Source organism: Rhizobium sp. Root1204, from assembly GCF_001424965.1.
Taxonomy (GTDB): Bacteria; Pseudomonadota; Alphaproteobacteria; order Rhizobiales; family Rhizobiaceae; genus Pararhizobium.
This window is the reverse complement of sequence record NZ_LMCZ01000001.1, coordinates 342,666-700,137: the sequence shown is the minus strand read 5'-3', so window position 1 is coordinate 700,137 and position 357,472 is coordinate 342,666. Positions and strand designations below refer to the sequence as shown.

Here is a 357,472-nt window from a genome sequence, read left to right as displayed (position 1 = left end):
CGCTCGCCGGTCCTCATGTGTGCCTCACAGGCACGCCCCGCCATTTTGCAGACGGGAGGGAAACCACTTTCTGACCATCCACCGGACAAAGGCTTACGTCTGTCCTYCACCCGGCACCGGCCCTGTCTCACCGCTACGCCTAGCGGTCTCGCCGATGACAGGACGCAATGATGATGGCACAGGTTTTGATCGCGGGGATTTACGGGAATGAAAAATGCGCGCGGTTCGGTGGCGTGACTTCGGCCGCAGATGCTGTCGAGCTGGAAACATGAAGTATTTCAGCAATATGAACGTCCACCATACCCGTTTTCCAGTGCGCAGTCCGTCTTGATGGGCTGCCGCATATCCCCGTCAGGATCTGCTTCCAACCTGTTGCGGAGGGCGCTGGCCTTACGGCGCACTTGCCACCGGCGGCTTCAATCGCAGGCCAAGCACCAAAAGCATGCCGATCGCGTAGACGGCAACGACCGATAGCCAGATCGCGCCGGGCCAGTGTTGGCGGAAGGCGAAGTAGACACTTGAGAAGGCCAACGGTGCGATGATCGTGGCGAGGCTGACAACGGACGCCAGCACACCCTGGAACTGGCCCTGGCTGCGCTCGTCAACCTGCCGGGTGGCAAGAGATTGCAGTGCCGGAACGCCAATGCCACCCAGCGCAAAGACCGGCATGATCGCGAAGATCATCCAGCTTTGCGTGGCGAACGCCATGACGACGAGGGCAATGCAGGTGCCGGTGACCCCGGCCAGAATAGCCGTCCGCTCACCGAGAAGCTTCACGGCCGGGCCGGGAAGGAATGCCTGGGCAAGCGTCTGGCAGATGCCGAAAGCACCGAGCGAAAGACCGATCCACAGACCGTTCCAATGAAAGGCATCGTTACCCCACAGCGCCCAGCAGGTGCCATAGGCTTCGCCGGTGGCGCTGAAGATGAAGAAGATGAAGACCAGCGGCAAAACGCTTTTCAGCGAAAACACCCATCGCAAGGGGCGCAGCGGATTGAGTGCGCCGAGATCCAGTGCCTCGCGTGTCGGTGTGCGGGACTCCGGCAGGATGAAGTAGGCCAGAAGCAGATTGCAGCCGTTGAGCAGCGCCGCCGCGATGAACGGCAGCCGCAGCCAATGATCGCCAAGGACGCCGCCGAGGACGGGGCCGATGATGAAGCCGATGCCGAACATGGCATTGAACAGGCCAAAGCGCTTGGCGCGTTTGTCCTCGGCAGAGATGTCGGTGATATAGGCCATTGCGACGGCAATATTGGCGCTGGTGAGGCCGGCGATGGCGCGGCCGATGAAGAGCATCCAGAGATTGGATGCGAAAGCCAGGAAGAGATAGTTGATGGCCGCACCGCCAAGCGAAATCAACAGCACGGGCCGGCGGCCGATACGATCGCTGAGAGCGCCGAGCACCGGGGCAAAGATAAACTGCATCACCGCATAAAGAGCGGTCATCGTACCGATGTAAGGCGCGACGTTCTGGGTGTGGGTCACCTCCTGCAGCAGGGAGGGCAGAATGGGAAAGATGAGACCGATGCCGATGGCATCGAGGACAATGGCGGTAAAAATGACAAGCAGAGGCCTGTTCATGGCGCAATCCGATCGACGCAGGCATGCGGACGCGATCCGCGCCGATGCGTGCGATAGGGCCTGACGGAGATCAGGCGTGTGGTTTAAGGGAAACGCTGGCCGATCCATGCCAAAAATGCGCAGGGATGGCGTGTGCTTGACCACCTGGACGACAATTCGTCCACCTGTTTACTCCGCTACCGAGCGGATCAAGGGAAGCGGCCGCTTTTCGCGACGGATGTTATTTACATCGGCGGGTGCGAAGGGGCAAGTCCTCTCAGCTGACCAAGTCAGCCACCATAGAAACAGCGACCGAAAAATACAGAATGCGGGCAGGCCGTGAAATGCCGGATTGTCGCCTTCTGGCCCAGCGGCCCCCTATTGCCTGCAGAACTCAGGCGATAGGAAGATACATTCGGGGCTCGCTCGTCTTGAACCACGCTTTCGCGATCTTGCTGTCTTCAATTTCATAGATGCAGACGACGTCGATCTCTCCCTTTCCTTGAGAAAAGGTTCGCGTGACAGTTTCGTGATCAATAACTACGTTTCCGACAACGATGCGTGTGAGCAAATTGCCGTACAAATCAGGCTCTTTGAACCGCTCGACGTGGCGCGCCTTGATTTCCGCAGCACTTCCCGCCAGCAGAGTGTTTGGGAAAGAATAATACTGGCAATCGTCCGCCCACCAAGGCATGAACGCATCAATGTCACGTGCATTATAAGCCTCAAGCTGTTTTTGCACCGGCAGGGAAACATCGTTCAAAACTGTGGTCCTCTAAAAATATTGCGAAATTCGTTCATCACGACAGCCATTATCTGATGTCTGCAAATGGCGCAAAGCGGTCCAGTCGCGGCGTCCATCGCCCAAACACCGCGTCAGCCTGCGTTGAACCACCGAAAGAGGCAAATCGCCCCTCCCGGTGCTCACGCTTTTTACGCCCGCAAAACCCCACCGGTGTTCTTCGTCACATTGGCGATGATCTTCCCCGTCAAAACTTCGAAATCTTCGTCGGTCAGCGTGCGCTCAGCCGGCTGGATGACGACTTCGATGGCGACGGACTTCTTGCCTTCGCCAACCGATGCGCCTTCAAAGATGTCGAAGACGTTGACGCCGGTGACCAGCTTGCGGTCGGCGCTCGATGCGGCCTTGAGGATCGCACCGGCTTCGACGGATTTGTCGACGACGAAGGCGAAGTCGCGCTTGACGGCCTGGAAGGGGGAAAGCTCCAGTGCGGCCTTGGTGCGGGTGGCCTTCTTCTTCGGCTCGGGCATGGCATCGACATAGACTTCGAAACCGGCAAGCGCGCCGGAAACGTCGAGCGCTTCGAGAACCTTCGGATGGAACTCGCCGAAATGGCCGAGAACGATCTTCGGGCCGAGCTTGATCGTGCCGGAACGGCCGGGGTGATACCAGGACGGGCCGCCTGCTTCGAACTGGACATTGCCCATCGGCACGCCGCAGGCTTCGAGGACAGCAATGGCATCGGCCTTGGCGTCGAAGACATCAACCGGCTTGCCGCCGCCCTTGGCGGCATTCGACCAGGAACGGCCGGCACCGGCAAGCGATGCGGTGCCGCGGCGGATACCGCCGGCAACACGGCGCTGCCCGGCCGGGGTATCGTTTTCATAGGTGCCGGAGACTTCGAAGATCGCCACGTCGCCAAAGCCCTTGTCGGCATTGCGCTGGGCCGCGGTCAACAGGCCGGGGAGCAGCGACGGCCGCATGTCGGACATATCGGCAGCGATCGGGTTTGCGAGCGACAGGCTTTCCGCGCCGCCGCCGAACAGGGTGGCCTGTGCCTTCGAGATGAAGGACCAGGTGACGGCTTCCAGCATGCCGCGGGATGCCAGCGCCCGCTTGGCAAGCCGGGTGCGGATCTGCAGGGTCGTCAGGATCTTGCCGTTGACGGCGCCGATGCTTTCGATCGGCTGCGGCTTGATATTGTCGACGCCATGGATGCGCATGACCTCTTCCACGAGATCGGCCTTGCCATCGACATCCGGACGCCAGGAGGGGACGGAAACCGAAACGCGCTCGCCAGAGCCTTCAACGCCGAAGCCGAGGCCCGTGAGGATCGAGATACTCTCTTGCGCGCTGACCTCAAGACCGGTCAGGCGCTTTACCTCGGACACCGGGAAATCGACGATCTTCGCCGTGTAGCCGGCATAACCGACGACATCGGTCTTGGCGGCCGTGCCGCCGCAGATGTCGAGAACCAGCTGGGTGGCGCGCTCAAGACCTGGAACCATGTATTCCGGGTCCACGCCGCGCTCGAAGCGGTAGCGCGCATCGGTGATGATCCCGAGCGAACGGCCGCTCTTGGCGATGTTCATCGGGTCCCAAAGTGCGGATTCGATCAGCACGTCGACGGTGTTTTCATCGCAGCCGGAATGCTCGCCGCCCATGATGCCGCCGATCGACTCGATGCCCTTGTCATCGGCGATGACAACGTTAGCCGGCGAAAGAGTGTATTCGCGCGTATCGAGCGCCAGAACCTTTTCGCCCTCAGTGGCGCGCCGGACGGTGAGGTTGCCCTTGACCTTGGCGGCGTCAAAGACGTGCAGCGGGCGGCCCTGGTCGAAGGTCATGTAATTGGTGACGTCGACCAGCGCATTGATTGGGCGAAGGCCGATGGCGAGCAGGCGCTGCTGCATCCATTTCGGGCTCGGGCCGTTCTTGACGCCACGCACGAGACGAAGCGCAAAGCCTGGGCAGAGATGGCTGTCTGTGCCAAGATCGAGCTTGACCTTGGTGGTGGTCTCACCTTCGGTCTTGAAGGCCGGCTGCGGCGCTGCCTTCAGCGTGCCGAGGCCGGAGGCCGCGAGATCGCGGGCAATGCCGTAGATCGACGTGCAGTCGGGACGGTTCGGCGTCAGGTTGATTTCGATGATCGGATCGTCGAGCCCGGCATAGGCGGCAAAGCTGGTGCCGACCGGCGCATCTTCCGGCAGGTCGATGATGCCGTCATGGCTGTCCGACATCTGCAGCTCTTTTTCCGAGCACATCATGCCATGGCTTTCGACGCCGCGGATGGTGCCGACGGCGAGTGTGACATCGATGCCGGGGACGTAAGCGCCGGGGGCGGCGAAAGCGCCAATAAGGCCCGCGCGCGCATTCGGCGCGCCGCAGACGACCTGGACCGGGGCACCGGTGCCGGTATCGACCATCAGGACGCGCAGCTTGTCGGCCTGCGGATGCTTTTCGGCCGAGACGACCTTGGCGATGACGAAGGGCTTGAACGCGGCCTTGTCATCGACCTCCTCGACCTCGAGCCCGATCGAGGTCAGGCGCTCGCAAATCTGTTCAAGGGTGGCATCCGTTTCCAGATGGTCTTTCAGCCAGGAGAGTGTGAATTTCATGATTTCACTCGTGTCCTAATGTCTTGCCGGTGCTTCCTCGTTTCGGAAGTGCTGGCGGAAATTGTTCAATCGACGATCTTAAGCGCTCAAACCGCCAAACAAGGTCGGCATGTCGAGCGGGCGGAAGCCGTAATGGCTCATCCAGCGAACGTCGGCATCGAAGAAGTTTCTGAGGTCCGGCATGCCGTATTTCAGCATGGCGATGCGGTCGAGGCCCATGCCCCAGGCAAAGCCCTGGTAGACGTCGGGATCAAGCCCGCCGGCGCGCAGGACGTTCGGATGCACCATGCCGCAACCGAGGATTTCCATCCAGTCGGTGCCCTCGCCGAACTTGACGATCGGACCGGAGGAACGGTCGCACTGAATATCGACCTCGAAGGACGGTTCCGTGAACGGGAAGAACGACGGGCGGAAGCGCATCGTCACGTCATCGACCTCGAAGAAGGTCTTGCAGAACTCTTCGAGAATCCAGCGCATGTTGGCGACGTTCGACTTGGTATCGACCACAAGGCCTTCGACCTGATGGAACATCGGCGAATGGGTGGCGTCCGAATCCTGCCGGTAGGTCTTGCCCGGAATGATGATGCGGATTGGCGGCTTCTGCGCTTCCATCGTGCGGATCTGCACCGGCGAGGTATGCGTGCGCAGAACCTTGCGCTCGCCCTTCTCGTCCGGATTGAAGAAGAACGTATCGTGCATTTCGCGGGCCGGATGGCCTTCGGGGAAGTTCAGCGCGGTGAAATTGTAATAGTCGGTCTCGATGTCCGGACCTTCGGCAATCGAGAAACCCATATCGGCGAAGATCGCGGTGATCTCGTCGATGATCTGGCTGATCGGATGGATGCGGCCGCGCTCGGCGGGCGAGGAGCGGACCGGCAGCGAGATATCGACGGTTTCGCGCGCCAGCCGTTCGGCGATCGCTGCGTCCTTGAGGGCCGATTTGCGGGTGGCGATCGCTTCGAAGACGTCGGTCTTCAGCGCGTTGATGGCGGCGCCGCGGGTCTGGCGCTCTTCCGGCGTCATCGTGCCGAGCGTCTTCAAAAGCTCGGAGATCGAGCCTTTCTTGCCGAGTGCGTTGACGCGCACGGCTTCGATCGCGGCTTCGTCACCGGCAGCGGTTACTTCGGCCAGCAGATTGTCTTTCAGGGTTTCCAGATCGGACATCGTTCATTTCCCGGTTCATTGCCGTGATCGGTCAAAGAAAAACCCGCGCCAGCCGTGCCAGCGCGGGTTTCCCAATTCGTATTCCAAAAGGCTTGGGAAGCGCTGGTCTTAACGAACCGCGCTTTCAAACTCGTTGGTGGTGCCTGCGTCCTTGAGGTATTCAAGCGCCTTCTTGGCGGCAGCGACAAGCGCGCCGAATGCTGCCGGCTCATGGATAGCCATGTCGGAGAGAACCTTGCGGTCGACTTCGATGCCAGCCTTCGCCAGACCGTCGATGAAACGGCCATACGTCAGGCCATGTTCGCGAACGGCAGCGTTGATGCGCTGGATCCAGAGGGCGCGGAAGTTGCGCTTGTTGACCTTGCGGTCGCGATAGGCAAATGCCTTCGAGCGATCCACAGCAGCCTTGGCTGCGCGGATGGTGTTCTTGCGGCGGCCGTAGAAGCCCTTGGCTGCCTTGAGTGTCTTCTTGTGCTTGGCGTGAGCTGCTACGCCGCGTTTTACACGTGCCATGTTATGATCTCCTTATAAATCCAAAAGTGCCAGACGTCTTAGAGACCGTTGGGCAGGTAGTTCTTGATGACCTTCTTGCCATCTGGCTCTGCCAGCACCATGGTGCCACGTGCATCGCGAATGAACTTGTTGGACCGCTTGATCATGCCATGGCGCTTGCCTGCGGCAGCTGCCATTACCTTGCCGGTCGCGGTGATCTTGAACCGCTTCTTGGCCGAGGATTTCGTCTTCATCTTGGGCATTTTGCTACTCCATTCTTCTTGGTTTTGAGATCGACTGACGAGGTCGTCTCCAGCGTAAAGAACGGCCACGGCATGCCCTGCCGGACCGTTCGGACGGGGGCTTGTAACCGAAGCGCCCGAAAAGTGCAATGGGATTCCGGAAACAGCCCGACATTTCCCGATTGCCAGTCATTGCAATGAAAAAGCCGCCAATCCGGCGGCTTCATCAGCGGTGGTTCTGGGCGGGGATTACCGCGGAGCCAGAACCATCATCATCTGGCGGCCTTCCAGCTTCGGCTCGGCTTCCACCTTGGCGATTGCCGTAGTGTCTTCCTTCACCTGGAGGAGCAGCTTCATGCCCAGTTCCTGGTGGGCCATTTCGCGGCCGCGGAACTTCAGGGTCACCTTGACCTTGTCACCTTCTTCGAAGAAGCGGTTCATCGCGCGCATCTTGACGTCATAGTCGTGCGTGTCGATGTTCGGACGCATCTTGATCTCCTTGATCTCGATGATCTTCTGCTTCTTGCGCGCCTCGGCGGCCTTCTTCTGCGTCGCGTATTTCAGCTTGCCCAGATCAAGGATCTTGCACACCGGCGGTTCCGCGTTCGGCGAGATCTCGACGAGGTCAAGACCCAGTTCTTCCGCCATGCGGAGCGCCTGATCGGTGGGAACGCTGCCGTGGTTTACACCTTCGGCGTCGATGAGCTGCACCCGGGGGGACCGGATTTCCTTGTTAGAGCGGGGCCCGTCTTTGACTGGGGCGTCCGTTTTGAACGGTCTGCGAATGGTCGTACTCTCCTCGAGCTGTTACGAATGCAATGTTCGGATGATAGCGCTTTGTCCCGGCTAAAATGCCGTTCCACTGCCGCTTGGTCTTCATGTGTAAATTGCTGCGGAAAAGTCAATAACACAGCTCTTCACGAAAATCACCACCTGTCAGGCATTCGAAGAATCTGTTTTAGAAAGAAAATCAGCGGTAAGCGCTTTAAAATAAGGAAAATAGCATGTCATTGCCAGTTTCGAACACCGCACCGGACACTCTTGAAGTCGGTACCGGCAGCGAATCGCGGCTCATCGCCATGCGCGTCCTGAAGGCAAAGAGCGGCAATCGCCTGCCCGCCCTGGTCTGGCTGGGTGGCTACCGGTCGGACATGACCGGCACAAAAGCCGTCGAGCTGGAGCGGCACGCGGCCGCTTCCGGTGCTGCCTGCATCCGCTTCGACTATTCCGGCCATGGCGCCTCCGGTGGTGCCTTTACCGACGGGACGATTTCAAGATGGCTGGAGGAGAGCCTCGCGGTCATCGATCATCTGAACCCGGAGCGCATGGTTCTCGTCGGCTCATCGATGGGCTGCTGGGTGGCGCTCAGGCTGGTTGCCGAACTGCGCGCTCGCGGCGAAGGAACAAGGATTGCCGGCCTCGTGCTGATCGCCCCTGCGCCGGATTTCACCAGCGAGCTGATTGAGCCGAATCTTTCGGATGCGGAACGCGCTTCGCTGGCCGAACGTGGCTATTTCGAAGAGCCGACTCCGTACGGGCCGGATCCGAATATTTTTACCGCCCGGCTGATCGAGGACGGGCGGCAGAACCGCGTATTGACCGGCATTATCGAGACCGGCTGCCCGGTGCATATCCTGCAGGGCATGCAGGATCCCGATGTTCCTTATAGCCATGCCCTGAAGCTGATGGAGCATCTGCCCTCGGACGATGTGGTGATGACGCTGATCCGCGATGGCGATCACCGCCTGTCGCGGCCGGAGGATATCGAGCGGATTCTGGTTGCCGTGGATGCGATGCTGGCTGGCTGAAAGCCGTAAACCCCTACGACCAAAGGCGTTGCCGGGCATTTTAACCATATCCGGCGATCCCCGATTCATGTGATTGACTTCGTTTCGGCCGCGCTGTTAACTCTTTGTTAATGATTAGAGCGGCGCGCGGCGGGGTTTCACCGCGAAAGCTGACCACGGATTTCAGGCTTTCGCGGGGGTTCTTTCTGAGGTTTCAGAAGAAACCGCGCCACAGGGGACACGCATGGCGCAGTTGATGGGCATCAGGAAAGTGGTCGTGGTACTTGCGGCTGTTTTCGCTTCGGCAGGCGTTGCTATTCCGGCGCCATCGGCAAGCGCGCTGTCGATGCAGACGGGCGCCATCACCTCGCAGCCGATCGGCCACTACGAATTCTGCCAGACCCATCGTCCGGAATGCGAAATCAAGACCAAATCGACGGTAGCGCCGCGCGTCACCGATTTCGGCTGGTCGGTGATCCGCCAGGTCAATCTCGCCGTCAACAGCGAGATTACCCCGATGACCGACATGGACCTGTTCGGCAAGGACGAGGTCTGGGCCTATCCCGAAGGTGCGGGCGATTGTGAGGATTTCGTTCTTCTGAAGCGCAAGCGCCTGATGGAAAAAGGGTTCTCTCCGTCTGACCTGCTGATCACCGTTGTTCGCAAGCCGGATGGCGAAGGCCATGCAGTCCTGACCGTGCGCACGGCACAGGGTGACTTCATCCTCGACAATCTCGAAAATGACGTGAAGCTCTGGAGCAAGACACCCTATCGCTTCCTCAAGCGCCAGGCATCGTTCAACACCGGCCGCTGGGTCACGATCGAGAACGGCGCGGAAGTGCTGGTGGGTTCGGTCGGGAACTGATTGCCGCCAGTTCAAGGTTTTGAAAAAGGGCGCGACCTGCGTAGGTCGCGCCCTTCCTGTTTCTGATCAGCGGGGCTTTGCGGGAAGAACCTGACCGACATCGATCCGGTTGCCATCTGGATCTTCAAAGACGAAGGCGCGCAGGCCATAGTCCTTGTCCTGCAGGCCCTTGATGATGCGCAGTCCGTGGCTCTGGCAAATCGCATGCAAGGCATCGACATCCGCCACCATCATATGCGCCACATTGAAGGCAGCGGCCTTGTGGCCGGGTTGCAGGGTCAGATGCAGTTCGGCCTGATCCTGCTTGAGGATCATGAAGCCGACCGGATTGCCGTTTTCGAAGGTTTTGCGGAAGCCGAGGACATTGACGTAGAAGTCGTGGGCCTTGCCCATATCCTTGACCGGGAGCATGGCGGCAATTCGCCCGAAGCGAATACCGTGATCGGCGATGTCATCCATCGCTTCACCTCAGATTTGGGAGAATTCGGGGCGCCAGACGGGCGGTGCCGCGTGAAACCCGTACTCCTTTTTTCAATCGATGAGACAGTGCTCACGCCCCCGTGTCTGTAACAGGGAAAACCCCGGGCGGCAAAACGTTTTAATCATGCGTTACCGATCAACACGCCCGCCGCCAGCACCAGTCCGCCGCCCAGCACCACCTGGAAGGCCGCGCGCAAAAATGGCGTTTCCATATACTTGTTCTGGATAAAAGCGATGATCCAGAGTTCGAAGAAGACGATGACGGCGGCGATGATCGTGGCCGTCCAAAAATGCGGGATGAGATAGGGCAGGGCGTGGCCAAGGCCGCCGAGCGTCGTCATGATGCCGCAGGCAAGACCACGCTTCAGCGGCGAGCCACGGCCGGAGAGCTTGCCGTCGTCATGGGCGGCTTCGGTGAAGCCCATGGATATGCCGGCACCGACCGACGCCGACAGGCCGACGAGAAAGGTCTGCCATGTGTCCTGGGTGGCAAAGGCGGCGGCGAAAATCGGGGCCAGGGTCGAGACCGAGCCATCCATCAGTCCGGCAAGGCCCGGCTGCACGTATGTCAGCAGGAACTGGCGGTGTGCCGCCTCATCTTCCTTTTTGCGCGCGCTTTCCGGCACGTGCTTGTCCGTCAGCATGCGGGCAATGTCCTCATGACCCTGCTCGGCCAATGCCAGATCGCCAAGCAATTGCCGGGTTGCTGCGTCGGATGTGTTTTTGCCCGCCTCGACATAGAAATTGTAGGCCTGCGTTTCCATCTCTTCCGCCTCGCGCCGCATGGCGTCGAGCGACTGGTTGTGGCGCAGCCAGTCAGGCTTGCGGGCAGGGAATCCGCTGACATGTTCGCGGCGGATCAGGGGAATACGTTCGCCGAACCGGCGGCGGTGCATGTCGATCAGCATGGTCTTGTGGGTGTTTTCCACCTCTCCCATGTCCTCGAAGACTTTCGCAGAGTCCGGATACTTGTCCTTCAGCGCGTCGGCATAGGCAAAATAGATGCGGCTGTCGTCTTCCTCGGATGAGATGGCAAGTGCCAGGACTTCCTGTTCGGACAGCGAGGAGAGCGAACGCTTGGGGCGCGAAAACAGACGGGAAAACATGATGCGATCAACCTAGTTTAGAATAATTCTAAATTAAGACCGCATCACGCGAAGGTCAACCCCCGAACCGGTCGTGTGACTCGACAGGCGGCAGGATAAATTCCTACATAAACAGGAGGATGAACGCCGAACGAAGGCTGCTTGCGCATGAACCCGCTTCTGACCAGCAAGGATACGCTTCTCGATCGCATCGGCATGGCGATGGCAGGAAGGCTGACGGCACGGACATCGGGATACGAACCCTATACGCCGTCCGACCCCGAAACGCTGGCGCGAACGCTGCGGCCGGGTGATATCCTGCTGATCGAGGGCAATCACAAGGTTTCGAACACGATCAAGTATCTCACTCAATCGACCTGGTCGCATGCCGCGTTCTTTGCCGGTGACGAAATCCCGCTGACGCTCGATCAGGCAACGCTGCCGGTGATCGACCGTCCGCAGCTGATCGAGGTCAATCTCGGCGAAGGCTGCGTTGCGGTGCCGCTCAGAAAATACTGCACTTACAACACCCGCATCTGCCGGCCTGTCGGGCTGACGCCGGACGATCGCAACGCCGTTCTGTCCTTCATGATTTCGCGGCTCGGCCTGAAATACGACATGAAGAACATCCTCGATATGCTACGCTACTTCATGCCGACACCGCCGGTGCCGGTGCGGTTTCGCCGCCGCATGCTGGCTTTCGGGTCCGGCGACCCGACACGGGCAATCTGCTCGACGCTGATCGCCCAGGCCTTTGAGCAGATCCGCTATCCGATCCTGCCGGAGATTACCCGGGCGCCGGGCAGGGCGTCGGCGACTTCGACCTATTCACGCGCCGAAATCCTGCATATTCGCCATCATTCGCTTTACACGCCGCGCGATTTCGATCTTTCGCCCTATTTTGCCATCGTCAAGCCGACGCTCGAATACGGCTTCGATTACAAGCGGCTGCAATGGCAGGGTGACAGCGATCAGGCGCTCATAGGGTGATATTGAGCGTCTGTTCGCGGATGATGTAGGCCTTCTGCCGGTCGGTGATGTAGTCGCGCACGATCGGTGCGGCATCGCGCGAGCGCGACAGCTGCATGTGGAACACCAGCTGGCTGCCGGTGCGGAACATCATCTCGCAGCTGACCAGATAGAATTCCCACATGCGGGCAAAGCGTTCGTCATACATCTCGACGACCTTGTCGCGGTTCTTATCGAAGCGCTCGACCCAATGCTTGAGCGTCGTCGCATAGTGGACGCGCAGAAATTCGAGATCGCTGACCCACAGGCTGTTGCGCTCCACCACCTCGAAAACCTCGGAAAGGGCGGGTGAATAGGCGCCGGGGAAAATGTATTTGCGCAGCCAGGCGCTGGCCATGCCGGGCGGGCTCATATGGCCGATCGAATGAAGCACCGCAATGCCGTCGTCGGGCATCAGAGTGTTCACCTTCTTGAAGAACTCATCATAGTGGCTGACGCCGACATGCTCGAACATGCCGACCGAGACGATGCGATCGAAGGTCTCGTTGACCTCGCGGTAATCGCGCAGTTCGAAGCGCACGCGGCCTTCCAGTCCGGCATCCTTGGCGCGCTGTGTCGCCAGTGCCTGCTGTTCCTTGGACAGCGTCACCCCCAGCACTTCGACATCCTCAAGCTGGGCAAGATAGAGCGCCAGATCTCCCCAGCCACAACCGATGTCGAGCACTTTCATGCCGGGCCGGAGGCAAAGCTTGGAAGCAAGCAGTCTCAACTTGTTGCGTTGCGCCTGTTCCAGCGTCTCGTCCGGTTCGCGGAAATAGGCGCAGGAATAGAGCATGTGCTCGTCGAGGAAGAGTTTGTAAAAGTCGTTGCCGAGGTCGTAATGATGGGCGACGTTGCGCTGGGCCTCGCCCTTGACGTTGGACTGCTGGCGCTTGCGGAAGCGCATCTTGATGGCGCGCAGCGCCTTCTGGATCGGATAGGAGCCGAGCGACAGCCGGTTGATGGAAAACAGCGTCAGGAAATCACGTAAGTTCGAACCGTCTTCGAAGCGCAGCGTGCCGTCCATATAGGCTTCGCCGGCGGCCAGTTCGGAATTGAAGACGAGGGTGCGGTAGAGCTTGCGGTCGGTCAGCCGCATGGTCACTTCCGGACCGGGCTCACCCTTGAAAACATGTGGTTTGCCATCGGCGTCGATGACGGTCAGCTGACCCTTGCGAATGAAAGCTTTCATCATATGCGATAGTGGAAACATGCACACCTCGATGGAAAAAGCGACGCTTGCGAAGCAGCACTCTATCACCGGGTTTGCAAAAAGCGCGGCAATAATTCTCGGGCGTTTCAACGGCCTGTGGCGGTGGCTCCGGCACTGGCTGCGACGACCAGAACAGTCCCCATGATCTGCAGGGCAGTCATCGGCTGGCTGAGGACCAGAAAACCCGCAAGTGCCCCAAGCGCCGGCTCCAGGCTCATCAGGATGCCGAAGGAGGATGTGCTCATGCGGCGCAGCGCGATCATTTCCAGCGCGTAAGGGATGAGCGGTACAAGCAGCGCTAGACCCGCGATCGTCACCACGCCTTCCATCGTTATGCGCGGCAGGTCGAGAAGCCCGAAAGGCGTGGCGACGATTGCTGCCACGATCAGCGACATGGAGAGACCCTGCAGGCCTTCGAAGGCGTTTCCGGCCTTCTTCATCAGGATAATGTAAAGCCCCCAGCCTGTGGCGGCCCCGAAGGCGAAGAGAATGCCGGTGGAATCGCCGATCCAGCCGTTGCCGTCATGGGCGAGCAAAAGCACGCCGGCACCAGCGATCAACGGCCAGACCAGCCGCCAGCCGAGGCCGAAAGCGAAAGTGGCAACCGCGAGCGGCCCGAGAAAATCGATGGCGACGGCGAGACCGAGCGGGATGCGCTCGATGGCCGCGAAGAAACACAGCGTCATGCCCGCCATGCAGGCGCCGAGCAGACCGGCCGTCTGCCACTGCGCCCGCGAATAGCGAAGGATCGGTGGACGCACGACGATGGCCAGCAGCATAGCGGCCCAGGCCAGGCGCAGCCAGGTGGTGCCGAATGGGCCATAGGCAGCGATTGACGGTGCCGACAGCGCCGAGCCGAACTGGACGCTCGACATTGACAGAAGGCACATCAGTCCGCCGGTGAGCGCAGCTGCGGTGCCGGTGTCAGGCAATGTTGCTGCGGGTGGAATGAGGCCTTCGTTGCCATCGGCTGATGCTGCTGTGCGCTGATCCAAGATGTCATTCTCCCGCAGGCCGTGCCGATCACGCCCAGTACGGCTCTAGCGAATGCGGACCCTGCCGGCAAATTCATATTTGTGGGGGTTAATATAAGGCACTTTGATACTGCTTATTGAGCAGGGCGGAACATATGACCCGCTCGACCGTTATCGGTTGCAGCAGAAACCTGTTTCAAGCGAGGGCAAACACATGGACGTCAATGGCGTAGGCTGGATTGCGGCAATCATCATCGGCGGCTTTGCCGGCTGGCTGGCTGAACAGTTCATGAAATCCGACATGGGCGTCTTCATGAACATCATTCTCGGCATCGTCGGTGCCGTCGTGCTGAATGCCATCCTCGCTTTTGCCGGCATGGGCTTCACCGGATGGCTTGCCTATCTGGTCATCGGCTTCGTCGGTGCTTGCCTGTTGATTGCGGTCGGCCGCGCCGTTCGACGATAGTGGCCGGGTTCAAAGGAGAACGACAATGCTAACATTCGCAGCCGAAGGCAGTAGCCAGGGCAAGCTGGAAATCAACGGTCATTCCGAGCCGGTTTCCTATGAGCTTATCGTGGCGCGCGAGCAAGATGATGCCAGCCAAGTGCGCATTCGCCTGAATGCTTCGCGCGATTGGTTGTTGAAGCAGGGCTTCAAGGGTGATGCGGTTCTGGTACGCAGTAATGGATCACGCATGGCGGTACGGCGCGACGGTGTGCTGGATGTTCATTCCAGCGTTTGTGTCACGCTTGAGGGGTATGACGGCACGCTGAGAGGCGTTGATGAGGTGTCGGACGCCTATCCGGAATTGAAGCATTAGCGGCAACTCTGCCGCAGAAACGAAAACGGGCGGGGTTTGAAGCCGCGCCCGTTTTCACAATCCAGATATCAAGGATCAATCCTTGGCGCGTTCCACGTAGGATGCGTCTTCGGTCAGGATGACGACGCGGGTGCCAACGCCGATATGCGGCGGCACCATGGTGCGCACGCCATTCGACAGGATCGCCGGCTTGTAGGAGGACGATGCCGTCTGGCCCTTGACGACCGGTTCCGTCTCGGCAATCTCGAGCGTCATGCGGGTGGGAAGTTCTATGGCCAGCGCCTGGCCTTCGTACATCTTCAGCTGAACAGCCATACCTTCCTGGAGATAAGCCTTGTCGTCGCCGATAACGTCGGGCGAAACGGCAACCTGATCGTAGGTCTGGGGGTTCATGAAGTGGAAGCCTTCGCCATCTTCATACAGGAAGGTGTGGTCGCTATCTTCAACGAAGGCGCGCTCGACCTGCTCGGTGGTGCGCCAGCGCTCGGAGACCTTCACGCCGTCGGAAATGCGGCGCATATCCACCTGCGTGACGGGCGTACCCTTGCCAGGGTGAAAGTTCTGCGCGGTGAGAACGGCGTAAAGCTTGCCGTCGACTTCGAGAACGTTGCCCTTGCGGACCGAGGAGGCGATTACCTTGACCATAAGTCTTCCTTGTAACTGAGCTTGATGCGTCGTAGAGGAGCGCACGAAATATGCGCGTCACAGACGCCAGAATGCGTTTTCGGGCCGCACCTATCCTATATTTGGGCAAATTGCCAGTGTGACGGCGGATCAGGCTCGAAGAAACCCGTACAACTGCCGCGAAATATAGACTGCCCGAGAAACGGAACCACACGTTCATGCCTGCTGCCTCTCCCTGGTGGACTCCTGATGTCCATGCCGACCGCCGTGGTTTCCTGATCGGCCGCAACCGGATTCAGGCGGCGTTGCGTGGTTTCTTCGCCGATCGCGATTTTGTCGAGATCGATACCGCGACACTGCAGGTGTCACCGGGCAACGAGGCACATCTGCATGCCTTCGCAACGCAGGCTATCCATCACGATGGTAGCACTGCCCCGCTCTATCTCCACACGTCCCCGGAATTTGCCTGCAAGAAACTGCTGTCTGCCGGGGAACCGCGCATCGCCTGCTTCGCCCATGTCTATCGTAACCGCGAACGCGGGCCGTTGCACCATCCAGAATTCACCATGCTGGAATGGTACCGCGCCGGAGAAACCTACGATGCGCTGATGCGCGACTGTGCTGGGATACTCGGGCTTGCGGCGGAAACGTTGGGGGCAAAGCAGCTGAGCTATCGCGGCGCGCAGGCCGATCCGTTTGCCGAGCCTGAGCGCATCACCGTTGCCGAAGCCTTTGCGCGGTTCGCCGGCGTCGATCTTCTTTCCTCCATCGGCCGGAGCGGCGAAACCGACCGCGAACGCCTTGCCGGAACCCTTCGGGTCGCCGGCCTCAGAGTTGCGGACGATGATACCTGGGCGGATATGTTCAGCCGGGTCATCGTCGAGAAGGTAGAGCCCAATCTTGGCTTCGGCCGGGCGACGATCCTCTATGAATATCCCGTCGCCGAGGCCGCGCTGGCGCGGCCCACGCCGCATGATCCGCGCGTCGCCGAGCGGTTTGAGCTTTATGCCTGTGGTGTGGAACTCGCCAATGCCTTCGGCGAACTGACGGATGCCGCCGAACAGCGCCGCCGCTTTGGCATGGAAATGGCCGAAAAACAGCGCGTTTACGGCGAAACGTACCCGCTGGACGAAGATTTCCTGAAGGCGCTTGAAATCATGCCACAGGCGAGCGGCAGCGCGCTTGGCTTCGACCGGCTGGTGATGCTGGCAACCGGTGCATCGCGGATCGACCAGGTGATCTGGGCGCCGGTGGCGCAGACCGAGCCGCTGAGTGAGGACCGCCGGTGACAGTGCTTCGCTCCCTCAAGTCGATCGGTGATCTGCAGGACGCCGGCCTTGTTCCTGCCGGCCGGCGCGCCGGGCTGGAGGAGGTTGCCGCGCGTTATGCGGTGGCCGTCACGCCGGCTGTCTCAGCCCTGATCGACCCGAATGATCCCAACGATCCGATCGCCCGGCAGTTCATTCCTGATATGGCGGAACTCGTTCGTCTGCCGGAAGAGCGCGAAGACCCGATCGGTGACGGCGCCCATAGTCCGGTCGAAGGCATCGTCCATCGCTATCCCGATCGCGTGCTGCTGAAGGCCGTGCATGTCTGCCCGGTCTATTGCCGGTTCTGCTTCCGCCGCGAGATGGTCGGGCCGCAGGGGCTTGGGACGCTTGCATCGCAGGCGATGGATAATGCCTTCGCCTATATTGCCGATCATCCGGAAATCTGGGAAGTGATCCTCACCGGCGGCGATCCGCTGGTTCTGTCGCCGCGCCGGCTGGCGTCGATCATGGAGCGGCTGGCCGGTATCGAACACGTGAAGATCGTCCGGTTTCACACCCGCGTGCCGGTTGTCGAACCTGAACGTGTCGACGAAGCATTGATTGCAGCGCTCAAGGCCAGCGGCAAGACCACCTATCTGGCGCTGCATGCCAACCATCCGCGCGAACTGACGGCAGACGCGCGCGCCGCCTGTGCCCGGCTGGTCGATAGCGGCATCGTCATGATCAGCCAGTCGGTGCTGCTCAAGGGCGTCAACGACGATCCCGACACGCTGGCGGCGCTTATGCGCGCCTTCGTCGAAAACCGAATCAAGCCCTATTACCTGCATCACCCCGATCTTGCGCCAGGCACCAGCCATTTCCGCCTGACGATCGAGGAGGGGCAGGCGCTGGTCGCCTCGTTGCGCGGCCGTGTCTCCGGCCTCTGCCAGCCCGCCTACATCCTCGACATCCCCGGCGGTCACGGCAAAACGGTGATCAGCGCATCGACCATCGAGGATAACGGCGATGGCTGCTACACGGTGTCTGATTTCAATGGCGGGCAACACGCCTATTCGCCGGGATCGGCCGGCAAGCAGCCTCTTTAAAGCCGGATTTTACCGAACAGGGCGCTGAGTTCCGATTGCCGGCCGGTGCCGGTTTTCTGGAATATCGAGCGAATATGGCTTCTGACCGTTTCATAGCTGATGCCGTGCTGGCTGGCGATGTCAACGGCGCTCATGCCGCTGGCGACAAGCATCGATATCCGGGTTTCTGCCGGGGTCAGGTCGAATAGCGCCATCAGTGTTTCCGGGTTCTGCCGCATCTCGTCGTCCGGATCCTCGATCAGGGCCAAGGCGCAGGAATGCGAGAATAAATCGGCAAGCTGCGGACCAAACCGTTCGAACCGGACGATGAGCGGCCGTTTGCCCGTGCGTGACAGGCGAACGGCGGACAATGGCTCGGCGCCGGGGCCGGCAGCCTGCAACGCGATCTTGAGTTCCCGGTGAAAGCGCGCCGTCTCATGTGCGGAGCCGGCGCGCACTTCGCCTCTGGAAATGCGCAAATCGTCCGAAAACAGCGTTTCGGCCTTGAGGTTCGTCAGTGTGACGAGGCCTTTCCGGTCAAAGAAGATGCAGCCAATATTCGAGGTCTGGAAGGCCGCTGCCATGCCCATGACCCTGCTGGCGTCGACATGCTGGGCGAGGTGCACGGCGGTCAGCAGCCGTGTCCGGATGGTATGAAAATGCGGTAAGTCCGTTGCCCGCGGGGAATCGTCGGTCAAGCTACTCTGCAGGACGAAATACAGCGCATCCTTGCCTGAGGAGATGTCCATCAGCACACAATCGCCAACGCCGTGCTTTTTCATGAATTGATAGTATTCGTGGTGGTCGAACTGCTCTTTTGAGATAATTTCGGCTTCAAGCACGACGCCAGCACGGTGGAGTGGCTGTAGCAAGTTCGCGCGAAAATCCCGCGATCCCCAGTCGTCACGCATATAGCCGTCCAGAAGCGTTTCAAGATTTTCTGTGCTGAGCACCGCGCCGAAAGTACCGCGGCCGGACGGCTCCATTATATTGATGCCCAAAGCACCGCTCGCCCGGCTGACCGCTTCCATTGTCGGCAGCCACAGCGAGGGTTCAAAAACCGCAGCCTGGACCTGATCCAGGGCTTCAGAGAGGCGTTCTGCGTTGACACGCATTCGAATATTCTCACATTCGCGAGCGAGGATTTTAGGTTTTCGGGGCACCTCGCGTCAATGGTGTCCAGGCCGGGATGATTCTGTTCATTGGTCCAATTTCGGCCCTATGCCAAACCCGGACGGGATTCCAGGCACAAAAAAGCCGGCCGCTGCAGAAAAAGCGGCCGGCTTTTGAAGCTTTGAGGCGGATTAGCCCTGTTTGATCGGCGCGATCGAAATTTCGACGCGGCGGTTCTGCGCGCGTCCGGCTGGGCTGCCGTTCGATGCGATCGGCCGGTCCGGGCCGTAGCCGACGGCCGACATGCGGCGCTGATCGACGCCCTGCGAACCGAGATAGTTGGCCACCGAGATGGCGCGGCGCTCCGAGAGGCCCTGGTTGTAGCTGGCGCTGCCGGTCGAATCCGTATGGCCATCGACATCGACAAGCGTCTTGTTGAACTTGCGCAGTACGATCGCGACCGAGTTCAGCGTCGGATAGGCCCGTGGACTCATCTGGTCCTGGTCGGTGGCGAAGGTGATGTTCTCAGGCATGTTGAGAACGATACGGTCGCCGACGCGAGTGACCGAAACGCCGGTGTTCTGCAGCTGTGCGCGCAGTTCGGATTCCTGGCTGTCCATGTAGTTGCCGATCAGGCCACCACCGAGCGCGCCGATGCCCGCGCCGACAAGCGCGGCATCGCGCCGTCCGGCAGAGCTGCCACCGACCAGAAGGCCGGTTGCGGCACCGAGGCCCGCGCCGATCAGCGCGCCACCGGCGGTGTTCGACATCTTCTGTTCGCCCGTATAGGGGTCGGTCGTGGTGCAGCCGGAAAGATAAACTGCGGCGATGGCCAATACGGCGATTTTCTTCATCATGGAATCACAGGTCCCCAATAGATCTACTCTGCTTCATACTACCGATTGCGGCAGGAAGATGAAGAGCGGGCCTTTTGGTTAATGAACTTTCTGTTTCCATGCGCGTCCATCGGTCTCGCGCTGTGTTGGAAGGGCCAGGGCGGCGCGTGCGCGGACGCCTGGCTCTCCCGGTCGGTCCGGCTATTCGGTGAGGTCGATTTCTTCCGTGCTGCCGCCCGTGCAGGTGTAGCAGCAATCCGAGCAGGTCTCGGCATTATCCGGGCCTGTGCCCCAATAGGTCGATTTGTCGCCGGAAATCCAGGCGCCGTAGCAGATCTTTTCGCCCTGGTCGCAGGACAGCGGGATCTGCTTGGTCTCGCCGTCGTCCAGCAGGTAAACCTGATTGTTGCCCGGCCAGACATGATCGCGGTCCTGGCTGTAGAGCTCGACCTCAACGGCATTCGGATGGCTGTTTTTCATTTCGAAGGTGACATCGGCTGCCGAAGCAACGGAGATGCCGCCTGCAAGCATGGCGATGGAAAGCGCGGCGATGGCCGCCCGCTGAAGAATGGTTTTCATGGGTTCCCCTTAAGAATTATGGCCTTGCGGCTGAAAGTCAGCTAGCACGAAGACAGGGGGCGAGGAATGGGGCCATTGGCCGGAAAAAGCGGGTTTTTCCGGCGTGGTATAGCCATTTTTGGTGACAAGGATAGGTGGCGTTCGCCAGTGCGGCGCACGTCAATCTGCGGCCAGCGATTTGTAGAAGAATGTCGAACCGCAATAGCTGCCGTCCGGCATCAGAGCATATTGCGGAATGACGCCGACGCGCTGCCAGCCGAATTTCTCGTAGATGCTTTCCGCCGGGCTTCCGGTTGCTGTGTCGAGTACCAGAACATGCCGCCCATACTTGCGGGCCTCCTCTTCTGCGGCGTCCATCAACAGGCGTGAAAGCCCCAGACCACGGGCCTTGCGGTGGACGAGCAGTTTCTTCAGATCGGCGCGATGCGGCTGGTTCGGCATCATGCCGACGCCAAGCTGAACCGTGCCGAGGATTTCCCCATCCGTCTCCGCCACGATCAGCACTGTACTGCCCTCAGCGACCGCCCTGGCCACCCCTTCCCAATAGGGAATTGCCTCCTGCGGCGTATAGGGCGACATGAACCCGACAGAAGCGCCGCCTTCGACGCAGTCGGACAGGATTTCGGCAAGTGCCGGCAGGGCAGCAGCGGTTTCGGAAGGAGTAAGCGTGCGGACGGTGACCTTGGACATCGGGATCAGACTTTGCTGCGGTTGAGAATGATGGCGTAGCGGGCAGGCGTGCCATGCGGATTGTGAAAGATGTGGGCCTCGGCAAGCTGCATGAACAGGCAGTCGCCTGCCTCCAGCACGTGCGTCTGGCCACCGGCGGACATGGTCAGCCTGCCTTCGAACAGCCAGAGATGCTGGGTCAGTCCGGCATCGAACTGCTGCCGTTCGAAAACGACACGCGCCCCCGGCGGGAACTCGACCTCGACGATATCGACCGGCGAGCCGGTGCCATCCGGTGATACGGAACGGCGCAGATAACCGGTCTCGGGATCGCGCCAGACGCGCTGGTCGTTCCGGCGCGAGAGTGGATCGCTGGCGGTTTCGCTGTCGGCGAAAAACCGTGACAATGTCGTCCCCAATGCGCTGCATAGCCGGGCAAGAAGCTGCGCCGTGGGGCTTGCCTCACCGCGCTCGATCCGCGAGATCATTGCCCGGCTGACGCCGGCGCGGCTGGCGAGATCATCCAGCGTCAGCGACTGGGCCAGCCGCAATGCCTTCATCCGTTCGGCGATATCCGTTTCAAAACCTGTTGAATTTTCCATTATAGGAGAATTATTCGTTCTTATAATGGAGTCAACGGAAAATGTTGTTGCCTCGAAATAAAGTCGGGCGATGCCGTTTTAGCGACAGGCAAGGAGGGCGCGACCGGATAGAGTGATATCGTGCAGGCCCGTTGAGGAAAGCGTCTTGCGATCAATATCTTAGGGAATGCTTGAGCAGGCGGCGAGGGGGCTGGCTGCAGTGAAGCTTGAGAGGGTGAATGGCGGCGATAGAAGAAATCCGGCCGGAGCAGTCACGGGCATCCGTGCTCTCGATTGCCAGCATCGTTGCCTCCATGGCCTGCGTCGGTATCGGCAACGGCATGATGTTTGCCTATGTGCCGTTCCTGTTGGCGCGTGGCGATAGTCCGCCCTGGGTTGCCGGTGCGGCGGTGACGGCGCTTGCCTTTGGCGGTCTTGCCGGTTGCGTCGTCGCAGGCCCGATGATCCGCAGGGTCGGCCATGCGCGGGCGTTTTCCTGCTCGATGGCGCTGGTGCTGCTGTCTGCCTTCCTGATCGCGCTTGGCTTTCACCCGCTGCTCTGGGTGTTTGCGCGCGGCGTTTATGGCGCGGCGGGCAATATCAATTTCATCATCTCGCTGAGCTGGCTCAATCATGCCAGCGCTAACAGCTGGCGCGGCAAGGCGATGTCGGTGTTCTACATGGTCTATGTCATCGCCATCGGTCTCGGTGCCTGGCTGTTCGGCCAGATCCCGGCGGATGGCAATCTGGCGCCGCTGCTGACGATCTTCTTCACCACCATGGCGATCCTGCCGATCGGCCTGACGCGCCTGCCCAATCCGCCGCCGCCGGCCAAGGTCAGCGTCGATGTGCCGATGGTCTGGCGCAATTCACCGGTTGCCTTCGTCGGGGTGCTTGCCTCCGGCGGCCTTTCGATGGCGGTACAGGGCTTTACGCCGATCTATGCCGCCGCCAATTCGGTCAGTCAGGGCGACGTCGCGCTGTTGATGCTGGTCATGCAGTTCGGCCTGATCTTCATCCAGTATCCGATGGGCGTGCTGTCGGACCGGATCGATCGGCGTATCGTCATGATTCTGGTCTGCGCGCTGATCTCGGTTGCCGCCGTCGTCTCGCTCGCCGTTTCGTTCGCCAACCTCATTCTCTTGATGCTGGTCTTTGCCGTTTTCGCGGGAGCGGTCGAAACCGTCTATTCGATCGCCAATGCCCATGCCAACGATCGCACCGCGCCCGCCGACTTCGTGCCGCTCGCCTCGACGCTTTTGATGTGCTGGTCGATCGCCGCCACGATCATCCCGTTGGCGATCACGCTGCTGACCCCGGTCTTTGGGCCGAAGACCTTCATCTATGCTGCCTTGGGCACCGCACTCGCCTACGCTGCCTTCGTCGCCGTGCGGCTGAAATTCCGCGAAACGGTGCCGCCGCATCTGCGCGAAAATTTCGAGATGAAGAGCGCACAGATGCCGAATGCGGGCGCGATGGTCGAGGGCGATCCGGCTGCAGGCGAAATCCGGCAATTATAGTGAACAAAGCCTGCATTTCCCGCTTTGCGGCGGTTGATACCGCTGCTATATGCGGCCCATGAGCACAACACCTTCAAAGACGCCCCTGTCGCATATCCGCAATTTCTCGATCGTGGCCCATATCGACCACGGCAAGTCGACGCTGGCCGACCGGTTGATCCAGTCGACCGGCGGCCTGGCCGCACGCGAAATGTCGGAACAGGTTCTCGATAACATGGATATCGAGAAGGAACGCGGCATCACCATCAAGGCGCAGACCGTGCGTCTGCATTACGTCGCCAACAACGGTGAGACCTATGTCCTGAACCTGATCGACACCCCCGGCCATGTCGACTTCGCCTACGAAGTCTCGCGCTCGCTGTCGGCTTGCGAAGGCTCGCTGCTGGTCGTGGATGCGTCGCAGGGCGTCGAAGCCCAGACGCTTGCCAACGTCTATCAGGCGATCGACAACAACCACGAACTGGTCACGGTTCTCAACAAGATCGACCTGCCAGCCGCCGAACCCGACCGTATCCGCGAGCAGATCGAGGAAGTCATCGGCATCGACGCTTCGCAGGCTGTGCTGATCTCGGCCAAGACCGGCCTTGGCATTCCCGATGTGCTCGAAGCGATCGTGCATCAGCTGCCCGCACCGAAGAGCGAAGGCGGTGAGACCGCGCCGTTGAAGGCGCTGCTGGTCGACAGCTGGTATGACACCTATCTCGGCGTTATCGTTCTCGTCCGCATTCTCGATGGCGTCCTGAAAAAGGGCCAGACCATCCGCATGATGGGCACCGATGCCAAGTATCAGGTGGAACGCGTCGGCGTCATCACCCCGAAGATGGTCAATGTCGACGCGCTCGGCCCGGGCGAGATCGGCTTCATCACCGCCTCCATCAAGGAAGTGGCCGATACCCGCGTCGGCGATACGATCACCGAGGACAAGCGCCCGACTGCCAACATGCTGCCGGGCTTCAAGCCGGCGCAGCCAGTGGTGTTCTGCGGCCTGTTCCCGGTCGACGCCGCCGATTTCGAGGATCTGCGCGCCGCCATGGGCAAGCTGCGCCTCAACGATGCGTCGTTCTCGTTCGAAATGGAATCGTCCGCCGCTCTCGGTTTCGGTTTCCGCTGCGGCTTCCTCGGCCTCTTGCATCTGGAAATCGTCCAGGAGCGCCTCGAGCGCGAGTTCGATCTCGACCTGATCGCGACGGCACCGTCCGTCGTCTACAAGCTGTTTATGACCGATGGCACCGAGCGCGAGCTGCACAATCCGGCCGATATGCCGGATGTCGTCAAGATCGCTGAAATCCATGAGCCATGGATTCGCGCCACCATTCTGACGCCCGATGATTATCTCGGCGGCATCCTGAAGCTTTGCCAGGACCGGCGTGGCATCCAGGTGGAGCTGACCTATGTCGGCACCCGCGCGATGCTGACCTATGATCTGCCGCTCAATGAAGTCGTGTTCGATTTCTATGACCGGCTGAAGTCGATTTCCAAGGGTTATGCCTCTTTCGACTATGCGATCACCAGCCATCAGGAAGGCCATCTGGTGAAGATGTCGATCCTCGTCAATGGCGAGCCGGTCGATGCACTGTCTATGATGGTCCACCGCATGGCAGCCGAAAAGCGCGGCCGCGACATGTGCGAGAAGCTCAAGGAGCTGATCCCCAAGCACATGTTCAAGATCCCGATCCAGGCCGCCATCGGCGGCAACGTGATCGCCCGCGAAACCATCTCGGCACTGCGCAAGGACGTGACCGCCAAGTGCTACGGCGGCGACGCCTCGCGTAAACGCAAGCTGCTCGACAAGCAGAAGGCCGGCAAGAAGCGCATGCGCCAGTTCGGCAAGGTCGAAATCCCGCAGGAAGCGTTCATCGCAGCGCTGAAGATGGGTGATGAGTAAGGCTTTTCTTCCATCGGGTATGCGCATACATTAGGCGCATACCCGATGGAGAAGATCATGTCTCAACCGTCCCGCAAATCTGCAAACCTGTCCCTCGATAGCGACCTCGTTTCGCAGGCGCGTGATCTCAAGATCAATCTCTCGCGGGCAGCTGAAGACGGCATCGGGCGTGCGGTCAAGGCCGAGCAGGAACGTCTCTGGCGGCTGGAAAATGCCGAGGCGATTGCGGCATCCAACAAATATGTCGAGGAACATGGCCTGCCTTTGGCGAAATATCGTCAATTCTGATGGCGAGATTTCGCGTCTATCGTCTCAGGCAAGGTGGCGCGCTGGTGCTCGACCTCCAAGCCGATATTTTGTCCGATCTTCAAACCCGAAACGTGGCGCCGCTGCTTCTCCCGGGAGAGATTTCTCGCCTGATCGCGCGGCTTAATCCAAAATTTGAAATTGGCGGCCGTCCTTACGTGATGGCAACCCAGTTCATGGGGGTCGTTGCCGTCAGCGAAATCGGAGAGACCGTGGCCGACCTTACCAGTCACGCGGACGCCATTACCGCCGCCACGGATTTTCTGTTCCAGGGATTTTAGACAGCTGATCGCTCTGCAAACTCCTGCACAAGCCCCTCATAGGCTTCCATTGGGGGGAAGGTCTCGTAGGAATGCACAGCCCCAGTGGCTGCGAAGGACAGTTTTTCACTGGTGAAGGTCTCGATGAAGGGCGCAAAGCCGCTTGTGTCATCCAGCATGGTCGGGCGTAGGTTGACGAACCAGTCCATGCCTTCCGGGCGGGTGAACATCCAGGTCATGCAGTGCGGGCAGAAATAGTGGCGGGAGGCGCCGTGCAGGCCGCCGATCACCGGCTCACCGGCGATGACTTCAAAACCCTCGGCCGGAATGGCGGCGCTTAACGAATAGGCGCTTGAGGACATTTTCTGGCAGCCGGTGCAGTGGCAGGCCATGGTCAGGATCGGGGGCGCACTGATCTTCAGCCGCACCTGGCCGCAACGGCAGCCGCCTTCCTGGGGGATCGTCAATCTGCTCATGTTTCACTCCTCCGCTTTCAGGCAGTAATCTAGCGGAGAAGCCTCTCTTGTCCAGTGTGCCCGATGGTCGAAGAGACGCCGGCCGGCGAGCGAAATGTGTAGTTCGTTAGCCGGCTTAGTCTGATGCGCAAGGCCAGCCGGTGGGCGTGGTCAGTCCCGCCGGCAGCTTCGTTTCCTTGTCACCGCAGGTCAGGTCGACCTGAGCCTGCTCAAGCCCCTTGGCGGCAGAGAGATCCAGCCCCTCGATATGGGTGAGGAACATGAAGGCCTGATCGAAATCCAGCGGACCTTCAAAGGTCGCACCACTGAGATTGGCGCGCGACAGGTTGGCCAGCGCAAAGCGTGCACCGGTGAGCACCGCACCCTTGAACATCACCCGGCCGACTTCCGCCTTTTCGAAATTGGCTCCGGTCAGGTCGGCGCCGCTGAAATCGGCGCGCTGCAGTTCGGCGCCGGCAAATGACGCGCCATTGGCGGCAATATTGGCAAAGCTCGAGCGATAGGCCTCGACGCGGGAGAAATTGGCCTTTTCAGCCCTGGCGCCGGCCAGCCACGCACGCACCAGGTTGGCTTTTTCAAAATTGGCTGATGCCAGGTTGGAGCCACTGAGATCGGTTAGCGAAAAATCGGTACCGGAGAGATTGGCGCCTTCGAGTTCACTGGAGGGCAGCATCAGGTTCTTCTTGGTGCATTCGCTCCAGTCGAGCCCGGGTTCCGGCGTGCTGCTGCAATAGGCGGCGATTGCCGGTGAAGGGGCGGCAAGAAACGTTGCCAGCCCGATAGCCGGAAGCAGGGCGGCGGCGAACGCCGGGATGTGCCTGGTGGAAAATATCGTCATGCGCTTCTCGCTCCTCCGTCTGCCTCAGCCGGGCAAACTTCTTGCGCTTATAACAGTGTGTTCCATGTTGTAGATAGGAACCGCAAACCCTCGCGGCAAACGGTGGAACACGTTTATGTATCAGGCACCCACGCCTGCCATTTCCCGTGTGCGATCGAAGCCGGCCGCTGCAGGCTGTATCGTCGCCACCCAGGCGTGGGCCAGTGCCAATCCGGCGGCATCGGCTTGTTGCGCGTGTCTGGCGGCATGCTCCGGATAGAGCTGCAACCAATCCGGATCGATCCCGTTGATCACCGTCTCAAACGTCCGGTTCCAGCCTTCGACGACGGGCGTTCCCGCCTCGAAATGGAACTGCATGCCATAAGCAGCGCGGCCGATGCGGAAGGCCTGATTGGCAACAGCCGGGTTGGTGGCCAGATGCACGGCGCCTTGCGGCAGGGTAAAACTGTCGGAGTGCCATTCGAAACTGGTAAAGGCGTCCCCGGCTGCGCTGAGCACCGGATCCTGTTTGCCGTCGCTGGTCAATTCGACGCCATGCCAGCCAAACTCTCTGGTTTTACCGAGAAGATTGTCGCCGCCATGGGCGCGGGCGAGCAACTGGCTGCCGAGGCAGATACCGAGTACGGACTTGCCGTCATCGGTGAAGGTTTTCATCAGCCGGGCAAGGCCGGACAGGTAGGGGTGAATGTGATCATCGACCGCACTCTGCTCGCCGCCGAAGACCACCACTGCATCATGTTCGCGACTATCGCCGGGGAGCGCCTCGCCAGTAAACGGCCGTCGCAAGTCGATCTCAATCCCTGCTTCCTGCAGCGCCACCCCAACTTGCCCCAGGCTGGAATGGTTCATGTTTTCCACTGCCAGAACCCGCATCATCTCTCCGTCTGCTTCTTCTTTCCGGTCAGGTTGATCACGCGGAGGCAGCGCTTTCAAGGGGGCTTCGAACCGATTTGGCAGTCTTTCCTAAGGACCGAATCACCGGAAAGCCTTGACCTTTGGGCCTGAAAGTAGCATTGGACCGCCTTGGTCGCGTTCCTTGAAACGCCAGACAGCGGAAAAACCATGAGTAAAGTGACATCCTCTGCCCCCTCGCAGCGCATGCTGAGGGTCGGCGAACAGGTACGTGCAGGCCTGACACAGGTCTTGCAGCGCGGAGAAGTGCGCGACCCCCTGCTTGAAACGACGGTGATCTCGATCTCCGAAGTTCGCATGTCGACGGACCTGCGCGTTGCCACGGCCTTCGTGACCCCGCTCGGCGTTGCCGATCATTCCAATGTCATCGAAGCGCTCAACCGCCATGCCAAATATATCCGCGGCCGCCTGACCCCGCATATCCGTCAGCTGAAATACATGCCGGAAGTGCGCTTCAAGGACGATACCAGCTTCGACAACTACAAGAAGATCGATGAGCTTCTCCGGTCTCCCGAAGTCCTGCGCGACCTGAAGGATGAAGACGGCGAGCAGTGATGGCCAAGCATATCACACTGGACGAACTCAACGCCTGGACGTTCGACCAGCGCCGGACATTCTATCGCAACGGTCTTGCGCGGTTCGATAATGCCGATTCCGTCCGTCTTGTCGAAATGATAGCCGCCTCCGGCCTGCCGTTTCGTCACGGCAAGGACATCGCCCATGGCGACCGCGAGATGAAGGCGCTCGAAGCCATTGTCGGTTCGCCCTATAATGAGAAGCTGTTGCTTGAAGCCGCCGCATCCGGAAAGCCACCGCTCGGCGCCATCGAGCCCTTGCTGGTCGAAGGTCTCGGCGAAGATTACCGCATCGACAACGGTGCCACCATTGCTGCCGGATACCTGATCGCCAAGCGGCTTTACGCTTTGGGATTCGAGAAGGGCAACAGCCAGAAAATGCCGGATGGCAGCGTTGCCAAGACTGCAGCGACGTTCCGCAAAAAAAGAGCCTGAACCATGTCAAAACCCCGCAAGCCCAAGGGCCGCCCGATTTCCGGCTGGCTGATCCTCGACAAGCCGCTGGATTTCGGCTCGACCGAGGCCGTGTCGAAGATCAAGTGGCTGTTCAAGGCGCAGAAAGCCGGACATGCCGGCACACTCGATCCTTTGGCATCGGGCATGTTGCCGATCGCGCTTGGTGATGCCACGAAGACCGTTCCCTACGTCATGGATGGCCGCAAGATCTATGAATTCGCGGTCGCCTGGGGTGAAGAACGCTCGACCGACGATCTCGAAGGTGAGGTGACGCAGTCGTCCAGCACGCGTCCGTCGGAAGAAGATATCCGCGCCCTTCTGCCGAAATATACCGGCGTCATCAGCCAGGTGCCGCCGCAGTTCTCGGCGATCAAGATCGATGGCAACCGTGCCTACGATCTGGCCCGTGAAGGCGAGACCGTCGATATTCCCGCTCGCGAAGTTGAAGTGTTCCGCCTGTCGCTGCTCGGCTGCACACCGAATCTGGCGCATTTCGAGATCGAATGCGGCAAGGGCACCTATGTGCGCTCGCTGGCGCGCGATTTCGGCCGTGACCTCGGTTGCTTCGGCCATATCGCCTCGCTGCGCCGCAGCTTCGTGGCGCCTTTCGCGGAAGAAGCCATGGTGACGCTGGCTGAACTGGTGGCGCTGGAGAAGATCGAAAGCGACGAGGAACGGCTGGAAGCGCTCGACGCCTTCCTGATCGATACCGGCGAAGCCCTGTCCAACCTGCCGCATATCGCCATTACCGAAGATCAGGCCCACCGCCTGAAAATGGGCAATCCGATCATCCTGCGCGGCCGTGATGCCCCGACCGCAGAGCCGGAAGCCTATGCGACCTCGCGCGGCAAGCTGGTCGCCATTGGCGAGATCGGTGAGGGTGAATTCCGCCCGAAGCGCGTCTTCGTCACAGCCTGAAACCCGGATCGCTTCCCAAATTTCGCCGCATGGCATCGGTTGCGTTCCTAACATCGCTGGCGCATGTTCCGGTCTGTGTTTGGGATTCGCGCGGACTTGCGGGTTAGCCCGCCGGGTTCGCGTCCCGAAATCGGGCCACTGCCGATCTTCGGCTATGGGACTTTGGGTGATGAACGGTTGAGCGACGGACTGGATAGAACACGTGCGCAGCATGCTCCCTTCAGGGTCATTCTGCGTTCGCGATTGAGACGCCCGTTATCATTTTATCTGACGGTGCTGCTGCTCGTCGCCATTATTCCATCCTTCCTGTTTTCGATGATTATTTTGAAACGCAGCACCGACGAGCAAGAGCGCGTCGTGACGGCGTTGCTGAAGGCATCGACAGGGTCGGTGACGCGCCTGGTCGAGCGCGAGGTCGACAGCATGCTGGCCACCCTCAAGGTGCTTGCCGCAGCTGGTCCAAGCAACGGCAGCAATCTTGCTGAATTTTACGATCGCGCGCGCTCGTCGCTGGCGGACACGGACTCCAATCTGTTGGTGATCGATCGCGGTCACAATCAGCTTTTTAATACGCGGGTGCCTTATGGCAGCCCGCTCGGCAAAGCATCCGATCCGGTCTCGGTCGATGAGGCGTTCCGCGTTGGCGGGCCTTACATCTCGAATGTCTTCTTCGGCAAGACGGCACAGCGATGGGTGTTCAATGTTTATCTCCCCATAACCACGCCGCTCGGCAACAGCGACTACCTCCTGACCCTGACGCGCAATGCCGAAAGCATGTCGAAGGCGGTCAATCGGGATGTGGTGTCGCCCGGCTGGAACGCGGCCTTGCTGGATGCTGCAGGCAACGTGATTGCCTCGTCGGATCCGGGGCTTGCCGTCGGCAAGCCGTTCTTCATGGAAATCGTTCCGGCATTGCGTGTTGGTGTCGGGGAGGCGGTTCACGATGGCGTGGAGTACCGGACAGTCACCGAGTTTTCGGTGCTGACCGGCTGGAAGATCGTCGCCTGGGCAAAGAGTGCGGATGTCGATGCTCCGGCGCTTTGGTCCTATCTCTGGTTGTCGCTGGGCGGGCTTCTCTTTGCCGGAATAGCCGTAGCCGGATCGGCCACCATCGCGGGTCTCCTGACACAGGGCGTCAAGGTCCTGGCCCGTGACGCGCATCTCTTGGGGGCTGGCCGGCCGATTGCGGCACGCAAGCATATGATCGCCGAAATCGAAACCGTATCGTCGGCTTTGGCCGAGGCGGCGCAGGCACGCCGGAAGGCGGAAAACGAGATCCGTTTCCTGATGCGCGAGGTGGCGCACCGCTCGAAAAACCAGCTCACGGTGATCCAGTCGATGCTCAACCAGTCGCTCAATGCCGCCGAAAGCCGGGTGGATTTCGCCGAAACTTTCCGCAAGCGCATCGCCGGCTTAGCCCGCTCGACCGATCTGATGATTGCCAATGCGGCGCAGGGCGTCGATTTCCGCGAGCTGGTGCAGAACCAGCTGCAGCCGTTCACGCCCGACGATCCGGACAGGGTTCATCTGTCGGGGCCGCCGGTGCGGCTGGATGCCCAAGTGTCGCAGACGCTCGGCATGGCGTTGCACGAACTGGCCACCAATGCGACGAAGTATGGAGCGCTTGCCAATGCGAGCGGTGTGATCGACCTGCAATGGTCGGTCTCCGGGGGCACGTTCCTGTTTGTCTGGAGAGAAAAGGGCGCCGACATCACCCCGGCCGAGGATGGGGCCGTGCGCAAGGGCTTTGGAACCATGGTTCTGGAGCGCATGCTCGGCATGGCGCTGGACGCCAAGCTGGAGCGGATCATGCACGATGACGGGATCGAATGGCGCGTCAAGATTCCGGATGAAAAGCTGAGTGCCAATCTCTCGGGTCAAGCTTAGGCGTTGCCTGCTTATTGCGGTTTATTCTGTTTGGAGGGAATATCGATGTCGCGAAGACGCCGTGGGGTGGCCGCCTTTCTCGTCGCAGCCACTTTCGCCGGTACCGCAGACACAGTGATTGGTGCGGATTGTGTGGTGGCAGACCCCACCGGAACGCCGCTCAACGTTCGCGTCAAGCCTGAAGGCCGCGTTCTGTCGGCTCTCGGCAATGGTATGGCCGTCGAGACCCTCGACGAGCGCACCCTTGGCGGCAAACGATGGGCAAAGGTCGCCGCAAATGGCGCGGTTCTTGGCTGGGTCTTCGCCGCCTATCTCGATTGTGCCGCTATCGATGACGCCCGGAAATCCGCGCCGATGAAGCCGCGAACCCCGCCGCAATGACGGTGAGTTGAGCCGCTGCGGCGTCTTTATCCGCCCTCTTTCTTTTTAATGCCGGATGGTTTATAGGCAGCGCCAGCATCAGACCCCGCCCTTTGCGGACTTTTGCCTTCATGGCCGCAGCTAGACGGCATCCCGGCTGCTGGCGACCCGAAATCCTAAACATTGAAAGGATGACACGATGTCGATCACTGCAGAGCGCAAGGCTGCGCTTATCAAGGAATACGCAATCGTCGAAGGCGACACCGGTTCCCCGGAAGTCCAGGTTGCGATCCTCACCGAGCGGATCAACAACCTGACCGAACACTTCAAGGGTCACAAGAAGGACAACCACTCGCGTCGTGGCCTTCTGGCAATGGTTTCCACCCGCCGTTCGCTTCTTGACTATGTCAAGGGCAAGGAAGAGGCACGGTACACCAAGCTGATCACTGCTCTCGGCATTCGCCGCTAAGCCTTACACCGGCGGGACCCTTCAACAGGGGCCCGCCGGTTTGTTTTTTGCGGGGCATACACCCCGCGTTTGCGCTTCCAGCCAAAGCCGAAAGGGCGCTGTTGGAAGCAGACACCCCAGCAGACCGGATGGGCCGGCTCTGCGGAAACAACCGATGACCTGTCATGGGGCAGGATTGCAGGATGCTTCGGCGCTTGCGCGTTTTCCACGCACCCGAAGCGTCCGGCTTTGAGGGAACGGAACGAGCGCCAGCCGATTTTGGAAGCCTCCCGTTGTCTTGCCCGTGATGTGTCATATCAGCGAAAACACTGCCGCCCGCGCCACACTGGCTGCGGCGCGGCATTGGCGCACACGAAGGACAAAACATGTTCGATACCCACACAGTCGAAATTGAATGGGCAGGCCGCCCGCTCAAGCTCGAAACCGGCAAGATCGCCCGTCAGGCTGACGGCGCCGTTCTTGCAACCTACGGCGAGACCATCGTTCTCGCGACCGTCGTTTCGGCCAAGGCTCCGAAGCCGGGCCAGGATTTCTTCCCGCTGACCGTCAACTACCAGGAAAAGACCTATGCCGCCGGCAAGATCCCCGGTGGCTATTTCAAGCGCGAAGGCCGTCCGTCTGAAAAGGAAACACTGGTTTCCCGCCTGATCGACCGCCCGATCCGCCCGCTGTTCCCGGAAGGCTACAAGAACGACACGCAGGTCGTTGTCACCGTCGTCCAGCACGATCTGGAAAATGATCCGGACATCCTGTCGATGGTTGCCGCTTCGGCAGCGCTGACGATCTCCGGCGTTCCTTTCATGGGCCCGGTCGGTGGCGCACGCGTCGGCTACATCAATGGCCAGTACGTCTTGAACCCGCATCTCGACGAGATGGACGAGTCGGTTCTCGACCTCGTCGTTGCCGGTACCCAGGACGCCGTCCTGATGGTTGAATCGGAAGCCAAGGAACTCAACGAAGAAGTCATGCTCGGCGCCGTCATGTTCGGCCACAAGGGCTTCCAGCCGGTCATCGATGCGATCATCAAGCTCGCTGAAGTGGCTGCCAAGGAACCGCGCGACTTCACCCCGGAAGATCATTCGGAACTCGAAGCCGAAATGCTTTCGATCGCCGAAACCGAACTGCGCGCTGCCTACAAGATCACCCAGAAGGCTGATCGTTACGCTGCGGTTGATGCCGTCAAGGCAAAGGTCAAGGCTCACTTCTTCCCGGAAGGCGTTGAGCCGAAGTACACTGCCGAAGTCATCGGCGCCGTCTTCAAGCACCTGCAGGCCAAGATCGTTCGCTGGAACATCCTCGACACCAAGAGCCGCATCGACGGCCGTGATCTGTCGACCGTTCGCGCTATCGTTTCGGAAGTCGGCATCCTGCCGCGCACGCACGGTTCGGCGCTGTTTACCCGCGGTGAGACACAGGCGATCGTTGTTGCCACGCTCGGTACCGGCGAAGACGAACAGTATGTCGACTCGCTCACCGGCATGTACAAGGAACGCTTCCTGCTGCATTACAACTTCCCGCCCTACTCGGTCGGTGAAACAGGCCGCATGGGTTCCCCGGGCCGCCGCGAAATCGGTCACGGCAAGCTCGCCTGGCGCGCTATCCGCCCGATGCTGCCGGCTGCCGAGCAGTTCCCCTACACGCTGCGCGTCGTCTCCGAAATCACCGAGTCGAACGGCTCGTCCTCGATGGCAACCGTCTGCGGCACCTCGCTCGCACTGATGGATGCCGGCGTTCCCTTGGCCAAGCCGGTTGCCGGTATCGCCATGGGCCTGATCCTCGAAGGTGAACGTTTCGCCGTTCTCTCCGACATTCTCGGCGACGAAGATCACCTCGGCGACATGGACTTCAAGGTTGCCGGCACTGCCGACGGCATCACCTCGCTGCAGATGGACATCAAGATCGCCGGTATCACCGAAGAGATCATGAAGGTCGCGCTTGAGCAGGCACAGGGCGGCCGCAAGCACATCCTCGGCGAAATGGCCAACGCCATCACCGAAGGCCGCAGCCAGCTCGGCGAATTCGCACCGCGCATCGAAGTCATGAACATCCCGGTCGACAAGATCCGTGAAGTCATCGGTTCGGGCGGCAAGGTCATCCGCGAAATCGTCGAAAAGACCGGCGCCAAGATCAACATCGAAGACGATGGCACGATCAAGATCGCTTCGTCCTCCGGCAAGGAAATCGAAGCGGCCCGCAAGTGGATCCACTCGATCGTTGCAGAGCCGGAAGTTGGCCAGATCTACGAAGGCACTGTCGTCAAGACTGCCGACTTCGGCGCTTTTGTCAACTTCTTCGGCCCGCGTGATGGCCTCGTGCACATCTCGCAGCTCGCTTCCGACCGTGTTGCCAAGACCTCCGACGTCGTCAAGGAAGGCGACAAGGTTTGGGTCAAGCTGATGGGCTTCGATGAGCGCGGCAAGGTTCGCCTCTCCATGAAGGTTGTCGACCAGGCAACCGGCAAGGAAGTTGCCAAGGGCGAAGGCGAAGCTGCTGAATAAGCGCTCGGCCGTTTGACAGACTACGGGCGCGGAGCGGATCGTTCCGCGCCTTTTCTTATTTTGTGTGAGAGTGGCTCGAACCGGGCACCCCTCATTCCCTTTGTTACCGTTTGTCCCTTTTGGAAGCCGCTTTCCAATTTTTCCCGACAAGCCCAAGGATCTCGACCATGAGCCGCGACACGCTGAAGACCCTTTTCCATCCTTTCGAGACCGGTGTTGTTCCCGCACCCGGCGAAGGCGAGCGTGTGCTGTTCCTGGGAGCCGAGGCAGGCTACCGGTTGCCGGCGGAGTTCGCAGGCTCGATTGCCGCCGTACAGGCGTCAAAGCCGCTGTACAAGGCTCTGGAGGCCGTCAGGGCATCCGTGACGCCGGTCATCGAGGGCGAGGACTATGATGCGGCTCTCATCCTGTGCGGCAAGCACAAGGGTGAGAACGAAGACCGGATCGCCGAGGCGCTGAAGCGCGTCAAGGTCGGCGGCCTGATCGTTGTCGCCGGTGGCAAGGATGATGGCATCCAATCCCTGCGCAAGCGCGTCAACCAGCTCGGCTGGGGTGGCGACAGCCTGCCGAAGTATCATGGCATCGCCTTCTGGTTTGGCCGTCCGGAAGACGCAAGCGACGTCATCGCCAAGTTTTCCAAGAAGCCGGTTCGTGTCGAAGGCCGTTTTGACGCGGCACCGGGCATGTTCTCGCACGAGCGCATCGATGCTGGCTCCGAGCTTCTGGCCTCGCGCCTGCCTGACGATTTCAAGGGCCATGCCGCCGATTTCGGTGCTGGCTGGGGTTATCTGTCGGTGATGCTGGCCGAGAAGGCGCCGAACCTGAAGGGCATCGACCTGTTCGAGGCCGATTATCATTCGCTGGAAGCCGCGCGCGCAAACCTGAAGGCCAATTGCCCGAACGTGCCGACCCGCTTTTTCTGGCAGGACCTGACGTCTGAAGAAACCCGCGACAAATACGACCTGATCGTCATGAACCCGCCCTTCCATGAGACACAGGCAGCTGACCCGGCGCTGGGCGCTGCAATGATCAAGGCGGCTGCCAAGGCGCTGAAGATCGGCGGGCGGCTGATGCTGGTTGCCAATCGCGGCCTGCCTTATGAAACGGTCATGACCGAGACCTTCAAGGAATGGGGCGAAACCTGCCGCAACGCGCGCTTCAAGGTGCTTTGGGGCAAGCGCTGATCAGCGCCTGCTTTTGCAATTGCTTTCTTGACGAAACAGGTACACCTTTGACTCCCGCGCCTGCGTGATATCGCGCAGGCATCGATGGAGTGTGCCAATGGTTTCTAACTATGGACACCGCCCGCCCGTCAGTGAGGGCGTTGCAGAAGTCATCGTCAAGGATATCAAGAGCGGAGAAGGCAAAAGCGGTGCTTCGGAGGTGCCTCTGGCCTTCCAGACCAGCCGCGCGCCCGTTGATCCCACGGTTCTCGGCAACACCCGCAAGCAGATGATGCTGTTCGGTGTTTTTGCCGTTGCGGTTCTGGCCGTTCTGCTCGTGGTCTGGTGGGCCGCGTGACGGCCCACCCAATCTGACGAATTAGCCCTTCAAAGCCCGCTCAAACAGCCGTGACATCCGCTCGGCAAAGGCGCGCGGGTCTTGCGGCTTGTCGCCGTCGAGGACGCGGGCCTGGTCGAGCAGCAGCTGGACGGCATCGGTGCGGAATTCATTGCTACCACTGGCGGCCAGTGCCGAGATCAGGCCGTGGCCCGGATTGATTTCGAGGATGGGCTTGGCGATCATGTCGAGCCGACCGGAACCCTGCAGTAGCTTTTCCAGCTGACGGTCGTAACCCTGTTCCGGTGCCACCAGGCAGACGGCGCTTTCGGTCAGGCGGTCGGAAGCCCGAACGTCCGATACGGCATCGCCGAGAGCCGTCTTGGCAAAGGCGATGAAACCGGTGACAGCTTCGGAGGTTTCCGGTGCGGCCGGTGTTTCGCCATCGGTTGTCGGAACCTGTGTGAGATCGGCCGCCCCTTGCGTGATCGACTTGAGCGGCTTGCCTTCGAAATCCGGCGCAGCCGTCACCCAGAAGCTGTCGACCGAATCGGTCAGCAACAAAACCTCGATCCCGCGGGCGCGAAAACCTTCGAGCTGCGGCGAGGCTTTCAGCCGGTCGAGATTGTCGCCCGTCAGGTAGTAGATCGCCGCCTGCGCGTCCTTCATGTCCTTGACATAATCGGCCAGCGACCGCGTCGCCTCGTCCGACGCCGTGGTGCGGAAGCGCGACAGCGCAATGAGCTGCGCCCGGCGCTCGAAATCGTCGTAGATGCCTTCCTTGAGGACTGCACCAAAGGCATCCCAGAGCTTGGCAAAGGCGTCAGCGTCGCTGTCGGCCAGCTTTTCGATGGCGGTCAGCACGCGGTTGGTCAGGCCCTTGCGGATGGCGGCAAGGATCGGGCTTTCCTGGATCATCTCGCGCGACACATTGAGCGGCAGGTCGGACGTATCGACAAGGCCGCGCACGAAGCGCAGGTAGCGCGGCAGAAGCTCGGCATCGTCGGTGATGAAGACGCGCTTGACGTAAAGCTTCATGCGGCCCTTGGCCGAAGGATCGAACATGTCCATCGGCTTGGATTCCGGCACGAAGGCAAGACCGGTATATTCATGCCGGCCTTCAGCCCTGAAATGCACCGTCAAAGCCGGTTCGTCATACTGGCCTGAAACGCCACGATAGAAATCGGCGTATTCTTCCTTGGTGATCTCGCTGCGTGATTTCGTCCAGAGCGCCGTGCCGTCGCCGATGCGCTCGGCGTCCGCGCCGGGCTTCTCGATCAGGTCGATCGGGACGGGAACGTGGCCGGACTGGTCCTTGACGATCTTCTCGACGCTCCATTTGGACGTATAGCTCTTGGCATCGTCCAGAAGATGCAGCGTGATGCGGGTGCCGCGTGCCGGAGCCTCGGACAGTTCGGCTTCGGAGACGGTATAGCTGCCCTGGCCGTCGGACGACCAGAGCCAGGCGTGGGCGCTACCGGCATGACGGGAGACGACATCGACCTTGCCGGCCACCATGAAGGCGGAATAGAAACCGACGCCGAACTGGCCGATCAGCTGGGCGCCTTCGCCCGCCTTTGCCGCCTCGACGCGCTCCATGAAGGCGCGGGTGCCGGAGCGGGCGATGGTACCGAGCGCCTCGACCATGTCGTCACGGCTCATGCCGATGCCGTTGTCCTCGACGATGAGCGTGTTGCCATCGGCGTCGAGCGTCAGGGTGATGCGCGGTGTGGGATCATCGGAGAGCAGCTCAGGCGCGCTGATGGCCGCGTAGCGCAGCTTCTCGCAGCCGTCGGCCGCATTGGAGATCAGTTCGCGGAGGAACACGTCCTTGTCGGAATAGACCGAGTGCACCATGAGATGCAGCAGGCGTGCGACATCGGCTTCGAAAACGTGATTTTCGACGGGTTTTTCAGCAGCGTTGCTCATGCGAATTGTGCCTCAACGTGGATCTGGAAGGTTTGCGCGCTCTGAACTGGCAAGTGCAGGTGCAAAATTCAAGAGGCACGGTAAGGGATGGCGGCCCGGATGTTACTCCGCGTCCGCCTTTGCCAACGTATCGAGTGCTGGCATCGATGTGATGTTGTAGCCGGAGTCCACATAGTGGATTTCGCCGGTAACGCCGCTCGAAAGGTCAGAAAGAAGGTAGAGCGCCGAGTTGCCGACATCCTCGATGGTGACGGTGCGGCGGAGCGGCGCGTTCTTCTGTTGCCAGGAGAGCATGGCGCGGGCATCCGAAATACCGGCGCCGGCGAGCGTGCGGATCGGACCGGCGGAGATGGCGTTGACGCGAATGCCGCGTGGGCCGTAGTCGCCGGCAAGATAGCGCACGGACGCTTCCAGGGCGGCTTTCGCGACGCCCATGACGTTGTAGTTCGGCATGATGCGGGTGGAGCCGCCATAGGTCAGCGTCAGCATCGAGCCGCCGTCGTTCATCAAGTCTGCGGCGCGCTTGGCGATTTCCGTGAAGGAGAAGCAGGAGATGACCATGGTACGGCTGAAATTGTCACGCGACGTATCGGCGTAAAGGCCCTTCAGTTCGCTCTTGTCGGAAAAGCCGATGGCGTGAACGACGAAATCGAGCTTGCCCCACTTTTCCTTGATCGCATCGATGGTCGCATCGACCGAGGCGATGTCCTCGACATCGCAGGGGATGACGAAGTCGGAGTTAAGTTCGGCGGCGAGCGGCTTTACGCGCTTGCCGAGCGCTTCGCCCTGGTAGGTGAAGGCGAGTTCAGCACCTTGACCGGCCAGCTTCTGTGCGATGCCCCACGCGATGGAGTGGCTGTTGGCGACCCCCATGATGAGGCCGCGCTTTCCGTTCATGATACCGGTCATCGACTTATCCGTTGTGGCGCTGGAAGACGAGCGTGGCATTGGTGCCGCCGAAGCCGAAGGAGTTCGACAAGACGGTGTCGATCTTGGCATTGTCGATGCGCTTGCGCACGATCGGCACGCCGTCGAATTCCGGATCGAGTTCGGTGATATGGGCGCTTTCGCCAATGAAGCCGGCCTGCATCATGAGAAGGCCGTAGATCGATTCCTGCACGCCGGCGGCGCCGAGCGAGTGACCCGTCAGCGACTTTGTCGACTGGATATGCGGGATTTTGTTGCCGAAGACTTCGCGGATGGCGCCGATTTCTTTCGAATCGCCAACCGGTGTCGAAGTGCCGTGCGTGTTGATGTAGTCGACGTCGCCCTTCACCGTTGCCAGTGCCTGGCGCATGCAGCGGATGGCGCCTTCGCCTGACGGGGCGACCATGTCGTAGCCGTCGGACGTCGCGCCGTAGCCGGTGATTTCGGCGTAAATCTTGGCGCCGCGAGCCTTGGCATGCTCCAGTTCTTCCAGAACCAGAACGCCTGCGCCACCGGCGATGACGAAGCCGTCACGCGAAACGTCGTAGGCGCGCGACGCGGTCGACGGCGTGTCGTTGTACTTGGAGGACATGGCACCCATGGCGTCGAACAGGTTCGACATGGTCCAGTCGAGGTCTTCGTGACCGCCGGCGAACATCACGTCCTGCTTGCCCCACTGGATCATTTCCATGGCGTTGCCGATGCAGTGCGCCGAGGTCGAGCACGCCGACGAGATCGAATAGTTGACGCCGTGGATTTTGAACCAGGTGGCAAGTGTCGCCGATGCTGTCGAGGACATTGCCTTCGGCACGGCAAACGGGCCGATGCGCTTGGGCGAATTGTTCTTCAGCGTGATTTCAGCAGCCTCGATCAGCGTGCGGGTGGACGGACCACCCGAGCCCATGATGATGCCGGTGCGCTCGTTGCCGCCGACATCCTTGTCTTCAAGGCCGCTGTCGGCGATCGCCTGCTTCATCGCAACATGGTTCCATGTGCCGCCCTGCGACAGGAAACGTGCGGCGCGGCGATCGACAAGCTCGGTCGTGTCGAGATTGGGTGCACCCCAGACCTGGCACTTGAAGCCGTGTTCGGCAAAATCGTTCGAAAACGAAATGCCGGATTTTGCTTCACGCAGCGACGTGGTGACTTCCTGCGCATCGTTTCCGATCGAGGAAACAATGCCCAGCCCCGTAACAACAACCCGTCTCATGTGGATGACCTCTTCTTTAATCTAGCTGAGTGCGGCTATACCGCGGTTCAGGCAGCTTTTTCTTTCGACAGACCGACGCGCAGGTCAGTTGCCTGATAGATGGTTTCACCATCGGCCTTCAACCAGCCGTCGGCTGTGCCGAGCACCAGGCGGCCACGCATGACGCGCTTGAAGTCGATGCCGTACTCGAGAAGCTTTGTGTCCGGGCGGATCATGCCCTTGAACTTCACTTCGCCGGTGGACAGCGCCATGCCGCGGCCGGGCTCGCCGAGCCAGCCGAGGAAGAAACCCGTCAGCTGCCACATGCCGTCAAGGCCAAGGCAACCCGGCATGATCGGATTGCCCTGGAAATGGCAGGGGAAATACCAGTCATCGGGACGCACGTCATATTCGGCCCGGATATAACCCTTGTCGAAGGCGCCGCCGGTTTCGGAGATGTCGGTGATGCGGTGAACCATCAGCATCGGAGGCAGGGGCAGCTGGGCATTGCCCGGGCCAAACAGTTCGCCGCGACCGCATTTCAGGATCTCTTCATAATTGAAGCTGGATTGTCTGGTCGTCATGAACTGTGGTTTCCCCGCTAGATCCGTTTTTGGTTGACTTGGTTTAGAGCAAGATGGGCGCGAATTGAAGCTCCGGCATGACCAAAGCGCGTCGTTTCGCGTATTCCTGTCTGGCCAAGCACAAGGCCTATTTCCGCCGTCGCATACATGATGGCTGCTGCAACAGCCAGAGATAATTGCCTTTTGCCCCAAGAATCAGGCGGTTTTTACCATCTTGATGCCTTGAGGGTGCTTGCTCACTATTGAAAGCATTCTCGGCAAAAGTTATATCGGCTCTGGAAGTGTGTTCTGCAATAGCTTGGAAATCTGGATCCGTCCGTATGACGACTGCCATCGAGATCTGTTCGGAAGAACGCCTGCGCCGCTCCGGCCTCAGGCCGACGCGCCAGCGCATGGCGCTTGCCGACCTGATCTTTGCCAAGGGTGACCGCCATCTGACGGTCGAGGAGTTGCACGAAGAAGCGGTGACCGCCGGTGTTCCGGTGTCGTTGGCGACAGTCTACAACACGCTGCACCAGTTCACCGAAGCCGGCATGATCCGTGTTCTGGCCGTGGAAAGTGCCAAGACCTATTTCGACACCAACGTGTCCGATCATCACCACTTCTTCGTCGAGGGCCATAACGAGGTGCTCGACATTCCGGTGAACAATATTTCGATCGGCAATCTGCCGGAGCCGCCCGAAGGCATGGAAATTGCCCATGTCGACGTGGTGATCCGCCTGCGCCGCAAGCGCGGCTAAACACTTTTCCTACATCACGTCGCCGACGGCGGATTACATCACGTCGTCGGGATGGCGGCCCGGCCGGGGATCTCCGGTTGGCAGCGTCCAGCCATATTTCAGCGCGCCGCCGCGCACCGCAAAGGCGGTCGCGACGCCGAGGCTCGATGCGACCAGCACGGATCCACCAAGCCACGTCGCGGCTGTGAACACGCCCGCTCCCGTCAGTGCCGCCGTCACATAGATTTCCGGACGCAGCAGGACGGAGGGCTCGCCAGCAAGAAGATCGCGCAGGATGCCGCCGAATGTCGCCGTCAGCATGCCGGTGACAAGCGCAACGAGGGGGGACCCCGTCGCCGCCAGCCCCTTGGCAGCCCCCATGACACTGTAGGCCGCAAGCCCGATGGCATCCAGCCAGACGAGGAACCGGTAGCGGGATTCCATCATATGCGCCGAGAAGAACACCAGAAGACCCATGCAGCCACAGACGAGCAGGTAGATCGGATTGGTGATCCAGAAGACCGGTGTCGCGCCAAGGATGACATCGCGCAACGTGCCGCCGCCGATGCCGGTGACCGAGGCGAGAAAGATATAACCAATAACATCCAGCTGCTTGCGCGAAGCGGCCAAGGCGCCGGTCGCCGCGAAAACCGCCACGCCGGCATAGTCGAGAATTTCCAGGATCGGCATTTTTCCTCCACCAGAAATCAGGCCCGCCAGACATTCGAGAAGGACCACAACGGGACGGTCACGTCAACGGCAGGTCTCAAAGCAGGTATCGCTGATTACTGCGGAAAGAGGACGTGCGTGCGGCCACTGATGAAATAGGCGAGCAGACCAGTCCATTCGCGCATCGCCGTTGTCGTTAGCTGCGCGTTCAAGGAGGGTTGGCTGAAATCAAAGCCGAGGGTCAGTTCGCCGCTGGTTCGATAGTCCACCGGCCACGGTGTTACGCCGATGCCGAGTTTGCGGAACAAACCAACGGACCGCGGCATATGGAAGGCGGACGTGATCAGGGCGCAGTTCGACAATCCATTCGCTTCCAGCAACTGTTTCGTATTGGTCGCATTCTCGAAGGTGGTGCGCGACTGGTCTTCGCGGATCAACCGGTCCGGCGCGATGCCGAAGGTCGAGAAGAAGGTGTCGGACGTCTGCGCGTCACCGTCATATTGGCCGCTGAACGAGCCGTCGCCACCCGAAACGAGAATACGTGCCGCCGGATGGGCCTGAGCCAGTTTCAATCCTTCGACGAACCGGTCGGCTGCCTGGTTGAGTTCGATGCCGCCCCGCTTGGCAATCACTTCGTTTTCGAAGGCGCCGCCGAGGATGATGATGCAGGAAAGATTGTCCGGCAGGCTTACGGGCCTTGGGATGCGGTTTTCCAGAACCTGCAGCATGACGGCGCCGGTGCTGGTGAACAGGGTGAGGAAAAGCAAGGTCACCGCAAGTCCAGACAGGAACCGGCAGAGCCACCGCCGGCCAACGGCGGCGAGGAGGAAGCTCAGGACCAGGAGAATGAAGACCAGCGACAGCGGTTGCGCAAGCAGCCAGAACAGTTTTGATGCGAGAAACATGGGGCCTGCTACCGTCTCTTCCTGGGGCATGGGGTCGGGGAGGGCGAACCTAGCAGCCCGGTCGGTATTGGCCAATGGAGTCTATTTGGAGAGTAAGAGGCCCGTGACGGCTCATTTGCCACGGGCCTTTCGGGTTGACGATGGTTCGGGCTTTCAGGCCCGGCCGAGCGTTATTGGCGCCTGAACTGCCGCCGTCTTGTTGCGCTTCAGATAGATCAGTCCGGCGGCAAGCAGGATGCCGCCGGCGATGATGGCAATGGCCAGCACCGGCCGGTAGGCAATCCAGGCGATGGCGATGACCAGAGGCCCGAGGATCAGCGTCAGGATAATAGCGATCACCGAGGTGCCGAAGCCGACGATCGACCCGACGAACGGAATGACGTCGGCAATGATACCGAGAATTGACAGCATCATGGCAAAACCGATGAACATGCCGAGCATTCCACCGCCGCGAATGAGCCAGGTGATCAGCGTGTTCTCACTCTGGGCGGCGTCGAACATCTGCGGCGCATCGACCTTTCCGGCAGCACTCAGAAACAGTTCGCGGCCATTGGAGGCCTTGTAGCCGGTGAGATTAGTCCCCGTCTGGGCGCCGACGAAGCTGGCTTCAGCGATGTCCTCGCGGCTGAAGCTGATGCGCAGGTCGCCGATGGCCGGGTTCTGGCGGTTCTGCGAAACGTAGAGGGTGGTGCCATTGGCATTGACCGGCTTGTCGGAACCGAGCGCTGCCGTGACCTGCGCGATGACACCGGGAGATAACTTGACCGGCGTCTCTGTCCCGAGATTGGCGACCGCCTTGCCATCGACCGTGAAGGCGCCGAGCGTTGCGGTCGCCACGGTGAACCGGTCCCCCTCGATCGGCATGTCAGGGTTCTGGTGCTGGTCGCTCTGTTTGAAATCGGACGAATCGACCGGGCGCGGGCGCCATTCCTTCTTGTAGCTGTAGGTGGTGACGGTCTCTTCGCCACCGCCGAGCGTCTTTTGGGTCTCGCTCTTGCTGTCTTCGATCCACTGATACATCTCTACCTGGCGGTTGAGGCCGGCAGCCCCCTCTGCCGAGACGCCCAGCATCGGATCCTCGGGCGTGCCGTCCGGTTTTACGGGGCCGGAAACATGCACGAGCTTGCCTTCATTGGCCGGATCCACGGTGCCGTTCTCGACAGAAGCGACGATACCGGCACCTTCCACCAGCGCACGATAGGTCTGGACCGAGCGGCCTTCATTCCAGGACAGAAGCCAGATCATCCCGATGACGAGGATTGGGCCGATCAACAGCCCGGCAAGGCCGCTTTTCAGCCGTGAAAACCACGACGTCTTTGTTGTTTCCGTAAAGCTCATGCTCCTTGTCCCTCTGTTGGTGCCCATCCGTCTAACGGTTGGTTCGACACACTTATTCGATGACACAGGTGCTATCAGTAAATCAGTAAAATTAGATAGAACGATCCCCCGTCGCGGTGAACACTCTTTGGGCGCTTCGCAAAGATTTCGGGGCATTCCTTTCCCGCAAGCAGAGCCGTTTTTCCATTTCATCCCTTGCCCATGATCCAACGGCTTGTATCTTGCGGCCGTGAGTTTTGTTCGGGAGGGGCGGCATGACATCGGTCAACGAAGTGTTTGGAACGGGAACGTTCGTCGGGCGCGTCTGGCGGCCGGATGTTGCGGGTCCGGCGCTGGTGGTCCTGCGCGGTGGCGATCTCATTGACATCACGTCGAAAGACGTGCCGACGATGCGCGACCTTCTGGAACTGGAGGATCCCATCGGGTTCCTCTCGGACTGTCAGGGCGAGCGCCTGTCCACCCTCGAAGCCATCATGACCGCCTCGGTGGAAGCCGCCGGCGATCTCTCGGCCATCCATCTGCTTGCCCCGTGCGATCTGCAGGCGGTCAAGGCCTGCGGTGTCACCTTCGCCCGGTCGATGATCGAGCGTGTCATTGAGGAAAAGGCTGCGGGAAATCCGGCTTTGGCCGAAACCATGCGTCAGCGCGTCACCGCCATTATCGGCGATAGCTTGCGCGACCTGAAAGCGGGATCGCCGGAGGCGGCGAAGGTGAAAGCGGCGTTGATCGAGGTCGGCGTCTGGTCGCAATATCTGGAAGTCGGTATCGGACCGGATGCAGAGGTTTTTTCCAAGGCGCAGGTCCTGGCCTCGGTCGGCTGGGGGGCGTCGGTCGGGCTGCATCCGATCTCCAAATGGAACAATCCCGAGCCGGAAATCGTGCTGGCCGTCGATAGTCAGGGACGGGTCAAGGGGGCGACGCTCGGCAACGACGTTAACCTGCGCGATGTCGAGGGCCGTTCAGCCCTGCTGCTTGGCAAGGCCAAGGACAACAATGCCTCGTCCGCCATCGGCCCGTTCATCCGTCTGTTCGACGACACCTATACGATCGACCATGTGCGCAAGGCCGACCTGTCGCTGACCATCAGCGGCCCCGACGGGTTCGTCCTCAAGGGCGCAAGCACGATGCGGGAAATCAGCCGCGATCCGCTCGACCTGGTTTTCCAGACCATCGGCCGTCATCATCAGTATCCTGATGGCTTCATGCTGTTCATGGGCACCCTGTTTGCGCCGGTCGAGGACCGCGATGCGCCTGGGCAGGGGTTTACACACAAGATCGGCGATGTCGTCACGATCTCGAATGCCGAACTGGGATCGCTGACCAATACGGTGCGGCTCTCGACCGAATGCCCGCCCTGGACGTTCGGGCCCTCCGCCCTGATGCGCAATCTGGCAGCGCGTGGATTGCTCTGATGTGTTTTCCGCGGTGAGCGTGTTTACCGGCTCTGGATGATGTCCGGTGGCTCGTTGCGCGAAAGGCGAACGGCCGAGAGAATGCCGCTCATGTAGATGCCGGTATCGACATTGATACGCCCTGTGCCAATCTCGACCCCCGCCACCGGCGTGTGGCCGTGAACGGTGACGAAGCCTTCGGCCGGGGCATCGTCCGTCAAGGCCAGCGGGCGCAGCCACAGGAGGTCTGCGTCTTTCTGGTCGGCGGGTGCGACACCCGTTTTCAGACCTGCATGGACAAAGCAGTAACCTGGGACCTGCAACATCGAGGGGAGGGATTCGAGGAAGGCGACATGCTGGACGGGAATGAGAGACCGCAGCAGTTTTTTTCTCTCCTCGCGGTCGGCTGGAAGCCTGTTCAACCCGTAGGAATACAGCGTTTCCAGGCCGCCCAACCGCAGCCAGTGGTGATCTGGAGAGGGATTGCCGAGAAAATCGAGCATGACCGCCTCGTGATTGCCGGCAAGGCAGATGCGGCGGATGCCAACGAGGGGCCGGGTCGTCAGACGGGTGAGCACGGTGGATGATTTTGGTCCGCGATCGACGTAGTCACCGAGCATGACCAGCCATTTGATGCCATCGCGCTTGCGGCTGTCCGCAACGATCAGGTCTTCCAGTCTGCCCAGAGTGTCATCGTATCCGTGCACGTCGCCGACCGCATAGATATGGTCGGGAGCCCGGTCGAAAAGGAGCTTCCTTCTTTGTTTCGGCGATGGCGCATGAGCGCCACCGCGCAGGAAATCACGGATGCCGCGGATCATCAACCGCCCCTGCCGCCACCATCTCGGCGCGATACCATTCGACGAAGCGGCGAACGCCCTCTTCCACCGAAATGGAGGGTGTAAAGCCGGTAAGGCTGTTGAGAAGATCAGGCGCTGCAAAGGTTCGGGGAACATCGCCCTGCTGCATCGGCAGCATCGAGCGGATGGCCGGGCGGCCGACGGCGGCTTCAACCGTCTCGACGAACCGCATCAGCTCGACCGGTTGCCCGCCGCCGACATTGACGACCCGGAAGGGTGCGTGGCGCGACAGGGTGTCGATTTCTTCGACGCGGTTCTCCTCTGACGGAACAACGCCCATCAGCCGGACGATGCCTTCGACGAGATCGTCGATATAGGTGAAGTCGCGGCTCATCCGGCCTTCGCCATAAATCTCGATCGGCCGGCCGTTGAGGATGCTATCGACGAACTTGAACAGTGCCATATCCGGGCGGCCCCAGGGGCCGTAAACCGTGAAGAAGCGGAAAGCGGTCGTTGGCACCTTGTAGAGATGGGCATAGCTGTGAGCCATCAACTCGCCGGACTTCTTGGTGGCGGCGTAGAGCGTCATCGGTTCGTCGGCCCGGTCGGTTTCCGCAAACGGGATCTTCTCGTTGGAGCCGTAGATCGAGGAAGTGGAGGCGAGCAACAGATGCTTGGGCTGCACGGCCTTGGCCAATTCCAGCATGTTCCAGGAGCCGATCAGGTTGGAATCGACATAGGCCTTGGGGTTTTCAAGACTGTAGCGCACGCCCGCCTGCGCAGCGAGATGGACGATGACGTCGGGTTCCCCGATCTCGGCCGCCTGATCCAGCGCCGCCTTGTCCTCAAGCATGCCGATCACGGGCCGAAAGCCGTTCGACCGGGCGAGGATCGCATGGCGCCGTTCCTTGAGGCGGACGTCATAATAGGGCGTCATTCCGTCGAAGCCGGTAACGAAGTGACCGTCGTCCAGCAGCCGCTTGGCCAGGTGAAACCCGATGAACCCTGCCGTTCCCGTGATCAGATAGCGCATACCGGCTCCTTGCTTGTCTTGTGTCGTCGCAGGCCCGTGGTGGCCCTATTGCGGCCGGCCGATGCTGGTATAAATGAAGCCGTGTTTCGTCACTTCGCCGGACTGATAGATGTTTCTGAGATCGACGAGCAGCGCTGTGTTCATCAAGGTCTTCAGGCGGGCGAGATTAAGTGCCCGGAACTCGTTCCATTCGGTGACGATCACCAGCGCGTCCGCGCCCTCCGCTGCCTCATAGGGGTTATCGGCATAGGCAATGCCGTCGATCACCTTCCTGGCGTTTTCCATACCCTCGGGATCATAACCGGTCACGATGGCGCCGGCATCGGTGAGTGCCTGGATGACCGCAATGGCCGGACTGTCGCGCATGTCGTCGGTATTCGGCTTGAAAGTGAGGCCGAGCACCGCGACCTTCTTGCCGCGCACGTCGCCGCCGGCAGCCGCGATCACCTTGCGGCCCATGGCGCGCTTGCGGTTGTCGTTGACAGAGACAACGGTCTCGATCAGGCGGACCGGGCTGTCATGATCCTGGGCGGTCTTGACCAGCGCCAGTGTGTCCTTCGGGAAGCAGGAGCCGCCATAGCCCGGACCGGCATGCAGGAATTTGCCGCCGATACGGCCATCGAGACCAATGCCGCGCGCGACTTCCTGCACGTTGGCGCCGACCTTTTCGCACAGGTCCGCCATCTCGTTGATGAAGGTGATCTTCATGGCAAGGAAGGCATTGCCGGCATATTTGATCAGTTCGGAGGTGCGGCGCGTGGTGAAGAGCAGCGGCGACTGGTTGAGATAGAGTGGCCGGTAGACTTCGGTCATCACGCTGCGGGCGCGTTCGTCGTTCAGCCCGATGACGATACGGTCGGGCCGCTTGAAGTCATCGATGGCGGCACCTTCGCGCAGGAATTCCGGGTTGGAGACCACGGCGATATCGGCATCCGGATTGGTCTCGCGCATGATCCGCTCGACCTCGTCGCCGGTGCCGACCGGCACGGTCGACTTGGTGACGATGACGGTAAAGCCGGTCACATGCGCAGCAATCTCGCGGGCGGCGTCATAGACGTAGGACAGGTCGGCATGGCCATCGCCGCGGCGTGACGGTGTTCCGACGGCGATGAAGATCACGTCGCTTTCGGACACGCTGGTGGCAAGATCGGTCGTAAAGCTCAGGCGCCCATCCTTGACATTGTCGGCGACCAGCTGCTCGAGGCCGGGTTCGAAAATCGGGATGCGTCCGGCCAGCAGCGCTTCGATCTTGCGCGCGTCCTTATCGATACAGATGACGTCATGGCCGAAATCAGCAAAACAAACGCCGGAGACAAGTCCGACATAACCGGCACCGATCATCGTGATTTTCATGGCACACTCCCAGAATGTCTCATAGCGCAGGCGGCATCGGTCAACAGCCAGGATGCACCCATAGCGGCATCCTTAGTCAAACAGATGCGCCTTGCCAATGCCGGATGTGAAGTGCCAGCGCATGGCCCACCTTGCCAGCCCGTCCCCGATGGCTAGATTGCCGCCATGACAAGAGCCACTGGCGACAAGGAAAGCAGCATGGCCGGGGCATTTCGCTGACACAACGAGCCCGCTGTCTGGCAAGGGATGCCGCCAGGCTGTCTCTGAAAACGGACGCAGAAACCGATTTCTGGCAGGAAACTTTCTACGGCTTCCACCGCGATAGCGGCCATGCCTATCTGGCCCCGATCTCTGGAGATTTCACCGTCCGCTCCGTTTTCCGTGCGGCTGACGCGCCATGATGCCGCCGTGCGCATTCAATTCCGGTTCGACCAGATCGCGTGCCATATGAGGCAGATCACGATTAATTCACAGCTCTTCAGCCGCGAACGGTCATTGAAAACTCCGAGCCGCCACGAAGCGTATTGCTGACCGTGCAGATTTCCTCTTCAGCGGCCTGCGCGATCGCATGCCGTGCTTCATCGTGAATGTCCCCCTCAATCGTCAGAACCACATTGAATTTCGCAACACGCGACAGGCCCTCGGTCGCCTTCTCGCCACTGACGTCGGCGCGGATTTCGGTCAGCCGGTCGAGTAGGCCCATCTGGCTTGCAGCGATCCGGGCGCTCATCGTCAGGCAGGCGGAGAGCGATGCATACAAAAGGTCGATCGGGTTGAAGCCGGGCTGCGACGGACCGGTGACGATCTGGATTTCGCCGCCGGTCGCGGATGTCACCTGTGGGAACCCGTGCCGGGCGAGAACAGCGGTTGCGCCTGTCGGCCTCGTTTTTGTCGTCAATTCCGCCACTTTTCTCTCCTAAAAACACATCTGGCCCATTTGATATGCAATTTTTCCTGTGTTGGAAGCAATTTTGGCTTCTGCCGCCCATAAAACCTGCTGGATTAAGTAGTCTACGGATTTTATGGAAATTTGTGTCCGCAAATGGCGCGACATCCGCAAGAGTTTTCCCGGCTGTCACCGGATAAGAGGCAATCTTGCTTGGCTGGCCGCCGCCGATTTTGCGATAACCGTTTCACACCGGGGCGGTCGCCTCATTTGACAGGACGGGACAGACAATGACCAAAAAGACTCTTCTCAACACCCTTTCGCGCCGTGCGGCCCTGGCCGCACTTGCCGTTTCCGCCGCTGCAATCGCTGGCTTTGCTACGCCGTCCGCAAGCTTTGCTGAAGACAAGTCGATCAAGGTCGGTATCATCAGCGGCGAGGACGAAGACGTCTGGCGCGTTGTCACCACCGAAGCCGCCAAGAAGGGCCTGACGATCGAAACCGTCGTGTTCAACGATTATACTCAGCCGAACGAAGCGCTTGAGCGCGGTGAAGTCGACGCCAACGCCTTCCAGCATCAGCCTTACCTCGACAACCAGATTCAGCAGCACGGCTATCACATCGTCAATGCCGGTTTTACCGCCGTCTGGCCGATCGGTCTCTACACCAAGAAGTTCAAGACCATTGCTGAACTGCCGGAAGGCGCCGTGATTGGCGTTCCGAACGATCCATCGAACGAAGGCCGGGCGCTACGCGTGCTGCAGAACGAAGGCATCATTAAGCTGAAGGACGGCACCGGCATTCTGGCGACGATCGCCGATATCGTTGAAAATCCGAAGAAGGTCGAAATCAAGGAACTGGATGCGGGCGTTGTCGGCCGTGCGATTGAAGATCTCGATGCGGCTGTCGTCAACACCGACTGGGCGCTGAAGAGTGGCCTGTCTGCGGAGGACCGTATCGCCCAGGAACCGGTCAACGACAATCCTTACCGCAACTTCATTGCCGTCAAGGCTGGCACAGAGAACGAAGCCTGGGTGAAGACGCTGGTCTCGTCCTATCAGAACGACGCCGTTAAGGCCGAGTTCGACAAGGTCTACAAGGGCACGGGCGTCAGCGCCTATTGATCGATACCGGCGCTCAATCGAGTGTACTCAAAAAACGGGCGGCTCTGGCATTTGTTTGCCAGGGCCGCCTTGGGCGTTATAGAGACGCCCGAAAACCGAACAAAGGACAAGGCATGAATTCTGTTGTTTCCGCGCCTGCAAGCGTGGCGATGCCGCAGGCCGAAGAGGTCGTCCGGCTGACGGACGTCAAGCGGCGCTTCGGTGCGACGCCGGCATTGGACGGCGTTTCGCTAACGGTGCGCAAGGGCGAAATCCTCGGCATTATCGGCCGCAGTGGTGCCGGCAAATCGACGCTGATCCGCTGCCTGAACGGGTTGGAACAGGCCGACAGCGGCGAAATCCATATCGAAGGCCGCAATATCACCGGCCTTACCGAAAAGGACCTGCAGCCGCTGCGCCGCCGCATCGGCATGATTTTCCAGCACTTCAATCTCCTGTCAGCAAAGACCGTCGAGGAAAACGTCGCGCTGCCATTGAAGATCGAAGGCCTCGGAAAGGCCGAGCGTCTGAAGCGCGCCGCCGAACTGCTTGACCTCGTCGGGCTGTCCGACAAGGCCAAGGCCTATCCGTCGTCCCTGTCTGGCGGTCAGAAGCAGCGTGTCGGCATTGCCCGTGCTCTCGCCGCCCGTCCGGCATTGCTCTTGTCCGACGAAGCCACTTCGGCACTTGATCCTGAAACGACCCGTTCGATCCTGGCGCTGCTGAAGGACATCAATCAGAAGCTCGGCCTGACCATCCTGCTCATCACCCACGAGATGGAAGTGGTGCGTAGCGTTGCCGACCGGGTTGCCGTTATCGATGCCGGCCGGATTGTCGAAGAAGGCCAGGTTTGGTCCGTCTTTGCTGATCCACAGGCGCCGATCACCCAGCGCCTGCTGAGCGGTATTCGCCCGCAGTTGCCGGAACATATCTCTGCACGGCTGTCGCCGGTCTCCGGTGATGAGCAAATCCTCAGCATCGACATGGCCGGTCCTGCCGCGCAGGGAGCGTTGTTTGCCGATCTGTCGCAAGTGCTGCCGCAGTCATTCCGGCTCGTGCATGGCGGGATCGACCATATCCAGGACCAGCCGGTGGCCCGTTTCTTCATTGCCGTTCCCGCGCGCGACGCTTCGCTGCCGGAAAAGGTACAGACATTTCTAAAAGCCCGCGGTGCGCGGGTGGAGGTGCTTGGTTATGACGCCAATCATGCTTGAACTGCTTGTCCGTTCGCTCTGGGAAACCATCCTGATGACCGGTGCCTCCGGCATCATCTCGCTGGTTGCCGGCCTGCCGCTGGGGCTGGCGCTCGTCGCCACCGCCCGTGGTGGCATTGCCGAAAATCCATGGCTGAACAGCGTGCTCGGTGCCATCGTCAACGGCTTCCGTTCGGTTCCCTTCATCATCCTGCTCGTTGCGCTGATCCCGGTGACGCGCCTGATCGTCGGAACGGCGCTCGGCACCTGGGCGGCGATCGTGCCGCTGGCGATTGCCGCGACCCCCTATTATGCGCGCATCGCCGAGGTGTCATTGCGGGAGGTCGATCGCGGCCTGATTGATGCGGTGCGCGCCATGGGCGGCAATCGCTGGACGATCATTCGCGAGGTGCTGGTGCCGGAAGCCATGCCGGGCATCGTGGCGGGCTTCACCGTCACGCTGGTCACACTGGTTGGCGCTTCCGCGATGGCCGGGGCTATCGGGGCTGGTGGTCTCGGCGACCTTGCCATCCGCTATGGCTACCAGCGTTTCGAGACGACGGTGATGATCGCCGTGGTGATCGTTCTGATCGTTCTCGTCTGCGGCATCCAGTGGCTCGGCGACCGCCTTGTCGCCAGACTCGATCACAAATAGCCGGCTAAGTTCTGTTGTGTCTGAAAGCGGCGGCGGGATGGGAGGCGGTCAACCTCCCGTTTTCGCCGCCGAAGACTTTCTGCCGCAGTGGTCCCTCAGCATAATCCGCCTTGAACAGGCCCCGCTCCTGCAGCACCGGCACGACCAGATCGACGAAATCCGCAAGGCTTTCCGGCGCTACGGTTCGGGCAAGGTTGAAGCCGTCGATGCCGGCTTCCTCGATCCACATCTGTAAATGATCGGCAATCTGCTCCGGTGAACCGACAACCGGCTTCATCCGGCTGCCCAGCACCATCTGTCCGGTGATCTGCCGGACTGTCACCGGTTTTGCCGCCTGTTTGGTAATGGCGGCGAGCGCCGACTGGTTGGCGTTGGTGGTCAATTGTTCGATGGGTTCGTCCAGCCCGTATTTTGAGAGATCAATACCGATGGAGCTGGAATAATGCGCCAGCGAGGCCTCGACGCTGGAATAGTGGCGATAGTCTTCCAGCTTCTCCTGCGCTTCCTTTTCCGTCCGCCCGACAACGACGGTCAACAGATTGAGGATGCGCAGGGCATCACGGCCCCGGCCGAATTCTTCGGCTTTCCGGCGCAAGCCTTCGACGATCGGCCTGGCAGCCTGCGGGGTGGCGCTGGCAATGAAGACGCATTCCGCATGTTTGCCGGCAAAATCCTGGCCTCGCGCCGAGGCGCCGGCCTGAAACAGCAATGGCGTGCGTTGCGGCGAGGGCTCGCTGAGATGGATACCCTCCATCCTGTGGTAGCTACCTTCATGGCTGACCGCCCGCACCTTGGAGGGATCGGCAAACACCTGGCCCGTCTTGTCGCGCAGCACCGCGTCGTCGTCCCAGCTGCCTTCCCAGAGCTTATAGAGGATTTCGAGATACTCTTCCGCCGCATCGTAGCGGGCATCATGCTCCGGCTGACGCTGCATGCCCATGGCGCGGGCGGCGCTGTCGAGGTAGCCGGTGACGATGTTCCAGCCGATCCGGCCCTTGGTCAGGTGGTCCAGCGTCGACATGCGCCGCGCCAGCAGAAAAGGCGGCTCGTACGTCGTATTGACAGTGACGCCGAAACCCAGATGTTTGGTGACATGCGCCATCGCGGAAATCGGGATGAGCGGATCGTTGACCGGAATTTGCGCGCCGGTCTCGATGACCGGGGCAGGGCTACCCTTGTAGACGTCATAGACCCCGACAATATCCGCCAGGAACAGCCCATCGAGCTTGCCGCGCTCGGCAGTGATCGCCAGGTCCGTCCAATAGTCGAGATCGGTGTAGCGCATCGACTGGTCGCGCGGATGGGTCCACAGGCCATGATTGATGTGTCCGGCACAGTTCATGTCGAAGGCGTAAATCTGCATTGTCTTCATGTTGCCGTCCCCTGCCTCTCGATAGCGCTTTTCACGGCTTCGCGCCATTCCGGCGAAAACACCTAGGTCGTCCGCTATTTTAGATTCGCATTACGAAAGTACCGCAAATCCGGGAATTTTTTATCTCTATAAATTCTATGAATTTTACAATGATTAAACCTCATTCCACCGGAGCCTTCGGCGCGGAATGCCATTGAACCATTGCCGGGAGAGGGACATGACAATCAATCGACGCCGCCTTTTGGGAACTGCCAGCTTGGCCGTTCTCGCTTTCATGACGCAGAGCAATTTTTCCTACGCCGCCGACGTCAACGTCAATATCGGCTACCAGCCGATCGTCGAGCCGTCGCGCGTACCGCAGGCCGATGGTACCTATGAAAAGGTGACCGGCGCCAAGATCAACTGGCAGAAATTCGATGGCGGTGCCGATGTCATTGCCGCCATCGCTTCCGGCTCGCTTGATATCGGTTATGTCGGCTCCTCGCCGCTGGCGGCCGCCGCCAGCCGCGAAATCCCGATCGAGACGATCTTCGTTGTCGGCCTGATCTCGGAAGCGGAGGCGCTGGCCGTCAAGGGCATCGACAAGCCTGAAGGGCTTGCCGGCAAGAAGATCGCGACGCCCTTCGTCTCCACCGCCCATTACAGCCTGCTGACCGCGCTGAAGCACTGGAAGGTCGATCCGAAGTCGGTCGAAATCCTCAACCTGCGGCCGCCGGAAATCGCCGCCGCCTGGGAACGCGGCGATATCGACGGCGCTTATGTCTGGGATCCTGTCCTGTCCGAACTGAAGAAAACCGGCAGCGTGTTGGCCACCTCAGCGGATGTCGCTTCATGGGGCGGCCCGACATTCGATGCTTGGATCGTCAGCAAGAAATTCGCCGAAGAGCATCCGGAAATCGTCACCGGCTTCGTTCAGGTGACCGGCAAGGCATACGAATCCTACCGTGCCAATCCGGACAGCTGGAACGCAGCATCGCCGGAAGCCGCAAAGATCGCCAAGCTGACTGGCGCCAAGGTCGAGGAAGTTCCGGCTCTCCTGAAGGGTTATCATTTCCCGACGCTCGAAGAGCAGGCCGGTGCCGATCTGCTGGGCGGCGGTACGGTTAAGGCCGTCGCGGAAACCTCGGCCTTCCTGCTGGAGCAGGGAAAGATCCCCGCAGTCCTCCCCGACTACGCGCCCTACGTTTCGTCACGCTGGGTCGTCGACGCCGCCAAGGCCGGTCTTTAAGAAACAGGTGCTGGAATCCAACAGGGGTTCCAGCACCGCAAACCATCGGTGTGATCATGAGCGTCCTGTCGCTGCAATCTGTTTCCCTCGCTTTTCCGGCCGATCGCACCAGTGGCCAGACGCGGCTCGTGCTCGATAGCGTGACGCTGCATCTGGCGTCGGACGAATTCATCGCGGTCATCGGCCGCTCCGGTTCCGGCAAGACCAGCCTGCTCAATCTTGCGGCAGGGTTTCTCAAGCCCACATCCGGCCGGGTTTCGGTGGATGGCGCCGACATTACCGGTCCTGCTGTAGATCGTGCTGTCGTCTTCCAGGACGATGCGCTCTATCCCTGGCTGAATGCCCGTGACAATGTTGCCTTTCCGCTCAAGCTGCGCGGCGTCGCCAAAGGGGAGCGGCGGTTCCGGGCCGACGAGTTGCTGGCAAAGGTCGGTCTGGAGAGTGCGGGAACAAAGAACATCTGGGAATTGTCGGGCGGCATGCGCCAGCGCGTCGGCATCGCCCGAGCGTTGGCGTCCGAGCCGCGTTTCCTGCTGCTCGACGAGCCGCTCGGCGCGCTCGATGCGCTGACCCGCACCCGCCTGCAGCAATTCCTGCTCAAGGTCTGGTCGGAGAGCAAGACCGGGGCGCTTTTGATCACCCACAGTATCGAGGAAGCCATGCTGCTTGCCACCCGCGTCGTTGTGCTGGCGCCCAATCCCGGCCGTATTATCGCCGATATCCCGGCAAGCTTCGGCAAGCAGTTGCTCAACGGAAAATCGCTGCAGGATATCAAGATATCACCGGAATACCGCCGTCTTCACGATGGCCTGACCGGGCTCATCCATGCGGATAGCGAGGAGGAAGCGGCATGACCATCAATATCGGCACCATTGCGCCCGTCGCCCCGGCTGCGCCTGCCGTGACCGAAGCGCAAAGGCCAAAACGCAGCCCCGGAACCTTGCCGCTCTCGCTGGCAACCATCGCCGTCATCATCGCTGCCTGGAGCCTTGCCTCGGCCTATGGCCTGGTGTCACCGCTCTTTTTGCCATCGCCTCTGATCGTTTTGAAGGCGATCTATTCCGTCGCGGTCAACGGCTTCGTCGATTCGACGCTAGCGCAGCACACGCTTGCCAGCCTGCTGCGTATTTTCGCAGCCCTTGCCGCCGCACTCGTCATCGGCATTCCCGCCGGTCTTGCCATCGGCACCAGCCGTATCGGCAAGAGCATTCTCGATCCCATCGTCGAATTCCTGCGGCCGCTGCCGCCCCTGGCCTATCTGCCATTGATCATCATCTGGATCGGCATCGGCGAGGCATCGAAGATCACTGTCATCGCGCTTGCCATGCTGCCGCCGATCATCCTGTCGACGGCCGCCGGGGTCAAATCCGCACCGGCCGATTTCATCAACGCCGCCAGGTCGTTCGGCGCGACTCGTCTACAGATCCTCGCGCAGGTCATTCTGCCCAGCGCCATCCCGTCGATCCTGACCGGCACCCGCATCGCCCTCGGTGCCGGCTGGTCGACGTTGGTGGCAGCCGAGCTGGTGGCCGCAAGCCGCGGCCTCGGCTTCATGATCCAGTCGGCCGCGCAGTTCCTCGTCACCGACATCGTGATTGCCGGCATCATCGTCATTGCCGCGATCGCGTTTCTGTTCGAGATTCTGGCGCGCCTGCTGGAACGCTGGTTCGTGCCCTGGGCGGCGCATCGCTGATCACGGTATAAATTCGCTAACGCGGTTCAACGGTCTGGCTGAGATAGGTCGGGTCGAACTGCGCCAGTTCCTGCAGGCGCGTCCAGTCGAGAATGGTGATCATCTGGCCGATCCAGGTCAGAAGCTCGGACTTGCGCAGGATCTGCAGGGTCTTGTTGAGGTGAACCAGCGAGATGCCAAGCACATCGGCAAGTTCCACCTGAGTCAGCGGAAAATGGAAGCTGTAGCCTGTGGTCCGCCCAACCACCTGTAGCCGCATGAACAGCTCGCAGACCAGGTGGGCAAGATGCGCCTTTTTGGACCGCCGCCCCATCGCCACGATCCATTCGCGATGAATGGCGCCATCCACCAGCGTGTCCAGCCACAAGAGGCGGCTCAGATGCGGTTGAGATTCAGTGATGGCCTTGAGGTCGCCATGTTCGACGAAGGCCACGTGGCATTGCGACATGGCGACGATGCCATGGTCCATGGTCTTCAGAAGAAACGCGTGTAGATCGACGAAATCGCCGGCAATGTGCAAAGCGGTGATCTGGCGCGTGCCATCGGCCAGGAACTTGTAGCGCGCTGCAAAGCCGTCGATCAAAAGCGTGCTATAGCCCGGCCGCGATCCCTCGACCACGATTTCCTCATCGACCTTGAAGCGCCGGTCACGCCAGATCAGGTTCCTGAGCAATGTCACCTCGTGCGGCGACACCACATCATGGCTTTGAAGGTTGAGAAGCAGGGATTCAATCAATTTGCGGCATGCCGTGTGAGGGATGGGCTCTCCACCTATCCCACAAACGGCCGGGGCTCATTTAACATTGACACATGAACGACGAATCCTGTTGATTTCAGGAACTATTTTCATTCCGGCGAATTCCTGATCGTTCAAGGGGATGCGACGATAATGAGCCGTTACTTTTTCGATCTGCACAATGGTGACGGCGTAACCCGCGACAAAGACGGGCTGGAACTTTCAACGCGCGCCAGCGTGACACGAGAAGTTACCCGCATTCTGCTGGATGTCGTTCAGGAGGAGATTGGCGAGCAGTCTAATGGCGCGGTATCCGTCGTCGTGCGCGATGACAAAGGCCGGGTCGTTTCTGTGGCCAATCTGACCTTCAGCAATGCGTGGTTCGATGACGAGCCAGGCAATTAGCTATATGTTTTGCCTCTGGCCGCGCCGCCATCCGCCGGCGGCGCGCGCAAGGGGCTATATCATCGCCCGGCTAAGGCCGCCGTCAATCGGCAGCGCCACACCGGTGATGTAGCCTGCCTGCTGGCTGGCGAGAAAAGCCGCCGCCGCTCCGAACTCGGCCGGAGTACCGTAGCGGCCGATCGGAATATCCGACTGGCTGCGGGCGGCCACGGTCTCGATGCTTAATCCTTCGCTTTCCGCATCGATCCGGTCGAAGCTCAGCGTCCGGTCCGTCGCCAGCCGTCCGGGCAGAAGCATGTTGACGGTAACGCCCTCAGCCGCCACTTCCCCCGCCAGCGTCTTCAGCCAGCCGGCAACGGCGCTGCGCAGCGCATTGGAGGCGGTCAGGCCCGGGATCGGCTCGCGGATGCTGGTGGAAGCCACGGCCATGATCCGCCCCCAGCCGTTTTGCCGCATGGAGGGCAGCAAGCGGTTGGTGATGCGCATACCGGCCAGAACCATCGTGTCGAACTGGGCGCGCCAGAACGCCGGATCGATCTCGGCCGCCAAGCTTGGCGGCGGCCCGCCACCGTTGAGCACCAGGATATCGATTTTTCCAAAATCGGCCACGAGCCGGTCGAGAAACGGATCGATGGCATCAGGGTTGGCCAGATCAAGCGCAAGCCCGCGGACCGAATCACCGATCTGCGCTGCACTCTGTTGCGCCTTCGCCAGGTCGCGGCCTGTTAAAGCGACAATGGCTCCCTCAGCGGCCAGCGCCTCGGCAATCCCGCGCCCCAGCCCCTTGCTGCCGCCGAGAACGAGTGCCCGCTTGCTGTTGATGCCGAGGTCCATGATGTGCTCCTGCTACCACTGTGATGTGGAAACGGTTGGAGCGCGGGAGCGGCGTTCAGTCAATGGGAAAGATGAGGCGAGGGGAGATGGCGGACACGGCGCATGAGTTCAAACCAAACAGGTTTGGCATACTCAATAATGTACGAGGAAGAATTTGGTGGAGCTAAGCGGGATCGAACCGCTGACCTCTTGCATGCCATGCAAGCGCTCTCCCAGCTGAGCTATAGCCCCATAACGGGTCCGGCGGAGCCGGTTTCCGGGAACCGTCCGAAGCGGTTTCGCTCGGCGGTGGCGGCTTATTACTTCTGCTTTTTGCAGATGGCAAGCCGAAAAAGACAAAGGGCGACGTTTTTATTGTGTGAGCGGGGAGCCCAACGTCCGCACGTCGTTGAAAACCCGGTGCGGATGCCAATTGTTTGAATTTTGTGAGGTTTAGAGGCAGGCTTTCAGCGAGCCGCCAGGCCGCAATCTCTATCGCATAAAAGGTTGCTCAGAATTGTCCTGATGTTCCCGGGGGGACGTATCCCTGCTGAGGGACATGCGCCGCACCTTGCGCCTGGTCTTGAAGCGCAAGGACGATCAACCTTCGGGTGCGCTCCCAAAGCGGTCGGTGTTGAAGGCTCTTGCTTCGGTGGGCGGGATGATTTCACCGGCTGTCACCTGTAGCGTTTGCCTTGAAACGCGTGGGGCTCTCATGCCGATAACGTCGCCGGGCGAATGCAGCGCCCATGTTATCAGCGACTTGCCGGAGATCGCTGCGAAGTCTCCACCCCGTTTCCAGGATCCTGTCATTGGCAGGGACCCGATGATCTCCATCCGTGCCTTCAAGGTCGCGTGCGCGGTCGCGAGTGGTTCAAATCCGCCAGAGCCGTGCAATGTTATGGGTGTTTCAATCGCTGGAAGTGCGGAGATCGGCCCGATCGAAGCTGTCTCGATGGTATCCGGCGACGGAGCGCTCACGGTCAGAACGGCTGGCCGTATCGACGGGATGGGAACGGCATAGGAGGAGAGATCGGTGAACGGTTGTTTTTCAGCGTTGCCGCCGGGAGCTGTTTGCATGGCAAGGGCGTCGAGGGCCTTGCTTCGCGGGGAAGACTGGAGTGCTGTCAGCAGGCCACGCTGTTCGCCATCCGTACGCGACGCTTCCGCAGGTGATTTGGCGTTCTTGTCCTGCCGCGCCGTGCTGGCGATCTTGATCGAGGTGGAGCTGACGCGCTTTTTGTAGTCCGCCACCGCTTGCGTGTAGCCAGGCAGTGAACTGCCATCGGCTGCGAGGTGCATCGTGCGCCCGGTCGGGAATATCCGTGCCAGCTCCTTGCGGGACATGCGCGGCCAGGCACGGACATTGCCGACGTCGAGGTGGACGAACGGAGATCCCGAGGTAGGGTAATAGCCAACGCCGCCGACCTGCATCTGCATCGCCAGAGCGCGCACTGTCGAAAGCTTGACGCCGGGAATGAAGAAATCCATGGCCTTGCCGAGCGTATGCTGGCTGTTCTTGGCGACGCCTGTGCTGCGCGAGCGGGACCGCAGCATGCTATTGGTTGCCGGGGATCGATAGGCCGAGACGATGTGGATATAGCCGCTTGCGCCGCTGCGATCGTAAACCTCCCATACCAGATCAAGCAGACGGGGATCCATACGGGCGGGTTCGTTGCGCCGCCAATCCCGCAGGAACCGGTTGATCTTGTCCATTCCCTTCGGATCAAACCGTCCGCTGCGCTTGTAGGTGATCGTGGCTTTTTCGCCCGTGTGGGTGAAATACAGTTTTAGCGCCCGATCCTCCGCCATCGCAGTGACTGCGGATCCGAGGATGGCGGCCAGCGTAAAGAGCGCCGTCATGGCCAGCCGCGTGGCATGGTTTACGATGCCGGAGACCAGCGCTACAGCCTGATTGATGACATATCCGACTGAACTCTTGTCCCGTACATACGCTGACACAACAAACCTCGCCTGAAGTTGACTACTCAAACACTTCGGAATGGCCGCGCTCAACGCCGCCTCCGGCATGAATTATGGTCAACAAAGTCCTAACAAGCGGTTGATGATCGCGTGCGATGCGATATTTGCCGCTCAACCGGCCGGTGTTTCGTGCCGGACGCGGTCATTGCGCAGCGCTGCGGGTGGGGTGATGCTTGAGGGGGAGGCAGCCGTTGTAACCGGCCAACCGGAGGTCGCCCGGATTGCGCCTGTGCTGTAAAAAATGATGGGATATTAGTCCCGCACTTGCCATGTGGCGACATGCCGCCCGCTCTTGATACGGCGGAACCGCGTCAAGGATGCTTTGTATTTCAGGTCAGAAGGGGGAGTATCCGCTTTGCCGTTGGGGAGACGGTATCGGCCTATAAGCGATGGGGCTGATGATGCCCGAAGGAGGAGCGCAAAGGCGCTTCGCTCATTATTCGTTATTCAGTCTAACGCCGGCCGTCTCAAACTCCCGTCGCCGAGAGTCTGAGATATCCGGTTAATCAGGTCTTGAAATTAGACCTCGTCGTCGTCGTCCGATACGCCGATCAGGTCGGACAGGCCGTCCTCGTCGTCTTCGTCGGCTTCGAGGAACGTATCGTCGTCATCGCCTTCGATTTCGACGTCGTCATCGCCCAGATCCGGAAGGTCGTCGCCGCCGGCTGCTTCGCTGTCGGCATCCTCGAGCGAGACCAGTTCGACTTCTGGGTTCTCGGTATCGACTTCCTGAACCTCGTCTTCTTCGGCCGCCTTTTCCATTACCTTGGCAACGGATGTTTCCTCGAAGAAGGAGAGCGGGTAGGATTTTCCGGTATAGGGAGAAACGATCGGATCCTTGTTCAGGTCGTAGAATTTACGGCCCGTTTCCGGATCGACGCGTTTGGTTCCAAGTTCCGCTTTTGCCACGGTCAAAGCCTCTTGAATGGCCGGAATTACCGGCATCTGCCGGTATACCGGCGTTGAAGGTGAAATGAATTAGCCGGTCCCCATAGTCGTCTTGGCTTCATCTGTCAAAGATTAACTTGTTCAGGCGTCCGCTGCGCTTTTCTTTGGAAGAGAGGATGACCATTCTGCAACTTGCTGTTACGCAGCGCGCAAAGTCGCGGATAACGCGCTCTGCGCAGTGTCAGACTTTTCTCCGATGTGGAGATTGGCTGTGACGTCACAGCGGCTGAAACGAGCGGACCAACTGGTTTTTGGGCGAGAAGCGGCGGTGAAACCGGATAGTGAAGTTATAATGGCATTGATTTGTAGCGTTTTTATCTTTGTCGTCCTGACGCTTCTGACCCAGATTGGCGGGGTAGTTTTTCTGGCCTCGATTGCGGCGTCCCGCGTTCTGCAAATCAGCGGCCGCCTGCTCAAAGCGATTGTTTTCCTATTTCTCTATGTTTTGGCAACGGTTGCTGCACATGCCGTGGCACCGGCGTTCGGGCGGGTTGCGCTGCCGTGTTTCAGCGATGCCGCGCCACTTCAGCTCCAATCGCCTTTGTACTGTGTTCTCAACCGGAACTATGTGAGTGCCGGTATGCAGCAGGCGGCGGAGGCTCTGGCTCAGCATATGGCTTCGGAATTTCCAGGTACCGTGACGCTGGCGCTGGATGCGAACTTTCCCTTCATCAATGGATTCCCCCTTCTCCCGCATCTCTCACATAGCGATGGGCGAAAGCTGGATGTCGCCTTCTATTACCGGGGGGAAGCCGGCGAAGTGTTGAACGGGCAGACGCGTTCGCCGATCGGCTATTTCGCTTTTGAACAACCGGATGGCAACGCACCTCTACCCTGTGCCGGCCGCAATGATCTTTTGACCTTCCGCTGGGATTTGCAGTTTCTTCAGCCTCTTTTTGTCGATTGGTCTCTGTATGAAGCGCGAACGGCAACAGCAGTTCGATGGTTATCGTCTGAGGGGCGAAAACAGGGCGTCGAGAAGATATTCATTGAGCCGCATCTCGCAAAAACGCTTGCCGTCGAGAACGATACTGTGAGATTCCAGGGTTGCCGGGCGGCTCGCCACGACGATCATATCCATTTTCAGGTAGAACAATGACTTTCATCATCGCCATCGACGGACCTGCGGCAGCGGGCAAGGGAACATTGTCCCGCCGCATCGCCGAGGAGTACGGTTTCCATCATCTCGATACCGGGCTGACCTACCGTGCCACCGCCAAGGCGCTGCTGGATGCCGGACTACCCTTGGACGACGAGAGGGTTGCCGAGCAGATGGCCCGCGACGTCGAACTTGCCGGGCTCGACCGCAATGTCCTGTCTGCCCACTCGATCGGCGAGGCCGCCTCCAAGATCGCCGTCATGCCGTTGGTGCGCCAGGCGCTTGTCGAGACGCAGCGTGCTTTTTCGGAGCGTATGCCCGGTACGGTTCTCGATGGCCGCGATATCGGCACCGTCGTCTGCCCGGATGCTCCGGTGAAACTCTATGTCACGGCCTCGGCCGAAGTGCGCGCCCGGCGCCGGTTCGACGAGATCGTCGGCAACGGCATTCCGGCCGATTTTCTGGAGATTCTGGCTGACATCGTCAAGCGTGACGAGCGCGACATGGGGCGGGCCGACAGCCCGCTGCGCCCGGCTGCCGATGCGCACTTGCTAGATACCTCTGAAATGAGTATAGAGGCCGCATTCTTAACGGCGAAGACGTTTGTCGACGCCGCATTGAAGTAATCGTCCGAACCACCATCCCCGCGCCGGATTTGCTCCTTCATGATTGGAGCGGATGGTTTTTGGACTTGTCAACGCTAACCCCCGGCGCCTGTGCCCCATGAAGGCACATCAGGAGTATTCATGTCTCAAGCTAACCCCACCCGCGACGATTTTGCTGCGTTGCTGCAGGAATCCTTTGCTACGCAGGATCTTGCCGAAGGCTACGTCACCAAGGGTATTGTAACGGCTATCGAGAAGGACGTCGCAATCGTTGACGTCGGCCTCAAGGTCGAAGGCCGCATCGCTCTGAAGGAATTCGGCGCGAAGGCCAAGGACGGCACGCTGAAGGTCGGCGATGAAGTCGAAGTGTACGTCGAGCGCATCGAAAATGCGATGGGCGAAGCTGTTCTGTCGCGCGAAAAGGCTCGCCGCGAAGAGAGCTGGGTCCGCCTCGAAGTCAAGTTCGAAGCCGGCGAACGCGTCGAAGGCGTCATCTTCAACCAGGTCAAGGGTGGTTTCACCGTCGATCTGGATGGTGCCGTTGCCTTCCTTCCGCGCAGCCAGGTCGACATCCGTCCGATCCGCGACGTTACCCCGCTGATGCACAACCCGCAGCCCTTCGAAATCCTCAAGATGGACAAGCGCCGTGGCAACATCGTTGTTTCGCGCCGTACGGTTCTCGAAGAGTCGCGCGCTGAACAGCGTTCGGAAATCGTCCAGAACCTCGAAGAAGGCCAGGTTGTTGACGGCGTCGTCAAGAACATCACCGATTACGGTGCGTTCGTTGACCTCGGCGGCATCGACGGCCTGCTGCACGTCACAGACATGGCATGGCGCCGCGTCAACCATCCTTCGGAAATCCTGAACATCGGCCAGCAGGTCAAGGTTCAGATCATCCGCATCAACCAGGAAACCCACCGCATCTCGCTCGGCATGAAGCAGCTCGAGTCGGATCCTTGGGATGGCATCGGTGCCAAGTACCCGGTTGGCAAGAAGATCTCCGGTACCGTCACCAACATCACCGACTACGGTGCATTCGTAGAGCTGGAGCCCGGCATCGAAGGCCTGATCCACATCTCCGAAATGTCCTGGACCAAGAAGAACGTACATCCCGGCAAGATCCTGTCCACGACGCAGGAAGTCGACGTTGTCGTTCTCGAAGTCGATCCGACCAAGCGCCGCATCTCGCTCGGCCTCAAGCAGACGCTCGAGAACCCGTGGCAGGCATTCGCGCACAGCCATCCGGCTGGCACGGAAGTTGAAGGCGAAGTCAAGAACAAGACCGAATTCGGCCTGTTCATCGGTCTCGACGGCGACGTCGACGGCATGGTGCACCTGTCGGATCTCGACTGGAACCGTCCGGGCGAGCAGGTCATCGAGGAATACAACAAGGGCGACATGGTCAAGGCCGTCGTTCTTGATGTGGACGTCGAAAAGGAACGCATCTCGCTCGGCATCAAGCAGCTCGGCAAGGACGCAGTCGGCGACGCTGCTGCTTCCGGCGACCTGCGCAAGAACGCCGTTGTTTCGTGCGAAGTTCTGGCCGTCAACGACGGTGGCATCGAAGTGAAGCTTGTCAACCACGAAGACCTCACCTCGTTCATCCGCCGTGCCGATCTGTCGCGTGACCGCGACGAACAGCGTCCGGAGCGTTTCTCCGTTGGTCAGGTTGTCGACGCTCGCGTCACCAACTTCTCCAAGAAGGACCGCAAGGTCATGCTGTCGATCAAGGCTCTGGAAATCGCTGAAGAGAAGGAAGCCGTCGCACAGTTCGGTTCGTCCGACTCGGGCGCTTCGCTCGGCGACATCCTGGGCGCAGCCCTGAAGAACCGCTCGGGCGAATAAGCCTTAGCAGTCTGAATAGAGAAGCCCGCGGAAAGCGATTTCCGCGGGCTTTTTCATGTCCTGCTTTCCGTGCCGGATGGCTTCATCCGTAGCCGCCCATACGGCGGTAGAGATCATAGGCGGCGTCGCTCTCGCGTTCGTCCAGATCAGCCTGCTGCACAGGAGCCGTATCTTCGCCTTCGCTCTCCGGCTTGTCGCCGTCTTCGCCCTGCTGGTCTTGATCCTCTTCGCCGGTAAAGGATGGTTTTTCTTCGTCTTCCGCTTCGAGAGTCCGTAACTCCTGTGTCTTTGCCGGCAGATAAGGGATCATCGCGAAGGGGATTGCATCGCGGATAACGCCCGCGTCGGGCAGTCGCGGCGTCAGGGCTTCACGCGCATTCTCTTCCGCCGTCGCCGAATGCGGCAGCATCTGGCGGCTCGCCGCCTTTTCCTCCGGTCCATCCAGCATCGGGTTCCAGGTATCGGGTTCAAGCCCGGCCAGCTCCCTCGGATCGCCGATATCGCCGGTGAGCAACGATGCGTCCGGCAGCATTTCTGCACTCTCGGAGGCTTCCAGCTGCGCAAACAGGATTTCGGCGCTGATGTCAGCCGTGTCGCCTGCAAGCGTTGCAAACAGTGGGTCGGATGTCTCGGCACCGGGCAACGGCAGGCTGGCCTCGACCAGCGCTTTCAGCGCCTGCGCAAGGCTCTTTTCCGGGCGGTCTATCTCCATCTCGGCCGAAGGCGAGGGGATGTCATCGGCGCCGGTGAGGGATTGATCCTGCGCCTCGATCTCCAATTCCCACTCGCCAAGATCGTGATCCGTGAAGCCATCGACCTCGTCGGGATTGCGTGCAACGGTCATTTTGGCGGTTGACGTCGCCGCATTGGCCGGAATGTCTGGCTCAGCGTCCGACGTGCGGTAATCATCGCCATGGGCTTCAGGCCTGTCAGAGCCGGTCGATGCTTCCTTATGCTTGGATGTTTCCTGCGGCCCGGAGAGCTCGAGTTCCAGTTCTTTCACCAGCTCTGCTTTCAGCTGGTCATCCATGCCGGATGCGATCGTGGCGACCAGAGACAGGGCCTCCGGATCGGCGGCGAGAAAGGCAGCAGCGGCGCGCAGGAGCGGGATCGTCTCCGAATTCGCCTTGCTGGTGTGTTGCGGCTGCCCGCCGGTGGGGGCGGCGTCGCGCGCCGTCTGGGCCTTTGCAGATTGCTCAGCACGCGGTGCCGCCGCCGCCGTGTCCGCATCGATGCTTTCTTCGAAGGCAATGATGGCTGGGGTGGTATCGTCACCGCCAAAGGCCTTTTTCAAGGCGGCCTGCAACAGCCCGGGGTCGGCAATGATTGCCGGGCCGGCGACGATCGTCTGCGGATTGGGCACGGATGCCTGACGGGCCGGAGCTGTCGTCTGTCCCTGCTGTATGGCGGTATTTTGCGTCGGCTTGCCGTCCGGCTGTGTGCCGCCAGCGCGCGGTGCGGTGGGCGGCAGGAAGGGTCTGTCCAGCAAGCGCGGCATCTCGATAATCGAGGGCATCTTCAACACCTCGGCGAGCATCTTGATGACGATCGCTAGATTGCGCTGGCCTAGTTGCTTTTCAAGGGCCGCCCGCGCCGCCGGTGGCAGCGTTTCGATAAAGACGGCTAGCCGCTTGCTGAAATCGCGAAGCGTTTCCTGCGGCAGCGGCGGAAATTTCAGGATTTTCGACAATGTGTCGAGCAAACGGATCAGCGCGTCCTTTGGCAGAGGCTCGCTTCCCAGCAGATGCCGGTTCAGCGTCTCCAGAATTTTCAAAACCGCTTCCGACTGATGTCCCGAAATCCGGCCAGGCATCGCGACCGGTAGCGCCCGCTCTCGCGGCGCGACCGTTTCGATGGCGACAGCCGCCTGTGCTGCTGCGCCGGGTGTCTTGACCGAGAGAAGGGGCATCAGCATCGCAATCTCCGTCACGTTCGGGTTGAGGCCAAATCTGTTCGGCATGCCAACGAAAGCGTCGGATGCCGTAAGGCATACGTCAGGGGGATGATGGCGCTTCATGCGCATGCCCGACGGCTCATTCACGGCCAGACCAGACTGCGGCGGCTGCTGCGGAACCAAGTTGGCCGAGCATTGTATGGCTCCATATTAGCGCGGAATGATTGACAGAATATTAACCATACCGAGAGCGGCTACCCCGAGATGGCAGGCGCCTGCTTTGCTCTTGCCGCCCTTTCCCCGCTCGCGTACATCTCGTGCTACCGCCGCCGGTTATGCTGCGCGTATGGAATTGCTTTCGGGGGGAATGCGATGAACCTGACCAACCTGATCCTCAACACCGATAGCTACAAATTCAGCCATTTCCTGCAATACCCGCCCGGCACCAGCGGCATTTCCGCGTATATTGAAACCCGCGGCAATCCCGAACAGGCCGATGTGCTGTTCTTCGGGCTGCAGATGTTCCTTAAAGAGTATCTCGGCAAGCCGGTTACACGCGCCGATGTCGATGAGGCCGAAGCGATCGTCCTCGCTCACGGCCTGCCGTTCCATCGCGCCGGCTGGATGCGCATCGTCGATCATTTCGGCGGCTATCTGCCGCTTGAGATCCAGGCGTTGCCCGAAGGTACTCTGCTGCGCCGTGGTGTGCCGATGGTGCAGGTGGTCAATACCGATCCCGACAGCTTCTGGCTGACGTCCTACATCGAGACCGCGCTTTTGCGTGCCGTCTGGTATCCATCGTCGGTCGCCAGCAATGCCCGCAAGATCAGGCAGATCATCCGGCCAATCCTGGAGAAAACCTGCGACGACCCCGACGCCGTCCTGCCTTTCCGGCTGCACGATTTTGGAGCGCGCGGGGTTGGCGCGCAGGAACAGGCCGGTATCGGCGGCGCGGCGCATCTCGTCAATTTCATGGGCACGGACACGGTGGCCGGCGTGCTCTATGCCCGGCGGTACTATGGCGCCGAAATGGCCGGGTTCTCGATCCCCGCTTCCGAACATTCGACGATGACCGCCTGGGGTGTCGAGCGGGAAACGGAAGCCTATTCCAACATGATCGACCGCTTTGCCGGTCGCGGCATGTTCGCTGTCGTGTCCGACAGTTACGACATCAACTACGCCGTCTCGGAAATCTGGGGCGAGCAATTGCGCGAAAAGGTCAGGGCCAGCGGCGGCACAGTGGTCATCCGTCCCGACAGCGGCGACCCGATAGAGACGCCGGTGCATGTGATCAAGCAGCTCGACTATCATTTCGGCTCAGTGTTGAACGGCAAGGGCTACAAGGTGCTTGAAAAATGCGTCCGGGTCATCCAGGGCGACGGCATATCCAATGCCGACATCAACCAGATTCTGGGCCGTCTGGAGGCATTCGGGTTCTCTGCGGAAAACATCGCCTTCGGCATGGGCGGCAGCCTGTTGCAGAAGGTCAATCGCGACACCTATTCTTTCGCGATGAAAACCAATGCCCGGCTGGATGAAGCCGGCAAATGGCACGATGTCTTCAAACGGCCTGCGACCATGAACGTCAAGGCGTCGAAGGCGGGCCGTCAGGCGGTCGTCAGCGGCCCTGGCGGCCTCGAAGCAGCGCGTCTCGACGAGCTCAGGGATCGCCGCAATCATCTGGAGACAGTCTGGAAAAATGGCGACCTGCTCCGCGACTGGAGTTTTGACGAGATACGCGCCCGGGCAAAATAACCCATTGCCTGGTAGCCAGCGGCGCTCCATCTTGGGTTAGGTCTACCTGTGGAGTCCTGACGATGACGGTTCGTCCGCCGCAATCCCTGTCGCCATCCTTCAGCAAGGATACCGGCCTCAATCTGCTCGAATACGAGCTGATGTCGGAGCGGGCCGATGCGCTCGGCCGGCATGGGTTGAAAGTGGAAAAGGCGATCGCCGCCTTGAGCGTACTCAGCGATCCTCAAACGGCGCCGGAGCAGCGGGAACAGTTGCTGAACGATGCCGCCGATGTCGTCTGGGCGTTCTTCATCCAGCGCGAAATCTGTGGCCTGCGCTCAAACCGCGATGCCGTTCAGCGATATGGCATCCCGAAGGAAGTGATGGCGCGCCTCGGTATTGTCAGACGCAAGCCGTAATCAGGCGGCCTTCGCCCCTTCGGCCTGGCGCTTGAGGATTTCATAAATCCCGTTTTCGTCCAGGCTGACGGGTAGAATGCCGTTCGCTTCCGCATCCTCTCCGACCGGTGCTGCTGCGTCTCCGGGACCGGCCCGGGCGAGCAGAACGGCCGCGTCAGCCTCTTCCTTGGCTTCCTCGGACGTGTCCGTCGTTCCCGCTTCCGTATCGATTGTATCGATCCGCCCAGCCGTGCTGTTGCTGGCTGCAGTGGTTTCCGCCTGTTCTTCTATCTGCGCGATTTCGGCGCCCGCTGCCAAAGTCAAAAGCAGATCGCCCGCTGTGACAGCCTCTGCAGCAGGCTGGCCTTCTCCGGTCGGCGCACCGGTTGAGCCGGGGGCATTGAGAACGGCGTCATTGACCTTTTCGATCGTGTCCTGAACATCCTGGACGTCCTCGAGCTTCTCACCTGCTTCCAGTTTGCGAATATCCTCTTCGCGCTCCTTGCGCGTTTCGGCGTTCTCGACCCGGGTCGGGTCCGGCTGGTGGGTCCGTTCCAGCTTCAGTTCTTCGATGGATTTCGGATCGGCTATATCTTCCAACCGTTGGATCGCGACCTGCGTATCCTCGGTCGACGTGCCGTCGGTGCGTGCGGTATCGTCCAGAATTTCCTGGATGGCTTTCGCCTGAGTCCCGTGAGGGTTCTTGATGGCTTCCACCATCTGAGCGGCGGTCAAGCCCAGATCCCGAAGACCTGTCTTCTTTTCGAGTTCCTCGATGCTGGCTGGCATCGGCTTGCGCACGTCGGCCATCGCCTCGCCGATGCGCTTGCTGTAGGCCTTGTCGTCTTCGCCCTCGTTTTGCGTGAGCCCATAGCGGGTCACGAAGCGGGCCGCCATCTTCGTCATTTCGGTCGGCTGTTCTGCGGTGCCGTTCAGCACGGCATCGATATCATCGACCGAGACCCGAAACCGGGCCAGCGTGACCTCGCGCGGTTGACCGGGAATACCTCCGTTCGCTTCTCTTTTGCCGATCATCGAAACCAGCGCCAGCGTATCGCCAACGCGTGTACCGAAATCCGTGTCGGTTTCGCCTTCGTCCCGGCTCACACCCAAGACGTTGAGAAAGCGCGAAATCAATTCCGCCATCGGATTGTCGTCGCTCTTCAAGGCGCCGAAGAAATGGGCGTTGACCTTGTCGTTGAGCGCCGCATGGCTCTTGCTCGCCGAAATGCGCGCCTTGAGGATATCGTCCTCTTTGGTTTCCTTGCGCGCCTTCTTTTCGTCCTCGACGCGCCTCTCTTCCGCCTGGTCGATCATCGACTGCATCAAAGTGGTGCTAACTGTTCCGGCACTGGATTGAAGAGGCGTAATCATGGCTGCTCCGCGCGGTCTGCAACGTGGGATATCGTTGAACAGTAACCGGCAACCATTAATGTCTGATTAACCTATTTTCGTGGTCGTTATATTAGGATGGTGTCAACCTTCGACGCCGGCGCCGGGACGCCCCACGCGGCTGCGGTCGTGGGTTGAGGCTGCCGGATAGCAGGATCAGCTGTGCGCGAAAATGTCGGTTTCCTCCCAGCCCATCAAATCGAGCTTGGAGCGTGTCGGCAGGAAGGCGAAGCAGGCGTCTGCATGTTCGGCGCGGCCATCGCGGATCAGGCGTGCCGTCAGCTTGTCGCGCAGGGCATGCAGATGCAGCACGTCGGATGCGGCATATTCCAGCTGTGCCTGCGAAAGTTTTTCGGCGGCCCAGTCGGACGACTGCTGCTGCTTGGAAATGTCAACCTCAAGCAGTTCCTTCAGATTGTCCTTCAGGCCGTGCCGGTCGGTGTAGGTCCGGGTCAGCCGCGAGGCGATCTTGGTGCAGAACACCGGCGTCGTGGTGACGCCGAACGTATGGAACAACACGGCGATATCGAAGCGGCCGAAGTGGAAGATCTTCTGGCGGGACGGGTCTTCCAGCATGGCCACAAGATTCGGTGCCTGCGTCTGGCCCTTGGCGATCCGGATGACGTCGGCGGAACCGTCGCCAGGCGAAAGCTGCACGACGCAGAGCCGGTCGCGACGCGGGATGAGGCCGAGCGTTTCTGTATCGATGGCGATCGCGCCCTTGTAGCGGGCGGCGTCTTCAACTGAAATGTCGCCTTCGTGAAGCCGTATTGTATTTGCCATGGAAAACCCCACATCAGCCGGACAAGGTGCAGCACTTTGGTTCAGGTCGTTGGCTATAGCGTAACTTCTCTGGAAACGATACCGTCTCCTCACGCCCGCAGGAGACCTATGGCGCTCATCGGGCATCGGTTGGAATGGTGATGTTGACCCTGCAGACTGTTTTTCTCTCCGCCTCGCTGCTTCTGTCCGGCATCCCGGCTATCGCTGCGCCACTGTCCACAGCGCCGGTGCAGCTTGCTCAGGTCTATACCGATCTGCCCGGTGTGAAGACGCCGGAGGAGGCTTTCGATGCCAAGCGGATCTACTGTGAGCAGACCGTCATCAAGCGCGATGGCTACCCCACTTTCGCGCCACGCTACAGGACCGTCAACAATTGCCGCCAGGGCGACGGTCCGGTGTTCCAGTCTCCCGGCACGCCCCGCTCGATCGAACGCCAGCTGCGCGGCCTTGATTATTAGGCAGGCCTCCTGTCCAGCCGCCTTGCAAATTGACCGTTGATCAATACAACTTCGGCCAAGAGGAATGCCGGGCCTTTCCCATGCCTGGCGAGGGAGATGCTATCATGCCTGAAACGCAACGGCCCCTGGCCATCTGCGCGCCGGAACCGCGCACGCTTGATCTGATCTTTACGCCTGCAGCGCTGGAGCAGCTGAAAGCCAAGTACCGCATCATCGAAGCTGATCCCGAAGATATCGCCGGACTGGGTGACGATGTTCTCGGCGAAGCCCGCTATATTATCGGTCAGCCGCCGCTCAGCGCCGAAACGCTGGAGCGCATGCCAAATCTTCGTTGCATTCTCAATGTCGAGAGCAACCTGATCAACAACATGCCCTATGAGCTGCTGTTTGCCCGCGGCATCCATGTGGTGACGACGGGGCAGGTGTTTGCCGAGCCGGTCGCCGAGATGGGGCTTGCCATGGCGCTGAATATTGCCCGCGGCATTGTCGATGCCGACGTGGATTTCCGCGAAGGCCGTGAACTCTGGGGTGGCGAAGGCAATGCAAAGGCGCGGCTCTTGTCTGGCGCCGATGTCGGCATTATCGGCTTCGGCGATCTTGGCAAGGCGTTGAACCGCGTGCTCTCCGGGTTCCGCACCAATACCCGCGTCTACGATCCCTGGATGCCCGCCTCGATCCTCATCGACAACGGCGTCATGCCGTCGAGCCTTGAGGATGTGCTGACAAAGAGCGATTTCATTTTCGTCGTTGCGGCGGTCACCAGCGAGAACCAGCATTTCCTCGGCGCTAAGGCTTTTGCGAGCATGCGGCCGGGTGCTGCCTTCATCCTGCTGAGCCGCGCCAATGTTGTCGACTTCGACGCGCTGATGGCGGCGGTTGCAAGCGGCCATATCGTGGCGGCGAGCGATGTCTATCCCGACGAGCCTTTGCCGCTTGACCATCCCGTCCGCAGCCTCAAAGGCTTCCTGCGCTCCGCCCACCGGGCAGGCGCGCTCGACAGCGCCTTCAAGAAGATGGGCGACATGGTGCTGGAGGACATGGACCTGATGGATCGCAACCTGCCGCCGATGCGCTGCAAGCGGGCGGAGCGCGAGACGGTCTCGCGCATGCGCTCCAAGCCCGTCAGCGTCAACTGAACGTGGTGATTGCAGCCGGCAAGTCGCCCGGCGTTACGCGCCGTTGACCCGGCGCATCGCTTCGAGGATCGACCCCTTGGTTTCATGACCGGTCTTGTAGAGGCCAAGCATCACCGTGGCAGCATCGCGGCCATTGTCGCTGTCGAGCACCGTGTGGGTCTCCTCGCACCATTCTTCCAGCGCGCCGCAGACCACTTCGATATCAGTTTGATTCAAGGCCATGTCCGACAGAAACGACATCGCTTCACCCCCATCGCTCGAAACACACCTAGTTTGAAGCAACAGTCTAGAGCCGGCGCGGGCGCTGACAATTCCCAGATTTAGGGGGTGGAAACCCCGCAGTGAAGCCGGGTAATAATATGGTTTCCGAAGGGTTGCGTGTTGGGCTCAATCCGCCCGGGCGGCGGACGCTTCCACCAGAGAGGCGGCGATCGCCATGGCAAGCAGCTTGCCTTTGGCCCTCACCGTGCCGCTATCGAAATCGCGTGCCGAGAGGGCGAGGTCCATGCCCTCGCGCATCAGAATTTGTTGTGCCCTGTAAACTGCCCAGTTTTCGACGTCGTCGCGCTTCTGCATTGCGCCTGCCCCCCGGCTAAATCATTTAGCGTTGTCGTTCGGCTCTCAATTCGGCCTGGACGCAGGCACATGAGGCGAATCAGCTGAGCGCGAAGACAGAATGCGTCATTTCCTTGAAATCGAAAGCAGAATTTTTCAGCGATGACTTATTGGGGGTAGGTGTTGCCCCACATTTCACAACCTCTCTTCCAAGAGGTCGAGAACAGCGCGCCATAAAAACATCAACTCTTCGAGCGTTGCGGCCGCATCAGCCGTTTCTTTATCCCGCGGCCCCACCTTCAACGGCTTTCTGACGCTAATCGCCTCGCGATTTCCCGTTGACGCGCGCCGCGCCCGCATCCTTTTTTTCTTCCTCGAAAGCCTGCGGGAAATTCTTGCGGGCGAGAGGCACGTTCAACTTCAGCAGTGCCTCATACGAGGCCGGGTCAAAACCGCGTTCCGCCGGCAGCAATTCCCTGCCGAACAGGCGGCACAGCCGTTCGCCATCGAGATTGCCACGCTGGAACGGCGCCGTGCCGAAATATTGAAAGAGGGCTTGGACGAATTCGATATCGGCAAGTCCAACCGTCTGATCCATGGTCCGGTGCCGCGGCCAGGCGCTCAGGGGCGTAACCTTGGAATTCGCCCGGCGCAGGGTGAACTGCCACTGGGTGCCGAGCATTCCGGCTGGAAAGCCGCGATGCTTGGGCATTTCAGGGGTCTTGGCCATTGCATCATACCTCGAACACGTCTTCGAAAGCTTCCGGGAAATTCTTGCGGCCGACACGCTCGTCGATCCGTAACAAGGCTTCGTAGGACGCCGCGTCGAACGGGTCTTCGGCGGGAACCACTTCGCGGCCGAACAAGAGGTTCAACCGTCCGGCGTCCAGATTGCCGCGCTCGAACGGTTCGGTGCCAAAATGGTGCCAGAGCGCGTGCAGGAAGGCGGCATCGACCTTCTGCTCGATCGAATTGGGGCGAGCGAGGCGCTGCAGCGCCTTGAGCGGAGTTACCCCCTTCTCGTTTGCCCGCCGGATGGTGAAGTGATGACCATGGCCCGGCATGCCGGAGGGAAAGCCCCTGTGTTTTGTCATCTCGGGCCGTTTAGCCATGCTAGTCTCTCCTTACGCCTTTACAATCTTGTCCTGCGTCTTCGTATCGAAGTCGGAGGCATCGTGGCGTTCATGCAATTGTTCGGATGGATCGCCGCTCGTGCGGTTGACCATGCGGCCGCGCTTGACCGCCGGGCGGGCCGCAATTTCGGCCGTCCAGCGCTGGACGTTCTTGTAGCTCTGCACATCGAGGAAGGTGCCGGCATCGCCATAGGCCTGGCCGAGTGCCAGATTACCGTACCACGGCCAGATGGCCATGTCGGCAATCGTGTACTCGGAGCCTGCCATGAATTGGTTGTCGGCCAGATGCCGGTCGAGCACGTCGAGCTGGCGCTTCACCTCCATGGCATAGCGATCGATCGCATACTGGATGTGCATCGGCGCATAGGCATAGAAATGGCCAAAACCGCCACCGAGGAACGGGGCGGAGCCCATCTGCCAGAACAGCCAGTTGAATGTCTCGGTGCGGGTGCGCAGATCAGTGGGCAGGAATGCGCCGAATTTTTCGGCGAGATAAACCATGATCGAGGCGGATTCGAAGGTGCGCACCGGAGCGCCGCCGTCCTTTGGCGCATGGTCCATCAATGCCGGGATCTTCGAATTCGGATTGACGCCGACGAAGCCAGAACCGAACTGGTCGCCATCGCCGATCTTGATCAGCCAGGCATCATATTCCGCACCCTTGTGCCCTGCCGCCAGCAGTTCCTCGAGCATGATCGTCACCTTGACGCCATTCGGCGTGCCGAGCGAATAGAGCTGCAGCGGATGTTTTCCGACCGGCAGCACCTTGTCATGCGTCGGCCCGGCGATCGGCCGGTTGATGCTGGCAAACGCGCCGCCATTGGCCTTGTCCCAGGTCCAGACTTTCGGGACTTCGTAGCCTGCTGGAACATTGTTGGCGGGGGATTTTTCGGTCATGGGCGTGGTCCTTAGTAAGTGAGCGGCATGTGCGGAGAGAAGAGCACTTCAAACACGTGAGAAGTGCGAGCGCACTATGATTCCTCCGAGTTCAAGGGGCGCATAATTTGCATTCGCGATAGGCTATCATTGGTATGGCTTTTGCGATGGTCGCAGCTGCGGATCTATCGGAATAGGGGCCATGCCAATGACCATTCTCAGGGGCGTTACTTCCATTGAGCCCGGCTCCACTGTTGCACATGCCGCATCGGTATTCGTGTAGGCATGCGTATTTTTTAGGGTAATTTTCGTAAATCCAGTATTGCACGCAGTTATTGCCTTTAAACTCTGGGTTTTGTAACCCATGCCGGAGAAAGCATGAGAAGCACATACATTCCTGCTCAAAGCGACCTGTTCGTCAAAGCCTGTCAGAAGCGTACTCTACGAGCTTGGGAGCCGTTCTCTGAATGCATCAGCATGAACTTCACACTTCAAAATTCAGACATTGGCGATGAGTATCCGGAATGGCGAATGCATTGGGTGTATTTAGTTTCCTGTCTTCGAATTGTTGGTCATGTGCTGGATAAAATGGACGCGAAAGTCTCGCAAAGGCATCACGAGGAAGTTCTCCGAAAATGGAATGGGTGGAAGGACAATCGCCGTGACAACTGGATATTTTGGGAGTTCATTGAGCTTGAGCGGAACAGTATACTCAAAACCTTCGAGTTCGGCGTATCGCTAGACGAAGAGGGGCTTTATTTCGAACGACTAGATGCTGACGGCATTCAATTGACCAGAGAGGCCACTTACTGGTGGCGCCAGCAACTTGAGGATCTCGAAGGAAAATTGCCATAATTAGTTTCTCACAACGGGATCGTATCGTGCTTGCGCCACAGCTGCTCTTTGCGTTTGCCCCTGAGTGAAGCAAACGCCCTTGCGATGCGGCGGCGCGACGAGTGGGGCATGATGACCTCGTCGATGAAGCCGCGTTCGGCGGCGACGAAGGGGTTGGCGAAGCGTTCCTCGTATTCCTTCGTCCGGGCGGCGATCTTGTCGGCGTCGCCAAGCTCGGAGCGGTAGAGGATTTCAGTGGCCCCTTTTGCGCCCATCACGGCGATTTCGGCGGTCGGCCAGGCATAGTTGATGTCGGCGCCGATATGTTTCGATGCCATCACGTCATAGGCGCCGCCATAGGCTTTTCGCGTGATCAAGGTCACCATCGGCACGGTTGCCTGGCTGTAGGCGAACAGAAGCTTGGCGCCATGCTTGATGACGCCGCCATATTCCTGCGCCACGCCGGGCAGGAAGCCGGGAACGTCGACCAGCGTCAGGATCGGGATCGAGAAGGCATCGCAGAAGCGGACGAAACGGGCTGCCTTGCGGGAACTGTCGATATCCAGGCAGCCGGCCAGCACCATCGGCTGGTTGGCGACGACGCCGACGCTCTCACCTTCCAGCCGGATGAAGCCGGTGATGATGTTCCTGGCAAAGGCCTCCTGCAGCTCGAAGAAATCGCCTTCATCGGCGATCGCATGAATGAGCTCCTTCATGTCGTAGGGTTTGGCCGAACTGTCGGGGATCAGCGTGTCCAGCCGGTTTTCGAGGCGGGCTGGATCGTCATGGAAGGGGCGGACCGGCGGCTTTTCGCGGTTGTTCAGCGGCAGGAAATCAAACAGCAGCCGGACCTGTTCCAGTGTTTCGATATCGTTTTCATAGGCCGCATCGGCGACCGAGGATTTCTTCGTGTGGGTGCCGGCGCCACCAAGTTCTTCAGCGGTGACGATCTCGTTGGTGACGGTTTTCACCACATCCGGTCCGGTGACGAACATGTAGGATGAGTCGCGCACCATGAAGATGAAGTCGGTCATGGCCGGCGAATAGACGGCACCACCGGCGCAGGGACCCATGATGACGGAAATCTGCGGGATGACGCCGGACGCTTCGGCATTGCGGCGGAACACTTCGGCATAACCGGCAAGCGAGGCGGAATTCGATGCCCGGCGNACCACCGGCGCAGGGACCCATGATGACGGAAATCTGCGGGATGACGCCGGACGCTTCGGCATTGCGGCGGAACACTTCGGCATAACCGGCAAGCGAGGCGACGCCTTCCTGGATGCGGGCGCCGCCGGAATCGTTGAGGCCGATGACCGGCGCGCCGTTGCGCACCGCCATGTCCATGATCTTGCAAATCTTCTGGGCGTGGGTCTCGGACAACGAGCCGCCAAGCACGGTGAAATCCTGGGAAAAGACGTAAGTTTGGCGGCCGTTGATCGTGCCCCAGCCGGTGACGACGCCATCGCCCGCCACCTTCTGCTCGGCCATGCCGAAATCGACGGCGCGGTGGGTGACATACATGTCGTATTCTTCAAACGAGCCCTCGTCGAGCAGCACTTCGATGCGCTCGCGCGCCGTCAGCTTGCCCTTGGCATGCTGGGCATCGATGCGCTTCTGTCCGCCGCCAAGACGCGCCTCGGCGCGGCGCGCTTCCACGCTTTCGATGATAGTGCGCATGCTTCCTCCCGTCTTGCTCGTCTCCTGCTTAGCCGGAAACACGATCGAAGGAAATCTCCGATCGTGCAGGCGGGGCTTGCTTGGCCAAAAGGACGAGCCGGAGGCGGGGTGCGCTGAAGGTCTGCGTCAGGCGGGATCGGCACCCATTACCAGGCCTTCGATGTCATGCTTCTGGCTGATCGGCACCAGTTCGTCCACGACGCGGCAGACGAGGTGCTTTTTTGCCTTTTCCGGCAGTGCATCGAAATAATCCTGCGTCACCATCATGTCGTGCAGTTCGGCATGACCGGCACCGGGTGCATCGACCCCAAGCACCATGACCGGCCGGGCAATCGGCGACAGGTGTTCGGTGCCGCGGTGAACCGTCAGGGCCGAGCGGCAGGAAATGTCGCCGCGCTGCGGGAACTTGCGGGTGGCGCGGTCCTGAAAGCGGCCCCAGAGCGCCTTGTCGGGAAACATCTCGTGCTTCCAGCCGCGGCCGTCGTCATACTGCGTGCCGGGCGCTACCTCGAACGGCCCCATGTCGGGCGTGACATCGACGCCGGTCAGGTTGAAGGCGAGCGAGGTGATGCGGCGGTCCACATAGGTGTCTTCCGGCGAGGGAAAGTCGCGGTGCCATGGCTGGTATTTCGCGCCTTCGAACGGCACGTCCAGACCGATTTCGACGATCTGGTAGTCCGGACCGAGCGCTGCCTCGCACATGGCGATGACCCAGGGATGCATAATCAGATCGACGAACCCGCCAAAATCCTGCGGATGGATTTCCACATACCAGCGCCGGGGACCTCGGCCGACTGCGCCGCCGGGCCGCTGGATGGCCGACCAGAAGGCGGTCATCATATCCTGTCGCATCGCGTCGGCCCATTCGGGCGCAAAAGCGCCCTTGAGGCCGGTGATGCCGTCCTCCTTCAGAGCGTTGAGGTTGTCCTGCAGGTCAAATCGTGCCGGTGCGTTCATGATCGTTCTCCTCCGATGCTCAAGCCTAATGTAACTAATAATTATTAGTCAATATGCTTATGAGAATAAATAAGATAGGTTTCCCTCACAGCCGGGGAATGCAGTCTTGAAAAAAACCAAACATGAGAAGCCGCCGCGCCGCGTGACGATGACCGATGTTGCACGGCTGGCGGGATGCTCGCAGGCGACGGTGTCGTTCGTTCTCAACAATGCGACCGGCGTGACCATTTCGGCGGAGACACGCGGCAAGGTCATCGAGGCGGCCCGGACGCTGGGCTATGGCGCATCGTCGCTGATCCATCGGCCGGTGCTGGGCAATCTGGGGAGTGGCACCATCGGATTCCTCTGCGATCAGCTGGCGACGACGCCGGAATCGGTCAATGCGATCGAAGGCGCGCGGCAGGCCTGCTGGGACGAGGGGGCGACCATTCTGGTTGCCCAGACGATGGGCAATCCGGAGCGCGAGGAAAAGGCAGTGGAGGCGATGCTGCGCAGTGGCATCGAAGGGCTGATCTACATGACGATCTTTACCCGGCAGGTGGCGCCGCCTTCTTTTCTCGAGAACCTTCAAATCCCTGTCGTGCTTTTGAATTGCTACGCGCCGGAAAGCCGTTTCCCCAGCGTTATTCCTGATGAAACTGCCGGTGGCTTTGCTGCGACCGAGACGCTGATCCGGCTCGGCCATCGCCGCATTGCCACCATTGTCGGGGAACCGTTCATGCAAGCGGCGCAAGACCGGCTGAAGGGCTACAGGAAAGCGCTGGCCAAGGCCGGTATCGCCTATGATGCGGATCTGGTCGGCGAAGGCAACTGGTCACCGACCTCGGGTTTTGAGGCGACGCAGCGGTTTCTCGCGCTAAAGGATCGGCCGACCGCCTTCTTCTGCCAGAACGACAAGATGGCATCCGGCTGCTACAACGCGCTGCGCGACGCAGGCCTCAGGATCCCGCAGGATGTCTCGGTGATCGGCTATGACGATGACGAACTCTGCCGCCATCTGCGGCCGCAGCTCACCACCCTGATCCTGCCACACCGGGCGATGGGCGCCTGGGCGATCTCCGAGCTTGGCAAGCGCCGGACATCCGGCAAGGACGGTTATCCGCTGACCAAGATGGATTGCAACCTGATCGAACGTGATTCCCTCGCGGTCCTCCCGTAGCGGCGTTGTTGTTTATCCGGCTACGGAAGTGGTTGTTTGGCAGTCGCGTCACGCGACCTGCCGCAATGCCGGATCTGGGATTGGCACGGCGGCCATCAGGGCGCGGGTATAGGGATCGGCCGGGTTTTCGAAGACCGACCGGCGCGATCCCATTTCGACGATGCGGCCGGCGCGCATGACCGCGACATTGTGGGACATGCGCTCGATTACCGCCATGTCGTGCGAGATCAGGAGATAGGCAAGCCCCATCGTTTCCTGCAGTTCCAGCATCAGGTCGAGCACGCGGGCACGCACGGAAACGTCGAGGGCGGCCACGCTCTCGTCGGCGACGATGAGTTTCGGGCCGAGCGTCAGCGCTCGGGCGATGCAGATGCGCTGGCGCTGGCCGCCGGAAAATTCATGCGGATAGCGGCTGGCGGCATCCGGCTGCAGGCCGACCCGCCGCAGCAACTCGGCGACGCGGTCGTCGCGTTCGCCCTTGTTGGCCAGGCCGTGGATGATCAGCGGTTCGGCAATCGCGGCACCGACCGCCATGCGCGGATCAAGCGAGGCGTAAGGATCCTGAAAGATCATCTGGGCGCTGCGCCGCACCGGCCGCATCTGGCGCTGGCTGAGGCCGCCGATATTCTGGCCGTCGATGACGACATCGCCGGTAAACGGGATCAGGCCGAGCACCGCCTTGCCGGTGGTGGATTTTCCAGAGCCGCTTTCGCCGACGAGGCCGAGCGTCTGGCCAGGCAGGATATCGAAGGAGACCTCGCTGACGGCGGATGCGGGTGGCTTCTTGCCTGAAAGCCAGCCGGTTGCCTTGCCATAGGTGACGTCCAGCCCGCGCACGGTGAGCACCGGCGCGCGATCCAGCATAGGCGTCTCAGCCACCACGGGGCTGATACGCGGCGGCCCGTCTGTGCCGGCATGCGCGCCGAGCCGGGGGACGGCGGCCAGCAGGTCGCGGGTGTAGGGCTGCGTTGGTGCATTGAAGATCGGCAACGCGCCACCCTGTTCGATGATCCGGCCGCTCTGCATGATGACGACGCGGTCGGCCATCTGGGCGACGACGCCCATGTCGTGGGTGATGAGAATGATCGAGGCGCCGAATTCCCGCTTCAGCTCGTCCATCAGCTTGAGGATCTGCGCCTGGACCGTCACGTCGAGTGCCGTCGTCGGTTCGTCGGCGATCAGTACTTTCGGACGGCAGGAGAGCGCCATGGCGATCATCACGCGCTGGCGCATGCCGCCTGATAGTTCGTGCGGATATTGTTTCAGCCGTCTTGCCGGATCGGTCATATGCACGGCATCAAGCATGCGCAGCGCCACCGCATCGGCGCTGCCGCCGTCCGATCCTTGATGTTCGCGAATGGCCTCGGTCAGCTGTGCGCCTATGGTCATCACCGGATTGAGCGAGGTCATCGGCTCCTGAAACACCATGGCGACATCACCGCCGCGGACACTGCGCATCGCGCTGTTGGACAGACGCGAGAGTTCGCGGCCTTGAAGCGCGATGCTGCCGGAGGCGAACTGCAACGACGCCTTCGGCAGGAGCCCCATGATGGCCAGCGACGTCACCGATTTTCCTGAACCGCTTTCACCGGCGATGCAGAGCGTTTCCCCCAGCTTCAGATCGAAACTGACATCATCGAGAACCCGCCTGCGGCCTTCCGGCGTGCGGGCATCGACGCAGAGCTTGTCGACGGTGAGGACGGATGGGGAAACGGGGGCAGCAGATGTCACGCGAACACGATCCTTGGGAAATAGAAGGAGACGACCCAGTTGGGCATATCGACGATTTCGCTGATCCGGAGATCACCGCAGACCGAGCAGAGCATGTAGGCATCGACGGGGTTCATGCCGTGTTCGGAGCCGAGCAGGTCGATCATCCGCATCAGCGCCTCGCGGGCACCGGTCATCAGGTCCGGGCCGATGCCGGTGGTGACTTCATAGCCCATGCCATCGAGATGGCGGGTGACGGGCTCAGTGGTGGTGAAGCGTGGACTTTGCAGACGCGCATCCTTGACCAGCTCGATCGTCGCCTCAACCTCCATCTGGCTTTCGATGGCGGTGCCGCAGACTTCGCCATCGCCTTGCGCGGCGTGGGTGTCGCCGATCGAAAACAGCGCGCCGTCAACCTCGACCGGCAGATAGAGCGTCACGCCCGAGGTCAGGTCGCGGATATCGAGATTGCCACCGACGCGGCGCGGCGGCACGACGGAATGAAGGCCGGGCTCGGCTGGCGCGACGCCGATCGTTCCGGCAAAGGGCTTCAGCGGCACCTTGCCACCGGGACCGTAAAGCGACGGCGCCATGCTGTGCGGATCGTAGGACCACATATGCAGGGCCGGCTCCTTGAACTGGTCCGCGAGCAGGCCGAAGCCCGGAATGTTGGCGGTCCAGCCGACACCGGACGGAATGAAGCGGCGGATCGTCACCTTCAAGGCATCGCCGGGTTTTGCACCTTCGACATAGACCGGGCCGGTGACGGGATTGATCTTGTTGAAATCGAGTGCTGCCAAGGTTTCGAGCGTCGATCCGGCACCCAGCTGGCCGCCGGAGGAATCCAGGCATTCGAAATGGATGGTCTCACCGGGCTTGGCGACGACAGCCGGCTTGAAATCCCTGTTCCAGCCGAAATTGTGCTGGGCGCGGTGAATGGTATGGGTGCAGGCGACGCACATTGGTTGTTCTCCCTTAGAAGCGCGGCCCATCGAATCACTGACGTGCTCGCATATCGTTATTCTCGGTTGGCAGGAGCGGCATGCCCCTCTCTTCTCCCCATCGGGGAGAAGGTGGCCCAAAGGGCCGGATGAGGGGGCCAAGCACTCGTAATGTGCCGCGCCGCCCCCTCATCGCCTCGCCTTCGCTCGGCACTTCTCCCCGTTGGGGAGAAGAGGCTGCATCCTTGTGCGCCCCTGACGATTACGGCTCCGGGCAATTCACCGGAGCCGTAATCGCTGTCTTACTCGTCCTTCACGAAGATCGCGTCGTAGTTGATGACGCGGGTCGGATCGACGTAGATGTCGCCGTCACCGCCCATGCGGGGCGACTTGGCAACGACGCGGCGTTCGTTGGTGACCGGGATCCACGGCGCATCCGCCATGATATCGGTGAAGATCTTGCCCCATTCGGCCTGACGCTCGGCGGCCTTGGCCGGGTCCGACATCGAATCGGCGGCAATCGCGCGAGCATCGAGATCCTTGTTGCAATACCAGGACCAGTTCCAGCCGCCCTGAACCGCGCCGGAGCAACCAAGAATCGGGCCGTAGAAGTTGGACGGATCCGGGAAGTCGGCGATCCAGGCCATGCCGCCCGACCAGATCATCGGTGCTTCGCCCTCAGTACCGCCAGCGGCGATCACGTTGGCCTGTGCCAGGGCGCGAACCTCGGCCTTGACGCCGATCGCGGCGAGATCCTGCTGGATCGCCTGGGCGATGCGCGGCTGCGGATCGGTGTTGGTCGAGTAGAGCACGGTCTCAAAACCATCCGGGAAGCCAGCCTCGGCGAGCAGCGCCTTGGCTTTCTCGACGTCGAAGGCATAGCCGGTGAAGGTCTTGTCATAACCCGGCATCAGTGGCGGCAGCGGCTGGTTGGCGGCGGTGGCGCGGCCGTTGAGGATGCGGGTGATGCGCTCCTTGTTGATGGCCATGTTGAGGGCCTGGCGGACCTTCACATTGTCGAACGGGGCCACTTTGGTGTTGAGCGTGATATAGCCGGTGTGCAACTGCGCGCCATCGACAATGATCTCTGCACCTTCCGGCGAGTTCTTGATTTCAAGGAACTTGGCTGGCGGAACGCCGTCGCCGGCGATATCGACCTCACCCTTCTGCAGGCGCAGCAGCGCCACCAGCGGCTCCTGGCCGACTTCGACGGTGAACTTGTCGATATGCGGCATATCTTTGACGAAATAATCCGGGTTGCGCTCGAACACGAGACGCTGGCCGACGGTCCATTCCTTCAAGACGAAGGTGCCCGAACCGACCGGCTTCTTGCCGAAATCACCGGCTGCTGCTTCGACGGCTTCCTTCGGCACGACGGAGGCGAAGTTGATGGCGAGCACATGCAGGAAGGTGGCGTCGGGACGCGACAGAGTGAAGATCACGGTCGAATCATCCGGCGTTGCGATCCCTTCAAGCGTCGGCGACGTGCCGCCGCTGACGGCATCAAACCCCTTGATGGCGCCGAAGAAGCCGGCGCCGGGGCCTTGCGTCTTCGGATCGATGGCACGCTCGATCGAATATTTGACGTCGGAGGCCACCAGTTCGCGGCCGTTGGTGAATTTTACGCCCTTGCGCAGCTTGAATGTATAGGTGAGCCCGTCGGGCGAAACGGTAAAGCTCTCGGCGAGCGACGGGATCAGGTCCGGCGTGCCGGGCGTATAATCCATCAGGCGCGAATAGAGGCTCTTGATCATCGACCAGTTGACCCAGTCATAACCGACGGCCGGATCGAGCGTGGCGATATCGTCCTTGTAGGTGATGACGACATCGCCACCCTGCTTGATGGCATCCTGCGCGAAGGCAGGCAGCGGCGTGAAGGCAAGCGCCATTGCGATTGTCGAGTGTCTAAGCCAGCGTTTGAACATTTTTGAGTTCCCCTTTTTGGTTGCTGATGGTTAGCGCGCACGAATGCGCGGATCGATGAGTGGCGCGATCAGGTCGGCGACGAGATTGCCGATGACGATGGCAAGCGCCGAAACCAGCGTCACGCCCATGATGATCGGGATATCGACCTGCTGGATCGCCTGCCAGGCGAGCTGGCCGATGCCCGGCCAGCCGTAGACGGCCTCGACCACGACCACGCCGCTCATGAACTGGCCGATATCGATGCCGATCATCGCGATCACAGGGAGAAGCGCATTGGGCAGCGCATGGCGAAAGACGATCCGGACGGACGACAGCCCCTTGGCGCGGGCGGTGCGAACGTAATCCTGATTAAGCACGTCGATCATGGCCGAGCGCACCATGCGGGCGTACCAGCCGGCGCCGAGAATGCCGAGCGTGGTGGCGGGCAACACGACATGGGCAAACGTGCCGAAGCCGCTCATCGGGAACCAGGCGAGCGTGACCGCAAAGACATAGAGAAGCAGAAGGGCGGCGACGAATTGCGGTGCCGACACGCCGACGAAGGAGGCCATCATCACCAGCCGATCGACCGGGCCGCCGCGGCGGACCGCAGCGATCACGCCGAGAATGAGCCCAAGCGCAACTTCGACGAAGATACCCGCCGCCATCAGGATCAGGGTGGCCGGAAGCCGGGCCGCGATCAGCGCGCCGACATCGGTCTTCTGTGCATAGGAACGCCCGAGATTGCCCTCGGTGAGGGCCACCAGATAATTCCAGAATTGCGCAAGCAACGGCTGATCGAGGCCGAGTTCGTGGCGGATGTTGGCAACCGTCTGCGCCGTGGCACTGCGGCCGGCGATCATCCGGGCAGGATCGGCAGGCAGGGCGTAGAGCAGCAGGAAGGTGATGGCCGCGACACCGAACAGGATCAGTGCCGTCTGGACGAGCCGTCGCAGGATCAGGAAAATCATCTCAGCCCCTCCCGCGCTGGGTGGGGTCGAGGATATCGCGCAGCGCATCGCCCACCAGGTTGAAGGACAGTGCAGTCAACAGGATGACGGCGCCGGGAATGAACACCAGCCAGGGGGCGGCCTGGAAATAGCTCTGGCTTTCGAAGATGATATTGCCCCAGGAGGGCGTGGGCGGCTGCACGCCGATGCCAAGGAAGGAGAGCGTCACTTCGAGAAGCACGGTCGTGGCGATGCCGAGCGTGCCCCAGACGATTGCCGTCGGCATCAGATGCGGCAGGATATGATGAAACAGGATGCGGGCATGACCAGCGCCGAGCGAGCGCTCTGCCAGGATGAAGTCACGCTCCACCAGGCCGCGGGTTTCGGTATAGACGATGCGCGCCACCTGCACCCAGTTGACCAGTGCGATCACCATGGCGACGATCCAGAGGCTGGGGCGCAGAAGGGCTGCAAGCACGATCGCCAGAAGCAGCGCCGGGAACGCCATCATCAGATCGGTGAAGCGCATCAGCGCATTGCCAAAAAGGCCGCGCATGTAACCGGAGAGGATGCCGATCAGGAGGCCTATCGCAACCGCGATTCCGTTGGCAACGAGGCCGATGATCAGCGATGTGCGGGCACCATAAAGAAGGCGTGAGAACAGGTCACGGCCGAGCGTGTCGGTGCCGAGCAGGAACTGGGCGCTGGGCGGCAGCGGAGCGCCTTCCAGCGTCAGGCCGTCAAACATCTGCTCATCGGGATTGTAAGGCGCAATCAGCGGCGCTGCGACCGCCATGAAGACGACGAGGGCAACGACGGCCAGGCCGAACAGCGCTGACGGCTGGCGGATCATGCTTTTCAGAATGCGCATCAACCGGCCTCCGGCAGGGGCTCGGCGCCACCGAGGATGGAGGCCGCAACCTGCTCCATCGGCATCCGCCGCTGCATCGCGCAATTGCGCAGGATGGTATAGGCGAGCTCCTCATTGACCTTGCGCACCGCAATGATGCGCTCGACGGCGGCATGAACCAGCGGCCGCAGACGGACGCGCTCTTCCAGATGGTTCATCCTGTCGATGACCGCCTTGCGCTCGCGGTGAATGCCGAGTGCCATGACCAGGGCAGGGTAGACGGCGGAGGAAGCCAGTGGTTTTGCAATGATGGCACCGACACCCTGCTCCATCGCCCAGGCGATGCGGCCGGGTGCTTCCGAGCCGAGCAGTGCCACCAACGGGCAGGGTGCACTGCCGCCGTTCCACGGCAACAGGCCGTCCCAGCCCTGGTCGGCATCGACAAGCACGACATCCGGCAGGTCGGTGGCGTCGAGTGGCTGCCACTGGACCGTCACCTGAAAGCCGATGAGCTTCAGTTGGCGTGTCAGCCGTTCGGTCGTGTTGTCTTCCCGGTGCAGGATGGTGGCACGCCAGCCGGTGAAATTCGGTGTTTCCCTCATGACACGATCCTCAAAGGCGACGGCATCCGGCTGCGGCGGTTCGTCAGATAAGGATCAGCGGCGATGGCCGGCTGTGAGGCGATGATATCGAAGCCGCCTTCATCATTGATCCGGCCGAGATGGAAGGGCAGTGCCGCATGACGGGTATCGGGATTGATCAGGATCGGCCCGAGAACGGTTGGCAGAGGTGCGGCCGACAATTGACGTGCGACGGCGGTTGGGTCATCCGTGCCGGCAGCAAGGATCGCCTCTGCGCAAAGCTTGACTGAGGCATAGGCGCTGGCGAAAACGCTCGAAATACGCCGCTGGCTGCCAAGTTTGGCTGCCACCTGGGCCTTGAAGCCGGCATTTTCAGGCGTTGCGACCGTATCGAAATAGGCGGCCGCGCAAAGCTGGCCGGTGGCAACACCGAGACCGATATGGGGAATTTCGCTTTCCTGCAGGTCACAGCTGACGACCGGGCAATTTTCCGGGAGGAAGGCCGGGTTGCGGGCGCCAAGCGCGCGGATGGCGGCGAGAAAGGCGTAGCTCGACGGTCCGATGAAATTATTCAGGATGAAGCTTGGCCGGCGCTGCTCGATATCCAGCACGATGCGCTCGACGGCAGTCTCCTCCAGCGGCAGGTACCGTTCGCCAAGCACCTCGCCGCCAGCATCCTCGATCAGCTCGCGGGCCAGCCGGTTCATTTCCCAGCCCCAGACGTAATTGGCGCCAACGAGATAGGGACGGCGGCCGAAGCGCGGGATCAGGTAATCGAACAGCGGCAAGAGGTGCTGGTTGGGACAGCCGCCGGTATAGATGACATTGTCATTGGCTTCGAAGCCCTCGTAAGGGCACATGTACCAGAGCAGACCGTCATGTTTTTCGACAAGAGGAATGACCTCCTTGCGGGCGAGCGAGGTGATGGTTCCGATGATGTGGCGGCAACCGTGATCGCGCAGCATTGCGCGCGCACCTTCGAGGTAAGCGGTGATATCGGCATGGGGATCGATGACAACCGGCTTGATGGCGTTGCCATGGAGCGCGCGGACCTCTTCGATGGCAAAGTCGGCACCGTCACGTGCGTCGCGTCCGATCTCGGCATAGGGGCCGGTCGTGGAATAAAGGATGCCTATTTTTACCGCGTTGTTCATTGATCCGCCAAAAACCAAAAACCCCACGACGCAGAACCCATCTGTGATGGGAGCATCGTGGGGCCAAACTGCCCGTCGACCATGAGGTCATGTCAAGGAAGTGCTTAATCCGTTGGCAAGATTAAAATACGGGCACCGTATCTGTGTCAAGCGCGATTCGTTGGAGCCGGGGGCCTCGAATGGAAATGGCGAAGTGATTCGTTCTGAGGCGGCCTTATGGGACGGTGTTGAGCCTGCAGTATCATAATGCTGCGTGCCACTCCGTTGGCCCGCAAGATTCGTGCGCATTGCGGTGTTTTGACGGCCTTCACGAAAACGTCAGGGCGTCCTACTTGCGGTTTCGCCGAATGGTCACTACCTGAAAGCTCTAAATGTTACCGGTCACACCCACCAGGGTTTGTGGAGTGGTCGTGCGTGCATCTAAGGTAGTGAGGGTACTCACGATCCTGTGCATCAGGGCGTTGCGTTTCGGCAACACTCAAAATCCCAACCATCAATGTGACGAGAATATGACTGTAATTTTTATTGTTACAGTTCTTGGCCTATGTAATCTCGGCGTGCGGTTTCGGCCGCTGCCATTGGGGCTTGAATCGATATTTGGGGTGGGGGACGCTGATTTTTCAGCCACGAAAGCCTGTGCCCGATCGAAACTTGATTGGATCCGAAATGACTATGAAGGCTATTCTTTTTGCCTCTGCTGCGGCGTTGACCACAGCAAACGGTGCATTTGCAGCCGACGCTATCGTTGCTGCTGAACCTGAGCCGGCGGAATACGTCCGCGTCTGCGACGCGTTCGGCACCGGCTACTTCTACATTCCGGGAACGGAAACCTGCCTGAAGATCGGCGGTTATATCCGCTTCCAGACCGACTTCGGCCGTGATCAGTCCGGTTCGTCTGACTGGAATACCTTTACGCGCGCACAGCTTGAGTTCGAAGCAAAGAACGACACCGAATTCGGCACGCTGTCCAGCCTCGTTGCGCTTCGTACAAACGCTCGCAACTCTTCCGGTTCTTCGAACAACAATACCTTCCTCGACCAGGGTTACATCGAAATCGCCGGCCTGCGCGTTGGTATGCAGTACAGCTGGTGGGATGACGACTTGAGCGGCGAAACCGACCTGATCGCCAGCAACGAAACCCGTCACAACGCCATCCGCTACCAGTACGAAACCGACGCCTTCAAGGCCGGTATCGCTGTGGAAGAGCTGGAAGACACCGCGCGTCCGAACAATGTCGGTATCACCGGCCAGGTTTCCGGTACGGTTGGCGTTGTCACCGCCTACCTGCTTGGCGGTTATGACACCGATAGCGAAGAAGGTGCTATCCGCGCGATCATCTATGCTGATCTCGGCCCAGGCCAGCTCGGCATCTACGGTGCGTATGCTACCGGCGCCAACTACTACTACGAAGAGTCCGAATGGACTGTTGGCGCTCAGTACGAACTGAAGGTCAACGAAAAGTTCTCGATCACGCCTGGTGTTCAGTACTTCAGCAACATCGACCTGAACGGCAACGACTTCGGTGGTGGTGATGCCTGGACCGGCGGCGTGACCGTCGACTACAAGATCACCGACGGCCTGAAGACCAAGGTGAGCCTCCAGTACCACGACGAAGACGATGGCGATGACGAAGTGTTCGGCTTCGTGCGTCTGCAGCGCGACTTCTAAGTTACGCTTCAAGATCCGGCTGGTCGCGTGAAGGCGCGGCTAGCCACCGGTTCGTCACGGATTTGACTGACCTCCGATCAGTGACGGGGACGGTCCGGTTCCCTCCGGCCGTCCCGCACGGCCGCATGTGATTCTGCCTCAGGGCGCGATCGCCCTTCCGACTGGACACTTGCCGCCATCGATGGTCGCCAGTTCCGAGATGGCATCCTCCACAGATTTTTCCTCAAGAAGACCCAGCAGGGCCTGCTCGGCTTTCTTGCTCAGCTTTGCCGACCATTCGTTCATATTGCTTGAGACAAAGCATTCGGCTGGAATATCCTCACGCGTACCCCATATTTTCTTGTCTGGCGTGACTGCAAGATAGATTTCACTCAGATAAATCGCGCTGGCGGACCGGCCAAGCCGGTAACCTCCCTGATATCCTTCAGACGACACAAGAATATTCTTCTGCATCAACGGTGCGGCCAGCTTGCGCACGAGACTGGGCTTGGCATCGAGCTTCGCTGCCAGCGTATCGCTCGTTGAGCGGATATTATTTCTTTCGTTGACGGCAACTGTAATAATGATTTGCAGAGCCGAAGAGAAGCGCGTGTCCATCATGGGAGCACATACTAATGCAGGCTTTTGAAAAAACCAGATGGTTAGTGCACGCATAGTAAAACTCTCCAGCGGTTTACCGCCAGAGGCTTCATCTTGACTACAACTGCACCCGCTGGATTGGCTCGCCAATCGCTCGAGAGAACGCGGTCCCGATTTCTTAACGGACCGGACATGCTGCCCAGATAGGATTTGGAAAATGCGATTTCAATAGGGCTCCTCATATTGAGGCCGCCTCAGCGAAATTTTGTATTTGGGTGCAGGGGAACCCGTGCCTCTCATGGCTTTTCGCAAAACGCCAGCCAGCCTTCAGGTATCGCGGCCGGACAAAAAAATCGGCCTGAAACCGTGAACGAATGCTCAGGTTTCAGGCCGATCGAATCAAGGTCCGGTGATCAATCAGACGAAGAAAAAGTCATTGGCGTGAAGGTCTGCCTTGTCGACTCCTTCCAGGAGGATCGAGCCCGTACCGAATTTGATCAGAACGCCATCGGCCGTGTCGACTGCCGCTGCCTTGACGGCGGTGAACGATGCCAGGACGCTCTTGTCCAGGCTCAAGACGTCACCTGCCGTGCTTTTGCCAGCCTGGAAATCGTAGATGGTGTCCTTGCCCGAACCAGCCTTGAAGATAAAGGTATCCTTGCCGGCGCCGCCCGCCAGGGTATCATTGCCTGTTCCGCCGGTCAGCCTGTCGTTGCCGCTGCCGCCAGTCAGAATGTCATTGCCGGCGCCACCGTTAAGTATGTCGTTGCCAGCGTCGCCCTTGATCGTGTCGTTGCCGCCTTCGCCATACAGCGTGTCGTTGCCTTTGCCGCCACTCAGAGTGTCGCCCTTGCCGAAGCCTTTGAACACGTCGTTACCGGTGCTGCCGGAGAATGAGATGCTGTCCTTCTTGAGCAGGGCCAACAGGCCCTTGGTATCGGAGGACGTCAGGCTGGAGCGCAGAGCATTGGCATCCGCACTCGTTTCCAGGCTAAGACCGGAAATCTTCAGGTCGGTGGACTGGGTGAAGACCTGCTTTCCCGTGTCGAGCTTGGTCGAGGTGCCGAAGCGCAACCCATCCAGCGAGCCACCAACCTGATGGGTCGCCATGTCATAGGCCCAGTCGGTTTTACCGGCATCAAAGACCACGCCGGTGCCCTTTGCATCGAGTGCTGCATATTGCTTGCCCGACAGGCCGCTGGATCCACTGAACGAGCCCCGGCCGGCCGGCGAGAAGCTGCTATCAAATTTTGCGAGATAAGCGAGTACGTTGACGCCGGTGCCGTCCTTGTTGACGTCCGTGACGGAAATATTGATCGTCATTCATTGCCCCCAACAGTTGAATATACCTACGATACCTCGGCTATTTAAGATGATTATAATTGTCAAGTTATTGGCAAGGAAAATATGATAAAATAAATCATCTTTTAAGATTTTGTGCCTTCCCGCCAATAGGCGACGACGAGATGTTGGTCGTTTTTCAGTTTCCAGTCCTGGCGCGCGAGTTGCCGGATGGTTTTGAAGGCTGAAAATTCGCAGGCGGCCCAAAGATATATGCTTTCGTCGCCCTGGGGGCGGTGCGTTTGCCGGAGGGCTTCGACAAGGAGGCTGCCGGGCTTTTCTGCGTTGCGGATCAGCCAGTGAATGCCGATGGCAACAGGCGTCTGCAGGTTCTGGATTTCGGCGGCATCCGAAACTTCAAGATAGGCGGCGCCGGATGAATCGGCGGGCAGGTTTTCCAGCATGCGGGCAATGGCTGGAATGGCGGTCTCGTCGCCCGCAAACAAATACCAATCTGCATCCATAAGCCCGCCACCGCCAGGACCGAGTACGCCGACTTCCATCCCGATGGTGACGGCCTCGGCAAAGCTCGATCCCGGTCCGGCATCGGCGTGCAGCACGAAGTCGATATCGAGTTGGCTGGTCGCAAGGTCTATCGAGCGCACGGTGTATTTTCGCATGGACGGTTTCAGGTCCGGCCGCTCCCATTCGATGAGGCCACTTGCCCCGACAAAGGGCCATTGCGGTTCGGCAAGGCCGGGCTGCTGGATCAGCAGGTTCAGGTGCAGCGCGTCGAGGTTGGCAAAGCGTGCCGCGTTTTCGCAGCGGAAAGTTATGCGGCGCATATGCGGTGTCACGTCCCGGGTATCGGTAACCGTCAGGGTCTGAAAATTCGGCGGCCGCTCGGCATCGCCATGATCGCCATTCCAACAGATTTCTGGGACGGTCTCCCCTGCGAATTCGAGAATGTGGGAAGCAACAGTCATGCGCGCGAAATAGAGGTGCTCGAAGTCCGGCGCTTCGATGTTGATGCGCGTCATTGCGCCATCGGCCGAGAAGCGGGCACTGCAGCCGGAAAGACGCAGTAAGACATCGCCGGATTCCTCGCTGATTTCGGCATTGTGTTCGCGCATGTGCTTGCACAGTTCTTGGATCACTGTCTGCGGATCGACGAGGTCGATGACTGCCTGCGCCGTGTAGATTTTGCCGTCCATTAAATTGTCCTTTTATTGCGGCAACCGCGAAGCGTCGAAGTCGAGCCAGAAGGTGCCGTTGAGCGGTACGCTCAAAAAGCGCCTGTTGATCTCGGCGAGGGTTTCAGAAGGGGCGATATCTTCGAAGAGGTCCGGATGAATCCATTTCGCGTAGCATTGGAAGACCAGAATATTGAGAACGGAAATCGAAAGCTGATGAGACGCGGCATGAGCCCGGCCCTCACGTACCGCCGTGAAGTGGGTGCGCACGTCGTTGGAGATGACACGGGTGAAGGATTGGGCTGCCGCCTCGGCACTGACGTCACCGCCGAGCACGAGGCCTCCTTGAGCGGCAAGATGCGGGCCGCCGGTGGCGATATAGATGTCCGGGTCCCTCTCCAGCACGAACTCGGCGCTGAGTTTTCCATCATAGCCGGGCATATCGGCGGCAATGCTTTCGCCACCGGCCAGCCGTAGATAGTCCGTCATCCGGTTTTCGCGCCCAGGCGTCGAGCAACAGATGGCCCCGGCATGGGCATCGACAAGAACCGACTTGCGGGCAACCCCCTTGGTACGATCGGTGATGCGCTGATAGTGCGGCCGGAGGAACTCGCCGAAGTTTCTAGCCTCGACTTCACGGCCAATGACCTTGCCGAGAAGCTCGAGCGAAAAGATGGCCGTGTCGGCCGGTCCACTGCCGTTGTTGTGCGGTCCATCGAGAAAGACGACGGGCACACCGGCGGATTCTAGCGTTGCGGCGATATCCATCCAGCCATTGTCCCAGATGGAAACGAGATAGACATCCGGCCTGACGGCAAGGATCGCTTCCGGCGACGTCTTCGACGCCACCACTCCGCCGGCCACGGGAATGCCGTCGATCGCCGGAAATCGCTGCCTCAGGTCGTTGTAGAAACCTCGATCGATCCGCTGCGGTGCCGCCCAGCCGGCCAACCGGGAAATCGGGTCGGGCTCGATCAAGGCGAGCGACAGGATGAGCAAGCTCTCATTGGTGGCGATGCGCTCAGCCGGTTTGGCAAGGCGTACTTCCCGTCCGGCCGCATCCGTGAACCGGATTTCGGCATGGGCAGGCGCTGCAAGGAGGAGCGAGACGAGGCCACACGCGGCAAGCAGGGAGAGGGCCGCCAACCAATTGGCAGCCCTTTTCGCGGCTGACGATGATTGCACGATTACCATACGTATTTCAGGCTCGCGGTGACCGCCCGGCCTGCGCCGTAGTTGCAGCTTCCGCCGGTAATGTTGAGGCAATGGGAAACATATTCCTTGTCGAAAAGGTTGCTCACGTTGACGCGAAGCGTTGTTCCCGAAAATGCCGTATCCATGGCGCCGAAATCATACTGGGCCCCGATATCGACAAGCGCCCGGCCAGGAATGCGCAGTTCTTCGAGATATTTGGCGTCGGTCTGGTAGGAGGATGTCATGCGCACGCCAGCGCTGAGCGATAGGCCTTCGATAACGGAAGGGCGATAGTTTACCCAGGCGCTGGCCTGATGCTCCGGCAGGCGCAACATCTCGCGGCCCTTGGCGATGGCGCTCGTGCTTTCGAGCACCTCGGAGTGAGAATAGGCGTAGGCCGCGAGCAAGTCGAGTTCAGGCGTCACCTCGTATTTGGCTTCAAGCTCAAGGCCGCGAACACGCTGCTTTCCGGTTTGGACGTTGTAGAGGGTGCTGGTGGGATCCGGCGTCAGGCCGTTTTCCAGGGTGAGATCGAACAGCGAAGCGGTGATCATGCCATTGCCGCCGGGCGGCTCGTATTTCACGCCGATTTCGTACTGCTCGGCCTTCTGCGCCTCGAACGGCGTACCTGCCTGGCTGGAGCCAAGCGCAGGCAGGAAGGTGGTGGAGTAGCTGACATACGGGGCGATGCCGCTGTCGAACAGATAGGTGAGGCCCGCACGCCAGGTCAATTCACGATCATCATTGGAGACGGCCGGCGATCCGGCCAGCATCCGGTTTTGCGTATCGATGTCGGAAAGATCGTAGCGCAGGCCGAAGGTGCCGATCCAGTTGTCATAGCGGATTTGATCTTGGAGATAGAAACCGATCTGGCGCTGTTCCTGAAGCCCCGAGCGCTGGATTGCGGGTTTAGGGATGGAGCCGGCGCCATAAACCGGGTCGAGATAGTCGAGCGGCGGCACGCCAGCAAACCCATTGCCGAACGTCGTCGAGGAATCGGCTCTCAGATAGTCGATCCCGAAGAGCGCGGTGTGATCGAAGGCGCCGGTATCGAAGCGGGCTTCAAGCTGGGTATCGACGTTGAAGCTCGAAACCCAGTCGTCGGAAATGGCCGAGGCACGGTTCAGCGTATGGCCGTCGGGCTGATAGGCGAAGGCTGGATTGACGAGCACCAGGAACATGTTCTGGCTGGAGCGGCCGTAACGCAGGTTCTGGCGCACGGTCCAGGTCTCGTTGAACTCGTGGGAGAATTCATAGCCCAGCGTGTAGAAATCGCGCTCGAAGACGCTGGCATCGGGATCTCCGAGAAACAGGTCGAGCGGGATTTGCCCCAACGGGTTTTCGATCAGGGTACCGATGGCCGGATAAAAGCGAGGGTTGAAATCCTTCGGCCGATCCTTCTGGTAATAGCCATGAAGCGTCAGTTCCGTCTGGTCGGTCGGTGCCCAGGTCAGGCTCGGCGCCAGCATCAACTGGCGTTCCCGCTCCCGGTCAATCTGCGTGCCCATGTTTTTGCCAAGGCCGGTCAGCCGGTAGGACCAGTCGCTACCCTCGCTGACCGGGCCGGTGAAGTCGAACGTGCCCTGGATACCGCCATGGGAGGAGGTCTCGATACCGAGTTCGTTGCGGCTTTCGGTGTGTGGCCGCTTGCTGACTTCGTTGACGAGGCCGCCGGGGATCGAGCGGCCATAAAGTACCGATGCCGGTCCTTTGATCACGTCGATGCGTTCCAGCGCATAAGGGTTGATGCTGGGCGTCGCATAGTTGCTGGGATCACCGGGCAGGACCAGTCCGTCGAGCCATACCGTGCCATAGGTGTTGAAACCGCGGATGTAGAGCCAGTCATAGCGAATGTCATAGCCGTTCGGATCCGATAAGACGCCCGGCGTGTAACGCAAGGCCTCCGCCACGGTATTGACGCCCTGTGCATCCATCTGGTCGCGCGTGACGACGCTGATGTCTTGGTGTTTCGAGAAGCGGCGTGTCGGTCTTGGAGCCGCTCAAGGTTCGCTTGGCGACAATGCCCTGGTCTGGTCCTTTCGGATTGTCCTTGCCCGGGTCGACCGTGATCTTTTCGAGCGGCGTGGCAGAGCCGGATTCCTGGGCGAACGCATGGGGGCAAGGGATGGTAAGGCCGAATGCTATCGTCGAGGCCAGCAGAATGTCCTTCCGGTTGAGCCTGATGGTTCGATTGAACCGCCCCATCTGGTATTCCACGGTAAATTCCGCTTTCTGGCCGCCGCTCATGTCTTTGTCCCCACACATTCGCATCTCTGGTAAACTTGACCAAGTAAATCAAGTTAAGATATTGCTTTAGGGCACTTGTCCCATGATCGGCAACGAAGAGACCTTTGCGCAACGCGCAGATATCTTTGTTCGTAGCCAAAGTTTTCATCGTGGCGACGGGCGCAAGGCGGCTGGTAAGATTCCCGGTGCAAACCGGGAGCATGATGCGTTTCGAAGGGTTGGCGATGACCTCCTCCACGATCCAACCGGACATGGAAGCTGGCTATGAACTGCGCAGTACGGGCAAGCGGTTGCGCGTGCGCGATTTCCTGCGTCAGGACGGCGTTGTGCTGGAGAGCCCGGATGACCAGCTCTCGCCCGACGATACGTTGATGGAGGGCGAGTTCCTGCATCGGGAACTTCGCCGCGGGTTGGTGCTGCATGTCAGCGATGCGATCGAGGAACGGCCCTTCACCGCGACATCACGGCTTGGCGAAGAGTTGTCCTGCATCTTCTTTCTCGACGGCAATGTCGACCTTGCCATTGGCGACAGGCATTTTACGTTTCAGGCGCAGAAGGGGGTGGCAAGCGGCGTCGCGATCATGAATGCCAACCCGGAGAGCTTCAAGCGGGCCTCCCATGGGCGCCAGCATTTGCGGCATGTCGTCGTTTCTGCAACGCCGGAATGGCTGCATCTTGATGCCATGGAGGAGATCGCGGACACCAAGGGCGGTGAACGGTTGATGCGTGAGCATCTGGCCGAGCATCGCTGGACGCTGACACCGCGGATGATTGAACTCGTCCGGCAGATATTTGCGCCATTGCCGCTCCTGCCGGCGATGCGCGATCTCTACCTTGAAAGCCGCGCTGTGGAGCTTGTTGCCGAAACCATGGCGGCGGTGCTCCATGCCGGCCGGCGTGCGCCGGGAGGTGCGCTGCTCACGCGCCAGGATGCGGTCTGCCTGGATCGGGCCAAGGATTACATCGCAGTGCACTGGGACGCTCCACTGAATGTCGGAATGATCGCCCGCGCGGCCGGTGTCAGCGCCAGCGGCCTGCAGCGGCTGTTTCGGATTTCTGAAAACCAGAGCGTCTTCGAATATCTCCGCACGCTTCGGCTGGAGCGGGCTTTTGCGGCCTTGAACGGCGGCGAAGTGACAGTACAGGAGGCAAGTGCCATTGCCGGCTATTCGGCCGCTTCCAATTTTTCCACCGCATTCCGCCGCCAGTTCGGCACAATCCCGCGCCACGTCATGCTGACGCGCAAAGGCTGATAGGTTGCTTGGAACTTCCCGGTAATGTCCGATTTCAGATATAAAAAAAGCCCGGCGAACCGGGCTTTTTTTGATCTTCGAAACTGCCTGGGCAGTTGCGAATATGAAATTGGTGCCCAGAAGAGGACTCGAACCTCCACACCCTTTCGAGTACCAGCACCTGAAGCTGGCGCGTCTACCAATTCCGCCATCTGGGCGACGAGCGGGGGTGTACGGGGCTCGCGCTTTTGTGTCAACAGGGTTTTTGAGTTTTTCATTGAAAATGAGTAGGAAAGTTGAGCAAACCGTTGAAGGGGAATGATTTTTCCCCAAACAATTTCGCCGAGCTTTGCTGCAATCACGCTGCCGGCTGCCGCTCGCCAAAGGCGCGAATGCAAGCGAGCCCCTGTTCGAGGACCTGCTTTGCCTGATCGGCTGTTTCCGCCTCCGCATAGCAGCGCATTTCCGGTGCATTTCCCGAGGGGCGGAAGTGAACGACGCTGCGATCGGTCAGTGTCACGCGCAACCCGTCGACGTCGCTGAGCGTTTCCGGCTTTCCGATGGGGGCGAGAAAACTTGCCAGATTGTCCGGGCCTGAGCGGAGATGGCTCATCAGCGCAGCACTCGTCTCCAATGGAAAATTTTCGATCCGGTCGCTCAGCGCCACCCGCAGGGCAAAGCCTGCTGCAAGCGATGAGAGAGGCTGCTGGCTGCGTGCGGCAAGTGAAAGCACGGCAAGCGCCGGCAGGAAGCTGTCGCGCGTTGGCAAGGCTCTAAGCTTGGTGCCGTTGAGGGTGAAATCCGTGGCGGTCAGGGTGCCGCCATTGGCCTCGAAGCCGACGACGCCGGTTTTCCCGTTGCGGACCGCCTCCAGCATGCCCTCGATGACAAATGGCGAACCGACGCGCGTGCGCAGGATGGAGAGGCCTGGCTGGCCCTCAAGGCCCGAATTGGAGGTGACAGGCGTCACGGCAACAGTCGCGCCAGTAAATTGTGCTGCGATCAGGCCCAAAAGATCACCGCGCAACGGTAGGCCGGTTTCATCGCTGACAAGCGGGCGGTCGCCGTCGCCATCGGCCGAGACGATCGCGTCGAGTTGATGCTCGGCCGCCCATGTCTTGAGCAAGTCGATGGTTGCGGGCGAAACGGCTTCGGTATCGACTGGAATGAAATCGGCGGAGCGGCCAAGTGCAACGACATCGGCGCCGTAATCCCTCAGAACCTCGACGAACAGGTCGCGTGCCACGGTGCTGTGCTGATACACGCCGACTTTCAGGCCGGTCAGAGCGCCTGCGGGAAGGACTGCGGCGTTGCGGGCCAGGAAAAGTGCCTCGGCCTGCCGGGCATGGTCGGCGGCCGGGCCGGGCGTCGCATCGATCGGGACCGAGCGGGCCATGAGCGCTGCTGCTTCCGCGCCGATTGCGTCCTCGTCGATCTTGGAGATTTCCCCGTCCGGGCGGTAGAACTTGATGCCGTTGCGGTCGGCGGGGATATGCGAGCCGGTGATCATCAATGCTGCTGCACCGCTCTCCAATCCATAAAGGGCGAGAGCCGGCGTCGGTACGGTCCCGCAATCGAGAACGGTCAACCCGCAGCGGGTCAATGCGCCAGCGCAGATCGCTGAAATTTCCGGGCTGGAGGCGCGAAAATCCCGGCCCAGCAGGATCGGATCGCCGATTTTCGCTTGGCCGGACGAGAGGAGATAGCGGGCAAACGCGGTCGCGTAGAGGGCGGCGGGAGGGCCGTTGAGGTCGATGGATAGGCCGCGCAGACCGCTGGTGCCGAATTTCAAACTCAATCCATTCTCCGCTTCGTTGCCAGGATTTAGTAATCACATGAGTGATCAAAGGAAATAAGGGAGCATCCTGCCACTTGAACAGCTGGGACGCCGAATGACATCAAATTTGCAGCCGGATGGCCACGAAAGCACCAATAAACAAAAATACTGGCCGTTATGTGAAGCAGGAGTACCGACCAAGTAAACCCCTTCCGGTGAAATGCGGAACCAGATAGCGGGATTTCGAAATTTCGTTCTTGGCTAAGTGCTGAGCGGATGCTTTCTCATAGCGGCGTCTGCAGAAGGACTAATCTTTCTAAACGGCGCATGTTGGACAACGCGGCGGAACATTCTTCGCTTTTGACTTGAGCGGCGGTCAGGTGGTCAACGTGTCCCACGCCCATAACAACACCGCATAGCGCGCCGCCTTGCCAATCGTCACATAGACAATGAAGACAGGGAAAGGGGTACGCAGAAGCCCCGCCACCAGCGTCAGCGGGTCGCCGACCACGGGCAGCCACGAGAATAGCAGGATAGGCCGGCCATAACGGCCAAACAGCGCCTCTGCCCGCTTCCGGTTGAGCGGGCTGACCGGAAACCAGCGGCGATGCTCGAAACGCAGCAGAAAGCGGCCGAGAACGAAATTGACAACCGCGCCCAGCACATTACCCGCCGTCGCGGCCAGAAAGAGAGCGATGATCTGCGCATCCGGTTGCCGGGCGGCAAGGATCAATGCGGCTTCGGAGACGCCGACCAACAACGTGGCGGAGAGAAAGGCGGCGCTGAAAACGCCGAAAAGCAGACTTGCGGTCAAGGTGTCAGGTCCGGTCGGTGTGGCCGAGATCGCGTCCTGGTTCGATCACGTCGCGAACGCGCTGCTTCAATTCCTTCGGCCCCGGAAAGCCGCCGTCGCGCTTGCGTTCCCAGATCAGCGTCTCGCCGACATGGATTTCAAAATTGCCGCCGGTGCCGGGAATGAGGGCGACTTCGCCCAGGCTGTCACCAAAGGTGGAGAGCAGCTCCTGCGCCATCCAGGCAGCACGCAGCAGCCAGTTGCACTGGGTGCAGTAGAGAATGGCGATACGTGGCTTTTCTGTCATGGCGGTTTCCGTAGCGATATCAGGCTGGCGGACGTTATCCATCGGCGGAGGAGGCCGCAACAGCACGTGATCAAGAATGCCTCACAACATTGTTAACTAAATTTATCATGTTTTGGCGGGAGCCTTCCTTGATTGGTGCAATTTTCGCGGCAACAGAATGCGGCGTTGCAAAAATCAAGAGGAGCCAACATGACTGACCTTACATCGACCCGGCCGCCAGCCATGCTGCCCGCCCTGCAGCGGTTCTATCTGCCGCTCGATACGACGGCCGAAACATTGCTGCGCGTGGTTGCCGGCGTTCTGCTCGTCACCCACGGCTATGGCAAGATCATCAATCCAATGGGTGCCGTCGGCATGGTCGAAAGCCTGGGCTTCTACCCCGGCGTCTTCTGGTCACCGCTGCTGGCCGCGACGGAATTTTTCGGTGGCATCCTGATCGCGATTGGGCTTTTCACCCGCCCGGCATCCTTTGCCGCGATGATTGTGCTGCTGGTGACCGTATATTTCCACGGCGTCGTGAAGGCTGAGGGCCTGGGTGGCGCCGAGAAATCCATCCTCTGGGCCGCGATTTTCTTCTTCTTCGCAATCCGTGGTTCCAACACCCAGTCGGTTGATGCGAAGATCGGTAAGCAGATCTAAGACTTGAACGATTGGCGCGCCGCGGGTGGAAACATTCGTGGCGCTTTTTTGCCTGAATTCTTCTGATTGGCGGCAAGCCAGACAGAAAAATGGCGGCCGAAGCCGCCATTTTGAAACGATATGTTTAACCCGGAAGCGCTTACAGCGTGCGGGTAATATGCTCGACGCGGAAGCACTCGATCGTGTCTCCGGCGCGGATATCTTCGTAGTTCTCGAAGGCCATACCGCATTCCTGGCCCATCGGCACTTCGGAAACTTCGTCCTTGAAGCGCTTGAGGGTCTTGAGCTTGCCTTCGTGGATAACGACGTTGTCGCGAACCAGACGCACACCTGCACCGCGTTCGACCTTGCCTTCGATGACCCGGCAACCCGCGACCTTGCCGGTCTTGGTGATGTTGAACACTTCCAGGATTTCGGCATTGCCGAGGAAGGTTTCGCGGCGTTCTGGCGACAGCAGGCCCGACATCGCTGCCTTCACGTCATCCACCAGATCGTAGATGATGTTGTAGTAGCGGATCTCGATACCGGCGCGTTCTGCGGCCGTGCGGGCCTGGGCGTTGGCACGAACGTTGAAGCCGATGATGGCCGCGTTCGATGCTTCCGCCAGCGAGATGTCGGATTCGGTGATACCACCGGCACCCGAATGCACGATGCGGGCACGAACCTCGTCGGTTCCCAGCTTGTCGAGTGCGCCGGCAATGGCTTCGATCGAGCCCTGCACGTCGCCCTTGATGACCAGCGGGAATTCCTTGAGGCCGGTATTCTGCAGCGTCATCATCATCTGCTCGAGCGAGCCGCGCTGACCGGTTGCGCGGGCAACGGCCTTGTCGCGGGTCAGGCGCTGGCGATATTCGGAGATTTCGCGAGCACGGCTTTCGTTCTCAACGACAGCGAACTTGTCACCCGCCAGCGGCGTACCGGAAAGACCGAGGATCTCGACCGGCATCGACGGAGGCGCCTCCTTGACGTGTTCGCCCTTGTCGTTGACCAGCGCGCGCACACGGCCCCACTGATCGCCGGCAACGATAATCTGGCCAGGCTTCAAGGTACCCTTCTGAACGAGAACGGTGGCAACTGCACCACGGCCGCGATCGAGCTGGGCTTCAACGACGGTACCTTCTGCCGTGCGGTCTGCATCGGCGCGCAGGTCGAGGATTTCGGCCTGCAGCAGGATGGCTTCGAGCAGCTTATCGATGCCGAGGCCGGTCTTGGCCGAGACTTCGACGTCGAGCACTTCGCCGCCCATGGTTTCCACGAACACTTCGTGCTGCAGCAGCTGGTTGCGCACCTTCTGCGGATCGGCTTCGTGCTTGTCGACCTTGTTGATCGCCACGATGATCGGAACGCCGGCAGCCTTTGCGTGGCTGATGGATTCGATCGTCTGCGGCATCACGCTGTCGTCGGCCGCCACCACGAGGATCGCGATGTCGGTCGCCTGGGCGCCACGGGCACGCATCGCGGTAAAGGCGGCGTGGCCGGGGGTGTCGATGAAGGTGATCTTGTTGCCGTTCTGCTCGACCTGATAGGCGCCGATATGCTGGGTGATGCCACCGGCTTCGCCCGATACGACATGGGTCTTGCGGATGGCATCGAGCAGCGAGGTCTTGCCGTGGTCGACGTGACCCATGATGGTCACGATCGGCGGGCGCGGCTGCATATCGCCATCGTCCTTGGCGCTGAACAGGCCTTCTTCGACGTCGGATTCCGAAACGCGCTTGACAGTATGGCCAAATTCGCCGGCGATGAGTTCTGCAAGGTCGGCGTCGATGACGTCGCCCGGCTTCATCATCTGGCCTTCCTTCATCAGGTACTTGATCACGTCGACGGCCCGTTCAGCCATACGCTGCGACAGTTCCTGAATGGTGATGGTTTCCGGCAGGATAACCTCGCGCATGACCTTTTCGCGGGTTTCCTGCATCTGGCTGCGGCGGAACTTTTCCTGCCGGCGGCGCGTCGCAGCCATCGAGCGGCCGCGCGGATTGCCGTCGTCATCGAGAGCGGCAGTCAGTGTCAGTTTGCCCTTGCGGCGTTCTTCTTCCGTCTTCGGACGGGCAGGAGCTTTGGCAGGCTCCGGACGGACGACCTTGCCGCGCACCGGTGTGGTGGCGCCACGGTTCGGACGAGCTTCGTCATCCTCGCCTTCCGTCTTGCGGCGGGCACCAGCGGCCGGGGTGGCTGCTGTTGTTGTAGTTGCAGGCTTTGTTGCCTGGGCGCGGGCCTGATCTTCCGCCTTGCGCGCAGCAACGGCGGCGGCTTCCACTTCGGCGGCCTTTGCCGCTTCAGCTGCGGCCTTTTCGGCTTCGCGTTCTGCAGGGGTTCGGGCTGCCTCTTCGGCGGCGAGACGGGCTGCTTCAGCCTGTTCGGCCTTCAGACGCTCGGCTTCTTCAGCGGCACGGCGTGCCTCTTCGGCAGCGCGGCGCTTGGCGTCTTCGGCATCGCGGATCTGGGCTTCGGCCAGCGCACGGCGGCGGGCGTCGATCTCACCAGCAGAAAGCTGGTTGAGAACTACACCGACCCGCGGACGGTTGCTGTTATCCTGGCGATTGTCCTGCTGACGCGGCTGCTGCTGTGGCTGGGCCGGGCGCGCAGGCTGTTGCTGCTGCGGCACAGGTGCCGGGCGCTGCGGTTCGACCACGCGTGCCACAGGGGCAGCAGGTGTTGCGATCGGAACGACCGGCTTCTCGTCTTCCGGCCGCATAGGCCGCCGCTTGCGCGTTTCGACCACGACAGCCTTCGTGCGGCCGCGACCCATGTCCTGGCGAACAGTTCCCTGACTCACCCCGGAAGGCTTCAGGGTAAGCGTCTTCTTGGCTCCGCCGAATGTCTTGTCGTCGTTGTTGTCGGTCATTCCGTTCCGTTCCTAAGATCAGGGCCGGATGCGTATCACCAGACCCCGCCGTTCAATTTCTGTTTTGCAATCGCGGTTGTGCCGGCCTTCGCCGGTGACCCCCGTCATTGTGTCGGCAAGCCAGATTCGGCGCCAACGGCTCGAGCAGGGACGGTTCCCCGATATCGTTCGAGCATGTTTGCGCGCTTCACTACACCCTCACCCGCCTGCCCTGCAAGCGCTGCGGCATGGATAAAAGCATTCTGGCCTAAAAGCCCTTCCATTTCAGCCTCGGTAAAGAAGCGAAAGGAGGGTATTTCCTGTCCATCATCGACGACAAAGCTCATCGCTTTGCGCGCCTGGTCTATCTTTCGCACCCCATCGGCTGCGGCATCCACCGCATGGAATGTGGCGAGCGCCGCCAGTCCACGCACGGCTTGCTCGACCTTCGAGGCGCCGGTGATGAACTGTGCCGCCTTGCGCGCCAGGTTCATCATGCCGCCAAGCTGCATCGACAGCAGCCGGTCCACCTCATCGGCAAGCTCCGGTCCGGCGGTCACATCCGCCTTCTTGAGCCCGCGGGCAAACAGCTTCCTGGCGATTGCCTTTTCCAGCACCGCCCGCTCCGCCGTTACCCAGCAGCCGCGACCCGGCAGCTGCTTCTTCAAATCCGGCACCACCCGGCCATCAGGCCCGGCAACAAAGCGGATCAGCGTTTCCGGTGTTCCGCTCTGCCGTGTCACGATGCACATGCGGCCATTCACTGCTTCACCATCGATGTCCCCGGCAGGGTCCTTGTCTTCAATCAACATGGCGATCTTCAAGCAGCATCAGCTTGATTCACGGTCAGAACGCCTTCAGGCGTCCTGTTCCGCGCCTTCCACGACTTCGAGCGCTTCTTCTTCGCGTGCCAGGTCTTCTTCGGTGATCCAGCCGGCGGCAAGACGCGCCTGCAGGACCATGCGTTCGGCATCGATGCGGGAGATTTCGAGCTTGGAGAACAGGCCTTCAAACTTCTTCGTCTCGCCGTCCTTGCGTTCCGACCAGCCGACGAGATCGTCAGCGGCGCAGCCTGCAAAGTCTTCCATAGTCTTGATGCCGTCTTCACCCAGCGCAACCAGCATCTGGCCGGTCATGCCGTTGATCGAGCGCAGGTCGTCGGAAACGCCGAGGGCGACGCGCTTGGCATCCATTTCGGCTTCCAGGCGCTCGAGATATTCGCGGGCGCGGGTCTGCAGTTCGTTGGCTGTGTCCTCGTCGAAGCCTTCGATCGAGGCAATTTCGTCGAGTTCGACATAGGCAAGCTCTTCGACGGCGGCAAAGCCTTCCGAAGCCAGAACCTGGCCAACCATCTCGTCGACGTCGAGGGCTTCCATGAACAGCGCGGTGCGTTCGTTGAATTCCTTCTGGCGGCGTTCCGATTCTTCGGCTTCCGTCATGATGTCGATATCCCAGCCGGTCAGCTGCGATGCGAGGCGGACGTTCTGGCCGCGGCGGCCGATGGCCAGCGAGAGCTGTTCATCCGGAACCACGACTTCGATGCGCTCTGCATCCTCATCGAGAACGACCTTGGAGACTTCAGCCGGCTGCAGCGCGTTGACGATGAACGATGCCGGATCCTGGGACCACGGAATGATATCGATCTTTTCGCCCTGCAATTCGCCGACAACGGCCTGAACGCGCGAACCGCGCATACCGACGCAGGCACCGACCGGATCGATCGACGAGTCGTTCGAGATGACGGCGATCTTGGCGCGCGAACCCGGGTCACGGGCAACCGAACGGATCTGGATGATGCCGTCGTAGATTTCCGGAACTTCCATGGTGAACAGCTTCACCATGAACTGCGGATGGGTACGCGACAGGAAAATTTGCGGGCCGCGCTGTTCGCGGCGCACGTCGTAGACATACGAGCGGACGCGGTCGCCGTAGCGCATGTTTTCGCGCGGGATCATTTCGTCGCGGCGGATGATGCCTTCACCACGGCCGAGATCGACAATGACATTGCCATATTCGACGCGCTTGACCGTGCCGTTGACGATTTCGCCGATGCGATCCTTGAATTCGTCGAACTGGCGGTCCCGCTCGGCTTCACGCACCTTCTGGACGATGACCTGCTTGGCCGATTGGGCGGCGATACGGCCGAAATCCATCGGCGGCAGCGGGTCGGCGATGAAGTCGCCGAGAATGGCGTCCGGATTGCGGTCGCGGGCCAGTTCCAGCGGAATCTGGGTCGAGTAGTCTTCGGCGTGTTCGACGACTTCGAGCAGGCGCTGAAGCCGGATTTCGCCGGTCTTGGAATTGATGTCGGCGCGGATGTTGCTCTCCGAACCGTAGCGCGAGCGGGCGGCCTTCTGGATCGCGTCGGCCATGGCGGCCAGAACGATTTCGCGGTCGATCACTTTTTCGCGCGCGACGGCATCCGCGATCTGCAGAAGTTCGAGCCTGTTAGCACTCACTGCCATATTAAAGTCTCCGTCTGATTGCCGGGGCCTCACTTGGAAGCGTCCCACGCCCATGAACTCAATTGATCGGCGAATCTTCGTCTTCGAAGTTTTCGTTGGCAGCCTGGGCTGCCTTTGCCTTCTTGTCTGCTGTCAGCGCATCGCGGATCAGGTCATCCGTGAGGATCAGCCTGCCTTCGGCCAGCGCCGTGAAGGGAATGACCACGCGCGGCTCTTCGCCGGGGGCCGGTTGATCGCGCTCGATCGTAAAACTTTCGTCGTCGGCCGACACGATTTTACCGCGGAAACGCTTGCGGCTGTCAACCAGGACCGACGTTTCGAACTTGATCAGGTGGCCGGACCAGCGAGTGAAATCGGACTTGCGCACCATCGGCCGGTCGATTCCCGGCGACGATACTTCTAAATGATACTCCCGATCGACCGGATCTTCCACGTCCAGAACCGGCGAGATCGCCGTCGAGATCGCTTCGCAATCGTCCACGGTCATAGTGCCGTCAAGCCGCTCGGCCATGATCTGCAGCGTTGCGCCATTCTGCGAGGACAGGCGCACGCGCACCAGTTGATAGCCCATCGGAATGAGCACGGGCTCGACGATGTCGGCGATGCGCCGATCGATCCCGGTCTCGGTGACCAGGCGTGGTTCCTGTGTGTTTTCTGCCGTTGTCGTATCGGACAAACGATGCTCTCCCAAAACATCGGTAATAAAAAAGAGCGGGTCCTGACGGGCCCACTCTTCATCAACCGATCAAGAATTTGAGGGTCATATACGCTCGATTGTCGGCAAATGCAAGGTATCCCGCTGTCAGGCCTGCAAAACGCGGATTCAGACCGTGAAGTGGTGAAATCCTGCCGATGGCAGCGCTTTTACTTGCCCGGCCTGTCATCTGGCTTAGATTGGGCGTCACAAAGACGATTCAAATCACAGACTAGGGTGGGAAAGCGCGTTGCCGCACAGACTATCGCCATTGGCGCCGTTCAAGCACGATACGTTCCGGGTTATCTGGGTGGCAAGTCTTGCCTCCAATTTTGGCGGACTGATCCAGGCCGTCGGCGCCGCCTGGATGATGACCTCGATTACGGATTCCGTGAACATGGTGGCGCTGGTGCAGGCCTCGACCTCGCTGCCCATCATGCTGTTTTCGCTGATTTCCGGCGCGCTTGCCGATAATTTCGATCGGCGCCGCATCATGCTGGTTGGCCAGTGTTTCATGCTCTGCATCTCGGCACTTCTGACGCTCTGTGCCTATTTTGGCATTATTACGCCCTGGCTGCTGCTGTTATTCACTTTCCTGATCGGCTGCGGCACGGCGCTCAACAACCCTTCCTGGCAGGCTTCGGTCGGCGATATGGTGCCGCGCGACGTACTGCCGGCTGCGGTCGCGCTGAACAGCATGGGGTTCAACATCACCCGCTCGGTCGGCCCGGCGATCGGCGGCGTGATCGTCGCGGCAGCCGGGGCCGCCGCGGCTTTTGCTGCCAATACGCTCAGCTATTTTGCCATCATCTACGCACTGTTGCGCTGGCGCCGCGAAGAAACGCTGTCGGCGCTGCCGCGCGAATCGATGGGCCGGGCGATCTCCGCCGGTCTGCGTTACGTCGCCATGTCGCCGAATATCGGCAAGGTGCTGGTGCGTGGTTTCGTCTTCGGTCTGTCCGCCAGCGCCATTCTCGCTCTTCTGCCGCTGGTTGCCCGCGATCTGGTCGCCGGCGGACCGTTGACCTACGGCATCATGCTGGGTGCCTTCGGCCTTGGCGCCATCGGCGGGGCTCTGCTCAGCGCCCGGCTGCGGGAGCACCTGTCGAGCGAATGGATCGTGCGCATCGCCTTTGCCGGTTTTGCCGTCAGCAGCGTGGTGACGGCGCTCAGCCCCTATGGCTGGCTCACCAGCCTTGCGCTTCTTCTGTCGGGCGCCGGCTGGGTACTGGCGCTGTCGCTGTTCAATACCACCGTGCAGCTCTCGACGCCGCGCTGGGTGGTTGGCCGCGCGCTGTCGCTCTACCAGACCACCACCTTCGGCGGCATCGCTTCAGGCAGCTGGATGTGGGGGCAACTGGCCGAAAGCCACGGCCCGGCAAATGCCTTGATCGTCTCGGCCTGTCTGATGATCGTCGGCGCTGCCATCGGGCTGCGCCTGCCGCTGCCGGAGTTCCAGTCGCTCAATCTCGATCCTCTCAACCGGTTTTCCGAGCCGCTTTTGAAGCTCGACCTCAAGCCGCGCAGCGGCCCAATCGTGGTGATGATCGATTACGAGATCGCCGACGGCGACGTGCCGGAATTCCTCACCGCCATGGCCGAGCGCCGGCGTATCCGCATCCGCGACGGCGCCGGCCAATGGGGATTGATGCGGGATCTGGAAAACCCGACCACATGGACCGAAACCTATCACGTACCGACCTGGGTGGAATATGTCCGCCACAACCAGCGCCGGACACAGGCGGATGCTGAGATTGGCGACCGCCTGCTCGCCCTGCATCGCGGTGATACCGCCCCCCGCGTGCACAGAATGATCGAGCGCCAGACGATTCTTCCTTACGAATATGAGCGCTACAAGCAGCAGATGGACATGCACTGAGCGCTCTGCAGTGTCCGTTATTGCTCGAAAGGCCGGTTTGCAACCCGCATACCGGCCTTTCTTCACTTGCTCCATCAGGTCCAAAAACCGGGAAAGCTGATAATATTCACCCGTATGGTTGACTATAGCCCTTGTTTTGTATATTCAACTGTTAGGGTGAATGAATGGACGAAGATGATCTGTCACGGGTTCTCAAGGCCGCCGGCGATACGACCCGGCGACGCATCCTGACGCTGCTTGTTCAGGAAGGTGCATTGAGAGTGACGGCGCTCGCCGCCCATTTCGACATGTCGCTGAATTCCGTCTCCAAACACATCAAGGTGCTGGAGGAGGCCGGACTTGTCACCCGCCGGACCTTGGGCCGCGAGCATTTCATCGCAGCCGAACTCGATCCGCTGAAGCTGACAGAAAACTGGTTCGCGCAATTGAAGTCCATCTGGGAATTGCGCCTGACGGCGCTCGAAAACCTACTCGTTTCAAAGGATGAAGACAATGAAGGAGCTTGAGCTGACGGTCAGCCGCACAATCGCGGCACCGCGCGAAAAAGTGTTCAACGCCTGGCTTTCACCGGTGATGCTGGCAAAATTCATGGCGGTGCCTTCGGGGGGAGCCGCGCAGTCCAAAGTCACGAACGATCCGGTGAAGGGCGGCCGTTTCTCGATCGTCATGGTGACGGCCGAGAAAGACATCCCACATGCGGGAATCTATCTTGAGATAGACCCGTTCTCACGCCTTGCCTTCACCTGGGAGTCGCCGTACTCGCTCGACGACAGCGTCGTCACCATCGATCTCGCTGAAGTCGATACCGGCACGACGGAAATCACCCTGAAACAGGTGAAATTCAAATCCGAGGAAGCGCGGCGAGGCCACGAACAGGGCTGGACGGCGATCCTGAATCTGCTCGAAACCAGCCTCTCCGCCGCCTGACAATTATGCCGGACGAAATTGAACACGGTTTCGCCCGCTATAGTTTTCCCAACAGGCTTTTTTGCGGGAAACATGTCGGCTCGATGCCGTTCTTTGCCTGCCAGGCGCCGATCGAGCGCCGGGTCTTGTAACCGGCCAGACCATCGGCCTTGCCTATATCATAGCCCTGTTTTTCCAGCGATTTCTGCATCTTCAGGACGTCTGAGCGGAGCATCTTGCCGACATCGCCGAACTCACGCCTGAAAGCGCCGCCACCCGAGGCGATCCGGTCGGCCAGGTTGCCGATGAACAGCGCATAGAGGTCGGAGTTGTTGTATTCCTTGATGACGTAGAAGTTGGGCGTGACGATGAATTCCGGGCCATGGCGGCCGGCCGGGACCAGCATCATGCCATCGGCCTTGGCTTCGCTGGCCGGAAACGCCTTCCCGGAGGCGCGTTCGATGCCATCGGATGCCCATTGCGAGATCGGCTTGGCCAGGTCTGGGCCTTCCTGCGCGCAAGTGACGTTCGCAGGAATATAGACCTCGAAACCCCAGTCGCGGCCACGCTGCCAGCCTTTTTTCGACAGGTAATTGGCGATCGAGGCCAGCGTATCGGGCGTCGATTTCCAGATGTCACGGCGGCCGTCGCCATCGAAATCGACGGCATATTTGAGGAAACTGGTCGGCAGGAACTGTGGTTGGCCCATGGCGCCGGCCCAGGAGCCGCGCATGTCGGCCTCCTTCACGTCGCCGCTGTCGAGAATGTGCAGCGCCGCGATCAGCTCGCGCTTGAACAGATCGCCGCGGGTCGACATGAAGGCCTTAGTGGCAAGCACATCCATAATCGGATGCGGGATTTTCGCCCGGCCGAAGCCGGATTCGCGGCCCCAGATAGCAACGACGATCGGACCTGGAATCCCATAGGTCTTCTCGATCCGCCGGAGCGTCGCAGCATTTTCCTTGGCAAGGGCGCGGCCGGTCGCCGCCAGGCCCTGTAGCCGCTGTTCGGAAAAATAAGCACCGGGCGAAGAGAACTCCGCCTGGCTCTGCTTCTGTTCGCCGGGTGGCTTGCTGCCTGGAGGCACAAGGTCCGGCAGGTCCCAGTTGAGCTTCACATCGGTGAAGGCAGCCTTGAAGGCGGCGGCGGAGATGCCCGATTTCTGCGCCTGCGGCCACAGATCGGTCTGCAGCCATTGGCGGAATTGAGATTCGGTTTCGGCTTTGGAGGCCGCGAGGACGGGGATCGGGGAGAGTGCGAGGATTGCCGCAACTATCATCGTCAGTGTTCGCTGCGCCTTACCCCCCTCTGTCGGCGCCGACATCTCGCCCTCAAGGGGGGAGATTGGCCTCGGACTTATTGCCCGCCTTACCACCGAGGATGCGAGGGAAAAGAATGATCTCCCCCCTTGTGGGGGAGATGTCACCTCCGGGTCTTGCCTGCGGCAAGCCCGAGGACCGGCTCTGTGACAGAGAGGGGTAGGGCTCGGCACATTCAAAAGCGTCCTCAAATCGCCGTCCTCGCCCTCAAGGCCGCTGTCAGCGTGCCTTCATCCAGATAATCCAGTTCGCCGCCCACCGGCACGCCGTGGGCAAGCCGGGTGATCTTGACGCCGAGGCCGTCGAGCTGGTCGGTAATGTAGTGGGCTGTCGTCTGGCCTTCGACGGTGGCGTTGACGGCGATGATCAGTTCACGCACGCCGCCCTTGCTCACCCGCTCGACCAGACCCTTGATGTTCAGGTCGTCGGGCCCGACGCCATCGAGCGGCGACAGCGTACCGCCAAGCACATGATAGGCCGTGTTCATCGCGCTGGCGCGCTCCAACGCCCAGAGGTCGGAGACGTCCTCGACGACGATGATGACCGAATTGTCGCGCCGGTCGTCGGAACAGACGCTGCAGGGATCGATCGTGTCGACATTGCCGCAGCACGAGCAGATGCGCACCTTGCGGTGGGCTTCGCCCATGGCGTCGGCCAAGGGACCCAACAGCTGATCCTTCTTCTTGACCAGATGAAGGGCGGCGCGCCGGGCCGAACGCGGCCCGAGCCCGGGCACCTTTGCCAGGAGCTGGATGAGTTTTTCAATTTCGGGACCGGTGACTCGCTTTGCCATGCGGCGGTTCTACTCCATATCTCCCGGGAACGGAATCGCTGAAAAGAAAGTGCCGCCCATGAAAATCGTCGCCGTCTGCACCGGCAATGCCGAAATCCTGCCCGGTAAATCCTACCGGACCGGCATCTTCAAGCATCCGGTAGAGGCAGGCATCATGATCGACCGTGAGGGATTGATCGGCGACAAGATCTGCAATCGCAAACACCATGGCGGCGTCGATCAGGCCGTCTATGCGCTGGGCTCCATCGATCTTGACTGGTGGTCGAAGGAACTTGGCCGCGCTCTGGAACCGGGAATTTTCGGCGAAAATCTGGTGATCGACGGTGCCGATAGCCGCAAGATTTCTGTCGGCGACCGGTTTGTCATCGAGACGGTCGAGCTTGAGGTCACGTCAGCCCGCATCCCCTGCGCCACATTGGCTGGTCGCATGGACGATCCCGGCTTTGCCAAGCGCTTTGCCAGGGCAGGACGGCCAGGGTTCTATTGCCGCGTTCTCAAGGATGGCGTCGTTCAGGCAGGGGACGCCGTCACCTATCACGCCTATTCCGGTATGCCGGTGCTGATGCCGGAGTTGCTGCACACATACGGCAAGAACCTCTCCGATGAAGACCGCGCCCGCTACATCGCGGCGCCGATCCATTACAAGCTGAGAGCCATGATTAGCGGTTGAGCCGCGTTCGTGCTACTGCCTGCGACCTTAACCATTCGCTGAAGTTCCGCTTCCTTTCAACCCGGCCTCAACCTATGAGAACCCTTGTCGCGCAGGGCATTTTTCCTGATGCGAGAGGTCGATGCCTGTACAGACACAGCGAGAACACAGCGAACTTGGCAATGACAGGGGCGCCGGGACAGCTGCGTCTATGGCTGGAACGTGGCAAGGGTTTTCCACATGAGCGGGTTCACAGGAACTGCAGATTGCTTGGGACGAACGACCGCGATCGTTGCGGCCGCCTTCCTGATGCTGGCGGCCGATGTGAGCGGCGCAGAGGCCGGACAGTGTTCCGCGTCAAGAACCTCGGGCGGTCCCGAATTTTCGCGGCTGCAACGGCAGATCGCGGCCAACCGGGCGTTCCAGGTGAAATATAGCTGTGCTGCCAGCAAAACCTTTGCCTGCCGCGAGATTGCTGGCCGCATCGCGGAAACGAGCGCCCGCCTGGCCGCTCTGTCTGGCGTTTCTCAGCAGGTTTGCGCGAAGCAGGCCGTCGCCGAGCGCGCTCCGCTTCGTCGGCCGGTTCCGGCTGCGGCCCGTGGCGTAATGGCAGGCTACGCTCTGCCAAGGATCAGCGCCAAGATCGAAACACGATGTGTCCGGCTCTCGGACGGCTATTCTTTTCCGACACCCAATTCCGGTTACAACACCGCCGGCGATATGGAGGCGATCGCGGCACAGTGCAAATTCATCTGCGATGATCCGGCGATGGATGTTTACAGGATAACGAGTGCTGGGAATACCGATGAGATGATCTCGGTAACGACGGGTGCACGGTATGCCGAACTGCCGCATGCCGGAGCCTACCGGACGGCATCGCCGCTCAAGACCTGCGACATGAACCGGTTCTACAAGACAGTGCTGGCAAAGACACCGGTTACCGGCGCCGCTGTTTCAGGCACCGGGATCGTCGAGGCGGCGCAATCGGCAGAAGATGCCGTCATGGATGTGGCGCTGCTCGGCGATACCAGCCTTCGTGGCACAACAACCTTCGTGCCCGCGCCGCCGCGCAAAATCCGCATCGTCGGCGCGGCTTTTCTACCTGAAGAATGAGGCGATGCTAAACGCCTAGAAAGGCAGCTTCATGCCGGGCGGGATCGGCAGGCCGGCGGTCAGCGCCTTGGTCTTTTCGGCTGTGATGGCTTCCGCCTTGTCCTTGCCGTCCTTGTGAGCGGCAACGATCAGGTCTTCGAGGATTTCGACATCGTCTTCCTTGAACAGCGACGGGTCGATCTTCAGGCCCTTGAGGTTGCCCTTGCCGTCCATGCGCACGGTGACGAGACCGCCGCCGGAAGAACCATCGACTTCAAGCGCAGAAATCTCTTCCTGCATCTTCTCCATCTTGGCCTGCATTTCCTTGACCTTGCCCATCATGCCCATGATGTCGCGCATCGTCATGTCCTCTTCTGAATGTCTCGATAAATCTAAAACTAGTGCTCGATATCGTCGCCGGGAAGGATGTCGCCATCTGCGGATTCGGCAGCGGCCATGGCCACCGGCTCGTTTTCCTCTTCCGGTTCCGGTCCCTTGATCCGCACGTCGGTGATCTTGGCGCCGGGGAATTTGGCGAGAATGGCGGCAACGTCCGGATCCTGGCGTGCGTCGCTGACGCGCTTTTCCTGCGCTCGCGTTTCGGCCTCAAGGAGAGTCGGCTCGCCGGGCTCGCGGCTGAGGATGACCATCCAGCGGATGCCGGTCCAGTCCTCAAGCTTCTTCTGCAGCTCGGCAACCAGCGTCTTCGGCGCGTCTTCCGGCAGGTTGATTTCCAGCCGTCCGGGCTCCAGATTGACCAGCCGCACGAAACCGCGCACCAGCGTTTTCAGCTTGATATCGCGGTTTGTGCCGCAGAGTTCGGCGATGTCACTGACCGAACGCAGGGCGACCTTGGGTTCGGCTTTGGCAACCGGCGCTTCGATGGGCCGTTGCTCGATCTGTCCGACAGGCATGGCCTGTGGTGGTGCGACGTCCGGCACGGCGCGCAGCATGGTTGCGCCATTGCCGGTTGCCCGCTGCGCCGGCGGCATGTCATTGCCACGCGCCTGGATGGAGTTTCCGCCAAAGGCCTGCGCGCCGCCGCCATTGCCGCCGTTCGGGGCAGATGGCTGACGCGGAGCATCGCCGCTGGAAAGTTCGAGCAAACGCCGGGCTGCATCTTCCGGGGAGGGAAGGTGGGCGGCATGAGCAAGCCGGATCAGCACCATCTCGGCGGCACCGGCCGGGCGCGACGAGCTTTCCGTTTCCGGAATGCCCTTCAACAGCATCTGCCAGATGCGCGACAGCGTGGTCACGGCGATGCCGGACGAAAATTCCGCGCCCCGGGTGCGCTCGATTTCGCTCAGCGACTGATCGTCGACTGCATCGGGAACATATTTCAGCCGGGTGACAAGATGGGTGAAGTCGGCGAGGTCGGTCAGCACCACGGAAGGGCTGGCGCCCGCCTCGTATTGCCCGGCAAATTCATTGAGGGCGGCAGCCACGTCGCCTTTGACGATGTGCTGGAAGAGATCGACGATGCGGGCGCGGTCGGCAAGGCCGAGCATCGAGCGCACGGCTTCGACCTCGACCACGCCGCCACCATGGGCGATGGCCTGGTCGAGCAGCGACAGGCCGTCGCGCGCCGAGCCTTCGGCAGCGCGGGCAATCATCGCCATGGCATCCGGATCGGCCGAAATGCCTTCCTTGCCGAGAATGGTGGTGAACAGGCCGACGAGATCGGACGCGCCGATGCGGCGCAGGTCAAAGCGCTGGCAGCGCGACAGGACCGTGATCGGAACTTTTCGGATTTCGGTGGTGGCGAAGATGAACTTCACATGCTCCGGCGGCTCTTCGAGCGTCTTCAACAGGCCGTTGAAGGCCTGGGTCGAGAGCATGTGCACTTCGTCGATGATATAGACTTTGTAGCGTGCCGAAACCGGACGGTAGCGCACCTGCTCGATGATCTCGCGGATATCGTCGATACCGGTATGCGAGGCGGCGTCCATCTCGATCACGTCGACATGGCGGCCTTCCATGATCGCCTGGCAGTGCTCGCCGGGAATGCGCAGGTCGATCGTCGGCTTGTCGATCTCGGGCGTCTTGTAGTTCAGCGCACGGGCAAGGATGCGGGCGGTGGTGGTCTTGCCGACCCCACGAACGCCGGTCAGCATATAGGCCTGCGCGATCCGGCCTGTCTCGAACGCATTGGTGAGCGTGCGCACCATCGGTTCCTGGCCGACCATCAGGTCGGAGAAATCCTTGGGCCGGTATTTGCGCGCAAGCACGCGGTAGGCGGCGGGTTTTTCGGATGCCGGGATCAGACTATCTTCGCTCATCGCCCTTTTTTCCCCAAGACGGGGCCGCTTGGCTGCAAATCGTGTCCAGGAAGGACAGAAAGAAAAGGGTGGGAGGCTGGCACGATGACCCGTGCCTGGCTCGTTGGGGCTGCTTCCTTCCGGACCTGACCCGGTTGGCGAGTGGCTCGTCCACCACCAACCTCCCGGTTCTCATATCGGCAATATCGAAACCAAATGCAAGCCACGCCTTCAAAAAACTGCTATCGTTGTTGAAACAAAAGAAAAATCACTGTTCCCGGGAGACCCACTTGCCTGCCTTCGAGATTGATGAACGCCTTCAGCGCGATGGATTGCTGATCACGACGCTCGGCCTTTGCCAGTTGCGGATCAACAATGACTGCCGCTGGCCGTGGCTTGTGCTCATTCCGCAGCGTGATGGCGTGTCGGAAATCTTCGATCTGACGCCGCTCGATCAGGCGATGCTGACTTTCGAAACCAACATGGTGGCAGCCGCATTGAAAAAAGCGACAGGGGCAGCGAAGATCAATGTCGGCGCTCTTGGCAATATCGTCCGTCAGCTTCATGTTCATGTCATTGCCCGCAACGAGGGTGATGCCAATTGGCCGGGGCCGGTCTGGGGCTTTGGTTCGGCTGAACCCTGGGACGGCGAGGCGCGCAAGGCATTCGCAGCACGGATAGTGGAAAATCTCTGACCATGACGAAATCGATCTTCGATCTGCACAGCCCGCATCCCGAGCCGAGCACGCTCGTCGCCTTTTCCGAAAATCACCTGGACAGACAATCGGAACATCGTCCCGACGATTGCGTCGAAGTGGCTTTCCGCAAGGACGGCGCTCATGTCTTTGCTTTCTCCAGCGGCAAACTGGTCGTCAAGCATGACGAAAAAATCATCGACCCGCTGTTTGCCCCCTATGAACTGGCCGGTCTGGAACCGGTTCTCGACGATGCCATCCTGCTCGGTTTCCTGCCCAACGGTGAGCCGCGTCTGGCGGTTCCCATCAGCCTCACCGAAGAGACGCTGCCGGAACCCTTCAAACTCGCCGATGGCCGCACACTCTATCGCCAGCAGATGCTGACGGACGAGCTGCTTGGCCAGTTTGCGCAGGCCTCAAGCCTGCTCACCTGGAACGCCACCAATCGCTTTTGTGGCAAATGCGGCTCGGTGATGGAAGGCAAGGCCGGTGGCTACCGGCGCGTCTGCAGCGCCTGCAAGCACATGGTCTTCCCGCGCACCGATCCTGTCGTCATCATGCTGACGATCGATCTGGAGCGTGACCTCTGCCTGCTGGGCCGCAGCCCGCATTTTCCCGAAGGCATGTATTCCTGTCTCGCGGGCTTCGTCGAGCCGGGCGAGACCATCGAAAACGCTGTCCGGCGCGAGACGCTGGAGGAGTCCGGCATTCGCGTTGGCCGCGTGCGCTATCACGCCTCGCAGCCCTGGCCGATGCCGCATACGCTGATGATCGGTTGTTATGCGGAGGCCAAATCCCGCGATATTCATGCCGATGATCAGGAACTGGAAGACTGCCGCTGGTTCACGCGCGACGAAACGGCCGCGATGCTGGCACGCAATACCGGCGTGACGCTGGCGGCAGGGGAGTTGGGGCCGCCGCCGAAGGGCGCTATCGCTCACCAGCTGATGCGCGACTGGCTGGACTGGCCGCGCTGAAACGCAGTCGGCGCCCGCTGATCGCGGACGCCGGCGGTCTCAATTTCATAACTCGAATCAGAAGTTGCGTTGCAGACGGATCGTGCCGCCAATGGCGCTGCCATGGCCGCGCTCGCCGTCGAACTCGGTGTAGTTGATTTCAGGCTGGAATTTCAGGCCCTCCACAACCGCGTAATCGATGTTCAGAGCGGCCGCGAATGTACCGTCATCCTCGTAGGCACCCTGGACGTTCAGCGAAGCCTTGTCCGTCAAGTTGGCAGCAAAGCCACCCCATACGGCCCAGTCACCGAGCCACGGGCCGTAATAATTCAGCCGTCGTGTGCCGCCGGGACCCTTGTCATTGTCCCAATCTGACTGGTAGCCGCCCATCACCCAGGCGGAAAACACATCGTTGAAAGCGACATCGATGCGAATCTTGCCGCCGAAAGCCTCGGCGTTGGTATCGTAACCGCCGATGAAGGCGATGCCTGTGCCTTCATTCTGGAAATAACGCAGACCGCCGATGATGTGCGGAAAGTCATGGCCGTGATACAAGCCCGTGGGTTCGGGAGCAAAGCCGGTATCGTAGCTGCCGGCCCCTTCTTCCAGGCCGATCAGGGCGGAAAAGCCGATATCGCCGCCATAGACATAGCTGATCTGGTTCGTCCGGTCGCCCGTATAGTCGATCACATCGTCGTTGATGATATTGCCCGCGGAGTTCAGCCAGATATCGTAGCGCGAGTCGCCGTAGCCGGCACGAAAGCCAGCAATCTGGATGAACGCGGCATTGAGATAGGTATCGACATCGTTGATGTTGTTTGCGTCGCTGCGCAGTTCGATGAAACTTTCCAGAGTTCCGTATTCTGTGTCGGACTTCGCATCAAACGTCAGCGTGCCGCGGGTGAAGGCATCCCAGCCGTTGCTCTCGCCCGAATAGGGGCTTTCACCATAGTTGGAATCGAAGCGGACGTAGCCGCCGATCTTCAGGCAGGTTTCGGTTCCGGGAATATAGAAATAGCCTTTCCCGAAAGCCTCGCAAACGCGAACATATTCCATGGGTTCTGGTTCGGCGGCGACGATGGCATCGGCGGCCTGCGCCCCGGTGGAGATCATCAAAGCGGCGGAAGAGCAGAGAAGAAGAGTTCTGATTGCCATTATCGACCTTTGCCGCGCCTTTGCTTGGGGCGCCTGTCGTTACCGGGAAGGCATGGCGGGCTTCGAATCAGACAGCGCGCCATGCGACGAACAAGTTCGCCACAAAACAATCACGTTTTCGCTTTCATTTCCAGCCGCTAATTCTCGGGGGGTATTTACAGAACCAAGCGCATTGGATGGGCTGCATAGGAACCCAGTATCCGAACCTTTTCGGAGAAATACCGCAACTCGTCCAACGCTTGGCGGACATTCGCGTCGTCCGGATGCCCCTCGATATCGGCATAAAACTGGGTGGCAATGAATTTGCCGCCGAGCTGATAGCTTTCCAGCTTGGTCATGTTGATGCTGTTGGTGGCAAAGCCGCCGAGCGCCTTGTAGAGAGCGGCCGGGATGTTACGGACATTGAAGACGAATGTGGTCACGATAACTTCGCTGTCCGCCTGCCGCTTGATGTGCTTCGGGTCACGCGAAAGGATCACGAAGCGCGTTACGTTGTTTTCCGTGTCCTCGACATTCTCGGCGACAATGTCCAGCTTGTAGAGATCGGCGGCAAGCCTTGGGGCAAGCGCAGCCATCGACCGGTCGCCCATTTCGGACACAAGCTTGGCCGCGCCGGCGGTATCGCCCGCGACCACCGGCTTCCAGCCATTGGCCCGCACGATCTTGCGGCACTGGCCAAGCGCATGGATATGGCTATGCACGGTGCGGATCTCGTCGCGCGAGACACCCGGAAGCACCATCAGCTGGAAGCGGATCGGCATGAAATACTCGCCGATGATATGCAGCCGGGATTCGGGCAGGAGATGATGGATGTCGGCGACGCGGCCCGCGATCGTGTTCTCGATCGGGATCATCGCGAGGTCGGCTTCACCGTTCTCGACTGCCAGAAAAGCATCCTCGAAGGTCTGGCAGGGCAACGGTTCCATGTCCGGGAACATGTCGCGGCAGGCCATGTCGGAATTGGCGCCGTAGTCGCCCTGAAAGGAAATCCTGTTCGTCTTGGTGATCATCGCAATGTCCAATCAGGCTTTGACAGAAAGAAAACGCCGGGCCTTTTCCAGGTCGGCGGGGGTGTCGACCCCAAGCGGTATCGATTTGACGATCTCTGCATCGATGCGCATGCCGGCCTCAAGCGCCCGCAACTGCTCCAACGATTCGCGCTTTTCCAGCGTTGAAGGCGGCAGCGAGACGAATTTTTCGAGCGCGACACGCCTGTAGGCGTAGAGACCGATGTGATGGTAGAGCGGGCCGTTGCCATGCGGCGCGGTAGCGCGGGTGAAATAGAGCGCCTTCAGCCGCGTCTGCGACAGCGGCGATCCGACAACCTTCACGACGTTGGGATTGGTCTTTTCGTCCTCGTCTTCGATCTCGACAGTCAGCGTGGCGATATCGACATCCGGGTTTTCCAGCGGCCGGAGCGCAGCGCGAATGGTTTCCGGTTCGATGGTCGGCAGATCGCCTTGCACATTGATGACGATCTCGGCCTTGCGCTCCGGGTCGCTTTTCAACAGCGCCTCGTGGATGCGGTCTGAGCCGGACTGATGGTCGATGCGGGTCATGACTGCCTCGAAACCTGCAGCGGTCACAGCATCGAACACGTCCTGATGATCGACGGCGACAACGATCCGGCCGGCTTGCGCGTCCTTCGCTCGCATGGCGACCTGGACGATCATCGGCAGGCCGCAGATGTCGGCCAGTGGCTTGCCCGGCAGCCGCGTCGAGGCCATGCGCGCAGGGATCAGAATCAGGGTTTTGTCCAAATTGTCGCTGTTCATGCTTAGGCCTTCAAAACGTGCCGGAAAAGTGTCAAAAGGACTCAAGACCGGGGCTTATAATGTCTGTTGCAACGCAAAGCCAAAAGACATAGGTTCCGCGCGATTTCAAGAGAGGCTGGCGTTTTGTTCGCGCCGGTTGCAAGGGGAGCATTTGCGGATGAACTCATATGTAAACATGGGCGTGGGTGCCTTGCTCGGTACGGTCTTTGTTTTGATGTCCGTGTCGATTGCATCGGAAGGCATCTTCCATTCGGAAGTTCCCGAGAAGGAAGGTTTCGCCATCATCGCCGAAGAGGGCGGTTCGGAAGCTGGCGCTGGCGCCACGGCAGAGGTCGAAGTGGATATCAAGCCGCTGCTGGCAACGGCCGATGCATCGGCCGGCGAGACCGTCTTCAAGAAATGCGCAAGCTGTCACACCGTAGATAAGGGAGGGGCCAACAAGGTTGGTCCTAACCTGTGGGGTCTTGTCGAACGTCCGATCGCTTCGCATGAAGGCTTTGCCTATTCGGCGGGCATGAAGACATTTGCCGAATCCAACAAGACCTGGACCTACGATCACCTGAGCTTCTTCATCGAAGCGCCGAAGAAGCACGTTCCCGGCACCGCGATGGGCTTTGCCGGCGTCAAGAAGCCGGATGAGCGCGCCAACCTGATTGCCTGGCTGCGTGAGCATGCCGATACGCCGGTGGCGCTGCCGTCCGCAACCGCTGCAGCAGCGCCTGCCGCTGAAGGCGAAGCTGCAAAGCCGGCTGCCGAAGCCGAGGCCGCCAAGCCTGCAACGGAAGCCGAAGCTGCAAAGCCGGCAACTGAAGGTGAGGCAACGAAGCCTGCTACCGAGACCGCGCCTGCGCCATAAGGGCATGTCCAGGGCAGCAGTAGATTGAACAAAGCCCGGCCGATGCGCCGGGCTTTTTCATGTCAGAGGTTTCTCGGCCCGGTAGGGCCGCTGCCGCTAAAGCAGGATATAGGCCCAGGCAGAAACAGAGATGACGCCGAGTGCGGTGGTGATGGTGATCGTCGATGATGCAAGGCCGTGACCGACGTTGAAATGATTGGCAATCAGCCAGGCATTGACACCGGTGGGTACCGATGAGGTCAGCACCAGTGCTGCCGTCCAGTTGCTGTTGAGCCCGAGCAGCTGGCAGGCGCCGTAGACCGCTGCTGGCAGGACGATCAGCTTCAGCGTGCTGGTGACCGAGGCAAGGCCGGTATTGCCGGCGAGGCCGTATTTGTCGACCGCCATGCCGATCGAGATCAGAGCCGCCGGGGCGGCCACGCCTGCCAATTGATCGACAACGACCTTGACCGGGCCGTCGAGCGGCATGCCGGTGAGGTGAAACAGCGCCCCAAGCGCCAGCCCGATGACCAGGGGATTGCGCGCAAGATTACGCAATATGCCTTTGAGGAGCTTGAGCGGGCTCTGCCCCGGCTTGCCGCTGGTCTTGCGTTCGGCTCGCTCCATCAGGACCGTTCCGGCGATCATCATGACAGGCAGATGCACCGACAGCAGAATGGACAAGGCGACGACTCCTTCCTCACCGACGCTGCGCGAGACCAGCGGCAGGCCGATGAAAACTGTATTGGCAAAGGCGGAGGAAACTCCGGCCAGCACGCCAATGCGCGCATCCTTCTTGAAAAACAGCGTCGCTGCAAAATGCCCCAGCGTCCATGTCACGGCGACACCGGAGAAGTAAGCAACCCAGAGCGGCCAAGGCGAGCCATCCTTGAAATCGGCTTCGGCAATGGTGCGGAACAACAGAACTGGCACCGCGACCCGGAACACGAAATCGCCGAGCGCGTCTCCCACGGATGCCTTCAGGTAATTCATCCGGACGATCAGCCAGCCGAGCAGGATCAGGACGAAAATCGGCACGACATTCAGGAAGACATCGGACATCAGGCGTAGCCTCTTGGCAAAGTGAATGTTCGCCATAGACCCATTCACCCGGCTGTCGCAACCCGGCACGGTGCAACTATCGGATGAGGCGCATACTTCACGCAAGCCTCATGTGCCAGAGTGCAGAAGGAGGTTGCCAGATGATTGAAAAATGGTGGCAGGACCCGGTCATTCTCGAACTCGACGGGATAGGACGTTACCGCGTCATTCGTAACACGCGCGAAGCAGCGCAATGCCTTCTCGACAAGTGGCCGGTTCATGACGGTACGGCCTATAAGGCGGCGGTCCAGACGTGCCGCTATGTTTTACGCGGCGAGCAGCCGGTGGACTATGCCCGTCAGGACTTCATCGCTGCGGCCGTCGAGGCCTTCATTCATGTGCAGCCGGGCGCCTGAAGACCCTTTCGAGAGTTCTTCAAAAAGCGGAACATTCGGGAAAAGCTCGCGTTGTCCCCCCGGAAGGACAATTGCCATGCACAAGCAGATCTACATTCACCAGGATGATCATTCGGACCTTACCGATGACGAACTGGCCAGCAAGGTCATGCGCTATATTCAGTACTCGGTGCTGATTGATACGTCGGGCCTGTCTGTAATGGCTGTGGGTCGCACGGTTATTCTCAGTGGCTACGTGTCCTGTGCAGCCGAAGTCGGCTGCATCGAGCAGGCGGCCGCGTCCGTAATCGGCGTGCACCTCGTCGAGAATACGGTCGAGGTGATGCAACGTTGAGCGGGTGTTTTCAGCGCCGGTGACCGGCTTTGCCGAGGAAACCTGGCATGTTCCGGGAATTCCTTAGGCGCATAAAAGCCGGCTCGCGATCGGCAGCCGGTGTCTCGTTTTCGCTGACGGTTAGATGAAATTGTGCTCAGAGCGCGCCACCGGTTACCGGGTTGACTACCGGTCTTTCGCTTTCGTCCTTGCTACCCGCCGGTTGGATCATCGGCGGCGCTTTTGATTTTTCGTCGGCATGCGAAGGCTTGCCCGGCGGCCGGTGAACATCGCGGGGCTTCTTCTGCTCCGGTGTTACGTTGCTATCGTCGGTGGACATCAAAGCGTCCTCACGCCATGCCAGCGGGGTCGCCGGCCGGCAAAAGGGCGGGATTCAACACGGGGTCGTTGGGATTTTTCGTGTCGCCCTTATCGATCACTGGCGGCGCTACAGGTTTCTCCTGGGAACGATCAGGAAGTCCGGGGCTGGATTGCGGTCCGCGCGGGCCGTCGTCTTCTGGCACGAGGATTGTTGTCGGCATGATCATTCTCCTTTGTCGGAGTAAAACGATGCCCGGCGGTGGATGGTTCCAAAAAGAGTTTGCTCCGGAAGTCGGACATCAAACTGTTTCGCGAAGGAGTGCAAATATGTCCGGCCGAGAGGGCCGCTGTTCCTAGTTCAAGGGAGCTTTTTCACTCTGCAAATTCCCACCGACATCCGCCTTTTTCTTTTTCTTCGGAGGTGTCGTCAGGTTTCCGGAAATAAGATCGACCGGTGTAGCAACGGTCGTTGCGGCGACCTTGCCCACGGTGTTTACCGTACCGGCTACGATTGCCGTGATGCCGTCCCCAATGCCGACATCGGAATCCGTCAGGGTCTGACCGGTCACCAGCCGCTGGCCGATGAGCTGAACGATCTCGGGACTCTCGGCAAATTTCCCGTGATTGAGGCGATCGGTGGATTTCACCTTCGTCAGATCGACCACCGTGATGCCGGCCTCTTCAAGTTTGGTCTTGTAGGGTTCTTCCGCCGGATTGATCTGTCCGAGCCGCTGCACATCGCCGGAAATATAGCGCGACAGCGCCAGAGCCCGATCATCCTGCGAGACGAAGATGGTGAAATTGGGTTTGTTTGCGCCGAGCTCGGTCCATTGCCTTGAGAAGACGTCGACATCGATATCCGGAGAGGCGAGAACGATGTTTTCAATCTTCTTCGGAAGACCACCGTCGCGGATCGCCATTTGGCGGATTGATTCCATCGCCAGCCAGGTTCCCATCGAGTGGGCAAGGATGGTGATGTCCTTGATGTTTTTGTCCGCGACCAGTGCCTTCAGCGTGTTTTCCAGCGAGGTGCGTGAGTAGTTTGTGCTTTCCTTGTCGTAATTGTAGTCGAACACCTTGGCACGGGACGGCCATGTGAAAAGGACAGGCGTCACGTTCGCGCCGGAATCATGGACGATCTGAGCAAAACGGAAGACCGAATCCTCATAGGTATTGTTGAAGCCATGGATGAAGACCATCGCATGGCCGCCGTTGGAGTGCTTGCGCACCCATTCATGTCCATCCTCAATAGTTTCCAGTGGCTTGACGCGCACGACGGCAAAGTCAGTCTCCGGATTCGGCGGTAGCTTCTTCGGCCATTGCACTGTTCCGGAGGCGCGAACCTTGTCGGATGGAATGGAAACGGCAACGTCCGTGATCGTTGGGTGCGGGCTGCGTTCCCCGGTAAATAGCGTTGCCGGATCGTCAGATGGAAGCCGGCTGGTTGCCACCAGCATATCCACGACAGCGTTGCCCTTGGGCTCGGCAGCCAGATTGAGCGGCTGCATAACGCCTTTAGCGTGGCCACCGCAGGCGGTAAGCGTTGCAACCAGAGACAGGGTGATGGTCACGCGCCCGAGGAAACCCCGGGATGAAGACGTAACAGGCATGCCGATTAGTACAGAGGTCATGGATACGCTTCCGACAAGAACACAAGATTTGACAAGGCAGCCTGGAATTGTGACTTCAACTCAGTCCACAGTCGGCTCTCGCCGTCAAGACTGAACAGGACAACTTGGGCGGTCCAGCTGATCCATGACACAGGTTCGTATTGTATTTTTGACACAGCCGGGTGACATCGGCGTTGCCGGGCCAATTTGACCCGGCAGTCCACCGCTTATCCGGATAGACCCTGTAACCCCAGTGCCGCATTCTGGCGCAGGTCCGTGATCGCGGTCCTCAGTTCGGCCTCTTCCCATCCTGCCGCCAGGCCGCCCTCGATCAGCTGTGCCTCCACATCCGCTTCCGTCAGCGCTTCCTCTTTCGACAAGTGTTCGAGTGCCACCTGCAGCGCTTCTTCACAGTCGAGCGCGCGTTCCGGATGGCCAATCGGGCGTTTGGGGGATGCGATATAAGTCATGCTCATTTCTCCTTGGCGGTGGCGTCGAGGCCGTACTGGAAATTTGCGTTGAAAGCAGACTGTCGATTGCCGTCATGGTGTAGCGCAGGCGCGTGCGTGCGCAAAGCTGAACTTGCTGCGAGCCATAGTGTCGTTCACTGCCGGGTAGGGATGAAAACCTGAAAGCCGGGAAGATGTCGATCCAGTGAAGATGACAAAATTCTAAGTGGTATTTTTGATCGCTGGACACTCTCGACACCCGGATCGGAATGCTCCATTTTCAGAATGGCTCCTTCCGGTATCATGGGCTAGCCAAAGCGTTTTCGGCGCGTTCTGGGTGCTGCCTGGCGTGAAGAAGTTGAAGTACAGTAGCGTTGCATCCGAATCGAGACACTCAACCCGGACGGCGACCGCCGTTTAAGAGGCGCTCCTTATGGCAAACCGGCTTCTCGTGATGTTTCTCGTGCTGTGCGGATCGGCCGGCATTGTATTTGGTTCCGGGCCTGCCTTGAGCCAGGACCACGCCTCGCTGCTGGGCAAATTCACGGATGATTTCGACGCGATGGAAAAGCGTCGGCTGGTGCGCATCATCGTGCCTTTCAGCAAGACCATCTACTTCATCGACAAGGGCGCTCAATACGGCACCGCGGTCGATTTCGGCACCGAGTTCCAGAAGGTCCTCAACGCCAAGACGAAGAAGGAGATCGACAAGATGCGCGTCGCCTTCGTTCCGGTAGCGCGCGACGAGCTGATCACCGCCTTGAACGAGGGGCGTGGCGATATCGTCATGGCCAATCTGACAATCACGCCTGCAAGACAGGTGGAGGTCGATTTCTCTGCACCGCTTTACGCCAAGGCTTCGGAGGTTCTGGTGACAGGTCCCGGCGCAACGGGCGTCAAAAGCCTGGATGATCTCGCCGGCAAGGAAATCCGCCTTCGTCCTTCCAGCAGCTATTACGAGCATCTGGCGGCGATCAATGAAAAGCGGAAGGCGGAGGGAAAGCCGGAAATCACGCTGGTTGCGATGGACGAAAATCTGGAAGACGAAGACCTGCTCGAAATGGTCGACGCGGGACTTCTGCCCTGGACGGTGGTCGATGACTACAAGGCGACGATCTGGAAGAACGTGTTTCCCAATCTCACCGTGCATCCGGATATCGCCGTCAATACCGATGGCGAGATTGCCTGGGCGATCCGCAAGAATAGCCCGCTTCTGAAGGCCAAGCTCGATGCTTTCGCCAACGATCACAAGATCGGCACCACCTTCGGCAATATCCTGAAGAACCGCTTTTACAAGAGCGACAAGATGGTGCGCCGTGCCTATTCGCCCGCGGAGATGGAGAAATTCACCAAGCTCGTCGATATCTTTCGCAAGCATGCCGGCGAATATTCCTTCGACTATCTGATGGTGATCGCCCAGGGCTATCAGGAATCGCAGCTGGACCAGTCGCGGCGCAGCCCGCGTGGCGCTGTCGGCATCATGCAACTGCTCCCGACGACTGCCGCCGACAAGGCGGTCGGCATCAAGGATATTTCAAGCGCTGACCGAAACGTCGAGGCCGGCAACAAGTACCTTCGCCACCTGATCGATACCTATATCGCCGATCCAGCCCTGCCGCCGCGCGAACAATTGCTCTTCGCGTTTGCGGCCTACAATGCCGGGCCGGGCAACCTGCGTAAATTCCGCGCCAAGGCAGCCGAGATGGGCCTCGATCCGAACCGCTGGTTCGGCAATGTCGAAAACGGTGCCGCCGCCATCGTTGGACGGGAAACCGTTCAATATGTCAGCAATATCTACAAGTACTACATCGCCTACGACATGCTGGCCGAACATGCGCACATGGGCGACAAGCACACCACTGAAGCCAAGAGCGCTGTCGAGTAGCCTTTCCAGGAGTCTCCCAATGACATTGAAGATTTTCCTCGCACTGGCTGCCATGGCGCCGTTTGTCACCCCGGCGACGGCACAGGATTCGGGAGCCGACCTCGCCAAGAAACTCTCCAACCCGATTGCGTCGCTCATCAGCGTTCCATTCCAGTTCAACTATGATCATGGTTATGGCCCGCTCGATGGCGACAAGGCGACGCTCAACATCCAGCCCGTCATACCGATCTCACTGAACGAGGATTGGAACCTCATATCCCGAACCATCCTCCCGGTGACGTGGCAGGACGACATCGCGGGGCCTTCGGGAACCCAGTTCGGCCTCGGTGACATCGTCCAGAGCTTCTTTCTGTCTCCCGCGAAACCGGCCGAAAGCGGCATCATATGGGGGGCCGGTCCCGTGTTCCTGATTCCGACAGCGACAGACGATCTGCTTGGCGGCGAAAAATGGGGAGCCGGCCCGACAATCGTAGCGCTCAGGCAAGATGGGCCATGGACTTACGGCATCCTTGCCAACCACATCTGGTCGTTCGCGGGCAACAGTGATCGCAGCGATGTCAGCAGCACCTTCCTGCAGCCCTTCCTTTCCTACACGACATCCGACGCCTGGACGTTCGCCCTGAATACGGAGTCAACGTATGACTGGAAGGCTGAACAGTGGTCGGTTCCGATAAATTTCACCGTCTCCAAGCTTGTCACCATCGACAAGCAGCCAATCAGCTTCACCGCTGGACTTCGCTACTGGGCGGAAGCTCCTGAAAATGGACCGGAAGGCTTGGGTGTCCGGCTCGCGGTGACATTCCTGTTTCCGAAATAGCGGTACTGGAACATCATTTGAGCGAGTGGCCGGGATGCAGTCGAGGGCGCTCCGGCAAGGAGCGGCTGTAAACGGCTCGCACGCCGGCTGTGCATAAGATTACGGAGAAACTATCCCACGATGGATCAGTCAGTGTCCAATCTGGTGGCGATCACGTCACGTCACGTCACGTCAAAGGGATGAATGGCGGACAGAGCGGGATTCGAACCCGCGATACGCTCTCACGTATACACACTTTCCAGGCGTGCGCCTTCAACCACTCGGCCACCTGTCCGTTTTGTCAATCGCACCGGCGGTTGGGGCCGGTGGATTAGAGACAAGCGCTTGCTTTCTCCTGAGAACCCCGTTCGGCTGGGCCAAACCGGGTGAGCCGCGGGCGAAAACCTGCGGACCGGCGCGATATATACCGAGGAACTCGGTGGGATCAACTGATTTCTGACAGTTTTTTGACTTCTTGCGATCCGCGCCTGCGAAAAGGTGGGATTGCGCTTGCTCCAGCCTGTGCTTATTGCTTGCTGAGCCCGGCCAATACGGCGGTAGAGTGGAGGCGGAATGCGGTTTTTGCTGCGGTTTGCGAGTTTTCTGGCGCTTGTCATGGGGGTTCTCGTTGCATCTGTCGATGCCATCCAGTCGGTCTCGGCATCGCAACCGGTGTTGACGCCATTGGCGGCGGCGCTTGCGGCAGGCGGGTCCTCGACGCAGTCGCTGGTGCAGAGCCTGGAGCGGCCGCATGCGAATGGTGCGTTTCTCGATCCGCTGATCCGTTGGTCTCTGCAGCAACCGGCTTTTGCCTTCTTCCTGCTGATCGCGCTGATCCTTTGGGTAATAGCCTACAAGCGGCGGTCCGTTGCCGGCCGGTTCTCGGCTTGAGTAAGCAAAGCCGAGTGTGAACCGGCAAAAAAGTCAGTTCTCTTTCCGCTAGCGTTGTTTTCTACGCGCCGAGCGTGCGTCTGCCGGTCTGTCACCTCTAATCCCCCGCCCGGCATGGTGAAAAGGACACAACGCCCGACAAACGATGGGGTTGCGGGCTTTTCAGCAATTGCAAAGATGCTGGATTTCGAATAGTAAAACTTGAATATAAAAAGTAGGTTTTACTCCGACCTGTAGCGACAGCCGATTCTACCGAGACCTCATGACCTTTCAACCGCGCATGAACAACAGGATTTCCGGGTTTTCCGTCATTGGCGGCCTGAACCGGCGCGAGTGGAACGGTATTGTTGCGGATCTCTGGGACGTCGAATGCGCGCCGGCCGCCGGCGGATTTTATGTGGCAGATGATCCGCGGCTGTTCATCGTGCTTGATGCCAAGGGCGGCGGGCGGCGTAATATCCGGCTGCGTCAGGCGCATCAGGCTGTCGCGGAAGACAGCCGCCGGCAGATGATTTCCTATATTCCGGCCGGCATGGAGTTGTGGGCCGAGATGGTCGATGTGAACTACGTCCGCCATCTCGATCTGCATTTTAACGCGGAGGTCCTCAGCCGCAGGCTGATGGAGGACGTCGATACGCGCAAGCTGGATACGCCGCGCTTGATGTTTTCCGAACCGCGTTTCCTGGTTCTGGCCGAGCTGATCGCTGCCGAATGCGCGAACCCGCAACCGTTGCACGATCTCTATGGCGATGGCCTGTCCGTTGCGCTGTTCGTCGACGTGATGAAGCTTGGCCCGGTGCGAACGCGCAAGCGCAGCGAACTGGCATCCTGGCAGTTGCGCCGTTCCATCGAGTATATCGAGGAAAATTGCCTGCGCGGTATCCGGATGGAGGAACTGGCAACCCTCACGGGCCTGTCCCAGTCCTATTTCAGCCATGCCTTCAAGGCTTCGACCGGCCTGCCACCGTATCAATGGCAGATGAAGGCGCGTATCGAGCGGGCCAAGCAGTTGATGCTGAAAGGCGAATTGCCGATGAGCGGGGTTGCTGCGGAAACGGGCTTTGCCGATCAGGCGCACTTTACCCGTGTGTTCCGCAAATCGGTCGGTGCGACGCCCGCCATGTGGGCAAAAAGCCAACGGTTTTGAGCATTTGCGCTTTGCCTGGGCATAATGCGGAATATGGACCAGAAACGTTCAAGAACCGCAGCCAGAGACAATCCGAACTCATCATAGTTGAGCTAAAGACTCCGCTTATATTCATGGACATGCCGGATCACGTGCCGCCGACGGGGGCGAAGACGCCCGGTTTCAAGCTGGGGTGACGAATTCATGCAGATCAAGGGGACTGGTCTCTATCGGGTGTTGATGGCGAGCGCGGCTGTTGCGGCGATCACCGGAGTACAGCCGGCACATGCACAGGACGCGGCAACGGGCAGTGCCACGGCGTTGGAGCGACTGACCGTTGAAGGCGGCAAGGGCGGCAAGCCCAGCGAGGGCGAGGCAACCGGCCCCGTTGATGGCTACGTGCCGAAGGCAACGGGTACGGGATCGAAGACCGCAACGCCGGTTTCGGAAATTCCGCAATCAGTGTCGATTATCGGACGCAAGGAACTGGACGATCGCGGCGTCGTCACCAAGATCGACGAGGCGCTGCGCTACACCGCTGGCGTTTCGACCGAGCCCTTCGGCAGCGACCCCGACACCGACTGGTTCTATATCCGCGGCTTCGATGCGACCCAGACCGGCGTCTTTCTTGATGGTCTGAACCTCTATTCCTACGGCTTCGGCGGTTTCCAGACGGATGCCTACATGATGGAACGTGTCGAGATCCTGAAAGGCCCGGCCTCCGTTCTCTATGGCGGCTCGAACCCCGGCGGTATCGTTGATCTCGTGCGCAAGCGCCCGCAGGCGGAGCCTGCCTATTCCACCGAGATCGGCATCAACAATTTCGGCAACGCCTTCTTCGGCTTCGATGCCAATGACAAGGTGAATGCCGACGGAACGATCACTTACCGCATTACCGGCAAGATTGCTGGTGGCGATAATTATTCGGATTTCTCCGAGGATTTGCGCGGCTTCATCATGCCGCAGATCACCTATGCGCCGGACGATGCGACATCGCTGACGGTGTATGCGATCGCCTCCGCCTTCGATCAGACCCATGTCGGCAACGGTTTTCTGCCCTACGAGGGCACGGTGACCAATGCGCCGTTCGGCAAGATCGACCGCGACCTGTTTACCGGCGAGCCGGATCACGATTTTGGCCGTTACGACCAGCAGATGTTCGGCTACGAATTCTCCCACGAGTTCGACAATGGATGGAAGGTCTCGCAGAACCTGCGCTACAGCCATCTCGATAAGGCTGAGGAGCTGGTCTATCCCTACGCCTATACCCCGACCTATGATCTGGCCCGGCTTGGCTTCAAGCATGATACGTCAGTCGATAGCTTCAGTGTTGACAACCGCGCTGAGAAGGAATTCTCGACCGGACCGCTCAATCACTCGCTGCTACTCGGCCTGGATTACAAGAATTTCAAAATCGACCAGACCCAGGCTTCAGCATTTCCTGGCCCGGACCTCGACCCGACCGACCCGGTCTACGGTGGCACTCTGCCTGCGTACTTCACCTATCTCGACGGTGTCACGCGGATGAAGCAGACTGGCGTCTATGCGCAGGATCAGATCCGGTTTGGCGATGGTTGGCTGGTCACGCTGAATGGCCGCTACGACTATGTCGATATCGACAATGCTTCCTGGCTTGCGACAGGTTCCTACAGCACCACGGATAGCGCGGTGAGCGGCCGTGCCGGCCTTGCCTATGAGTTCGACAACGGCCTGACGCCGTATGTTTCGGCGGCTACCTTCTTCAATCCTCTGGTCGGAACGGCATTCACCGGCGGGGCGCTTGAGCCGGAAGATGGCCACCAGATCGAAGGCGGCATCAAGTACGAGCCGACCTTTATCGATGGCCTGTTCACGGCCTCCGTCTATCATATCGTCAAGAAGAACGTGGCGCTGACCCGTCCCGATTTCCTGCAGGAACAGCTTGGCGAAGTGACCTCCACCGGTCTGGAACTGGAAGGCAAGGTCAATCTCAATCAGAACTGGAGGCTGATCGGCTCCTATACCTATAACGATCTGGAGGTCACCGAAGATCTCAATCCGGCGCTGATCGGCAACCGGCCGTATCTGATCCCGGAACACCAGGCGGCTCTTTGGGTCGAATATCTGGTAACCGATGGCGCGATGGAAGGTGTCAGCATCGGCGGTGGCCTACGCTATCAGGGCGAGTCTTTCGCCGATATGGCAAACACCGCCAAGGTTCCGGACGCGGTCGTCGCGGACGCTGCGATCCGCTACGAAAAGAACGGCTGGGGTGCAGCCCTCAACGTCACCAACCTGTTCGACAAGGAATACGTCAAGGGTTGCCAGGGCCTGTTCACCTGCGGCTACGGCGACCAGCGGACAGTGACGCTGAAGCTCAGCAAGTCCTGGTAGCGCAGGCCAGAGAGAAAATATTGAAAGTCGCGGCGCCTGGGTGCCGCGGCTTTTTCGTTTACGGCAGGCGTGGACGGCCTACGGACGGAGATTGCCCACCAGCCAATTTGATGATTTTGCCGGTTTTTTGAGCCATTTACCTTTTTTTACCAATTGAAAAATTTCGGGTGAATTTTGATTTGAGGCATGCAAGGATGCGCCCCAGCCAAACATCCCCTAAAAAGGGAGTGGTGGTTCCGCAGACATGCTCCCGAAAGAGGAGCTTGCGGGAGGACCCAACAAGATCAATAGCAACAACAGGGCTGCACAATGAAAAAAACCCTCCTCGGTCTCTTTGCCTTTTCGATGATGTCGGCCACGGCTCTTGCTGCCGACGTTAAGCCGGCGCTCATTTTCGATCTCGGCGGCAAGTTCGACAAATCCTTCAACGAAGCAGCCTTCAACGGCGCGGAAAAGTTCAAGACCGAAACCGGCATTGAATACCGCGAGTTCGAAATCAGCAACGACGCCCAGCGCGAACAGGCGTTGCGCCGCTTCGCCGGCGACGGCAACAACCCGATCGTGGTTGTCGGCTTCAACTGGGCGCCGCCGCTGGAAAAGCTGTCGGCTGAATATCCGGACACCAAATTCGCCATCATCGACACCGTCGTTGAGAAGCCGAACGTCAAGTCGATCGTCTTCAAGGAGCAGGAAGGCTCGTATCTCGTCGGCGTTCTCGCCGGTCTCGCTTCCAAGTCGAAGACCGTCAGCTTCGTCGGCGGCATGGATGTTCCGTTGATCCACAAGTTCGCCTGCGGCTACATCGGTGGCGCCAAGTCCACCGGCGCTGATGTCAAGGTGCTCGAAGCCTATACGGGCACCACGCCGGATGCCTGGAACGACCCGGTCAAGGGTGGCGAAATCGCCAAGTCGCAGATGGATCAGGGTTCTGATGTTGTCTATCACGCTGCCGGCGGTACCGGCGTTGGCGTGCTGCAGGCGGCCGCAGATGCTGGCAAGCTCGGCATCGGCGTCGATTCGAACCAGAATGGCCTTCAGCCGGGCAAGGTCCTGACCTCGATGCTGAAGCGCGTCGATGTTGCCGTCTATGAAGCCTTCAAGGCTGCCAAGGATGACAAGTTCGAGTTCGGCACGTCGAACCTCGGCCTCAAGGAAGATGGCGTCGGCTTTGCGCTCGATGACAACAACAAGGCGTTGATCACCCCGGACATGCTGACTGCGGTCGACAAGGTCAAGGCTGATATCATTGCCGGCACGGTTCAGGTTCACGACTACATGTCGGATGAAGCCTGCCCTTATTGATCTCGTGTGATTGAATGAAAGAAGCCGCCGGTCCTTTGGGCTGGCGGCTTTTTCGTGTCATGAGGAAGGTAAGTAGCCGGCTCAGTAATGCGGCGGCCGGGTATTCGCCGGCGCTTCCAGGCTCTGCTCTTCAAGGCTGAGAAAGCGCTCGGTCAGCCGGTCGAGTTTGGCCCGGATTTGCTCGACCACAGTCCATTGCTGCGTCAATTGATCGGACAGTTCTTCGATCGTCTTCGCTTGGTGTGCGATCGTCTCCTCAAGGCGGGTGATACGTTCGCTGTCGTTGCTCATGGTTTTTCCTTAAGGCAGCCTCGTGTTCGATGCATTCCCTATCATATCCACATGATCGATACAGTCTGCGGTCCGGCTATATTGCGTTTCGTCCGGAAGTGCGTAAATCGCGCTGGACTCTCCCGAATGAACTGGGAAGAGTAGATGGGCTTTCGATTTTTTGACTTACGCGTCGGGAATTCGATGCTAAACTTATACCAATTGGTAAAAAAATCGATGCCCGGACTACCGCTCTCAAGGCGGAGGAAACCGGGCCGACTTGGGGAACATGGGTCAATATGAGCGATATTGCCATTGAGTTGCGTGGTATCGACAAGAGCTTCGGCCTTGTCCATGCCAACAAGAATATCAACCTGACCGTCCGCAAGGGCACCATTCACGGCATTATCGGTGAAAACGGCGCCGGTAAATCGACGCTGATGTCGATCCTTTACGGCTTCTACCAGGCCGACAAGGGCGATATCATCATTGATGGCAAGACCGTGACGATCAAGGATCCGAACGCGGCGATTGCCAGCGGTATCGGCATGGTGCACCAGCATTTCATGCTGGTCGAAAATTTCACCGTGCTCGAGAATGTCATGCTCGGCGCCGAAGAAAGCCAGATCCTCAACACCAGTATTTCCAAGGCCCGCGTCGAGCTGAAGCGGCTGGAAAAGGAATATGCGCTGGAGGTCAATCCGGATGCGCTGATCGAGCAGTTGCCGGTCGGCCTGCAGCAGCGCGTCGAAATCCTCAAGGCCCTCTATCGCAAGGCCGATATCCTCATTCTCGATGAGCCGACGGGCGTTTTGACGCCGCCGGAAGCCGACCATCTGTTCCGCATCCTTGGCCAGCTGAAGGACCAGGGCAAGACGATCATCTTCATCACCCACAAGCTGCGCGAGATCATGGCGATCACTGACGAAGTCTCCGTCATGCGCCGCGGCGAGATGGTGGCGACGCGCAAGACCAAGGAAACCTCGGTCGAGGAACTGGCCGAACTGATGGTTGGCCGCCGCGTGCTGCTTCGCGTCGAAAAGGGCGCGGCCAATCCGGGTGAGGTGAAACTCGCGGTGGAAAACCTGACGGTGCGTGACGGTCGCGGCGTCACCATGGTCGACAACGTTTCCTTCAATTTGCGCGCCGGTGAAATCGTCGGCATTGCCGGTGTTGCCGGCAATGGCCAGTCGGAACTTCTGGAAGCAATCTCGGGCATCCGCAGGGCGGTCAGCGGCAAGGTGCTGCTGAACGGCAAACCGATCGACGTGACCGGCCATGTCGACCCGCGCGAACTGCGCGACCGCGGCCTCGGCCATGTTCCGGAAGATCGCCATCATGTCGGGCTGGTGTTGAAGTTCGAGGAGGCCGAAAACGGCATTCTCGGCTATCACCATGAAAAGCGCTTCCTGAACGGGGTGTTTCTCAACACCAAGGCGATCCAGGCGGATGCTGAGGAGAAGATCAAGAAATACGACATCCGGCCGCCCAATCCACGGCTGAAGACCGCCAATTTTTCTGGCGGGAACCAGCAGAAGATCGTGCTGGCGCGCGAAATGGAGCGCGGCCCGGATGTGCTGATCATCGGCCAGCCGACACGCGGTGTCGATGTCGGCGCCATCGAATTCATCCACAAGCGGATCATCGAGATGCGCGACCAGGGCATGGCTGTTTTGCTCGTCTCTGTCGAACTCGATGAAATCCGTGCCCTGTCCGACCGTATCATCGTCATGTTCGCCGGCGGTGTGGTTGGCGAGCGCGATCCGGATGCGACCGAAGGGGAGCTCGGCCTGTTGATGGCCGGTGTCGAAGGCCGCAAGGAGGCCGCCGAATGAGCAATCCATACGCAAAACTGCCGGCCTGGGCCGAATATGGCCTGATCCCGCTGATCAACCTTGTCGTCGCCTTTCTGGTGGCCGGTCTCGTCGTGCTTCTGGTCGGCGAAAACCCGCTGAATGCCGCCTACCATATGATCAACGGCGCCTTCGGCCGCGGCGAATATATCGGCTTCACGCTGTATTATGCCACGACCTTCATCTTCACCGGCCTCTCGGTCGCAGTCGCCTTCCATGCCGGGCTGTTCAATATCGGCAGTGAAGGCCAGGCCTATATCGGCGGCATCGGCGTGGCGCTTGCCTGCCTCTGGCTCGACAAGACCATGCCCTGGTTCGTGGTCTTTCCGTTGGCGATCATCGGTTCGGCCGCTTTTGGCGCCATGTGGGCCTTCCTGCCCGGCTGGCTGCAGGCCAAGCGCGGCAGCCACGTGGTTATTACCACCATCATGTTCAATTTCATCGCCGCCAGCCTGATGGTCTATCTGCTGACCCGCGTTCTGAAGCCTCTCGGCCAGATGGCGCCACAGACCCGTACTTTTGAGGCGGGCGGGCAGCTGCCGAAGCTGGACTGGCTTATGTCGATCTTCGGGCTCAATCTCGGCAATTCGCCGTTCAACGTCTCCTTCCTTTTGGCGCTTCTGGCCGCGTTCGGGGTCTGGGTGCTGATCTGGCGCACCAAGCTCGGCTACGAGATGCGCACCATGGGCCATAGCCCCTCGGCGGCGCGCTATGCCGGCATTGGCGAGGCGCGCATCACCGTCATCGTCATGATGATCTCGGGTGGTCTGGCCGGTATGATGGCGCTGAACCCGATCATGGGCGAGCAGTATCGCATGCAGCTGGATTTCGTGCAGGGCGCCGGCTTCGTCGGCATCGCAGTGGCGCTGATGGGCCGGTCGCATCCGGCCGGGATCATTCCGGCAGCCGTCCTGTTCGGCATGCTTTATCAGGGCGGAGCCGAAATCGCCTTCGAAATGCCGTCCATTTCGCGGGACATGATCGTCATCATCCAGGGCCTGGTCATTCTCTTTGCCGGCGCGCTCGAAAACATGTTCCGCCCGGCCATCGGCCGAGCATTTGCCGGTATCGGCCGCCGCTCCGCAGTTGCAGCCCAGACAAGGGGAGCCTGAGCCATGGATTTTTTCCACACGATCATCGCGATCCTTGAATCGACCATCCGTGTTTCCGTACCCTTGATCTTTGCGGCGCTGGCCGGCTTGTTCACCGAGCGGGCAGGGGTGTTCGACATCGGCCTTGAAGGCAAGATGCTCGGTGCCGCTTTTGCCGCCGGTGCGGTTGCTGCGGTCACCGGCAATGTGATGATGGGCCTGATGGCCGCCGTCCTCATCTCTGTCCTGTTGTCATTGGTGCATGGGTATGCCTCGATCACCCAGCGCGGCAGCCAGATCGTTTCCGGCGTCGCCATCAACTTCATCGTTGCCGGGTCCACGGTCATTCTCGGCGAAGCCTGGTTCCGGCAGGGCGGCCGCACACCCGCACTGTCAGGCGATGCCCGCTTCCAGACGATAACACTGCCGTTTGCCGATGCGGTCAGGGACGTGCCGTTTCTTGGGCCGATCTATTCCGAACTGTTGTCCGGCCATTTCATCCTGACCTATGTCGCCTTCGCCCTGGTTCCGTTCAGCTGGTGGGTGCTCTATCGCACCCGCTTCGGCCTTCGCCTGCGTGCCGTCGGCGAAAACCCGAGTGCCGTCGATACTGCCGGTATTTCCGTGATCTGGCTGCGCTACCGCGCCGTCATCTGCTGCGGCATTCTCTGCGGCTTCGCAGGGGCCTATCTGTCGCTGGCGATGAGTGCGGGCTTCGTCAAGGGTATGACGGCGGGCAAGGGCTATATCGCGCTTGCGGCGCTGATCTTTGCCAAGTGGCGGCCGGTCAACATCATGCTTGCCTGCCTGCTGTTCGGTTTCCTCGATGCGCTGTCGATTCGCCTGCAGGGAAATCCGCTGCCGTTGATCGGTCAGGTACCGGTACAATTGATGCAGGCGCTGCCCTATATCCTCACGGTCATCCTGCTTGCCGGTTTCATCGGCAAGGCCATCCCGCCCAAGGCAGGTGGTGTACCCTATGTGAAGGAGCGCTGACCATGGAGAACGAACTTTTCGAGGCAGCCCGCGAGGCGATGGAAAAAGCCCATGCGCCCTATTCGAAGTTCCCCGTCGGCGCTGCCATCCGCGCCGAGGATGGCCGGATCTATACCGGCGCCAATATCGAGAACCTGTCCTTTCCGGAGGGCTGGTGCGCCGAGACGACTGCGATCAGCCACATGGTGATGGCCGGACAGCGCAAGATCGTCGAAGTCGCTGTCATCGCCGAGAAGCTGGCACTTTGCCCCCCCTGCGGCGGCTGCCGCCAGCGGCTTGCGGAGTTTTCCGGGGCCAGCACCCTTATTTTCCTTTGCGATGAAACGGGTGTGAAGAAGACCTTGTCGATGTCGGATCTTCTGCCGCACTCCTTCGAGACCGAGGTTTTTGGATGACGGCCGCTGCAGATATGCTGAAGGCCAGGCTTGCCGGCCTGTCGCCACGCTACGGCATCGTGCTCGGCTCGGGCCTTGGATCGCTGGTTGATGCGGTCACGGATCCCGTGCGGATATCCTATGCCGATATACCGGGCTTTCCGATCAGCGCCGTATCGGGCCATGCCGGCGAGCTGGTTGCTGGCAGGATCGGCGGCGTTCCGGTTATCGTCCTCTCAGGCCGGGTGCATTTCTACGAGCGTGGCGATGCCAATGCGATGCGCACGCCGATCGAGACATTGAAGGCGCTCGGCGTCGAAACGTTGATCCTCACCAATTCGGCCGGATCTCTGCGGGAAGACTTGCCGCCGGGCTCGGTGATGCAGATCACCGACCATATCAATTTCTCCGGCACCAGCCCGCTGATTGGTATCGACAGCGATGATCGCTTCGTCGGCCTCACGTCGGCTTACGATCCGGGCCTTGTCGAGCGCATGCGCGCTGCGGCGATCAAACTGGATATTCCGTTGGGCTCAGGGGTTTATATGTGGTTTTCCGGCCCCAATTTCGAAACGCCGGCCGAAATCCGCATGGCCCGTATTCTTGGTGCGGATGCCGTCGGCATGTCGACCGTACCGGAAGTCATTCTTGCCCGGTTTTTCGGTCTGAAGGTTGCAGCCGCCTCGGTTATCACCAATTTCGGAGCGGGCATGACGGGCGGCGAACTCAGCCATCACGAGACCAAGGACATGGCCCCCATCGGCGGCAAACGGCTGGCTTCAATCCTTGCGGAAATGATCTCCGCTTAGCCTGACCAGGCTTTCACAGTTGCAGTGGCGCGCAAGACGGGTTTGCGCGGCCGTCTCAAGCGTATAGAACAACCATTCGTGACCGGTCGCAGCTCCGCTCACGATTGATCGCGATCTAGAAATGGACGGACACCATGATGCTTGAAGCTTCCAATCGCCAGATAGCCGCACTAGCGCTGTCCCTGTTGGATCTCACCGACCTGACGGACGACTGCACACCCGAGGCGATTGAAAAGCTCTGCGCCTCTGCCCGTACGCCGCATGGACATACGGCAGCAATCTGCATCTGGCCGCGCTTTGTTGCCCAGGCGCGAGAAATTCTTGGGTCCAGCAGCGCTGTTAAGATCGCAACGGTCGTCAATTTCCCTTCGGGTGAATTGCCTGTCGAAACCGTTGTCGCCGAAACGCAGCAGGCGATTGCCGATGGCGCCGACGAGATCGATCTGGTCATCCCCTACCGCGCCTTCATGGCGGGCGACGAACAGGCCGTCCGCACGATGATATCCGCCGTGCGGAAAGCTTGCCCGGCGCCTGTCGTGCTCAAGACTATCCTTGAAACCGGCGAGTTGAAGGATCGCGGTCTGATCCGCAACGCATCCCATATCGCCATCCAGGAGGGCGCTGATTTCATCAAGACATCGACCGGCAAGGTTGCTGTCAACGCAACGCTCGAGGCGGCGGATATCATGCTCACCTGCATCCGCGAAAGCGGCCGCAAGGTTGGCTTCAAGCCGGCCGGTGGGGTTCGCACCGTTGGCGATGCCCGCCTCTACCTCAATCTTGCTGCGACGATTCACAGCCCGGACTGGCCGATGCCCTCGACGTTCCGCTTCGGTGCCTCCGGCCTGCTCGGTGATATCCTCTCGGTACTGGACGGTCGCGAGCCGGTGGCCGGCGCGACGGCCTATTGATCATGATCCCGCAGGAGGTCATACGGCGAAAGCGGAACGGCGAGACGCTCGACAAAGCCGATATCGCCGGTTTTATCCGTGGCCTCACGAACGGATCGATCTCCGAAGGACAGGTAGCGGCCTTTGCCATGGCCACCTGGTTCTCCGGCATGAACCTTGAGGAAACGGTGGCGCTGACCCTTGCCATGCGCGACAGCGGCGACGTGCTGTCCTGGGTCGATATCGGCCGGCCGGTTGCCGACAAACACTCGACAGGTGGTGTTGGCGATAACGTATCGCTGATGCTGGCACCGATCGTCGCCGCCTGCGGACTGGCCGTGCCGATGATTTCCGGGCGCGGCCTTGGCCATACCGGCGGCACGCTCGACAAGCTGGAATCGATTTCGGGCTACGATATCAAGCCCTCGGAAGCACTTTTCCGCCGGACCGTTCAGCAGGCCGGTTGCGCCATCATCGGCCAGACGGCCGATCTGGCACCGGCCGACCGGCGGCTCTACGCCATCCGCGATGTAACGGCGACGGTTGATTCCGTGCCGCTGATCACCGCCTCCATACTGTCAAAGAAGCTGGCAGCGGGACTGCAGTCGCTGGTGCTGGACGTCAAGATCGGCAATGGCGCCTTCATGGTCGGGCAGGAGGAGGCGGAGACGCTGGCCCGCTCGCTGGTGGGTGTCGCCAATGGCGCTGGCGTCAAGACGACGGCGCTGATCACCGATATGAACGAACCCCTGGCCGATGCCGCTGGAAACGCGGTGGAAATCGAAAATTGCGTCGCCTTCCTGCGCGGCGAAAAAGCCGGGACCCGCCTTGAGGCGGTGGTGATGGCCTTCGCGGCGGAGATGCTGATGACATCCGGTTTCGCGGCCAGTCCCGCAGAGGGCACTGATCTTGCTCGCCAGGCGCTGGGCACCGGTGCAGCGCTGGAGCGGTTTGGCCAAATGGTTCACTTGCTCGGCGGTCCGGCTGATTTCATCGGCCGGCCGCATGCTTACCTGGTGAAAGCGCCGGTCATTCTGCCCGTCGAAGCGCCAATTGAGGGGTATCTTCAATCCTGCAATGCCCGCGATGTCGGGATGGAGGTCATTGCACTCGGGGGAGGCCGGACACGGCCGGACGAGGCGGTCGATCATCGTGTCGGTTTCAGCGGCTTGAAACCGCTTGGGACAAGGGTTGAGAAGCGTGAACCTTTCGCCTTTGTTCATGCGGCCAGCGAAGATCAGGCATTGAAGGCGCGTGCCCGGCTACAGGAGATCTACAGGATCGGCAGCGACGCGTTGCCGGAACGGCCGGTGATTGTTTCCAAGATCAGCGGGTAAGGTGCAGCGCACCGTCCTCGACCTTGTAGGACGAGAGCTTGGTAAGAAAACTCATGCCCACCAGCATGCCTGACAGCGATTTGTCGGGCAGGACCATCGCCTGGACGTCCTTGACCGCAATCGTGCCGATCTCGACACGATCCAGCATGACGACGGCAGCCTTGACGATGCCATTGGCGGTATTAACCCTGGCGTCAAAGGACAATGAAGCTGTGGAGACGCCCAGCCTCCGTGCCGTCGATACATTGATGGCAACGACGCTGGCGCCCGTATCGACCAGTCCGTCCGCCTTGCGGCCATTGATGGTGAATGTTCCTGAAAAATGCCCGCCGGGACCCGGCTGCAGGATCACACCTTTGCCACCGGCATACTTCGCCGGGCTTACCTGGGCCGGTTTAACGGCGGTGCCGGTTTGCGGTCGATCGAGATAGGACGTGGCAAGGTTCGGCACTATCATGGCGGCGGCAGCGATGCCTCCTGCAAAGACAGCCATACGAACCAGCATCGATCGACCCCCGTAAGTGAAACCTCTCCACAGCTAAGCACGAAGCTCGCTAACAGGATGCAAAAAGCCGCCGGGTTTTCCGGCGGCCGCCTGTCGAGTTTTGAATCTGGTTAAGGAATCCGCAATGCCCGGTCAGCCCTGCCGTCTGCCGAGTTTGTGTCAGACCGGCCGTTTGGCTTACTTCGTGCCGTACATCCGGTCACCGGCATCACCGAGACCCGGCACGATATAGCCCTGCTCGTTGAGGTGGCTGTCGATCGACGCGGTGAAGATCGGCACATCCGGGTGCGCGGTCTGGAAATTCTTGATGCCTTCAGGGGCCGCCAGCAGGCAGAGGAACCGCAGGTTTTTCGCGCCGCGCTCCTTCAGCTTGTCGATGGCTGCAATCGACGAGTTGCCTGTCGCCAGCATCGGATCGACGACGATCACCAGACGTTCGGACATCGCTTCCGGCGCCTTGAAGTAATATTCGACCGCTTCCAGCGTTTCATGATCGCGGTAGACGCCGACATGCGAGACGCGGGCGGAGGGGACCAGTTCCAGCATGCCTTCGAGCAGGCCGTTTCCGGCGCGCAGGATGGACGCAAAAACCAGCTTCTTACCTTCGAGAACCGGCGCCTGGATGGTCTGCATCGGCGTTTCGATGGTTTCCATCGTCAGCTCGAGGTCGCGGGTAACCTCGTAGCAGAGCAACGTGGATATTTCGCGCAGCAAGCGGCGGAACCCCGCTGTCGAGGTTTCCTTCTTGCGCATGATGGTCAGCTTGTGCTGCACAAGCGGGTGATTGATGACTGTAACGCCGTCCATGGCCAAGCCCTCCTGCGGGATCTGGATTTTAAATCCTTTTTTCACGGAAAGGCGAGACGCCGCAAGGCCAGAACGGCGCTTTACGGCGTCATCCCCAGCCCGAGCGGTCCAAAGAGCGGCGCGGGGCTTTAAAGAGAAGCCAGGAGACGCGCGCGTGTCGGCTCATCGACAAAAGCCGCCTCGATCGCCGTGCGGGTCATGCCATTGATCTGCTCGTCGCTAAAGCTCATCACCTGCGAGGCGATCTCGTATTCCTGCTTCAGCGATGTATGGAAAAACGGCGGGTCGTCGGAGTTGAGCGTCACCCGGCATCCGGCCTCATGAAGTGCGCGCAACGGATGCGCGGCAAAATCCGGGAAGACCTGCAGCGACACGTTGGAGCCCGGGCAGGTCTCCAGCACCACGCCTTCGTCTGCGATCCGCCTGACCAAATCTGCATCCTCGATGGCGCGGACGCCGTGGCTGATGCGCGATGGGCGGACATGATCGAGCGCATCGCGCACGCTGAAGGCGCCCGCCATTTCGCCGGCATGAATGGTCAGGCCGAGACCGCAATCTCGGGCAATATCGAAGGCGCGAGAGAAATCGGCGACCGTGTGCATGCGCTCGTCGCCGGCGAGGTTGAAGCCGGTGACTAGCGGATGTTCGCGCTTGGCCGCATAGAGCGCTGTCCGCTCGGCGGCCTCCGGCCCCATGTGGCGGATGATGGTGATGATCATCCGGCCTTCGATGCCTGTCTTTTCCTTGGCTGCGGCAATACCGGCGGCAAGCCCGCGGATATAGGCATCGCTGCCGATGCCGATCGTGTTGCCGTGATCGGGCGAAACGATGATCTCGCTGTAGATCGTGCCCGCCTGTGCAAGCTCGGTCAGATAGGTCTCGGCCAGAAGCGCATAATCCTCTTCCGTGCGGAAAAGTTCGGCAACGGCGTCATAGCATTTCAGGAATTCGCTGAAATTGGCCCAGACATAGGCCCCGTCCTTGATGATGCCGCTGATGTCGACATTGTATTTTTTCGCCATGATCAAAGCGAGTGCCGGCTGCGCGGCGCCTTCGATATGGCAATGCAGTTCGGCCTTCTTCAGATATGCGGTCACAGAAAACTTCTCCCATGCAGACCCGGGGCAAGGCCCAGATGTTTGGCGATCGTCTCTCCAATCCCGGCAAAGCTCGGCAGAACGCCGATCGAGCGGGTGCGGATGCCGGGGCCGAAGACGAGGATCGGCACGCGTTCACGCGTATGATCGGTGCCGCGCCAGGTCGGATCACAACCATGGTCGGCGGTCAGGATGACGATGTCGCCGGGTTTCAGCTTGCGGTCCAGATCCGGCAGCCGCTGGTCGAAGGCTTCAAGGGCGGCGGCATAACCCGGCACATCGCGGCGATGGCCGTAGAGCATGTCGAAATCGACGAAATTGGTGAAAACCAGATCGCCGTCCTCAGCTTCATCCATGGCTTTCAGTGTCGCCTCGAACAGCTCCATATTGCCATTGGCCTTGATCGTGCGGCCAATGCCCTGATGGGCGAAGATATCGGCGATCTTGCCGACAGCGTGCACGGTACGCCCGGCTTCCTTCAGGCGATCGAGGAGGGTCGGCTCGGGCGGCAGCACGGAGTAGTCGCGGCGGTTGCCGGTGCGGACGAAATCCTTTGGCGTGCTGCCGACGAAGGGCCGGGCTATGACGCGGCCGATATTGTAATCGTCGAGCAGCCGGCGCACGACCTGGCAGAATTCCAGGAGCCGTTCGAGGCCGAAGGAGTGTTCGTGCGCGGCGATCTGGAAGACGGAATCCGACGAAGTGTAGCAGATCGGCTTGCCGGTCCGCATATGCTCTTCGCCATATCGCTCGATGATGTCGGTGCCGGAGGCATGGCAATTGCCGAGAATACTGGGGACACCGCCTTCGCGGCAGATCGCTTCGACCAGTTCGACCGGGAAGGCGTCACCTTCGGCGGGGAAATACCCCCAGTCGAATCTCACCGGTGTCCCGGCAATTTCCCAGTGGCCGGAGGGCGTATCCTTGCCGCGCGAGACTTCGCTTGCAGCACCGTAAAGTCCGAACACGCGCTCCGGCAACGGCATGCCGGCAGGCAGGCGTTTGTTGGCGAGCTTTGCCGCATGCAGCAGGCCGAGCGCCGACATGTTGGGGAGCGTCAGTGGCCCTTCGCGCAGGCCCTCGCGGTCACCGGCGCCAGCCGCGCAGAACTCGGCGATATGGCCGAGCGTATCGGCGCCATCGTCACCAAATTCGACCGCGTCCGGCGCCCCGCCAATGCCGAAGGAATCTAGTACGAACAGAAAGGCACGCGCCATAAACCACCCAATATGCTGCCGGAGAGACAGAACAAATATATGGTTTCATTCCACGCGATCACAGCGGGACTGAAACCGCGCAGAAATACTCCGGCGCGGCACATATTGCAATTGGCCAGATCGCTGGCGGATTTCGGTTAAGATTGGAGCGGCGTGTTTTTACTTGAAGACCGGGCAATCGCCGCATGTTATCTCGGCACCGACGCGCTGGCGGAAATAGGCGGTGCTGGAAATATCGATGCTATTGACCGCGCTTGCGGAGAGCCCCGGTGCAAAGAGCAGGATCTCATGTGGAACGACCAGTTCCGATCGCACGATAAAGGTATCTACGGCAGAGATATCGCTCGGCATGGTGACGACAGAGTCCTTCTTGTAAGGGGCAGTGCCCGCCTGATCATAAGACCAGGCCACTTTGCCGACGCCGGGGCCGGTCATCTTGATACCAGTCATTTTCAGTTTGTAATTGGCCATTCCAAAAGGAGACATGACGCTATTCGCGACGGCTTTCATGCCCTCGAGAGTGGTTTTGTCGACGCTTGGCATTTGAGTCAGCACGTCGGCCACGGTGCTTGAGGCGCGCGCCACTTTCCGGGAGACATTAAAGCCGACCGAGATTTCGAAGCAACCGATATAGGCCATGATCAACAACGGCGCGATGATCGCGAATTCGATTGCACCGGTTCCCTTCCGGTCTCGCCAAAGCGCCCTGAAGGCCTCCAGTTTCCAGCAGAACAATGCCTTATGGTAACGCATGGCCTGCTCCTCAGTAGCTTTCGGTGCGGAAGGCCGATGTTGCCACCATCAGGTAGTCGTTCGGCATACTGGTTCCGGCGGGGCGTAAATTGGTGATGTAGGGGCGGACGAGATCGGTGATGACTTCCCAGCGATAATAGGCACGGACGATAGTGATTGTCGTCGGCCCACCCGGTGTAAACTGGAAGCCGGATGTGTCGAGATCGCCGTTCTTTCGCGGGAGAGCGTTCGGAATTTTGGAGAAATCCGCAAAGCTTCGCACATCAATGAACAGTTTTGACGGCGTCTTAGCCTCGGTCGCCGAGCAGGTCATGATCACCGAAATCTCGGCGCAGAAGGCTTTGCGGAAATCTTCTTTGGTGGTGTTGGTGGCGGTAATCTGGCCGGTTCGCACCTTGCGGGCCATGTTTTCGGTCGCATTGGCGAGGAGTTGTTCGGCCGTGAACGCCGTAAATGTCTCAAGCGAGGCGAAGATGACCATCATGAATGGCAAGGCGAGAAGGGCGAATTCAATCGCCGATGTGCCGGACTTATCTTTGAATAAACGCCGCAGCGGGCCGCGGGTGCGCCTAGAGCCGTCAATCTGACCAGCCGCAGTCTCTTCACCATGGTTGTTGAACATTTCGCCATTCCGCAATGCGCCATACGATGAGGCATATTAGGAAGCGACTGTTGATATTTCGTATGCAATGGTGAGAATAATTTGAATGGAAACCCTTACCGGATGATAAGGATTGGCGGCCAGATCTTACCCCCGGTTACGGCGTTCATGCCGTTGCCCCTGGCGCTCATCGTTGTATGCGCCACTTGCAGATACTGGCCTTCAGTTTGCAACCGTTGTCTTTTGCGTTGCGTGCTCTTCGCAATTGGGTGTGCAGGAAAGTACCGAGCGGACCGTCTGGCGATAGACACGCACCGTATTGCCTTCGTCGATTGAAACCAGAATGCGCTCGTCGACGATCGCATTTCCATCCGTATCGAGAATGACAAGGTTCGTCGTTCCGAAAGAGCGCCCTGTCAGAACGATGGTTTTCGCATCCGCTACAGTGGCATCGGCGACATCGGAATTGCCGATGATGACCTTGCTGACTGGCCGGTCGAGCTTAAGTACACGCGCCTGATTCATGAAGACATTCAGCATCTCGTCGGCTGCGGTCGCCGGAGGCGCCAAAAATGAACCGATAAAAGCCGGAATTGCGAGGGCCGCAGTCAGCAACCGCACGCTGATGGCTGTGTTTTGCAATTTCATGGCTTTTTCCTGACGATGTGATTTCCCAAGCATCCTATGGTTTGGTGAATGAAGCGTTAAATCGATGTTGTCGGTGACACTCAAAAGTGCACATCATGCTCAAGCAACGAGGGAAGCTGGAGAGAGCTGGCATTTTATACTTTGGGTTATTGGATTTTTCACCATGAAACCGGGTGTCAACTGTTAACGCGACGGTAACTCTTTTCTTTAAGCGAATTGAAATTCACGCTCTGTAGGTTCTGCTCATCCGATCAACGGAAACAGTTGGCGGAAGTGCTGAACAAACAAGTGAAGTAGGAGAGATACCATGACCAAGACTTTCGCACGTTTCATGAAGGATGAGTCCGGCGCGACCGCGATCGAATACGGCCTGATCGCTGCCCTCATCTCTGTTGCCCTGATCGCCGGCGCAGGGGCGCTTGGCTCGCAGTTGAACACGACCTTCGAAGGCTTGAAAACCACACTGGAAAACAATCAGCCGTCGTAACGCTTTAAATAGTTTGATTTTGAGAAAGCCGCTCCCGGTGGAAGCGGCTTTTTTATTGCGGCTGCATGAATGTTCTTTCGCAGCGTTGTTTCAACTTTTTTAAGTGCAGTAGCGTAGATTGAAATCAGCAATTTGGAGAGCGGGATGGCACAGGCTATTATTTTTGTAATCGTGCCGCTTTGCCTGGCTATCGCAGCCATCTGCGATCTGCTGACTATGACGATCCCGAACCGGGTGCCGGCAATCCTGTTGGGTGCATTTGTGCTTGTCGCGCCTCTTGCGGGGCTTAGCCTGCCGGTGATCGGCATGCATCTGGCAGCCGGCCTGATCGTTTTCGCCGTGTGCTTCGCCCTGTTTGCTATGAACACCATGGGTGGTGGCGATGCCAAGCTCTTGACGGCAAGCGCTGTCTGGTTCGGCCTCAATTTTTCGCTGATTGAGTTTCTCGTTTATGTGTCGTTCTTCGGCGGTGTTTTGACAATCCTGATCCTGATGTTGCGCGGCCGCGAAAATACGATCCTGGCGTCCGGGCTTCCGGTTCCGCATTTGCTGTTCACAGCCAAGAAGATTCCCTATGGCATAGCCATCGGGTTGGGGGGCTTCCTTGCCTATCCGTCATCGCCGCTGATGATGGCCGCGCTTGCCCGGTTGCATTAATCTCTTCGTTTCATTCTGAACCGGTGGTGTCCGCTTCGCGGTACATCTGAAATGATTTTTGCGCCTTTTTGAGGCGAACCATTTGTTAACCACGAATGTAAGTGGTCCGTTAACCATAATTACACCAATTCCTGATCAATCTGCGGCGGGCATATTCTCGGGCTGCAGGGAAAGATCATGAAACCGGTGCGCGTTATTATTCTGGCAGTGGCTGTCGCATCGGCAGGACTGGCCGGGTTCCTGGCACTCAAGCTGACCAGCGGCAAGACCGTGGTCAGCCGAGCCGCGCCGGTGATCGAGCGCGAGCCGACCGTCAACGTTCTGGTGGCCAGCAAGAGCCTGCCCGTGGGATCGAGGCTCGATCCGGATGCCGTGCGCTGGATTTCCTGGCCCAAAAACGGTGTCGTCGAAGGCCTGATCACCGAAGAGCTTCGTCCGAACGCTGTCACTGATCTCCAGGGCGTCGTTGTCCGCTTGCCGATTTTTAACGGTGAGCCGGTGCGGCAGGAAAAGATCGCGGATTCGTCGAGCCGGATCATGTCGTCGCTGCTGCCGGCCGGCAAGCGCGCTGTTGCAACCGAAATTACCGTAGCGACCGGCGCCGGCGGGTTCATTCTGCCGAACGACCGCGTCGACGTCATCATGGTGCGCAAGAATGACGACAATTTCCTAACCGAAACCGTTCTCAGCAACGTCCGCGTTCTCGCCATCGATCAGCAGGTCGAGGAAAAGGAAGATGGCTCCAAGTCAGTCGTCGGGACGACCGCGACGCTGGAACTGACACCGGATCAGTCGAAGGTCATGACGGTCGCCCAGCAGATGGCAGAACGCCTGTCGCTGGTGTTGCGCAGCGTCGCCGATGCACAGGAGCCGGATACGATCGGGGCTGATTATCTGCTGAGCGGTGACGGACGGCCCTCAATTCAGGTCATCAAGTCGGGCTCTATCGTCAAGAGCGATGACAGCTCATCCATGGTTCAAGCGAAATGATGTGTGAGCGGGAGCGGAACGTGAAGCGGATCGGAAACAAATTTCGGAGCTCTGTCGCAGGTGGGTTGGCCTTTTGCCTTGCTTTTTCAGGCATGCCAGCTGGAACCTTCGTTGCGGAAGCAGCGTCGCAGTCGCTTGTACGCATCGTCGATAGTGGACCAGGGGTCAAGAAAACCATCAAGCTGGGGCTGAACAAGGCTGTTGTCGTCGATCTGCCGACCGACGCGCACGACATCCTTGTCGCCGATCCGGCGCTGGCGGATGCCGTGACACGAAGCTCGCGCCGCATCTATCTGTTCGGAAAGATGGTCGGCCAGACCAATATTTTCGTATTCGGTCCGGGTGGCGAGGAAATTGTCAGCCTCGACCTGGAAGTCGAGCGTGATATTTCCGGCCTTGAAGCCAACCTCCGCCGCTTCCTGCCGGATTCCGACATCAAGGTCGAAATCATCTCCGACAACATCGTTCTGACGGGCACGGTTCGTACGCCATTGGATTCCACGCGCGTCGAGGAGCTTGCGCAGGCCTTCATCAAAGGCGGTGAGGCAACGACGCGCAATATCACCGCACAGGGCAACAATGGCGACGCCGACATCTTTGCCGAGCGCCGTCAGATTTCGCAGATCGTCAATCTTCTCCGGATCGATGGTGAAGACCAGGTGATGCTCAAGGTTACGGTGGCGGAAGTTTCCCGCCAGGTGCTCAAGCAGCTTGGCTTTAGCGGCTCGATCAAGAGTTCGACCAGCGGCAACGGCATCACTTTCCGCAATCCGGCGAATCTCGGCAACGCGGTCAACGCTTTCGCCTCGCAGATCAGCGGTTCCATCGGTTCCGGATCTATGGGCTTTACCAGTTATTTCAATGCGATGGAGCAGGCTGGCGTAATGCGAACGCTGGCAGAGCCAAGCCTCACGGCGATTTCCGGCAAGAAGGCCAGTTTCTCCGTCGGTGGCGAATATCGTCTGCCGTCCGAGCAGGAAATCGATGATGAGGGTACCCTTAGCCGAACCGTCGAAACCGTCGAGTATGGCATTGGCCTGGATTTCACGCCGGTCGTTCTGGGGCCGGGCCGCATCAGTCTGGAAATTGCAACCGAGGTTTCGGAGCCGACATTCGAGGGATCGGTCGTCAACGGCAACGCGGTCAATGTCCCCGGCCAGACCTATATGTCGATCCGCCGCCGCAAGGCATCCACCAGCGTCGAGCTTCCTTCCGGCGGCTCCATCGTTATCGGTGGTCTTGTCCAGGACGATATTCGTCAGGCGATGTCGGGCCTGCCAGGCGTTTCGAAGATTCCGATTTTCGGCACGCTGTTCCGCTCGAAGGATTTCGTCCGCAACGAAACGGAACTCGTCATCATCGCGACGCCTTATCTGGTCCAACCGGTCGCGCGCGGCGACCTGTCGCGCCCGGATGACAATTTCAATCCGACCGACGATCTGTCGAGCGCGTTTCTCGGCGAAGTCAATCGTATCTACGGCACCCGCCAGGCAGCCCCCACCGGGCAGTATCACGGCAATGTCGGCTTCATTTACAAGTAGGTGGGAGCGGACATGACAACGAAGATCATCCTGAACCGCGATATGAAAAGGCACACGATCATGCGGCCAAACATTTTTGCACGCCCGGCCCGCCTCGCACGCCTGATAACCATTGGCGCCCTGCTGGTTGCCGGAACCAGCCTTGCCGGCTGCGCCAACCGTGACAACATGTCCACGGGTGCCCTGCCTGACGATTACCGGACACGCCACCCGATCGTGATCGCCGAAGCCGAGCATGCAATCGATGTGCCGGTGGGGTCCAGCGACAGGCGCCTGACAGCCGGTGCACGCGACGTCATCCGCGGCTTCGCGCAGAGTTATACCAATTCCTCTACGGGCACGGTTCAGATCCTGGTGCCGCGTGGGTCCGCAAACGCCGAGGCTGCATCATCGCTGCGCAAGGATATCCGAGGCGCTCTGGTCGGGGCTGGAGTGCCTGCCAACCGGTTGGTCGAGGTCACTTATCAGGCCGAGCCCTATGGCGATGCGGCACCGGTGCGGCTGAGCTATACGGCGATTACCGCAAAGACCGCGCCCTGTGGCAACTGGCCGAAGGATCTGGTCGTCAACACGATCGAGAACAAGAATTACGAGAACTTCGGTTGCGCCAGCCAGGCTAACCTCGCGGCACAGATTTCCAATCCGCTGGATCTCCTCGGTCCGCGCGCCATGTCGCCGATCGATGCGGTACAGCGCGGTCAGGTGATCAAGGACTATCGCGGCATCGACAGTGGTGACGATGGCGGCACTACGATCAACTTCAACTGACGCGTCCGGCCGGTTTGACGGGATAGAACGATGAGCACGATTGACTACAAGATTGAAACAGCCTCGGGTGAACCGGATGGCTTTTCCGATGCCGTTCGCCCGAGTGATGTCGATCACCTGCGGCCGCTCCCGCGGATATCTGTCCATGCTTTCTGCGAGACCGAGGCTTTGCAGCGGATGATGGAACGGTGCGGCCAGGACCGGCGGATGAGCAAGGTCACCTTCAGGGTCAACAGCGGTTCGATCGCCGCTGCTGCCAACATGTTCTCCGCGACACCGACACCCAACCTGATTATCATTGAAACGTCAGCCGAACCGCGCTCGCTGATGCAGGAGCTGGCACCGCTTGCCGCGGTCTGCGACCCCAGCACCAAAGTCATCATCATCGGCCTTTACAACGATATCCCGCTTTACCGCGACCTGATCCGCAACGGCATCTCCGAATATATCGTTTCACCGGTGGTCATGTCCGACGTGCTTGGTGCCATCGCGGGAATCTTCGTCGATCCGGAAGCCGAACCGTTGGGCCGCAGCATTGCCTTTATCGGCGCCAAGGGCGGCGTGGGGTCCTCGACGCTGGCGCATAATTGCGCCTGGGGTATCTCCAACCTGTTTTCCACCGAGGTGGTTCTGGCCGATCTCGACCTGCCGTACGGCACCGCCAATATCAATTTCGATCAGGATCCGCCGCAAGGTATCTCCGAAGCAGTCTTTTCTCCGGAACGGCTCGACGAAATGTTTCTCGACCGGCTTTTGACGAAATGCTCCGAGCGGCTATCGCTGCTTGCAGCGCCGTCAATGCTTGATCGGCCCTATGATTTCGACGCGACGGCCTTCCAGCCGTTGATGGAAATCCTGTTGCGCAATGCTCCGGTCTCCGTGCTCGATGTACCGCATCAATGGTCTGATTGGACCCGCACGGTGCTGGCGGAGGCGGACGAGGTGGTAATCACCGCAGTGCCTGATCTCGCCAACCTGCGCAATGCCAAGAACCTGTTCGATTCGCTGAAGAAGATCCGGCCGAACGACAAGATGCCGCATCTGGTGCTCAATCAGGTCGGACTGCCGAAGCGACCCGAAATATCGCCGAACGATTTCTGCGATTCCCTTGAAGTCGAGCCGGTTGCGATCATTCCGTTCGACGTCGTCCTGTTTGGTAATGCCGCCAATAGCGGCCGGATGATTGCCGAGATCGACAAGAAAGCACCGACGGCCGAGACCTTCTCGCAGCTTGCCCATCTCCTGACGGGTAGGGCAACAGCCAAGAAAGCCAAGAAGGGTGGCCTTGGCAAAGTTCTCGGGATGCTTGGGCGCAAGTAACTGACAGTCAAACGGAAACCGGATTGAGCACATGTTTGGTAAACGAGGAAACGACGGCTTCGGAAAGGGTGGATCCATAGGCTCCACCATGCAACCGGCCACGTCCGTGGCGGTTGCCGAGCGTCCGAGCGCGCCGGTGCTTGCCGAACCCGTTCGCGAAACGATCCCTGTCAGTCGGGCGGTGCCGGCTCCTCCGCCGGCCCGCAAGAAAGCCGCCCGCACAGAGGATTACTACGATACCAAGTCCCAGGTATTCTCGGCGCTGATCGATACGATTGACCTCTCGCAGCTCGCCAAGCTCGACAACGAGAGCGCACGTGAAGAAATTCGCGATATCGTCAACGATATCATCACGATCAAGAACTTCGCGATGTCGATCTCAGAGCAGGAGGAACTGCTTGAGGATATCTGCAATGACGTTCTCGGCTACGGTCCACTGGAGCCGCTTCTGGCACGCGACGATATCGCCGATATCATGGTCAACGGCGCAGGCCAGACCTTTATCGAAGTGAACGGCAAGACGATCGAATCCGAGGTGCGGTTTCGCGATAATGCCCAGCTCTTGTCGATCTGCCAGCGTATCGTCTCCCAGGTTGGCCGTCGCGTCGATGAATCCTCGCCGATCTGCGATGCCCGTTTGCCCGACGGTTCCCGTGTCAACGTCATCGCCCCGCCGCTTGCGATCGACGGCACGGCGCTCACCATTCGCAAGTTCAAGAAGGACAAGCTGAAGCTCGACCAGTTGGTCAAGTTCGGTGCCATCACGCCGGAAGGTGCCGTTCTTCTCCAGATCATCGGCCGCGTTCGTTGCAACATCGTTATCTCCGGGGGTACCGGCTCCGGCAAGACAACGCTTCTGAATTGCCTGACCGGGTATATCGATCTCGAAGAACGCGTTATCACCTGCGAGGATACGGCCGAACTGCAGCTGCAGCAGCCGCACGTGGTTCGTCTTGAAACCCGCCCGCCGAACATCGAAGGCGAGGGCGAGATCACCATGCGCGATCTGATCAAGAACTGCCTGCGTATGCGGCCCGAACGCATCATCGTCGGCGAAGTCCGCGGACCGGAAGTCTTCGACCTGTTGCAGGCGATGAATACCGGTCACGACGGATCGATGGGTACCATCCACGCCAACACGCCGCGCGAATGCCTGAGCCGTATGGAATCGATGATCGCCATGGGCGGCTTCACGCTTCCGGCAAAGACCGTACGTGAAATCATCGCCGGCTCCATCGATGTCATTATTCAGGCCACACGTCTGCGTGATGGCTCCCGCCGCATCACCCACATTACCGAAGTGATCGGCATGGAAGGTGACGTGATCATCACGCAGGACCTGATGCGATACGAACTGGAAGGCGAAGACGCCAATGGCAAGATCATTGGCCGGCACAAGTCGACAGGGATTGGCCGCCCGCATTTTTGGGATAGAGCCCGCTATTTTAACGAGGACAAACGGCTGGCCGCGACGCTCGACGCGATGGAAAAGGACTGAGGGTCTTCATGTTCGGAATAGACATCACCATTCTGGCGATCGTTGGTCTCGTCGCGCTTTCGACGGCCGGACTAGCCTATGGAATTCTGTTCACGCGCATAGAGACTGAAAAGAAAGCCGAAAGCCGCGTCCGCAAGGTCACATCCGCCGAAACCGACAGGGTTCAGATCAAGGCCGCACGCGACCGCGTGAATGAAATGTCCAAACGGCGGAAATCCGTTCAGGATTCTCTGAAGGACCTTGAGAAAAAGCAGCAGGAAAAATCGGCCAAGGCAAAGCCGAGCATGAAGGTGAGGCTTATTCAGGCCGGCTTCAAGATCTCCATCTCGCAGTTCTACATCGCCAGTGTTGTTTTTGGCGTCATGGCCAGTTTCCTGGCGCTGATTGCCGGGATGAAGCTGCTGGTCATCACCGGGATTTTTCTCGTCGCAAGCGCCGGTTTTCCTCGCTGGTTTATCAATTTCATGGTCAAGCGGCGCGCCAAGGCATTCCTGACTGAGTTTCCGAATGCCCTCGACATCATGGTCCGCTCGATCAAATCGGGCCTGCCGTTGAACGATGCCATCCGCCTGATCGCCAACGATGGCAGGGAGCCGGTCAAGACCGAGTTCAAGCGCATCATCGAGGCACAACAGGTCGGCCTGAGTGTTCCGGAAGCCTGTGCACGGATGATCAACACCATTCCGCTGCCGGAGGTCAATTTCTTCGCCATTGTCATCGCCATTCAGGCACAGGCCGGCGGCAATCTTTCCGAGGCGCTCGGCAATCTTTCGAAGGTGTTGCGTGAACGCAAGAAGATGAGGGCCAAGGTTCAGGCACTGTCGATGGAAGCCAAGGCTTCGGCCTGTATTATCGGAGCGCTGCCGTTCATTGTTATGCTGCTGGTTTACCTCACATCACCGGATTACATGATGATTCTGTTCACGGATCCGCGCGGGCATCTCATCATGGCCTGTTCAGGGGTGTGGATGTCCATTGGCATCTGGGTCATGCGCAACATGATCAGTTTCGACATCTAGGAAAGGGTCCGGCATGAGCGAGGACATGATCAGTACCCTGACAAATCCGAACATTATTGTCGCCTTCCTGGTGGCGGTGGCGGTACTGGCGACGTTCTATTCGCTCGCAGTTCCATTTCTGGATCGAGGGAATCTGGAAAAGCGGATGAAGTCTGTCGCGACCGAGCGGGATGCGATCCGGGCACGAGAGCGCGTGCGCTTGAATGCAGAGATTGGCGCCGGCAAGGCATTGCTGCGATCACAGAACAACACGTCAGTCCGCCAACTCGTCGAGAAGCTCAATCTGCGCAAGGCGCTTGTCGATGAGAATACGGTCAATCGGTTGAAGTCGGCCGGATACCGGTCGCAGAACGCGCTGAACATGTTTCTCGTGGCTCGCTTTTGCCTTCCCTTCCTGTTCCTTGCCGTGGGTGCCTTCTATATTTTCTTTTTGGGCTACCTTGCCGAAAAGCCATTCACCATTCGGCTTCTGGCAGTCATCTGCAGTGGGTATCTCGGTTTTTATGCGCCGAACATCTTCATTTCCAATGCCGTAAACAAGCGCCAGCACTCGATCCGCAGGGCATGGCCGAATGCGCTGGACCTGACGTTGATTTGTGTGGAATCGGGTGTTTCGCTGGAACTCGCCATGCGGCGCGTGGCCGATGAAATTGCCGACCAGTCAGCGCCTTTGGCAGAAGAACTGGTCCTGACCACTGCGGAGCTTTCGTTCTTGCCGGAACGGCGTGTCGCGCTGGAAAATCTCGGTCTCCGGACAGGGATCGACGACGTGAAATCAGTCGTGCAGGCCCTGATACAGGCTGACCGTTACGGTACTCCGATCGCCCAGGCCCTGCGTGTGCTTGCCCAGGAAAGCCGTGACCAGCGCATGAACGAGGCGGAAAAGAAGGCTGCGGCCCTACCGCCGAAACTCACCGTGCCGATGATCCTGTTCTTTCTGCCCGTGCTGATCGCCGTCATTCTCGGCCCTGCTGGTATCCAGGTTTCCGACAAGTTCTGATCCGGCTCTTTGGCAAGCATCAAAGCACGGCAAAAGATGGAAGTGCGCAATCCGCATTTTACGTGCGGCCGTTCTCTGTCCTGTCGAATGGGAGCGGAGGGCGCGGCTGGCCCGCAGCCCATCAACCTTCGGCGCGGGGAACGTATCGCCGCCTGAGGGCTATATTCTATTGCTTGTTTATGACGGCGCGCCCGGGGGGGCTGCTCGAAAACAGCAAGGGCTCAGTTCGTGCCCTTGTCGTCCTTGGCCAGTTTCTGCCAGGCGTTTTGCTGCGACATGATCGAACGCAGATATTTGACATTGGCCTCGGCCTGGTCCGGCGAAAGCTCCTGACGGGCGATCTGTTCGGCTTCTGGGAAGCGTCCCTGTAGACCGATGGCGAGCGCCAGATTCTGGCGCACGCTGCTGTCTGCGCCGGGCTGGCTGACGGCTGACTTCAGATAGGTCTCGGCGGTCTTCAAATCCTTGTTCAGCAGATAGGACATGCCGAGATTGGACAGAACCGTCGGCTCGTTCGGTTGAATGTCGAGCGCCTCCCGGTAACGCTGGCGCGCTTCGCCGGCGCGGCCAAGCTGGTCGAGGATCGCGCCTTCGGCTGATTTCAGCTTCCAATCCGGCCGGTCGGGGGTTTGGGCGCGTGTAACCGTGTTCAGAGCCTGCTCAAGCTGACCCGCGGCGGCCTGCGACTTTCCATAGGCGGCAAGGACCTCGCGGTCGGTGGGGAAGTTGATCGCCACTTGCTGCATTACGGCCAGCGCCTGGTCGTTGCGGCCGGTCATGCGCAGCATGTTGGCATAGTTCAGGCCGGCGGCGCGATCTTTGGGATTCCGCTCATAGGCCTTGCCGATGCTTTCGGCTGCCGCTGAAAGCTCGGTGGCGTTCATCGACTGGACAGGTTTGGAGAAATTGGCGGAGGGGATGGAGCCTGTCGTCAGCTCCTTCTTCTGTGTGCCGCAACTGGCCAGCGTCACGGAAAGGATCACCATCGCAGTTCCTCGCAGGAAGCGGCTGCTCGAAAAAGACGTCCGTCCGTGTGAATTCATTGCCAATGCCCCTCAGCATTTTCTCAAGCACCGGACAAAAAACCCAACATATCGGCGCAATCTTCACTCCAGCAATAATCTGTTAACCCTAACAGAGCGTTAATCGAGTGATTCTGCACCGCTTCTTCCGAAGGATTTCCATGGCCCCCTATCAATTCATCGACCGTCCGTCGCCGTTCAATACCAGCGGCGGCAAAACCCTGCCGATCTTCGCGGTAACACCGGCCCATATCGATATCGGCGCCATCGATCCCATCGCGCTCGACTGGGCCCGCAAGGCTGGTTTCAAGGCAGAGTCCGGCGCTGTGCTCTTGATCCCTTCCGAAGACGGCCATCTTGGGGGTGCATTGTTCGGCTTGGGCGCTAATCCTTCGGAAGCGCCGTTTCTGACCGGTAAGCTGGCGCGGACATTACCGGCTGGAAAATGGCATATCGAGACCGCGCCATTGACGGCAAACCGGTTAGCGCTGGGCTACGGTTTAGGCTCGTACAGCTTCGACCGGTACAAGGCTGCGAGTAAGGAAGCACCGACCCTGATGATTCCGGCCGATGCCGATGCCGCCGATATCAAGCGGCAGCTCGCAGGCGTCTTCCTTGCCCGTGATCTGATCAACATGCCGACCAACGACATGGGGCCAAATGCGCTGGAAGAAGCGTTCCGGGCGCTGGGAGAATCCTACAAGGCCCAGGTCTCCGTCGTTTCAGGCGACGATCTGCTGAAGCAGAATTTTCCGCTGATCCACACGGTTGGCCGCGCCAGCGCCGAGGCGCCGCGGCTGCTTGAAATGCGCTGGGGTAAGAAAGGTCACCGCAAGGTGACGCTGGTCGGCAAGGGCGTTTGCTTCGATACCGGCGGTCTCGATATCAAGCCGGCGGCTTCCATGCTTTTGATGAAGAAGGACATGGGCGGCGCTGCCAATGTCATGGGCCTTGCCCTGATGATCATGGATGCCAAGCTGAAGGTCGATCTGCGCGTGCTTGTGCCCGTGGTCGAGAATTCGATCTCCGCCAATGCGTTCCGCCCGGGCGATATCTACCGCAGCCGCAAGGGCCTGACGGTGCAGATCGACAACACCGATGCAGAGGGCCGGTTGATCCTTGCGGATGCGCTGGCCTACGCAGACGAAGAAGACACCGACCTGCTGATCGACATGGCGACGCTGACGGGTGCTGCCCGCGTCGCGCTTGGTCCCGATCTGCCGCCGTTCTACACCGACGACGAGGATCTGGCCCACGACCTGACGGAATCGAGTCTGACGGTTGATGATCCCATGTGGCGCATGCCGCTCTACAAGGGCTATGAGAAGGATATCTCGGCTCGTATCGCCGACCTTACCAACGCCCCATCGGGTGGTATGGCCGGTTCGATTACCGCGGCTCTTTTTCTCAAGCGCTTTGTGACCAATGCCAAGAGCTGGGCGCATTTCGACATCTTCGGCTGGACACCGGCCGAGCGTCCGCATTCGCCGCTGGGTGGCGAGGCACAAGCCATCCGGGCGCTGTATCATCTGATCGCCAATGGGAAGAAATAGCCGGTCCTCTTGAAAAAACATGCCCCTGTCCATGCGAACAGGGGCATGCCTCCAACAAAGCCGAAGGATCTCGGTCCTATTCGTTGATCAGCCGCTTCAACAGCTCGATCTCATGCGACAGCTTGGTATCGCCGGTGATCAGGTCCTCGATCTTACGGACTGCATGCAAGACCGTGGTGTGATCGCGCCCGCCAAAACGGCGGCCGATTTCCGGAAAGGAGCGGGGGGTCAGCGTCTTTGCCAGATACATGGCGATCTGGCGCGGCTTGACGATGACGCGGGTGCGGCGGTTGGACACCAGTTCCTGGCGCGACACGTTGTAGTGCTTGGCAACAACGCGCTGGATGTCCTCGATGCGCACGCGGCGCGGCTCGCCGGCATTGACGAGATGGCCGAGCAATTCATCGACACGTTCGATCGACAGATGTGGCTCAAAAGAAAGCCGGAAGAGCAGTTGGTTGAACGCGCCTTCCAGTTCACGGCCGCTGGCGGTGATATTGCGGGCGACATGGCCGAGAATATTGGCAGGAATGTCGAGCGACGGGTCGTCCAGGCGGGCGACTTCGAGGCGGCGCTTGAGGATTTCGAGACGCATCTCATAGTCCGGGCCTTCCATCTCGATCGCAACACCGCCCTGTAGGCGCGAGCGGACGCGCGGATCGAGCGATTCCAGCTCCCACGGCGCACGGTCGGCAGCAACGACGACCTGCTTGGCGCTATCGAGCAGCATGTTGAGAAGATGGCAGAATTCATGCTGGATCGACTTGCCCTGCAGGAACTGCATGTCGTCGATGACCAGGAGATCGATGTTGCGCAGGGTTTCCTTGAGCGACAGCGCATCATTGTCGCGAATGGCTGTTGCGAAACGCCACATGAAATATTCGGCTGTCAAGTAGACGACGCGCGGAGCGCGGGCGCTCTGGATCGCAGCGGTGGCGATTGCCTGCAGAAGATGGGTCTTGCCGAGGCCGACCGTCGAATGAATGAACAGCGGGTTGAAGCGCACGGCACCGGCGCCGGCTTCGGCGATCGTCTTGGCGGCGGCAAGAGCGACGCGGTTCGAGGAACCCTCGACGAAGCTTTCGAATGTGTAGCGTGAGTCCAGCGGCGAGCCGAACAGGGGACCTGCGACGGGCTGCGGCTTCTGCAGATTGCCGACCGTAGCGGCCGCATGCTGGCCGAGCGTCTGCGGTGCAGAACGGCGCGAAGAGGCGGGTGCTACCGCATCGCTCTGGCTTGCCTGGGGGGCATCCTCGTGGAGGCCGGGCCGGGTGCTGCGTGTTGCGCTGCGCACCACGATCTCTACCTTCAGGATTTCAGCGTCTTCCTGCTGAAAAATGGTGGTGATCAGGTCAAGATAACGGTTGTTGATCCAGGACTTCAGGAAGGTCGTTGGAACGGACAGCCGCACGACACTCTTGGAAACGGATTGCAACTTCAACCGGCCGAACCAGCTGGCAAAAACATCAGGGCCGACCTGGGCCTTCAAACGCGCACTCACCCGTTCGAAAAGTGCGCTCTGCATCATGTCGCCCTTTTCCCCCGTCGTTCCGTCGGATTGTTTTACCGAAATCTGGCGTGAATTCTCCCCGTTCTCAAATACGATCGCCGCCGTTACCGAATTACCAAGCATATTGCCGCCTTCCAATATCATTCCGCGACGCCGCCATTGCTGCCGGCGTCAGCCTTTATGTCTGTCTCGTGCGGCCCTTTTTCAAAGGCATGCCGCCCAATTCAAACGCTCCCCGTACCATGAGAGGAATCCTCATCCTCCTCTCGTGGTCCGGTTTCGTGCAAAATCCATTTGGCAGAACCAAACGGATGTCCCGCTTGCACAGTGTATTCCAAGCGTCCGGTCAGGCCTCGTGTCCTTTCCGGGTCCGCCAATGTCTGACCAGCCTTCCCGACCCTCGTTAAAAGAAGGACAGGCCAGTTTGCTGATAATGCGTCCTCATCCGCATATCGGCCGCCGTCTCCTCACCGCGCAGCAAAAGCTGCGATGCGTATCGTACGGCGTATCGGGTACTCTCAACCGCCTGCAACCGGAAGTCGCAGAATGTCGTTCTGAGCAAGCAGATGCCCAGCTGAAAACGCTCTATGCTGATTGATGGAACGTTGTGGAACCACCCCGTTACAAAAGGCTTAAGTGAAATTGCGCCGCCTGTTGAAAGGCTGCCTTCTCATCTTGTCCACAGGTATGTCCTGCGCCTTCTGTGGAGGCATTTAGGCAGGATCGTGTGACAAGATCAATCGCGATTTTTAACACTTGGGAAGGACCGGGCGTTGACTCTCATAGCGTGTCCTGCATGGACGATAGCCCGGCGGAAGAGAATCGCTTTTGAATCAAGGGCTTTGAATTTCGGACTGGAACTTAGCTGGCGAAAAACAAAAAAAATAAAAAATTTCTTGACTCGTTTAGAGCCCCGAGATGCCCCCGCGAGAGGCGGGTGAGTCTGAATGTCCTCCCGCAAGCATCTGATTTTATTTAAAAATTTCTGTCATTGCGGTGACATAATAAGTTGCACAAGGATTAACCATCAGTGTGCCGGAAGTTTGAATCTGAAAAGCCCGGTCATGGACCGGGCTAATGCATTGACGATATTTTAATAAGCCGGCTTAAGCCGAAAGCGACTTTACGCGGTTCGCAAGACGCGAAACTTTGCGCGATGCCGTGTTGGCATGCAGCACGCCCTTGGTGGCGGCGCGCATCAGTTCCGGCTGGGCTGCCTTCAGGGCAGCCTGAGCGAGAACCTGGTCGCCGGAAGCGATGGCTTCTTCGACCTTGCGGATGAAGCCGCGAACGCGCGAACGGCGGGACTTGTTGACTTCCGTGCGGCGGGCGATCTTGCGGGTCGCTTTTTTCGCCGAAGTTGTATTGGCCATTTGGTGTCTCTCTTCGAAATCTGACAAAAACTCTCTACCGCCGTGCCGGGTCACTGCGACCTGTCGTCCAAGCAAGTAGGGAGCAATATCGGAAAACCTTGGAGCGGCTTTCCAAACTGTGGGCGGCATATAGCCTTAAACAGGCCTCCCGTCAACGCGATATTTTCGAAAACGCCGCGGAGGCGTGGCCTTCGCCAGCCGCACTATTTCTGGCATTTCGGGCAATAGAAGGTCGACCGTCCCGCCTGAACGACGCGCGCGACCGTCCCGCCGCATCCTGGCGTCCGGCAAGGCGCGCCTTCGCGATCGTAGACCGAGAACGAATGCTGGAAATAGCCGAGCGTCCCATCCGTCTGGATATGGTCGCGCAGTGACGACCCGCCAGCGGCAATGGCATCGGCAATGACCGCCCGGATCGCCTCGGTCAGCAACACAAGCGTTGCCTTTGGCTTGCCCTTGGCGTCCACCAGCGTGCCGGCGGCCCGTAGCGGTGATAGGCCCGAGCGCCACAAGGCCTCGCAGACGTAGATATTGCCAAGGCCGGCAATGTTCTTCTGGTCGAGCAGCGCCGATTTCAGCGGCTGAGCCTTGCCGGCAAAGCGGGCGGCCAGATAGGCGGCATCGAGCACGTTGCCGGTCGGCTCTTCGCCAAGTTCGCGGAAGAACGCGTGGCTGCTTAAAACGTCGCGCCGGGCCAGGTCCATGAAGCCGAAGCGGCGCGGGTCGTTATAGATGACGCGGGCAGGGCCGTTGGTGCCTTCCAGATGAAATACGACATGATCGTGTTTTTCGCTTTTGCCGCGCGGATGATGGAAATCGCCGGGTGTCTCAGGCGCTGCACCGTCTTCCACCCTGAAGGAGCCGGACATGCCGAGATGGGCGATGATCACGTTGCCGTCTTCAAGATCAATCAGAAGGTATTTCGCCCGCCGTCCGAGCGACAGGATGCGCCTTCCTGAGACGAGCGTTGCAAAATCGGCAGGGAAAGGAAAGCGCAGATCCGGCCGGCGCAGTTCGGCCCTGACCAGAAGCGCACCTTCCATTGCGGGCGTCAGGCCCCGCCTGACTGTTTCCACCTCGGGAAGTTCCGGCATTCACGTTTCCTCATCATCTGCCAATAGACCGGGATCATTTGGCAATTCCATTCGCAGCGCACATATCCTATAGCAGGCTCCACGGGCGCGAATGCCGCAGGCCGCAATCTGCCGCAGAGATAGCGTGGATGAAGCGAATTCGCTATGGTCGGCACAACAGCGATTGAATGGAGTAAACCTTGATGACTGGTGAGCGCACCTCTGCCGATGGCGGCATGGAAACCTCCTACGGGTTTCGCCAGGTTGGCCAGGGCGAGAAACAGGCGCTCGTCAACGACGTCTTCCACAAGGTTGCCAAGCGCTATGATATCATGAACGACGTCATGTCCATGGGCCTGCACAGGGCCTGGAAGGACGCGATGATCGCTTCGCTCAATCCCAGCCGCTCCGAAAATTACAAGGTTCTCGACGTTGCCGGTGGCACCGGCGACATCGCCTTCCGGATCGTGGAAGCCTCGGACCGCAAGGCGCATGCGACTGTCCTCGATATCAATGGCTCGATGCTGGCCGTTGGTGCTGAACGTGCTGAAAAGAAGGGCCTGTCGCCCAATCTCACCTTCGTCGAGGCCAATGCCGAGGAACTGCCGTTCGAAGCCAATTCCTTCGACGCGTATACGATCGCCTTCGGCATCCGCAACGTGCCGCGCATCGATGTGGCGCTGACCGAAGCCCACCGTGTCCTGAAGCGTGGCGGCCGCCTGCTGGTTCTGGAGTTTTCCGAAGTGGAAATGCCGTTGCTCGACAAGGTCTATGACGCCTGGTCGTTTAACGCCATCCCGAAATTCGGTCAGATGATCACCGGCGAGGCCGAGCCCTATCAGTATCTGGTGGAATCGATCCGCAAGTTTCCCAACCAGAGTGATTTCGCCGCCATGATCACCAAGGCCGGCTTTTCGCGTGTCACCTACACCAATTACACCGCCGGCATTGCCGCGCTGCATTCCGGCTGGAAGATCTGACGCATGATATCCATTCTCGTGAAGCGCTCTGAGGGGCTGCCCCGGCGCGGCGGCAAGCCGTTATGAGCGCGCCTGGAGCTTATCTTCGCCTTGTCCGGATCGGCTGGGTTCTGGTGCGCGAAGGCGTCGTGTCGGCGCTTCCGTCGGAAGACATGCCGGCCTTGCCAAAGGCCGCACAGTCCTTCGCAGGCCTCTTCGCACGGCGTCGCGCCAGACAGGAGGATCGCAGCGACCGGCTGGCCCGGGCGATCGAACGCCTTGGTCCATCCTATGTGAAGATCGGCCAGTTCCTTGCCACCCGTCCTGATGTCGTCGGTGCCGAATTTGCTGAAGACCTGTCCTTCCTGCAGGATCGCATGGCGACGTTTCCGGTGGAGGAAGCGCGTGCCGCCATTGAGGCCTCACTCGGCCGCCCGGTTGCCGAACTCTATACCCAATTTGGCGATCCGATCGCCGCCGCCTCGATTGCGCAGGTTCATCCGGCCACAGTGCTGAAGGATGGCGTCGAACGGAAGGTCGCGGTCAAGGTCATCCGCCCTGGCGTGCGCCAACGGTTTGCCCATGACCTAGAAGCGATGTTTCTCGTTGCCGGCCTGCAGGAGCGCTTCCTGCCGCATACCCGCCGGCTGCGGCCAGTCGAGGTGACGAAGACGCTGGAGCAGACCACCAAGATCGAGATGGATTTGCGGCTTGAAGCAGCGGCTCTGTCGGAACTCGGTGAAAACGCCGCCGATGATCCGGGCTTCCGGGTACCGAAGGTCGATTGGGAACGCACCGGCCGCGACGTCGTGACGATGGAGTGGATCGACGGCACCAAGATGTCTGATGTCGAAGGGCTGCGCCAAGCCGGCCACGATCTTGATGCGCTCGCCGATACGCTGATCCAGTCCTTCCTGCGCCACACGCTGCGCGATGGCTTCTTCCATGCCGACATGCACCAGGGCAACCTGTTCGTCGATCCGCAGGGCATGATCGTCGCTGTCGATTTTGGTATTGTCGGCCGACTCGGCAAGAAGGAGCGCCGCTTCCTCGCCGAAATTCTCTATGGCTTCATCACTCGCGATTACCGCCGCGTCGCCGACGTGCATTTCGAGGCGGGTTACGTGCCGTCTCACCACGATGTCGCCAGTTTTGCGCAGGCGATCCGCGCTATCGGCGAGCCGATCCACGGCCAGCCGGCCGAAACCATTTCCATGGCCAAGCTGCTGACACTGTTGTTCGAAGTCACCCATCTGTTCGACATGGAGACGCGGCCCGAGCTGGTGATGCTGCAAAAGACCATGGTTGTCGTTGAGGGTGTCGCCCGTACGCTCAATCCGCGCTTCAATATGTGGAAAGCGTCCGAGCCGGTGGTCGGCGCCTGGATCCGCGACAATCTCGGCCCCAAGCGTATTCTAGGAGACGTCAAGGAGGGGTTGCACGCGGCTTTACGCCTTGCCGAAGCAGCGCCTGAGATCGCCGCCAAGACGGAAAAGTTTTCGCGCGATCTGACATCCATGGCCGAAAACGGGCTGCGTTTCGACGCAGAGACCGCCGAAGCCATCGGTCGTTCCGAGGCGCGCCACAGCCGGTCAGGCCGCGTGGCGCTCTGGGTGATTGCGGCCGCGCTCATTGCGATCGCCTGGAAGCTTTTCTAGCGCCGCCAAGGGTCTATTTGCAGCTCTACAAAGTTTATGCGTTCGTGAGCGCGGGGGCTAACCCATTGGCGCGCCAACCCTGTTCCATCGGGAACTGTCGCGTTGTTTTCATTGTGGGATTGTCTCTCTCAAGGATGAGGCTGGCTCATCCAGCCCGGAGGAAAGACCACCATGCGTAACCTGATCATCGCTTCCATCGTTGCCACGGTCTCAGCCGTGTCCTTCGCGGCACCATCGCAGGCGGGCGGTTACTATGGGGGCAGCTACAATGATGGTTATTATGGTGGCGGTTACAGCCAGCCCCAGAGACGCCACTCCTACAAGAAGACCTATTATGAACCCAATTGCTGGATCAAGAAGGTCCGCAAGTACGATTATTACGGCAACCTGATCGTCAAGCGCATCCGGGTCTGCGACTGAGCCGGCCGTCCTGCAGATATATCGTCTTTGACAAAACCGGCGGTTCACCCCGCCGGTTTTTCGTGCGAAAATTCCGTCGCGCTGCCGGTGCTGCGGAAACATTGCGAAACGAAAAACGGGAAAGATTACAGAGATTTCATGTCGTTGGACTTCATTATGGCGTAGTTTCAATCTAGCAGTCGCGAAAAGTGACGACCCAACGCCCGATTGAATTCGAAAGAGATGTGAATGGCGGATGCCACCCGGAAAATTGCCCCTGCGCTTGAAGAACAGGAGGCCGCCGCTGCCCAGCCGATGCCGGCCCGCAGCAAGCGCCGGCGCACACGCAAACGCTGGCTGGTCCTTCCCGTCCTCCTTCTCGGCGCTGCAGGCTGGTATGGCTGGTCGGTCTACGGCAAGCAGGAAGCGGCAGACGCCGTCGTGACCGAAGTGCCTGTGCGCGGCGATATCGAAAACAGCGTCACCGCATCCGGTCTCTTGAGTCCCATCAAGGATGTTGATGTCGGTGCCCAGGTTTCCGGTCAGCTGAAGAGCCTCAAGGTCGAGATTGGCGACAGTGTCAAGGAAGGCCAGTTGATCGCCGAGATCGATAGCGCCTCCATCGAAACGCAGATCGAGATTGCGGAGGCCGAGCTTGCCAATCTTGAGGCCCAGATGATCGACAAATCGGCACAGGTGGTGCTGGCCAGCGCCACGCTGACGCGCCAGCGCGCCCTCGTTGCAGGCAACAGCGCCGCCCAGTCGGCGCTCGATGAGGCGGTCGCGGCCCTGGCGACAGCCGAGGCCAATGTCGATGCGCTGAAAGCCCAGGTCCGCAAGCAGCAGGCAACGCTCAAGGATGCCCGCATCAGCCTGGGCTATACCAAAATCTATGCGCCTTTGACCGGAACGATCATCAATACGTCGGCCAAGGAAGGTCAGACGCTCAATTCCAACCAGACCGCGCCGACCATCGTCACCATTGGTGATCTCTCGACCATGACGGTCGAAGCTGAGGTGTCCGAAGCCGATGTCGGCAAGCTCAAAGTGGGGATGAACGCCTATTTCACCCTGCTTGGACAGCCCGGCCAGCGTTATCCGGGCACTCTGCGCCAGATCAAGCCAACGCCTGCCACCGAAAACAATGTCGTGCTCTATTACGCCCTGTTCGACGTGCCCAATCCGGATGGCACGCTGATGATGAACATGACGGCACAGGTCTTTTTCGTCGAGTCATCGGCGAAGGATGTGCTGACTGTACCGGCCGCCGCCGTCCATTTCGGCAAGGACCGCACGTCCGGGGAAGTCACTGTCGTCACGGCTTCCGGCGCCCATGAAACCCGCAAGGTGGAGACCGGAATCCGCAATCGCGTGCGCGTTGAAATCAAGCAGGGCCTTGGTGAAGGCGATATGATCGTCGTCGGCGCGGGTTCCGGTGACAGGTCTGCATCGTCGGGCCGTGGCAATTCGCGGCGTGGCATGCCGCCAATGTTCTAAGAGCACACCCGATGGCTCCGCTTATTTCGCTCAAGGACATCCGCAAGACCTTCGTCAATGGCGACGTGGCCGTCGAGGTGCTGCGCGGCGTCTCACTCGATATCCAGCCGGGCGAATTCGTCGCTATCGTCGGCGCGTCCGGTTCGGGCAAGTCGACGCTGATGAACATTCTCGGCTGTCTCGATACGCCGACCGGTGGCGAATATCTGCTCGAAGGCGAGGATGTTTCGGATTTGAACGCCGACGAGCTGGCGGCGAGGCGTCGCCAGCTGTTCGGTTTCGTCTTCCAGAGCTATAATCTGGTGCCGACCGCAACCGCGCAGGAAAATGTCGAAATCCCCGCCATCTATGCCGGCATGCCGTCGCGGGAGCGGGAGGAACGGGCCAGCATGCTGCTACGTTCGCTGCGTCTCGGAGACCGGCTCGATCATCTGCCCAATCAGCTGTCCGGCGGCCAGCAGCAGCGGGTGTCGATTGCCCGTGCGCTGATGAACGGCGGACAGATCATTCTCGCAGACGAGCCGACTGGCGCGCTCGACAGCCAGAGTGGCAAGGAAGTGATGGCGACGCTGCGGCAGATGAACGAGGACGGTCACACCGTCATCATCATTACGCACGCGCCCGAACTCGCCGAATCCGCCGATCGCGTCATCGAGATCAGCGACGGCCTGATCGTCGCAGACCGTATTCCCGGCAATGTCCGCCGCATCGGTCGCGCCAAGCCACAGCTTACGGCCCGAAAGGCCGGAAAAGCCGCCATCGTCACTGATGTGGCAGAAGCCGTGCGCATGTCGTTTAGGGCGCTCAGGGCCAATCTGTTTCGCACCATCCTCACTCTGCTGGGTATCGTCATCGGCGTCAGTTCCGTTGTCGCGATGCTGGCGATCGGCACGGGCGCGCAGGACTCGGTTCTGAGCCGCATCGCCGCCATGGGGTCTGATCTCCTGGTCGTGCGGCCCAACATGTCGAATTTCCGTGGCGGGGAAGGGGGCAGCATCGTCTCGCTGATCCCGTCGGATGCCGATGCCATTCTGGAACTGCCCAATATCAGCTTCGCGGTGCCGGAAATGTCGAGCACCTTGACGGTCAGGGCCGGCAATCTCGATACCCAGACGACGGTCAACGGCACGGTGCCGCAATTCCCAAAGGCCAAATCCTGGACCGTCGAGGATGGAGCATTCCTCGAAAAGACGGACATGGACGCCTATGCCACCGTCGCGGTGTTGGGCCGGACTGTCGCCGATGCGTTGTTTCCCGATGGCGCCGATCCGATCGGGCAGTACATTCTCATCAAGAACATCCCCTTCCAGGTGATTGGCGTGATGTCGAAGAAGGGGGCCAGTGCTGGTGGCAACGACCAGGACGATACGGTTCTGGTGCCGTTATCGACCGGCAACCTGCGCCTGTTCGGGGCAAGGAATGTCCGCTCCATCACCGTGCAGGTGAAGGACGGCAGCGCCATCAATGTCACGCAGGACCAGATCCAGGCGCTGCTGGACGAACGCCACAAGCGCCAGGACACGCAGATCATCAACATGGCCGCAATCCGCGAGACGTTCACAGAAACGTCTAACATTCTCAAGGTTTTCCTCGGCTCCATCGCTGCCATCTCACTGCTCGTCGGCGGCATCGGCGTCATGAACATCATGCTGGTCTCCGTCACAGAGCGTACCCGCGAAATCGGCATCCGCATGGCGACGGGGGCGAGGGGCCGCGACATCCTCACCCAGTTCATTGTCGAAGCGCTGGTGGTTTCGGCGCTCGGTGGTCTGATTGGCGTTGGGTTGGGGCTGAGCATCGGTGCTGTGGCTCAGGCTTTCGGCATTGCCGTCAGCTTCGCTCCCGGCCCGGTCATTCTCGCCTTCGGCAGCGCCTTCCTCACTGGGCTGATCTTCGGCTACCTGCCGGCCTACAACGCCTCGCGCCTGCAGCCTGCCGTAGCACTGGCCTCCACCTGATCAGCGTTCCATCTGCCAGCGGTTGACGCCGTGCGCCTGATCGTTTCCATTGGTGCAAAGGCTGAAGGAGGAAACCATGCCGGACGCAGATCGCTTCATGACCCAGGCCATCGCGCTTGCCCGCGATAATGTTCGCAAGGGTGGACGGCCGTTTGGTGCCGTGCTGGTCCTCGATGGAGAGGTGTTGGCGACCGGTGTCAACGGCGTGATGGAAACGCACGATCCGACGGCCCATGCCGAGCTGGTGGCGGTGCGTGCGGCGGCCATGAAGCGCGGCTCGGCCACTCTCAAGGGGGCTTCCGTCTATGCCAGCGGCCATCCATGCCCGATGTGCCTTGCCGCCATGCGGCTGGCCGGCATCACCGACATTTTCTACGCCTATTCGAATGAAGACGGTGCACCCTACGGCCTGACTTCGGCACCGCTCTATGCCGATCTGCGCAAACCGTTTGCGGATCAGCAGATGACGTTTTCCTATCTTCCGGTGCGGCCTGAGGGAGAGGCCGATATCTATGATTTCTGGCGGGAAATGCAGCAGGGATAAGCCCGCACGCGTTGACTGCGGCTGATCCAGCCAGAGGGGTGAGATGCAAAACTATCTGTTGCGTGTATGGGCATCACTGTCGCTACCGGGTTTGCTGATTGGCATCCTCTTCTTTGCGGTGTCGCTGACGCCGAGCCTCATTCCTCGGCCGTATGTGCTGCAGGGCGTGCTGTCCGGTTGTTCGCTGGCGGCCGGATATGGCCTCGGCGTGTTTGGACGTTGGCTCTGGCTCTATCTGGAGCTTCCTGCCTTGCCGCCAAAGATCGATCGTGTTGCCAAGGTTTTGGCAATTGCCGGGTGCGCCGGAATAGCGATCGCATTTCTCTGGCAGGCTGCCCGCTGGCAAAACTCCGTGCGCAGCCTGATGGGGCTCGATCCAGTGGAGACTGCCGAACCGGTCAAACTCGCGCTGATCGCCCTTTTCGTTTTCATCGTCCTGATTGCACTCGCTCGCCTGTTCCGGATGACGTTCGCCTTTCTCTCGCGTAGGTTCGAGCATGTGACCCCCAAGCCCATCGCCCGGCTGTTCGGCATCCTTCTGGCCGCCGCCCTGTTCTGGTCGATCGCCGATGGCTTGCTGCTTAAAGCCGGTTTGCGGCTTGCCGACTCCTCGTTTCGCGAACTGGATGCCCTGATCGACAGTGATCTGGCGCCGCCAGCGAATCCCTTGAAAACCGGCAGTGCCGCGTCGCTCGTTCCGTGGCATGATCTGGGTTTTCGTGGCCGCGAATTCGTCGCCTCCGGTCCGACGGCTGATAAGATCAGCGCCTTCCTGCACCAACCGGCATTGGAGCCGATCCGTGTCTATGTCGGCCTGAATGCAGCGAAAACCGCCAAGGAAAGGGCGGCGCTGGCGCTTGCCGAGCTCAAGCGGACCGGCGCCTTCGAGCGCGCGACGCTGATCGTCGTCGTGCCGACCGGCACCGGCTGGGTCGATCCGGCAGCCATGGATACGGTCGAATATCTGCAGCGCGGCGATGTGGCGAGTGTCGCTCTGCAATATTCCTACCTGACCAGCTGGCTGTCACTGCTGGTCGAGCCAAGCTATGGCGCCGAGGCAGGCGAGGCGCTGTTCAAGGCGGTCTATGGCTACTGGACGACACTTCCGAAGGACAAGCGACCCAAACTCTATCTGCATGGCCTCAGCCTCGGTGCCATGAATTCCGAGCGTTCGGCCGATCTCTTCGATGTGATCGGCGATCCCTTTCAGGGCGCGCTGTGGAGCGGTCCACCCTTCGAAACCGCCGGCTGGAAATCGGTGACCGCAGGCCGCGAGCCGGGGTCTCCGGCTTGGCTGCCACGCTTCCGCGACAGTTCCGTCATCCGCTTCACGGCCCAGAAGAATGCGCTGGATATTCCGGGCGCCAAATGGGGGCCGATGCGGATCGTCTATCTGCAATATGCGAGCGATCCGGTGACTTTCTTCGATCCGCATTCCTTCTACCGGGAACCGGACTGGATGAAGCAGCCGCGTGGCCCCGATGTCTCGCCCTATCTTGCCTGGTATCCGATCGTCACCATGCTGCAACTGGCGCTCGATATGGCGATGGCGACCACATCGCCGATGGGCTACGGGCATGTCTATGCTCCGGAGCACTACATCGATGCCTGGGTGGCTGTCACCGATCCTCAAGGGCTGGCGTCTGGTGATATCGAGCGGCTGAAGGAGATGGTTTCGAAGCGGGATTGAGAAACCGGCGGCATCGCTGCCGCCGGTCTTTGACTATCAAGCGCTGCGTACCGGCGCGAGCAGCCTGAGCGCGTTGATTGTCACCAGCACGGTGGCGCCGGTATCGGCCAGGATCGCCGGCCAGAGCCCGGTAATACCGGCGATGGTGGTCACCAGGAACACGGCTTTCAGGCCAAGCGCAATGGTGATGTTCTGGCGGATATTGCCCATCGTGCGTTTCGACAGGTCGATCATCTGCGCAACGTCCCCGACTCTGCCGTGCAGCACCGCGGCATCGGCGGTTTCGAGCGCCACGTCGGTGCCGCCGCCCATGGCGATGCCGATATCTGCCGCCGCCAGCGCCGGTGCATCGTTGATCCCGTCCCCGACCTTCGCGACGACAAACCCCTGCTGCTTGAGTTCGCCAACGATCCGCTGCTTGTCTTCCGGCATCAGTTCAGCGCGCACCTCGATGCCGAGCTGCTTGCCGATTGCGGTGGCCGTGCGCTTGTTGTCACCGGTTAGCATGACGATTTTTACGCCCGCATCCGTCAGAGCCTTGAGCCCGGATTTGGCGTCTGCGCGTGGCTCGTCGCGCATGGCGATCGCACCGGCCAGCGTCTCGCCGATGATCAGCACCGAGACGGTCTTGCCCTCGTCGTTGAGTGCAGTGATCTGTGCCGTCTGCTCAGCCGACAGCGCAATGCGGTCGCCGGCTGCCTGTGGCGAGCCGAGGAAGACGGCCTTGCCGTTGACCGTTGCCGTCACCCCCTTGCCGCCCAGTGCCTTGGCATCGGACACCGCCGGAATGGCAACCTTGTCGGCCGCGGCCCGGTCGAGGATTGCCTTGGCCAGAGGATGGCTGGAGCCGGTCTCAAGAGCCGCGGCAAAGGTCAGCACGTCCGGTTCCGAATGGCCGAAGGCGAGGATGTCCGTGACCTTCGGTTTGCCTTCCGTGAGCGTGCCGGTCTTGTCCAGCGCCACGGCATTGATCGTCCCCAGGGTCTCCAACACGGCGCCGCCCTTGAGCAGCAGGCCGCGGCGGGCACCGGCGGAAAGCGAGGCGGCGATGGCGGCGGGCGTCGAGATCACCAGGGCGCAAGGGCAACCGATCAGCAGGATGGCAAGACCCTTGTAGACCCATTCACCCCATGCGCCGCCCATGAACAGCGGCGGGATGACCGCAACGAGCGCTGCAACGACCACCACACCGGGCGTGTAGTAACGCGAGAACCGGTCGATGAAGCGTTCAGTCGGCGCCTTGGATTCCTGCGCCTCTTCGACCAGCTTGACGACGCGGGCGATGGTATTGTCGGCAGCCGTCGCCGTGACACGAACGCGCAATGCCGCATCGCCGTTGATCGTCCCGGCAAACACCTTTTCATCGACGCCCTTGCGCACCGGCGTGCTTTCGCCAGTCACCGGTGCCTCGTCGATCGCGCTTTCGCCGGACAGGATCACACCATCCGCAGAGATGCGGTCGCCGGGGCGCACCAGAATGGTGGCGCCGACGGCAAGGCTTTCGGCCGGAACAGACCGTGTCTGGCCGTTTTCCTCGAGCAATGCCTCCTTCGGCACCAATGCCGCCAGCGACTGGATGCTTTGACGCGCTTTCCCGGCGGCAACGCCTTCGAGAAGCTCACCGACGAGGAACAGGAAGACCACGGCTGCAGCCTCCTCGCCGGCATCGATGATGACGGCACCGATCGCCGCAATCGTCATCAGCATTTCGATCGAAAATGGCGTTCCGGCCATCGCGGCCATGATGGCGCGCCGGGCAATCGGGATGAGGCCGATCAGCATGGCAACGATAAAAGCATAGGATGCGATCGACGGCACCAGATGGCCGACAGCATAGGCGCTCACCAAAGCGGCGCCTGAAAAGATCGTCAGCTTGCCTTTCTTGCTGGCCCACCAGGGGCCGGTTGACGGGCCATGGTCATGCCCGTGCAGGCCTTCCATCGTGTCCTTGGCTGCGGGCTTCGAATGGTCGTGCCCCGCATGGCTGGCATGGTCGTGTCCGCTGTGATCGTGTTCCGCATGATCATGGCCGTCGTGGTCGCCATGCTTGGAATGATCGTGACCGGCATGGCTGTGATCGCCATGATCGTGGCCGCAGCAGGCTTGCTTTGCCTCGGCAACCGGCGTGGTTTTGCCGGCGATCTGCGAGACCGAGTAGCCCAGACCTGAGACCTTCTTGGCAATGGCTGTGAGGTCGCTGACCGCGTCATGCTTCACGGTCATGGTGCCTGCCGTCACCGAAACCGAGACATCCGAAACGCCCGGCATGCGCCGGACTGCGGTGTCGATCTTGGCCGCGCAGGAGGCGCAATCCATGCCCTCCACCCGGTATCGTGTCTGTGTTGCCTCTGCCATTGTCCGCTTCCTGTGAACGTTCTTGTCAAACTCTGGCATCTTTCCTACATCCTCTAGTGACTAGAGGTGCAAGAGGGAAAATCATGAAAAAGATCACGATTGGCGAGGCTGCGCGAAAAAGTGGCGTCAAGGTTCCCACCATCCGTTATTACGAGGGCATTGGCCTGTTGCGGGAGCCAAGCCGCAGCGACGGAAATCAGCGCTCCTATGAACAATCCGATCTCAATCGCCTGACCTTCATCCGCCATGCTCGTGAGCTGGGTTTCGAAGTGGAGGCGATCCGCGCGCTGCTCAGTCTGCAGGATAATCCGCTGCAATCCTGCGCGTCCGCTGATGCGATCGCCAAGGCCCGGTTGATCGAAGTCGAGCAACGCATTCGCAGCCTGATGGCGCTGAAGGCTGAGCTGGAAATGATGGTCGAGGGATGCGGCCACGGCCGTGTCGATCAATGCCGGGTGATCGAGGTGCTCGCTGATCACGCCCAATGCACCCATCACGGCCACTGATGCGGCTTTGAAAGATATTTGCAGGCGCCCCGGAACCTTTCGACTATTCATGCGTTTTGAGCGCTATCGATAGCTATATCCATTCCATTGTTACATATCCGGAAAACATAAATGCCAGATCGGTCCCGCCGAACACAATTGCGCGAAACGACGTCGCAAGCCCATGCCTCTCTCGACAATATGGTCGGCTCCTTTGATAGTCCCGATACCTACAGACATTACCTGCGGTGGATTTCGGCTTTCCGGGAGGCGGTCGAGGATAAACTAGCATCGGCAGTCTGGCCGGGGCACGGTGACAATTGGGATGTTGAGATGTTTTCGGGCTTGATTGCCGAGGATCTGAGAGACCTGAATGTGGCGCCTCAGCCACCGGTCAATGCTCCGGATATGGAGTTGAGCCGCGAGTCGCTTCTCGGCATGCTTTACGTGCTGGAAGGGTCGGCACTGGGCGCGCGTGTCCTTTACAAGCGTGCTCAGAGCCTTGGTTTTGATGCAGATTTCGGCGCGCGGCATCTGGCCGTCCAATCCCGTCGCAGCGATCGCTGGCCCGCCTTTCTCGCTATGCTCGAAAATGCGGATGCAATCGACATGGAGCAGGTCGCCAATGCCTCGCGGGCAACGTTTGCGACTGCCGAACAGGCATTTCGTCAGGCATCCCATGAACCCGCATGACATCAAAGTGGCTGAACCGGTCAACCTGACCAATTGCGATCGTGAGCCGATCCATACTCCCGGCAGCATTCAGCGGCATGGTTGCCTGATCGCGTGCGATGCGCGTGCGGCAACGATTCTCCGGCATTCCAGCAATGCCGGCGCCATGCTGGGCGTTCCCGGAGAGATCAATGGCCTGCCACTCGAAACGCTGATCGGCGCCCAGGCGACGCACACATTGCGCAACGCTCTGGCAACGTTGGGCGAGGGCGTGCGTCCGGCGCTGTTGCCCGGGATGAGTGTGCCGGGCGGCGTCTTCGATGTGTCTATCCACATTTTCCGCTCGACCGTCATCATCGAGTTCGAATCGGCCTCGGCGGGTCAACCTTTGCAGCTGGCGCGTGGCCTCATCGGCCGTATCAGCGACATTGCCGACATCGACACCCTGGTGCGCCAGTCGGCCCGGCTGATCCGTGGAATGCTGGAATATGATCGCGTGATGATCTATCGCTTCGAGCAGGATGGATCGGGCAAGGTTATGGCGGAAGCCAAGCGTGGCGATCTGGAGAGTTTTCTCGGTCAGTACTTCCCGGCTAGCGATATTCCCCAGCAGGCCCGCACCCTTTATTTGAAAAACACCATTCGCATCATCGGTGATGCCAGCGGCGAACGGGTTGGGATTGTGCCGGTCTTCGATGCATCGGGCGAAGCGCTGGATCTGTCGCTGGCGCATCTGCGCAGTGTGTCGCCGATCCACTGCGAATATCTGCGCAACATGGGGGTCGCGGCTTCCATGTCGATTTCCATCATCGTCGATGGCGCACTTTGGGGGTTGATCGCCTGCCATCACTACCAGCCGCGCATCCTGTCGATGGCGGAACGGGTGGCGGCCGAAATGTTCGGCGAATTTTTCTCGCTGCATCTGACCTCTCTGAGGCAGAAATCCAGGCTTGCCGCCGCCACGCGCGCCCGCGGCTCGCTCGATCGTTTCCTGCGCCTGGCCTCTCATCACGCCGATATCGGCCAGTTGCTGACGGAAAACCTGCTGGATTTCAGTACGTTGATGCCATGTGACGGGATCGGGCTCTGGATGAACGATACTTGGAACTCACAGGGTTCGGCACCTCCGGCGACTGCCATTGCTGCACTGTCTCGCCACGTCGGCACGCTCGCCGAAGGCCGCGTCTGGGCGACGCATGCCTTGTCGCAGAGCATGCCGGAAGCGGAGGATTTTTGTGCGCAGGCGGCTGGCGTGCTTGCCATCCCTCTGGCGCAGACAAAGCGAGACTATCTGTTCTTTTTCCGCAAGGAACTGGTTCAGACCCTGAATTGGGCCGGCAATCCGGAAAAGACCTATGCGACTGGACCTTTGGGTGACCGGCTGACGCCGCGCCAGAGTTTCGCCATCTGGAAGCAGACGGTTCATCGGCAGGCTCAGCCATGGACGGAGGCTGACCGGGAAATTGCTGAAGTCACACGCGCGGCCCTGGTCGAAATCGGACTGCGGCACAGCGAACTGATGGCGGAAGAGCGCAGCCGCGCCGATGTACGCCAGCGCATGCTCAATGAAGAGCTGAACCATCGGGTGAAAAACATTCTCGCCCTCATCAAGTCGCTGGTCGGTCAGCCGCTACAGGAAGGCCGGACGCTGAGCGATTACGTTGCATCGCTGAAAGGCCGCATTCAGGCACTCTCCTTCGCTCACGATCAGGTGGTGCGCGGCGATGGCGGCGGGCCTCTGATGGACCTTCTGAACGCGGAACTGACGCCCTACCGGCAGCCAGCCATATCGATCACCATCGGCGGCCCACCGGTCTTGCTCAACTCCCGCGCCTTCTCGGTGATGGCGCTTGTTCTGCATGAACTGTCCACCAATGCCGCTAAATATGGTGCCTTGTCGCGGCCTGGCGGCCGGCTGGATGTCTCCTGGTCCCTGACGGTGCATGGCGACTGCGATATCGCCTGGCGTGAAACCGCCGGTCCTCTCGTCTCCCCGCCCTCTCGCACCGGTTTCGGTTCGGCGCTGATCGATCGCAGCGTGCCCTACGACCTCGATGGCCGCAGTGAAGTAACCTACGCGCGTGAAGGTGTTGTGGCCCGCTTCCTGCTCCCGGCAAAGCATATTTCGTTTGCTGAACAGCCGTCCTATACAGCAGCGGGTCAGGCCGTTGACAATGAACCGGCGAAAGGGGCGCTGGCCGCAGATTTGAAGGTCATGCTGGTCGAGGACCAGATGCTGATTGCGCTCGACGTCGAAGGCATGCTCGGCGATCACGGTGTGTTCGATGTGATGACCTCTTCTTCGGCTGCCGATGCACTGAGCAGGCTGGTGGATTACACGCCGGATGTTGCGATTCTCGATGTCAATCTGGGGGAGGGGACTTCTCTTGCCGTGGCCCGCGAACTGGCGGAGCGTCATATTCCTTTCCTGTTTGCCACGGGTTATGGAAACAGCGAGATGATCCCGCTCGATTTTTCGTGGGTGCCGGTCGTTCGCAAGCCGTATGACAGTACGTCGCTGATTGCGACGATTGCAGCACTGTTGAAGGGTAGCAACAGCCGATGATCCGTGCCGGTACCGGTGATCTGATTGCCTCTCGACGGGCGGTCGGATAGGGTCCAGCCGGAAAGGCTGGGCATAACCGCCTGCCGAAATCGGAATTGGTCATGACGCTTCAGGGAAAACGTATTCTTCTCATCATTTCCGGCGGTATCGCGGCCTATAAGAGCCTCGACCTGATCCGCCGGTTGCGGGAGCGTGGCGCTTCCGTTCGTCCGGTGATGACGGTGGGAGCGCAGGCTTTCGTGACGCCGCTTGCCGTCGGTGCGCTGGCGGCAGACAAGGTGTTCACGGAGCTGTTTTCCCGCGAGGACGAGCAGGATGTCGGCCATATCCGGCTGGCCCGTGATTGCGACCTGATCATCATCGCGCCTGCAACAGCCGATCTGATGGCGAAGATGGCGAACGGCCTAGCCGACGATCTCGCATCGACCATTCTTTTGGCGACGGACAAGCCGGTGCTTGCCGCCCCCGCGATGAACCCGAAAATGTGGTCGCATGCCGCCACCCGCCGCAACCACGCGACGCTTGTTGCCGATGGCATCCGCTTCATCGGCCCGGCCGCTGGCGAAATGGCGGAAAGCGGCGAAAAGGGCGAAGGCCGGATGGCCGAGCCGCTGGAAATTGCCGCTGCCGCCGAGGCGCTGCTGGACACAGGCCCGAAGCCCTTGGCTGGTAAGAAAGCCATTGTTACATCCGGACCGACGCATGAACCGATCGATCCGGTGCGCTATATCGCCAATCGCTCGTCCGGCAAGCAGGGCCATGCCATCGCCGCTGAACTCGCCCGGCTCGGTGCCGATGTAACGCTGGTCTCGGGGCCAGTGACGATCCCGGATCCGAAGGGCGTAAAGGTCATCCATGTCGAGCGGGCCGAAGAAATGCGCGACGCGGTGATAGAGGCATTGCCATCCGATATTGCGGTGATGGTCGCGGCCGTCGCCGACTGGCGGGTGGCAAGCGCCTACGGCAACAAGATCAAAAAGCAGCCCGGCGAAGCGCCGCCACCGCTGCTGCTGACTGAAAATCCGGATATCCTGAAAACCATCGGCCATCACTCCAAGCGGCCTAAGCTGGTGGTCGGGTTTGCTGCGGAGACGCAGAATGTCGCCGAGAATGGCCGCTCGAAGCTGGAACGCAAGGGCGCGGACTATATCCTAGCCAATGACGTTTCACCCCATACCGGCATCATGGGCGGTGACCGCAACACGGTGAAGGTGATCGGTAAGACGGGCGATGAGGGTTGGCCGGAGATGGACAAGCAGTCCGTCGCCGTACGGCTCGGAAAATTGATTGCCTCATACTTTTCCTGACGCCATCCGTTCTATCCGGGGCGTATCCGAGGCGACACCTGCCGTTCCAAACAGGCGCACATCGACGCCATTTTCGCCGACGATGACGGCGGTGCCATCGGGGATTTCCACCCAGGCATTGTCATCGTCGTTCAGTGGTTCGGAGACGAGGCAATAGCCACCGCTCGGTCCCATCGGCGCCGCATAAAGCGTCGGCGCTTTCCAGTCGGACGCATAACGCACGGCATAGAGATTGTGGCCGTCGGAAAGGGCTGCCGTGAAGCGTACCAGTACCTTGCGTTCCAGATGCCCGGCCAGGCGTTCGACGAAGGCCAAGGTTTCGGCGATGGCACCAAGCGGATCCTGCTCAAGGCCGAATTGCAGCGCCAGCAGGAATAAAAGCTCGCTGTCGGTCGAGCCGGTTCGGGCCGTATAGAGATCATTGTCGAGCATCGCTTCCATCGGCCGGCGCAGGGCTTCGAAGTCGCCGATCTGGCCGTTGTGCATGAAGGACCAGCGGCCATGCACGAAGGGATGGCAATTGTCACGCCGTGTTCCGCCACCGGTCGCAGCCCGCACATGGGCGAGAAACAGCGGCGAGCGGATCTGCCGGGCAATGCTCTTCAGATTGCAATCCGACCAGGCGGGCAGGATATCGCGATAACGTCCGGGTTCCGGATGGTCTCCGTACCAGGCAATGCCGAAGCCATCACCATTGGTCGCCGTCTTGGCGCGGGTGGCGCAATGGGATTGTTCGATGAGCGAGTGGGCCGGCGACGACACCAGTTCTTCCAGATAGAGCGGTTCTCCGCGATAGGCTGCCCAGCGGCACATGCAGAATACTCCGGATCGCGGGGATGGCCCGCCTTGATGGTTCGTTAACCATGATGATTGGCGATCATCCGGCCAAACATGGTAAAAATACGTTAACGAACAGGCTCGTTTCCGCATCTTGCCGGTCAATCTACCATTTTTGGGCGTTGCGGCTGTTTCTTCGGGAACGCTGGCCGGGAAACCATTCCAGCGCCGCGAAACATGCTGGGTGGCCATGGGCGGCGCGAAAACAGTAAGAAAAATACAAATCTGGAATGTATGTTCTATTCTTGCGAGGAAAGTTTGCATAAGGTCCTGACGACAGCGCAAAGCAGGAAGAGACCGGAATCTATGGCCGAAACAGAAAACAACATTGCCATTCCGCAGGATTTCGACAGTCTCAAGACCATCATCCTCGAGCGCAAGGCCCAACTGCCGAAGCGCCTGCGTCAGGTTGCAGCTTATGCCCTCGACAATCCCGATGAGATCGCCTTCGGTACGGCAGCCAGCATCGCCACATCGGCCGATGTTCAGCCTTCGACACTGGTACGCTTTGCCCAGCATTTCGGTTTCGAAGGCTTCTCCAGCCTGCAGCAGATCTTTCGCGCACGCTTGCGCGAGCGCACGCCCGGCTATGACGAACGCTTGAAGGCGCTGAGTGGCAACGACCACAGCAAGCTGGAAAGCGGCTCGATCTTCAACGGGTTTGTGGCTGCGGCCCATCGCTCGCTGGACAATATCGCCAGCTCCGTCGAGCCCGAGGCATTCGAGCGTGCCGTCAATATCCTGGCCGGTGCCGAGACGATCTATCTGGTCGCTAAGCGGCGCTCCTATCCAATCTCCGGTTATATGGCCTATGCCTTCGGCAAGCTGAAGGTCAAATATCAGATGGTCGGCACGGCAGCCGGGATCGATGACGATATTCTGGCAATGGCAGGACCGCAGGATGCAGCGTTTGCCGTCAGCTTTTCGCCCTATGCGTCCGAAAGCGTCAATCAGGCCAAGCTGCTTGCCAATCGCAAAGTCCCGGTAGTGTCCCTGACCGATTCAGCATTCTCCCCGCTCGCAGAATCCTCGAAAGTCTGGTTCGAACTCGTCGAAGCTGATCATGCCGGGTTTCGTTCGCTTTCGGCTAGCATGGCTTTTGCCATGGCCTTGACGGTAGCGATTGCCGAAAAACGGCGGCGGGTCAGCGAAGATCATTTAATAGAATGAAAATTCCACGTTGACTAAATGGCGGAATTTATGTTTCATAAAGGCGACACCCCACCAGCCAAAAAAATGTCGGCGCGACGCAAGCGCCCGCCGGGAGGAAGCAGTGAGTCAGATCAACGGGACGCAGGCAGACAAGCCGCTCGACCTCATCACCATCGGCCGTGCTTCGGTCGATCTCTATGGCCAGCAGATCGGAACGCGGCTGGAAGACGTCGCCAGCTTTGCCAAGTCCGTTGGTGGCTGCCCCACCAATATTTCGGTCGGCACTGCGCGCCTTGGTCTGAAGTCGGCGCTTCTGACCCGCGTCGGTAAAGAACAGATGGGCCGCTTCATCCGCGAGCAGTTGGAGCGCGAGGGTGTCGAGACCAAGGGCATCGTTACTGATCCCGAACGCCTGACGGCGCTGGCCATTCTGGCGGTCGAAAATGAACATTCCTTCCCGCTGCTGTTCTATCGCGACAACTGCGCCGACAGCGCGCTGTGCGAGGACGATGTTTCCGAAGAGTTCATCCGCTCCGCCCGTGCCATCCTCGTCACCGGCACCCATTTCGCCAAGCCGCACACGGATGCCGCCCAGCGCAAGGCGATCCGCATTGCCAAGGCAAGCGGCGCCAAGGTGGTGTTCGATATCGACTACCGGCCCAACCTCTGGGGCCTTGCCGGCCATGACGCCGGGGACAATCGCTATATCGCCTCCGAAAAGGTCTCCGCGCATCTGAAGACCGTACTGGCCGATTGCGACCTGATCGTCGGCACCGAAGAGGAAGTTCTCATCGCGTCCGGCGATAGTGACCTTCTGGCAGCGCTGAAGACCATCCGCGCCAATTCCAGGGCGACGATCGTCCTGAAGCGCGGCCCGATGGGCTGCATCGTCTATGACGGGCCGATCTCGGACAATCTCGAAGACGGTATCGTCGGCAAGGGCTTCCCGATCGAAGTTTATAACGTGCTCGGTGCCGGTGATGCTTTCATGTCCGGCTTCCTGCGTGGTTGGCTGAAGGGCGAGCCGCATGCCACCTCCGCGACCTGGGCCAATGCCTGCGGCGCGTTTGCCGTGTCGCGTCTTCTTTGTGCGCCGGAAATCCCCACCTGGACCGAGCTGCAGTTCTTCCTGGAAAACGGCAGCAAGGAAAAGGCGTTGCGCAAGGACGAGGCGATCAACCACATTCACTGGGCAACCACCCGCCGCCGCGACATCCCGCAACTGATGGCGCTCGCTATCGATCACCGCAGCCAACTGGAAGATCTGGCCGGTGGCGACGCCGGGCTTCTGGCCCGTATCCCGGCCTTCAAGGTTCTGGCCGTCAAGGCTGCCGAGCGCATCGCCAATGGCCGCCCCGGCTTCGGTATGCTGATCGACGACAAGTACGGCCGCGACGCACTCTATGCCGTCAACAAGAACTTCTGGATCGGCAAGCCGATCGAACTTCCGGGCTCGCGGCCGCTGCAGTTCGAGTTCAGCCAGGATCTCGGTAGCCGGCTTATCGATTGGCCGGTTGACCACTGCATCAAGGTTCTGAGCTTCTTCCATCCGGACGATCCGGCGGAGATGAAGGCGACCCAGATCGCCAAGCTGCGCTCTGCCTTTGAGGCTGCCCGCAAGGTCGGCCGTGAAATCCTGATCGAGATCATCGCGGGCAAGCACGGCACGCTGGACGACAACACGATCCCTCGGGCGCTGAGCGAGCTCTACGATGCTGGTCTGAAGCCGGATTGGTGGAAGCTTGAGCCGCAGGCAAGCCGCGCCGCTTGGGCAGCGATCGATGCCGTCATCGAAAAGCGCGATCCGCTCTGCCGGGGTGTTGTCCTGCTCGGCCTGGAAGCACCCTATGAAGCGCTGAAGGAAGGTTTTGCCGCTGCTCGCACGTCAAAGACAGTCAAGGGCTTTGCTGTCGGCCGGACGATCTTCGCCGAGGCAAGCAAGGCTTGGCTGGCTGGCGAGATCGATGATGAACAGGCAATCGCCGACATGGCGGGCAGGTTCGAGGCGCTGGTCAATCTCTGGCTTGGTTTGGCGGAAACAAAGGCGGCTTGAGGGTTCGGCATCTACCTTCTCCCCGCTTGCGGGGAGAAGGTGGCCGACAGGCCGGATGAGGGGCCGACGCCCCGGCTTCGCTAGGATGAGAGTTTGCCCCTCACCCTAGCCCTCTCCCCGCAAGCGGGGAGAGGGGACGACAGAGCTAGCGGGGGGTGTTACCCCGAAAGAGACAAAGAAAAAAGAAATATGTCGGATCATGTCCGCAGGAGGAAACGATGAGCCAGAAAACCGTTCGCCTGACCATGGCGCAAGCCGTCGCGCGGTTTCTCACCAAGCAGATGACCGTGATCGATGGTGAGAAGACCCCCATCTTCGGTGGGGTCTTCGCCATTTTTGGTCATGGCAACGTCGCCGGTATCGGTGAGGCGCTGCATGGCATCAAGGACACGTTGCCGACCTATCGCGCCCAGAACGAGCAGGGCATGGCCAATGCTGCGATCGCGTTTGCCAAGGCAAGCTTCCGCCGCCGCTTCATGGCCTGTACCACCTCGATTGGCCCCGGTGCGCTCAACATGGTGACATCGGCTGCACTCGCACATGTAAACCGTCTGCCGGTCCTGCTTCTGCCCGGTGATGTCTTTGCCAATCGCCGCCCCGACCCGGTCCTGCAGCAGATCGAGGATTTTGGCGACGGTGCGATGACCGTCAACGATTGCTTCCGCCCTGTCTCGCGTTATTTCGACCGCATCACGAGGCCGGAACAGATCATTCCGGCGCTGCGGCGTGCCATGCAGGTGCTGACTGATCCGGCCGATTGCGGACCTGTCACCCTGTCGCTCTGCCAGGATGTACAGGCGGAAGCCTATGATTATCCGGAAAGCTTCTTCGACGAAAAAGTCTGGACCACCCGCCGCCTGCATCCGGATGCTGACGAACTGGCGCATGCGATTACGGCGCTGAAGGCCGCCAAAAAGCCGGTGATCATTTCCGGTGGCGGCGTGCTCTATTCCGAAGCCAGCAAGACGCTTGCCGCCTTCGCTGAAAGACACGGCATTCCCGTTGTTGAAACCCAGGCCGGAAAGTCGTCGTTGCCGCACAGCCACCCGCTCAACATGGGTTCGGTCGGCGTCACCGGCACATCGGCTTCCAACCAGATGGCCGAGGATGCGGACGTCGTTCTCGCCGTCGGTTCGCGTCTGCAGGACTTTACCACCGGCTCCTGGTCGCTGTTCAAGAACGACAATTTGAAGATCATCGGCCTCAACACGCAGGCCTTCGATGCTGCAAAGCATGAAGCCCTGCCACTGGTCTCCGACGCCCGCGTTGGTCTCGATGCGCTCAGTGCCGGATTGGGTTCGCACAAGGTCGATGCCGCCTGGACAAAGAAGGCAACGGACGGCAAGGCCGAATGGCTGAAGGCCGCCGATAAGGCAACCGCCACCACCAATGCAGCACTGCCATCCGACGCTCAGGTCATCGGCGCCGTCCAGCGCGCCCGCAAGGAAAATACCACGCTCGTCTGCGCCGCCGGCGGGCTGCCCGGCGAACTGCACAAGCTCTGGCAGGCGGAAGCGCCCGGCAGCTACCACATGGAATACGGCTTCTCGACCATGGGCTACGAAGTGGCCGGCGGTCTCGGCGTCAAGCTCGCCAAGCCCGACAGCGATGTCATCGTCATGGTCGGCGATGGCAGCTACATGATGCTGAATGCCGAGATCGCCTCGTCGATCATGCTCGGCGCCAAGATCACCATCGTGCTGCTCGACAATGCCGGTTACGGCTGCATCAACCGGCTGCAGATGGCGACCGGCGGTGCCAACTTCAACAACCTTTTGCGCGACACCCATCACGTCACGCTGCCGGCCATCGATTTTGCTGGCCATGCGGCTGCCATGGGCGCGCTCACCCGCAAGGTCGCCTCGATCAGCGAGCTGGAAATCGCGCTGAAGGAAACCGCCGGCGAGAACCGCACCACCGTCATCGTCATCGATACCGATCCGCTGATCACCACGGATGAAGGTGGCCATTGGTGGGATGTGGCGGTGCCGGAAGTATCCGAGCGCTCGAAGGTCAACGAGGCCCGCAAGGGGTATGAAAAAGCGCTCGCCGCCCAGCGCATCGGTTAAGCCTCACACATTTGCCAGATCATTTCGGGAAGCCCGCCATGGGCTTCCCGAACGCCGTCTCAAGGAGAATTTGCATGAAAGCCAAACTCGGCATGTCGCCCATCGCCTGGTGGAATGACGACCTTCCTGAACTCAGCGACGACGTGTCGCTCGAAGAATGCCTGCGCCAGTCGCGCGGTGCGGGCTTCACCGGCATGGAGCAGGGCCGCCGTTTTCCCAACAACCCGAAAGACATGCTACCGATCCTGCGCGCCGCTGACGTGACCTTGTGCGGCGGCTGGTTCTCCGGCACGCTGGTCAACGAGGAACTCGCGGCCAACAAGGACCGCATCGCGCCGATGATCGAGCTGTTCAAGGCCGTCAACGCGCCGTGCATCGTCTATGGCGAAGTCGGCCGCTCTATCCAAGGTGATCGCTCAAAGCCGCTCGCCACAAAGCCGCGCCTTGGCGATGACGAGACGAAGGCCTATGCGCGCCGCGTCACTGAGTTTGGCGAATGGTGCGCCGATCAGGGCATGCCGCTTTCCTATCATCATCACATGGCCGCTGTCGTGGAAACCGAGCCGGAACTCGACGCATTCATGAAAAACTCGGGCGAAGGCATTCCACTGCTCTTGGACGCCGGCCATCTGGCTTTCGCCGGTGGCGACGTGCTGCGCGCCATCGATAACCACCATGCCCGCATCAACCACGTGCATGTGAAGGATATCCGTCAGTCCGTCGTGGACGGTCTTGACCGCAGCAAGCAATCCTTCCTCGATGCAGTTGCTCTCGGCGCCTTTACCGTTCCGGGCGACGGCTCACTGGATTTCGGCGCTATCGTCAAGCGTTTCGCCGATTATGGCTATGAAGGCTGGTTCGTGGTCGAGGCCGAGCAGGATCCGCGCAAGTCGCCGCCGCAGAAGATGGCGGAGATTGGCTATGCCGAATTGATGCGCGTCATGACCGCTGCAGGCTACACGGTGGAAACCGAAGGTTTCCCCAAGGGATAATACTCTTTGGGAAGGGCTGAACCCCTCGCCAGATGTGTGCAGTCCACCAGCCCGCTTGCCGGGAACGAACCCTCCTCTCCCGTTGCGGGAGAGGATACGAAGGCCGGATGAGCCCTTGGCCGAAATTGGTGAGGGTTGATCCAAGCCAGATGAAAGCAATAGGAGAACAGCATCATGCCGAACCTGCTCGTAAAACCCAAGGGCGATCAAGGCCGCGTAACCCATGTGACGCCGGAGAGTGCAGGCTGGACCTATGTCGGCTTCGATGTGCACAGGGTGAAGGCCGGCGAGACGGTCAGCGCACCGGCCAGTGACCGCGAGTCGTGCCTCGTCTGGATCAGCGGCAAGAGCGAGACCAGTGTCGATGGCCAGGATTTCGGCGTGGTGGGCGAACGTATGAGCCCTTTTGAGGGTGCGCCGCATGCGCTCTACGTTGCACCCGGCTCGGCATGGCAGATGAAGGCCGTCACCGATCTCGAACTTGCAGTTTGTTCCGCACCGGGCGGCGGTGATTTCAAGACCAAGCTCATTCCTCCCGGCACCCACCCGCTGCTTCATCGCGGCAAGGGATCGAACACGCGCCATGTCACCAACATCATGCCGGAAGACGACAATTCCGCCCATTCGCTGCTGGTGGTCGAGGTGATCACGCCGAACGGCAATACGTCCTCCTATCCGTCGCACAAACACGACCAGGATAACCTGCCGGACGAGAGCTTCCTGGAGGAAACCTATTACCACCGGCTGAACCCGCCGCAGGGCTTTGCGTTCCAGCGCGTCTACACGGACGACCGTTCGCTGGACGAAGCCATGGCGGTCGAAAATGGCGATGTCACGCTGGTGCCGAAGGGCTACCACCCCTGCGCCACGATCCATGGTTATGATCTCTACTACCTCAACGTCATGGCTGGTCCGTCGCGCATCTGGAAATTCAACAATGCCAAGGAACATGCCTGGCTGTTAACCGGCGCCTGATGCGCTAGTTTCCTTCCTCAGCAGGGAGGAACTGAGATGCATATCGACGGACACTGTCATTGCGGCGCGATCCGCTACGAGGCGGAGATTGATCCCGGCGCGGTTGGGATCTGCCATTGTACCGATTGCCAGCATCTCACGGGGTCGGCCTATCGGGTCACTGTTTCGGTGCCTCGGCGTAATTTCCGCATTACGGCGGGTGAGCCGAAAACCTACACAAAGACCGGCGACAACGGCCGGACGCGTTTCCAGATGTTCTGTGGCAATTGCGGCTCGCCGGTCTATACGACGGGAACCGATGAGGACGCTGACGAGATCGGCGTTCGCTGGGGCAATATCACTCAGCGCCGCGCGCTTGCGCCAAGGCATCAGATCTGGTGTTCTTCGGCGATTAACTGGTTTGGCGAGCGCGATGCGCTACCAGGTCAGGAGCGCGGCTAGGCGCGGAGGACCGACGAGATGAAACCTGGCCAATTCCGGATGCGGAAATGTGCGATCGAAGGTGTCGAGGCCGTTGAAGCCGAAACGGCGCACAGCTTCGGCCGCCATACGCATGACCAGTACGGCATCGGCGTCATACTCCACGGCGCCCAGAAGTCAGCCAGCGGCCGCGGCCCGGTCGAGGCTGGCGCCGGGGATATGATCACGGTCAATCCCGGCGAAGTGCACGACGGCCATCCGATTGGCGGGGAAGGGCGTTCATGGCGGATGCTCTATTTTGATCCGGCCTTGATTGCCCAAGCCGTCCTGGATATCGGCGAAGGCCGGCCAGAGGAATTTGAGTTCACACAGCCGGTGATAAACGGCAATCATGCCGCCCAACACCTCCTGCCTGTCTATACGGCAATGACGCAGGCCCGCGAAACACTGGCGCCGGAAACGGGCCTTCTCCTGCTGGTGGCATCGCTGATGGATCGCCAGCGTGCCTCCCGTTTCGTGCCGCCGTCCATCCGCCGGGCAAAGGCCTTGCTGGATGACGATCCAACGGCTGCCACAACGCTGGCCGACCTTGCCGCCGCAAGCGGACTTAGCCGTTTTCAGGTGGTGCGCGCCTTCTCGCAGGCAACCGGCATGACGCCGCATGCCTATCTGGTCCAGTGCCGCATCAAAACCGTGCGGCGGATGATCGCCAGGGGCACGCCGCTCGCCGACGCCGCCTTTGCCGGCGGGTTCGCGGATCAGAGCCATATGACGCGGGCCTTCGTCCGCGCCTTTGGCATCACGCCGGGAGCCTACGCGCTGGCGCATAGCTGACGTTCTGCAATTTCGTTCAAGACTGAAGGGCCGCCGATCCGCTTATCTTCGGCTTTCCTTGAACGGAGCCTGCCGTGACCCTCGAATATCTGCTGACATCCATTATCATCATCCTGTTGCCCGGCACGGGCGTTCTCTACACGCTGGCAACCGGGCTCAATTCCGGCGCGCGCGCCAGCATTCTCGCCGCCTTCGGCTGCACGCTCGGCATCCTGCCGCATATCGTTGCCAGTATCGCCGGGCTGGCGGCCCTGCTGCACACCAGCGCCCTGGCGTTTGAAGTGATCAAATATCTCGGTGCCGCCTATCTGCTCTACATGGCCTGGACCGTGCTGCGCGATGCCGACAGCCTGCAGGTGACGGAGGAAGCCCAGCCCACCCGGCCCGGCAAGATCATCGGAACGGCGATCCTGCTCAACAGCCTCAATCCGAAACTGTCGCTGTTCTTTCTGGCCTTCCTGCCGCAATTCGTGCCGGATGGCACCGCGTCACCCACCCTGTTCATGCTGTGGCTCGCCACCGTTTTCATGGTGCTGACCTTCGTCGTCTTCGTATTCTACGGTGTCTTTGCCGCCGCAGCGCGACGCTATGTCATCTCCCGGCCAGACGTCACCATCTGGCTGCGCCGTGGTTTTGCCGGCGCCTTCGGGTTGATGGGGTTGAAGCTGGCCCTGTCGGCGCGGTAAGGCTGATGAAGAAAACGCTCCAGAGGCGATATCCGTTTGATCTAACGGGAAAATCCCTTTATTTGAACGGGGTCGCCGCACGGTCAAAGAGTTGCGGCTCGCCAGACATTCAAAGGAGCCTGCCTCGTGTCTTCAGCGTCCTCGCCGGTATTCGGCAAGAAATACTCCGCCTTCCTCTTCGACATGGATGGAACGCTTCTAAGCTCCATCGAAGCTGCCGAACGGGTGTGGGGAAAGTGGGCTGAAAGCCACGGCCTCGATGTCGCGACCTTCCTGCCGACCATGCACGGCAAGCGCGGCGTCGATACGATCCGCCAGCTCGGCCTGCCGGGTGTGGATCCGGAAGCAGAATCGGCCATCATCTGCCAGGGCGAGATCGAGGATATCGAGGGCGTGAAGCCTTTGCCGGGCGCAATCGAGTTTCTGAAAAGCCTGCCGCCGGAGCGCTGGGCAATCGTTACCTCGTCGCCGCGTGAACTCGCCAAGGTGCGCATCGCCGCCGCCGGTCTGCCGGAGCCGAAGTTCATCGTCATTGCCGAGGATGTGTCGCGCGGCAAGCCAAGCCCGGAATGCTACCTGCTCGGCGCCAAGCGCGTTGGTTTCGATGCCAAGGATTGCCTCGTGTTCGAAGATGTGGCGGCTGGCGTCATCGCCGGTGAATCGGCCGGCTCCGATGTCATGGTGATTACCGCCACGCACACGCATCCTTTCGAAACCGCGCACCAGACGATCCCGGGCTATATCGGCATCGAGGTCTCGGTCGATGAAAACGGCGATCTGACGCTGACGGATCGCCGCTGATCAGCCATCGTCAACGGTCTCCGTGCGCGAGAATGTTGACGATCGTGCCGAAGGGGTCGCGGACGTAGAAGCGCCGCACGCCCCACGGTTCGTTGGTGATGTCATAAACGATTTCCAGGCCCAGCTGTTGGGCCTTGGAATACACGGTATCAACATCGTCCACCTCGATCGATAGCTGCGGCACCGGCGTACCGGAGCCGCCCTGGCTTGCGATGGAAACCTGCACCGCGGCCTGCTTCGCGGAAGCAAACGTTGTGATCCAGCCATGATCCATCACGAGATCGAGGCCCAGCAGTTCTCCATAAAACGCACGCCCGGCCTGCGGGTCGGCTGCCTCGATATTGGCGACGATGCGAAGAACGGCCATGGTTCAGCCCCCCGCCGTGCGGGCCTTGGCAATGGACTCATCGAGTTGCGAAATCAGTGACAGCAGAATGTCATTCGCCGGCGTCGGCACATCGGCCATACGTCCCAGGAGAGTAATGGCGCGGGTGAGCGGCGTAATTTCCATCGGCCGCCCCTGCTCGAGATCCTGCAACATCGAGGTCTTGGCATTGCCGAGACCACGGCCATGCTCCATCTTCTCCTCCACCGTCTCGCTCACCCGGCAGCCAAGCCGTGCCGCCACAGCATGCACCTCCGTCATGACCTGCTTCACCAGATCGACGGCGGGACCATCCATGATTTCCGTGATACGCCCCCTCGTCAGCGCGCTGATCGGATTGAACGCCGCGTTGCCGAGAAATTTCAGCCAGATTTCGTCGCGGATACGGTCCGTCGTCTTGATCGTCCAGCCGCTGGCCTGCAGCAGACCGGCGATTGCTGCCAGTTCCGCCGACATCGTGCCTGAAGGCTCGCCGAGGTGCAGCAGGCCGCCGCTGGTCAGCCGGATATGGCCGGGCTCCAGCATCTGTGCGCCCTGATAGATCACGCCGCCGATGACGCGTTCCGGGCCGATCCGTTGCCAGACCAGACCACCCGGATCGAGCGACTCCACCTGCCGGCCTTCGAGGCCGCTCGTCCTGTCACCGTGGAAATACCACCACGGAATGCCGTTCTGGATCATCACCACGCGGCCATCGGGTTTCAGCAAGCGGGCAATATCTTCGCTGGCCGAGGTCAGTTGATGCCCTTTGAGCGTGACGATCACCAAATCCTGCGGTCCAAGGTCGCTGGCCGTGTCGGTCGCGGCAAATTTCGCGACCAGCGGCTCGCTCTTGCCAGGTTCGTGCAGGTGCAGGCCATCATCCCGGATCGCCTGCAGATGAGCGCCGCGCGCGATGGCCGTGATCGTCGCGCCTTCAAGCAAGGGAGAGGAGGCAAGCCGGGCAGCCAGCGCGCCGCCGATGGCGCCGGCGCCGAAAACACAGATGTTGCGGAACCGGCCCGGCTTGCTTGTTTCAGTCTCGTCCATGCCATTCCTCCGGGTGTTTCCGTGATGGATATCATTAGTAGCAATGGGTAAAGCATGGGGCCAGCAGCGAAATCCGCCCACTGGCGAAAAGTGATCGGAAGCCCATGTCGATCGGAAGGCGAATGCGCACGAACAGGTCGCTTCCAAGCGTCGACAGGGTGGAAAGTGGCCGCTAAGCTCCGGCCACCCCCTCTCTTGTCACCCGGAACGCTCGATGTCCCAGAAAACCCAATCCATCACCGAACCGGCACGCCAGATCGATGTCATCCACGAAACCGATGTGCTGGTGGTGGGTTCGGGTCCGGGTGGCCTTGCGGCGGCGCTGGCTGCTGCGCGGGCCGGTGTGTCCGTCACCTTGGTCGAGCGGTTCGGCTGCTTCGGCGGCAATATCACGGTCGTTGGTGTCGAGGGCTTTGCATGGTACCGGCACGAGGCAACGGTCGAGGCAGGCGGTGTCGGCTGGGAGTTCGAGGAGCGGGCAAAGGCCATGGGCGCCGCCGTTCCCGAGAGCCAGTCGCTCAGTTATGAGCTGGATTCGGAGGGCTTCAAGCTCGTCGCCGACAGGCTGGTGGAAGAGGCCGGCATCTATGCCATGCTGCACCGTCAGTTCGTGGCTCCGGTCATGGATGGCAACGTCATCAAGGGCATCGTCGTCGAATCCAAGGCCGGACGCGAAGCCATTCTCGCCGCCCGCGTGATCGATGCGACCGGTGACGCCGATGTCGCCCATCGCGCCGGAGCGCCAGTGTTCAAGACGCCGGTGGAGCAGATGCAGGCGGCGTCGGTGATGTTTCATCTGGCCGGTGTCGACAAAAAGGCCTTCATGGCCGGTGTCCGCTCCGATCCGCAGACCTATGGTGATTGGTCGACCGGCGAATGGCAGATCGAGACATCGGGCAAGGAAGATCAGATGTTCTCGCCCTTCCTTGGCAAGCCGTTTGCCCAGGCAATCCGCGACGGCATCATTCCGGCGCATCTGAACACGATTTCAGGTACCTGGGGCGCGCTGCATGACACGGGCGAACTGACCTATATGAACCTCATCCATCTCGCCGGCTGTGATGGCACCGACCCCGACAGCATGACCCGTTTCGAGATCGAGGGGCGGCGCCAGTCCATGCTGGCGATTGACGCCTTGCGCCGCTACACGCCGGGCTGCGAGGGTGCGCGCCTGCGCAATTTCGGCATGAGCATCGGCATTCGCGATACCCGCAAGATCGATGCGGTCTACAACATCACCGAGAGCGACGTGCGCAACGAAGGCCGTTTCGAGGATACGATCGGCATCTATCCGGAATTCATCGATGGCTACGGCGTCCTGATCCTGCCGACGACCGGGCGCTACATGCACGTCCCCTACCGGTCGATGCTGCCGAAGGGTGTCGAAAACCTCCTGGTCGCTGGCCGCGCCATCGGCGGCGACCGCATCGCCCATGCGGCGACGCGCAACATGGCCTGCTGCGCGGTCGCGGGGCAGGGTGCCGGTGTCGCTGCGGCGATTTCGGTGAAAACCGGAAGATCGCTTGACGCGATAGATGTGCTGGCCGCCCAGAAAGAGCTTGAACGGCAAGGCGTGCGGATCAGGTAGAGTGAATGGATTGCGGGAGCGGCCACGATCTCCCTCTTCTCCCCCCGCGGGGAGAAGTGCCGAGCGGAGCGAGGCGATGAGGGGGCGGTTCGGCAAATGCTAATGGCTTCGCCCCCTCATCCGGCCCTGCGGGCCACCTTCTCCCCGCTGGGGAGAAGACGAACCAAGCCGAAAACCCCGTTTATTAGGGTCCGATCACGCCGCCTTGGCGACGTGATATTCCTTGATGGCGATCATCTTGATAGCCGGGTAACGTTCTGCCTCGTAGCGCAGCGAGAACGAATCCTGCGCCAGGAACACCGGATCGCCGTCGAGATCGCGAGCGATATCGCCGCGCCGGGCGGTGATGAACTTTTCCAGTTCCGCCGGCTGTTCTGCGGAAATCCAGCGGCAGACCGAGAAACGGGCAACGTCAAAGGAAACCGGCAGGCCGTATTCCGATTGCAGCCGTTCCTTCAGAACGTCGAGCTGCAGCGCGCCGACGACGCCGACGATGGCGGGTGAGCCGTCTTCGGGCGAAAACAGCTGCACGACGCCTTCTTCGGCCATCTGCTGCAGCGCTTCCTTCAGCTTCTTCGCCTTCATCGCATCCTCAAGCCGCACGCGGCGCAGGATTTCCGGCGAAAAGTTCGGAACACCCTGGAAGACCAGCTGTTCGCCTTCAGTCAGCGTGTCGCCGATCCTGAGGGTGCCGTGGTTGGGAATACCGACCACGTCGCCGGCATAGGCCGTATCCGCCAGCTGCCGCTGCGAAGCGAAGAAGAATTGCGGTGCCGTCAGGCCCAGCTGCTTGCCGGTGCGCGCCAGCCGCGCCTTCATGCCGCGTTCCAGCTTGCCGGAGCAAACGCGGGCAAAGGCAATGCGGTCGCGGTGGTTCGGGTCCATGTTGGCCTGGATCTTGAAGACGAAGGCCGTCATTTTTTCGTCGGTCGCGTGCACGGTGCGGATATCCGCCACCTGGTCGCGCGGCGGCGGTGCAATGTCGCCGAGCGCGTTGATCAGGTCGCGCACACCGAAGTTCCGCAGTGCCGAGCCGAAGAAGACCGGGGTCAGATGGCCTTCGAGGAAGGCCTTCCTGTCGAAAGGCTTGCAGGCCTCGATAGCCAAGGACGTTTCGTCGATGAAAGCCTCGCGCTCGTTTTCCGGCAGCCGGTGGGCCGCCATTTCCGGGCCGTTGACCTTCGTCAGAATTTCCTGCGTGTCGGCGCCACGCACCGTATTGTCGGCCAGGTGATAGGAGCCACAGAAGGTCTTCGAACGGCCGATCGGCCAGGTCACCGGCGCGCAATCCAGTGCCAGTTTCTCTTCCACCTCGTCGAGAATTTCAAACGGGTCGCGGCTTTCACGGTCCATCTTGTTGATGAAGGTGATGATCGGGATGTCGCGCATGCGGCAGACTTCGAACAGTTTGAGTGTCCGCGGCTCGATACCCTTGGCGGCATCGATGACCATGACCGCCGCGTCCACGGCCGTCAGCGTGCGATAGGTATCGTCGGCGAAGTCTTCGTGGCCGGGCGTATCGAGAATGTTGAAAACATTGCCGTGATATTCGAAGGTCATCACCGAGGTGACGACGGAGATGCCGCGCTCGCGCTCGATCTTCATCCAGTCGGAGCGCGTCTGAATACGGTCCTTCTTCGCCTTGACTTCACCGGCAAGCTGAATGGCGCCACCGAACAGCAGCAGTTTTTCAGTCAGCGTGGTTTTACCCGCATCCGGGTGTGCGATAATAGCAAAGGTGCGACGGCGGGAAACCGCCTCGGCGATACTTTCGGCCATGATGTGAATCCTGTGAATTGCCGCGTATGTAGCGGAGCCGTGGATAACTTGCAATTCGCATTGACTGCGCCGCGGCCTGAATTGCTAAGGAGAGATATGACCCATCCATCGCAGACTGCCCCAACTCTCAGCCTCGTCCGCCTGCAAAACGGCGAGGGCATCGAGCTTCCCGCATACGAGACCGCCGGCGCCGCCGGCATGGATCTTCGCGCCGCCGTCGAGGCGGACCGGCCGTTGTTCCTTGGTCCGGGCAAGCGGGCGCTGGTGCCGACCGGTTTCGTCTTCGAAGTCCCGGCAGGCTATGAAGCGCAAATCCGCCCGCGCTCCGGTCTGGCTTTCAAGCACGGCATCACCTGCCTCAACACGCCCGGCACGATCGACAGCGATTATCGTGGCGAAGTGAAGGTTTTGCTGATCAATCTCGGCGACGAGGATTTCTTGATCGAGCGCGGCATGCGGATCGCCCAGATGGTGATTGCGCCGGTGACGCAGGTGTCCGTCCGCGAAACGTCCGGCGCCAGCGAAACCGCACGCGGCGCCGGCGGCTTCGGCTCCACCGGCGTTTGATGGCCGCTTCTGAACTCAACACCGGGTTGACGTTCCGTCAGGACTATTTTGCCGACCCGGCAGCCTGGGTCGGGCTGGTGGCGCTGCTTGAGGATACATTCGGCATCGATGTCGGCATCCAGGATTGCTTTGGCGGGCCTGATCCAACCAGCATGCCCTTCGCTTATTTCGATGAAAACGGTGTTTGCGTCGCCAATTTCAGCGCCTTTTCCATGCCGGTGATGATCGATGGCCGTCTGGTGAAGGCCGCTGGTTTCCAGTCGGGCGCGGTGCGGCCGCAATGGCGCGGCCGCGGGCTCTACCGGGATCTGATGAATCGGGCATTCGGCTGGTGCGACGCGCAGGGTTTCGAGCTTGGTCTTCTCCTGACGGACAAGCCGTCGATGTATGAACCCTACGGTTTCAAAGTTCTGCCGCAGCACCGCTTCATTGGCGTGCCACCTGCGGAAGCGAAATCTGCAGGCAGGTCGCGTGCCCTCTCGATCGAAAGCGCCGATGATGCTGCTCTGATCCGCCAGATGCTGCACGAGAGAATGCCTGTTTCATCTGTCTTCGCCGTTGCCGCTCAAGTGGAAATGTTTCTGCTCAACAGCGTCTTCGATACCGATGTCTGCCTCAGCTATCTGGAAGAGCATGAGGCTATTGTCGCGTGGAAGGCCGAAGGTACATCCTTTCATCTTCTCGATGCCGCCGGAAAAGCGATGCCCCCGCTCTCCGCCATTCTTTCAGCGCTCGCTCAAAACCCCGATAGTGTCGAGGTCTGCTTTTCGCCCGACAAGCTGGGCTGGCAAGGAACGGCTGAACCGTTTGTGTCCGATATCAGCCTGATGGTTCGGGGCAATAGCGCGGAGCGCCTGTCCGCGCCGGTGATGCTGTCTCCGATGGCGGAATTCTGAGGGTTATCTTCCGCCATTGAGCGGCGGCAACCGGCGTTTAACGGGCGACGATTTGACGATCGATGTATTGGTCTGGGACCGCTCTGCGATCTTGTCGAGGATCGTATCCAGTTGTTCCATGTCGCGCACCAGGAGCTTGGCGATAAAGCAATCGTCGCCCGTCACCTTGTCGCATTCGACGAATTCCGGCGTCTCCTGGATCATCTTTTCGACGATATGCAGCATGCCGGGCATGGGCCGAACCCGCACGACCGCCTGTAGCGCATAACCAAGCGCTGCAGGGTTGATCGATATGGTGAAGCCGGTGATGACGCCGCGATCCTCCAGCCGGCGCAGCCGGTCGGCGGAGCTGGGGGAGGAGAGCCCTGCCTCCTGCGCCAGGTCCTTCAAGGAAATGCGTGCATTAGCGGACAGGATGTCGAGTAGTCGCCGGTCGAGATCGTCAAGCATAAGAAAGCTCCGTAAGGGTAAAGCGATAAATTCCCTTTTATGATTAGGCTATTTTACAAGATAGCCTTCACATATCCATATATTCCGCCGTCGCCACATCATAATTTGTTGCTTTGATCAAGGGAGTGGTGTGATGGAAAAGGATATCAGGACCGGCAGTCTCGAAATGACGGCGGCCATGCTGATTTCGGGTACGATCGGCTGGTTCGTGCTGATGTCCGGCCAGCCTGTGATTGATGTCGTGTTCTGGCGTTGCCTGTTCGGGGCGCCGACGCTTCTGGCGATCTGCGCGACGCTCGGCCATTTCCGGGCCGGTATCCTGACATGGCGGCTGTTCGGGCTCGCTGTCTTGGGCGGCGTCGCCATCGTCGTCAACTGGCTGCTGTTGTTTGGTGCCTATTCGCGCTCGTCCATCTCCATCGCCACCATGGTCTACAATACCCAGCCGTTCATGCTTTTGGCTATCGGCGGGCTGGTTTTCCGGGAAAAGATCACCGTCACCAAGCTCGGCTGGCTCGCCGTCGCCTTTGCCGGCATGGCGGCGATCGTGCAGGCAAAACCATCCGGCGGCTTCACCGGCGGCGATTATCTCACCGGAATTGCCATGGCTCTGGCCGCCGCGTTCTTTTACACTCTGGCAGCCTTGGTGGCGAAACGGTTGAAGGGCACGCCACCGCATCTGATCGCGCTGATCCAGGTGGTAACCGGTCTTTTGATGCTGGCGCCGTTCGCCGGTTCCTCCGGGCTGCCGGGCGAGACTTATCAGTGGGGATTGCTGGTGGCGATGGGCGCCGTGCATACCGGGCTGATGTATGTTCTGCTCTATGGCGCGATCCAGAAACTGCCGACGCATCTCACCGGCGCGCTCTCGTTTATCTATCCCGTTGCCGCACTGGCCGTTGATCGCATCGCGTTCGGTCATCAGCTGCAACCGGCGCAGCTGCTCGGTTCGGTGGCGATCCTGATTGCAGCTGCCGGCATGACATTCGGCTGGACATGGCCCCGAGCCGTGCGGCATCAGGCAAACTGAAACCACGCATCCCGAAATCACACATGGAGACTGGAATGATCACGTGCTATCTGCGCTACACCATCGATCCTTACAAGCTGGCCGAATTCGAGGAATATGCCAGGCTGTGGATCCCGCTGGTCAATCGGCTGGGTGGCACGCATCACGGCTATTTCATGCCACATGAAGGAGCGAACAATATTGCGCTCGCCCTCTTCAGTTTTCCCAGCCTTGCGGCCTATGAAGAGTATCGCGGCAAGATGGCAAAGGATGCCGAATGCCTCGCCGCCTTTGCCCTTGCCGAAAAGACCCGCTGCATCCTGAGCTATGAGCGCAGCTTTATGCGGCCGGTCTTCGAATGATAATCAGAAGGTGATTTCATCCGACCGGCGCAATTCAATCGCGTGACCACCGGCATTGAAGCCACCGAGCACGCGGTTGTGGTGGGCAATGATCTGCGCAAAGGCCAGATCGCCCATATCGCCGGTCGTGTGGCCGTCTGAAAGAAGGGTAACATCGTAGCCGAGCGTGACGGCCCGGCGCGCCGTGGTATCGACGCAGAATTGCGTCTGACAGCCGCCGATGACGAGATGGGTGACAGACAGTTTGCCAAGCTCTTCTTCGAGGCCGGTCTGGAAAAAGCTGTCGCAGCTCGTCTTGTGAATGACCGTTTCGCCCAAAACCGGCGCAATCTCATGACGCAAGCCCCAGCCATGTGACGACCGCGCCAGCGGGTCGCCGGGACCGCCGTCGTATTGCACGAGAATGACCGGAATATGGGCGGCGCGGGCGCGGGCCTGGATCGATTGCAGACGGCCGATGGTTTCGGTCAAGGCGGCATCGATGGCCGGCTGGCGCTCGGGCGTGCCTTCGCCGTCAAGGATGGCGTTCTGGACGTCGATGATGAGGAGTGCAGTTGTCATGGTATTCTCTGGTCTGGTTATGGAAGAGGAAGCGGCCTCAGCGCCGGCTGTCCATAGCCATCCGCAAGGCAAGCGCGCCAAGCACGCCGCCCATCAGCCAGCGTTGCATGGAAAGCCAGGCCGGACGGCCCGCAAGGAAGGTGGCGATGGAGCCGGCCGTCAAAACGATGAGCGCGTTGACGGATAGGCTGGTGATGATCTGGATTGTCCCGAACGTGAGCGACTGCAGAAAAACATGACCCAGCGCCGGATCGATGAACTGTGGCAGCAATGAAAGATAGAGTACGGCGATCTTCGGATTGAGCACGCTGGTCGCAAAGCCCATCAGGAACAGCCGCCGCGGTGTATCCTGTGGCAGGTTGCGGACTTCGAAGGCCGATCGCCCGCCGGGACGCACCGCTTGCCAGGCAAGGTAAAGAAGATACAGCGCGCCACCAATCCGCAGCACGTCATAAGCATAAGGCACGGCAAACAGCAGCGCAGTGATGCCGAATGCAGCTGACAGCATGTAGACGAGGAACCCGAGCGCCACACCGCCGAGCGAGATCAATCCCGCCATCCGCCCCTGACAGAGTGAGCGGGAAATCAGGTAGATCATATTCGGCCCAGGCGTCAGCACCATGCCGAGCGCGACGAGGGCAAAGGCGGCAAGGCTTGCTGTTTCAGGCATGAACGGTGTTTCCCATCGGGATGTGCAAGGCGGATGTTTCGATATGTGCTGCGCCACTGCATTAGCGGTAACTTCCTTTTCGATCAATCGCGTACAAATTGCCAGCCTTGAGAAAACCCGCTAGACATCAGCCTTGCCTTCAGGAGCCTGACGATGAGCCTTGCCACGCTTTTTGCCTATTGCACCGCGCTGTTCATCGCCGCCGCGATCCCCGGACCTGGCATGACGGCGCTTGTGGCCCGCGCACTCGGCTCCGGTTTCCGCGAGACGTTTTTCATGGGACTGGGCCTGGCGCTTGGTGACATCGTCTATCTGACGGGCGTTATCCTCGGGCTTGCTTTCGTCGCGCAGACATTCACCACGACCTTCATGGTGATCAAGGTTTTAGGCGCGCTCTATCTGATGTACATCGCCTACAAGCTCTGGACTGCCGGGCTGTTGCCGCAGGAGATCGAGGCAAAGAAGAGCGCCAGCATGGGCCTGTCGTTCCTCTCGGGTTTGCTGGTGACGCTGGGCAACCCGAAGACGATGCTTTTCTATGTCGCCCTGGTGCCGACCCTGATCGACCTGCATGTGATCGGCGTCAAGGAATATGTCATCCTTGTCTGTGCATCCTTCACCGTCTTGATGGCCGTGGTCATCCCATACATCCTGCTGGCCTCGCGTGCCCGGCTGCTCCTCAAAAAGCCCCGCGCCCTGACATCGCTGAACCGGATTGCCGCCGGTATCATCGGCACAACCGCGGCCTATATCGCCACGCGCGCCGCCTGAAAAATTCGTTCCGTAACAGGCGGTTACGCAACGGTTTTTTCCAACGGGAATAAGCCCGCGGAAAATCGTACTCTGGCATGCCGGAGGCTTTGCCCCTATTCTCTGCGCCAACTGATGAGAAAAGGGAGAGCACCATGTCAGAACAGCGCAAACCCGGCCGCGGCCGCGTCTATTCCTCGATCACCGAGACCATTGGCGATACGCCGATCGTTCGCCTCGACAAGCTGGCCAAGGAAAACGGCGTCAAGGCCAACCTTCTCGCCAAGCTCGAATTCTTCAATCCGATCGCCTCCGTCAAGGACCGTATCGGCGTCGCGATGATCGAAACGCTGGAAGCGCAGGGCAAGATCACCCCCGGCAAGACGACGCTGATCGAACCGACCTCCGGCAATACCGGCATCGCGCTCGCCTTTGCTGCCGCTGCAAAGGGCTACAAGCTCATCCTCACCATGCCGGAGACCATGTCGATCGAGCGCCGCAAGATGCTGGCTCTGCTCGGTGCGGAACTGGTGCTGACGGAAGGCCCGAAGGGTATGAAGGGCGCCATTGCCAAGGCCGAGGAACTGGCCGCGACGCTGCCGGACGCGATCATTCCGCAGCAGTTCGAAAACCCAGCCAACCCGGAAATCCACCGCAAGACGACGGCCGAGGAAATCTGGAACGACACCGATGGTGGCGTCGATATTCTCGTGTCCGGCATCGGCACGGGAGGCACGATCACCGGTGCTGGCCAGGTGCTGAAGGCGAAGAAGCCGTCGGTCAAGGTCATTGCCGTTGAACCCGTCGAATCTCCGGTTCTCTCCGGCGGCGCCCCCGGTCCGCACAAGATCCAGGGTATCGGCGCCGGTTTTGCGCCTGCCATCCTCGACACGAAAATCTATGACGAGATCGTCACCGTTTCGAGCCCGGAAGCCATCGAGACCGCCCGTCACGTGGCGCGCCTGGAAGGCGTGCCGGTGGGTATTTCATCCGGTGCCGCGCTGAAGGCGGCGATCACGATCGGCCAGCGCCCGGAAAACGAAGGCAAGACCATCGTCGTGATCATCCCGTCCTTTGCAGAGCGCTATCTGTCGACGGCGCTGTTCGAAGGTCTGGGCGGTTAGGGATTTTATGCGCGGTGGCGCCGCAATCTGGCGGCGCCACCGCAATCCCGTATCTCAGCTTGCTGCCTTTTCGATTGATCACGCAGGGACCCGGTTGCTCCCGGTGCCGAAGGAACTTGCCGAAAAGCACTGAGGGCGACCGAACAGCCCCGTCTTCACTATGCTCTTTTCAAAGAACTGGCAGCACCCTCCTGAGGCGCTTCCTTCGCGATGATAACCTGCCTCGCGTTGCCGGGGAAAATGTTACGCCGCTGCCGTCAACCGCTCGCCGGCGATCCGGTAGGAAATCGCTTCGGCGAGATGAATGCGCCCGACCGTCGCCTTCTCATCGAGATCGGCAAGCGTGCGGGCCACCTTCAGCACCCGGTGATAACCGCGTGCCGAAAACTTCATTTTCTCCGCCGCATCCCGCAGCAATTGCAGTCCGCCAGCGTCGGGCTCGGTCATCTTTTCAATCATCGCTGTTGAGCAGCGGGCATTGGAAAGGATGTGCGGCATGCCAAGTGCGATGAAGCGGTCCATCTGGATTTCGCGGGCGCGCGCCACCCGCCGGGCGACGACGGCGCTCGGTTCGGCCGGTGCCGGACGGATCAGGTCGGCGGCGGTGACCGAGGGGACGTCGATGCGGATATCGATCCGGTCCATCAGCGGACCTGAGATGCGGCCCTGATAATCGGAGACGCAGCGCGGGCCACGGGCGCAGCTATGGCCGGGCTCTCCCGCCATGCCGCAGCGGCAGGGGTTCATCGCGGCAACCAGCTGGATGGCGGCCGGATAGGTGACGCGGTGATTGGCGCGGGCAATGATGCATTCGGCGGTTTCGAGCGGCTGGCGCAGCGCATCGAGCACCTGCGGCGTGAATTCCGGAAATTCATCGAGAAACAATACGCCGTTATGGGCCAGCGACGCTTCGCCCGGCTTGGCGCGCAGGCCGCCGCCGATCATCGCCGCCATGGTGGCGGAGTGGTGTGGCGTGCGGAAGGGGCGCCGGTCCGACAGCTTACCGCCGGCCAGTTGCCCGGCGATCGAGTGGATCATCGACACTTCGAGCAGTTCCGGCGGTGAGAGAGGCGGCAGGATCGAGGGCAGGCGGGCGGCCAGCATCGACTTGCCGGAACCGGGCGGACCGACCATCAAGAGGTTATGGTTTCCGGCCGCTGCCACTTCCAGCGCCCGCTTGGCGCTTTCCTGGCCCTTGATATCAGCGAGATCCGGCATGTTGGCGGGGCTGGCACGCACGGCCGGTTCGGGACGCGACAGCACCTGCGTGCCACGGAAATGATTGGCGAGCGCAATCAGGCTGCGCGGCGCCAGAATGTCGATCTCGGATCCCGCCCAGGCGGCCTCAGCGCCGCTGTCGGACGGGCAGATCAGGCCTTTGCCAAGGCCGTTGGCGCCGATGGCGGCGGGCAGGGCTCCGGAGACAGCGGCGATGGTGCCATCGAGATTGAGTTCGCCGATCACCACATATCCATCCAGCGCATCGCCGGGAATGGCGCCGAGTGCCGCCATCAGGCCAAGCGCGATCGGCAGGTCGAAATGCGAGCCTTCCTTGGGAAGATCAGCAGGCGCAAGATTGACGGTGACCTTCTTGGCGGGTAGCGACAGGCCGGAGGCGTGGAGTGCTGCCTGCACCCGCTCGCGGCTTTCGGCGACCGCCTTATCGGGAAGGCCGACGATCTGCATGCCGACCTTGCCCGGCGCGACCATCACCTGAACATCGACAGGCAGGCCTTCTATGCCTTGAAATGCAACCGTACTGACACGCGCGACCATGATTGCCCCTCTTGCCGCGAGGCAGGTCAGCAACCCGCCACCACAACCTTTTCCGGTTGTGGTGTGAAATCTTGCACGAATAACGGAATAAAACAAGAACAATTATCGAACAGATTCGACTGTTCCAATCGGCCTGGTTGTGGCTCGGTTGTACCTCAGGAACGGAGCGGAACAACCGTGAACATCCGGGGGATGAAATCGGGCGCCGGGACGGATAGCCGCCCCGGCCGCTCAATCATTCATCAGGCGCGCTTGCGTTCGATCGCGTCCCAGAGCAGCGCGGCGATATCGGCGCCGCCGAATTTCTTCACTTCGCGAAGACCGGTAGGAGAGGTGACATTGATCTCGGTCATCACGTCACCAATCACATCGATGCCGACGAGCAGGAAGCCGCGTTCACGCAGCGCCGGTCCGATGCGGGCGCAGATTTCCTTTTCCCGCGCCGTCAGGTCCGTCGGCATCGGCGTGCCGCCCGCATGCATGTTGGAGCGGGCATCGTGTTCGGCAGGCACCCGGTTGATCGCGCCGACCGGCTCGCCATCGACGAGCAGGATGCGCTTGTCGCCCTTGCGCACGGCCGGCAGGTATTCCTGGGCGATGAAGGGTTCGCGGAACATTTGTCCGAACATTTCCAGGAGCGACGACATGTTGCGGTCATCGCGGGTCGAATGGAAGACGCCGGCGCCGCCATTGCCATAGAGCGGCTTCAGGATGATATCGCCCATCTCTGCGCGGAAACTGGCAATCTCGGCGGGATCGCGGGTGATCAGCGTCTTCGGCATCAGGTCGGGAAATTCGGTGACGAAGATTTTTTCCGGCGAGTTGCGCACCCAGGCCGGATCGTTGACCACAAGCGTCTTCGGATGGACGCGCTCGAGCAGGTGCGTCGAGGTGATATAGGCCATGTCGAAGGGCGGATCCTGGCGAAGCAGCACCACGTCCATGGTGGAGAGGTCTATGCGCTCGGCATCTCCCAGCGTGTAGTGGTCGCCCTTGACGTCGCGCAGGCTCATCGGTTGAACAGTGGCGATCACCTTGCCGTCGCGCAGCGACAGCTGGTTCGGCGTGTAATGGAACAGCTTATAGCCGCGCGCCTGCGCCTCAAGGCTCATGGCAAAGGTACTGTCACCGGCGATAGTGATGCCAGAGACATGATCCATCTGGACCGCGACATTTACGATTTTCGCCATGGGACATTTCCTGTTGATCGGGGGCGTCATTGAATGAGGCTTGTCTATATCAAATCGTATCCGGTGAACCATACAGATTTCTGCCGGGGGCCATATTTGGACATGCCTTCCCGATCACGCGGCGGCTTTTCCGCCCGTGGCTTGAAGCATCTGCAATGTCTGCCGGCTTTGGGGTCGGCAGGATCGGCCGGGGCACATCGGGTGCCTCAGGTAAGTAGAAGTAGGTGACACGCGATGTGCCCCNAGCATCTGCAATGTCTGCCGGCTTTGGGGTCGGCAGGATCGGCCGGGGCACATCGGGTGCCTCAGGTAAGTAGAAGTAGGTGACACGCGATGTGCCCCGTTTCAGTGTCTTTTGCCGCGCTTCTCAGGTTCTTCTGCGCTTTCCTCTCTGACAGGAAAGCCTCCAATGCCCCAGCCCGGCCGCTTATCCGCCAAGCCTTTCAATCCGGNTTTTGCCGCGCTTCTCAGGTTCTTCTGCGCTTTCCTCTCTGACAGGAAAGCCTCCAATGCCCCAGCCCGGCCGCTTATCCGCCAAGCCTTTCAATCCGGCGGGGTCTGGCCCTGGACCGTCCAAGAACGGTGTGACCACCCGGCACGCCCGGTTCATTTTCACGAACCGGAGGAGAACCACCTTTCACGCAGCCCCGGGGATTTCGCGCGCGTTTCGCCAAACCGTCCGGGCACCGGCCCCACCTCGCCGGCAACGCAAACCGGTGTATCCGTGATGGGACGGGAAGAAGTATGGCACGGGTTTTGAGAGCGGGGATTTGCGGGGATGAATTTTTTTGGGGGGAGCGGCGGATGGCGTCGGTGGTGCGCGATGTGCAGACGTCCGCGCCGGTTCGCCTTACCGCTCAGTCCCGCGGCACATAGATCAGATGAACCGTATCATCATCGATCAATGTGCTCGACACCAGATGCAGCGGAGGCCGTGCCGCGTGGAAAAAAGGTTTGCCCCCGCCGAGCACGAACGGCCGCACGTGCAGGTGATATTCCTCGATCAGGCCCAGCCTTGTCATAAGCCCGGCCAGTTCCGGGCCGGAAACGCTGAGCGTACCGTCCGTGCGGGCCACGATGTCGCGAACCTGCGTTTCGATATCGCCGGAGATAAGCATGGCGTTCGGGCCGGCCTCCGAAAGCGTGCGTGAAACGACCCATTTGGGCATTTTGCGCCAGACTGCCGCGAACTCGCGCAGCGAAGCATCCCATTCCGGATGATCATCGTCCCAGTAGCGCATGACCTCGTACATCCGCCGGCCATACACAGCGCCGACATGGTTGCGGATCGTCTCGATCCAGTAATCGAAGTGCTTTTGGCTTGGGGCGGCCATGACCAAATTTCCGCCGAGATCATCGACATAGCCATCGATGGAGACGTTCATTGCCAAAATAAGTTTGCCCATGACCGGTCCCTTCTCACAGTGGGTTCACAGATCGGACTGCTTGTAATTTGCAAGTGGTGCAACGCTATCGCAACTGTCTGCAAATCGCAAGCGGTCTGGTAGGCAAGCGTTCTTGCCGCAAACGAGGCCTGCGCGGGCTGTTGCGGGACCGGCCGCAAGTTCATACCTTGTGGGCTCAACCTCACAAGGAGCAGCAGATGCAGATCGACCTCGCAGGCAAGACCGCTCTGATTACTGGATCTACCGAAGGCATCGGCTACGCGATCGCCCGCCAGCTTGCGAGGGCAGGCGCGGACGTGGTGATCAATGGAAGGTCTGACGAAAAGACCGCCAAGGCCGCCGAACGCTTGAGAGGCGAAGGGGCGAGGGGCACAGTCGCCGCCTTTGCAGCCGATGTCGCAACCGCTGAAGGCTGTGACGCGCTCGTCGCAGAGGTTCCTCATGTGGACATTCTCATCAACAACGCGGGTATTTTTCAGCCGCTCGACTTTTTCGAGGCGAGCGACGCGGTGTGGGATCGCCATTGGCAGGTCAACGTCATGTCGGCCGTCCGGCTGTCGCGCGCCTACCTTCCGGGCATGCAGACCCGCGACTGGGGCCGGGTGATCTTCATCGCGTCGGAATCCGGCTTCAATATTCCGGTGGAAATGATCCATTACGGCGTGAGCAAGACCGCAGATATCGCGGTAGCCCGCGGGTTGGCCAAGCGCATGGCGGGCACTGGCGTGACCGTGAACTCGGTCCTCCCAGGCCCAACACTCTCGGAAGGCGTCGAGGCGATGCTTGCCGAAGAGCGTGCAAAGACCGGCAAGCCGATCGAGGAGCTTGCGGCGGACTTCGTCAAGACGCATCGCGCCAGCTCGATCATTCAGCGCGCGACCAGCGTCGAAGAGGTTGCCAATCTCGTGACCTATCTCGCCTCGCCCTTGGCATCCGCGACGACCGGGGCTTCCATGCGCGTGGACGGTGGGCTGATCGACACGCTCTGAGGCGAACGCGGCATTGTTTGAGGAAATGGACCTGCCATTTGGCGCAGAAAAGCCCCCGGCGTGCTCTGCACGTCGAGGGTCTTTAAGGTCATGACGGCAAATGAACAAATCAGATTATTTTTCAGGCAAGTGACGCATATCTTTCGCCACCTGCCTTGTCGTAAACAATTAGCGGCCGCAAGCGATTGCAGAACCGGCAGCACCGCCCAATGTCGCCCCGGCGCCAACGGCCCAGAGTTGGCCTGTGCCGGACCCGATCGCCGACCCTGCCACGCCGCCCACAACTGCCCCTCCAACCGTCCCAGCCACGCAGCCGGGTGACGCCGGGCCAGCGGCGGAATTCATGTTCGCCGTTTGGCATCCGGCCAACGCAAAGCATGATGCAGCGACGACGACCATAGTGGAATAACAAGACATTTCTTCCTCCTATCGTTGGTTTCGAATCTTGCTTAGTCCTGAAGTTTCGACCAGCGCGGACATCGCCAAGGCCTCCAGATCAATCTCGCGGCGGTGATCGAATAGCTTACAACTCGGAGAACTGGGTTTTTGTTCCATATGTGGTGAGGGTGAACGTTCGCCCCACTTCAAGGGTGTCAGCCGGCCGCTGCGATCGGGCTGACGTCATGGGAAGGCGTCACGACGCCGAATAGGTCACCGTCACGCCGCGCTGGCGAAAATAGGCCTGCATCAGTTTTCTGCCCGAACGGTTGTTCTGCACCAACTTGGCCGGGTCGAAGACGGCTTCTTTCAAACCTGCCCGCGTCAGCGCCGCCTTGAGATTGGCGATATGCATGTCGATATCGGCATTATCCGCCTGGAGCGATTCATAAATGCGGTTTGTTGCATCCGCTACGGTCAGTTCGCTCATGATTGTACTCCTGCTGTTGTTTGGCTGGCGCTTGCCAGAATTCTTGGCTCGACCCTATCGCGGTGAACAATGCCGAAGTCAACGGGTGACGATGGATTGGACTTCGGGGCCGCCTTCGAAGAGGTGGCATTGGGGAGGCCTGCGAGTGCCGGGCATATCCGGCCAGACGCTACGGCAGCTTCCCGCTAGACGCAGACGTTGCGGTGGCGCACGTGCGAAGCTATGTGTTCGGCTGTATGCACGGCAATGGAGAAACGAGATTATCAAGATAATGGTTTTGCTGCACAGCGCCGTTGGCGTTGATTGGCAGTCTCCTCCCAAAGGCACAAGCCTGAAGACTTTAAGCGAAGCCGAAGAACAAGGCTTCATCCTTATCCGAGGGGAATTTCAGAAACGCCAGTTCCGTCTGACAGAGCTGGGCTCGGAACATGCCGAGCGCGACAAGCGACGGCTTGAAGCGCGTAGGCTTTGAAACGATCTCGTCACGCTGCACTTGGTTTACAGGGCGGCGGCAAATGTCTGATTGGTCAGCTCTCCTTCGCGCCGATTACGGTCCTGCCCGCTTACATTGCCAGCCTCTCAACGTGCTTGTTTTCGGATGCCGCGATCCGCAGGTCATTGGCGTGGAAGCCGATGGTGATCCGGCCGACCTCGCCCGGAACGGCGATTACCGCTCCATGGCGCCTTTTCCGGCGATGATCTTCGACCGGAACTTTTCGATGCGCGCCATGCGCGTTTCGGGGTTTTTGGTCGAGCTGAGATGGATGACGTAGCTTTTCTGTCGCCCCGGCGTCAGGCCCCAGAAGGCTTCTGCAAGTTCGGGATCGGAATCCAGCGCATCAACCAGTTCATCCTGCAACTCCAGTTCGCTCGTGTCTCTTGGCGGCTTGATGCCGGCCTCGGCGTATCCCATCGCCTCCGTCAGGTAGGACCGGATAACGTCTTCCATCCGTGTGACATCCGCGCTGTCAACGAAGCGGATCATGTCGGCATGTTGCGTGTTCGCGCCCTGCTTTTCGAGAACGCCTTCAGGGTCTTTCATCAGTGCGGCGTTGAAAAAGGTCAGGCGGAAATCACCGCGAAAGGCGCCGAAGATGACGATGTTGCGTCCCTGGTGCATGTAACAGGGGTGGCCCCATTTAACCATTTCGACCAGCCCCGCGTCGGTGCAAATCCGGCGCAGATCGTCCAGGCCCTGCGACCATTGCCGGGTGGAACAGTCCGGTCCCGCAAAACGCTCGCAGCGGCCGCATCCCTTTGTGAAGTAGTCTTCAATGTCCGTGATCATCATAGGGGCCATGGCGTCTCTCGATTGATTGCATCAGGGGAAGGACAACAAGCGGCGCGTCCGGCTCAAGCCTTTGACCCACGCCACCTTACCGCATAGGGCAAGACGAACATGTAAAGGCCGGTGAACAGCAGCAGGAAGAGTGGCGGCAGCGGCGCGTAAACCACCCACGGCGGAGGTTCACCCAGCGCCATCGCCCCAAAATTGGCAATGACGGTGAGAGTAAACAGGATCGATAGCCATCGGTGCGCCTGGCGAATCCACATGTTCGAATTCATTGAAAACTCCCGTCGTTATCCGTGATGAGAACCGTTGGAGACCTTCAGGCCGTCTGCGCGACAACCTGTTCCAGCTTTGCGAGAAATGTGCGCCAGCCTGCTTTGGCACCGCCATAGGCCTGCTTCTGATCCGGCCGGAATCCCGACTGTTCCATGCGCAGGCGGGTTCCTGCGGCGATGGGAGTGAGCGTAAACGTCACGACACTGTTGAGATCAAAGGCCGGATCGTCGTGCTTGAAAATCCAGGTATAGGACAGCGTTTTTTGCGGCTCGACGACGAGCACCTCGCAATCGAGAACGCCACCCCATTCGCCGCGAAGATTGAACCGGTGACCGACGGCAGGACTGAAGTCGTTGTTCATCAGCCATTCGGAGATCAGATGCGGCTGGGTAAGCGCCCGCCACAGCTTTTCCGGCGGATGGGCGATCTCCCGCTCGACAATGATGGTGCGTGTGGAAGCCGGTGCAGCGCTCATTGATCCATCCTGTTCAGCAAATCTTCGAGCTTGTTGAACCGGCCCTGCCAGAAGCCTGTCATCTGGTCCGTCCACTCGGTCAAAGGCGCAAGGGCGCCAAGTTGGGCGCTGTATTGGGTTTGGCGGCCTTCGTGACGGTCGCTGACCAGTCCGGCCCCTTTGAGAATGGCCAGATGCTTCGACACGCCCGGCTGCGAAATGCCCGCCCGGGCCGTCAGTGCCGCAACGGTCTGGTCGCCATCACGGCACAGGCCCTCGAAGATGGCGCGCCGCGTCGGGTCGGCAAGGGCTTTAAAAAGCGTGGCTTGATCTGGCATGAAAATACATAACTCTCTGGCTATTGGTTTGGATAAATAGCCAAAGAGTTATGGGTTCGTCAAGCGATTTTTGGACGGGAGATAAGGTGGCCGCTGCTCACCCGGCAGCCATCTCCAGCGTCTGCGCGGTTTCGCGTTTGGTGGCGGAAGCGTCGAACGGTTGCGCCAGGCGCTTGCCGGTGTCGGCATCGAAGAAATGCAGGCGTTCCGGGGCGATGGAGAGAGATAGGGTTTCGCTGATCCCGATCTCGGGCGACAGCGAGGCCGTCAGCTTCTTGCCGTCGACGGTGCCGTGAACGAGGCGCTGGGCGCCGAGTTCCTCGATATATTCGACCTTCAGCGTCAGCGACGGTTCGCCGGTTGACGCGATCCGCAGGTCTTCGGCGCGGATGCCGACGGTGACCGGGCCGGGAAATGCCGGGGCGCGGCCTAGGTCGAGCACCTGGCTGCCAAAATGCAGCTGCGTGCCCTCACGGGTGCCGCGCAGGAGGTTCATCGCAGGAGAACCGATGAAGCTGGCGACGAAGGTCGAGGCGGGCGTGTGATAGACATCGAGCGGCCGGCCGATCTGCTCGATCTGGCCGCCGTTGAGGACGACGAGGCGGTCTGCCAGCGTCATGGCTTCCAGCTGGTCATGGGTGACGTAGAGCGAAGTGGTGCCGAGGCGCTTCTGCAACTGCTTGATCTCGCCACGCATGGAAACGCGCAGCTTGGCATCGAGGTTGGACAAGGGCTCATCGAACAGGAAGGCAGCCGGTTTGCGCACGATGGCGCGGCCCATGGCGACACGCTGGCGCTGGCCGCCGGAAAGCGCCCGTGGCTTGCGGGTAAGATACTGCTCGATCTCCAGCATGCGGGCGGCTTCGGCCACGCGTGCGTCGATCTCGGCCTTCGGCGTGCCGCGGTTCTTCAGCCCATAGGCGAGGTTGTTGTAGACGGTCATATGCGGATAGAGCGCATAGTTCTGGAACACCATGGCGATATCGCGTTCGGCCGGTTCGACGTCATTGATCACCCGGTCGCCGATCTCGACGGTGCCCCTGGAGATCGCCTCGAGCCCCGCGACCATGCGCAGCAGCGTGGACTTGCCGCAGCCGGACGGGCCGACCAGCACGATGAACTCGCCGTCCGCGATGTCGATCGAGACGGATTTCACCGCCTCGACACCGCCTGCGTAGATCTTCGAAACATTGGTGATGTTGATCGCTGCCATGGTGGTGTTCCTTTACTTGTCGCTTTCGGTGAGGCCTTTGATGAACCAGCGCTGGAAGATCATCACGATCATCACAGGTGGCACCATGGCGAGGATCGCCAGCGCAAAGGCTTCGTTGTAATCGGGAATGTTGGAGCCGACCCAGACGAGCAGGATCTGCTTGATGCCGCGCACCAGCGTGAAGAAGCTCTCGTCGGTGGTCATCAGCGTCGGCCAGAGATACTGGTTCCAGCCATAGACGAACATGATGATGAAGATCGCCGCGATCATCGTCTTCGACAAAGGCACGATCACGTCGATGAAGAACTTGAACGGTCCGGCGCCATCGATGCGGGCGGCTTCCAGGAGTTCGTCGGGGATCGATTTGAAGAACTGGCGGAAATAGAAGGTGCCGGTGGCCGACGCCAGCAGCGGCACGATCAGGCCGGTATAGGTGTTGGTCAGCTTCAGCGTGTTCATCACTTCGTAGGACGGCAGGATGCGCACTTCGAGCGGCAGAAGCAGCGTCGTGAAGATCATCCAGAAGGTGATGGTGGCAAAGCGGAAGCGGAAATAGACCAGAGCATAGGCCGCCAGCATCGAGAGAATGATCTTGCCCGCGGCAAAGCCGATGCCGAGGATCAGCGAGTTCATCATCATCCGGACGCCGGTGATCTTGCCGGTGAAGCCGCCCTCCTTGGTCAGCACCTTGGTGTAGGTCTCGACGAAATGGCCGCCGGGCAGGATGCTCAGCCCATTGCGGTGGATCTCGGCGGCCTCGTGGCTGGAGGTCATCAGGGCGACGAGCAATGGCCCGACCATGAAGAAGACGCCCATCATCAGGATGACGTGATCGAAAAGCTTGGTGCGATGCATGGTTTCGCCTCCGCTCAATTGTAGTGGACGCGCCGCTCGATGAAGCGGAACTGGAAGATGGTGAGCACGAAGACGATGATCATCAGGATGACCGACTGGGCCGAGGAGCCGCCGAGATCGTTGCCGCGGAAGCCATCCATGTAGACCTTGTAGACCAGCGTGATCGGGTTGTTGGCGGCCTTGTCCTTCACCATCACGTCGATGACGCCGAACGTGTCGAACAGCGCGTAGGTGGTGTTGATGATCAACAGGAAGAAGGCGGTCGGGGCGAGCAGCGGCAGGATGACGGTCCAGAAGCGGCGCAAGCCCGAACGGCAATCCATCAGTGCTGCCTCTCGCACGGAGACCGGAATGCCCTGCAGGCCGGAGAGGAAGAAGATGAAATTGTAGGGAATCTGTTTCCACACCGAGACGACGATCATCGCGAAGGCCGTGTCGTTGTAGTTCAGCCCGACCTTCATGTCCCAGCCGAAGAAGGCGGCAACCTTCACCAGCGGGCCGATATGCTGGTCGAACATCATCATGCCCATCAGGCCGGCGACAGGCGGGGCGATGGCATAGACCCAGATCAGCAGCGTCTTGTAGGTGGCATTGCCGCGGATGACGCCGTCAGCCTTGACGGCGAGCAGCAGGCCGATCGAAAGCGAAAAGAACGTGACGAGGGCTGTGAACACGGCAGTGAAACGGGCGATGCCGAGATATTCGCCGGATTTCAACACGTCGGTATAGTTGGCCGTACCGACGAAGGTCGAGCCGAAACCGAAGGGGTCCTCGAGATAGAAGGATGATTGGATTGCCTGTACCGAGGGCCAGTAGAAGAAGATGAAGATGATCGCCATCTGCGGCGCCAGAAACAGATAGGGCAGGAGCCGCGAGCTGAACTGCACGCGCTTTGCGTCCGTCTCTTCCGGCGGCTTGCTGGCGGATTTGTTCAGGCCGAGGATGCGCCAAAACCCGCCGGGTCCGGGGGCTGCCATTGTTCCGGACAGTGCCTGGGAGGTGGTCGTGTTCGTCATGAACGGGCTTTCAAAATGATCGTGCGAGGGACTTCCCTCTTCTCCCCAGCGGGGAGAAGTGCCGAGTGAAGCGAGGAGATGAGGGGGCGGTGCGGCATACTCTGAACGCGCCGAAACACCCCCTCATCCGGCCTTCGGCCACCTTCTCCCCGACGGGGAGAAGGGAACCAAATCAACCAGCCGTCTTTGCGAAACGGGCGAGCAGTTCGTTGCCTTCCTTCTCGATCGTATCGAAGGCGTCCTTGACGGAGACTTCGCCAGCGAAGATGCGGCCGTATTCGCGTTCCATGATTTCGCGGATCTGCGGGTAGAAGCCGAGGCGGTAACCCTTCGACCATTCACCAGCCGGCAGCATCAGCTGCTGGATGCCGACTTCGGCAGCAGGCTTTTCCTTGTAGTAGCCTTCAGCCTTGGCCAGCTCGTAGGCAGCCTTGGTAATGGCGACGTAGCCGGTTGCCTGATGGTAGAACTTCTGGATTTCCGGCGAGGTCAGGAACTGGAAGAAGTCGGCAACGCACTTGTTTTCGGCTTCCGGCTTGCCGGCCATTGCAAACAGCGCTGCGCCGCCGATGAAGGACGATGTGCCTGCACCCTTGATCGAACCCCAGTACGGCAGGAAGGTTGCCGAGAAAGGCATCTGGGCCGTCTTGGTCAGGCCGCCGAACGAGCCCGACGAACCGATCCAGAGGGCGGCCTTGTTTTCTTCGAACATCTTCTGGTTATCGTTCCAGCCGGCGCCGTAATAGGCGAAGTAGCCTTCATCGGCCCAGGCCTTCAGCTTGTCGAACATCATGATGAGGTTCGGGTCGGTGACCTTCAGCTGCGTGTCGGTGACGCTGTCGTAACCGTTGTTGTTGGTGGCGAACTGGATGTTGTTGCGCGAGAAGAAGTTCTCGGTGAACTGCCAGGTCAGCTGCGACTGGACGAGCGGGATGAAACCGGCTGCCTTGAGCTTGGGAGCGGCAGCTTCGAATTCTTCCCAGGTCTTCGGGGCTTCGACGCCGGCCTTCTTCAGGGCTTCGTCGTTGATGTACATGATCGGAGCCGACGAGTTGAACGGCATGCCGACGAACTTGCCGTCGCTATCGGCGTAGAAGTAGCGCACGCCATCGATGAAGGCTTCGCGGTCGAACGTGTAGCCGGCGTTGTTGATCAGGTCTTCAGCCGGGATAACGGCGCCCTTGGCGTTGATGATCGTTGCTGCACCAGCATCGAAGACCTGCAGGATGTTCGGCTGTTCGCCCGAACGGAAAGCGGCGATGCCGGAAGCCAGCGCTTCCTCATAGGTGCCCTTGGAAACCGGGGTGAGCGCGCAAGCCGTCTGCGATGCGTTGAACTTGGTGGCGATCTCGTTGATGACTTCGCCATTGCGGCCGGCCATGCCGTGCCACCAGCTGATATTGGTCGCGGCAAACGAGGAGGTGGCGGAGAAAACCAGCGCGAGGCCGGTCATCGTGAATTTCCTGATCATTGTCGTTCCTTTCACCAGGTTTAGGGTGAGGAACCGGCTAAAGCCCTTTCATGACGTCCGCATAACGCTTTTGTGTCGGAACGATTACAACTGTGCACAGCTGTTCAAAAAGCATCGGGAAGATGCAACGGCCAGCGCCACGGTGTGACGGAGATGATGTCATAGCGGATTGAAAGCGCCGCAGAATCCCTTTGTCTCGCGAGCCAGAGGTCGCTTGCAGCGCGGATGCGGCGTTGTGCAAGACCGGAAACGGCAAACACAGAATCTTCCAGCGACCGGCGGGCCTTGACCTCGACGCAGGCGATCAGATTGCCCTTGCGTGCAATAATGTCGATTTCCCCGAGTTTCGTCCGGTAGCGGAAGGCGACGATGCGGTAACCTTTAAAGAGAAGGTAAAGCGCGGCGCGATACTCGGCCAGCGACCCGCGCCGGAGCGCTTTTTTCCTCTTCTGATCCGGCCGCTCAGGTTTCATCCCGGTCTTTGAGCTCCAGGAGCCGATCATAGAGGTCCTTGCGGTTGAGGCCCGTCTGCTTGGCAGCTTCCGTTGCCGCCTTGCCGGTCGACATATCCTTGACGAGTTTTCTGAGGATAGCATCGACGTCATCGGCTTCCGGTGCCGCCGGTGCATCCGGCGGGCCGATGACGAGCACGATCTCGCCCTTGACGGTTCCGCCTTCATCATAAAATGCCTTGAGCTCGGCGAGCGTGCCGCGGCGGAATTCCTCGAAGGTCTTGGTGAGTTCGCGGCAGACCGAAGCGCGCCGTTCGCCCCCCAGTACATCATGGGCCGCGACGACGGCAGCTGCGATCCGGTGCGGCGATTCAAAGAACATCAGGGTTGCGGGAACGTTGGCGAGTTCGGCAAACCGGTCGCGGCGAGCCTTGTCCTTTGACGGCAGGAAGCCCGCAAACAGGAAAGCGTCATTGGGAAGCCCGGACCCGACTAGGGCTGCCAGAGGCGCAGACGCCCCCGGGATGGGCACCACCCGGTGCCCGGCCTCGATGGCGATCTGGCCGAGCCGGTAGCCGGGATCCGAGACCAAGGGCGTTCCGGCGTCAGAAACAAGGGCGACGGACTTGCCCTCGTCCAGCGCTGCCAGAAGCTTCGGACCGACCTCGTTGGCATTGTATTCGTGATAGGCATAGGGCCGGTTGACGATGCCGTAGCGGTCGAGCAGCACGCGGGTGACGCGGGTGTCCTCGCAGGCCAGCACATCGGCCCCGGCCAGTGTTTCCAGCGCGCGCAGGGTAATGTCGGAGAGATTGCCGATTGGGGTGGCGACCAGGTAGAGCGCCGGTTCCAGCGGCCGTGCGGGCACCGCGACATTGTGCAGACGGTAGCCCTTCTGCCGCTCGTTCGTCTGCGTTTCGCCCGATGCCTGCTTTTCCAAAACGGTATGCCCTCATGCCTTTGCCTGCCGTTCATCCGGCGCCCGGTCTTTATGGGTGAGCGGCGGCACTTCGGCAAGAGCCGCGGATTTGCGGCAATGCAAACATTACTGGGGCTCAACCACCGTTACCTCTTGCTTTTGACGGCTTGTTTCTGCCATTTTGCCCGTCCACATCTTCCCCGTCCGAAAGGGGACACTTCAAAAGTTCAAGCCGGGAGGCGCGGCCCGCCCGGCGATGGTTGAAAGCGGTAGCATCTCATGCGCATTACTCTCGAGCGGTCCAATCTCCTGAAGTCGCTGAACCACGTTCACCGTGTGGTCGAGCGTCGCAATACCATTCCGATCCTCTCGAACGTGCTTTTGCGCTCCGACGGCGCCAGCCTCGAAATGAAGGCAACCGACCTCGACCTCGAAATTACCGAAGCGACACCGGCACAGGTTGAGACGCCCGGCGCGACGACGGTGCCGGCGCATCTGCTTTACGATATCGTTCGCAAGCTGCCGGATGGTTCGGAAGTGGCGCTCGCCACCAATGCCGAAGGCACGGCAATGACCGTCCAGTCCGGTCGCTCGAAATTCTCGCTGCAATGCCTGCCGCAGTCCGATTTCCCGGATCTGACCGCCGGCGCGTTCACCCACACCTTCCGCATCAAGGCGACGGACCTGAAGATGCTGATCGATCGCACCCAGTTTGCGATCTCGACGGAAGAGACCCGCTATTACCTGAACGGCATCTATATCCACACGATCGAGAGCAAGGGCCAGCTGAAGCTGCGCGCCGTCGCCACCGACGGCCATCGTCTTGCCCGCGCCGACCTCGAAGCGCCGTCGGGTTCGGAAGGCATGCCGGGCATCATCATCCCGCGCAAGACCGTCAGCGAATTGCAGAAGCTGGTCGACAACCCGGATGTGGTCGTTACCGTCGAAGTATCGGATGCGAAGATCCGCCTGACCATCGGTTCGATCATCATGACCTCGAAGCTGATCGACGGCACGTTCCCGGATTACCAGCGCGTCATCCCGGCCAATAACGACAAGGAACTGAAGATCGATTGCCAGTCCTTCGCCCAGGCTGTCGACCGCGTCTCGACGATTTCGTCCGAGCGCGGCCGCGCCGTCAAGCTGGCGCTGTCGGACGGACAATTGACGCTGACGGTCAACAACCCGGATTCGGGCAGCGCCACGGAAGAACTTCCTGTCGGCTATGACAGCGATCCGCTGGAAATCGGCTTCAACGCCAAATACCTGCTCGATATCACCGCGCAGCTTTCCGGCACCGATGCCGTTTTCATGCTGGCTGATGCGGGCTCGCCGACGCTGGTGCGCGACATGGCGGGCGATGACGCTCTCTATGTTCTGATGCCGATGCGGGTTTAGGCCTGACAGGAATTTGAGATGGAAAACGGCCGGACCTGATCCGGCCGTTTTCGTATGCAGTTATCCGATGGCGAAAGCAGGATTAACTGGTTGTTGGCAGACTGATTTAATGACGCGAAATGACTTGTTTTTGTCGCTCGTGGCAACGCATAATCATTTCGGAGTTGGAGACGCTGCGTTTGCGCCGGCAGGCATGAAGCCTGGTTGGAGAAGCAGGCGAGTTTTGCTGGAGATACGCATGAATTTTCGTCTGAAAGAGCGTTTTGGCAAGAAATTCGACGAGGAAATACGTTTCTTCAAGGGCTGGCGAAGCAATATGAAGGCTGTCGGCTCGATCGTGCCGACATCCGGAATCACTGCCCGGCGAATGGCGAGCGTCGTCAATCCGCATTCAGGCCTGCCCGTTCTTGAGCTTGGCCCCGGCACCGGCGTCATCACCAAGGCAATCCTGCAGAAGGGCGTTCAGCCGGAAAACCTGGTGTCGATCGAATTTTCCACCGATTTCTACCAGCACCTAGTCAAGACCTATCCGGATGTCGATTTCATCAACGGAGACGCCTTCGATCTCGACAAGACGCTTGGCCCACGCCGTGACCAGCAATTCGACAGCGTCATTTCCGCCGTACCGCTTTTGAACTTTCCGATGCACATGCGGGTCTCGCTGATCGATGATCTCCTGTCGCGCATCCCCGTTGGCCGTCCGGTCATCCAGATTTCCTACGGTCCGCTGTCGCCCGTTGTTGCGATGCCCGATCGTTACCAGATTTCCCATTATGATTTCGTCGTCCGCAACATTCCGCCCGCACAGCTGTGGGTTTACCGCAAGACGCATTGAGGACGGTCGATGTTCGGCGTTTACATTACCCATCCGCAAATCCGGCTTGAACCGGATGTGCCGGTTCCCCGCTGGGGGCTGTCCGAGATCGGCGCCGGACGCGCCGAAAGGACGGCGCAGCAGAGTTGGGTCAGCCAGCTTTCCCGCATCCTTTCCAGCGACGAGACCAAGGCGCTGGAAACGGCCGCAATCCTCGCGCGTTCGGGCGGCGTCGAGGTGGAGGTCCTGGAACATTCCGGCGAAAACGACCGCTCGGCCACAGGTTTTTTGGTGCCCGAGGAATTCGAGAAGGCGGCCAACTGGTTCTTCGCCAATCCAGAACAGAGTTTCCATGGTTGGGAGCGGGCGGCCGATGCCCAGAAACGGATTGTGACGGCGGTCACTTCGGTATTGGACCGGCATGATCCGGCAAAGCCGATTGCCTTCGTCGGGCATGGTGGTGTCGGCACGCTGCTGAAATGTCACCTGGCGGGGCTGCCCATTTCACGCAGTCATGATCAACTGGCGGGTGGCGGCTGCCTCTACGCATTTTCCCTTGCAGACCGCTCCCTTGCATGCGACTGGACCGCCATGGAGCATTGGCAAGGATGGCAAAAATGACTGTGACCGCACGTGACCGGCTGATCGTCGGGCTTGATATCCCAACCATCGGCGAGGCGGAAGCTATCGTCAAAGCGCTTGGCGATGACGTGCTGTTCTACAAGATCGGCTACCAGCTGGCCTTTGCCGGTGGTCTTGAGTTCGCCCGTGATCTGGCCGCCGATGGCAAGAAGATCTTCCTCGATATGAAGCTGCTCGATATCGACAACACGGTTGCCAAGGGCGTCGAGAATATCGCCAAGATGGGCATGTCGATGCTGACGCTGCACGCCTATCCGAAGGCAATGCGGGCGGCCGTTGAAGCGGCAAAAGGCTCTGATCTCTGCCTGCTTGGTGTTACCGTGCTGACATCGATGGACGAGCAGGACGTCATCGACGCCGGTTATGAATACGATCCGCATACGCTGGTGCTGCGGCGTGCCGAACAGGCCCGCGCCGCTGGCATGGGGGGCATCGTTTGCTCGGCTGAAGAGTCCGCCGCAGTCCGCAAGGTCGTTGGCCCGCAGATGGCGATCGTCACCCCGGGCATCCGCCCGGCCGGCAGCGACAAGGGCGACCAGAAGCGCGTGATGACGCCGGCCGATGCGTTGCGCGCCGGTTCCAGTCATCTCGTCGTCGCCCGCCCGATCGTCAAGGCCGCCGATCCGCAGGCCGCGGCCCGCGCTATTCTCGGTGAAATGAGCGGCGTGCTCTGATCAATTGCCGTTGTCCTCGACCCGGTTGCTCGGGTCGGTATTGCGAATGAGGGAAGTGCTGCCGCCGATCAGGCGGTTGCCTGTCACGGTGTTGAACTGCGCGAAGTCCAGCGAGCTGATGCTGCTGCCGAAGGGATGTGCGGGGTCGCGGAAGCAATAGCGTTGCGCGCCGTTGCGTGAGTTCAGCCAGACGGCGGGCTTCGCCATGAATGCCATCTGGTATTTGAAGGTGTTGCCGGAAATCGTGTTGTTCTGTGGTTTCTGATGGCGGATCGTGCCGCCTTCGCCGCAGTTGCGATAGACAAAAATGCCACCATTGACCGGATTGTCGAAGACATTTCCACGGATCATGTTTCTCGCCGCCCCATCGATGGCAAGCTGCTCGCGCCGGCTGTTTACTGCAAACCGATTGCCCGAGATCGTGTTTTCCGCCGACTCCGCATCGAGATAGAGGGCCGGCCCATCGCTCTGTCCCGTAAAGGTGGAATTTTCGACACGGACCTTTGTGACGCCTGGCCCGATATAGAGAGGCACCCTGGTATCAGCGATGAATGTCAGGGCGGAAAGCGAGATTCGCGTCGGCGCCGATGCCTGCGCAAAGGCCGTATGGCCGGCAGTCAGAGATGACGATTGGACGGCTTTCGCCTGGCCGTTGGTGCCCAGACCTTGAAGGCGAAGCGCCCCTTTGATCACGCAGTTGCGCACGGTGACATCCGATGGTGCGCTCCAGTCACCGTTTTTGCCTTTGGTGGAGCGTATGAGAATGCTCGGCCGGCTGAAGTTGACCGAGCCGCGCGATCCGTCAAGCGTGGCGCCCTTGCAGTCCAGCGTCATCCCCGACGCATTGGCGCCAGAGAAGATCAGGCGTTTGGTGATGATATCGCCGGGCGACAGGGTCAGATTGCAGCGCAGTTCGACAGTTGCATCCTGTTTTGCCGCTGGAGCCTTTACCGCCGCATAGACGCTGGCACTGCATTGCGTGGGCTTGGCCTGGGGTGCCCCGGGATACAGGAACAATGCAAATAGTCCGCCGGACAGCGCTGCAATTCTTCTGTAGGCAAACATGCTCGGTCTTCCGTGATTTGTGCGGCTCAAGCGCCGGTTGTGAAGCTGTCGCATTTTTCTGAGACGTTTCCATATCTTGACCGGTCAAATGATTTGACGGAAGAAGCCGAAACGATAATTCTGGCTTGCAACGAATTTAGGGAGATTGCCATGGCCAAGGGCTACTGGATTGCGCGGGTCGATGTCCGCGATGCCGAGCGTTACAAGGATTATGTTTCTGCGGCAAAGCCGGCGTTTGAGAAGTACGGCGCCAATTTTCTGGCACGCGGTGGCGCTTTCCAGCGATTGGAGGGCGATGTGCGCGGCCGCAACGTGGTGATTGAATTCCCATCTCTGCAGGCTGCCGTCGACTGTTATCACTCTGCGGAATATCAGGTCGCTGCCGGCATTCGCCAGCAATGTGCCGATGCGGAAATGGTGGTCGTCGAAGGTATCTGATGCACTGCAGCAACTGCGGCGTAAAGCGGCAGAAAAGCCTTTGCGATAAGCCTTCCCGTCGCCCGACGATTGGGCTATGTAGCTCATATACGCCATACTGCAGATCAGGAGTGCCTGTGCCATGACTTTGTCCAATCTCCCGCCGCTCGTCACCGTTTTCGGCGGTTCCGGGTTTGTCGGCCGGCATGTCGTGCGGGCTCTGGCCAAGCGCGGCTTTCGCATTCGGGTTGCCGTTCGCCGCCCGGATCTCGCCGGTTTCCTGCAGCCTTTGGGCAATGTCGGGCAGATTTCCTTCGTTCAGGCCAACCTGCGCTACCGCAAGTCGGTCGATGCGGCGGCTCAGGGTTCCGATCATGTCGTCAACTGCGTCGGCATCCTGTTCGAGAGTGGACGCAACACATTCGATTCGGTCCAGGATTTTGGTGCCCGCGCCGTGGCGGAAGCCGCACGGGGTGCTGGTGCGACACTGACGCATGTGTCCGCCATCGGGGCCGATGCCAGCGCTGAATCGCTCTATGCCCGCAGCAAGGGCCGTGCCGAAAAGGCGATCCTGGAGACCGTTCCAGACGCCGTCATCCTGCGGCCGTCGATCGTCTTCGGACCGGAAGATGGTTTCTTCAACAAGTTCGCCGAAATGTCGCGCTTCTCGCCGGTGCTGCCGCTCGTCGGCGGTGGCGAAACCGCGTTCCAGCCGGTCTATGTCACCGACGTTGCCGAAGCGGTCGCCAAGTCTGTCGAAGGCAAGGTTGCCAAGGGCCGGATTTACGAGATCGGCGGCCCGGAAGTGCTGACCTTCAAGAACTGTCTCGAAATCCTCATGAAGACGATCGATCGCAAGCGCACCCTGCTGCCGATCCCGTTTGGCATCGCTTCCCTGATCGGCTCTGTCGCCTCGATGGTCCCGTTCATCGCGCCGCCGCTCACTGTCGATCAGGTCACGCTGCTGAAGAGCGACAATGTCGTGTCCTCGAATGCGCAGGCCGAAGGGCGCACGCTGCAGGCGTTCGGCATCGCGCCGACGTCGGTCGAGGCCGTGCTGCCATCCTATGTGGTGCGCTACCGTCCGCAGGGCCAGTATTCCCGGTCCGGCAGCGCCGCCTGATCGCGCCGCATACCGCTTGAAATCTACAGTTTGATTGAGCCGCCGGTACTCCCCGGCAGCTTCTTTTTGCCCGTCACAGAATAAAACGTTGCAGTTCTGCCTCACTTAAAAAAGCGATTGGTCTTTACCGTCGATTCAACATGTATCGATATTGATAACGACAGTTCCAGCACATACACAGCAGCCGCGCCGCATCGTTCACACAAGGAACAACCGGCTCCATCATATCACCTTGAGAGGCACATTTTTTATGGGCAAGTCGATCGCGATTTTCTTTGCGTGCGCGGCACTTATTATCCTGGCTGGATCCTTCGCTGCGCCGAAGACGGTCGCCAGCAATCACAGCGGTTGCGCGCCGGCCTATGGCGTCGATCCCTGCACGACGGCGTCGATCGGCACGCTTGCTGCAGAATAAGAGTTTCCGCCTTCTCGCGAAGGCGGCACAGACTATGGCGGGGGCCAGGAGCCGCATGTACTCTCTTCATTGAGGTGCATGCGGTTTTTTATTGGGCTTAACCGAACAGCCACAGGCCGATGAGGCCGGCCGTTCCGACGAGGATGCGCCAGATCGCAAATGGCGCGAAGCCGCGGCTGGAGACGAAGTTCAGAAGCGAGCGCACCACCAGCAGCGCGGAGACGAAGGCGGCGATGAAGCCGACGGCGATCAGCGTTGCATCGTTGAAGTCGAGCGCGGCCCGGTTTTTGTAGAGATCAAGCGTGAAGGCGCCGAGCATTGTCGGCATCGCCAGGAAGAACGAAAACTCTGCGGCAGAACGCTTGTCGGTTCCCATCAGAAGCGCGCCTGCAATCGTAGCGCCGGAGCGCGAAGTGCCGGGGATCATCGCCAGGCACTGGAACAGGCCGATTTTGAGGGCCAGCGAGGGTGGATAATCCATGACGTCGCGGTATATCGGCTTCAACGGCATACGATCGATTGCATAGAGAATGATGCCGCCGATGATCAGGACGACACAGATCAGCATCGGCGTTTCGAACAGCACGGTCTTGATGAAGTCATGCGCAATGGCGCCGATCACGGCAGCCGGCAGGAAGGCGAGCAGGACCGAGAGAACAAACCGCCGCGCCTTTGCGCTGGATGGCAGAGCCATCGCGATTGACAGCAGGCGCTGGAAATAAACCAGCAAGATGGCGAGGATCGCGCCGAGCTGGATGAGGACGGCGAAGGTATTGCCGGGGGACTTGAAGCCAAGAAAATGCCCGGCGAGCAGGACATGGGCGGTGGACGATACCGGAATAAATTCGGTCAGGCCTTCGATAAGGCCAAGGATAAGCGCACTGATGATCGATTGATCGGCCATGAATTAAGCTTCCCTGAAGCATTGGAGGTTAGGCTCTGGGGCCAACGAAGGGCATTGGCTGATTCGCTTGTGTTTGCGGCAGCAAGTTCCTATAGCTTTTTCTAACGCAGCGTGGCCAGACGAAACCGCCACGAGACAGCCACCCCCCTCCCAACCGAACTGACGAAATCCGATAGCTTATGCCGACACTTTATCACCACCCGATGTCCACATCCTCCCGGTTCGTCCGTCTGATCCTGTCGGAATACGGCTATCAGACGGAGTTGGCGGAGGAGCAGCCTTGGGAAAAGCGGCGGGATTTCCTGACGCTCAATCCAGCAGGCACCTTGCCGGTCTATGTCGATGACAGCATGCGGGCACTCTGTGGCGCGATGGTGATTTCCGAATATGTCGACGAAACCCATGGCGTGCTGAAGCGCGATCGCCGTCTTCTGGCGGAAGACCCGTTCCAGCGCGCGGAAATCCGCCGTCTGGTCGAATGGTTCCTGCAGAAGATGGAAGCCGACGTGACGCGGCCCCTGGTGCGGGAGCGTATCTTCAAGCTGCAGATGACGCCCGATCAGGGTGGCGGCGCCCCGGATTCGAAAATACTGCGCACATCGCGCTCGAATATCCGCCAGCACCTGAAATATCTCGGCTGGCTTGCCGGTTCGCGGACCTATCTGGCCGGCGACCGGTTGTCCTATGCCGATCTTGCTGCAGCGGCTGCCATTTCGGTTCTGGACTATCTCGGTGAAATCGACTGGTCGGAAGCGCCGGCTGTGAAGGATTGGTATCAGCGTCTGAAGTCGCGTCCGTCGTTCCGCCCGCTGCTGGCCGAGCGTGTGCGTGGCGTCACGCCGGTTTCCCATTACGCCGATCTCGATTTTTAAGGAGCGGTTCGGTGCCCGGCAATGCGCTCCTGGAGGAGAAGCATGACAAGCGGCGCCGGACGCTGACCAGCTTCCTGAAGGACGAAGCCCGCGACAAGGGTTTCGATGTCTGCCGGGTGACGCTGCCCGCTTCCATTCCGCAGGCGCCGGAACGTCTCGCCGATTTCCTCGCCGAAGGCTATCACGGCACGATGGACTGGATGGCTGACACGGCCGACCGCCGGGGCGATCCTCGCGTGCTCTGGAGCGACGTGCGCTCCGTCGTCTTATTCGGCATGAACTACGGGCCGGACGAAGACCCGCGCTCCATCCTTGATAAGCCGGAACGCGGCGCCATTTCCGTTTATGCCCGCAATCGCGATTACCATGATGTGATCAAGGGCAAGCTGAAAGAAGTGGCAACCCGGTTTGCTGCGCGGGCAGGCGAGGACGTCAAGGTCTTCGTCGATACGGCCCCCGTGATGGAGAAGCCTCTGGCTGAGCAGGCCGGCCTTGGCTGGCAGGGCAAGCATACCAATCTCGTCAGCCGTGAGTTCGGCTCCTGGCTGTTTCTCGGCAGCCTGTTCACCACCGCTGACCTTTCGATTGATACGCCGGAACGGGATCACTGCGGTTCCTGCCGCGCTTGCCTCGATGCCTGCCCGACGGATGCATTTCCGGCACCCTACCGGATCGATGCGCGCCGCTGCATTTCCTATCTGACGATCGAGCATAAAGGCCCGATCGATCCCGCCATTCGCCCAAGGATCGGCAACCGGATTTATGGCTGCGACGATTGCCTGTCGGCCTGTCCGTGGAACAAGTTTGCCGCCGCTGCCTCCCAGATGAAGCTGAAGGCGCGCGAGGACCTGAAGGAGCCGCCGCTGTCGTTTCTGCTGACGCTCGATGATCCCACTTTTCGCACGTTCTTTTCCGGCTCACCGGTCAAGCGTATCGGCCGTGACCGGTTTGTCCGCAACTGTCTGATTGCAGCTGGAAATTCCGGCGAGGCGGGCTTGGCCGAGCTCTGTCTTGGTCTGGCGGGTGATCCGTCGGCGGCCGTGCGGGGGATGGCGATCTGGGCCTTGTCGCGCTTGATGACGGCTGGTGATTTCTCCGAATTTGCGGCAAGACGGCAGGACGAGACCGATTCCGAGGTGCTCGCCGAATGGAAACTGGCAGGAGTTGACTGATGCATGTTCTGGTTCTGGGCGCCGGTTTTTCCGGATCGGCAATCGCCAAGGCTTTTTTGCCGCTGGCGCAATCAGTGACCGGGACAACGCGCTCTGAAGACAAGCTCGCTGGTCTGCGTGATCTGGGCCTCGATGCACTGGTGTATGACGGTGTGACGATCTCGCCCGAACTTGCCGCTGCCATGAAGCAGACGACGCATCTCATCCAGTCGATCGCGCCCGGCCGGGACGGCGATCCGGTGATGCGTCCCGGCGCATCGCCGCTTGCCGGCTTGATGCCGAATTTGCAATGGGCTGGCTACCTCTCGACGGTTGGCGTCTATGGCGATCATGGCGGCGCATGGGTGACGGAGGAGGCATCGCTGGAACCGGTCTCCGCCCGGTCCGTCGAGCGGGTTGCTGCTGAACAGGCGTGGCTGGCCTTCGGTGAGGCCGCCAATATACCCGTCGCGGTGTTGCGGCTCTCCGGTATCTATGGGCCCGGCCGTAATGCTTTCTGCAATCTTGCCGCTGGAACCGCGCGCCGCCTGATCAAGGCCAATCAGGTCTTCAACCGCATCCGTGTCGAGGATATTGCCGGCTCTGCCGTCTTTCTCTCCGGCCGTTCGATTGGCGGCATCTATAATGTCACGGATCACGAGCCGGCGCCGCCGCAGGATATTGTCGCCGAAGCCGCCCGCCTGATGGGCGTTGAGCCGCCGCCGGAGATGCCCTTTGAAACCGCCGAGCTTTCACCAATGGCGCGGTCTTTCTATGGAGAGAACAAGCGTGTTTCCAATACACGGCTGCGTGATCTCGGATTCGTCTTCCGCTTCCCAGACTATCGGATTTCGCTAGCGGAATTGTGGAGTAACGGCCACTGGCGCGGCTGATATTTCAAGTAAAAGGCGGTTCGGATAGTCTATGATCTGTCTCTGATAGACCAGATAAATTGTGGCCAAATATCGTTGTATCCATGACCGTTTGGTCTAGGAAAATGACAAGAATATCTCCGTAGTGCTGCCATTTTTGTACACCTATAACGGGAATACTGGATTCTCTAGCTTCAAAATCAGCCGGATTTGGCAAATTTCAAAAAATTGAATCCTTTTTCTTGAACCGATAGATGTTCACGCCGATGTGAACGGCCTTTGGCAGACTAACGCCTGAATCCAAAGCACTTCTGCAGCTTTGTGACAGAATTTCAAAATTTCGTAATTTTAATTTTTCGGAGATTGGTAATATTTCCTAATGCAACGTTAAAGGTTGAAGCACGTTTTCGCCATTTTTCCCCCTGAAAACCCAAGCCTTCGTAAGACTTAACTAAATTTCAAGCGAAGGGGTCATCTGTTTGATCAAGATGAAGATCACGTCTGCTGCTCTTGCTGCAGCTTTTGCCTTGGGGGCAACTTTTACTGCAGTGACACCAAGCCAGGCTGCACCTGGTCAGGCAAAGGCTACTCCGGCCAAGGCTGGTAATTGCGGTGGGGCATCCTGGTACGCCCTGACGTCGCGCACCGCGTCCGGCGAACGGATGAATGCATCTTACCTCACCGCCGCGCACCGCAATCTCAAGTTCGGCACCAAGGTTGCCGTCACCAACAAGCGCAATGGCAAGACCGTCGTCGTTCGCATCAATGACCGTGGCCCCTTCATTCGCGGCCGTGTGCTCGATCTCTCCAAGGCCGCCGCTTCCCATATCGGCATGATCAACTCCGGCACCGCCAGCATCTGTTATCGCGTCGTCGGCTGACGGCAGAACAACACGCCTGTCCGGGAATTGTTCCGGATGGATTTGATACGGGTCATCCGGGCAAGGATTTCGCCTTCCGGTAATGACCATAGCCTCCCATCTGGTCAGCATTCGTCACACGCAAGCACCTCCCGGCTTGCTCTTGACGGCCATCACCGCTACCACGGCGGAAAATGGAGTTTGAAAGATGCGACTGGGTGGCAGGCTCGCCGGAGCCATTGAGGTTCTTGCCGATATCGAAACGCGCAAGCGTCCCGTGGCCGATGCCCTCAAGGATTGGGGGCTGGCCCATCGGTTTGCCGGGTCCGGCGACCGCGCCGCGATCGGCAATATCGTCTATGACGCGCTGCGCATGAAACTTTCCCACGCCTATCTGATGGACAGCGACAGCGCGACCGCGCTCGGCCATGCCGTGATGTTCCGCCAGTGGGGCGTTTCGCCCGAACAACTGGCCGCGGAACTGGATGGCGACAGGTTTGCGCCCGAGCCCCTGACCGCCGAAATGGTTGCTGCCTTTGCCAGCCGCACGCTCGACGATGCGCCGCTGCATGTTCAGGGCGATATCCCGGAATGGGTGCAGCCGTCCTTTGAAGAAAATTTCGATGAAGACTGGCTGGAGGAGGCACAGGCTCTGGCTGGCCGTCCGGCGCTCGACCTGCGCGTCAACACGCTGAAGGCGACCCGCGACAAGGTCTTGAAGGCACTGGATCGCAGCGGCGTCGAACCGGCAGCGATTGCTCGCAACGGCATTCGCGTCAAAGCGGGCGAGGGCGCCTCGCGCCTTCCCAACGTGACTGCCGAAATCTCCTTCGAAAAGGGCTGGTTCGAGGTCCAGGACGAAGGCTCGCAGATCGTTTCCGATCTTGTCATGCCGAAGGAAAACGAGCAGATTCTCGATTATTGCGCCGGTGGCGGCGGTAAGACGCTGGCCATGTCCGCAGCCATGCACAACAAGGGCCAGATCCACGCTTATGACACGGACCGCAAGCGCCTGGCCCCGATCATCGAGCGGCTGAAGCGCGCGGGCACCCGCAATGTGCAGGTCCATGACCGGCTGGAGGGGCTGAAGCCGTTTACCGGCAAGTTCGATCGTGTGCTGGTCGATGCACCCTGCACCGGCACCGGAACCTGGCGCCGCCGCCCGGACACAAAGTGGCGGCTGACGCAGAAGAACCTTGAGGAGCGGCTGGGCCAGCAACAGGAAGCGCTGGCCGGTGCTTCATCCTTCGTGCGCCCCGGTGGTCATCTGATCTACGTCACCTGTTCGGTTCTGCCAGAGGAAAACGAGGCGCAGGTCTACGCGTTCTGCGAGGACAATCCCGAGTTTGAAATCCTGTCGGCCGCCGACGCCTGGGCCGATCTGTTCGGCACCGACAAGCGGCAACCCTGGTCCGCGGACATGAAGACCGTGACGCTGACGCCGGCATCGACGGATACCGACGGCTTCTTCTTCTGCCTGATGGGCCGCAAAAGCTGAGCGCCCTGAAGACGCTTTAGCCGGGGTCACAATAGGTCTTGCGGCGGGTTTTACTGCCGCATCCACATTGAAAACATTCTAAACTATACACTTTGACACAAGTTTGATTTTGGTCCATGAAAACCGGGCTGAATAGCCACGTCCATCCATCGGGCCGCGCGGCTTGCGCGACCGGCGGAGCCGGGCGGTGGGGAACGCCGAATTCATTCGGACAATACCAGGAGAGGTCATGACCAAATCATTCCTTCGCAGCGCCGCGCTGGCGCTTGCCACCGCAACGTCGATGCTGGCGCTGCAACCGGCGCAGGCTGCCACCGACGCAGCCGCCGTCGTCAAGCATTATGCCGATGTCGCCCACGCGAAATTCTCGGATGCACTCTCGACCGCTGAAGCGCTCGACAAGGCCGTCGATGCCCTGATCGCTACACCGAGCGAAGCGACGCTGAAGGCCGCCCGCGAAGCCTGGCTTAAGGCGCGCAATCCTTATCAGGAAACCGAAGTCTACCGTTTCGGCAACCCGATCGTCGACGAATGGGAAGGCAAGGTCAACGCCTGGCCGCTGGACGAAGGCCTGATCGACTACGTCGATCCGAGCTATGGCACGGAAAGCGACGAGAATTCGCTGTTTACTGCCAATGTCATTGCCAACAAGACGATCAAGATCGACGGCAAGGATGTGGACGCGACGAACATCACCCCGGGATTCCTGGCAGGCACGCTGCAGGAAGCCGGCGGTATCGAGGCGAACGTGGCAACTGGCTACCACGCTATCGAATTCCTGCTCTGGGGCCAGGACCTGAACGGCACCGGCCCGGGCGCCGGCAACCGTCCGTATACCGACTATGACGCCAAGGCCTGCACCAACGGCAATTGCGACCGCCGCGCCGCCTATCTGAAGGCCGCCAGCGATCTGCTCGTGTCGGACCTGAAGGAGATGGTCGCCAACTGGACGCCGGATGGCGCTGCCACCAAGAATGTCGAAGCCGATCCCAAGGCTGGCCTCGGTGCTATCCTGACCGGCATGGGCTCGCTCTCCTATGGTGAACTGGCCGGCGAACGCATGAAGCTCGGTCTGCTTCTGCACGATCCGGAGGAAGAGCATGATTGCTTCTCCGATAACACCTACAACTCGCATCTTCATGACGCGATCGGTATCCAGTCGGCCTATACCGGCGAATATACCAAGGTCGATGGCACCAAGGTGACCGGCCCGTCACTGTCCGAACTCGTTGCCGCCAAGGATCCGGCGCTCGACAAGGAAATGAAGGAAAAGCTGGCGGCCACCATCACCGCGATGCAGGCCATGGCCAAGCGCGGCGAGACGGTTGAAAAGTACGACCAGATGATCGGTGAAGGCAACACCGAGGGCAATGCCGTCATTCAGGCTGCCATCGATGGCCTGGTTGCGCAGGCAAAGACGGTCGAGCGCGTCATTGCGTCGCTGGAGCTTGGTACGATCGAGCTTGAAGGTTCCGACAGCCTGGATAATCCTAACGCTGTCTTCCAATGAGAAAGCAAAGGCGGGCCGCCGCTTCTCGCGAGCGGCCCGGTTTTTTCTGAATGCGTGCTTGGCCTGCCCGACGCCTGATAGTGCCGTCTGCCGTTCTGTTTTTGACAGCGGCGGGCGGTTTTTCCGTTTTTGGCGCCGCTATCCTGGCGGGGGAGCCCGAGGCCAAAACGGAAGGCCGCGCGGAGCAGCTGCCGCTCCCGTCCACCCGTGATGATCTGACCGATGCGGACCGGGCACGGGTTAAGGCCGTCACCCGCCCAGCCACGGATTTTTCCAAGGCCGAAAAGTTTGAAGCCATGTCCGGCGGGGCAGGCACATCGATCGCGTCCGTCAACCAGGACATTCTATCGCAATTCTCCGCCAACATTACTTTTGCCGAAGAAGAGAATTTCAAGCTCGGCAATGCGCTTTTCCGCAAGCTCTGGGTCTCCTCGCCCTCCTCGACGCAGGCATCGGACGGTCTGGGGCCGCTCTACAATGCCCGCGCCTGCCAGACCTGTCATCTGAAAGACGGCCGGGGTCATCCGCCGGAGGGCTCGGATGATGCGACATCGATGTTCCTGCGCCTTGCCCGTGCGCCAAAGACCGACGCCGAGCGGGCGGCGATCGCCGCGCATGAGGTGCTGAATTTCCCCGATCCCGTCTATGGCCAGCAATTGCAGGATAGCGCCGTTCCCGGCCTGCCAGCAGAAGGCCATATGCGGATCAGCTATACGGAAATGCCGGTGACGCTGGCGGGCGGGGAAATCGTTTCCCTGCGCAAGCCGCAATATTCCATCGACAAACCCGGTTACGGGCCGCTCGATCCGACGACCACGCTGTCACCGCGTGTCACGCAGGTGATGTCGGGGCTCGGTTTGATCGAGGCCATCCATCCCGCCGATATCATCGCCAATGCCGATCCGGACGATGCGGATGGCGATGGGATCCGCGGCAAGCTGCCGGTGGTGCGCGACCCGCAATCCGGCAAACTGGCGCTCGGCCGTTTCGGCTGGAAGGCGCAGAGCCCTACGGTGCGTCAGCAGGCAGCCGACGCGCTGGCTGGCGATATCGGCATCTCGTCGCCGGATGCCCGGCGCAATCACGGAGATTGCACACCAGCGCAGACGGCATGTCTGGCAATGGCGGATGGCGTGCAGGCTCGTCTTGGCGATACGGAAGCGCCCGATCCCGTTCTCGGCCTCATCACATTCTACTCGGAAAACCTGGCCGTTCCGGCACGGCGAAAGGCGAGCTTTGCCGAGACGCTGGCGGGCAAGAAGGTGTTTTACGACACCGGTTGCGCTTCCTGCCATGTGCCGAAATTCGTCACCCGCCGCGATGCCGCCAACAAGGCGCATGCGTTCCAGTTGATCTGGCCCTATTCCGATTTCCTGCTGCATGACATGGGCGAAGGCCTGGCCGACGGCCAGCCGGTGGGTGTCGCGTCCGGCAGCGAATGGCGCACGCCGCCGCTCTGGGGTATCGGCCTGACCAAGACAGTCAGCGGCCATACGTTCTTCCTGCATGACGGCCGCGCTCGTAACCTGACGGAAGCCATCCTCTGGCATGGCGGCGAGGCGGCAAAAGCCCGCGACCGGTTTGCCGCGCTGGAAAAAGCCGATAGACAAGCCCTGATCACATTTCTGGAGTCTCTCTGATGCGCCCCCGGCATATCCTGCTTCTCGGTTTGAGCCTTTTCTTCCTGCCGCTGTCCGCCATGGCAGAAGATGAGGAAGCGGCCGCGCCGCGCGCAGGGCTGCGCGTGGATGCCGTGCCGGGTGTCATGCAGAAGGCGGTCGACGACTTCATCCGGCCTGGCTACCGCGATCTGCTGGAGGGTACAGAAACGCTGGCCGAGGCCGCCCATACGCTCTGCGAAAAGCCGTCCGATGAGACGCTCGGCGACGTGCAGATGAGTTTTGACGAAGTCGTCCAGCAATGGTCGACAATCGAGATCGTCCGTGTCGGGCCGGTTATCGAGGGCAATCGGTTCGAACGCTTCCTGTTCTTCCCGGATCGCAAGAGCACTGGGCTGAAGCAGGTTCAGCGTATTCTGGCAACCAATGACGAAACGGCTACCGCCGCAGAGAGCCTGAAAGGCAAGAGCGTTGCGGCGCAGGGGCTGGGAGCGCTGGAATATGTGCTTTACGGTACCGGGGCTGAAGTTCTGCCAACCGAGAAAAACGGGTTTCGTTGCCGCTATGGTGCTGCCATTGCCGACAACCTGAAAGCCGTGGCTGGTGAACTACACGCCGAATGGGAAAAGCCGGATGGCATCCAGTCCGCCTGGAAGAATCCGGGGCCGGACAATCCGGTCTATCGTGATGGCAAGGAAGCGGCGACCGAGTTGCTGGGCATTCTCGTCCATGGCGTCGAAAGCATCAGAGACCAGCGTCTGCGGCCTTTCTATGCCGGTATCGTCAAGGGCGAACCGGACAAGGGCCATCCGAAAATGGCCATCTACTGGCGGTCCGGTAACACCATGCCGGCACTGTCTGCGAATTTTTCGGCACTGCAGGCCCTGTTCAATGCGGCCGGCATGGATGCATTGCTGCCCGACGGAAACCGCGACATGGTCAGCGCGATCAATTACCTGCTGCAGGCCAATGTCGATGACCTCGACGAAATCGATCTGCCGGTCGAGCAGGCGATTGCCAGTGACGAACAGCGCGGCAGGCTGAACCGTATTCTGCAGAACACCAACAACGTTCTGCAGCGGTTGAACCTCGATTTTGGCGCTGCGATCGGGCTCAGCTCGGGCTTCTCCTTTGCCGATGGCGACTGAGCAAAAAAGACTGCATTCCCCTAACCGGCAAGCGGTTGACAACAAAAGCACATTGGCGCAATGGATCAGCCGTGTTCACCTGTGAGCACGGCCAAACAAGGATCAACGGATCATGAACCCCGACAGTCGAAGTAGAGCTTCGATTTTTTCGACCGTCCGGCCCTGATCACAAGGGATGCCCGCTGGCGGTCGATGACTTGCCAGATTGGAACCCGACATGCTGCGCATCTATTCCTGCCAGAACAATCACCTTGCCCCTATCGATGCCATCCCGGAACTGGGTGAAACCACGCCGATCGTATGGTTCGACCTGTTCAATCCCGTGCAGGATGAAACCCGTAGCGTCGAGCAGCATCTCGGTATCGAAATCCCGACGCGCGATGAAATGCAGGAGATCGAGCTTTCCGACCGCCTCTATCAGGAGGACGGCGCCGAATTCATGACGATGACGGCCGCGACGGAACTCGATGGCGACAACCCGGTGAAGGTGCCGGTGACATTCATCCTCAAAGGCGCGACGCTGGTCACGGTCCGTCATGCCAATCCGAAGCCGTTTCACCTCTACGCTGCCCGCATGCAGCGCCTGAACGGCGCCTCCTGCGAAAGCGGAGAGCTGGTGATGCTCGGGCTGCTGGAAGCGATGATCGACCGTACGGCCGATGCGCTGGAGCGGATCGGCAACGAGATCGAGGGCATTTCACGGGAAGTGTTTCGCAAAAGCCATTCGAGCGTCACCAAGAAGACCCGCGACCTGCAGTCGCTGATCGAGCAGATCGGCCAGAAGGGCGATTTCTTGAGCGTCATCCGCGAAAGCCTCGTCAGTGTCGGACGTCTCGTCGCGTATCACACGGCGCTGGATGGCACCGGCACGCGCAAGGCGATCAAGGAAAGCCGCCAGCGGATCAAGCTGATCCAGCGCGATGCCACGTCTCTCGGTGACCACGCCCTGTTCCTGTCGAACAAGATCAACTTCCTGCTCGATGCGACGTTGGGCCTGATCAATCTGGAGCAGAACCAGATCATCAAGATTTTCTCGGTGGCCTCGGTCGTCTTCCTGCCGCCGACGCTGGTCGCGTCGATCTACGGGATGAACTTCGATGCCATGCCGGAGCTGAAATTCTCGTTCGGTTATCCACTGGCGCTGTTCGCGATGGTGCTGTCGGCGGTGGTGCCGTTCCTGTATTTCAAGCGGCGAGGCTGGCTTTAATCGCGTTATTAAACCCGGTGTGTCTGGCGATTTCCCAGGTTCTCCGTCATCCTCGCCCTTGTGGCGGGGGATCCTGTTGCGGCGCTTCTGCGCCGCAAGAGGCTCTTCCATGCGACCGACGTCGCATGGCTGGATTCCTGTGACACCCCTCGGGTCAAGCCTGGGGGCAAGAATGACGGAAGCTAAAAAAAGCGCACCGGCCAATTTGGATTTGTTTGTATGACATACCGAAACATCTCCCGCCAAACCCTCACGGACCGCCGCACGTTCCTGACAATGGCCGGTGCCGCTTGGGCTGCAACGCTTTCGCCGCAAGCCGCCTTCGCGCTGTCACGCGCCGATGCAGTCTATGCCTCGGCTTTCATGGCGCCGGACGGGTCCTATGGCGTTGCGACGCTGACGGAGGAGGGGGCGATCATTGAGCGGGTACCGCTGCCTGCCCGGGCGCATGGCATGACCTGGTCGCCGGTGACCAACCGCGCCGTTGTCTTTGCCCGCCGCCCCGGCACCTATGCGATGATCTTTGCGCCGGGCATCGAGCCGATCGTCATCACCTCCGTCGAGGGCCGGCATTTTTATGGTCACGGCTGCTTTTCCGCGGACGGGCGTTTGCTCTATGCCACGGAGAATGATTTCGCCGGCAATCGCGGTATGATCGGGGTCTATGACGGCACCAACAGGTTTGCCCGCATCGGCGAATTTCCCTCCTATGGCATCGGCCCGCACGATATGACCCTGTCGGCGGACGGCCGGATGCTCGTGGTTGCCAATGGCGGTATCGAGACCCATCCGGATTTCGGTCGTACCAAGCTCAATCTCGATCATATGGAACCGTCGCTGGCGCTGATCGACACGGCCACCGGCGCCCTGATCGAGCGCCACGCGATGCCAGATAATCTGCGTCAACTCTCGACCCGCCATGTCGATATCGACGCGGATGGAAAAGTCTGGTTTGCCTGCCAGTACGAAGGTGCCCGCAACGATCTGCCGCCGCTGGCCGGCTCCTTTGCGCGCGGCGAAGACATCCGGTTTCTGGAGTTGCCGGAAGAAACGACGCTGGCGCTCGCCAACTATGTCGGCGCCATCGCGGTCAACCGGCGGGACGGACTGGTGGGGCTGACCTCGCCGAAGGGCGGAACGGCGGTGACGGTCGAGGCAAAGACCGGCCGGGTCATCGGCCAGGAAAGCCTGGCCGATGCGGCAGGCATTGCCGCGTCACCCCATGGCTTCGTAGCATCGTCCTATTCAGGATCGTTCGGCGAAACCAAAAGCCGGGTCGCCTGGGACCAGCATATCATCCGGATCGGCAAGCTCTGAGCGTTGGTGATCACGGCTGCAACAGAAGCGTGATATCCTCCCAGAGATAGGCGACCTGATCGTAGGTTCTGTTGCCCAACCCGATCCCCGCCATTTCCACCGCGCTCGCGCCCAGTTTTTCATAGAACCGCCGGTTGGGATTGCCGGCCAGGACCCAGGCAAATAGCGATCTGGCGCATCGCCCGGCACTATGCTGTGCCGCCGCCCGCACAAGCGCGGTGCCGATCCCCGAACCCTGATACTCGGCCCGGACATACAGCGCATAAATCTCGTGGATATCATCGGGAACCTTGCCACGTCCTGGCCCGAAATTGACGAAGCCGACGATCTCACCGGCGGAAGGATCGGCTGCCACGAGATAGTAGACCCCGGGAGCGCCCATCCTGCGGGCATGGCGCACGGCCTGTTCCTCGCGGGACATGCCGTCGAGAAAGTCGTCCGCCAACAAACCGCGAAAGGTCGACCGCCATGTATCGACCAGCACCCCGGCGATCATGAACAGATCGTCTCCTGTACCCGGTCTGATCACGATAGATGTGTCGTCATCCATGAAAGGATATTGGGATCGCTGTTGCCAAATTAAAAGCCCCATCCCGGCTGGCGTTCGCCGCGGCATGCCCTATGTCTGCGGTATGAACCGTACTTTGATCTACATCCTCTTCATTGCCCTCGTTCTCGGCTGCGGCCTTTTGATCGGGATCAACAATATCCCCGGCGAATGGTATCAGGCGCTGGTCAAGCCGTCCTTCAATCCGCCCAATTGGATTTTCGCGCCGGTCTGGTCGATCCTCTATGTCATCATCGGCTTTGTCGGCGCCCGTACCTTCCTCAATCATAGTCGCACCGCCGCCATGCGATTCTGGGTGGCGCAGATGATTTTCAATTTTGCCTGGTCGCCGCTGTTCTTCGGGTTTCAGGAGATTGCCATGGCCCTGATCGTCATTATTGCGCTGTTGATCTCGATCATCGGCTTCATCATGGTGAGTCGGAAACAGGATGGTCTCTCCGCGCTGCTGTTTACGCCCTATCTCGCCTGGGTCGCCTTCGCCACGCTGCTCAACACATCGATTTTCCTCATGAATTGAGGCTTGTCCTGGTTTTTCCGCCATGCGACTGTCTGCGCAACGGACAACTTAGGGCAAGAGAGCACACGGTGGAATTTCGCGAGCGCATCCGCAAGAGTTTCGATCGGCAGGCCGCGATGGCGACTATCGGGGCGGAGTTGACGCGTGTGGAACAGGGGTCCGTCGAGATCGAGCTTCCCTTCGACGAGAAGCTGACGCAGCAGCATGGTTTCCTGCATGCCGGCATCATTTCGGCGGCGCTCGATGCGGCCGGCACCTATGCCGCCTATTCGGTGATCGATCCCGAAGCCTCGATCCTCACCATCGAGTTCAAGGTCAATTTGATGTCGCCGGGCCGGGGCGAACGCTTCCTGTTTCGCGGCGAAGTCACCAAGCCCGGTACAACGATCATCGTTTCCGATGGCCGGGGCTATGCGATTTCACAGGATGGCCCGGCCAAGTTGATTGCATCGATGACCGGCACGATGATGGTGATCCGTGGACGCGAGGGAATTGAAGGATGACGTTCGAACTGAAGCATGTGGCGGGCAAGACGCTGCTCTATGTCATGGCCGTCGATGCCGAATATGGCGTGCATCTGCGCGAGCGCATCTCGCCGCTGATGACCGGCGTCGGCCCGGTCGAGGCCGCCGTGGCGCTGACACGGACGCTTGCCGAGCTGGCGCACCGCGACAGCCTGCCCGATCTCGTCGTCTCGCTCGGCTCGGCCGGTTCAGCCCAGCTGGAACAGGCGGAAGTCTATCAGGCCACCTCGGTTGCCTATCGCGACATGGATGCTTCGCCGCTGGGTTTTGAAAAGGGCGCGACGCCGTTTCTGGATTTGCCTGTCGTCGTCGATCTGCCGCTGCGTATTCCGGGCGTCAAACAGGCGAGCCTGTCGACCGGCGCCAACATCGTGTCCGGTGCGACCTATGAGACGATCGCCGCCGATATGGTCGAGATGGAAACCTTTGCCGTGTTGCGCGCCTGCCAGTCGTTCGGCCTGCCGCTGATCGGCTTGCGCGGCATTTCCGATGGCAAGGCCGAACTCAAGCACGTCAGCGACTGGACGGAATATCTGCACGTGATCGACGAGAAGCTGGCGAACGCTGCCGATGCACTGGAAAACGCCCTGAAAACCGGCGAAATCACCGTTTGAGGCCGCAAAATTGTCCGGGTGCAATGTAATCGTTGCGCTTGGGCGCGCCTTTATTTAAAGGCTCGCCATAGTTCCCCATCACATAAGCCCAAGCCAACGGAAGCGCGTCATGACAGCGACAGTCCATCCCGATACCGTTCTCATCGTCGATTTCGGCAGCCAGGTCACCCAGCTGATCGCGCGCCGCGTGCGCGAGACCGGCGTCTATTGCGAGATCGTGCCTTTCCAGTCGGCAGAAGAAGGCTTCAAGCGGCTGAAGCCGAAGGCGGTCATCCTGTCCGGCAGCCCGGCCTCGACGCTCGATATCGGCTCGCCGCGTGCGCCGCAGGTGATTTTCGACAGCGGCCTGCCGGTCCTTGGCATCTGCTATGGCCAGCAGACCATGTGCGAGCAGCTCGGTGGCAAGGTCGAGGCGGGCCATCACCGCGAGTTTGGCCGCGCCTTCATCGAGATCGACAAGGAATGCGCGCTTTACGACGGTCTCTGGACTGTTGGTTCCCGCCATCAGGTGTGGATGAGCCATGGCGACCGCGTCACCGCGATTCCGGCCGGTTTCGATGTTGTTGCGACATCGCCGAACGCGCCGTTTGCCTTCATCGCCAACGAAGACAAGAAATTCTACGCCGTCCAGTTCCATCCGGAAGTCGTGCACACACCGGATGGCGCCAAGCTGCTCGCCAACTTCGTTCATAAGATCGCTGGTCTCAAGGGCGACTGGTCGATGGCCGCCTACCGCGAAAAGGCTGTTGCTGAAATCCGCAAGCAGGTTGGCGACAAGCGTGTCATCTGCGGCCTGTCCGGCGGCGTTGATTCATCCGTTGCGGCTCTGCTGATCCATGAAGCCGTCGGCGACCAGCTCACCTGCATCCTCGTCGACCACGGCCTGATGCGCAAGAACGAGGCGGCCGATGTCGTCGCCATGTTCAAGGAGCACTACAACCTGCACCTCGTTCATGTCGATGCATCCGACATGTTCATCAATGCGCTGGAAGGCGAAAGCGATCCGGAAACCAAGCGTAAGACTATCGGCAAGCTGTTCATCGACGTATTCGAGGCGGAAGCCAAGAAGCTCGGCGGCGCCGATTTCCTTGCCCAGGGTACGCTCTATCCGGATGTGATCGAAAGCGTCTCCTTCACCGGCGGCCCCTCGGTCACCATCAAGTCGCACCACAATGTCGGCGGCCTGCCTGCCCGCATGAACATGCAGCTGGTCGAGCCGTTGCGCGAACTGTTCAAGGACGAAGTCCGCGTTCTCGGCAAGGAGCTTGGTCTGCCCGATAGCTTCATCGGTCGCCACCCGTTCCCGGGTCCGGGCCTTGCCATCCGCTGCCCGGGCGGTATCACCCGCGAAAAACTGGAAATCCTGCGCGAAGCCGATGCTGTCTATCTCGACGAGATCCGCAAGGCTGGCCTCTACGACGCCATCTGGCAGGCGTTTGCCGTGTTGCTGCCGGTCCAGACCGTCGGTGTCATGGGCGATGGCCGCACCTACGAATTCGTCTGCGCGCTGCGCGCCGTCACCTCGGTCGACGGCATGACGGCGGATTTCTACCATTACGACATGGATTTCCTCGGCCGCGCCGCCACGCGCATCATCAACGAAGTTCGCGGCATCAACCGCGTCGTTTACGATGTGACGAGCAAGCCGCCGGGCACAATCGAGTGGGAATAAGGCAGTAGTGTTGGCCCGCCGCGCTAGTTCGCGGCGGTGGCTGCATCACCTTTGGCAAAATGGGCCATCTGGTCCGCGTGCGCCTTGATAAAGGCGGGGCGGGCCGTGGCGCGGGCGACATAGGCACGGCAGGCGGGATAGTTCGCCAGCCCGTCGAACCGGTCGACCAGGCGCAGCACATCCGCCATCAGGATATCGGCGACAGAGAAGCGTCCGGCCAACCATTCGCGTCCCGCAAGTACCGCCTCCATGTGCTTCAGCCGGTGCTGATGAAGGAAGCCGTCAAAGAACTTCCATCCGGGCGTGCCGTCATTATTGCCGGAGAACATCAGCAGGGACCAGGGCAGGCTTGCCATCTCGACCGAATTGAGTGCCGCAAACAGCCATTCTTTCACTGCGTTGCGTTCACGCAGGTCTCCCGGCATCAGTGCATCGCTCATTTCCGCCAGATGCAACAGGATCGCACCGCTCTCGAAGATCGATAGCTCGCCATCGGTCAGCCACGGCACCTGGCCGAAGGGCTGGTGGGCGAAATGGTCGGCATTGCGGCCGCTGAATGACACACCCTCGACGCGGTAGGGCAGGCCCGCTTCCTCCAGTGCCCAGCGCACCCTGATGTCACGTACAAATCCCCGCGGCATTTCGGGAACCCAGTCGAAGGTGATAAGGGTCAAGTCGCTCATGGTTTTTCTCCAAGAAAGATCGGCAGCTTGTCGAGCAGGCCGCTCCAGCCCCGCTCATGGCTTTCCCGCGCTTCTTCATCGGGGAGCTGCGCGTGGATCAAGGTGAGCTCGGTGCCGCCATCGAGTGGCCTGAGCAGGAATGTCACCAGGGATTCCCGTTCGGGCATACCGGGCCATTCCCAGGTAAAAACCAGCTTGCGCTCGGGAAGCACGTCCCGGTAGATGCCGGTGGGATTGTGTTCCTCGCCGTTCAGCAGGCGGAACAGAACGCTGAAGCGGCCGCCGGGTCGCACATCGGCTTCGGCCTTGAGCGTCGGTCCGGCATCAGGGCCCCACCATTTCAGCATCTGTTCGGGCCGGGTGATCGCCGCCCAGACCCTGGCCGGCGAGGCCTTGATCCTGCGGACGATGGTGACGCTCGCAACGCTGTTGATCATTGTCCGTCATCCTCTTCCACCAGCGCCACCAGCCGGTCGATGCTGACCGTCCAGAGCCGTTCATACTGATTGAGCCACGCCATCGCATCCTGCATCGGCCCGGCCGAGAGATTGACCGACACGGTCCGGCCGGTCTTGGTCCGGGTGATCAATCCGGCATCGGACAGGACGTCGAGATGCTTCATGATGCCCGGCAGCTTCAGCGACAATGGCCGGGCAAGCTCGCTCACCGACAGCCCCGGCTCGTCCTTCAACCGCATCAGCACCTGCCGCCGCGTCGGATCGGCAAGCGCTGAAAATGTACGGTCAATGGGGGATGTTCGATACTTCACCATGTAGTGAAGTATCTTCGATGCCCGAGGCGATGTCAATGCTGGTCGTGGGCCGGAAGCTTAATCGGCAATCCGGCGGCAGGCGTGCATGATCCGGCCGCTGCTGGTTTGAAGAAGCGGGCATCCTGCTCAAAACGTTTTTCAGGCGGGTTGCTGTTGGGTGGTGCAGTGGATGCCGCCGCCGCCAGCGGCGATGCCGTCGATGTTCAATTGGATGATGTCCCGGCCCGGGAATAGGTCCCGCAACGTGTCGCGCGCATTGTTGTCGGCCTTCCGGTCGCCAAATTCCGGGGCGATGACGGCGCCGTTGCAAACGTAGAAATTGATGTAGCCGGCCGCGAACTCCTTGTTCTCGTATTTTGCGCGCACGGTTGAGGGGCCTTCCAGCACCACGACATCCAGTTTTTTCCCGTTGACGTCCGTGGATCGCCGCAGGATCTCCAGATGGCGTTTGGTGACGGCGTGGTCATAGGAATCCGGGTCCAGGTCCAGACCGGCAACGACCACGCCGGGCGTGGCAAAACGCGCATAGAAATCGGTATGGCCGTCGGTGATGTCCATGCCGGCGATACCCGGCAGCCAGATGACCTTGCGAATGCCGAGCAGGCGGGAGAGTTCCTCCTCGCACTGCGCCTTGCTGACGCCGGGGTTGCGGTTGGCGTTGAGCACGCAGCTTTCGGTGATGATTGCCCTGCCTTCGCCATCCACCTCGATGCCGCCGCCTTCGAGAACCAGATCCGTTTCGATGAATTTGGTGTTGACCGCATCTGCAATGAAGCTGGCGACTTGTGCGTCATCATCATGCTCCTGCTTGCCGCCCCAGCCGTTGAAGTTGAAGCCGACTGCGCCGGCTTGCGCCGCCTCGTTCTTCACGAACACCGGCCCGGTGTCGCGCATCCACAGGTCATCGATAGGCTGAACCACCAGCGTCACCGAGGGGCCGCACAGGCGCGCTGCGATGTCGTGCTCCTCTTCGCGCACCAGCATCTTCACAGGTTCGTGCGCCGCAATCGCCTTGGCGATGCTGGCTAGGTTTTCTCTGGCCACGGGAAGCAGCTTGCGGCCCCAGACATCAGCGCTCGGGCCAAAGGCCATCCATGTTGCAGCATGGCGCTCGCCTTCGTCGGGCATGCGCCACACGCTGTCCTGCGCAGCGGCTGTCGTGCTGAAGCTGTTGGCAAAAGCGCCCGTTGCGAGCGCGCCTCCGGAAACCAGCAGGCTTCGCTTCAGGAAATTTCGCCGTTTCATCATCAAGAACTCCTTATGCGAATGGGGGATGCACTGTTTCGCCGGTGGCCAGCGCCGGCCTGGGGTTCCGGCATTCCTGCCGTGATTACGCCGCCGGCTCTTGCTGGGTGATGCAATGGATGCCGCCGCCACCGACTGCGATATTGTCGATGGAAACCTGGCGCACCGTGCGGCCGGGAAACAGCGCTTCAAACGTTTCGCGCACCAGATCGTCACTGCGGACGCCATAGCGCGGCATGATCACGCCGCCGTTGACCAGGTACGAATTGACATAGGACCGGCAGAACCTATCACCAATCGCCTCCGCCTCAACCGCCTCGGGGATGGTGATCAGTTTGATCTGCCGTCCCTTGGCGTCTGTCTGGCCTTCAAGCGCCCGGATGTTGGCCATGCTGATGGCGTGCCACGGGGATTGCGGATCTCCGGCATGTTCGATCAGCACAACACCCGGAGCCACGAAGGTGGCAATGCCATCGACATGGCCGTCCGTTTCGATTTCCTCCGGGTTGCCAGGCAGCCAGATCACTTTGTTGCCGCCAAGCATATCCTTGAGTTCAAGCTCGATCTCGTCTCGCGTCCAGTCCGGATTGCGATTGATGTTGGGAAAGCAGCTTTCGGTGGTCAGAATCGTGCCTTCACCGTCCACGGACATGCCGCCGCCTTCCGCGACGAGGCGTGAATTGAACGTCCGGACATTCGTTTGCTGAAGCACGTAGCCGGCAAACGCGTCGTCCTTGTCATGCGGCTGATATTTGCCGCCCCAGGCGTTGAACCTGAAATTCACGCCAGCCCGCGCACCGTGGTCATCGACGAGAAAGCACGGACCAGCGTCGCGCGCCCAGGAATCGTCGATCGCGGTGATCGCCAGCGCAATATCGCCGCCCAGCATCGAACGGGCCTCCGCCGCATCCTCTGGCCGTACAGCCATGGTAACCGGTTCAAACGCGCGGATGGCATGGGCGACCGCTGCATAGTCGCGCCTGGTGGCGGCGATGTCGTCCCAGAACCCGGCTCTTGCCGGCCACATCATCCAGCTGCGCTCATGATGTTCCCATTCCGCCGGCATGCGGAACCCAGTCTGTTTCGGTGTGCCATTGGCATTCTGCATCATTGACCCCGGGATTAAAATTTCTCATCAGTAAAGGACGCTGCAGCAGCGCATCATGAGCAATCAAAATCTAAGAGCTGTGCAATCCGCGTGCAAACGCGAATCTTTAAGGTGTTTGATGAAAAAATCTCATGTGAACCCCTATCGAAACCTGCCGCCGATGGCGGCAATGGCCGGCTTTGAGGCCGCTGCGCGGCTGTCCAGTTTTTCGCTGGCGGCGCAAGAGCTGAACATGACGCAATCGGCGGTCAGTCATCAGGTTCGGGCGCTGGAGGAGCATTTCGGACAACCGCTTTTCCTGCGCCTCAACCGGCGCGTCGAGCTGACGGATGCCGGGCGGGATTTCCACGATACCGTGGCTGCCACATTGGAAACACTGCGGTTGGGTGTCCGCAGGCTCGGCTTCTATACAAAGCCCGGTTCGGTTGTTCTGGCGATGCCGCCATCCTTTGCCGCCGGCTGGTATATGCCGCGGCTGGCAAAGCTCAAGGCCAGTCATCCGGATATGGAGCCATGGCTGGTGACTACGGAGGAGGAGGTGAACCTCGCCGAATCCGAAATCGACATTCTGGTGACGCATGGACGCGGAAACTGGGATGGCATGGTGTCGGCCGTACTGTTCACCGATACACTGTGGCCGATGTGTGCGCCTTCCCTCAGAGCCACGATGCCTGCTAATCCGGATGGGCAGACGTTCCTCGACTTTCCGATGCTGCATGACGAGACGGAGGACGACTGGCAGAAATGGTTTCTGGCCGGAGGGCTTGATGGTGGCGCACTCGTCACGGGTCTCAATTTCTCCGATTCCGGCATCATGCTCGATGCCGCCGCGCGCGGTTTCGGCGTCTGCCTCGGCAGCATCAACCTCGCATCGGAGCGGCTGGCGAAGGGCGAGCTTGTACTCCTTGGTGACCGGGGAATGACCTCGGCCAAACCTTTCATGCTGGCGGCTCATCCGCGCAATCTGCGGCACCCGGTGGTAACGGAGCTCTGGGATTGGCTGGTTGCAGAGGCTGACCGCTCCGAACCGTAGATGCGTTCACCCGGCTTTTACGGTGATAGAGCAGCCGGGTGACAACAGCGCAGGCCTCTGCCGGTTTTTGCCTGGATGAAGCGGACTTGCGGGCGTCCGGGGGTGCCGTTCTACCGCGAACTTAGTACATGCAGCAGGTCGCCATAAGTCGGGGCCAGCGATCGAAGACCGGCGGCTGCTGTCGCATCGTCGCGTATGACGAGGGGATATTGCAGGGCGCCGATGAGGCGTGCCTGCCGGTCGAGGATTTGTGCGGCGCGGTCGTAGCCGGCCTTGATCATGCATGTGGCTGCATCCGCAGCCCGCCGTGATCCGACGCGCACCGCGAAGTGGATGAGATGACCGCGCAGGTCATCATCCATGCCTCGCTCGATGACTTCAGCAAGCGCTTCCGCCGCCTCGCCGTTACCAATGGTTCCAGGAGGGACATGAACGGCGTTTTCCATCGCCAGCCACCGTCTCGCGGCCGGCATGGCCGACAGGATGATGTCACGCTCGGACTTTCGCTCTATCTGGCGAAAACCGGAGCGCATGGTGAACGGCGATGCATAGTCGACGGTTTCAGCTTGCCAGGCTTTGAGAAACAGGCTGATGGGAAGCCGGGCATAGGGATAGCCTTGCGGATCGTGCATCAGAACCGAGTGATCATCGATCTCGGCCACGATGAGGTAATGGTCTGCGCCGATAGGGCCTGTCATTCCCGGCTGGTGGCTGAGGTAACCCATCTCGACAGGTCCGATCCAGACCGGCCCATCAGCAAGGGCCGTGCTCAGCGCAAGAAGCGCGGCTTGTGGGTCGTCATTACGCAGCATTTCCGACCGCCAGCCCAACGCGGCCAGGGCATCGTTGAAACTTGCTTCCGGCGTCCAGCCGTAAGGATCGAAAAAGGGAAGCGTGCCACCAACCAACTGCATGCCAAAAGCGCTGCTCGTGGCGAATTCAACGACGCCGATGGATGGCGCATTGGCGCCGAACATCATGGCGAAAGAGTTGGCGTAGCAATAGGGGCCGGAACCGGCATAAGGAATATGCATGATTGTCTCCACGTTCTGCGAGACACAACAAGAAGGGCAAATTTCGCAAAATTGTCAATGGGTTCCGAAGAAGGAAGCGCGTTCCTTCTGGGCAATCGGCGGCCGGATTGCGATCCATGCCTTCCGATTATTGCCGTGATTGCTACCGTTGCACAAACCGCGGCTGTTTACAGCAGCAACGATTGCTGCGCCGGCTCCGGCGCGCCGGTATGGACCCCTTCCAGTTCCAGCATGCGGACTTTGGAGGTGGCGCCGCCGGGTGCGGAGAACCCGCCGACCTTGCCGCCGGCGGCAAGTACGCGGTGACACGGGATAATCAAGGGCACCGGGTTCCTGGCCATCGCCTGACCGACATCGCGGGCGGCCTGCGGCCCGGCGCCGAGTTCCTTGGCGATGCTGCCATAGGTGGTCGTATGGCCCCAACCGACGCGGCGCAGCGCATGGTAGATCTGCCGGAAAAATTCGTCCTGGCCATCCAGATCGACGGCGACATCCGAGAAATCGATGGTCTCGCCGTCAAAATACCGCCGGACGGCGGCGATGACCTCGTTGATAGCGGGCGTCGGTTCGCCCGCTTCGGCACCTGGCACCCGGCGCAGCACGTTGCGCTCGGTGGCTTCGGCGCTTTGCGCCGGTAATTGGAACCGGGTGACGCCGATATCGTTCCAGGCAATGCCGCAGTAGCCGCCGGCCGTTTTGAAGACGTGATAGGTTTGTGCTTTCTCTGCCATCGTTCCACTCCTTCTATTCCCCGCGCAAGGCAGCAGGGGCAAAAATACGCGGTCGTCCGTCAGGCCGCCGCGTTCAGTCTGTTGCGCTCCAGTGCAAGCAGATATCGCTTGGCATCCAGTCCGCCGGCAAAGCCATGCAGCTGGCCATCCGATCCGATGGCGCGGTGGCAGGGTACGATGATCGACACCGGATTTCTGCCATTGGCCGCTCCCATCGCCCGGTATGCCGTCGGATGACCGATCTGCCTGGCGATCTCGGCATAGGTCCGGGTTTCGCCGAACGGGATCGTCAACAGTGCGTGCCAGGCTGCTTTCTGAAAGCCGGTGCCGGCCAGATCAAGCGGGACGGTAAAGTCCCTTCGGGCGCCTGCGAAATATTCGTCCAACTGCCGTTCGGTTTCAAGCAGAACAGGATGATCCGGGCGTTCCTGTCTTTCGCCCAGCCGCACGCGCTTTGGGTCATCCTTCTCCCAGAGGATGGCAGCCAAGCCGTCACCCCGCGCAACAAGCTCAAGTTTGCCGACGGGGGATGCGATGATTTTATGCACATAGGTCATGGTCGCAGTTTCCCGCAGTTTTCATCATTCCGCCACCCGTTTCTTGCTCTGGAATGGCCTCTCGAAGGTGATGTTGCCGCTGATGCTGCAGGGTCAAATTGGTGCAACGCCGGCCCGCATCCCTTAACGGCGTGTGGGAATAAATTCACAATGTTCCTGTTTTGTTCTTGATCTTGAATTCGACTCGCGTATAGTAGCGACATCCAAAAAGAGATGAGGTCTGCCATGCTTGGAAGAGCCGGAAATGAAGTTGTGCGCAGTGAACAGAAGTCATTTTCATTCGGTCATGGCGGCGGCGCCGCGGCGGCGAAGACCCGCCAGAGACAGGCAGGCGAGCTTGGAAAAAGCAACCTGTTCTTGGCCCTTGTGCCGGAACGGGAGGTTGCATTGCAGGCCGTCGAGACAGGAAGGGACATTGCGCAGCGCTATGGCTTGTCGAAAACTCCCCGCCCGCATGAACTGATGCATGTCTCGCTGAATGGCATCGGCAACTATCCGGACTTCCCGGACGATATCGTCTTTGCTGTCTCCGCGGCGATGGCCACCGTCAAAGCAGCGCCTTTCGAGGTGAATTTCGATCGTGCCATGCATTTTACCAGCGCCAAGGCTGTCGTTCTGGCGAATGCGATCCGCAGCGAGGAAATGATGGACCTGCACGTCCAACTCGCCAAGGAAATGTGGGCGGTCGGTCTGACTTTCACCTACAATCCGCGCTTCATGCCGCATATGACGGTGCTTTATGATGAAACGCCGGTGCCGGAACATTTGCTGGCAGAGCCCGTCCGCTGGATTGCGCGCGAGTTCGTGCTCATCCGCAGTCTCATCGGCAAGAGCGAATATGAATATCTCGATCGCTGGCCGCTGCTGGGTTGAGGCTTCTTTCACCAAACTTGGCCTGCCGGGCGGCAGGTCAAGCGCTTGTCCTGTTTTGTTCGCCTTTCTAAAGGGAAATGAACCGTCTCTTTGTGAAGCCTCGCACGCAACGGGGCTGCGGAGGCTCGCCGCGATGGCGTTTCAGCGATCACGGCGACGGCTGTGGTCATGATGCCGTGCCGCCGGACACGCTGCAATTTTTGGCGTCTTGCACCTGTCGGCCGGAAGCCGCATAAGCCGCTGAAATTGCAAACGGGAGGGTATTCATGGACATTTCTGAAATCGTCATCAAGGGAGATACGCCTGGCGCCGAGTGGCGGCTGCCGGTGATCCGCTTTAAAGGTCGCGATGCTAAGGCGCCGAAAATCTATATCCAGGCAGCCTTGCATGCCAACGAGCTTCCGGGCACGGCACTTCTGCATTTCCTGTGCGAAAAGTTGCGTCAGGCGGATGCCGACGGCACGATCCTCAGCGACATCACGATCGTCCCGCAGGCCAATCCGATCGGCACCGCGCAATCGCATTTCGGCGATCTGCAGGGCCGTTTCGATCTGGGGTCGCGCACCAATTTCAACCGCGAGTTTCCGCTGATCCTCATTGGAGAGCGCGAGACGCTGATCGAGGATCTCGATCGTTATCCGGCAGTCGAGCAGCTGAAGCGTCAATTGCTGCATATGGCGCTCGGCGCCGACCTCATGCTCGATCTGCATTGCGACGATGAGTCCGTGCAATATACCTATGTCGATGAGGCGTTCTGGCCGGAAGCCGCCGATCTGGCATCGGCGCTTGATATGGAAGCCGTGTTTCTGGCCGATGGCGAAAGCAGCGCCTTCGAGGAGGCTGTCGGTTATGCCTGGAAGCATGAAACTGCCGAGAAGGCAAAGCGGCTGCCCGGCCGTCTGGCGGTCACGGTCGAGCTTCGCGGCACGCGCGATGTCTATCCGGACACGGCCCGCAAGGATGCGGACGGGCTCTGGCGCTTTCTAGCCGCTCGCGGCGCAGTTGGCGGCACTGTCGCAGCGCTTGAGCCTTACAAGGGCAAGGTGACGCCGCTCGACAATATCGAGATGATCCGTGCGCCGCAGGCCGGTGCCGTGCTGTTTCACCGCACCATCGGCGATACCGTCGCTGCCGGTGATCTGCTGGCGACGATCGTCACGGCGCCGGGCATGGAAGGAGGCTCGATCGATATTCACGCGCCCCAGGCCGGCCTGGTCGCGACGCGCACCTCGCAGCGCTTCGCACGCCGGCGCGACAACCTGATGAAAATCGCCTGTGACGAGCAGACGAAGGCAGTGCGTAAGCCCGGTGCGCTTGAGGCCTAACCGCGCCGGTGATCTCTGATGGCGTGGCAACATGTTGCCTGAGCTTATGGATGGACAATCGCCGCACCGCTGGCGGTTGTCACTGCTTCTCGATGGACTGAACTGCCGTGCTTTCCCCAAATCCGCAGGCTGCGCTCTACGAAAAGCCGGTGAAAGGTGGCGCGCGCGGGCGCCAGCCACGCCGTCAGAACCGTCGCCGCTCTGCCGTAGCGGATCGGCGTGAAGGCGGGCTGATGCGTCCGGATGAAGATATTCTCAGCCGGGTATCTTCATGCTATCCCGCTTGCCTGCAATGAGGGCCTGCAATGAGGAAAAGTGCATGAGCGTGACCATTTACGGCATCAAAAACTGCGACACGATGAAGAAGGCGCGTACCTGGCTGGACGCTCAAGGGATCGCCTATGATTTCCACGATTACAAGGCGTCCGGTATTTCTCGCGAGGCGCTTGAGCGCTGGACGGCAGCCTTGGGCTGGGAAACGGTGCTGAACCGCGCCGGAACCACATTTCGCGCGCTTCCGGATGCCGATAAGCAGGATCTCAACGAAGACAAGGCGATCGCTCTGATGCTCGCTCAGCCGTCGATGATCAAGCGCCCGGTGCTAGATCACGATGGAACGCTTACCGCCGGTTTCAAGCCGGAGATTTATGCCAGCCTTTTCCAGGGGTAGATCATGTCGAAGAGCACCCGGGCAACGCTTGCGTTGACGAAAGCCGCAGCCGCCTTCACCGTTCATACCTATGATTACGATCCGTCTGCCGACCGGATCGGCATGGCGGCGGCGGAGGCGCTGGGCGAAGAGCCCTGCCGTGTGTTGAAGACGCTGATGGCGGAGGTCGATGGCAAGCCTGTCTGCGTCGTCGTGCCCTCTGATCGTGAAGTCAGCATGAAGAAGCTGGCCGCGGCGTTTCAGGGCAAGTCGGCTAACATGATGAAACCGGCGGAAGCCGAGCGGCTGACCGGCTATCATGTCGGCGGCATCAGCCCGTTCGGGCAGAAGAAACAGGTGCCGACGGCGATCGAGGAGGCAGCCCTTGCCGAGCCGCTGGTCTATATCAACGGTGGCCAGCGCGGCTTGCAGGTGCGGCTCGCACCAGATGAAGCGCGCAAGGCCCTGAATGCGGTCGCAGCCCCCCTGATTGCCTGATCTCAGGCGAGTTTCGACAGCAGCGCCGCAAGTTGGGCCGCATCGCCCTCCGGCAGCTTGGCGCCGACATGCCGCGCGATTGATTTGCCATAGACCTCCCACATCGCTTCGCGCAGGCTGCGGCCCTTTTCGGTGATCATTACCCAGCGGCCCCGGCCGTCGTCATCGAAGGTGCGGCGCTCGACAAGGCCTTCCTTTTCCAGCCTGTCGATCAGGCGGGAGAGATTGTACTGTGCCAGCAGCGTCCGCTCCTCAATTTCGAACGGCCGCAGCCGCCCGTCCGGCGCCCGCGCCAGTTCCCACAGCACATCATACCAGCCGAGCGGCGGCATTCCTGCGTCTTTGAAATCGCGCTCGATCGCGCCAAGCACGCGCTGCTGCGCCCGCATCAGGTTGATCCAGGCCCGGGTGACATCGGCGCTTGGCGCCTGATTGGTATCGGTTCGCTTCTCAGACATAAATGCATTTACATCTATCTTTACGGGATTGGCAAATGACAATATATGCAATTGCATATAAATAACTGGAGACTTGTCATGCACTCGAAAGTTCTCACCCTCATCAGCCATCATCTCTGCCCCTATGTTCAGCGCGCCTCGATCGTCCTGTCGGAAAAGGGCGTCCCCTTCGAGCGGACCTATATCGATCTCGCCGCCAAGCCGGATTGGTTCCTGCGGATCTCGCCGCTCGGCAAGGTGCCGTTGCTGGCGGTTCCGCGCGGCCGTGCCGATGCGATCCTGTTCGAAAGCGCGGTCATCTGTGAATATCTGGAGGAAACGCAGCGTGGCGCACCGCTTCACCCCGCCGATCCCCTGCAGCGCGCCCTGCATCGCGGCTGGATGGAGTTCGGTTCCTCCATCCTCGCCGATCTCTGGGTGTACGAAACGACGGCGGATGTGGCGCGGTTCGAAGCAAAGTGCCAGGTCCTTCGGACGAAGTTCGCCACGCTTGAGCAGGAGCTTGCCAAGGGGCCGTATTTCGCCGGCTCACAATTCAGCATGGTCGATGCGGCCTTTGCGCCGGTGTTCCGCTATTTCGAACTGTTCGAGGCGCTGCTTCCAAGCGGCATTTTTGATGGGCTGCCGCGTGTCAACGCCTGGCGCCAGGCGCTAGCAGTCCGGCCGAGCGTGGTAAGCGCGGTGGCGCCGGATTATCCCGAGCGGCTGCTCGCGTTCCTGCAGCATCATGGCGCCTATCTCCTGACGCACAGCAGGATCGCTGCGTGATCGCAAAGGCCTTCTGTTTTGATCCGAACCGCTCTAAACCAGTGGTTCGGAAAACCAGCCAGCAGGAATATGCGATGACCTCTCCCGCCCACCAAGCCGTCGATCCCGTCAAACTGGACAAGCTGGCCGAAGTCGCCATCAAGGTCGGGCTCCGGCTTGAGCGCGGACAGGATCTGTTGATCACCGCGCCGATCGCCGCCCTGCCGCTAGTGCGGCTGATCACCAAGCATGCCTATATCGCCGGGGCAGGGCTGGTGACGACGTTCTATTCCGACGAGGAAACGACGCTTGCCCGTTACGCCCATGCCCCTGACGAGAGTTTCGACAAGGCCAGCGGCTGGCTCTACGACGGCATGGCCAAGGCTTTCAGCAGCAACACCGCGCGTCTTGCCATTTCCGGTGACAATCCGATGATGCTGGCCGCACAGGACCCGGCCAAGGTGGCACGCGCCAACAAGGCGATGTCGATGGCCTACAAGCCGGCCCTCGAAAAGATCTCCAATTTCGACATCAACTGGAACATCGTTTCCTATCCCAACCCCGCTTGGGCCAAGCAGATGTTCCCGGATGACATCGAACAGGTCGCCGTCGAAAAGCTCGCAAACGCGATTTTTGCCGCCTCCCGCGTCGATGTTGCAGATCCGATTGCCGCCTGGGCAGAGCACAATGCCAACCTCGCCAAGCGTTCCAAATGGCTGAACGGCGAGCGTTTTTCCGCCCTGCATTTCACCAGCCCCGGCACGGACCTGACGGTCGGGTTGGCCGATGGTCACGAATGGCACGGCGGCGCTTCGACGGCGAAGAACGGCATTACCTGCAACCCGAACATTCCGACCGAGGAAGTCTTCACCACGCCGCATGCACTGCGCGTCGAAGGCCATGTGTCGAGCACCAAGCCGCTGTCGCATCAGGGCACGCTGATCGACAATATCCAGGTCCGCTTCGAAGGCGGCCGGATCGTTGAGGCCAAGGCGTCGAAGGGCGAGGAGGTACTGAACAAGGTGCTGGATACGGATGAAGGCGCCCGCCGTCTCGGGGAAGTGGCGCTGGTGCCGCATTCCTCGCCGATCTCGGCCAGCGGCGTCCTGTTTTATAACACGCTGTTCGATGAAAATGCCTCCTGCCACATCGCGCTCGGTCAGTGCTATTCGAAATGCTTCCTCGACGGTGCTTCGCTCAGCCAGGAACAGATCGCCGCACAGGGCGGCAATTCCAGCTTGATTCATATCGACTGGATGATCGGCTCCGGTGAGGTCGATATCGACGGCGTTCGCGCTGACGGGGCCAAGGTTCCGGTCATGCGCAAGGGCGAATGGGCTTGACCACGCTCGGCGTCATCGGCGGGACCGGCTGGCTGGGCGGGGCTTTGCTTCGCCCCGCGCTGGCCAAAGGGTTCGTCGCTGCCGCCGATCTGGTTCTATCGTCGCGCAGCGGCAATAGGGCAGGGTTCGAAGCTTGGCCGGATGTTCGGTTTACCACCGATAATGCCGAGCTGGCGGCCCGGTCTGATATCATCATTCTTTCGGTGCGGCCGGAAGATGTCGGAGCGCTCGATCTTGATCTGTCCGGTAAACTGATCATCTCGGTCATGGCGCGTTTGCCCGCGGCGGCGCTCACAGCACGGTTCAAAAGCGAGCACATCATCCGCGCCATGCCGAACGCCTGCGCCGAACAGGGCCTGTCCTTCACGCCCTGGTTTTCAACCCCCGGCATCACGGCAGCGGACGCTGATTTCGCCGACGGCTTCTTTGCCTGCTCCGGAAGGGCAGTGAGGGTGTCCACGGAAAGCGAGCTGGATTATTTCACCGCGCTGACCGGTTCTGGTCCGGCCTTCATTGCCGCTTTTGCCGATGTGATGATCCGGGATGCGATTAAAAACGGGGTGGCGCCGGATGTGGCCGACATCGCTGTCCGCCAGCTTTTTCTGGGTGCCGGGACATGGCTGGCCGGGGCTTCGGAAACACCGGCCGATACAGTCCGGATCTTTACGGACTATGGCGGAACCACCGCCGCCGGGCTGACGGCAATGCTGTTGGCGGATATCACCGGGCCAATCTCCAAGGGGTTGGCCGCGGCGACGGAGAAGGCGGCTAAGGGCTGACCGTTTTTGCTGCGAGCGGGGCTGCAGGACGCGGTGCCATCTGCGCCCGTTGTCCAAGCCACACGCTGACCAGAACCGTAACCATGCCAACAATCTGCAGCGGCGTCAGGTTCTGGCCAAGCACACTCCAGCCAAGCAGCGTGGCCACCAACGGGCTGAGGAAGCCGAGTGAGGCGACGGCTGCGGGCTCAAGCTTGGACAGGCCGCGAAACCACAGGAGATAGGTGAAGGCCGCTCCGATCAGTCCCAGCCATGCCATGCCAAGAATATTGGCCATGGTCGGCATTGGCAGGGCCGGCTCGAATAACAGGGCGACCGGTACCAGCAAGAGGCCACCGGCGGTCAACTGCCACGCGGTAAAGGTAAGGCTGGATACCGGCGGCGCCCAATGCCGTGACAGCACCGTGCCAAACGCCATGGAGACCGCCCCGGCCAGCCCGGCGATGATGCCGATCGGATCGAGCGTTGCGCCGGGTGTCAGCACCAGCAGGCCGACACCGGCTATGCCGACGATCCCGGCGGCGATTGCCATTGTCCTCACCGGCGTTCCGATCAGCATCCGCGCCAGCATGACGACGATCAGCGGCTGGATGGCGCCGACGGTTGCCGCGACGCCGCCGGGCAGGCGATAGGCCGAGACAAACAGCATGGCCCAGAAGAACGAGAAATTGAGAGCGCCGAGGATGAAGCTGCGCGCCCACCAGATGCCCTGCGGCAATTGCCGGACGATGAGAAGCAGGATCAGGCCTGCGGGAAGCGCGCGCAGCATGGCGACTGTCAGGGGATAGCCATGCGGCAAAAATTCGGTGGTGACCACATAGGTGCTGCCCCAGATGGCGGGCGCAATCGCCGTCAAGGCGATATCAGCGAGGGAGGAGGATTTTATCTTCATTTAAAGTATCTCGATTTCAAGATAAATTGAGAATAACATCGATTATCTTGACGTCAAGATGAATCCTGCGTACCAAAAACCATGGATGAAGATCACGTCGATAGAATTCTCGTGCAGTGGCGCAGGGAGCGCCCGGACCTCGATGTCGAGCCGATGGGCCTGCTCGGCAGGCTGGCGCGGCTATCCACCTATCTTGGCCGCGAGGTCGATAGGACATTTTCGGAATTCGGGCTGTCATCGGCGAGCTTCGACGTGCTGGCGGCCCTGCGGCGCTCCGGCAAGCCCTACCAACTGTCGCCCGGCGACCTGCTGGGCACGACAATGATCACGTCGGGAACGATGACCAACCGGATCGATCAGCTGGAAAAGGCAGGTCTGGTTGAGCGGCTGACCAATCCAGAGGATCGCCGCAGCGTGCTGATCGCCCTGACACAGCCGGGGCTCGAACTGGTCGAACGCACTGTTACCGCCCACGTCGCCAACCAGCACCGGTTGACGGCGCTGCTGGAGCCTGAAGAGCGGAAAGCGCTGGATGCGATTGCCAAAAAATATCTGGCTGCTTTCGAGTAAAACTCAACAGGCGAGATCGGCAACCACGGCGTCGAGGATCAGCATGCCGGCCGGGGTGCAGCGCAGGCGGGAATTGCCGAGCCGCTCGATGAAGCCGTGTTCGATCAGAAACTGTTCGCGGTCGGGATCCGGCTCGCGGCCGGACAGGTCCTGCCAGCGCACGAGATCGATGCCTTCCTTCAGCCGCAGGCCCATCAGCAGCAGCTCGTCGGCCTGTTCTTCATAACCCAGCACTTCCTGATCGATCATGCCGTGGCCATGCTCCTCGACCAGTTGCAGCCAGTCTTCCGGCTTGCGCTCGGTCGCGGTGGCAATCTTGTTGCGGCCACGCGTCAGGCGTCCATGGGCGCCCGGGCCAATGCCGGCATAGTCGCCATAGCGCCAGTAGGTAAGATTATGACGGCTTTCTGCCCCGGGAGCGGCATGGTTGGATACCTCATAGGCCGGCATGCCGAAACCTTCGGTGATTTCCTGTGTCGCCTCGTACAGCACGGCGGAATGCTCGCCGTCCGGCACGATCAGCTTGCCTGCCTTGTGCAGCCCGTAGAAGGGCGTGCCTTCTTCGATCGTCAGCTGGTAGAGCGACAGGTGGTCGACCGCATAGGAAACCGCCTGCTTCAGTTCCTGTTCCCACTCCTCGACCGTCTGTTTCGGGCGGGCATAGATCAGATCGAACGACATGCGCGGGAAAATATCCCGCGCCAGGCCGATGGCCTTCAGCGCATCCTCGACGTTGTGCAGACGCCCGAGAAATTTGAGGTCCCGGTCGTTGAGCGCCTGGACACCGAGCGAAACGCGGTTGACCCCGGCTGCGCGGTAGCCGCGAAAGCGAGTGGCTTCGACGCTGGACGGATTGGCTTCCATGGTGATCTCGATACCATCCGGCACATGCCAGAGATTGGCGATACCATCGAGAATGGCCTCCACCGTTGATGGGTTCATCAGCGATGGCGTGCCGCCACCCATGAAGATGCTGGTGACGGTGCGCGGCCCGGACATATGCCGCATCGCCGCCATTTCGGTCAGAAATGCGCTGACAAAGCGCGGCTGGTCGACTGGCTGATGCCGGACATGGCTGTTGAAATCGCAATAGGGACATTTAGCGGCACAGAAGGGCCAATGCACATAGACCCCGAAACCGGGCTCCTTGTTGTCACCGATGGAAGAAAAAGTGGCCATTCTGTTCTGGGTCTTTCAGGCGCTTGTGCGCTGCGTCGTTAAGGTCGTGTTGTCCGCATATTTAGAGACCGGAAACGCTAAACGCTATCCCGTCTCTTATACCGTTTGGTCTTTTATCTCTATGTCTGAAATCGGAGCCGGGTTACCCCGCCTGTCGGCGTTCCCTTCTCCCCAGCGGGGAGAAGGTGGCCGAAGGCCGGATGAGGGGGCCGAAGGCACCTTGGTCTGGCTCCGGCTGCGCCGAAGCCCCCTCATCGCCTCACCACGTTCGGCACTTCTCCCCGCTGGGGAGAAGAGGTTTCGCGCTCACGTTTTCAAGCACTCAGGCATGTCTCGGCAAAAAACTTGAATGCCCGCGCGCGGTGCGACAGCGCCTCGGCATCACCCGGCTTCCAGCCGTGCTTTTCCTCGGCGCTCATTTCGCCGAATGTGGTGTCGTAGCCGAGCGGTTGAAAGACCGGGTCATAGCCAAATCCCTGTGTGCCGCGCGGTGGCCAGACGATGTGGCCTTCCACTTCGCCGCGGAACAGCTCCACATGGCCGTCCGGCCAGGCAAGGCAGAGCACCGAGACGAAGCGGCCAGTGCGCTTGTCGAAGGCGGTGGCACCGGCTTCCTGGATGGCAGTTTCGACCTTGTGCATCGCCATGGCGAAATCGCGCGTGCCGTCAGCGGTTTCGGCCCAATTGGCGGTGTAGACGCCGGGATCGCCGTTCAGTGCATCGACGACAAGGCCGGAATCGTCCGAGAGCGCCGGCATGCCGGAGGCTTTTGCCGAGGCCAGCGCCTTGATCGTGGCGTTTTCCTCGAAGGTCGTGCCGGTCTCGTCCGGCTCGATGAAATTCAGATCGGCCGCCGACTTGGCCTCAAAGCCCATCGGGCCGATCAGGTCGCGGATTTCACGGATCTTGCCGGCATTGTGGCTGGCAACGATCAGGGTCTTGTCTTCAAGCTTGCGCATCTGCGTCTTTCTCATCCGGCGGACAGTCCGCCCATTCGTTTCAGTCGATAGCCCAGAGGCCGGCTTCGGCGCATTCCAGGCTGTTTCCAGCCGGGTCGCGGAAATAGAAGGACCGGGAGCCGGATGGCCAATGGACATCGGTCTCGATCGCGACGCCCGCAGCCTTCAGTTTGTCTTCCCAGGCCGCGAGCTGGCCTTTCGCGACCCGCAAGCACATATGCCCGTTTCCATGTGTCCCGTGCGGCGGAACCTGCAGGCCGTCTGCCGGCGGAGGCTTGATCGTCTCGGCTGGATTGAAGATCAGCAAAACGCCGGGGCCGCAGCGAAAGAAGATATGCCGGTTGCCGCCGCGGCTGATTTTCTCAAGGCCGAGAACGGAGCCGTAAAACGCCTCCGCCGCATCGAGATCGTCAACATAGAGCGCCGTCTCCAGAATACCTTCGAATTTCAGCTTATCCATGCGTTGCCCTCACCCTGGCCCTCTCCCAGCACGCGGAGAGAGGGGACGACAGAGATTGCCGACTGGTCCTTCTCCCCGTCACGACGGGGAGAAGGTGCCCGATAGTGTGGATGAGGGGCAGTGATCGCATAGGCGTCCTCAGCCCCCGATAGCCTGCTTCTGCAGACCAACCAGTTCGGCAATGCCGTTCTTGGCGAGGCCGAGCAATGTGCCGAATTCCTCTTCCGAGAACGGCTTGCCTTCCGCAGTGCCCTGGATCTCGACAATGCCGCCGGAGCCGGTGATGACGAAATTGGCGTCGGTTTCAGCCGCCGAGTCCTCCAGATAGTCGAGATCGATGACCGGCTGATTGGCGAAGATACCGCAGGAGATCGCGGCGATATGGTCCTTCAGGACCTTTTCCACCTTGATCATGTTGCGGGCTTCCATCCAGGCGAGGCAATCGCGCAGCGCAATCCAGGCGCCGGTGATCGAGGCGGTGCGTGTGCCGCCATCGGCCTGGATGACGTCGCAGTCGATTGAGATCTGGCGCTCGCCCAGTGCCTGCAGGTCAACCACGGCGCGCAGCGACCGGCCGATGAGGCGCTGGATTTCCTGAGTGCGGCCGCTTTGCTTGCCAGAAGCCGCCTCGCGCTTCATCCGCTCGCCGGTGGCGCGTGGCAGCATGCCGTATTCCGCCGTGACCCAGCCCTTGCCGCTGTTGCGCAGCCACGGCGGCGTCTTTTCTTCCAGGCTCGCCGTGACCAGCACATGCGTGTCGCCGAACTTCACCAGGCAGGAACCTTCTGCATGCTTGGAAACATTGCGCTCGAAGGTAACCTTGCGCATCTGGTCGGTTTTTCTGCCGGAAGGCCGCATCATGAACTCCTGTGATGTTTGTCAGCCTTCTAACCTAACTTGGAAGGAAGGGAAATCATTTGCTCTAAAAGAGTGGAGAGCGGCAAAAGGCGCTGTACGGCGGGCTTTCCAGCCAATTTCCCTTTTGCTATCCGGGCCGGGATCACTATATTTCAATTGACTTCAACAGGATGGGTTTTTGCGTTCGAATGGTGCTGGATAAATCTGCAATGCGGGAAAGGCTTTCGGCGCTTGATGAGCGGTCGGGCGAAATCTTCCGCCGCATCGTGGAAAGCTATCTGGAAAGCGGCGAGCCGCTCGGATCGCGCAGCCTGTCACGCATCCTGCCGATGTCGCTGTCGCCGGCCTCTGTTCGCAATGTGATGAGCGACCTCGAAGACCTCGGCCTGATCTATTCTCCGCATATCAGCGCCGGGCGGCTGCCGACACAGAACGGCCTGCGCTTCTTCGTCGATGCCTTCATGCAGGTGGGGGATCTCTCGCCGGAAGACCGAGCCTCGATCGACCGGCACGTGCGCCGCGCCGATCGTGACCAGCCTGTCGAAACGCTGCTCACCGAAGCGAGCCAGATGCTGTCGGGCATGTCGCGCGGGGCTGGGCTAGTGATCACCGCCAAGAACGACCCGGTGCTGCGGCATGTCGAGTTCGTGCGGCTGGCGCCGACCAAGGCGCTCGCCGTGCTTGTCGGCGAACACGACCAGGTGGAAAACAGGATCATCGAGCTTCCGGCCGGCGTCACCAGCTCGCAACTGACGGAAGCCGCAAATTTCCTCAACGCCCATCTGGCCGGACAGACGTTGCCAGAGGTTCGCGGCCAGCTGGAAAAGGTCAAGGAAACCGTCCGGCGCGAACTAGATACGTTGAGTCAGGACCTGGTCGAGCGCGGCCTTGCCATCTGGTCGGGCAGCGAGGCGGACGACAAGCCGACGCAACTGATCGTGCGCGGCCGTGCCAATCTTCTGGAAGGCCTCGCTGGTGCCGAGGATGTCGACCGGCTGCGCATGCTGTTTGACGATCTGGAAAAGAAGGACAGCCTGATCGAAATCCTCAACCTGGCCGAAAGCGGGCCGGGGGTGCGGATCTTCATCGGGTCGGAAAACAAGCTGTTCTCGCTCTCCGGTTCGTCGCTGATCGTCGCCCCCTACAAGGATAGCGACGACAAGATCGTCGGCGCCGTCGGCGTCATCGGCCCAACCCGGCTGAATTATTCGCGCATCGTGCCGATGGTGGACTATACTGCGCAATTGATGTCGCGTTTGTCGCGGTAACCAGCCGTGAAGCGGCCGGTTTTTCCGGCAGCTTTCGATTGCACCCTTGATTTTTCGGCCTCAAAGCTCGATATCGACACCAAATCCTAGACATACTGACATTCCGGAGACCGTCATGACCGACGATATGAACAAACATGGTGCTGAAGTGAACGCGGACGAAGCCGCTGCAGCCTATGCCGAAGCCGCCGATGAGCAGGTCGATGCAGCCGTTTCCGAGCCGGATCCGTTGGAGCTTGCCAGGGCAGAAGCCGCCGACATGCGCGACCGCTATCTGCGCCTTGCCGCCGAAATGGACAACCTGCGTCGCCGCACCGCGCGCGACGTCAAGGACGCCAAGTCCTACTCCGTCGCTGGCTTTGCCCGCGACATGCTCGGCGTCTCGGATAACCTCCGCCGTGCGCTGGACGCCATCCCGGCCGAAGCCCGCGATGCCGGCGATGTCGGTCTCAACTCGCTGATCGAGGGTGTGGAAATGACCGAGCGCGCCATGCTGTCGGCGCTTGAGCGTCACGGCGTCCAGAAACTTGAGCCGGTCGGCCAGAAGTTCGACCCGAACTTCCATCAGGCGATGTTCGAAGTTCCGAATCCGGAAGTACCGAACAATACCGTCGTCCAGGTCGTTCAGGCCGGGTACACGATCGGCGAGCGCGTCCTGCGCCCCGCCATGGTTGGCGTCTCCAAGGGCGGCCCGAAGGCACCTGCAACGGACGAAACACCGGCGGCTTGATTTCTACCCTCCCTTTGAGGGGGAGGGTCGGCACGCAGTGCCGGGGTGGGGTGATCTTTGTGCGCCCCTGACATTCACCCCCACCCGCAGCTTCGCTGCTGCCTCCCTCTCAAGGGGGAGGTAAAGCCCGGTCGTACCGGTTTGATACGGGGCTCTCGGGGTCGTTACGGTTACCCGTCAGATGACGGCTTCTATCAAGAAGGGGCCGCCACGCGACAGTGCATGGTCGAGGAGAGAGATAAATGCCTCGCAGGTACTGGCACGCGCAGCCTCAACGCCCATTCCCTTTGCCATTGACACCCAGTCCAGCGTCGGCTTGTCGAGATCGAGCATTTTCCGGGCGTTTTCGCCGATCGTCTGAACGCCGACATTGCGCATTTCCCCATGCAGCACCGCGTAGGTGCGATTGGCAAAGACGATCGTGATGATGTCGAGATTTTCCCGGGCCTGGGTCCACAGGCCCTGAACGGTATACATCCCGCTTCCGTCAGCTTGCAGGTTCAGGACCTTCCGGTCAGGGCAGGCGATCGCGGCGCCGATCGACAGGGGGATGCCGATGCCGATGGCGCCCCCCGTGTTCATCATGAAGTCATGGGGAGCCGACCGTTCGGATAAAGCAAAGAACCTTCGCGCGGAGGTGATGGCTTCATCGCAAACGATGGCATTGTCCGGGAGTTTTTGCGCCACGATCACGGCGACTGCGTCTTCCGACAGTGCTCCGCTCGGCCGCCCTTCATCCGGGATTGTCTTTGCCAGCAGTACGGCCTGGGAGCTTTTGATCCCCAGTTCATCCCGAAGCCCCTCCAGTGCCGCCTTCAGGTCCGCGCCATGATCTGCCAAGGTCATGACTTGGCAGCCTTTGTGAACGAGCCGACCGGGCTTGCCCGGATACGCGAAGAAAGCAACCGGCTCCGATGCTCCGACAAGGATAAGAACGTCAATATCCGCGAGCATCTCCAATGCCGCGTCGATGGGGTAGGGGATGCGGGTTGGTGCCACACGGCCGGCACCGCGCTGCATATGCGCGACCTGCGGTTCGCCGAACAGGCGCACATCGAGCGCTGCGGAAATTTGCCCGGCGATCTCCAGGGCGCCAGCCTGTGCTGCCAATCCCCTGACAAGCAATGCACTCCGGCCGCGAGCTTTGCGGATCGCTTCCGCTGCACTGCGGATTGCCTCATCCTTGGTAGCGGAAGGCTGGGGACGATTGATCACTGCCGATGCAGGTGGCTTTGCCTCACCCCATGCCGCGTCGCCAGGCAGAATCAGGGTCGCGATGCCCGGAGGCGACATCGAGGCCTGGATCGCCGCTTTCGTTGCCGCGGCAACGTCGTCCGGCCCTTCGATCCGCCGTACCCAGTCGGACATCGGCGCAGCCAGGCTCTCGATGTCCGTTGTCAGCGGCGCGTCGAGCGGAAGATGGTAGGAGGCATGGTCGCCGACGACATTGATCATCGGAACGCGGGCGCGCCTGGCATTGTGCAGGTTGGCGAGCCCGTTTGCCAATCCCGGCCCCGTATGAAGCAGCGTCGCGGCCGGGCGGCCGGTCATCCGCGCGTAACCATCGGCAGCGCCTGTCACCACGCCCTCGAAAAGCCCCAGCACGCAACGCATGTCCGGCCGGCGATCGAGAGCCGCGACAAAATGCATTTCCGACGTGCCCGGGTTGGCGAAGCAGACGTTGACGTCATTGGCCAAAAGCACATCGCACAGAATATCAGCACCGTTCATGGTCAGCCTCCCATCCGCCCATTTCCGCGAGATCGCTCACGAACGATGAGCGCTTGATGTCTCTACCACGCTCACCGTCTCCCAACAATTTGCGTGGCAGTGCATTATCTGTCGCGACGGCCAGACTGCATAATATTACCCAAACAACTGTTTCAAGTGATCATTCAGGAACCGCCCTTCCGGATCGAGCTTGTTGCGCAGCGCCCGGAAATCCCCTGCGCGTGGATAGAGCGCCGTCACGTCCTCGCTCCCCAGAAAATGCAGCTTGCCCCAATGCGGGCGCGAGCCGAACTGGCGCAGGATATCGTCGACATCCTTCAGATAGTTCCAGTAGTCCGTGCCCGGCTGGCCCGAGACCGAGAGCGTGATCGAATCCTGTTCGAAGAACGGGCTGATCCAGCCGCCATCGCCGGCGGTGAAGCGGTATTCGATCGGGTAGATGCAGGTCGGGTGTTTCTCCAGCATCAGCTTGCGCACTTCGGTGCAGGCCTGCTTGCCGTATTTGACCGGCACTGCGTATTCGAGTTCGTGGAAGTTCGGCACATATTCGATCGGATAGATTTCCGAGGAATAGGCGACTTTCTCGAACGCGCTCTCCATCGGCGGCTGATCGGTGATGTCGATGGTCTTCATCTCGCAGACGTCAGAAAGGCTCGTGGTGGTCGAGACAGAAGATGTGTCCGGCAGGCAGTAGCAATGGCGGCTTTCCGGCACCGGGCACCAGAAGAAGCCGAAATGCCGGTGGTTGGCGGCGAGATCGTCGTGTTGCTCCATGCATTCGTCAAAGGTGCAACGCCACAGTTTTTCATGCAGATTGTAGCTGTCCATCACCTGCAGGGTGATTTCGGAGATGACGCCGAGCATGCCGATGGAAACGCGGACGGCGTTCAGCATGTCCGGTTCGCTGTCGTCGATCGAAAGGATGCTGCCATCCGGCTGTACCAGCCGCATGCCGACGATCTGCGAGGCCATGTTGCCAAGCTTGATGCCGGTGCCGTGGGTTCCTGTAGTCAAGGCGCCTGCCAGTGCCTGGCTGTCGATGTCGCCCTGGTTGATCATCGACAGGCCGTTGCGCTTCAACGCCTTGCCGAGCGTGTTGATCGTCGTGCCGGCATAGACGGAGACGCGCTTGCGCGCCGTGTCGATATGGCTGATGCCCTGCAGGCCAGAGAGCGTCAGGTGTAGCCCGCTCGTCAGTGCCACCGGCGTGAACGAATGGCCCGAACCGGCACAGCGAACGTTCAAACCGTTCGAGGTTGCCTCCCGGACCATTTCGGCCAGAGCCGCCTCGCTGTCGGGCGCGCCCCGGTGCCGGACGATGCACGATTGATTTCCCACCCAGTTGCGCCAGTGGCCGCCTGCTTCCATCATGATCCCATTCTCCCCTTGATTGTTCAGACCGCTGTGAAGCAGTTGTCGACAAACAGATGCGTGCCGTTGACGAAGCTCGACTCATCACTCGCCAGGAACAGCGCGGCTTGCGCCACCTCCATCGGATCACACATCCGGCCCTGTTGGGCGGCAATCGCCGCATCGGAAACATCGACGCCGTATTTGGCAAGGCCGACCAGCTCGCGCTTGCCGTGGTCGGTGGCGATGAAGCCGGGGCAGACAGCGTTTGAGCGGATACCGCGGTCGCGGAATTCCACCGCAATCGCCCGGGCGAACATGTGGCAGGCCCCCTTGGTCGTGTCGTAAAGCACCTCCATCGGCGTCGCGGCAACGGCCGAGATCGAGGAGGTCGAGACGATGCTGCCGCCACCGGCCGCCAGCATGCCGGGCAGCACGGCCTTGGTCATCAGGAACATCGAGCGCACGTTGACCGCCATCAGCCGGTCCCACTCATCCTCTTCCGTTTCCAGGAAAGGTCCGACGGCGAGAATGCCGGCATGATTGAAGAGAACGGTAATCGATCCAAGCGCATCCTCTACTGCTTTGACAGCTGCCTTGACCTCTGAGGAGACGGAAACATCCGCCGGTGCGAAGACGGCCTGTCCACCCTCGGCGCGGATTTGGGCAGCAACCTCTTCGCCCTTGCTGCGCGGCAGGTCAACGATGCCGACGCGTGCGCCCTCGCGGGCAAAAAGCTGGGAGGCCGCAAGGCCGCATCCTCCAGCGCCTCCGCTGATCAGTGCGGTCTTTCCTGAAAGTCTGCCTGCCATTGCCGTTCTCCTCGTGCTCTTGCTTTTCAAGGATTATTGTTGACGCAATGGGGGCTGTCGATATCCCATAGGGGATAGATCGCTTGACGAAGGAAAGTCCGCTTTGCTGCCCGACGAATCCCGCCAGATTGCCGCGTTGATTGATGGTCTCTCGACGCCGGGATTCGGCGACGCGCTCGATGCCATGCTGCGACAGGTCGCCGGTTTCGATTTGTCCGGCGTCTTCGTCTTTCCCTACGATGCCCGTCCGCTCCTGCTGCATGACGGTTATACCCGGCATGTTGCACCCAAGGCCTGGGCAGCCTATCTCGGCGGCGCCTATCTGCTCGATCCGTTTTATGTCGCCTGCAACAACAGTCACCCGGCCGGCCTATGGCGGATGCGGGATCTGGCGCCGGATGAGTTTTTCGACACGCAGTTCAGCACTTCGCGGGAGGTTCATCCGTGTGTATCGACGGAGGAAGGATCGCTGGTCGAGGAAATCGGATTTCTGGTACCGCTGGATGGCGGTTTCACGGCCACCTATTCGCTGATGCGGGTGAAGGGCCATTCGGGATTCAGCGACAGCGAACTGGAGAACCTGCGCGCCTACGAGCCGATCGTACAGGCGGCAATCCGGTCAAGCTGGAAGCGCGAGACAATCCGCGCATTTCCGCAGGCCGGTCAGGATGATCTGATGGAGGAAGCTTTTGGCCGGCTTTGCGCCGACCGGTTGACGCTGCAGCAGCGCAACATCGTGCGGCTTATCCTGCGCGGACACAGCAACGCATCGATCGGTGAAAGCATCGGCATTTCGGAAGGGACGGTGCGCATTCACCGCAAGAACATCTACAAGCGCCTGGCCATTTCCAGCCAGGCGGAGCTGTTTCGCATTTTCATCGACCATCTCAATCAGCATAACCTGTATTGAGGGATCGGATCAGGCCGCGTTGGAGGCCTGATCGTCGCTGAGGAAGGCGTAGATAGCCGATGCGGAATCCGTCGCGCGCAGCCGGGCAACCATTTCCGGGTCGCGCAGCACGCGCGCAATCCGTGACAAGGCTTTCAAATGATCGGCGCCGGCGCCTTCCGGCGCGAGCAGCAGAAAGACCAGATCGACCGGCTGGTCGTCCAGCGCTTCGAAATCGACCGGCGATTCCAGGCGCGCAAAAATACCGACGATCGATGTCAGATGGCCAAGCTTGCCATGCGGGATGGCAATGCCATTGCCGACACCGGTCGAGCCCAGTCGTTCGCGCTGAAGGATAACGTCGAAGATTTCCCGTTCGGGCAAATCCGTGATCTTGGATGCTTTTGCCGCCAATTCCTGAAGCAACTGCTTCTTCGAATTGGCCTTCATGGCCGGAAGTATCGCATTCTGCTGCAGCAAGCCTGCCAATGCCATTCTTTTGTCCTCGTTCGCAGGTAGAAACCGCATCGCCCGGCAAAATGCCGGACGGCGGCTCCCATCCATCTTTCTCTCGGCGCTTTACCGGCGGACCGTCAACGGTCTTCCATGCGTAAACCACCAGAAAAAAGCAGACCGTCCGGAACCGGCTGACCGGCCCCGGACGATATCTACTTAGCTCTTTATATTGGCTGCGTCGATCCAGCCAATGTTTCCATCGTTGCGTCGATAGACGATATTCAACTGTTCATTACCAGGACTACGGAACATCAGAACGGGATCATCTGTCATGTCGAGCGCCATCACGGCGTTTGCGACAGACATCGTCTTCAGTTGTTTTGAACTCTCCGCAACGATCGTCGGTGCATAATTGTCCGGAAGCTCATCGTCTTCGTCGGGCACTGAATCCATTACGGTGTAGGCTACTTCGGCAAATCCAGCATGGCCATTGCCATTGTGGTGGTCCTTGAGCTTGCGCTTGTACCGGCGGATGCGCTTGGCAATCCGCTCCGACGCTGCGTCAAATGCCGCTTGCGGGTCGTTTGCTTCGCCGCTCGCCTGCAAGGCAGCACCAGAATCGAGGTGTATCTTGCAATCGGCGCTGAAACGCGATCCAGACTTTTCCACAGTGACTTGGCTTGAATACCCTCCGTCAAAATATTTGGTTACAGCTTGTTCGATCTGGTCTTCGATCCGAAGACGAAACGTTTCGCCGATTTCCATGTGTTTACCGGATACACGCACACTCATGGAGTTTCCTCTCTTTTCGTGATTTGCGTAGCCAGTCTATTCCAACCGCATCCGTCATCCAAGCATTTCACGCACGCAAAAAAAAATTGCGTCAGAACGGCCAGGATTTGGAGGGGTATACTTGAGGCAGGCTCTATGCCCGTGCCCATTGCGGCGGCCTCATACTACCGGTTGCTTCTGGAGTCAACGAAACAGTTAAGGAAACCATAATTTGAGGCCGAAAGCCCGTGAAAAGCCGGGATATCGGGGATAAGTATGTGTAATTTATGCGGTTGTGGTCAAGCGCTCCAAACAGTCAGGCGGAGACCTTCGCGAGTGCCTTTTTCTCTCTTCGGCGCTGAACGGAGGAGGCGATGTTCATCGCTTCGCGGTATTTCGCCACAGTCCTGCGGGCGATATCGACGCCCCCTTTTTTCAAGAGATCGACGATATCGTCATCCGAAAGAACAGCGTCCGGGCTTTCCAGCACGATCATGTTACGGATGCGGTGCCGCACGGATTCTGCCGAGTGGCCGTCGCCGCCTTCCGCCGATCCGATCGAGACGGTGAAGAAGTATTTCAGCTCGAACAGTCCGCGTGGCGTCAGCATGTATTTGTTCGACGTAACGCGGCTGACGGTCGATTCATGCATCTTGATCGCATCGGCGACCGTCTTGAGGTTCAGCGGCCTCAGATGATCGACGCCGTTAACCAGGAAGGCGTCCTGCTGGCGCACGATCTCCGTCGCCACTTTCATGATCGTCTTGGCGCGCTGGTCAAGGCTGCGGGTCAGCCAATTGGCCGTTTGTAGGCACTCCGTCAAGAAGGCATGGTCCGCGCTGTTCTTCGGGGCATGACGGGAAACCGTTGCGTAGTAGGTCTGGTTGACGAGAACGCGCGGCAGCGTGTCGGGATTGAGTTCCACCGCCCAGCTGCCGTCCTGCGCCGGGCGCACGACGATATCCGGCATGATCGCTTCCGAAGGGCTTGCCTCGAAGCCGGTGCCGGGCTTGGGGTCGAGCTTGCGGATTTCGGCAAGCATGTCGATGAGATCCTCCTCGTCGACGCCACAGATCCGCTTCAGGCTGGCAAAGTCGCGCCGGGCGAGCAGTTCCAGATTGTCGAGCAAGGCGGCCATCGCCGGATCGAGCCGGTTGCGTGCCTTGAGCTGGATCGCCAGGCATTCGCTGAGGGAGCGGGCAAAGACGCCCGGCGGGTCGAGTTGCTGCAGGCTGTCGAGCACCCGCGCTACATCCGCCGCCGCGCACCCGAGCCGTTCCGCCGTCTCGGTGATATCCGCATGCAGGTAGCCGGCTTCGTCGAGCTGGTCGATCAGGTGCTGGGCAATCAGCAGGTCGGCTGCGCCATGCACGCTGAAGGGAACCTGCTCGTTGAGGAAATCGCGCAGCGTGACGCGATTGGCAACGAAATCGTCGAGGTCGTAGCCGTCGCTGCTTTCGCCTTCACCGCCGCCGGGCATGGATTTCCACTGGCTGAGAAGTTCTGGCGCATCGGCGCGCTGCGGCGCTGTATCGTCTGGAAAGACATTTTCGAAATTGGCGTCGAGCTGTTCGCTCATCCGTTCGCCGGTCGCAGACGTCGTGCTGTCGTACACGTCACCCATCGGATCGAATGCGGGGCTTTCGGCATTGTCCCGATCGCTGCGCTCGTCCTGGGTGATATGCTGGTCGTCCTTGCCATGGCGGTCTGGACTGGCCGGCGCGTCGTCATTGGCCGCGAATTCCAGGAGGGGATTTTTCTCGACTTCCAGCTCGATGAACTGGTTCAGTTCGAAATGGGTCATCTGCAGCAGCTGGATTGACTGCATCAATTGCGGCGTCATGGCCAGGGTTTGGCTTTGACGCAGGAAAAGGCTGGCCGAAAGTGCCATTCTGACGCAAAACTCCGCTTGATGACCGGAGCCGGCTCTCATCTTTCGAGGGGGTGAAATTGCCGGTTCTTCAACTGGCCCAAAAATTGCTTATTAATGGGGTTTGGTCAAGCGGCAGCGGCAAATAAGGTGAATAGGCAGGCTGCCCGGATGCGCTGAAAGGCTCTTTTCCGAAAGCGGCAGGCTTGCCGCCGCCTCCTGCTTGAGCCTCAGAGGCTGAAATTGTCGCCGAGATAGAGACGCCGGACGTCCGGGTTGGTGACGATATCGTTGGCCCGTCCATGCGTCAGCACTTCGCCGGCATGGATGATGTAGGCGCGGTCGATCAGGCCCAGTGTTTCGCGGACGTTGTGGTCGGTGATCAGCACGCCGATGCCGCGTGACGTCAGATGCCTCACCAGCGCCTGGATGTCGGCAACGGAAATCGGATCGACGCCGGCAAAAGGCTCGTCGAGCAGCATGAACGTGGGGTCTGTCGCCAGCGCCCGGGCAATTTCCAGCCGGCGCCGTTCGCCGCCGGACAACGCGACGGCCGGTGATTTGCGCAGGTGGGAAATATTGAACTCGCTGAGCAGTTCATTCAGCTTGCTTTCGCGCCGTTCGCTGTTCTTGTCATGAACCTCAAGGACGGCCCGGATGTTCTCCTCGACCGTGAGGCCGCGAAAGATCGAGGCCTCCTGCGGCAGATAGCCGACACCAAGGCGGGCGCGGCGATACATCGGCATCGACGTGACATCGTTGCCGTTGATCTCGATCGAGCCTTCATCGACAGGGACAAGGCCGGTGATCATGTAAAAACAGGTGGTCTTGCCGGCGCCGTTGGGGCCGAGCAGGCCAACGGCTTCGCCGCGGCGCACGACCAGCGACACGCCGTCCACGACCCGCCGCCCGCGATAGGCCTTCGTCAAGCCGCGCGCGATCAGCGTGCCTTCATAGCGCGCCTTGTCCACGGCACGGGCAGCCGGGGCAGCCTCAGGTTTGGCGCCCCGTTTGCGCTTGTGAAGAAAGGGAATATTCACGTGGGCGTCTGCATCAGTTCGTTTTCTGGGACTTCGGGTCGAGCTGAATCTGGACGCGGCCGCCGCAGGCTTCGAGCTGTGCCTCGCCGGTGTCCATCTGAACGTTCAGCTGGCAGCCGCTAAAAACGTTCTTGCCTTCCGACAGAACGACCTGCTTGCCTTTCAGCACCAGCGTTTGTGCCGTCATGTTGAATTCGCCGGTGTCGGCTGTCGCCTGTTGGGTTCCCGATTGCAGGAAGACCTTCTGATCGACTTCAATGCGATCGATCTCGGCATTGCCGCCGGAAATCGAGCCGCCGCCCTTCTTGTAGAAAACCACCATTTTACCGGCCTGCAATGTCGTCGTTCCCTGAACGACCTTCACATTGCCGGTGAACATGGCCTTGCTTTCCGCATCCTTGATTTCAAGCTTGTCGCTTTCGATCTGAATTGGCTCATTGTTGGAAAGCTGCATGCCTTTCATCTTGCTCGTGGTCGCCTGGGCGGCGGCCGGAGACATGGAGGCGCTGGCAAAAAGGCTTAAGAGAATGGCTGTTCCGGCAAGCCGAAAGGAAAAGGCTGAAGTGGCCGACATATGTGCCCCGGTTTTCTAGTTGGCGGTTTTACGGATGGTTGCGGGATCGACAACGACCTTTACCATGCCTTCAAATGTAACAATGCGTCCCTTATCCGTCATTCTCAACGACTGTGCAACAATGGAACCGCCCTTCATGGTGATTGCGATCGGCTTCTTCGTTTCCATCTCACCGGCATTGATATCGAGATAGGCCGCTTCGAAATCGGCGATCAGCCCATTGTTCATGGTAATGCTGAAGGGGGCATTCATATCCAGCGTGTTGCGTCCGCGGTCATAAATACCGCTGATCGCCTCGACGGTGGCAATCAAAGTGTCGTTGACGGGCATTTCGGCATGGATCGTCTCAAGGGTGATGATGTCCGGATTGGCGATGTCCTGCAGCGCCCGCGTCGCCTTCATCGAATAGCTGATGTCCTGCTTGTTGCGCCCGGAAATCGCCGGGTTCTGCATGACGATCTTGCCATTTTCGATTGTCGCGTTCTCGATCGTGACGTTTTCTGGCAGAAAAGCCCGCACCACGGAAACGGCAACGAAGATGGCACCGATGAGCACCGCGATCAGAGGCAGTATGACTTTCAGCCGCTTGACCCGCCTCGAGTGGCGCGCCGCGACCGTATAAGCGTCGGTCAGGATCGGCCCCGAATGCGGCAAGGCGCCGGTAAATTGCACGTCATTCAGCATGAAATAGACCCGTTATTCAAAATACATCGCGGCGCAAATGCGCATTTGCCTTGGCTGTCAAGCGATGTGAGTGAGCGCGAATATGGAGATTTTTTTGTTCCACCACAATGTGAGGCGCGAATTTTGTTCAAGCCGGGTTACAACACGGCCGCGCTGGCGCTATGAAACCGTGCGCTTCTCGCGCCGGGCCGTTTGTCCCCAATACCCCTGAACAGGAGGAAAGACCATGGATCAGCTTGCCATCGCCGACCGGCGCCAACTGCGGCGGAAGCTCGGTTTCTGGCGGCTTGTGGCCATTGCTCTTGTACTTTGCGCAGGCGTTGCCGCCTATTTTTATTCCGGCACAGGCCGGGCGGGTGGCCTCAGTCAGCCACATATTGCCCGCGTTACCATTTCCGGCATCATCCAGGATGACCGCGAACTGCTGGAGCGGTTGAACACCATCGCCAAAACCGATGCGGTCAAGGCACTGGTCGTCACCATTTCCTCGCCGGGCGGGACGACTTATGGCGGCGAAGTGCTGTTCAAGGCCATCCGCAAGGTTGCGGCCAAGAAGCCGGTTGTCTCCGATGTACGCACGCTGGCTGCCTCCGCAGGCTATATGATCGCGCTTGCCGGCGACCGTATTGTGGCAGGGGATAGCTCGATCACCGGCTCGATCGGTGTGATCTTCCAGTATCCGCAGTTCAAAAACCTGATGGACAAGATCGGCGTGTCGCTGGAGGAAATCAAATCCGCGCCTCTGAAGGCGGAACCGTCGCCGTTCCACCCGCCCAGCGACGATGCCAAGGCAGTGATCCAGGCGATGATCGATGACAGTTTCAACTGGTTCGTCGATCTGGTTGCCGACCGGCGGAAAATGCCGCGCGATGAGGCCCTCAAGCTTGCCGACGGTCGGATTTTCACCGGCCGCCAGGCGCTGAAGTTGAAGCTTGTCGATGAGCTCGGCGGTGATGACGAGATCCGCGCCTTCCTCGATAGCCGCAAGGTTAGCAAGGGGCTGGATGTGATCGAATGGAAGGCGCCCAGTTCATCCTTACCGTTCGGGCTCGGATCGGCCGCTACAGCTCTTGCCAAATCCTTGGGATATGACGCTTTTCCGTCTTTCGGCGCGCTCGAAAGTTTGGGCCGGGACAAGTTGTTTCTTGACGGTCTGGTTTCCGTTTGGCAGGTTGGCGGCGACTGAAAAGACGCGATGGCCTTTTGGATGCCGTTTTTGGAGGCTTGAAAACGGCATGCTACTCCGCACAAGAGGTGGACAAGGCCGTCCGATGGGCTTAACGCTTTAAGATCACATACAAATTCACAACAGGGGGCGACAGTGATCAAGTCAGAACTGGTGCAGATTGTTGCGGCGCGCAACCCGCATCTCTATCACCGTGATGTCGAAAATATCGTCAATGCCGTTCTTGATGAGATTACAGATGCCCTGGCGGGCGGAAACCGGGTCGAACTTCGTGGCTTCGGCGCGTTTTCGGTGAAAAACCGGCCTTCGCGATCCGGCCGCAATCCGCGCACCGGCGACAGCGTCTTCGTCGAGGAAAAATGGGTTCCCTTCTTCAAGACCGGCAAGGAATTGCGCGAGCGCCTTAATCCTGGCGCCGATGACGAAGATGATGAATGAAACGTCCGCCCGGTGCTTGAATGCGCCGGGCAGGCGACATGACGGAGACGTGGAATGATGATGAAGAAGCTGTTGAACATCGTGGTGCTGGTTCCGGTCGCGATCATCCTGATCGTGCTGTCCGTCGCCAACCGGCAGATGGTGACGCTGGCGCTCAATCCGTTCAATCCCACCGACAGCGTCCTGTCGGCCTCGGCACCCTTCTTCGTGTTCCTGTTTCTCGCGGTGATCTTCGGCATGATCGTCGGCTCGCTGACCACGTGGTTTACCCAGGGCAAATATCGCAAGCGGGCCCGCAACGAGGCGCATGAAGCGGTGAAATGGCATGCGGAAGCCGACAAGCACCGCGCGCGCGCCGAAACCATTGCCGCACAAACGCTGCTTCCGGCCTCCTCCAAATAATTCCGTTCAGCTGTTTGCTGCAGCCTGCGCCGTCACGGCCGCATTGAAGTCTGCGAAGAATTGCTGGGCAAGCTTCTTGGCACTGGAGCCTACCAGCCGCGAGCCGAGTTGTGCCAGCTTGCCGCCGATTTCGGCCTTGGCCTCGTAGGTTAAAATGGTCTCGTCGCCATCTTCCTTGAGAACAACATCCGCGCCGCCCTTGGCAAAACCGGCAATGCCGCCTTTGCCCTCACCGGAAATCGTATAGCTTTCGGGTGCGTCGATGTTGGACAGCACCACATCGCCGGAAAAGGAAGCCGAAACTGGGCCGATCTTGATCTTGACTGTGGCTGAGAGTTCGGTCGGCGACGTCAGCTCCAGCGACTGGCAGCCGGGAATACATTGCCTCAGAATCTCGGGATCGTTCAACGCCGCCCAAACGATATCGCGGCGCGCAGCAATGCGTTCTTCGCCCTGCATCTCCATGATGATCCTCCCTGATCATGTCTGCCCAAATGTATCGCAGATCGGAAACAGCTTTGCCAAGAGAAAGAGCGGTGCTATTTGCAGCCTTTGAACACTAGCAGCTGACGGGCGAAACGGCGTGAAAGATAAAGACAGACGGCCAAAGGGCAAAACCGCACCGGCAACGTCGTCGCGCGGCGTGCAGGGCCGTGCCGCGCAGGCACCGGCCAGCCGGTCATCGCAATCCAAGCCGCAGCAATCCAAACCCCAGGCGATGCGTAGCGGTGAGGTGCGGCCTCCTGCCAAGGCGTTCGGGGAGAAAACAGCGGCAAAATCGGCGGCTTCGGATCCAGCGCCGCGTGCCGAGGTGCGTATCCGCACCGGCACCAAGCCGGACGAGCGTATCCCGATCATCCTTGAAACCAAGGGGGCGCGCGATTATCACCTGATCGACAGCGGCGATGGCCTGAAGCTCGAACAATATGGCCCTTACCGTATCGTTCGCCCCGAAGCGCAGGCGCTGTGGCCAAAGACGCTGCCCGCGCATGTCTGGGACAATGCCGATTCGATTTTCACCGGCGATACCGACGAAGACGGCATGGGGCGCTGGCGCTTCCCGCGGCAGGCGCTTGGCGAAACCTGGCCGATGCAGATTCTCGACGCCGAGTTCTACGGTCGCTTCACCGCATTTCGCCATGTCGGCGTCTTTCCGGAACAGCTGGCCCACTGGAGCTGGATGAAGGAGCAGATCGAGACGGCGGGCCGGCCGCTGAAGGTTCTCAACCTGTTCGGCTATACCGGTGTTGCCTCGCTGATCGCCGCGAAGGCAGGCGCCGAGGTCACCCATGTCGATGCCTCGAAGAAGGCGATCGGCTGGGCGCGCGAAAACCAGGCGCTTGGCCGCAACGACCATCTGCCGATCCGCTGGATCTGCGAAGACGCGATGAAGTTCATCCAGCGCGAGGAGCGCCGCGGCAGCCGCTACGACATCATCCTGACCGATCCGCCGAAATTTGGCCGCGGTCCCAATGGCGAGGTCTGGCAGCTTTTCGATCATCTTGCCTTGATGCTGGATATCTGCCGCGAAATCCTGTCGCCGGATGCCAAGGGCCTGGTGCTGACCGCCTACTCGATCCGCGCAAGCTTCTATTCCATCCACGAACTGATGCGTGAAACGATGCGCGGCCGCGGCGGTGCAGTGGAATCGGGCGAACTGATCCTGCGCGAAGGCGGTCTTGACGGCAACGAGCCGGGCCGTGCGCTGTCCACCTCTCTCTTTTCCCGTTGGGTGCCGAAATGAACGACTATAATCAGGGACCCCGGCGTGTCGGCCAGGTGAAGGAAGTCACCAGCCTTGCCAATCCGATCATCAAGGACATCAAGGCACTCGCCAACAAGAAGGAGCGCGACGAAACCCGTTCCTTCATCGCCGAAGGTCTCAAGCTGGTCATCGATGCGCTGGACCTTGGCTGGACCATTAAGACCTTGGTCTACGCGAAAGCCGCCAAGGGCAAGGCGCAGGTCGAGCAGGTCGCGCTGAAGACGGTTGCCACCGGCGGGCTCGTTCTTGAAGTCAGCGAGAAAGTGCTCTCCGCCATCACCCGGCGCGATAATCCGCAGATGGTGGTCGGCGTCTTCGAACAGCGCTACGCCAACCTGCGTGACGTAAAGCCTGTGCTAGGCGAAACCTATGTGGCGCTCGACCGCGTCCGCGATCCCGGCAATCTCGGCACAATTATCCGCACGGCTGATGCCGCAGGTGCCTCCGGCGTCATCCTCGTCGGCGAGACCACGGATCCGTTTTCGCTGGAAACGGTCCGCGCCACCATGGGGTCGGTGTTTGCGATGCCGCTGATGCGCGCCAATGTCAGCGACTTCATCAAGTGGCAGAAGGCAGCCGGCGTGCAGCTTGCCGCCACTCATCTTGCCGGTGCCGTCGATTATCGCACCATCGACTACCGCAAGAAGCCTGTCGTCATCCTGATGGGCAATGAACAGGCTGGCTTACCGGAGGAGCTTGCGAGGGAGGCGACGGCGCTTGCCCGGATTCCGCAGCAAGGCCGGGCCGATTCGCTCAACCTGGCCATCGCCACCGGCATCATGCTGTTTGAGGCGCGCCGCCATCTGCTGACGCTGGACGATAGAACCTGATGCAAAAGACTGCCCTTTTTTCGCGCCCGGTGCCGGTCGCAATCCTGATCGTCGTCGCCGTCCTGCTTGATCAGGCGATCAAAGCCGCCGTCGAACTTTGGCTGCCCTATGGCGAAAGTGTTGCCGTCCTGCCATTCCTGGCTCTCCACCGCGTCTACAATTACGGCGTTGCCTTTTCGCTGTTTTCAGGCGTCGAGCGCTGGGCCATCATCGGTCTTCGAATTGTGGTGGTGGCCTTCGTCATCTGGCTCTGGCGCAAGACGCCGGCCGATCGTTTCCTGACGCATCTCGGCTATGCGCTGATCATCGCAGGAGCCATCGGCAACGTGATCGATGGCCTGATCTTCGGCTATGTCATCGACTACGTGCTGTTTCACCTGCCGACATGGTCTTTTGCCGTCTTCAACCTCGCCGACAGTTTCATTACGATCGGCGCTGGTTCGATCATTCTCGACGAAATCCTGCACATGAAAAAGCAGGATCGCTAAAATCTTAGAGACCGGCTGAAGCCAATCAAAACGCTTGCCATGCTAGGCCAAGCGTCATGAGCGACCTGCCAAACCTGAGAAAACGGATTACTGTTGAGTTCAGCGCACCGAAGCGGACGTTGAACAACAGGCGCGCATCTGATGCGCCCTTGGCCGAAGATCCGCATTCGCTGGAACCGGAAGAAGGTCCCGGTGGAGCGAAGGAGCGTTATCCGGGATTGAAACCGGCCCTTGCCGGCGTTGGGCTGCTCGGCTCGGCCGCTGTTCTCGGCGCAGGCATTGATGCCGGGTTCTATTTGCTTTCGGCTGGTCTGGCTATTGCCGGTGTCACTGGCGCGGCCCTGCTGCTGAAAGATTGGTACGGATCCGTCGCCGGGCCCGCCGAAGCCAAGGGGCGCATCCGGGACGAAAAAGCCAGCGATAGCCGCTGGGAGCGCAGCGAGACCTCGCAGCTTCTCTCCACCATTCACGATGCCCTCGGCGATATCGCCATCATCCGCGAGCCGGGCGGCAAGATCGTTCAGGCCAATTCGGTATTTTGCCGCCTGACAGGCTGGTTGAAGCCCGAAGGACGGACCTGCGAGGCGCTCGGGATCGACTTCGAACCGGCCCCCGGCTCCAATCACTACCGGGTTCGCATCGTCACGGATGCGGGGACGAAAATATTCGACTGGCACGACGTGATCGCCCGCGAGCCAGCCAGTGGTGCCTTTATGCTTCACAGCATCGCCCGGGATGTCACTGAGGAAAGCCGTATCGCCCGCGAAAGCGAGGAGGCGCGCCGCCGCGCCGAACAGGCGAGCCAGGCGAAGTCACGATTGCTGGCGACCGTCAGCCATGAAATCCGCACGCCACTGTCGGGCATTCTCGGCATGAGCCATCTGATCAGCCAGACGCGGTTGACGAGCGAGCAGAAGAATTACCTCGCCGGCATGCGCCAGTCAGGCCATGCGCTGGTGCAACTGGTTGATGATCTGCTCGATTTTTCCTCGATCGAGGCTGGCCGCTTTCAATTGCGCCCGGCGCCGGAACCGTTGCGCGAAACGATTGAAAGCGTCGTCGAGATGCTGTCGCACCGTGCGCATGAAAAGGGTATCGAGATCGGCGCCACCATTGCCGCGGACGTGCCGGGCCTGATGGATTTCGACGCGGCCCGGCTGCGTCAGGTTCTGTTCAACGTCATTGGCAATGCGGTCAAGTTCACCCATACCGGCGGTGTGCTTGTCAGCGCCGCGCGGGAGCGCGATACGATTATCGTCAGTATTAATGATACCGGGCCCGGCATGAACGCGCGGGAACAGGCTCGGGTGTTCGATGAATTCGAGCAAGCTGGGGCCAGATCCCAGCGTGCCGGCGGCACAGGTCTCGGTCTCGCTATCTCCCGGCGGATCATGGAGGAGTTTGGCGGTTCACTGACGCTCTCCAGCGTTCCCGGGACAGGTAGCACGTTTGAAATCCGCCTCCCCGCCCTGGGGTGTGATCTCGCGAATGCCTCTCTCGCCAGAAAAGACGTGCTGGGAATGTCCCGCGTGCTGGTCATGGCACCGGCTGGCCCTGCCTCGGCCGCGCTCTTTGCGACGATCCGGACGCTCGGCGGTTTCTGCGAACGCGCCGAAACGATAGAAGATGCGCAGGCCGCCGCCGTGCGGGCGCTGTCCACGGGGATGCCACTGACCGACATCATCGTCGATCATCGCCACGCCGCACAGTTTCGCCGGCTTTTGGCGCAGATGCCAAGCCTCGAACAGCAGAAGCTGCGCAAGACCTATCTGATCAATCCGGAAGAACGCAACGGCCGGCAGATCAACCAGATGGATGGTTATCATGCGTGGCTGATCAGGCCTCTGCGGGAAAAATCTCTGGTCGAGGTGCTGCGAGGCCGCATGAAAGGAATGGAAGTGCGTGACGCATTCAACGACAACCGCCCGATGCTGCGCGAGGTCCCCGCGCAGCGGGACAGGCCGGCCGAAGGCGGTCTGCTCTTGGCTGAGGACGATCCGATCAATGCCCTCATGGTGCGTTCTGTTCTGGAGAAAGCCGGCCATACCGTTCGCGTCGTCGATGATTTTGCCGTGCTTGCCCTAACGTTGTTTGATGCGCCAGCCGCTGTCCGTATTGCCCCGGAACTGATCGTCAGCGACCTGAATATGCCCGGCGGCGATGGGCTGTCGATGCTGGAGCGGCTGCGTGAGCACGAGCGTCAGTCCGGCAGCGCGCCCGTCCCGGTCATCATTCTGACCTCCGACACGCAGCTCGATACGCGCCAGAAACTCATGGCTGCCGGAGCAAGCGCGGTGTTGTCCAAACCCGCGGACCCGAAAGCGCTGACCGCTGAAATCGATCGCCTGCTTGCTTCGTGACTTTGACGGTTTTCTTGGGCCTTCGATGTCACTATCCTGTCGCAGAAACATGGTTTAAGCCGGGCAGGATAAAGCGACTAGGATGACGTACGATGACAATCGAAACTCTGGATCTGGTTGTGGTGGCTGAACAGCCGCAGACCCGTGTCCGGGGCGTCAATGCCCCGGCGCATGACATACTCGGACGTATCGGCAATCTCGAGACGCGGCTTGCCCGCAACGCGTCTGAAATCGATGCCGCGCAGGCGGTCCGCTACAAGGTTTTCGTCGAGGAGATGAAGGCGCAAATCCCGCTGGACGCCGATCGCCGCAAACGTGACGCCGATGCGTGGGACCTGGTCTGCGATCACCTTCTGGTGCTCGACACGTCGATCGAGGGTGACCCGGAAGACCAGATCGTCGGAACCTATCGCCTGCTTCGCCAGGACGTCGCGACCCGGACAGGCGGCTTCTATTCGGCTTCGGAGTTTTCGGTCGGCTCGCTTCTCGAGCGGCACCCGGACAAGAAGTTCATGGAGCTTGGCCGCTCCTGCGTCCTGCCGGAATACCGCACCAAGCGCACTGTCGAGCTTTTATGGCAGGGCAATTGGGCCTATGCGTTGAAGTATGGCGTCGACGCCATGTTTGGCTGCGGCTCGTTTCCGGGTGTCATTCCCGAAGAGCACGCGTTGGCGCTGTCTTTCCTGCATCATAACGTGGTCGTTCGTGACGAGTGGGACGTGTCTGCCCGCCCGGAACTCTATCGCACCATGGACCTGATGCCGGTTGAAGCCATCAACATGCGCAAGGCGCTTGCCGCTTTGCCGCCGTTGATCAAGGGTTATATGCGCCTTGGCGCCATGGTCGGGAATGGCGCCGTGGTCGATCACGCGTTCCGCACCACCGATGTGCTGATCGTTTTGCCGATCACCAATATCTCCGGCCGCTACCTGAATTACTATGGTGCCGATGCTGGCCGCTTCGCGAGCTGAAGGCGCCGCTTGGCGTTCTGGAATGCAGTTTACATGCAAGTGAACGTTTTGATCGGGCTTCCAATATTGCGGAACGTGTATTCAGTTGTGTTTTGATCAAGATCGACATGTCGCATAAAAAGAGCCCGCCTCGGGTTTGCCGGGCGGGCTCTTTGTGTTTCAGATGCGCGCTCAGCTATTAGCGTTGTGCGCCGCCAGGGCCGCCATGTTGACGATATCGCTGTCCTTGGCCGACATCGAGACGATCTGGACCGACTTGTCGAGGCCGACGAGCAGGGGGCCGATCACCGTCGATCCACCCAGTTCCTGAAGCATCTTGGTCGAGATCGAAGCCGAGTGGAACGCCGGCATAACCAGCACGTTGGCCGGACCTGACAGGCGGCAGAACGGATACTGCTCCATCACCTTGGCATTCAGCGCCACATCGGCCGCCATCTCGCCATCATACTCGAAATCGACACGGCGCTTGTCGAGCAGCTTGACGGCTTCACGGACTCGTTCCGAGCGCTCTCCCGACGGGTGGCCGAATGTCGAATAGGCCAGAAGCGCCACACGTGGCACGTAGCCGAGACGGCGGGCGAGGCCGGCGGCCTCCTCGGCGATATCGGCCAGTTCATCGGCAGACGGCATATCGTGAACCGCCGTATCGGCAACCAGCACGGTACGGCCACGGCAGAGAGCCAGCGACACGCCGATCACCCGGTGGCCGGGTTTCTGATCGATACAGCGGCGAACGTCCTCAAGTGCCGTGGAATAATTGCGGGTGATGCCCGTCACCATGCCATCGGCGTCGCCGAGTGCCACCATGCAGGCGGCGAAGTGATTGCGGTCGTTGTTGATCAGACGCTGTGCATCGCGGAACAGGTAGCCCTTCCGCTGCAGCCGGGCGTAGAGATAGTCGGTATAGGCACCGGTACGTTTGGAAATGCGGGCGTTGACGAGCTGGATACCCGGCCGGTCGAGATCAATGCCTTCGCGCTCCGCCGTCTGGCGCATCCGGTCTTCGCGGCCGAGCAGCATGGCGGTGCCGAGTTCCTGGTTGGCATAGGAAACCGCCGAGCGCATCATCTGCACCTCTTCGCCTTCGGCAAAGACAATGCGCTTCGGCTGGCGGCGAACACGCTCATAGATGCGCTGCAGTGTCGAGGCGATCGGGTCGCGGCGGGCTGACAGCTGCCGGCCATAGGCGGCCAGATCCGGGATTTGTTTGCGGGCAACGCCGCTGTCCATCGCCGCCTTGGCAACGGCCATCGGGATCGCCGAGATCAGCCGCGGGTCGAACGGGACAGGGATGATATATTGCGGGCCGAAACGCGGACGGTTGCCCTGATAGGCGGCAGCCACGTCGTCCGGCACATCTTCCTTGGCAAGGCTTGCCAGAGCCTGCGCTGCAGCGATCTTCATCTCTTCGTTGATAGTCGAGGCATGTACGTCGAGCGCGCCGCGGAAGATGTAGGGGAAGCCGAGGACGTTGTTGACCTGGTTCGGGTAGTCTGATCGTCCCGTTGCCATGATCGCGTCGTCACGGATGCGGGACACTTCCTCCGGTGTAATTTCCGGATCGGGGTTGGCCATCGCAAAGATGATCGGCCGGTCCGCCATCGAACGGATCATGTCTTCGGAGAAAGCTCCCTTCTGGGAAAGACCGAAGACGACATCCGCGCCATTCATGGCTTCTTCCAGCGTGCGGCGATCGGTCTTGACCGCATGCGCCGATTTCCACTGATTCATGCCTTCCGTGCGGCCCTGGTAGATCACGCCCTTGGTGTCACAGAGTATGATGTTGGCCGGGTTGAAGCCCATCGACTTGATCAGCTCGATACAGGCGATTGCGGCTGCACCTGCACCGTTACAGACGAGCTTGGTCGTCTTGAAATCACGGCCGGTCAGCGTCAGCGCGTTGATCAGGCCGGCGGCGGCGATGATCGCGGTGCCGTGCTGGTCATCGTGGAAGACAGGGATGTCCATGATCTCGCGCAGTTTCTGCTCGATGATGAAACATTCCGGTGCCTTGATGTCCTCAAGATTGATGCCGCCAAAGGACGGGCCGAGGAACCGTACGCAATTGATGAATTCGTCGACATTCTCGGTGTCGACTTCAAGATCGATCGAATCGACATCGGCGAACCGCTTGAAGAGCACGGACTTGCCCTCCATCACCGGCTTGGAGGCGAGTGCGCCAAGATTGCCGAGGCCAAGAATGGCGGTTCCGTTGGAAATGACGGCGACCATGTTGCCGCGGGTCGTGTAGTCATAGGCCTTGGACGGGTCGGCGGCGATGGCCTTGACCGGCACGGCCACACCTGGCGAATAGGCAAGTGACAGGTCGCGCTGCGTCGCCATCGCCTTGGTCGGCGATATCTCCAGCTTTCCGGGTCGCCCCTGCGAATGGAAGTCGAGGGCTTCCTGATCGGTCACGCTGGTCGCGCTGCGACTGGTCTTGTCATTTTCGGCCATGGGTCCTCCAACCTTTTGTGGGCGACGGCTCTCCTTAGCCGCTTTGGTGTTGTCTTCTATAAACGCGCATGGATAGTGTGGCACCACTTTTTTGGAACCAGCATGACTTTTGTAGCAGAGCCAATTATCCGTCCTCCCGAGGTTCTGACCGCCGCCCAGCTGGCGACGGAAGAGAGCCGCGCCACGGCCACGCCGATGATGGAACAGTTCATCGAGATCAAGGCGAACAACCCGGATTCGATCCTGTTTTACCGGATGGGCGATTTTTACGAACTGTTCTTTCAGGACGCGGTTGAGGCGTCGCGGGCGCTTGGGATCACGCTGACGCGGCGCGGCCAGCATCTCGGCCAGGACATCCCGATGTGTGGCGTGCCGGTTCACGCGGCAGACGATTATCTGCAAAAGTTGATTGGTCTCGGCTTCCGTGTCGCTGTCTGCGAGCAGGTCGAGGATCCGGCTGAGGCCAAGAAGCGCGGCGGAAAATCGGTGGTGAAGCGCGATGTCGTGCGTCTCGTTACCCCCGGCACGATCACCGAAGACAAGCTGCTTTCGCCATCGGAATCGAACTACCTGATGGCGCTTGCCCGCATTCGCGGCGGCAATGAGCCTGCCATCGCGCTGGCCTGGATCGATATTTCCACCGGCGTCTTCCGGCTGGCGGAAACCACGGAAACGCGGCTGCTCGCCGATATCCTGCGTATCGAGCCGCGTGAGCTGATCCTCGCCGATACGGTCTTCCATGATCCGGAGATGCGCCCGGTCATCGACATTCTCGGCCGAGTCGCGGTGCCGCAGCCGGCCGTGCTGTTCGACAGCGCCACGGCGGAAAACCGCGTCGCCCGCTATTATGGCGTCAAGACGCTTGATGGTTTCGGCAGCTTTTCGCGCGCCGAACTCGCGGCTGCGTCTGCCGCAATTTCCTATGTGGAAAAAACCCAGCTCGCGGAGCGTCCACCGCTGGGCGCGCCGGAGCGCGAAAGTGCCGCCTCGACGCTGTTCATCGATCCGGCAACCCGCACCAATCTCGAACTGGTGAAAACCCAGTCCGGCGATCGCAACGGCACGCTCTTGAAGGCGCTGGACCGTACCGTCACCGGCGGCGGCGCCCGGCTGCTGGCCGAACGGCTGATGTCCCCGCTGACGGATCCGGAGCGCATCAATGCCCGGCTTGATTCCATTAGTGCGCTTGCCGACCAGCCGTCGTTCTGCAGCGATCTGCGCTCCGCCCTGAAACACGTGCCTGACATGCCGCGTGCGCTGTCGCGCCTGTCTCTGGGCCGTGGCGGCCCACGTGATCTCGGCAGCATCCTTGCCGGTTGCCAGTCTGCGGTCGAGGTTGCTGGCCTGCTTAGTCGCGGGGATCTCTCGGAAGAGCTGGGCGGCGCGCTTCTGGCCATCAAGACGCTGCCGCAGGATATGGTCCAGCAGTTGGCAGCCATTCTCGGTGATGAATTGCCGCTGTTGAAGCGTGACGGCGGCTTTTTGCGCGATGGCGCCAGTGCCGAACTCGACGAAATGCGGGCACTGCGTGACCAGTCCCGCCGGGTGATCGCGGGGCTGCAGCTCGACTATGCCGAGGAAACCGGCATCAAGTCGTTGAAGATCAAGTATAACAATGTGCTCGGCTATTTCATCGAAGTGACCCAGGGCAATGCCGGGCCGATGACCGACACACCCGAGGCCAAGGCGCGTTACATCCATCGCCAGACCATGGCCAATGCCATGCGCTTCACCACGACCGAACTCTCCGATCTCGAGACCAAGATCGCCAATGCCGCCGACCGGGCGCTGACCATCGAGCTTGAGGCTTTCGATCGGCTGTCGGCCATGGTGGTGGCGGAGGCTGAAGCCATCAAAGCCGCCGCCCTTGCGCTTGCTGTGGTCGATGTGTCTGCCGGGCTGGCGACGCTGGCCGAGGAGCAGGCCTATTGCCGCCCGCTGGTCGATACATCGAAAATGTTTGCCATCGACGGTGGCCGTCATCCAGTGGTGGAACAGGCGTTGCGCCGCCAGTCCGGCGCCGCATTTGTTGCCAATACCTGTGATCTGTCGCCGCATGACGGCGAGGGCGATGGGGCGATCTGGCTTTTGACCGGTCCCAACATGGGCGGTAAATCGACGTTCCTGCGTCAGAACGCGTTGATCGCCATCATGGCGCAGATGGGGGCCTTCGTGCCTGCAGCATCCGCCCATATCGGTATCGTCGACCGGCTGTTCTCGCGCGTCGGCGCGTCGGACGATCTCGCCCGTGGCCGCTCCACCTTCATGGTCGAGATGGTCGAGACGGCCGCGATTCTCAATCAGGCGACGGACCGCTCGCTGGTCATCCTCGATGAGATCGGCCGTGGCACCGCGACGTTCGACGGCCTGTCGATCGCCTGGGCCTCCGTCGAACATTTGCACGAGGGCAACCGCTGCCGCGGCTTGTTCGCTACACATTTCCACGAGCTGACGGTTCTGTCGGAAAAGCTCGATCGTCTGTCAAATGCCACCATGCGGGTGAAGGAATGGCATGGCGACGTCATCTTCTTGCATGAGGTCGGGCCTGGTGCTGCCGACCGGTCCTACGGCATCCAGGTCGCCCGCCTTGCCGGCTTGCCGGCGTCCGTTGTTTCCCGGGCCAAGGATGTTCTGGCAAAGCTCGAGGACGCCGACCGCAAGAACCCGGCCAGCCAGTTGATCGATGACCTGCCGCTGTTCCAGGTGGCAATCCGCCGCGAGGAACAGGTCAAGGCGGGTCCGTCGAAGGTGGAGGAGGCTTTGAAAAGCCTCAATCCCGATGACATGACGCCACGCGAGGCGATGGATGCGCTTTACGCGCTGAAGAAGCAGCTTGGTAATTCTTGATCGTAAGAGTCTTGTCCATTCTCGGGCAAAAAGGCTATAGCGCATGCACAAGCATGGCTCGCAGAGCCTGCCGGACAGGAAGACGGTCGGCCTTTGATGACCATACATGAGACGTCATTTCCCGATATCCTGAATGTTACGGCACTCAGGGCCAAGTGCAGTTTCATCGCTTCGGCGCATGCGGAACACCGCGACATGATGCGCCAGGCGCTGCTGGCCGCGTTCAAGCAGGCCAATCTGGCCGGCCGTGAAAAGGCGCGTGAACTGCTGCTTCAAGACGGCAGCGGGCTGAAATGCGCCGAGCGGATTTCCTGGCTGCAGGACCAGCTCATCACCCTCCTGCACGACTTCGTCCTGAATGAGGTCTTCGACGCCGCCAATGCCCAGCCTTGGACTCGCATCGCCGTCACTGCCGTCGGCGGTTACGGCCGCGGTACGCTGGCGCCGGGATCCGATATCGATCTTCTCTTCTTGTTGCCGGTCAAGAAGGCGGTCTGGGCCGAGCCTGCCATCGAGTTCATGCTCTATATCCTATGGGATTTGGGCTTCAAGGTCGGCCATGCGACGCGCACCATCGACGAGTGCATCCGGCTGTCGCGCGGCGATATGACCATCCGCACGGCTATCCTCGAAACTCGCTATATCTGCGGTTCGAAGGAGTTGACGGAGGAACTGGAAACCCGCTTCGACGGCGAAATTGTCAAGAATACCGGCCCCGATTTCATCGCCGCCAAACTTGCCGAGCGCGACGAGCGCCACCGCAAGGCCGGTGATACGCGCTATCTGGTCGAGCCGAACGTCAAGGAAGGCAAGGGCGGCCTGCGCGACATCCATACGCTGTTCTGGATCGCTAAATATTTCTACCGGGTGAAGGATTCGGCCGACCTGATCAAGCTCGGCGTCCTGTCGCGCCAGGAATATGCCCTGTTCCAGAAAGCCGACGATTTTCTCTGGGCGGTGCGTTGCCACATGCACTTCCTGACCGGCAAGGCGGAAGAGCGGCTATCCTTCGATATCCAGCGCGAGATTGCCGAAAGCCTCGGTTATCACGATCATCCTGGCTTGACCGCTGTCGAGCGCTTCATGAAGCACTATTTCCTCGTCGCCAAGAGTGTCGGTGATCTCACCCGCATCTTCTGTGCTGCGCTGGAAGACCAGCAGGCCAAGCAGCTTCCGGGGTTTACCGCTGCGCTCAGCCGCTTCACTCACCGCGTCCGTAAGATCGCCGGTACGCTGGAATTCGTCGATGACGGCGGCCGTATTGCGCTTGCAAGTCCGGATATTTTCAAGCGTGACCCGATAAATCTGATCCGCATCTTTCATGTGGCCGATATCAATGGACTGGAGTTCCATCCTGCCGCCCTGAAGCAGGTCACCCGGTCGCTTGGCCTGATCACACCGGCCGTACGCGACAATGAGGAAGCCAACCGGCTGTTCATGTCGATGCTGACCTCGCGCCGCGATCCCGAGTTGATCTTGCGCCGGATGAACGAGGCTGGCGTGCTCGGCCGGTTCATTCCGGAGTTCGGCAAGATCGTCTCGCTGATGCAGTTCAACATGTATCACCACTATACCGTCGATGAGCATCTGCTGCGCGCCGTCGATGTGCTGTCGAGGATCGATCAGGGCCGCGACGAGGAACTGCATCCGCTCGCTTTCAAGCTCATGCCCTCGATCGAAGATCGCACTGCACTGTTCGTTGCCGTTCTTCTGCACGATGTCGCCAAGGGCCGTCCGGAAGACCATTCGACCGCCGGAGCCAAGGTTGCCCGAAAACTTTGCCCGCGCTTCGGCATGACGCCCAAGCAGACCGAAACGGTGGCGTGGCTGATCGAGGAGCATCTCACCATGTCGATGGTGGCGCAGACGCGCGACCTCAACGACCGCAAGACGATCATCGACTTTGCCGAAAAGGTCCAATCGCTCGACCGCCTGAAAATGCTTTTGATCCTGACCATCGCCGACATCCGCGCCGTCGGTCCCGGCGTCTGGAACGGCTGGAAGGGCCAGCTGCTGCGGACGCTGTACTATGAGACCGAACTGCTTCTGTCCGGCGGCTTCTCCGATCTGCCGCGCAAGGAGCGTGCGGCACATGCAGCCGACGTGCTGTTCGATGCCCTGTCCGACTGGAGCCAGAAGGACCGCAAGACCTATACCAAGCTGCATTACCAGCCGTATCTCTTGTCGGTGCCGCTCGAAGACCAGCTGCGCCATGCCCGTTTCATCCGGGAGGCCGACAAGACCGGACGGGCGCTGGCGACGATGGTGCGCACCCACCAGTTCCACGCCATCACTGAAATCACCATCTTGTCACCCGACCATCCGCGGCTACTGGCGGTGATTGCAGGGGCCTGTGCGGCAGCAGGTGCCAATATCGTCGATGCGCAGATTTTCACGACGTCGGACGGCCGGGCGCTGGATACGATCCTGATCACCCGCGAGTTTTCGGTCGATGACGACGAGATGCGCCGTGCTGCGAATATTGGCAAGATGATCGAGGATGTGCTGTCCGGCAAGAAACGCCTGCCGGAAGTGATCGCCAGCCGGACGAAACACCGCAAGCGCAACAAGGCCTTCACGGTGCCGCCCGCCGTCACCATCAGCAACAGCCTGTCGAACAAGTTCACCGTCATCGAGGTCGAATGCCTCGACCGCACCGGCCTGCTTTCGGAAATCACTGCGGTGCTCTCCGACTTGTCGCTCGACATCGCCTCGGCGCATATCACCACTTTCGGCGAGAAGGTCATCGATACGTTCTATGTCACCGACCTTGTCGGCCAGAAGATCACCACGGAAGCCCGGCAGAGCAATATTGTTGCGCGGCTGAAGGCTGTGATGTCGGACGAGGCGGACGAGATGCGCGACCGCATGCCGTCGGGCATGATCGCGCCGCAACACACGCGCTCCGTCACGGGTGCAAAAAAATCCAAGGCAGAATCATGAGCCTCGTCAAGAAATTCATGACCGTCGGTGGCGCCACGCTCGGCAGCCGCATCTTCGGTTTCGCCCGTGAAATGCTGATGGCCGCGGCACTCGGTACTGGCCCGATGGCCGACGTGTTTTATGCGGCGTTCCGGTTCCCCAACCTGTTTCGCCGGCTCTTCGCCGAGGGCGCTTTCAATGCGGCTTTTGTGCCTTTGTTCTCCAAGGAGATCGAAGCCAATGGCACGGATGGTGCCAAACGTTTCTCCGAAGAAGTGTTCGGTGTGCTCTTCACCGTCCTGCTGCTGATCACCATCGCGATGGAACTGTCGATGCCGCTCCTGGTGCGTTTCGTCATCGCGCCGGGCTTCGCCGACGATGCCGAGAAGTCAGCGCTGACCGTGCGCATGGCGATGGTGATGTTCCCCTACCTCATGTGCATGTCGCTGACGGCGATGATGAGCGGCATGCTCAATTCGCTGCATCATTTCTTTGCCGCCGCCGTCGCCCCGATCTTTCTGAACGTGGTGATGATCGGCGCGCTATTCTATGCGCTTTATACCGGCGCCGATCCGCTGACGACCGCCTGGTATCTGTCCTGGGGTGTGCTTGTTGCGGGTGTCCTGCAGCTTGCTGTCGTCTATTTCGGCGTGCTGCATGCCGGCATGAGCATCAAGCTCAAATTCCCTCGTTTCACACCTAACGTCAAACGCCTGCTGATCCTGGCCGTACCTGCTGCGATCACCGGTGGCATTACCCAGATCAATCAGTTGATTGGTCAGGCGATCGCATCGGCGCAGGACGGCGCCATCGCCGCCCTGCAATATGCCGACCGGATCTATCAGTTGCCGCTTGGCGTGGTCGGTATCGCCGTCGGCGTCGTACTGTTGCCGGAACTCTCGCGCGCACTCAAAGGCGGTCATCTGCGCGAGGCCGGAAACCTGCAGAACCGGTCCATCGAATTTGTTCTGTTCCTGACCATTCCGGCTGCCTTTGCGCTGTGGATCCTCTCCGACGAAATCATCCGGGTGCTGTTTGAACGGGGTGCATTCCACGCCGGAAATACCGCCGTTGTCGGTTCGATCCTTGCCATCTACGGCATCGGCCTGCCGGCTTTCGTGCTGATCAAGGCGCTGCAGCCGGGTTTTTACGCGCGCGAAGATACCAAGATGCCGATGCGCTTTTCGGCTATTGCTGTCGTGGTCAATTGTGCTCTGGCAATCACGCTGTTTCCACGCCTCGGCGCTCCGGGCATCGCGGTCGCCGAAGCAACGGCAGGCTGGATCAGCACAGTGCTGCTCTTTGTCACGCTGCTGCGCCGCGGTCATCTGGCTTGGGAATGGGCGCTCGTACGCCGCACGGCGCTGTTGGTTGTCGCCGCGTCGATCATGGGCGGCGTTCTCTATTACCTGCGCAGCGTCTTCGCCGCCTCGCTGGCGTCAGGATCGCCGTTCTGGACGAAGCTGGGGGCGCTTGGAATTCTGATCGGGGTGTCGATGGTCGTCTACTTCGCAGCCGCCTTCCTGATTGGCGGGGCTGATCTCTCGATGATCCGGCGCAATATCAAGCGCAAGGGCGCTGCCAGCGCAACGCCGCCAGAGGATAGTTAAGGCTATAAAGGCTTCAGGCGCGCTTTCCCGAGCGGCGCTTGGCGCTGAGGAAATGACGTTTCGACTTGCCGCAATAGGCCCATTGGCGTTTGGCGCCCGTATCGACATGAACGATACCATTGCAGTAACGGCCGATACCGCCGATGCCCGGCGCCGATCTCGCGGCGGCAAGGATCGCACTTTCCGAAACGCCGGGCACGCGGATATCAGCGGCCTGGCAGAACCGGTGCATCGAGCCGGAACGGTGGGAGCTCGGCCGGTGGCCGGAGGTGACCAGTGGCCGTCGGCCGGTTTTCGCAGCGATATGCGCCAGAATGCCCTCCAGACGCGGTGAAAAGCAGCCGGTTCTGACCGATACGGTCTGCACGGCGTAGGCTGTCGTTCTGCTGTGCACGGGAAGCTTCACTTTCCGCTGTTTGTCGTCCTTGGCTTCGGCGAGGGAAAAACCGGAAACGGCAAGCAGGCACGCGAGTGCGAGCGATAAAAGATTACGCATGACAATCCCCTTGGCATGGCCCGTCAGCGTCCTTCATTGGATCGGAGCACATGCAAATGTCGGTTCGCCGCGCCATCGATGTGCGCAGTACAGCTGAGAGCTCGGCCTAGGAACCTGGTTGTGTTGGCGGATTGGCAAATTCATCCGAATTGCAGCAAATTTATGGAATTTTCTTCTTTTAGCTCTAAATAGCTATGCCGTATTGCCGCCATGTTCATTAATTGAAATTGAACATTAGAGGAAAAAATTCCAATTTGAATCTTTGGATTCAAGGTCTTGGCATTCTCTTCCTCCACCCTGGAGGGAATTTGCCGCAGACACTGGCCGCAATCCTCTTGATCGCAGCTGCGCCTGTGTGCATAAGCCCGCCAACAGCAACAGAGGCCGGGCCCTCCACAAGCCCGAATGAGGACACGATGTCAGAATTCAAGCCGCTCGTTTTTTCCGGCGTTCAGCCGACAGGCAATCTCCACCTCGGCAATTATCTCGGCGCGATCCGCAAATTCGTCGCCCTGCAGGAAAACAATGACTGCATCTATTGCGTCGTCGATCTGCATGCGATCACCGCGCAGCTGGTGCATGAGGACATGCCGGGCCAGATCCGCTCGATTGCCGCCGCCTTCATCGCCTCGGGCATCGATCCGAAGAAACACATCGTCTTCAACCAGTCGGCCGTGCCGCAGCATGCCGAGCTTGCCTGGATCTTCAACTGCGTCGCCCGCATCGGCTGGATGGAACGCATGACCCAGTTCAAGGACAAATCCGGCGGCAAGAATGCCGAACAGATGTCGTTGGGCCTGCTTGCCTATCCGAGCCTGATGGCTGCTGATATTCTCGTTTACCGCGCGACGCACGTGCCTGTCGGTGATGATCAGAAGCAGCACCTGGAACTTGCCCGCGATATCGCGCAGAAGTTCAACATCGATTTCGGCGATCATATCCGCCGGACCGATTACGGTGTCGATATCAAGGTCGGCGAAGAGCCGGTGCATGCCTATTTCCCGATGGTTGAGCCGCTGATCGGCGGCCCGGCGCCGCGCGTCATGTCGTTGCGTGATGGCACCAAGAAGATGTCGAAGTCGGATGCATCCGATCTGTCGCGCATCAACCTGATGGACGATGCCGAGACGATCTCGAAGAAGATCCGCAAGGCCAAGACCGATCCGGACGCCTTGCCAAGCGAGGTCGATGGCCTGAAGGGCCGCCCGGAAGCCGACAATCTCGTCGGTATCTATGCCGCCCTGTCGGACAAGACCAAGGCTGAGGTGCTTTCAGAATTCGGCGGCCAGCAGTTTTCCGTCTTCAAGCCGGCGCTCGTCGATCTCGCGGTCACCGTTCTTGCCCCGATCTCGGGCGAAATGCGCCGCCTGATGGACGACACGACCCATATCGACAGCATCCTGCGCGATGGTGGCGAGCGGGCCAGGGCGCGGGCGGAAGTGACGATGAAACAGGTTCGGGAAATCGTCGGCTTTCTGCAATAATCCGCCGCAAAAGAAACCTTGCAGCCAAAAATATCGGGTGTAAGAGTCGCGTCATGGTTTCAACACGACTCTCAAGACTGGAAGGTCACCGCCGCAAATTCATGGCGGTGATCGACGATACCCCGGAATGCGGCCGCGCCGTTCACTATGCCGGCATGCGCGCTAAAAACTCCAATGGCGGTCTCGTTCTGCTCTATGTCATTGCCGATGCCGACTTCCAGCAATGGCTGGGTGTCGAGGGGATCATGCGGGCGGAAGCCCGGGCCGAGGCCGAGGCAACGCTTGCCAAGATCGCCCAGATGGTGCGCGAAACGATCGGGATCGAGCCGGAAATGGTGATCCGCGAAGGCGGCGCAACGGATCAGATCTACAGCCTGATCGAGGAAGACCGCGACATCGCCATTCTGGTGCTGGCCGCCGGTTCGGCCAAGGATGGCCCAGGTCCACTGGTTTCGTCTATTGCCGGCAAGACAGCCGCATTCCCGATCCCGGTAACTGTCATCCCGGATCTGCTGACGGACGAGGAAATCGATGCGTTGAGCTGAACCTTGCCGCCAAAACAAGGATCAATGGAATTGATCCTTGCGCGGCTGAAACGCTGGCCCACGCATCTTGAAGCAGCCGCCCAAACGGCTTATATTCTTTTGAATAGTTCTAAACAGGCTGGTTGAACGCGATCCCGGCCGACGCGGAGTAAAGACATGTTCATCCAGACCGAAGCCACGCCGAACCCCGCCACGCTGAAATTTCTGCCGGGTAAGGTTGTGATGGAAAACGGCACGGCCGAATTCCGCGACGCGGAAGAAGCCGCAGCCGGTTCGGCGCTGGCCGCGCGCCTGTTCATGATCCCCGGTGTGACCGGCGTCTATTTCGGCTATGATTTCATCACGGTCACCAAGGAAGCGCAGGAATGGCAGCACTTGAAGCCTGCCATCCTCGGCTCGATCATGGAACACTTCATGTCCGGGCAACCGGTCATGGCGGTGCATACGCGCGCTGAAGAAAGTGATCAGGACGGCGAGTTCTTCGAAGAGGGCGACGAGGCCATCGTTGCGACCATCAAGGAACTGTTGGAAACCCGCGTTCGCCCGGCTGTCGCCCAGGATGGTGGCGATATCACCTTCAAGGGTTTTCGCGATGGCACTGTCTTCCTCAACATGAAGGGCGCCTGCGCCGGCTGCCCGTCCTCGACGGCAACGCTGAAGCATGGCGTGCAGAACCTGCTGCATCATTTTATTCCTGAAGTGCAGGCGGTCGAAGCCGTCTAAGCGAGCGATTATCCGTGCCGCGACTATCCAGAAAAGTTGAAAAATCATGATCGTCCTGGCCATTGATACGGCTGGGGCGGGCTGTTTTGCAGCCGTCTACGACAGCGATAGCGATACGGTTCTGGCCTCGGCCGGGGCCGATATCGGCCGTGGCCATGCAGAGCAACTCATGGGGTTTATCGACGAGGCGCTCGCCGCTTGTGGCAAGGTGCTTGCCGATATCGGCCGCATCGCGGTGACCATCGGTCCGGGCTCCTTCACCGGCATCCGCGTCGGCGTTGCCGCGGCGCGTGGTTTTGCGCTGGCACTGAACGTGCCGGCCGTTGGTGTTTCAACACTTGCTGCCATTGCCGAAGCTGCCCGGGAAAGGCATCCGGGCCGCGCCATCCTGGCGACGATCGATGCAAAGCGTGACGAGCTTTATTGCCAGAGTTTCGAAGCCGACGGCACGGCGCGTAGCGAAGCGTTGATGCTGGAAATTCCAGACGCCCAAAGGATGTTTGCCGGTTTCGACGGCTTCATCTGCGGCACCGCCGCCCGGCATCTGACAGACAACGTTCCGGAAAGCGCCGCCCAAACGGACCTCACGGATATCCGTCTTGTCGCCCGCCTTGGTGCTGCGGCCGATCCTTCACTGGGCAAGCCGAGCCCGCTCTATCTGCGCGGCCCCGACGTCAAGTCGCAGGCCGGCTTTGCGGTGGCGCGAGCGTAAGATGTCGCTGACCGACTTTTTTGTCCGCAAGCCCGAATTCGAAATCTTTGCCCTGGAAACGGCCGACCTGCCGCAGGCGGCGGCCGTCCATAAATTGCGGTTCACGCATGCCTGGAGCGACGGCGAACTGCATTCGCTGCTGAACCAGGATACCGTTTTCGGCTTCATCGCCCGCCAGAACAATGCCTATACGCGGCCGTTTATCACGCAACCACTTATCGGCGGCTTTGTCCTGTCGCGGGTGGCGGCCGGTGAAGCGGAAATCCTGACGATCGGCGTCGATCCGCGGTTTTCGCGTCTCGGCCTCGGCTGGCGGTTGATGCGGGCGGCATTGCGCGAAGCGCGCGATCAGGCTGCTGAAGCCGTTTTCCTCGAAGTCGATGAGACCAATACTGCCGCGATCGCGCTCTACCGGAAACTCGGATTTTCCAAGGTCGGCGAAAGACGTGCTTATTATCAGGATGTTAACGGCGCCAAAACCGCTGCCCTTGTCATGCGGCTCGATCTTGGTTAGCCGTAGCTGCCTTGAACCGAATGATGTGAAGCGGACCAGGAAGAGAGACGCGCTTGCGCCGCAATGCCGACAGACCAAGCAGAGATCACGATAGACGCAGCACAGTGTCCTTGATGCTGACGCCGGATGGCGTGCCGAGGCGCTGCGCGTGATCAATTGGCTGCGCGTCACGCTGTGCATGACAATTCTCGTTCTGGCGACCGTTGTCATGGCGCCGCTGCAAATCCTGTTTCTGTGGCTGGACACACCGCAACGCCGCACCCTGCCGCGCCTGTGGCATCGCATGGCCTGCCGCCTCGTCGGCATCCGGGTCCGCGTCCATGGCACGCCGGACCGGCAGCGGCCATTGCTGCTGGTATCGAACCATGCCAGCTGGAAGGATATTCTCGTTCTCGGCTCGATCGCCGACGTGGTGTTCGTCGCCAAGTCCGACGTCAAGGCGTGGCCGGTCTTCGGCCTTCTGGCGCGTCTGCAGGCAACGATCTTCGTCGAGCGCGAGCAGAAACGCACCACCGGCAATCAGGTCAACGAGATCGGCAAGCGTCTGGCCGATGGCGAGATCGTTGTTTTGTTTCCCGAAGGCACGACCTCGGATGGCAACCGGCTTCTGGAGATCAAGACGTCGCTGTTCGGTGCCGCTGCCGCCGCCGTTCCGATGTCGCCGACGGGTGCCGTCCATGTCCAACCTTTGGCCATTGCCTATACCGGCATTCACGGCATGCCGATGGGCCGCTATCACCGGCCGGTCGCCGCCTGGCCGGGCGATATCGCGCTGGCGCCGCATCTGCTCGGTATCCTCTACGAGGGCGCCGTCGATGTCGACGTGATCTACGGCGAGCAGATCACCTATACGGCAGAGAGCAACCGCAAGGTCGTCAGCCGCCAGGTGGAGAAGAGCATTCGCGAGATGCTGGCTCTCAAGCTGCGTGGCCGCTGAGGCTGTCGTGGCCAAGGGAAAGGGCTTCAATTTTGGCCCTTGATGCTCTATGGAACCGGGCATGACACAGGAAATCGCCGTTTTATCCGCAAAGCCCGATGTGGCTCTTGAGAGCTCAGCCGTCCGCAAGGTCTTCGTGAAGACCTACGGCTGTCAGATGAACGTCTACGATTCCGACCGGATGACCGATGCGCTGGCCAAGGATGGCTATGTCGCAACCGATGTCATGGAGGACGCCGATCTCGTCCTGTTGAACACCTGTCATATCCGTGAGAAAGCCGCTGAGAAGGTTTACTCGGCGCTTGGGCGGCTGCGTGACTTGAAGAAGAAAAAGGCCGGCGAAGGCCGCGAAATGATGATCGGCGTTGCCGGTTGCGTCGCGCAGGCCGAAGGCGACGAAATCTTGCGCCGGGCACCCGCCGTCGATCTCGTCATCGGGCCGCAGACCTACCACCGGCTTCCCGAGGCGCTTCAGCGCGTCAAACGTGGCGAGCGGGTGCTGGAAACCGATTACGCCATCGAGGACAAGTTCGAGCACTTGCCGGCACCCGACAAGGCCAAGACAAAGGCGAGGGGCGTCACCGCGTTCCTCACGGTTCAGGAAGGCTGTGACAAGTTCTGTACCTTCTGCGTCGTGCCTTACACGCGTGGCTCCGAAGTCTCCCGGCCGGTTGCCCAGATCGTTGCCGAAGCACAGAAACTGGTCGATGCTGGCGTGCGCGAAATCACTCTGCTCGGCCAGAACGTCAATGCCTGGCATGGCGTTGGCGCCAACGGCGAAAAATGGGGTCTCGGCGACCTCCTGCATCGCCTGACGCAGATCGAAGGTCTTTCCCGCCTGCGGTATACCACCAGCCATCCGCGCGACATGGATGACAGCCTGATCGACGCCCATCGTGATCTGCCGCAACTGATGCCCTATCTGCACCTGCCGATCCAGTCCGGCTCCAACCGCATCCTGAAGGCGATGAACCGGCGGCACACGACGGCCGAATACATCGCGCTGATCGCCCGCATCAAGGCGGCCCGGCCCGATCTCGCGCTCTCTGGCGATTTCATCGTCGGCTTCCCCGGCGAAACCGACGAGGATTTCGAGGACACGCTGCGCCTGGTTGAAACCGTTGGTTATGCACAGGCATTTTCATTCAAGTATTCGACCCGCCCCGGAACGCCCGGCGCCGATCTTGGAGACCAGGTGCCGGAAGACGTAAAAGCCAAACGCTTGGAAAGATTGCAGGCTTTGTTGCTAAAACAGCAAAACGAGTTTGCTCAAGCCTGTATCGGCAAGACGATCGACCTGCTTCTGGAGAAGCCGGGCCGCATGCCGGGCCAGCTGATCGGCCGCTCGCCCTGGCTGCAGTCCGTGAATGTTGATGCAAACGCATCGCAAATCGGTGACATTGTTTCTGTACGAATCACTGGTGCGGGGCCTAACAGTCTGTTTGCCGAAGTGGTAAGCTGAAGGACCGCTAACTCAAGGAGCCTGACCGCTTGAACGGACACGAATTGGTTTCATCTTCGCCGCGCCAGTCGAAAACATCCGCGACAGACGTCAATCACTTCGTGCTCACATTTGAGAACAACCGGTTCGCCAGCGAGTTGTTTGGCCAGTTCGACCAGAATCTCAAATTGATTGAGCAGCGCCTGCATATCGATGCACGGCCGCGGGGCAATTCCGTCGCGATCTCCGGTGAAGTCGTCGCCACCAATCAGGCCCGCCGGGCGCTCGATTATCTCTACGGGCGCCTGCAGAATGGCAGCACCGTTGAACCCTCCGATGTCGAAGGCGCCATCCGCATGGCGGTCGCTGCCGATGACCAGCTCCAGTTGCCGACCATGGAAAAGAAAGCCAAGCTGAACCTCGCGCAGATTTCGACGCGCAAGAAGACTGTTGCGGCCCGCACGCCGACGCAGGACGCCTATATGCGCGCGCTGGAGCGGTCCGAATTGGTGTTCGGCGTCGGCCCGGCCGGTACCGGCAAGACCTATCTTGCCGTTGCGCATGCTGCCCAGCTTCTCGAGCGCGGCGCGGTCGATCGCATCGTGCTGTCGCGCCCTGCCGTGGAGGCCGGCGAACGCCTCGGCTTCCTGCCGGGTGACATGAAGGACAAGGTCGATCCGTATCTGCGGCCGCTATACGACGCGCTCTATGACATGATGCCCGGCGACAAGGTCGAGCGGGCAATCACTGCTGGCGTCATCGAAATCGCCCCGCTCGCCTTCATGCGCGGACGTACGCTCGCCAATGCCGCCGTCATTCTCGACGAGGCACAGAACACCACGACGATGCAGATGAAGATGTTTTTGACGCGTCTCGGCGAAAACGGCCGGATGATCGTCACGGGCGATCCAAGCCAAGTCGACCTGCCGCGTGGCGTCAAGTCCGGCCTGGTCGAGGCCCTGCAGATCCTCAAAGGCGTTGAAGGCGTATCGGTTGTCCGCTTCAAGGATGTCGATGTTGTCCGCCATCCGATGGTTGCCCGTATCGTCCGTGCCTATGAGGCAACGACGGCAGTGCATGACGAAAGCGAGCAGGGCGACCGCTAAGGCGGAAGCAAGCCAATCATGACGAGCCTTGATATCCAGATCAGCGTCGAGGAAGGCCCATGGCCTTCCGAAGCGGAACTTGCGTCTCTCAGTGAACGTGTGCTTGGCGCGAGCGCCGATTTCCTGAAGCGTGAAGAAAAACAGCCATTTCCCAAAATGCCGCCGGAAGTGTCGCTAGTGTTTACCGATGATGCCTCCATCCGGGAAATCAACGCAGAATGGCGCAGCCAGGATAAACCGACCAATGTCCTGTCGTTTCCCGCCTTCCCGGTGACGCCGGGCAAGATGCCGGGTCCGATGCTCGGCGATATCATCCTTGCCCATGAGACGCTGGTGCGCGAGGCCGATGATCTCGGCAAGCCTTTCGATGAGCACCTGACCCACCTCCTGGTGCATGGATTCCTGCATCTTTTCGGTTATGATCATATCGATGAGAGTGACGCCGAAAGAATGGAGGACCTTGAGACTCGCATTTTGGCCGGTCTTGGTTTATCTGATCCCTATGGGGACAGTGATCCCGTTTGATAGTTTGGAACAATGAGCGATTTTAGAGCGCAGCCGGCAGCGGCTGTTAGAGACGAGGCGGAAGCCTCCAGTCAGGACGAGGCGGGCAGTAGTAGCACCGCCCCCAAACCTGAGAACGGCAAGTCAGGCTCCTCCTTCTGGAGCCGTGCAGCCCGGATCTGGCGTGCGGGCAATGCCTCCAGCCTTCGTGAAGATCTTACCGACGCGTTGATGACAGGGGCTGCGGATGGCGATACGGCGTTTTCGCCGGCCGAACGCGCCATGCTCAACAACATCCTGCGGTTCCGCGAAGTCCGCGTCGAGGATGTCATGGTTCCGCGCGCCGATATCGAGGCCGTGGATCTCAGCATCACCATCGGTGAACTGATGGTGATCTTCGAGGAATCCGGCCGCTCGCGCATGCCGGTCTATAGCGAAAGCCTCGACGACCCGCGCGGCATGGTTCATATCCGCGACCTGCTTTCCTATGTGACCAAGCAGGCCCGCAACAAACGGCGCACCGGCAGCCGTTCTTCTGCGAGTGCTGCGGCAACCACGGCTGAAAAATCCGAAAAGCCGGTTCGCCAGCCCAAGCCGAGTTTCGATCTCGGCCGCATCGACCTGTCTAAGACCGTCGAAGAGGCCGGCATCATCCGCCAGGTCCTGTTCGTGCCGCCGTCCATGCACGCCTCGGACCTGATGCAGCGCATGCAGGCCGCCCGCATCCAGATGGCATTGGTGATCGATGAGTACGGCGGAACCGATGGCCTCGCCTCGCTCGAGGATATCGTCGAAATGGTTGTCGGTGATATCGAAGATGAGCATGACGACGAAGAAGTCATGTTTGCCAAGACGTCCGACGACGTTTTTGTTGCCGATGCCCGCGTTGAACTGGAAGAGATCGCCGCAGCGATCGGCCCGGATTTCGACGTGCGCGAGCAGCTTGAGGATGTCGATACGCTCGGCGGTCTGGTCTTTGCCTCGCTCGGCCGCATCCCGGCTCGGGGTGAGGTGGTCCAGGCTATCCCCGGCTTCGAATTCCAGGTTCTGGATGCCGATCCGCGCCGGGTGAAGCGCGTGCGGATCGTCCGCAAGCGCCCGCCCGCCCGCCGTCGTCCAGCAAAGGGCGAAGAGGAGGTGCCTTTCGAGGCCGCTCCAGCCGATGCGCCGGAGAAATCGCTGCGCGAAACCGGCTAAGCCTCCTGCTTTGAACGCTTAAACAGCGTTTCCAGGCACGACAAGCCGCCGCTTTTTTGGAACACTGCCCCACGTTGATTCGGATTGACGGTCACTGCGCGCGTTGTTTGCCGCGCCGGTGGCCGGGTGGCGGTTTGCGCCGATTGGGGGAAGTGAATGGAGTGGCTTGCGGGCAGGATCATGCTGTTGTCGGGAGCCCGCCGGGCACTTGTCGCCTTCGTCGCCGGTTTGATTGCGGTTTTCGCCTTGCCGCCCTTCGGCATTTTCGCAGCACCGTTTCTGTCTTTTCCGATTCTTGTCTGGCTGCTCGATGGTGCTTCGGGCAATCCCGGTCACGGTGTGCTCAGGCGCGGCTTTCCGGCATTCTGGATCGGCTGGTGTTTTGGTTTCGGCTACTTCCTCGGTGGCCTCTGGTGGCTGGGCAACGCGCTGCTCGTCGAGGCTGATGATTTTGCCTGGGCAGTGCCATTGGCCGTGCTCGGTGTGCCGGCGTTCCTCGCCTTGTTTTATGCCTTGGCAACCGCAGTCGCCCGCATCCTCTGGTCGGACGGCCTTGGCCGGATTGCGGCGCTCGCTTTTGCTTTCGGGCTTTTCGAGTGGCTGCGCAGCTTTGTCCTCACCGGGTTTCCCTGGAACGCGATCGGCTATGCGGCCATGCCGGTTCCGCTGATGATGCAGTCTGCCGCCGTGATCGGACTGGCAGGCGTCAACATGCTGGCGGTCTTCGTCTTCGCAGCACCCGCGCTCATCGGTACGCGCAAGGGGTTGCGCGTGGGATTGAGTCTTGCTGTTTTGCTGGTTGCGGCACATTTCGGTTACGGCTTCTACCGGCTGGCGCAGCCCTTGCCGCCGCCCGCCGATCCTGCTTTGACGATCCGGCTTGTCCAGCCTTTGATCGATCAGTCGAAGAAGATCGATGACAACGAGCGGATGGCGATCTTTGAAGAGCATCTGGAGCTGACGCAGGCGCCTCCCGCCGATGGCGGCAAACGGCCTGATATTGTCGTTTGGCCGGAAACCGCGGTCCCGTTCATCCTGACCGAGAATCCCGATGCGCTGCTGAGGATTTCAGATGTGTTGCAAGATGGCCAACTGCTCATCGCCGGCGCGGTGCGGGCTGAAGCCAGCGGCGCCGGCCAGCCACCGCGCTACTATAATTCGATCTATGTGATTGACGATCGCGGCCAGATCGTCGGCGCGTCCGACAAGGTCCATCTTGTTCCGTTTGGGGAATACCTGCCGCTGGAAAGCCTCCTCTCTGCCGCGGGGCTGGATACGGTCGCGATGCCTGGCGGCTTTTCCGCCGCGGCGACACGCACGCTGCTGACGTTGCCAGGTGGCAAGACGCTCTATCCGCTGATCTGCTATGAGGCTATTTTTCCTGGCGAAATCGGCATGGATGCGCTCCAGGGCGACGCACTGCTGAACCTCACCAATGATGCATGGTTCGGCAATACACCCGGCCCCTATCAGCATTTCCAGCAGGCCCGGCTGCGCTCCGTGGAGACGGGTTTGCCGCTCATCCGCGATGCCAACACCGGTATTTCGGCTGTTATCAATGGGCGTGGAGAGATAGTCACCGGCTTTCCGTTCGGAACAAAAGGCTTTGTAGACACAATTTTGCCGGGAAAACATGTATTGCTAATGAGCCCTGAGGCGCAAGAAAGGAGCGCAATCCTGATTGCGCTCCTTCTCTTCGGTTTGGCCGTTATTTCCCGCGCAAGTTTTATTCTGCGAGAGAATTGACCAAAAACCCCTAAAATTGCATAGTGGCATTTACCATCGATCTTCACCTATGTTCGGGGGGTTTCCGCCCCGGCTGCACAACGTATCGTGTAGTCTGCTCTCGGCAAGTGTCCAGGTTATGGAGCAACTGCAACTTCGCTTATTAGGAAACCGTTATGATAGAAAACAAGAAGAAGCCGAACCCTATCGACATTCATGTCGGTAGCCGGATTCGTCTTCGCCGCACCATGCTGGGCATGAGCCAGGAGAAGCTCGGAGAGAGCCTCGGGATCACCTTCCAGCAGATCCAGAAATATGAAAAAGGTACGAACCGGGTCGGCGCCAGCCGCCTTCAGAACATTTCAAGCATCTTGAATGTTCCGGTCTCCTTCTTTTTCGAAGATGCACCGGGCGATGCCTCAACCGGTCCGTCTGGCATGGCAGAAGCCTCAAGCTCGAACTACGTGGTCGATTTCCTGTCGTCCTCGGAAGGTCTCCAGCTCAACCGCGCATTCGTCAAGATTGGCGATCCCAAGGTGCGCCGCAAGCTTGTAGACCTCGTCAAGGCCTTGGCCGCAGAAGCGGAAGCCGAATAAATCTGCCCGCAGACATGGCATGAAAAAAAGCGGCCGGACAGTGCCGCTTTTTTTGTGTTCTGATCCAGGGCGGGACTGTCGCCCTCACAGTGGCAGAATGCCGAGATGCGGCATTAAAGCATCAAAAGCCCGGAAAAACGTTCCCTTCTGGCGGATATAAAGATATATTTATGTCCTTGTGTGCTTGTCATTTCGTGGCAAAATCACTAACACGTCTGAAGCATTTTTTCTTTGAGGGGACTTCCCGCATGCGCGCTAATTACCTGTTTACGAGTGAATCCGTGGCAGAAGGTCATCCAGACAAGGTCTGTGACCGGATCTCCGATGAAATTGTCGATCTTGTGTATCGTGAAGCCGCAAAAACCGGCGTTGATCCCTGGGGTGTCCGCATCGCCTGCGAAACGCTGGCAACCACCAACCGGGTGATTATTGCCGGTGAAGTCCGGGTGCCGGACACGCTTTTGAAGAAAGACAAGGATGGCAACGTCCTGAAGGACGCCGCTGGTCATCCGGTCATCAACCCGTCGAAGTTCAAGACCGCAGCCCGCAAGGCGATCCGTGAAATCGGTTACGAACAGGCTGGTTTCCACTGGAAGACCGCCAAGATCGACGTGCTGCTTCATCCGCAGTCGGCCGACATCGCCCAGGGCGTTGACAATGCCGCCGACAAGCAGGGCGACGAAGGTGCCGGCGACCAGGGCATCATGTTCGGTTACGCCTGCAAGGAAACGGCAGAACTGATGCCGGCGCCGATCTATTATTCGCATCGTATTCTTGATCTTCTGGCCGCCGCCCGCAAGAAGGGCGCTGATGAGGCTGGCCGTCTTGGCCCCGACGCCAAGAGCCAGGTCACTGTCCGCTATATCGACGGCAAGCCGTCGGAAGTCACGTCGATCGTCCTGTCGACCCAGCATCTTGATGAGGCCTGGGATTCGGCCAAGGTGCGCTCCGTCGTCGAGCCCTATATCCGCGAAGCGCTGCACGACATCGAGATTGCCGACGATTGCGCCTGGTACATCAACCCGACTGGCAAGTTCGTCATCGGTGGTCCGGATGGCGACGCAGGCCTGACCGGTCGCAAGATCATCGTCGACACCTATGGCGGTGCTGCCCCGCATGGTGGCGGTGCGTTCTCCGGCAAGGACACGACCAAGGTTGACCGTTCGGCTGCCTATGCTGCGCGCTACCTCGCCAAGAACGTCGTGGCCGCTGGCCTGGCAGACCGTTGCACGATCCAGATCGCCTATGCGATCGGTGTCGCTCAGCCGCTGTCGATCTATGTCGACCTGCATGGCACCGGCAAGGTCACGGAAGACCAGGTCGAAGGCGCGATCCGCAAGACGATGGATCTGTCCCCGTCGGGCATCCGCCGTCATCTCGACCTCAACAAGCCGATCTATGCCAAGACCTCGGCTTACGGCCATTTCGGCCGCAAGGCCGGCCGCGACGGCTCCTTCTCCTGGGAAAAGCTCGATCTCGTCAAGCCGCTCAAGGATGCTTTGAAGGAAGAAGCGCTGAAGGCCGCCTGATCAGGCTCTTTACGGACCTGCCGATAAAACTGTAAAGCGGATGTTTCCTGACGGAGACATCCGCTTTTATCGTGAAAGACCATTGCCATGACCGAACAGCACCGCAGCCGCTCGACCGAAGCCTTCTTCGGCCGCCGCAAGGGCAAACCGTTGCGCGCGCTGCAGGCGACGCATCTTGATACGGTCCTGCCCTTGCTTCGGCTGGATTTGGCATCGCCAGCACCGGTGGATGTCAAGACGCTGTTCAAGCATCCTGTCGAACGCGTGCGGCTGGAGATCGGCTTTGGTGGTGGTGAGCATTTGATTCACCGTGCCGTCGAAGACCCGTCGACAGGCTTTATTGGTGTCGAACCCTTCGTCAATTCCATGGCAAAGCTGGTCGGCTATATCGAGGAGCGTGGCGCGAAGAATATTCGCCTGCATGATGATGATGCAACGCAGGTGCTGGATTGGCTGCCGGAAAATTCAATCGATCAGATCGATCTTCTCTATCCGGATCCATGGCCGAAGCGGAAGCACTGGAAGCGCCGCTTCGTCTCTCCGGTCAATCTCGATCGGTTCGCTCGCGTGCTGAAACCCGGTGGCATTTTCTGCTTCGCCTCGGATATCGACACCTATGTCAACTGGACGCTCGAACATTGCCGTAATCACGCGGCGTTCGAATGGACGGCGGAAAATGCCTCGGACTGGCTGACGCCCTATGCCGGCTGGCCGAGCACACGCTACGAGGCCAAGGCGCGCCGGGAAGGCCGCAAGTCCGCTTATCTGACATTCCGGCGCGTCTAGGCCGGAATGTCATGTCAGTCTGTGGGTCTTAATGCAGGCTGACAGTGCGCAGGTCGTCTTCTGCGGCCTTGAAGAAGGTGCTGGAACGGTTGTCGGTCAAAAGGATCGGCGTGCCGTCGGCGCCGAACAGGGCCCACAGGTCAAGATCAGGGTCCATATTGGGCGCTTCCGGAAAAACGCGCGACACTTCGTCCGAGCGCATCTTGCGGATATAGCCAACCTCACCGGCGCCGAGATGGGCCAGGTCGTTTTTCGACAGATGTGAGCTGACGTGTTTCAATCCCATGAGTCGTACTCCGTGGCTTTGCGGGTTTCATCGCCGGGAAAGGCGAAGAAACTCGCAACACATTGATTTTCCTGTACGAAGTTCGGGGCCATTGGGAGCGGCCGGGTCCTAGGTGCAGCCAGCATGAACTGCCGGTTATCCTACTCTGGGACCAAAATATTAATTTTCTTTACCATACGGACAGGTTCCGGACGAATGAGGTCGACCGACAGCAGGCCGTTCTTCAGCTCCGCCTTGGAAACCTGCATTCCCTCAGCCAAAACGAACATCCGCTGGAACTGGCGGGCTGCAATGCCACGGTGCAGATAGTCGCGTTCACCGGTCTCTGACTGGCGTCCGCGGATGATCAGCTGGTTTTCCTCGGTCGTGACGTCGAGGTCGTCTTCTGAAAAACCGGCGACAGCCAGGGTGATTCGCAGGCTGTCCGGCTCATTGACCGACTCGTCCCGGCGCACCCGCTCGATATTGTAGGGAGGGTAACCGTCATTGCCCTTGGCGATGCGCTCCAGGGTCTTTTCCATCGCATCGAAACCGAGCAGAAGCGGGCTCGTGAAGGGCGTGATCCGGGTCATGTCTAGTCCTTGCAGCTCAAGCGACCGTTTTGACGGACCTGCGAGGCAGCATCCGCGAGGCCTCAATATGGTAGCTGTGCGTAGCGAGTGCAAGGCGCTTGCACTGCGCCAACAGGCAAATCATAGTCCCGCTCGCTGATTTGGAGGAGACCTGCATGGCCGAGCCGAGAAAGATTATCATCGATACCGATCCGGGGCAGGACGATGCCGCCGCGATCATGCTGGCGCTCGGCAGCCCTGGTGAGCTTGATGTGCTGGGCATTACGGCGGTCGCCGGCAATGTCCCGGTGGCGCTCACCTCGCGCAACATCCGGGTGATCTGTGAACTCTGCAATCGCCGTGACGTCAAGGTCTATGCGGGTGCTGACAAGCCTCTGGTTCGTCAACTGGTGACGGCGGAGCACGTGCACGGCAAGACCGGCCTGGATGGCCCGGTGGTCGAAGAGCCGACCATGCCGATGCAGACACAGCACGCCGTCGATTTCATCATCGAGACCCTGCTGGCCGAAGACGTGGGAACCGTGACGCTCTGCACCTTGGGTGCGCTCACCAACATCGCGCTGGCGCTCAACAAGGCACCGCAGATTGCCCCGCGAGTCCGTGAAATCGTCATGATGGGCGGCGGCTTCTTCGAGGGCGGTAACATCACGCCGGCGGCCGAATTCAATATCTATGTCGACCCGGATGCCGCCGATATCGTCTTCAAGTCCGGCATCCCGATCGTGATGATGCCGCTTGATGTCACCCACCGGGTGCTGACCTACAAGACCCGCGTTGAAAAGATCAAGGCGATCGGCTCGGCGGCCGCCGTTGCCATGGCCGAAATGCTGGAATTCTTCGAGCGCTTCGATATCGAAAAATACGGTTCCGATGGCGGCCCGCTGCACGATCCGACCGTCATCGCCTATCTCCTGCGCCCGGAGCTGTTCAAGGGCCGCGATTGCAATGTCGAGATCGAAACCAAGTCGGAGCTGACCGTTGGCATGACAGTCGTGGATTGGTGGCAGGTGACCGGCCGCAAGCACAACGCCAAGGTCATGCGCGAAGTCGACGATCAGGGTTTCTTCGATCTTCTGACGGAACGTCTGGCCCGTCTCTGATCGGCAGCATCAACATGAAACAAAAACGGCGCCGCAAGGGCGCCGTTTCTCGTTGGTGATCCGTGTGGCTCAGAATTCTTCCCAGTTGTCCTGGGCAAGAGCCGTGTTGCCGGAAACCTGCGGCACGGCCCGTGGCGCTGGAGCACTGTAGCGGGACGGTGCGGTCTTGGCCGGCGCGCTGTAGCTCGCAGTGGATGGCTTGGCAGGGGTGCGCATCTTGTCTGCCGTGCTGCGCAGCATGTCAGCCGAAGACAGGTTCTGACGGGCGACATGGAAGCGGGAGACCAGCGTGCTCAGCGCGCGGGCTTCCTCGTTCAATGCCATGCTGGCGGCGGTGGTTTCTTCCACCATCGCAGCGTTCTGCTGGGTCACCTGGTCCATCTGGTTGACCGCCGTGTTGATCTCCTTCAGGCCAACGGCCTGCTCGGAAGCCGAACCGGAGATCTGGCGGATCAGGCCATTGATCTGCACCACCTGATCGGCGATCTTCTGCAGCGCGCCACCGGCGCGGCCAACGAGATCGACACCATCCCGAACCTGGCCAGCCGAGGTGTTGATCAATGTCTTGATCTCCTTGGCGGCATTGGCCGAACGTTGTGCCAGTTCACGCACTTCCTGCGCAACGACAGCAAATCCCTTGCCGGCATCGCCAGCGCGGGCAGCTTCGACACCGGCGTTGAGCGCCAGCAGGTTGGTCTGGAAGGCGATTTCGTCGATGACGCCGATGATGCGGCTGACTTCGCCTGACGACTGTTCGATGCCCTTCATCGCGGCAATCGCCTTCTGTACCACTTCGCCGGACTGTTCGGCATCCGTGCTGGCGGTCTCGACGGACTTTGCCGCGACCTTGGCGTTGTCGGCGCTGGCATTGACCTGCGAAGTCAGCTGATCGAGCGCTGCCGCCGTTTCTTCCAGGCTTGCGGCCTGCTGCTCTGTGCGGTGCGACAGATCATTGGCAGCATTGCTGATTTCGCTGGTGCCGGTGCTAATGTTGACGACCGAGCTGTTGACCGTCTGGATCGTCTCTTCGAGGCTATCCATGGCGGAGTTGAAGTCAGTCTTCAGCTGGGCATATTCGCCCGGGAAATCGTCGGTGATGCGGTAGGCGAGGTCACCGGAAGAAAGCTGCGACAGGCCCTTGGCGAGCTTGGCGACAATCTCGCGCTGGGTTGCGTTCGACTGGGCGCGTTCGGCTTCGGACTGGTTACGCTGCTGCTCGGACGACTGACGCTCCTGTTGCGCTTCGGCCTCCAGGCGCTTGGTATCGGCGAGGCGATGACGGAAACCTTCCAGCGCCTTGGCGACGGAACCGGTTTCGTCGGTACGGTCCTGACCGGACACGGCGTTGGAGTAGACACCCTTGCTGAGGTTCTCGACATCGCTGACCAGCCCTGCAAGCGGCTTCTGGACGAAGCTGCGAACGGAAAGGTAGAGGCCGAGAAGCACGGCGCCAAGAACGATCAGGCCACCGATGATCATCATGTAGGTCTGATCGACGACCGGCGCGTTGATGGCACTCTGTGGTACGTCAACGAGGACCACCCAGGTCGTGTTCACATCGGGCAGGCTGAAGGGATAGACCACCCGTTCGAAGGTCTCGTTACCGTCATAGGTCAGATCATGGATCATACCCGGCTGTGCGGTGGACAGGGCATTCTTGACGATATCTGCACCAACACCGTCATATTCCTTCATCAGCAGGTCCGGGATCGGGGCGACCAGCCATTTGCCCGTCTGCGAGAGAAGCGTCACGCGGCCGGTGCCGAAGGGGCGGATATCCTTGACCTTGTTCGCAAGCGAGGAGAGGGAAACATCGACGCCGCTGGCGCCGATCAGCTTGCCGTTGGAGATGACCGGATAGGCGATCGAGGACATCGAATTGTTGTCGCCCGTCGTGCTTTCGGTATAGGGCGGCGACATGGCGCCCTTGAGGCTCTTGGCCGCCAGCGCATACCAGTCGGCCGAGTAGTCGGAATCGAAGGTCGAGAAGGTGATGCCGGTCTTGCTCTTGGTCCAGTAGGGGTTAAGCGTACCGTCCTTGCTGGCGCCGAATTCCTTCTGGCCTGCAAAGTCCTTGGATTTGCCATCGAAAGCATTCGGCTCCTCGGCAAACCAGCTACCGAAAGCGAATGCATTCTTCTCGACATTGGCTTTCAGCAAATCGACGACAGCCTTGCGATCGAGATAGCCACCTTCCTGGCCGCGGCTGATGATCCCGGCTGTTGAGCGGGCAGCGCCCGCCAGTTCGGCAATGTTGCTGGCAATGTCGGATGCGATGGATTTCGCCTCGGTACGCGCTTGGTCGAGAACCAGCGTTTCAACACGGTCCTGCGTCTGGGAGATGAGCACGTAATTTGAAGCAAGAAGGACGAGCGCAATGGTGCCGCCCGTGACCGCGATAAGCTTGGTCGCTAGCGATTTGGCCTGGAACTTGAACATGAATGTCCCCGCATGGTGAGAGGTCCGCGGGTTGAAGCCGCGGAATGACGCGATCTTTGGGTGGGAGATGCCCCCTCATGGAGCGCCGGATGCCAACCGGCATCGTTGGGCTGCCCATGATCTTGGGAAGACAGCCCTTTCAGGTGTTTGATAACGTGGTATTTATTAAAATTAGAACAACGTTGGAGACCGAAATCCCGTAGTTTTCACGGGATTTCCTCCGCAGTGCCGTGGCGGCGACGTCGGCTGTTCTGATTGCGCGGAAGCGCTCTGCCGGCCGCAGCCGCTCAGATTTTTGCGTCGACCTCGGCGGCCAAGGGGATGGCTGGCTGAGCACCCGGATTGAGGCAGGCAAGCGAACCGGCAACGGCCGCGCGCCGCAAGGCTGCATCGAAATCAAGACCGGCATCGAGGCTGGCGGCGAGATAGCCACAGAACGTGTCTCCGGCGCCGACGGTATCGACCGGCTCAATCTTCAGGCCCTTGGCACGATGGACGTTGCCGCCCCGCACCGCAACAACGCCCTCGGCGCCCAGCGTCACGATGACGGTCTGGCTTGTTTCCCGCGACAGAGCCTGCATGGCGTCTTCACGCTCGGCTGCTGAAAGGCCTTCGCGTCCGGCAAGCAGCTCGAATTCCGTCTCGTTGGCAACGACGATATCCGCCATACGGCCAAGCCGGGCGGCATCTGCAGTCAAAGGCGCGATGTTGATGATCGAGGTGATGCCCTTGCTCTTTGCCGCAGCAAGCGCCTTCTCCACCGATGCTGGCGGGATTTCCAGCTGCAGCATCAGCGTATCGCCGGCGCCCATCGTCTCGACGGCGGACTGTGCATCGCCAGCGCTGACCGTGCCATTGGCGCTGGCCACCACGACGATGACATTTTCACCGTCGCCACCGACAAGAATATGTGCGGTGCCGGTCGGCTCGCTTACGGTTTTCGTCAGCGACAAGTCGGTGCCTGCCTGTTTCAGGAGGGCCAGCGCGCCATCGGCAAAGCTGTCCGATCCGACTGCGCCCGCCATGCGGACGCTGGCTCCCGCCCGCCGCGCTGCCAGGGCCTGGTTGGCACCCTTGCCGCCTGCGGCGGTGGTGAAGCCGGTGCCGGTCACCGTTTCACCGGGCTTTGGCAGGCGTGCGGTGGTGGCGATCAGGTCCATGTTGATGGAACCGAAAACTGTAATCATCTGAAGTCTCTCCCGGGGCAGTCGATTTTCGCGGGACAGTGCCCGACAGGGTCAGTCCTCGTCAACCACCCGCAGCTTCAATTGCCCCATGCGCGCATCGAAGGATTTCTGATCGGGCTTGCCGTCAGGCATCGCCCCCGATGTTGCCAGGTCCAGTGCCTCGATGCGCGTGCCACGCTTCTTCAGCTTTTCCGAGGAAACCAGAATGTCGTCGACATCCTTTTGGGTGGTGAGGAAATGGCCATGCAGCTTGCGCACCCGGTCGTCGAGGCGGGTCAGGTCTTCCATCAGCCGGATTACCTCGCCCTGGATCAGATGTGCCTGCTCCCGCATCCTGGCATCCCTGAGAATGGCCTGGATGACCTGGATCGACAGCATCAGCAGTGACGGCGAGACGATGACGATCCGCGAACGGTGCGCCTTCTGGACGATCCCTTCGAAATGCTCGTGGATTTCGGCAAAGATCGATTCGGAGGGCACGAAGAGAAAGGCCGTTTCCTGGGTCTCGCCGGGGATCAGGTATTTCCCCGAAATATCCCGGATATGCACCTCCATGTCACGCCGGAACTGTTGTTGCGCCTGGCGGATCATCTCCGGATTTTCGGCACTGCGGATCGCATTCCAGCCCTCGAGCGGGAATTTCGCGTCGATCACCAGATCCGGCTGGCCGTTTGGCATGCGGATGGTGCAGTCCGGCCGCGACCCGTTGGATAGCGTTGCCTGGAAGGCATAAGCCCCCATCGGCAGGCCATCGGCGATGATCGTTTCCATGCGTGACTGGCCAAAGGCACCGCGCGTCTGCTTGTTGGACAGGATGCTTTGCAGTCCGGCCATGTCCTTGGCCAGCGACTGGATATTGGTCTGCGCGGTGTCGATGACCGCCAGCCGTTCCTGCAACCGGCGCAGGTTTTCATGTGTTGCCTTGGTTTGTTCGGTAATCGAGGTGCCGAGCCGGTGCGTCATGCCGTCAATCCGCTGGCTGATCGACTGGTTAAGCTCGGATTGGCGCGCGCCGAACACGTCGGCCATGGCAGCAATACGGCCCTGCATCTCCGTCTGCGCGGCGAGAAGCGCCGTCATGCGCTGCTCTGCATCAACAGCCGCCTGCCGGTCACGCCGCCTGCTGAGAACCGCCGGAATACCGGCAAACAGCAGGATGACGACAGCACCGAACAGGCACATGCCGAGCGTGACCGTGTAGGAGCCAAGGATGAACAGTGGCTGGTCGAGGGTGAGAATTGTCGGTTCCATCCAGGCAGCCTAGGTGGATTCGGCTTTGCTGACTAGATCAAAACAAGAACATTGGTAAATCGATCGATACAAACTGCTGCATTTGCTGCAAAAATCTTGAAAACGAGAATTCCATCGGCGCAAAAGATCAGTTATGGGAGCCAGATGACCATCAAGCCGCTCATCATTCTTCCCGATCCCGTATTGCGCCAGCTGTCCCAGCCGGTGGAAACAGTCAATGCCGAAATCCGCAGTCTGGCGGACGACATGCTGGAGACAATGTATGATGCGCCGGGCATCGGCCTTGCGGCGATCCAGATCGGCGTCCCGCGCCAGATGCTGGTCATCGACGTCTCGAAAGAAGGCGAGGACAAGCAGCCGCTGGTCTTTATAAACCCGAAGGTCCTGACGGCGTCGGATGAGCGGTCGGTCTACGAAGAGGGTTGCCTGTCGATCCCGGATTATTATGCCGAGGTCGAGCGGCCGGCGACGATTACGGTCGAGTACATCGATCTGGAAGGAAAGAAGCTGACCGCCAAGGCCGACGGCCTTTTGGCGACCTGCCTGCAGCACGAGATCGATCATCTGAACGGCGTGCTGTTCATCGACCACATTTCCAAGCTCAAGCGCGAAATGGTGATCCGCAAGTTCACCAAGGCCGCCAAGACCCGCGGCGCCAAGGCGATCTGACGCTTCCGTTGAAAACCTGGGCCTGCGGGACTATGATATCAGTGATATCATAGTGGAGGTTGCGCATGGGCGATCTGCTTCTTCGCGGAATTGACGATGCTCTGAAAATCGAGCTGCAGGAAAGTGCACGCCGCAATGGCCGCAGTCTTTCGGATGAAGCGATTGCGCAGATTCGGTCCGCCTTGGAAAAGGAGCGGCGGCGCGGGCAAACCGCGGGACAGCGTCTGCGCTCGATTCTGGGCGAGGCGACGTTTGAAGATGAGGAGTTGCGCGCCATCGAGGCGTTTCGCAAGCAGTCTGATCGTGCCCCGCCGGACTTCACATGATCGTTCTTGATACGAACGTCATTTCCGAACTTCAGGGGCGGCAGCATAGCGAGCGCATTCTGCGATGGTTGGACAGCTATGACAGTGAAGTGGTTTTTCTGACGGCCATCGCGCTGGCAGAAATTCACTTCGGTATCGCTTTGCTGGATTCGGGGGTGCGGCAAGAGAGCCTGCGTCAGACGTTCCTGCGAATTGAGAATGAGTTTTCCAGCAGGATCCTGAGTTTCTCGCAAACTGCGGCAGCACGATATGGAATCATTGCCGCCCAGCGCCAGAAGGCAGGCAAGACGATGGAAACCAAGGACGCCATGATTGCAGCGATCTGCCTGTCGCATGGCGCGACGCTGGCGACCCGCACTACAAAAGATTTCGAGGGGCTTGATTTGAAGCTCGTAAACCCGTTTGAAGAGGCCTGATCAGAACGGGGAACCGCGCGCCATGCCGCTTCGCATCATCTTCATGGGAACGCCGGAGTTTTCGGTCCCGACGCTGGCAGCACTGGCTGAGGCCGGTCATACCATCGTTGCCGTCTACACCCAGCCGCCCCGTCCCGGCGGACGCCGCGGTCTCGACCTGCAGAAATCACCGGTGCATCAGGCGGCCGAACTGCTCGGCATCGAGGTGCTGACGCCCATCAATTTCAAGGATGCTGTGGACCGTGAGACCTTTCGCGATTTCGATGCCGATGTTGCCGTTGTCGTGGCTTATGGATTGCTGCTGCCGGAGGAGATTCTCAATGGCACCCGGCTTGGCTGCTACAATGGCCATGCGTCGCTTCTGCCGCGTTGGCGGGGTGCGGCGCCGATCCAGCGGGCGATCATGGCCGGTGATCATGAGACCGGCATGATGGTGATGAAGATGGACAAGGGGCTCGATACCGGCGACGTGGCACTGACCAAGGTGGTTGCGATCGGTGACGAGATGACGGCTGGTGAACTTCACGACAAGCTGATGCTGGCCGGTGCGGGCCTGATGAGGGAAGCGATGGAAAAGCTTGACGGCGGCGACCTGCCGCTGACCCCTCAACCGGAGACGGGCGTTCTCTATGCCGCCAAGATTAGCAAGGCGGAGACGCGAATCGATTTTTCCAAGACAGCTACGGAAGTTCACAATCACATTCGCGGACTGTCGCCCTTTCCAGGTGCCTGGTTCGAGTTGGAGATCAATGGCAAGCCGGAGCGGATCAAGGTTCTCTCTTCGGTGGTCGAAACCGCCGGTGGCGAGGCTGGGGTGGCACTTTTTGACGATTTGACGATTGCCTGCGGCGATGGGTCGGTTCGGCTGACCCGGTTGCAGAAGGCGGGCGGCAAGGTGCTGGGTGCCGAGGATTTTAGGCGCGGTACGCCGATTCCTGCCGGCACAAGGCTTTCCTGATGCCGCGTTTCCGCATGACGATCGAGTATGACGGTTCCAATTATGTCGGCTGGCAGCGGCAGGACAATGGGCCGTCGGTGCAGGGTGCCGTCGAAAAGGCGATCCTGGCTTTGACCCGCGAGCCCGCTCTGATCCGCGGGGCAGGGCGCACCGATTCCGGCGTGCATGCCAGGGGGCAGGTGGCACACGTGGATCTCTCGCGGGCCTGGGATCCGCGGACGTTGCGAAATGCGCTGAATGCCTATCTCGGCCAGGCCGGGCAGCAGGTGTCGATCATCGATGCGGCAGAAGTGCCGGATGATTTCGATGCCCGCTTTTCAGCCCTGAGACGGCATTATCTCTACCGCATCATTTCGCGGCCATCACCCTTAGCGCTGGAGGCGAAGCGCGCCTGGTGGGTGTCGAAGCCGCTCGATCATGAAGCCATGCACGCAGCGGCCCAGAGGCTGGTCGGTTATCATGATTTTACCACATTCCGCTCCACCCATTGCCAGGCGAACAGCCCTTGGCGGACGCTTGACCGGCTGGACGTGACGCGGAATGGCGACGTCATCGAAATCCGGGCGACGGCACAGAGCTTTCTGCACAACCAGATACGTTCTTTTGCGGGCACGTTGAAAATGGCGGGCGACGGCCGGTGGACGCCGGATGATGTGCGGGCGGCACTCGAGGCCAAGGACCGCAAGGCCTGCGGCCCGGTTGCGCCGCCCGACGGGCTTTATTTCATGCAGGTCGATTACTGAAGGGCGGCGGGATAGATCGGCATCAGACCGAGCATGGGCGGCAGGGCTTCGCTGAGCATCAGGGACGGCAGGATCAGCAGGGCCGAGATCGCCGAAGCGAGCAGCAACTGGTTGTTGGTCACCGTCTTCATCAGCCTGAAAATCACGGTGAAATTGACCATTAACAACATGAGGGACAAGAGAGAGGCCAGCCCCTGGCTGCCGGGCAAGACCAGCCTGATCGCCAGTGGAACTGCCATGGCATAGACAGTCGGCACGGCCAGCCAATTGGTGCTGATAATGATCGAGGCCAGCATGCCGCCATAGCCGAGTGGTTTTGCCAGCACGGCCACCAGCACCAGCGGCACGATCCACATCGTCGCATCGACGAGGAACAGCTTGAAAATGAAGCCGATCCCGGTTTCCGTTCCGGTCGGCATCTGCTCCAGATAAAACAAGCGCCACGCTGCCCAGCCGACCGCCATGGCCGGAAGGCACCAGAGGAACGCGGCAAACGAACGCCAGACGCCGGCGGCCGTGATGTCGAGCCAGTCGAAGCCGCTCCTGTCGCCGAGGATCAGCAGCCAGATACCCTTCAGATAGGCACCGACTTCCTCAATCTGCGGCATGGCCAAACCAGCGGCTGATGAAGGTTTCGTAAATCTGCGTCAGGGTCTCGAGATCGGCGACGGCAACACGTTCATCGACCATGTGCATGGTCTGACCGACAAGGCCGAACTCGACTACCGGGCAGTAATCCTTGATGAAGCGCGCATCCGATGTGCCACCGGTGGTCGACAGTTTTGGCTCGCGGCCGGTGACGGCTTCGACAGCGCCTGACAGCGAGGCGATCAGCGCATTGTTGCGGGTGAGGAAGACGTGGCTCGGGCGTTCGCTCCAGGCAAGATCGTAGCGGACCGGCGGGCGGCCGGGGCGAAGCGGGCTTTCGGCTGCGGCACGATCCAGCCGGGCGATGATCTCGGCCTTCAGGCTATCGGCGTCCCAGGTGTCGTTGAAGCGGATGTTGAAGCTCGCCGATGCCTTGGACGGGATGACGTTGACCGCCTTGTTGGCGACGTCGATCGTCGTCACTTCCAGATTGGACGGCTGGAAATTGTCGGTGCCGCCATCGAAGGGTGGGTCCATCAGCGCCTGCGTCAGCGAGAGAATGCCGCGCACAGGGCTGTCGGCCAGATGCGGATAGGCGGCGTGGCCCTGAACGCCGTGCACGGTAATGGTGCCGGACAGCGAGCCGCGACGGCCGATCTTGATCATGTCACCGAGCTGGTCCGGATTGGTCGGCTCGCCGACCAGGCAGGCATCCCAGCGCTCGCCCCTGGCGGCCGCCCATTCGAGCAGCTTGGTGGTGCCGTTGATCGCCGGGCCTTCCTCGTCGCCGGTGATCAGGAACGAGATCGAGCCCTCCGGCGCCCCATGCTTATCGATGTGGCGGGCAACGGCGGCGGCAAAACAGGCGATACCGCCCTTCATGTCGACGGCGCCGCGGCCATACATTTCGCCATTGGCAATATCGGCAGAAAATGGACCATGCGTCCAGGCGCTTTCGTCGCCGACCGGCACGACATCGGTATGACCGGCAAACATCAGGTGTGGGCCGCCGGTGCCTAGCCGGGCATAGAGGTTTTCGATATCCGGCGTGCCTTCTTCGGTCGCCATTACCCGGTCGATGGTAAAGCCGAGCGGTTTGAGCATCGCTTCGAGCGCTGTCAGTGCGCCGCCCTCGGCAGGCGTCACGGACGGGCAGCGGATCAGGGCGGAGAGATTGGCGACGGGATCGATAGCGGTCATCAAGAAAGCCTGTTGTTTCGCGGGGCTTGGTTTAGCCGATCCATGCGGGGCTGTCACGGGGTTCCGCTTAGCGTTTGCAATGGTTGCCGCCAGCCGCGACTGCGTGGCGACCTCCGTCCTCAAGAGGGAGATCGYCGCCTTCCTCAACGCCTATAACCACGCCCGGAAAATCCGCCGTGGTTTTCTCTATTGTTTACTTGGCCGGGGCGCTGGAAAGTGCCGGGACAAAGTAAAGTATATGACGCCTTCCAGCGCCCCGTTCAGTGTTCGACGATGGGCAACTCCGGTTTCTCTGCGGGGATGGCGGCGCCCTTTTGATACGGGCTGACGCTGACGTTGCCGCCGCGYCAGGAAAGATATTGCTGTCGCAATACCGCTCGCCGGTCCTCATGTGTGCCTCACAGGCACGCCCCGCCATTTTGCAGACGGGAGGGAAACCACTTTCTGACACCCGGCACCGGCCCTGTCTCACCGCTACGCCTAGCGGTCTCGCCGATGACAGGACGCAATGATGATGGCACAGGTTTTGATCGCGGGGATTTGCGGGGATGATTTTCGGTGCGATTGGGGTGCGCGGGCGTAGGGGAGATTGGGCGACAAGTATTTGGCGTTAAAGGGAAGATGCTCGTTTTGTCCTGCTCACGCGAGATGATTTTTTAGCACCCGGGAGATGGATATTTCCTCCGTCGTCCCCGCGGACATGCCCGAGGATGAGGTGTTCGCGGGCGGCGGTTGCGTTCGGCCCGAATTGCCATGTCTAAATTCCACCGGTAGCACGTGAGAATAACCGGCAGGTTCATGCTATCTTGCTGCCGGGAATACCCTGAACCAGCGCAGGCGCAGGATGGTGGACGACCGGTGGATCATTCCTTGTCTTCCCATGTGGGTTTCTGACAAACACGCGGTCATTCCCCGTGCGCCGGTAACGGCGCAACGTGCCGAGATGGAGTTTTGAAATTGAGTGTTGCTTTTGCCAAGGATGACAGTGCTGAAACGGCTGCGGAAACCCATCTGCCGGACCGTCCGATTTCCCCGCACCCGAACCGGGTGACGGTGGCCGGATTGAAAGCGCTGGAACTGCAGCTTGAGCAAGCACGCGCTGCCTATGAGGCCGCGAGTGTCATCGAGGATGTCAACGAACGGCGGCGCCAAGTGGCAACCCCCATGCGCGATGCCCGCTACTTTGCCGCCCGGGTTCATACGGCCGAGATTGTCGCTGCGCCGGAGTCGACCGATACGGTTGCCTTCGGCAGCACGGTGACCTTCGCACGCAGCGACGGGCGTGTGCAGACCTACCGTATTGTCGGCGAGGATGAGGCCGATCCCAAGGCCGGGTCGATTTCCTATGTCTCACCGGTGGCACGGCTTCTGACGGGCAAGGCCGTTGGCGATGTCGTTGGCGCGGGCGATCAGGAACTGGAGATCATCGCCATCGCATAGCCGGCGCCCGGAAGGCATTTCGAACGCCCGAGGCTGGAAAAACCGTGTCCGGCTTCTATTTTTGGCCAGACCCGGAAAACGAAAGGACACTACGATGGCAAAGAATACCATCTGCCTATGGTACGATAAGGATGCCGAGGCCGCCGCCCGTTTCTACGCCGAGACATTTCCCGACAGCGCGGTGGGGGCCGTGATGCGGGCGCCCGGAGACTTCCCGGATGGAAAGCAGGGGGACGTGCTGGTCGTTGAATTCACGGTTGCCGGTGTTGCCTGTATCGGCTTGAACGGAGGTCCCACATTCAAGCAGGACGAAGCCTTCTCCTTTCAAATCTCAACGGAAGATCAGGAGGAAACCGACCGTTACTGGAATGCCATTGTCGGCAATGGCGGCCAGGAAAGCGAATGCGGCTGGTGCAAGGACAAGTGGGGCGTGTCCTGGCAGATTACGCCGCGCGTCCTGATGGAAGCGATGGCGGCGGGCGGCGGCGAAGCAAAGCGCGCCTTCGATGCGATGATGACCATGAAGAAGATCGATGTCGCGGTGATCGAAGCGGCGCGGCGCGGCTGAGACGCGGTGCGCGGCGTGACCGGACTGGTACGTCAGCTGGCCAGGGACAGGCCGCCGTGCCGGCTCACTTCGGTTTCGATTTCGGCGACAAGCGTGTCCAGCGCGGGATTGCGGGACTTTCGTGCCCGGCGCACCACATAGGCCAAGGCTGGAGGCGCCGGCAGCGGAGTGGTGACGATGCTCATCTCGGGGCGCAGATGGCGTTCGCTGAGCAGCGCAACGCCCAGTGCCGATGTGACTGCCGCGACAATCCCGGCAGCGCTTGAGCATTCAAAGACCGTCTCGAGAAAGAGATCGCCGTCCTGGCCGATATCGAAGGCCCATTGCCGGTAGAAGCACTCGTCGTCGAAGGACAGAAACGGAATGGGACCGTCCGGCGGCAGAATGACGTCGGGATGTTTGACCCAGTGCAGCTGTTCGCGAAAAAGGACGACGTCCGTCGGGCGGACCTCATGCGCGAAAATCTGTATGATCGCGGCATCCAGCTCGCCCCGCTCCAGCATGGCCCGCAGGACCAGACTCATCCGGACCTTGGTGCGCACCGCGACATGAGGGTGCAGGCGGCGAAACCGCCCCAGTATGCGGGCGAGATCGGTGCAGGTCGTGTCTTCGGTGAGCCCTAGCGCGATGCGCCCCGCCAGCGGCGTTTTCGTCAGGCTGAGCAACGCTTCGTCGTGGAGGCCAAGGATACGCTCGGCATAATCCAGCAGATCCTCTCCGGCGGCCGTAAAGACCGCAGCACCCGGTTTGCGGCTGAGAAGATCACAATCGAGGCTGCCTTCCAGCCGCTTGATCTTGTGGCTCACGGCCGATTGCGACAGGCCCAAAGATTTTGCCGCACGCGTAACTCCGCCATGGCGGCGAATAGCCAGCAAGACGCGCAAGGCGTCGATTTCAAGTCTGCGGCTGTTGAGTTCACTCATGGCAACACTCACGATGTGATGTTCGGAAACCATGCGCTTCGCCAATAATTTTCGCAAGTTTCCATCACGAAAGCGGAGTCTATGTCATGTCGTGATCGAAATTTGTCATGTGCCGGCGCATCGTGTTTCCTCTATGGCTCGACGGGACCGATATCCCAGCGAGTATTCCATGACCGACCAAGCTCTCTCCCGGCCAAAGCCTCAGCGAAGCCCTTTCCTCTGGCCGTTGCTGGCGACACTTCTGATCATTGGCTGGAGTTCCGGCTTTGTCGGTATTCGCTTTGCCATCGAAGAGGCAAGCGTCGTGCTGGTGTTGTTCTGGCGCACCCTTCTGTCAGGGGTGATCCTCCTGCCGTTCGCGCTGTTGATCGGGCCGCGGATGACGCGGCGCGGCGTGCTCGAACAAATGGCCTTCGGCGTCATGTCGGTATTTCTGTATCTCGGCGGCTTTGCCCTGGCGATCGAGCAACGGGTTCCCACGGGGCTTGTCGCTCTCATTTCGGATCTTTTGCCGCTGGCGATTGCATGTCTGTCACAGCCTGTCCTCGGCGAACGGCTGACAGCGCGGCAATGGCTGGGAACGGCGATCGCGGTCGCAGGCGTCCTGTTCGTCTCGCTCGACAGCCTGAGTTTTGGCGCGGCTCCGTTATGGGCCTATGCCCTGACGGTGGGCTCGATGCTGGTCTTTGCGCTGGCATCCGTTCTTTACCGGCGGCGGCGCACCCAGCATATGCCTGTCCATCAGAGCCTGTGTGTCCAGACGCTGACCGGCTCGGCCCTCTTTGCCGTGTGTGCCCTGATGCAGGGGAGCCTTGCCCCGCCGATGACTGCCAATTTTGCCATCGGCATGGCATGGCTGGTGCTGATTGCGACCTTTGCTGCCTATTCGGTCTACTATACCAGCCTGCGCCTGTTTCCCGTGGCGCAGGTGAGTGCTGCGATCTATCTCAGCCCGCCCGTGACCATGCTGTGGGCCTGGGCCTTGTTCTCCGAACCGCTGACGGTAACCATGTTTATCGGTCTGGCGGTGACACTGGTTGGCGTCTGGCTGACGTCCAAAGCATAGGCGGTTGCGTTATCAGCCGGCACCGTTTTACCAGCCGCGCCAGCCCGTGGATGCCACCAGGTCGTTGCGGATAAAGGCGATGTCGTCGGAAGCAGCAAGCGTACCGGCGCCGGGGAGACGGCCGCGGCGCAGTGAAGCCACGGCTGTCGTGCGGCGCGTGGTCCTTTCGGGCAGGTCGGGGCTGCACAGGTTTTCAGCGTCGAAACCCGCCGGATCGATCGAGAGGACACGGATGCCACGCTCCGCGAAGTCGCGGGCGAGGCCGAGTGTCAGCATGTCGATGGCGCTCTTGACGGTGGCCAGCGTTTCCGCATCCGGAGTTCCGGCCGCCGGTGTGGCATTGGCCGCCGCGCTCATGTTGATGATGACACCGCCCCTGCCGGCGAACTGGCGGGCCGCCTCCTGGCACATCAGGAACGTGCCGAACACATTGACGGCAAAGGTGCGGTTGGGGTCTGCCTCTGCCTGCCGCGGGGCGGCCCGGACAATGCCGGCATTGTTGACGACGATATCAGGCCGGCCGAAAATCTCGATCGTGGCCCGGAAGATGCGCTTCACATCCTCAGATTTCGACACGTCGCCTTCGACGGCGACAGCCCGGCCGCCACCCCGGACGATCTTTGCGGCAAGACGGGACGCACCCTCGCTATCGGCGGCATCATTGATGATGACGGCTGCACCTTCGGCGGCAAGGCGGGCGGCGATCCGCGCCGCTGGTCCATTGGCAACGCCGGTGACGACGGCGGTTTTTCCGGTCAATCTGGTCATAGCAATTTCCTTGATTCTTCGGACATGTTGATCCGATGAGCCAAGCATGCGGCAGACAAGGGCTTTGGCGTTACAACGATACTCCGAGATTTCTATGCGATCCTGCAAATGTGGAGGAGGAGACATTCCCAGCGCCGAAATTCCGCAGTAGCGTCGGTTCAGTCGAAAATCAGGACATCGCTTCCGCTCCATGCAGAACCAGACAGAACGTTTCGGTGAAATCGCTGAGATCATTGCGCGGCATACCTCGGGGACGGGGATGTTTCCGACGGCGATCGACAACCTGCTTTTGGGGCGCCAGACCGCGCCAACCGACCCTGTGCATCTGGCCCACCGCCCGGCCTTCGCGCTCATTGCCCAAGGACAGAAAACCGTGACGCTCGGGCAGGATGTCTATCATTACGGGGCTGGCGATTGTGTCGTGGTGTCGTTCGACCTGCCGGTCGTCTCGCGCGTCAGCGTCGCCAGCCCGCAGGCACCACATCTGGGGCTTGGCATGGTGATCAATCCCGACCGTCTGCGCGAAGTGTTGCAGCGGATCGCGGTTCCACCTGTTGCGGCAACGGCAGACGGCATGCGGGGCCTGGCCATCCACAAGGCATCGCCAGCCCTTGTGGATGCGACGCTGAGATATCTGAGGCTCCTCGATACTCCAAGCGACATCGCGGGCGTGGCACCTCTTGTCGAGCAGGAAATTCTCTATCGGCTGCTGACAGGGCCATACGGGCCGCGACTGATCCAGATCGCCACGGTCGACAGTCCGGGAAACCGGGTGGCCAAGGCGATTGCCTGGCTGCGGGAACACTACGTGCGGCCGCTGCGGATCGAGGAACTGGCAGACCATTGCGGCATGAGCGTTTCGTCACTGCATCATCATTTCAAGGCGGTGGCGGCGATGACGCCGATGCAATACCAGAAGCAGTTGCGGCTCTATGAAGCGCGCCGCCTGATGCTGGTCGACAATATGGACGCCGGCATGGCTGGGCATACCGTCGGTTACCAGAGCCCGTCGCAGTTCGGCCTGGAATATACCCGTTTCTACGGCCAGTCGCCGCTGCGCGATGTCTCGATGCTACGCACGCAGGTCGCGGCCGAATAACACAACAGTTTTGAACGCGCAGAGTGGCGTTCGAAAAGCCGTGGACGCGCTGGCAAAACGGCCATTGCGTCCTATCGCCCATGAGAACCCCGCCTGCAGGGCCGGGATCTTCCACCGCTATCCTTACAGAACTATGGAGCTAACCATGCGTTACAATCAGCTTGGCAATACCGGCCTGTTCGTTTCGGAAATCTGCCTGGGAACAATGACCTTCGGATCGGCCGAAGGCGCCTTCTGGGGCGGCATCGCCGGTGTCGACCAGGATGCGGCCGACCGGATCGTCGAACGGTCCCTGGCTGCCGGTGTCAATTTCATCGATACCGCCGACGTCTATTCAGCCGGTGAATCCGAACGCCTGCTCGGGCAGGCGCTGATCAATCTGGGCGTCGAGCGCAAGGACGTGGTGATCGCCACCAAGGTCTATGGTCAGATGGGCGATGGCCCGAACGATCGTGGCGCTTCCCGCGGCCATATCATGGACTCGGTCGAGGAGAGCCTGGACCGGCTGCAGATGGACCATATCGATCTCTACCAGATCCACGGCACCGACACGGTGACGCCGATCGACGAGACGCTCAGGGCGCTGGATGACCTGGTTTCCGGCGGACTGGTCCGTTATGTCGGCATGTCCAACTGGCAGGCCTGGAAGATCGCCAAGGCATTGGGTGTTTCCGAGCGCAAGGGGTTTGCCCGGTTTGAGACGCTGCAGGCCTATTACTCGATCGCCGGACGCGATCTGGAGCGCGAAATCGTGCCGCTGCTGACCGAGGAAAAGATGGGCCTGATGGTCTGGTCGCCGCTCGCAGGTGGCCTGTTGTCGGGCAAGTATGGACCGGGCGCACCGGGCAATGGCGAGGGCCGCCGGGCGAATTTCGATTTTCCGCCGGTCGACAAGGACCGGGCCTGGGCCTGTGTGGCCGCCATGCGCGAGGTTGCGGAAAAACATGGTGCCAGCGTCGCCGAAGTGGCGCTCGCCTTCATCCTCGCCAAGCCCTTCGTCACCAGCGTCATCATCGGCGCCAAGCGGGTGGAGCAGCTGGAGGAAAACCTGAAAGCGGTGAAGCTCCGGCTCGATGCCGATGACATGGCCAAGCTCGATGCTGTCAGCGCCCTGCCGCCGGAATATCCGGGCTGGATGCTGGAACGGCAGGGAGCGGCCCGCCGGCCACAGCCGTTCGAAGCGAAAGCATGACGGCGCGGGGCGGCCGTTTGCGCCGCCCTTGCCATCATCGGGCTTGCATCTGCGGCACATTCCGCCGAGAAAGAGGGCACTGCTTTTAATATCTAATCTCGAAAGACATGCATTGAACGACAACCCCGCCGCCGCCGTCGATGCCATCGCGCAGATCAGCGCCGTGCCGACCATTCTCGATGTGGTCTGCAGGACGACCGGCATGCGCTTTGCAGCGGTGGCGCGGGTGAGCACTGACCGGTGGATTGCCTGCGGTGTTCAGGACAACCTGGCTTTCGGGCTGGAGCCGGGCGGCGAGCTAAAGATCGAGACGACGATCTGCAACGAAATCCGCGATCACCGCCAACCCGTCATCATCGACAACGTGGCCGAGGATCCACTGTATTGCGGCCATCATACGCCAGCGCATTACGGTTTGCAGAGCTATATCTCCATGCCGATCACGCTGGCCGATGGCTCCTTCTTCGGCACGCTCTGCGCCATCGATACGGTGCCGCGCACATTGAACACGCCCGAAATCGTCGGCATGTTTCAGCTGTTTGCCAATCTGATCGCGTTTCATCTCGACGCCCATGACCGGATGGATCAGGAGCGGCAGAGCAGCGAGTTGCGTGAACAGTTCATCGCGGTGCTCGGTCACGACCTGCGCAATCCGCTCGCCTCGCTCGACGCCGGCACACGGATGCTGCAGCGTACGGTGGCGGATGACAAGGGCAAGACGGTTCTTGCGCTGATGCAGAACAGCATTTCGCGGATGTCGGGCCTGATCGACAACGTACTCGATTTCGCTCGTGGCCGATTGGGCGGCGGCATTTCGATCGAACAGGCCGACCGCGTGCCGCTTCGGCCTGTGCTGGAGCAGGTGGTCGCGGAACTGAAAATGGCCAATCCGGGCCGGAGGATCGAGGCTGATCTGGCGGAGGCGATGGTGCGCTGCGACGAAGGCCGGGTCGGGCAATTGCTGTCCAATCTTCTGGCCAATGCGCTGACGCATGGCGATCCGGAGGCGCCGATCCGGATACGCTCGGCGATTTCAGGCGGCCGCTTCGAGTTGACGGTGAGCAATACCGGCGAACCCATCCCGGAAGCGGTGGTCAAGGACCTGTTCAAGCCGTTTGTGCGCGCTTCGGCCAAGGCAAATCTGGAGGGCCTCGGTCTCGGACTTTATATTTCCTCGGAGATTGCCAAGGCGCATAGGGGCTTTCTTCAGGTGACATCGACGCAGGAAGAGACGCGCTTCACCTTCCAGATGCCGCAGCAATAGGCGGCATTTTTCCGGCTTCTCTGTTGTTCAGCGGCCGTATTGGTTTGGCCCTTGGGTGCCCGGCCACAGACAGAGCGCGAGGAAAAGAACAGGGCTGAGGACAGGAATGAACAGGCAAATCGCGAGATGGCCGGGATAGCCGATGTCGTGCAGCCGCTTGATGGTCAAAAGTGCGATCGAAGCGGTAGAGACAAGCGCAGTGACCACCAGGATCAGGGTCCAGAGCGCCAGCGGGATGTCATTGCCCTGATGGGCGAAGACACGCGACAGCACAAAGCCGCTCATGGCGGCCCAGAACAGCCAGCCGAGGAAATAAAGCAGGCGGCCAATGCGGCCGGAGGGGCTGAAGAACAGCCAGGACATGCTCTGCTGCCCCTCTATTTGCATTGTGGTTAGTCTCGCAGGAGTTCGTTGATGCCGGTCTTCGAGCGGGTCTTTTCATCGACGCGCTTGACGATGACGGCGCAATAGAGGTTCGGGGCAACCAAGCCGTTCGGCATCACTGCACCGGAACCCATCGAGCCTGCGACGACGACGGAATAGGGTGGTACTTCGCCATAGGTCACTTCGCCGGTTGCGCGGTCGACGATCTTGGTCGACTTGCCGATGAACACGCCCATGCCGAGCACCGAGCCCTCGCGCACGATGCAGCCTTCGACCACTTCCGAGCGGGCGCCGATGAAGCAGTTGTCCTCGATGATCGTCGGGCCGGCCTGCATCGGTTCCAGCACGCCGCCGATGCCGACGCCGCCGGACAGATGCACATGCTTGCCGATCTGGGCGCAGGAACCAACGGTCGCCCAGGTGTCGACCATCGTGCCTTCGCCGACATAGGCGCCGAGATTGACGAAGGACGGCATCAGGATGGCATTGGGAGCGATATAGGCGGAGCGGCGCACAACAGCATTTGGCACTGCGCGAAAACCGGCGTCGCGGAACTGGTTTTCGCCCCAGCCTTCGAATTTCGAGGGAACCTTGTCCCACCAGGTGGACTGGCCCGGGCCGCCCTTGACGACCTCCATGTCGTTCAAGCGGAACGACAGGAGAACGGCCTTTTTCAGCCATTGATTGACGGTCCAGTTGCCATCAGTGCCGCGTTCGGCCACGCGCACCTTGCCGCCGTCGAGCAGATTGAGAGCCGTGTCCACCGCATCGCGGATCTCGCCCTTGGTGTTGATGGTGACGCTGTCGCGGTTGTCGAACGCGGTGTCGATGGTCTGCGACAGGGAGGCGAGATCATGGGTCGTCATCGGAATTCCTTAAACTTCGGCGTCTATCGTAACCTGCTCTAGAGCATGATCCCGAAAAATTGAAGTGGTTTTCGGTTGCAGTCGGGGCTGGATGAAGGTGTATGTCCCGGAATGAGCACGGGTGATTTGATCCGTAGCGACCAGGATGTTGAAAGGAGCATCCGGCAGCGATGATTTGCAGCCGGTTTGCGGCAGGAAAGTTTGACATGGCAAGAATGAAGAAGCGGAATCTGCGGCGCAAGGATGGGGTCTGGGATCCCCTGGTCGATAGCCAGCAGACGCGCAAGCGCGCGGCGGGCGTTCCACAGACACCACAATCAATGTCACCATCCTACAGGCTCGCCTATACGGACGATGATTTCATGGCTCGCGAAGAGCTGCGCCCCATGCGGTTGCAGCTGGAATTGCTGAAGCCCGAAATGATCATGGCCGAACGCGGCATCAATTCGACGGTGGTGATGTTCGGCGGCGCCCGCATTCCCGAGCCCGGCGGCGATGCCTGGGCGGCGAAGAACGACACCCAGCGCCAGAACCTGACGGCTGCCTCTGTCTATTACGAGGAGGCTCGCAAATTCGCCCGCCTCTGCTCCCAGCATTCGGCCGAGTCCGGCTATACGGAGTATGTGGTGACCACCGGCGGAGGGCCGGGCGTGATGGAGGCGGGCAATCGCGGCGCCGACGACATCGGCGCGCCGTCGATCGGATTGAACATCGTGCTGCCGCACGAGCAGGCTCCCAATCAATATGTGACGCCCGACCTGTCGTTCAACTTCCACTACTTCGCCATCCGCAAGATGCACTTCCTGTTGCGTGCCAAGGCCGTCACGGTTTTTCCGGGCGGTTTCGGGACGTTCGATGAGTTGTTCGAGACGATCACGCTGATGCAGACGGGCCGCATGGCACTGGTGCCGCTGATCCTGTTTGGCGAAAAATTCTGGCGCAGCGTCATCAATTTCGAGGCGCTGGCCGATTTCGGCACCATCGCGCCCAACGATCTCGATCTCGTTCAGTTCGTCGAAACTGCCGAGGAAGCCTGGGAGATCATCTCGAAATTCTACGAGACGGTTGATCCGGCAACAGTGCCCGTGGCCTCCGGCGCGCGATAAAGCGATCACGATGCCGTCTTTTCCGGCCCGCGTCTGAACCAATCGGCGCGGGCTGCGTTTTCACGTCAGTCATCGACATGGGAGACGATCATGAGTGACAAGAACCTTTCCGACATAGCCTCGAAAATGCGCGATATCGATATCGCCATGTTATCGACCCACACCGATGGCGGTGCCATCGCCGCACGTCCAATGAGCAACAATGGCGAGGTCGATTACGACGGCGATTCCTATTATTTCACCTGGGAAAAGTCGCGGATGGTCGATGATATCAAACGCAACTCCAAAGTGGGTCTGTCCTTCCAGGGGCAGAAGGCCTTCATGGTGGCGGTGGAAGGCGAAGCCGATGTCATCAAGGACAAGGCCATGTTCAAGAAGCATTGGACGCCGGATCTCGATGACTGGTTCAAGGACGGCATCGACACCAAAGGTATGGTTCTGATCAGGATCAGCGCCGTCCGGGCGCATTACTGGGACGGCGAGGATGAGGGTGAAGTCAAGTTGGCGGCCGCCAAACGACGCCATTAGGCGTCCGACGGGTCCCTGCCGCCGCCAGTAGCGCAACCGGCGTTGTGTCGCAGTGACAGCGCGCCGCGGCTGTGGCAATGAGCCGTGATGAAAACCCTGCGGCTTGTCTTGAGAGATAGAGTGTCGGCCAGCGCGATTGCCGTGCTGTTCGCTGCCATGCTGTTGGTCCAGGGGCTTCTCTCCGGTGTTGCCCATGGAACGATGGCCAGCGCTGCCGTCGATCCGTTCAACATCCTTTGCATCGCGCATGAGGACGGGCCGCAGCAGACTTTGCCTGACGGTGGGCCTGCAAAGGCCGCCCATGACCTGTGCGCTACGCTCTGCCAGATAGCGGCTGGCTATACGCCTGCTTTGCCTGGCCGTTCGATCGATATCCTAACGCCTGTTCTTCGTGCGGCGGCCGAAATCTATGTCGTCGCAAAGCCAACTCCGCGTGTTGTTTTACGCAGCTTCCTCGCCGAGGCGAGAGCCCCTCCATCCTCTTCCGCATGACGTCTTGAATCCCGGCCGCGCGTGACGCGGTGGCCGCTATCTAAGCTCATCTGGAGAAACCCATGTCCGATTTCACCATCGGCCGCGTGGACGCTGCTGTTGCGGTGCGTTCGCCGTCCGACCTTTACCGCGCCGTCTGGCGCTGGCATTTCTATGCAGGCCTTCTGGTTCTGCCGTTTCTGATCACGCTGGCAGTCACCGGCGCGCTCTATCTGTTTCGCGACGAGATCGATGGTCTCGTCTATGCCGACCTGAAGCGGGTCGAGGTTCAGGAAAATACCGCCACGGCCGCACCCTCAGTGATGGTCGCGGCGGCGCTGGCCGCCTATCCCGGCACGGCGATCAAATATACCGATCCGCCATCCTCAACCGATTCCGTCGAGATCACCGTCAGCACGCCTGCTGCCGGCCGGATGGCGGTTTACGTCAATCCCTATGACGGAAAGATACTGGGCGCGTTGCCTGATCGCGGCACCATCATGTGGACCATCCGCAGCCTGCACAGCCTGAAATATTTCGGCTCTTTCGCGCGGACGCTGATCGAGATTGCGGCGGGGTGGTCGATACTTCTGGTCGCCACCGGCATCTATCTCTGGTGGCCCCGCACCCAGACAGGCGGGGTTGTGAGCGTACGCGGCACGCCGAAACGGCGGGTATTCTGGCGCGACACCCATGCGGTCAGCGGCATCTTCGTCGGCTTCTTCATTGTCTTTCTCGCCGTGACCGGCATGCCCTGGTCGGGCGTCTGGGGCGAGAAGGTCAACGAATGGGCGAACGGCAACAATTTCGGCTATCCGGCCGGCGTGCGCACAGCCGTGCCGATGTCCGGCGAACATCTTGATCATATCGCCAAGACGACGTGGTCGCTGGAACAGGCACAGGTTCCGCAATCGACAGGACAAGGTGTCGTGCCGATCAGCCTCGATCAGGCCGTCGCCACGTTTGACAGGCTAGGCCTGCATCATGGCTATGCCGTCAACATTCCGGCAAAGCCGCAAGGCGTCTATACCGGCTCCGTCTATCCTGACGATGTTTCGCAGCAGCGCGTCGTGCATCTCGACCAGTATAGCGGCAAGCCGCTGATCGACATGAGCTATGCCGATTACGGCCCGCTCGGCAGGGCGCTGGAGTGGGGCATCAATGTCCATATGGGGCAGGAATTCGGGCTCATCAATCAACTCGTACTACTCGCGGCCTGCATCGCCATCGTGCTGCTTGCGGTTTCGGCCGCTGTCATGTGGTGGAAGCGCCGGCCAAAGGGGTCGCTCGGTGTGCCGCCGATGCCTTCGGACAGAAGGGTGTTTCGCGGCCTGATCGCGCTGCTCGCGATCGGCGGCATTCTCTTTCCGCTGGTGGGAATCTCGCTGGTGGTGATGCTGGTGCTGGACTGGAGCTACCCGCTCTTCCGGCGTGCCATCCGCTTTGCGCCGTAGTAAGAGATTGACTGCAAGCTGAGGACCCCGGCCAAAGGGTTGGCCGGGGTCATGCTATCAGATTTTCTTGGTTTTGGTGAAATCCGAGGCGTCGATGACGCCGTCGCCATTGGTGTCGCGGCGCTTGAACATTGCATCGGCCCGGGCTGTGACTTCAGCAAGGCTGAGCGAGCCGTTCTTGTCGGTATCGGCGCGATCGAAGCCCTTGTGCCGGATGCCGGGCAGCATGGCCGGGCGTGTCTCTTTAAGCTTTTCGATCGCTGCAGTCCTGTCTGCGCCGGTCTTTTCCTTGGCGGCGCGCCATTCCTGGCCGCGCGCCTTGCGCACTGCCTCGATTTCTTCGCGGGTGACCTGGCCGTTGCCGTCGGTATCGAAAGCCTTGAAGGCTTCTGTCATGCGGGCATGAATTTCGTCCGGCGAAACCTTGTTGTCGCCATTGGTATCGAAGCGCTTGATCGTCCATTCGGCCCGCTGCTCCGGCGTCGGCTTTTGCCGGGCGGCGAAGGTGGGGGCAACAAAGCCGGTGAGAGCGAGGCTGGCGGCGACGGCGCCGAGAATCAAAGTGTTCTTTCGCATGTCGAAATCCTTTCAGTGATCATTGACCCTGAGATGAGGATAGACAGGCTGGCCGGGATGGCCAGTTAAAGTTTGGTAATGTAAGTCTTTGACAAGAAAAGGGTTTTTCAGTGTCAAAACTGTGTTCCGGGAGCGATGTCAGCCTTCGGACAACAGCCGGTTGAGGAAGTCCGTCAAGTCTTCTGTGACGTAATCGACCTGCGCTGACCCATCCTCCGTCTTTTCCCAGGATTCAGCGAACTCATATTCGAAATTGCGCGGAACCAGGAGAACCGTCTTCATGCCGAGCGTTTTGGGCACGATCAGGTTGCGCGGCAGGTCTTCGAACATGGCGGCGTGCCTGGTATCGACCCGATGCAGGCTCATGAACTTGTGATAGGTGTCGCCGGCGGGCTTGGGCACATAGTCGGCCGCGACGATATCGAAAATATCGTCGAAATTATCGAGGATACCAAGCGCGCGCGCCGTCATTTCAGCGTGTTTGACGCTACCGTTGGTGAAGATGAACTTGCGTCCCGGCAGCGCCTTGATCGCCTCGCCGAGCGCCGGATCGGCCGGAACGACGGAATAGTCGATCGCATGCGCCTTTTGCAGGAAATCGTTGGGATCGATGCCGTGATGGATCATCAGCCCCTGCAGCGTGGTGCCGTGATCACGGTAATATTCCTTCTGCAGCTTCTTCGCTTCAACCGGGTCCAAGGTCAAAAGGGCAGAGACATACGCCGTCATGTTGCGGTCGATCTGCGAGAACAGATTGACGTGATGCGGATAAAGCGTGTTGTCGAGATCGAACACCCAGTCAGTGACATGGGCGAAATCGGCTTGGGTCGGCAGGCGGTCGAGCTGGGTCATCTGCGCGTTATGCCATGGGTCGCGGCGGACGCAAATGGGAAATGTGTCGCTCTGTTCATGCCGCCCGGACGATGACGATGATTTCCTCGGAAACGGCCTCGTCGAACGGTTCCGACAGCCAGCCGCCATAGACGGCTTCTGCCCGCAGGCCGGATGCGGTCAGATGGTCTTCGATCTCGGTTCGCGACAGGAAGAGCAGTTCGCTGGACGAAACGAGCGTACGGCCGGGCAGTTCATAGTGGGTGTCGAATGCAATGCGCCTGTTGGCCATGCGCGAAACCCGGCGCGACTGGCGGATGGAGTGTCCTTCGGCCGCAAGGTCGGCATCGCGGTTCCAGCGGGCGGGCCAGTCGATCGCCGGGTTGCGGCTCTCGAAGGCGATCATGCCGCCCGGCGCAAGGTGCTGGCGTATCGTTGCCAGCACGGCGAGCACGTCGCTGTCGTCGAGAAAGACCTGGAAGGCGTGACCGGTCATGATGATCAAGTCGAACCGTTCCGGCGAGCGGAAATGCTGGGCTGCGGCCTGCACCCAATCGATCCGGTCGCCGTTGGGCTTTTGCCGGGCGATATCGAGCATGGCTCTGGCAGGGTCTACGCCGGTGACCACATGGCCAAGCGCGGCATAGGCGTCGCAGAGCAGCCCGGTCCCGCAGCCGAGATCGAGGACCCGCTGCGGCGCCTTGCCGGCCAGCGCCAGATAGAAATCGCGGTCGAGCGACCAGCCGCTGTCGAGATCGTAAAGCTCCGCCAGCGATGGCTCTTCATAGTGCAGATCTGGCATCCGGCGTCCCTGGTCTGAATTGCGCTGACGCTACCCAACCGCATGCGCCGCGCAAGCGTGGAGGTCCGTGACCTGGCGTTTGTGGCGAAAACGCCAGCGGCCTTGTTGCCTAAAGGCGACAATGGCCCGGTTGCGCGATGCGCGGTGATGGATTCCCGCCGCCGGGCATGCTAGCCCGCAAGGATGCAAACTTGGATCGTCATCACCATCGCGGCTGCCTTCCTGCAGAACATCCGCTCCGCCATGCAAAAACACCTGAAGGGTGTGATGGGTACGACCGGGGCGACCTTCGTGCGCTTCGGTTACGGCGTGCCGTTCGCGCTGGTCTACCTCGCCATTCTCTGGCGCGGGTTCGACCGGCCGCTGCCGGTTCCGGATGCGCATTTCTTCCTGTGGGCTGTGATCGGCGGTCTGTCGCAGATCGCCGCGACCTTCCTGCTCGTGCATCTGTTTTCCTTTCGCAATTTTGCCGTCGGAACCGCCTATTCGCGCACGGAACCGGCACAGGCGGCTTTGTTTGCGCTGATCTTTCTCGGCGAAGCGGCAAGCCGGGGGACGCTGGTTGCGATCGCGATTTCCGTCGTCGGCGTGATGATCATTTCGGTGGCGCGCACGCCGCTCAGCGTCACATCGCTGGTGACGTCGGTGTTTACCCGCACAGCCGGGATCGGCGTTCTGTCCGGCACGTTCTTCGGCCTGTCGGCGGTGTCTTACCGGTCTGCATCGCTGGCGCTGGCGCCTAGCCTGCCCGAGCCGGATTTCGTCATGCAGGCGAGCTTCACGCTCGGTTTCGTCATCCTGCTGCAGACCGTGACGATGCTGGTCTGGATCCTGATCCGCGAGCCGGATGAGTTGAAACGGGTGGTCAAGGCCTGGCGGCCGGGCCTGCTGGTCGGGTTTGCCGGCGCGTCCGCCTCGTTCGGCTGGTTTATGGCGATGACGCTGCAGCAGGCGGCGATCGTCAAGGTGGTGGCGCAGGTGGAAATGCTGTTCACCTTTGCCTCCGCCGTCTTCATCTTCCGCGAGTGGATCAACAAGCTGGAAGTTCTCGGTTGCCTGCTGATCGTGCTCGGCGTGGTGATGCTGCTGGTTCTTTAAAAAATACGCGCCCGATTTTCGGCGGCGCTCAGAATCGTCCGGTGGTAGAAGGGATCATGCTGTTTGATCTGCCCCCTGAAGACACCCTTTACGACGCGCTCCTGGCGCGCAGCACCGACTATGAAGGTTCGGCTTTCGTCTGTGTCAAAACCACCGGCATCTTCTGCCGTCTCTCATGCCCGGCGCGAAAACCCCGGCGTGAGAACACGATTTTCACCGATTCGATCGGCACCTGCCTGGAGGCGGGTTTCCGGCCCTGCCTGCGCTGCCGTCCACTCGAGACGGCGGGTGGCAAGGATGCGATCGTCGACGGCCTGATGCAGACGCTTGACGCCGATCCCGAACGGCGCTGGAGCGAGACCGATCTGATCCGTCGCGGCTATGATCCTTCGACCGTGCGCCGCGCCTTCAAGCGCCATCTCGGCATCACTTTCCTCGATCTCGCCCGGCATCGAAGGCTGGGTGCCGCAGCACGGCATCTCGCAGATGGCGGCCGCGTCATCGATGCCCAGATCGAGGCCGGCTATGAATCGCCAAGCGGCTTTCGTGCCGCCTTCGCGCGGCTGATCGGCGGAGCCCCGGCGATGTCGCAGGGGCGGACGCTGCTTTATGCCGACTGGATGGAAACGCCGCTCGGGCCGATGGTTGCGGTGGCCGACGAGACACGCCTGCATCTCCTGGAGTTTCATGATCGCAAGGGATTGCCGGCCGAGATGGAGAAGCTGAAGCGGAACACGCGCTCGTCCGTGGCGCCCGGAAAGACGCCGCCGATCGCGCAGATCGAGACTGAGCTTTCGGACTATTTCGCCGGCAAGCCGGACGCCTTCAAGACGCCGCTGGCCCTGAACGGAACGGCATTCGAGCGGCAGGTCTGGGCGAAACTGCAGGATATTCCGCCAGGCGAGACACGATCCTATGGTGATATCGCCCGCGACGTGGATACGATGAAAGCGGTCCGGGCCGTTGCCAAGGCCAATGGCGCCAACCAGATTTCGATTGTCATTCCCTGTCATCGCTGCATTGGTACAGATGGCTCGCTGACCGGATATGGCGGCGGCATCTGGCGCAAGCAGTGGCTTTTGCGGCATGAAGGCAGGATGAGGCCAACGGGATTGTTTTCGGAGGAAAGATGATGAACCAGACGGACAAGGCAAAGGCATTCGCCAATCTGCATCGCAAGGGCGATCCGGTGGTGCTCTACAACATCTGGGATGCGGGCACGGCCAAGGCTGTGGCGGCCTCCGGCGCCAAGGCTTTGGCGACCGGAAGCTGGTCGGTGGCCGATGCCAATGGCTACGGCGACGGCCAGCAGATCCCGATGCTGCAACTCGTCGATATCGCCCGCAGCATTGTCGCTGCGACCGACCTGCCGGTGTCGATCGATTTCGAGGGCGGATATGCCGAAGACGCTGGGTCGACCGCTGAAAATGTCGGCCGGGTGATCGATACCGGTGCCGTCGGCATCAACTTCGAGGATCAGGTGGTTGGCGGCAGCGGGCTGCATACGGTCGAAGCGCAGGCGGCGCGGGTGAAGGCGATCCGCACCAAGGCCGACGAAAAGGGCATTCCCTTCTTCATCAATGCCCGCACCGATCTGTTTTTGAAGCTCTCCGATCCTGTCCGGCATGCGCCGCTGGTTGATGAGGCAATCGAACGGGCGGCGGCCTATGCCGAAGCCGGTGCCAGCGGCTTCTTCGTGCCGGGACTGTCGAATCCGGACCTGATAGGCCGTGTCTGCGAGGCCGTGGCGCTGCCGGTAAACATCATGATGCGGCCGGGCATGGAGATAAAGGCGCTGGCGGCGCTGGGTGTCGCGCGGATCAGCTTTGGGCCAGGCCCGTACCGGGCGATGATCGAGTGGCTGAAGGGTGAGGCGACAAAGGTATATCAGCAGGGCTGAGGGCTTGGGTTTCCCACCGCTCGCGCGGGTTAACGATTCTGGAGCGGCAATCTCACTCTCCCGTCATCTTCTCCTCGAGTTTAACCCAAGGACCTGTGGCGGGGATTCAGTAGCGGCGCATCCGCGCCGCTGAAAGATTTTTCACACGACGGATGTCGCGTGGCCGGATTCCTGTGGCAAGTACAGCAGGAATGACGGAGGTAGGAAGATCCGTTACGGCCAGCCTTACGGAACGATTAGCGTTCCCGCACCATGTTCCGTGAAGATTTCGAGCAGAACCGAGTGTGCCGTCTTGCCGTTGAGGATGACGACGCCTTCGACGCCGCGGGAAAGCGCTTCGATGCAGGTTTCGACCTTCGGAATCATGCCGCCGGAAATCGTGCCGTCCTTGATCAGCGCATGCGCTTCGGCGACCGAGAGTTCCTTGATCAGTTCGCCCTTCTTGTCGAGCACGCCCGGAACATCCGTGAGGAACAGCAGGCGCGTGGCGTTCAGCGCGCCGGCAATGGCGCCGGCAAACGTGTCGGCGTTGATGTTGTAGGTGGCGCCGTCGCGGCCGGGAGCGACCGGGGCGATGACCGGGATCATTTCCGAGCGGGCGAGCAGGTCGAGCAGGGTGCGGTCGACTTCGACGATCTCGCCGACAAAGCCGAGATCGAGAACGCGTTCGATATTGCTGTCCGGATCCTTGATGGTCTTCTTGGCCTTCTCGGCAAAGACCATGTTGCCGTCCTTGCCGCACAGGCCGATCGCCCATTCGCCGGTCTGGTTGATCAGCGCGACGATTTCCTTGTTGATCGAGCCGGCCAGAACCATTTCGACGATCTCGACGGTTTTCTGATCGGTGACGCGCAGGCCGCCTTCGAACTTTGATTCGATGCCCATCTTGGTCAGCATCGCGCCGATCTGCGGACCGCCGCCATGAACAACAATCGGGTTGACACCCGACTGCTTCAAAAGCGCGATATCCGCGGCAAAGGCCTTGCCGAGCTCGGCATTGCCCATGGCGTGGCCGCCATATTTTACCACGATCGTTTTGTTCTCGTAGCGCTGCATATAGGGCAGCGCCTTGGCGAGAAGATTTGCCTGGATTTCGCTTTCTGATGCGGACATGGAAATACCTCGAAATTAGCCGGGTGCTGTTTAGCGCAAGTTTCCGGTGGAGGGAATGATCCGTGGCAAAGATAAAGCCGGTGTGACATCAGCCTCTATCACCGTTTTTATCTGCCGCAACTCCCCTTTTTATCCCCGGATTTGTGCCCTATGTTCGCCGCTGACGGACGAGGACCGGAGCATCAATGACCACAGACGACATCTCCACGCTGATCGGCCGGATCTCGCTGAAAGATCGTGCCGCCTTTTCCGCGCTCTACAGGCAGACCAGTCCGAAACTTTTCGCCATTTGCGTCCGTATTTTGAGAGACCGGACGGAAGCGGAAGAAGCCTTGCAGGAAATCTACATCAAGATATGGCAGCGGGCAGACCGTTTTGCCAGCGGCGACACCAATCCGATGTCCTGGCTTTCGGCGATTGCGCGCAATCATGCGATCGATCATCTGCGGGCAAGAAAGCCGGTGGCAAACACGATTGACGAGGCCTATGATCTGGCGGATTCTGCGCCGGACCCGGAAAAAGCTGCCATCAATACGGCAGAGGGCCGCCGGATCGACAATTGCATGAATGAACTCGAGGCAGATCGCGCCGATGCCGTACGCAAGGCCTATGTCGAAGGGTTAAGCTACCAGGAATTGGCCGACCTTTTCGGCACGCCGCTGAACACGATGCGAACATGGCTGCGCCGCAGTCTGTTGAAACTCAGAGAGTGCATGGAGCGATGACCACACAGAATCCCGAAAGCGGAGATTCCCGCCGCGACCAGGTGATTGCGGGCGAGTATGTTCTGGGTGTTCTGTCTGCCGACGACCGCCGCAAGGTCGAGGCGCGCATGGTTCTCGATGGCGCCTTTGCTGCCATGGTCAATCACTGGCAGAGCAATCTCTCCTCTTTCGACGATGCTTACGAGCCGGTCACGCCGCCACCGCAGGTGCTGGTCGCTGTCGAGCGCCGCCTGTTTGCCGCGCAGGCCAAACCGGCTGTTGCTGCCACGGGGGTATGGAATTCTCTGGCCCTGTGGCGCATGCTGACGTTGGCATCGGTGGCGGGTCTCGTGACGGTTGCGACCTTCGCCACGGGTGTCCTGACGCCTGTCAGTCAGACGAAGCCGCTGGTGGCCGAACTGACTGGCGATGCCAGCACGACGATCAATCTTCTGGCGCAATACGACGCCGGCAACGGCGCCCTGAAGATCACGCCGGTGGCGGCAAAGCAGGCCGAGGCCAAATCGCTGGAACTCTGGCTGATCGAAGGCGATAACCCCGCCAAGTCGCTGGGCATCCTGCCGCAGACGGGCGAGGGTGAGATCATCATTCCGCCGGAGCTACGTTCGAAGTTCGGTGCAGGCGTCACGCTCGCCGTCAGTGTCGAGCCTTTCGGCGGCTCGCCGACCGGCACGGCCACCGGCCCGGTCGTTGCCGTCGGCAAGACGCGGCGGCCGTAGCGGCTTATTGTAAGTAATTGGTTACCGAATGGCTGCCCTTGCAAGAGGGCGGCCTTTATTCATTGTGCCGCGCGCGACTTCCGAAGAGGTAAATGAAATCAATTATTTGGATTGTTCATATTTTTCCTGAAACTCTTTCCGGCGACCTTGCGTACCTTGTTCTGTCCTCTGCGCAGAGAACAAGAATTCCAGAAAAAACTTGGGAGAGATCCGCAACGCGGGTCCGCGAGATCAACAGGAAGGAAGAGAAATGTTCAAGTCCATGCTGCGCACGGTCACCGTCGCTTCGATACTGGCCACAGGTTCCTTTGCAGCGCACGCTGAAAATCCGATGGTCGGCGGCGCGCCGATGTATGCCAACAAGAACATCGTCGAAAATGCCGTCAATTCCAAGGATCACACGACGCTGGTCGCCGCCGTCAAGGCTGCCGGCCTCGTCGAAACGCTTGAGGGTAAGGGGCCGTTCACGGTTTTTGCTCCGACCAATGAAGCCTTTGCCGCCCTGCCTAAGGGCACTGTGGAAACCCTTCTGAAGCCCGAAAACAAGGCGATGCTGACCAAGGTTCTGACCTGCCATGTGGTGGCAGCGGATGCAATGTCCAAGGCGATCGCCAAGATGGTCAAGGATGATGGCGGCACCCATGACGTCAAGACGGTTGGCGGCTGCATTCTGAAGGCCAAGGACAAGGGCGGCAAGATCACGCTCACCGATGAAATGGGCGGGGTCGCGCATGTTACCATCGCCGACGTCAAGCAGTCGAACGGTGTCATCCATGTGATCGACAAGGTGCTGCTGCCGAAATCCTGATCCACGCCCTTGTGGCTTGGGAGCCGGATGCATCCTCGATGCATTTTCGGCTCCGGGCCGGAGACCTCTCCGGCCTCAAGGCCACCGGCTCTTCACTCGCCGGTGGCCTTTTTATCTCGTATTCAAGCGATTGCTCACGCGGGATTGATTGGCATTTGTTTTGCCCCCGGGCGAACGCCGCATTAGTTTTCAGGTGTTGCCGGCACCATCAGGCAGACGGGAGATGACCATGACAAGCCGACGCTTTTTTCTTCTTTCCGGGGTAGCCCTTACCGCTGCGGTGGCGTTTCGCGGAGGCAGCCCCGGGGCCATCGCCGCCGAAACGTTCGAAGTGACCAAAACCGATGCCGAATGGAAAGCGATCCTGACCGCCGAGCAATACCAGATCCTGCGGCATGAAGACACCGAACGGCCGTTTACCAGCGCGCTCAACACCGAGAAACGCAAGGGCACGTTTCACTGTGCCGGTTGCGATCTGCCGGTCTATTCGTCGGACGCGAAATACGACAGCGGCACGGGGTGGCCGAGCTTCTGGGAATCGCTGCCGGATGCTGTCGGCAAGCGTGAGGACACGTCGCTGTTCATGACCCGCACCGAATGTCATTGCCGCCGGTGCGGTGGCCATCTCGGGCATATCTTCGATGACGGGCCGCAGCCGACTGGCATGCGCCATTGCATCAACGGGTTCGCAATGACGTTCACGCCAGCATCGGCTGCCTGACCGTTTAAAGGGCTGCTGGAGCCGCAGGCTGGGAATCGGACAGCGCCGCCTGAAGCTTGGCTTCCTGGTCCGGCGACAGCGAGGTCTTCAAGACCTTGCCGCGCAGGCCGTGGAACTCCGCCAGAACCTTTTCAGGCTGTACCTTGCGCACCAGCACGAAAAGCGCCGAGGAATTGTTGGGAATGGTATCGCCGAGCGACTTGATGAAATTGTCATCGATGCCGTAATCGGCCAGCGATCCCGACAGCGCGCCAGTGCCGGCGCCGATCGCGCCGCCGATGGCAAAGCCGGCCAGCGGGTTGAGGAACAGGAGACCGACGAGGCCGCCCCAGAGCGAGCCGCTGAGAAGCCCCGATGTCGCGCCGATGGCCGTCAGGTTCATGCTCTGCTTCAAGTGAACCTTGCCGGTCTCGTCGCGCACCACGACGACGGCATCCTCCAGATCGATCAGATATTCCTTCTTCAGCGTATTCAGCTTCAGAAGCACCTTGTCGGCTTCTTCCGTACTGTCAAAACCCACCACAATCAGATCGGACATGTCGTGTTCTCCTTGAACTCTCAACGCATTGGAGGTCGCCGGAAGGCCGCCCCGCGCTGGGAGATAGAGCACAGTTCATGTCGGGGTAGTGTGACAGATGCAATTAAAGCATGCCGCGCAAAAATGCGCGGCATGCTTTAGCGTGATTGCTGTGCGTCAGGTGGAGATGGCGACCTTGATGGCGGCGCGCAGTTCTTCCATGCCAAGGTTCTTCTCGGACGATGTTGCAAGCACCTCCGGGAACGCCGCAGGCCGCTTCCTGATCTTTTCCAGCGTCTCGGCAATCAGCCGCGGAACCGCCGGGTCCTTGATCTTGTCGGTCTTGGTCAGCACGACCTGGTAGGAGACTGCCGCCTTGTCGAGCAGGCTCAAGACGTCCTCGTCGTTCTTCTTGATGCCATGGCGGCTGTCGATCAGGACGTAAACGCGCTTCAGCGTCGAGCGGCCGCGCAGATAGTCGAAGACCAGCTTGGTCCAGGCATCGACATGCTCTTTCGGCGCCTGGGCGTAACCGTAACCGGGCATGTCGACCAGCGCCATTGGCGGCAGGTCGCCGGGCTGACCGGAATAGCCGTCCGGTACGAAATAGTTGAGTTCCTGGGTACGGCCTGGCGTATTGGATGTGCGGGCAAGCCCCTTCTGGCCGACCAGCCCGTTGATCAGCGACGACTTGCCGACATTGGAGCGGCCGGCAAAGGCGATCTCGAACGGGCCCTCCGGCGGCAGGAACTTCATCGACGGCACACCGCGGATGAATACCCATGGCCGCCCGAAAAGGGGCTTGTCGTCCTGCTGCGTGGCGTCTGTCATGGTATCCTGTCCTTGGCTTTTGTTCAGGACTTCACGGTTTTGCGCCGCCATGTCAAGAAAACTCGCGATTTTCGCCAATTTGGCTCAGGCCATGGTACGCCGCTGCCGCCACATCTCGATGCTGAGATAGGAGAGGAGGGCGATCAGCACGATCGTGCCGCCGAGGATCGTGTTGAGGCTTGGGATCTCGCCGTGGATCAGCGCCACCCAGAGCGGCGCCAGGATCGTCTCGGCGGTGCCGAGCAGGGCCGCGAGCGCCGAGGGGATCAACCGCGCGCCGGTGACGAAGAAGGCGAGGCCAAGGCCGAAGTTGAGCGCGCCGAACGTCACGAGGATGCCGAGCTCCGGCAGCGTGACACTGAGGCCGGACGCCATAATGGCTGCGACCGTTCCGGCGACGATGGTGCCGAAACAGGCAGCCGGTGTCATGCGCACATGGGCATAGCGCCGGGTGATGACGGTGGCGAGCGCGAAGACGAAGGCGATCAGGATGGCCAGCGCATCGCCCACGGGCGAGACCGCGCCGTTCACGGAATCCGAGACCATGATCGCTACGCCGGAAATCACGGCAGCGATGGCAAGCCAGGTCAGCAGCGAGACGCGTTCCCGAAACACGATCCAGCTGATCAGCGCCGCAATCAGCGGCACGCCGGCCTGAATGAGAACGATGTTGGCAACGGTGGTATAGGCAAGCGCCAGGATGAATGAGGTCGAGGCGATGGCAAAACACAGCCCGACCGCGATGCCCGGCAGGCCCATGTTGCGAAACAGCGAGACGGTGCCGCGTGGCCCGTCGCGCAGCAACATGAAGCCGATGAGGAACAGGGCGGCAAACAGCGAGCGCCAGAACACGATGGTCCAGCCATCCTCGATCGACAGGAAGCGCGCCAGCGTGCCGCCGAAACTCCAGACGATGGCCGAGCCGAGCACCAAGGCTGCGCCCTGGGTTGCGCTGTTTTGGCCATCGGTTACGGATTGCGGCAGAGGCTGCGACATGGCGGGAATCCGGTTGCGGTGCTGCAGTGTAGGAGCGAACGGTCCGGCGCGCGCTGGTATCCGCGACAGGGTGCTGTCGCAAACCTTCCTGTGTGCCTTATGTGACGCAACTATTGAATCTCGGCGGCGGTTTTGTCCGGTTCGGGCTTTATCACGGCAAGAATCACACCGCCAATGGCGATGATGGCCGCACCGGCGATCACGCCCGTCGTCGGAATTTCGTTGAAGAACAGGAAGCCGATGACGGCGGCAAAGACCAGCCAAGCATAATCGACCGGACCGACGATCGCCAGTGAGGCAAGCCGGTAGCCGCGGACGACGCAGTATTGTGCCGCCACCGCGATCGGGCCGAGCAGCAGAAACGGGACCATGGAGGAGAGGGACGCTTCCTTCCATGTCCAGAACGCCGGTATCGCCAGGAACAGGATGCCAAAGGCGTTGACATAGAGCAGGACCGTCAGCGGGCGGTCGGCATGGGAGAGGACACGGATCATCAGCCCTTCGATGGCGAGTAACGCGGCACCGAGAACAGCAATAGCTGCGGGGACGAGATAGGCGGGCTCGAACTGGGTGAAGGCGCCGCGTGAAATCATGATGAAACCGGCACCGGCGAAACTGAGGGTGATGCCGACCATATGCTGCTTCGTCACAGTTTCCTTGAGGACGATAACCGCCAGCGGGATGATGAAAACCACGTAGAGAAGACCAAGCGCCGTTGCATCGACAATCGGCATCGCCGCAGAGGCATAAATCAGCGCGAAGCCGCCGGAAACACCGAACGCGGCGCGCATGGCATGGGAAAACGGCCGGGCACTGCGATAGACGCGCAAGCTGTCGCGCTTGAAGGCAACCACAGCCAGAAGCGTTGCCAGGCCGCTGACATAACGCAGGAACTGGATCTGTACGACGGACAGGCTGTCTCCCCCGAATTTGCCAGAGGCAAAAATCAAGGAAAATAATGCCGTTCCGAGTACAACCCAGATCATCGCTTCAGCATTCGAGTTCAGCAGGTTTTTACGCAAGGCCTTAACTTTCAAAGGTTTCTCTTCCAACTCTTGCCAAATGACCCTGCCGCAATGCAAATTCGATTTTTGAGCCCTGGATGAGTAATTTCGATGCAGAACAAGCGGAACGTCTCGCTCAATGCGGTGCGGGTTTTTGTCCTGACGGCCCGCCATCTTAGTATCGTCCAGGCCGCCGCAGAAATCGGCGTTACCCCGAGCGCTGTCAGTCATCAAATCAAGAAGCTGGAGGGTGAGCTGGGCGTGGCGCTGTTCAAGCGGAGCCACAACTTCCTTGACCTGACGGATGCGGGTCGCCGCTTCCATGATGATGCCGCCGCTGCCATTGCTGCGATCGACCGTTCGGCAGAGGCGCTGAGCCGCGACCAGAACGAAATCGTCGTCCGCGTCTCGATTTCGCTTGCCGTTCGCTGGCTGATCCCAGCGCTGGAGCGGTTCAAGGCGATGCATCCGGCCGCCCGTGTGCGTGTCGAGACGAAAACCGGTTCCAGCATCTCTCTCGGGTCCGGCGACCTGGCAATTTCCTATCACCGTGCTGGTACGAACCCTGCAGAAGGGGAGTGGCTTGCCGCCGATATGAGCCGTCCCGTCGCGTCGCCGGCGCTGCTGGCGGCCGTCGGGTATGACGGGACCGGCGATCTTGGAAAGGTGCCAGCCCTTCAATGCTCGGTGGACAATTGGGACTGGGCATTGTGGACCCGCACGCTCGGCCTCGATGGCGGCGCCATACAGATCCAGCATGTGTTCGACACCGACGATACGGCTCTGCATGCAGCCACGGCCGGTCTGGGCATGGTTCTGGCGCCGGCGTTCCTGACGGAGCGCGAGATCCGCTCAGGCGGGCTGGTGGTTTTGCCGGGCTTCGGGCCGGTGGACCTCGGTCATTACCGTGTGGTCTTCCATCGTCATGAAAACCGCATGACGCGGAAATTCCGCAAATGGCTCGGGGAGGAGATGCAGCGCATGGTCTAGCCGTTGCGGTGCAAGTTTTTCGCCAAGAAAAAACCCCGGATCAGCCGATCCGGGGTTTTCGCATTCCTGGTCCCGGTTCCGGCCTATTCGGCCGGTTTCGGTTTCTTTGAGAATAATCCCTTGAGATTGTCGAACAGCTCGATCTTGGCGCCGTGGCGCTTCATGATGAACGCCTGTTGCATGATCGACAGCGTGTTGTTCCAGGCCCAGTAGATGACCAGACCGGCCGGGAAGCTTGCCAGCATGAAGGTGAAGACCAGCGGCATCCAGGTGAACAGCATCGCCTGGGTGGGATCCGGCGGCGTCGGGTTCATACGCATCTGCAGGAACATGGTGATGCCCATGATCAGCGGCCAGACGCCGATGACCAGCGCATGCGGAACCGCGTAAGGCAGAAGGCCGAACAGGTTGAACAGCGAGGTCGGATCCGGCGCGGAAAGATCCTGGATCCAGCCGAAGAACGGCGCGTGGCGCATTTCGATGGTGACGTAGATCACCTTGTAGAGCGCGAAGAACACCGGGATCTGCAACAGGATCGGCCAGCAACCGGCGATCGGGTTGATCTTCTCTTCCTTGTAGAGCTGCATCATGCCCTGCTGCAACGCCATGCGGTCGTCGCCGTGCTTCTTCTTCAGTTCCTCCATCTTCGGCTGAACCTTCTTCATGTTCGCCATCGAAGCGTACTGCTTCGAGGCAAGCGGGAAGAACAGGCCCTTGACGACGATGGTGGTCAGAAGGATCGCAACGCCGAAGTTGCCGAAATAACGGAAGAAGAAATCCATTAACATGAACATCGGCTTGGTGATGAAGTAGAACCAGCCCCAATCGATCAAAAGATCAAACTGTGGAATGTTATAGGCGGCTGCCTTCGATTTGTCAGCGTTCGTCAAACTCGAGAACATTGAGCTGAACCAGCTATCGTCCTTTGAGTAGCTCTGAACAACGGAGACGACTTTGGCGCCGGCAAAGACCAGGGTCTTCAGGTCAGTGGATTGGCCCGGCGCGATGGTGACTGCGTCCTGCTTGTAGTCAGCCTGGAAGCGCGGGCGGCCATCGGTGAAGTGCTCGTACTTGGATTCGTAAGCCAGTGTCTGCGGCGGAACGATGGCGGCAGCCCAGTACTTGTCGGTGATGCCAAGCCAGCCGGTCGTTGCCTTCTCGTGCTTGACCGGAACGTCGTTTTCCACCTTGCTGTAGGCGATTTCGTTCAGGCCATGCTCGCCGATGACGCCGATGAAGCCTTCATGCAGAACGTAGACGCTGGGCGTGGTCGGCTTGTTGAAGCGGGTGACGCGGCCGTAGGTCGACAGCGATACCGGAGCGCCGCTGCCATTGTTGATCGAGTCTACGACCTGGAACATGAAGTGTTCGTCGATCGAGATCGTGCGGGTGAAAACCACGCCCTTCTCGTTGGTATAAGTCAAGACGACAGGGGTTTCGGTCGTCAGCTTGTCGCCGCTTTTGACTGTCCAGATGGTCGATGGGCCGGGAACGGTGCCGGTTGCGTCGTTGCCGATATAGCCGAGTTCGGTAAAGTAACCGTCCGGCGTGTCGGAGGGGCTGAACAGCGTGATCAGCGGGCTCTTGTCGTCGACGGTCTCGTGGTATTCCTTGAGCTTCAGGTCGTCAAAACGTGCGCCGGTGAGGTTGATCGAGCCGATCAGCGCTGCCGTGTCGATGGAAACACGGGCCGATTTGGCGATCGCCTGATCACGGGTTTCAACGGCGCCGGGGACGGCGCCCTGAGCCGGTTGAGCCTGACCGGGAACGGCAGGCGTGCCGGCCGGCTGGGTCTGCTGGGTGAGCTTCTGATGGGCTTCCGCCGCAATCCGTTCTTTCTCTATCTTCGGGTTCACATAGAGAAATTGCCAGGCAATCAGAATGAGCACTGATAGCCCGATCGCCACGAAGTAGTTGCGGTTTTTTTCCATCATTCTTTCCTGGAGCCGGCCTGTTGAGGCCGTGAATATTTCTGCTTGCTTTCGATCCGCTCACAGAGGGTCTTTTCGATCCGCTTGAAGGGTGCGTTCAAAAGGTCGCGTCTGGCGACAATCACATAGTCATGTCCGGGCTTCATTGCAAATCCGGCGGAAAGCCGCACGGCCTCTTTCAGGCGCCGGCGCATCCGGTTGCGTTCGACGGCATTGCCATGCTTCTTGGTGACGGTGAAACCGACACGCGGCCCGGTATCCGGTTCGTTGCGATCAAGAACTTCCAGAAGAAACAACGGACCTTTCCGCTGCTCTCCCTTGCGCACAGCAAGAAACTGCGGCCGGCTTTTCAGCCGCCCGGCAGTTGATTTAGGCTTGGGTGATGTCATTCGCCCGCGCTCCTTCTTGGCGCTGGAGCATCCAGTGTCCCTAGAGACGACTGATGGATGCTCCGGCGCCGTGAAGCCGCGCATGCAGGTTTCGCGAAGGTAAGTGCGCGAAGACGCGGCACGCGCCAGACGGCCTTAAGCCGACAGACGCTTACGGCCACGTGCCCGGCGGGCAACGATAACCTTGCGGCCACCCTTGGTGGCGATACGTGCACGGAAGCCGTGACGGCGCTTGCGAACAAGCTTGGACGGTTGGTAGGTACGCTTCGTCATTTATTTTAATACCGCGGTGTGCGGCCCTTCTTGGGTTTGCTTCTTAGCAAGGGAGCGTTACGTTCCGGGCATGGCATTGCACAGGGCAAGGGGACTTGTCCGGACGTGGGCGGCTTATAAGAGCAAAGAGCCGCGAAAGTCAATTGCCGGGGCGGAAAAGCTGGAATCAGCGCGGGTTTTGCCGTTCTGCTGGATCAGCAGCCGGTTGGGGTGTCCTTGGGTCTATTCAACTTAAAATTGAGTATTGGTGCATAATAATGCAACGGCTTAAACAAAGCCCTAAGACCCGATCAGTAGAATTGTTGAGTGCCGCATGAGGCTTCATTAACCATCGCTGCTTTAGTGTCACGCCTGAGACAAGTACCCGCAAGCTGCGCCTTTCATGGTCTGCTGCCGGTCCCAGGGGAGTGACACGTAAATGAAAATTCGAGGCAAGATCTATCTCATCGTCGGGTTGATGAGCCTGATCACACTGGCTGTGACCGGCATGGCGCTGACAGTGGTCACACAATATAATTCGAGACTCGTCCAGTTCGACAACGCCTCGGATCGCGCGCTGAACGGCGAGCATCTCAACCGACTGGTAACGGCTGTCGTCATGGAAGCGCGCGGTATCTACGCAGCTCCGACGATGGAAAAATCCAAGCCATTCGCTGAAGGCCTGCTGAAAAACCTCGACAAGATCGATGCTCTCCTCACCGAGTGGAAGCCGCTCGTTCCCGCCGAAGAAATTCCAGCCTTCGACGCGGTCGTCAAACGCGCCGCCGAATTCCGCACATTCCGCACGGAAACAGCCCGTCTTAGCCAGGAAGTCTCGCCGCAGGCTGCCAACGAACAGGGCAACAACGAACTTAACCGCGCCAACCGCAAGGCCTTCCAGGCCGAGATCGATGCGCTCGTCGACACCGACCGCGCGGCTCTGGATACGATCGAGAATGAAGTCAACACGATTGAAAGTCGGATGATCCTCATGGTGCTGTTGACGGCGGGCGTTGGCCTGGTCATCGGCGCGGGTACGGCTTTCTACATCGGCACCAAGCAACTGAGCCAGCCGATCCTGCAGTTGACAGGCACGATGAAGCGGCTGGCTGACGGCGATCTCAATGCCAACGTGCCGTTTGCCGGCCGAAAGGACGAAATCGGCGAAATGGCCGGTGCTGTCGAGGTGTTCAAGCGCAATGGCCTGGCCGTGCGCGAACTGAATGCGCAGGAGAGTGCGCTGCGCGAAAAGAGCGCCGATCTGCAGTCGAGCATTGCCGTCGTCGTCACCGCTGCCGCCGCTGGCGACTTTACCCAGCGGATCAGCAAGGATTACGGCAATGCCGACCTCAATCGCTTTGCCGCCAGCCTCAACGAGCTTGTCGATGGTGTGAACAGCGGTGTCAACGAGACCCGCCGCGTTATCGCCAGCCTTTCGGGCGGTGACCTGACGCAGAACATGAACGGCAACTTCCAGGGCGCCTTTGCCGAGTTGCAGCAGAACGTCAACGACACGCTGTCGACCCTGCAGAGCACGCTACGGGAAGTCCGCACCACGACGGACTCGATCAACGGCAATTCCTCGGAACTGCGCTCCGCCGCCGATGACCTGTCGAAGCGCACAGAACAGCAGGCCGCAGCGCTCGAAGAAACATCTGCTGCACTGGAGCAGATCACCGCCGCCGTGCGCAACTCCACCGACCGCGCCCAGGAAGCGACTGTCATGGTCACGGAGGCGAAACAGAGTGCTGCCCAGTCCGGCGAAGTCGTGCGTAAGGCCGTCGATGCGATGGGCCGGATCGAGCAGGCTTCCAGCGAGATCGGCCAGATCACCAACGTGATCGACGAGATCGCCTTCCAGACCAACCTTCTGGCGCTCAACGCCGGTGTCGAGGCTGCGCGTGCCGGTGATGCGGGCAAGGGTTTTGCCGTCGTCGCCCAGGAAGTCCGCGAACTGGCCCAGCGTGCCGCAAGTGCCGCCAAGGACATCAAGGGTCTGATCGCCAAGTCCGGCTCGGAAGTCGCGACCGGCGTCAAGCTGGTGCAGGAAACGGGTGAGGTTCTTGGCAAGATCGAAACGCGGGTGTTGAGCATCAACGATCACATCCATTCGATCGCCACAGCTGCCCGCGAACAGTCGACCGGCCTCGGCGAAGTCAGCACCGCCGTCAACCAGATGGACCAGGTGACCCAGCAGAACGCCGCGATGGTCGAAGAAGCCAATGCCGCCACCCACAAGCTTTCGGCCGAAGCCGACAGCCTGGCGCGGCTGATCTCCCACTTCAAGCTGGACGATAGTGCGCCGTTGCGTGCGGTCGCGGCTCCGGTTCGCGAAAACACCCGGCCGGTCGCATCGCCTGCCCGCAAGATGATGGGTACTGTCGCCCGCGCCTTTGGCGGCGGCTCGGCCAGTGCCGCGGTGGCGAAGGACAATTGGGAAGAATTCTGATCCTTAACAGGATATCGGACGTGAACAGAAATCCCGCGGCGAGCCGGTCTCGCCGCGGGATTTTGCATTCCGATCACGGCGACGTTGTTGAACGCGATCATTCGTTATTGGTCCGGATGGCACTTTCCTTCTAATGCTGGGCGATGGAACAGAATGAGCGCGAAAGGCAGCAGCTGACAGTGGAAGGCGGCCAGGAAACGACAGCAGGGGACAAGGTGCCGGGAGGGCCGCCGCTGGCGCTGCGCATTGCTCCGCTTCTCGTGCTGGCCGCAGGCCTTGCCCTTGCCTATGGGCTGGGGTGGCACCGTTATGTGTCGCTCGGCTGGCTGGCGGATCAGCGCGAGGTGCTGCTCGATATGGTGGCGCGCCATCCGGTGCGGGCAGTGGTGCTGTTCTTCGCGGTCTATGCTGCCGTTGTGGCGTTGTCGGTTCCAGCGGCATCGGTGCTGACGATCTTTGCCGGCTTCCTGTTCGGCTGGCTGGCTGGCGGCATCATCGTCGTCATTGCTGCCACCATCGGTTCCTGTCTTCTGTTTGCCGGTGCACGCACGGTGTTCGGTGATATTCTCCGGCGGCGGGCCGGGCCGTTTCTCAAACGCTTTTCAGCGGGTTTCAGCCGCAATGCCTTCAGCTATCTGCTGGTGCTGCGTCTTGCGCCGATGTTTCCCTTCTTCGTCGTCAATATCGCACCCGCTTTCTTCGCCGTCAGTCTGCGCACCTTTGCGCTGGCCACCGTGGTCGGCATCATTCCGGGCACATTCGCCTACACATGGCTTGGCTGCGGCTTCGAGGAGGCTATCGGCGAGGCGGCGGAACATGGAAGGGCCCTGCGGTTGTCCGATTTCCTGACGCCAAAACTGACCGTCGCCTTCATGGCGCTCGCCGTCATTGCCGCCCTGCCGCTTCTGGTGCAATTTGCTCGCGAAAAACGGCAGGCGGCGGGTGATCGTGGACAAGACTGACGGCGTGGCAACGGTACTTTCTCCCGATATCTGCGTGATCGGTGCCGGTTCGGCGGGGCTTTCCGTTGCCGCAGGTGCGGCCGCCTTCGGTGTGCCCGTCGTGTTGATCGAGCGCGGGCTGATGGGCGGCGAGTGCCTGAACACCGGCTGCGTGCCGTCGAAGGCGCTGATCGCCGCCGCCAAACACGCCCATGCGGTCCGCAAGGCGGCCGAGTTCGGCGTGATCGCCGGTGAGCCGTTGATCGATTTTGAGAAAGTGCGTGCGCATGTCCGTTCGGTGATCGATGCCATCGCGCCGAATGATTCGGCCGAACGGTTCGCCGCCATGGGCGTCACAGTCATCAAGGCCGATGCACAATTCACCGACGGTAATACCGTCATCGCCGGAGACTATACCATCCGCGCCCGCCGTTTCGTCATCGCGACGGGATCCGTGCCGGTCATCCCGCCGGTTCCGGGCCTTGCCGGTATCGATTACCTCACCAGCGAAACGCTGTTTGACCTCGAGAGCCTGCCGCAGCATCTCATCATCATCGGCGCCGGGCCGGTGGGGCTGGAGATGGCGCAGGCGCACCGGCGGCTGGGGGCGAGAGTGACGGTCGTCGATGCGGGCAGGGCGCTGGCCAAGGAGGACCCCGAACTGGCGGGCATCGTGCTTGACGGATTGCGTGGCGAAGGCATCGATATTTTCGAACACAGCCAGGTTTTGTCTGTCGGGAAAACGGCGGCTGGCCTGCATCTCCACTGCGAAACGCCGGCTGGCCCGGTCACCATCGAAGGCAGCGCCCTGCTCGTCGCGGCCGGTAAGCGGGGCAATACGTCGGGGCTGGGCCTCGAGGCTGCCGGTATCGGCGTGTCGGTAACGGGCATTTCTGTTGATCGCAGCCTGCGGACGCAGAACCACAGGGTCTATGCGATCGGCGACGTGGCGGGCGGGCTGCAATTCACCCATGCCGCCAATTACCACGCCTCGCTGGTGCTGCGGGAAATCCTGTTCCGGCTGCCCGCCCGCGAAAACCGTGACATCGTCCCGCGCGCCACCTTCACCGATCCGGAAATCGCCTCTGCCGGGTTGGATGAAGAGCAAGCCCGCAGACGTTACGGCGCCGTCGAGGTTCTTCGCTGGCCCTATGCGGACAATGACCGCGCCCAGGCGGAACGTGCCACCGAGGGCCTGATCAAGATCGTCACGGGCAAGCGCGGAAAGATTCTCGGCGTCGGCATAACCGGGGCCGGAGCGGCCGAAATGATCAACATGTGGAGCCTGCTGATTGCCAACGGCCAGTCGCTGCGTCATGTCCGCAATGCCATCGTCCCCTATCCGGCCATGACGGAGATTGGAAAACGGGCCGTCATCGCCTATTATACGCCCCTGACACGCGCGCCGTTCGTCCGGGCCATCATCCGCCTGCTCAGACGCTTCGGCTGAGACGATGGAATTCGACGACATGACGGCAGAGACGACAGCAACCACGGCCCTTCAAAGGCAGCCGGCCCGCGTTGGCTTTTTCCGCGGCCTTTCCGGCAGGCTTTTGTTTCTGACCGTTGTCTTCGTCATGCTCGCCGAGGTGCTGATCTTCGTGCCGTCCGTTGCCAATATGCGCATCCGCTGGATGGAAGACCGCTTGAACACGGCCGCCGCCGCCGGCGTTGTGGTCGATGGCCTGCAAGACGTGCAGCTGTCGCGGCCTCTGCAGGAAGAAACCCTGATGGCGACGGGAACCAAGGCCATCGTTCTCCGGCGAAAGGACGAATCGCGGCTGATCGCCGCCGTGGACATGCCGCCGGAAATCGATGCCCAGTATGACGTCGCCGCGATGACCCCGATCGCCGCGATCCGCGATGCCTTCGACACGCTGCTGTTCGGCGGCGACAAGGTGGTGCGGATCTATGGGCCGATCGGTGAGAGCAACGCGATCATCGAAGTGGTGATGGAGGATGCCAGCCTGCGCAAGGCGATGCTGGTCTATTCGCGCAACGTCTTCTTCCTGTCGCTGGCCATCTCCCTGTTTACGGCCGCGCTGATCTTTCTTGCCATCAACCGGCTGATGATTGTGCCGATCCGCCGGATGACCACCAACATGCAGGATTTTGCGGCCGCTCCGGCCGATCCGGCCCGCGTCCTGGAACCGGCGCCGGGCCGGGACGAACTCTCGATCGCCGGCCAGCATCTGTCGGCGATGCAGCAGCAATTGCAGAAGACGCTGAAGCAGCAGAAGAACCTGGCCGATCTCGGGCTTGCTGTGTCGAAGATCAATCACGATATGCGTAACATCCTGGCGTCGGCGCAGCTGATCTCGGACCGCCTTGCCGATGTCGACGATCCCATCGTCAAGCGCTTCGCCCCGACGCTGCTGCGCACCATCGACCGGGCCGTCGGTTACACGACCGAAGTTCTGTCCTATGGGCGCACCACCGAGCCGGAACCACACCGGCGTTTCGTCGCGTTGCGGCCGCTGGTAAGCGATGTCGGCGAAATGCTGGCGATAGACCCGAATGCCGGGATCGAGTTCCAGATTCAAATTCCTGACGGCCTGCAGGTTGATGCCGATAGTGAGCAACTGTTTCGCGTTGTCCACAATATCTGCCGCAACGCCGTACAGGCCTTGATGAACGATCATGCCGACAGCGGCGCTGCGCGCCTCATCAGCGTTTCGGCGATGCGCACGGGCAGTGTCGTCAGCATCTCTGTCGATGACACCGGCCCCGGCATGCCGCCCAAGGCGCGCGAAAACCTGTTTACCGCCTTCAGAGGCTCTGCCCGATCCGGTGGCACCGGCCTCGGGCTCGCGATCGCGCGTGAACTGGTGCTCGCGCATGGCGGCACCATCGCGCTGGTGGAAAAATCGACACCGGGAACCCTGTTCAGAATCGAGTTACCCGACCGTCCCGTCCCCCTGGACGCTTTCCGCTCGAAAGCTCGTCACTGATTGCCCAATTTTTTTGAAGCCCTCTCCCACGCGCCCCAAACAGCGCTGTGGAAAGGCTTTGCGGCTGAAATCCATCCACAGTTTCAAGGGTATAAGCGGGTAGTTTCATCAAAAAAGAATTTTTTTGCCGAAATTCGCTTGCATTCCCCGGTGGGACGTTTTAGAGGATCGCCACGCAAGCGGTTGACGCCGCAGCGAAACGCACCCGTAGCTCAGCTGGATAGAGCACCAGACTACGAATCTGGGGGTCAGGAGTTCGAATCTCTTCGGGTGCGCCATTTTTTTACAGAAATATCAACGACAAATGCCACTGATTGCATCGCTTGACGCGATGGCCAAGGTCATAGCAATTTCAACTGCGGTCCCGTGATCTGAACGCTATCGTCCGTGATCTCAGGCGCTGCGCTGATGAGTTTCCGTCGATATGAATTCAGCTCTCTATGATGACGCAACCGAACCGCCGGTGATTACCGAGTGGCGGGGTCCATTTGAGAACGGCGAAGTCAACTTGCTGCATGCGGAGTGCTTCGAGCATCGTTTGTTCGAGGATGATTGGTGGACTCAGGTCAATCACTTCAGCTTGGGCTGGGTCTGTTTGCGGCGATCAGGGAAGCTCATCGGGTTCGTCAACGTCGCCTGGGATGGAGGCGTCCATGCCTTCGTTCTGGACACGATGATAGCAGCTACATCGAGGCGGCGGGGTCTTGCGACAGAGTTGATAAAAGAAGCGACTGAACGCGCGCGGGAAGCCGGTTGCGAGTGGCTTCATGTCGATTTCGATCCCGACCTCCGCCCGTTCTATTTCGACGCTTGCGGTTTTACCCAAACGGATGCGGGATTGATCCCGCTCAAGTAACAGCGGCGCAGCCGCTGTTTGCCGCCACGCCCGCTTGGCCGATCATGCGGGGTTATTTCTTCTGCCGCAGAGCTTCGATCAGGGTGCGGGTTTTTCCTGTCGCGTAGGTGATGTCTTCGCGGTCGAGATGCACGGTAATCTCGACGTCTTTCCAGCCGGCGCCGTTTTCGCGGGCAAAGATTACGGCTGCTTCCAGCGACGGAAAGACTGAGGCCGCAGCGCCGGCAATCAAGAACTGTACCGTGCACTCCGCGTCCGAATAGTTGGTAAGTGCCTTGATGGGATCAAACGCCATGGTGTTCTCCGGTGTCGTTGCTGACCGGGCGATCATACGTTCCGGCAGGGCCGCTATAGCCGGAAAAAACTGTTTCGTCTCTGGTGCGATTGCCAAAACCTGATTGGGAGAACTCCAATCAGCATAAGCGTGCCGCGCCGGAAGAACCGGCGCGGCATTGGCTTTTACCATTTCTGGTGAACGTGAACCTTGATCAGGCGCTCATAGACATCGGCAAGGGCTGCCAGCGTTTCTGCTGGGATGGCTGGGAGTTCGCTTGCCGCGGCATTGGCCTTCGCCTGTGCCTCGTTGCGAGCCCCTGGAATGACGACGGAGACGGCCGGGCTCTGGAGGATCCAGGCGAGCGCGAACTGCGCCATCGACGCGCCCTGTGGCACGAGCGGCCGCACCTGCTCGACGGCTTCGAGCGCCACATCCAGCGGCACACCGGCAAAAGTTTCGCCGACATCGAAGAATTCGCCGTTCCGGTTGAACTTGCGATGATCGTCATCGGCAAATTTGGTATCGGCAGTGATCTTGCCGGACAGGAGGCCAGACGCCAGCGGGACGCGGACGATGATGCCGACATTTTTCTTCTGCGCCTGCTCGAAGAACAGGTCATGCGGGCGTTGGCGGAAGATGTTGTAGATGATCTGGATCGTCGCGACGCCCGGATACTCGATCGCCTTCAGCGCTTCCTCGACATTGGAGACGGAGACGCCATAGCTGCGGATCTTGCCCTTGACGGTCAGGTCGTCGAGCGCGCCGAACATGTCCGGCCGGTAGAACACTTCCGTCGGCGGGCAGTGAAGCTGCACGAGATCGAGTGTCTCGACGCCGAGATTGGTGAGGCTTCTATCGATGAAGGCTTCGATATTGGTGGCGGTATAGCCTTCGGCCACATGCGGATTCAACCGGCGGCCGGCTTTGGTGGCAACGAAGGGCTTTTCGCCGCCGCGTTCCTTCAAGACGGACGCGATGATCTTTTCCGAGCGGCCGTCGCCATAGACGTCGGCCGTGTCGACGAACGTGACGCCGGCATCGAGGGCTGCGTTCAGGGCGCGCTTGCCGTCTTCCTCCGTCACGTCGCCCCAGGCGCCGCCGATCTGCCAGGCGCCGAAGCCGATTTCGGAAATGGCAGCACCTGTGCGTCCCAATGTTCTGTTTTTCATCGCGTATTTCCTCGTTTGGCAGTCATGCCGCCTTGGTGTTCCCGTCGGGAGGAGGGCAGTTTATTCTAAAAGACATTCTTATGCCGGATGTGACAGGCAACCAAGCGGCCGGTTCCGGTCTTCCGCATCTATATTGGCCAGACCAGCAACAGCATCGGAATGCTGACGACCAGCACGATGGCCGACAGCGGCAGCCCAAGGCGGGCATAGTCTCCGAAACGATAGCCGCCGGGTCCCATGACCAGCGTGTTGCACTGGTGTCCGATAGGGGTGAGAAAATCACAACCGGCGCCGATCGCCACCGCCATCAGGAACGCATCCGGCCGGAAACCGAGATTTTCCGCAAAGGTCGCGGCAATAGGCGCCATGACCAGCACCGTTGCCGCATTGTTGAGGAATGGTGTCACAGCCATGGCGGCCACCAGAATGAGCGCCAGGGCACCGGAGGGCGGCAGCATGGCAGCGAGTTTGGACAGAAGGCTGGCGATGATATCTGTCGTCCCGGTGGTTCTGAGGGAATCACTGATCGGGATCAAGGCGGCGAGCATGATCAGGATCGGCGCGTCCAGATGTTCGTAGACGTCTTTCAATGGCAGTGAACCGGACACCACCATCAAAAATGCGGCAGCGAAAAAAGCGTGGGCGACGGGAACGCCGCCAAAGGCTGTTGCGCCCATCGTGACGATCAGGATCAGCAGTGGAACGATGCTGTTACGTACGCTTCCAAGCTTCAGGTCGCGCTCCACCAGCGGCAGGCAGCCCCATTCGCGCAAAAGGTCCGGCAGGCGGCGAAGGTCGCCTTGAAGCACCAGCACATCGCCGTTGCGGATCTTGATTTCACCCAGGCGTTCGGTGAAGCGCTTGTCGCGGCGGCTGACGGCCAGAAGGTTGAGACCGGTGTTTTCAAACAGCGACACATCCTTGGCGCTGAGCCCGATCAATTGCGAATGTTCGCCGACAACAGCCTCGACGGAGCCGACGTCCTTGATCGTATCCTTTTCATGCTTGCGATCGGAGAGCTGGAGCTTGCCTTCCTTGACGATGCGGTCGAGTGCGGCTTGTTCGCCTTCGATGATGAGCAGGTCGCTTTCCTTGAGCACAGTGTCCGGCAGCGGCGAGCGCTTCCTGTCGCCATTGCTGATGATGGCCGTCACCATGGCGTCGCCCTGCGCCGGCTTCTGCAGCCAGCTGATGGATTGTCCGGTTGCCGATGATTGCGCAGTGACGCGCGCTTCGGTGGTGTAGTTCTTGATCCGGAGCGCTTCGTCGAGCGAAGCCTGTTCTTTCACTCGTTCCGGCAGGAGCTTGTAGAAGACCGCGAGGAAAGCAATGCCGGCCAGCGTAAGGGCGGCTCCGACCGGCGTATAGTCGAACATCGTGAACGGCGTGCCGGTGATTTCCTCGCGCACCCGCGAAACGATGATGTTCGGCGAGGTGCCGATCTGTGTCATCAGCCCACCCAGCAGTGAGGCAAAAGCCATGGGCATCAGGAACAGCGATGGCGAAACCCGCGACTTCCGCGCCATCTGGAACGCAACGGGGATCATGATGGCCAAAGCACCGATATTCTTGATGAAAGCGGAGAGAACAGCCACGACCGCGACCAGAATGAATAACTGGACCCGCGGGCCGCGCCGTTCGGGCGAGAAGCGGCGCAGCGCGATTTCCATGATGCCGGATCGGGATATGGCGGCGCTAACCACCAGCGCACTGGCAACGATGATGACGATGTCATCCGAAAAGCCGGAGAATGCTTCCGTGACCGGGACAATCCCAATGGCAACGGCCACCAGCAGCGATCCGGCAGCGACGATATCGTACCTGTAACGCCCCCATAGGAATGCGGCCATCATCAGGGCGATGACAAGGAGAGAAAGCCATTGGTCCGTGCGCATGGGCGTATCCTGATGGGTATCGTTAAACGCCCGAAATGCAAAATCGATGCGGTTGCGGAAAAAGATAGGCGGGGATCGCGCCGGTCAAGCCGGGGCACGGGCAAAAATCTCAGTCGCCGAGCTTCAGAAACGTGCGGCCACGGCTGAGGTCGAGGATGATGGCGGAAGCGGTCTCGGCCGTATCCCTGGGAATTTGCAACGACAGTTCCGCTCCAGTGCCGGTAAAGGCTTCGGCGCTGATCGTGATGCCAAGCGCGGTAAGCCGCGCCTTGATGAGAGCGAGATCGGAAAAGTCGCAGACCGCGCTGCCCGTCACGGTTTCGATGACTTCGGTTTTCTCCGCCGCCCGCAGGCACATCGCCGCCGTGCCGCCATAGGCGCGCATCAGCCCGCCGCTGCCGAGCAACGTGCCGCCGAACCAGCGGGTGACGACGGCGGCGACGTGATCCAGCGATTGACCGTCGATTGCCTGGAGGATCGGTTTTCCCGCCGTTCCGCTGGGTTCGCCATCGTCGCTGAAGCGATAGGTCTGGCCGATGCGATAGGCCCAGCAATTGTGGCTGGCCGTCAGGTCCGAATGCCGGGTGATGAAGTCGCGGGCTTCTTCTTCGTTGCCCACAGGCCCGCAGATTGCCAGGAAACGGCTTTTCTTGATTTCCTGTGTCTGGGTCTCGATGCGCTGAAGCGTAAACATTCGCCGGTTCCGTTTGCGCGGTGATAGCGCATCGAGAGCCTTGATGCCAACAGGCGAGAAAGGTTTCTGCCCATCCCGGTCAAGACCAGGATGGGCTGGGAAAGAAGCGTCCTATCAGCCGATCGACATCAGGCTGGCATTGCCGCCAGCCGCCGCCGTGTTGACGCTGGTGGAGACTTCTTCGAGCAGCCAGTTGAGGCAATAGGCGTCCGGGTTTTTGGCAAGCTCGGCCGTCGAGGCTGCCTGAACCAGGACCAGAGGGCCGGGAAGTGCTGCGATCTTCTTGTTGACCGTTCGGATGCGCTCCGCTTCGCCTTCGATCAATGCACCGGCAAAAGGCACATCCATCCGCCAGTCAGCGGTGAAGGAAACCCGGGCGGCGGCGGTGGCGGGCAGTGAAGCGAGCGCTTCCTTGAGGCCGGAAGCGGTATCGACGACGGCGGCGTTGCCGGTGGCGAACACTGCGGCCAGCTGGCGGTAAAGGCCATCGGCTGTTTCCGGCACGAGCAGGATACGGCCACGCGGATGCAGCGCATAGAGATTGCGCTCGCCAACCGGTCCCGCAAGCTCGGTCGTCAGGCCAAGTGCCGATTGGCTGCCGGTTTCGCGGGCGTCCTGCGCTTGTGTCTTCAGGCCCTTGCTGTCCAGCCACTTGGCAAAATCGAGCAGGACCGGATCGGTGTGAACCGAGCTATGCTGCGGCGGAACCGGCGGCGTGGTGACGAGGCGGCCGAGATAGAGCGGGCCGCCGGCCTTCGGGCCGGTGCCGGACAGGCCACGTCCGCCAAAGGGCTGCACGCCGACAACGGCGCCGATGATGTTGCGGTTGACGTAGAGATTGCCGGCCTTCACGCGGGAGGTGACATGGGCAATCGTCTCGTCGAGGCGCGTATGCAGGCCGAAGGTCAGGCCATAACCGGTGGCGTTGATATCGTCGATCAGCCGGTCGAGATCGTCGCGCTCATAGCGCAGCACGTGCAGCACCGGACCGAAGACTTCACGCTTCAGCTCGGAAAGCTGCTTCAGCTCGATGATCGTCGGCGGCACGAATGTGCCTTGCGCCGTGGCTGGCGACAGCGCGATCTGCTCGACCTTGGCGCCGATACCGCGCATGGCGGCGATATGCTTTTCGATGATGCCCTTGGCTTCCCCGGTGATCACCGGGCCGACATCGACGGCGAGGCGGTCGGTGCGGCCGATATCGAGTTCGTGCAGGGCGCCTTTCAGCATGGTCAGCACGCGATCGGCAACATCGTCCTGCAGGCACAGCACGCGCAGCGCCGAGCAGCGCTGGCCGGCACTGTCGAAGGCGGATGCAATGACGTCGCCGACAACCTGTTCGGCAAGTGCTGAGGAATCGACGATCATGGCGTTCTGGCCGCCGGTTTCGGCAATCAGCGGGATCGGCTTACCGGAGGCCGACAGCCGGTCGGCAAGCTGCGCCTGGATCAGCCGGGCGACTTCGGTCGAGCCGGTGAACATCACGCCTGCAATGTGGGGCGCGCCGACGAGGGCAGCCCCGACACGGCCGTCGCCCGGAAGCAATTGCAGCGCTTCGGCCGGGATGCCTGCCTCATGCAGGATGCGAACACCTTCTGCAGCGATCAGCGGCGTTTCTTCGGCGGGCTTGGCCAGCACGGGGTTGCCCGCGACCAGCGCTGCGGCGATCTGGCCGGCAAAGATGGCCAGCGGGAAGTTCCAGGGGCTGATGCAGACGATCGGGCCGAGCGCCTGATGCGCCGGGCCGAGCGTGCGAGTTGC

At 60.3% G+C, this 357,472-nt stretch carries 359 protein-coding genes, 4 tRNA genes, 1 other RNA gene and 2 pseudogenes (1 of these 366 running past the window's edge); 192 read left to right on the top strand and 174 right to left on the bottom strand.

Annotated elements, in window-relative coordinates:
* Positions 1-390: 390 nt before the first annotated feature.
* The 7 genes from ASC96_RS03460 to infC form a co-directional block, all read right to left on the bottom strand.
* Positions 391-1,581: a TCR/Tet family MFS transporter gene (locus ASC96_RS03460; protein ID WP_060501306.1), complete on the bottom strand. Its 1,191-nt coding sequence runs from the start codon at positions 1,579-1,581 to the stop codon at positions 391-393.
* A 373-nt stretch (positions 1,582-1,954) separates the two neighbouring features.
* The gene (locus ASC96_RS03455; RefSeq protein ID WP_060501305.1) at positions 1,955-2,323 is read right to left on the bottom strand and encodes a nuclear transport factor 2 family protein; all 369 of its coding nucleotides are present in this window, start codon (positions 2,321-2,323) and stop codon (positions 1,955-1,957) included.
* A 170-nt stretch (positions 2,324-2,493) separates the two neighbouring features.
* Complete coding sequence (pheT, locus tag ASC96_RS03450; protein WP_060501303.1) at positions 2,494-4,920, bottom strand: phenylalanine--tRNA ligase subunit beta; 2,427 nt, start codon at positions 4,918-4,920, stop codon at positions 2,494-2,496.
* Between the two features lie 78 nt (positions 4,921-4,998).
* Positions 4,999-6,084 carry a phenylalanine--tRNA ligase subunit alpha gene (pheS, locus tag ASC96_RS03445; protein WP_060501301.1) on the bottom strand — a complete coding sequence of 362 codons (1,086 nt, stop codon included), beginning with the start codon at positions 6,082-6,084 and terminating at the stop codon, positions 4,999-5,001.
* A gap of 108 nt (positions 6,085-6,192) precedes the next feature.
* Positions 6,193-6,597, bottom strand: coding sequence for a 50S ribosomal protein L20 (gene rplT, locus ASC96_RS03440; RefSeq protein ID WP_037103878.1), 405 nt, complete (start codon positions 6,595-6,597; stop codon positions 6,193-6,195).
* Between the two features lie 38 nt (positions 6,598-6,635).
* The gene (gene rpmI / locus ASC96_RS03435; RefSeq protein ID WP_018323613.1) at positions 6,636-6,839 is read right to left on the bottom strand and encodes a 50S ribosomal protein L35; all 204 of its coding nucleotides are present in this window, start codon (positions 6,837-6,839) and stop codon (positions 6,636-6,638) included.
* Between the two features lie 228 nt (positions 6,840-7,067).
* Positions 7,068-7,604 carry a translation initiation factor IF-3 gene (gene infC / locus ASC96_RS03430; RefSeq protein WP_060501299.1) on the bottom strand — a complete coding sequence of 179 codons (537 nt, stop codon included), beginning with the start codon at positions 7,602-7,604 and terminating at the stop codon, positions 7,068-7,070.
* Positions 7,605-7,822: 218 nt separating this feature from the next.
* Between infC and ASC96_RS03425 the strand changes: the two genes are divergently transcribed.
* Both ASC96_RS03425 and ASC96_RS03420 read left to right on the top strand, forming a co-directional pair.
* Positions 7,823-8,626 (top strand): alpha/beta hydrolase, encoded by an 804-nt coding sequence (locus tag ASC96_RS03425; RefSeq protein ID WP_060501297.1) that lies wholly within the window; start codon positions 7,823-7,825, stop codon positions 8,624-8,626.
* A 223-nt stretch (positions 8,627-8,849) separates the two neighbouring features.
* On the top strand, positions 8,850-9,470 hold the full coding sequence (locus tag ASC96_RS03420) for a transglutaminase-like cysteine peptidase (protein ID WP_060501295.1): 621 nt from the start codon (positions 8,850-8,852) through the stop codon (positions 9,468-9,470).
* Positions 9,471-9,536: 66 nt separating this feature from the next.
* Here ASC96_RS03420 and ASC96_RS03415 read toward each other — a convergent pair whose 3' ends face one another.
* Positions 9,537-9,929 carry a glyoxalase superfamily protein gene (locus ASC96_RS03415; protein WP_060501293.1) on the bottom strand — a complete coding sequence of 131 codons (393 nt, stop codon included), beginning with the start codon at positions 9,927-9,929 and terminating at the stop codon, positions 9,537-9,539.
* Between the two features lie 143 nt (positions 9,930-10,072).
* Positions 10,073-11,056 (bottom strand): iron exporter MbfA, encoded by a 984-nt coding sequence (gene mbfA, locus ASC96_RS03410; protein ID WP_060501291.1) that lies wholly within the window; start codon positions 11,054-11,056, stop codon positions 10,073-10,075.
* A 147-nt stretch (positions 11,057-11,203) separates the two neighbouring features.
* Between mbfA and ASC96_RS03405 the strand changes: the two genes are divergently transcribed.
* Positions 11,204-12,025 (top strand): lipo-like protein, encoded by an 822-nt coding sequence (locus ASC96_RS03405; protein ID WP_060501289.1) that lies wholly within the window; start codon positions 11,204-11,206, stop codon positions 12,023-12,025.
* Here ASC96_RS03405 and ASC96_RS03400 read toward each other — a convergent pair.
* Complete coding sequence (locus tag ASC96_RS03400) at positions 12,015-13,256, bottom strand: cyclopropane-fatty-acyl-phospholipid synthase family protein (RefSeq protein WP_060501287.1); 1,242 nt, start codon at positions 13,254-13,256, stop codon at positions 12,015-12,017. The genes ASC96_RS03405 and ASC96_RS03400 overlap by 11 nt on opposite strands.
* Positions 13,257-13,342: 86 nt before the next feature.
* A complete protein-coding gene (locus tag ASC96_RS03395; protein WP_244481822.1) occupies positions 13,343-14,206 on the bottom strand; it encodes an EamA family transporter in 864 nt (287 codons plus the stop codon).
* A gap of 238 nt (positions 14,207-14,444) precedes the next feature.
* On the opposite strand from ASC96_RS03395, the gene ASC96_RS03390 reads away from it, so the two are divergent.
* Positions 14,445-14,696: a GlsB/YeaQ/YmgE family stress response membrane protein gene (locus tag ASC96_RS03390; RefSeq protein WP_060501283.1), complete on the top strand. Its 252-nt coding sequence runs from the start codon at positions 14,445-14,447 to the stop codon at positions 14,694-14,696.
* Positions 14,697-14,721: 25 nt separating this feature from the next.
* Positions 14,722-15,051: a hypothetical protein gene (locus tag ASC96_RS03385; RefSeq protein ID WP_060501281.1), complete on the top strand. Its 330-nt coding sequence runs from the start codon at positions 14,722-14,724 to the stop codon at positions 15,049-15,051.
* A 75-nt stretch (positions 15,052-15,126) separates the two neighbouring features.
* Here the strand turns inward: ASC96_RS03385 and efp are convergent, their stop codons facing one another.
* Positions 15,127-15,696 (bottom strand): elongation factor P, encoded by a 570-nt coding sequence (gene efp / locus ASC96_RS03380; protein ID WP_060501279.1) that lies wholly within the window; start codon positions 15,694-15,696, stop codon positions 15,127-15,129.
* Between the two features lie 197 nt (positions 15,697-15,893).
* On the opposite strand from efp, the gene epmA reads away from it, so the two are divergent.
* Both epmA and ASC96_RS03370 read left to right on the top strand, forming a co-directional pair.
* A complete protein-coding gene (epmA, locus tag ASC96_RS03375; RefSeq protein WP_060501277.1) occupies positions 15,894-16,964 on the top strand; it encodes an EF-P lysine aminoacylase EpmA in 1,071 nt (356 codons plus the stop codon).
* Complete coding sequence (locus tag ASC96_RS03370) at positions 16,961-18,031, top strand: lysine-2,3-aminomutase-like protein (RefSeq protein ID WP_060501276.1); 1,071 nt, start codon at positions 16,961-16,963, stop codon at positions 18,029-18,031. Before epmA ends, ASC96_RS03370 begins: the two co-directional genes overlap by 4 nt.
* Here ASC96_RS03370 and ASC96_RS03365 read toward each other — a convergent pair.
* From ASC96_RS03365 to ASC96_RS03345, 5 genes are all read right to left on the bottom strand, one after another.
* A complete protein-coding gene (locus ASC96_RS03365; RefSeq protein WP_060501274.1) occupies positions 18,028-19,125 on the bottom strand; it encodes a helix-turn-helix transcriptional regulator in 1,098 nt (365 codons plus the stop codon). The two genes, ASC96_RS03370 and ASC96_RS03365, sit on opposite strands and share 4 nt — an antisense overlap.
* A gap of 189 nt (positions 19,126-19,314) precedes the next feature.
* Positions 19,315-19,980: an OmpA family protein gene (locus tag ASC96_RS03360; RefSeq protein WP_060501272.1), complete on the bottom strand. Its 666-nt coding sequence runs from the start codon at positions 19,978-19,980 to the stop codon at positions 19,315-19,317.
* A gap of 180 nt (positions 19,981-20,160) precedes the next feature.
* Positions 20,161-20,538, bottom strand: a complete 378-nt coding sequence (locus ASC96_RS03355) for a hypothetical protein (protein ID WP_060501270.1) — start codon at positions 20,536-20,538, stop codon at positions 20,161-20,163.
* Between the two features lie 159 nt (positions 20,539-20,697).
* On the bottom strand, positions 20,698-21,228 hold the full coding sequence (locus ASC96_RS03350; RefSeq protein ID WP_060501268.1) for a GNAT family N-acetyltransferase: 531 nt from the start codon (positions 21,226-21,228) through the stop codon (positions 20,698-20,700).
* A gap of 5 nt (positions 21,229-21,233) precedes the next feature.
* Positions 21,234-21,809 carry a helix-turn-helix domain-containing protein gene (locus ASC96_RS03345; protein ID WP_060501266.1) on the bottom strand — a complete coding sequence of 192 codons (576 nt, stop codon included), beginning with the start codon at positions 21,807-21,809 and terminating at the stop codon, positions 21,234-21,236.
* Positions 21,810-22,027: 218 nt separating this feature from the next.
* Here ASC96_RS03345 and ASC96_RS03340 point away from each other — a divergent pair, with 218 nt between their 5' ends.
* Genes ASC96_RS03340 through ASC96_RS03325 form a run of 4 tightly spaced genes read left to right on the top strand, consistent with a single transcriptional unit; the run spans position 22,028 to position 25,780 of the window.
* Positions 22,028-23,308, top strand: a complete 1,281-nt coding sequence (locus ASC96_RS03340) for an MFS transporter (protein ID WP_060501264.1) — start codon at positions 22,028-22,030, stop codon at positions 23,306-23,308.
* A gap of 49 nt (positions 23,309-23,357) precedes the next feature.
* Positions 23,358-25,193, top strand: coding sequence for a translation elongation factor 4 (gene lepA, locus ASC96_RS03335; RefSeq protein WP_060501262.1), 1,836 nt, complete (start codon positions 23,358-23,360; stop codon positions 25,191-25,193).
* Positions 25,194-25,250: 57 nt separating this feature from the next.
* Positions 25,251-25,481, top strand: coding sequence for a type II toxin-antitoxin system CcdA family antitoxin (locus ASC96_RS03330; protein WP_060501260.1), 231 nt, complete (start codon positions 25,251-25,253; stop codon positions 25,479-25,481).
* Positions 25,481-25,780, top strand: a complete 300-nt coding sequence (locus ASC96_RS03325; protein ID WP_060501257.1) for a CcdB family protein — start codon at positions 25,481-25,483, stop codon at positions 25,778-25,780. Before ASC96_RS03330 ends, ASC96_RS03325 begins: the two co-directional genes overlap by 1 nt.
* Here ASC96_RS03325 and ASC96_RS03320 read toward each other — a convergent pair.
* The 3 genes from ASC96_RS03320 to ASC96_RS03310 form a co-directional block, all read right to left on the bottom strand.
* Entirely contained in the window at positions 25,777-26,235 is a 459-nt protein-coding gene (locus ASC96_RS03320) for a GFA family protein (RefSeq protein WP_060501255.1), read from the bottom strand. The genes ASC96_RS03325 and ASC96_RS03320 overlap by 4 nt on opposite strands.
* A gap of 115 nt (positions 26,236-26,350) precedes the next feature.
* The gene (locus ASC96_RS03315; RefSeq protein WP_060501254.1) at positions 26,351-27,073 is read right to left on the bottom strand and encodes a pentapeptide repeat-containing protein; all 723 of its coding nucleotides are present in this window, start codon (positions 27,071-27,073) and stop codon (positions 26,351-26,353) included.
* Positions 27,074-27,193: 120 nt separating this feature from the next.
* Positions 27,194-27,946, bottom strand: coding sequence for a type 1 glutamine amidotransferase (locus ASC96_RS03310; RefSeq protein WP_060501453.1), 753 nt, complete (start codon positions 27,944-27,946; stop codon positions 27,194-27,196).
* A gap of 189 nt (positions 27,947-28,135) precedes the next feature.
* Here ASC96_RS03310 and rbfA point away from each other — a divergent pair, with 189 nt between their 5' ends.
* The 9 genes from rbfA (at position 28,136) to ASC96_RS03265 (ending at position 36,669) form a co-directional block, all read left to right on the top strand.
* Positions 28,136-28,540, top strand: coding sequence for a 30S ribosome-binding factor RbfA (rbfA, locus tag ASC96_RS03305; RefSeq protein WP_060501252.1), 405 nt, complete (start codon positions 28,136-28,138; stop codon positions 28,538-28,540).
* Positions 28,540-28,995, top strand: coding sequence for a hypothetical protein (locus tag ASC96_RS03300; RefSeq protein ID WP_060501249.1), 456 nt, complete (start codon positions 28,540-28,542; stop codon positions 28,993-28,995). Before rbfA ends, ASC96_RS03300 begins: the two co-directional genes overlap by 1 nt.
* Positions 28,996-28,998: 3 nt before the next feature.
* Positions 28,999-29,934 (top strand): tRNA pseudouridine(55) synthase TruB, encoded by a 936-nt coding sequence (truB, locus tag ASC96_RS03295; protein WP_060501247.1) that lies wholly within the window; start codon positions 28,999-29,001, stop codon positions 29,932-29,934.
* 177 nt (positions 29,935-30,111) lie between these two features.
* Complete coding sequence (locus tag ASC96_RS03290; protein ID WP_060501245.1) at positions 30,112-31,821, top strand: sensor histidine kinase; 1,710 nt, start codon at positions 30,112-30,114, stop codon at positions 31,819-31,821.
* A 45-nt stretch (positions 31,822-31,866) separates the two neighbouring features.
* Entirely contained in the window at positions 31,867-32,202 is a 336-nt protein-coding gene (locus tag ASC96_RS03285; RefSeq protein WP_082511911.1) for an SH3 domain-containing protein, read from the top strand.
* A gap of 178 nt (positions 32,203-32,380) precedes the next feature.
* Entirely contained in the window at positions 32,381-32,650 is a 270-nt protein-coding gene (gene rpsO / locus ASC96_RS03280; RefSeq protein ID WP_037103961.1) for a 30S ribosomal protein S15, read from the top strand.
* Between the two features lie 365 nt (positions 32,651-33,015).
* Positions 33,016-35,148: a polyribonucleotide nucleotidyltransferase gene (pnp, locus tag ASC96_RS03275; protein WP_060501241.1), complete on the top strand. Its 2,133-nt coding sequence runs from the start codon at positions 33,016-33,018 to the stop codon at positions 35,146-35,148.
* 167 nt (positions 35,149-35,315) lie between these two features.
* Complete coding sequence (locus ASC96_RS03270; RefSeq protein ID WP_060501239.1) at positions 35,316-36,332, top strand: class I SAM-dependent methyltransferase; 1,017 nt, start codon at positions 35,316-35,318, stop codon at positions 36,330-36,332.
* Between the two features lie 97 nt (positions 36,333-36,429).
* The gene (locus tag ASC96_RS03265; RefSeq protein WP_060501238.1) at positions 36,430-36,669 is read left to right on the top strand and encodes a hypothetical protein; all 240 of its coding nucleotides are present in this window, start codon (positions 36,430-36,432) and stop codon (positions 36,667-36,669) included.
* A 21-nt stretch (positions 36,670-36,690) separates the two neighbouring features.
* On the opposite strand, the gene htpG is transcribed toward ASC96_RS03265, so the two are convergent.
* From htpG to fabA, 4 genes are all read right to left on the bottom strand, one after another.
* Positions 36,691-38,577, bottom strand: a complete 1,887-nt coding sequence (gene htpG, locus ASC96_RS03260) for a molecular chaperone HtpG (RefSeq protein WP_060501236.1) — start codon at positions 38,575-38,577, stop codon at positions 36,691-36,693.
* Between the two features lie 102 nt (positions 38,578-38,679).
* Complete coding sequence (fabI, locus tag ASC96_RS03255; RefSeq protein ID WP_060501233.1) at positions 38,680-39,486, bottom strand: enoyl-ACP reductase FabI; 807 nt, start codon at positions 39,484-39,486, stop codon at positions 38,680-38,682.
* A 4-nt stretch (positions 39,487-39,490) separates the two neighbouring features.
* A complete protein-coding gene (gene fabB / locus ASC96_RS03250; RefSeq protein WP_060501230.1) occupies positions 39,491-40,714 on the bottom strand; it encodes a beta-ketoacyl-ACP synthase I in 1,224 nt (407 codons plus the stop codon).
* Between the two features lie 47 nt (positions 40,715-40,761).
* Positions 40,762-41,277 carry a 3-hydroxyacyl-[acyl-carrier-protein] dehydratase FabA gene (gene fabA / locus ASC96_RS03245; RefSeq protein ID WP_060501228.1) on the bottom strand — a complete coding sequence of 172 codons (516 nt, stop codon included), beginning with the start codon at positions 41,275-41,277 and terminating at the stop codon, positions 40,762-40,764.
* 320 nt (positions 41,278-41,597) lie between these two features.
* Between fabA and irrA the strand changes: the two genes are divergently transcribed.
* The gene (irrA, locus tag ASC96_RS03240; RefSeq protein WP_060501226.1) at positions 41,598-42,017 is read left to right on the top strand and encodes an iron response transcriptional regulator IrrA; all 420 of its coding nucleotides are present in this window, start codon (positions 41,598-41,600) and stop codon (positions 42,015-42,017) included.
* 33 nt (positions 42,018-42,050) lie between these two features.
* Here irrA and ASC96_RS03235 read toward each other — a convergent pair whose 3' ends face one another.
* From ASC96_RS03235 to ASC96_RS03225, 3 genes are all read right to left on the bottom strand, one after another.
* A complete protein-coding gene (locus ASC96_RS03235) occupies positions 42,051-42,686 on the bottom strand; it encodes a trimeric intracellular cation channel family protein (RefSeq protein WP_060501224.1) in 636 nt (211 codons plus the stop codon).
* Between the two features lie 95 nt (positions 42,687-42,781).
* Positions 42,782-43,570 (bottom strand): YdcF family protein, encoded by a 789-nt coding sequence (locus ASC96_RS03230; RefSeq protein WP_060501222.1) that lies wholly within the window; start codon positions 43,568-43,570, stop codon positions 42,782-42,784.
* 153 nt (positions 43,571-43,723) lie between these two features.
* Positions 43,724-44,908, bottom strand: coding sequence for a TMEM43 family protein (locus tag ASC96_RS03225; protein WP_060501220.1), 1,185 nt, complete (start codon positions 44,906-44,908; stop codon positions 43,724-43,726).
* 254 nt (positions 44,909-45,162) lie between these two features.
* Between ASC96_RS03225 and ASC96_RS03220 the strand changes: the two genes are divergently transcribed.
* Positions 45,163-46,320, top strand: coding sequence for a fumarylacetoacetate hydrolase family protein (locus ASC96_RS03220; RefSeq protein WP_060501218.1), 1,158 nt, complete (start codon positions 45,163-45,165; stop codon positions 46,318-46,320).
* Between the two features lie 23 nt (positions 46,321-46,343).
* Here ASC96_RS03220 and ASC96_RS03215 read toward each other — a convergent pair whose 3' ends face one another.
* The 3 genes from ASC96_RS03215 to ASC96_RS03205 are packed head-to-tail and all read right to left on the bottom strand — an operon-like array spanning position 46,344 to position 49,485.
* The gene (locus tag ASC96_RS03215) at positions 46,344-47,120 is read right to left on the bottom strand and encodes a metallophosphoesterase (RefSeq protein WP_060501216.1); all 777 of its coding nucleotides are present in this window, start codon (positions 47,118-47,120) and stop codon (positions 46,344-46,346) included.
* A complete protein-coding gene (locus ASC96_RS03210; protein ID WP_060501214.1) occupies positions 47,101-48,132 on the bottom strand; it encodes an NAD-dependent epimerase in 1,032 nt (343 codons plus the stop codon). The genes ASC96_RS03215 and ASC96_RS03210 overlap by 20 nt, the downstream gene beginning before the upstream one ends.
* 45 nt (positions 48,133-48,177) lie before the next feature.
* Entirely contained in the window at positions 48,178-49,485 is a 1,308-nt protein-coding gene (locus tag ASC96_RS03205; RefSeq protein ID WP_060501212.1) for a UDP-glucose/GDP-mannose dehydrogenase family protein, read from the bottom strand.
* 131 nt (positions 49,486-49,616) lie between these two features.
* Between ASC96_RS03205 and ASC96_RS33625 the strand changes: the two genes are divergently transcribed.
* The gene (locus ASC96_RS33625) at positions 49,617-49,886 is read left to right on the top strand and encodes a DUF1349 domain-containing protein (protein WP_244481801.1); all 270 of its coding nucleotides are present in this window, start codon (positions 49,617-49,619) and stop codon (positions 49,884-49,886) included.
* A gap of 77 nt (positions 49,887-49,963) precedes the next feature.
* Here ASC96_RS33625 and ASC96_RS03195 read toward each other — a convergent pair whose 3' ends face one another.
* Entirely contained in the window at positions 49,964-50,392 is a 429-nt protein-coding gene (locus ASC96_RS03195) for an OsmC family protein (RefSeq protein WP_060501209.1), read from the bottom strand.
* Positions 50,393-50,661: 269 nt separating this feature from the next.
* Here ASC96_RS03195 and ASC96_RS03190 point away from each other — a divergent pair, with 269 nt between their 5' ends.
* The 3 genes from ASC96_RS03190 (at position 50,662) to ASC96_RS03180 (ending at position 53,322) form a co-directional block, all read left to right on the top strand.
* Entirely contained in the window at positions 50,662-51,495 is an 834-nt protein-coding gene (locus ASC96_RS03190) for a MetQ/NlpA family lipoprotein (RefSeq protein ID WP_060501208.1), read from the top strand.
* Between the two features lie 113 nt (positions 51,496-51,608).
* Entirely contained in the window at positions 51,609-52,688 is a 1,080-nt protein-coding gene (locus tag ASC96_RS03185; RefSeq protein ID WP_060501206.1) for a methionine ABC transporter ATP-binding protein, read from the top strand.
* Positions 52,669-53,322 carry a methionine ABC transporter permease gene (locus tag ASC96_RS03180; RefSeq protein ID WP_037104003.1) on the top strand — a complete coding sequence of 218 codons (654 nt, stop codon included), beginning with the start codon at positions 52,669-52,671 and terminating at the stop codon, positions 53,320-53,322. The genes ASC96_RS03185 and ASC96_RS03180 overlap by 20 nt, the downstream gene beginning before the upstream one ends.
* A 4-nt stretch (positions 53,323-53,326) precedes the next feature.
* Here the strand turns inward: ASC96_RS03180 and ASC96_RS03175 are convergent, their stop codons facing one another.
* Complete coding sequence (locus tag ASC96_RS03175; RefSeq protein WP_060501204.1) at positions 53,327-54,694, bottom strand: LLM class flavin-dependent oxidoreductase; 1,368 nt, start codon at positions 54,692-54,694, stop codon at positions 53,327-53,329.
* A 217-nt stretch (positions 54,695-54,911) separates the two neighbouring features.
* Between ASC96_RS03175 and tauA the strand changes: the two genes are divergently transcribed.
* Genes tauA through ASC96_RS03160 form a run of 3 tightly spaced genes read left to right on the top strand, consistent with a single transcriptional unit; the run spans position 54,912 to position 57,615 of the window.
* Entirely contained in the window at positions 54,912-55,922 is a 1,011-nt protein-coding gene (tauA, locus tag ASC96_RS03170; RefSeq protein WP_060501202.1) for a taurine ABC transporter substrate-binding protein, read from the top strand.
* 56 nt (positions 55,923-55,978) lie between these two features.
* The gene (locus tag ASC96_RS03165) at positions 55,979-56,776 is read left to right on the top strand and encodes an ABC transporter ATP-binding protein (RefSeq protein WP_060501201.1); all 798 of its coding nucleotides are present in this window, start codon (positions 55,979-55,981) and stop codon (positions 56,774-56,776) included.
* Positions 56,773-57,615 (top strand): ABC transporter permease subunit, encoded by an 843-nt coding sequence (locus tag ASC96_RS03160; RefSeq protein ID WP_060501199.1) that lies wholly within the window; start codon positions 56,773-56,775, stop codon positions 57,613-57,615. The genes ASC96_RS03165 and ASC96_RS03160 overlap by 4 nt, the downstream gene beginning before the upstream one ends.
* A 16-nt stretch (positions 57,616-57,631) precedes the next feature.
* On the opposite strand, the gene ASC96_RS03155 is transcribed toward ASC96_RS03160, so the two are convergent.
* Positions 57,632-58,351, bottom strand: coding sequence for a Crp/Fnr family transcriptional regulator (locus tag ASC96_RS03155; protein ID WP_060501197.1), 720 nt, complete (start codon positions 58,349-58,351; stop codon positions 57,632-57,634).
* 153 nt (positions 58,352-58,504) lie between these two features.
* Here ASC96_RS03155 and ASC96_RS03150 point away from each other — a divergent pair, with 153 nt between their 5' ends.
* The gene (locus ASC96_RS03150; RefSeq protein ID WP_060501195.1) at positions 58,505-58,756 is read left to right on the top strand and encodes a hypothetical protein; all 252 of its coding nucleotides are present in this window, start codon (positions 58,505-58,507) and stop codon (positions 58,754-58,756) included.
* Positions 58,757-58,810: 54 nt separating this feature from the next.
* Here ASC96_RS03150 and ASC96_RS03145 read toward each other — a convergent pair whose 3' ends face one another.
* The 4 genes from ASC96_RS03145 to ASC96_RS03125 all read right to left on the bottom strand — a co-directional run bounded on the left by ASC96_RS03145 (position 58,811) and on the right by ASC96_RS03125 (position 62,461).
* Positions 58,811-59,590, bottom strand: a complete 780-nt coding sequence (locus tag ASC96_RS03145; protein WP_060501193.1) for an SDR family oxidoreductase — start codon at positions 59,588-59,590, stop codon at positions 58,811-58,813.
* 155 nt (positions 59,591-59,745) lie between these two features.
* Positions 59,746-59,821: transfer RNA gene (locus ASC96_RS03140), tRNA-Ala, on the bottom strand.
* A 348-nt stretch (positions 59,822-60,169) separates the two neighbouring features.
* Positions 60,170-61,432, bottom strand: a complete 1,263-nt coding sequence (locus ASC96_RS03135; protein WP_082511921.1) for a DUF882 domain-containing protein — start codon at positions 61,430-61,432, stop codon at positions 60,170-60,172.
* A 639-nt stretch (positions 61,433-62,071) separates the two neighbouring features.
* Positions 62,072-62,461 carry a TIGR02300 family protein gene (locus tag ASC96_RS03125; RefSeq protein ID WP_060501451.1) on the bottom strand — a complete coding sequence of 130 codons (390 nt, stop codon included), beginning with the start codon at positions 62,459-62,461 and terminating at the stop codon, positions 62,072-62,074.
* Between the two features lie 250 nt (positions 62,462-62,711).
* Between ASC96_RS03125 and ASC96_RS03120 the strand changes: the two genes are divergently transcribed.
* The 3 genes from ASC96_RS03120 to rpsA all read left to right on the top strand — a co-directional run bounded on the left by ASC96_RS03120 (position 62,712) and on the right by rpsA (position 66,049).
* The gene (locus ASC96_RS03120; protein WP_347360120.1) at positions 62,712-63,599 is read left to right on the top strand and encodes a hypothetical protein; all 888 of its coding nucleotides are present in this window, start codon (positions 62,712-62,714) and stop codon (positions 63,597-63,599) included.
* A complete protein-coding gene (gene cmk, locus ASC96_RS03115; RefSeq protein ID WP_060501185.1) occupies positions 63,596-64,225 on the top strand; it encodes a (d)CMP kinase in 630 nt (209 codons plus the stop codon). Before ASC96_RS03120 ends, cmk begins: the two co-directional genes overlap by 4 nt.
* Before the next feature lie 120 nt (positions 64,226-64,345).
* The gene (rpsA, locus tag ASC96_RS03110; protein WP_037104019.1) at positions 64,346-66,049 is read left to right on the top strand and encodes a 30S ribosomal protein S1; all 1,704 of its coding nucleotides are present in this window, start codon (positions 64,346-64,348) and stop codon (positions 66,047-66,049) included.
* A gap of 82 nt (positions 66,050-66,131) precedes the next feature.
* Here the strand turns inward: rpsA and ASC96_RS03105 are convergent, their stop codons facing one another.
* The gene (locus ASC96_RS03105; protein WP_156393812.1) at positions 66,132-67,964 is read right to left on the bottom strand and encodes a hypothetical protein; all 1,833 of its coding nucleotides are present in this window, start codon (positions 67,962-67,964) and stop codon (positions 66,132-66,134) included.
* Between the two features lie 351 nt (positions 67,965-68,315).
* On the opposite strand from ASC96_RS03105, the gene ASC96_RS03100 reads away from it, so the two are divergent.
* Complete coding sequence (locus ASC96_RS03100) at positions 68,316-69,698, top strand: nicotinate phosphoribosyltransferase (RefSeq protein ID WP_060501181.1); 1,383 nt, start codon at positions 68,316-68,318, stop codon at positions 69,696-69,698.
* Between the two features lie 62 nt (positions 69,699-69,760).
* Positions 69,761-70,096, top strand: coding sequence for a DUF6665 family protein (locus tag ASC96_RS03095; protein ID WP_060501179.1), 336 nt, complete (start codon positions 69,761-69,763; stop codon positions 70,094-70,096).
* Here ASC96_RS03095 and ASC96_RS03090 read toward each other — a convergent pair whose 3' ends face one another.
* Both ASC96_RS03090 and ASC96_RS03085 read right to left on the bottom strand, forming a co-directional pair.
* Positions 70,097-71,449 carry a hypothetical protein gene (locus ASC96_RS03090; protein WP_156393811.1) on the bottom strand — a complete coding sequence of 451 codons (1,353 nt, stop codon included), beginning with the start codon at positions 71,447-71,449 and terminating at the stop codon, positions 70,097-70,099. It abuts the gene before it with no gap.
* A gap of 174 nt (positions 71,450-71,623) precedes the next feature.
* On the bottom strand, positions 71,624-72,250 hold the full coding sequence (locus ASC96_RS03085) for a ribonuclease D (protein WP_060501176.1): 627 nt from the start codon (positions 72,248-72,250) through the stop codon (positions 71,624-71,626).
* 140 nt (positions 72,251-72,390) lie between these two features.
* On the opposite strand from ASC96_RS03085, the gene ASC96_RS03080 reads away from it, so the two are divergent.
* Together ASC96_RS03080 and ASC96_RS03075 are read left to right on the top strand one after the other, a co-directional pair.
* The gene (locus ASC96_RS03080; protein ID WP_156393810.1) at positions 72,391-72,708 is read left to right on the top strand and encodes a hypothetical protein; all 318 of its coding nucleotides are present in this window, start codon (positions 72,391-72,393) and stop codon (positions 72,706-72,708) included.
* A gap of 104 nt (positions 72,709-72,812) precedes the next feature.
* Entirely contained in the window at positions 72,813-73,844 is a 1,032-nt protein-coding gene (locus ASC96_RS03075; protein ID WP_060501172.1) for a hydroxyacid dehydrogenase, read from the top strand.
* A gap of 33 nt (positions 73,845-73,877) precedes the next feature.
* On the opposite strand, the gene ASC96_RS03070 is transcribed toward ASC96_RS03075, so the two are convergent.
* The 5 genes from ASC96_RS03070 to yghU form a co-directional block, all read right to left on the bottom strand.
* Positions 73,878-74,060: a hypothetical protein gene (locus ASC96_RS03070; protein WP_156393809.1), complete on the bottom strand. Its 183-nt coding sequence runs from the start codon at positions 74,058-74,060 to the stop codon at positions 73,878-73,880.
* Between the two features lie 171 nt (positions 74,061-74,231).
* The gene (locus tag ASC96_RS03065; protein WP_060501168.1) at positions 74,232-74,420 is read right to left on the bottom strand and encodes a hypothetical protein; all 189 of its coding nucleotides are present in this window, start codon (positions 74,418-74,420) and stop codon (positions 74,232-74,234) included.
* A gap of 295 nt (positions 74,421-74,715) precedes the next feature.
* The gene (locus ASC96_RS03060) at positions 74,716-75,129 is read right to left on the bottom strand and encodes a hypothetical protein (protein WP_060501166.1); all 414 of its coding nucleotides are present in this window, start codon (positions 75,127-75,129) and stop codon (positions 74,716-74,718) included.
* Between the two features lie 4 nt (positions 75,130-75,133).
* Positions 75,134-75,511 carry a hypothetical protein gene (locus ASC96_RS03055; RefSeq protein ID WP_060501164.1) on the bottom strand — a complete coding sequence of 126 codons (378 nt, stop codon included), beginning with the start codon at positions 75,509-75,511 and terminating at the stop codon, positions 75,134-75,136.
* Positions 75,512-75,523: 12 nt separating this feature from the next.
* The gene (gene yghU, locus ASC96_RS03050) at positions 75,524-76,429 is read right to left on the bottom strand and encodes a glutathione-dependent disulfide-bond oxidoreductase (protein WP_060501162.1); all 906 of its coding nucleotides are present in this window, start codon (positions 76,427-76,429) and stop codon (positions 75,524-75,526) included.
* A 357-nt stretch (positions 76,430-76,786) separates the two neighbouring features.
* Here yghU and ASC96_RS03045 point away from each other — a divergent pair, with 357 nt between their 5' ends.
* A complete protein-coding gene (locus tag ASC96_RS03045) occupies positions 76,787-77,263 on the top strand; it encodes a hypothetical protein (RefSeq protein WP_060501160.1) in 477 nt (158 codons plus the stop codon).
* 8 nt (positions 77,264-77,271) lie between these two features.
* Here the strand turns inward: ASC96_RS03045 and ASC96_RS03040 are convergent.
* From ASC96_RS03040 to ASC96_RS03030, 3 genes and pseudogenes are all read right to left on the bottom strand, one after another.
* Positions 77,272-78,411, bottom strand: a pseudogene (locus tag ASC96_RS03040) (acyl-CoA carboxylase subunit beta); the annotation flags it as partial.
* A 1-nt stretch (position 78,412) separates the two neighbouring features.
* Positions 78,413-78,922 (bottom strand): carboxyl transferase domain-containing protein (locus ASC96_RS31450; RefSeq protein ID WP_280140000.1); only part of this gene is annotated, 510 nt, incomplete at its 3' end.
* Between the two features lie 126 nt (positions 78,923-79,048).
* Positions 79,049-79,879, bottom strand: a complete 831-nt coding sequence (locus ASC96_RS03030; RefSeq protein WP_060501156.1) for a phytanoyl-CoA dioxygenase family protein — start codon at positions 79,877-79,879, stop codon at positions 79,049-79,051.
* Positions 79,880-79,985: 106 nt separating this feature from the next.
* Here ASC96_RS03030 and ASC96_RS03025 point away from each other — a divergent pair, with 106 nt between their 5' ends.
* Positions 79,986-81,038 (top strand): LacI family DNA-binding transcriptional regulator, encoded by a 1,053-nt coding sequence (locus ASC96_RS03025; RefSeq protein ID WP_347360119.1) that lies wholly within the window; start codon positions 79,986-79,988, stop codon positions 81,036-81,038.
* Between the two features lie 48 nt (positions 81,039-81,086).
* On the opposite strand, the gene ASC96_RS03020 is transcribed toward ASC96_RS03025, so the two are convergent.
* The 7 genes from ASC96_RS03020 to ASC96_RS02990 form a co-directional block, all read right to left on the bottom strand.
* Positions 81,087-82,769 carry an ABC transporter ATP-binding protein gene (locus tag ASC96_RS03020; RefSeq protein ID WP_060501154.1) on the bottom strand — a complete coding sequence of 561 codons (1,683 nt, stop codon included), beginning with the start codon at positions 82,767-82,769 and terminating at the stop codon, positions 81,087-81,089.
* Positions 82,766-83,710, bottom strand: coding sequence for an acetamidase/formamidase family protein (locus ASC96_RS03015; protein ID WP_060501152.1), 945 nt, complete (start codon positions 83,708-83,710; stop codon positions 82,766-82,768). Before ASC96_RS03015 ends, ASC96_RS03020 begins: the two co-directional genes overlap by 4 nt.
* Before the next feature lie 281 nt (positions 83,711-83,991).
* A complete protein-coding gene (locus ASC96_RS03010) occupies positions 83,992-85,614 on the bottom strand; it encodes an ABC transporter substrate-binding protein (RefSeq protein ID WP_060501150.1) in 1,623 nt (540 codons plus the stop codon).
* A gap of 30 nt (positions 85,615-85,644) precedes the next feature.
* The gene (locus ASC96_RS03005; protein WP_060501148.1) at positions 85,645-86,565 is read right to left on the bottom strand and encodes an ABC transporter permease; all 921 of its coding nucleotides are present in this window, start codon (positions 86,563-86,565) and stop codon (positions 85,645-85,647) included.
* 1 nt (position 86,566) lies between these two features.
* On the bottom strand, positions 86,567-87,415 hold the full coding sequence (locus ASC96_RS03000) for an ABC transporter permease (RefSeq protein WP_060501146.1): 849 nt from the start codon (positions 87,413-87,415) through the stop codon (positions 86,567-86,569).
* A complete protein-coding gene (locus tag ASC96_RS02995; RefSeq protein ID WP_060501144.1) occupies positions 87,415-87,996 on the bottom strand; it encodes an ANTAR domain-containing protein in 582 nt (193 codons plus the stop codon). The genes ASC96_RS03000 and ASC96_RS02995 overlap by 1 nt, the downstream gene beginning before the upstream one ends.
* A complete protein-coding gene (locus ASC96_RS02990; RefSeq protein WP_060501142.1) occupies positions 87,993-89,129 on the bottom strand; it encodes a transporter substrate-binding protein in 1,137 nt (378 codons plus the stop codon). The genes ASC96_RS02995 and ASC96_RS02990 overlap by 4 nt, the downstream gene beginning before the upstream one ends.
* Before the next feature lie 666 nt (positions 89,130-89,795).
* On the opposite strand from ASC96_RS02990, the gene ASC96_RS02985 reads away from it, so the two are divergent.
* Complete coding sequence (locus tag ASC96_RS02985) at positions 89,796-90,797, top strand: porin (protein WP_060501140.1); 1,002 nt, start codon at positions 89,796-89,798, stop codon at positions 90,795-90,797.
* A 138-nt stretch (positions 90,798-90,935) separates the two neighbouring features.
* Here the strand turns inward: ASC96_RS02985 and ASC96_RS02980 are convergent, their stop codons facing one another.
* From ASC96_RS02980 to ASC96_RS33620, 6 genes are all read right to left on the bottom strand, one after another.
* Positions 90,936-91,451, bottom strand: coding sequence for an Rrf2 family transcriptional regulator (locus ASC96_RS02980; RefSeq protein WP_082511908.1), 516 nt, complete (start codon positions 91,449-91,451; stop codon positions 90,936-90,938).
* 342 nt (positions 91,452-91,793) lie between these two features.
* Positions 91,794-92,699: a calcium-binding protein gene (locus tag ASC96_RS02975; protein WP_060501137.1), complete on the bottom strand. Its 906-nt coding sequence runs from the start codon at positions 92,697-92,699 to the stop codon at positions 91,794-91,796.
* Positions 92,700-92,803: 104 nt separating this feature from the next.
* Complete coding sequence (locus tag ASC96_RS02970) at positions 92,804-93,871, bottom strand: siderophore-interacting protein (RefSeq protein WP_060501135.1); 1,068 nt, start codon at positions 93,869-93,871, stop codon at positions 92,804-92,806.
* Positions 93,872-93,883: 12 nt separating this feature from the next.
* Positions 93,884-94,996 (bottom strand): ABC transporter substrate-binding protein, encoded by a 1,113-nt coding sequence (locus tag ASC96_RS02965; RefSeq protein WP_244481800.1) that lies wholly within the window; start codon positions 94,994-94,996, stop codon positions 93,884-93,886.
* A 41-nt stretch (positions 94,997-95,037) separates the two neighbouring features.
* Positions 95,038-96,978: a TonB-dependent siderophore receptor gene (locus ASC96_RS02960; protein WP_060501131.1), complete on the bottom strand. Its 1,941-nt coding sequence runs from the start codon at positions 96,976-96,978 to the stop codon at positions 95,038-95,040.
* Positions 96,899-97,291, bottom strand: a complete 393-nt coding sequence (locus ASC96_RS33620; RefSeq protein ID WP_244481798.1) for a hypothetical protein — start codon at positions 97,289-97,291, stop codon at positions 96,899-96,901. Before ASC96_RS33620 ends, ASC96_RS02960 begins: the two co-directional genes overlap by 80 nt.
* A 200-nt stretch (positions 97,292-97,491) precedes the next feature.
* Here ASC96_RS33620 and ASC96_RS02950 point away from each other — a divergent pair, with 200 nt between their 5' ends.
* Complete coding sequence (locus tag ASC96_RS02950) at positions 97,492-98,544, top strand: AraC family transcriptional regulator (RefSeq protein WP_060501126.1); 1,053 nt, start codon at positions 97,492-97,494, stop codon at positions 98,542-98,544.
* A 110-nt stretch (positions 98,545-98,654) separates the two neighbouring features.
* Here the strand turns inward: ASC96_RS02950 and ASC96_RS02945 are convergent.
* The 4 genes from ASC96_RS02945 to ASC96_RS02930 all read right to left on the bottom strand — a co-directional run bounded on the left by ASC96_RS02945 (position 98,655) and on the right by ASC96_RS02930 (position 101,400).
* Positions 98,655-98,741 (bottom strand) — tRNA-Leu (locus ASC96_RS02945).
* 140 nt (positions 98,742-98,881) lie between these two features.
* A complete protein-coding gene (locus ASC96_RS02940) occupies positions 98,882-100,321 on the bottom strand; it encodes a phosphomannomutase (RefSeq protein WP_060501124.1) in 1,440 nt (479 codons plus the stop codon).
* A gap of 355 nt (positions 100,322-100,676) precedes the next feature.
* Positions 100,677-101,114 carry a YqaA family protein gene (locus ASC96_RS02935; RefSeq protein WP_082511907.1) on the bottom strand — a complete coding sequence of 146 codons (438 nt, stop codon included), beginning with the start codon at positions 101,112-101,114 and terminating at the stop codon, positions 100,677-100,679.
* A gap of 4 nt (positions 101,115-101,118) precedes the next feature.
* Positions 101,119-101,400 (bottom strand): SelT/SelW/SelH family protein, encoded by a 282-nt coding sequence (locus ASC96_RS02930; RefSeq protein WP_060501123.1) that lies wholly within the window; start codon positions 101,398-101,400, stop codon positions 101,119-101,121.
* A gap of 189 nt (positions 101,401-101,589) precedes the next feature.
* Between ASC96_RS02930 and ASC96_RS02925 the strand changes: the two genes are divergently transcribed.
* On the top strand, positions 101,590-102,039 hold the full coding sequence (locus ASC96_RS02925; protein WP_082511906.1) for a DoxX family protein: 450 nt from the start codon (positions 101,590-101,592) through the stop codon (positions 102,037-102,039).
* Between the two features lie 139 nt (positions 102,040-102,178).
* Here the strand turns inward: ASC96_RS02925 and infB are convergent, their stop codons facing one another.
* From infB to rimP, 4 genes are all read right to left on the bottom strand, one after another.
* Positions 102,179-104,887, bottom strand: coding sequence for a translation initiation factor IF-2 (gene infB / locus ASC96_RS02920; protein WP_060501121.1), 2,709 nt, complete (start codon positions 104,885-104,887; stop codon positions 102,179-102,181).
* Between the two features lie 104 nt (positions 104,888-104,991).
* Positions 104,992-105,678 (bottom strand): RNA-binding protein, encoded by a 687-nt coding sequence (locus tag ASC96_RS02915; protein ID WP_060501119.1) that lies wholly within the window; start codon positions 105,676-105,678, stop codon positions 104,992-104,994.
* Positions 105,679-105,723: 45 nt separating this feature from the next.
* Positions 105,724-107,331: a transcription termination factor NusA gene (gene nusA, locus ASC96_RS02910; RefSeq protein WP_060501118.1), complete on the bottom strand. Its 1,608-nt coding sequence runs from the start codon at positions 107,329-107,331 to the stop codon at positions 105,724-105,726.
* 58 nt (positions 107,332-107,389) lie between these two features.
* Positions 107,390-108,007 carry a ribosome maturation factor RimP gene (gene rimP / locus ASC96_RS02905; RefSeq protein WP_060501116.1) on the bottom strand — a complete coding sequence of 206 codons (618 nt, stop codon included), beginning with the start codon at positions 108,005-108,007 and terminating at the stop codon, positions 107,390-107,392.
* A gap of 268 nt (positions 108,008-108,275) precedes the next feature.
* Here rimP and ASC96_RS02900 point away from each other — a divergent pair, with 268 nt between their 5' ends.
* The 3 genes from ASC96_RS02900 (at position 108,276) to ASC96_RS02890 (ending at position 110,831) form a co-directional block, all read left to right on the top strand.
* The gene (locus ASC96_RS02900; RefSeq protein ID WP_060501114.1) at positions 108,276-109,904 is read left to right on the top strand and encodes an MFS transporter; all 1,629 of its coding nucleotides are present in this window, start codon (positions 108,276-108,278) and stop codon (positions 109,902-109,904) included.
* A gap of 164 nt (positions 109,905-110,068) precedes the next feature.
* The gene (locus ASC96_RS02895) at positions 110,069-110,410 is read left to right on the top strand and encodes a metalloregulator ArsR/SmtB family transcription factor (protein WP_060501112.1); all 342 of its coding nucleotides are present in this window, start codon (positions 110,069-110,071) and stop codon (positions 110,408-110,410) included.
* Positions 110,397-110,831 (top strand): SRPBCC domain-containing protein, encoded by a 435-nt coding sequence (locus ASC96_RS02890; RefSeq protein WP_060501110.1) that lies wholly within the window; start codon positions 110,397-110,399, stop codon positions 110,829-110,831. The genes ASC96_RS02895 and ASC96_RS02890 overlap by 14 nt, the downstream gene beginning before the upstream one ends.
* Before the next feature lie 37 nt (positions 110,832-110,868).
* On the opposite strand, the gene ASC96_RS02885 is transcribed toward ASC96_RS02890, so the two are convergent.
* Together ASC96_RS02885 and recR are read right to left on the bottom strand one after the other, a co-directional pair.
* Complete coding sequence (locus ASC96_RS02885) at positions 110,869-112,089, bottom strand: lytic murein transglycosylase (RefSeq protein WP_060501444.1); 1,221 nt, start codon at positions 112,087-112,089, stop codon at positions 110,869-110,871.
* Between the two features lie 227 nt (positions 112,090-112,316).
* Positions 112,317-112,922 carry a recombination mediator RecR gene (recR, locus tag ASC96_RS02880; protein ID WP_060501108.1) on the bottom strand — a complete coding sequence of 202 codons (606 nt, stop codon included), beginning with the start codon at positions 112,920-112,922 and terminating at the stop codon, positions 112,317-112,319.
* A 58-nt stretch (positions 112,923-112,980) separates the two neighbouring features.
* On the opposite strand from recR, the gene ASC96_RS02875 reads away from it, so the two are divergent.
* Positions 112,981-113,592, top strand: coding sequence for an MOSC domain-containing protein (locus ASC96_RS02875; protein ID WP_060501106.1), 612 nt, complete (start codon positions 112,981-112,983; stop codon positions 113,590-113,592).
* Between the two features lie 249 nt (positions 113,593-113,841).
* On the top strand, positions 113,842-114,684 hold the full coding sequence (locus ASC96_RS02870) for a DUF2865 domain-containing protein (protein WP_060501104.1): 843 nt from the start codon (positions 113,842-113,844) through the stop codon (positions 114,682-114,684).
* 15 nt (positions 114,685-114,699) lie between these two features.
* Here ASC96_RS02870 and ASC96_RS02865 read toward each other — a convergent pair whose 3' ends face one another.
* The 3 genes from ASC96_RS02865 to ffs form a co-directional block, all read right to left on the bottom strand.
* The gene (locus tag ASC96_RS02865; RefSeq protein ID WP_060501442.1) at positions 114,700-115,023 is read right to left on the bottom strand and encodes a YbaB/EbfC family nucleoid-associated protein; all 324 of its coding nucleotides are present in this window, start codon (positions 115,021-115,023) and stop codon (positions 114,700-114,702) included.
* Positions 115,024-115,061: 38 nt separating this feature from the next.
* The gene (locus ASC96_RS02860) at positions 115,062-116,942 is read right to left on the bottom strand and encodes a DNA polymerase III subunit gamma/tau (protein WP_060501102.1); all 1,881 of its coding nucleotides are present in this window, start codon (positions 116,940-116,942) and stop codon (positions 115,062-115,064) included.
* 68 nt (positions 116,943-117,010) lie between these two features.
* Positions 117,011-117,107, bottom strand: an RNA gene (gene ffs, locus ASC96_RS02855) — signal recognition particle sRNA small type.
* A 104-nt stretch (positions 117,108-117,211) separates the two neighbouring features.
* On the opposite strand from ffs, the gene ASC96_RS02850 reads away from it, so the two are divergent.
* Entirely contained in the window at positions 117,212-117,616 is a 405-nt protein-coding gene (locus ASC96_RS02850) for an HIT family protein (protein WP_112834706.1), read from the top strand.
* Positions 117,617-117,618: 2 nt separating this feature from the next.
* Entirely contained in the window at positions 117,619-118,593 is a 975-nt protein-coding gene (nudC, locus tag ASC96_RS02845) for an NAD(+) diphosphatase (protein WP_060501100.1), read from the top strand.
* Between the two features lie 57 nt (positions 118,594-118,650).
* On the opposite strand, the gene ASC96_RS02840 is transcribed toward nudC, so the two are convergent.
* From ASC96_RS02840 to ASC96_RS02830, 3 genes are all read right to left on the bottom strand, one after another.
* Positions 118,651-119,727, bottom strand: coding sequence for a porin (locus ASC96_RS02840; protein ID WP_060501098.1), 1,077 nt, complete (start codon positions 119,725-119,727; stop codon positions 118,651-118,653).
* Positions 119,728-119,882: 155 nt separating this feature from the next.
* Positions 119,883-120,737 (bottom strand): prephenate dehydratase, encoded by an 855-nt coding sequence (locus tag ASC96_RS02835; protein WP_060501438.1) that lies wholly within the window; start codon positions 120,735-120,737, stop codon positions 119,883-119,885.
* Positions 120,738-120,749: 12 nt separating this feature from the next.
* Positions 120,750-121,502 (bottom strand): 3-deoxy-manno-octulosonate cytidylyltransferase, encoded by a 753-nt coding sequence (locus tag ASC96_RS02830; RefSeq protein WP_060501096.1) that lies wholly within the window; start codon positions 121,500-121,502, stop codon positions 120,750-120,752.
* A 157-nt stretch (positions 121,503-121,659) separates the two neighbouring features.
* Here ASC96_RS02830 and ASC96_RS02825 point away from each other — a divergent pair, with 157 nt between their 5' ends.
* Positions 121,660-122,358, top strand: coding sequence for a cytochrome c family protein (locus tag ASC96_RS02825; protein ID WP_060501095.1), 699 nt, complete (start codon positions 121,660-121,662; stop codon positions 122,356-122,358).
* Between the two features lie 96 nt (positions 122,359-122,454).
* Here the strand turns inward: ASC96_RS02825 and ASC96_RS02820 are convergent, their stop codons facing one another.
* Positions 122,455-123,399: an AEC family transporter gene (locus tag ASC96_RS02820; RefSeq protein ID WP_060501436.1), complete on the bottom strand. Its 945-nt coding sequence runs from the start codon at positions 123,397-123,399 to the stop codon at positions 122,455-122,457.
* Between the two features lie 140 nt (positions 123,400-123,539).
* Here ASC96_RS02820 and ASC96_RS02815 point away from each other — a divergent pair, with 140 nt between their 5' ends.
* Positions 123,540-123,794, top strand: a complete 255-nt coding sequence (locus tag ASC96_RS02815; protein ID WP_060501093.1) for a DUF982 domain-containing protein — start codon at positions 123,540-123,542, stop codon at positions 123,792-123,794.
* A gap of 76 nt (positions 123,795-123,870) precedes the next feature.
* On the top strand, positions 123,871-124,128 hold the full coding sequence (locus ASC96_RS02810; RefSeq protein WP_060501091.1) for a BON domain-containing protein: 258 nt from the start codon (positions 123,871-123,873) through the stop codon (positions 124,126-124,128).
* Positions 124,129-124,264: 136 nt separating this feature from the next.
* On the opposite strand, the gene ASC96_RS02805 is transcribed toward ASC96_RS02810, so the two are convergent.
* The 4 genes from ASC96_RS02805 to ASC96_RS02790 all read right to left on the bottom strand — a co-directional run bounded on the left by ASC96_RS02805 (position 124,265) and on the right by ASC96_RS02790 (position 126,508).
* Positions 124,265-124,447 (bottom strand): hypothetical protein, encoded by a 183-nt coding sequence (locus tag ASC96_RS02805; protein ID WP_060501089.1) that lies wholly within the window; start codon positions 124,445-124,447, stop codon positions 124,265-124,267.
* 10 nt (positions 124,448-124,457) lie between these two features.
* Positions 124,458-124,655, bottom strand: coding sequence for a hypothetical protein (locus tag ASC96_RS02800; RefSeq protein WP_347360118.1), 198 nt, complete (start codon positions 124,653-124,655; stop codon positions 124,458-124,460).
* Positions 124,656-124,781: 126 nt separating this feature from the next.
* Positions 124,782-126,038 (bottom strand): alpha/beta hydrolase, encoded by a 1,257-nt coding sequence (locus tag ASC96_RS02795; protein WP_060501085.1) that lies wholly within the window; start codon positions 126,036-126,038, stop codon positions 124,782-124,784.
* 227 nt (positions 126,039-126,265) lie between these two features.
* Entirely contained in the window at positions 126,266-126,508 is a 243-nt protein-coding gene (locus tag ASC96_RS02790; RefSeq protein WP_060501083.1) for a hypothetical protein, read from the bottom strand.
* 412 nt (positions 126,509-126,920) lie between these two features.
* On the opposite strand from ASC96_RS02790, the gene ASC96_RS02785 reads away from it, so the two are divergent.
* Both ASC96_RS02785 and ASC96_RS02780 read left to right on the top strand, forming a co-directional pair.
* The gene (locus ASC96_RS02785) at positions 126,921-128,372 is read left to right on the top strand and encodes a transporter substrate-binding domain-containing protein (RefSeq protein ID WP_060501081.1); all 1,452 of its coding nucleotides are present in this window, start codon (positions 126,921-126,923) and stop codon (positions 128,370-128,372) included.
* Positions 128,373-128,424: 52 nt separating this feature from the next.
* Positions 128,425-129,189 (top strand): transporter, encoded by a 765-nt coding sequence (locus ASC96_RS02780; protein WP_244481818.1) that lies wholly within the window; start codon positions 128,425-128,427, stop codon positions 129,187-129,189.
* Positions 129,190-129,373: 184 nt separating this feature from the next.
* Here ASC96_RS02780 and ASC96_RS02775 read toward each other — a convergent pair.
* Positions 129,374-129,463 (bottom strand) — tRNA-Ser (locus ASC96_RS02775).
* A 278-nt stretch (positions 129,464-129,741) separates the two neighbouring features.
* On the opposite strand from ASC96_RS02775, the gene ASC96_RS02770 reads away from it, so the two are divergent.
* From ASC96_RS02770 to ASC96_RS02750, 4 genes are all read left to right on the top strand, one after another.
* On the top strand, positions 129,742-130,059 hold the full coding sequence (locus tag ASC96_RS02770) for a hypothetical protein (RefSeq protein WP_060501077.1): 318 nt from the start codon (positions 129,742-129,744) through the stop codon (positions 130,057-130,059).
* A 262-nt stretch (positions 130,060-130,321) separates the two neighbouring features.
* Positions 130,322-131,206, top strand: a complete 885-nt coding sequence (locus ASC96_RS02765; RefSeq protein WP_060501075.1) for an AraC family transcriptional regulator — start codon at positions 130,322-130,324, stop codon at positions 131,204-131,206.
* 183 nt (positions 131,207-131,389) lie between these two features.
* Complete coding sequence (locus tag ASC96_RS02755; RefSeq protein ID WP_060501071.1) at positions 131,390-133,558, top strand: TonB-dependent siderophore receptor; 2,169 nt, start codon at positions 131,390-131,392, stop codon at positions 133,556-133,558.
* Positions 133,559-133,867: 309 nt separating this feature from the next.
* On the top strand, positions 133,868-134,860 hold the full coding sequence (locus ASC96_RS02750; RefSeq protein ID WP_060501069.1) for a BMP family ABC transporter substrate-binding protein: 993 nt from the start codon (positions 133,868-133,870) through the stop codon (positions 134,858-134,860).
* A gap of 81 nt (positions 134,861-134,941) precedes the next feature.
* Here ASC96_RS02750 and ASC96_RS02745 read toward each other — a convergent pair whose 3' ends face one another.
* A complete protein-coding gene (locus tag ASC96_RS02745) occupies positions 134,942-135,151 on the bottom strand; it encodes a SlyX family protein (protein ID WP_060501066.1) in 210 nt (69 codons plus the stop codon).
* 278 nt (positions 135,152-135,429) lie between these two features.
* On the opposite strand from ASC96_RS02745, the gene ASC96_RS02740 reads away from it, so the two are divergent.
* The 7 genes from ASC96_RS02740 (at position 135,430) to deoA (ending at position 142,480) form a co-directional block, all read left to right on the top strand.
* Entirely contained in the window at positions 135,430-136,965 is a 1,536-nt protein-coding gene (locus ASC96_RS02740; RefSeq protein ID WP_060501063.1) for an ABC transporter ATP-binding protein, read from the top strand.
* On the top strand, positions 136,962-138,095 hold the full coding sequence (locus ASC96_RS02735) for an ABC transporter permease (RefSeq protein WP_060501062.1): 1,134 nt from the start codon (positions 136,962-136,964) through the stop codon (positions 138,093-138,095). Before ASC96_RS02740 ends, ASC96_RS02735 begins: the two co-directional genes overlap by 4 nt.
* 3 nt (positions 138,096-138,098) lie before the next feature.
* Positions 138,099-139,070: an ABC transporter permease gene (locus tag ASC96_RS02730; protein ID WP_060501060.1), complete on the top strand. Its 972-nt coding sequence runs from the start codon at positions 138,099-138,101 to the stop codon at positions 139,068-139,070.
* A gap of 2 nt (positions 139,071-139,072) precedes the next feature.
* Positions 139,073-139,465: a cytidine deaminase gene (locus ASC96_RS02725; protein WP_060501058.1), complete on the top strand. Its 393-nt coding sequence runs from the start codon at positions 139,073-139,075 to the stop codon at positions 139,463-139,465.
* The gene (locus ASC96_RS02720) at positions 139,462-140,253 is read left to right on the top strand and encodes a purine-nucleoside phosphorylase (protein ID WP_060501056.1); all 792 of its coding nucleotides are present in this window, start codon (positions 139,462-139,464) and stop codon (positions 140,251-140,253) included. Before ASC96_RS02725 ends, ASC96_RS02720 begins: the two co-directional genes overlap by 4 nt.
* A gap of 137 nt (positions 140,254-140,390) precedes the next feature.
* A complete protein-coding gene (gene deoC, locus ASC96_RS02715) occupies positions 140,391-141,164 on the top strand; it encodes a deoxyribose-phosphate aldolase (RefSeq protein WP_060501434.1) in 774 nt (257 codons plus the stop codon).
* Complete coding sequence (deoA, locus tag ASC96_RS02710; protein ID WP_060501054.1) at positions 141,161-142,480, top strand: thymidine phosphorylase; 1,320 nt, start codon at positions 141,161-141,163, stop codon at positions 142,478-142,480. Before deoC ends, deoA begins: the two co-directional genes overlap by 4 nt.
* Here the strand turns inward: deoA and ASC96_RS02705 are convergent.
* The 7 genes from ASC96_RS02705 to ASC96_RS02675 all read right to left on the bottom strand — a co-directional run bounded on the left by ASC96_RS02705 (position 142,470) and on the right by ASC96_RS02675 (position 148,108).
* Entirely contained in the window at positions 142,470-142,985 is a 516-nt protein-coding gene (locus tag ASC96_RS02705) for a TIGR02281 family clan AA aspartic protease (RefSeq protein WP_060501052.1), read from the bottom strand. The two genes, deoA and ASC96_RS02705, sit on opposite strands and share 11 nt — an antisense overlap.
* A 177-nt stretch (positions 142,986-143,162) precedes the next feature.
* Complete coding sequence (gene upp, locus ASC96_RS02700) at positions 143,163-143,792, bottom strand: uracil phosphoribosyltransferase (RefSeq protein ID WP_060501050.1); 630 nt, start codon at positions 143,790-143,792, stop codon at positions 143,163-143,165.
* Positions 143,793-143,920: 128 nt separating this feature from the next.
* Positions 143,921-144,889 (bottom strand): adenosine deaminase, encoded by a 969-nt coding sequence (locus ASC96_RS02695; RefSeq protein ID WP_060501048.1) that lies wholly within the window; start codon positions 144,887-144,889, stop codon positions 143,921-143,923.
* A complete protein-coding gene (locus tag ASC96_RS02690) occupies positions 144,886-146,106 on the bottom strand; it encodes a phosphopentomutase (protein ID WP_060501045.1) in 1,221 nt (406 codons plus the stop codon). Before ASC96_RS02690 ends, ASC96_RS02695 begins: the two co-directional genes overlap by 4 nt.
* Before the next feature lie 159 nt (positions 146,107-146,265).
* Complete coding sequence (locus ASC96_RS02685; RefSeq protein WP_060501043.1) at positions 146,266-146,859, bottom strand: TadE/TadG family type IV pilus assembly protein; 594 nt, start codon at positions 146,857-146,859, stop codon at positions 146,266-146,268.
* Between the two features lie 10 nt (positions 146,860-146,869).
* Positions 146,870-147,481, bottom strand: a complete 612-nt coding sequence (locus tag ASC96_RS02680) for a TadE/TadG family type IV pilus assembly protein (protein ID WP_060501041.1) — start codon at positions 147,479-147,481, stop codon at positions 146,870-146,872.
* Positions 147,482-147,682: 201 nt separating this feature from the next.
* Positions 147,683-148,108, bottom strand: a complete 426-nt coding sequence (locus ASC96_RS02675; protein WP_082511904.1) for a pilus assembly protein N-terminal domain-containing protein — start codon at positions 148,106-148,108, stop codon at positions 147,683-147,685.
* 307 nt (positions 148,109-148,415) lie between these two features.
* On the opposite strand from ASC96_RS02675, the gene ASC96_RS02670 reads away from it, so the two are divergent.
* The 9 genes from ASC96_RS02670 (at position 148,416) to ASC96_RS02630 (ending at position 157,388) form a co-directional block, all read left to right on the top strand.
* On the top strand, positions 148,416-148,595 hold the full coding sequence (locus ASC96_RS02670; protein WP_060501039.1) for a Flp family type IVb pilin: 180 nt from the start codon (positions 148,416-148,418) through the stop codon (positions 148,593-148,595).
* Between the two features lie 144 nt (positions 148,596-148,739).
* Positions 148,740-149,252 carry a prepilin peptidase gene (locus ASC96_RS02665; protein ID WP_082511903.1) on the top strand — a complete coding sequence of 171 codons (513 nt, stop codon included), beginning with the start codon at positions 148,740-148,742 and terminating at the stop codon, positions 149,250-149,252.
* A 177-nt stretch (positions 149,253-149,429) separates the two neighbouring features.
* Positions 149,430-150,242, top strand: coding sequence for a Flp pilus assembly protein CpaB (gene cpaB, locus ASC96_RS02660; RefSeq protein WP_060501035.1), 813 nt, complete (start codon positions 149,430-149,432; stop codon positions 150,240-150,242).
* 20 nt (positions 150,243-150,262) lie between these two features.
* Entirely contained in the window at positions 150,263-151,783 is a 1,521-nt protein-coding gene (locus ASC96_RS02655; RefSeq protein WP_112834703.1) for a type II and III secretion system protein family protein, read from the top strand.
* A 60-nt stretch (positions 151,784-151,843) separates the two neighbouring features.
* A complete protein-coding gene (locus ASC96_RS02650; protein ID WP_060501431.1) occupies positions 151,844-152,551 on the top strand; it encodes a CpaD family pilus assembly protein in 708 nt (235 codons plus the stop codon).
* Positions 152,552-152,581: 30 nt separating this feature from the next.
* On the top strand, positions 152,582-153,871 hold the full coding sequence (locus tag ASC96_RS02645) for a CpaE family protein (protein WP_060501031.1): 1,290 nt from the start codon (positions 152,582-152,584) through the stop codon (positions 153,869-153,871).
* Between the two features lie 31 nt (positions 153,872-153,902).
* Positions 153,903-155,369 carry a CpaF family protein gene (locus ASC96_RS02640; protein WP_060501029.1) on the top strand — a complete coding sequence of 489 codons (1,467 nt, stop codon included), beginning with the start codon at positions 153,903-153,905 and terminating at the stop codon, positions 155,367-155,369.
* A gap of 8 nt (positions 155,370-155,377) precedes the next feature.
* Entirely contained in the window at positions 155,378-156,388 is a 1,011-nt protein-coding gene (locus ASC96_RS02635; RefSeq protein ID WP_060501027.1) for a type II secretion system F family protein, read from the top strand.
* Between the two features lie 13 nt (positions 156,389-156,401).
* Positions 156,402-157,388, top strand: coding sequence for a type II secretion system F family protein (locus ASC96_RS02630; protein ID WP_060501025.1), 987 nt, complete (start codon positions 156,402-156,404; stop codon positions 157,386-157,388).
* 221 nt (positions 157,389-157,609) lie between these two features.
* Here the strand turns inward: ASC96_RS02630 and ASC96_RS02625 are convergent, their stop codons facing one another.
* Positions 157,610-158,431, bottom strand: a complete 822-nt coding sequence (locus ASC96_RS02625) for a tetratricopeptide repeat protein (protein WP_060501023.1) — start codon at positions 158,429-158,431, stop codon at positions 157,610-157,612.
* A 140-nt stretch (positions 158,432-158,571) separates the two neighbouring features.
* Here ASC96_RS02625 and ASC96_RS02620 point away from each other — a divergent pair, with 140 nt between their 5' ends.
* Positions 158,572-159,963: a M17 family metallopeptidase gene (locus ASC96_RS02620; RefSeq protein WP_060501021.1), complete on the top strand. Its 1,392-nt coding sequence runs from the start codon at positions 158,572-158,574 to the stop codon at positions 159,961-159,963.
* Positions 159,964-160,039: 76 nt separating this feature from the next.
* Here ASC96_RS02620 and dnaA read toward each other — a convergent pair whose 3' ends face one another.
* The 3 genes from dnaA to mutM form a co-directional block, all read right to left on the bottom strand.
* The gene (gene dnaA / locus ASC96_RS02615; protein ID WP_060501429.1) at positions 160,040-161,491 is read right to left on the bottom strand and encodes a chromosomal replication initiator protein DnaA; all 1,452 of its coding nucleotides are present in this window, start codon (positions 161,489-161,491) and stop codon (positions 160,040-160,042) included.
* Positions 161,492-162,579: 1,088 nt separating this feature from the next.
* Positions 162,580-162,846 (bottom strand): 30S ribosomal protein S20, encoded by a 267-nt coding sequence (rpsT, locus tag ASC96_RS02610; protein WP_037104210.1) that lies wholly within the window; start codon positions 162,844-162,846, stop codon positions 162,580-162,582.
* Positions 162,847-163,049: 203 nt separating this feature from the next.
* Entirely contained in the window at positions 163,050-163,940 is an 891-nt protein-coding gene (gene mutM / locus ASC96_RS02605) for a bifunctional DNA-formamidopyrimidine glycosylase/DNA-(apurinic or apyrimidinic site) lyase (protein WP_060501019.1), read from the bottom strand.
* Between the two features lie 182 nt (positions 163,941-164,122).
* Between mutM and ubiE the strand changes: the two genes are divergently transcribed.
* The 7 genes from ubiE (at position 164,123) to ASC96_RS02570 (ending at position 172,624) form a co-directional block, all read left to right on the top strand.
* Positions 164,123-164,899: a bifunctional demethylmenaquinone methyltransferase/2-methoxy-6-polyprenyl-1,4-benzoquinol methylase UbiE gene (gene ubiE / locus ASC96_RS02600; protein WP_060501017.1), complete on the top strand. Its 777-nt coding sequence runs from the start codon at positions 164,123-164,125 to the stop codon at positions 164,897-164,899.
* Between the two features lie 62 nt (positions 164,900-164,961).
* On the top strand, positions 164,962-166,536 hold the full coding sequence (ubiB, locus tag ASC96_RS02595) for a 2-polyprenylphenol 6-hydroxylase (RefSeq protein ID WP_060501015.1): 1,575 nt from the start codon (positions 164,962-164,964) through the stop codon (positions 166,534-166,536).
* A 171-nt stretch (positions 166,537-166,707) separates the two neighbouring features.
* Positions 166,708-166,956, top strand: coding sequence for a hypothetical protein (locus ASC96_RS02590; protein ID WP_060501013.1), 249 nt, complete (start codon positions 166,708-166,710; stop codon positions 166,954-166,956).
* A gap of 294 nt (positions 166,957-167,250) precedes the next feature.
* Complete coding sequence (locus ASC96_RS02585) at positions 167,251-168,432, top strand: efflux RND transporter periplasmic adaptor subunit (RefSeq protein WP_244481816.1); 1,182 nt, start codon at positions 167,251-167,253, stop codon at positions 168,430-168,432.
* An 11-nt stretch (positions 168,433-168,443) separates the two neighbouring features.
* Positions 168,444-170,390 (top strand): MacB family efflux pump subunit, encoded by a 1,947-nt coding sequence (locus ASC96_RS02580; RefSeq protein ID WP_060501009.1) that lies wholly within the window; start codon positions 168,444-168,446, stop codon positions 170,388-170,390.
* A 76-nt stretch (positions 170,391-170,466) separates the two neighbouring features.
* A complete protein-coding gene (locus tag ASC96_RS02575) occupies positions 170,467-170,934 on the top strand; it encodes a nucleoside deaminase (RefSeq protein ID WP_060501007.1) in 468 nt (155 codons plus the stop codon).
* Between the two features lie 43 nt (positions 170,935-170,977).
* Complete coding sequence (locus ASC96_RS02570) at positions 170,978-172,624, top strand: alpha/beta-hydrolase family protein (protein ID WP_060501004.1); 1,647 nt, start codon at positions 170,978-170,980, stop codon at positions 172,622-172,624.
* 36 nt (positions 172,625-172,660) lie between these two features.
* Here the strand turns inward: ASC96_RS02570 and ASC96_RS02565 are convergent, their stop codons facing one another.
* Positions 172,661-174,979: a heavy metal translocating P-type ATPase gene (locus ASC96_RS02565; RefSeq protein ID WP_060501002.1), complete on the bottom strand. Its 2,319-nt coding sequence runs from the start codon at positions 174,977-174,979 to the stop codon at positions 172,661-172,663.
* A gap of 83 nt (positions 174,980-175,062) precedes the next feature.
* Between ASC96_RS02565 and ASC96_RS02560 the strand changes: the two genes are divergently transcribed.
* The 4 genes from ASC96_RS02560 to coaBC all read left to right on the top strand — a co-directional run bounded on the left by ASC96_RS02560 (position 175,063) and on the right by coaBC (position 180,009).
* Positions 175,063-175,485: a helix-turn-helix domain-containing protein gene (locus ASC96_RS02560; RefSeq protein WP_060501001.1), complete on the top strand. Its 423-nt coding sequence runs from the start codon at positions 175,063-175,065 to the stop codon at positions 175,483-175,485.
* 111 nt (positions 175,486-175,596) lie between these two features.
* Positions 175,597-176,157, top strand: coding sequence for a biliverdin-producing heme oxygenase (locus tag ASC96_RS02555; RefSeq protein ID WP_060511962.1), 561 nt, complete (start codon positions 175,597-175,599; stop codon positions 176,155-176,157).
* Positions 176,144-178,702 (top strand): HWE histidine kinase domain-containing protein, encoded by a 2,559-nt coding sequence (locus ASC96_RS02550; protein WP_060500997.1) that lies wholly within the window; start codon positions 176,144-176,146, stop codon positions 178,700-178,702. The genes ASC96_RS02555 and ASC96_RS02550 overlap by 14 nt, the downstream gene beginning before the upstream one ends.
* Positions 178,703-178,803: 101 nt before the next feature.
* Positions 178,804-180,009, top strand: coding sequence for a bifunctional phosphopantothenoylcysteine decarboxylase/phosphopantothenate--cysteine ligase CoaBC (coaBC, locus tag ASC96_RS02545; protein ID WP_060501427.1), 1,206 nt, complete (start codon positions 178,804-178,806; stop codon positions 180,007-180,009).
* On the opposite strand, the gene ASC96_RS02540 is transcribed toward coaBC, so the two are convergent.
* Positions 179,995-180,822: a class II glutamine amidotransferase gene (locus tag ASC96_RS02540; protein ID WP_060500995.1), complete on the bottom strand. Its 828-nt coding sequence runs from the start codon at positions 180,820-180,822 to the stop codon at positions 179,995-179,997. The two genes, coaBC and ASC96_RS02540, sit on opposite strands and share 15 nt — an antisense overlap.
* Positions 180,823-181,152: 330 nt before the next feature.
* Between ASC96_RS02540 and ASC96_RS02535 the strand changes: the two genes are divergently transcribed.
* The 9 genes from ASC96_RS02535 (at position 181,153) to ASC96_RS02495 (ending at position 190,828) form a co-directional block, all read left to right on the top strand.
* The gene (locus tag ASC96_RS02535) at positions 181,153-182,016 is read left to right on the top strand and encodes a MurR/RpiR family transcriptional regulator (RefSeq protein ID WP_060500993.1); all 864 of its coding nucleotides are present in this window, start codon (positions 181,153-181,155) and stop codon (positions 182,014-182,016) included.
* Between the two features lie 103 nt (positions 182,017-182,119).
* On the top strand, positions 182,120-184,051 hold the full coding sequence (gene iolC, locus ASC96_RS02530; RefSeq protein WP_082511901.1) for a 5-dehydro-2-deoxygluconokinase: 1,932 nt from the start codon (positions 182,120-182,122) through the stop codon (positions 184,049-184,051).
* A gap of 218 nt (positions 184,052-184,269) precedes the next feature.
* Positions 184,270-186,120 carry a 3D-(3,5/4)-trihydroxycyclohexane-1,2-dione acylhydrolase (decyclizing) gene (gene iolD, locus ASC96_RS02525; RefSeq protein WP_060500991.1) on the top strand — a complete coding sequence of 617 codons (1,851 nt, stop codon included), beginning with the start codon at positions 184,270-184,272 and terminating at the stop codon, positions 186,118-186,120.
* 74 nt (positions 186,121-186,194) lie between these two features.
* Positions 186,195-187,112, top strand: a complete 918-nt coding sequence (gene iolE, locus ASC96_RS02520; protein ID WP_060500989.1) for a myo-inosose-2 dehydratase — start codon at positions 186,195-186,197, stop codon at positions 187,110-187,112.
* 174 nt (positions 187,113-187,286) lie between these two features.
* Complete coding sequence (iolB, locus tag ASC96_RS02515) at positions 187,287-188,087, top strand: 5-deoxy-glucuronate isomerase (protein WP_060500988.1); 801 nt, start codon at positions 187,287-187,289, stop codon at positions 188,085-188,087.
* Positions 188,088-188,123: 36 nt separating this feature from the next.
* Complete coding sequence (locus ASC96_RS02510; RefSeq protein WP_060500986.1) at positions 188,124-188,528, top strand: GFA family protein; 405 nt, start codon at positions 188,124-188,126, stop codon at positions 188,526-188,528.
* Positions 188,529-188,546: 18 nt separating this feature from the next.
* Positions 188,547-189,341, top strand: a complete 795-nt coding sequence (locus ASC96_RS02505) for an AraC family transcriptional regulator (protein ID WP_060500984.1) — start codon at positions 188,547-188,549, stop codon at positions 189,339-189,341.
* Between the two features lie 74 nt (positions 189,342-189,415).
* Positions 189,416-190,027, top strand: a complete 612-nt coding sequence (locus ASC96_RS02500) for a LysE family translocator (RefSeq protein ID WP_060500982.1) — start codon at positions 189,416-189,418, stop codon at positions 190,025-190,027.
* A 126-nt stretch (positions 190,028-190,153) separates the two neighbouring features.
* Positions 190,154-190,828: an HAD family hydrolase gene (locus tag ASC96_RS02495; RefSeq protein WP_060500980.1), complete on the top strand. Its 675-nt coding sequence runs from the start codon at positions 190,154-190,156 to the stop codon at positions 190,826-190,828.
* 10 nt (positions 190,829-190,838) lie between these two features.
* Here ASC96_RS02495 and ASC96_RS02490 read toward each other — a convergent pair whose 3' ends face one another.
* Positions 190,839-191,195 carry a VOC family protein gene (locus ASC96_RS02490; RefSeq protein ID WP_060500978.1) on the bottom strand — a complete coding sequence of 119 codons (357 nt, stop codon included), beginning with the start codon at positions 191,193-191,195 and terminating at the stop codon, positions 190,839-190,841.
* Positions 191,196-191,198: 3 nt separating this feature from the next.
* The gene (locus ASC96_RS02485; protein WP_060500975.1) at positions 191,199-192,242 is read right to left on the bottom strand and encodes a 2-dehydropantoate 2-reductase; all 1,044 of its coding nucleotides are present in this window, start codon (positions 192,240-192,242) and stop codon (positions 191,199-191,201) included.
* Positions 192,243-192,456: 214 nt separating this feature from the next.
* On the opposite strand from ASC96_RS02485, the gene ASC96_RS02480 reads away from it, so the two are divergent.
* Positions 192,457-193,830, top strand: coding sequence for an FAD-dependent oxidoreductase (locus ASC96_RS02480; protein WP_060500973.1), 1,374 nt, complete (start codon positions 192,457-192,459; stop codon positions 193,828-193,830).
* Positions 193,831-194,025: 195 nt separating this feature from the next.
* Here ASC96_RS02480 and ASC96_RS02475 read toward each other — a convergent pair whose 3' ends face one another.
* Entirely contained in the window at positions 194,026-195,609 is a 1,584-nt protein-coding gene (locus ASC96_RS02475; protein ID WP_060500972.1) for a peptide chain release factor 3, read from the bottom strand.
* A 96-nt stretch (positions 195,610-195,705) separates the two neighbouring features.
* On the opposite strand from ASC96_RS02475, the gene dut reads away from it, so the two are divergent.
* Positions 195,706-196,176: a dUTP diphosphatase gene (gene dut, locus ASC96_RS02470; RefSeq protein ID WP_060500970.1), complete on the top strand. Its 471-nt coding sequence runs from the start codon at positions 195,706-195,708 to the stop codon at positions 196,174-196,176.
* Positions 196,176-197,072, top strand: a complete 897-nt coding sequence (locus ASC96_RS02465) for a GNAT family N-acetyltransferase (protein ID WP_060500967.1) — start codon at positions 196,176-196,178, stop codon at positions 197,070-197,072. Before dut ends, ASC96_RS02465 begins: the two co-directional genes overlap by 1 nt.
* Positions 197,073-197,075: 3 nt before the next feature.
* Here the strand turns inward: ASC96_RS02465 and ASC96_RS02460 are convergent, their stop codons facing one another.
* Complete coding sequence (locus ASC96_RS02460; RefSeq protein WP_060500966.1) at positions 197,076-197,522, bottom strand: Lrp/AsnC family transcriptional regulator; 447 nt, start codon at positions 197,520-197,522, stop codon at positions 197,076-197,078.
* Positions 197,523-197,655: 133 nt separating this feature from the next.
* Here ASC96_RS02460 and ASC96_RS02455 point away from each other — a divergent pair, with 133 nt between their 5' ends.
* Positions 197,656-198,552, top strand: coding sequence for a DMT family transporter (locus tag ASC96_RS02455; RefSeq protein WP_060500965.1), 897 nt, complete (start codon positions 197,656-197,658; stop codon positions 198,550-198,552).
* Between the two features lie 35 nt (positions 198,553-198,587).
* Positions 198,588-198,893, top strand: coding sequence for an NIPSNAP family protein (locus tag ASC96_RS02450; protein WP_060500963.1), 306 nt, complete (start codon positions 198,588-198,590; stop codon positions 198,891-198,893).
* Positions 198,894-198,896: 3 nt separating this feature from the next.
* Here ASC96_RS02450 and ASC96_RS02445 read toward each other — a convergent pair whose 3' ends face one another.
* Positions 198,897-199,454, bottom strand: coding sequence for a cysteine hydrolase family protein (locus ASC96_RS02445; RefSeq protein WP_060500960.1), 558 nt, complete (start codon positions 199,452-199,454; stop codon positions 198,897-198,899).
* 37 nt (positions 199,455-199,491) lie between these two features.
* On the bottom strand, positions 199,492-200,124 hold the full coding sequence (locus tag ASC96_RS02440) for a LysE family translocator (RefSeq protein WP_060500958.1): 633 nt from the start codon (positions 200,122-200,124) through the stop codon (positions 199,492-199,494).
* A gap of 153 nt (positions 200,125-200,277) precedes the next feature.
* Between ASC96_RS02440 and ASC96_RS02435 the strand changes: the two genes are divergently transcribed.
* On the top strand, positions 200,278-200,895 hold the full coding sequence (locus tag ASC96_RS02435) for a LysE family translocator (protein ID WP_060500956.1): 618 nt from the start codon (positions 200,278-200,280) through the stop codon (positions 200,893-200,895).
* Between the two features lie 134 nt (positions 200,896-201,029).
* Entirely contained in the window at positions 201,030-201,998 is a 969-nt protein-coding gene (gene cysK / locus ASC96_RS02430) for a cysteine synthase A (protein WP_060500954.1), read from the top strand.
* A gap of 243 nt (positions 201,999-202,241) precedes the next feature.
* Here the strand turns inward: cysK and ASC96_RS02425 are convergent, their stop codons facing one another.
* The 3 genes from ASC96_RS02425 to ASC96_RS02415 all read right to left on the bottom strand — a co-directional run bounded on the left by ASC96_RS02425 (position 202,242) and on the right by ASC96_RS02415 (position 206,370).
* Complete coding sequence (locus tag ASC96_RS02425; protein WP_060500953.1) at positions 202,242-203,774, bottom strand: YifB family Mg chelatase-like AAA ATPase; 1,533 nt, start codon at positions 203,772-203,774, stop codon at positions 202,242-202,244.
* 242 nt (positions 203,775-204,016) lie between these two features.
* The gene (gene gshB, locus ASC96_RS02420; RefSeq protein WP_060500951.1) at positions 204,017-204,964 is read right to left on the bottom strand and encodes a glutathione synthase; all 948 of its coding nucleotides are present in this window, start codon (positions 204,962-204,964) and stop codon (positions 204,017-204,019) included.
* 857 nt (positions 204,965-205,821) lie between these two features.
* Positions 205,822-206,370: a dihydrofolate reductase family protein gene (locus ASC96_RS02415; RefSeq protein WP_060500949.1), complete on the bottom strand. Its 549-nt coding sequence runs from the start codon at positions 206,368-206,370 to the stop codon at positions 205,822-205,824.
* A 197-nt stretch (positions 206,371-206,567) separates the two neighbouring features.
* Between ASC96_RS02415 and ASC96_RS02410 the strand changes: the two genes are divergently transcribed.
* Complete coding sequence (locus tag ASC96_RS02410; RefSeq protein WP_060500947.1) at positions 206,568-207,359, top strand: SDR family oxidoreductase; 792 nt, start codon at positions 206,568-206,570, stop codon at positions 207,357-207,359.
* Positions 207,360-207,527: 168 nt separating this feature from the next.
* Here the strand turns inward: ASC96_RS02410 and ASC96_RS02405 are convergent, their stop codons facing one another.
* Positions 207,528-207,776, bottom strand: a complete 249-nt coding sequence (locus tag ASC96_RS02405) for a glycine zipper 2TM domain-containing protein (protein ID WP_060500944.1) — start codon at positions 207,774-207,776, stop codon at positions 207,528-207,530.
* A 217-nt stretch (positions 207,777-207,993) separates the two neighbouring features.
* Positions 207,994-208,227 carry a hypothetical protein gene (locus ASC96_RS02400; RefSeq protein ID WP_060500941.1) on the bottom strand — a complete coding sequence of 78 codons (234 nt, stop codon included), beginning with the start codon at positions 208,225-208,227 and terminating at the stop codon, positions 207,994-207,996.
* 271 nt (positions 208,228-208,498) lie between these two features.
* On the opposite strand from ASC96_RS02400, the gene ASC96_RS31445 reads away from it, so the two are divergent.
* Complete coding sequence (locus ASC96_RS31445) at positions 208,499-208,699, top strand: hypothetical protein (protein WP_060511960.1); 201 nt, start codon at positions 208,499-208,501, stop codon at positions 208,697-208,699.
* A 195-nt stretch (positions 208,700-208,894) separates the two neighbouring features.
* Here ASC96_RS31445 and ASC96_RS02395 read toward each other — a convergent pair whose 3' ends face one another.
* The 10 genes from ASC96_RS02395 to rsmI form a co-directional block, all read right to left on the bottom strand.
* On the bottom strand, positions 208,895-209,515 hold the full coding sequence (locus ASC96_RS02395) for a YdeI/OmpD-associated family protein (protein ID WP_060501423.1): 621 nt from the start codon (positions 209,513-209,515) through the stop codon (positions 208,895-208,897).
* A 65-nt stretch (positions 209,516-209,580) separates the two neighbouring features.
* Entirely contained in the window at positions 209,581-209,793 is a 213-nt protein-coding gene (locus ASC96_RS02390) for a hypothetical protein (RefSeq protein WP_060500939.1), read from the bottom strand.
* Between the two features lie 44 nt (positions 209,794-209,837).
* Positions 209,838-210,269, bottom strand: a complete 432-nt coding sequence (locus ASC96_RS02385) for an SRPBCC domain-containing protein (protein ID WP_060500937.1) — start codon at positions 210,267-210,269, stop codon at positions 209,838-209,840.
* Positions 210,266-210,586: a metalloregulator ArsR/SmtB family transcription factor gene (locus tag ASC96_RS02380; RefSeq protein ID WP_060500935.1), complete on the bottom strand. Its 321-nt coding sequence runs from the start codon at positions 210,584-210,586 to the stop codon at positions 210,266-210,268. The genes ASC96_RS02385 and ASC96_RS02380 overlap by 4 nt, the downstream gene beginning before the upstream one ends.
* Before the next feature lie 97 nt (positions 210,587-210,683).
* On the bottom strand, positions 210,684-211,799 hold the full coding sequence (locus ASC96_RS02375) for a sn-glycerol-3-phosphate import ATP-binding protein UgpC (RefSeq protein ID WP_060500933.1): 1,116 nt from the start codon (positions 211,797-211,799) through the stop codon (positions 210,684-210,686).
* A gap of 12 nt (positions 211,800-211,811) precedes the next feature.
* Entirely contained in the window at positions 211,812-212,654 is an 843-nt protein-coding gene (gene ugpE / locus ASC96_RS02370; protein WP_060500931.1) for a sn-glycerol-3-phosphate ABC transporter permease UgpE, read from the bottom strand.
* A 14-nt stretch (positions 212,655-212,668) separates the two neighbouring features.
* Complete coding sequence (locus tag ASC96_RS02365) at positions 212,669-213,493, bottom strand: ABC transporter permease subunit (RefSeq protein WP_060501421.1); 825 nt, start codon at positions 213,491-213,493, stop codon at positions 212,669-212,671.
* Between the two features lie 349 nt (positions 213,494-213,842).
* Entirely contained in the window at positions 213,843-215,141 is a 1,299-nt protein-coding gene (locus ASC96_RS02360; protein ID WP_060500930.1) for an extracellular solute-binding protein, read from the bottom strand.
* A gap of 104 nt (positions 215,142-215,245) precedes the next feature.
* A complete protein-coding gene (locus tag ASC96_RS02355) occupies positions 215,246-215,614 on the bottom strand; it encodes a YraN family protein (RefSeq protein ID WP_060500928.1) in 369 nt (122 codons plus the stop codon).
* Positions 215,604-216,533, bottom strand: a complete 930-nt coding sequence (rsmI, locus tag ASC96_RS02350; protein WP_060500926.1) for a 16S rRNA (cytidine(1402)-2'-O)-methyltransferase — start codon at positions 216,531-216,533, stop codon at positions 215,604-215,606. The genes ASC96_RS02355 and rsmI overlap by 11 nt, the downstream gene beginning before the upstream one ends.
* A gap of 258 nt (positions 216,534-216,791) precedes the next feature.
* Between rsmI and dnaN the strand changes: the two genes are divergently transcribed.
* The 4 genes from dnaN (at position 216,792) to pyrF (ending at position 220,040) form a co-directional block, all read left to right on the top strand.
* Entirely contained in the window at positions 216,792-217,910 is a 1,119-nt protein-coding gene (dnaN, locus tag ASC96_RS02345; protein WP_060500924.1) for a DNA polymerase III subunit beta, read from the top strand.
* A gap of 232 nt (positions 217,911-218,142) precedes the next feature.
* A complete protein-coding gene (gene pmtA, locus ASC96_RS02340) occupies positions 218,143-218,745 on the top strand; it encodes a phospholipid N-methyltransferase PmtA (RefSeq protein WP_112834652.1) in 603 nt (200 codons plus the stop codon).
* 9 nt (positions 218,746-218,754) lie between these two features.
* On the top strand, positions 218,755-219,345 hold the full coding sequence (locus tag ASC96_RS02335) for a histidine phosphatase family protein (protein WP_060500920.1): 591 nt from the start codon (positions 218,755-218,757) through the stop codon (positions 219,343-219,345).
* A gap of 2 nt (positions 219,346-219,347) precedes the next feature.
* Positions 219,348-220,040: an orotidine-5'-phosphate decarboxylase gene (gene pyrF / locus ASC96_RS02330; RefSeq protein ID WP_060501419.1), complete on the top strand. Its 693-nt coding sequence runs from the start codon at positions 219,348-219,350 to the stop codon at positions 220,038-220,040.
* Here pyrF and ASC96_RS02325 read toward each other — a convergent pair whose 3' ends face one another.
* Positions 220,041-221,105, bottom strand: coding sequence for a right-handed parallel beta-helix repeat-containing protein (locus ASC96_RS02325; RefSeq protein ID WP_060500919.1), 1,065 nt, complete (start codon positions 221,103-221,105; stop codon positions 220,041-220,043).
* A 150-nt stretch (positions 221,106-221,255) separates the two neighbouring features.
* Here ASC96_RS02325 and ASC96_RS02320 point away from each other — a divergent pair, with 150 nt between their 5' ends.
* The 3 genes from ASC96_RS02320 (at position 221,256) to ASC96_RS33260 (ending at position 223,060) form a co-directional block, all read left to right on the top strand.
* The gene (locus ASC96_RS02320) at positions 221,256-221,543 is read left to right on the top strand and encodes a DUF1330 domain-containing protein (RefSeq protein ID WP_060501418.1); all 288 of its coding nucleotides are present in this window, start codon (positions 221,256-221,258) and stop codon (positions 221,541-221,543) included.
* A gap of 121 nt (positions 221,544-221,664) precedes the next feature.
* The gene (locus tag ASC96_RS02315; RefSeq protein ID WP_060500917.1) at positions 221,665-222,645 is read left to right on the top strand and encodes a complex I NDUFA9 subunit family protein; all 981 of its coding nucleotides are present in this window, start codon (positions 221,665-221,667) and stop codon (positions 222,643-222,645) included.
* A 250-nt stretch (positions 222,646-222,895) separates the two neighbouring features.
* A complete protein-coding gene (locus ASC96_RS33260; RefSeq protein ID WP_112834648.1) occupies positions 222,896-223,060 on the top strand; it encodes a hypothetical protein in 165 nt (54 codons plus the stop codon).
* A gap of 97 nt (positions 223,061-223,157) precedes the next feature.
* Here the strand turns inward: ASC96_RS33260 and ASC96_RS02310 are convergent, their stop codons facing one another.
* Positions 223,158-223,964: an undecaprenyl-diphosphate phosphatase gene (locus ASC96_RS02310; RefSeq protein ID WP_060500915.1), complete on the bottom strand. Its 807-nt coding sequence runs from the start codon at positions 223,962-223,964 to the stop codon at positions 223,158-223,160.
* A 179-nt stretch (positions 223,965-224,143) separates the two neighbouring features.
* Between ASC96_RS02310 and ASC96_RS02305 the strand changes: the two genes are divergently transcribed.
* The 10 genes from ASC96_RS02305 to ASC96_RS02260 all read left to right on the top strand — a co-directional run bounded on the left by ASC96_RS02305 (position 224,144) and on the right by ASC96_RS02260 (position 236,018).
* Positions 224,144-224,836: a glutathione S-transferase family protein gene (locus ASC96_RS02305; protein ID WP_060500912.1), complete on the top strand. Its 693-nt coding sequence runs from the start codon at positions 224,144-224,146 to the stop codon at positions 224,834-224,836.
* An 11-nt stretch (positions 224,837-224,847) separates the two neighbouring features.
* Positions 224,848-226,008, top strand: a complete 1,161-nt coding sequence (queG, locus tag ASC96_RS02300; RefSeq protein WP_060500910.1) for a tRNA epoxyqueuosine(34) reductase QueG — start codon at positions 224,848-224,850, stop codon at positions 226,006-226,008.
* On the top strand, positions 226,008-226,880 hold the full coding sequence (locus ASC96_RS02295; protein WP_060500908.1) for an SDR family oxidoreductase: 873 nt from the start codon (positions 226,008-226,010) through the stop codon (positions 226,878-226,880). The genes queG and ASC96_RS02295 overlap by 1 nt, the downstream gene beginning before the upstream one ends.
* A gap of 458 nt (positions 226,881-227,338) precedes the next feature.
* Positions 227,339-227,740 carry a septal ring lytic transglycosylase RlpA family protein gene (locus tag ASC96_RS02290; RefSeq protein WP_112834647.1) on the top strand — a complete coding sequence of 134 codons (402 nt, stop codon included), beginning with the start codon at positions 227,339-227,341 and terminating at the stop codon, positions 227,738-227,740.
* A gap of 187 nt (positions 227,741-227,927) precedes the next feature.
* Entirely contained in the window at positions 227,928-229,217 is a 1,290-nt protein-coding gene (locus ASC96_RS02285) for an RsmB/NOP family class I SAM-dependent RNA methyltransferase (RefSeq protein WP_060500906.1), read from the top strand.
* Positions 229,218-229,446: 229 nt separating this feature from the next.
* The gene (locus ASC96_RS02280) at positions 229,447-230,727 is read left to right on the top strand and encodes an imelysin family protein (RefSeq protein WP_060500904.1); all 1,281 of its coding nucleotides are present in this window, start codon (positions 229,447-229,449) and stop codon (positions 230,725-230,727) included.
* Between the two features lie 50 nt (positions 230,728-230,777).
* The gene (locus ASC96_RS02275) at positions 230,778-232,367 is read left to right on the top strand and encodes a di-heme oxidoredictase family protein (protein ID WP_082511900.1); all 1,590 of its coding nucleotides are present in this window, start codon (positions 230,778-230,780) and stop codon (positions 232,365-232,367) included.
* Positions 232,367-233,494 carry an imelysin family protein gene (locus tag ASC96_RS02270; protein ID WP_060500902.1) on the top strand — a complete coding sequence of 376 codons (1,128 nt, stop codon included), beginning with the start codon at positions 232,367-232,369 and terminating at the stop codon, positions 233,492-233,494. The genes ASC96_RS02275 and ASC96_RS02270 overlap by 1 nt, the downstream gene beginning before the upstream one ends.
* Positions 233,495-233,711: 217 nt before the next feature.
* On the top strand, positions 233,712-234,701 hold the full coding sequence (locus tag ASC96_RS02265) for a magnesium transporter CorA family protein (protein WP_060500900.1): 990 nt from the start codon (positions 233,712-233,714) through the stop codon (positions 234,699-234,701).
* Between the two features lie 234 nt (positions 234,702-234,935).
* Positions 234,936-236,018, top strand: a complete 1,083-nt coding sequence (locus tag ASC96_RS02260; RefSeq protein WP_112834651.1) for a DUF1513 domain-containing protein — start codon at positions 234,936-234,938, stop codon at positions 236,016-236,018.
* A 10-nt stretch (positions 236,019-236,028) separates the two neighbouring features.
* Here the strand turns inward: ASC96_RS02260 and ASC96_RS02255 are convergent, their stop codons facing one another.
* Positions 236,029-236,568, bottom strand: coding sequence for a GNAT family N-acetyltransferase (locus ASC96_RS02255; RefSeq protein WP_060500896.1), 540 nt, complete (start codon positions 236,566-236,568; stop codon positions 236,029-236,031).
* 82 nt (positions 236,569-236,650) lie between these two features.
* On the opposite strand from ASC96_RS02255, the gene ASC96_RS02250 reads away from it, so the two are divergent.
* From ASC96_RS02250 to guaA, 4 genes are all read left to right on the top strand, one after another.
* A complete protein-coding gene (locus ASC96_RS02250) occupies positions 236,651-237,103 on the top strand; it encodes a TspO/MBR family protein (protein WP_060501411.1) in 453 nt (150 codons plus the stop codon).
* A gap of 116 nt (positions 237,104-237,219) precedes the next feature.
* Positions 237,220-237,606: a PaaI family thioesterase gene (locus tag ASC96_RS02245; RefSeq protein ID WP_200954882.1), complete on the top strand. Its 387-nt coding sequence runs from the start codon at positions 237,220-237,222 to the stop codon at positions 237,604-237,606.
* Positions 237,603-238,241 carry a 5'-methylthioadenosine/S-adenosylhomocysteine nucleosidase gene (locus ASC96_RS02240; protein WP_060500894.1) on the top strand — a complete coding sequence of 213 codons (639 nt, stop codon included), beginning with the start codon at positions 237,603-237,605 and terminating at the stop codon, positions 238,239-238,241. Before ASC96_RS02245 ends, ASC96_RS02240 begins: the two co-directional genes overlap by 4 nt.
* A gap of 109 nt (positions 238,242-238,350) precedes the next feature.
* The gene (guaA, locus tag ASC96_RS02235; RefSeq protein ID WP_060500892.1) at positions 238,351-239,913 is read left to right on the top strand and encodes a glutamine-hydrolyzing GMP synthase; all 1,563 of its coding nucleotides are present in this window, start codon (positions 238,351-238,353) and stop codon (positions 239,911-239,913) included.
* Between the two features lie 23 nt (positions 239,914-239,936).
* On the opposite strand, the gene ASC96_RS02230 is transcribed toward guaA, so the two are convergent.
* The 5 genes from ASC96_RS02230 to ASC96_RS02210 all read right to left on the bottom strand — a co-directional run bounded on the left by ASC96_RS02230 (position 239,937) and on the right by ASC96_RS02210 (position 243,721).
* Entirely contained in the window at positions 239,937-240,596 is a 660-nt protein-coding gene (locus tag ASC96_RS02230; protein WP_060500890.1) for a glutathione S-transferase family protein, read from the bottom strand.
* Positions 240,593-241,033, bottom strand: coding sequence for an SRPBCC domain-containing protein (locus ASC96_RS02225; RefSeq protein WP_060500888.1), 441 nt, complete (start codon positions 241,031-241,033; stop codon positions 240,593-240,595). The genes ASC96_RS02230 and ASC96_RS02225 overlap by 4 nt, the downstream gene beginning before the upstream one ends.
* Entirely contained in the window at positions 241,030-241,368 is a 339-nt protein-coding gene (locus ASC96_RS02220; RefSeq protein ID WP_060500886.1) for a metalloregulator ArsR/SmtB family transcription factor, read from the bottom strand. The genes ASC96_RS02225 and ASC96_RS02220 overlap by 4 nt, the downstream gene beginning before the upstream one ends.
* A gap of 138 nt (positions 241,369-241,506) precedes the next feature.
* Positions 241,507-242,496 carry an agmatine deiminase family protein gene (locus ASC96_RS02215; protein WP_244481795.1) on the bottom strand — a complete coding sequence of 330 codons (990 nt, stop codon included), beginning with the start codon at positions 242,494-242,496 and terminating at the stop codon, positions 241,507-241,509.
* A 202-nt stretch (positions 242,497-242,698) separates the two neighbouring features.
* Positions 242,699-243,721: an agmatine deiminase family protein gene (locus ASC96_RS02210; RefSeq protein ID WP_200956609.1), complete on the bottom strand. Its 1,023-nt coding sequence runs from the start codon at positions 243,719-243,721 to the stop codon at positions 242,699-242,701.
* A gap of 118 nt (positions 243,722-243,839) precedes the next feature.
* Between ASC96_RS02210 and ASC96_RS34220 the strand changes: the two genes are divergently transcribed.
* Positions 243,840-244,754: a LysR substrate-binding domain-containing protein gene (locus tag ASC96_RS34220; protein WP_162246312.1), complete on the top strand. Its 915-nt coding sequence runs from the start codon at positions 243,840-243,842 to the stop codon at positions 244,752-244,754.
* 110 nt (positions 244,755-244,864) lie between these two features.
* On the opposite strand, the gene ASC96_RS02200 is transcribed toward ASC96_RS34220, so the two are convergent.
* The 3 genes from ASC96_RS02200 to ASC96_RS02190 form a co-directional block, all read right to left on the bottom strand.
* Positions 244,865-245,791 (bottom strand): hypothetical protein, encoded by a 927-nt coding sequence (locus tag ASC96_RS02200; protein WP_060501406.1) that lies wholly within the window; start codon positions 245,789-245,791, stop codon positions 244,865-244,867.
* A 164-nt stretch (positions 245,792-245,955) separates the two neighbouring features.
* Positions 245,956-246,519 carry a methylated-DNA--[protein]-cysteine S-methyltransferase gene (locus ASC96_RS02195; protein ID WP_060500881.1) on the bottom strand — a complete coding sequence of 188 codons (564 nt, stop codon included), beginning with the start codon at positions 246,517-246,519 and terminating at the stop codon, positions 245,956-245,958.
* Between the two features lie 59 nt (positions 246,520-246,578).
* Positions 246,579-247,076, bottom strand: a complete 498-nt coding sequence (locus tag ASC96_RS02190) for a methylated-DNA--[protein]-cysteine S-methyltransferase (protein WP_060500879.1) — start codon at positions 247,074-247,076, stop codon at positions 246,579-246,581.
* Between the two features lie 252 nt (positions 247,077-247,328).
* Here ASC96_RS02190 and ASC96_RS02185 point away from each other — a divergent pair, with 252 nt between their 5' ends.
* The 4 genes from ASC96_RS02185 (at position 247,329) to ybaK (ending at position 250,421) form a co-directional block, all read left to right on the top strand.
* The gene (locus ASC96_RS02185) at positions 247,329-247,949 is read left to right on the top strand and encodes a 2'-5' RNA ligase family protein (RefSeq protein ID WP_162246311.1); all 621 of its coding nucleotides are present in this window, start codon (positions 247,329-247,331) and stop codon (positions 247,947-247,949) included.
* Positions 247,950-248,215: 266 nt separating this feature from the next.
* Positions 248,216-249,274 carry a succinylglutamate desuccinylase/aspartoacylase family protein gene (locus ASC96_RS02180; protein ID WP_060500876.1) on the top strand — a complete coding sequence of 353 codons (1,059 nt, stop codon included), beginning with the start codon at positions 248,216-248,218 and terminating at the stop codon, positions 249,272-249,274.
* A 319-nt stretch (positions 249,275-249,593) separates the two neighbouring features.
* Positions 249,594-249,944 (top strand): ArsC family reductase, encoded by a 351-nt coding sequence (locus ASC96_RS02175; RefSeq protein WP_060500874.1) that lies wholly within the window; start codon positions 249,594-249,596, stop codon positions 249,942-249,944.
* 3 nt (positions 249,945-249,947) lie between these two features.
* A complete protein-coding gene (ybaK, locus tag ASC96_RS02170) occupies positions 249,948-250,421 on the top strand; it encodes a Cys-tRNA(Pro) deacylase (RefSeq protein ID WP_060500872.1) in 474 nt (157 codons plus the stop codon).
* Between the two features lie 2 nt (positions 250,422-250,423).
* On the opposite strand, the gene ASC96_RS02165 is transcribed toward ybaK, so the two are convergent.
* On the bottom strand, positions 250,424-250,879 hold the full coding sequence (locus ASC96_RS02165; protein ID WP_060501404.1) for a MarR family winged helix-turn-helix transcriptional regulator: 456 nt from the start codon (positions 250,877-250,879) through the stop codon (positions 250,424-250,426).
* A 78-nt stretch (positions 250,880-250,957) separates the two neighbouring features.
* Here ASC96_RS02165 and ASC96_RS02160 point away from each other — a divergent pair, with 78 nt between their 5' ends.
* From ASC96_RS02160 to ASC96_RS02150, 3 genes are all read left to right on the top strand, one after another.
* Positions 250,958-251,647, top strand: a complete 690-nt coding sequence (locus tag ASC96_RS02160) for a glutathione S-transferase family protein (RefSeq protein WP_060500871.1) — start codon at positions 250,958-250,960, stop codon at positions 251,645-251,647.
* Positions 251,648-251,721: 74 nt separating this feature from the next.
* A complete protein-coding gene (locus tag ASC96_RS02155; RefSeq protein ID WP_060501402.1) occupies positions 251,722-252,969 on the top strand; it encodes an aminopeptidase in 1,248 nt (415 codons plus the stop codon).
* On the top strand, positions 252,960-253,748 hold the full coding sequence (locus ASC96_RS02150; RefSeq protein WP_060500870.1) for a pyrroline-5-carboxylate reductase dimerization domain-containing protein: 789 nt from the start codon (positions 252,960-252,962) through the stop codon (positions 253,746-253,748). The genes ASC96_RS02155 and ASC96_RS02150 overlap by 10 nt, the downstream gene beginning before the upstream one ends.
* Here the strand turns inward: ASC96_RS02150 and ASC96_RS02145 are convergent.
* Positions 253,738-254,640, bottom strand: coding sequence for an EamA family transporter (locus tag ASC96_RS02145; RefSeq protein WP_060500869.1), 903 nt, complete (start codon positions 254,638-254,640; stop codon positions 253,738-253,740). The two genes, ASC96_RS02150 and ASC96_RS02145, sit on opposite strands and share 11 nt — an antisense overlap.
* 81 nt (positions 254,641-254,721) lie before the next feature.
* Here ASC96_RS02145 and ASC96_RS02140 point away from each other — a divergent pair, with 81 nt between their 5' ends.
* A complete protein-coding gene (locus ASC96_RS02140; RefSeq protein WP_060500868.1) occupies positions 254,722-255,210 on the top strand; it encodes a MarR family transcriptional regulator in 489 nt (162 codons plus the stop codon).
* A gap of 3 nt (positions 255,211-255,213) precedes the next feature.
* Here ASC96_RS02140 and hemW read toward each other — a convergent pair whose 3' ends face one another.
* The 4 genes from hemW to rph form a co-directional block, all read right to left on the bottom strand.
* Positions 255,214-256,389 carry a radical SAM family heme chaperone HemW gene (hemW, locus tag ASC96_RS02135; protein ID WP_060500867.1) on the bottom strand — a complete coding sequence of 392 codons (1,176 nt, stop codon included), beginning with the start codon at positions 256,387-256,389 and terminating at the stop codon, positions 255,214-255,216.
* 314 nt (positions 256,390-256,703) lie between these two features.
* Positions 256,704-257,348, bottom strand: coding sequence for an RdgB/HAM1 family non-canonical purine NTP pyrophosphatase (gene rdgB / locus ASC96_RS02130; RefSeq protein ID WP_060500866.1), 645 nt, complete (start codon positions 257,346-257,348; stop codon positions 256,704-256,706).
* Between the two features lie 40 nt (positions 257,349-257,388).
* Positions 257,389-257,808 (bottom strand): VOC family protein, encoded by a 420-nt coding sequence (locus ASC96_RS02125; protein ID WP_060500864.1) that lies wholly within the window; start codon positions 257,806-257,808, stop codon positions 257,389-257,391.
* Between the two features lie 138 nt (positions 257,809-257,946).
* The gene (rph, locus tag ASC96_RS02120) at positions 257,947-258,666 is read right to left on the bottom strand and encodes a ribonuclease PH (RefSeq protein WP_060500862.1); all 720 of its coding nucleotides are present in this window, start codon (positions 258,664-258,666) and stop codon (positions 257,947-257,949) included.
* A gap of 188 nt (positions 258,667-258,854) precedes the next feature.
* On the opposite strand from rph, the gene hrcA reads away from it, so the two are divergent.
* Positions 258,855-259,934, top strand: a complete 1,080-nt coding sequence (gene hrcA / locus ASC96_RS02115; RefSeq protein WP_037104461.1) for a heat-inducible transcriptional repressor HrcA — start codon at positions 258,855-258,857, stop codon at positions 259,932-259,934.
* A gap of 115 nt (positions 259,935-260,049) precedes the next feature.
* Entirely contained in the window at positions 260,050-260,664 is a 615-nt protein-coding gene (gene grpE, locus ASC96_RS02110) for a nucleotide exchange factor GrpE (RefSeq protein ID WP_060500860.1), read from the top strand.
* Positions 260,665-260,841: 177 nt separating this feature from the next.
* On the opposite strand, the gene ASC96_RS02105 is transcribed toward grpE, so the two are convergent.
* From ASC96_RS02105 to ASC96_RS02095, 3 genes are all read right to left on the bottom strand, one after another.
* On the bottom strand, positions 260,842-262,395 hold the full coding sequence (locus ASC96_RS02105; protein WP_060500859.1) for an acetolactate synthase large subunit: 1,554 nt from the start codon (positions 262,393-262,395) through the stop codon (positions 260,842-260,844).
* A 135-nt stretch (positions 262,396-262,530) separates the two neighbouring features.
* The gene (locus ASC96_RS02100; RefSeq protein WP_200954880.1) at positions 262,531-263,769 is read right to left on the bottom strand and encodes a D-arabinono-1,4-lactone oxidase; all 1,239 of its coding nucleotides are present in this window, start codon (positions 263,767-263,769) and stop codon (positions 262,531-262,533) included.
* A gap of 20 nt (positions 263,770-263,789) precedes the next feature.
* Positions 263,790-264,557 (bottom strand): SDR family NAD(P)-dependent oxidoreductase, encoded by a 768-nt coding sequence (locus ASC96_RS02095; protein ID WP_060500855.1) that lies wholly within the window; start codon positions 264,555-264,557, stop codon positions 263,790-263,792.
* 103 nt (positions 264,558-264,660) lie between these two features.
* On the opposite strand from ASC96_RS02095, the gene ASC96_RS02090 reads away from it, so the two are divergent.
* On the top strand, positions 264,661-265,467 hold the full coding sequence (locus ASC96_RS02090; RefSeq protein WP_244481793.1) for a helix-turn-helix transcriptional regulator: 807 nt from the start codon (positions 264,661-264,663) through the stop codon (positions 265,465-265,467).
* A 9-nt stretch (positions 265,468-265,476) separates the two neighbouring features.
* Here ASC96_RS02090 and ptsN read toward each other — a convergent pair whose 3' ends face one another.
* The 6 genes from ptsN to lptC form a co-directional block, all read right to left on the bottom strand.
* A complete protein-coding gene (gene ptsN / locus ASC96_RS02085; protein ID WP_060500853.1) occupies positions 265,477-265,941 on the bottom strand; it encodes a PTS IIA-like nitrogen regulatory protein PtsN in 465 nt (154 codons plus the stop codon).
* 177 nt (positions 265,942-266,118) lie between these two features.
* The gene (gene raiA / locus ASC96_RS02080) at positions 266,119-266,694 is read right to left on the bottom strand and encodes a ribosome-associated translation inhibitor RaiA (RefSeq protein WP_060500852.1); all 576 of its coding nucleotides are present in this window, start codon (positions 266,692-266,694) and stop codon (positions 266,119-266,121) included.
* A gap of 295 nt (positions 266,695-266,989) precedes the next feature.
* Positions 266,990-268,564 carry an RNA polymerase factor sigma-54 gene (gene rpoN / locus ASC96_RS02075; protein WP_060500849.1) on the bottom strand — a complete coding sequence of 525 codons (1,575 nt, stop codon included), beginning with the start codon at positions 268,562-268,564 and terminating at the stop codon, positions 266,990-266,992.
* A 209-nt stretch (positions 268,565-268,773) separates the two neighbouring features.
* Positions 268,774-269,583 carry an LPS export ABC transporter ATP-binding protein gene (lptB, locus tag ASC96_RS02070; RefSeq protein WP_060500847.1) on the bottom strand — a complete coding sequence of 270 codons (810 nt, stop codon included), beginning with the start codon at positions 269,581-269,583 and terminating at the stop codon, positions 268,774-268,776.
* Between the two features lie 13 nt (positions 269,584-269,596).
* On the bottom strand, positions 269,597-270,157 hold the full coding sequence (locus ASC96_RS02065; protein ID WP_060500845.1) for an LptA/OstA family protein: 561 nt from the start codon (positions 270,155-270,157) through the stop codon (positions 269,597-269,599).
* Between the two features lie 15 nt (positions 270,158-270,172).
* Complete coding sequence (lptC, locus tag ASC96_RS02060) at positions 270,173-270,841, bottom strand: LPS export ABC transporter periplasmic protein LptC (RefSeq protein WP_060500844.1); 669 nt, start codon at positions 270,839-270,841, stop codon at positions 270,173-270,175.
* A gap of 226 nt (positions 270,842-271,067) precedes the next feature.
* Here lptC and sppA point away from each other — a divergent pair, with 226 nt between their 5' ends.
* The 3 genes and pseudogenes from sppA (at position 271,068) to ASC96_RS02045 (ending at position 272,867) form a co-directional block, all read left to right on the top strand.
* Complete coding sequence (gene sppA, locus ASC96_RS02055; RefSeq protein ID WP_060500842.1) at positions 271,068-272,027, top strand: signal peptide peptidase SppA; 960 nt, start codon at positions 271,068-271,070, stop codon at positions 272,025-272,027.
* A gap of 117 nt (positions 272,028-272,144) precedes the next feature.
* Positions 272,145-272,465 (top strand): annotated as a pseudogene (locus tag ASC96_RS02050) (integration host factor subunit beta); the annotation flags it as partial.
* Positions 272,466-272,522: 57 nt separating this feature from the next.
* The gene (locus ASC96_RS02045; RefSeq protein ID WP_060501398.1) at positions 272,523-272,867 is read left to right on the top strand and encodes a DUF1049 domain-containing protein; all 345 of its coding nucleotides are present in this window, start codon (positions 272,523-272,525) and stop codon (positions 272,865-272,867) included.
* Between the two features lie 6 nt (positions 272,868-272,873).
* Here the strand turns inward: ASC96_RS02045 and ASC96_RS02040 are convergent, their stop codons facing one another.
* Positions 272,874-273,332 (bottom strand): carbon monoxide dehydrogenase subunit G, encoded by a 459-nt coding sequence (locus ASC96_RS02040; protein ID WP_060500840.1) that lies wholly within the window; start codon positions 273,330-273,332, stop codon positions 272,874-272,876.
* Positions 273,333-273,450: 118 nt separating this feature from the next.
* On the opposite strand from ASC96_RS02040, the gene ASC96_RS02035 reads away from it, so the two are divergent.
* From ASC96_RS02035 to ASC96_RS02015, 5 genes are all read left to right on the top strand, one after another.
* Positions 273,451-274,611: a class I SAM-dependent rRNA methyltransferase gene (locus tag ASC96_RS02035; protein WP_060500838.1), complete on the top strand. Its 1,161-nt coding sequence runs from the start codon at positions 273,451-273,453 to the stop codon at positions 274,609-274,611.
* Positions 274,608-275,462 (top strand): RNA methyltransferase, encoded by an 855-nt coding sequence (locus ASC96_RS02030; protein WP_060500836.1) that lies wholly within the window; start codon positions 274,608-274,610, stop codon positions 275,460-275,462. The genes ASC96_RS02035 and ASC96_RS02030 overlap by 4 nt, the downstream gene beginning before the upstream one ends.
* A complete protein-coding gene (lspA, locus tag ASC96_RS02025; protein WP_200954879.1) occupies positions 275,459-275,950 on the top strand; it encodes a signal peptidase II in 492 nt (163 codons plus the stop codon). Before ASC96_RS02030 ends, lspA begins: the two co-directional genes overlap by 4 nt.
* 56 nt (positions 275,951-276,006) lie before the next feature.
* Positions 276,007-278,310, top strand: a complete 2,304-nt coding sequence (locus ASC96_RS02020; protein WP_060500833.1) for an ATP-binding protein — start codon at positions 276,007-276,009, stop codon at positions 278,308-278,310.
* Positions 278,311-278,402: 92 nt separating this feature from the next.
* Positions 278,403-279,281, top strand: a complete 879-nt coding sequence (locus ASC96_RS02015; RefSeq protein WP_060500831.1) for a GNAT family N-acetyltransferase — start codon at positions 278,403-278,405, stop codon at positions 279,279-279,281.
* Between the two features lie 171 nt (positions 279,282-279,452).
* On the opposite strand, the gene ASC96_RS02010 is transcribed toward ASC96_RS02015, so the two are convergent.
* Positions 279,453-281,738 carry an NADP-dependent malic enzyme gene (locus tag ASC96_RS02010; protein ID WP_060500830.1) on the bottom strand — a complete coding sequence of 762 codons (2,286 nt, stop codon included), beginning with the start codon at positions 281,736-281,738 and terminating at the stop codon, positions 279,453-279,455.
* 102 nt (positions 281,739-281,840) lie between these two features.
* On the opposite strand from ASC96_RS02010, the gene mutS reads away from it, so the two are divergent.
* The 3 genes from mutS (at position 281,841) to murJ (ending at position 289,117) form a co-directional block, all read left to right on the top strand.
* Positions 281,841-284,585: a DNA mismatch repair protein MutS gene (mutS, locus tag ASC96_RS02005; RefSeq protein ID WP_060500828.1), complete on the top strand. Its 2,745-nt coding sequence runs from the start codon at positions 281,841-281,843 to the stop codon at positions 284,583-284,585.
* A gap of 96 nt (positions 284,586-284,681) precedes the next feature.
* Complete coding sequence (locus tag ASC96_RS02000; RefSeq protein WP_060500826.1) at positions 284,682-287,528, top strand: [protein-PII] uridylyltransferase; 2,847 nt, start codon at positions 284,682-284,684, stop codon at positions 287,526-287,528.
* Positions 287,525-289,117, top strand: coding sequence for a murein biosynthesis integral membrane protein MurJ (gene murJ / locus ASC96_RS01995; RefSeq protein WP_060500824.1), 1,593 nt, complete (start codon positions 287,525-287,527; stop codon positions 289,115-289,117). The genes ASC96_RS02000 and murJ overlap by 4 nt, the downstream gene beginning before the upstream one ends.
* A gap of 13 nt (positions 289,118-289,130) precedes the next feature.
* On the opposite strand, the gene ASC96_RS01990 is transcribed toward murJ, so the two are convergent.
* On the bottom strand, positions 289,131-289,613 hold the full coding sequence (locus ASC96_RS01990) for a D-Ala-D-Ala carboxypeptidase family metallohydrolase (RefSeq protein WP_060500823.1): 483 nt from the start codon (positions 289,611-289,613) through the stop codon (positions 289,131-289,133).
* A 416-nt stretch (positions 289,614-290,029) separates the two neighbouring features.
* Here ASC96_RS01990 and trpS point away from each other — a divergent pair, with 416 nt between their 5' ends.
* From trpS to trmB, 14 genes are all read left to right on the top strand, one after another.
* Positions 290,030-291,097, top strand: a complete 1,068-nt coding sequence (trpS, locus tag ASC96_RS01985) for a tryptophan--tRNA ligase (RefSeq protein WP_060500821.1) — start codon at positions 290,030-290,032, stop codon at positions 291,095-291,097.
* 53 nt (positions 291,098-291,150) lie between these two features.
* Entirely contained in the window at positions 291,151-291,642 is a 492-nt protein-coding gene (locus ASC96_RS01980) for a universal stress protein (protein ID WP_060500819.1), read from the top strand.
* A 156-nt stretch (positions 291,643-291,798) separates the two neighbouring features.
* Positions 291,799-292,365 (top strand): NifU family protein, encoded by a 567-nt coding sequence (locus ASC96_RS01975; protein ID WP_060500818.1) that lies wholly within the window; start codon positions 291,799-291,801, stop codon positions 292,363-292,365.
* A gap of 46 nt (positions 292,366-292,411) precedes the next feature.
* Positions 292,412-293,077, top strand: coding sequence for a tRNA (adenosine(37)-N6)-threonylcarbamoyltransferase complex dimerization subunit type 1 TsaB (tsaB, locus tag ASC96_RS01970; protein WP_060500816.1), 666 nt, complete (start codon positions 292,412-292,414; stop codon positions 293,075-293,077).
* A 1-nt stretch (position 293,078) separates the two neighbouring features.
* Complete coding sequence (locus tag ASC96_RS01965; RefSeq protein ID WP_060500814.1) at positions 293,079-293,591, top strand: N-acetyltransferase; 513 nt, start codon at positions 293,079-293,081, stop codon at positions 293,589-293,591.
* Positions 293,592-293,739: 148 nt separating this feature from the next.
* The gene (locus ASC96_RS01960) at positions 293,740-294,528 is read left to right on the top strand and encodes a 1-acyl-sn-glycerol-3-phosphate acyltransferase (RefSeq protein WP_060500812.1); all 789 of its coding nucleotides are present in this window, start codon (positions 293,740-293,742) and stop codon (positions 294,526-294,528) included.
* 61 nt (positions 294,529-294,589) lie between these two features.
* Entirely contained in the window at positions 294,590-295,990 is a 1,401-nt protein-coding gene (miaB, locus tag ASC96_RS01955; protein WP_060501397.1) for a tRNA (N6-isopentenyl adenosine(37)-C2)-methylthiotransferase MiaB, read from the top strand.
* A gap of 29 nt (positions 295,991-296,019) precedes the next feature.
* Complete coding sequence (locus ASC96_RS01950) at positions 296,020-297,075, top strand: PhoH family protein (protein WP_037104536.1); 1,056 nt, start codon at positions 296,020-296,022, stop codon at positions 297,073-297,075.
* 18 nt (positions 297,076-297,093) lie between these two features.
* The gene (gene ybeY / locus ASC96_RS01945; RefSeq protein WP_060500810.1) at positions 297,094-297,600 is read left to right on the top strand and encodes an rRNA maturation RNase YbeY; all 507 of its coding nucleotides are present in this window, start codon (positions 297,094-297,096) and stop codon (positions 297,598-297,600) included.
* A 12-nt stretch (positions 297,601-297,612) separates the two neighbouring features.
* Positions 297,613-298,776 (top strand): hemolysin family protein, encoded by a 1,164-nt coding sequence (locus ASC96_RS01940; RefSeq protein ID WP_060500807.1) that lies wholly within the window; start codon positions 297,613-297,615, stop codon positions 298,774-298,776.
* Positions 298,777-298,932: 156 nt separating this feature from the next.
* Positions 298,933-300,522, top strand: a complete 1,590-nt coding sequence (gene lnt, locus ASC96_RS01935) for an apolipoprotein N-acyltransferase (protein ID WP_060500806.1) — start codon at positions 298,933-298,935, stop codon at positions 300,520-300,522.
* A 155-nt stretch (positions 300,523-300,677) separates the two neighbouring features.
* Positions 300,678-301,097 (top strand): helix-turn-helix domain-containing protein, encoded by a 420-nt coding sequence (locus tag ASC96_RS01930; RefSeq protein WP_060500804.1) that lies wholly within the window; start codon positions 300,678-300,680, stop codon positions 301,095-301,097.
* A 248-nt stretch (positions 301,098-301,345) separates the two neighbouring features.
* On the top strand, positions 301,346-302,626 hold the full coding sequence (gene metK / locus ASC96_RS01925; protein WP_060500801.1) for a methionine adenosyltransferase: 1,281 nt from the start codon (positions 301,346-301,348) through the stop codon (positions 302,624-302,626).
* A gap of 87 nt (positions 302,627-302,713) precedes the next feature.
* On the top strand, positions 302,714-303,412 hold the full coding sequence (gene trmB, locus ASC96_RS01920) for a tRNA (guanosine(46)-N7)-methyltransferase TrmB (protein WP_060500799.1): 699 nt from the start codon (positions 302,714-302,716) through the stop codon (positions 303,410-303,412).
* Between the two features lie 28 nt (positions 303,413-303,440).
* Here the strand turns inward: trmB and ASC96_RS01915 are convergent, their stop codons facing one another.
* Positions 303,441-303,698 (bottom strand): DUF1150 family protein, encoded by a 258-nt coding sequence (locus ASC96_RS01915; protein ID WP_037104558.1) that lies wholly within the window; start codon positions 303,696-303,698, stop codon positions 303,441-303,443.
* 140 nt (positions 303,699-303,838) lie between these two features.
* Complete coding sequence (locus ASC96_RS01910) at positions 303,839-304,270, bottom strand: Hsp20 family protein (protein ID WP_060500797.1); 432 nt, start codon at positions 304,268-304,270, stop codon at positions 303,839-303,841.
* A gap of 155 nt (positions 304,271-304,425) precedes the next feature.
* On the opposite strand from ASC96_RS01910, the gene ASC96_RS01905 reads away from it, so the two are divergent.
* A complete protein-coding gene (locus ASC96_RS01905; protein ID WP_060500794.1) occupies positions 304,426-305,370 on the top strand; it encodes a nucleoside hydrolase in 945 nt (314 codons plus the stop codon).
* A 69-nt stretch (positions 305,371-305,439) separates the two neighbouring features.
* Here ASC96_RS01905 and ASC96_RS01900 read toward each other — a convergent pair whose 3' ends face one another.
* From ASC96_RS01900 to ASC96_RS01890, 3 genes are all read right to left on the bottom strand, one after another.
* Positions 305,440-307,809: a methyl-accepting chemotaxis protein gene (locus ASC96_RS01900; protein ID WP_060500792.1), complete on the bottom strand. Its 2,370-nt coding sequence runs from the start codon at positions 307,807-307,809 to the stop codon at positions 305,440-305,442.
* A gap of 287 nt (positions 307,810-308,096) precedes the next feature.
* Positions 308,097-308,996, bottom strand: coding sequence for a ribokinase (locus ASC96_RS01895; RefSeq protein WP_060500790.1), 900 nt, complete (start codon positions 308,994-308,996; stop codon positions 308,097-308,099).
* A gap of 51 nt (positions 308,997-309,047) precedes the next feature.
* On the bottom strand, positions 309,048-310,247 hold the full coding sequence (locus ASC96_RS01890; RefSeq protein WP_060500789.1) for a DNA recombination protein RmuC: 1,200 nt from the start codon (positions 310,245-310,247) through the stop codon (positions 309,048-309,050).
* Between the two features lie 144 nt (positions 310,248-310,391).
* Here ASC96_RS01890 and def point away from each other — a divergent pair, with 144 nt between their 5' ends.
* From def to truA, 5 genes are all read left to right on the top strand, one after another.
* Positions 310,392-310,916 carry a peptide deformylase gene (def, locus tag ASC96_RS01885; RefSeq protein ID WP_060500787.1) on the top strand — a complete coding sequence of 175 codons (525 nt, stop codon included), beginning with the start codon at positions 310,392-310,394 and terminating at the stop codon, positions 310,914-310,916.
* Positions 310,917-310,981: 65 nt separating this feature from the next.
* Positions 310,982-311,242, top strand: coding sequence for a hypothetical protein (locus ASC96_RS01880; RefSeq protein WP_060500784.1), 261 nt, complete (start codon positions 310,982-310,984; stop codon positions 311,240-311,242).
* Positions 311,239-311,658, top strand: a complete 420-nt coding sequence (locus tag ASC96_RS01875; protein WP_060500782.1) for a type II toxin-antitoxin system VapC family toxin — start codon at positions 311,239-311,241, stop codon at positions 311,656-311,658. The genes ASC96_RS01880 and ASC96_RS01875 overlap by 4 nt, the downstream gene beginning before the upstream one ends.
* 22 nt (positions 311,659-311,680) lie before the next feature.
* On the top strand, positions 311,681-312,616 hold the full coding sequence (gene fmt, locus ASC96_RS01870; RefSeq protein ID WP_060500780.1) for a methionyl-tRNA formyltransferase: 936 nt from the start codon (positions 311,681-311,683) through the stop codon (positions 312,614-312,616).
* Entirely contained in the window at positions 312,616-313,359 is a 744-nt protein-coding gene (gene truA / locus ASC96_RS01865; protein ID WP_060500778.1) for a tRNA pseudouridine(38-40) synthase TruA, read from the top strand. Before fmt ends, truA begins: the two co-directional genes overlap by 1 nt.
* Here truA and ASC96_RS01860 read toward each other — a convergent pair.
* Together ASC96_RS01860 and dapE are read right to left on the bottom strand one after the other, a co-directional pair.
* On the bottom strand, positions 313,353-313,967 hold the full coding sequence (locus ASC96_RS01860; protein WP_060500776.1) for a hypothetical protein: 615 nt from the start codon (positions 313,965-313,967) through the stop codon (positions 313,353-313,355). The two genes, truA and ASC96_RS01860, sit on opposite strands and share 7 nt — an antisense overlap.
* Complete coding sequence (dapE, locus tag ASC96_RS01855; protein WP_060500773.1) at positions 313,954-315,147, bottom strand: succinyl-diaminopimelate desuccinylase; 1,194 nt, start codon at positions 315,145-315,147, stop codon at positions 313,954-313,956. Before dapE ends, ASC96_RS01860 begins: the two co-directional genes overlap by 14 nt.
* A 957-nt stretch (positions 315,148-316,104) precedes the next feature.
* Here dapE and greA point away from each other — a divergent pair.
* Together greA and ASC96_RS01845 are read left to right on the top strand one after the other, a co-directional pair.
* The gene (gene greA / locus ASC96_RS01850; protein WP_060500770.1) at positions 316,105-316,587 is read left to right on the top strand and encodes a transcription elongation factor GreA; all 483 of its coding nucleotides are present in this window, start codon (positions 316,105-316,107) and stop codon (positions 316,585-316,587) included.
* A gap of 94 nt (positions 316,588-316,681) precedes the next feature.
* Complete coding sequence (locus tag ASC96_RS01845; protein ID WP_060500767.1) at positions 316,682-317,155, top strand: VOC family protein; 474 nt, start codon at positions 316,682-316,684, stop codon at positions 317,153-317,155.
* Between the two features lie 32 nt (positions 317,156-317,187).
* Here ASC96_RS01845 and ASC96_RS01840 read toward each other — a convergent pair whose 3' ends face one another.
* A complete protein-coding gene (locus ASC96_RS01840; RefSeq protein WP_060501395.1) occupies positions 317,188-318,078 on the bottom strand; it encodes a LysR family transcriptional regulator in 891 nt (296 codons plus the stop codon).
* A gap of 169 nt (positions 318,079-318,247) precedes the next feature.
* Here ASC96_RS01840 and ASC96_RS01835 point away from each other — a divergent pair, with 169 nt between their 5' ends.
* Positions 318,248-319,144, top strand: coding sequence for a DMT family transporter (locus ASC96_RS01835; protein WP_060500765.1), 897 nt, complete (start codon positions 318,248-318,250; stop codon positions 319,142-319,144).
* A gap of 27 nt (positions 319,145-319,171) precedes the next feature.
* On the opposite strand, the gene ASC96_RS01830 is transcribed toward ASC96_RS01835, so the two are convergent.
* Positions 319,172-319,912 carry an SDR family NAD(P)-dependent oxidoreductase gene (locus ASC96_RS01830; RefSeq protein ID WP_060500763.1) on the bottom strand — a complete coding sequence of 247 codons (741 nt, stop codon included), beginning with the start codon at positions 319,910-319,912 and terminating at the stop codon, positions 319,172-319,174.
* A 190-nt stretch (positions 319,913-320,102) separates the two neighbouring features.
* Here ASC96_RS01830 and ASC96_RS01825 point away from each other — a divergent pair, with 190 nt between their 5' ends.
* From ASC96_RS01825 to ASC96_RS01815, 3 genes are all read left to right on the top strand, one after another.
* Positions 320,103-321,011: an AraC family transcriptional regulator gene (locus ASC96_RS01825; protein WP_060500761.1), complete on the top strand. Its 909-nt coding sequence runs from the start codon at positions 320,103-320,105 to the stop codon at positions 321,009-321,011.
* A gap of 145 nt (positions 321,012-321,156) precedes the next feature.
* Entirely contained in the window at positions 321,157-322,203 is a 1,047-nt protein-coding gene (locus ASC96_RS01820) for an aldo/keto reductase (RefSeq protein ID WP_060500759.1), read from the top strand.
* Between the two features lie 112 nt (positions 322,204-322,315).
* Positions 322,316-323,467, top strand: a complete 1,152-nt coding sequence (locus ASC96_RS01815; RefSeq protein ID WP_060500757.1) for a GAF domain-containing sensor histidine kinase — start codon at positions 322,316-322,318, stop codon at positions 323,465-323,467.
* A gap of 27 nt (positions 323,468-323,494) precedes the next feature.
* Here the strand turns inward: ASC96_RS01815 and ASC96_RS01810 are convergent, their stop codons facing one another.
* Both ASC96_RS01810 and dapD read right to left on the bottom strand, forming a co-directional pair.
* Positions 323,495-323,854, bottom strand: a complete 360-nt coding sequence (locus ASC96_RS01810) for a DUF805 domain-containing protein (protein ID WP_060500755.1) — start codon at positions 323,852-323,854, stop codon at positions 323,495-323,497.
* Positions 323,855-323,859: 5 nt separating this feature from the next.
* Positions 323,860-324,717, bottom strand: a complete 858-nt coding sequence (gene dapD, locus ASC96_RS01805) for a 2,3,4,5-tetrahydropyridine-2,6-dicarboxylate N-succinyltransferase (RefSeq protein ID WP_060500753.1) — start codon at positions 324,715-324,717, stop codon at positions 323,860-323,862.
* 206 nt (positions 324,718-324,923) lie between these two features.
* On the opposite strand from dapD, the gene ASC96_RS01800 reads away from it, so the two are divergent.
* The 4 genes from ASC96_RS01800 (at position 324,924) to ASC96_RS01785 (ending at position 328,276) form a co-directional block, all read left to right on the top strand.
* Complete coding sequence (locus ASC96_RS01800) at positions 324,924-325,823, top strand: LOG family protein (protein WP_060501393.1); 900 nt, start codon at positions 324,924-324,926, stop codon at positions 325,821-325,823.
* Positions 325,824-325,913: 90 nt separating this feature from the next.
* The gene (locus ASC96_RS01795; RefSeq protein ID WP_060500751.1) at positions 325,914-326,351 is read left to right on the top strand and encodes a pyridoxamine 5'-phosphate oxidase family protein; all 438 of its coding nucleotides are present in this window, start codon (positions 325,914-325,916) and stop codon (positions 326,349-326,351) included.
* 87 nt (positions 326,352-326,438) lie between these two features.
* A complete protein-coding gene (locus ASC96_RS01790; RefSeq protein ID WP_156393807.1) occupies positions 326,439-326,843 on the top strand; it encodes a hypothetical protein in 405 nt (134 codons plus the stop codon).
* A 62-nt stretch (positions 326,844-326,905) separates the two neighbouring features.
* Positions 326,906-328,276: a PepSY domain-containing protein gene (locus tag ASC96_RS01785; protein WP_060500747.1), complete on the top strand. Its 1,371-nt coding sequence runs from the start codon at positions 326,906-326,908 to the stop codon at positions 328,274-328,276.
* Positions 328,277-328,333: 57 nt separating this feature from the next.
* Here the strand turns inward: ASC96_RS01785 and ASC96_RS01780 are convergent, their stop codons facing one another.
* From ASC96_RS01780 to ASC96_RS01770, 3 genes are all read right to left on the bottom strand, one after another.
* On the bottom strand, positions 328,334-328,852 hold the full coding sequence (locus ASC96_RS01780) for an EF-hand domain-containing protein (protein WP_060500745.1): 519 nt from the start codon (positions 328,850-328,852) through the stop codon (positions 328,334-328,336).
* Between the two features lie 138 nt (positions 328,853-328,990).
* Positions 328,991-329,704: a pyrimidine 5'-nucleotidase gene (locus tag ASC96_RS01775; RefSeq protein ID WP_112834485.1), complete on the bottom strand. Its 714-nt coding sequence runs from the start codon at positions 329,702-329,704 to the stop codon at positions 328,991-328,993.
* A gap of 55 nt (positions 329,705-329,759) precedes the next feature.
* Positions 329,760-330,485, bottom strand: coding sequence for a class I SAM-dependent methyltransferase (locus tag ASC96_RS01770; protein ID WP_060500743.1), 726 nt, complete (start codon positions 330,483-330,485; stop codon positions 329,760-329,762).
* A gap of 183 nt (positions 330,486-330,668) precedes the next feature.
* On the opposite strand from ASC96_RS01770, the gene ASC96_RS01765 reads away from it, so the two are divergent.
* The 3 genes from ASC96_RS01765 to ASC96_RS01755 are packed head-to-tail and all read left to right on the top strand — an operon-like array spanning position 330,669 to position 333,483.
* Positions 330,669-331,583: an EamA family transporter gene (locus ASC96_RS01765; RefSeq protein WP_060500741.1), complete on the top strand. Its 915-nt coding sequence runs from the start codon at positions 330,669-330,671 to the stop codon at positions 331,581-331,583.
* Between the two features lie 56 nt (positions 331,584-331,639).
* Positions 331,640-332,716, top strand: coding sequence for a trifunctional transcriptional activator/DNA repair protein Ada/methylated-DNA--[protein]-cysteine S-methyltransferase (locus tag ASC96_RS01760; RefSeq protein WP_060500739.1), 1,077 nt, complete (start codon positions 331,640-331,642; stop codon positions 332,714-332,716).
* A complete protein-coding gene (locus ASC96_RS01755; protein ID WP_060500737.1) occupies positions 332,716-333,483 on the top strand; it encodes an isocitrate lyase/phosphoenolpyruvate mutase family protein in 768 nt (255 codons plus the stop codon). Before ASC96_RS01760 ends, ASC96_RS01755 begins: the two co-directional genes overlap by 1 nt.
* A 225-nt stretch (positions 333,484-333,708) precedes the next feature.
* Here the strand turns inward: ASC96_RS01755 and argB are convergent, their stop codons facing one another.
* Positions 333,709-334,596, bottom strand: coding sequence for an acetylglutamate kinase (gene argB / locus ASC96_RS01750; protein WP_060500735.1), 888 nt, complete (start codon positions 334,594-334,596; stop codon positions 333,709-333,711).
* 185 nt (positions 334,597-334,781) lie between these two features.
* On the opposite strand from argB, the gene ASC96_RS01745 reads away from it, so the two are divergent.
* From ASC96_RS01745 to msrB, 4 genes are all read left to right on the top strand, one after another.
* Positions 334,782-335,321, top strand: a complete 540-nt coding sequence (locus tag ASC96_RS01745) for a sigma-70 family RNA polymerase sigma factor (protein WP_060500733.1) — start codon at positions 334,782-334,784, stop codon at positions 335,319-335,321.
* Entirely contained in the window at positions 335,318-336,040 is a 723-nt protein-coding gene (locus ASC96_RS01740) for an anti-sigma factor (protein WP_060500731.1), read from the top strand. The genes ASC96_RS01745 and ASC96_RS01740 overlap by 4 nt, the downstream gene beginning before the upstream one ends.
* Before the next feature lie 250 nt (positions 336,041-336,290).
* Positions 336,291-336,848 carry a fasciclin domain-containing protein gene (locus ASC96_RS01735; RefSeq protein ID WP_060500729.1) on the top strand — a complete coding sequence of 186 codons (558 nt, stop codon included), beginning with the start codon at positions 336,291-336,293 and terminating at the stop codon, positions 336,846-336,848.
* A gap of 229 nt (positions 336,849-337,077) precedes the next feature.
* Positions 337,078-337,569, top strand: a complete 492-nt coding sequence (msrB, locus tag ASC96_RS01730; protein WP_060501390.1) for a peptide-methionine (R)-S-oxide reductase MsrB — start codon at positions 337,078-337,080, stop codon at positions 337,567-337,569.
* Positions 337,570-337,573: 4 nt separating this feature from the next.
* On the opposite strand, the gene ASC96_RS01725 is transcribed toward msrB, so the two are convergent.
* The 4 genes from ASC96_RS01725 to ASC96_RS01710 all read right to left on the bottom strand — a co-directional run bounded on the left by ASC96_RS01725 (position 337,574) and on the right by ASC96_RS01710 (position 340,950).
* Positions 337,574-338,107, bottom strand: coding sequence for a DUF1269 domain-containing protein (locus ASC96_RS01725; protein WP_060500727.1), 534 nt, complete (start codon positions 338,105-338,107; stop codon positions 337,574-337,576).
* A gap of 156 nt (positions 338,108-338,263) precedes the next feature.
* Entirely contained in the window at positions 338,264-338,917 is a 654-nt protein-coding gene (gene yihA / locus ASC96_RS01720; protein ID WP_060501388.1) for a ribosome biogenesis GTP-binding protein YihA/YsxC, read from the bottom strand.
* A gap of 84 nt (positions 338,918-339,001) precedes the next feature.
* Positions 339,002-339,913 (bottom strand): DMT family transporter, encoded by a 912-nt coding sequence (locus ASC96_RS01715; protein WP_082511897.1) that lies wholly within the window; start codon positions 339,911-339,913, stop codon positions 339,002-339,004.
* Between the two features lie 110 nt (positions 339,914-340,023).
* Positions 340,024-340,950, bottom strand: coding sequence for a DMT family transporter (locus ASC96_RS01710; RefSeq protein WP_060500725.1), 927 nt, complete (start codon positions 340,948-340,950; stop codon positions 340,024-340,026).
* A 78-nt stretch (positions 340,951-341,028) separates the two neighbouring features.
* On the opposite strand from ASC96_RS01710, the gene ASC96_RS01705 reads away from it, so the two are divergent.
* Positions 341,029-341,907, top strand: coding sequence for a LysR substrate-binding domain-containing protein (locus ASC96_RS01705; protein ID WP_060500723.1), 879 nt, complete (start codon positions 341,029-341,031; stop codon positions 341,905-341,907).
* Positions 341,908-341,990: 83 nt separating this feature from the next.
* Here the strand turns inward: ASC96_RS01705 and yidC are convergent, their stop codons facing one another.
* The 3 genes from yidC to rpmH form a co-directional block, all read right to left on the bottom strand.
* Positions 341,991-343,838, bottom strand: coding sequence for a membrane protein insertase YidC (yidC, locus tag ASC96_RS01700; RefSeq protein WP_060500721.1), 1,848 nt, complete (start codon positions 343,836-343,838; stop codon positions 341,991-341,993).
* Positions 343,838-344,227, bottom strand: coding sequence for a ribonuclease P protein component (rnpA, locus tag ASC96_RS01695; RefSeq protein ID WP_060500720.1), 390 nt, complete (start codon positions 344,225-344,227; stop codon positions 343,838-343,840). The genes yidC and rnpA overlap by 1 nt, the downstream gene beginning before the upstream one ends.
* A gap of 135 nt (positions 344,228-344,362) precedes the next feature.
* Positions 344,363-344,500: a 50S ribosomal protein L34 gene (gene rpmH, locus ASC96_RS01690; RefSeq protein WP_037104763.1), complete on the bottom strand. Its 138-nt coding sequence runs from the start codon at positions 344,498-344,500 to the stop codon at positions 344,363-344,365.
* 418 nt (positions 344,501-344,918) lie between these two features.
* Here rpmH and ASC96_RS01685 point away from each other — a divergent pair, with 418 nt between their 5' ends.
* From ASC96_RS01685 to ASC96_RS01660, 6 genes are all read left to right on the top strand, one after another.
* Positions 344,919-346,928 carry a methyl-accepting chemotaxis protein gene (locus ASC96_RS01685; RefSeq protein ID WP_060500716.1) on the top strand — a complete coding sequence of 670 codons (2,010 nt, stop codon included), beginning with the start codon at positions 344,919-344,921 and terminating at the stop codon, positions 346,926-346,928.
* Positions 346,929-347,071: 143 nt separating this feature from the next.
* On the top strand, positions 347,072-347,890 hold the full coding sequence (locus ASC96_RS01680) for a TVP38/TMEM64 family protein (protein WP_082511894.1): 819 nt from the start codon (positions 347,072-347,074) through the stop codon (positions 347,888-347,890).
* A 4-nt stretch (positions 347,891-347,894) separates the two neighbouring features.
* Complete coding sequence (locus ASC96_RS01675) at positions 347,895-349,319, top strand: FAD-dependent oxidoreductase (protein WP_060501383.1); 1,425 nt, start codon at positions 347,895-347,897, stop codon at positions 349,317-349,319.
* A gap of 19 nt (positions 349,320-349,338) precedes the next feature.
* Positions 349,339-350,820, top strand: coding sequence for a HAMP domain-containing sensor histidine kinase (locus ASC96_RS01670; protein ID WP_060501380.1), 1,482 nt, complete (start codon positions 349,339-349,341; stop codon positions 350,818-350,820).
* A gap of 201 nt (positions 350,821-351,021) precedes the next feature.
* A tRNA-Arg gene (locus ASC96_RS01665) sits at positions 351,022-351,098 on the top strand.
* A 146-nt stretch (positions 351,099-351,244) separates the two neighbouring features.
* Positions 351,245-351,676, top strand: coding sequence for a GNAT family N-acetyltransferase (locus ASC96_RS01660; protein ID WP_060500715.1), 432 nt, complete (start codon positions 351,245-351,247; stop codon positions 351,674-351,676).
* A 52-nt stretch (positions 351,677-351,728) separates the two neighbouring features.
* Here ASC96_RS01660 and ASC96_RS01655 read toward each other — a convergent pair whose 3' ends face one another.
* The 5 genes from ASC96_RS01655 to putA all read right to left on the bottom strand — a co-directional run.
* The gene (locus ASC96_RS01655; protein WP_060501378.1) at positions 351,729-351,971 is read right to left on the bottom strand and encodes a hypothetical protein; all 243 of its coding nucleotides are present in this window, start codon (positions 351,969-351,971) and stop codon (positions 351,729-351,731) included.
* A 164-nt stretch (positions 351,972-352,135) separates the two neighbouring features.
* Positions 352,136-353,122, bottom strand: coding sequence for an aldo/keto reductase (locus ASC96_RS01650; RefSeq protein ID WP_060500713.1), 987 nt, complete (start codon positions 353,120-353,122; stop codon positions 352,136-352,138).
* Between the two features lie 128 nt (positions 353,123-353,250).
* The gene (locus ASC96_RS01645; RefSeq protein WP_060500711.1) at positions 353,251-355,017 is read right to left on the bottom strand and encodes an SLC13 family permease; all 1,767 of its coding nucleotides are present in this window, start codon (positions 355,015-355,017) and stop codon (positions 353,251-353,253) included.
* 109 nt (positions 355,018-355,126) lie between these two features.
* A complete protein-coding gene (locus ASC96_RS01640) occupies positions 355,127-355,711 on the bottom strand; it encodes a YigZ family protein (RefSeq protein WP_060500709.1) in 585 nt (194 codons plus the stop codon).
* Between the two features lie 114 nt (positions 355,712-355,825).
* On the bottom strand, positions 355,826-357,472 hold the final stretch of the coding sequence (gene putA / locus ASC96_RS01635; protein ID WP_060500706.1) for a trifunctional transcriptional regulator/proline dehydrogenase/L-glutamate gamma-semialdehyde dehydrogenase. The gene runs 2,049 nt beyond the window's last position; the window shows 1,647 of its 3,696 coding nt (coding positions 2,050-3,696); its start codon lies beyond the right edge, outside the window; the stop codon is at positions 355,826-355,828.

What these genes read in the sequence shown, in the direction of transcription:
- ASC96_RS03460 (WP_060501306.1), bottom strand. Translation starts at nt 1,581, where the DNA reads ATGAACAGGCCTCTGCTTGTCATTTTTACCGCCATTGTCCTCGATGCC.
- pheT (WP_060501303.1), bottom strand. Translation starts at nt 4,920, where the DNA reads ATGAAATTCACACTCTCCTGGCTGAAAGACCATCTGGAAACGGATGCC.
- pheS (WP_060501301.1), bottom strand. Translation starts at nt 6,084, where the DNA reads ATGTCCGATCTGGAAACCCTGAAAGACAATCTGCTGGCCGAAGTAACC.
- rplT (WP_037103878.1), bottom strand. Translation starts at nt 6,597, where the DNA reads ATGGCACGTGTAAAACGCGGCGTAGCAGCTCACGCCAAGCACAAGAAG.
- rpmI (WP_018323613.1), bottom strand. Translation starts at nt 6,839, where the DNA reads ATGCCCAAGATGAAGACGAAATCCTCGGCCAAGAAGCGGTTCAAGATC.
- ASC96_RS03425 (WP_060501297.1), top strand. Translation starts at nt 7,823, where the DNA reads ATGTCATTGCCAGTTTCGAACACCGCACCGGACACTCTTGAAGTCGGT.
- ASC96_RS03420 (WP_060501295.1), top strand. Translation starts at nt 8,850, where the DNA reads ATGGCGCAGTTGATGGGCATCAGGAAAGTGGTCGTGGTACTTGCGGCT.
- ASC96_RS03415 (WP_060501293.1), bottom strand. Translation starts at nt 9,929, where the DNA reads ATGGATGACATCGCCGATCACGGTATTCGCTTCGGGCGAATTGCCGCC.
- mbfA (WP_060501291.1), bottom strand. Translation starts at nt 11,056, where the DNA reads ATGTTTTCCCGTCTGTTTTCGCGCCCCAAGCGTTCGCTCTCCTCGCTG.
- ASC96_RS03405 (WP_060501289.1), top strand. Translation starts at nt 11,204, where the DNA reads ATGAACCCGCTTCTGACCAGCAAGGATACGCTTCTCGATCGCATCGGC.
- ASC96_RS03400 (WP_060501287.1), bottom strand. Translation starts at nt 13,256, where the DNA reads ATGTTTCCACTATCGCATATGATGAAAGCTTTCATTCGCAAGGGTCAG.
- ASC96_RS03390 (WP_060501283.1), top strand. Translation starts at nt 14,445, where the DNA reads ATGGACGTCAATGGCGTAGGCTGGATTGCGGCAATCATCATCGGCGGC.
- ASC96_RS03385 (WP_060501281.1), top strand. Translation starts at nt 14,722, where the DNA reads ATGCTAACATTCGCAGCCGAAGGCAGTAGCCAGGGCAAGCTGGAAATC.
- efp (WP_060501279.1), bottom strand. Translation starts at nt 15,696, where the DNA reads ATGGTCAAGGTAATCGCCTCCTCGGTCCGCAAGGGCAACGTTCTCGAA.
- epmA (WP_060501277.1), top strand. Translation starts at nt 15,894, where the DNA reads ATGCCTGCTGCCTCTCCCTGGTGGACTCCTGATGTCCATGCCGACCGC.
- ASC96_RS03365 (WP_060501274.1), bottom strand. Translation starts at nt 19,125, where the DNA reads ATGCGTGTCAACGCAGAACGCCTCTCTGAAGCCCTGGATCAGGTCCAG.
- ASC96_RS03360 (WP_060501272.1), bottom strand. Translation starts at nt 19,980, where the DNA reads ATGATGAAGAAAATCGCCGTATTGGCCATCGCCGCAGTTTATCTTTCC.
- ASC96_RS03355 (WP_060501270.1), bottom strand. Translation starts at nt 20,538, where the DNA reads ATGAAAACCATTCTTCAGCGGGCGGCCATCGCCGCGCTTTCCATCGCC.
- ASC96_RS03350 (WP_060501268.1), bottom strand. Translation starts at nt 21,228, where the DNA reads ATGTCCAAGGTCACCGTCCGCACGCTTACTCCTTCCGAAACCGCTGCT.
- ASC96_RS03345 (WP_060501266.1), bottom strand. Translation starts at nt 21,809, where the DNA reads ATGGAAAATTCAACAGGTTTTGAAACGGATATCGCCGAACGGATGAAG.
- ASC96_RS03340 (WP_060501264.1), top strand. Translation starts at nt 22,028, where the DNA reads ATGGCGGCGATAGAAGAAATCCGGCCGGAGCAGTCACGGGCATCCGTG.
- lepA (WP_060501262.1), top strand. Translation starts at nt 23,358, where the DNA reads ATGCGGCCCATGAGCACAACACCTTCAAAGACGCCCCTGTCGCATATC.
- ASC96_RS03330 (WP_060501260.1), top strand. Translation starts at nt 25,251, where the DNA reads ATGTCTCAACCGTCCCGCAAATCTGCAAACCTGTCCCTCGATAGCGAC.
- ASC96_RS03325 (WP_060501257.1), top strand. Translation starts at nt 25,481, where the DNA reads ATGGCGAGATTTCGCGTCTATCGTCTCAGGCAAGGTGGCGCGCTGGTG.
- ASC96_RS03320 (WP_060501255.1), bottom strand. Translation starts at nt 26,235, where the DNA reads ATGAGCAGATTGACGATCCCCCAGGAAGGCGGCTGCCGTTGCGGCCAG.
- ASC96_RS03315 (WP_060501254.1), bottom strand. Translation starts at nt 27,073, where the DNA reads ATGACGATATTTTCCACCAGGCACATCCCGGCGTTCGCCGCCGCCCTG.
- ASC96_RS03310 (WP_060501453.1), bottom strand. Translation starts at nt 27,946, where the DNA reads ATGCGGGTTCTGGCAGTGGAAAACATGAACCATTCCAGCCTGGGGCAA.
- rbfA (WP_060501252.1), top strand. Translation starts at nt 28,136, where the DNA reads ATGAGTAAAGTGACATCCTCTGCCCCCTCGCAGCGCATGCTGAGGGTC.
- ASC96_RS03300 (WP_060501249.1), top strand. Translation starts at nt 28,540, where the DNA reads ATGGCCAAGCATATCACACTGGACGAACTCAACGCCTGGACGTTCGAC.
- truB (WP_060501247.1), top strand. Translation starts at nt 28,999, where the DNA reads ATGTCAAAACCCCGCAAGCCCAAGGGCCGCCCGATTTCCGGCTGGCTG.
- ASC96_RS03285 (WP_082511911.1), top strand. Translation starts at nt 31,867, where the DNA reads ATGTCGCGAAGACGCCGTGGGGTGGCCGCCTTTCTCGTCGCAGCCACT.
- rpsO (WP_037103961.1), top strand. Translation starts at nt 32,381, where the DNA reads ATGTCGATCACTGCAGAGCGCAAGGCTGCGCTTATCAAGGAATACGCA.
- pnp (WP_060501241.1), top strand. Translation starts at nt 33,016, where the DNA reads ATGTTCGATACCCACACAGTCGAAATTGAATGGGCAGGCCGCCCGCTC.
- ASC96_RS03270 (WP_060501239.1), top strand. Translation starts at nt 35,316, where the DNA reads ATGAGCCGCGACACGCTGAAGACCCTTTTCCATCCTTTCGAGACCGGT.
- ASC96_RS03265 (WP_060501238.1), top strand. Translation starts at nt 36,430, where the DNA reads ATGGTTTCTAACTATGGACACCGCCCGCCCGTCAGTGAGGGCGTTGCA.
- htpG (WP_060501236.1), bottom strand. Translation starts at nt 38,577, where the DNA reads ATGAGCAACGCTGCTGAAAAACCCGTCGAAAATCACGTTTTCGAAGCC.
- fabI (WP_060501233.1), bottom strand. Translation starts at nt 39,486, where the DNA reads ATGACCGGTATCATGAACGGAAAGCGCGGCCTCATCATGGGGGTCGCC.
- fabB (WP_060501230.1), bottom strand. Translation starts at nt 40,714, where the DNA reads ATGAGACGGGTTGTTGTTACGGGGCTGGGCATTGTTTCCTCGATCGGA.
- fabA (WP_060501228.1), bottom strand. Translation starts at nt 41,277, where the DNA reads ATGACGACCAGACAATCCAGCTTCAATTATGAAGAGATCCTGAAATGC.
- irrA (WP_060501226.1), top strand. Translation starts at nt 41,598, where the DNA reads ATGACGACTGCCATCGAGATCTGTTCGGAAGAACGCCTGCGCCGCTCC.
- ASC96_RS03235 (WP_060501224.1), bottom strand. Translation starts at nt 42,686, where the DNA reads ATGCCGATCCTGGAAATTCTCGACTATGCCGGCGTGGCGGTTTTCGCG.
- ASC96_RS03230 (WP_060501222.1), bottom strand. Translation starts at nt 43,570, where the DNA reads ATGTTTCTCGCATCAAAACTGTTCTGGCTGCTTGCGCAACCGCTGTCG.
- ASC96_RS03225 (WP_060501220.1), bottom strand. Translation starts at nt 44,908, where the DNA reads ATGAGCTTTACGGAAACAACAAAGACGTCGTGGTTTTCACGGCTGAAA.
- ASC96_RS03220 (WP_060501218.1), top strand. Translation starts at nt 45,163, where the DNA reads ATGACATCGGTCAACGAAGTGTTTGGAACGGGAACGTTCGTCGGGCGC.
- ASC96_RS03215 (WP_060501216.1), bottom strand. Translation starts at nt 47,120, where the DNA reads ATGATCCGCGGCATCCGTGATTTCCTGCGCGGTGGCGCTCATGCGCCA.
- ASC96_RS03210 (WP_060501214.1), bottom strand. Translation starts at nt 48,132, where the DNA reads ATGCGCTATCTGATCACGGGAACGGCAGGGTTCATCGGGTTTCACCTG.
- ASC96_RS03205 (WP_060501212.1), bottom strand. Translation starts at nt 49,485, where the DNA reads ATGAAAATCACGATGATCGGTGCCGGTTATGTCGGACTTGTCTCCGGC.
- ASC96_RS03190 (WP_060501208.1), top strand. Translation starts at nt 50,662, where the DNA reads ATGACCAAAAAGACTCTTCTCAACACCCTTTCGCGCCGTGCGGCCCTG.
- ASC96_RS03185 (WP_060501206.1), top strand. Translation starts at nt 51,609, where the DNA reads ATGAATTCTGTTGTTTCCGCGCCTGCAAGCGTGGCGATGCCGCAGGCC.
- ASC96_RS03180 (WP_037104003.1), top strand. Translation starts at nt 52,669, where the DNA reads ATGACGCCAATCATGCTTGAACTGCTTGTCCGTTCGCTCTGGGAAACC.
- ASC96_RS03175 (WP_060501204.1), bottom strand. Translation starts at nt 54,694, where the DNA reads ATGAAGACAATGCAGATTTACGCCTTCGACATGAACTGTGCCGGACAC.
- tauA (WP_060501202.1), top strand. Translation starts at nt 54,912, where the DNA reads ATGACAATCAATCGACGCCGCCTTTTGGGAACTGCCAGCTTGGCCGTT.
- ASC96_RS03165 (WP_060501201.1), top strand. Translation starts at nt 55,979, where the DNA reads ATGAGCGTCCTGTCGCTGCAATCTGTTTCCCTCGCTTTTCCGGCCGAT.
- ASC96_RS03160 (WP_060501199.1), top strand. Translation starts at nt 56,773, where the DNA reads ATGACCATCAATATCGGCACCATTGCGCCCGTCGCCCCGGCTGCGCCT.
- ASC96_RS03150 (WP_060501195.1), top strand. Translation starts at nt 58,505, where the DNA reads ATGAGCCGTTACTTTTTCGATCTGCACAATGGTGACGGCGTAACCCGC.
- ASC96_RS03145 (WP_060501193.1), bottom strand. Translation starts at nt 59,590, where the DNA reads ATGGACCTCGGCATCAACAGCAAGCGGGCACTCGTTCTCGGCGGCAGC.
- ASC96_RS03135 (WP_082511921.1), bottom strand. Translation starts at nt 61,432, where the DNA reads ATGACGGCGCTCTTTACGCTGGCCGCCATCCTCGGATCCGCAGTCACT.
- cmk (WP_060501185.1), top strand. Translation starts at nt 63,596, where the DNA reads ATGACTTTCATCATCGCCATCGACGGACCTGCGGCAGCGGGCAAGGGA.
- rpsA (WP_037104019.1), top strand. Translation starts at nt 64,346, where the DNA reads ATGTCTCAAGCTAACCCCACCCGCGACGATTTTGCTGCGTTGCTGCAG.
- ASC96_RS03105 (WP_156393812.1), bottom strand. Translation starts at nt 67,964, where the DNA reads ATGCTGATGCCCCTTCTCTCGGTCAAGACACCCGGCGCAGCAGCACAG.
- ASC96_RS03100 (WP_060501181.1), top strand. Translation starts at nt 68,316, where the DNA reads ATGAACCTGACCAACCTGATCCTCAACACCGATAGCTACAAATTCAGC.
- ASC96_RS03095 (WP_060501179.1), top strand. Translation starts at nt 69,761, where the DNA reads ATGACGGTTCGTCCGCCGCAATCCCTGTCGCCATCCTTCAGCAAGGAT.
- ASC96_RS03090 (WP_156393811.1), bottom strand. Translation starts at nt 71,449, where the DNA reads ATGATTACGCCTCTTCAATCCAGTGCCGGAACAGTTAGCACCACTTTG.
- ASC96_RS03085 (WP_060501176.1), bottom strand. Translation starts at nt 72,250, where the DNA reads ATGGCAAATACAATACGGCTTCACGAAGGCGACATTTCAGTTGAAGAC.
- ASC96_RS03080 (WP_156393810.1), top strand. Translation starts at nt 72,391, where the DNA reads ATGTTGACCCTGCAGACTGTTTTTCTCTCCGCCTCGCTGCTTCTGTCC.
- ASC96_RS03075 (WP_060501172.1), top strand. Translation starts at nt 72,813, where the DNA reads ATGCCTGAAACGCAACGGCCCCTGGCCATCTGCGCGCCGGAACCGCGC.
- ASC96_RS03065 (WP_060501168.1), bottom strand. Translation starts at nt 74,420, where the DNA reads ATGCAGAAGCGCGACGACGTCGAAAACTGGGCAGTTTACAGGGCACAA.
- ASC96_RS03060 (WP_060501166.1), bottom strand. Translation starts at nt 75,129, where the DNA reads ATGGCCAAGACCCCTGAAATGCCCAAGCATCGCGGCTTTCCAGCCGGA.
- ASC96_RS03055 (WP_060501164.1), bottom strand. Translation starts at nt 75,511, where the DNA reads ATGGCTAAACGGCCCGAGATGACAAAACACAGGGGCTTTCCCTCCGGC.
- yghU (WP_060501162.1), bottom strand. Translation starts at nt 76,429, where the DNA reads ATGACCGAAAAATCCCCCGCCAACAATGTTCCAGCAGGCTACGAAGTC.
- ASC96_RS03045 (WP_060501160.1), top strand. Translation starts at nt 76,787, where the DNA reads ATGAGAAGCACATACATTCCTGCTCAAAGCGACCTGTTCGTCAAAGCC.
- ASC96_RS03030 (WP_060501156.1), bottom strand. Translation starts at nt 79,879, where the DNA reads ATGAACGCACCGGCACGATTTGACCTGCAGGACAACCTCAACGCTCTG.
- ASC96_RS03015 (WP_060501152.1), bottom strand. Translation starts at nt 83,710, where the DNA reads ATGTGCGTCGCCTGCACCCATACCATTCACCGCGCCCAGCACAATTTC.
- ASC96_RS03010 (WP_060501150.1), bottom strand. Translation starts at nt 85,614, where the DNA reads ATGTTCAAACGCTGGCTTAGACACTCGACAATCGCAATGGCGCTTGCC.
- ASC96_RS03005 (WP_060501148.1), bottom strand. Translation starts at nt 86,565, where the DNA reads ATGATTTTCCTGATCCTGCGACGGCTCGTCCAGACGGCACTGATCCTG.
- ASC96_RS03000 (WP_060501146.1), bottom strand. Translation starts at nt 87,415, where the DNA reads ATGCGCATTCTGAAAAGCATGATCCGCCAGCCGTCAGCGCTGTTCGGC.
- ASC96_RS02995 (WP_060501144.1), bottom strand. Translation starts at nt 87,996, where the DNA reads ATGAGGGAAACACCGAATTTCACCGGCTGGCGTGCCACCATCCTGCAC.
- ASC96_RS02990 (WP_060501142.1), bottom strand. Translation starts at nt 89,129, where the DNA reads ATGAACAACGCGGTAAAAATAGGCATCCTTTATTCCACGACCGGCCCC.
- ASC96_RS02985 (WP_060501140.1), top strand. Translation starts at nt 89,796, where the DNA reads ATGACTATGAAGGCTATTCTTTTTGCCTCTGCTGCGGCGTTGACCACA.
- ASC96_RS02980 (WP_082511908.1), bottom strand. Translation starts at nt 91,451, where the DNA reads ATGCGTGCACTAACCATCTGGTTTTTTCAAAAGCCTGCATTAGTATGT.
- ASC96_RS02975 (WP_060501137.1), bottom strand. Translation starts at nt 92,699, where the DNA reads ATGACGATCAATATTTCCGTCACGGACGTCAACAAGGACGGCACCGGC.
- ASC96_RS02970 (WP_060501135.1), bottom strand. Translation starts at nt 93,871, where the DNA reads ATGGACGGCAAAATCTACACGGCGCAGGCAGTCATCGACCTCGTCGAT.
- ASC96_RS02960 (WP_060501131.1), bottom strand. Translation starts at nt 96,978, where the DNA reads ATGGATGCACAGGGCGTCAATACCGTGGCGGAGGCCTTGCGTTACACG.
- ASC96_RS33620 (WP_244481798.1), bottom strand. Translation starts at nt 97,291, where the DNA reads ATGAGCGGCGGCCAGAAAGCGGAATTTACCGTGGAATACCAGATGGGG.
- ASC96_RS02950 (WP_060501126.1), top strand. Translation starts at nt 97,492, where the DNA reads ATGATGCGTTTCGAAGGGTTGGCGATGACCTCCTCCACGATCCAACCG.
- ASC96_RS02930 (WP_060501123.1), bottom strand. Translation starts at nt 101,400, where the DNA reads ATGACAGAAAAGCCACGTATCGCCATTCTCTACTGCACCCAGTGCAAC.
- ASC96_RS02925 (WP_082511906.1), top strand. Translation starts at nt 101,590, where the DNA reads ATGACTGACCTTACATCGACCCGGCCGCCAGCCATGCTGCCCGCCCTG.
- infB (WP_060501121.1), bottom strand. Translation starts at nt 104,887, where the DNA reads ATGACCGACAACAACGACGACAAGACATTCGGCGGAGCCAAGAAGACG.
- ASC96_RS02915 (WP_060501119.1), bottom strand. Translation starts at nt 105,678, where the DNA reads ATGTTGATTGAAGACAAGGACCCTGCCGGGGACATCGATGGTGAAGCA.
- nusA (WP_060501118.1), bottom strand. Translation starts at nt 107,331, where the DNA reads ATGGCAGTGAGTGCTAACAGGCTCGAACTTCTGCAGATCGCGGATGCC.
- ASC96_RS02895 (WP_060501112.1), top strand. Translation starts at nt 110,069, where the DNA reads ATGGACGAAGATGATCTGTCACGGGTTCTCAAGGCCGCCGGCGATACG.
- ASC96_RS02890 (WP_060501110.1), top strand. Translation starts at nt 110,397, where the DNA reads ATGAAGGAGCTTGAGCTGACGGTCAGCCGCACAATCGCGGCACCGCGC.
- ASC96_RS02885 (WP_060501444.1), bottom strand. Translation starts at nt 112,089, where the DNA reads ATGATAGTTGCGGCAATCCTCGCACTCTCCCCGATCCCCGTCCTCGCG.
- recR (WP_060501108.1), bottom strand. Translation starts at nt 112,922, where the DNA reads ATGGCAAAGCGAGTCACCGGTCCCGAAATTGAAAAACTCATCCAGCTC.
- ASC96_RS02875 (WP_060501106.1), top strand. Translation starts at nt 112,981, where the DNA reads ATGAAAATCGTCGCCGTCTGCACCGGCAATGCCGAAATCCTGCCCGGT.
- ASC96_RS02865 (WP_060501442.1), bottom strand. Translation starts at nt 115,023, where the DNA reads ATGCGCGACATCATGGGCATGATGGGCAAGGTCAAGGAAATGCAGGCC.
- ASC96_RS02860 (WP_060501102.1), bottom strand. Translation starts at nt 116,942, where the DNA reads ATGAGCGAAGATAGTCTGATCCCGGCATCCGAAAAACCCGCCGCCTAC.
- nudC (WP_060501100.1), top strand. Translation starts at nt 117,619, where the DNA reads ATGACGAAATCGATCTTCGATCTGCACAGCCCGCATCCCGAGCCGAGC.
- ASC96_RS02840 (WP_060501098.1), bottom strand. Translation starts at nt 119,727, where the DNA reads ATGGCAATCAGAACTCTTCTTCTCTGCTCTTCCGCCGCTTTGATGATC.
- ASC96_RS02835 (WP_060501438.1), bottom strand. Translation starts at nt 120,737, where the DNA reads ATGATCACCAAGACGAACAGGATTTCCTTTCAGGGCGACTACGGCGCC.
- ASC96_RS02830 (WP_060501096.1), bottom strand. Translation starts at nt 121,502, where the DNA reads ATGAACAGCGACAATTTGGACAAAACCCTGATTCTGATCCCTGCGCGC.
- ASC96_RS02825 (WP_060501095.1), top strand. Translation starts at nt 121,660, where the DNA reads ATGAACTCATATGTAAACATGGGCGTGGGTGCCTTGCTCGGTACGGTC.
- ASC96_RS02820 (WP_060501436.1), bottom strand. Translation starts at nt 123,399, where the DNA reads ATGTCCGATGTCTTCCTGAATGTCGTGCCGATTTTCGTCCTGATCCTG.
- ASC96_RS02815 (WP_060501093.1), top strand. Translation starts at nt 123,540, where the DNA reads ATGATTGAAAAATGGTGGCAGGACCCGGTCATTCTCGAACTCGACGGG.
- ASC96_RS02810 (WP_060501091.1), top strand. Translation starts at nt 123,871, where the DNA reads ATGCACAAGCAGATCTACATTCACCAGGATGATCATTCGGACCTTACC.
- ASC96_RS02805 (WP_060501089.1), bottom strand. Translation starts at nt 124,447, where the DNA reads ATGTCCACCGACGATAGCAACGTAACACCGGAGCAGAAGAAGCCCCGC.
- ASC96_RS02800 (WP_347360118.1), bottom strand. Translation starts at nt 124,655, where the DNA reads ATGATCATGCCGACAACAATCCTCGTGCCAGAAGACGACGGCCCGCGC.
- ASC96_RS02795 (WP_060501085.1), bottom strand. Translation starts at nt 126,038, where the DNA reads ATGCCTGTTACGTCTTCATCCCGGGGTTTCCTCGGGCGCGTGACCATC.
- ASC96_RS02790 (WP_060501083.1), bottom strand. Translation starts at nt 126,508, where the DNA reads ATGACTTATATCGCATCCCCCAAACGCCCGATTGGCCATCCGGAACGC.
- ASC96_RS02785 (WP_060501081.1), top strand. Translation starts at nt 126,921, where the DNA reads ATGGCAAACCGGCTTCTCGTGATGTTTCTCGTGCTGTGCGGATCGGCC.
- ASC96_RS02780 (WP_244481818.1), top strand. Translation starts at nt 128,425, where the DNA reads ATGGCGCCGTTTGTCACCCCGGCGACGGCACAGGATTCGGGAGCCGAC.
- ASC96_RS02770 (WP_060501077.1), top strand. Translation starts at nt 129,742, where the DNA reads ATGCGGTTTTTGCTGCGGTTTGCGAGTTTTCTGGCGCTTGTCATGGGG.
- ASC96_RS02765 (WP_060501075.1), top strand. Translation starts at nt 130,322, where the DNA reads ATGACCTTTCAACCGCGCATGAACAACAGGATTTCCGGGTTTTCCGTC.
- ASC96_RS02755 (WP_060501071.1), top strand. Translation starts at nt 131,390, where the DNA reads ATGCAGATCAAGGGGACTGGTCTCTATCGGGTGTTGATGGCGAGCGCG.
- ASC96_RS02750 (WP_060501069.1), top strand. Translation starts at nt 133,868, where the DNA reads ATGAAAAAAACCCTCCTCGGTCTCTTTGCCTTTTCGATGATGTCGGCC.
- ASC96_RS02745 (WP_060501066.1), bottom strand. Translation starts at nt 135,151, where the DNA reads ATGAGCAACGACAGCGAACGTATCACCCGCCTTGAGGAGACGATCGCA.
- ASC96_RS02740 (WP_060501063.1), top strand. Translation starts at nt 135,430, where the DNA reads ATGAGCGATATTGCCATTGAGTTGCGTGGTATCGACAAGAGCTTCGGC.
- ASC96_RS02735 (WP_060501062.1), top strand. Translation starts at nt 136,962, where the DNA reads ATGAGCAATCCATACGCAAAACTGCCGGCCTGGGCCGAATATGGCCTG.
- ASC96_RS02730 (WP_060501060.1), top strand. Translation starts at nt 138,099, where the DNA reads ATGGATTTTTTCCACACGATCATCGCGATCCTTGAATCGACCATCCGT.
- ASC96_RS02725 (WP_060501058.1), top strand. Translation starts at nt 139,073, where the DNA reads ATGGAGAACGAACTTTTCGAGGCAGCCCGCGAGGCGATGGAAAAAGCC.
- ASC96_RS02720 (WP_060501056.1), top strand. Translation starts at nt 139,462, where the DNA reads ATGACGGCCGCTGCAGATATGCTGAAGGCCAGGCTTGCCGGCCTGTCG.
- deoC (WP_060501434.1), top strand. Translation starts at nt 140,391, where the DNA reads ATGCTTGAAGCTTCCAATCGCCAGATAGCCGCACTAGCGCTGTCCCTG.
- ASC96_RS02705 (WP_060501052.1), bottom strand. Translation starts at nt 142,985, where the DNA reads ATGCTGGTTCGTATGGCTGTCTTTGCAGGAGGCATCGCTGCCGCCGCC.
- upp (WP_060501050.1), bottom strand. Translation starts at nt 143,792, where the DNA reads ATGGACGGCGTTACAGTCATCAATCACCCGCTTGTGCAGCACAAGCTG.
- ASC96_RS02690 (WP_060501045.1), bottom strand. Translation starts at nt 146,106, where the DNA reads ATGGCGCGTGCCTTTCTGTTCGTACTAGATTCCTTCGGCATTGGCGGG.
- ASC96_RS02685 (WP_060501043.1), bottom strand. Translation starts at nt 146,859, where the DNA reads ATGCGTTACCATAAGGCATTGTTCTGCTGGAAACTGGAGGCCTTCAGG.
- ASC96_RS02680 (WP_060501041.1), bottom strand. Translation starts at nt 147,481, where the DNA reads ATGTTCAACAACCATGGTGAAGAGACTGCGGCTGGTCAGATTGACGGC.
- ASC96_RS02675 (WP_082511904.1), bottom strand. Translation starts at nt 148,108, where the DNA reads ATGAAATTGCAAAACACAGCCATCAGCGTGCGGTTGCTGACTGCGGCC.
- ASC96_RS02670 (WP_060501039.1), top strand. Translation starts at nt 148,416, where the DNA reads ATGACCAAGACTTTCGCACGTTTCATGAAGGATGAGTCCGGCGCGACC.
- ASC96_RS02665 (WP_082511903.1), top strand. Translation starts at nt 148,740, where the DNA reads ATGGCACAGGCTATTATTTTTGTAATCGTGCCGCTTTGCCTGGCTATC.
- cpaB (WP_060501035.1), top strand. Translation starts at nt 149,430, where the DNA reads ATGAAACCGGTGCGCGTTATTATTCTGGCAGTGGCTGTCGCATCGGCA.
- ASC96_RS02650 (WP_060501431.1), top strand. Translation starts at nt 151,844, where the DNA reads ATGCGGCCAAACATTTTTGCACGCCCGGCCCGCCTCGCACGCCTGATA.
- ASC96_RS02645 (WP_060501031.1), top strand. Translation starts at nt 152,582, where the DNA reads ATGAGCACGATTGACTACAAGATTGAAACAGCCTCGGGTGAACCGGAT.
- ASC96_RS02640 (WP_060501029.1), top strand. Translation starts at nt 153,903, where the DNA reads ATGTTTGGTAAACGAGGAAACGACGGCTTCGGAAAGGGTGGATCCATA.
- ASC96_RS02635 (WP_060501027.1), top strand. Translation starts at nt 155,378, where the DNA reads ATGTTCGGAATAGACATCACCATTCTGGCGATCGTTGGTCTCGTCGCG.
- ASC96_RS02630 (WP_060501025.1), top strand. Translation starts at nt 156,402, where the DNA reads ATGAGCGAGGACATGATCAGTACCCTGACAAATCCGAACATTATTGTC.
- ASC96_RS02625 (WP_060501023.1), bottom strand. Translation starts at nt 158,431, where the DNA reads ATGAATTCACACGGACGGACGTCTTTTTCGAGCAGCCGCTTCCTGCGA.
- ASC96_RS02620 (WP_060501021.1), top strand. Translation starts at nt 158,572, where the DNA reads ATGGCCCCCTATCAATTCATCGACCGTCCGTCGCCGTTCAATACCAGC.
- dnaA (WP_060501429.1), bottom strand. Translation starts at nt 161,491, where the DNA reads ATGATGCAGAGCGCACTTTTCGAACGGGTGAGTGCGCGTTTGAAGGCC.
- rpsT (WP_037104210.1), bottom strand. Translation starts at nt 162,846, where the DNA reads ATGGCCAATACAACTTCGGCGAAAAAAGCGACCCGCAAGATCGCCCGC.
- mutM (WP_060501019.1), bottom strand. Translation starts at nt 163,940, where the DNA reads ATGCCGGAACTTCCCGAGGTGGAAACAGTCAGGCGGGGCCTGACGCCC.
- ubiE (WP_060501017.1), top strand. Translation starts at nt 164,123, where the DNA reads ATGACTGGTGAGCGCACCTCTGCCGATGGCGGCATGGAAACCTCCTAC.
- ubiB (WP_060501015.1), top strand. Translation starts at nt 164,962, where the DNA reads ATGAGCGCGCCTGGAGCTTATCTTCGCCTTGTCCGGATCGGCTGGGTT.
- ASC96_RS02590 (WP_060501013.1), top strand. Translation starts at nt 166,708, where the DNA reads ATGCGTAACCTGATCATCGCTTCCATCGTTGCCACGGTCTCAGCCGTG.
- ASC96_RS02585 (WP_244481816.1), top strand. Translation starts at nt 167,251, where the DNA reads ATGCCGGCCCGCAGCAAGCGCCGGCGCACACGCAAACGCTGGCTGGTC.
- ASC96_RS02580 (WP_060501009.1), top strand. Translation starts at nt 168,444, where the DNA reads ATGGCTCCGCTTATTTCGCTCAAGGACATCCGCAAGACCTTCGTCAAT.
- ASC96_RS02575 (WP_060501007.1), top strand. Translation starts at nt 170,467, where the DNA reads ATGCCGGACGCAGATCGCTTCATGACCCAGGCCATCGCGCTTGCCCGC.
- ASC96_RS02570 (WP_060501004.1), top strand. Translation starts at nt 170,978, where the DNA reads ATGCAAAACTATCTGTTGCGTGTATGGGCATCACTGTCGCTACCGGGT.
- ASC96_RS02565 (WP_060501002.1), bottom strand. Translation starts at nt 174,979, where the DNA reads ATGGCAGAGGCAACACAGACACGATACCGGGTGGAGGGCATGGATTGC.
- ASC96_RS02560 (WP_060501001.1), top strand. Translation starts at nt 175,063, where the DNA reads ATGAAAAAGATCACGATTGGCGAGGCTGCGCGAAAAAGTGGCGTCAAG.
- ASC96_RS02555 (WP_060511962.1), top strand. Translation starts at nt 175,597, where the DNA reads ATGCCAGATCGGTCCCGCCGAACACAATTGCGCGAAACGACGTCGCAA.
- ASC96_RS02550 (WP_060500997.1), top strand. Translation starts at nt 176,144, where the DNA reads ATGAACCCGCATGACATCAAAGTGGCTGAACCGGTCAACCTGACCAAT.
- coaBC (WP_060501427.1), top strand. Translation starts at nt 178,804, where the DNA reads ATGACGCTTCAGGGAAAACGTATTCTTCTCATCATTTCCGGCGGTATC.
- ASC96_RS02540 (WP_060500995.1), bottom strand. Translation starts at nt 180,822, where the DNA reads ATGTGCCGCTGGGCAGCCTATCGCGGAGAACCGCTCTATCTGGAAGAA.
- ASC96_RS02535 (WP_060500993.1), top strand. Translation starts at nt 181,153, where the DNA reads ATGGCCGAAACAGAAAACAACATTGCCATTCCGCAGGATTTCGACAGT.
- iolD (WP_060500991.1), top strand. Translation starts at nt 184,270, where the DNA reads ATGAGCCAGAAAACCGTTCGCCTGACCATGGCGCAAGCCGTCGCGCGG.
- iolE (WP_060500989.1), top strand. Translation starts at nt 186,195, where the DNA reads ATGAAAGCCAAACTCGGCATGTCGCCCATCGCCTGGTGGAATGACGAC.
- iolB (WP_060500988.1), top strand. Translation starts at nt 187,287, where the DNA reads ATGCCGAACCTGCTCGTAAAACCCAAGGGCGATCAAGGCCGCGTAACC.
- ASC96_RS02510 (WP_060500986.1), top strand. Translation starts at nt 188,124, where the DNA reads ATGCATATCGACGGACACTGTCATTGCGGCGCGATCCGCTACGAGGCG.
- ASC96_RS02505 (WP_060500984.1), top strand. Translation starts at nt 188,547, where the DNA reads ATGAAACCTGGCCAATTCCGGATGCGGAAATGTGCGATCGAAGGTGTC.
- ASC96_RS02490 (WP_060500978.1), bottom strand. Translation starts at nt 191,195, where the DNA reads ATGGCCGTTCTTCGCATCGTCGCCAATATCGAGGCAGCCGACCCGCAG.
- ASC96_RS02485 (WP_060500975.1), bottom strand. Translation starts at nt 192,242, where the DNA reads ATGGACGAGACTGAAACAAGCAAGCCGGGCCGGTTCCGCAACATCTGT.
- ASC96_RS02480 (WP_060500973.1), top strand. Translation starts at nt 192,457, where the DNA reads ATGTCCCAGAAAACCCAATCCATCACCGAACCGGCACGCCAGATCGAT.
- ASC96_RS02475 (WP_060500972.1), bottom strand. Translation starts at nt 195,609, where the DNA reads ATGGCCGAAAGTATCGCCGAGGCGGTTTCCCGCCGTCGCACCTTTGCT.
- dut (WP_060500970.1), top strand. Translation starts at nt 195,706, where the DNA reads ATGACCCATCCATCGCAGACTGCCCCAACTCTCAGCCTCGTCCGCCTG.
- ASC96_RS02465 (WP_060500967.1), top strand. Translation starts at nt 196,176, where the DNA reads ATGGCCGCTTCTGAACTCAACACCGGGTTGACGTTCCGTCAGGACTAT.
- ASC96_RS02460 (WP_060500966.1), bottom strand. Translation starts at nt 197,522, where the DNA reads ATGCTTGACGATCTCGACCGGCGACTACTCGACATCCTGTCCGCTAAT.
- ASC96_RS02455 (WP_060500965.1), top strand. Translation starts at nt 197,656, where the DNA reads ATGGAAAAGGATATCAGGACCGGCAGTCTCGAAATGACGGCGGCCATG.
- ASC96_RS02450 (WP_060500963.1), top strand. Translation starts at nt 198,588, where the DNA reads ATGATCACGTGCTATCTGCGCTACACCATCGATCCTTACAAGCTGGCC.
- ASC96_RS02445 (WP_060500960.1), bottom strand. Translation starts at nt 199,454, where the DNA reads ATGACAACTGCACTCCTCATCATCGACGTCCAGAACGCCATCCTTGAC.
- ASC96_RS02440 (WP_060500958.1), bottom strand. Translation starts at nt 200,124, where the DNA reads ATGCCTGAAACAGCAAGCCTTGCCGCCTTTGCCCTCGTCGCGCTCGGC.
- ASC96_RS02435 (WP_060500956.1), top strand. Translation starts at nt 200,278, where the DNA reads ATGAGCCTTGCCACGCTTTTTGCCTATTGCACCGCGCTGTTCATCGCC.
- cysK (WP_060500954.1), top strand. Translation starts at nt 201,030, where the DNA reads ATGTCAGAACAGCGCAAACCCGGCCGCGGCCGCGTCTATTCCTCGATC.
- ASC96_RS02425 (WP_060500953.1), bottom strand. Translation starts at nt 203,774, where the DNA reads ATGGTCGCGCGTGTCAGTACGGTTGCATTTCAAGGCATAGAAGGCCTG.
- gshB (WP_060500951.1), bottom strand. Translation starts at nt 204,964, where the DNA reads ATGGCGAAAATCGTAAATGTCGCGGTCCAGATGGATCATGTCTCTGGC.
- ASC96_RS02415 (WP_060500949.1), bottom strand. Translation starts at nt 206,370, where the DNA reads ATGGGCAAACTTATTTTGGCAATGAACGTCTCCATCGATGGCTATGTC.
- ASC96_RS02410 (WP_060500947.1), top strand. Translation starts at nt 206,568, where the DNA reads ATGCAGATCGACCTCGCAGGCAAGACCGCTCTGATTACTGGATCTACC.
- ASC96_RS02405 (WP_060500944.1), bottom strand. Translation starts at nt 207,776, where the DNA reads ATGTCTTGTTATTCCACTATGGTCGTCGTCGCTGCATCATGCTTTGCG.
- ASC96_RS02400 (WP_060500941.1), bottom strand. Translation starts at nt 208,227, where the DNA reads ATGAGCGAACTGACCGTAGCGGATGCAACAAACCGCATTTATGAATCG.
- ASC96_RS31445 (WP_060511960.1), top strand. Translation starts at nt 208,499, where the DNA reads ATGGTTTTGCTGCACAGCGCCGTTGGCGTTGATTGGCAGTCTCCTCCC.
- ASC96_RS02395 (WP_060501423.1), bottom strand. Translation starts at nt 209,515, where the DNA reads ATGATCACGGACATTGAAGACTACTTCACAAAGGGATGCGGCCGCTGC.
- ASC96_RS02390 (WP_060500939.1), bottom strand. Translation starts at nt 209,793, where the DNA reads ATGAATTCGAACATGTGGATTCGCCAGGCGCACCGATGGCTATCGATC.
- ASC96_RS02385 (WP_060500937.1), bottom strand. Translation starts at nt 210,269, where the DNA reads ATGAGCGCTGCACCGGCTTCCACACGCACCATCATTGTCGAGCGGGAG.
- ASC96_RS02380 (WP_060500935.1), bottom strand. Translation starts at nt 210,586, where the DNA reads ATGCCAGATCAAGCCACGCTTTTTAAAGCCCTTGCCGACCCGACGCGG.
- ASC96_RS02375 (WP_060500933.1), bottom strand. Translation starts at nt 211,799, where the DNA reads ATGGCAGCGATCAACATCACCAATGTTTCGAAGATCTACGCAGGCGGT.
- ugpE (WP_060500931.1), bottom strand. Translation starts at nt 212,654, where the DNA reads ATGCATCGCACCAAGCTTTTCGATCACGTCATCCTGATGATGGGCGTC.
- ASC96_RS02365 (WP_060501421.1), bottom strand. Translation starts at nt 213,493, where the DNA reads ATGGCGATCATCTTCATCTTCTTCTACTGGCCCTCGGTACAGGCAATC.
- ASC96_RS02360 (WP_060500930.1), bottom strand. Translation starts at nt 215,141, where the DNA reads ATGATCAGGAAATTCACGATGACCGGCCTCGCGCTGGTTTTCTCCGCC.
- ASC96_RS02355 (WP_060500928.1), bottom strand. Translation starts at nt 215,614, where the DNA reads ATGAAACCTGAGCGGCCGGATCAGAAGAGGAAAAAAGCGCTCCGGCGC.
- dnaN (WP_060500924.1), top strand. Translation starts at nt 216,792, where the DNA reads ATGCGCATTACTCTCGAGCGGTCCAATCTCCTGAAGTCGCTGAACCAC.
- ASC96_RS02335 (WP_060500920.1), top strand. Translation starts at nt 218,755, where the DNA reads ATGTTCGGCGTTTACATTACCCATCCGCAAATCCGGCTTGAACCGGAT.
- ASC96_RS02325 (WP_060500919.1), bottom strand. Translation starts at nt 221,105, where the DNA reads ATGTTTGCCTACAGAAGAATTGCAGCGCTGTCCGGCGGACTATTTGCA.
- ASC96_RS02320 (WP_060501418.1), top strand. Translation starts at nt 221,256, where the DNA reads ATGGCCAAGGGCTACTGGATTGCGCGGGTCGATGTCCGCGATGCCGAG.
- ASC96_RS02315 (WP_060500917.1), top strand. Translation starts at nt 221,665, where the DNA reads ATGACTTTGTCCAATCTCCCGCCGCTCGTCACCGTTTTCGGCGGTTCC.
- ASC96_RS33260 (WP_112834648.1), top strand. Translation starts at nt 222,896, where the DNA reads ATGGGCAAGTCGATCGCGATTTTCTTTGCGTGCGCGGCACTTATTATC.
- ASC96_RS02310 (WP_060500915.1), bottom strand. Translation starts at nt 223,964, where the DNA reads ATGGCCGATCAATCGATCATCAGTGCGCTTATCCTTGGCCTTATCGAA.
- ASC96_RS02305 (WP_060500912.1), top strand. Translation starts at nt 224,144, where the DNA reads ATGCCGACACTTTATCACCACCCGATGTCCACATCCTCCCGGTTCGTC.
- ASC96_RS02295 (WP_060500908.1), top strand. Translation starts at nt 226,008, where the DNA reads ATGCATGTTCTGGTTCTGGGCGCCGGTTTTTCCGGATCGGCAATCGCC.
- ASC96_RS02285 (WP_060500906.1), top strand. Translation starts at nt 227,928, where the DNA reads ATGCGACTGGGTGGCAGGCTCGCCGGAGCCATTGAGGTTCTTGCCGAT.
- ASC96_RS02280 (WP_060500904.1), top strand. Translation starts at nt 229,447, where the DNA reads ATGACCAAATCATTCCTTCGCAGCGCCGCGCTGGCGCTTGCCACCGCA.
- ASC96_RS02275 (WP_082511900.1), top strand. Translation starts at nt 230,778, where the DNA reads ATGCGTGCTTGGCCTGCCCGACGCCTGATAGTGCCGTCTGCCGTTCTG.
- ASC96_RS02270 (WP_060500902.1), top strand. Translation starts at nt 232,367, where the DNA reads ATGCGCCCCCGGCATATCCTGCTTCTCGGTTTGAGCCTTTTCTTCCTG.
- ASC96_RS02265 (WP_060500900.1), top strand. Translation starts at nt 233,712, where the DNA reads ATGCTGCGCATCTATTCCTGCCAGAACAATCACCTTGCCCCTATCGAT.
- ASC96_RS02255 (WP_060500896.1), bottom strand. Translation starts at nt 236,568, where the DNA reads ATGGATGACGACACATCTATCGTGATCAGACCGGGTACAGGAGACGAT.
- ASC96_RS02250 (WP_060501411.1), top strand. Translation starts at nt 236,651, where the DNA reads ATGAACCGTACTTTGATCTACATCCTCTTCATTGCCCTCGTTCTCGGC.
- ASC96_RS02245 (WP_200954882.1), top strand. Translation starts at nt 237,220, where the DNA reads ATGGCGACTATCGGGGCGGAGTTGACGCGTGTGGAACAGGGGTCCGTC.
- ASC96_RS02240 (WP_060500894.1), top strand. Translation starts at nt 237,603, where the DNA reads ATGACGTTCGAACTGAAGCATGTGGCGGGCAAGACGCTGCTCTATGTC.
- guaA (WP_060500892.1), top strand. Translation starts at nt 238,351, where the DNA reads ATGACAGCGACAGTCCATCCCGATACCGTTCTCATCGTCGATTTCGGC.
- ASC96_RS02230 (WP_060500890.1), bottom strand. Translation starts at nt 240,596, where the DNA reads ATGAGCGACTTGACCCTTATCACCTTCGACTGGGTTCCCGAAATGCCG.
- ASC96_RS02225 (WP_060500888.1), bottom strand. Translation starts at nt 241,033, where the DNA reads ATGATCAACAGCGTTGCGAGCGTCACCATCGTCCGCAGGATCAAGGCC.
- ASC96_RS02220 (WP_060500886.1), bottom strand. Translation starts at nt 241,368, where the DNA reads ATGGTGAAGTATCGAACATCCCCCATTGACCGTACATTTTCAGCGCTT.
- ASC96_RS02215 (WP_244481795.1), bottom strand. Translation starts at nt 242,496, where the DNA reads ATGCCCGACGAAGGCGAGCGCCATGCTGCAACATGGATGGCCTTTGGC.
- ASC96_RS02210 (WP_200956609.1), bottom strand. Translation starts at nt 243,721, where the DNA reads ATGCAGAATGCCAATGGCACACCGAAACAGACTGGGTTCCGCATGCCG.
- ASC96_RS34220 (WP_162246312.1), top strand. Translation starts at nt 243,840, where the DNA reads ATGAAAAAATCTCATGTGAACCCCTATCGAAACCTGCCGCCGATGGCG.
- ASC96_RS02195 (WP_060500881.1), bottom strand. Translation starts at nt 246,519, where the DNA reads ATGGCAGAGAAAGCACAAACCTATCACGTCTTCAAAACGGCCGGCGGC.
- ASC96_RS02190 (WP_060500879.1), bottom strand. Translation starts at nt 247,076, where the DNA reads ATGACCTATGTGCATAAAATCATCGCATCCCCCGTCGGCAAACTTGAG.
- ASC96_RS02180 (WP_060500876.1), top strand. Translation starts at nt 248,216, where the DNA reads ATGGACATTTCTGAAATCGTCATCAAGGGAGATACGCCTGGCGCCGAG.
- ASC96_RS02175 (WP_060500874.1), top strand. Translation starts at nt 249,594, where the DNA reads ATGAGCGTGACCATTTACGGCATCAAAAACTGCGACACGATGAAGAAG.
- ybaK (WP_060500872.1), top strand. Translation starts at nt 249,948, where the DNA reads ATGTCGAAGAGCACCCGGGCAACGCTTGCGTTGACGAAAGCCGCAGCC.
- ASC96_RS02165 (WP_060501404.1), bottom strand. Translation starts at nt 250,879, where the DNA reads ATGTCTGAGAAGCGAACCGATACCAATCAGGCGCCAAGCGCCGATGTC.
- ASC96_RS02160 (WP_060500871.1), top strand. Translation starts at nt 250,958, where the DNA reads ATGCACTCGAAAGTTCTCACCCTCATCAGCCATCATCTCTGCCCCTAT.
- ASC96_RS02155 (WP_060501402.1), top strand. Translation starts at nt 251,722, where the DNA reads ATGACCTCTCCCGCCCACCAAGCCGTCGATCCCGTCAAACTGGACAAG.
- ASC96_RS02150 (WP_060500870.1), top strand. Translation starts at nt 252,960, where the DNA reads ATGGGCTTGACCACGCTCGGCGTCATCGGCGGGACCGGCTGGCTGGGC.
- ASC96_RS02145 (WP_060500869.1), bottom strand. Translation starts at nt 254,640, where the DNA reads ATGAAGATAAAATCCTCCTCCCTCGCTGATATCGCCTTGACGGCGATT.
- ASC96_RS02140 (WP_060500868.1), top strand. Translation starts at nt 254,722, where the DNA reads ATGGATGAAGATCACGTCGATAGAATTCTCGTGCAGTGGCGCAGGGAG.
- hemW (WP_060500867.1), bottom strand. Translation starts at nt 256,389, where the DNA reads ATGGCCACTTTTTCTTCCATCGGTGACAACAAGGAGCCCGGTTTCGGG.
- rdgB (WP_060500866.1), bottom strand. Translation starts at nt 257,348, where the DNA reads ATGCGCAAGCTTGAAGACAAGACCCTGATCGTTGCCAGCCACAATGCC.
- ASC96_RS02125 (WP_060500864.1), bottom strand. Translation starts at nt 257,808, where the DNA reads ATGGATAAGCTGAAATTCGAAGGTATTCTGGAGACGGCGCTCTATGTT.
- rph (WP_060500862.1), bottom strand. Translation starts at nt 258,666, where the DNA reads ATGCGGCCTTCCGGCAGAAAAACCGACCAGATGCGCAAGGTTACCTTC.
- hrcA (WP_037104461.1), top strand. Translation starts at nt 258,855, where the DNA reads ATGGTGCTGGATAAATCTGCAATGCGGGAAAGGCTTTCGGCGCTTGAT.
- grpE (WP_060500860.1), top strand. Translation starts at nt 260,050, where the DNA reads ATGACCGACGATATGAACAAACATGGTGCTGAAGTGAACGCGGACGAA.
- ASC96_RS02105 (WP_060500859.1), bottom strand. Translation starts at nt 262,395, where the DNA reads ATGAACGGTGCTGATATTCTGTGCGATGTGCTTTTGGCCAATGACGTC.
- ASC96_RS02095 (WP_060500855.1), bottom strand. Translation starts at nt 264,557, where the DNA reads ATGGCAGGCAGACTTTCAGGAAAGACCGCACTGATCAGCGGAGGCGCT.
- ptsN (WP_060500853.1), bottom strand. Translation starts at nt 265,941, where the DNA reads ATGGCATTGGCAGGCTTGCTGCAGCAGAATGCGATACTTCCGGCCATG.
- raiA (WP_060500852.1), bottom strand. Translation starts at nt 266,694, where the DNA reads ATGAGTGTGCGTGTATCCGGTAAACACATGGAAATCGGCGAAACGTTT.
- rpoN (WP_060500849.1), bottom strand. Translation starts at nt 268,564, where the DNA reads ATGGCACTTTCGGCCAGCCTTTTCCTGCGTCAAAGCCAAACCCTGGCC.
- ASC96_RS02065 (WP_060500845.1), bottom strand. Translation starts at nt 270,157, where the DNA reads ATGTCGGCCACTTCAGCCTTTTCCTTTCGGCTTGCCGGAACAGCCATT.
- lptC (WP_060500844.1), bottom strand. Translation starts at nt 270,841, where the DNA reads ATGCTGAATGACGTGCAATTTACCGGCGCCTTGCCGCATTCGGGGCCG.
- sppA (WP_060500842.1), top strand. Translation starts at nt 271,068, where the DNA reads ATGGATCAGCTTGCCATCGCCGACCGGCGCCAACTGCGGCGGAAGCTC.
- ASC96_RS02045 (WP_060501398.1), top strand. Translation starts at nt 272,523, where the DNA reads ATGATGAAGAAGCTGTTGAACATCGTGGTGCTGGTTCCGGTCGCGATC.
- ASC96_RS02040 (WP_060500840.1), bottom strand. Translation starts at nt 273,332, where the DNA reads ATGGAGATGCAGGGCGAAGAACGCATTGCTGCGCGCCGCGATATCGTT.
- ASC96_RS02030 (WP_060500836.1), top strand. Translation starts at nt 274,608, where the DNA reads ATGAACGACTATAATCAGGGACCCCGGCGTGTCGGCCAGGTGAAGGAA.
- ASC96_RS02020 (WP_060500833.1), top strand. Translation starts at nt 276,007, where the DNA reads ATGAGCGACCTGCCAAACCTGAGAAAACGGATTACTGTTGAGTTCAGC.
- ASC96_RS02015 (WP_060500831.1), top strand. Translation starts at nt 278,403, where the DNA reads ATGACAATCGAAACTCTGGATCTGGTTGTGGTGGCTGAACAGCCGCAG.
- ASC96_RS02010 (WP_060500830.1), bottom strand. Translation starts at nt 281,738, where the DNA reads ATGGCCGAAAATGACAAGACCAGTCGCAGCGCGACCAGCGTGACCGAT.
- mutS (WP_060500828.1), top strand. Translation starts at nt 281,841, where the DNA reads ATGACTTTTGTAGCAGAGCCAATTATCCGTCCTCCCGAGGTTCTGACC.
- ASC96_RS02000 (WP_060500826.1), top strand. Translation starts at nt 284,682, where the DNA reads ATGACCATACATGAGACGTCATTTCCCGATATCCTGAATGTTACGGCA.
- murJ (WP_060500824.1), top strand. Translation starts at nt 287,525, where the DNA reads ATGAGCCTCGTCAAGAAATTCATGACCGTCGGTGGCGCCACGCTCGGC.
- ASC96_RS01990 (WP_060500823.1), bottom strand. Translation starts at nt 289,613, where the DNA reads ATGCGTAATCTTTTATCGCTCGCACTCGCGTGCCTGCTTGCCGTTTCC.
- trpS (WP_060500821.1), top strand. Translation starts at nt 290,030, where the DNA reads ATGTCAGAATTCAAGCCGCTCGTTTTTTCCGGCGTTCAGCCGACAGGC.
- ASC96_RS01980 (WP_060500819.1), top strand. Translation starts at nt 291,151, where the DNA reads ATGGTTTCAACACGACTCTCAAGACTGGAAGGTCACCGCCGCAAATTC.
- ASC96_RS01975 (WP_060500818.1), top strand. Translation starts at nt 291,799, where the DNA reads ATGTTCATCCAGACCGAAGCCACGCCGAACCCCGCCACGCTGAAATTT.
- tsaB (WP_060500816.1), top strand. Translation starts at nt 292,412, where the DNA reads ATGATCGTCCTGGCCATTGATACGGCTGGGGCGGGCTGTTTTGCAGCC.
- ASC96_RS01965 (WP_060500814.1), top strand. Translation starts at nt 293,079, where the DNA reads ATGTCGCTGACCGACTTTTTTGTCCGCAAGCCCGAATTCGAAATCTTT.
- miaB (WP_060501397.1), top strand. Translation starts at nt 294,590, where the DNA reads ATGACACAGGAAATCGCCGTTTTATCCGCAAAGCCCGATGTGGCTCTT.
- ybeY (WP_060500810.1), top strand. Translation starts at nt 297,094, where the DNA reads ATGACGAGCCTTGATATCCAGATCAGCGTCGAGGAAGGCCCATGGCCT.
- ASC96_RS01940 (WP_060500807.1), top strand. Translation starts at nt 297,613, where the DNA reads ATGAGCGATTTTAGAGCGCAGCCGGCAGCGGCTGTTAGAGACGAGGCG.
- lnt (WP_060500806.1), top strand. Translation starts at nt 298,933, where the DNA reads ATGGAGTGGCTTGCGGGCAGGATCATGCTGTTGTCGGGAGCCCGCCGG.
- ASC96_RS01930 (WP_060500804.1), top strand. Translation starts at nt 300,678, where the DNA reads ATGATAGAAAACAAGAAGAAGCCGAACCCTATCGACATTCATGTCGGT.
- metK (WP_060500801.1), top strand. Translation starts at nt 301,346, where the DNA reads ATGCGCGCTAATTACCTGTTTACGAGTGAATCCGTGGCAGAAGGTCAT.
- trmB (WP_060500799.1), top strand. Translation starts at nt 302,714, where the DNA reads ATGACCGAACAGCACCGCAGCCGCTCGACCGAAGCCTTCTTCGGCCGC.
- ASC96_RS01915 (WP_037104558.1), bottom strand. Translation starts at nt 303,698, where the DNA reads ATGGGATTGAAACACGTCAGCTCACATCTGTCGAAAAACGACCTGGCC.
- ASC96_RS01910 (WP_060500797.1), bottom strand. Translation starts at nt 304,270, where the DNA reads ATGACCCGGATCACGCCCTTCACGAGCCCGCTTCTGCTCGGTTTCGAT.
- ASC96_RS01905 (WP_060500794.1), top strand. Translation starts at nt 304,426, where the DNA reads ATGGCCGAGCCGAGAAAGATTATCATCGATACCGATCCGGGGCAGGAC.
- ASC96_RS01900 (WP_060500792.1), bottom strand. Translation starts at nt 307,809, where the DNA reads ATGTTCAAGTTCCAGGCCAAATCGCTAGCGACCAAGCTTATCGCGGTC.
- ASC96_RS01895 (WP_060500790.1), bottom strand. Translation starts at nt 308,996, where the DNA reads ATGATTACAGTTTTCGGTTCCATCAACATGGACCTGATCGCCACCACC.
- ASC96_RS01890 (WP_060500789.1), bottom strand. Translation starts at nt 310,247, where the DNA reads ATGGAACCGACAATTCTCACCCTCGACCAGCCACTGTTCATCCTTGGC.
- def (WP_060500787.1), top strand. Translation starts at nt 310,392, where the DNA reads ATGACCATCAAGCCGCTCATCATTCTTCCCGATCCCGTATTGCGCCAG.
- ASC96_RS01880 (WP_060500784.1), top strand. Translation starts at nt 310,982, where the DNA reads ATGGGCGATCTGCTTCTTCGCGGAATTGACGATGCTCTGAAAATCGAG.
- ASC96_RS01875 (WP_060500782.1), top strand. Translation starts at nt 311,239, where the DNA reads ATGATCGTTCTTGATACGAACGTCATTTCCGAACTTCAGGGGCGGCAG.
- fmt (WP_060500780.1), top strand. Translation starts at nt 311,681, where the DNA reads ATGCCGCTTCGCATCATCTTCATGGGAACGCCGGAGTTTTCGGTCCCG.
- truA (WP_060500778.1), top strand. Translation starts at nt 312,616, where the DNA reads ATGCCGCGTTTCCGCATGACGATCGAGTATGACGGTTCCAATTATGTC.
- ASC96_RS01860 (WP_060500776.1), bottom strand. Translation starts at nt 313,967, where the DNA reads ATGCCGCAGATTGAGGAAGTCGGTGCCTATCTGAAGGGTATCTGGCTG.
- dapE (WP_060500773.1), bottom strand. Translation starts at nt 315,147, where the DNA reads ATGACCGCTATCGATCCCGTCGCCAATCTCTCCGCCCTGATCCGCTGC.
- ASC96_RS01845 (WP_060500767.1), top strand. Translation starts at nt 316,682, where the DNA reads ATGGCAAAGAATACCATCTGCCTATGGTACGATAAGGATGCCGAGGCC.
- ASC96_RS01840 (WP_060501395.1), bottom strand. Translation starts at nt 318,078, where the DNA reads ATGAGTGAACTCAACAGCCGCAGACTTGAAATCGACGCCTTGCGCGTC.
- ASC96_RS01835 (WP_060500765.1), top strand. Translation starts at nt 318,248, where the DNA reads ATGACCGACCAAGCTCTCTCCCGGCCAAAGCCTCAGCGAAGCCCTTTC.
- ASC96_RS01830 (WP_060500763.1), bottom strand. Translation starts at nt 319,912, where the DNA reads ATGACCAGATTGACCGGAAAAACCGCCGTCGTCACCGGCGTTGCCAAT.
- ASC96_RS01825 (WP_060500761.1), top strand. Translation starts at nt 320,103, where the DNA reads ATGCAGAACCAGACAGAACGTTTCGGTGAAATCGCTGAGATCATTGCG.
- ASC96_RS01820 (WP_060500759.1), top strand. Translation starts at nt 321,157, where the DNA reads ATGCGTTACAATCAGCTTGGCAATACCGGCCTGTTCGTTTCGGAAATC.
- ASC96_RS01810 (WP_060500755.1), bottom strand. Translation starts at nt 323,854, where the DNA reads ATGCAAATAGAGGGGCAGCAGAGCATGTCCTGGCTGTTCTTCAGCCCC.
- dapD (WP_060500753.1), bottom strand. Translation starts at nt 324,717, where the DNA reads ATGACGACCCATGATCTCGCCTCCCTGTCGCAGACCATCGACACCGCG.
- ASC96_RS01800 (WP_060501393.1), top strand. Translation starts at nt 324,924, where the DNA reads ATGGCAAGAATGAAGAAGCGGAATCTGCGGCGCAAGGATGGGGTCTGG.
- ASC96_RS01795 (WP_060500751.1), top strand. Translation starts at nt 325,914, where the DNA reads ATGAGTGACAAGAACCTTTCCGACATAGCCTCGAAAATGCGCGATATC.
- ASC96_RS01790 (WP_156393807.1), top strand. Translation starts at nt 326,439, where the DNA reads ATGAAAACCCTGCGGCTTGTCTTGAGAGATAGAGTGTCGGCCAGCGCG.
- ASC96_RS01785 (WP_060500747.1), top strand. Translation starts at nt 326,906, where the DNA reads ATGTCCGATTTCACCATCGGCCGCGTGGACGCTGCTGTTGCGGTGCGT.
- ASC96_RS01780 (WP_060500745.1), bottom strand. Translation starts at nt 328,852, where the DNA reads ATGCGAAAGAACACTTTGATTCTCGGCGCCGTCGCCGCCAGCCTCGCT.
- ASC96_RS01775 (WP_112834485.1), bottom strand. Translation starts at nt 329,704, where the DNA reads ATGACCCAGCTCGACCGCCTGCCGACCCAAGCCGATTTCGCCCATGTC.
- ASC96_RS01770 (WP_060500743.1), bottom strand. Translation starts at nt 330,485, where the DNA reads ATGCCAGATCTGCACTATGAAGAGCCATCGCTGGCGGAGCTTTACGAT.
- ASC96_RS01765 (WP_060500741.1), top strand. Translation starts at nt 330,669, where the DNA reads ATGCAAACTTGGATCGTCATCACCATCGCGGCTGCCTTCCTGCAGAAC.
- ASC96_RS01760 (WP_060500739.1), top strand. Translation starts at nt 331,640, where the DNA reads ATGCTGTTTGATCTGCCCCCTGAAGACACCCTTTACGACGCGCTCCTG.
- ASC96_RS01755 (WP_060500737.1), top strand. Translation starts at nt 332,716, where the DNA reads ATGAACCAGACGGACAAGGCAAAGGCATTCGCCAATCTGCATCGCAAG.
- argB (WP_060500735.1), bottom strand. Translation starts at nt 334,596, where the DNA reads ATGTCCGCATCAGAAAGCGAAATCCAGGCAAATCTTCTCGCCAAGGCG.
- ASC96_RS01745 (WP_060500733.1), top strand. Translation starts at nt 334,782, where the DNA reads ATGACCACAGACGACATCTCCACGCTGATCGGCCGGATCTCGCTGAAA.
- ASC96_RS01740 (WP_060500731.1), top strand. Translation starts at nt 335,318, where the DNA reads ATGACCACACAGAATCCCGAAAGCGGAGATTCCCGCCGCGACCAGGTG.
- ASC96_RS01735 (WP_060500729.1), top strand. Translation starts at nt 336,291, where the DNA reads ATGTTCAAGTCCATGCTGCGCACGGTCACCGTCGCTTCGATACTGGCC.
- msrB (WP_060501390.1), top strand. Translation starts at nt 337,078, where the DNA reads ATGACAAGCCGACGCTTTTTTCTTCTTTCCGGGGTAGCCCTTACCGCT.
- ASC96_RS01725 (WP_060500727.1), bottom strand. Translation starts at nt 338,107, where the DNA reads ATGTCCGATCTGATTGTGGTGGGTTTTGACAGTACGGAAGAAGCCGAC.
- yihA (WP_060501388.1), bottom strand. Translation starts at nt 338,917, where the DNA reads ATGACAGACGCCACGCAGCAGGACGACAAGCCCCTTTTCGGGCGGCCA.
- ASC96_RS01715 (WP_082511897.1), bottom strand. Translation starts at nt 339,913, where the DNA reads ATGTCGCAGCCTCTGCCGCAATCCGTAACCGATGGCCAAAACAGCGCA.
- ASC96_RS01705 (WP_060500723.1), top strand. Translation starts at nt 341,029, where the DNA reads ATGCAGAACAAGCGGAACGTCTCGCTCAATGCGGTGCGGGTTTTTGTC.
- yidC (WP_060500721.1), bottom strand. Translation starts at nt 343,838, where the DNA reads ATGGAAAAAAACCGCAACTACTTCGTGGCGATCGGGCTATCAGTGCTC.
- rnpA (WP_060500720.1), bottom strand. Translation starts at nt 344,227, where the DNA reads ATGACATCACCCAAGCCTAAATCAACTGCCGGGCGGCTGAAAAGCCGG.
- rpmH (WP_037104763.1), bottom strand. Translation starts at nt 344,500, where the DNA reads ATGACGAAGCGTACCTACCAACCGTCCAAGCTTGTTCGCAAGCGCCGT.
- ASC96_RS01685 (WP_060500716.1), top strand. Translation starts at nt 344,919, where the DNA reads ATGAAAATTCGAGGCAAGATCTATCTCATCGTCGGGTTGATGAGCCTG.
- ASC96_RS01680 (WP_082511894.1), top strand. Translation starts at nt 347,072, where the DNA reads ATGGAACAGAATGAGCGCGAAAGGCAGCAGCTGACAGTGGAAGGCGGC.
- ASC96_RS01670 (WP_060501380.1), top strand. Translation starts at nt 349,339, where the DNA reads ATGACGGCAGAGACGACAGCAACCACGGCCCTTCAAAGGCAGCCGGCC.
- ASC96_RS01660 (WP_060500715.1), top strand. Translation starts at nt 351,245, where the DNA reads ATGAATTCAGCTCTCTATGATGACGCAACCGAACCGCCGGTGATTACC.
- ASC96_RS01655 (WP_060501378.1), bottom strand. Translation starts at nt 351,971, where the DNA reads ATGGCGTTTGATCCCATCAAGGCACTTACCAACTATTCGGACGCGGAG.
- ASC96_RS01650 (WP_060500713.1), bottom strand. Translation starts at nt 353,122, where the DNA reads ATGAAAAACAGAACATTGGGACGCACAGGTGCTGCCATTTCCGAAATC.
- ASC96_RS01645 (WP_060500711.1), bottom strand. Translation starts at nt 355,017, where the DNA reads ATGCGCACGGACCAATGGCTTTCTCTCCTTGTCATCGCCCTGATGATG.
- ASC96_RS01640 (WP_060500709.1), bottom strand. Translation starts at nt 355,711, where the DNA reads ATGTTTACGCTTCAGCGCATCGAGACCCAGACACAGGAAATCAAGAAA.